The following is a 459476-nucleotide window of genomic DNA, read 5'->3' on the forward strand; positions in this document are numbered from 1 at the left end:
AGGCGCCGTCCAGCCGCCCGCCCGCCACGGCGTGCGCGACGACCGCGACGACCCCGAGTACGGCCGCGACCACGACGACGTCCCGCGCGGCGGCTGCCGTCGCCTCCCACTCCTGCTCGGCGCGCTGGGCCCTGCCCAGTTCCTCTCCCTGTTCGGCGAGTTCCGTGCGCCGCTGGTCCAGGGCGCCGAAGGCGAGCAGCTCCCGTAGCCCGTCCACCGCCTCCACGGCGTCCGCCGACAGCTTCGCCGCCGCGGCGCGGGTCCTGGCTCCGCGCCGGGCGCGCTCCCGTGCCCCGATCAGCGGGGCGAGGGCGAGGAGCAGCGCGGCGGGCAGGACGGCGGCCAGCAGCCAGGGTTCGGCTCCGGCGAGAACGACTCCGCCCGCCCCGAACACAGCTCCGCTGGCGAGGAGTTGGGCGGTGGTGTGGGCGTAGAAGAACTCCAGCGCCTCGACATCCGCCAGCGCGGTCGCCGCCAGGTCGCCGCTGCGCAGCCCGCCGATCCTGGCCGGGGCGCTGCGCGCGAGCCCGTCGAAGACCCGTACCCGCAGCTCGGCCAGGACCCGGTAGGCCAGGTCATGCGAGAGGTCCATCTCACGCCAGGTCGCCACCGCGCGCACCAGCACCAGCAGCGCCAGCACGGCGACGGTGGCCGCCGACGGCACGACCTGATCCACCACCGCCGCACCCACGGTATGCGCGAGCAGGGTCACCAGCGCGACAAGTGCCGCCTGATCGACAAACGCCGCGACACAGGTCCGCACCACCATCACCCGATGCCGCGACAAGGCGGGCAACAGCCCCCGTAGCGCCCCCGCCTCGGGCTCCCGGCCCGCCTCGGCCTCGGTGTCGTTGTCGCTTGGTCCGTTCACGCGGCTCGGTCTCCTTCGTTCGCCTCGTGCCCGGCGCGTACCAGCCGGGCGTACAGTCCCTCGTCCGAGAGCAGGCTGGTGTGGTCGCCGATGGCGTCGACGCGGCCGCCGTTCAGGACGACGATGCGGTCGGCGTGCCGTACGGACTCCAGACGATGGGCCACGACGATGCAGGTGCGTCCCGAGGCGGCTCGGAGCAGTTCACGGCCGATGCGGGCCTCGCGGCGTTCGTCGACCGCGCTGGTCGCCTCGTCCAGGACGAGGACCGGCGCGTCGGCGAGCAACGCACGGGCCAGGGCGAGGCGTTGACGCTGCCCTCCGGAGAGGGTGGCGCCGCGTTCGCCGAGCACGGTGCCGTAGCCGTCCGGGAAGGCGGCGATCTCGTCGTGTACGCCTGCCGCGCGGGCCGCCGCCGTCAGCTCGTCGTCGCTCGCGCCGGGGCGGGCCAGCCGCAGGTTCGCGGCGATGGTGTCGTGGAAGAGGTAGGTCTCCTGGGAGACGACGGCGATGTGGCGGCGCAGCGCGTCGAGCCCGTACGAGGCGACCGGCTCCCCGTCGACCGTCACCTCACCCCGCTGCGACTCCCGCCCGCGCAGCAGCAGGGCGAGCAGGGTGGACTTCCCGGCGCCCGACGGGCCGACGATCGCGGTCGTACGGCCGCCTTCGGCGGTGAAGCTGACGCCGTCCAGGGCGGGCCGCGCGGCGTCCGGATAGGTGAACCGCACGTCGTCGAAGCGGAGTTCGGGCGGTGCCTTCCAGTCGGCCGGACGCCGCCCGCTGTCCGCGATGTCGGGCCGCGCGGTGCGCAGGGCCGCGATGCCGTCGGCCGCCGAGACACCGAGGTATCCGGCGTGCCACTCGCGCGACAGGTCACGGATCGGGCGGAAGCACTCGGAGGCGAGCATCAGCAGCAGGTACGTACTGACGGGCGCCGCGTGCCCGCCCCCGGCCGCGACCGCCGCCAGCAGCGCCGCCGCCACGGTGCCGCCCTGTACGGCGAGGTCGGTCAGTCCGGTGTCGACCAGCGACACCCGCAGCTTGGCGACCGTGGCACGGTGCAGCGCCGCCGAGCGCCGCTCCAGCGACTCCCTGGTACGGCCCACCGCGCCCGCCGCGCGCAGCGATGGCATGCCTTGCAGCGCCTCCAGGTAGTCGGCGGCGAGCCCTTCGTAGGAGTCCCAGTGCTCCTTGCCTCGGCGGGCCAGCAGCCGGTCCCACCAGCGCGGCGCCAGCAGCGCCAGCGCCAACGCGGGGACCAGCGCGAGGAGTACGTACGGCTGGAGGACGCCGAGGGGTACAAGCAGCAGCGGCGGCACCAGGCAGGTGATGGCCAACTGCGGGAGGTAGCGGGAGAGATACGCGTCGACGCCCTCCACGCCGTCCACCAGCGTGGCCCGTACGGCGCCCGCCCTGGCGGTCGTCAGATGCGCGGGCCCCAGCTGTCCGAGCCGCTCCAGCAGAGCGTCCCGCAGCCGTACCCGGGCCAGCGCCCCGGCCCCCACCGCCACTCTGCGCTGGCGGCGCCCGAGCCAGAACCGCGTCGCGACCACGGCCAGCACCGCGCCGAGCAGCGCGGGCAGTTCACCGGTGGCGCCCCGGGCGAGTGCGGCCAGGGCGAGGGCCAGCAGTACGGCCTGCGCGAGGTGGGTCGCGGCGACGGCGCCGAGCAGCGCGGTGGCGGCGGTGAGCGGGCCGCGTACGGTGCGGGCCGCGGTGAGCAGTTCCCGGTGCAGCATCATGGGGTGCGGCCCCTTCCGAGGGCGAGTCCGTGGATGATCCAGTCCTGGTCGGTGGGTCCGCCGAGCGCGGCGCCGAGGTCGGCGCCCTGCCAGGACCCGACGGGGCGCGAGCGCAGACCCAGCGCGGTCGCGGTGACCTGGGCGAGCCCGACGCCGACCCCGGCCGCGAGGTGCTCTTGGCGCACCCGCACGGCGGAGGCGCCGCCGGGGCAGCCATACGCCAGCAGCACGGCTCCGGAGTCGGCCAGCCAGCCCTGGCGGGCCGCCCACACGGCGAGGGTGGGACGGGCGTCGCCGCGAGCCAGTGTCACCAACTCCAGGCTTTCGCTGGCGAGTTCGAGTAGTCCGGCGCGAGGCCCGCCGACGGCCAGACACCACCGCGTGCCGCGCTGCCCGGCCGCTGCCGCCATCACGGCTGCCAGCTCGTCGGGGTCGGGCACGCCGGGCAGCGGCGGCTGGACGCTACGGCGACGGAGTGCGGCGTCGACCGGTGGCAACGGGGCGGAAGGCCGGACCCAGGTACCGCCGCCTGCCCGGGGCGCTGCTCCGAGCAGCTCCAGGACCCGCTCGGCCGCACCCACCTCGTACGCACGGCGCGGCTCGGTCGGATACGTACGGCGCGAACCGGCACCCCGCAAGCCGACGGCGTCAGCATCGCCCGCCCAGGCGCGCAGCAGCGCGTCATCGGCCTCATCGGACGTACGCACCCCGCCGGGCGGCATGAAATGCACGGCTGCGAAAGGGTGCTCGGGGATCGCGTCCGGCCATCGCTCCTCCCGCGAACCCGGCACGGGCAGCCCCGCCGCGGCGGCGAGCAGCGCCGCGTCGGCGTCGAGGGTGAACCGCCGCGCCCCGGCGACGGCCAGCGCCGCCACCGCGTGACCGGCGTCCAGCAGCGCCATCGGCCAGGCACGATGGGCGTAATGGGACGCGGTGCGCCGCACGGTGACGGTCAGCACGATCACCGCGCCGTCGGCCACACCGGCAGGCGCGTGCCCACGTCCGTAGAGCCGGTGCCGGACGGGGTCGTACGCGTATCGCCCTGCCGGTACGGAGCATCCGGGCCCGGCCAGCACATGCGCGTTCACCGGGTGCAGGGCGCCAGCGGAGGGCGCCGGGCGGAGGCGCCCGTCAGCGTGCGCGGCGGCCAACGACCGGGTCAGAATCTGATCCAGATCCAGATCCAGATCAAGCCCCTCGCCCTGCCCCTGGTTCTGGCCCGCCCCCGCACCCAGCGCCACCACCGGACCGCCGTCGCCCAGACGCGTCACGGCAGGCCCCGCGGACGTGTCCGGGCCCGGCTCTTCGGTGGACCGCGCGCGGGTGAGCGCCGACCGCAGCGACACGTCGTCGTCCTCGGTCATCGCGCCGCTCACATGTGCGGTGGCGGCGTGAGCGTGAAGTCCCCTGGCAAGACCGGGACTTCACCACGCCACCCGCGTGCCAGCGCCACGTCCCCGAACCGTGGGCTGCCCAGGTAGGCGAAAGCGGCGGGCGCGTTCGGTATCAGATCGGAGACCAGAACGCGGGCAACCCGCAGCGGGGTCTCGGCGACGTCCTCGGTCGTCAGGTCGAAGGTCAGCACACGGTGGCCGCCGTCCGCGAGAGCCGCGTCCAGCAGCTCACGGCTGCCGGAAGCGACCGCGGCGACGCCGACCACACCCAGCGCCGGTTCGGTGAAACGCCGGGCGAGCGGGGCGACCCGCTTGTCCAGCCACACCTGGACATGGGCGCCCAGGTCACGCACGGCCGCGAAGTCCGTGCCGCAGTCGTCCAGATAGCGCCGGTCGCCCCGGTGGTCGAGGTAGAGGCCCCGGGCCAGCATGCCCGCGTCGATCGCCTTGAAGACCCAGCCGTCGGGGTCGGTGAGCCCCTGGGTGAACACCCAGGTGTGCACGGCTTCGAGTACCGCCTTGCGGGCCGCGTCGGCCGGGTCGTACCGGCAGGCGAACCCCGCCGCGTACAGCCCCCGTACCGGATCGCGCACCAGCGCGGCCATGCACGGCGCGAACTCGGACGGCATCTCGACGATCCACACATCCAGTCCGCACCCGGCGAGGTCGGCCGTCAGTCCGGGCACGCTGGCCGGGTCGATACCGCGGGTCGGCCCGTCCAGGTGCCACCACAGCTCCAGCGCGTCCCGTTCGACGACTTCGAGGAGTCCGCGCTCCACGGCGTCGTCCAGGCCCTGGCCGGTGGCGATCCCCGCGTAGTTGAGGTGGTGTGTGCGCGGGAGTGAACGCAATGGCCCCTGGCGCCAGTTGAGGTGGGTGAGGGCGACGGGCGCCCAGCACTCCTCGCTCGTGCCGTCCTTGGTGCGTTCACGGCCGCGCGCCCACAGGGCGGGGGTGTCCTCGGTGAACGGCCGGTACGGGAAGCGTTCCCTGGCGTGCTGCCAGTCGGCATAGCGGGGGAGCTCGCCGGGTCCGTACAACCGCAGCCCGCGTGAGGCGAGTTCGGCGGCCGTGGCGCGCACCGGCGCGTCCGGATGTCCGGGGGGCGGCAGCCGGTTGCCGCAGTAGCGTTCGACGGCCTCGGCTATCGCGGCGATCCGCGCTCCTTCGGGGTCGCCGAAGGTGGTGCCGAGGGCGACGCGGTCGGCGGGCCACAGCCCGAGCCGCCGGGCATCGGCCACATCGGCGGTCATCGCGGTGTAGCGGACCGGTGCACCGCTGGGGTGCTCGACGGGGGCGACACGGCGGACGACACCGCAGACGGGGTCCACCAGCGCCTCTGGCGGCAGCGCGGTCATCGGCATATCTCCTGTACGGGGTGCACGGCGTGGGTGAGGTTGCGGGGTGGTGCGACGGGGAGCAGCAGCGCGCTGGCGGCGAGGTCGACGGTGCGCTCGGACGCGAGCAGCCGGGTGGCGGTCAGCGGGTCGGCGCCGGTGTGCGGGTTGCGGGCGTGGGCGGGGAAGTGGTGTCCCGCGATCTCCAGGCGCAGCCGGGTGCCCGCGGGAAGCCGCCGGGCGAGGTGCCCGAGCGGAACGGTCACCTCCGAGCCGACGCCCGAGGCGACGCCCGAGCCGACGGCCGAGGCAACGCCCGAGCCAACGCCCGAGTCGCTGCCCGAGGCAAGGGCCGAGCCGACGCCCGAGCCGCGTCCGCCGCTCGCTCGGCGCACGACGCCGGTGGCCAGCGGCGCGGCCACATCATCGACGGTGAGCGCCACCAGCCGTACGACCCAGTCGGCGCAGTCGGTGTCGGCCGTCACCCGCAGCCGTGCCTCGGCCGGGCCGAGCAGGTCGAGCGGGCGCGGCAGCGGTGCGCCGACCAGCAGGCAGCGGTCGGCCGGGCCGGTCCGGGGAACCTCCAGATCGTCGGAGCGCACCGGGAGCCCCGGGTCCGCGCGGAAGGCGGGGCCGCGCAGTAGCCGCATCCCGTCCAGCGAATGCACGGCCGGGACAGCGGCCAACTCATCGGCGGAAAGCCATAGTTCGCTCCCGCCGAGGGCGACGGCTCCCGCGCGCCCAGCGTCGAGCCCACCCTCCAGCGCCGCGCGCGCCCAGTCCACGTACAGCTCACCGATGCGCAGCCAGTGCGCCGCGCCCGCCTCGCTGCCGGGCTCCGCGGTGAGGCCGTGGCCCCAGGGTCCGAGCAGCAGCCGCGCCGGGCCGTTCCAGCCGCGCCACAGGCGCAGGGTGTCCTCGGCGAAGGGGTCGTGGGTGCCGCCGACCGCGAGCAGGGGCGGGCAGGGGGCGGGCGGCGGGGCGTAGTGCTGCCGCTGGCTCCACAGCCCTGCCCAGGAGGGCAGTTCGCGGCCGATGCGGCGCGGCAGGTCGCGTACGGGGAGGTGGGCGAGGAGCGCGGGGTCATCGGCCAGCGCCTTGGCGAGGGCGCTCTCGTCGGAGTCACGCCGGTCACCGTGCGCGGCCCACCATCCGGCCCGCGCGAACAGCCGCTCAGGGCCCGTCTGTTCGCGCGCGGTCTCGGCGGCGCCCAGCGCGGGTACGGCGGCGATGACGGCATCGGCGCGCGCGGCGCCCGTACGGCCAGTACCCGGGGCGTCACCAGCGATCGCGAGGGCGCAGTGCGCGGCATAGGAGGCGCCGCACGCCACGACCCGCCCGTCGGACCAGGGCTGTCGGCGAATCCACTCCAGCGCGGCGGCCCCGTCCTCGGCCTCGGCCCGGTAGGGGTGCCACTTCCCGTGTGAGGCGTGCCGCCCCCGTACGTCCTGCGCGAGTGCGGCGAACCCGCGGGCGGCCCAGCCGCGCAACTCGGCGCGATGGCGCAGCCGGTCGTAGGGCGTGCGGATCAGGACGGCGGGGAAGGGGCCGACGCCGTCCGGGAGTTGGAGGTCGGTGGCGAGTCGCGTTCCGTCCGGGGTGGTCAGGTAGCGGGTGTTCATGAGACGGGCAGGGGCGCGGCCACGACGGGCAGGGGCGCGACGGGCAGGGGGGCGACGTCAGGAACCGGCAGCACCGTGTGCTCACTGACGCGCGCCTGACGCAGGTCGATCAGGCGCAGCCGACGGGTGGCCGGGGCGCCCTGCGCCCACGCGGTGAGATCGGCCGCGAGGTGGGCGGCGACCAGGTGGCGGTGTACGGGAGTCGGCGGGAACGGCTGCTCGGTGCGACGGCCCTCCCAGTAGGCGGCGAGTTCGCGGTGCGCCGGGGTCGCCGCCAGGCGGCGCGCCCGGACATGGGCGGACGTCACGTCGCCGGGACCGGCGGCGAGGGGTTCGATCCACACCTGGAAGCCCTCGCGGTGGCAGCGCAGCCAGCCGACGCCTCGCTCGGGCAGCCGGTCCGCGGCGTCCCACAGACCGGGTGGTACGGGCTCGTCGTGGCACCAGACGACGGCCGCGGCTCCGCCGGCCTCCGCCGCGTCGACGACCTCGTCCGGGGCGACGGTGCGCGGCTCGGCCGCGCACTCGGCGAGCAGGGCGGACAGTGGTCCGGTGAGGGCGGGTTCGCCGGTCAGCAGGATGACGCGCCGGTCGAGCGGCCAGGAGGACGCCCCTTCGGTGTCACTCCGGTCCGTTTGTGTGGCCTCGAGGTAGCCGGCGCGCTCGAACGCCCGGACCAGGGCGGCGAGTTCGACATCGTCGTCCACGCCGCCGCTCCCACCCGCGAGCCGGTCCCGGAGCCGCGAGGCGGCGACGGTACCGGTGTCGACCCACAGAAACTCACCATCGGGCGTACGGACCGCGCACCCGCCGTCCGGCACGGCGACGAGGCTCACTCCGGGCGCGAGGTGACTGCGCGTCATGTCTGGTGTCTCCAAGGGGATAGCGGGTCGGGCGGTCGGGGGTCCGGCGGTCGAGAACGGGACGGGCCCGCCCGGAAGAAGCGTTCCGGGCGGGCCCTGGAGTGGCTTACTCCTCGCCGTCGTCGAAGGGGTTCTCGACGAGCGCGTTGGAGTGGGTCGCGGACAGGTGCGCCAGCTGGCCCTGCTCGGCGATCGGGGTGAACACCTTTTCCTGGTCCATGAGTTGAGCCCTTCCTTGAGATTGCGATGGGTGTGGCGGCTCCGGCCGGGGCCACACGAGAGACAGTAATGAAAATGATTGTCATTTTGCAAGTGGTAGCGGGTGATCTGGGTAACACACCGGCCAGCCACCCTCCGGATCACGTCCGACCCGCCCCGCCACGCCCAGCACGTCAGCCAGCAGAGCGGGCGTCACCACCTCGCCGGGCGGCCCGTCCGCGGCCACCCGCCCGCCACGCAACGCGACGATCCGCTCCGCGAAACGAGCCGCGTGCGCGAGGTCGTGCAGCACCATCACCACGGTGAGCGCCCGCTCCTCGCGTAGCCTCACCACGGTCTGCAGGACCTCCAGTTGGTGCCGCAGATCCAGATACGTGGTCGGCTCGTCCAGGAGCAGCACGGGAGTGTCCTGGGCCAGTGCCATCGCCAGCCGTACCCGCTGGCGTTCGCCCCCGGACAGCGTGTCGACACCCCGCGCCGCCCAGTCGGCCACGCCCGCGTCGACGAGCGCGCGGCGGCTGGTCTCGTCGTCGCCTTCGCGCAGCATGCCGAGGGGGCCACGGGTCGCGTAGCGGCCCTGCCGTACCAGTTGACGTACGGTCATGCCCGGTACCGCTGGCGCGGACTGGTGCAGCAGGGCGACGCGCCGGGCCGCCGCGCGCCGCGAGAGGCGACCCAGGTCGTCTCCGCCGAGCAGGACGCGCCCCGCGCTGGGGCGCAGCAGCCCGGCGGCGAGCCGCAGCAGGGTGCTCTTGCCGCACCCGTTCAGCCCGACCAGGGCCAGCAACTCGCCATGGGCGACCCGTAGATCCACGCCGTCGAGGACGGAACGCCCCGGGTAACCGAAGCGAACCCCTTCGACGGTGATGGCATCACCGGTAGCCGTTGCCGAAGCGGTAGCCGTTGCCGAAGCGGTAGCCGTTGCCGCAGAGGGAGGCGGTGGCGGGGGCACGGTGGCCTCAGCCTGGTCAAGCTGCTGGCTCTCCCCCGCGCGGGGTACTGCGGAATGCGTCATGTCAGTCCTCTTCGATTGGTCAGGGGCGCCCTCAGGGACGCGACAGGGGCACCCGGCGCACCACGATCAGGAGCAGCGCCGCCCCGGCGAACGTGGTCACCGCCCCGGTCGGCAGAGTCAGCCGGTCCATGTCCAGCACCACCGTGAGCACCCGCGACGCGCCCTGCGCCACGGCATCGGCGCCGCACACCACGGTCGCGCCGAGCAGTGCGGCCCCCGGCAGCCCGATCCGCAGATCCGCGCCGAACAGCGCGAGCGCGACGTGCGGCACCAGCAGCCCGACGAAACCGAGCGCGCCGACAACGGACACCGCGCCCGCGGTGAGGGCGACCGCGCACACCAGTGCCACCGCACGGGCCCTGCCGGTCGCGAGGCCCACGGCCGCGGCCTGTTCGTCGCCGCAGCGCAGCAGGGTGAGCGGTCCGGCGAGCGCGCAGGCGGCCGCCGTCCAGCACAGCGCCCAGGGCCAGATGAGGTTCCAGTGGTCCCAGACCCTGCCCTCGATGGAACCGACCAACCACTGGACCACACTGCCCAGTTCGCCGGGAGCCACCAGGAGCACCATCGCGGTCAGCCCGGTGAGCACCGCCGAGACCAGTACGCCGTGCACGGCCGTCTGTTCCGGGTCGCCCCGGTCGCGCCCGGCCAGTACCCACAACAACCCGGCTCCGGCGAACCCGCCCACACAGGCCGCCACGACGACAGCCGCGGGCGACTCCCATCCGGCGAGCCCGAGCCCGGTGGCGGCCACGGCCCCGAGTACGGCACCCGGGGTAACGCCGGTGACCTCGGGCCCGGCCAGCGGATTGCGCAGAGCCGACTGCAGTACGAGACCGGCGAGCCCGAGACAGGCCCCGGCGACCAGCGCCACCAGCATCCGGGGCAGCCGCAGTTGCAGCACGATATGCCGCGCCGTGTCGTCACCGCCGCCGAGCAGCACCTGCCACACTCCGGCGGGCGACACGGCACGCCCCGCGACCAGATCAGCCACGACGGCGACCAGCAGCAGCACACCGACCAGCACCATCCGACGCGCCACGGCCGGACCGCCGCCGTTGTCCCCAGCGCCGCCGTCCACGCTCACCGCGCTCACCGCGCTCTCCGGCCCCGCCTCACACCCAGCAGCAGCCCTCACGTCACTCCCCCGTCCACCAGCTCCTCCGTACGCACCCCCGCGCGACCCGCGTCCGACGACGGCTTCTTCCGTTTCTTCCGTTTCTTCCGTACGCGGTCACGGGTCCGCAGCAACGCCACCCCCACGGGCACCCCGAGGAGCGCCGTCCACGCCCCGACCGGTATCTCGGTCGGAGCGAGGGCCAGCCGCGCGGGAACGTCGGCGATGGCCACCACCGCCGCGCCGCACGCCGCCGACCAGGGCAGCCAGCCCACCGCGCCCACGTCGGGTCGAAGGCGGCGGGCCAGGTGCGGGGCGAGGAAGCCCACCCACGCGACCGGGCCACAGACCGCGACGACCGGGGCGATCAGCACCACGGCGACCGCGAGCGCGGCGATCCGGGCGCGGTGCACCCGTACCCCCAGGGCCTGCGCGTCGTCGTCACCGAGCCGCAGTACGGCGAGCACCGGCGCGCACAGCACGAGCGCGGGCAGCGCGATCAGCAGCCAGGGCCACAGACCGGTCACGTCGTCCCAGGTCCGGCTGGACAGACTGCCCAGCAGATAGCGGTAGATGAGCTGAAGGTCGAGCTGATCGGCCATCACCATCAGGACCAGCAACGCGGCTTGGAGCGCGGCGGCCACCGCCGCACCGGTGAGCAGCACGGCAGCCGGGCTCCGGCCGAATCCCGCGGCCAGCAGCGTGAGTCCCCCACCGAGCGCCGCTCCCGCGATGGCGAGAAGCGGCTGCACGGCGGCCGGGATCGCCAGCGCGAGCACCAGGGGCGCGGCGACCCCCAGCGCGGCGCCCGAGGAGACGCCCAGCATCTCCGGCACCGCGAGGGGGTTGCGTAGCGCCTCCTGGAGAACCAGGCCCGCGGCGCCCAGGCAGGCCCCGGCGACCAGGGCGAGCACCAGCCGGGGCAGCCGCAGCTCCCCCACGATCACGCCCTGGATGCCACCGTCCAGCAGGCGGTGCGGGGGCACCACGGGCGTGCCGAGACACAGGGCGCAGAGCGCGACTCCCAGCAGCAGCGCACCCAGCGAGATCGGCAGGGCAGCCGACCGGGCCCGTGGCCGGACACTTTCCTGGGCACCTGGCCGGGCGCCTGGCTCGGCCGTCACTTGAGCGCGGCCGTCGCTTCGTCGAGGACGATCGAGAGCGAGCGGGTGCCCCGGCCCTTGGCCCAGACCTCCGGGTCGACCTCGAAGACCTGGTCGTTCTGAACGGCCGGAATCCGCTTCCACAGCGGGTTCTTGGCCAGCTTGTCGGAGAGCTGACCGTCTGGTTCTCCGAAGGAGAGCGTCTCGACGAACAGCACGTCGACGTCGCGCGCGATGATCTCCTCAAGGCTGTACGTGCCTTCGACGCCGCGGCTCTTCCACGGGTAGTCGGCGATCTTCGGGAAGAGTCCGGCGGCGACGTCGGTGCCGGGCGTCGCGACGCCGAAGTTCTCGTCGCTGCCGTAGATGACGAGCGCGGTCTTGTCGCTCTTGTTCGCCTCGGCGTCCGCCAGCTTGGTGCGGAACTTCTTCTCGGCGGCGACGGCTTGTTCACCGCGCCCGGTGAGCGCGGCCAGGTCCCGCTGGTAGGCGACGCTGTCCTGCCACGAGTCCGGCTGTACGGGCCAGAACGTGGTGGCGCCCTTGAGCGCGGGTGCCAGCTTGCCGTGGGTGTCCTCCAGACCGATGACCAGGTCCGGCTTGTGGGAGAGGATCGCCTCGACCTCGGGGCTGAGGAAGCCGCCGGGGATCACGGGGATCTTCCCGGCCTCCTTCTTCCCGAGGAAATCCTTGTGGGCGAGCAGGGCCGAGTTGGTGGCGACCGGCTTGAGGCCGAGCTCGGTCAGCATGTCGTCGCAGAGGGCCACCAGGCAGACGATCCGCCGCGGTTCCTTGTCGGTGCTGACCTTGACGCCCTTGACGTCGGTGATCGTGCGCGCGGGCTTCACCGGCTGGACGGCCGCGGGTGACTTCGTCCCTGTGGCACCGGCTTTGTCGGCGTCGTCGCCACTCTCCGTGGACTGGTCAGTGGCGCCACAGCCCACCAGGAGGGTTCCCAGGACGGCTGCGGCTGCCCAGCGGCGTACGCGCTTGATCGAGGTGCGCGGCATCGGCGGCTCTTTCGTTCTCGCTTCCGGAGCGCGGGCAGGAGTGCGGGCACCGGCACGCGATGACGCGGCGGGCGCGGAGGGGCGCTCCGATGATCCCCCCGAGGCCCTCATTTACACATGATAATCATTATCAAATCAAGTTCAGCGTCCCCGCCCGGAAGGAATCCGCACCCATGAACTCCGCCGCAGCGACCACCCCTCCACTCCCCTGCCGCCTGCTGGTCGCCGACCAAGTCGCGGGATCCGTCCACCTGTTGAGCCTTCCCGACGGCCGTACCACGGCCCGCCTCGACGGCCGGCACCTCGCCGAGCACGCCGGGTTCCTCGCACTGCCCGGGGACCGGACGGCATTCGTCGACGACCGGGCGGGCGAGTTGGTGGTGCTCGCCCCGTTCGCCGACGAGCCGGTGGAGTCGACCACCGCGGTGGCCGTGCCCGCCGAGCATCTGGCGGCTGATCCGAGCGGGCGGCGCCTCGCCGTGAGCACGGGGCTCGGCCGGAACTGGGAGGCGTGGAGCGATCTCCTGACCGTCGTCGACCTGGCGGCCGCGGGCGGACCGAGCGCCGTACGCGTACGTACCAGGGTCGGCGAGCCGGGCGTCACCGTACTCGGCACTGACGACCCGCACGTCGTCCTGCGCCACCGCGAGCCGGGCACTCTGACCGCCTACCGGCACACCGAGCTGATGGCAGCACCGCCCGCCTGCCCGCCAGTTGAGCCGTACGCCGCGCTGCCACTGCCCGGGGACGGGCACGGGGACGCCCAGGACCCGCTGCACCAGCGGCTGTTCGCGGCGACCGGCGAGGGCGTGCATCGGGCCCGTGTCGCACCGGACGGCGGGCTGATCGCCGAGGAGCCGTTGGACTGGAGCGGTCCCGGGCGCGGCTACTACCTGCGGCTCGACCCGGTGCGGCGCACTCTGTGGTCCTGCGTACGTGGCGGCCCGCCGGAGCCCGAGGCATGGCCCGAGTGGACCAACCACGCCTGGTGGCACCACCTGGACACCGGCCGCACCGGACGACTCGACCTCGGTCCCGGCCTGGTGTTCCGGCTGGCGGTCGCCGCGCGGCGGGTGGCGTACGCGCGCGTGCACCCCGACGGCGACGAGCTGATCCTGCTCGACGCCACGAACCCGGCCGTGACCGCCCGGATACCCCTGCCCGCCATGGACGGCGCGCCGAAGCCGGGCGGGACTCCTTGGGACGGGGTGCAGCGCAGGGCGATCGCCGCGTCTCCGGGCGGCCCGCTGGTCGCGGTGACCCGGGGCGGACACGGCGAAGTCCATCTGGTGGACACGGACCGGCCAGACCACCACGAGATCCTGACCGTTCCCACTCCCCTGAACGAGGGAGGCCACCTCACCCTCGTCACACGCGACGACGATGCCCACCACGACCCCGTAGGCCGCTAGGCCTCTAGGCCGCCAGACCCTCAAGACACGTAGGGCCCCACCGCACAACCGCGGTGGGGCCCACCCCCATGGGATCACCCGATCACCCGAGCAGCTGATCACCCATTCGGCTCACCGACGGATCAGCCCATCAGTCGACACTCGGCAGGATGTGCGGCTCAGCGAGATCGTCCTCGTACCCCGCGAGCCGGATCGGCGCCGACCTGGACCACACCTCCAGGCTGCCCATCCGATCCGTCCCGGGACCGCCGTGCTCTTGGCGTTCCTTTGGGCGCTGATCGCTCTTCGTCTTCTCTGGTGTCACCGCGCACTCCTTAGGTGTCGTGTAACCCTCGGACGTACCGACACGGCCTGCCGCTACCGGGTCCAGTCGCCCCGAGGGGTGGAGCAAAACCAGTGCGGACACTGTGGCGCCGGCAACTTGTGCGGGACTACACCGTGGTGACCGGCTTTGCCCCGTAACGGACCGTGGGTGTGGGTGGGACCCTAATACGGCTGTCCGTCCGGTACAGAGTAACCAAATGAGCGGTGCTGCGCTCGATAGGGCCAAAAACTGACCTGACCTTTACACACCGCCTGACACACCACCTCACGCTCCTTCGTTCCATGGTGTGCGATTGAGAGGGCTGGCGCGCCGTCTAGGATCGATCCGTTCGCAGGTGACCCGGCGCTGCCACCCACCTTCCAGGTCGACGGCAAGGTCCCGGACGCCGGACAGGAACTTCAGCTCAGCGCCCGCTTCGCGGGACACACCGCGTCGGACGGCATCCGCTGCCGGATCTTCGTCGATGGCCAACTGGTCAGCGTCCAGCGGGCAACCGGTCCCGACTGCAGCGTGCGGTGCCGGTACCGGCTCCCCCGGCCGTGACGTGATGGTTTACCAGTTGGCGGGCGCGTAGTCCTTGAGGAAGACGCCGTAGAGGTCCTCGCCCGACTCGCCGCGGACCACCGGGTCGTAGACACGGGCCGCGCCGTCGATCAGGTCGAGCGGGGCGTGGAAGCCCTCTTCGGCGAGGCGCAGCTTGTCGTAGTGCGGGCGTTCGTCGGTGATCCAGCCGGTGTCGACCGAGGTCATGAGGATGCCGTCGGTCTGGAACATCTCCTGGCCGCTGGTCCGCGTGACCATGTTCATGGCGGCCTTCGCGGCATTGGTGTTCGGGTGTCCCGCGCCCTTGTAGCCGCGGCTGAAGACACCTTCCATCGCCGAGACGTTGACGATGTACGCGCGCCCGCTCGACGCCTTGCTGGCGGCAGCGGCCATGGCCGGGCGCAGCTTGCTGATCAGGATGAACGGCGCCGTGTAGTTGCACAGCTGGGTTTCGAGGAGTTCCACCGGGGAGATCTGCTCGATGGACTGCACCCAGGTGTTGGTGTCCACGACATCTGGAACCAGCCCGCCCGCGTCGATGGCGGTGCCGTCGCGGTGCCGGGCGACGCTGGCGTGGCCCGCGACCAGCGCGAGGTCGGCCACCTTCTGCGCGTCGAGGCCCGTGACGCCGGCGGGGAGCGCCGCGAGACCGTCGACAGCGCCGGAGTTGAAGGCGCCGATGACATGGTGGGCGGGGAGCTCACCCGCTGGCAGCGGAGCGCTCTCGCCGTCGACCAGGGCGGCGTAGGCGGACGGCAGCCGACGTACGGTCTGCGTCGCGTTGTTGATCAGGATGTCGAGCGGCCCCTGCTCGGCGACCTGCTCGGCCAGCGCCACGGCCTGGGCGGGATCGCGCAGATCGATGCCGACGACCTCTAGGCGGTGGAGCCAGTCGGCCGAGTCCTCCATGGCCTTGAAGCGGCGGATCGCGTCGCTGGGGAAGCGGGTGGTGATGGTGGTGTGCGCGCCGTCGCGGAGCAGCCGCAGCGCGATGTACATGCCGATCTTGGCGCGGCCGCCGGTGAGCAGGGCACGCTTGCCGGTGAGGTCGGTGCGGGCGTCGCGGCGGGCGCGGTTCTCGGCGGCGCACTTCTGGCAGAGCTGGTGGTAGAAGGCGTCCACCTCGACATACCGGGTCTTGCAGATGTAGCAGGACCGCGGGCGCTGGAGTATCCCCGCGATCTCGCCCGCCACGGACGAGGACGGCAGCAGGCCCTGGGTCTCGTCGTCGATGCGCTCGGCGGACCCGGTGGCCGTGGCGTGGGTCACCGCCTTGTCGTGGGCGGTCTTGGCGGCCCGGCGCTCCTGGCGGCGGCGCTGCTTCACGGTGCGGTAGATGCCCGCGGTGGCCCGGCGTACGGTGATCGCGTCCGGGTGGTCGACGTCCAGCTTGTCGAGCTCCTCGAGTACGCCGAGGCAGACGGCCAGACGCTCCGGGTCGATTCCGGGACCGAACTGCTGGCTGTCTTCTGCCACCGTCATCGCCGTGTTCCTCGTACTCAGTCGTGCGCACCCACGCGCCGTGAAGTTTCCAAAGTGGCAACTTTACGTAGGCGAGGGTGTCCACGCCAAACCGCTCAGGTCCCGGCCTCCTCGGCGACCTTGATCAGTTCGGCGAGTTCGTCATGCAGGGCCTGGGCGAGCCGGTCCAGGTCAGGGACGGCCTCGGCGTCGGCGACCAGGCCGTAGTGGACGAAGCCGCGGTACGTGGACACGGCCACCGCGAGCGACTGGCCGCGGGCGAGCGGGGCGAAGGGGTAGACGGCGGTGAGGGGGCAGCCGCCGAGCCGCAGGCCCAGACTGGGCAGCGGCACGCTGGTGACCAGGATGTCGAAGAGCAGCCGGGCCGCCTGGGCCACGACGGGCCCGCCGAGCCGGTGCCCGAGCGGCGGCACATGGTCGGCGAGGAGAGCCACGGCGCCCGCGCCACGGTTGGGTCCGGCGTCCTTGTTGTGGTCCATGGCGGCGCGTACGGTCCGCAGCCGGGCCAGCGGGTCCGGCTCGCCGACCGGGAGCCGGATCAGGTAGCCGGAGAGGCGGTTGCCGGTCGGGCGGTCGGCGCGGGTGCGGCGGCGGGCGACCGGGATCAGGGCGCGCGGGGCGAGGCCGTCGCTCGGTTCGCCGCGTTCGTCCAGCCAGCGGCGCAGCGCGCCCGCGACGACCGCGATCAGTACGTCGTTGACGGTGCCGCCGACGCTCTTGCGGACGCGGTGCACGTCGTCGATGTCGAGGACGGCGCCCGCGGTGCGGCGGGTTCCGGTGGCGTCCGAGACGAGGGCGGGTGAGGTGCGTACGCCCCAGGTGGCGCGGGCGACCGAGGTGCCGATCTCCAGGGCCTGGCTCACCTCGCCGATGCCACGGCCCACCTCGTCGATGCCGCGGCGCAGGAGGCCGGGCAGGGCCAGCGGGTTGGGCAGCCGGGGTCCGGTGGACTCGGGCGGCTCGGGTGGTTTGGTGGTGCGACGGGGCGCGTAGCCGGTCGTCGCGGGCTGCGGATCGAGTACTCCGGCCGCCAGGGTCAGGGCGCGCAGGCCGTCGGCGAGCGCGTGGTGGAACTTGAAGAACACCGCGAAGGAGGTGCCGTCGGCGCCGGGCAGCACATGGGCCTCCCACGGGGGCCGCTCCCGGTCCAGTGGCCGCTCCATCAGCGCCCCGGCCGCGGCGTGGAAGTCGTCGACGGCCCAGCCGAGCCGGACGTGGTGGAGTGGGTCGAAGTGGGCCACCGGTTCGCGTACGGCGCTGCCGACCGGGACCATCACCCCGCGGATACGCATGCGCAATCCTGGCACGTCGGGGGCACGGGCGGCGAGCAGGTCAGCGGCCTGCCGGGCGCTGGTCGCGGAGCTGGCGGTGAAGACACCGAGCGCCGCCAGGTGCATGGGGTGCTCGGCGGATTCGATGTTCCAGAAGGCCAGGTCGAGTGGTGCGAGGAGATCACCGGTCATATCGCCAGTCATAAGGAACTCTCGCGTCGACGACAGTTGACTCCAGCAGTCAACAGACCTTTGACAACTACGGTCAAGTAGTGACAGAACACGTAGCGTTACGGCCAGATTAATCCTTGTTTCGCCAGTTGTCCCGTCACGGGTCCCCCCGGTCAGCGCGCCGCCCCGGCCGCTGGTCAAAGCAGCAGTCGCCGCACAGCCCGCCACCAGGGGCCCGGTAGTACAGGCAGCAGCTACGCCGCCGGAACGCCGTGCCGCGCAAAGTGCCGGTGCCCTGTAGCTCCGGGGTGCTCAGCAGCTCGGTGGCCAGCGCGAGGGCCCGCGCCCCCACATCGGGGCGCCCCTCGCGGCGTGCCCAGCGGTGCAGCTCGCGCGCCGCCCCGGCCAGCGCGGACCCGGCGTTCCCCCACAGCAGCCGCTCCGACACGCGGTACTCACGCCGCAGCGCCGCGCCCAGCGAGGCCAGGTGAGCGTCCAGGACCACCGCCTTGAGCCGGTCGACAGGCAGGGCCCGCACCGCGTCGAGCCACAGGTCGTCGGGGCTGCTGGCGTCCGGGTCCCAGCGAAGCCGTACGGGGTCGAGGTCGGGGACCTGGTCGTGCAGCGCGGCCGCGCCCAGCGCCACGGACCAGAGCCTGGCCGCCAGTCCCAGCTGGGCCACGGACACCGCGATCCGGGTCTCCGGCGCGCGCAGCCCCGCCCGCACCTTGGCCACGCGCAGCCCGAGCGGCTCCGCGCCCCCGGCATACACTTGGGCGAGGGGTACGGCGCCACCAGGCGGCACCTCCGTACGCAGGGCGAAGAACCCGCCGACCGACGCGATTTCCCCGAAGTCCACTGCTGCCCCGCCATCCCTGCCGTGCCTGCCACGCCTGCCACGCCTGCCATCCGCTGCGCGTCTGTCGCAGTGTCGTTCCCGCGAAGCGAGCGCGGAATGCCCGGAACCTGCCCAAAGGGGCGCCCCAGGGGTCGACCTGAGGACTACCCGGACCACGGCCTACTCCATCGGCAGTAGGACCCAATGCCTGCTGGAGGACGACGACGCGAGCCGATCCAGGCGTCATCGTAGAGATATGACAGCCGACCGTACGCACCAGGACCCGGCGGGTGCGCGATGAGCGCACTCGCCCTGTCCGTGCTGCTCTCCCTCGTCTCCGCGGTGGCCTATGCGGGCGGGGCGATCCTGCAGGAACGGGTAGCCGTGACCTCGCCGGACCGCCCGTACGCACCGCTGCGGCGCCCGGTGTGGTGGGTCGCGGTCGCGCTCAACGGCGTGGGGGCCGTGCTGCATGTGGCCGCGCTGGCACTTGGCCCGCTGAGTCTCGTTCAGCCGCTGGGAGCCCTGACCATCGTCTTCGCGCTGCCGATGGCAGCGCTTTTCGTGGGCCGCAGGGCCGGGTCCACGGCCTGGCGCGGCGCGATCATGGCGACGGTGGGCCTGGCGGGACTGCTGGCGTTGACGGGGGCGGCGGGGTCGCACTCGCTGGACGCGACGCAACGGGTTCTGGTGGCGGCCGTCACCTTCGGGGTGGTGGCGGCGCTGGTGGTGGCCGCCCGTACGGTGCACCGGCACCCCGTGGTGCGCAGTGTCCTGCTGGCCGGTGGCGCGGGTGTCGCCTTCGGTATCGCCTCGGTGTTCACCAAGACCGTCGCGGTCGACTGGAGCACCGGCGGCATCCTCGGGCAGCTGCCCAGCCTGTCGGTGATCGGCGTGCTGGCGACGGCGGGCCTGCTGCTGTCCCAGGCCGCGTACCGCGGTGCCGGACTCGCGGCGCCGCTGGCGACCGTGACCGTGGTGAACCCCGCGGTCGCCGCCGCGGTCGGCCTCACGCTGTTCCAGGAGAGCTTCCGGTACGGCACGACGGGCACACTGCTCGCGCTGGGCTGCTCGGTCGTGGCGGCGGGCGGCCTGATCCTGCTGACGACGGAGCGCATGGGAGACACGGCCGACACCGCGCGTACGGCCACCACCGGGCAGCGCCAGGACCAGCTGCCCACCGGCGCGGAGCGCCTGGCTCCGCTCGCCGCTCCGCTGGCCGTGGCGCCAAGGGGGCAGCGACGGGCCAAGGGCTCGGCGCCCGTTCGGGCCGCCTCCGCCGCCGGGGCCACGGACGTACTGGAGCGGCCGATGGTCAACGACGCCTGGCCACGGGAGCCGACGGCGGGGGCGCCGCCGGGCGTGCCCGTACAACCGAAGCCCCCCAGCACGCGGTTCAGATCCTGACGCCACCCGCGCGCAGATAGGCCAGCGGGTCGACATCGGAGCCATAGCCGGGACCTGTCCGCACCTCGAAGTGCAGATGGGGCCCGGTGCTGTTTCCGGTGGAGCCGGAGCGGGCGATGCGCTGGCCCGCGCCGACGCTCTGCCCCGCCTTCACGGTGAGCGCCGACAGATGCGCGTACTGGCTGTACTTGCCGTCGTTGTGCCGGATCACCACTTGGTAGCCGTACGAGCCCGCCCAGCCCGCCGAGGCCACGCGGCCCGCGGCGACGGACTTCACCGAAGTCCCGGTGGGTACGGCGAAGTCGACGCCCGTGTGGTAGCCGCTGGCCCACGAGCCACCGGCGGCGCGGTAGGGCGTGGTGGGGCTCGCGGCGACGGGCGCCGACAGGCCCTGGGCGGTGGGCTTGGCCTTCACCTGCTCGGCCGGTGGGGTCTGCTCGTTGGCTGGCGGCGCGGGCTTGTCCTGCTTCTTCTGCTGCTGCTTCGGCTTCGGGGCGGGCTTCGGCTGCTGCCGCTCCTGCTTCGGCGGGGCTGGTCGCGCGGCCCGCGGCGTGTCGTCCGCGCGCAGGGTGAGCCGCTGGCCCGGCACGATCAGGTCCGGATCGCTGCCGACGACCTCGCGGTTGGCGTCGTACAACTGCTGCCAGCCGCCCCTGACCTGCTTGGCCTCGGCGATCCCGGAGAGGTTGTCGCCTCGTACGACCCGGTACATCTGGGCCTTGCCCGCGCGGGATTGCGGAGTTTCCTCGGGCTTGGCCTTGGGGGCCTTGGGGGCCTTGGGGGCCTTTGGCGCCTTCGCCGACTGCGCGGCCTGCCGGACGTCACCGCTGGGGCTGATGTCCGGCGCGTCACCGCCCTGGGTGAGCCCGGCGCGCACCGAGCAGACCGGCCAGGCGCCGGGGCCCTGGCCTTTGAGCACCTTCTCGGCGATCGCTATCTGCTGGTCCTTGCTGGCCAGGTCGGCGCGCGGAGCGTAGCCCCGGCCGCCGTACTCCTCCCAGGTGGACTGCTTGAACTGGAGTCCGCCGTAGTAGCCGTTGCCTGTGTTGATCGACCAGTTGTTGGTCGACTCGCAGGCGGCGACCTTGTTCCAGGTGTCGACGTCGGCCGCCTGGGCGGTGCCGCCACTGATCAGTGGAAGCGCCATTCCAGCCCCGCCCGCCGTGACGGTGATCGAAGCGCGGTTGATCCTGCTCGGCTGGTAGCGGCGGTGACGACCGCGTACGGCCATGGGAAGCCCCCTCCAGACACCTGTCGGAAGCGGCAAAAGTAACCGCTGCGCACAGGCGGTGACAAGGGGGCGCACCCCTCAGGATGACCTCACGCCCGCCTCAAGTAGCGTGGCATCCAGTCCAGTTGCACCTGCTGTTGGTACGGACCGCCGCCCTCGTGGTCGTTGAAGGAGTACACCTCGATCGACTTCTCCTCCCCCGCGTACGCGTTGAAGGCCGCGAAGACGGTGGACGGCGGGCAGGTCTGGTCCTCCAGCGCCGCGGAGAACAACGCGGGGGCCCGGCCACGGGCGGCGAAGTGCACCCCGTCGAAGTAGGACAGCGTGCGGAACACCTGCTCCTCGCCCGTCCTGCGGGCCTTCAGATACGCGCCGATCTCGCGGTAGGGCATGCGGTCGGTCAGCGTGGCGGCGCGCGGGAAGGCGCAGAGGAACGGCACGTCCGGGGCGACCGCGGCCAGGTCGGGGACGAGCCCGCCGACCGCGATGGCGAGGCCGCCGCCCTGGCTCACCCCGGTGACGGCGACGCGCGCGGCGTCCACCAGGGGGTGCGCGCGGACGGCCGCCACGGCTCGTACCGCGTCGGTGTACAGGCGGCGGTAGTAGTAGTCGTGCGGGTCCTCGACGCCGCGGGTCATAAAGCCCGGGTGCGCGGGCCCGCTGCCGACCGGGTCCCCGGTCTCGCCGCTGGCCCACCCGTCGCTGCCCTGCCCACGGGTGTCCATGACGAAGTGCGCGAACCCGGCGGCCGCCCACAGCAGATGCATATGCGGCAGCCCACGCCCGCCGCCGTACCCGATGTACTCGACCACCGCGGGCAACGGCTCACGGGCGCCAGCGGGCAGCACGAGCCAGCCCTTGACGGGGTGTCCGCCGTATCCGGCGTAGCTGACGTCGAAGACCTTGACCCCGGTCAGGGGTATGTTCACCGGCTCGAAGCGCGCGTCCAGGTCGTACTGGGCGGCCTCGGCGAGGGTCTTCTCCCAGAACTGGTCGAAGTCGGCGGGCTCCGGCAGGTCGGGCCGGTAGCCGCGGAGTTGCTCCAAAGGAAGATCAAAAAGGGCCATGAGACTTCTTTCCCCACCGGAACACCGGGAAACACCAGGCACGGTGACGACATACTGGCGTCACCGGAGCAGTCTCCCGCTATCCCGCTATCCCGCTATCCCGAAATCTCGAAATCTCGATTCCAGGAGCCACAGGCATGAGCAGTTCAGCCCAGATCGGTGTGACCGGCCTCGCGGTCATGGGGCGCAATCTCGCCCGTAACTTCGCCCGCAACGGCTACACGGTCGCGGTGCACAACCGCACCTCGGCCAGGACCCACGCACTGGTCGAGGAGTTCGGGCAGGAGGGGACGTTCATCGCCGCCGAGACGGCCGCCGAGTTCGTCGCCGCGCTGGAGCGCCCACGGCGACTGGTGATCATGGTGAAGGCGGGTGAGCCGACCGACGCGGTGATCCGCGAGTTCGCGCCGCTCCTTGAGCCGGGAGACATGATCATCGACGGGGGCAACGCGCATTTCGCGGACACCAGGCGCCGCGAGCGCGAACTGCGCGAGCAGGGCCTGCACTTCGTCGGCACCGGCGTATCCGGCGGCGAGGAGGGCGCGCTGCACGGGCCGAGCGTGATGCCGGGCGGTTCGCCGGAGTCGTACGCCACGCTCGGGCCGATGCTGGAGAAGATCTCCGCGAAGGCCGCCGACGGCACACCCTGCGTGACGCATTGCGGGCCGGACGGCGCGGGGCACTTCGTGAAGATGGTGCACAACGGCATCGAGTACGCCGACATGCAGCTGATCGCCGAGGCGTACCACCTGCTGCGGGAGGTGGCGGGCTACTCCCCGGCGCGGATCGCCGACATCTTCCGTACCTGGAACACCGGCCGTCTCGACTCGTACCTGATCGAGATCACGGCCGAGGTGCTGTCCCATGTGGACGCGGCGACGGGTCGGCCGTTCGTGGACGTGGTGCAGGACCAGGCCGAGCAGAAGGGCACCGGTCGCTGGACCGTACAGATCGCCCTTGACCTGGGGGTTCCGGTGTCTGGTATCGCGGAGGCAGTGTTCGCCCGGTCGCTGTCCGGCCATACGGCGCTGCGCGAGGCCTCCGGCGGCCTCCCGGGGCCGTCGGCGGAGCCGCTGGGCGAGGCCGACGCGGCCGCCTTCGCCGACAAGGTGGAGCAGGCGCTGTACGCGTCCAAGATCGTGTCGTATACGCAGGGCTTCCACGAGATCCAGGCGGGCAGCGACGAGTTTGGCTGGAACATCGACCTGGGGGCGGTGGCCGCGATCTGGCGGGGCGGCTGCATCATCAGGGCCGCGTTCCTGGACCGTATCCGCGCGGCCTATGACACGCGCGCCGACCTGCCAAGCCTGCTCTCGGACAAGAGCTTCGCCGAGGAGATCGGCGCGGCGCAGGACGACTGGCGGGCGGTGCTGGTCGCGGCCACCGAGCAGGGGGTGCCCACGCCGGGCTTCTCCGCGGCGCTGGCGTACTACGACGCGCTGCGCGCCGCGCGGCTGCCGGCCGCGCTCACCCAGGGGCAGCGGGACTTCTTCGGCGCGCACACCTACCGGCGCACCGACCGCGACGGCTCGTTCCACACGCTGTGGGGCGGCGACCGGTCCGAGGTCACCGCCTGACGGCCCGCCGCCCGCGGGGCTAGCCCGTGGGTCCCGGCTCGGGGTCAGGCGCCGGGCCGGGGTCCGGGGGGTGCGGGATCGGGGACGGTGGGGGTTTGGGCGTGGGCTTGGGCTCGGGCTCGGGCACGGGTGAGGGGAACGGCCCGGGATCGGGGCGGTCCGGGCCCGGCCCTGGGCCTGGCATCGGTTCTGGCGGGAACGGGTGTGTCATGGGAACTCCTCCAGCGGTACGGAGGGCAGTGGATCGGCGCCGCCCGCTGGACGACGGCCTCGCCGTCCACTCTCTCCCGTCACGGGTTCCCGCGCCTGGCGAGTCCACACGCCGAGGGTCGGACGGGCCGATGCCTAGTCGTTCGTCCGCGTGAGGCGTACTACGGGGATGTCCCGTGCCGTCCCGCGTTGATACCCCTCGTACGGGGCGAACAGTTTGACCAGGCCGGGCCAGACCCGGGCCTTGTCCTCGGGGGACAGGGTTTCGGCGCGAGCGGTGAACCGCTCGGGGCCGACCTGGAGGCGGACCTCGGGCTCTTCGCGCAGGTTGAGGTACCACAGGGGGTGTTGGTCGGACCCGCCGTTGGAGGCCACGATCAGGTAGTCGTCACCGTCCCGCCCGTAGATCAGTACGGTGCGGCGCCACTGCCCGGTGCGGCGTCCCCGGTAGTCGAGGAGGAGGCAGGGCGCGCCCTGCATCGTGGTGCCCTGGGTGCCGCCGGACTCCTCGTACAGCCGCGCTTGCCGTGCCACCCAGCCCTCGGGGCTGATGACGGCCTCGTCGTTCGATGCCATGCCCACTCCTTCCATGCGGCGCTCCGTACCGTGCCACATCGCCTGACCAGCTCAACGCCGCCCGCCCGCAGCGGTGTTCCCGCACCGCAGCGCCGCCGCGCGCAGCCCCATCCGGGGGCTGGACAGCACCGGCACCCGGGTCACGCTCACGGCCCGGTCGGCGGCGGGGGCCATGGACGCCTGGGCGAGCACCACCACATCCGCGTCGCGCACGGCGCCGACCGCCGTCACGACCAACGCCGTGCAGCCCTCCCGGTCACCGGCGTCGAAGCAGTCCCACGCGCCCTCGACCACCTGGGTACGGACCTCGACGGGGCGCCCGGCGCGGCGGGCCTCCTCCTCGACGAGCGCGACCGTCGGGTCCAGCGTGCTCTCCACCGTGGCGAGGACCACGATCCGCGGGCCCGTCGCGACCGCGGCCGCCGCCATCGGCCGGTCGACCCGCAGCACGGGCACCCCGATGGTGGCGGCCTCCGCCTGGGCCTGCGCCTCGGCGACGGCGCCGATCGTCGAGCAGGTGCAGAGTACGGCGCTCGCCCCCTGCGCGACGGCGTCGGCGAGCAGCGCGCGGACGGCGTCGGCCACGGCCCGCGGGCCGTCCACCCTGGCCTGGGCCAGCAGCTCCTCGCGCACGAAGTGGCGCAGCTCCAGGGCGGGATGGTCCTGGTCCCGCAGGGCGTCGAAGACCGGGATGTGGGCGGGCGAGGTGTGCAGCAGGGCGAGCATGGGGCCGAGGCTAAGCCACGATCGTTCGGCGTGTTGGTGGTGTAGTCCACCTTGCCGATCACGCTATCGGCCGCCTACGGCCCTGCGGCGGCGCCCCGCAGGGCGTTTGATCTCCACGCGCGCAGATCCCGCCACACGCAGATCCAGCCACACGCGCGCCCCTCAACGCGCCGGGACGCTCGCGTGGGGGCTGCGCTGGGTGTCGCCGCCCGGCACCGGCGCGGAGGCGTCGTCACCGAGGGCCACGATCCGGTTCTCGGCGTCCACATGGACGACACTGGGCCGCAGCGCACGCGCCTCGGCGTCGTCGACCTGGGCGTAGCTGATCAGGATGACCAGATCGCCGGGGTGGACGAGATGGGCCGCGGCGCCGTTGATGCCGATCACGCCGGAGCCGCGCTCACCCTCGATGACGTAGGTCTCGAGCCGGGCGCCGTTAGTGATGTCGACAATGTGGACCAGCTCGCCGGGCAGCAGGTCGGCGGCGTCCATCAGGTCCGCGTCGATGGTGACCGATCCCACATAGTGCAGGTCGGCCTGCGTCACGGTGGCCCGGTGGATCTTGGACTTGAACATGGTACGAAACACGGAAAAACTCCCGATTTTGTCGGCTCCCTGCCTGTGCTTTGCCGGTCAAGGGCGTTCCCCGGAGCGTACAACGATTCGCTTGTTCGGTCAGATCCCGTCACCACGGGACGTGAGACCTGGACGACTGTCGCGGCCCGTCACGTGGCCGGGACCACTTCGGGTTCGGCCCCCTTCGGCGCGTCCGCGTCGGCGTCGGCGTCGGCGTCGGCGAACTGGGTGCGGTACAGCTCGGCGTACCGGCCGTCCGCGGCGAGCAGTTCCTCGTGCCGTCCGCGCTCCACGATCCGGCCCTCCTCGACGACCAGGATCTGGTCCGCCGCGCGCACCGTGGACAGCCGGTGCGCGATGACGACGGCGGTGCGTCCGGACAGCGCCTCGGCCAGGGCCTCCTGGACGGCCGCCTCGGAGGTGTTGTCCAGGTGGGCGGTGGCTTCGTCGAGGATCACCACGCGCTGCTGGGCGAGCAGCAGCCGGGCGATCGTCAGCCGCTGCCGCTCCCCGCCGGAGAGCCGGTAGCCGCGCTCGCCGACGACGGTGTCCAGGCCGTCCGGCAGCGAGGCCACGAGCCCGTCGAGCCGGGAGCGGCGCAGCGCGTTCCACAGCTCGTCCTCGGCCGCTTCGGGCCTGGCGAGGAGCAGGTTGGCGCGGACCGTGTCGTGGAACAGGTGGCCGTCCTGGGTGACCATGCCGAGCGCCCCGCGCAGCGACGTGGCGCTCAGGTCGCGTACGTCGACGCCGCCGATCCGTACGGCACCCGCGTCGACGTCGTACAGGCGTGGCACCAGCTGGGCGATGGTCGACTTGCCCGCGCCGGAGGAGCCGACCAGGGCGACCGTCTGTCCGGGTTCGGCGCGGAAGGACACGTCGTGCAGGACCTCTTCGCCGCCGCGGGTGTCGAGTGAGGCGACCTCCTCGAGCGAGGCGAGGGAGACCTTGTCGGCGGACGGGTAGCCGAAGCGCACGTTCGCGAACTCGACGGCCACCGGTCCTTCGGGTACCTGCTGGGCGTCCGGCTTCTCCTCGATGAGCGGCTTGAGGTCGAGGATCTCGAAGACCCGCTCAAAGCTGACCAGGGCGGTCATCACCTCGACCCGCGCACCGGCCAGCGCGGTCAGCGGCGCGTACAGCCGGGTGAGCAGCATCGCGAGGGCGACGACGGCGCCGGGTTCCAGGGAGCCGCGCAGCGCGTAGTAGCCGCCGAGGCCGTAGACGAGGGCCAGCGCTAGGGCGGAGACCAGCGTCAGCGCCGTGATGAACGTCGCCTGGGCCATGGCCGTCCGTACGCCGATGTCGCGTACCCGCTGGGCGCGCTCCGCGAACTCCTCGGACTCGGCGCCGGGCCGCCCGAAGAGCTTGATCAGGGTGGCGCCCGGCGCGGAGAAACGCTCGGTCATCCGGGTGCCCATCGCGGCGTTGTGGTTCGCGGCCTCGCGCTGCAGTCGCGCCATCCGGGCGCCCATACGGCGGGCGGGCACCACGAACACCGGGAGCAGGACCAGGGCGAGGAGGGTGACCTGCCAGGACAGGGTGAGCATCACCGCGAGGGTCAGGAGCAGGGTGACGACGTTGGAGACCACCCCGGACAGCGTGCCCGAGAAGGCGCGTTGCGCCCCGATCACGTCGTTGTTGAGGCGACTGACCAGGGCTCCGGTGCGGGTACGGGTGAAGAAGGCGACCGGCATCCGCTGGACATGGTCGAACACCGCGGTGCGCAGCCCCAGGATCAGGTCCTCGCCGATACGGGCGGAGAGCCAGCGGTTCAGCAGACCAAGCCCCGCCTCGGCGAGGGCGATCAGCGCGATGAGGAGGGCGATCCGGACGACGACACCGGGGTCCTGACCCCGGACGATGGCGTTGACGACGTCGCCCGCGAGGACCGGCGTGGCGACCGCGAGCACCGCGGTAACCACGCTGACCAGCAGAAACCGTACGATGCGGGGGCGGTGTGGCCGGGCGAAGGCGCCAATGCGGCGCAGCGTGGCCCGGGTGAAGGGGCGGTGGTCCTGCTGCGCGGTCATGACCGTGCGCAGCTGCGTCCAGGCTGTGGATTCCATGCTCATGAAGCGAACGTAGAACCTCAAGCAAACTTGAAGTCAACTGCGACGTCACTCGCTGGTCCTCGACGCCCCTCGACGCCCCTCGACGCTCTTTGGCCCTCGACGCCCCTCGACGCTCTTTGGGCAGAGCAACGCCCCGATCGGACGGGGGGGTGTGCCGATCGGGGCGCGCCGTGTAGGGGACTGAGAAGGTTCGGGGAAACCCCCTCGTCCGCGCCCACATTCGCATAAACGACCCTCTGTCCGAAATTGTTCCCTGAGAGGAAGAAAATTCGGACAGAGGGCCGCCGGTCTCAGGGCAGCAGGGCCGCCGGTCTCACGGCAGCAGGACCCAGTCCGCCGCCAGCGAGGCGACCAGTCCCGCTCCCAGCAGCCAGGTGCCGAGCCTGGTCCTGCCACGACGGCTGAGCTCGATTACCAGCCCGCACAGGATCAGCAACAGTCCGTACACGCCCACGACCAGCACCGACGACCGGCTCGCCAGCCGCACCACGAGCACCACGGCCGCCGCCGCCATCAACACCGAGGCCGCGGTGATCCGTATCAGCCGAGCCTGCCGTGGCGAAGGCCGCCGTCCTTCGGTTTCGGTATCGGTCTCCGGCGTGCCCTCGGCCTGTTCTTGATCAGGTGCGCTCATGGCTCTGGATCGTAACGGCACGCAGCTCCTTCGCGAGCGAGACGACGGCCGCGGGGTTACGCGGACTCTCGACCAGGTCGACATAGTCCAGGACGACGATCCGCTTGTTCTTCACCGCCGAGACGTCCTTCAGCGGCGGGTAGGACAGCAGGAACTCGCGCTTCTGCCGGGCGCTGGTGTCGCCGTAGTTGTTGACGACGATGACCTCCGGGTCACGCTCGACGACGGTCTCCCAGCCGACGGTGGTCCAGCTGTCCTTGAGGTCCTTCATCACATGGTCGCCGCCCGCCTTGGTGATGATGTCGTGCGGCCCCGCGTACGCGCCCGAGGTCAGCGGCTTGTCCCGGCCGTCGTCGTAGAGGAAGACGCGGGGCCGGTCCTTGCCCTGGGGCGCCTTGGCCTCAGCCTCGGCCACCTGCTTGCGGAACTTCGCGACCAGGCTCTCGGCGCGGTCCTCCACATCGAAGAGCTTCCCCAGGTTGCGCAGGTCGGTGTAGAGGGCGTCCAGCGGTGACATCACCCCACGCGCCTTGCCGCGCCCGTTGCGGCACGACTCGGTCAGCAGATAGGTGTCGATGCCCAGCCGGTTCAGCTCGGCAGGCGTGAAGCCCCTGTCTTCGCCGAAGCCGTAGTTCCAGCCCGCGAAGACGAGGTCGGCCTTGGCGTCCAGTACCAGTTCCTTGTTGATCGTCTTCTTGGAGAGCCAGGTGGTCTTGTCGTACGCGTCCTTCCACGGGACACCGCCCAGGTCGCCCTTGTCGTCGGGCATGACATAGCCCGCCATACGGTCCTCAAGGCCGAGCGCGAACATGATCTCGGTGATGCCGACGTCGTTGGTGACCACCCGCCGCGGGGCCTTGTCGTACGTCACCTTCTCCCCGCAGTTCTCGATCGTCACGGGGTACCGGCCGTCGGCCTTGGCGTCCTTCTCGGCCTCGGATGCGACCTCGGCGCCACAGCCGCTGAGCGCGAGGGCGGCGACGAGTGCCAGAGCGGCAGTGGGGCGGGCGGTGGGGCGTACGGAGAGGGTCAACGGGACTCCTTGGAAGAGGGCCGAGCGGCCGTGAGACGGTCGAAGAGCAGTTGGACCGCGCCGGATTCGGGATGCGGCACGCGATGCGCCCGTACGCCGAACACATCGGCCAGCAGCTCAGCCGTGAGTACGTCGTGTGGGGCGCCGGAGCCGACGATCCGGCCGTGCTGGATGACGTAGAGCAGATCGCAGTGGACGGCCGCGAGGTTGAGGTCGTGCAGGGAGGTGAGCGCGGTCAGTCCGCTGTCGCGCACCAGGGACAGCACCTCCAACTGCTGGGCGATGTCCAGGTGGTTGGTGGGCTCGTCCAGGACGAGTACCTGCGGCCGCTGGGCGAGCGCGCGGGCGATCAGGACGCGCTGCTTCTCGCCGCCGGAAAGGGTGAGGATGCCCCGGTCCGCGAGGTGGCTCGCGCCGACCCGGGCCAGGGCCCGCTCGCATACCTGACGGTCCTCGTCGGTGGTTCTGGCCGCCGAGCGCTGGTGCGGCAGCCGTCCCATGGCGACCACCTCGGCGACGGTGAAGTCGAACTCGGTGGCCGCTTCCTGGGGCAGCGCGGCCAGTCGGCGAGCCCCTTCCCGTACGGTCAGGGCGTGCAGGTCGTCGCCGCCGATCCGGACGACTCCGGCGGACGGCTTGAGCGCCCGGTAGACGCAGCGCAACAGGGTGGACTTACCACTGCCGTTGGGCCCGACGAGCCCGACCAGCTGTCCGCTGCCGACCTGGAGCGACACCTCCTCCACCAGCCGCGCGCCCGCGATCTCGACGGTGAGGTCATCGATATCGACACGCATCACGCACCGCCTCCAAAGCTGTAGCCACGGCGCCGCATCAGCAGCAGAAAGCAGGGCACGCCGATCACCGCGGTCAGCACACCGACCGGCAGCTCCGTCGGCGCCAGGATGGTGCGCGAGGCGATGTCCACCCAGATCAGCAGCACGGCACCGGCCAGCGGCGCCACGGCCATCACCCGGCGGTGGTCAGCGCCGACCAGCATCCGCGCGGCGTGCGGCACCATCAGGCCGACGAAGCCGATCGCCCCGCTGACCGCGACGACGGCCCCGGTGACCGCCGCCGCGAGCAGGAACAGTTCCTTCCGCAGCCGGCCCGCGTCCACTCCGAGCGCGGCCGCCGTCTCGTCGCCCATGGCCAGGGCGTTCAGCCGCCGCGCGGACACCGCGAGATAGCCCAGCGCGGCGAGTACGGCGCCCGCGGCGATCGGCACGGAGGCCCAGGTCGCCCCGGCGAGGCTGCCGAGCAGCCACATCATCGCCGAGCGGGCAGCCTCGCCGCGTTCGGCCATGAACACCATCAGCGTGCTGATGGCGGAGAAGCCGTAGTACATGGCGGTGCCGGTGAGGACGAGCCGCAGCGGCGTCAGTCCCTGAGCGGTGCGCGCGACGGCGTAGACCAGGATCATGGCGCACAGCGCGGAGGCGAAGGCCGCGGCGGACAGCGCCCAGACACCGAGCGCGCCGAGCGCCCCGAAGATCAACACGGCGTTGGCGCCGATGGCCGCGCCCGACGAGATGCCCAGGGTGAACGGGTCGGCGAGCGCGTTGCGGACCATGGCCTGGATGGCGACGCCGACAGCGGAGAGCCCGGCGCCGACGACGGCGGCCAGCAGGGCGCGCGGGAAGCGCAGCTCCCAGACGATCGTGTACGCCGCCACCTCGTCGGGGGATATCACCCCACCGCTCAGCCCGGCCCAGAGATGGCGCAGCACCTCACCCCAGCTGAGCCCGGAGGCGCCGAGACCGGCTCCGCAGACCAGCGAGGCCACAAGGGCCAGGCACAGGGCGGCGATCAGAGGTGGCAGCGGGAGGCGCCGTGGCGGCGCGGGCCCGGCTCCGGTGCTGGGGCCGGTGCCGGTGCTGGGGCCGGTGCTGGGCCCGGTGCCGGGTTCGGTGCCTGTGCCCGGTTCGGTGCGGGCCGGGGAGGGCACGACGGCTTCGCGTGCGCGCGGTGGGGCCACGAGTGGTCGCCTTCGCCTTGGGCCGCTGCGCTGCGTGCCAAGGACCAACCCAGGACATACTGCGCCCCGCGCGGCACCCTCTCGCAGACCACGGCGAGTTGTCAGGAGCTCCTGTCACCGCGGGTAATCGGGCTCACGGAACCGGGGCCACTTCAGGGGCCCTTGCTCCGCCTACCGTTGCGGGTCAGCGCCGGATTTCGACCGGACTTCCCCCGCGGGACAATCGCAGCCTAGCGTGCCTCCTCCTCGCAGGTGACCTTGTCGCGTGGGGTGTAGTGGGTGTTGAACGTCTCACGCTTGACCTCTTCGCCATCCATCCGGAACACCCGGTCGACGGAGACGTCAAAGCCTTCGAGCGGCGTCTGCGGGACGCAGTTCTTCGCGTCCGAGGTCCGCTCCTCGGGCTCGGTCACCTTGGTGCGGGGGCCGGTGACCGACTCGACCGCGTCGTACTTGCGGGTGCCGAGGAAGCTGATGGTGACCGAGGTGTCGGTGGCGCTGGCCTGGATGTAGATGCCGTTCCCGGAGTCGTTGAGGAACCGCAGGTCGAGCGAGCCCCAGGCGACGGTCGCCTCACGGCCCTCGGGGTAGCGTTCTATGTAGAACGAATGCGCCCCGTACTCCACGGGTTTCACCCCGGCGAAGAAGACGGCGTTGAAGACGGTGGTGGCGACAGCCGAGACCCCGCCGCCGAGTGCCTGACCGTACTGGCCGTCGTTGATCCAGGTGCCTTCGACGAAGCCGTTCTCCTTCGTACGCTCCCCCACCCGCTTGTTGAAGCTCCAGGTTTCTCCGGGCTTGACCACGGAACCGTTGATCAGTTCCGCGGCACGGCCGATGTTGGTGGTGCGGTACGCGGCGGGCTCGAAGGTGACGGTGAAGCTGGACAGCACCTCCTTGATACCCAGGTCGTCGACCGTCTGCCGGGTGAGGGCGGGCGGCACCTCCTGGGTGGTCAGCTCGCCGGTACGCGCTGTGCCGCTCTTCGTCAGCAGGGGCAGTACGGCGCTCCCGAGCGCCTTCGCGGTGACCTTGTGTCCGGGTTCGCCGTCCGCGTCCACCACGACGCGCTGGCCGTCGACGCGCAGCGTCGCCGGGACGGGGCCCGGTCCGGTCGCCTGGTCGAGCGGGCGGACCACCGACGGGTCACGGAGCAGTGCCTTGCTGTCGAGCTGGGGCTTCAGGCGGCCGGCCTCACGGTCCGCCTTCATGGTCAGGTGGGCGCCGAGCGTCGTCGGGCCGATCTCGACCGGCTTCCCGGCTACGGTGAGCGTGACCGGCGCGGACATCGCCGGGGTGGCGAACTCCGTCATGGCACGGGTCACTTCCGCCGTCTCGACGCGGGGCGATGTCCGCCGTACGGGCAGCGGGACCGGGAGCCCGGCCGACGTGCCCTCGGCTACGGGGTAGGCGGACCGCAGGGCCTTCAGGGCGCCGTCGCGGTCGAGGCTCAGGCCGTCCTGGGCCCTTACGGGGACCGCCTCGCCCTTCTCGAAGGTGATGGCGCCGTCCCTGACGGGGCGGTCGTGTTCCTTGGCCGTCTTCGCCAGTGCCGTGCGGGCGGTGGCCTCGTCCACGCGGGTGACCGGGTCGATATCCCGGTCACCCCTGGTCAGCAGGCGGCCGATGACGCTCACGGGGTCGGCGCCCGCGCGTGCGGCGCGGTCCGCGGTCTTCCCGGCGTCTATGGCGAACCCGGCCGCCCGTGGGTCGACGGTGTCGTCCTTGTCGCCGATCCGTACGGGCACCGGCTCTGCCCACGCGCCGTGGGCCGCCGCCTTGTCCAGGGCGGCGCGGGCCTCGGCGCGGTCCATTCCGCCGATGTCGACGCCTCGTACGCGGGTGCCGGAGGGTATGTCCTCACCCGCGACGAGCAAGCCGACGCCGTACAGCCCGAGGAACGCGGCGCCCGCCACCCCGACCGTGAGGGCGGCCGGACGTATCCAGCCGCGCCCACCGCGCTCACCGCGCTCACCGCCATCAGAACGGAGCACTGAGCCTCCTCGTCGGGGGCTGCCACACGCGACGGACAGGCCCAGCTTGTCTGTTTCCTTGTGGAACATCTGTGCGCTAATCAGCGTATAAGGCGTGGTTCACGCCGTCGTCCGGAGCGGCCCGGTGAGCGCGTGGAGTGGCTCACACCGCGCCAGGCGCAGTACACGGCAGGCGGCCGTGTCGACTTCCGGGGGACGGGGATGAGGCGGGACTACTCCGAAGGCAGTACACGGGAACGGTCACTGAGGTCGAGGCCAGGCCCGCCGTGCGCGGTGACGATGGAGGAGGCATCTTCGCCCCGCCTTTCCTGTCCTTCCTGTCCTTCCTGTCCTTCCTTCTTACGGAGCTTGATTCGACGTGGCTACGTTCCTGTACGCGCTGGGCCGCCGTGCCTTCCGGCGCCGCGGCCTGGTCGCCCTCATATGGGTGGCGGTCCTGGTGGGTGTCGGCGTCGCGTCCGCCGCCGCGCCCGCACCACCCGCCGACTCCTTCGCCATGCCGGGAACGGAGTCACAGAAGGCCTTCGACCTGCTTGACGAGCGCTTCCCCGCGGCGGGCGCCGAGAACGCGCAGGCCCGTGTGGTGATCCGCGCGCCGGAAGGGGCGAAGATCTCCGACCCGGCGGGCAGGTCCGAGGTGGCCGAGCTGGTCAAGGACCTCGGGGCGGGCCCGCAGGTCGTCGAGGTCGCCGACCCCTTCAAGGCCGACGCGGTCAGCCAGGACGGCAGGACGGCCTACGCCTCGGTGACGTACGAGGCCCCCGCCATGGAGCTGACGGACGACGCGCGTGACGCGTTGGCCGAGGCCGCCGACTCGGCCAGGACCGCCGGGTTCACCGTCGAGACGGGCGGCGACGCGGTGGTGGCCGAAGGGGAGCTGGGCGGTACCGCCGAGCTGATCGGTATCGGTGTGGCCGCGGTGGTGCTGCTGCTCACCTTCGGGTCGCTGGTGGCGGCCGGGATGCCGCTGCTCTCGGCGATCGTCGGCGTCGGAATCGGCATCTCCGGCATCGCGGCGCTCGGCAGTGCGCTCGATCTCTCCGCCACGACCTCGACGCTGGCGATGATGATCGGCCTCGCGGTCGCGATCGACTACGCCCTGTTCATCGTCTCCCGCTACCGCGCGGAGATCACCGAGGGCCGTACCCCGGAGGAGGCTGCCGGGCGCGCCGTGGGTACGGCGGGTTCGGCCGTGGTCTTCGCCGGGCTGACCGTGATCGTCGCCCTGTCCGGGCTCGCCGTGGTGAACATCCCGGTCCTGACCAAGATGGGTCTGGCCGCCGCGGCGACCGTCGCCATCGCCGTACTGATCGCGCTGACCATGACTCCGGCGCTGCTGGGCTTCGCCGGTCGCCGGGCACTCAGCCGTAAGCAGCGCAAGAGCCAGGGCAAGGGCCAGAGTCATGCGGCCGCCGAGGCCAAGCCGAAGCTGGGGACCCGCTGGGCGCGGTTCGTCATCCGCCGCCCGCTGATGGTGCTGGCCACGGCCGTACTGGGCCTCGGGGTGATCGCCGTTCCCGCGGCGAGCCTGGAGCTCGGGCTGCCCGACGAGGGCTCAGCGGCCCCGGACTCCACCCAGCGCAAGGCCTACGACATGCTGTCGGAGTCCTTCGGCGCGGGGTTCAACGGCCCGCTGATGCTCACCGTCGACCAGGGGGACGCCGGAGGTAGCGGGGACATCAAGGCGTCCGCCGCCGCGGTGGACAAGGCGGTCACCGGTCTGGGCGAGGCCGCCGCGGTGACACCCGCGCGCTTCAACGACGCGGGCGACACCGCGATCATGACCGTGATGCCCAAGACCGGCCCGAGCGACCGCGCCACCGAGGACCTGGTGAAGTCCATCCGGGACCTGTCCGACGGCATCCACGCCGACACCGGCGCCGAGCTGCTGGTCACCGGTCAGACGGCGATGACCATCGACTTCTCGACGACGCTGGACGCCGCTCTGGTGCCCTACCTCGTGCTCGTGGTGGGCCTGGCGTTTCTGCTGCTGATGGTGGTCTTCCGTTCCGTCCTGGTCCCGCTCAAGGCCGCGCTCGGGTTCCTGCTCTCGGTGGCCGCCGCGCTGGGCGCCGTCGTGGCGGTCTTCCAGTGGGGCTGGCTGGCGGACCTGCTGGGGGTGGAGCAGCCGGGCCCGATCATGAGCATGATGCCGATCTTCATGATCGGTGTGGTGTTCGGCCTGGCCATGGACTACGAGGTCTTCCTGGTGACCCGGATGCGCGAGGCGCATGTGCACGGGGCCACCCCTCAGGAGGCGATCACCACCGGCTTCACGCACGGCGGGCGGGTGGTCTCGGCCGCCGCGATCATCATGATCAGCGTCTTCTCCGGGTTCATCCTGGAGAGCGACAGCATGATCAAGATGATGGGCTTCGGCCTGGCCATCGCGGTCCTGTTCGACGCCTTCGTGGTCCGGATGGCCATTGTCCCAGCCGTACTGGCCCTGCTCGGCAACCGCGCCTGGTGGCTGCCGAAGTGGCTGGACCGGGCGCTGCCCAACGTGGACGTCGAGGGCGAGCGGCTGAACCAGCGGCCGGACGTCGCCACGCCCGCAGTGGAGCTGGAGAAGGAGTCCGTACCGGTCAGCTGACCGTCGCCTGACGCACCTGAGGGGCCATCCGAAGATGGCCCCTCAGGTGTGCGCGGAGCACGGTGCGCGGTGCGCGGACGGCTCAGGTCAGGCCGTCGGCACCGGGTAGGTCGGGTACTCGACGCCGGAGACATGCTGGACGACCCGGATGACCTGGCACGAGTAGCCGAACTCGTTGTCGTACCAGAGGTAGAGGATCGCGTTGTCGCCGTCGACCTTGGTGGCGCCCGCGTCGACGATCGAGGCGTGCCGCGAGCCGATGAAGTCGTTCGAGACCGCGTCGGGGGCAGTCGTGAAGTCGATCTGACGCTTGAGCGGCGAGGTCAGCGACACGTTGCGGAGGTAGTCGAGTACCTCGTCGCGGCTGGTCTCGCGGCCGAGCCGCAGGCTGAGGATGGCGATCGAGACATCCGGCACCGGAACCCGGATCGAGCTGCCGGTGATCGGAGCCTTGAGGTCGGGCAGCGCCTTGGCGACGGCGGATGCGGCGCCGGTCTCGGTGATGACCATGTTCAGCGGCGCGGAACGGCCGCGGCGGTCAGCCTTGTGGTAGTTGTCCAGCAGGTTCTGGTCGTTGGTGAACGAGTGGACGGTCTCCACATGGCCGCGCAGCACGCCGTACTCGTCCGCCATCGCCTTCAACGGCGGGACGATCGCGTTGGTGGTGCAGGAGGCGCAGGACAGGATCTGCTCGTCCGGCTTGATCGTGTCGTGGTTGACGCCGTGCACGATGTTGGGGACGTCGCCCTTGCCGGGCGCGGTCAGGACGACCTTGTCGATGCCGGGGCGCAGGTGCGTCGACAGGCCCTCGCGGTCACGCCACTTGCCGGTGTTGTCGATGAGGATGGCGTCCTTGATGCCGTACGCCGTGTAGTCGACCTCCGACGGGTCGTTCGCGTAGATCACCTTGATCTCGTTGCCGTTGGCGACGATCGTGCTGTTCGCCTCGTCAACGGTGATGGTGCCCTGGAACTGGCCGTGGATGGAGTCGCGGCGCAGCAGCGAGGCGCGCTTCACGATGTCCTGTTCGCCGCCCTGCCGGACGACGATGGCGCGCAGCCTGAGGCCGTTGCCGGACCCGGCCTTCTCGATGAGCAGGCGGGCGACGAGACGGCCGATGCGGCCGAACCCGTACAGGACGACGTCGCGTCCCTCACTACGCTCGATCTTGTTGGCACCCGTGGCGCCGACGACGGCCTCGGCGGTGAACTCCGCGACCGACAGGCCGCGGTCGTCGGTCTTGTACGTCGCGGCGAGCATGCCGAGGTCGATCTGGGACGGACCGAGGTCGAGGGTGGTGAGGGCCTGCAGGAACGGCAGCGTCTCGGTGACCGAGAGCTCCTCACCGGCGATCTGCCGGGCGAACCGGTGGGTCTTGAGAATGCTGACCACCGACTTGTTCACCAAGGAGCGGCTGTGAAGCAGGACGGTCACGTCCCGCTCCCGGTGCAGCTTCCCGATGATCGGGATCATTGACTCCGCGATCTCCTCGCGGTTCTTCCAGTTGGTGAACGAGTCGTCGTTGACAGTCACAGGGTTATCTTTCGAGCTAGGCGGTGCTCATATGCTACCCCTACCTCATTTTGATCATGGAAGCAGTCACCCCTCGAACGGCCCGCGCGGCAGGAGATGGGGGCCGGTCGGCCCCTTACTGTGTTGCCCCCGGGGGCGTTGACATGTGCGGCTCCGCCGAAGCCCAGGCCGAGTAACCGTGACGCGGAGGGAGCGGCCCCGGTCAACGTCGCCTGACACCGCTACAGGTGGGCCCCGACTGGTCCCCAAAAATGATTAGGGGCCGTCTCGGATTGCTCCGAAACGGCCCCTAATTTGCGACTCTTTCGAGTCGGGACGACAGGATTTGAACCTGCGACCCCTTGACCCCCAGTCAAGTGCGCTACCAAGCTGCGCCACGTCCCGATGTGTGATCCGCAGGGCTCCCCGCGCTCGCACAGTCAGAACCTTACCTCACCCCGAACCCCGCCATGCCCCCCGACCCACACCTCGGTCCATGCCCCGGACCAGCCTCGATGCGGGTTCTGGCAGCGCGGGGCGACAATCGGGGGGTGACTACCGGACCCCGCCCCACAGACCGCAACCGCAACCGCAGCCACAGCGGCGGCCGTGACCGCGACACCGAGGGCCGGGCGCGTAACGCCCGGCCACGGGACGGGCTTGGCCGCCCGTTGCCGTACGGGACGGAAGGGGTCGAGCGGCAGCCGGAGGGGGTGGTCCGTACGCCGGACGAGACAGTTACCGAGGCGCAGGCGCTGCTGGACGCGGGGCGGCCGTTCCACGCGCACGAGGTGTTCGAGGACGCCTGGAAGTCGGGGCCCGAGACGGAGCGGGCGCTGTGGCGGGGTCTGGCCCAGCTGGCCGTCGGCCTCACGCATGCGGCGCGGGGGAACATCACGGGTGGCGCGCGGCTGCTGCGTAGGGGTGCGAGCGCTGTCGGGCGGGAGTATGGGGGTGAGGAGCGTGCGGGCGGCGGGCTTGGGCCGTACGGGATTGACGTCGGCGGGATTGTCGGGTGGGCCGAGGGGTTGGCGGATCGTCTGGAGCGGGACGCCGAGCCGGTTGACGCGGCGGCCTGCGCGCCCCGGTTGCGCCGGGAGCCCTGACCTGCCAGCGAGCCTTTCGGTTATGGAAATCGTTTCCATTAAGCTAGCGTGGTTCCTCCACCGTGCCCATCTCCACCGAGCGAGGAATCACCTGTGCCCACCCTCCCCTCAGGCGGCCCGCTGCCTGTGACCGTCCTCTCCGGCTTCCTCGGTGCTGGCAAGACCACGCTGCTCAACCACATCCTGAGCAATCGGCAGGGGCTCCGGGTCGCCGTCGTCGTGAACGACATGAGTGAGATCAATATCGACGCCTCACTGGTACGCGACGGCGGCTCGCTGTCCCGTACGGAAGAGCGGCTCGTCGAGATGACCAACGGCTGCATCTGCTGCACGCTCCGCGACGACCTGCTCGACGAGGTGGCACGGCTCGCGCGCGAGGGGCGCTTCGACTATCTGCTCATCGAGAGCAGCGGCATCTCCGAGCCCATGCCGGTCGCCGCCACCTTCGCCTTCGCCCGCGACGACGGGGCCTCGCTCACCGGCCTCGCCCGCCTGGACACCATGGTCACCGTCGTGGACGCGGTGAACTTCCTGCCCGAACTGGACCGCGGCGACGAACTCACCGAGCGCGGGCTCGCTCCGGTCGACGATGACGAGCGTACGGTGACCGATCTGCTCATCGACCAGGTCGAGTTCGCCGATGTGATCCTGCTCAACAAGACGGACCTGGTGAGCGAGGAGGACGCGCGCCGACTGGAGGCCACCCTCCTGCGCCTCAACCCCTCGGCCCGCGTCCGGCGTATCGCGCACGGCGTGACCGACCCGGCCGAGCTCCTGGGCACCGGTCTCTTCGACCTGTCCAAGGCCGAGCAGGCACCCGGCTGGGTCGCGGAGTTGAACGGCGACCACATCCCGGAGACCGAGGAGTACGGGATCTCCTCGCTGGTGCTGCGCGATCCCCGCCCCTTCCACCCCGAGCGGCTGTGGCAGCTGATCACCGGCCCGCTGGACGAGGGGACATACGGTCAAGTGCTGCGCTCCAAGGGCTTCTTCACGCTGGCCACCCGGCCGGGCGTCACGGGCCTGTGGTCGCACGCCGGTTCCGTCGCCCGCTTCGAGCCCACCGCGGCCCACGACGCGCACACGAGCGAGGAGTTGCCGCAGGGCCAGGAGCTCGTCTTCATCGGTACGGAACTCCAGCGGGACGCGCTGCGCGAGGCGCTGGGCCAGTGCCTGCTGACCGACGCCGAGTTGACGGCGGGCCCGGCCCACTGGACCCGGCTTCCCGACCCGTTCCCGACCTGGGACGTCCGCCCGACGGACGTCTGCGAGCGGGAGCACTGACGGCGTACGGCGGCGACGGCGGCGTACGGCAGTCGGGCCGGGCGGGTCAGGCGTTCGGGGACGGCTCGTGTGCGGGGTGGGCGAGCGGGGTGAGGTGGGGGCGTTTGGCGGTGTGGGTGTCGCCTGAGGAGCGGTCGCGGAGGCGGCGCAGCGCCCACGGGCCGAGGAAGGTGGCCGCCCAGCGCGCCTCCCCGGCGAGCGTCGGGCGCGGCGCCGGGGTCGGCAGGGGGCGGGTCCAGGTGGTGTCGCTGCCGGGGAGGCGGAGCGCGTCGGCGACCGCGGCGGCGATCCGGGTATGCCCGAGGGGGCTGGCGTGCAGGCGGTCCGCGCTCCACATACGCGGGTCGGTGGTGACCTCGGGTCCGGCCGTGTCGGCGACCAGCACGCCGTGCCGCGCGGCGGCCGCCCGTACCCGGGTGTTGAAGTCCCTCACCCGGGGTCGCAGCCCGCGCGCGAGGGGCGCGATCCTGCCGATGTCGGGGAAGGTGAGGGTGACGACCGTGGCGCCCGCGTCGGTGAGCGCGGCGAACATCTCCTCCAGCTCGCTGACCACCGCGTCGGCGTCGTACCGGGGCCGGATCAGGTCGTTGACCCCGGCGAAGACGGTGGCGAGGTCGGGTCGCAGGGCGAGCGCGGGGGCGAGTTGGCCCGCGCGCACCTGCGCGGCGAGCCTGCCCCGTGCCGCCAGGTTGGCGTAACCGAGCTCGGGCTGGAGGTCGGTGAGTTGCTCGGCCAGGCGGTCGGCCCAGCCGCGGTGCCCGACCGTGTCGTCGCCGTCGCCGATGCCCTCGGTCTGGCTGTCGCCAAGCGCCACGTAGCGCACGTACGAGCTGGGCGGGGCGGCGTGCTCAGACATGGGCGCGCTCCCTGGCCGCTCGGGCGCGTAGCACCGACGCGGTCCGCAGGCACCACTCCCGTTGCTCCCGCTCAAAGCTCAGACCCCGAAGACCGGTCAGATACGGGCCGACGCGCGCGCCGACGCGCAGGAACTCCGCTTCGTCCAGGTCACCCCGGAGCTTCTCGAGCAGCGGGGTGAGGACCGCGATCTTCGCCTCGGCGACGGTCGCCCGTTCCTCCAACTGCTCGATGACCGCGTCCGCTTCGGTGCGGTCGGCGGCGTGGACCTTGACCATCAGGTCGTCCCGGATGAAAGAGGGCTTCGCGGTATCCGCGGCGAAACGCTCCAGTTCGGCGAGTCCGGCGTCGGTGACCGTGAAGAGCCGTTTGTTGGGGCGGCCCTGCTGAACCACCTCACGGCCCGTGATCAGTCCGCCCTTCTCCAGCTTGGCGAGCTCGGCGTAGAGCTGCTGCGGCAGTGCGTGCCAGAAGTTGGCGACGCCGATGTCAAAGCCCTTGGCGATCTGATAGCCGCTGTACTCGCCGTCGAGCAGCGCCGCCAGCACGGCGTGGCGGAGTGCCATCGCGGTCGGCCCCCTTCTCGTCTTCGCGGTTTGTCGCTTGTCGCTTGTCGCTTGTCGCTTGTCGCTTGTGGTTTGTGGTTTGTGGTTTGTCGATCCTCGGCCCTTGACTCCGTCTCCCTCCTCCCGCAGCATACTCAAAAATCTGACTAGTCGCATTCATGACTATGGAGGCGCCCCATGCCGACGACAGCAGCACGTTTCCGTACCGCCGTGGAGAAGAGGGATCTGGCGGCGATGGAGGACCTGTTCACCCCCGATGTCCGCTTCTACAGCCCGGTCAAGTTCACCCCGTTCGAGGGCCGCGAGATGTTTCTCGGCGTGCTCAAGGTTCTGCTGCGCACGTTCGAGGACTTCCGGTACATCGGGTCGTACGAAGGCACCGCCGAGACCAGCCGCGACGGCGTCGAAGCCGACTCCGAGATCCTGCTCTTCCGGACCAGGGTCGGCGGCAAGGAGATCCACGGGCTGGACCTGCTGCACTTCGACGAGCAGGGCCTGATCAAGGAGTTCACCGTGATGGTCAGGCCGCTCTCCGCCGTGCAGACGCTCAGCGCGGCGGTGTACGCGGGTCTGGTGGCGGACGGCCTGGTGGAGGGCTGAAGCGCGTCAGCGCTTCGCGCGTGAGCGGGCCGCCATCCCGGGCGGGCGGACGAACTGAAGGGCCAGGGCGGGCGGCGGCTCGGCGATGCCGGGGCCGCCCGCGACCGCCCACTCGATGATCTCGTCGGTGCAGCTGTCGTCCAGGGCGAGACCTATCCAGGTCGCGCGGCCGCCCCTGCGCCGCCCGTCCGCTGACGGCTGGACGACCACCACGTTGGCGTACTCACACGGCCCGAGGCAGTCGGTGGTGCGCAGGGCGATCCGGCCCCCGGAGTCCGCGGCGGCGGCCCGCAGTCGGTCCAACTGCCACTGGTGGTCGGTGCCCGGCAGCTTGCGGCGGTCGCCGCAGCAACAGCCCCGGCACACCACGAGGGTGCACGGGCGTTGCACCGTGGGCCGTACGAAGGCGCGTCGGGTCACAGCCGGTTCCGTTCCGCGAAGGATGAGGGGGAGGTGAGCTGGGGGTGCGGTGGGGGTGGGATCGGACGTTCGATGATACGGGTAGGCCCCGCACGCGGTCTTGCCAGCCCTGCTGGTGACCTGGACATTACGCGTTATGGCGACCGTTGCGCTCGTGGGAACCCTGGACACCAAAGGCATCGAGTACGACTGGCTACGGGACCGGCTGCTGAGCCGCGGCATCGACGTACTGCTCGTCGATACAGGCGTCATCGGTGAGCCCCACGGGCGGCCCGACATCACGCGCGCCGAAGTGGCCCGCGCGGCGGGCACCGAAGTGAGCGAGTTACGGGCGGCCGGGGACCGCGGGACGGCCGTGACAGCGATGGCCCGTGGCGCGGCCCAGGTCGTCCAACGGCTGTACACCGAGCGCCGGATGGACGGGATGCTGGCGATCGGCGGCAGCGGCGGCACCTCGATCGCGACACGGGCCATGCGCGCGCTGCCGCTTGGCGTGCCCAAGGTCATGGTGTCGTCGATGGCCTCGGGCGATGTCGCGCCGTACGTCGGGTCCGCCGACATCACGATGATGTACAGCGTCGTCGACATCGCGGGGATCAACGCCGTGACCGCGCCGATCCTGGCCAACGCGGCCGACGCGATCGCCGGGATGGCGCAGGGCTTCGCCACCACCCCACGGGCCGTACGCGCCGCCGACCTCGGCTCGGGCGGCAGGCCGCTGGTGGCCGCGAGCATGGCCGGAGTGACGACTCCGGGCGTGGACGCGGCGCGGGAGCGGCTGACCGAGCTCGGCTATGAGGTCCTGGTCTTCCACACCAGCGGCGCGGGCGGCCGATCGCTGGAGACGCTCGCCGGGCAGGGCGTCTTCGCCGGTGTGCTGGATCTGACTCTCAGTGAACTCGCCGACGACCTGGTGGGCGGCATCCTGACCGCGGGTCCCGACCGGCTGCGGGCCGCCGGGGCCCGGGGGACGCCGCAGGTGGTCAGCCTGGGTGCGCTGGACATGGTGAAGTTCGGACCGCTGGACACCCTGCCCGAGCGGTTCCGGTTTCGGCGCGTACGGATCCACAACCCGTCGATCACCGTGATCCGTACGACCTCGGACGAGTGCGCGGAGCTCGGGCGCCGCGTCGCGGGCAAGCTGCGGGCGGCCAAGGGACCGACGGCGCTGTGCCTGCCGCTGCGCGGGCTGTCCACGCTTGGCGCCCCTGGCGGCCCGTACCACGACCCGCGTGCGGATGACGCCCTGTTCACGGCGGTACGTGAGGGGCTCGGCGGCAGTTCGGTGGAACAGGTCGACGTCGACACCCACATCAACGACCCGGCCTTCGGGCGGGCCGCGGCTGACCGACTGCACCGCCTGATCAACAAGGTGACTGGCGGGACCTCGGCCAGTGCGGGTGCAGGTGGTCGATGACGTAGTCGTGGCTGTGCCGGTAGCCGTGAGCGGTGGCGGTCACCGGGGTCGGGTTCGTGGTCATGGCCGTGTCTGCGGCCGTGTCTGCGGCCGCGTCTGTGGCCGTGGCGTGGGTCTCGGTGAGGTGCGGGTGATCGGGCGGCAGGCCGCTGTGGTCGTGGGCCAGCCGCGAGTCGTCCCGCGCTGGCCAGACCCGTACGGCGGTCAGGGCGCCCACCAGCGCGAGGGCCCCCAACGCCCAGCAGGCGGCGGCCGTTCCCGCGCTCGCGGCGAGCCACCCGGCCAGCGGATAGGTGAGCAGCCAGCAGGCGTGGGCCAGCGAGAACTGGGCGGCGAACGCGGCCGGAAGATCGGCTGGCCCGGCCGAGCGGCGGATCAGCCGTCCCGCCGGGGTGAGCACCGCGGAGCACGCGGCACCGAACGCGAACCACGTACCGAGGAGGGCGGGCCAGGACGGGCCCGCGGCCGTCAGGATGCCGTACGCGGCGAAGGCGGCGGGCAGGGCCAGCGCCGCGGGCAGCATCACCGCGCGGTCACCGACCCGCTCGAGGACGCGCGGCAGCGACAACGCGACCAGCATCGACCCTGCCCCGTAGGCGCCCAGCGCGAGGGAGACCTGCCCTGCCGTACCGCCGAGTTGGCCACGGACCAGGACGACGGTGTTCACGATGACCATCGCGCCCGCCGCCGCGACCGCGAGATCGAGCGCGAGCAGCGCGCGCAGGCGAGGGGTGGCCCAGAACAGCCGGATACCGAAGGCCGCCTTGGCGAAGGCCCCCTGACGGACCCCGCTGTGCTCCCCGTCTCGGCCTCGGGTACCCGCTCGCGGCAGCACACACGACATGACCAGCGCCGCCGACGCCATAAACCCACCCGCGGTACCCACGAACAGCCAGTTGAAGGTGACCACGTACAGCAGGGCCGCGGCCAGCGCCGGGCTGAGCAGCGTCTCCAGGTCGTAGGCGAGACGGGACAGCGAGAGCGCCCGGGTGTAGTCACGCTCGGCGGGCAGCACGGCGGGGATGGTCGCCTGGAAGGTCGGGGTGAAGGCCGCGGATGCCGCCTGCAACAGGAAGATCAGGACGTAGATCTGCCAGACCTGGGTGACGAACGGCAGGGTGACCGCGACGACCGCCCGGACGAGATCCATCGCCACCATCAGCGTGCGACCCGGTATCCGGTCCGCGAGCGCGCTCACCACGGGCGCGATGGCCACATAGGCGACCATCTTGATGGCCAGAGCGGTACCGAGCACCGCGGAGGCGTCCGCGCCCGCGAGGTCGTAGGCCAGCAGGCTCAGCGCGACCGTCGCCAGACCCGTACCCACCAACGCGACGACCTGCGCGGCGAACAGGCGACGGTAGACACGCTCGCGGGGCAGGGGCAGCACGGACAGCACGGGGACGTCCTTCGCTCGGCGGCTCGGAACACTCACCACCCTAGCTATAGGTGCGCATGTGCGCACCTATACGTGCAAGCGGCCTTCGAGGGCTACGATGACCCCATGCCCAGCCGCGAACAGCCCCCAGTTGCAAGCGATACGCATCAGCGCGCTCCGGGCCCCGCGCAGCTCCAGACCGCGTCGTCGGTCTTCGCGTTGCTCGCGGACCCGACCCGGTTGCACCTGCTGTGGCTGCTCGCCGAGAGCGAGGCGGACGTCACCGCGCTGACCGCCGCCAGTGGGGCCGCCCGCACCGCGGTCAGTCAGCACCTGGCCAAACTGCGGCTCGCCGGACTCGTCCACGCCCGCAGGGAAGGCCGTCGCGCGGTGTACGCCCTGACCGACGGGCACCTGCGCCGCTTGGTCATCGAGGCCCTGAGCCACGCCGACCACCAGGTGACCGGCGAACCCTGGCACGCCTGAGTGCCTGCCTCAGGTCTGAGGTCTGAGTGCCTATGCTGAGCCCGGTGTTCACACCCCAGGGCCCCACCTTCCGCGAACTGGCCGTCCAGGCGCTGTCGTCCGTCGAGCGCGGCTATGACCTGCTCGCCCCCAAGTTCGACCACACTCCCTTCCGTACACCGGACGAGGTCCTCGACTCCACGGCCAACGTCCTGAGCCAACTGGGCCCGTTCGACTACGGCCTTGATCTGTGCTGCGGTACGGGCGCGGGCCTGGACGTGCTGCGACAGGTGTGCCGGGAGCGGGTCACCGGCGTCGACAGCAGCGCGGGCATGCTCGCCGTGGCCCGCGCGAGCGCGGCGGTTCCACGGACGGCTCCGCGGGCGGATCTCGTACGGGCCGACGCGCGGGCGCTGCCGTTCCGTTCGGCCTTCGACCTGGTGGTGAGCTTCGGCGCGTTCGGGCATTTCCTGCCCCACGAGCGGCCGGAGTTGTTCGCCCAGGTGCACGCGGCACTACGACCCGGGGGACGATTCGCCTTTCCGGTGGCGGCGCCCGCCCGGCCGGGCTCACCGGCGTACTGGACGCTGCTGGCCTTCGACACGGGGATGCGGGTGCGCAACGCGCTGTGGCGGCCGCGATTCGTCATGTACTACCGGCGGTTCGGTCTCGCGCGGGTGCGCGAGGAACTGGTGCGGGCCGGATTCGCGGTGGAGGCGGTGGAGACGTACGCGTTGCCCGAGGTCGGCCGACGCCCCGACGGCACTCCGCGCTGCCGTCTGGTGGTCGCCACCCGAGGCGGATCCCGAGGCGGATCCCGAGGCGGATTCAGCCAACCCCATTAGGGGGCGGGTCCGTTGCCCATCGGGGTCCGTTTACCCGCGTCCCGGTCACGGGATAGTCTCGCCGCCACGGAGTGGGCGCCCGAGCCCGCCCCCAGGGGAGAGCTGGAGAGCGCGCTGTGGTCCGTGACGGTCAGCCTGATGCGACATCCGCGCCCTTCGACGTGCCGACGTCGGCCCGGGCCTACGGCTGGATGCTGGGCGGCAAGGACAACTACGAGGTCGACCGGAACTTCCTGCTCGCCACCCTGCCGTCGTTCCCCGAGTGTGTGGACATCGCCCGGCAGAACCGTTCCTTCCTGTACCGCGCGGTGCGGTATCTGACGCGGGAGGCGGGGATTCGACAGTTCATCGACATGGGCTGCGGGCTGCCCACCGACGACAACGTCCACCAGGTCGCCCAGCGCTTCACCCCCGAAGCCCGCGTCGTCTATGTCGACTTCGACCCGATCGTGCTCGCCCACGGCCAGGCCCTGCTCGCGGACAACGCCAGCACCACCGTGATCTCCGGCGATATGCGGGACCAGCGGGCGATCCTCGACCACCCGGACGTACGGCGCCTGATCGACTTCGAGGAGCCGGTCGCGGTGTTGTTCCTGTCGGTGGTCCACCACCTCACCGACGCCGACGCACCACGGCGGGTGCTGCGTACGGTCATCGACCAGGCCGCGCCCGGCAGTTACCTGGGGCTCTCCCAGGTCGTCGCGGACGACCCGGCCCGGGGTGCCGCGATGACCGCGCACATCTCCGGTGGCGGCGTGCCCTGGCAGACCCGTACGCCCGCCGAACTCGACGCCTTCGTGGATGACTTGGCTCCCGTCGAGCCCGGTCTCGGCAACCTCGCGGACTGGCGGCCCGACCCCGACCAGCCGCCGCTCGCCCCCGTGGACCAGGACCTGGTCCCGTACCTGGGCGCCTCCAAGACCAACCGGGGCATCTACGAGTACGGCGGGCTGCTGCGCAAGCCGTAGACAGCCCTGGCGCCCCGCCTCTCCACCCCTCCACCGCCTCCCACCCCTCCGCCCCTCCCCAACCCACTCCCCCACTCCCCCGTACTCGCCGAGGTCCATTCCATGATCGAAATACCGGAGCTGGCCGCTGGCGGCCTGGCCGCCGGGACCCTGTCAGCGCTCTTCCTGGGCGGCGGGCTGCTCCGCACTCGCCGTCAACAGGCACGCCAACAGGCCCGGCAGCACGAGGAGATCGCCACGCTGCGCTCCCATCTGGACGTCGCACGCCAGGAAGTCGCCCATGCCACCCGGGCGTTCACCGCCGAGGTCGCTCATCTGGCCCAGCAGCGCATCCCGGCCGAGGCCACCCGGGCCGCCCACCCGCACATCCAGGTGCCGGGGCCGCTCCACGCGGACGTCGACGGGAGCGAGCTCGGCGCCGGTCTGGAGGATGCGCTCGAAGGGCTCCGCACCGCGATCGCCCAGGAGCGCAAGCGCGTCGACGCCGCCGCCCGCGCCGGGATGCGCGGTGCCACGCGGGAGATCCAGGCGGGCCTCTACCGGCTCCAGGACGTGCTCCGTGGCCTGCAACAGCGGTACGACGACCCCGAGTTGACGCAGACCCTGTTCACCCTCGACCACGAGAACGAACAGTCGCTGCGCCGCGCGCAGGTGGCCGCCGTGGTCTGCGGGGCCTGGGTGGGGCTCGCCCGTGAGGAGTCGCACCTGGTGGAGGCCGTCACCGGCGGGCAGGCCCGGCTCGTCGGGTATCACCGCGTACGGGTCCACCACCACCTCCAGGACGGCACCGCGCTCGTCTCGCACGCGGTCGAACCCGTGGCCATCATCGTCGCGGAACTCCTCGACAACGCGCTGCGGCACTCCTCGCCCGACACCGACGTCGTGGTGAACCTCGAACGCGCCCATCACGGCGTCACCGTCACCATCGACGACGCTGGCGTCGGCATGGCCACGGACGAACGGGCCCACGCCCAGCGGATGGTGGCCGGTAAGGACCCGATCCTGCTGTCCGAGCTCGGCGACCCGCCCCGGATGGGGCTCGCCGCGATCGGCCAGCTAACGCGGCAGTTCGACCTGTCCGTCGACCTGTCATCACCCTCGCCGTACGGCGGTGTCCGCGCGGTCCTGCTGGTCAGGAGCCACCTGCTCAGCCATATCGACCCGGCCGAGCGGCGCCCGGCCGCCAGTGCCCCACGCTCCACCCGCAAGGCCGACCCGAAGACCGACCCGCACGCCGAGGTCCCTTCCCGTCCTTACGCGGATGACGTCGCTCCGGCCCTCCCGGCGCCCCGCACCGCCCCTGACCCGTACGCGGCGGCCCCGGACCCGTACGCAACAGCTCCGGAGCCGTACGCGACAGCTCCGGACCCGTACGCGGAGGCCCACACCAGACCCGACGACCCGGCGCCCGCCCCAGCCGCCCGCTTCGCCCCCGCCTCGCCCGAGTCCGCGCCCCACCCCGCACCCGAGGAGGATGTGCTGCCCCGGCGCCGCCGCCGGGTCCGCCCGGACGTCGCCAGCGCCCCGCGGCTCACCCCCACCGCGCCCGCGACGCCCGCGCGCACGCCCGACGAGACGGCCGCCGCGCTCGGTGCCCTGCAGGCCGCGACCGCCGCCGCGCGAGGCGACGTCCCGCGCACCTCGGCCGACGAGGACCGCCTCGACAGCAGCACCCCCACTCCCACCCCCAACGCCTCTGCCGACGACACGCACGTCGACGACACCACCGAAGGGAACACCCCCAGATGACCAGCCGCGACACCGGCGACACGGCCTGGGTGCTCGATCCGATCCTGGAGATCCCGCACGTCCAAGCGGCCGTCCTGCTCACCAGCGACGGCCTCGTCTCCGGATACTCCGCTGCCCTGTCGCAGGCCTCCGCCGAGCGCGCCGCCGCCATCACCAGCACCGTGCAGGGCGCCTGCCGTACCGCGGCCGCGGCCTTCGCCGACCAGGACACCGCGCAGGTCCGCCAGGTGGTCATCGAGTCCGACCACGGCTACATCCTGGTCGCCCCGACCGCGCACGCCACCTGTGTGGCCGCCTTCGGCACCCCTGAGGTGCGCCTGGACCTCCTCGCCCACCGGGTCCACTCGCAGGTGGCCCGCCTCGGCGAGAAGGCGATGTCAGCCGCGCCCCGCGGGGCCGATGGCGCCAGCGGGGCATGACCGGCCGCCGGAGCGGCCGCCCGCTGGTCCCCGCCTATCTCGCCACCGGCGGGGTGGCGCGGCCCAGCCGCAACAGCCTGGAGCGGCTGTCGGTCCTGACCGGGACCGACGGACCGCTGCCGACCGACCTGCCCGCCGCCCAGCTCACCCTGCTGGAGACGCTGGACGGCGGTTCGCTCACGGTGGTGGAGACCGCGGCGCTGCTGGAACTCCCGGTGTCCGCGGTGCGGGTGCTGGCCGCCGCGCTGGTCGACCAGGGCCTGGTGGTCGCCCGCCCGCCGATTCCGTACGCCGCCCAGCCCGACACCGACCTGCTGAAGAGAGTCGCCGATGGCCTCCGCGCCCTCAAGCTATAACGCCGCGCGCCCCAGCGGCTCGGGCCAGAGCGGTCCGCATCTCCCGGACAGCGCACGGGAGCTGGTGAAGATCCTGGTGACCGGGCCGTTCGGGGTGGGCAAGACCACGCTGATCGACTCGGTCTCCGAGATCCGCCCGCTGCACACCGAGGAGCAGCTCACCGAGGCGTCCGTAGCCGTCGACGACCTGGCCGGGGTACGGGACAAGACGACCACCACCGTCGCCGTCGACTTCGGGCGGATCAGCCTCGCGGGTGGGATCGTGCTGTATCTGTTCGGCACACCGGGCCAGGAGCGCTTCCGCACGCTCTGGGCGGACATCGCGCAGGGCGCGCTCGGGGCCCTCGTCCTGGTCGACACCCGGCGCATCGACGCCTCCTTCGACGTGCTCGGCCTGGTGGAGGAGATGGGGCTGCCGTACGCCGTCGCGCTCAACACCTTCCCCGACTCCCACCCGTACACCGAACAGCAGTTGCGCCGCTCGCTGGACCTGGAGCCGGACACCCCGATGGTGACCTGTGACGCCCGTGACCCGCACTCCTCCATCGACGCGCTGCTCTCGCTCGTGACGCATCTGATCGCCCGCCACCGCACGGAGACCTGGTGAACTACCCCGCACCCGCCGAAGCGTTCTCGCTGTCCGCGCCGGTACGGCTGTGGGAGGACGGCTTCGCCGCTGACCCCCACCGCTACTACGCGGCGCTCAAGGCCCAGGGCCCGGTCGGCTGGGCGGAACTCGCGCCCGGCGTTCCGGCGTATGTCGTCACCGACCGGCGCGCCGCCCTTGATCTGCTGCACGATCCTGAGACCTGGTCGCACGACCCCCGTCCGTGGGAGGTCACGGTCGCCGAGGACGCGCCGATCCTCGGCATGATGCGCTGGCGGCCCAACTCCCTGTTCGCGGACGGCGAGGCGCACATCCGCTACCGCCGTACCCTGGTCGACGCGTTCGACCTGGTGGAGCCGCACGACCTGCGCGAGCGGGTGCACCACGCGGTGGACGTGCTGGTGTCCCGGTTCGGCCCTGAGGGCCGGGCCGACCTGGTCGGCGACTTCGCCCGCCCGCTGATGGCCCTGGTCTTCAACAACCTCTTCGGGCTGCCGGACAGTGAGAGCGAACGGCTCCACGACGCGCTCGGGCAGATGATGGAGGGCGGCGAGCAGTCGGCGAAGGGTGAGGCCGAGTACGGCCGTTACGTCCTGGAGCTCGTCGGCGCCAAGAGCGCCCAGCGCGGCGACGATCTCACCAGCTGGCTGCTCGACCACCCGCTGGGCCTCACCCCCGAGGAGGTCACCTGGCAGGTGTTCCTCACCCTCGGCGCGGGCCACGAGCCGACCGCCAACCTGGTCTCCAACGCGCTGTCCCGCATCCTCGGCAACCCGGCCTACTACTCGACCCTGACCAGGGGTTCGAGGCCGGTGATGGACGCGGTCGTGGAGGTGCTGCGGTACGAGACCCCGCTGTCCAACTACGGCATCCACTTCGCCCGCGAGTCGCTGAGTTTCCACGGCGTCTGGGTCCAGGCGGCGATCCCGGTGGTGGTCTCGTACGGTGCGCTCGGCCATTTCGCCGAGCGGGAGTTCGCCGGGGCGCACCACACGCACGACGCCTCGCACCTGTCGTGGTCGGCGGGCGCGCACACCTGTCCGGTCAAGCAGCACACCCTGCTGATCGCCACCGAGGCCATCGAACGGCTCACCCAGTGGCTCCCCGACCTGGAGCCGACCACCCCGCGCGAGCGCCTCACCTGGCGCCCGGGCCCGTTCCACCGCTCGCTGACGGCACTGCCCGTCCGTTACACCGCCCGTACCCCCGACCAGCCAGGAGTTTCCGTATGACCGAGCCCAAGCGTGTGGCCATCGACCCGTTCGGTGCTGACATCCCCGCCGAGAGCGCCCGACTGCGTGCCATGGGACCCGTGGGAGCCGTCGAACTGCCAGGGGGGATTCCGGCCTGGGCACCCACCGGTTACGACACGCTCAAGGGCCTGATACTCGACCCACGCGTCAGCAAGGACCCGCGCCAGCACTGGTCGCTCTTCTCCCAGGTGGCCGAACACCCGTCCTGGGGCTGGATTCTGGGCTGGGTCGGCGTGGTGAACATGCTGTCGGCGTACGGCCCCGACCACACCCGGCTGCGTAAGCTGGTCGCCCCCAGCTTCACCGCCCGCCGTACCGAGGCCATGCGCGTCCGGGTGGAGCAGATCACCGCCGAGCTGCTGGAGTCCCTGGACACCACGGCCGCCGCCGCGGCCGCCGCCGGGGAGCCGGTCGGCACGGTGGATCTGCGGGACGCCTACGCGCACCCGCTGCCGATGCGGCTGATCTGTGAACTGTTCGGCGTCCCCGACGCTCTGCGGGCGGACACCGGGCGGCTGATCGCCGCCCTCATGGACACCTCCGACCCCAGCCCGGAACACGCCGCGTTCGTCCAAGAGCAAATCGGCACGGTGCTGCCCGCGCTGGTCGCCTTCAAGAGCGAGCATCCCGGCGACGACCTGACCACCGAACTCATCAAGGTCCGGGACGAGGACGGCGACCGGCTCAGCGAGGAGGAGCTGCTCTACACCCTGCTGCTGGTCATCGGCGCGGGCTTCGAGACCACGGTCAACCTGATCGGTAACGCCGTGGTGGCCCTGCTGACGCACCCGGAGCAGCTCGCCGCCGTCCGCGCGGGCGAGATCGGCTGGGACGCCGTCGTCGAGGAGACGCTGCGGGTCCACCCGTCCATCGCCTCACTGCCGCTGCGTTTCGCGGTCAGCGACATCACGGTCGACGGCGTGACCATCCCGGCGGGCGACGCCATCGTGACCACGTACGCCGCGGCCGGGTACGACCCCGAGCACTACGGCCCCGACGCCACCAAGTTCGACGCGACCCGTGGCGCCGACGACCATCTGGCCTTCGGGGTCGGGGTGCACCGCTGTATCGGCGCCCCGCTCGCCCGGATGGAGGCGCTGACGGCCTTGCCCGCCCTGTTCGCGCGCTACCCGGACCTTGAACTGGCCGTGAAGCCGGACGAGTTGCGGCAGGTCCCGTCGTTCATCGCGTACGGCTGGCAGGAGATCCCGGTCCGGCTGCACGGCTGACTCCTGGCGTGCTGGCGCGCGTTCAAAGACAGGCTCTGACGGCGCCAGCACGTCCAGTTTCACCCTGGCAGCCAACCGATCGGGATCGCGTCAGTCGACCGGCGTCTACGCGCAGTTGCCGAAAGGGCGAAGGTTCGCCTCGTGCGATACCTGTTCTGCCCACACCGCCGGTAGTGAGGGCCAGCCGTCCTCCTCAGGCTTTGGGTTGTTGCTGAGTGGCGCAGTGGATGCCGCCGCCCCCCTCGGCGACGGTGTGGATCTCCAGCTCGACAACCTCGCGGCCGGGGTAGAGGTCGCCGATGACGGCGGCGGCCCGCTGATCGGCCTTTCGGTCGCCGAAACGGGGGACGAGGACGGCGTCGTTGGCCAGGTAGTAGTTGGCGTAGGAGCCGAGGAAGTCCTCGCCGCGGCGGCCGAGCTCGGACGACCTGAGCCGCGAGGAAATCGAGAGCTCCCTGCGGCACCTGGCCACGGCAGCCGCAATCGTGATCTTGTACTTGACCGGGATGCGCTCCCAGGAGGCACGGTCGCTGCGGTCCGGCTGCTGCCCCGACCCGCAACCGAATCCCGACGGCTCCATGCCGCGGCATCTGATCCGCTCCCACCACTACAAGAACGTTCGCGACTCCGACGGGCACCATGTCTCCGCCGGTGAGGAACGGGCCGTTCCATGGGTCGCGATCACGCCGGTCGTCAACGCCATCCGTGTCCTGGAACGCCTCGTCCCCAAGGGCGAGCTCTTGTTCAGCTCCACCCACCACGACATCGTCTCCCAGCGAAGACACCACGGTGCTCTGAAGCGGGGCACGCTGGATCGCCGCGTCGAGGCCCTCGTTTCGTGGACCAACCAGGAGGCCATCGCTCAGGGCCTGTCGGCTCAACAGGTACCGGAGGACCCGCACGGCAACCTTGGACTGAGGCGTCTACGCAGAACCCTGGCCTGGCACATCGCCCGGCGGCCTGGTCGCCCTCGCCATCCAGTACGGGCACATGCGTACCGCCCTGGATGCCCGCCCCTCCACCGGCTACGGCAGCCGCGAGCGCAGAGGCTTCCACGGGGTGCTCGACGTCGAGACCGCCCTCGCCGCCGCACAGACCGCGGCACGGCTGCGCGATGTCACGGCGGTCGGCGAGAAGATCTCCGGACCGGCAGCGCGGCGGGCGATCGCCGGAGCGGCCTCGATGCCCAGCTTCGAAGGCGCCCTGACCACGCCGAAGGCCGCCGCCAAGTTCCTCGAACGCGACGGCCTCGTACTGTTCGACAACCCGGACGCCTTCCTCATCCGCGCGTTCAAGCGCGACACTGCCCTGCGCGATCGCGTCCACGCGGGCCCTGGTCGCGGCTTCTACCTGGCCGAGGAGTTTGGCGCCGTCGAAGCGGCCCGCCCGCATGCGACGACGCGGGTCCACTCGACATCACGGTCGAGGGTCGAGGTGCCGTGGGATGGTCATCCTGTTGCCTGCACTCCCGAGATGGGCGGTGTCACGGGTGTGGGTTCACCAGAAGTGGTCGTTTTGTCCGCCACCGATCTGGTGCAGGTCTCCCTTGGCCTCGTACGGGCCCAGCCCTGGCCCGTACGCCGTGGGGTTGGCGTGGAAGGGTGAACTGGAAGTGGCCGGCGTCGGTGCCGGAGTCTCCGCAGGTGCTGTAGGTCGCAGTGTTGTCAGGGAGGGACTCTACGATCAGCGCCCCGGCAGGGGCAGCGCCGCACTCCGGTGCGCCGTACTGCAGTCGGGTGCCGCGGCCGGGGTCTGCGCGAAGCGTGGCGTACTTGATGTTCTCGTGGCCGCAGTCGGCGTCGCAGACGCGGCGACTGCGCTCCACGGGTGGACTACGTCCCGGTCTTCGGCATACCCCGTGTTGGCAACCGTATCGGCCCCGCCGGAGCTGACATCCATCATGGCGAACTACCCCCGTGCCTTCTTCGAGGTCTCCGCCGACGGCGCTCCGCTCGGCCGAATCGAATGCGTGCTGTATCCCGATGTCGTTCCCAGGACCGCGGAGAACTTCCGTGCGCTGTGCACGGGTGAGAAGGGCTTCGGCTACAAGGGAAGCGTGTTCCACCGCGTGATCCCCGATTTCATGGCGCAAGGCGGGGACATCACCAGGAACAACGGCACCGGCGGCAAAAGCATCTACGGCGCGCAGTTCGACGACGAGAACTTCACCCTGAACCACGACCGGCCGTGGCAGCTGTCGATGGCCAACGCAGGGCGGAACACGAACAACTCCCAATTCTTCATCACCACGGCGCCGTGCACCTGGCTGAACGGCAGACACGTCGTGTTCGGGGAAGTCACCCAGGCCGAGGGCGTGTACACCGTCAAGAAGATCGAAAGTCTTGGCTCCACCAGCGGCAAGACCGAGGCGCACGTTGTGATCGACGAGTGCGGAGAATGCTGATCCTTCCTGGCCGCCGTCTCTCCCGGCAGACCGACACACAGTCCCGGACTCCGTACCGGGCCGGCCGAGGGTGCGGGCGGTCGACCCGCTAGCTGTGGTCTAGGACAACCCGGCACGCGCCCCATAGCGAAAGGGGGAGCCGGTAGCGTAACCGCCGACCAAGCACCCATCGCACCAAGTTCTCTGGCCAAGCCCACATTTGAGCTATTGGTGCAGGTCAGGCCTCTGCCCGAGACGCAAGGGCTGAGGAGTCTCCACGCTCCGCACTCCATCGCACGCGAACCCGCCGCGCGCAGGATCTGGGGACCTCGTGTCCACGCGCGCTCTGCTCGTCCTGCTGCTCCTGGTGCTCGTCGGCATGGCCACCGTCGGTCCTCTGGTCTACTTTGTCCACCGCCACGCGGCATCCCGAGTGCCTGTCTCGGTCGGTCTTGCTGCGGCCGGCGCCCTGGGCACTCTCGTGTCCGCGGTCATCCAGGCCGGGACGAGTGAGGCGGCGCCCGCGCCGGCGACCGCTCCGGCCTGACCGGGCGGCTGACCTGCCGTGGTCAGCCTCATGGTCGGGGTTCCGGCCATGGTCGGGCCCTCCTCGGGAGACCCGGAGGGTGCGGGGCGGAGGGTCGTGCGCTCACGCGCGGGCCCCGCACCAATCAGTCGGCACGCAGCTCCTGCCCCACCGCGGACCCGACACGCCGGTGCACCTGGAGATCCGAGAGGTCCGGTGGCGCCGCTGGCTTTGCTGCGCGCCGGTACTCCTTTCCGGGGCTCTGGCGTGTCGGGAGAGCGGGCGGAACGGGCCCGGAAAAGGATCACTTCAAGATCCAGTACCTGGTTGAGGGAGTGAGCGATGGCGGAGGCGAAGAAGACGAGTCCGGCGAGGAAGAGGACATCGGCGGCGAAAGCGACAGCGGCGAAGGCAGCGAAGGCGCCAGCCAGGAAGCCCGCCCCGGGCGGGTCCGGCGACGCGGACTTTGCACCGTCCGTGCTCGGCGGCCCGCTCGGCCCGGGCAGCCAGGAGATGAAGCCGCCGGTCGATCTAGGGGCGGAACTGTCGCTGCCGTTCGAGCAGATCATCGGCGGACCGCTGCAGGGAGTCATCCGGTCCAGCGCGATGGCCGCGAACGAGACCGCGCAGTTCATCAAGAGCGTCGGCTTCAACGAAAAGGGCCACGCCCAGACGGTGGCGTTCTCCTACACCTCGACGGAACCCACACAAACCGATGGCACCACCGGGCATAGTGACGTGGTAAAGAAGGTGGAGGTGCCTCTTCTCACCGTGGTGCCGATTCCCTACCTGCAGCTCTCCAAGGTGAGCCTCGACTTCAATGTGAAGATCGACTCGGTCTCGACCCGGAAGCAGGAGCAGAAGATCGGAGCCGAGACGTCGGCCAGTGCCGGCTTCTGGGGCGTCAAAGCCTCACTCAAGGCCAGCTACGACTCGAGCAGTTCGAGTTCCGACACCGTCAGCCGGAGTGCGGCAATGACGGTCCGCGTGGAGGCCGAGCAGGGACCAATGCCGGGCGGCATGGAGAAAATCCTGTCGATGCTGACCGACAATGCCGTCACCGTCAGGCCGGACAACTCGCAAGCGAACTGACCGACTCCGACGCCTGAATCCTCCTACGCACGTCTGCGCGGAGCCGGGACGGCACCGCGCCGTCCCGGTCCCGGTACCGGCTCCCGGTGCCGCCCCGGTCCGCCCATCCTTCATCCGGGCCACGCCGGAGGATTCTCCTGCACGGCCCGTCCCCTCCCACATTCCCCGTCCGGATTGCTCATGATCGCCGAAAATATCGGTGCGTACTGTCACCGCCGATGAGGCGCGAGCCGGAGATCTAGCTAACCAAGGAATCTTATGAGTGAGTTGACGATGCGGGGGCTGCTGCAGGGCCTGCAGCAGGCCGTGGCCGAAGCCGACCAGACGGTGCGCCAGGCCCAGGAGCCGGACAGCGACTGTGTGGGAATCCAGCCGCAGATGGTCATCGACGACGTTACCTTCACCGTTTCCTTCGTAGCCGACCCGGTCGCTCCCTCAGCTCCGGCCGCTCCCAGCCAGGTAGGGCAAGACGTCCACATCGCCGTCGACCAGCAGGCCCTCGCCGATGCCACGCACGTGAACACCGTCTCGTTCACCGTTCGCAACCAACCGGTGGAGCGGATCGAAGTCGACGGCCGCCAGCACATCGTCCCCGCCGGAGTCACGGGAGACGAGCGATGAGCGACGACGACGTCCCCGTCGGCACGCTGCTCGGCGCGGCGTACCAGGCGGTGGTCCACGGGCAGAGCCTGGCCGCACGCGAGGCGGTCGAGCTGGTCCGGGAGCTCGGTTTCGAGAAGGACGGGACCGCGAAGCCGTTCCGCTTCGCCTACCAGCGCACCGAGGCGACGGAAGACGGCCCGCAGGTGCGTACCGTGCACGCCACCGTGCCGCTGCTGTCGCTGGTCAACCCGCCGGCCATCAGCATCGACAAGGCCGCGATCAGCATGAGCCTGCACCTGATCAGCCAAAGCACCGAGAACGGGTCCGCCTATACCTCGACCTCAGGTAGCGGGGTACCGGCGGAGGGGACGATGCCCCGGCTGAAGGGACGCATCGTCCACAAGAGCGACAAAAATGCCACCCTGACCATCGAGTCCACCCTCAAGCAGCGCGACCTGCTGGGCAGCAGCCGGCTGTCCCAGTTGCTCGACGCAGCCGTCAGCGACCGTGACAGCGTCTGGTACCAGGTGCTGGAGCAGGCCGAGGCGTTCCGCACGGCCGCCGCCGCGTTCATCGACACCGTCGCCCGCGACGACTCCACCGGGAGCGGCGTGGGGGTACGGGAGTGGCTGCAGCAGCTGTGGCAGCTGAAGGAAAGCGTCACGGACGCGGTGAGCGCCTACCGCGACGGACTCCTGGAGAAGATTCCCCAGCTCCACCAGAACTGGAACAACCAGTGCCAGAAACTGACCTGGATCGACCGGCACACCGAACCGGAGACCATGACGCAGCTGCGGTGGACCTTCATCGCCGCCGCCAGGAACGTGTGGAACGCCCTCCTGCCGGGCGCGCCGGTCGCCGAATTCGGCCCGCCCACCGTGGAACAGCTGCGCCTCCGGTTCGAGGCCGCCGTCGCGGCACTCCGTGATGCTCCGCCGGGCCTGGAAGGTCTGCCTGAGCGGCTTCGCGACCTCGAAGGGGCCGTCGCCCAAGGCTGCATCGCTCGCAAGTACGAGCAGCCGGAGACTGTCGTCACCGAAACTCTGGATCGCTACAACGAAACCGCTGAGGCGATCCGGGAGATGTGGTCCCCGTCCCTCCAAAGCCCCGAGTCCCGGACCGCACAAGACGGTCTGGCCGCAGCCGCCGAGGCGGTGTGGGACGCACTGGTACGCGGCACGGTACCCGTCGACTTCCGCGCCGACACCCGGATGAGCAGCGAAGAGATCGACGAGTGCACACGATCGCTGAGGCAGCTTGAAGAGCCGGCGAAACAACTCAGAGACCTTTATGACCAGCCGAAGGCCCCCCTCAACCAGATGATCAAGGCCCGCGAACACGCCTGTACAGCATGGGATGCCGCCAAAGAGGCTTTGCAGCTCGGGAAACGGATCCCAGACAAAAGCATGCAGGACGTCAGGAAAAGGTTCGGATACTTCAACGGACTTATCGATGACGCCAACTGGGGCGTGGACAAATACGGCAAGTCGCGGATCCAACCGGACGCGTGGAACCCTGCCGCTCGGGCCTGGAACGAGGCAGCCCGCCCGTTCTGGAGTCACCTCATCGACACCGAACTCGACCCGGTGACCGAAGTCGCCTACCTGGACAGCCCGTGACCTGCGCGGACGACGCCGGCACTGGTCGGGCGCCCGCGCTGCGCGCGGAAGGGGAGGAGGGCCCGGGACAGGCCACGCCTCTGGCCGCGCTGCTCGCCCAGGCCTGCCACACCGTGCTGGACGGACACGTCGACGCGGTGGGCGCTGGACTGGCGAGTACGGCCCGGACCCTGCTCACGGCCGACGACGACGGCCACCCGCAGCCCGTCGCGCAGACCGCGGCCGCCGCCGGCCCCGGCCGCAGCACCCGGCACATCGCCCTCGCCGACCTGTGCGGCTGGCCCCTCTACAGCGTCGAATCCGCTCGCATCACCCTTCACCTGACCATCCCCGCACCACCCGGACCCGACGGCGTCCTGCGCCCCGCGATCCCGACATCGACCGCCACCAGGACCATGACCGCCACCATCCGATTGACCGCCCGACCGGGCCCCCGGCCCCTCGCCGACGATCTCGTCGCGGCCGCACTCACCCCCGCCCCACCGACCGCCGACAGCGGCGGATTCTCTGCGTCGGCCCAGCGGGCCATCGCGGCCTGGAGACACCTGCCGAACCTGTACCGCTGCGTCGAGCAGCTGACCGCCCAGGCGCCCGGCCACCCGGCCGCCACCGCGGCCGTGCGGGCCGTGGAAGACCTGGCCACAGCCGTGTGCACGTGGTGCGCGGGCGGGCCACCGGTCGACACCCGCCTCACCGCACGCGCTCCCCACCCTGAAACCCTCGACCCGAACGCCCCGCCCGCCCTGACCGCGCTCGCCGCCGCGGTGTCAAAACTGCGCCATGCCCTCGGCACACCAGAACGCGTTTGACCCGCCCGGCCGACTGGAGTACTAACCGGGGGTGACCCGCCTCGCTCGACAACGGATCAGCGTGCTGTTCGCCATGCCCCGCGACGGCACCTTCTACGAACCCCGCCTTCCCGAAGCAGCCGTCGCATGACCAGCTCCGGCTTGACCAAGGACATAGAGGCACCCCCCGGAGATCACTCGCCCTTGCCCGCCACACCCATAGCCGCTACGGACTTCGCCGCGCCGCACCCCGAGAAGGAAGCCACCCCGCACCCCGCACCTCGCTGCCACGAAGGCAACACGGCAGACAGCCACCCACCCCTCCTCGCCAGCGCCTGGTACTCCACCAAGGACCTCGCCACTCGCCTCCGCATTGACCTGTCCATCTCCGCGCGGATCGTCATGTACAGCGCGGTAGGCGTCGAGGAATGGCTGCGCAGCCGCCGCATCGCCCCCAACCGGGCGGCTTGATGGCCCATATAGAAACCGTTCCTGTCGGCGTAAGCCTCTCCGCAGACGTCGAATACCGGCCCAACCGGGCGAACCCCTACCGCGCCCGCGTCCGATGGTCGGACCCCACGACCAAGCGCCGAATGTCCGTATCCGAGGCACAGGAAGACGAGGACGCGGCCAACGCATGGATCCAGGCGATCGTGGAGGCCGCAGAAGCCGGACTCACCCCCTCGGTGGCCACCATGAAGCTCGCCGACTACGGCGAGGCAAACATGGATCTGGCCCTGCGCGGTTGGAGGTGCGCGTGGTTCCCGCGCTGGGGCACCTGCCCGTTCGCGTGATCACTAACGGCGCCGTCGACCGGACGGTCCAGAACTGGATCGCCGACGAGCACGGCCGCTCAACCGTCAAGAACACCATCGCCGTCCTGGTCCACGTCATGGAGCAGGCTGTCCGGGACGGAGTCATCAAGGTCAACTCGGCCCGCGTGACAGGGTGGCAGAAGCTCTACAAACAGGCCGAGGACGAACTCCTCGACCCGCGAGCCCTGGCCCTGCCCGCCTGGGAAACGCTCGTCGAACTGGCCGAGGCACTCGTGGCCGCCTCCTACGGCCAGTACCGCGGCTGGAGAGAGGTCGTCCTCTTCGCCGCGAGTACCGCGGCACGTCATCGGCGAGGTCTCGGGCTGTCGCGTCGGGGACATCGACACCACCAACTGGATCTGGACCGTCCGGCGCCAGACCACCCCAGCCCCAGGCGGCCTGATCGACAAGGGAACGAAAGGCAAACGGGCTCGCCAGGTCCCGATCATCGAGGAGATCCGCCCGCTCGTCGCACAGCGCGTCCTAGCAGCCGGTCCCGACCCGGATGCCCGCATGTTCACCGGACCCCGCGGAGGCCGCATCTCCACCGCGGTCCTGCGCGACGCGACCCACTGGGACGATGTCGTCACCAGGCTCGGCTACGAGCACCTACGCCGCCATGATCTCCGGCACACCGGACTCACCTGGTTCGCCGATGCCGGGGTCCAGGTACACGTCCTGCGCAAGATCGCCGGACACGGCTCACTCACCACTACGCAGCGTTACCTGCACCCCGACGTGCACAAGATCACCGCCGCAGGCGCGGCTCTCTCGGCACACCCCAGCGTGCTCCGCGCACCCCGGTCCCTGCCGAGCCCGATCGCGGTCGCTGGCTGACGGTCAAGACGGGTTGGTCCCCAACTGGTCCCCAGAAGCGATCAAGGGGCCGTTTCAGATTGCTCTGAAACGGCCCCTGACCTGCGACTCTCTCGAGTCGGGACGACAGGATTTGAACCTGCGACCCCTTGACCCCCAGTCAAGTGCGCTACCAAGCTGCGCCACGTCCCGATGCCCGTATGACCTGGGGTTTCCCCCGGCCGAACGCGCACGGAAACAATACCGCACTTGGGACAGTGGTCGTAAATCCGTTGTCGTGGCGCTCGGCAGCGGGCCGGGGGCGCGCGCCTCAGTCAGCGGTCGGCGGTCCCAACTCCGGGTGCGCCTCAAGGAGTCTGCTCGGCGCGGACTGCCACCAGGAGTCGGCGAGGATGTCCCGTAGCTCGGCGGTGTCCTCCAGCGCGGACAGCCGCACCCGGACCCAGGCGAACATGGCCTCGTGGTCGGCGATCCAGAACTTCTCGGGCTCGGCCAGTACCAGTTCGTCCCGCTCTTCCTTGGGACACCGGACCGCCATCGAGGTTTCGTCCTCGGGGAGCGTGGCGAACATCTTCCCCGCGACCCGGAAGGTCGGCATGGACCACGCGATCTTCTCGGCGGTCTCGGGCAGGGCGAGCGCGTGGGTGCGCACATCGTCGGACGTGGTCATGGCATGACCGTAGGACACGCCACTGACAGTCGCCGGAGCCAGGGTCGCGAGCGGTTCCGCGCGCCGCCCACGCGCCGTTGGATGCACCCACGCGCTACCGGCACGGCGGACGCCGAGGTGTGGCTGACGGCCGGACAGGTACGGGTCCGATGCTCGACTTCCGGCCATTCGCTCGGCGGCTGCCGGTCCGACTTGCGCGGCGCGGTGCGACGGTGCGCGTGACACACGAGACGCGGGGGGTCCGCCGTGCGCCGTAGGGGGTTCGTCGGGAAGGAAGGGCGCCGCACACGACCGCACACGAGCCGCACACACGTGGTCGAAGATGTCCGAATCCCCTCCCTCGTTGAGGGTACTTCGCGCCTCTCTGTCCGTCTGACCGATCCGTGTCGGCCACTCACCCGAGAAAGCATTGCCGACGGCATGTGGCAGCGAGATGTCCGGTGGGCATGTCTGGGGGGTGGACCAGACGGGCAGGGGTGGCCGGTCTGGGACGGGGCCACGGCGCAGGCACCACCTGCTCGAACAACTTTGCGGGCAGGCGTTTCGCGGAAGAGGGCTCGCGATGGACAGCTACTTCACCAGTCGGCGCCACCACCAGCTCAGGGAAGACGTACGGGGCTTCGCCGAACGGGAGGTCCGCCCCCGGATAGCCGCGATGGAAGCCACCCGAGCCGTTCAGTACGACCTGTCCCGGCTGATCGCCCGACAGGGCTGGATCGGTGCGACCATCGCCAAGGAGCACGGCGGCATGGGCGCGGGGCACCTCGCCAAGACCATCATCATCGAGGAGCTCTCCCGGGTCAGCGGGGCCATGGGCGCCATGGTGCAGGCCTCCCAGCTGGGCGTTGCCAAGATCGTCCACTTCGGGAGCGACGAACAGAAGAAGACCTGGCTGCCCGCCGTCGCGGCCGGTGAGTGCCTGCCGACGATCGCCGTCACGGAGACCGACTCGGGCGGTCACGTACTGGGGATGGCGGCGAGCGCCGTACGGGACGGCGACGACTACGTACTCAACGGCCGCAAGGTGTACGTGGGCAACAGCCATGTCGGGGATCTGCACGGCGTCGTGGTCCGTACCGGGCCCGGTTCGAAGGGCCTCACGGCGGTGCTGGTCGAGTCCTGGCGGCCCGGCTTCTCGCTGGCCGAGGAGCGGCCCACGATGGGCCTGCACGGCTTCAGCTTCGGCGAGCTGATCTTCGACAACTGCCGCGTGCCCGCGGCGAACCGGCTCGGCGAGGAGGGGGACGGACTCGCCGTCGCATACTCCTCCAGCGTGCTGTACGGGCGGGCGAACCTGACCGCCGTGTCGCTCGGCATCCATCAGGCGCTGGTCGAGGAGACCACCCGGTTCAGCGTGGAGCGGCAGCGCTACGGCAAGCCGCTGCACGAACTGACCAACATCAAGCTCAAGTTGGGCCAGATGCAGTCCCGGCTGATGACCGGGCGGCTCGCCGCCTACCACGCGGCGCGGCTGCTGGACGAGGGCCGGTCCTGCGACGCCGAGTTGATGAACGCCAAGCTGGTCAACGTCGAGTCGGCACTGGACTCGGCGCGTACGGCCATGGAAGTGCACGCCGCGGCGGGACTCTTCACGGACCGGCCCGTCGAGCGGTACCTGCGCGACGCGCACCACATCTTCGCGCCCGCCGGAACCTCGGACATCCAACTGCTGCGGCTGGCCGAGGTCGCGCTGGGAACGGCCAAGGGCAGCTGGTCGGAGCGGCTGGCCGATCTGGTCCGTACCGATCTGGAGTCCGCCGTATAGGGACGTGTCGAGGCGTCCGGCCATGGCGTCCGGGCGTGGTGAATCCAGGCGCGGTGTCTCAGGCGTCAGATACCGCCGTCCTCGCGGCGGTTCAACTGCGCGACCAGTTCCGCGGCCAGCGATTTGATCGTTTCGAGCCCCGGCCGCCCCCACGGGCGGGGCTCCGTGTCGACGACGCAGATCGTGCCGAGCGCGATGCCCGTACGGTCGATGAGCGGCGCCCCCAGGTAGGAGCGGATGCCGATCTCGTCGACCACCGGGTTCCCGGCGAACCTCGGGTAGTCGCAGACGTCCTCGAGGACCAGGGCCTTGCGGCGTACCACCACATGCGGGCAGTAGCCGTGGTCCCGGTCCATATAGCGGCTCACCCCCGTGCCCGCCGCCGCTGCCCCCAGTTCGGCGCCGGACGGAGCGCCCGCCGGGGTGTGCAGCCCGGCGAAGAACTGCCGGTTCTCGTCGATGAAGTTGACCATCGAGAACGGCGCTCCGGTGACCTCGGCCAGCCGGTCGGCGAACGCGTCGAAGGCGGGGTCCGCGTGCTCGCCGAGGCCGAGCCGCCGAAGCCGCTGGACACGGGCGGGCGCGTCGTTGTCGACGGGGGTGAGCAGCAGGTGCCCGGTCGGGTCGTACATCATGTGCGCGCTCCGTGGATCGATGCCTGGATGGGGTTGAGCAGGTGCTGGACCAGCGCCAGCAGGGTCTGGATACCGGAGCTGGAGATACGGGCGTCGCAGAGCGCCACCGGCACCTCGGGGCCCAGGTCTATGGCCGCGCGCACCTCGTCGGGGTCGTAGCGGTACGCGCCGTCGAACTCGTTGACCGCAACCACGAATCTGACGCCTCGGTGCTCGAAGAAGTCGACGGCCGCGAAACAGTCCTCCAAGCGCCGGGTGTCGGCCAGGATGATGGCCCCGAGGGCGCCTTCGGACAGTTCGTCCCACATGAACCAGAACCGCTCCTGACCAGGGGTGCCGAAGAGGTAGAGCACATGCCGGTCGTCGAGCGTGATCCGTCCGAAGTCCATGGCCACGGTCGTGGTGGTCTTGTGTTCGACGCCGTCCAGGCTGTCGGTCGCCGCGCTGACCGTGGTGAGCAGTTCCTCCGTGCTCAGCGGCTCGATCTCGCTGACCGCGCCCACGAAGGTCGTCTTGCCGACCCCGAACCCGCCCGCGATCAGGATCTTCAGCGCGTTCGGGAAGGGCTCTTCAGAGCCGTCAGAGCCGTCGTCGTAGACCATCGAGCACTGCCTCCAGTAGGGACCGGTCGGTCGGGTGGTGACGGAAACCGGGGGCCTTGGCGGTGAGCACCCCACAGTCGACGAGATCGGACAGCAGCACCTTGGTCACCACCGCGGGCAGCCTCAGCTGCGCCGCGATCTCCGCGACCGAGATAGGGCGGCCGTCGCAGAGCCCGAGCGCCTGGGTGTGCTCGGGCCCCAACTGCCCTGCGGGCAGTGCCCCGGTGGGCATCACCAGGGAGAGCAGATCCAACGGCGCGGACGGCCTGGTCCGGCCGTTGCTCACCGTGTACGGACGGATCAGCCGGCCTGCCGCGTCGTCGACCCACGGCCCGTCCTGCGGGGCCGCCACGTTCAAGGCCTCGTGGCGGAGTGCGCCGCGGGGGTGACGGCTGGCTGCCTGGCCGGGGTGATCAGATACGGACGTACGCTCTTGACCAGCATCGCCATCTCGTAGCCGAGTACCGCCGCGTCGGCGTCGCGGCCAGCGAGCACCGCGAGGCAGGTGCCGGAGCCCGCGGTGGACACGAACAGCAGGGTGTCGTCGAGTTCGACGACGACCTGGCGGACCTCGCCGCCGTCGCCGAATCTGGCTCCGGCGCTGCGGCCGAGTGAGTAGAGGCCGGACGCCAGGGCCGCCATGTGGTCGGCGCTGTCGGGTTCCAGGCCGTGCACGGACTTGACCAGTCCGTCGCAGGAGAGCAGGACCGCGCTGCGGGTGTGCGGTACGCGTTGCACCAGGCCGCTCAACAGCCAGTCGAGGTCGGAGGCGTGGCCGGTGGGCACATCGCTCGCCATGGTGGATCGACTCCTTGGGGGTACGGCGGTCGGGGAAGGGCGGGGTGGTACGGCGTTCATCTGGAGGTCATCCGGCCGGTTCGTTCCTCTGCTGACGGTGGTGCGATGGCTGTGCCGGGTCGATATCCGGTTCCGGCTCCTGGTCCAGGTCCTCGGCGAGGCCGATGCCCCGCTGGAAGGCGGCCATCAGGCCCGGGTCGTGGCCCACCAGGTGACTGCTGTCCCGCGCGGAGGCGACGGGACCGTTCCGCAGCTCCGGGACCATGTGCTCCTGGGCGCGCCGCTTGGGCAGTCGGGGGCGGCCCCGCTCGCCGCGCCCCGCGTCGTCGGCCGACGCGTCCGCGAGGGTGTGCTCCCCGGCCGTGGCGCGGTCCTCGGGGCGGATGCCGGGCACGGCGTCGGCGGGGGTGGGGCGCTCCGCGTGCGGGGCGCGTAGGGGCAGCGGGGTGCCGTTCGCGGGGAGCGGGGTGCCGTTCGCGGGCGGTGGGGCCGCGGGGCCGCCGCCCGCGACCAGTGCCTCGTCCCGCTGCGTCTGGTGCGGGAGCCGGACGACCGGGCTGTGCGGCGGTGGGGCGACGGTGCGGGCCGGGGCGGGCGGGGGCGGGGGTGCCGCCGATGGCTGCGTGGGTTCCGGCAGGCCGACCGGCGTGGGGTGCGCGTGGGCCCGGTCCTGGGCGAGCGGTACGGGCGCGGCCACCGACGGCTGCTGAACGGAGGACGACTGCGCGCCGTTCCGCCCGCCAGCCTGACCCTGCTGGCCTTGCTGGCCCTGGTGGCCCTGCTGCGGCTGGTCGGCCCCGAGCAGCCCCTGGGGCAGTACGACGATGGCCTGGACCCCGCCGTAGATGTTGGTCTGCAGCCGTACCGCGACGCCATGCCTGCGCGCCAGCGAAGCGACCACGAAGAGCCCGATCCGCCCGTCCGAGAGCAGGCTGGCGACATTCACCTGGTCGGGGTCGGTGAGCAGGGTGTTCATCTTGTTCTGCTCGGTGACGGGCATCCCGAGGCCACGGTCCTCGACCTCGATGGCGAGCCCCGCCGTGACATAACTGGCGCGCAGCAGCACCTGGGTGTGCGGCGCGGAGAACACGGAGGCGTTCTCCACCAGTTCGGCCACCAGGTGGATGATGTCGGCGACGGCGTGGCCGCGCAGTGTGCCGTCGATCGGGGGTACGAGCTTGACCCGGGAGTACTGCTCGACCTCGGCGATCGCCGAGCGCAGCACCTCGGTCGTGGTGACCGGGTTGGACCACTGTCTACGGGAGATGGCGCCGCCGAGCACGGCGAGGTTCTCGGCGTGGCGTCGGATGCGGGTGGCCAGATGGTCGACGTGGAAGAGGCCCTTGAGCAGCTCTGGGTCCTCGACCTCGTTCTCCAGCTCGTCCAGGAGCTGGATCTCGCGGTGCACCAGGGACTGGAGCCTGCGCGCGAGGTTGACGAACACCTCGACCTTCTGTTCGTTGCCCGCGTGGCTGGACAGCTGTGCGGCCTGGACCACGGAGGACACCGCGACGTCATGGGCGCGACCCAGCTCGTGGGCGAGCAGGTCGAACTCGTCGGCCGAGGGCCCGGGGAACGCGGGCGTGGTGCGGGCCGGGGGCCGTTCGCCACGGCGCAGCCCCTCGACGATGCCGCGCAGCTCGGACTGGCTCCGGGCGCTGCTGCGGCGCAGGGCGGTGAGGCGGCCGAGCACGGCCTGGGTGCTGCGGTGCGCGGCCACCGCGGCGGCCGCGATCCCGGCGCAGGCGACCGCCGCGGCGGCGGCGAGCACCGTCCACTGGGCGAGCGTCGGCCGGGCGTTGGTGAGGCGGAGGGCGAACAGGACGGCGCCTGTTCCGCACAGGGCCACGGCGACGGCCGGAAGGATCGCGCCGCGCAGGAGTTGGCGGCGTATCAGGGTCTCGGGCAGCGGCTGGCCGGTGCGCGGCCCCGGCCTGCCGTGCCGCCCGCCCTCACGGCGGTCTGCGCGTGCGGCCGGTTCACGAGGGTGAGACATCAGCGTCCTCGAATGGGGGGTCGCCGCGCCTGTGGCGGCGAGGGTGCGGGGTGCGTGGGGCTGGACTGAACGGAGACTGCGTGCCGCAGGGCGCGCGGGATCACGCCAGCTGTCGGAAGGCATCCCGGCGTTGCCCCAACGGGCACACACAGTAGTTGCCAACATGCCGTGTGAGAGAGTCAGTTGGCAAAGTCCAGCGAAGAGTGGTCCCGCTCTGGTATGAAGCCCCGCACGGCCGCCCGAATGCCCGGGGGCCCGTACGCCGCACGCACGTACGCCTGTTCGCCTGCGGTTTTCGGCCAGTACGGGAGCGGACCCCGCGCCCACCCCCGTACCGCGGGCCCGCTGGGAGCCCGCGACCCACGGCCGCCCGGACGAGCCGGGACGTACGGAAGGCTCTCCCACGCGAAGCGCGTACCGTCACAGACAGTGAGGCTCTGGCCGTGCCCGATCAAGGCGCGATGTTGTGGTTGAGGCGGAAGAGGTTGCCGGGGTCGTAGCGGCGTTTGACGTCGCGCAGTCGGTCGTAGTTCTGCCGATAGCTGGCACGCACCCGGTGCTGGTCGTCGGTGTCCATGAAGTTGACGTAACCGGCCTCCTCGGTGTGCGGGCGCAGCGCGGCGTCGTACGCGCGGGTCCAGGCCTTGTTGGCCTCGGTGTCGGCCGCGTCGCGGTAGGAGGCGCCGAAAGCCGCGGAGAACGCGGCGTCGCGGTAGGCGAAGGCGGTGTCCTCGGGGCCGATCCGCTGGCAGGCGCCGTCGATGGGGAAGATCGCCGTGTCGGACTCCATGGAGGGGATGGTCTCGCCGAAGGTGCGGTGGACCTCGATGGCGCCGTCGGTGAACTCGCGGCTGAAGTTGCCCTTCCAGTAGTGGTAGAGGCCGGGTGGCAGATCCTCGTCGAAGAGGGTGTTGATCACGGGGTACGGCATCCGGTCGACGTACTGGCCAAGGACCGGGCCCAGCGAGTCCAGCTGGGCACGGACCCGGTCGTCCTGCTCCGGCGGACCGGTCCAGCAGGTGAGGACGCCGCACACCGGACGGCCGTGCCAGCGCTCGGGGAGGAACGGCACCACGGGCCCCAGCACCAGCAACAGCAGGGCGTTGAACTCCTCCGGCGCCTCGGCGACCAGCTCCCGCCAGCGGCGCATCACGTCCTCATCCAGGGGGTAGAAGGTGGGGCCGCCGAGGATGTCGGCGACAGGGTGGAGCCGGAACTCGAACGAGGTGACGACCCCGAAATTGCCGCCTCCGCCGCGCAGGGCCCAGAACAGGTCGGGGTGGTGGTCCTCATCCACGGTCAGCGCCTGGCCGTCGGCGGTGACGACATCAGCGGACAGCAGGTTGTCGCAGCTCAGACCGCAGCGGCGGGACAGTACGCCCATGCCGCCGCCGAGCGTGAGTCCGGCGACGCCGGTGGTGGAGATGACGCCGCCGGTCGTGGCCAGTCCGTAGGCGTGGGTGGCGTGGTTGAAGTCGCCCCAGGTGGCGCCGCCTTCGGCGCGGGCCGTACGCCGCTCCGGGTCGACCCGGACGCCACGCATCCGGCCGAGGTCGAGGACCAGGCCGTCGTCGCAGGTTCCGTAACCGGCGACGGCATGGCTGCCGCCGCGCACCGCGAGCGGCAGGGCGTTGTCCCGGGCATGGCTGACGGCCGCGATGGCATCAGCGGTGTCGGCGGCGCGCACGATGACGGCGGGGCGCCGGTCGTGCAGCGCGTTGTAGACGCGGCGTGCCTCGTCGTACGACGGGTCGGCGGGCCGGACGATCTCGCCGCGTACGGCCTCCTCCAGGGGGTCGGCGATGAGGGTGGTCATGGCGGCACCAGCTTTCGGGGAGCAGGTACTTCACGTACTCCCGGTGTAGCTCCCGGCCAACGGGCGGCGCATCGCGGAAACGGCCCAGGTTCCGAGCCGCCATGGGCAGAATCGCCCATGCCTGTCAGATCCGCGCCCCTCCCAGACCCGCGCCTGTCTGGTCAGACCAGGCCGTGGGTGAAGGCGTAGGCGGTGGCGGCGGCGCGCGAGGAGACGTCCAGCTTGGCGTAGATGTTGTTGAGGTGCCTGGCGACGGTGTGTTCGCTGATCGTCAGCTTGATGGCGATCTCCCGGTTGGAGTGGCCCGCCGCGACCAGCCGCAGCACCTCGGCCTCCCGGGCGGTGAGGTGCCCCGGCAGCCGCGGTTCGCGGCCCAGCAACGCGGCGGCACGGCGGGCGTCGGGGGCGGCCCCGAGGCCGTCGAAGACACGGTGCGCGGCGCTCAGCTCCAGCCGCGCACCCTCCCGGTCCCCGGCACGCTGGCAGGCGGCGGCGAGCAGCATCCGGACCTGGGCGGCCTGATACGGGACGCGGAGCGTCAGCCAGTGGCTCAGGGCCTGGCGCAGCAGCCGTACCGCCTCGTCGAGCCGCCCGGGGTGCTGCGGCCGGGCGAGCTCGACAGCGCCGCGGGCGGTGGCCGCCATGGCGTGCAGCAGGGCCGGGTCGTGGGCTTCGGCGGCAAGCGCGGTGAGGGCGTCGGCGACGTCGGCCGCCTGCGCGACGTCGCCGGTGGCCAGCGCGGCCTCGTTCAGCGCGGCGAGCAGTCCGGCCCGGGCGAGGCGGTCGGTGGCCGGGGTGGCGGCGAGGGCTGGGCGGAGTCCGGCGATGGCCTCCTGGGCGCGGCCTTGCGCGAGGCGGAGCAGGGCCAGGCCGGGCTGAGGGTGGTAGCCGTGTTCGTGTGCCCGGGTGTAGGCCTCTTCGGCGGCCGCCAGGTCGCCGCGACGACGGTGGATCTCCGCGGTCTCGTAGTGCGCGGCGCCGATGGTCGCGCGGTCGAAGGGCAACAGCCCGGCCACGTCGAGGCGGACCTTGTCGGCCTCGGTCTGGGCGCGGCTCCAGTCGCCCTGGAGCGAAAGTACCTGTACCCGGTGGATGCGGCACAGGCCGCGGAACGGGTTGTCGCCACCGGCCGCCGCGCACCAGCGCATCGACGCGTCGGACCATTCGACGGCCCGGTCCAGCTCAGCCGCGGCCATGCACTGGCTGAGACCGAGGCAGTAGAGCCACCCGGTGAACAGCGGGGACAGCTCCCCGGCCGTGACGGCGCACATGGCGTCGTCCAGCAGGGCCAGCCCCTCGGTGACGTGGCCCTGGGCGAGCAGGGTGCTGCCCTGGACCTGCCGGGCCATGGCCAGCAGGTCGGGGTCGCCATGGCGGCTCGCGGTGCGGACCATGCGCTGGGCGGCTTCCAGGGCGGCCTGGTGACGTCCTTCCCCCTGGGCTTCCTCCGCGTCGGTCCAGTCGAGGTAGCAGCGTTCGAGGCAGTCGGGGACGGCGGCCAATGCGTGGCGTGCGCGGTTGAGCCAGCCACCGGCGGCCGCGGCGCGGCCGATGTCGCGGCACTCGTAGTACAGCATCCAGGCGGCGGCGCCGGCCGCGCGGCGGTCACCGGCCGCGTGGTGGGCCGCATAGGCCCGGGTCCGAACGTCGATGGACTCCTCGGGCTCCCCGGTCCACCAGAGCGCGTCGGCGAACGCCTCAAGCGCGTCGGGTGCCAGCACCGCGCGGTCCTGGGCACGGAACAATCGGCACGCCGCGGCCCAGTCCTCTTGTGTGACGGCCGCGCGGGCCCGCTCCAGGGCGGTGGCCGACTCCTGGGAGGTCACCTCTCCAGGATAGGAACGCACGGACCGCCGCCGCATCGGGCAGCCTGGCCGCTGGGTGCGCGGGCGGTTCCGCGACGTCCCGCCACGTCGTCGGCGTGCGTTACGCCGCTCATGCCTCCTGTTGGGCGTCGATCTCGGCGATGAGGTTCTCGATGCGGGCCTTGATCTCATCGCGGATCGGCCGTACGGACTCCACGCCCTTGCCCGCGGGGTCTTCCAGGGCCCAGTCGAGGTACTTCTTGCCGGGGAAGATCGGGCAGGCGTCGCCGCAGCCCATGGTGATGACGTAGTCGGACGCCTGGACGGCCTCGGTGGTCAGGACCTTGGGCTTGGCGGCGGAGATATCGATGCCGACCTCCTCCATGGCCTCTACGGCGGCCGGGTTGACCTGGTCGCCGGGGACCGAGCCAGCCGACCGGACCTCGACGCGGTCGCCCGCGAGGTGGGAGAGGAATCCGGCGGCCATCTGCGAGCGCCCGGCGTTGTGGACGCAGACGAACAGCACGGAGGAGAGCGGGGCGGAGGACATGCGTTCTTCCTTCACGAAGTGGGTCAACAGGTGGTACGGGGTGCGGGGTTCAGCTGGTCGGCAGGGTGGCGAGCAGGTCGGTGATGTGTGCGTCGATGGCGTCGCGGATCTGCCGTACGACAGCGATCGGGGCGCCGTCGGGATCGAGGACGGGCCAGTCGAGGTAGCGGCGGCCGGGCACCACGGGGCAGGCATCCCCGCAGCCCATGGTGATCACGATGTCGGCGGCCCGGACCACGTCGTCGGTCAGTGGCTTCGGGTACGCCTCGGCGAGGTCGATGCCCGCCTCCATGAGGACCTGGGCGACGCCGCGCTCCACCTCACCGGCGGGGTGGGTGCCCGCCGAGGACACCACCACCTGGCCGCCCGCGCGGTGAGCGAGCAGAGCGGCGGCCATCTGCGAGCGCCCGGCGTTGTGGCTGCACACGAACAGCACCCGCGGCAGCCCGCTGCCCGGGGCTCCCGCGACGTGCGCGAGAGCTTCCAGCCGCTCGCCGGCCAGCCGTTCGGCCAGCACCACCAGGTGGGTGTGCACGCGGGCGGTGGCGGCCAGGCGGCAGTAGGAGTCGGCAAGCACCGCCTGCACGGTCTCCATGGCGAAGCGGCCGACATGCCGGTGGGCGAGCCGGGCGACGCCTGCGGCCAGACGCCCCTCAGGCAGAACGGGCGGAAGTGACGGGGAGGCGGACATGGGAGACCCTTTCGACGGGCCTATAGGTCAGCCCGGGCTGGTATCAGCTCCGGGTGATGTGACAGTATCAGCCCATGATGACGTCAGTCGACACTGAACTGATCCGGGTGCTCGCCGACCCGCTCAGGCTGCAGATCGTGACCCTGCTCGCCCGCGAGACGCTGTGCACCACCCACCTGGTGGAGGAGACCGGCGCCAAGCAGACCAACCTCTCCAACCACCTGAGAGTGCTGCGCGAGGCCGGGGTCGTGGAGACGGAGCCGTGCGGCCGCTTCACCTACTACAGGCTGCGCCCGGACGTCATCGCCCAGCTCGCCGGCCAGTTCACCGAGCTGGCCGAGAACGCCCGCAACGCCGCCGACAACAAGAGGGCCTGCCCGTGACCCGCACCGAGCCACCCGCCACCACCGCGACGATCGAGGAGCCTTCGGTCGTCGCGAAGCTGTCGACACTCGACCGCTTCCTCGCCGTCTGGATCCTGCTCGCCATGGCCCTCGGCCTCGGCCTGGGCCGCGCGATCCCCGGCCTCAACGACGCCCTGGCCAAGGTGGAGATCGGCGGCATCTCCCTGCCGATCGCCGTCGGCCTGCTGATCATGATGTACCCGGTGCTGGCCAAGGTCCGCTACGACAAGCTTGACGTGGTCACCGGCGACAAGAAGCTGATGGTGTCGTCGCTGGTCATCAACTGGATCGCCGGTCCGGCGGTGATGTTCGCCCTCGCGTGGATCTTCCTGCCGGATCTGCCGGAGTACCGCACCGGCCTGATCATCGTCGGGCTCGCCCGCTGCATCGCCATGGTCATCATCTGGAACGACCTGGCCTGCGGTGACCGCGAGGCCGCGGCCGTCCTGGTCGCGCTGAACTCGGTCTTCCAGGTCATCGCCTTCGGCGTACTGGGCTGGTTCTACCTCGACCTGCTGCCCGGTTGGCTTGGCCTCGGAGAGGGCGAACAGCTGGACATCTCCATGGGGAAGATCGCCCTGAACGTGGTCATCTTCCTCGGCGTGCCCCTGGCGGCCGGTTTCCTGACCCGCCGGATCGGCGAGAAGAAGCTCGGCCGCGAGCGGTACGAGTCCGGCTTCCTGCCGAAGATCGGCCCGTGGGCGCTGTACGGGCTGCTGTTCACGATCGTCATCCTGTTCGCCCTGCAGGGGAAGACCATCACCTCGCAGCCGCTGGACGTGGTCCGCATCGCGCTGCCGCTGCTCGTCTACTTCGCGATCATGTTCTTCGGTACGTTCCTGCTCGGCAAGGCCATCGGCCTCGCCTACGACCGGACCGCCACCCTGGCGTTCACCGCGGCGGGCAACAACTTCGAGCTGGCCATCGCGGTCGCCATCGCCACCTTCGGCGTCACCTCCGGGCAGGCCCTCTCGGGCGTGGTCGGCCCACTCATCGAGGTGCCGGTCCTGATCGCCCTTGTGTACGTGGCGCTGGCCTGGCGCAAGAAATTCACGGCCACGCGCCTGAGTTCATGACGTCCCATGTGGCCGTGGTGGTCATCGGCGTCGGCGTCGGCGTGACGACACCCTCCGGAGGCCGCTGACCGCGGTACCGGGCCCCGACACCAGCGAGGCCGCGACCGGAACAGGGGACCGGTCGCGGCCTCGTGCTGGGAACGGGCCTGGGACGGCGTTGCCCCATGACGGGCGAGGGCTCACCACCAGCCCGCGCGAAGCCGTGCTTCAGCGGGCCACGCTGCCCCTTCGCACCGCGACACGCGACGACCCCTTCGAAGTCGACAACGGCACGAACGTCTGAGCGACGCCCGCACTCGGCATCCGTACGACCTCCGCGAGGTCGTCGCCGATCGACGTCACCGCTCGCCCGCGAGGTCGAGATCGCCGCTGCGCGCCTCGGTCGCGACCTCGATGCCCCGGGAACGACGCCAGGGGCGCGCGATCGGACCCGACACCCCCTGCCACCACGGCTCCTCAGGCAGCTTCCCCGCGGGCTCGAACGGCTCACCAGGGCGTGGGAAAGCGACCGCCTGGCGGGCCTCTTCGGCGGCATCCCTCGTCCAGTCCCCGGGCTCGGCCCACGCGTGCGCGGCCAGGCTGAAGGTGGCCCAGTGGATCGGCAGCAGCACGCCGGTCGGGGCGCCTCCCTGCAGGTCAAGGTGGGCCTGTATCCCCTGGGCGGGCGTCATGTGAATGTCTGGCCAGGCGCCGGGCAGCGGCGTATGGTCCGTGTGGTTCTTGGGCCAGAACTCGCTGTAGGCGCCGATCTGGATCATCGTCGCGTCGAACGGGCCGTGCTCGGCGCCGATGTCCGCGAAGCCGGGGAAGTATCCGGTGTCCCCGCTGTGGTAGATCCGGTGGCTGTCGCCCGAGACGACCCAGGAGGCCCACAGGGTCTGCTGCGGATTGCGCAGACCGCGGCCGCAGAAGTGCCGGGCCGGGGTCGCGGTCAGTTCGAGACCGGCGACCTTGGTGCTCTCCTGCCAGTCGAGCTCGCGCAGCCGGTCGGCGCTGACGCCCCAGTGCTCCAGGTGGGCGCCGACGCCGAGCGGTACGGCGAAGACGGTGTCCGTACTGGCCAGGGCCTTGATCGTCGGGAGGTCAAGGTGGTCGTAGTGGTCGTGGGAGATGACGACGACGTCTACGGGCCCGAGGGCGGCCAGCGGCAGCGGTACCGGGTGCAGCCGCTTGGGCCCGGCGAAGGCGAAGGGCGAGCAGCGCTCGCCCCACACCGGGTCGAAGAGGACTCTCTTGCCGTCGATCTCGGCCAGCACGCTGGAGTGGCCCATCCAGGTCAGCCGCAGTCCGCTCGCCGGTGGCTTGGCCAGGTCGGCGAGTGTGGTGGCGTGCACCGGCACCGGGCCGGTGGGGGCCCGGAGGGCACGCTCTTCCTTGCGGAAGTACCGCTTGGCGAACTCCAGCATCGACCCGTCGGGACGGACCGTCGTCCCGACCGGATTCTGGAACCGTCCCTGGGCGAAGTTCGGCGAGCGGCGGATGCGCTCGAGCCGCTCACCTTTCGCGTCCGCGCCGAAGGCCTCGGTTCGCAGCGAGCGAAGCCCGGAGCGCGGAGAACGCGAACGCTTGGCCGTCACGGCACCTCCTGGTGGGTGGTTCAGGATCTCCATTATGTGCACCAGCACTGACAGCGCGGGCTGGTGAACAGATCCCACGCCGCTGTGCCCGGCTATGCCCTGCTCAACGTGGCAGAGGCCTCAGGGATTCCGCGAGCCGTGTGTGGCGCTGGCCTCGCGATGGCGTCACGGACCGCGTCGGCCGTCTGGGTGAGGCGCGTACGTCAAGCTCACGCTGATCCTGCGGGCTACAGCGGCGCCAGGTCAGGCCGCTTCGCCGACAGGTGATCACCCGATGACTCGCCACGCAGCCTGCGCCCGATCCAGGGCACCAGATACTCGCGCGCCCACTGGATGTCGTCGCGCCGGTCCTCCAGGGCCCCGCGCGGCGGCAGCGGCGGCCACGGCTGGTCGGGGTCGGCGGGTACCTCCAGGCCAAGCACCTGGGCGGCCCGCAGGGCGACCCGGGTGTGGCCCTCGGCGGAGAGGTGCAGCCGGTCGTCGTCCCAGGCCCGCCGGTCCTGGACGGATTTCAGCGACCACAGGTCGAGCACCGGGCAGCCGTAGCGGTCGGCGATGGCGCGGACATGCGCGGTGTACGTGGCGACCTTGCCCCGCAGATGGCGCAGTACGGGAACGCCCCGAGTGTCGAACCCGGTGGTCACCAGCACGGTGTCGACCACGCCCGTGAGGTCGGCGACGGCGCGCTCGAAGCGTTCGGCGACGTCATCGGGGTCGCTGCCGGGCCGGATGATGTCGTTGCCACCCGCGCAGAAGCTCACCAGCGTCGGGGCGAGCTCCTTGGCCCGGGGCAGCTGGTCGTCGACGATCTGGTCGAGGAGCTTGCCGCGCACCGCGAGGTTGGCGTAGCGGAAGGAGTGTTCGGGGTGCCGGTCCGCGAGCAGGACGGCGAGCCGGTCGGCCCAGCCGACGTAGGTGCCGTCGGGGCCGGGGTCCCCGACGCCTTCGGTGAAGCTGTCACCGACAGCCACGTACGACCCGAATGCGTCACTGCGGATGAGGGAAGTCGAATCGTGTGCCACGTCGACTTATCTTTCACCCATGGGTGTGACCTACGCGACCGTAGCCAGGCCTTGACGGTGGGTGAGATATGCCACCGACAACGATGTGCCCCAGCAGGAATAGACAGACAGACGTACGCGAAGTGGCGCGACGGCCGGGACCCCTGGCAGGGGTTCCGGCCGTCGCGGTTGGCCGCCCGTACGGGCGCGTGGCTGCCTTGGGTCAGATGCTGACGCCGTGCGAGCGCAGGTAGGCCAGCGGGTCGACGTCCGAGCCGTAGCCCTGGCCGGTCCGGATCTCGAAGTGCAGGTGCGGTCCGGTGGAGTTGCCGGTGGAACCGACCAGGCCGATCTGCTGCCCGCCGCTCACGCTCTGGCCAGCGGAGACACCGAGCGACGACATGTGGGCGTACTGCGAGTAGTGGCCGTCGGCGTGCCGGATGACGACCTCGTTGCCGTACGAGCCCGCCCAACCAGCGGAGACGACGGTGCCCGCGCCGACGGCCTTGATGGGCGTGCCGGTGGGGGCCGCGAAGTCGGTGCCGGTGTGGTAGCCGCTGGACCACATGGCGCCCGACGCGCGGTACGCGGTGGAGACGCCTCCCGCGACCGGGGCGGTGAAGCCCGAGGTCGTGGCGGTCTGCGCCTTGGCGGCGGTCTTGGCCTGGGGCTTGGGCTGGCTCTTGGGCTGCGCCTTCGCCTTGGCCTTGGGCTGCGCCTTGGCCTTGGGCTGGGCCTTGGCCTCGGTCTTCGCCTCGGTCTTGGCCGGGGCGCTCGACGAGGCGGCGGCTCCAGCCAGCTTCAGCTTCATGCCCGGGAGGATCAGCCCGGGGTCGTCGCCGACGACCGAGCGGTTCTCCGCGTACAGCTTCTTCCAACCCCCGTCGACGTCCTGGCGGTCGGCGATACGGGAAAGGGAGTCACCCGGGACCACGGAGTACGTCTTGTGGGCGGCGGCCTGCGGCGCGGCCGCGGGGGCGGCGGCCGGAGCAGCCTGCGGAGTGACGGCCGGGGCGCTGGCCGGAGCGGCGGCGGGTGCCGCCTGCGCGCTGTTGGCGGCGAACAGCGGCAGCGCGAGTGCGGCGCCACCGGTGCCGACAACGGCGAACTGGCGGCTGATCCGGGTGGACTTGGGACGGCGGTGCTTACCCTTCGCGGGCATGGCGAATTCCTCTCCGGCGCCTGCGAGGTGAGCTGTCGGGTTCGGACTGGAGATGCCCGGCCGCGCTGACGCGCGGCTTCACCCCAAGCCGCTCCGGAGTCCCGGAACGGCGTTCTACCGTGGGTCCCCCGCTCCTGCCGTGGACGGGTGGGTTTGCGGATGTCCGGACGGCGGCAGGATTGGGCGTCCACCCAGACGTCGGCGACCGTAGACGAGCGGGATGCGCGGAGACAAGCAGTCAATTCCCGCCCCATGCGCGACAGCTGATCCATTTAATGAATTCCCGTAACACAGCGTCGATGGCGGAGTTCCACCGTCCGTATATCGGCGGGTAATTGGGACGGGAGCGTCGGCACAGACCGTCACGAATATGATCCCGCTCACCAGCGAGAGGCCACATGCCGCTATTCCAGGGCTAGTTATGGCGAACGACCTGAATCAGACATAAGGCGCTAAGGGTGCAGCTGGCACATCAGCGTCACGCCGGGACAGGTGGTTGTGGCAGGCATCGATGTCGTATCAATGTCGTATCGTCGAATACGCCCCCCGCGGGCGAGCAGCGCCGGCGGCTGAATGGGAGGAGCCCCCGTGACGCAGCAGGTCCCGTCGACCGAGCCCGAGCTGGCCGGAGTGCGCAATTTCCGCGACCTGGGCGGGCTGCCGACCGTGGACGGGAGACGGGTACGGGCTGGCCGACTCTTCCGCAGCGGCCACCTCGCGCACGCCACCGGGGAGGACGCCGCGTTCCTGGCCTCGCTCGGTCTGCACACGATCTTCGACTTCCGCAACGCCGCGGACCAGCAGCTCGAAGGCCCCGACGTCGACCTCCCCGGCGTGCGGAACGTAAACCTGCCGCTGACCGACCCCGCCGATGGCGCGGAGTTCTGGAAGATGGTCCGGGACGGCGAGCTGGCGGAGCTGCGCGCGACCCTGGCCGACGGACAGGCCGCGGCCCGGATGACCGACACGTACCGCATGATCATCAAGGAACGGACCGCCGAGCACAGCCGGGTGCTGCACGCCCTCGCCGAGGACAGCGTGCCCGCGCTGATGCACTGTGCGGCGGGCAAGGACCGCGCGGGCCTGTCGATCGCCGTCACCCTGCTCGCCGTGGGCGTCGAGCACGGCGCGATCGTCGCCGACTATCTGGAGTCGAACGCCACCCACCGCCGCTACAAGATGCACCGTGGCAACGGGCACAACGCCATGTCGCCCGAGGTCGTGGCCCTGCTCAGCCCACTCTTCGACGCCCGTGCCGAGTACCTGGAGGCGGCCTTCGACACGATCGAGCAGACCTGGGGCTCCGTGGACCGCTACCTGGAGGACGGACTGCGGGTGACGCCTGAGACGCGCGAGCGGCTCCGCGCGCGCCTGGTCGACTGACCCTGCGCACACACGCACGCACAGACGCGCGCACGCTCTACTGGTTCTGCGCTCCCAACGTGAAGAGCAGGTAGACGAAGGCGGCGAAGACATGACCGACCGCCACGTAGATGATCAGCCGCACCCAGAGTCCACGCGGGAACTTGTCCTCCATGGATGTCATGTCACGTCTCCTCTGATCCGGTGATCCGGTGGCCCACGGCCGTGCCAAGGCACAGCGCGGCCGTGGGGCTCTGCAGCAGGGTATGGACGAACAGCAGCTCCGCCCCGGCGTGGTCGGCGGCGGTGATCCGGTGCGGGGTCAGCGAGTCGAAGTGGGCGCTGTCACCGGGCCGCAGCAGATGCGCCGCGTCCCCGAGCCGCAGCCGCAGCGTCCCGGTGAGGACATACAGCCACTCCTCGCCGGGATGCACCCGTACGAGATCGCCCTGCACCCCGTGCGGCACCCACACCCGCAGCGCCTGCATCCCCCGCCCCGGGGCCCCCGCCTGCCGGTACGTCCAGCCGCCCGCCTCGGTCGCGTCCTGGGCGTCCCCGCGCAGCACCGCGTCCCGGTCGGCGACGCGTTCCCCGAGCAGCTCCGAGACGGTGGTGCCGTAGGTACGGGCGAGCGCGAGCAGCATCGGCAGCGACGGCTGCCGCTGCCCGGTCTCCAGCCGGGAGAGGTGGGCGGGCGACAGCTGGGCGGCGGCGGCCGCGGCCTCCAGGGTGAGCGAGGCGCGGCGCCTGAGGGCCCGCAGCTGCGGGGCCACGGCGGGCAGCCCGGCCGCCGCGCCCGGCTCGGCTGGGCCTGCTGGGCCTGCTGGGCCTGCTGGGCCTGCTGGGCCTGCTGGATCGGCAGTACTCATATCGTGATTGAGCCAGAGCCTTACCTCATGGGCAAATTTCTTGCCTAGGAGGCAAAACCACCAGCCTCAGCGGTGGGCCACCGCCTGTTTCACCAGCGTCCTGCCGAATTCCCACATCAGCCCACCCCCACTGTGCGCCTCGTCCATGACGGACGTGAAGGCCGCGACAAACCGGTCCACGTCCGCCTCATCGACGATCAGCGGCGGGATCAGCTTGATCACCTCCAGGTGGTCGCCGGAGACCTGCGTGAGAATCCGGTGCTTGTGCAGCAGCGGTACGACCACCATCTGGGCGAACAGCCCCTTACGCGCGGCCTGCAGCGCCGCCCACCGGCCGCGCAGCGCCAGCGACGAGGGCCTGCCGAACTCGATCCCGATCATCAGGCCACGGCCCCGCACCTCGTGCAGCAGCTCATAGCGGTCGACCAGCGCGGCGAGCCGCGACCGCAGCAGCGTGCCGACGGCTCTGGCATGCGGGACGAGTTGCTCGTCCGCCAGCACCGAGAGGACGGCGAGGCCCGCCGCCATCGCCTGCGCGTTGGAGCCGAAGCTGGCGGAATGCACCAGCACCCGGTCCATGGACGAGTAGACCTTCTTGAAGATCCAGTCCTTGCCGAGGGTCGCCCCGACCGGCACATATCCACCGGAGAGCGCCTTCGCCACACAGACCAGGTCGGGCTCCACGCCCTCTTCGTGCTGGTAGGCGTAGAAGTCGCCGGTCCTGCCGAGGCCGGTCTGCACCTCGTCGGCGATCAGCAGGGCCCGGTGCCGGTGCAGCAGTTCCTGGGCGGCGCGCAGGTAGCCGGGCGGCGCCTCGTGCACGCCCTTGCCCTGGATCGGCTCGACGATCAGGCCCGCCACATCCCCGCGCTTCAGCTCCCGCTCCAGCGCCGCGAGGTCACCGAGCTCGACGGCCGTGTCCGGCAGCAGCGGGGCGAACCCGTCACGGAACCCGGCCTCGCCGTTCACCGAAAGCGAGCCGGTGGTCAGCCCGTGGAAGGCGTGCGCGCAGTACAGAATCCTGGGCTTGCCGGTGACGTAGCGGGCGAACTTCAGGGCGGTTTCCACGGCCTCCGTACCGCTGCTGCCGAAGAACACCCGGTCCAGGTGCGGGCTGTGGGCCAGCAGCCGCTCGGCGAGCAGGCCCGGCAGCGGCTGGCAGTCGAACCGGGTGAGGTCGGCGAGCGAGGCGTCCAGGACGTCGTGCAGCGCCTTGCGTACGACGGGGTGGTGACGGCCAAGCCCCATCACCCCGAACCCGGCGAGCATGTCGAGGTAGTCGTTGCCTTCGGCGTCCCAGAAGTGCGCGCCCTCGGCCCGCTCGTAGACCCTGTCGAAGCCGATGGTGCGCAGCATGCGCGGCAGTTGGTGGTTCAGGTGCCTGGCGTGCAGCTCGTAGCGCTCCGCTCCGCGTTCGGCCAGGAGGGCGCGCAGGTCGAATCCCTCGCGTTCTTCGCGTTCCTCGTGGTCCTCGCGTTCCTCGCGTGCGGACGGGCTGGCCGACTCGGCGGTCGTCATACGTCGTTCTCCTTACCCGCGTCGTTCTCCTGACCCCCACCCGCGTCGTTCTCCCGGCCCCCGTCGCCGCGCCGGAGCGTGGCGCCGATCCGCCCCGCGATGTCCACCGGCGTGAGTCCGAGGTCGGCCAGTACCTCGCCCCGCTTGGCGTGTGCCAGGAACTGGTCGGGGATGCCGAAGATCCGCAGCGGCAGGTCCACCTCCGCGTCGGACAGCGCCAGGCCGACCGCGGCGCCCACACCGGAGGTACGGCTGTTGTCCTCGACGACAGCCACCAGCCGGTGCCGCTCGGCGAGCCGGGGCAGCGCGGCGTCCACAGGTTTGACCCAGCGCGGGTCGACGACGGTGCAGCCGATCCCCCGGGCCGCGAGCAGCTCGGCCGCCTGGAGGCAGACGGGCGCCATCACGCCCACCGCGACCAGCAGCACCTCGGGGTCGGCCGCCCGGTGCAGTACGTCCATGCCGCCGACGCGGTCGAGTGCCGGGATCTCGGGGCCGACGGACTCCTTGGGGAACCGGATCACGGTGGGCGCGTCCCGCACATCGACGGCTTCGCGCAGCTGGGCGCGCAGCTGCTCCGCGTCCCGTGGCGCCGCGATCCGCAGCCCCGGTACGACCTGGAGTATGGAGAGGTCCCACATGCCGTTGTGCGAGGCGCCGTCGACACCGGTGATACCGGCCCGGTCCAGCACGAAGGTGACGGGGCACCGGTGCAGCGCGACGTCCATGAGCAGCTGGTCGAAGGCGCGGTTCAGGAAAGTGGCGTAGACGGAGACCACCGGGTGCAGACCGCCCGTGGCGAGCCCGGCGGCGGACACGGTGGCGTGCTGCTCGGCGATCCCGACGTCCCAGACGCGGTCGGGGAACCGTTCGGCGAACTGCGTGAGGCCCACCGGGTGCAGCATGGCCGCCGTGATGGCCACGACGTCCTCGCGCTCCTCGCCGATCGCCACGATCTCGTCGCCGAACACCGAGGTCCAGGACGGCCCGCCCGACGGTGCGAGCGGCTCGCAGGTCAGCGGGTCCATCACGCCTACGGTGTGGAAGCGGTCGGCGTGATCGGCGAGAGCGGGCTCGTAGCCGCGCCCCTTCTCGGTGAGGCAGTGCACCAGGACCGGGCCACCGAAGCGCTTGGCGCGGCGCAGGGCCGACTCGACGGCCCCGAGGTCGTGCCCGTCGATAGGTCCCACGTACTTCAGCCCCAGGTCTTCGAACAACCCCTGCGGTGCGAAGGCGTCCTTGAAACCCTTCTTGGCGCCGTGCAGCGACCCGTACAGCGGCTGGCCGACCACGGGGGTGCGCCGCAGTACGTCCTTGCCCCAGGCCAGCACCTGCTCATAGCCGTCGGTCATACGCAGGGCCGCCAGGTGGTTGGCGAGGCCGCCGATCGTCGGGGCGTAGGAACGTTCGTTGTCGTTCACGACGATGATCAGCGGCCGGTCCTTGGCGGCGGCGATGTTGTTGAGCGCCTCCCAGGCCATGCCGCCGGTCAGCGCGCCGTCGCCGATGACGGCCACGACATGGCCCGCCTCGCCCCGTACCTGATGGGCCTTGGCCAGGCCGTCCGCCCAGCCGAGCGCGGTGGAGGCGTGGCTGTTCTCGACGATGTCGTGGGCGGACTCCTCGCGTGACGGATAGCCGGACAGGCCCCCCTTGGCGCGCAGCTTGGAGAAGTCCTGCCGCCCGGTGAGCAGCTTGTGTACGTAGCTCTGGTGGCCGGTGTCCCACACCAGGCGGTCGACCGGTGAGTCGAAGACCCGGTGCAGGGCGATGGACAGCTCCACCACGCCCAGGTTGGGGCCCAGGTGACCGCCCGTGCGGGCGACCGCCTGGACCAGGAACTCCCGTATGTCGTCGGCGAGTTCGTCGAGTTGTTGGTCGCTGAGCGCCTTCAGGTCGTGTGGCCCCCGGATGGTCCCCAGAATCGCCATGATCGGCCCCCTCCCTCGTCGCCGTTCTCTCGCGCTACCGCGTTCTCTCGCGTGGTTACGCGCTCAGTTCCCGGGTCGGTTCCCCACGAAGGTCTCGCGGGCGGCGCGCAGCGACTCCTTGAGCGACCCCATGGTGGCCAGTACGGCCGTCGGCTCATAGCCGCAGTGGGCCATACAGTTGTCGCAGCGCGGGTCCCTGCCGCGGCCGTACTTGTCCCAGTCGGTCTCCTCGACCAGTTCGCGGTAGGTGGGCACGTACCCGTCGCTCATCAGATAGCAGGGCCGCTGCCAGCCGAAGAGCGAGTAGTTGGGGATGGCCCAGGCGGTGCACGGGAAGTCGACCTTGCCCTCGAGGAAGTCGAGGAACAGCGGCGAGTGGTTGAGCCGCCAGCGCCGCCGGTTGCCTCCAGCGAAGGCCTTCTTGAAGAGTTCCCGGGTCTGGTCGACACCGAGGAAATGGTCCTGGTCCGGCGCCTTCTCGTACGCGTAGGCGGGCGACAGCATCATCTCGTCGACTTGCAGGTCGTCGTTGAGGAAGTTCAGTACCTCGATGATGGTCTGCGGGGTGTCCGTGTTGAAGAACGTCGAGTTGGTGGTGACCCGGAAACCGCGCTCCTTGGCCTCCTTGATGGCCGCCACCGCCTCGTCGAAGACGCCTTCCTTCGCCACGGACTCGTCGTGGCGCTCCCGCATCCCGTCGATGTGCACGGCGAACGCGAAGTACGGGGAAGGCGTGAACTTCTCAATCTTCTTGCGCAGCAGCATGGCGTTGGTGCAGAGGAAGACGTACTTCTTCCTGGCTACCAACTGCCGCACGATCTCGTCGATCTGAGGGTGCATCAGTGGCTCACCACCGGCGATGGACACCATCGGCGCCCCGGACTCAAGCACCGCGCCCACGGCCTGCGCGACCGGCATCCGCTGCTTGAGCACCCCGGCCGGGTGCTGGATCTTCCCACAGCCCTCGCACGCGAGATTGCAGGCGAAGAGCGGTTCCAGCTCGACGATCAGGGGGAACTTGTCACGCTTGCGGAGCTTCTGTTCGAAGAGGTACGTCGCAACCTTGATGGACTGGCGAAGCGGCATGGCCATCTAGCTCACCTCCGGGGGAGCAGCGAGGAACGGTGCCATTCGTAGAATGCGGGAAGTACGGCACGCAGGACACGGAAGGCTGATATTCCACCGCGGACCGTGCCGATGCGGACGAGTTCATGCTCTGGAGCGTCCACGACCACTCGTACGGCCGCAACCGGGCGGGGTCCTGAGCGCAGCGCGCTGTGCAACGTGGCGGCGGACTCCATGTCCACCGCGATCGAACCTCCGGCCAGCAGCTCCGCGCGCTCCTGGCCGCGTACGACATGGTCGGAACCGGTCATCGGGCCGGTGTGCACGGTCCGTCCGGGCACCGCGCTGGCCAGCGCCTTCACCAGCAGCTCGGTGCCGACGCAGGCGGTGCTGCCGCCGCCTGGGGATCGGGTCTCCTCGGCGACCACCAGGTCACCGGGGTGCATTCCGGGCGCCAGGCCCGCGCAGAACCCGGTGGCGATGACGGCCGCGTCCCGCAGGGCGTGGTCACCGAACGCGCGCGTGACGGCGCGCTCGGCGGCCTTGGGGCCCATGCCGGTACGCAGCACGGTGACCGGGCCGTCCGGGACGCTGCCACGGTCGGCGCCGCGCAGGGCCAGGCGCTCGATGCCGAGCGCGCAGGCGATCAGCAGCGGGCCCGTGGGCGCGCGGTCCTTGCTGGCGCTGCCCATCAGCCCTCCTTGTGGCCGGTCCCGTGCAGATACCGGCCCAGCGCGGTGAGCGGGAAGACCTGCCGGTAGAGGTGGTAGTTGATGGAGAAGTCCCAGGGGAAGCCGGTGCCGGTGAAGTACGGCTCGTCCCAGGAACCGTCCGGGCGCTGGGTCTCGGCGAGCCAGCCCACCGCCCGCCTGACGGACGGGGACTCCCGCTCCCCCGCCGCGAGTAGCGCGAGGAGTGCCCAGCCGGTCTGTGACGCGGTGGACTCGCCGCGCCCCACCCAGCCGGGGTCCTGGTAGGAGCGCAGATCCTCGCCCCAGCCGCCGTCGTCGTTCTGCACGGAGTACAACCAGGCGACCGCGCGCCGGATGGCCGGGTGCGCGGCGGGCAGTCCCGCCGCGATCAGGGCGGGCACCACGGACCCCGTTCCGTACAGGTAGTTGACGCCCCAGCGGCCGAACCAGGAGCCGTCCGCCTCCTGTTCGGCCAGCATCCACGCGATTCCGCGGCGGGTCCGCGGGTGGTGTGCCTGGCCCTCGTAGGCGAGCATCTCCACGACATGCGCGGTGACGTCGGCTGAGGGCGGGTCGACGACTTCACCGAAGTCGCAGAACGGCAGGCGGTTCGGGAGGGTGCTGGTGTTGTCGGCGTCGAAGGCTCCCCAGGCGCCGTTCTTGGACTGCATGTGCAGGGTCCAGCGGACACCGCGTGCGATGGCCGCCTCGACGCGTGCCGGGTCGGGATGCTTGACCCGGCGTAGCGCGAGGAGCACTTCGGCGGTGTCGTCGATGTCGGGGTAGTTGTCGTTGTGGAACTCGAACGCCCAGCCGCCGGGCTCCAGGCCCGGTCTGCGTACGGCCCAGTCGCCCGGCCGGTCGATCTGCTCGCCCAGCATCCAGTCGGCGGCGCGCACCAACTGCGGGTGGTCGGCGGGTACTCCGGCGTCGGCGAGTGCGATGGTGACCAGGCAGGTGTCCCAGACCGGGGACTGGCAGGCTTCGATCATGCGGGAGCCGTCCTCGCGCCACACCGCGTAGCGGTCCAGCGAGGCGAGGCCTTCGCGCAGTACGGGGTGGTCGCGGTCGTAGCCGAGCAGGTGCAGGGCGATGACCGAGTACACGGCGGGTGGCTGGATGCCGCCCCAGCAGCCGTCGTTCTCCTGCCGCTCGATGATCCAGCGTGCGGCCGCGTCCATGGCCACCTTGCGCAGCCACCGCGGCGCCACCTTGTGGTAGACGTGCAGGGCCTTGTCGAGCCGCTGGAAGATCCCGTCCCAACTCGCCATCGGGGCCAGGCCCCTGGCCGGGTTCGGGTCGCGCGCGTCGGTGTGCAGTTCGTCGAGCGGGAACGGCGCGGGGCGTACCGGGCGCTTGGCCGAGACGATGGTGAGCGGCACGATCGTCTGCCGCGCCCAGCAGCCGAAGTCGTAGATGTTGAGCGGCGCCCACTTCGGTACGTAGAGGAGTTCCGGTGGGAGTTCGGGCAGATCGTCCCACTTCCACCAGCCGAAGAGGGCCAGCCAGATCCGGGTGAAGACCCGGCTGGCGGCGATGCCGCCGTGCGCCCTGATCCAGGCGGAGGCCTTCGCCATGTGCGCGGCGTCCGGTGCGTCGTCGGCCAGGCGCAGTGCCACATAGGCCTCGATGGTCGCGGACAGGTCACCTGGGCCGCCGTAGAAGGTGGCCCAGGCGCCGTCCGCGCCCTGCTCGCCGCGGATGTACAGCGCGGCGGCCTGGGTGGTCTTCTCGTCCCTGATGCCGAGGAACTGACGCAGCAGCAGGTCCTCGGCGTCCATGCTGACGTTGGTTTCCAGGTCGCCCTTCCACCATCCCGCGCTGTCCTGGCGGGTGAGGAGATAGTCGATCGCCCGCTCGGTGGCCCGCCGCGCGGCCTGATCCGGCGCTTGACCCCGCGTTTCGCCTGGTGCCTCACCCGGCGTTTGGCCTGGCGCTTGACCCAGCGCCCGCTCCCCCGGTTGCTCCCCCGGCTGATCCGCGGATGCGTGCGCAGCCAGGCCCGCGGCGGCGGCCTCGCTGGCCGATGGCGCACCGGGCGGCGGGGCCTCGGTGCTTCCGTCGGTCGTCGCTGTCATGGCTTCCCCTTCGTGCAGTGGTCCTCTGCTGGGTCTGCGGTCGGCCGACGCGAACGGCACCGGTACGACTGCTAGGGGGCCGTGCGGTCACCCCCTGAGGAAGTGCGTATCGAGTCCATGGCGGTTATCGCTTCCGTACGACGACGAAGTCGGCGAGCGCCACCAGCTGGGCCCGTACCCGGTCCGGCATATCGATGGCGTCCAGCGCCTCGATGGCGACGGTGTGCTGCCTGCGGGCCTCCTGGGCCGTCCACTCGCGGCCACCGGCCTCCTCGATAAGGGCGGCGCGGGCGGCGAACTCCTCCTCCGAGAAGGAGTCGAACTCCGTGCTCTTGGCGTCGGCCGCGAGCAGCTCCGCGAGGCGCTGGGAGGCCGAGCCGCCCGCGTCGAGCGCCGCCACCACGGGCAGCGACTTCTTCCGCTGGCGCAGGTCGCTCCAGGTCTGCTTGCCGGTGGCCTCCGGGTCGCCCCAGATGCCGAGCAGGTCGTCCACGGCCTGGAAGGCGAGGCCGAGGTGATAGCCGTACTTCTCCAGGACGTCCGCGGTGTGGTCGTCGGCGCCGCCGAGCACCGCGCCGATGGAGACCGCGCAGGCCAGCAGGGCGCCGGTCTTGTTGCCCTCCATCTCCAGGCACTCCACGACGGAGACGCGCTCGCGGTGCTCGTAGGAGATGTCCTGGGCCTGGCCGTCGATCAGGGCGCGGGTCGCGGTGGTCAGGCGCCGGGTCGCGCGGCCCGCCTCGACGGTGCCGATCTCCAGGAGGATCTCGTTGGCCAGGGCGAACAGGGCGTCGCCGACCAGGATCGCCTGGGCCGGGCCGTGCACCTTCCAGACGGTGTCCCGGTGGCGGCGCTGTTCGTCGCCGTCCATCAGGTCGTCGTGCAGCAGCGAGAAGTTGTGGACGAGTTCCACGGCGACCGCGCCGGGGACGCCCACCTCGGGCGCCGCTCCGGCCACCTCAGCGGAGAGCAGGGCGAGTGCGGGCCGTACGGCCTTGCCGCCGTCGCCCGCGGACGGCCGTCCCTCGGCGTCGATCCAGCCGAAGTGGTAGGCGGCCACGGTGTCCATGGGCGGCGCGAGCCGGTCCACGGCGGCGCGCAGCACCGGCGTGGCCATGGCCCGGCCGCGCTCAAGCAGCGCGGTCACGTCCGCGGTGTCGCTGGCCGTGGTGTCGCTGGCCGCGGTGGCCGTGGTGGCCGAAGGCACTGACGGCACACTTTCTCCTCTTGGTCCGGTTGACCCGGTTGATCCGGTACGGGTACTGCTCCTCATGCCGCCTCCTGGAAAACATGGTCGTGGGGGCGACCGAGTACGCTCAGCGCGGCCTGGGCGGCTTGGCTGCCGCTGCGTACCGCGCCCTCCATGGTCGCGGGCCAGCCGGTGGCCGTCCACGCGCCGGCCAGATACAGGCCGGGTGCCCTGGTGCGAGCGCCGGGCCGGAGTCGGCCCACACCGGGCGTGGGGGCGAACGTCGCTGTCCGCTCCCGGGTGACGAAGAAGTCCCGCACCCCGGCGCCACGGGCCGCGGGCAGCAGCCGCTCCAGCTCCGGCAGGTAGCGCTGGCGCAGGGCGGCGACGGGTGCGTCGATCTCGTCCTGTGCGGCGGACTGGGACAGGGCGAGGTACTGGCCGCCACCGTCAAGACCCGAGGCGTCGGTGCGGTCGAAGACCCACTGGACCGGGCTGCCGAGCGCGGCGAAGAAGGGCCGCCGCAGGACCTTGCGGTCGTAGACGACGTGGATGTTCAGGATCGGCGCGGTGCCGATGTCCAGGAGCGCGTCGGGGTGGTCGAGCGCCCCTTCGGGGAGCAGGCCATGGGCTTCGCGCTGCGGTACGGCGAGCACGACCGTGTCCGCGTCCAGCCGCTCGTCGCCGGTGTCGACGCGCCAGCGCCCCTCCTCCGTACGGGAGACACCGGTGACCCGGGCGCGGGTCACCGTCCGTACGCCGGCCTTGTCCAGGGCCTTGCGGGCGAGGGTGTCGTGCAGTTCGCCGAGCGGTACCCGCGCCCAGCCGATGTCGGCGGCGCCGGGCTCCGAGAGCAGTCCGGTCTTGAAGACCATGGCGGCGAGCCCCAGCGACGACTGGCCCGCCGTGGCGTTCAGGGTGGCGACGCCGACCAGGTCCCAGAGGGCCTCGACGGCGCGCGGCGACTGGCCGTGGCGGGCCAGCCAGCTGCCGAAGTCCTGGTCGTCCAGGGCGGGATCGGCCAGGTCGAGGCTCTTCAGCGCGAGGGCGGCGCGCCCCACCCTGGCCCGCTCCGCGAGCGAGAGATGCGGATACGTCGACAGGCTCGCGGCCAGGTGCAGCGGTACGGGCAGCGCGGTCCTGCGCAGCCGCCCAAGCCGTGCCCCACGCCGTGTCCCACGTCCGGCGGGCGTGCCCGCCGCGTCGAGTACCGGCACGTCGAGGCGGTCCTGCAACGGCGCGAGGGCGGCGCCGTCCACGCGGTCCAGGAACCAGCGGTAGGCGGTGCAGCACCGCAGATACACATGCTGGCCGTTGTCGACGGTGAGGTCCCCCCGCGGGAACGAGAAGGCGAGCCCACCCAGCCGCGGCCGCCCTTCCAGCAACGTCACCCGCACCCCCGCGTCGGCCAACGCGAGCGCCGCGGTGATCCCAGCGAGCCCACCCCCGACCACCACGGCGGCCGCCGAACCCGACGGATCACCGTGCCGCTCACCCGCGTCCGCCCGCCCGGCTGACACCCGCGGCCGGGTCGCGGCCACACCGGCGGGGGCCGGGGGCCGCGTGGCGGCCGGGAGCGGCATGTCGTTGGGTGGCATCTGGTCGCTGGTCATGCGCCCTCCCCCTCGGCCCTGCCGTCGGCGGTCGCTCGGCGGGGCGTCGCCGTCAGGGACGCGGTGCGGCGGCGGAGGGTTGCGCACCGGTTACGGAGATGTGGCCGTGCCGCTGGCTGGAGGGCTCTCATGACAGCCTCCGCGCGGACTGCCGGGAGATGTGCCGGGCGTCGAAGCCGGTGAGACCGCGCACCGCCACGAAGGCCTTCTCCCGGCCCGGGAGGGAGACCCGGCCGCTCAGGACGGCCTCCGGCTCGTGTTCGATCCGGTCGAGCAGGCGCCGGTAGATCCCGGCCATGGCCGCCACACAGGCACCGCTCCGCCGGTCCAGCATCGGCAGCAGCCGATAGCCCTCGGCGAACAGCGCACGGGCCCGCCGTACCTCGAAGTGGACCAGCCCCGCGAAGTCGGCGCCCTGCGGGGGCTCGGAACCCGCGAACCCGGCGGAGCAGCCGAATTTGGCGAGGTCGTCGGCGGGCAGATAGACGCGCCCGCCCTCGGCGTCTTCGCGTACGTCCCGGAGGATGTTCGTGAGCTGGAGCGCCAGACCGAGCGTATCGGCGTACTCGGGAGCGCGCTCGGCGTTCCGTGCGCCGGGCTCGGTGCCGAACACACCAAGCGAGAGCCGCCCGATGGCGCCCGCGACACAGCGGCAGTAGACCTTGAGGTCGTCCCAGGTCTCATAGGTACGGCCAGCGACGTCCATCTGCACGCCGTCGATGAGTTCGTCGAGCCCACCGAGCGGGATGGGGAACTCGGTGGCGGCATGGCTGAGGGCGACGGCGACCGGATCGGTGTCGTCCTCCTGTACGGCGCCCGCGCGCACCCGGTCGAGCAGCGCGCGGGTGTCCTCCAGACGGGCGGCCTTGACCTCCGGGGCCAGTTCGCCGTCGCCGATGTCGTCCACGCGCCGCGAGAAGGCGTAGAGGGCCGACATCGCGCGCCGCTTGGCCGCTGGCAGCAGCCGGATGCCGTACGCGAAGTTGCGTGCCTGCTGGCCGGTCACGGCCTCGCAGTAGCTGTACGCGGCCTGCACCGGTGCGGACACCTGCGTCTTCCCCTCCACTGCCCTGTTCACCCTTCGCCTCGCAGCGCCGCGCCCACTTCGCGCAACCGCCGCGTCCTGGTGGGCTTCGGCGGTCCCGGCAGTACGTCGTGTCCCGCGGCCTCAATCGCCCGCAGGGCCGCGCGCCCCCCGCCCACGAACCCGCCGAGGAGCAGTCTGAGCCTGCCGTGCACGCTACCCACCAGCGGGGTCCCTTCATTCAGCAGGCGCCAGGCGCGTTCCGCTTCGTAGGCGACCAGGGCGCGGACGGACGCGCCCGCCGTGCGGGCGGCGAGATCGGCCTCGGTGACCTGGAAGCGCTTCATGTCCTCAGCGGGGAGATAGATCCGGTCCCGGCCCAGATCCTCGCTGACGTCCTGCAGATGCTCCACGATCTGCAGCGCCGTGCAGATCGCGTCGGAGCGGCGGACCCGCTCGGGGCTCGCGGTGCCCGTGATCGCCAGCACGAGCCGGCCGACGGGGTTGGCGGAGAGTTCGCAGTACGCCAGCAGGTCGTCGTAGGTCGCGTACCGGCTGACCAGCTGGTCCTGGCGGTTGGCCTCGATCAGGGCGAGGAAGGGCTCGGGGGTCAGCTGGCAGCGGCGTACGGTCGGCCGCAGGGCCCGCAGCAGAGGGTGCCGGGGTCCTTCGGAGCCCTCGAAGACCCGGTACAGGTCTGCCTCGAAGGCGTCCAGCATCGCCAGTCGGTCCGCCCCGCTCTCGGCGGCGCTGGAACGCGCCGTGCCGCCGACGATCTCAGGGTCCACGCCCAGCGCGCGGGCGTCGGCCCCGCCGGGGGCGAGGTCGCCGTCGCCGATGTCATCGACCAGCCGGGCGAAGCCGTACACGGCGATCAGGTCGGCGCGCCAGGCGCGCGGCAGGAAGAAGGGGGCCACCGGGAAGTTCTCCTGGGCGGCCTTGTCGAGCGTCGCGCGCGTCTGGACGCCGGAGCCCGCTGCCCGCTCTCCCGCCACCCGGTCTCCGGTCATCGTGGGCTGCCTGTGCCGCGGACGGCGCAAGCCTCGCGGAGCTGGGAGTCGTCCGTAGCCATTGCCGTCATATCTCCCGTTCTACACCGCAGACCCAATACGCCCCATTTCGGACACGCCGCTGACTGACCCAGCTTACGTTGTCCGGTCCCCAATGGTGCGAGTGGGGTGTTCCGCAGATCACAACGACATACCGAATCCTGTCAACATTCCCGGCGCGGAGCGTAGTTGACCAAGGAAAGGCCCCGCCAGTGGATACCGGCGGGGCAGCGGCTTTCCGGCCTACTTACCGGTGAATTTCTCGTACTCCTTGAGAACCTCGTCAGTGGGGCCGTCCATCCGCAGTTCGCCGCGCTCCAGCCACAGCACCCGGTCGCAGGTGTCCCGGATCGACTTGTTGTTGTGGCTGACCAGGAAGACCGTTCCGGCCTCCTTGCGCAGCTCGCGAATGCGGGCCTCGGAGCGCTTTTGGAACTTGCGGTCGCCGGTGGCCAGCGCCTCGTCGATCATGAGGACGTCATGGTCCTTGGCGGCCGCGATGGAGAAGCGCAGACGGGCGGCCATACCGGAGGAGTAGGTGCGCATCGGGAGGGTGATGAAGTCGCCCTTCTCGTTGATTCCCGAGAAATCGACGATCTCCTGGTAGCGCGCCCTGATCTGCTCGCGTGTCATGCCCATCGCGAGCCCACCGAGGATCACGTTCCGCTCGCCGGTCAGGTCGTTCATCAGTGCCGCGTTCACGCCCAGCAGTGAGGGCTGGCCGTCGGTGTAGACCTTGCCCTTCTCGGCGGGCAGCAGCCCAGCGATGGCCCGCAGCAGCGTGGACTTGCCGGAGCCGTTCGAGCCGATCAGGCCGATGGCCTCGCCACGGTACGAGACGAAGGAGACGCCCTTGACGGCGTGCACCTTGCGTACGCCGCGCTCCTCGCCACGCTTGAAGATGCGGCTCATGGCCGCGGTGGCGCTGCCCTTGCCGGCCCTGGTTCCGTTGACGCGGTAGACGATGTGCAGGTCGTCCGCGATGACGGTGGGGACGTGTGCGTCCTGGATCTCATCAGCCACGGCCGTACCGCTCCTCTGCCTTCCAGAAGTACACAAAGCCCACGACACCGGCGAGGATCGTCCAGCTGACCGCGAGCCACCAGGCATGCGGCGCGATGTCATTGAGCGTGTAGCCGTCGATCAGGGCGAAGCGCATGAGGTCCATGAACACGGCTACGGGGTTCATCTGCATCAGGTCGGCAAGCCACAGCGGAGCCTGCGCCCGGTTCACGAGCATGTAGTGCAGGGGGAACATCACGCCGGACGCGTACATCAGCGTACGCAGCACGAACGGCATGAGCTGTGCCATGTCCGGCATCTTGCTGCCGAGCCGGGCGAAGACCAGTGCGAGGCCGGAGTTGAAGACGAACTGCAGCGCCAGGATCGGCACCACCAGCAGCCACCGCCAGGTCGGCAACTGCTGGAAGGACAGCAGCACGACCAGCAGCACGATCATCGAATAGAGCAGCTGCTGGAGCTGCTGCAGTGCGAAGGAGATCGGCAGCGAGGCCCGCGGGAAGTGCAGGGCCCGCACCAGGCCCAGGTTCCCCGAGATGGAGCGGACGCCCGCCATCACCGACTGCTGGGTGAACGTGAAGATGAAGACGCCGGTGACCAGGAAGGGTACGTAGTTCGCCTTCCCCTCCTTCCCACCGGGCGGTACCCCGTCCCTGGCCCCCAGGATCAGGCCGAAGATCAGGAAGTACACGGCCGCGTTCAGCAGCGGCGTCGCCACCTGCCAGAGCTGGCCGAGCTTCGCCTGGCTGTACTGGGCGGTGAGCTTGGCCTGCGAGAAGGCAAGGATGAAGTGACGCCGTCCCCAGAGCTGGCGGACGTACTCGACGAGTCCGGGCCGGGCACCGGACTGGCTCAGCCCGTACTTGGCGGCCAACTCGGCGCCGGAGAGCCCGTCATCGGGCGACGGTGGCATGGTCACCGCGACACCGCCATCATGCGTTGTCTCACTCACAAGTGGAAACTTTCGTCTTCAGATGCGCTACCGGTTCGCGCACGGCAAACCGGGGCCAGGGGGTGGTGGCCCGAATGCTCTCAGACACGAGCTTGTCAGATGACAGGAGGTCGGCCCAGCCGGGTCAGCCGCCACACCGTACGCCACTTCATGGGGCGCCGGGGCCCACACGGCGTGGTCCAGCCCTCCTTGAAACCGCCGAACCACGCCTTGAGCGCGGGCCGCGAGGGGCGCCGGACCAGGGTGAGCAGCAGCCAGACACCGACGTAGACGGGGACCAGCGGGGCGGGGAGGTTGCGGCGGGCGAGCCAGACGCGGTTGCGGGCGACCATCCGGTGGTAGACGGCGTGCCGGGACGGGGCCGTCGTCGGGTGGTTCAGCACCAGGTCGGAGCGGTAGTCGATCAGCCAGCCCGCGTCCAGGGCGCGCCAGGCGAGATCGGTCTCCTCATGGGCGTAGAAGAAGTCGTCGGGCAGTCCGCCGACCTCGCCCAGCACCCGGGTCCGTACGGCGTTCGCGCCGCCCAGGAAGGTGGTGACGCGCGAGGAGCGCATCGGGTCCGATGCCCGCAGCCGGGGGACGTGGCGGCGCTGGGTCTCGCCGGTGTCCGGGTCGGCGATACGGAAGCTGATGATGCCCAGCCGCGGATCGGCGGTGAAGGCCTCGCGGCAGAGTTCGGCGGAGTCGGTGTTCGGGAGCAGCCCGTCGTCGTCCAGGAAGAGCAGGACGTCCACGTCCTGGCCGCCGGGTCCGAAGGCCTCGATGCCGACGTTACGGCCGCCGGGGATGCCGAGGTTCTCCGGCAGCTCGACGGTCCGTACGCCCGCGGGGACCTCGGGGACCGGGGAGCCGTTGCCGACCACGACCACCTCGACCCGGTCGCCGTCCTGCTTGGCGACCGAGTCGAGCAGGGCGCGCAGCTCGTCGGGGCGGTTCCCCATGGTGATGATCACCGCGCCGACCTTGAGCGGCTTGTGCGTACTCACTTGAGCCTGCTTGAGGCGAGGATGGACACCAGGTGCAGCACGGTCTGCAACAGGGCGATTCCGGCCAGCACGGCGACGCCGAGGCGGGAGAAGAACAGGTCATCTCTGACCATGTCCAGGACCGCCAGGAAGAGGATCAGCAGCGACGCCTCGACCCCGAGGACGAGCCGGTGGAACTTCAGCGCCGCGGCGGCCTTGCGCGCCAGCGCCATACCGGACGAGCGCGGTTCGGACGCCGCCTCCTTGACCGGCGGCAGCCCGCCCTGGTGGCGGGCGACGCCGACCAGGTCGGTCTCCGCCTTGATCAGGATGGCGCCGAGTGCGGCGAGCGTACCGAGGAAGGCCCACAGCCAGTCGATCCGTCCCTCGCCCCACAGGTCGGCGGCGCGCAGCCCGAAGCCGACCAGAACCGCCGCGTCACACAGGTACGCGCCGACCCGGTCCAGGTACACCCCGCCGAGGGAGAACTGCTTCTTCCAGCGGGCGACCTCGCCGTCCACACAGTCGAGCAGCAGGTAGAGCTGGACCATCAGCACGCCGAGCAGGGCACCGGTGATCCCGGGCACCAGCAGGGCCGGGGCGGCGAGTACGCCCGCGACGGTCATCACGTAGGTCAGCTGGTTGGGCGTGATCCGTGTGTTCACCAGGTGCCGGTCCACACGCAGCGAGAGCTCGCGCATGTAGAGCCGGCCGGCCCAGTGCTCGCCGCTCCGCCGGTCCTTCACACCCGGGGGGTGAACGACCGGACGGAGCTCAGCTACCGATGGCTTTTGCATAGTCGGCGTATGCGTCCCTGATCTGGTCGGTGGACAGGTTGCGGTGTTCGAGGATCGTGTAGCGGCCCGGACGCGTCTGGGGGGCGAACTTCACCGCCTCGACGAGGTCCTTGTCGGTGAAGCCCATCTCGCTCGCCAGCACCGGCAGACCGTGGCGGCGCAGGGTCTGCGTCATCTCCCCCGCGGTCTCGAGGTCGCCGCGCAGATACGTGGCGAACGCGCCGCCGAAGCCGCACTGCTCACCGTGCAGCGCGTTGCGCTTGGGGAAGAGCAGGTCGAAGGCGTGGCTGATCTCGTGGCAGGCGCCCGAGGCCGGGCGGGAGTCGCCCGCCACGGACATGGACAGACCGCACATCACCAGCGCCTCGGCGAGCACGGTGAGGAAGCCGTCGTCGCCGATGCCGCCGGGGTGGCGCAGTACGGCCTGAGCGGCCTGGCGGGCCATGGCGGCGGCCAGGCCGTCGACCTGCTCGCCGTTCTCCCGGTGGGACAGCTCCCAGTCGGCCACACACGAGATCTTGCAGATGACGTCACCGATACCGGCCCGCACGAAGCGTGCCGGGGCATCGCGGATGACGTCCAGGTCGATCACGACGCCGATCGGGTTCGGCACACCGTACGAACCGCGCCCCGCGTCGTTGTCCAGCGTGGCGACCGGGGAGCACAGCCCGTCGTGAGCGAGGTTCGTCGCGACGGCGACGAGGGGCAGCCCCACCCGCGCCGCGGCGTACTTCGCGCAGTCGACGACCTTGCCGCCGCCGAGGGAGACCACCGCGTCGTAGCGGCCCCCCTTCTTGATCGACTCGGCCAGCTTGACGGCGCCGTCGATGGTGCCGTCGGCGTCGTCGAACCAGTCGGCCCCGGGGAACGCGGGCGCGAAGCGCTCACGCAGCGCCTTCCCCGAGCCGCCGCTGATCGCGAAGGCCAGCTTGCCCGTGGGGGCGATGCGCTGGTCCGTCAGGATCGCGGCCAGATCGTCCAGCGCGCCGGCCCGGATGTCGACGACAACCGGGCTCGGCATCAGCCGGGTCAGTACTGGCACGCGATCTCCCGCCCCTTGGCCAGGTCCTCGTGGTTGTCGATCTCGACCCACGTGACGTCGCCGATCGGCGCCACGTCCACCGTGAAGCCGCGGTTCACGAGCTCCTGGTAGCCGTCCTCGTAGTAGAGGTCGGGGTCGCGCTCGAAGGTGGTCTTCAGCGCGTCGGCCAGCTCGTCCGCGGCGGAGCCCTCGATCAGGGTGACGCCGATGTACTCACCGGTCGCCTCGGCCGGGTCCATCAGCTTGGTGATCTTCTGGACACCCTTGGCCGGGTCCACGATGACCTTCATCTCCTCGTCGGCGAGCTGCTTCACCGTGTCGAGGGCGAGGATGATCTTCTGGCCGTTGCCACGGGCGGCGAGCAGGGTCTTCTCGACGGAGACCGGGTGCACGGTGTCGCCGTTGGCGAGGATCACGTCGTGCTTGATCGCGTCGCGGCCGCACCACAGGGAGTAGGCGTTGTTCCACTCCTCGGCCTTGTCGTTGTCGATCAGGGTGAGCTTGAGGCCGTACTTCGCCTCCAGGGCCGCCTGACGCTCGTAGACGGCCTCCTTCTTGTAGCCGACGATGATCGCGACCTCGGTCAGACCGATCTCGGCGAAGTTGCCGAGCGTCAGGTCGAGGATGGTGGTGTCACCATCGACGGGCACCAGTGCCTTGGGCAGGGTGTCCGTGTAGGGGCGAAGACGCCGTCCGGCGCCGGCCGCCAGCACGAGGCCGATCATGCGGGTTCTCCTTCATCGTGTACGGCGGGTGCGCCCTGTCTCGCGGCGGCAACCCAGAAGCGGATGCTCTCAGCGAGCACCACAAGTGCCACGGCCACGGCGAAGACCGTGAGCGCGACGGTGAAAACTTGAGCCGACAGCACGGCGGCAGCGACTGCGACCAGCAGTGTCCTGCCCTCGTGCCCGCCGATCGCCCGCACCAGCCAGTGCGGCGGCGCGCCGGTGCCCCCCTTGATGCGGTACACCGTGTCGTAGTGATGGTAGGCGACAGCGCCCACCAGTCCGAAAGCCGCTGGCAAGGCCCCGTTCACCTCCGCGTGGGCGGCGAGTACGAGGACGGTGCCGTACTCGGCGGCGCGGAACAGCGGCGGGACGAGCCAGTCGAGGGGACCCTTGAGGGGGCGGGCGACGGCCAGGCCTGCGCACACGGCGTAGACGACGGCTCCGACCACGGCGGCGCGGTTTCCGCCGGCCAGCACGTTCCAGCCGAGGCACAGCGTGCCGAGCGCGGCCAGGGCGACGGGCGCGTAGGCCCGGGCCGGAACCCGTACGCCGAGCGTTGTGCTGATGAGCTGCGCGAGCGGGCCGGAGTCCGCGAGGTCGTCGAGCGCCCGCGCCGCCCGGTCGGTGCGGGTGGCCCTGCGCGTCAGCGAGCGCAGCAGGCGTCCGGCGGTGGTGTAGCAGGCGGCGAACGCCGAGCCGACGAGCAGGACGATCAGCGTGATACGCGGGGTGGTGACGGCCGTGAGCACGGCGATGAGGGCCCAGCGCTCGCCGATCGGCAGCACGATCATCCGGCGCAGCCAGACCGTCCAGCCGACGCTGTCCAGCTTGTCCGACAGGGCGGCGGTCGGGCTCGTGTTCGCGGCCGAGTCGTGGTTCGCCTCGTTGAAGGCGTTGTCCAGGAGATGACGGCAGGTCTGCAACGCCATCGCGCCGAGCGCCAGCGCCCATACGTCGTCGCCGCCGCGGGCCGCGCCGAGCGCGAGGCCCGCGTAGTAGGCGTACTCCTTGGCGCGGTCGAAGGTGGCGTCCAGCCAGGCGCCCATCGTCGAGTACTGGAGCGAGTAGCGGGCCAGTTGCCCGTCGGTGCAGTCCAGGACGAACGAGAAGAGCAGCAGCACTCCGGCGGCGACGAAGCCGGTCCGGGTACCGGTCGCCGCGCATCCGGCCGCGATCAGCGCGGTGAGCAGCGAGGCGGTGGTGACCTGGTTCGGGGTGAGGCCTCGGCGGGCGCACCAGCGGGCGAGGTAGCGCGAGTACGGGCTGATGCAGTACGTCGTGAAGAAGCCGTCCCGGGACTTGACCGCGCCGCGCAGCCGTACCGCCTCGTCGTCGACCGACGCGACGGCCTGGCGGGCCTCGTTGCGGGACTGCGGGTCGGTGGGCACGGTGGCGACCAGCGAGCCGAGTTCGGGATGGTGTACGTCGGTGCCGGTGGCGGCCAGTTCCTCGGCGACGCGGTCGGCGAGCGTGTGGACCGCGACGGCGGAGCCGTCCGCCTGGGTCGCCGCGCGCAGCGCGCGGGTCAGCGCCTGTCGGGCCGGGGCCTGGACGGAGACCGCGCCGGGGATGGCGCTGGCGGGGAAGCGTGGGTCGGTCAGGCCGACCCGGAGTGCGTGCACATGCCCCACGAAGTCGGCGTCGACCACCGCGACCCGCTCGTCCATGGCGGCCGCGGCGAGCAGCGTCTCGGTCTCCGCAGCGCCGGACGCGACCCGCACGTCGAAGCCCAGTTCCCTCAGGTCGCCCTCAAGCGACGAGCCGGGAACCGGAGTACCGGTGAGGATGGCGGTCGACAGACGAACTCACTCCTTGGGGGGCCGACGCGGCGGCGCCGGGCATGTGCGAGGGAATCCCCCGGTTCACGAGCGGCCGGGCGGCATGTCGGGAGGCTATCGGATGTACGGAAGCCTTCGTTCACCGCCTGTTTACGGGCGGACCATCTGCGTATGCCAGTGCGCGGGGGCCCGGGGCATCATCGTTGATCAAGGGCCCGGGCCACAAACCGCGCCCTGCGGCGAGGGCTCGGCGGGCGCTCTTCGCGAGTCTCTGACCTGCGGGCATTTCCGCAGGTCAGAGCACATGACAACGGTGTTCAGTGCCGTGTTGCCAGATACCCCCACCCCGTAGTTGACTGGCTGACGCGTACGGGGAACACCAGACCGGAAAACGACCGCGAGCCACACGAGCCACACGATTCACAAGGGGAATTCATGGGAGCCGGCCACGATCACGGCCACGGCCACGCCGCACCCACATCGGGCACCGCCGCCGCCCAGTACCGGGGGCGGTTGCGCATCGCGCTGTCGATCACGCTCAGCGTGATGGTGGTGGAGATCGTCGGCGGCATCATGGCGGACTCGCTGGCCCTGATCGCCGACGCGGCCCACATGGCGACGGACGCGGTCGGTCTGAGTATGGCGCTGCTGGCGATCTACTTCGCCAACCGGCCGCCGAGCGGCAACCGCACCTTCGGCTTCGCCCGCGCGGAGATCCTCGCCGCGCTCGCCAACTGTCTGCTGCTGCTCGGTGTCGGCGGCTATGTGCTGTACGAGGCGATCGAGCGGTTCGTCACCCCGGCCGAGACCAAGGGCGGCCTCGCGATCATCTTCGGCGTCATCGGCCTGGTCGCGAACATCATCTCGCTGTCGCTGCTGATGCGCGGCCAGCGGGAGAGCCTGAATGTGCGCGGCGCCTTCCTTGAGGTGCTGGCGGACGCGCTCGGCTCGGCGGCCGTCATCATCTCGGCGGCCGTCATCCTCACGACCGGCTGGCAGGCGGCCGACCCGATCGCCTCGCTGGTGATCGGCCTGATGATCGTGCCGCGTACCGTCAAGCTGCTGCGGGAGACCTTGAACGTCCTGCTGGAGGCGGCGCCCAAGGGCGTGGACATGGCCGAGATGCGGGCGCACATACTGGCGCTGCCCGGGGTCGAGGACGTGCACGATCTGCACGCCTGGACGATCACCTCGGGGATGCCGGTGCTCTCCGCGCATGTGGTCGTCAGCGCCGAGACGCTGGACTCGGTCGGGCACGAGAAGATGCTGCACGATCTCCAGGGATGCCTCGGAGACCACTTCGACGTCGAGCACTGCACCTTCCAGCTGGAGCCCAGCGGGCATGCCGAACACGAGCGAAGGCTCTGCCACTAGATGCTCACCACTAGGGCGCTGAACTACTAGGGTGCTAAACTGATCAACGATCTTACGGAGGTGGGTTGATGACCGTCGCGTGGAGCGCTGCCATGCGCAGCGACAAGGTTGTCCCCATGTCCCGGGTTCGCGGCTGATCCGGCGCATCGACGCCGCGGCGCGAGCCCACCCACCCAAAGGGTTTTCCCGTTGTCTGACCACACCGCCTCCTACGAGGCGTTCTTCGCCCTGCACCACGGACTTCCGCGACAGGGCCCCGGCTCCGACGCCACCACCCGGCACCTCCTCTCTTGCGCCGGACCGCTGCCGAGTCGGCCCCGCGCCCTGGACCTGGGCTGCGGCCCCGGCCGGGCCGCGCTGCTGCTGGGCGCCGAGGCGGGCGCCGAGGTGACCGCCGTCGATCTGCACCAGCCGTTCCTGGCCGAGTTGGACGCGGCCGCGGCGGCGCGTGGGCTCGGCGCATCGATCACCACGCTCGCCGCCGACATGGCCGAACTCCCCTTCCCCGACGGGTCCTTCGACCTGGTGTGGGCGGAGAGCTCGGCGTACTCGATCGGCTTCGACACGGCACTGGAGAAGTGGCGGCGGCTGCTCGCACCCGGCGGCACCCTGGTGCTCACCGAGTGCGAGTGGACGACCGCCGATCCGTCCCCCGAGGCCCGCGCCTTCTGGGACCAGCACTACGCGCTGCGCACCACGGAGCAGAACGCCCGCGCGGCGGCCGCCGCCGGGTACTCCGTACGCGCGCTGTACCCGCAGCCCGAGTCCGACTGGGACGCGTACTACGGCCCGCTCGGCGAGCGGGCCGACGCGGCCGATCCCGCCGAGCCGGGGATGGACGTGGCGCTGGCGGCGACCCGTGCGGAGATCGCGATGCGGCGCGAGCACGGCTCGGAGTACGGATACACCGGGTATGTGCTGCGGCCGTCTGACTGGCGCGTCCGGCCGGAGGCCGCGGCCTGACGGCATCAGGCCCGGGTTCGAGGTACCGGACGAGGCCCTGATGGCACTGGCGTTCGACGGTTCTACGGCGGTTTCGCGGGGCATGATCAACTATCCGGTGGCCTTCGGCGTCTGACCCTGGTGGCAACCCGTGTACCCGCCCGCCCCGCGGGCGGGTACACGCGGGCGGCCAACGTGCCGAAAGCTCCGGATTCGTACGGCAGACTTGAGGTTCGACGACCAATGTGAAGGATGGGTATGCCGATCACACCAGCCACCGCGGGGAGCACTCCGGCCAGCGGGTCCGCGGACACGATCCTGCTCGAACTGGTCGACGAGGACGGCAATACCATCGGCACCGCGGAGAAACTCTCCGCCCACCAGCCGCCCGGGCAACTACACCGGGCGTTCTCCGTGTTCCTCTTCGACGAGCGGGGGCGGCTGCTGATCCAGCGGCGCGCGCTCGGCAAGTACCACTCCCCCGGCGTGTGGTCGAACACCTGCTGTGGGCACCCCTATCCGGGCGAGGCACCGTTCGCGGCGGCCGCCCGGCGTACGTATGAGGAGCTCGGCGTCTCGCCTTCGCTGCTCGCCGAGGCGGGCACGGTCCGCTACAACCATCCGGACCCGGAGTCCGGCCTGGTGGAGCAGGAGTTCAATCACCTTTTCGTGGGAATGGTGCAGTCGCCGCTGCGACCCGATCCCGACGAAGTCGGCGAGACCGCGTTCGTCACCGCGGACGAGCTCGCCGTGCGGCACGACAAGGGCCCGTTCTCCGCGTGGTTTATGACCGTACTGGACTCGGCGCGTCCCGCGATCAAGGAACTGACCGGCCCGTCGGCTGGCTGGTAGGTGAGCTGAAAGCACCGGCTCCAGGAGCACCGGCACCAGGGGCGCGGGCTCTTACGGCGGGCTGAGCGGCAAGGCGGCCCAGATCACCTTGCCGCCGTTCGCCGTGTGCTCGGCGTCGCAGACCCCACCGGCCTCCCTGGTGATCTCCAGTACGAGCAGCAGCCCGCGACCGCCGGTCTGGCCCTGGTCCGCCTCCAGCGCCTTGGGCCGGTAGGGGTGGTTGTCCTCGACGGACACCCGCACCCACTCCGCTCCCACGGCCACCTCGACCGCGACCATCGGGGAGAGCAGGGCCGCGTGCCGTACGGAGTTGGTGACCAGCTCCGAGACGATCACCAGCAGCCCGTGTACGACGTCGTCCGATACCGGTACGCCCTGGCGGGCGAGAAGATCACGTACGGCGCGCCGGGCCTGGGGCACCGAGCTGTCGACAGCGGGGGCGGTGAACCGCCAGACCCCCTCGTACGGGAGCGGGCTCGGCCCGATCTGCCCCGGCGCGGTTCCTCGCACGGTTTCCTGCGCGGTTTCCTGCGCGGCCTGACCGGTGGGGACTCCGCCGCCGTTGTCCATCGTCCGGTCGCCGCCTCTGCTGCACTCGATAGTCACCACACTGTCGAGTTTGAGAAGGTTCAGGTGCGCGCCCCGAGACTGAGCGGAACTCGTCGACTTTCCGCGCTTTTCGATGGTTTGGGTGTGCCAGTGTCAGGTGGACGACTCATTCTGATCATCTTGTGCTGACTTCGGGGGCTTTACCGGTTCTATACCTTCGGAGTCGGCACCTTCGGAGTCGGCGGTCTCTTCATCGGCCGCTTCATCGGTCGCTTCGTCAGTCGCTTCAGCGCTCGCCTGGGCCTCCTCCGCGACCAGCGTGACGACGCGCCTGCCCAGCACCCCGGCGGCGATCAGTCCCAGGCCGTCGAAGAGCAGCGCCAGCGAGAAGAACGTGCCGATCACATAGCGGCTGCTGTTCGGCAAGTCGAACAGCACCAGGATGCCCAGCATCAGCCCGAACGCACCCTGCGCGAGGGTCAGGCCGAACTGCGTACCCCGTACCACCGCGCTGCCGACCAGCCGGAAGGCACCGCCGGTGAGGAAGAGCAGCGCGGCGAACATGGTCAGCGCCTGCGCCGAGCTCTCGGGGTGCTTGATGAGCACCACGCCCGCGGCGAGATTGAGCGCGGCGACCACGACGCCGAGCCAGAAGAAGCTGCTGCCACGGGACTGGAGGGCGTGCAGCAGGCCGACCACGCCACCGGCCAGCAGCAGCCAGCCGAACAGCAGCATGGAGGTCAGTGTGGCGAATGCCGCGTAGCCGAGGCCGACCAGTCCGGCCAGCGCCAGGATGACGCCCAGCAGCGTCAACCGGCCGAAACCACGGCTCAGCTTCGCGCCTGGGCCGGTCCGTCGGGCCATCAGCGCCTCCTCCTGACCATCAGCGTCTCCTCGCGGAGCGGGTCCCCCTCCATCCGACGCCTCCCGGCCCCTCCCCACCCCTTATTGATCGTACGTTCGGGGCGTGCGGATAGCATCCGGCGCATGGCGCACACGGAGCTCCCCGAGCCGCGACTGCGGCACACCATCGACGGCGGAACCGCCACGGTCGTGATCGACCACCCGGCCAGGCGCAACGCCATGACCGCGGCGATGTGGCGGGCGCTGCCACCCCTGCTGGCCGACCTGGCGGCCGACCCGGCCGTGGGGGTACTCGTCCTGACCGGCACGGGCGGCACCTTCTGCGCGGGCGCGGACATCTCCGGGCTGCGTGCCTCCGCGGACGAGGCGCAGGAGCTGGCCGTACGAGCCGAGGAAGCGCTGGCGGCATTCCCGAAGCCGACGCTGGCCGCGGTGCGGGGCTTCTGTGTCGGCGGCGGGTGTCAGCTCGCCGCGGCCTGCGATCTGCGGTTCGCGGAGGAGGGCGCGTCGTTCGGGATCACTCCGGCGAAGCTGGGGATCGTGTACCCGGCGTCCTCCACCAGGCGGTTGGTATCGCTGGTGGGGCCCGCCACCGCCAAGTACCTGTTGTTCTCGGCTGAGTTGATCGGCACCGAGCGCGCGCTGCGGACCGGCCTGGTGGACGAGGTACTGCCCACGGGTGAACTGGGCAAGCGTGTCGGCGAGTTCGCGAGAATTCTGCTCAGCCGCTCCCGGCTGACGCAGGCAGCCGCCAAGGAGTTCGCGGCGGGCCGCGAGGACCGGGCGGCGTACTGGGCCGACCAGGCACGCGCCAGCGGCGACACCGCGGAGGGGGTCGCCGCGTTCCTGGAGCGCAGGGACCCGCGGTTCCCGTGGACCGCGGGTCCGGGCACGCCTCCCTGAGAGGGATGCCTACGACGAGGCCGGGACCTCCGCCCGGAACTTCTCCACCAGCACCGAGGGAGCCTTCGCGGGTGAGCCCGCGTCATACGGCGGCTGCGGGTCGTACTCGATCATGAGCTGCACGCCCTGCGCGTGCTCGTCACCCGCGATCTTCCCGGCCAGCGTCAGCCCCATGTCGATCCCCGCGGACACGCCCGCTCCGGTCACGTACTTGCCGTCGAAGACGACGCGCTGGCCGGTCGGGGTGACGCCGTACTCCCTGATCGCGTCGAGCGCCAGCCAGTGGGACGTGGCCTCGCGGCCCTTGAGCAGACCGGCCGCCGCCAGCAGCAGGGAGCCGGTGCACACGGACGTCGTCCAGGTCGTGGCGGCATCGACGGTACGCAGCCAGTCGAGGAGCGCCTCGTCGTGGACCGGCACGTCAGGACCGCCCGGCACGACCAGGATGTCGGGTCGTGTCACCTCGGCGAACGACTTCCGCGCCACGAGCGTCAGACTCCCGGTGTCGTCCCCGACGGGGCCCGCCTGCTCGGCGACGAACACCGTCTCGGCGCCGGGCAGCGGGCTGAGTGCCTGGAAGGGGCCGACGGCGTCGAGTGCGGTGAAACCGTCGAAGAGGACTATCGCGATCTGCATGGGTTGCCTTTCGTGGGTGTGGACGGGCTGGGTTGCCCCCTGGGCTCAGGGCTGGGCCTGGAGCTGGGCTCAGGGCTGGGGGTGGCGGCTGCGGGCGCGGTACTCGGCGACCAGGTCGGCGGGGGCATTGTGCGGCGCACCGGCGTCGTAGGGCGGCTGCGGGTCGTACTCGGTGAGCAGCTGGATGGACTGGGCGGCCCGGTCTCCGGCCAGCTTTCCGGCGAGGGCCAGGCCCATGTCGATGCCCGATGAGACACCGGCCGCGGTGACGTACTTGCCGTCGAAGACGACCCGTTCACCGGTGGGCTCGACGTCGAACCGCTTGATCGCGTCCAGCGCCAGCCAGTGGGACGTGGCCCTGCGGCCCTTGAGTAGACCGGCCGCCGCGAGCAGCAGGGAGCCGGTGCACACGGACGTCGTCCAGGTGGTCGTGGCGTCGACCGCGCGCAGCCATGCGAGGAGGGCCTCGTTCGTCATCTGCGGGGTCTGGCCCGGGCCGCCGGGGACCACGACGACGTCGGGTCTGGTGACGTCGGCGAAGGACCGGTCCGCGACGAGGGTGAGGCTGCCGGAGTCGTTGCGTACGGGTCCGGGCCGCTCGGCGACGAAGACGGTCTCGGCACCGGGGACGCGCGCCAGGATCTCGTAGGGCCCCACCGCGTCCAGGGCGGTGAAGCGATCGAAGAGGACGAGCGCGATCTGCATGGGGGCTGCCTTTCGTGGGTGCGCGGGGCGCGGGGCGCGGCGGGCGTGTCAGTCGGTGGTGGGGCGGAAGCGGCGGCGGTATTCGGCCGGGGAGGTGCCGAGTGCCTTGACGAAGGCGCGGCGCATCGCTTCGGGGGTGCCGTAGCCGCTGGCGCGGGAGATCTCGCCGACGCCGTCCGGGGTGTCCTCCAGGAGGCGGCGGGCGTGTTCCAGGCGGACCCGTTCGACGTACCGGCCTGGGGTCGTGCCGCTCTCGGCGTGGAAGGCGCGGGCGAAGTGCCGGGGGGAGAGCCTGGCGCGGGCGGCCAGTGACGCGACCGTGAGATCGGCGCTCGGGTGCTCGGTGATCCACTGCTGGACTTCGCGCAGGGGTTCACGCTGGGCGGTCTGCGCGGCGAGTTGGGCGCTGAACTGGGCCTGGTTGCCCGGGCGGCGCAGGAACACCACCAGGTAGCGGGCCACGGTCAGCGCCGTGTCGCGGCCCAGGTCCTCCTCGACGAGGGCGAGCGCGAGGTCGATGCCCGCGGTCACTCCGGCTGACGTGGCGATCTTGCCGTCGCGTACGTAGATGGGGCCCGGGTCCACCTCGACCTCGGGGTGGGCGGCGGCCAGGGTGTCGCAGTACGCCCAGTGGGTAGTCGCCCTGCGGCCGTCGAGCAGCCCGGCCGCCGCCAGCAGGACCGCGCCCGTGCAGACCGAGACGATCCGCTCGGCGCGCGGGGCGTGTTCGCGTAACCAGGCCACCAGCTGCGGGTCGAGGAGACGGGTCCCGTGGCCGCCCGGCACCAGCAGGGTGTGCGGTACGGGCGCGTCCGCGAGGGCGTGGTCGGGGACCAGGGTGAGCCCGCTGGAGGTGCGGACCGGGCCGCCGTCCAGGGAGGCGGTACGGACCCGGTAGGCCCCGGCCGGGTCCCCGCGGGCCGCGCCCGCGCCGTTGAACACCTCGACCGGGCCCGTGACATCGAGACTCTGGACGTCCTCGAAGAGGACGACCAGCACCGTGCGCTGCGCCATGGTGGCCATTCTTCGGGAGCCCGCCCAGGGCAGCAATGACGAATACCCCACCTTTCCTGCCATCGAGCCGGAATGCCACGCTCCGGCCTTTCCGTCATACGTACCAGTCGGTACGGTGCGGCCATGACCTCACTTCCCGCGTACGCCGGACGCCGCTGCCACAACGTGCTCAACCCACTGCACTCCACCGTGTACTTCTCGCCCGACTACCAGAAGGAGCTGGCATCGGCCGGTGTCGCCGACCGCAGGGCCTCGACGTTCGTCGGACGGGCCGCGGCGCTCGGCAAGGTCGGGCCCGGCGTCGTCGCCGCTGCCTTCTACAACTACAGCTACGACCTGATCTGTGAGGTCGTGCCGTCGGTGTGGCAGTCGACCACGCCCGAGGACGTGGTCGCCGCCCGGCTCCGTACCGCCGACACGACGCTGCGCCGGCTGCTCGGCGAGCAGGCCATAGCCTCGGACGACATGGCCGAGGCCGCCCGCCTCGCGCTGCGCGCCGCCGAGGCCTGCACCCGCCACGCCCGGCCGCTGTACGCCGCGCACGCCGACCTGCCAGTGCCCGACGAGCCGCACCTCGCCCTCTGGCACGCCGCCACCCTGCTGCGCGAGCACCGGGGCGACGGGCATCTCGCGGTGCTGCTCGACGCCGGGCTCGGCCCGGTGGAGGCGCTGGTGAGCCACACGGCGACCGGCAAGGGCATGAACCCCAGGTGGATCCTGGCCACGCGGGGCTGGACCCAGGAGGACTGGGACGCGGCCGTCGCGCGGCTACGCGCGCGTGGGCTGCTGGACGCCGACGGCGAGCCGACCGGGGCGGGGACCGCCCTGCGCAAGGAGATCGAGCTGACGACCGACCGGCTGGACGCGGCCCCGTACGAGCACCTGGGCGCGGCGGGCGTGGAACGCCTCACCGAGCTGGCGACGGGGTTCACCACGACCGCGCTGGGCGCGGGGGCGTTCCCCGCGGACCTGGTCGGCAAGGGCTGACCTGCCGGGACCCCACGGCCGGGGCTGATCCCCCGATGACGGTGCCACCTGCCACAATGCTGACTTCAAGCTCAGCGAGAAGGCGGTACGGGAATCGTGACAACAGAACTGCCACCCACCGTAGGGTCCATCGAGAGCAGGATCGCCCAGGAGCTCGGCGTACGGGAGCGGCAGGTGCGGGCGGCGGTCGAGCTGCTCGACGGCGGGTCGACCGTGCCCTTCATCGCGCGCTACCGCAAGGAGGCGACCGAGCTCCTCGACGACACCCAGCTGCGCACGCTGGAGGAGCGGCTGCGGTATCTGCGGGAGCTCGAGGAGCGGCGTACGGCGATCGTCGAGTCGGTACGGGAGCAGGGCAAGCTGACCGACGAGCTGCGGGCCCGTATCGACGCGGCGGACACCAAGGCGCGGCTTGAGGACATCTACCTCCCGTACAAGCCCAAGCGCCGCACCAAGGCGCAGATCGCCCGGGAGGCGGGCCTTGAGCCGCTCGCCGACGGACTGTTCGGGGACCCTGGGGTGGAACCCCTGGCCGCCGCCGCGGCGTTCGTGGACACCGACAAGGGCGTCGCGGACCCGCAGGCCGCGCTCGACGGCGCGCGGGCGATCCTCACCGAGCGGTTCAGCGAGGACGCGGACCTGATCGGTGAGGTGCGCGAGCGGATGTGGAAGCGGGGGCGGCTGGCGGCCAAGGTGAAGGACGGCAAGGAGACCGAGGGCGCCAAGTTCGCGGACTACTTCGACTTCGCCGAGCCGTTCACGGCCCTGCCCTCGCACCGGGTGCTCGCGATGCTCCGGGGTGAGAAGGAGGGCGTACTGGACCTGACCCTGGAGCCCGAGGAGCCGGACGCCGCCGTCGTGGAGGGCCGTGCGGCCGTCTCGTCGTATGAGGGCATCATCGCCCGGCACTTCGGCATCGCCGACCGTGGCCGCCCCGGGGACGGCTGGCTGCTCGACACGGTGCGCTGGGCCTGGCGCACCCGGATCCTGGTGCATCTGGGCATCGACCTGCGGCTGCGGCTGCGGACGGCCGCCGAGGACGAGGCGGTCCGGGTCTTCGCGTCCAACCTGCGGGACCTGCTGCTCGCCGCCCCGGCCGGGACGCGCGCGACGCTGGGGCTCGACCCGGGGCTCCGTACGGGCGTGAAGGTCGCCGTCGTCGACGCGACCGGCAAGGTCGTCGCAACCGACACGATCTACCCGCACGTACCGGCCAACAAGTGGGACGAGGCGCTGGCCAGCCTGGCGCGGCTCGCCCAGGAGCACGCGGTCGAACTGATCGCCATCGGCAACGGCACCGGGTCCCGTGAGACCGACAAGCTGGCCGGTGAACTGATCTCCAAGCACCCCGAGCTGAAGCTGACCAAGGTCATGGTGTCGGAGGCGGGCGCCTCGGTGTACTCCGCCTCCGCCTTCGCGTCCCAGGAGCTGCCGGATCTCGATGTGTCGCTGCGCGGCGCCGTCTCGATCGCGCGGCGGCTCCAGGACCCGCTGGCCGAACTGGTGAAGATCGACCCCAAGTCGATCGGTGTCGGCCAGTACCAGCACGATCTGTCCGAGGTGAAGCTGTCCCGTTCCCTGGACGCGGTCGTGGAGGACTGTGTGAACGGCGTTGGGGTGGACGCGAACACCGCGTCCGCGCCGCTGCTCGCCCGGGTGTCGGGCATCGGCGCCGGGCTCGCCGAGAACATCGTGGCGCACCGGGACGCCAACGGCCCGTTCACGGCGCGGAAGGCGCTCAAGGACGTGGCGCGGCTCGGCCCGAAGGCGTACGAGCAGTGCGCGGGCTTTCTGCGGATCCGCGGCGACGACCCGCTGGACGCCTCCAGCGTCCACCCCGAGGCGTACCCGGTGGTGCGGCGGATGGTGAAGGCGACGGGCGGCGAGGTCGCCTCGCTGGTCGGTAACGGCGCGGCGCTGCGCTCGCTGCGGGCCGAGGACTTCGTGGACGACACCTTCGGTCTGCCGACGGTGACGGACATCCTGCGTGAGCTGGAGAAGCCGGGCCGGGACCCGCGGCCCGCGTTCAAGACGGCCTCCTTCAAGGAGGGCGTGGAGAAGATCGGCGACCTCGCGTCCGGGATGGTGCTGGAGGGCGTGGTCACGAACGTGGCGGCGTTCGGTGCCTTTGTGGACGTCGGAGTGCACCAGGACGGTCTGGTGCATGTCTCGGCCATGTCGAAGACGTTCGTGAAGGACCCGCGGGATGTGGTGAAGCCCGGCGACATCGTCAAGGTGAAGGTCCTGGAAGTCGACATCCCGCGCAAGCGGATCTCGTTGACGCTGCGGCTGGACGACGAGGCGACGGACCGGTCTTCCGGGCCGGGCTCCGAGTCCCGTTCCCGTTCCGGCCAGGAGGCCAGGGCCGCGAAGGGCGGCGGCCAGCGCCGGGAGCGCGGCCAGGGCGGCGGCCGTCCGCCCGCGCAGCGTGGCAGTGGCAGTGGCAGTGGCAGTGGCAGTGGCAGTGGCAGCGGTGGCGGTGGCGGTGGCGGTGGCCGACGTGGTGGCGCCGCCGGTGGTGGCGGTGGCCGTCAGGCGCCGCCTCCGGCGAACAGTGCGATGGCGGACGCGCTGCGCAAGGCGGGCATCGTCGACCCCAAGCGGGGCCGCTGACGGCGGAGCCTGGCAGTTCTCACGGCCCCGGCAGTCCTCACGGCCCCAGTGGTCCTAGCGGGTCATCGGGGCCGCCAGGACGCTGCCCGTCGCGCGGGCCACGATGAAGGACTGGCCCTTGGTGGCCTTCGCCGTGAGGGCGATGTGGTGGGTGCCGGGGGTCAGGACGTCGTCGAAGAGGTCGTGGGTGTGCGTGCGGTACAGAATGTCGAGCCGGTACGCGGTCAGCCGGACCCGGCAGGTGGAGGTGACCTCGACCTCCACCGTGCCGGACGCCGCGACCAGCCGGGTGAGTCTGCGCCGCGCTGACGGGCTGCGGTCCAGGGCGTCTTCGATCTGGGCGACCAGCAGCGGCGTGATCGGGGCGAGCCCGTTCACGTACGCCACCTCGACGCCCGCGCGGTCGAACGCGGCCCGTACGGTGTCGCGCTGGGCGTCGGTCACGGCCCGCCCGAACGCCACCGCCCCATAGGTGCTGAGCTCTTCGGGCGGGATGCCGGACGCGTCCTGGACGATCTCCGCGCCGATGCCGATGATGCGCAGGGCCCCGGCCAGCTTGGCGAGAACCGCTGCCCTGGCTCCGATCAGCAGGACCCGGCGGCGCGCGGCGGGCTCCGTATCGCTGAGCAGCCGCCGTAGTTCGCCTCGGTACTCCTCGCCGCGGAACCGGAACGGGCCTATCCCGTGGTATCCGTTGCGTTCCAGGTCCGCGCGTTCCTCGGTCTGCCAGGCGAAGTCCCGCCAGACGTAGTCGTCGCGCCCGTCGCCGGTCCGCTCGATCACCGCCGTGACAGCGCCGCAGCCGAGCTCCTCACACTCGGGGCAGCCGTAGATGACGTACCGGCCGTCGGTCAGCGGCGCCTCGGCCTCCAGGAGCAACCGCCGTACATGCGCGGTGAAGATCGCTGGCGGGATGTCCGAGGCCAGGGGTGACACGGCGTCCAGGTCGGAGAGCTGGAACAGCAGCGGGCGTCCGGCCACGATGAAGTCGAGGAAGTCCCGGTGGACTTGGTAGTCACCGTTGGCGAGGACCCCGCCGGCACGGATCGCCGGAGCCAGGCCGAAGGTGGTGTACTCGGCAGACATGATCTGAGTATCCCCACCTGAGCGGCGATCTGAGCGCGGCATCGGTGATTCCGCTGTCACCGGATGGGACGTAGGGTCCGGACATGCGTACGGATGTGATCGTGGTGGGCGGCGGCGTCATCGGTCTGACCACCGCCGTGGTGCTGGCCGAGCGCGGCGTCCGGGTACGGCTGTGGACGCGGGACGAGGCCGAGGACACCACGTCGGCGGTGGCCGGTGGCCTGTGCTGGCCGTACCGCAGTGAACCCCGCGAGCTCGTCGAGGGCTGGGCGGTGCGTTCGCTGCGCGTGTACGAGGCGCTGGCGAACGACAGCGCCACGACCGGCGTGCGGCTGGTGCCGGGCACCATGGCGGACACTCCGCTGTCCGCGTTCCCGCACTGGTCCGCCCAGCTCCCCGGGCTGCGCGAGGCGCGCCCGGACGAGCTGCCCGAGGGCTTCGGCCAGGGGCTGCGCGCGACGGTTCCGCTGCTCGACATGCCGGTCTATCTGCGGTACCTGCACGGCCGGTTGGCGCGCGCGGGCGCTCGCGTGGAGCGGCGTACGGTCGCCGACCTCAGGGAGCCCGCGGCCGAGGCGGGCGTCGTGGTCAACTGCGCGGGGCTCGGGGCACGGGAGCTGGTACCCGACCGCGCGGTGCGCCCGGTGCGCGGGCAGCTGGTCCTGGTCGAGAACCCCGGGATCGACGCGTGGTTCGTGGCCACCGAGTCCCCCACGGAGTCCCCGGCCACGCCCCCGGCCAAGTCCTCGACGGAGACGACCTACGTACTGCCGCAGCCGTACGGGGTGGTGCTCGGCGGCACCGCCCACGACGACGCCTGGGACCTCACGCCCGACCCGGCGACAGCGGAGGCGATCGTCAAACGCTGCTCCCGCGTACACCCCGCGCTCGCCGGGGCGCGGGTCATCGGCCACCGCGTGGGGCTGCGGCCGGTGCGGGACGCGGTACGGATCGAGCGGGAGCGGACCGAGGGCGGCGGCCTGCTGGTGCACCACTACGGACATGGCGGCGCGGGCGTGACGGTGGCATGGGGGTGTGCGCAGGCGGCTGCCGACCTGGTGAGCTGACCTGAGGGCGTGTGGCTAGGCCCGTATGGGGACCGGCGTCGGCGCCGCCGATACACCTGCTGTCTCTTGTCTGTACAGGTGAAGGACTACCCACAAGTAACTCTGGCTGGTTTGATGTGCCCGCATCCGTTCCCCCACGATGATCGGGAGAGGTTCACCCGTGCCGTACTCCATACTTCGCCGTTCCTCCGGCGCAGCTGTCGCCCTCACGCTCGCCGGGGCCGCGCTGGCTGCCGCCACGCCCGCCCAGGCGGCCGCCGAGGACACCCCGGAGCTGAAGATCCTGGCGTACAACACCTTCCTGTTCAGCAAGTCGCTGTACCCGAACTGGGGACAGGACCACCGCGCCGCGGAGATCCCCAAGACCGACTTCTTCCGCGGTAACGACGTGGTCGTACTCCAGGAGGCGTTCGACAACTCCTCATCCGACGCGCTGATGCACAACGCCTCCGCTGAGTACCCGCACCAGACGCCCGTCGTCGGCCGCAGCAAGAGCGGCTGGGACGCCACGAGTGGCTCGTACTCCTCGATGACGCCGGAGGACGGCGGTGTGACGATCCTCAGCAAGTGGCCGATTCTGCGCAAGGAGCAGTACGTCTACAAGGACGCCTGCGGCGCTGACTGGTGGTCCAACAAGGGCTTCGCCTACACCGTGCTCGATGTGAACGGCACCAACGTGCATGTGGTCGGCACCCACGCCCAGTCGACCGACCCCGGGTGCGACTCCGGTGAGGCGGCCACCATGCGCAGCCGCCAGTTCAAGGCGATGGACGCCTTCCTGGACGCCAAGAACATCCCGGCCAGCGAGCAGGTCATCGTCGCCGGTGACTTCAACGTGGACTCGCACAGCGCCGAGTACGCCTCGATGCTGGCCGACGGCGGCCTGGCCGACACGGACTCGCGTACCGGGCACCTGTACTCGTTCGACACCCAGGACAACTCCATCGCCGCCGAGCGTTACCCTGACGACCCGCGCGAGGACCTGGACTACGTCCTGCACCGGGCCGGGCACGCGCGCCCGGCCGGATGGAACAACAACGTGATCAAGGAGGAGTCCGCGCCCTGGACGGTCTCCAGCTGGGGCAAGAACTACACGTACACGAACCTCTCCGACCACTACCCGGTGACCGGCTCCGCGCGATAGCCGCACGTCCGCGCACCACCCTGTCCCGGCTGCCCGGCACTCCCGGCGGGCAGCCGGGGCCCTTGCGGGCACTTTCACAGAACTGGTGAGACAGCAATACTGTTGCACCGCATCAACGCACAGACCGGGAGGCGGGCGCTGCCATGACGACGGACACCGAGGAGCCGACGCTCACTGTCGACGAGCTGGCCGCGCGCGCCGGAGTCACCGTCCGGACCATCCGCTTCTACGGCACCCGTGGACTGCTGCCGCCGCCGCACATCGGCCCGCGCCGCGTCGGGCGCTATGACCAGGGCCATCTGTCCCGGCTCGCGCTCATAGAGGAGCTCCAGCACCAGGGCATGACCCTGGCGGCGATCGAGCGGTACATGGAGCAGCTGCCCCCGGATCTCAGCGCCCATGACCTCGCGATCCACCGGGCGCTGGTGGCGACCTGGGCCCCGGACGCGGCGGAGGACGCCAGCCGCGCGGAGCTTGACCGCCGTGCCGGTCGCACGCTGTCGGACGAGGATCTGGACCGGCTCGCGGCGATGGACGCGATCGCCCGGACGGACGCGCCGGACACCTTCCGGGTCGATCCCGGGCTGCTACGGCTCGGGGTGCAGCTCCTGGACGTGCCGATCGCGCACGAGACGATTCTGGCCTCCCGTACGGTCCTGCTGGAGCACGCCCGTTCGGCGGCGCACGAGCTGGCCGGGCTCTTCCGCGACCAGGTCTGGGCCCCGTACCGGGAGCGCGAGTCGGACCCGCGGCATGTGCAGGCGATGAAGTCGCTGTCGGCGCATATGCAGCCGCTGGTGGTGCAGGCGCTGGTGACGGCGTTCCAGCGCTCGCTCAGGGACGAGCTGCGGGCGGAGTTCGACACGCAGCGCTGAGGGGTGTGCCCGGAACTCCGGCACACCCCTCACAACTCCAGGCACACGACCCACACGGCTCAGCGTGGGGCTGGTGTCAGGCGTCCTTGAAGGTCTCGCCGTTCGCCGCCTTCTCGACCAGCAGCGCGGGCGGCGTGAACCGCTCCCCGTACCGGTCCGCGAGTTCCCGGGCACGGGCCACGAAGCCGGGCAGGCCGCCCTCGTAGCCGTTGATGTACTGGAGCACACCGCCCGTCCAGCCGGGGAAGCCGATGCCGAGGATCGAGCCGATGTTGGCGTCGGCGACCGAGGTCAGGACGCCCTCCTCCAGGAGCCGTACGGTGTCCAGGGACTCCGCGAACAGCATGCGCTCCCGCATGTCGTCGAAGGGGATCTCGGCGCCGTCGCGGGTGAAGTGCTCGCGCAGGCCCGGCCAGAGACCGGCGCGCTTGCCGTCCACATAGTCGTAGAAGCCCGCGCCGCCGCTGCGCCCGGTGCGTCCGAACTCGTCCACCATGCGGTCGATGACGCCGTCGGCCGGGTGCGACGGATAGCTGCCGCCCTCCTCCTCGATGGCCCGCCGTGTCTCGTCGCGGATCTTGCGCGGGAGGGTGAGGGTGAGTTCGTCCATCAGGGACAGGACCTTGGCCGGGTATCCGGCCTGGGCCGCGGCCTGTTCGACCGACGCGGGCTCGATGCCCTCGCCGACCATCGCGACGCCCTCGTTGATGAAGTGGCCGATGACGCGCGAGGTGAAGAAGCCGCGTGAGTCGTTGACGACGATCGGGGTCTTGTTGATCTGCCGGACCAGGTCGAAGGCGCGGGCCAGTGCCTCGTCGCCGGTCCGCTCGCCCTTGATGATCTCGACGAGGGGCATCTTGTCGACCGGTGAGAAGAAGTGCAGGCCGATGAAGTCCACCGGCCGGGAGACGCCCTCGGCGAGCTGGGTGATGGGCAGCGTCGAGGTGTTGGAGCAGAGCAGCGCGTCGGGCTCGACGACGTCCTGGATCTCCTGGAACACCTTGTGCTTGAGCGCCGTGTCCTCGAAGACCGCCTCGATCACCGCGTCACAGCCCGCGAGGTCCTTCGGGTCGGCGGTGGGGGTGATCAGGGCGAGCAGCGCGTCGGCCTTGGCCTGGGTGGTACGGCCACGGGAGACGGCCTTGGCGCAGAGCTGCTCGGAGTAGCCCTTGCCGTTGGCGGCGGCTTCGGCCGACACGTCCTTGAGGACGACCTCCATACCGCCGCGGGCGCAGGCGTAGGCGATGCCCGCGCCCATCATTCCGGCGCCGAGCACGGCGACCTTCCGTACCTTCCTGGGCTCGATGCCCTTGGGGCGGCTGGCGCCGGAGTTGACGGCCTGGAGGTCGAAGAAGAAAGCCTGGATCATGTTCTTGGAGATCTGGCCGGTGACCAGCTCCACGAAGTAGCGGGCCTCGATGGTCAGCGCCGTCTCGAAGTCGACCTGGGAGCCCTCGACGGCCGCGGCGAGGATGTTGCGCGGGGCGGGGTAGGGGGCGCCCGCGGTCTGCTTCTTGAGGTTGGCGGGGAAGGCCGGGAGGTTCGCGGCGAACTTCGGGTGCGCCGGGGTGCCGCCGGGGATCTTGTAGCCCTTGACGTCCCAGGGCTGCTGGGACTCGGGGTTGGCGTCGATGAAGGCGCGCGCCTGGGCGAGCATCTCCTCCTCGGTGGCGGCCACTTCGTGGACCAGGCCGTTCTCCAGCGCCCGCCGCGGGGTGTACTGGGTGCCCTGGAGCAGCACCTTGAGCAGCGCGTCGGTGATGCCCATCAGCCGTACGGTGCGAGTGACGCCGCCGCCCGCGGGCAGCAGGCCGAGGGTGACCTCGGGCAGGCCGATCTTGGAGCCGGGCGCGTCGAGGGCGACGCGGTGGTGGCTGGCCAGCGCGATCTCGTATCCGCCGCCGAGCGCGGCGCCGTTGATGGCGGCGACGACCGGCTTGCCGAGGGTTTCGATGCGGCGCAGGGAGTTCTTGATGCCGGTGCCAACCTCGAAGGCCTGCTGGGCGTTGTCCGGGCCGACCTGGATCATTTCCTTGAGGTCGCCGCCCGCGAAGAAGGTCTTCTTCGCGGAGGTGTAGATGATGCCGCGGATGGAGTCTTTCTCGGCCTCGGCGCGGTCGGCGATGGCCGCGATGGACTCCTTGAAGGCTTGGTTCATGGTGTTCGCGGACTGGTTCGGGTCGTCCAGGACGAGGGTGACGACGCCGGTCTCGTCCTGTTCCCAGCGGATGGTGGTGGACTCGCTCATGCTTGGGTTCTCCGTGAAATCCGTGAGGGGTGGGGCCGGACAGCCCCTAGACAGGTCAGAGACGCTCGACGATGGTGGCGATGCCCATACCGCCGCCGACGCAGAGCGTGGCCAGGCCGTAGCGCTTGTCCTGCCGCTCCAGTTCGTCGATCAGAGTGCCGAGGATCATCGCGCCGGTGGCGCCGAGCGGGTGGCCGAGCGCGATGGCGCCGCCGTTGACGTTGACCTTGTCCAGGGAGAGGCCCATGTCCTTGGCGAAGCGCAGGACGACGCCCGCGAACGCCTCGTTGATTTCGACCAGGTCGATGTCGTCGATGGTCAACCCGGCCTTGGCGAGGGCCTTGCGGGTCGCGGGGGCGGGTCCGGTGAGCATGATGGTGGGCTCGGAGCCGGAGACCGCGGCGGAGACGATCCGGGCGCGCGGGGTCAGGCCGTGGCGCTGGCCGACCTCCTTGGTGCCGATGGCGACCAGGGACGCGCCGTCCACGATGCCGGAGGAGTTGCCCGCGTGGTGGACGTGGTCGATCTGCTCCACCCAGTGGTACTTCTGCAGCGCAACCGCGTCAAAGCCGCCCAGCTCGCCGATGTCGGCGAACGACGGCTTCAGCTTGGCCAGCGAGTCGGCGGTGGTGCCGGGCCTCATGTGCTCGTCGTGGTCGAGGACGACCAGTCCGCTGCGGTCCTTCACTGGGACGACGGAGTTCGCGAAGCGGCATTCCTTCCAGGCGGTGGCGGCGCGCTCCTGGGAGAGGGCGGCGTACTCGTCGACGTCACGGCGGGAGAAGCCCTCGATGGTGGCGATCAGGTCGGCGCCGATGCCCTGGGGGACGAAACCGGTCTCGAAGTTGGTCATCGGGTCCGCGAACCAGGCGCCGCCGTCGGAGGCCATCGGCACCCGCGACATCGACTCGACGCCACCCGCGAGCACCAGGTCCTCCCAGCCCGAACGGACCTTCATGGCGGCCAGGTTGACCGCTTCCAGGCCCGATGCGCAGAAGCGGTTCTCCTGTACGCCGGCCACGGTGTCGGGCAGTCCGGCGGCGATGGCCGCGATCCGCGCGATGTCGGAGCCCTGGTCGCCGACCGGGCCGACGACGCCGAGGACGATGTCGTCGATGGCGGCCGGGTCCAGGCCGGGGAAGCGGGCCTGGATCTCGTGGATCAAGCCGACGACCAGGTCGATCGGCTTCGTGCCGTGCAGGGCCCCATTGGCCTTGCCGCGCCCGCGCGGGGTGCGGATCGCGTCGTACACATACGCTTCGGTGCTCAAGGTCGGCAGCCTTTCAGGGTGCGGGATGAGAGGGAGAGGGGCGCGTGGCCGGGGCCGGGTTGCCGGGTTGCCGGGTTGCCGGGTTGCCGGGTTGCCGGGTCACGGCAGCAGGGAGCGGCCGATGATTTCCTTCATGATCTCGGTCGTCCCGCCGTAGATGGTCTGGATACGGCCATCGGTGAAGGCCCTGGCGACCGGATACTCGGTCATATAGCCGTAGCCTCCGTGGAGTTGCAGACAGCGGTCGGCGACGCGTTTCTGGAGTTCGGTGGCCCACCACTTGGCCATCGACGCGTGGACAGCGTCCAGTTCGCCGTGGGTGTGGTCCACGATGCACCGGTCGAGGAACGCTCGGGTGACGGCGCACTCGGTGGCCATCTCGGCTATCTCGAACCGGATGTGCTGGAGTCGGCCCAGCGGGCGCCCGAAGGCCTCGCGCTCCTGGACGTACTTCATGGTGATCTCCAGGAGGTGCTCGGCGGCGGAGATCCCGGCGACGGCGATGGCCATGCGCTCCTGGGCGAGATGGGTCATCAGGTGCAGGAACGCGCCGTTCAGCTCGCCGAGCAGGTTCTCCTTGGGGACGCGTACGTCGGTGAAGAACAGCTCGGCGGTGTCCTGGGCCTTCTGGCCGATCTTGTCGAGGTTACGGCCGCGCTCGAAGCCTTCCATGCCGCGCTCGACCACCAGGAGGGACAGGCCCTTGGCGCCGCCTTCCGGGGTGGTCCTGGCCACGACGATCACCAGGTCGGCGAGTATCCCGTTGGAGATGAAGGTCTTGGAGCCGTTCAGCAGCCAGTGGTCGCCCTGGTCTTCGGCGGTGGTGCGGATGCCTTGCAGGTCGGAGCCCGCGCCCGGCTCGGTCATGGCGATGGCCGTGATGGTCTCGCCCGAGCAGAAACCGGGCAGCCAGCGCCGCTTCTGGTCCTCCGTGCCGAGGGTGGTCAGATAGGGGCCGATGATGTCGTTGTGCAGCCCGATCGCGAGTCCGGCCGCTCCCGCGCGGGTGAACTCCTCGGCCAGTACGGCGCTGTAGCGGAAGTCGTCGTTCCCGCCGCCTCCGTACTCCTCGGGTACGGCGAGCCCGAGCAGCCCCTGCTTTCCGGCCGCGCGCCAAGCGTCGCGGGAGACGATGCCGGCCTTCTCCCACTGCTCGTAGTGCGGCAGCACCTCCTTGGTGAGGAACGTGCGCACGGTCTCGCGGAAGGCCTCGTGATCGGCGGAGTAGAGCTGGCGCTTCATGCCCGAGGGGGTCTGGGACGTTGCCTGTGACGTCATGTGGCGTCCTTCGTCAGGTCCGGTACGTTCCAGTCGCGGGCCACCGCTTCGGTGTCGGCGCCGGGCTGTGCCGGGGGTGTGCGTACGGCCGTGGGGGTCGCCGAGAAGCGCGGGGCCGGAGCGGGCTGGGTGATGCCGCCATGGTCGGTGAAGGTGCCGCGGGCGGCCAGATGCGGATGGGCGGGAGCCTCGGTGAGGGACAGTACGGGGGCCACACAGGCGTCCGAGCCCTCGAAGAGCGCGGTCCACTCGGCGCGGGTCTTTGTCCTGAAACGTGCGGTGATCGCGGTACGCAGTTCGTCCCAGCGGGCGAAGTCCTTGCGGGCGGACGCCTGGTCCTCGATGCCGAGCACGGTGATGAACGCGTCGTAGAACTGGGGCTCCAGGGCGCCTACGGCCATGTATCCGCCGTCGGATGTCTGGTAGCTGCCGTAGAAGGGGCAGCCGCCGTCCAGCAGGTTGGCGCCCCGACGGTCCTGCCAGCCGCCGGCCGCCAGCATGCCGTGGATCATCGACGCGAGGTGGGCGGCGCCGTCCACGATCGCCGCGTCCACCACCTGCCCCTCGCCCGTCGCGCGCGCGTGCTGGAGTGCCGCCAGCACACCGACGACGAGGTAGAGGGAGCCGCCCGCGTAGTCGCCGACGAGGTTGGCGGGGACGGCCGGGGGTTCGTCCGGTTTGCCGATCATGCCGAGGGTGCCGGTGATGGCGATATACGCGATGTCGTGGCCCGCACGCTGGGCGAGCGGCCCCTCCTGTCCCCAGCCGGTCATCCGCCCGTAGACGAGCTGGCCGTTGCGGGCCCGGCACTGCTCGGGGCCCACGCCGAGGCGCTCGGCAACGCCGGGGCGGAAGCCCTCGATCAGGATGTCGGCGCGTTCGACCAGGTCAAGGACGCGGCTGGGGCCGTGCTCGGACTTGAGGTCGATCAGCACCGAGCGCTTGTTCCGGTTGGTCACGTCGTACGCCGGGTCGATGGCGAGTCCGGCGCCGCCGGGCCGGTCGACCCGTACGACATCGGCGCCGAGGTCCGCGAGCAGCATCGCGGCGAACGGCCCTGGCCCGATTCCGGCCAGTTCGACCACCCGGATTCCGGCCAGTGGACCGCCGCCTCTGTCTGTCTCTGTCATCAAGCCCCCAGCGCTTTGACACAACTGATGTAACAGCAGCGATGTTAAGAACGCGTTCCACTCCGCACAAGACCCAACGAGCAAGCGCTTAGAAATCACTCGCGCTAGTCTCGGCTCCCTACGGCGGACCAGACGACGGACCAAGCGGCCCCACCGGGACTGAGGAGTGTCATGAGCAGTCAGGACAGCGCGCGGTACGACATCGTGCTCTTCGGAGCCACCGGCTTCGTGGGCACGCTCACGGCCGAATACCTGGCCGCGCACGCGCCCGAGAACCTGCGCTGGGCGATCGCCGGGCGCAGCGAGCAGAAGCTCCAGAGAGTACGGGAGGGGCTGACCACGATCGACCCGGCCCTCAAGGACCTTCCGCTGATCAGCGCGGACGTGGACGACCCGGCCGCGCTGCGGGAGCTGGCCAGCTCGACGCGGGTGCTGGCCACGACGGTCGGCCCGTACATCACCTACGGGCAGGAGCTGGTCGCGGCCTGCGCCGACAGCGGCACGGACTATCTGGACCTGACGGGCGAGCCCGAGTTCGTCGACCTGATGTACGTGCGGCATGACGCCCGTGCGCGGGAGACCGGGGCGCGGCTGGTGCACGCCTGCGGGTTCGACTCGGTTCCGCATGACCTGGGCGCGTACTACACGGTCCAGCAGCTGCCCGAGGGGGTGCCGCTGCGGGTCGACGGGTTTGTCCGTGCCCAGGCGATGTTCTCCGGCGGGACGTTCGCCACCGTCCTCACCGGCTTCTCGCGGGGGCGCCAGACGCTGGCCGCGCAGCAGGACCGACGGCGCCAGGAGCCGCGCCCGGTGGGCCGCACGGCATACGCCCCGGTCAGTGCGCCGCGGTACGCGAAGGAGGTCGACGCCTGGGCGCTGCCGCTGCCGACCATCGACCCGCAGGTCGTGCAGCGTTCGGCCCGGGCCCTGGAGCGGTACGGGCCCGACTTCCGCTACCGGCACTACGCGGCGGTGAAGTCGCTGCCGGTCGCGCTGGGCAGCGTGGCCGCCATGGGCACCCTCTTCGCGGCGGCCCAACTGCCGCCCGCCAGGCGGTGGCTGGGCGAGCGGGTCAAGCCTGGCGAGGGGCCCGACGAGCAGCGGCGGGCGAAGTCCTGGTTCTCGGTGCGGTTCGTCGGTGACGGCGGTGGGCGTCGGGTGTACACGGAGGTCAGCGGCGGCGACCCTGGCTACGGCGAGACGGCGAAGATCCTCGCCGAGTCGGCCCTCAGCCTGGCCTTCGACGACCTGCCCGACACGGCCGGTCAGGTCACCCCGGCGGTCGCCATGGGCGACGCGCTGATCGGACGTCTGCGGGCGGCGGGGATCAGGTTCCGGGTGGCGGCGGCGCGTTGAGTTCCCTGAGCGCGTCGGTCGCGGCACGCAGGGCGCTGCGGCACAGGGCGTCGGCGCGGCGGGTGGTCTCCGGGAGGCGGTAGCGGGGCGCCAAGTGGAGGGTGTGGGCTACGGCGCGGTCCAGGGTGACCCGGTGACCGACCGAGACGAAGACCGGCTTCACGCCGTCCTGGGTGCGCACGGCGCGGCCCACCTCCTCCGCTCCGTCCGTGACGTCCGTGAGCGGCGCGGTGGCGCCACGCCGGGTGCCTGGTTCTTCGTAGGCGAAGGTGAAGGGGTTCTTGGCGACGCCGATCGTCGGCAGGCCGGTCAATACGCCGAGGTGGCTGGCCAGGCCGAAGCGGCGCGGGTGGGCGCGGCCGTAGCCGTCGCAGACGACGAGTCCGGGGTCGGCCCGGAGGGACTCCAGGGCGGCGACCACCGTGGGGATCTCCCGGAACGCGAGCAGCCCGGGTACGTACGGGAAGCTGATCCGCCCGGTCGCGGTGGCCTCGTCGACCACGTCGAGTGTCGCCGCGTCCAGCACGACGGCGGCCGCGGCCACGAGGTCGCGTGCGTCGTCGTAGGCGACGTCGACGCCGGTGACGTGGCCGGTGCCGGGCAGCGGGCCGGGCTCGTCCAGGATCACGCGGGTGCGCAGCGCGTCCTGAATCGCCCGGGCTTCGGCTTCGGTGGTGGGGGCGGTGGGGCGATCGGCGGGCGTGTGTGGGGTGGCCATGGTGGGACGAGCGTACGGGGTGCGGGGTTCTGGTACGGGGCTGGGTGGTGTGCTTTCCCGGGGCGGCTGCGGCTGCGTAGGGTGCGTTTACGGTTGGCGGATCACGGGGTGGGGGCAGGGGTTTGATGGCGGGGCGAGGGGAGAGCGCGGCCACGGCGCCCGGGGCGACGTCGGGGCGGCGAGCGCACCCCGCCGCTCCCTGGATGCCGGACCGGTGGCGGACGGTGGCGCCCGCGCGCACGGTGCTGGGTGTCATCCACAACGTCACGTCGGCGACGCGGCTGCTTGACCTACTGACCGTTTTCGACGGCGATCCGCGGGTGCAGGTGCTGTTCACGTGTACCGGGTCGTCGCCGTTCGAGCCCGGGATCGAGGAGTTCGTCAGGGCGCGGGAGCTGCCGCTCATCTCGTGGGACGAGGCTCGCGGTCATGCGTTCGACCTGGCGGTGAGCACGAGTCGGGGCGGTGACCTGCAGAATCTCTCCGCACCGATCATTGGATCGCCACACGGCGCGGGATACAATAAAACACTGCACCGGGAGCCGGGAGCCGGGAGCCGGGAGCCGGGAGCCGGGAGCCGGGAGCCGGGAGCCGGGAGCCGGGAGCCGGGAGCCGGGAGCCGGGAGCCGGGAGCCGGGAGCATTCGGGCTTACCGCTGAATGGCTGGTGCACGACAGTGAGTTGATCCCAGCCGCCATCGTGCTCTCGCACGACGAGCAGCGCGCCCGCCTGCGGCAGGGCTGCCCGCAGGCCGTACCCCTGTCTCACGTCGTCGGCGACCCCTGCATGGACCAGATCCAGGCCTCACTTCCGTTCCGGAGCGAGTACCGTGCCGCACTCGGCGTACGGCCTGGTCAACGGCTGCTCCTGCTGACCTCCACCTGGGGACGGCGGTCGCTTCTCGGCGGGGCGGCCGACGTGGTGGGGCGCGCGCTCGCCGAACTCCCCCGCGACGAGTTCCGTGTCGTCGCGGCCATCCACCCTAACGCCTGGTACGGGCACGGTGGTTGGCAGATCCGGTCCTGGCTGGAGCCGTATGTCAGGGCCGGGCTGATCCTGCCCGAGCCCGCGACCGACACCTGGAAGGCCGCACTGTGCGCGGCCGACGCCTTCCTAGGCGACCACGGCTCGCTGACCCTGTACGCGGCGGGGCGCGGACTGCCGGGCCTGCTGGCCTCGTTCGACGAGGAGAGCGTCGCCGCCGGGTCCCCGATGGCGCGGCTCGGGGCGCTGCTGCCCCGGGTCCACCCGTCCGCACCGCTGGCCGGGCAACTCGCGGCGGCCCTGCGCGACCAGCCGGACAGCCCCGGCCTGGCCGACGCCTCACGGCTGGTCACCTCGCGCCCCGGCCAGGCCCTTGCCCGCCTCAGACGGCTCTGCTACCGGACCCTCGACCTGGCCGAGCCCACGCGGCCGGTCGTACCCCACCCCGTACACCTGCCCCCTCCCGTCGCCTCCGGACGCCAATCCCCGCTGGACCAGGCCGTGTTCGCCGACGCCCGAGTGGCCGCGCGCGACCCGGCTGGCCGCGCCACCGTTTTGCTGCGCCGCTACCCCGCCGAGCCACAGGCCCGGGGCCGCCGGACGCACATGCGCGACCCGCAGGTCGTCGTCGACGAGGGCGAACCAGACCCTCGCTGGGCGAACGTCGCCGACGTCGTCGTCTCGCGCGGGTCGCGATCCGAAGAGCTGTTCGCGCGGCACGCGGGCTGCTGGATGGTCGTCGAACCCACCTCACACGCGGCCTGCCGCCTGCGCCTGCGCGACGGCGCCGGGCACATCGCCCGCTGGACCACGCGCCCGTGGTGGGCGACACCGGCGGTCGCCGCGTCGGCTCTGGGCGCCTGTCTGGCCCACTTCGGGGACGACTGGGAGGGCGAGGTCGCGGTACACGCGGGCGACGAACTCCCCTTGGGCGTACTCCTCGTGCACCAGAGCGCCCCCCACGGGCCAGCGGCGCACACCACCGACCCAGACGTCCAGATCGAGTACTGAGCGTCGCGGGACAGGTCGGGTCGGGTCGGGGAAGGCTCAGGTGCCCGCGCCGCCGCGCCGTTCCGGCCCGGCGAGCCTCGCGCGGGCCTCCGCGGCGCGGAGGCTGCCGATGCCGGTGTAGGCGTTGAGCGCCATCTGCCAGTCCTCGCGGGCTTCTTCGGTGGCTGATTGGGCCACGTGAGCGTCTCCTCGGAGGAGGCGGGCATCCGCCTCCTCCTTGGGGGCACCGCGGCCCTGGAACAGGTCCAGAGCCTCGGTCAGCAGGGTGACGGCCTGGTCGGGGTGGCCCGCCGCCAGGGCGGACTCCGCGTGGCGGGTCAGCGTGCGGGCCTCGTTGTAGCGGTCGGGCGTGGGGAGATCGGCGAACTGGCGGCGCGCCGCCACGAGAAGCCCGGCGGCCTCCTCGTGGTGGCCAGCGGCGCTCGCGGCCCGGCCCCGGTGGTAGGTGAGCAGCGCCCGGCCGCGCGCGTGGTCGAGATCGCCGAGCGCGTCGATGGCCTGCCCGAACAGGTCCGCGGCCGCCTCGGGGCGGTCCTGCGCGAGGGCGACCAGACCAAGCCCCTCCAGCGCGGTCGATTCGGTACGGGCGTGCCGCGCGCGCCGTGCCGCCTCGCGTGCCGCCTCGTAGTGCCGCGCTGCCGCTACCGGGTCGCCGCCCTGGTCGAAGTGGGCGAAGGCCAGTTCGTAGTGCATACGGGCAGAGACCAGGAGCGCGTCGGCAGGCGGCGTGGGCAGTTCCAAGCGCCGGGTCGCCGCCTCCACTCCCAGGCCGCACACCTCGACCCACAGCGTGTGGTGCTTACGGCGGAAGAAGACCCCGCGCAGCGCCTCGACCAGTTCGCAAACCTGTCCGTACCGCTGGGCCCGCAGCGCGAGACCGGCCACCGCGACGGCGTTCTCGCGGTCCGCCTCCACCGCGTCCAGCGCCTCCTCCTCGGAGCTGAACACCTCGCTGAGCAAGTCGGGTTCGGTGAACACCGCGCCGATGCGCCAGCGCTTGGATACCAGGTGCTCGGCGGCCGCCGCGCGCCACAGATACCACGCCGCCAGGGTCGATCCGACCTCGGTGGCCTCGTCAACGCCCCCGTCTGGTGTGGGCGCCGATTGGGCGAGTTCCCTCGCGTACTCGTGCACCAGGCGATTCATCCGGCACCGCCCCTGGAGCCGTCGTTCGAGCAGACTGCCATCCAGCAGGGTGCGTCTGATCCGGGCCCCCTGCTCAGCGCCGCCCGCAAGTGCGTCCACCAGCTCGTCCGCGAACTCGGGGGTGGGATTGAGGCCGAGTGCCCGGAAGACCCTGGCCGCTGGCGCGTCCAGGGCACGGTAGGACACCTCGAACACCGCGGTCACCTCGAAGGCGGCGTCATCCGCGGACGGCTCGTCGGGCATGGCCAGCGCCTCCAGCAGCGAGCGGCGACCGGTCAACTGCCGGGCCAGCGCGTCCAGTCCGCCGTCCAGCGGATCGGCGGCGCGGGCCCCCGCGATACGCGCGGCGAGCGGCAGCCCGCCGAAGGCGGGGATCACGGCGCGCAACAGCTCGCCGTCCCCGGGCTGTTCGGCTCCCGTGGCGTCAGCGGCGTACCGGAACAGTTCCGCGCACGCGGCGTCGTCCAGGCCGTCGACCGGCACGTACACCGGTCTGGACGGCAGGGCGGCGCGGAGGCGGCCCAGCAGTTGGCGGCTGGTGACCAGGACCAGGCTCGCGGGATGGCCCGGCAGCAGCGGTGGAACCTGTGCGGCGTTGACGACGCCGTCCAGGACGACCAGGCAGGGAGCATGCGAAGTGAGCGAGCGGAAGTAGGAGCCCAACGCCAGTACACCGGCAGGCAGTTCGTCACGCGGAATGCCCAGGAGGCCGATGAACGCCTCCAGCACACCGGCCGTGTCGCTCGGGTGCAGCTCTCCGCGCGGGCTCATGTCCACGTAGAACACCCCACCGGGAAAGTCCGCTGACCGCTCGGCGACCCAGTACAGCACCACCCCCGACTTCCCGACGCCGGGCGCCCCGGTGATCACGACGACCTGCGCCGAGGTGCGGGCGCCGAGACCGTCGGTGAGCGCGTCCAGGCGCGCACGGATCAGCTCCCGGTCGACGAACCCGTCCGGTGGCGCGGGCTGCATGCGCGGGATGCACGATGGCCGCACCTGGGCCTGCTGGACGAGCGTGGCGTACTGCGCCTGGACAATCGTCTGGGCGTTGCCGCCCGACATGCTGTTGGAAACCGAGTGCACCCGGCAGCACACCCCCGTCCGCTCTGGTCACGGCTGCCAGTCGAAGTCTCGCAGGGCTATGCCGTAGCCGCCGCCATATTTCGGCCACGGTCTGGAAGGTGTTGGCCGAGCTGACCCTGCTGGAGAGCCGCATCGGCGGGGCGCTCGGTGAAGAGCGCGACGACCGTCCGGGTGGGGCATATACAGCGCACCCGGCCGCAGTTCGGACATACAGGAACGAGGAAAGACATGCTCCCAATGTGCCGCACCCAGATGAGAATTTCCTGGGAGTAGAAGGTAACGGATGTGCGACGGGGCGCCGCGGCACGGCGGCGGAACGGCTGGCAGGTAGCCTCGGGATCATGTTCGTACTTGAGCTGACCTACACCGCACCCCTGTCCGACGTGGAGAAAGAGATGGCCGCGCACATCTCCTGGCTCGACGAGCACTACGCGTCCGGGGTCTTCATCGCATCGGGTCGGAAAAACCCGCGGGACGGCGGAGTCATCCTGGCGGTCGGCGAGGACCGCGCCCGCATCGAGGAGATCGCCGCGGCAGACCCGTTCAGCGTCGCGGGGGTGTGCGCGTACCGCGTCACGGAGTTCATCGCGACCAAGACGGCCCCGGACCTGGCCGCGTACCGCCAGCCCCAGCCCCAGCCCTAGCTCCAGATCCAGATCCAGCTCTCGCCCTAGCCTCTGAGCTGGGCGAACTGGTGGACCGCTGCCTGCGCGTAGGCGATACGTGGGTCCAGTTGGTCGGCGCGGTAGCGGTAACCCGCGCTCATATGGCGGAACTCCAGGGCGGCCCGCGCGAAAGGCCACGCACCGCGCGGGCGCCAGGCGATGTGCTTGGGGCAGCTCCACACCGTGAGCCCGACGCCTTCGCTGAGGGTGACGAGCGCGACCAGCAGCGACACGGCGAAGAACAGGCACCAGAGGGGCAGCAACAGCACGAAGCCGAGCCAGTCCGGCCAGCCACCCTTGTATCCGATCAGCGGCGTGCGGCCGTCGGCGAACTCGATCCGCCAGCGGTAGCGCCCGAAGCGGTGGGGGCGGCCACGGTCGATCGTGGCCAGGACGTCCAGGTGCTCGTCCAGGACGGTGAACCAACGGGGCTCGCCCTTGGGGAGCGGCTCCGGTCGTACGGAGCACAGGGCCCGCTGGTCGGCGTCGCGCAGCACGAAGAGCGGGTGCATCTCGCCGGTTCGGGTGAGGGTCCGCATCCGCGCCTCGACCTCCGCGACGGTCACCTGCCGGGCGGAGGGGTCTGTCGGGGGTCGGGTGGCGCGGGTGGGGGCGGGGGTGCGGGATACCGCCGGGGACAACACGTTGCCCGGCTCGACCAGTTCGATGTACGCCGCCGCGTTCTCGGCGCGGTGCTCGGCGTCGGGCAGCACCATCAGCGAGCTGCCTTCGGCCCAGCGCCCGGCGTGCGCTCCGCTGCTGCCGTCCACCTCGATGGAGAACCCTGTCGCCGCCATCTCCCGCTGCTCCCCTGCTCGTTGCGCCCTGCCTGTCGCGGCGGCCCGGGGGGCGATTATGCCAACGCGGGGCCGCCGACGGCAGGGTGTCGCGCCACCGGACGGATCGCCGGGGCTGGCTCTGCGGGGTCAGGTGCGCAGCCGGGCGATGCGGCCCTGTTCGCCCGAGGCCCAGCACGCGCGGTCCCGGGTGCAGGTGACCGTGTCGTACGAGCCGGTGTCGACCGTCCGCCAGGTGCGGCCGCCGTCCGTGGTCAGGTCGGTGCCGGTGGGGCCGACCGCCAGCGCGGCCGACCTGCTGTGCGGCAGCCAGGTGACGCCGGAGCGGTAGGCGGGTGGCGGTGTGGCGGACGGTGTCCAGGTGCGGCCGCCGTTGGCGCTGCGGGCCGCGGCCCGCGGCGACGCGTGGCCGGTGCGGTAGTCGCCGCCGACCACGATGCCGTGCGTACGGCCCTGGAAGGCCGCGGCGAAGACCCCGCGCGCGGGTTCCCCGGCCGGGATCGGCGCCTTCGTCGCGGTCCAGGTCAGGCCACGGTCGCCGGAGTGCAGCACGCGCGCGTGGGAGCCGCCGCCGGTGGTCAGCCAGACGTCCCGGGGTCCGGAGCTGACCAGGCACTGGCCGCTCGCGGCGAATCCGGCCTCGCCCTCCAGGGCCGGGGGCATGCCGTCATCGGGCAGCACTTTCCAGGAGCGGCCGCCGTCGGATGTGGACAGGATGCGGAACCTGCCGTCCACGGGGTCGCTCATGGCGAGCCCGTGTCTGCGGTCGAAGAAGGTGAGGCAGTCGTAGAACGCCCGCGGCTCGGTGTTGCGGAAGGACTCGGTCCAGGTGGTGCCGCCGTCCTCGGTGCGCAGCATCCGGGACGCTTCGCCCTCGCCGATCGCCAGCACCACCGCGCGACGGCCGTCGAAGGCCTCGATGTCGCGGAACTCCAGTCGCTCGTCCACGGCACCCGGCGGTGAGACATCCCGCCAGCTACGGCCGCCGTTGGTGGTACGCAGCACGGTGCCGCCAGAGCCCGCGGCCCAGGCGGTGCGCTTGCTGACAGCGGCGAGACCGCGGAAGCGGACGTCGGTGCCGGTGTGGGTGAGCTGCCAGCCGGGCCACCTGGTCTCAGCGCGTGCGACGGATTCGCCGGGTGCGGCGGATTCGGCGGGTGCGGCGGCATCAGCAGGTGCGGTGGGTGCGGCCGATGCTGGTGTGGTCAGTGCGGCGGCGAGCGCCGCTCCGCACGTCGCTAAGGCCATCAAGCGGCGCACAGGTCTCGTCTTCCCCAGTCCCCTCATGGGCGGCGAAGCTAGCCGAGTCCACGGGCAGCGTCCAGGGTGCCTGCCTCGGTGACACAGCTCACCTCCGCCGGTGTGCACGGAATCCGCCATTCCGCCGTCTAAGCAGGTACCAGGCCGTATCCGGTTACCGGCCGTAGCATCCGCACCAGCTGTCGTAAGGGAGCAGGCGTTGACCACTGTCATCGAGCAAGCGGTCGAGGCGCGCCTCGTCGCCGCCGCACCACGCATGGCGACCATTCCCGCGACGCTCCACTACGACTCCCACGACCCGTTCGCCGTACGGATGGCGTTCCCCGCTCCCGCGACGCTGGAGGGTGTGGAGGTGTCCTGGGCGTTCGCCCGTGAGCTGCTCACGGTCGGTATCGAGGGCCCGGCGGGCGACGGCGACGTACGGGTCCGGCCGTACGGCTACGACCGGACCGTGCTGGAGTTCCACGCACCCGAAGGCACCGCGGTGGTGCATGTGCACACCGCCGAGCTGCGCCAGTTCCTGAAGCGCGCCGCGACGCTGGTGCCGCTGGGGCACGAACACCTGCTGCTTGACCTGGACGAGGACCTCGCGGAGCTCATGCGCGACGCCTGCTGACGACCTGGGTGTAATGCCTGGGGCCCAGGCGGATTCGTTTGGTTCATGGGGTGGACCAGAGGAAGGTGTCTGCGCTGTGGCGTCCTGCCAGAGCGTTCTGTCGGCCGGTCGCATTGCTCGGGCCGCGCGATCAGCTCGCTGGAGGGAGTGGCAGGACGAGGCGGAAGGTGACGCCGCGGTCTTGGCCCGTGTCGAGTTCGAGGCGTCCTCCGTGACCCTCGGCGATGGCGGTGGCGATGGCCAGGCCCAGGCCGGAGCCGCCTCGTGCCCGGGTGCGTGCGGGGTCCACCCGGTAGAAGCGCTCAAACACGCGTGCCGCGTCGGCGGCAGGCAGTCCCGGGCCGTCGTCCTCGACCTCGATGACGGCGACCCGGGTTCCGGCCGGGAAGGACGGTGCCATGCTGATGCGTCCCGGTGCGTGCGTGCCACCGGTGCGGGCACCTGCGCGGCCCGCACCCACGCGGACGTGGATGCGGCTGCCGGGCGGGGTGTGGGTGTGGGCGTTCGACAGTAGGTTCTCAACGATCTGCCGGAGACGGTGGGGATCTCCCACGACTTCCACCACGTCCAGTTCCCCTTCCTCCGCATCGGTGTTGGTGTCGGTGGGGCGCTCGCGTAGGGGGGACAGGCTCACGGGGTGTCCCGGTCGTTGCAGGGCTGCTGAGCTCACCGCGTCTGCTGCCAGGGACAGCAGGTCCACGTGTTCTTGCTGGTAGTCGGGGTGCCGGTCCAGTTGGGCGAGTAGTTGGAGGTCGTCGACAAGCAGGCTCATCCGTTCGGCGTTCTGGGCGATGTGCCGGTCGGCTTCCTGCCGCTCGCTCGTGGTGCGGCGGTCGGAGCGCAGCGCGAGCTGGGCGAATCCCTGGATGGCGGTCAGCGGGGTGCGCAGTTCGTGTCCGGCGTCGGCGACGAAGCGGCGCAGCCGTGTCTCCGACGTCTCGCGCTCGTGCAGGGCCTGCTGGAGTCGGTCGAGCATGGTGTTCAGTACGGTGCCGAGCCGTCCGATCTCGGTTTGCGGGTCGGTGTCGGGCAGCCGTAGGTCGAGCTGCCCGGCGGTGATGGCCTCGGCGGTGCGCTCCATGCGGGTCAGCGGCAGCAGGCTGAGCCGGACCACCTCACGGCCCAGCACCCACAAGGCTGCCACGGTGATGATGAGCAGCAGGCCGTTCAGCCAGAGGATCTTTGACGTGGCCCCGTCCACGGTGTCGAGCGGCAAGGCGATGACGACGGTCAGGTCGCGTGGTCCGTCCCGGCGCAGGACGCGCCAGTTTCCGTCTCCGGTGTCGGCTGCCACCGAGACCGGGCTGCCTTCCGTGGGCAGGAGGCGGTCGATGCTGTCGGGGAGCTGGGGGCCCGGCTCGTCGTCCAAGCCGAGTTTCTGGGGCAGGCGGTTGCCGCGGGCGTCGTAGAAGTAGACGCGGAAGTCCGAGGGCAGCGCCTCGCGTTCCGGCTTGCCGGGGCGGCGCGTGTCGAGGAAGGCGGAGGCGGGCGTGGGCCGGAAGTCGGCGAGCCGCTGGTCGACGCCGTCGAGGAGCCAGGACCGCAGGACGACGAAGCCGATCAGCTCGGCGGCCAGCACGGCCAGGGTGGCCAGCGCGGTGACTCCGAGGACGAGACGCCGGCGCAGCGAGCGGGGCGCGCGGAGGCCGGTCAACGCTCCGCTATTCCGTGGCTCGCGCGCGGCACCCGCAGGCTGTAGCCCACGCCCCGGACGGTGTGGATGAGCGGCGGGTCGAAGCGGTCGATCTTCTTCCGCAGGTACTTGATGTAGGTCTCGACCACGCGGGTGTCGCCCGCGAAGTCGTACTGCCACACATGGTCGAGGATCTGGGCTTTGCTCACGACCCGGCCAGCGTTGTCCATGAGGTACGACAGCAGCTTGAACTCGGTCGGCGAGAGCTGTACGTACTGGCCGGCCCGGTGCACCTCGTGTGCCCTCTCGTCGAGCTCGAGGTCGGCATAGCGCACGACGGTGTCCGGCAGCAGGGCGTCGGAGCCGAGCGTCCTTCGCAGGATGGCCTGGATACGGAGCAGTACTTCCTCGATGTTGAAGGGCTTGGTGACGTAGTCGTCGGCGCCGACGCTCAGCCCTTTGATGCGGTCGTCCACGCCGGTGCGGGCGGTGAGGAGCAGAACGGGCACCAGGTTGCCGGTCGCGCGCAGCCGACGGGTCACCTCGTAGCCGTCGAGGTCGGGCAGCATGATGTCCAGCAGGATCAGGTCGGGCAGCATGCGCGCGGCCTCGGCCAGCGCGGCGGCCCCCGTGTCCGTGCTCCGCACCTCATAGCCGGTGAGACTCAGCGTCGATTCGAGCAGCGTGCGGATGCTGGGCTCGTCCTCGACGACGAGAAGCCGGTGCTGCCGCTTCTCTTCGGTCCGCTCGGTCATATCGGCACTACGATCCGTTCTCTCACCAGGGTCCCGGCACCCGCCGTCCCCGCCAGGAGGCTATCCCGCGCCGGGCCCGGCGCGCCGTCGGCGTGGGGACGCGCCGGGCCCGGTGCGGGAGCAAAGCAGGTTGTGTCAGGACGACGACAGGGCGCCCTTGCGGAGCGTGACCACCTGGGGTGCGTGCTTGGCCAGGTGGGAGTCGTGCGTGACCATGATGAAGGTGAGTCCGTCCTCCTTGCAGCGGGTCTGCAGGACGTCCATGATCTCGTCGCGGGTGGACTCGTCGAGGTTGCCCGTCGGCTCGTCCGCGAGCAGTACCTGCGGCTTCTTGACCAGTGCCCGGGCGATGGCCACCCGCTGCTGCTGGCCGCCGGACAGCTCGCCCGGCACGTGGCCCAGCCGCTCTCCCAGTCCCACCGAGGAGAGGGCCTCGGCGGCCAGTTCGCGCCGATCCTTCGACTTGACGCCCAGCGGCACGAGGGCCGTTTCGACGTTCTCCTGGGCGGTCAGGGTCGGGATGAGGTTGAAGCTCTGGAAGACGAAGCCGATCTTCTCGCTGCGCAGGCGGGTCAGACGGGCCTCGGGCAGCTTCGCCAGGTCGACACCGTCGAGCAGCACACTGCCGGAGGTCGGCCGGTCCAGGCCGCCCAGCATCTGCAGGAGGGTCGACTTGCCGCCGCCGGTGGGGCCCTTGATGACCAGGTAGTCGCCTGCGGTGATGGTGAGGTCCACTCCGGCGAGCGCGTCGACGACGCCCTTGCCGCGGGTGTAGCGCCGGGTGACGCCGGTGAGTTCGTACATGGTTGCTCCTGCGAAGAGGGACGAGGGCCGGTCAGGCGACGCGGGAGAGGGCGTCGGCGGGGCGGAGCCGGGAGGCACGCCACCCGCCGAAGGCCCCGGCGACGAGGCCGCCCGCGACGGCTAGCCCGACGGCCAGGATGATCACGGAGAGGCTGACCGGCGCGGAGAGGACCACATCCAGCGTCCGTGCGGCGGTTTCCCGTGCGCCGCCGGGGCCACCGCCCAGGCCGCCACCGGGACCGCCCATGCCGCCTCCCCCGCCGGGGCCGCGCATGCCGCCGCCGGAAGCGCCCAGCTCCGCGGAGAGCGAGGGCCCGAAGGCGGTGACCGCCCACGCGCCGACCAGGCCCAGCCCGATGCCCATGGCGCCACCGACCAGGCCCGTCACGACGGCCTCGCCGACGACCTGCCCGGTGACCCGGCGCGAGCGCCAGCCCAGTGCCTTGAGGGTGCCGAACTCCCGGACGCGCCGGGCGACGGCGGACGAGGTGAGCAGGCCGGCGACCAGGAACGCCGCGGCCAGGACCACCACGGACAGCCAGCGGCCGACCGTCTCGGCGAGGCCGGACGCGGTGGACAGGGACCCGGAGACGGTGTCCGCCAGGTCCTCGGAGGTGGTCACGGTGGCGTCCGGAACGGCCTTGAGTACTGCGGATTCCACCGCACCGAGCTGCTGCGTGTCGTTGGCCTGCACGTAGACAGTGGTGATCTTGTCCTTGACGTCGGCCAGGGCCTGGGCCTGGGCGAGCGGCAGATAGACGTTGGCGGCGGAGTCCCCGCTGGTCGCGGTGGCCACGCCAATGATCTCGAACTTGGTGTCGCTCACCGTGACCGTGTCACCGGTGGTGAGCTTCTTCTCCTTGGCGTAGGCGTTGTCCACCACGGCAACCTTCGCCGATGCCTCGGACGTCTCGAAGCCGCGCCCGTCGGTGATCTCCGAGGAAGACATCGGTCCCATCCCCGGATGCGCGACGTCGGTGCCGTACACGGTGAAACTGTCGATGGAGAAGTCGGCGCCGCCGCCCGTCACCTCACCATCCGAGCCGCCGCCCCGCCCAGCGCCCGGCCGCTGCTGGAACTGGCCGCGACTGAACTCACCGTCGACCTTCACCACATTGAGGCTGAGCCCGCCCACGGCGTTCGCCACACCGTCCGCCTTCGCCACGGACGAGACCGCGGCGGCGTCCAGGGTCTGCAGGCCCTGCACCATGACCCGGTCACTGCTCTGCCGCTCACCATCCTCCCCGTCGCCACCGGCGTCGAAGCGGAACCGCGGCCGCCCGCTGCCGTCCTCCGAGGCTGGTTCCGGGGCCTTGGTGACGGTCATGTCGGTACCGAGCCCGTAGAGGGATTCCAGGACCTGGTCCTGGGCCTTCCCCATGCCGGTCGAGACAGCGTTGACCACGATGACAAGAGCGATACCGAGAGCCAGCCCGGAAGCGACGACCAGCGCCGACTTCCTCCGGCGGCGCAGTTCGCGACGCAGATAGGTGAAGAACATGGGCCGCACGCTAGGCGGGCGGCCTGGCAGCACCGTGAGCGTTACGTGAGAGAACACCGAGAGTCTCACCGCAACGGACACCGCACCTGGCCCGCGATGACGTCCTTCGGGTCATCAGGCGGACCAGAGAAAAAATGCCCGCGCTGTGGAGTCCGGCCAGGTAAATGGTCGCGGTCTTCTCGTAACGGGTGGCGATGCCACGCCACTGCCTGAGGCGGTTGATGCACCGTGCGACGGTGTTGCGCTGCTTGTACGCCTCCCGGTCGAAGGCAGGCGGTCTGCCACCGGCTTTTCCGCGCCGCACCCGGTTGGCCCGTTGGTCGGCCCGTTCCGGGATCACCGCGCGGATAACCGCGTCAGCGCAGGTGGATGCGGATCTCGCGCGAGGAGTACGCCTTGTCGGCCAGGACCATGTCCGACCTGGTGCGGGGGCGTCCACGGCGGCGAGGCACGGCCTGGGCCTGGGCCTGGGCCTTGAGGTTCGTCATACGGGACAGCCAAGCAGCGCCGGAAGGCCAGGTCTGGCGAGAATCCAACACCTACGTCCGGCACGTCTGTACATCTGGCGAGAAAACCCGGTTGCCGTCGCTGGCGGCCTCCTCCTACAGTGCAGGGGTACCTGTTGCCGCCGATAGGAGTAGGACGTTGCTCGTCTGAGGTCTTGAGACACCGCCGCATCGCAGTGAAGTGCTCCAAGTGACCCTGCGTTCTGTGTGCGTCGTGTGCGACCTCGGCTGTCGAGCCGTCCTGAAGCGGAACGGGTTTTCTCTTTTGCCCCCTAGGAGGGCGTCTTCCCGATCCCGATCCGCTCGGCTGTCGCCACGCCTCGGTGTCTCGTCCCGCGTTGCCCCTGACCATTCCAGCGCGCGCCGGAGGCCCGTATGTCTACCTTCCCCCCTTCTCTCACCTGCACCTCGCTCAGCTTCGCCTGGCCGGACGGCACCGAGGTCTTCGATGACCTCCAAGTGGCCTTCGGTCCGGGCAGAACCGGCCTGATCGGCGTCAACGGCTCGGGAAAGTCCACCCTGTTGAAGCTGATCGCGGGTGAACTCACGCCTGCCGACGGCGTGGTGCGCCTGGCGGGCGAGGTCGGATACCTGCCGCAGAACGTCACCCTGGACACGGAGCTACGGGTCGACGAGGCACTCGGTATCGCCGCGCGCCGCGCCGCGCTGCACGCCATCGAAGCGGGCGACGTCGGCGAGGAGCACTTCACCGCCGTCGGCGACGACTGGGACGTCGAGGAGCGCGCCGTGGCGACCCTGGACCAGCTCGGGCTCGGGCACATCGGGCTCGACCGCACCATCGGTGAGGTGTCCGGCGGCGAGTCGGTGCTGCTCAGGCTGGCCGCGCTGCTGCTGAGCCGCCCCGATGTCCTGCTGCTCGACGAGCCGACCAACAACCTGGATCTGTACGCCAGGCAGCGGCTCTACAGCGCTGTCGAGGCCTGGTCGGGCGTGCTGATCGTGATCAGTCACGACCGGGAACTCCTGGACCTGGTCGACCAGATCGCCGATCTGCGCGACGGCCGGATCACCTGGTACGGGGGCAACTTCAGCGCGTACGAGGAGGCCCTGGCTACCGAACAGGAGGCCGCGGAGCGCTTGGTGCGGGTCGCTGAGGCCGACCTCAAGCGGCAGAAGCGCGAACTGACCGACGCACATGTCAAGTTGGCCCGGCGGGTGCGGTACGGACAGAAGATGTACGACACGAAGCGCGAGCCCCGGGCGGTGATGAAGATGCGCAAACGCACGGCCCAGGAGTCGGCGGGCAAGCACCGCATCCTGCACGAGGAGAAGCTCACCGAGGCGAAGGAGCGGCTCGACGAAGCGGTGGAAGCGGTCCGGGACGACGACGAGATCCGCGTCGACCTGCCGTACACCGCGGTGCCACCGGGCCGCTCAGTGCTGACCCTGCGTCAGTTGCGGCTTGCCTACGGGGCCCAGGTGCGGGGCGAGTTCGAGCTGCGCGGGCCCGAGCGCATCGCGCTGGTCGGGCGTAACGGCGCGGGCAAGACCACGCTGCTGCGCACGATCAGCGGCGAGCTCGCCCCGACGGAGGGCGAGGCGCTGGCCCACGTACCCCTGCGGTTCCTGCCGCAGCGGCTCGACGTACTGGACGGGGAGCGGACCGTCGCGGAGAACGTGGCCCGGTCCGCTCCCGACGCCAGCAACAACCGCGTCCGGGCGCGGCTGGCCCGCTTCCTGTTCAAAGGGGCGCGGGCCGACCAGCGGGCGGCGACGCTGTCGGGCGGCGAGCGGTTCAGGGCGGCACTCGCGGCGCTACTGCTCGCGGAGCCCGCGCCGCAGCTGCTGATGCTGGACGAGCCGACGAACAACCTGGACATGGCCAGCGTCAAGCAGCTGACGTCGGCGCTGGAGTCGTACGAGGGGGCGCTGATCGTGGCCAGCCACGATCTGCCGTTCCTGGAGTCGATCGGCATCACGCGCTGGCTGCTGCTCGACGGTGAGCTCAGGGACACGACGGCGGAGGAGGTGCGTACGGCGATGGCGACGAGCTGAGGCTACAGAGCGGCGCGCCGCGCCGGGCCGGGCGCGCCGGACGAGTGGCCCGAGCGAGTGGCCCGAGCGAGTGGGCCGGGCGAGCCGGGCGCGCCCCTGAGCTGAGCGGATGCTCGACTCAGGGGCACACCCCGGTCGGGCGACGCGGGGTTTCCCCGACCTGGGCACGCCCTGCATGATGTCCGCCACCACCGCCGCCACCACGTCGCCACACTGCCGCCGATACGGAGTCATCACACTGTGTCCAGCAAGAAGGCCCTGATCCGCCGCCCGAGCCCGCGCCTCGCCGAAGGCCTGGTCACGCACATCGAGCGCGCCGTCGTCGACCCCGCCCGCGCGCTGGAGCAGTGGCACGCCTATGCCACGACGCTGCGCGCGCACGGCTGGGAGACGGTCGAGGTAGACCCGGCCGACGACTGTCCGGACGGCGTCTTCGTCGAGGACGCGGTCGTGATGTTCCGCAATGTCGCCCTGATCGCCCGGCCCGGCGCGGAGTCCCGCCGCCCGGAGACCATCGCGGTGGAACACACCGTGGCCGAGCTCGGGGCCTCGGTGAACTGGGTCTGGACCCCCGGAACGCTGGACGGCGGCGATGTCCTCAAGATCGGCGACTCGGTGTACGTGGGGCGCGGCGGGCGGACCAACGCGGACGGCGTGCGGCAGCTGCGGGCGGCCTTCGAGCCGCTGGGGGCGCGGGTCATCGCCGTACCGGTGTCGAAGGTGCTGCATCTGAAGTCGGCGGTGACCGCGCTGCCGGACGGCACGGTCATCGGGTACGAACCGCTGCTGAACCCGGAGCTGACCACGCTGTTCCCGCGCCTGCTCGCCGTACCCGAGGAGTCGGGGGCGCATGTGGTGCTGCTGGGCGGCGCGAAACTGCTGATCGCCGCGAGTGCGCCACGGTCCGCGGAGCTGCTGGCGGATCTGGGCTATGAGCCGGTGCCAGTGGACATCAGCGAGTACGAGAAGCTGGAGGGGTGTGTGACGTGCCTCTCGGTGCGGCTGCGGGATCTGTACACATAAAACACCCACAGACCGGCATGAAACGGGCAGGGATTACCCCTGGCGGGGCTTCCCTTTTACGGGGCACTTAACCTACGGTCTCGTAACCTACGAATCCGTAGGTAGCACTCTCCCGTCCCCGCAGGAGCCCCCGTGACAGTCACCTCCCCCCACCTCGGCAGTTCGGACAGCTGGACCGACGCCCGGCTCCTGTACGCGCTGGAGGAAGTGGTGGAGAAGGAGCTCAACCGCCACCTGAAGGTCGCCAAGGACTGGATGCCGCACGAGTACGTGCCGTGGTCGGACGGGCGGAACTTCCCCGGTTTCTTCGAGGACGGCGAGGCGTGGGACCCGCAGCAGTCCAAGGTCACGGACATCGGCAAGACCGCCCTGGTGGTCAACCTGCTGACCGAGGACAACCTCCCCAGCTACCACCACGAGATCGCCTCGCTCTTCGGCCGGGACGGCGCGTGGGGCACCTGGGTGCACCGCTGGACCGCCGAGGAGGGCCGGCACGGCATCGTGATGCGCGACTACCTGCTCGCCTCGCGGGCGGTCGACCCGGACAAGCTCGAGCAGTTCCGGATGGCGCACATGGCGGAGGGCTTCGAGTCGGACAACCGGCACTCGATGCTGCACTCGGTGGCGTACGTCGCCTTCCAGGAGCTGGCGACGCGGATCTCGCACCGGAACACCGGCCATCAGTCGGGTGACCCGGTCTGTGACCGGATGCTGGCGCGCATCGCCACCGACGAGAACCTGCACATGGTCTTCTACCGCAACCTGCTCGGTGCGGCCTTCGAGATCGCCCCCGACCTGACCATGCGGTCGGTACGGGATGTCGTCGTCAACTTCCGGATGCCCGGACACGGGATGCCCGGCTTCGAGCGGGCCGCCGCGCAGATGGCGATCGGCGAGATCTACAACATGCGCATCCACCACGACGACGTGCTCCAGCCGGTGCTGCGCTTCCTGAAGGTCCTGGAGATCACCGGGCTCGGCCCCGAGGGTCTCAAGGCGCAGGAGGAGCTGGGCCTGTACATGGGCGGGCTCGACGCGGAAGCCACGAAGTTCGACGTGAAGCTGGAAGCCCGCAAGGCCCGCATCGCGGCCCGCGCCGCCGCGGGCTGAGCGCCCCCGTCCTAGCTTCGCCCCGTGCGCCGTAGCTGCTGGCGCTCCTTCTCTGAGAGGCCGCCCCAGACGCCGAAGCGCTCGTCGTGCGTCAGGGCGTACTCCAGGCAGGCGGGGCGCCCTTCGCACGCCATACAGAGGCGCTTGGCCTCACTCACGGAGCCACCGGGCTCCGGGAAGAAGAATTCGGGCCCGGTCTGGGCGCAGAGCGCCTCCGTCCGCCAGGCCGGGACATCTGCGGCTGTGGTGTCGCTGAGCATGGCCGTCATCCTGCCGAGCCGCGCGAAACGATCGATCAACAAACGCTGAACGCCCACCTCATCCCCGGTGCGCCGCGGACCTCCCCGTGGGCGGAGACTAAGACCCGGGATCGGGCTCGGGCTCGGGCTCGTGTTTGGCGCGGCTCGGTTGTACGCGCTTGGGCTCGCCCGGCATCTTCGGGTACTCGGGCGGGTACGGCAGGTCGCCGAGTCCGCGGTCCCGCTCGTCCCGGTCGGCCAGTTCGAGCAGCTCCTCAAGGCCGTACACGTGCTCCTCCATGTCCGCGTGTACGTCACCGAGTTCGGCGTAGCGGGTCGGCATGGTGCCGAGGTCGAAGTCCTGGGGCTCGACCTGGTCGACCTCGTCCCAGCTCAGCGGGGCGGAGACCGGGGCGCGGGGGTGGGCGCGTACGGAGTAGGCGGAGGCCATGGTGCGGTCACGGGCGGCCTGGTTGTAGTCGACCAGGATGCGCGTGCCGCGCTCCTCCTTCCACCAGGACGTGGTGACCTCGTCCGGCATCCGGCGCTCCAGCTCACGGCCGCAGGCGATCAGGGCCCGGCGCACCTCGACGAACGTCCAGCGCGGCTCGATCGGTACGAACACATGCAGGCCGCGGCCGCCGGAGGTCTTGGGCCAGCCGCGCAGGCCGCCGAACTCGTCCAGCACCGCGCGAAGTTCGTGGGCGGCGCGGACGACGTCGGGGAACGCGGTGCCGGGCTGCGGGTCCAGGTCGATCCGGAGTTCGTCCGGGTGGTCGGGGGCCCCGCTCCGTACCGGCCAGGGGTGGAAGGTCAGGGTGCCGAACTGCGCGGCCCAGATGACGGCGGCGACCTCGGTGGGACAGATCTCGTCGGCGGTGCGGCCGCTGGGGAAGGAGATCGTGCCGGTGGGAATCCAGTCGGGGAGGTGCTTGGGGGCACGCTTCTGGTAGAAGGACTCCCCCTCCACCCCGTCCGGGTAGCGCTCCAGGGTGGTGGGCCGGTCGCGCAGGGCGCGCAGGATGCCGTCGCCGACGGACAGGAAGTACCGCGCCAGGTCCAGCTTGGTGAACCCGCGCTCCGGGAAGAAAACCTTGTCCGGGCTGGACAGCCGGACCGTGCGGCCTCCCGCTTCGAGTTCCACCGCTTTGCCCGCCATGCGAGCCACGGTAGGCGGGACACCACGCTGCCGCATATCGGGTGCGTGTATCGGGTGCGCATATCGGGCGCGTGGTGGCGTGACGCCCCAGAATCGATCCATGGATCTTCCGGTGATGCCGCCCGTCAAGCCGATGCTCGCCAAGTCCGTGGCGAAGATCCCGCCCGGTATGCAGTACGAGGGCAAGTGGGACGGCTTCCGGGTGATCGTGTTTCGGGACGGCGCCGAGATCGAGCTGGGCAGTCGCACCGGAAAGCCGCTGACCCGCTACTTTCCCGAGCTGGTCGGGGCGCTGCGGGAGCGGCTGCCGCGGCGGTGTGTGCTGGACGGAGAGCTGGTGATCGCGCGGGAGGGGCGGCTCGACTTCGACGCGCTGACCGAGCGCATCCATCCCGCTGACTCCCGGGTGAAGGTGCTGGCGGAGCGGACCCCGGCGTCGTTGGTGGCCTTTGATCTGCTGGCTCTCGATGACGACGCGCTGCTTGATGTGCCGCTCAGGGAGCGTCGTGACCTGCTGGTGGCGGCGCTGGCCGAGGTGTCGGCGCCGGTGCATGTCGCGCCCGCCACGACGGACCCGGAGCTCGCGGGGAAGTGGTTCACCGAGTACGAGGGCGCGGGCCTGGACGGGGTGATCGCCAAGCCGCTGGATCTGCGGTACCGGCCCGGCGAACGGCTGATGTTCAAGATCAAGCATGAGCGGACGGCGGATGTGGTGGTGGCGGGGTACCGGTTCCACAAGAGCGGCCCTGTGGTGGGCTCGCTGCTCCTTGGGCTGTACGACGCCGAGGGCGTGCTTCAGCATGTCGGGGTCTGCGCGGCGTTCGCGATGAAGCGCCGCGAGGAGCTGGTCGCGGAGCTGGAGCCGCTGCGGATGGAGTCGGCCGCCGGGCATCCGTGGGCGGCCTGGGGTGAGGAGTCGGCGCACGCATCGGCGCGGCTGCCGGGGGCGCCAAGCAGATGGTCGGGCAAGAAGGACCTGTCGTGGGTGCCTTTGCGACCGGAGCGGGTGGCGGAAGTGGCGTACGACCACCTGGAGAACGGCGCGCGGTTCCGGCACACCGCGCAGTTCCGCCGCTGGCGCCCGGACCGGACTCCCGCCAGCTGTACGTACGCGCAGCTGGAGGAGCCGGTCAGCTATGACCTGAGCCAGGTGCTGGCATGACCCCAAGCCAGGTACTGGCATGTCCTGAGCGAAGTCCTGGCGTGCCCTGAGCCAGGTACCGGCATGCCCGGAGCCGGGTATACCGGCCAGCCCGACGTAATCGCGCCAATGGGTACGCGCGTGCCTTCCGGGTAACGGCGGGCGCCCCTATGCTCCTGCGCCGACACGAGGTTACCGTCGGTAAGGGGTCGGGCATGGGGCGAGCGGGCAGCACACGACGCACATTCGTGGCAGGGGCGGGAGCGACGGCGGGGGCGGTGGCGGCGGGCTCGGTGGCCGCACTGGGCAAGGCCCAGACCGCCACGGCGGCACCCGGCGCCGAAGCACGCCACGCGGCGGACAGCGTGGCCGTACTCGGCGGCGGCGTGGCCGGACTGACCGCCGCGCACGAACTCGCCGAACGGGGCTTCGCCGTGACCGTCTACGAGCGCCGGGCGCTCGGCGGCAAGGCCCGCTCCATGGGCGTACCGGACAGCGCGAAAGGCGGGCGCAGACCGCTGCCCGCCGAGCACGGCTTCCGGTTCATTCCGGGGATCTACCACAACCTCCCGGACACGATGCGCCGTACGCCGTTTCCCGGGAACGCCAACGGCGTGTGGGACAACCTGGTCGCGCCGAAGGAGATGATGATGGCGCGCACCGGGTACGAGGATCTCCGCATCCCGCTCCCCTGGCCAGGCCACCAGCCCGCCCAGCTCACCCTCGACGACATCCGGCGTGCCCTGCGTGGCCTGCTGGACGCGGCGAAGGGGCTGCCCGCGCACGAGGTCGCGTACTTCGTGAACCGTGCGGTCGTCTTTCTCACCAGCTGCGACGAGCGGCGTGACCGGCAGTGGGAGGCCACGCCCTGGTGGGACTTCGTCCGGGCGGAGCGGATGTCGCACACGTACCAGCGGCTGCTGGCCGTCGGCGTGACGCGGAACATCGTCGCGACCAAGGCCGAGGAGGCCAGCACCCGTACGGTGGGCACGCTCGGCGAGGCGTTCGTCTTCAACGCGCTGGGCCGGGGCGCGGACGGACCGCCGGACCGGATTCTGAACGCGCCGACGAACGAGGCGTGGATCGATCCCTGGGTCACGCATCTCAGGTCCCTGGGCGTGGAGTTCAAGGTCGGGTGGAGCGTGCGCGAGCTGAGGTATGGCGACGGGCGGATCACCTCGGTCAGCATCGAGGACCCGGACGGCGTACGCCGGAACGTCACGGCCGACCACTACGTACAGGCCATGCCGGTGGAGCACGCGCGGCCGACCTGGAGCGCCGAACTGAAGGCGGCCGACCCGCAGTTGGCGCGGTGCGACAAGCTGGAGACGGACTGGATGACCGGCATCCAGTTCTACCTGACCGAGCGCACCCCGATCCTGCACGGGCACCTCAACTGCGTCGACTCCCCCTGGTCGCTGACCGCGATCGCGCAGGCGACGCACTGGCCCGGTCGCGACTTCCCCGCCGACTACGGCGACGGCACCGTGCGGGACTGTCTCTCGGTGGACATCTCCGAGTGGGACAAGCCCGGGATGCTGTACGGCAAGACGGCCAAGAAGTGCACCCGGGAGGAGGTCGCCCGCGAGGTGTGGGCGCAGCTCAAGGCCGCGCTGAACGACACCGGGAAGAACGTGCTGCGGGACAGCGTGCTGCACTCGTGGTTCCTCGACCCCGGCGTGGACGGCATCGGCACCCCGAACCCGACCAACGAGGACGAGCTGCTGATCCACCCAGTCGGCACCCTCCACCACCGCCCGACGGCGAAGACGAAGATCCCCAACCTCTTCCTCTCCGGGGACTACGTGGCCGTGGACATCGACCTCGCGACCATGGAGGGCGCCAACGCCTCGGCCCGTGAGGCGGTCAACGCCCTGCTGGACCAGGTGGGTTCGAGCGCGCCCCGGTGCGCGGTGATCCCGCTGTTCAGGGCGCCGGAGCTGGAGTCCTTCAAGCGGCACGACCGGCTGCGCTTCCGGCTTGGCCTGCGTAACCTGTTCGATCTGGGGTGAGCCGTTCCCCAGGGTTCCGTAGGGTGCCGCGTATGCCCTTCGAGCTGCTGCCCGGCACGCCGGACTCCCCCGTACTGCTGCATGTGCCGCATGCCGCGCGGACCATCCCGGAGCCGGTGCGCCGCGGCATCCTGCTGGACGACGCGGCGCTGGAGGACGAGCTGGACCAGCTCACCGACGCCCACACCGACATCCTCGCGGAGCGTGCCGCCGCGGCGGCACGCGTCACTCCGTGGCGGCTGGTGAACCGGCTCTCCCGGCTGGTGGTCGACCCGGAGCGGTTTCCCGACGAGCGCGAGGAGATGCGGGCCGTCGGGATGGGCGCGGTGTATACGCACACCTCGCACCGTGCGCGGTTGCGGCCACCTGACGCCGACCCGCGGCCCCTGCTGGACGCCTACTTCACGCCATACGCCCAGGCGGTCACCGACGCGGTCGATGCCCGGCTGGCGGCGACCGGGCGGGCCGTACTGATCGACGTCCACTCGTATCCGAGCAAGGCGTTGCCGTACGAGCTGCATGGCGCGGGGGCGCGGCCGCCGGTCTGTCTGGGCACCGATGCCTTCCACACGTCCGACGAGCTGCTCGCCCATGCGCGGCGGGCGTTCGCGGAGTGTGGGGGCACGGCGGTGAACAGCCCGTTCGCGGGGACCTACGTCCCGCTGCGGCACTACGGCCGTGATGCCCGGGTCAGCGCGCTGATGATCGAGATCCGCCGGGACGGATACATGGCCGAGCCCGGTGGGGCCCCGGGCCCCGGTATCGAGCCGCTGGCCGAAGCCCTGACGCGGCTGGTTGACGCACTGTCCTGACCTGGGGTGTTACGGGCTACGGACGCCGGATGACGGCATGGCACCGCCCGGCCGGATACGGGAAGTCCGCGTCCGGCCGGGCGGTTACCTCAGACGGCCAGGGTCCCTCAAGCGGCGAGGCTCACACCCCCGCGAGGCGACGCGGCGAGGGCCGCAGATAGACCGCCCAAGTCACCGCGAAGCACAGCACGTAGGCGAGGCAGAAGATCAGGTACGCGGTGTTGGCGTTGCCCGTGCTGAGGAAGGACTGCCGGAAGGCGATGTTGACCAGGACGCCGCCGAAGGCTCCGACGCATCCGGCGATCCCGATCAGCGCCGAGGCCCCCCGCCGCGAGCGCTTCTCCGCCTCGTTCTCGTCGATGCCGCCGCCGACGGAGATCTTGGCCTTGGCGCGGAAGATGGCCGGGATCATCTTGTAGACCGAGCCGTTGCCGATGCCGGTGAGCACGAACAGCGAGACGAAGCCCGCGATGTACAGCGGCAGCGACTTCTGCAGTGAGGCGACGAGCACCACCAGGGCGCCGCCGGCCATCCCGGCGAAGTTCCACAGGGTCACCTTGGCGCCGCCGTAACGGTCGGCCAGCCATCCGCCCACCGGGCGGATCAGCGAGCCGAGCAGCGGCCCGATGAAGGTGAGGTAGGCGGCCTTGAGCGGGGTGTCGAACTGGTCGCTGAACTGGATCTGGAGCACCATGCCGAAGGCGAAGCTGAAGCCGATGAACGAGCCGAAGGTGCCGATGTACAGGCCGGAGATGATCCAGGTGTGCGGCTCTTTGCAGATGTCGCGCATCGCCCGCTTGTCGTTGCGCATCGCGGTGAGGTTGTCCATCTTGAACGCGGCGCCGAGTGCGGCCAGGACGATCAGCGGGATGTAGATGAGCGGGAGCAACCGCGGGTTGGCCGCACCCGCCGTGGCCAGCACCAACAGGCCGAGCAACTGGACGGCGGGCACGCCGAGGTTGCCGCCGCCCGCGTTGATGCCGAGTGCCCAGCCCTTGAGCCGCTGCGGGTAGAAGGCGTTGATGTTCGCCATCGAGGAGGCGAAGTTACCGCCACCGACACCGGCGACACAGGCCACCAGCAGCAATGTGCTGTAGCTGACGCCTGGTTCGAGGACGATCGCGGCCAGGATCGTGGGGACGAGGAGCAGTCCCGCGCTGAAGACGGTCCAGTTCCGGCCGCCGAACGTGGCGATCGCGAAGGTGTACGGCAGCCGCAGCGCCGCCCCGACCGCCGCCGGGACGGCGGCGAGGGTGAACTTCCCGGCCGGGTCGATGCCGTACTCCGGTCCGAGGAAGAGGAGCATCACCGACCACAGGCTCCAGACCGAGAAGCCGATGTGCTCGGAGATAACCGAGAAGACCAGGTTGCGGCGGGCGATCTTGGCGCCGGCCTCTTCCCAGAAGGCGTTGTCTTCCGGCCGCCAGTCTTCGATGTCGCGGGTGCGTACGGGAGGTTGCGGCTTGGGGTCGACCACGGTGGTCATAGGGGACCTGCCAGGGTGTCGGAGGAGCGGTTGCTGTGGTGTTCACCCTGGCGGCGGGAGGTTTCCCCCCGCCGACCGTGGTGGCTCCGTGGTGCTACGTCTCGCGCACACCCGCCGCGGCGGGCTGTGAGGTTTCGGCCACGGGCATGCTGAGCGGACTGGCGGAGTCACAGGCGGACTCGCTGGCGCGTACGGGCCAGACCCGCAGGGCCGGGATCTGCTCGTCGAGGCAGGTGCCGGTACGCAGGTCGAAGGCCTGCTTGTACATGGGTGACATCACCACCGGGACATCGCCGCGGCTGCCGAGGATGCCGCGTGACATCACATACGCGCCGCTGAACGGGTCGTGGTTGTCGATGGCGTAAAGCTGCCCTGCCCGGTCGCGGTAGACGGCGATCTGATCGCCGCCGACCAGGACCGCGACGCCGCGGCCCGGGACCAGGTCGGCCCAGGCGCAGACGGGCTGCCACTCGGCTCCATCGTGGATCTCCACGGTCGCCGGGTTCGCTGTGCTCATCGGGTACGCACCTCCAGTGCGGGTCCGGCGACCAGCTCGCCGGGCCTGGCCGGGCGGATCTGGTCGCGCTCGGGGGCGAAGCGCACGGTCGGGTCGGGGGTGCCGGGCGCGTTGGCGAAGGAGACGAAGCGGCGCACCCGGTCCGGGTCCGCCAGGGTCGCGGCCCACTCGTCCTCGTACGTCTCGATGTGACGGCCCATCAGTTCGTCCAGGTCCTCGCAGATGCCGAGCGAGTCGTCCATGACGACCTCGCGCAGGTGGTCCAGGCCGCCCTCAAGGCGCTCCAGCCAGGGGGCGGTGCGCTCCAGGCGGTCGGCGGTGCGGATGTAGAACATCAGGAAGCGGTCGATGGTACGGATCAGGGTCTCGCGGTCCAGGTCGGCGGCGAGCAGGTCCGCGTGCCGGGGTGTCATGCCGCCGTTGCCGCCGACGTAGAGGTTCCAGCCGGTGGAGGTGGCGATGATGCCGAAGTCCTTGCTCTGGGCCTCGGCGCATTCGCGGGCGCAGCCGGAGACCGCGGACTTGAGCTTGTGCGGGGCGCGCAACCCCCGGTAGCGCAGCTCCAGTTCGATGGCCAGGCCCACCGAGTCCTGGACGCCGTAGCGGCACCAGGTCTCGCCGACGCAGGACTTCACGGTGCGCAGGGCCTTGCCGTAGGCGTGTCCTGATTCGAATCCGGCTTCGACCAGGCGCTTCCAGATCGGGGGGAGCTGGTCGACGCGGGCGCCGAAGAGGTCGATGCGCTGGCCGCCGGTGATCTTGGTGTAGAGGCCGAAGTCGCGGGCGATCTCACCGATGACGATCAGCCCTTCGGGGGTGATCTCGCCGCCGGGGACACGGGGGACGACGGAGTAGGAGCCGTTGCGCTGGAGGTTGGCGAGGAAGTGGTCGTTGGTGTCCTGGAGTGCCGCCTGCTCGCCCGCCAGGATGTGTCCGCCGCCGAGGCTCGCGAGGATCGAGCCGACGGTGGGCTTGCAGATGTCGCAGCCTTCGCCGGTGCCGTGTTCGGCGAGCACCCGGGAGAAATCGGTGATGCCCTTGACCTGGATGATCTCGTAGAGCTCGGCGCGGGTGTGCGGGAAGTGCTCGCACAGGGCGGTGGAGACCTCGACGCCGCTGGCGGCCAGCTCGTCGGTGACGATGGTGGACATCAGCTTGACGCAACTGCCGCAGCCGGTACCGGCCTTGGTGCACTTCTTGACCTCGGGGACGCTGGCGCAGCCGTTCTCGTGCACGGCCGCCTTGATGGCGCCCTTGCTGACGTTGTGGCAGGAGCAGACCACGGCCTCGTCGGGCAGCGCGATCGGTCCGGCGGGGGCGCCGGACCCGGCGGGCAGCACCAGTTGCTCGGGGGGCGCGGGCAGTGGGGTGCCGCTGGCGGCGAGCGGGCGCAGCACCGCGTAGGACTCGGTGTCGCCGACCAGGACGCCGCCGAGCAGGGCGCCGTCGGCGCCGATGACCAGCTTCTTGTAGACGCCCGCGCGGCTGTTGGCGTACACCACGTCCAGGGCACCTTCGGCGGCGCCGTGCGCGTCGCCGAAGCTGGCCACGTCCACGCCGAGCAGCTTGAGCTTGGTGGAGGTGTCGGCGCCCGTGAACGAACCTTCGCCGTCCGCCAGTTCACGGGCGGCGGCCTCGGCCATCGCGTAGCCGGGGGCGACCAGGCCGTACACCCGTCCGTCGACGGTCTGCGCGCACTCGCCGATGGCCCACACATGCGGGTCCTCGGTACGGCACTGCTCGTTGACGACGATGCCGCCGCGCTCGCCGACGGGCAGTCCGCAGTCGCGGGCGAGCTGGTCGCGGGGGCGCACTCCCGCGGAGAAGATGACCAGGTCGGCCTCGATCTCGCTGCCGTCGGAGAGTGCCATGGAGCGGACCCGGCCGTCGTCGCCGGTGTCGATGCGCTGGGTTCCGGCGCCGGTGTGCACCCGTACGCCCATGTCCTCGATCTTGCGACGCAGCACGTCGCCGCCGCCATCGTCGACCTGAAGGGCCATCAGGCGCGGGGCGAACTCCACCACATGGGTCTCCAGGCCGAGCGCGATGAGCGCTCCCGCCGCCTCCAGGCCGAGCAGACCGCCGCCGACCACCGCGCCGACCCGGGCACCCTTGGCGTCCGCGCGGATGCCCTCCAGGTCCTCGATGGTGCGGTAGACATGGCAGCCGTCGGCGTCGTGTCCTGGCACCGGAGGGACGAAGGGGTACGAGCCGGTGGCGAGCACCAGCGCGTCATACGGCAGCCGCTCGCCCGACGCGGTGGTGACGATGCGGGCTCCGCGGTCCACCTTCGCGGCGGGCTCGGAGCAGCGCAGCTCGATGCCGTGCTCGTCCAGGAACTCCTGGGGGCACATGCTGAGTTCGTCGGCGGATGTCCCGTTGAACCAGGAGCTGAGCTGGACCCGGTCGTAGGCGGCCCTGGGCTCCTCGGCGAGTACGGTGACCCGCCAGGTGGCGGCGGCCGAAGGCTGCTCGAAGAGCGCCTCCAGGAAACGCTGGCCGACCATGCCGTGGCCGACCAGGACCAGCTCCTTGCGTGCCGGCTTCGGCGTCATGGGGCAACTCCTTGCGTGGTGAGCAGATACAGAGGATCAGCGGGCATCGGTTCGTCCCGCTGATAGGCCCGGGTGAGGGCGCCGACCGTGGTCAGGTCGCCCAGGAGGATGCCGCCGACGATCCGGTCGCCGCGCAGCACCAGCTTCTTGTAGGCGCCTCGGGTGGCGTCCTCGATGCGCAGGACGTCCAGGCCCGGGCCGTCGGCCCCGGCGTCGCCGAACGCGGCGTACTGCACCGGGCCCGCGGTCAGCCGGGACAGCGGCCGGGAGCCGGTGTACCGGGCCCCGGGGTCGGCTCCGGAGAGCCGGGCGGCGAGCACGTCGGCCTGTTCCCAGGCGGGTCCGGCGAGGCCGTGTACGGTCGAGCGGTGTTCGGCGCAGTCGCCGATCGCGTAGACGCCGGGGGCGCAGGCGAGGGTGTCGTCGACCTCGATGCCGCGGCGTACGGGCAGGCCCGCGGTGTGCGCCAGGCCGGTGCGCGGCCTTACTCCGCAGGCCAGCACCACCAGGTCGGTTTCCAGCACATAGCCGCTGGCGAGTTCGACGCCGGTGACGCGGTCGGTGCCGCGCAGGGCGCGGGCGCGGTTGTCGGGGTAGGTCTCGACGCCGAGTGCGGCGAGCGCGGTACGCAGGGCGCCGCCCGCCTGGACGTCGAGGTGCCGCTCGATGAGCTGGGGGGCCTGGTGGACGATCTCCACCTTGATGCCGAGCGCGGCCAGCGCCCGGGCGGCGCTCACACCGAGCACTCCCCCGCCGATGACGACGGCGCGCTCGGCGCCACGGGCGTCCTCAGCGAGCCGGGCGCACTCCTCGACGGTGCGGAAGGAGTGCACGCCGGGCAGCAGCTCGCCGTCGGCGGCGCGCAGGCCGCGCAGCGGGGGCAGTACCGGGTTGGCGCCGGTGGCCAGGACCAGGTCGTCGTACGGTGCCGGTCCGTCGGTCGCCGTGGTCAGGGTACGGGCCGCGAGGTCGATGTCGGTTACCTCGGTGCCGGTGCGGATCTCCGCGGTCGCGGACTGGAGGGTGAGCGCCTCGGCGTCGTAGCGGCCGGTGAGGACGTCGGCGAGCAGGACCCTGTTGTACGGGGCGCGGGGCTCGGCGCCGTACAGGGTGACCTCGCCGCGGCCGCCGAGTGCGGCGTACCGCTCGGCGAAGCGGGCGGCGGCCATTCCGGCGCCGACGACGGCGATGCGGCGGGGCCCGGGGGTGGGGGTGGTGTGCTGCGTGGTGGTGGCTGGGGTGTGCTGCGTCGGGGTGGCTGGGGTGTGCTGCGTGGGGGTCACCGCGCGGCCTCCGCCCGCTCGACGCGGACCGCGCACACCTTGAACTCCGGCATCTTCGACGTCGGGTCCAGGGCGGGGTTGGTCAGCGTGTTGGCGCGTCCGGCGCCGCCCCAGTGGAACGGCATGAACACGGTGTCCTGCCTGATCGAGTCGGTCACCCGGGCCGGTGCCTCGGCCCGGCCACGGCGGCTGGTGACGGCGATGAGGTCGCCGTCGGCGGCGCCAAGCTGTTCGGCCAGGTGCGGGTGCAGTTCGACGAAGGGGCCTGGGGCGGCGCGGTTGAGTTCCGGGACGCGGCGGGTCTGGGCGCCGCTCTGGTACTGGGACACCACCCGGCCGGTGGTCAGGTACAGGGGGTAATCGGCGTCCGGCTCCTCGGCCGACGGGCGGTGCGTCACGGGGGCGAACCTGGCCCGTCCGTCGGGCGTGGCGAAGCGGTCCAGGAAGAGCCGGGGCGTACCGGCGTGCTGCTCGTCGGGGCAGGGCCAGAACACCCCGTCCTCGGCGGCCACGCGCGCGTAGCTGATGCCCGCGTAGTCGGCCTGGCCGCCCGCCGAGGCCCGGCGCAGCTCGTCGAAGACCTCTTCCGGGTCGTCCGGGAAACCTTTCTCCACGCCGAGCCGGGCGGCGAGCTCATGCAGGAGGTACAGGTCGCTGCGGACGCCTTCGGGGGCGTCGACGGCCTTGCGGCGCAGGATGACCCTGCCCTCCAGGTTGGTGGTGGTGCCGGTCTCCTCGGCCCACTGGGTGGACGGGAACACCACGTCGGCGAGCTCGGCGGACTCGGAGAGCACCACATCACTGACGGCGAGGAAGTCCAGGGCGCGCAGCCGCTCGGTGACCCGGCCGGCGCGTGGCGCGGACACCACCGGGTTGGAGCCCATCAGGAGCAGCGCCCGTACGCCGCCGTCCTGACCCAGGCCGTCCAGCAGCTCGTACGCGGACACGCCCGAGCGGGGCAGGTCGTCGGGATCGATGCCCCAGACGGAGGCGACGTGGGCGCGGTCGGCGGGGTCCTCGATGGAGCGGTAGCCGGGCAACTGGTCGGCCTTCTGGCCGTGCTCGCGACCGCCCTGTCCGTTGCCCTGGCCGGTCAGGCAGCCGTATCCGGAGTACGGCCGTCCGGCCTTGCCCGTCGCCAGGCACAGGTTGATCCAGGCGCCGACCGTGTCGGTGCCCTTGCTCTGCTGTTCGGGGCCGCGCGCGGTGAGCACCATGCCGGTCTCGGCCTCGGCGAAGAGCGAGACGGCGGCGGTCAGCCGCTCCACGGGAACGCCGGTGAGCTGCTCGACACGCTCCGGCCAGTGCGCCATCGCGGCGGCCCTGGCCTGCTCGAAGCCGCTGGTGCGCTTGGCGATGAACGCCTCGTCGCGGTGCCCGTCGGCGATCACCAGGTGGAGCATGCCGAGGGCGAGGGCGAGGTCGGTGCCGGGCACCGGCTGGAGGTGCAGGTCGGCGAGCTCGGCGGTACGGGTGCGGCGGGGATCGACGACGATCAGCTTGCCGCCGTTCTCCCGCAGCTCGCGGAAGTAGCGCAGCGCGGGCGGCATGGTCTCGGCCGGGTTGGAGCCGACGAGGATCACACAGCCGCTGTGCGGGATGTCCTCCAGCGGGAAGGGCAGGCCACGGTCGATACCGAAGGCCTTGCGGCCCGCGGCAGCCGCGGATGACATACAGAATCTTCCGTTGTAGTCGATGTTGATCGTACGCAGTGCGACCCGGGCGAACTTGCCGAGCAGATACGCCTTCTCGTTGGTCAGCCCGCCACCGCCGAAGATCCCCGCGGCGTCCCGGCCGTGGCTCCGCTGGGCGGCGCTCAGCCCGGCCACGGTCCGCTCAAGGGCCTCGTCCCAGGAGGCCGGGCGCAGCTCCCCACCGTCCCGTACCAGGGGCGTGGCCAGCCGCGCGGCGGGCGAGAGCACGGCCGCCGCGGACTGCCCCTTGCCACAGAGCGCCCCACGGTTGACCGGGAAGTCAGGCCGCTCCCGCACCTGGACCGGGGTGCCGGTGAGCCGCATCCCGCACTGCAGCGAGCAGTACGGGCAGTGGGTGTCGACGGTGCCCGCCGCCTGGCCCGGACCCGCCGTGTCGCTCGCTTGGATCGTTGTCATGCTGCCGATCGTCACGCGCGGCCGTTACGGCTCCGGGTCCGCTGTGTTGCGAGCGCGATATACGGTTCTCACGCTCGACCTCGGGGCCCGTGGGGGAGGCGACATCTCCCGTAACAAAGGACGACGGTTAGCTAACCCGCACGTCACATACGGGCAACGGCATGGCAACCGGGCTGCTTGAGCCTTCAACGCATGGAACCTCGCAAGCCCGAACAGCCACTGACCGGCTTCTCCATCGGCGTGACCGCGGCGCGTCGACGGGATGAACTGTCGAGTCTGCTGTCGCGGCGGGGCGCCAAGGTCATCGAGGCGCCCTCGCTGCGGATCATTCCGCTGGAGGACGACGCGGCGCTGCGCCGCGCCACCGAGCGGTGCCTGACCGGACCGCTGGACTACGTGGTGGCCACCACCGGCGTCGGCTGGCGCGGCTGGATGAGCGCGGCCGACGGCTGGGGGCACGGGGCCGACCTGTCGCGCGCGTGCCAGGGCGCGTCGGTGCTCTCGCGCGGGCCCAAGGCGACCGGCGCGGTACGGGCCAGTGGGCTCGACGAGGCGTACTCGCCGCGCTCGGAAGCCATCGACGAACTGCTCACCTGGATGCTCTCCCGCGATATCCGGGGCCGTCGCATCGCGGTGCAGGAGCACGGAGCGCCGCAGCCCGGCTTCACCAACGCGTTGCGCGAGCGCGGCGCCGAGGTGATCGAGGTACCGGTATACCGCTGGGCGCCGCCCGAGGACCCGGACGCGGTACGGCGGCTGGCCGAGCTGACCACCCGTGGCGAGGTGCACGCGCTGACGTTCACCAGTGCCCCGGCGATCACGGCGTTCCTGCAGTCAGCGGAGACGGCTGGGCTGTACGACGCGCTGCTCGCCCGGCTCCGCGGCGATGTGCTCTCGGTCTGTGTCGGGCCGGTGTGCGCCCGGCCGCTCCAGGAGCTCGGGGTCGAGCCGCTCTGGCCGGAGCGGGGGCGGCTGGGCGCGATGGTACGGACCCTCGCCGAGACCCTGCCGCGGCGGGCCCGCCAGGAGCTCTCGTACGGTGACCGGACGCTGGCCCTGCAGGGCAGCGCCCTGCTCATCGACGGCGACAGCATCTGGCTGTCCCCGGTCTCCGCCGCGCTGCTGCGCGCCCTGGCCGAGCGCCCCGGCTGGGTGCTCAGCCGGGCGGACCTGCTGCGCCGGGCCTGGTCCGGACAGCGCGCCGACGAACATGTCGTGGAGGCCGCCGTGGCGCGGCTGCGGGGGGCCCTGGGCGAGCACGCGAGCCTGGTCCGTACGGTGCCCAAGCGCGGCTACCGCCTCGACGTGGACGTTGCCAGCCGATGAGCCCGGCACCACAGGCGGTACGGGGAGCACGCGCGTCAGGGGGCGCGGCGCCGGGGTCTGGGTCTGGGTCGGCGTCGGCTTCGGGGGCCGCGCCGACCCTGGTCGCTGTCGCCCACGGCACCAGGGAGCCCGCCGGGGCCGCGGCGACGCTGGAGCTGCTGGAGCGCGTCCGCGCGCTACGGCCCGGGCTACGGGTCGAGGTGGGCTGGCTGGACCTGGTGGACCCGCCGCTCACCGAGACGCTGGCCGGACTGAGCGGCGAGGCGGTTCTCGTACCGCTGCTGCTCGGGACCGGGTACCACGTCCGCGTGGACATCCCCGAGGCCCTGGCCACGGCGCCGCATCTGCGCACCCGTACCGCCCGCGCGCTGGGCCCCGACCCGTTGCTCGCGGCCGCGCTCGGCGACCTCCTCACCGAGGCGGGCCGCCCGCCCGGCGACGGCCCGGTGGTCCTCGCGGCCGCCGGGTCCACCGACCCCCGGGCCAACGCCGACACCGTACGCATGGCCGAGCTGCTGGCCGCGCGCCTGGGCACGCCGGTGGTGCCCTCGTACCTGTGCGCGTCCGCACCGACGCCCACCGAGGCCGTCGCCGAGCTGCGCGCCCAGGGACACGAACAGGTCGCGCTCGCCACCTATCTGATCGCCCCAGGCTTCTTCACCCGGCGCGCGGCCACCGCGGGCGCCCGGCACACCTCGGCCCCACTCGCCCAGCACGACGCGCTCGCCCGGCTCGTCCTGGACCGGTATGACGAGGCCAGCCGCTGAGAGCGAAGGCTCCAGCGAAGCTCTGCCGGTGGCGGCGCTCAGCCGCTGCCTGGGAAGTGGACGAGGAACGCCTCGGCGGAGACGGGCATGCCTCGGCTGAACGGCGCGTCCATGTCCCAGATGAGCATGAGCAGGAACACGAAGAGCGCGCAGTAGAGCCCCGCGACGGTCAACTCCCGCCGGGTGTACCGGATCTGCAACGCGAAGATCATGCCGATCGAGACCAGGGCACCGGCGATCAGCCCGAACCAGACCACCGGTGGCATGGCGGGCTCCGCCGCGTCGCCCCGGACGGTGCGGGCCGCGTCGGCGCGGGCCACCTGGTCGAGCATCGGCGCGTACGCCTGGCCTTGCAGTTCGTTGCGTGGTTCGCTCTCGCGGACCACGGCGCGCAGCTCCGAGAGGAGTTGGTCGCCGCGCTCGGTCAGCTGACCGTCCTCGGCCATCCGCGGCCACTCCTCCCGCACCACGTACCGCACGTAGGTGTCGATGCTCTCGTCGATGGCCTCGCTGACCGGCTTCGGGAACACCTGAGCGCGTTCGGATACCTCGTGCAGCGCCTGGGCCTCGGTGCGAACCGTTTCCTCGGCCTCTCCGAGGGCCTCCCAGACGCCCGCGATGGCCAGGCCGAGGACGATGGCGTACACCACGCCGATCATCATCGTCATGTACTCGATGACGTCCGGGGTCTCCGACGGGTCGCTCGCCTCGCCTCGCCGTCGAACGATCCTGGTGATGACCACGACGAGCGCGCCGGTCGCGCCCATGGCCAGGATCAGCAGCAGCCAGTGCGGCATGGAGGGACTCCCACTTGGTCGGATCTACAGGTTTCAGGGCTACGGGTTTCAGCGTTACGGGTGTTGATGGCGCTCATCCGCGACCGCCACGGCCGCCGCCGCCCAGCCCGGAGCCTCGCGAGAGCGCGGCCGCGGCGAGTACGGCGGGCACCACCAAGAGCAGGGTGGTGGCGGGGAGCGGCCGCCCGCTCTGGTCCTGCGTCGCCTGCACGCCCCGGTAGGCGCGCGGGATGGACGGGGACGGCGACGGGGTCGTACGGGGCGACGGGGACGGCGAAGGCGGAGGCGCGGGGGGCGCCTTCACGGGCGGGGCAGGGGGCACCTCGACCACCGGCGACGGCGAAGGCGGGGGTGGGGGCGGGGGCGGTGGGGTCGGAGCCGGGGGTGGCGGCGGCGCGGCCTTCGACGGCGGTGGAGCCGGTGGCGGAGTGGGCGGCGGAGCAGGCGGCTCGGGACTCGGCGGCGTGGGCGTGGGCGTCGGCGGCTCAGGGGTTAGCGGGGGCGGGGTCGGCGTCGAGCTGCACGCGTGCCGTACCGCCTCGCCCACGCCCTGCTCACGCGCGGTGCGCGCCAACCCGTCAAGGTCCAGGTCGGTGTTGCTGTATCCACAGGCCTCAGCCCTCACCTGGGCCTGCGCGACGGGCGCGAGACCGGGCGCGCAGCAGACAGCCGCGCAGGCCACAGCGGCGACCCCCGCCCCAACGCGCCACCGGCGACGGCCGCCGCTCACCACGCCGCGGTGGCCAGCGTGGCCTGGGGCATGGCCGCGGGCATGGGGCTGTGGGAGAGGTCTTCGGCGTGGTAACGGACGCATTTGTGGTGCCAGTTGAGAATCCCCGCCAGCCAGTTCTCCAGTTCGTGGACGTATCCCCGCAGGGCCTCGCAGGCCTCGGGCGCCAAGTTGAGTTCCTCGCACAGCCGCGGCAGGTCGTTCGCGGCCAGATGCTGGAACTGGCTCAGGCGTGACCGCATCAGCCCATGGACCATCCGCAGGGCCGTCGGGTAGTCGCAGTCGAAGAAGTACTGGGTGACCAGAACGCCGTTGTGGATCTCGCCCTCGTACTCGATCTCCTTCTGGTACGAGAAGACGTCGTTCAGCAGGGCCGCGTAGTCCATGGCCGCGTGCTCCAACGCCTGTACCGGGCCGCTGTGGTAGACCTCCTCGGGGACCGTGTCGCCGAGCCCGATATGGCACAGGCCGATGGTGAGCCCGGCGCCGAACGTCAGACGGCGCATCTCGATGTAGTCCACCGGGTCGGGGACGCGGTTCTGCGTCTGGTTGGACAGTTCCCATAGCCAGCTCTCCGTCATCTCCTCGACGGAGGCACGGAAGGCGACGCGGGAGCGGTCGCTCATCGGACCCGCGGTGCGGGCCCACAGGTCGGCCAGACCTCGCTCCAGGGCGTTCACCGGAGCCGGTGGGGTGGCCAGGTCAAGGGGCATGAACAGCGAGAGCCGTTCGTTGCACAGCTTCGCGCCCACCAGGTCCCGGGTACGGCCGTAGACCACCGGGAAGTAGTCGTCCCCGTACGTGCCCCAGGCGAGCCAGTCCGACGCCAGGTCGAGAGCCTCCCGGGTCGCCTCCGGGTGCAGGCCGGCGGCGCACAGCGGCAGGTCGTATCCGGCGATCTTGCGCTCGTCCCATACGTGTGAGCCGGGGACACCGGGTTGCGGCTGGAGCAGTCCCATCGCGTGCGCCCACTCGATCGTATGGCGCCGCGACGCGTCCAGATGGGGGCTCAGGGTGAGCGGGTACGGCAGCGACATGTCGGGGAGCACGGACGGCCCGACGCGCTGGAACGGGACATGGCTGTAGCGGCGCAGGCGCTCGGCGCCGACGGTGACCATCAGCTCCCTGGGGCTCAGGGCGGGCGCCGCGATGCCCATCGGTCCCGGGACCCACGACGACCGCACACAGCCTTCGTTCATGTAGCGGCTGGAGCGCATGTGCCATTCGTGGCCGCCCGACTGCCAGTCCTGGAGTCCCTTCGTATACGCGAGTACCGCGGCGCACTCCTGCGGTGTCAGTGCCTTCTCGGCAAAGAGCGGGGCGAGTTCGGTGAGTGCCGTGTGCTCGAACTGCTGCATGCGGGACGTGATGAGGTCGTTGACCTTTTCGGCGGCCTCCTGGGTGGTGCAGCCGAGGAACGTCTCCAGGACGAGTACGCCGTTGCTGAGCTCTCCCTCCTCCTCGATCTCCCGCTGGTAGGAGAACAGGTCGTTGCGCAGATGGACGGCGTCGGAGAAGGTCTCCATCAGGACCCGCAGCGGCCTGGACTCGGCCACCACGGCGGGGACTTCGGCCTGTGCGGCGAACTCGACGATTCCCGCCGACCAGGGGGCGCCGCCGACCTTGCGGCGCATCTCGATGTATTCCATGGGGTTGGCGATGCGGCCGTCGTTGATATTGGACAGTTCCCACAACGATTCGTTGAGCAGGTTCACCGTGCTGGTGACGAACCGCGCACACCAGTCCGGGGACATCGCGGGCACCGTGCGGGACCACAGGTCCGCGAGGCCCTTCTCCACCGGGTTGGTGGGCTCCGGCATCGGTTGGGAGGGGTCCGTCGGCATGAAGTCGGCGAGCCGGTCCAGATAGAGCTTGCCGCCGTCCCGGTCGCCGGTCCGCTTGAACAAGTGCAGAAAGGCGTCGTCGAAGAAGAACACCCACACGTACCACTCGGTCACCAGGGTGAGCACGTCCGCGGAACAGTCCGGGTGTGTGTACGCGCACAGCAGGGCGTAGTCGTGGGCCTGGAGGTCGCTGGTGTCCCAGACGTCGGAACCCTCCAGCATCCCCATGTCGCGGGCCCACGCGTCGGAGCGCTCGCGCGCGTCCTCGACATGGGGGTTCAGCCGGGCGGGATACGTCATATAGAAGCTGGGCAGCACGAATGACTGCGGCATCGATCGCTCCTCGTGCGATGAGAGATGAGAGGGACGGCCGGGGCCCTCTTCCCCAAAGGGCCCCGGCCGTCCGTACGCGGGGTCCCAGGACGTGGGTCCCAGGACGTGGGTCCCAGGACGTGGGTCCCAGGACGTGGGCCTCACGTACGCGGGCTCCGTACGGCGTCTCAGTACGTACGTCGGGTCACGAACTCCACGAGTGACAGCAGGCCACCCGCGGCCTCCTGGTCGGGTACCGCATGCGAGAGGCGGTCTATCGCTCCGGCCATCCGGTCGGCCGCGTGCTGCGCCGCCCAGTCGCGCCCACCCGCCCGGTCGATGGCGACCGCGGCCCGCTCCTGATCGGCCTCGGTGAGCGGGCCCGCGTACAACTCGGCGAGCTCGGCGCCCTCGGCGGTACCCGAGGTGAGGGCGGCGACCACGGGGAGGGACTTCTTACGGGCCGCGAGGTCGGCGCCCACCGGCTTCCCGGTGTGCCGTGGGTCCCCCCAGATACCGATGATGTCGTCGATCAGCTGGAAGGCGAGCCCGGCCTCACGACCGAAGGCGTCCATCGCCGCCACCTCGTCGCGGTCCGCGCCCGCGTACAGCGCCCCGATCGCGCAGGCGCAGCCGAGTAGCGCCCCCGTCTTGGCCCCGGCCATGGCCAGACACTCGTCCAGCGCCACCTCCTCGCAGTCGCGCCGCTCCAGCGCACCGTCCACCTGCTGACCCTCGCAGACCTCCACCACGCAGGCGGCGAGCCGCGCGGCGGCGGGTGCGGCCGCCGGATGCGCGTCCTCCAGGAGTACGCGCAGGGCCAGCGCCTGGAGCGCGTCCCCGGCCAGCAGCGCGTCCGACTCGCCGAAGACGGTCCAGGCGGTGGGGCGGTGTCTGCGGGTGCGGTCTCGGTCGATGATGTCGTCGTGCAGCAGCGTGAAGTTGTGGACGAGCTCCACGGCCGCCGCCGCCCGTACGGCTCTGGCGGGTGCCCCGCGCAGGGCCCCGGCCGTGGCCAGGACCATCGCGGGGCGGACCGCCTTGCCGGACGCGCCGGACGCGGGTAAGCCGTCGGCGTCCTCCCAGCCGAAGTGATACCGCACCATTCGGCGCATCGCCGTGGGCAACGAGTCGACGGCCGCCCGGAGTTCGGGGTCGACTATGTGCCGGGTCTCCTCCAGCAGCGCGGCTGCTTCCAGCGCCGGGGCCTGCTCGGTGCGCTGGCTCATCGCCACCGGCTCACCTGGACGTTCTCCAGAACGCCGAGGGCGTCGGGCACCAGTACGGCGGCGGAGTAGTAGGCCGTCACCAGGTAGGAGGCGATGGCCTGTTCGCTGATGCCCATGAAGCGGGCCGACAGGCTGGGCTCGATCTCCTCGGGAATCCCGGCCTGGTGCAGCCCGATGACGCCCTGATCCTTCTCGCCGGTACGCATACAGATGATGGAGCTTGTACGGGCGTCGCTGACCGGGATCTTGTTGCACGGGAAGATCGGGACGCCGCGCCAGGTAGGGATGCGGTTGCCGTCCACGTCGATCGACTCCGGGACGAGCCCGCGCCTGTTGCACTCGCGGCCGAACGCGGCGATCGCCTTCGGGTGCGCGAGGAACAGCTTCGATCCGCGCCTGCGGCTGAGCAGTTCGTCCATGTCGTCCGGGCTGGGCACGCCGTCGTGCGGCTGGATGCGCTGCTCGTAGTCGCAGTTGTTGAGCAGCCCGAACTCGCGATTGTTGACCAGCTCGTGCTCCTGGCGCTCCTTGAGTGCCTCGACGGTGAGTCGCAACTGCTGCTCGGTCTGGTTCATCGGCTGGTTGTAGAGGTCCGCGACCCTGGTGTGGATACGCAGTACGGTCTGCGCGACGCTCAGTTCGTACTCGCGCGGGGCGGCGTCGTAGTCCACGAACGTGCCGGGGATCTCGGGTTCGCCGACATGACCGGCCGACAGGTCGATCTCCTTCTCGCCGTGCTGGTTGGTGCGTTGGTTCGGCACGGGCCGGTCCAGCTGGCTGCGCAGGGACTCGGAGCGCTCCGCGACCTGCTGTACGGCGTCGCGGGGCAGCAGCAGGACGGTGCAGGTGGTCTCGGCGCGTACCGTCTGCTCCCAGATGGCGTCCGCGTTGGTCAGGCACGCGTCGCCGAAGTACGACCCGTCGGCCAGGACGTCGAGCACCGCCTCGTCCTCGTACGCGCCCTCGCTGATCTGCTCGGCCCGGCCGTGCGCCAGCAGGAAGACCTGGTCCATCGGACTGCCGAAGGAGACCAGCAGCTCGCCGGGCGCGAACTCCCGCTGGACGCAGCGGTCGGCGAGCTCGGCGAGCACCTCCTCGTCCTCGTAACCGCGCAGCACCGGGAGCTCGCCGAGCTCGGCCGGGATGACCCGCACCTGGGAGCCCGTCTTCACGAAGGTGACCCGGCCGTCTCCGACGGTGTAGCTCAGCCGGCGGTTCACCCGGTAGGTGCCGCCCTGCACTTGGGTCCAGGGGAGCATCCGCAGCAGCCAGCGTGAGCTGATCTCCTGCATCTGCGGTTCGGACTTGGAAGTGGTGGCCAGATTTCGCGCGGCGGCTGTGCCGAGGCTCTTCTGCTCGACCTGCTCCATACGCGTCTCTTCGCCTACGGACATACGTGTCCCCTCGATCCTGATGGTGCCCTGCGGTGACCAGTGGTGACCTGCGCTGTCGTGCGCGAGATCAGACTTCCAACACGGAGGGTGCCCGTGGTAGTACCCAAAGGAGCGAGAATGGATCACTACGGAAACGGGCAGTAGAGGCTTTCCACGGCCACGCCGACCACTCGCCCAAGGACACCGAGGACACCCCCATGCACGAGGCCCTCAACCGCCCCTATGACCTCCTGGTCGTGGGGTCGGCCAACGCCGACCTGGTGATCGGTGTCGAGCGCCGTCCCGCCCCCGGCGAGACCGTGCTCGGCTCCGATCTGAGCGTCCATCCCGGCGGCAAGGGCGCCAATCAGGCGGTCGCCGCGGCCCGCCTCGGGGCCAGGACCGCCCTGCTGGCCCGGGTCGGCGACGACGACCACGGCCGGTTGCTGATCGAGGCACAGCGCGCGGCCGGTGTCGACACGGTCGGGGTGCTGGTGGGCGGGGCGCCCACCGGGGTCGCCCTGATCACGGTGGACCCGTCGGGTGACAACAGCATCGTGGTCTCACCGGGCGCCAACGCCCGGCTGTCCCCGCAGGACATCCGGGCCGCGACGAGCCTGTTCGGCCTCGCGCGGGTGGTCTCGGTGCAGTTGGAGGTCCCGCTGAGCACCGTCGCCGAGGTGGTACGGGTACTCCCCGCCGACACCCGGCTGGTGCTGAACCCCTCGCCTCCGGCGCCGCTGCCCGCCGAAGTGCTGGCGTCCTGCGACCCGTTGGTGGTCAACGAGCACGAGGCCCGGTTCATGCTGCGGGGTACGGATACGGCGGGCTCGGCGCCCGAGGACTGGGCGCGGTCGCTGCTGGCCCTCGGGCCGCGCTCGGTGGTGGTCACGCGGGGAGCGGCGGGCGCGCTGGTCGCCGAGTCCGGCGCGGACGCGTACGTATCGGTGCCAAGCCCCCGGGTCGACGCGGTGGATACGACCGGGGCGGGGGACGCCTTCACCGCCGCGCTGGCCTGGCGGCTCGGCCTGGGCGAAGACCTCCCCGTGGCCGCTGCCTTCGCGGTGCGGGTGGGCGCGTCGGCCGTGACGAAGAAGGGCGCCCAGGAGTCGTATCCGACCGCCGATGAGGTAGCGACGGGCTGACGGCGGATCTTCGTCCTATGATCCTGACCTGCGCGCACGCATGCCCGCACGCCTGCCTGCACGCACCAAGCTGGCTCCCCGGGGGGAGCGTCAGGACGAGAAGGAGCAGCTATGCCGGATCTCACCGCGGAAGCGGAGTCGGAGTTCGAGCGGGCCTGGGCCGATCCCCGCTTCACCCGGGCCGAGTTGACGCCCGTCGATATCAACAAGGTCCTGGCCGAGCGCTACACCACCGGTGAACCCCTGCGCCTCACGCGGGCGATGCTGTGGGACCTGGAGATACGGAAGGCGGCCAGCCCTGGCGCGTTCATCCCGTACGTCGTGAAGGCGGGGAGTGACGCGTCGTGGGCGCCCGGGCGCGCGGACGGTGTGCTCGGGGACGCGTTCGTACGGCAGTCGCTGCAGCGGCTGTGGAACGAGCCTGGTGACCACGGGCGCGTACTCGAGGAGGTGTGGCTGAACCACGAGCGGCAGGTGGTGACGTTCCTCGGGCGGGCGGAACTGCCGGACGCGGAGGGGAAGCCGCTGGCCACGGACCCGCGCCAGCCGCTCTTCCATGTCCAGCACGGGGTGGACGGCGCCGATGAGCGGCCGTTGAACACCTGGCGGATCGTGCTGCTCACGGACGCGCCCGACCCGCGCCTGAAGGAGCCCTTCGCCGCGCTGGACCGCGATCCGTGGCTCCCCGAGTTCGTGGAGCACTACATCCGCGATGTGCTGAACGTACGGCTCGACCGCAAGGGCTAGAGGCGCTCGATTCCGGCGGCGGCCCCGTCCCGCGCTGGGGGCCGCCATGCCCTTACCTCTCACCGCGCCCCGCAGTAACATGTCACACGCTATTGAGAGGAGACACTCACGCATGCGCAGCTCACTCGTCCTGCACGCCGTCGACTCGCACACGGAGGGCATGCCCACGCGCGTCATCACCGGCGGCATCGGCACCATCCCGGGCGCGACCATGAACGAGCGCCGCCTGTGGTTCCGCGAGAACCGCGACAGCGTCAAGCAGTTGCTGATGAACGAGCCGCGCGGGCACGCCGCGATGAGCGGCGCGATCCTGCAGCCGTCCACCCGGCCCGACTGCGACTACGGCGTCCTCTACATCGAGGTCTCGGGCTACCTGCCGATGTGCGGCCACGGCACGATCGGCGTCGCGACCGTCCTCGTCGAGACCGGCATGGTCGAGGTCGTCGAACCGGTCACCACGATCCGCCTGGACACTCCGGCGGGTCCGGTGACCGCCGAGGTCGCGGTAGAGGATGGCGCGGCGAAGTCCGTCACGCTGACCAACGTGCCGTCGTTCTCGGTCGCCCTGGACCGCAAGATCACCCTGCCCGACGGGCGCACGGTGACATACGACCTGGCCTTCGGCGGGAACTTCTACGCGATCCTGCCTCTCGACCAGTTCTCGCTGCCCTTCGACCGCGACCGCAAGGACGACATCCTCGCCGCTGGCCTGTCCCTGATGGACGCGATCAACGCCGAGGGCGAGCCGGTACACCCCGAGGACCCGTCCATCCGAGGCTGCCACCATGTGCACCTGTACGCGCCCGGCGCAACGGCCCGGCGTTCGCGGCACGCGATGGCGATCCACCCCGGCTGGTTCGACCGCTCTCCGTGCGGTACGGGGACCAGCGCGCGCATGGCGCAGTTGCACGCCCGCGGCGAACTCCCGCTGCACACGGAGTTCGTCAACGAGTCGTTTATCGGTACCCAGTTCACGGGGCGGCTGCTCGGCACCACCGAGGTCGCCGGTGTCCCGGCCGTACTGCCCAGCTTTACCGGTCGCGCCTGGATCACCGGGACCGCTCAGTACCTTCTCGACCCGTCCGACCCCTTCCCGGCCGGATTCGTCCTCTAGACAACTAGTCGCAGAGTGTGTGGAAGCCCTCCTCGATGCGGGTCAATCCCTCACGTACATGGGCCAGTTCCAGCGGGTCAGGCGCCGCGAGTGACGCCTCCTGCTGCTCCGGGGTGGCGCCGTAGAGCATGCTGGTCGCGGCCTTGAAGCGCAGGGCGCCCTCGTCGTCTCCGAGGTGGTGTCCGGCGAGTACGACGATGCCGTGCTGCTCGAACAACTGCCGGTGCAGCGATGGCGAGTCGGTGACGCCGCGCGGGGCGAGCCGGGCCCGGAGGGGTTCGAGGTCGGGGTAGACGTAGAAGGCACCGGTCGGCGGACGGCAGCGGGCCCCGGCGTCGACCACGATCCGGTGCACCGCGCGGGCCACCGCGCCGTGCAGCCGGGCGCTGTCGGCGAGGCGCCGGCGGATGTCGGGGGGCTCGGCGAAGGCGTACTCCGCGACCTCCTGCATCGGACCGGCCAGCGTGGACCACAGCTCGCTGGCGACCGACACGACCCCGGTGCGGATGTGGTCGCCCCACGGCCCGGCGGGGAAGCGCGCCGCGCCGATCCGCCAGCCGCCCAGGGCCAGGGACTTGGAGAGCCCGGTGGTCACGACCGTACGCGCGGGGGCGACTTCAGCGGGGCTCAGGAACGGCGTGGCCGGATCGTGCAGCACATCGCGGTAGATCTCGTCGGAGACGAGCAGCAGGTCCTCTTCCTCGGCGATGGCCGCCAGTTCACGTACGAGAGCGGGTGGGGCCAGTGTCCCGGTGGGGTTGTCGGGCAGCGTCAGGACGACGATGCGCGGGTCATGGCCCTGGGCGCGGGCGGTACGCAGCGTGTGGCGCAGTGCGGCCGGGTCGGGTACGCCGCCGCAAGCGTCGGGGATGGGCACGCCGAAGACGCGTTTGCCCGCCAGCCGGGCCTGCGGCGCGTAGGTGTTCCAACACGGCCGGGGCAGCAGCACATCGCCTGGCACGACGAGTTGGAGAGCCATCAGCAGCGGCTTGCTGCCGGGGGCGACGATCACCTGGTCGGGCTCGGTGGGCAGCCTGCGGCGTGCGAAGTATCCGGCGATCGCCGCCCGTACGGTGTCAGCGCCCTGGACCGGACCGTACGCGTTGCGCCGCGCGCCCGCGACGAGGCGTTCGACCAGCGGGCCGAAGGCGGGCAGCCGTGACTCCCCGAACCCGAGGTGGACGAGGGTGTCGCCCGCGGCCTGGCGCTGGGCGACGCGCTGGTTGAGGTCCAGGTTGGGCGAGGTCCGCCAGCGGGTCGGGGCGGCGCCGTGGGGGCCGGGCGTGGCCGTCATGGCGGGCCTGTTCACGGCTGGGGTCCGCGCACCGCCGCGACGATGTCCGCGGGCGTGTCCGGGGCGAGCCGGAGGTCGTCGAGCCAGGCGGCCGTGGTCGAGTAGTGGGCGCGGAAGGGCCGCCCGATGAGCTGGGGGTCGCGTGCCTGAAGCAGCCGCAGCTCGAAGAAGCGCCCCTGGGCGGTCTCGGTCACCCCGTCCACGACGACCTTGCCGGGTGTGGCCGACATGACCGGACCGCGTACCGTGCGGGCCAGTCCCGGCAGCGTCCGGTAGGCGGACCGGTAGATCGCCGACGCCTTGGCCAGCGGCACCTTGAAGTATTCGTAGGGACCGGTGTCGCGTTCCACGAACAGGTAGTACGGGACGGCTCCCGCGGCCAGTTCGGCCCGCCACAGCTCGCTCCAGGTGCGGGCGTCGTCGTTGACGTGCGCGACCAGGGGCGCCTGGCAGTAGACGAGTGCGCCGGTGCCGCGGATACGGGCCAGGGCGCGGCGGGCGACGTCGGTCCCCAGTTCGCGTGGATGGCTGAAGTGCGCCATCACCGCGATATTGCGGCCCGACGCCACGATCTGCTCGAAGAGCCGCAGTGTGTCGTCGGCGTCCGGGTCGCTGACGAAACGGTGCGGCCAGTAGGCGACGGACTTGGTACCGATCCGGATGGTCCGTACGGTCTCGATCTCCAGGAGCGGTTCCAGGTGGCGGCGCAGCCGCTCCGTGGTCATCACCATCGGGTCGCCGCCGGTCACCAGTACGTCGCTGACCTCGGGATGTTCACCAAGGTAGCCGATGAGCGGGTCGGGGGTGGGGCTGGCGAAGCGCAGGTCGGCGTCCCCGACGAACTGGGCCCAGCGGAAGCAGTAGGTGCAGTAGGAGTGGCAGGTCTGGCCCTGGCCGGGGAAGTACAGCACGGTCTCGCGGTACTTGTGCTGGAGTCCGGGTATCTCGGTGCCCTCGACGGTGGGGACGTTGAGCTGCTTCTGTCCTGAGGGGTGCGGATTGAGCCCGGCGCGGATGCGCCGTACCTCGGCGCGCAGTTCACGCTTGGCGGACGGGTCGTCCACTAATTTCGCGAGGCGGCCTATGTCGTCTTCCGGCAGCATTCCCCGCTGTGGGAACACCATCCGGAATATGGGGTCTTCCGGAATGGCCGCCCAGTCGACCAGTTGATCGAGAACGTATTCATTGACACGGAAAGGGAGCACTTCGGAGATCAGCCGAACCGTGTCCCGCATGTCACCTGACATGCCGTATCGCTGCGCTATCTCGTCGATATGGCGTGGACCATAGGCGCGAAATCGCGCTGCTTCCAGGGCTATCGGGGCCGCCGCGGGGGCCAAGGGGGACACGGTGACTTCCTCCGGTCTCGTAGAAAAGTCCGCTCAGGAACTCTGTTTGTGCTCCACCGGCACCGCGGCCAGGGCCGCGGGGGTGACGGTCCGTAGGAACGGCACGATGATCAACAGCGTGGCGACCGCGAAGCACGCGAACGCCGTCCGCATGTCGAAGACTTCGGCGAGCAGCCCGACCAGGCCAGCGCCCAGCGGCATCGCACCCCAACTGAACAGCCGGGCCGCCGCGTTGTAGCGGCCCATCATTTCGGTCGGCACCAGACGCTGGCTGATGATGCGGGAGTTGACGGTCCACAGGATGCCGCCCATGCCGCCCAGGAACGCCCCGGCCGCCACCACCCACAACCGCGTGGTGACCACCGGTGCCGCGACCATGGCCGCGGTGCCGAGCAGGTCGGCGAACATCGACCACCGGCGTCCGAGCAGCCGGTTGACGGGGCCCACGGTGAGCGCGCCGATCAGCCCGCCCGCGCCGAGCGCGCTGAGCAGGACGCCGTACTGACGGGCGTCCAGGCCCATCGTCTTGGTGGCCATCAGCGGCATCAGGGCCAGCCAGGCGCCCCAGCAGGAGGCGAGGACACCCACCGAGAGGGCCATCAGGCGCAGCAGCCGGTGCCGCCACAGGAAGCGCAGGCCCTCGGCGATCCGCTGGTTGACCGTGCCGACGGGCTGTCCGGTGCCGCTCAGCGGGGTGAACCGGCCGACCAGCAGGACCAGGATGCCCATGGCGGCGACGTACGCCACGCCGGTCGCGCCGAGCGCCACACTGGTACCCGCCGCGACCAGCAGGCCGCCCACGAACGGGCCACAGAACTCGTTGCAGGCGGTCTCGGCGCCCGCCAGCCAGGCGTTGGCACGGTCGCGGCCCTCGGGCGGTACAGCCATGGGGACCATGGCGGCCGCCGAGGTGAGCGCGATGACCTCGGCCACGCCGAGTGCCGTGCCCCCTACGTACAACACCGCCAGGCTCATCCCGTCGCCGAGCGCGGCGACGAGCAGCGCCGCGATGGCGGCGATACGGACCGTGTTGGCGACCCAGAGCAGCCGACGCCGGTCGTAGCGGTCGACGAGAACGCCGACGTGCAGGGCGGCGAGCAGCCAGGGCAGCGTGAGGGTGAGCGCCACCCCGGACACCTTCGCCGGTGAGTCCGTGAGCTGGGTGGCCAGCAGCGGCAGGGCCACCTTGGTGACCCCGTCGGCGAGGTTGGTGACGGCGGTGAAGACCACCAGGACCAGGGTGTTGCGGCTGCCCGCCGCTGGCGGCTGGGGACTTGGCGGTGCCTCGGCGGGCGGGGTCATGGTGGCGGGTGGGGTCATGGCGGCGCCATCGACGTCAGCGCTCTCCATGCGACGACCTCCTCGGTGCCTCGTGCCCTCGGCGAGCAACGTGACAAAACGTAACAACCCGCACTTGAGTCTCACTGGACCGCCGAGCGGCTCTCACTTGGCGGCGGGCGGCTACGGCTTGGCGGCGGGCGCCAGCAGTCCGGTGGCGAGACCTGCCACCCTACGGGCGTGGTCCCCGCGCAGCAGGCCGTAGTGGTCGGTGGGCACCCGCACGGTGGACAGCTCGCGGCTGCTCCAGCGCTCCCACTGGCGTACCCCGCCGTCATCCAGGTCGGCGGCGACCAGCAGCACGGCGGCGTCCACGGCGCACACTCCCTGGTATGCGGCCATCGCGACCTGGTGGCGGTGGTGCAGGGCGAACCGCTCGCGCAGTGCGTCGGGCCGGGTGTCCAGGCCCGCCCGGCGCAACAGGGCGGTGAGTGCGGCGATGCCGAGTTCGGTGGAGTGGTGAGTGGAGTGGCGAGTGGAGTGGTGGTCGGTGGGGCTGAGTTCGTCCGGCCGGGTGTGCGCGGCGCCCGCGCCGCGCAGCACACAGTCCATGAAGAACCCGAAGTCGGCGGCTTGCAGGTCGTAGACGTGGTCGGGTGGCGGGGCATCCAGGATGAGCAGGGGCGGTACGCGGTGCCCGGCCCGCTGGACCCGCTCGGCCATCGCGTGCGCCAGCAGTCCGCCCATGGACCAGCCGCCGAGCACGTCGGGGAGTTGGCCCTCGGCCAGCAGCGAGTCGAGATACCGCTCGGCCATCCCGGCCAGGGTCCCGTCGCTGCCGCCATCGTCCTCACTGACCGTGACCCGCCAGGCGGACGGCAGCCCGTCGGCCACTTCACGGTACGGGAGTCGGCCGACGCCCGCGCCATGGACCAGGTGCAGATGTGGGCCCCCGGGTTCACCTGGCGACAACACCCGAAGGCCGTCTGACCGTTCGGGAGGGGGTACGGAGGCGGGGTGCGCAGAGGAGGCAGGGTGCACAGGGGAGGCGGGGTGCGCGGGTGTCGCGTCGGGGAGTTGCGGGGCGTGGCCGGTGAGTTCCGCCATCCGCCGGGGCGTCGGCTGGTCGAGCCAGTCGGCCACGTCCACCTGCTGCCCGGTGGCCTCCTCCACCGAGGCGATCAGCTCCAGTACCTGAAGCGAGTGGCCGTCCAGCGCGAAGAAGTCGTCGTCCGGCTGTACGGGGACACCCAGCACCCGCCCCCAGATGTCCAGGAGTTGCTGGTCCACGCCCTCCTGTGACGCGTCGGCCGGGGGCTCCGACACCTGCGCCGACGTCGGCGCTGGCACCGGCGACCGTGGGCCAGGCTCGATGGTCTCGGCCCGCGTCCCGGTGGTGACCGCAGAGAGCGGGCCGCCCGCGCGTGCCGAGTCGATCAGCAGCCGGTCCAGGTCGGTCAGCAGGCCCCGGACCGTGGCCTCGTCGAGGCGTCCGGTGTCGTATTCGACCTCGATCGTCGCGGCACCGGAACCATCTCCACCCCCGCCCACGCCGTCGCCCTCGCCGTCCGCGTCCTCGAACAGCCCCAGCAGCACCTGGCAGCGCGCGCTGGTGCTGGGGCTGGGCAGCAGCTCCGCCGGACGGCCGCCCAGCGCCAGGCCGGAGCCGATCTGCCCGTGGTAGGTGATCAGGATCTCCGGTCCGGTGCCCAGCGCGGCCCGGTCCGTGGCGGGCAGGTCCGTCACCACGTCGGAGAGGGGCAGGTGCTGGAACGGCAAGCTCTCCCACAGAGCGTCCCGCGCCCTGCCCACCACCTCGTCGAAGGTATCGGACGAGGCCACCGTGTCGGCGAGCAGCACGACGTTGCCGCAGTACCCGACGCACCGCTGGTCCTGTGGCGTCATACGGTTGGCGACGACCACGCCGACAGCGCTACGACCGCCTGCCCCACCGAGCGCCAGCACCGCGCGCAGAGCCGCGAGTTGGACCGCGAACGGGGTGCAGCCGACGCGGGCCGCGATCTCGGCGACGGCGGCTCCGACGGCGGCCGGGCGGCGGTGGCGGAGCACCGCGCCCGTGGCACCCGGGCGGGCCGACGCGGGGCGGTCCGGGCGCAGGGCCGCCAGTCGGGTGTCCCGCAGCTGCCGCGTCCAGAACTCCCGCTCGGCCGGGGTAGGCGGCTGCCTGGCCCGATCGGCGAACGGCCGGTAGGGCTCGGCTGGTTCGGTGAAGATCCGGCCCCTGTTGGGCGGCGTACCGTCCAGCTGGGCACGGTAGGCGGTCTCCAGGTCCGACATGACCAGCTGCAGCGCCCAGCCGTCCAGGACCATGTGGTGCACGGTGATCACGAGTTCCTGCCGCTCCCCCACGGTGACGAGGGTGGCGCGGGCCAGCGGCGGGCTTTCCAGGTCGAAGGGCCGGGTGTGCAGCTGCGTGGCCAACTCTTCGAGCAGCGCGTCTGATGCACGGGGCGGCGCGTCGTCGCCCGGTGCCCGCCAGCCCAGCCGCTCCAGCTCGGTCTCGGCCGCGCCGTGTATGACTTGGACGAGCGCGCCGTCGCGGCGCGCGAAGCCGGTCCGCAGCGCTTCGTGCCGGTCGACCACGAGCTGCCAGGCGCGGCCGAGGAGTTCGGCGTCGAGCGGTGCCGTCACCCGGATCCGCCACGTCAGGTGGTACACGTCCTGGCGAGCCGCCCGTTGCTGCGTCCACCAGAGCGCTTCCTGCCCTGGCGCGCTGAGAACCTCGATCGATGCTCGATTCACTGTCCCTCACCACTGACGGGCCGACGACGTTCCTCGCATCGTCCGCGCACCAGAGGATTCAGGCAACCATTCCTGAGCGACTGGCTATCGGCCGATAAAGGGTGCTGATGACTCGGCTGCGCATTCTCGGAATGGCCTTATGCGCGTTCCCTATCGCTGCCCCACGGATCTCCCTTGACGGTGACCAAGTCGCCGTGAGTACCGTCGATATACGCAGAAGTCCGCGTGAGATCGCCGATCGCTTCTCAGGGAGCCCATTCGATGAGCCAGGCAGCGCAAGATATCGGGGACGCAGTGAACTCCGCCATCGCCGAGTTCGTTCGCATGCCGTTCACCTCCGCATCCGATCTGGCCGAAATCGGTTTGGATTCCTTGTCGATCATTCGGATCGTGGCGGATGTCCTGCCCGACGCCGACCAGGAGATCGACGCTGGCGAGCTGGCCGATCTGCGTACGGTGGGACAGCTCCAGGACTGGCTGGGCAGGCTGGTCGCACCCGGGAGCGCCCGGTGACCGCGTGGACCGCGCCGCTGACCGAGTCGCAGATCGGCCTGCTGCTGGTGCAGCGCACGGTCACGGCACAGCATCTCTACAACATCGTGGCGGTCGCCGAGTTGGATCCGGCCTACCAGGCGAGCGAGGTGCGTGCGGCACTCACGCAGGTGCTCACGGTGCAGCCCGCGCTGCGGATGGCCCTGTGGGCGGCTCCCCAGCCGCACGCCACCCTCGCTCCCCCGCCCACACCCGAGCAGCTGCCGCTGACCGAGCGCGTCGTCGGGGACCCCGCGCAGTCCCCCGCGCAGGCCCTCGGGGAAACGGACACGACGAGCGCGTTCGAGCGACAGCTGCGGCAGGTCATCGATGAACTGTCCGCGGTCGCCTTCGACTTCACCCGGCCGCCCCTGGTGCGCTTCGCTCTCCTGCGCACCGAATCCGGCGACCGCTCGACCCTCGTCCTGACCGTGCACCACACCGTGTTCGACGGCTACTCCCTGCGGCCGCTGCTCCAGGACCTGAACGCCGCCCTGCGCGGGGAGTTGGACCCGGCGGCGCTGCGACCGGCCCGGGAACGGGCGCTGCTGCGCGAGCTTCAGGCCCAGCACGACGCAGCCGCCGACCCCGCGGTGGCCACCGCGGCGGCGGAACTCGGCAAGCGGCTGCGGGACACTCCGGCCACCGTGATCCACCCTCGCCCAGGCCGTCCGGTCGAGACCGCGTTCGCCGGCCGCAGGCGTGTGCTGCGCCTGGGCGCCGGGCGGTCGGCGGCCGTGGACCAGGCGTGCGGCCAGCTGTCGATCACCCCTTTCGTGTTCTTCTGCGCCGTGTACGGGGCGGTGCTGGCCCGCCATTCGGGCCATGCGGCCGTGACCATCGGCAGCCCCCTGCTTTCGCGGCGCACCGTCGGCTCGTACAGCCTGTGTGGCTTCTTCGTCAACACGCTGCCCCTGGTGCTGGAGACCAACTGGGACACGCCGTTCGCCCAGTACGTGGCGGATGTGGTGGCCCCGGAGGTCCGTTCGGTGAAGCGGAACGCGGCCGTACCGTTCAGCCAGATCGTGCGGCACGCGGCCCCGGACCGCTCCAGCAACCGCAACCCCCTGTTCTCCACCATGCTCGCGATGCAGGACTCGACGGTCGTCGAGCAGCCCCACGCGGTGCGGTCAGTGCACGAACCCGCCACGGGTGTCGCGAAGTTCGACCTGTGGCTGGGAGTGACGCCCACCGCCGACGGCTGGCTGATCGAGCTTGATCACGACCCGGATCTGATCCCCGACACGGTGGCCGAGGGGCTCCTCGTATCGCTGTCCGAAGCGATCGACCGAGCCGCCACCGACGCCACCACACCGCTGCGCGCTCTGTTCTCGGACGCCTCCCTTGAGCTGATCGGTGCCACGGACGGCTACGGTTGCGCCCCACCGGCGGATGACCTGGACGCCTGGTTCCAGCGAACCGTCCTGGACCACGCGGACCGTATCGCCGTGGAAGAGCCCGGCCGCAAGCTGACCTACGCGGAACTGGACGCCGCGGTCCGCGCCAGCGCCGAGGGCCTGCGCGAGCGCGGGGTGACACCGGGTCAGGGCCAGAGCCAGGGCCACACAGTCGGCCTGACCACCGCCAACCTCACCGACACCGTGGTGGCCATCCTCGCCGTACTGCGGCTCGGCGCGGCCTTCCTGCCGCTGGATCTGACACTTCCGCCGGACCGGCTGGCGTACATGGTCGACAAGGCGGACTGCTCGCTGGTAGTGGGCGAGGGCTCGGTGCCGGGTGCCGTCGTGGTCGCTCCGCGGGAACTCGCCCAAGCCACCACCGGCTCCCACCCCCACCCCCACCCCCACTTCGGCTCCGAGGGCTGGGAGTCCGACCGCCAGGGTGGGTCGGGCGGCTATGTGATGTTCACGTCCGGCTCCACTGGGAAGCCCAAGGGCGTGGCCATGGGCAACGGGCCGCTCCTCAACCTCGCCGCATGGCAGCTCGACGCGTTCGCCATGGACTCCGGAACCCGCTTTCTGCAGTACGCGCCGCTGGGCTTCGACGTGTCCTTCCAGGAGATCCTGCCGACGCTGCTGTCAGGCGGCACGGTGGTCTCCCGCGCGCCCGCCGACCGCCGCGATCTGCCCGCTGTCGTACGGCGGGTGGTCGAGGCCGAGGTCACCCATGTCTACCTGCCCGTGGCGGCGCTGCGGCCGTTCGTCCGGGCCGCCGACGGCGTCACACTCGACCGCGTCACCCATATCTGCGTATCGGGCGAGCAACTGGTGGTCGACCAGGCCATCGAGGACTTCTTCACCCGGCACCCACACATCCAGCTCATCAACCTGTACGGCCCGACGGAGACCCACGCCGTCACCACCCAGCGGCTGTCGGCAGCCGATCCCAGCTGGCCCGCGCATGTGCCGATCGGCCGTCCGGTCAGCGGGGTCACCGCCCAGGTCGTGGACCACACCGGACACCTGGCCCCGCTGGGCGTGGCCGGTGAGCTGCTGCTCGGTGGGCGCTGCCCCGCGTCGGGGTACGTGAACGACCGGGAGCGCACCGACGAGCGGTTCGTGCCCGACCCGTACGGGGAAGCCGGAGCGCGCCGCTATCGCACCGGCGACCAGGTGCTCTGGGACGAGTCCGGGGTGCTGGTCTTCCTGGGCCGTGACGACCACCAGGTGAAGATCCGCGGCTTCCGGGTCGAGCTCGGTGAGATCGAGAGCGCGGCGCTGGGCCACCCCGGCGTACGGGAGGCCGTCGCGGCGGCGCGGGGCGACGGCGCCGACCGTCACCTGCTGCTCTTCCTGCTGCCGCACACCGACGCCACGGGCTCGCTCGCCCAGGAGGTGGACCGGCTGCTCGGCGATCAGCTGCCCGGCTACATGGTGCCCGCCCGGGTACTGGTGGTGGACGCCATGCCGACCACCGGCAACGGCAAGTTCGACCGGCCCGCGCTGCTGGGGACGGCCGACGAGCTGATCGCGCGCGCGGAGCACGGCGGACATCGGGGGCCGGAGGCCGCTCCGGCCGACGAGCTGGAGTCCTGGCTGCTCCAGCTGTGGTCCGAGGTCCTTGGCCGTACTGACCTGGCGGTCGACCGCTCGCTGCTGGAGTGCGGGGCGCACTCGCTGAACGTACTGACCGCGCTGTCGCAGATCGAACAGCGCCGAGGGGTACGGGTCGCGGTGCTGGACTTCTTCCGGGCGCCCACCATCCGTGCGCTGGCCGGGCTGCTGCACGGGGCGGAGGCCTCCTCATGACGGTCTCCCCGCAGGTCACCCAGGGCGCCCAAGCCGCAGGGAGCCCGCAGGACACCCAGGGCACCCAGGGCACCCAGGCCGCCCGGGGCAGCAGCCCACACCAGCAGCAGCTGCTCATCCCGCTGGCCGTGAACAGAGGCCCGGTACACAGCCTTCTGCTGCATCCCGCGGGCGGCGGGATCGGCCCGTACTTCCCCGTGGCGCGGCAGCTCAGCCGCGTCGGACCGGTGTCAGCGCTGCGGGCCGGTGGGCTGCTGCCGGGCGAGCGGCCCGATGACTCCGTACCCGAGATGGTCCAGCGCTATCTGAAGCTGCTCGACGGGCTTGAGGAGCCGCCTGATCTGCTCTTCGGCTGGTCGCTGGGTGGCGTACTGGCCTGGGAGCTGGCGGCCGCGCTGGGCGCGCGTGGGTACCGGCCCCGGGTAGTGATGATCGACAGCCCGGCGGTACGGGTCGCGGTGGGACCTCAGGAGGCCGACGCGCTGCGTGAGCTGGTCGTGGCGTCGTCCGGGCTCGCGCTGAGCGAGAGCGACACCGAGCGGGTGGCGCGTACGACGGACGCGCACATCATCGCGATCCAGGCGCATGAGGTGTGCCAGCGATACGACGGACCGACGCTGCTCATGCCGTGCGCCAACGAGGACAACGACGCTCACCTGGCCCGATGGCGGTCGCTGGCCACTGATCTGACGGTCAGTCCGCTGCCGTGCGGCCACTTCGACGTCCTCACCCCGCCGCACCTGACGGCCGTCCTGGGACATCTCACGCGGTTCCTGCGGGACACCGCTCCCCACGCCTCCGCGTCCCCGTCCGCGTCCCCTTCCGCATCCCCCTCCGCATCCGAGGAGTCCTGATGACCGACCCCCTTGCCGTGGTCACCGGCGGTACCCGGGGCATCGGCCTGGCGCTGAGCCACCGCCTGATCCACCTGGGGCACCGGGTGGTCGCCTTCTACTGGTCTGACCAGGAGGCCGCCGAGAAGGCCGAGGCGGAGCACCCGGGCCGACTCACCGCCCTGCGCGTCGACCTGTCCGACGCGGCGGAGGTCGCGCGGGCCGCCGAGCGCGTACTCGGTGAACACGGCACGCCCGCCGTACTGGTGAACAACGCCGGGATCAACATCGACCGGCCGTTTCTCGAACTGACCGACCAGGACTGGCGACGGGTCCTGGACACCAACCTCTCCGGCCCCTTCTGGCTCACCCGGGCGCTTGCCCCGGCGATGATCGAGGCGGGCGGCGGCAGCGTGGTGAACATCGGCGCCACCACCGGGATGCGCCCCCGCGTCGACGGCGCCAACTACTGTGCGAGCAAGGCCGGTCTGCTCCAGCTCACCAAGTGCCTGGCGCTGGAACTCGCCCCGGCGCTCCGGGTGAACTGCCTGATCCCCGGCATGATCGACACCGAGGAGCTCCGTACTCGCTGGCGCCTGGACGACCCCGCGCGAATGGCGCAGACCCTGGACGAGATCCCGCAGCGACGCATGGGCACCACCGAAGACATCGCCGATGCCCTGGAGTTCATGGTCGGACCCGGTGGGTCCTACCTGAACGGGCAGAAGCTGATCGTTGACGGTGGGCAGTTCATGTGGTGAGGACACCGATGAGCCTTGTGACTCCCGCTCTTTCCGCGACCGACAGGACCGAACTCCTGCTCGCCCGGTCCCGTACGGCCCTCACGCTGACGCCGCCGATCGGCGACCCGGCGTACGCGCGCTACTGCCACGAACTGGCCCGCTCCCTCACCACCGCCTGGCCCGCTGTCCGCTCGGCCAACGCCCGGGACATCGAGCGGGCCGAGCGGCGCGGCCTGCCACCGACTCTGGTCAACCGGCTCCGGGTGACCGACGCACACCTCCGCTCCATGGTGCGGCTGACCGAGCAGGTCAGCGCCGAACTCGCCACGGTGAGCGCGAGCGGCCCCCGCATCCCGGCGGGCGACTGGGGCACGCTACGGCAGATCCCCAAGCCCCTCGGCGTCCTGCTGATGGTGTACGAGGCCCGGCCGACCGTGACCGTGGACGGTGCGCTGCTGCCCGTCGTGGTGGGCAACTCCGTACTGCTGCGCGGCGGCAAGGAGTGCGGCGCCACCGATGCCGCGCTGGCGGAGGCCGTCCAGTCCGCGCTGGCGGCGGCCGGTCTGCCGCGCGATCTGGTGACGGTGGTCGACGACCCCGACCGGTCAGTGATGAAGGCGCTGCTGAAGCGCCCGGACGCGGTGGACGTGCTGGTGCCGCGCGGCAGCCCGTCGCTCATCGAGTACTGCCGCACCGCGAGTTCCATTCCGCTGATCGCCAGCGGTGGCGGAGTCAATCACCTGTACGTACACGAGAGCGCCGACCTCGACCTGGCGGCCACCATCACGCTGGACAGCAAGCTGCCTGAACCCGCTGGCTGCACCTCGGTGGAGCTCGTACTCGCCGACCGACGAATCGCCGGGGCCTACCTGACGGCGCTGCTCCGCCAGACGGAGCGGACGGCGAAGGAGCGGACGGCGAATGGGCGGGCCGCTGCTGGAGTACCGGCCGCGCCGGACGGAGAGCCGCCCCTGCTGACCGTACGGCTGGATCCCGCCGTACCGGGACCCGAGCCCGCGTCCCCCGGCCGCCCCTGGCGGATCGAGGCGCTGGAACCGCACGACCTGGGCCGGGAGTTCCTGGACCCCACGATCGGCGTACTGGCGGTGGACGGCCTGAGCGAGGCGGCCGGGCACATCCGCCGCTACGGGTCCACCCACACCGAGGGCGTGATCGCCCAGGACGCTGCGGTGGCCGAGGAGTTCGCCCGTCGGGTGGACGCCGCGACCGTGGTCGTCAACGGCTCGCTGCGGCTGCACGACGGACCCAAGCTGGGCATCGGCGCCGAACTCGCCATCGCCACCGGCCGACTGCATGTCCGCGGACCGGTCACGCTCGGCTCTCTGCTGACCCGCACCTGGGTCGTCGAGGGCAACGGGCAACTGCGCGGCTAAACACCATCACGTTCGCACCCGAAGCTGAGAGGCACGTCATGACCGCTGTGGAACAGTTCGACCGGGTCGCGGTGGCCGACGCCGTGAAGCGGGTCGTCATCGCCGAGTCCCGGCTCTCCGTCGACCCCGCGACCATCACTGAGACCGAGCCGCTGGTCGGCGAACTGCTGCGGGTCAACTCGCTCGGGTTCGTGGGCATGTTGGTCCAGATCGAGGACGTCCTGGACATCACCTTGCCGGACGACCTGTTCGTCGGGCGTACGTTCAAGGTCGTCGGCGATCTCGTGGATGTCGTTCTGCAGGGTGCGGAGGCGTCCCGATGACCGCGACCCTGCCCACGGCCTGGCGCAGCGTCCTGCCCTACCTGTCCGAGCCGCTGCCGCCGGACCGCACGCCTCCGGGCAGCGGCGGGTCCGGCGTGGGCGTGAACCTGCCGATGGAGCTGGTCCGGCAGAGCGTGCTGCCGCGCGAGTACTGGACGATCCCGGACGAGGTCATCGCCGCCTACCGGCACTTCCGGCCCACCCCGCTCTGGCGGGCGACAGGCTTCGAGCGGGCCATCGACGCGCGCGTGCCGATCTATATGAAGTATGAGGGCGGCAACATCTCCGGCAGCCACAAGCTCAACACGGCACTGGCCCAGGCGTACTACTACAAGCGGGCCGGGGTACGGGAGTTGGTCACCGGCACCGGAGCGGGCCAGTGGGGCACCGCGATGGCCGCGGCCTGCGCCTTGTTCGGGCTGCGCTGCCGGGTGTTCATGGTCGAGTCGAGTCTGCGCCGCAAGCCGTACCGGGGCGTCCTGATGCGGATGCTGGGCGCCGAGGTGCACTCCAGCCCCAGCGGGCTGACGGAGGTGTCCGGGCAACGCTCCACCCCGCTCGGGAACAGTCTGTCGCTGGCGATCGGCGAGGCCGTCGAGTACGCGCGGAACCACGACGGTGTGGCCTTCTGCATCGGCAGCGGCGAGACGTACAGCATCCTGCACCAGTCGGTGATCGGCCTGGAGGCCCAGGCGCAACTGACCGAGCTGGACACCCAGGTGGACGCGGTGGTCGGGTGCGTGGGCGCCGGTTCCAACTTCGGTGGGATCGCGCTGCCGTTCCACGCGGCGGCCGCGGCCGAGGGCTCCACCCCGCCGCTGCTGGTCGCGGCCGAGTCGAGCACCGCGCCCAAGCTCACCCGCGGGGTGTACGCCTACGACAAGACCGACGCCACCGGCACCGGCCCGATGGAGGCCATGTACACCATCGGCAGCGACTACCCGATCCCGGACGCGCACTCGGCGGGGCTGCGCTTCCATGGCGCGGCGAAGGTCGTCTCCGCGCTGCGGCACACGGGGGACGTGGCCGCCATCGCGGTCGGGCAGCCGGAGTCCCTGGACGCCGGGCGGCTGCTGACGCTGCATGAACAGGTGCTGCCCGCGCCCGAGTCCGGGCACGCACTGGCGGCGGCGGCCCGCCTCGCCACCACGGGCGCGGACGGGATGCGCGCCGGGCGCGGGGTGCTGGTCTGCGTCAGCGGACACGGCTACCTCGACCTCGGCGCCTACGAGCAGCTACTCAACGGGGAGCTGGGCGACGAGGCACCGGTCGAGGAGGCCCTGCTGTCGGCCGTCGCCGGGCTGTCCCCGGTGTACGGCGACCGGGTGCCCGCCGCCGTGGCAGGAGGGCCCGCATGACGACCACGAGCACGACCGCGTCTACATCTACGCCTACGCCTACATCCACGGCGACCGCACCCGAGGCTGGGTCCGCTTCCGCGCTGACCACCGTGCGGGCCGAGCTTCTCAACTGCTTTCAGACCAGCCTGTCGGTGCTGGCCGACCACCACCACGGCCCGGACACCCATCTGGCGCTCGGTGCCGCGCTGCGCTTTCGCCCCGCGGTCTCCGGCGCGTCGCGCGGTCTGCCGACCGTGGGGCCGCCTGTTGATGACGTACTCGGGGAGGCCGGGCGGCTGGGTCTCGTGGAGTCCGGCCGCTGGCAGGACGTGCCCGCCGGGCGGCTGTGCGAACTCGCCGAGCGGCACGGCCCGTTGTACGTCATCGCCGACGGGTACGACATGCCGTGGCTGCCGTATCACCGGCAGCGGCACATTGACCACGGGTGGCTGGTGGAGCCGGGCGCCAACGGGCGAGCCGCGGTCGTGGACGCGTACCACAACCACACCCCCTGGGGCCTGGCCAGGCCGGGGCGGTGGGAGTACGGCTGGGACGAGCTGCCGAGCGCCTCGCTGGTCGTGTCCCTGACGCCACTGGCCGAGGCCCCGCGGGTGCTGCCCAGCGCCGAGCACGACCCGTACGAGCCCTTTGTGGCCGCGTACGCCGAGCACCCCGACCGGCAGGCGGCGCTGGACCAACTCACCATGGAGACCTGGTTCCTGGCGCGCTCACGCAGGCTGCACGCGGCCTTCCTGGCCCAGCGGTCCGGCAGCCCCGCGCCACCGGAGGTGTCCGAACATCTGGGGCAGCTGGACCGGTTGGCCGAGCAGACCTTCCTGACGCAGCGCCGGGTGCAGCGCGGGCGACCCGAGCCGAAGAGGCTGTTCGATGACGTGGCCGCCGTGCTGAAGGCCGACCGCCAGGTGTTCGGCGGCGCGGGCGACGACCCGCTGCGCGAGTCGGTGGCGGAGGTCGTGGCGTCGGTACTCGGCGCCGACCCCGCCACCGTACTGGCCGGGACCGAGCTGTCCGAGCTGCCCGGCTTCGACTCGTTCAAGGTGGTGGACATCGTCGACAGCCTGGAGCTGCGGCTCGGCATCGAGTTCGACCCGGAGGACCTGCTCCCGGAGAACCTCCACCAGATCGACGCCCTGTGTCTGCTGATCACCACATCGTCCCAGCCGCGGGCCGTCCCGCGCTAAGGAGTCACCGCCATGGAACCGCGTTTCGTCGAACTGCTCTCCGGCTTCCTGCCCTTCCTCGACGGCCAGGAACTCACCCCTGAGTCCACCCTGTCAGAGCTCGGGCTGGACTCCATGCACTCCATCGACCTGCTCTTCGCCATCGAGGACACGTTCGGCGTCCCGTTGCCGGACGAGGACCTCAATGACACGACGTTCGCCACGGCGGGAAGTCTCTGGTCCGCGGTGCAGGCCGCCCGTAAGGCCGAGGCCGACGGCGGATCCGCGGGGGCGGTGGCAGCGGCATGAGCGCCCCGGCCGCCCCCGCCGCCGCCGCCCGCTCGGGGGCTACCGATGCCGCCGCCACGCCCAGGAGCCTGGCCGACCGCGCGCGGCTGGTCGCCGACGTCGCCGCCGAGCACGCCGAACGTACCGACCAGGAAGCGGAGTTCCCCGTACAGGCGCTCGACGCGATGCGCGAGAGCGGGCTGCTCGGGCTGCTGGTGCCCGTCGAGTACGGCGGACTCGGCGGCTCACTCGGCGATCTGCTGGACGCGTCCCTGCGGATCGGCCGCGCGGACATGTCGGCGGCGATGATCTTCGCAATGCACTGCCAGCAGGCGGCCGCCGTGGTCAAGCACGGCTCCCCTGACCTACGCGAGGAGCTGCTACCCGACCTCGCCGCGGGCCGGGTCTACCTCGCGTCGGTGACCACCGAGGCGGGCAAGGGCGGCCATCTCCTCAGTGCCGAGTCGGAGTTGACGTCGGACTCCGACTCCGACCAGGGACTGCTGGCCATCGACCGGTTCGCGCCGATCGTGACCGGCGGGGCGTACGCCGACGGCTTCCTCATCACCCTGCGCAGCCCGGGGGCCACCTCGCCCACCCAGGTGTCCCTGGTCTACGCCCGGCGTGACCAACTGCGCATCACCGGCAGCGGCGACTGGCAGCCCATGGGGATGCGGGCCAGCCACAGCATCGCGCTCCAGCTGGAAGGGAAGGTGCCCGGGCACCAAGTGGTGGGCGAGCACGGCAAGTTCTCCCGTATCGCCACCGAGGTGTTCGGGCCACTCGCGCACCTGGGCTGGTCGGCGTGCTGGCTGGGTACGGCGAGCGGGGCCCTGTCCAGGGTGCTGGGCCTGCTGCGCAGCCCGGCGGGGCGTAAGCGCTTCGACCTGTCATCCGAGCTACTACTCACCAGGCTGTCATCGGCGCGGCAGCGGCTGGACACCGTACACGCGCTGCTGTGTCATACCGAGGAGGTCGTGTCCTCCTCCGGCGACCTGTCCACACCCCGCAACCAGCTGCTGCTCAACGCGCTGAAGATCACCGCTGCCGAGCAGTGTCACGCGGCCGTCAACGACCTGGTCGACGCGGTCGGGCTGCGGCACGGCTATCTCAAGGATTCGCCGACCGGTCTGGAGCGGGCCCTGCGCGATCTGCGTTCGGCGGCCCTGAACTACAGCAACGACCGGCTGCACCTGGCCGACGGCCGCCTCGCCCTGCTCGATCCGGAGGTGCGCCTTGTCTGAGCAGGCGGTACTGCGCTTCCCTACGCGCCCAGGGCAGCCACCGGGCGCCGCGCCGCCCGCTCAGCCGTCGACCGAGCCGCCCGCTGAGCCGTCGGTCGAGTCTTCCGCTGAGCCTCCCCCCGACGCGCTGGACCGGCTCGGCCGGGATGCGGACGGCCGCCAGGTGTGGGCCGCGCTGGGGGCCACAGGGCGTATCGCCGAGGTCTACCGCGACGGGGACCCGGCGGCCGGTGTCGACCAGGCGCGGCTCGCCGCGCTACTGGCTGACGTGGACGCCCGCGTCGGCATTCCCGCGCTGCTGCCCGTCGTCATCCAGCTCGCCACCTCCGTACCGCTGCTGACGCTCGATCCGGTGGGGGGACCGGCCGCGCGGGCGCTGGCCGACGCCCTGACCGGGACCTCGGTCACCGCGCTCGCCGCGACCGACGAGGCGGCGGGCTCCGATCTGACCGCTTTGGGTACCGAGCTACGGATCAGCCCCCAAGGCCTGGAACTGAACGGCGGCAAACGCTGGATCGCCGCCGCCACCCACGCGGGTCAGTTCCTGGTGCTCGCCCGGCACCGCCCTGGCCGTCACTTCACCAGCTTCACCTGGGTGCTGGTTCCCGCCACGGCACCCGGTGTCCAGGTCGAGGCCGCCGACACCGAGCTGTTCGCCGGTTCCGGCACCGGGCATATCCGCTTCGACGGCGTACGGCTGCCGCGCGAGCACCTGGTGGGCCGACCAGGCCGCGGACTGGTCGCCTTCGCCGCGCATATCTCGGTCGAGCGGCTCGCGGGCGCCCTGTGGGGCGTGGCCCTGTGCCGCCGGGTACTGACCGACACCAAACGGTGGCTGGAGCGGCGCCAGGTCGGGGACGGTCCGCTGTGGCAGCTCGAAAGCGTCCGCCAGCGGTACGCCACCTGTCTGCTGCTCGTACGCCAACTTCACGCCATGACGCGTGACTTGGGCCCCAGGGTGGTCGACGCGCACGATGCCACGGCCGCCGCGCTGCTGAAGAGCAGCGCGGCCCTCACCCTGGAGCGGGTGCTCGCCGAGTGCGCGCAGTTCCGGGGCGCCGAGGGCTTCACGGCGTCGGGTATGCAGCAGACGCGCGCCCAGGCGGCCCTGTGGAGCATCGGCGGCGGTACGACCGAGGTCGTCCTGTCGACGGTCGCCGGGTCCGCCGACACCGTACTCGCCGAGCTGGCCCCGTGACTGTCCTGAGGGTCGCCCACGACGTCTGGGCACTGGCCCGCACCCGGGTCGGCGGCGCGGTGGCCGTCCGCCCCGTCCGCCCCGTCCACCCCGACGACGCCGTCGCAGCGGCGGGTATGGCCGGGTGGCGGGCGGCTGAGTTTCTGGCCGGGCGCGCGGTGCTGCGGGAGCTGCTCTCGGCCGTGGCGCCGGAGGCGGCCGAGGCGAAGGTGCGGGCCGGGGCGTACGGGAAGCCCGGCCTGGAGGGCTTCCCCGGTATCGCCGTCAGCGTGGCCCACGACCGGGACACCGTGACGGCCTGCGCGGCGCGCGGGCCCGCCGTCGGCGTCGACGTACAGCGGGCGCCCGGACGCCTGGACGATGCGGTGGTACGGCGCTGTCTGCGCGGCCGGTCCGACTGGCAGGCCGTGCTCGACGCGCTGCCGGGGCCCGAACGCGCCCGGGAGTTCGCCTGGATCTGGACCGCGCAGGAAGCCTGCGTGAAGGCGGAGGGCCTCGCCCGCGGCCCCTGGACGGTGGGCGTGCCGCCAGGACGCCACACGGGCACCTGGCGTGGCCTGCGATGGCGCAGCTTGCGCTCGCTGTCCCGTACCCCGCTCAGCTGCGCCTGGAAGGAGCCCTCATGACCACACCCACACCGACCTTCACTACGCCCGCCCCCAGCGCACCCACCCTCACCGCAGCTCCGGAACTCAGCTGCTACACCACCAACTTGGTCAGCTATCTCCGCCCGTGGATCCCAGACGTGGACGTACGGCTGGCACACGCCGTCCGGCTGTCGGTCCGTACCGACGCGCCCGGCGGCGAGCTGGCGTTCTCGCATCACGGCCGGATCGACCGCACCCCGGACGGGCAGCAGCTCGGTTACCGCGGCAGCGGGAACTGGGCGTATGCCAAAGCGGCCCTCGACCGCGAACTCGCCCTGAACGGGAGGGTGCTGGCCTGCGGAAACACCCGCTACCTGAGCTGGTCACCCGCCTTCGGGCTGGTGGACGTGCCGCACTGGGTGCTCCTGGAGCGCGCGGCGGGCGGCCGGTGGCGGCTGACCGACCACTTCAGCGCGCTGCTCCCGCAGGGCGAACAGCGGCCGTTCGCGGGCACCTTGGACGATGACGAGCTGCGCGCCGCGCTGACTCCCGTGGGCCGCCAGGTTCCCGAGTACGCGCTGCGTGACACCTTCGCGCTCGGCGAGGCCGTCCCGGTGTCCAGCCCCATGGAGTACCGCTGGCTGGTCCGCGAGCCAGTGACCGCCGCCCATCCCCGCCGCGGCACCTGGGTCAGCGAGCCGCTGGCCGTGCTCTCCTTCCTCGGCGAGCGGCTGAGCCAGGACGCGGACGCGCTGGCCCGCAACGCCGACGACGTGTGGGCGGCGGCCCGGCACCACCAGCACCGGCTGGCCGTGCTCGCCGAGGCCGGACTGCTGTCACCGTCCATCGCCGCGGAGGCCGCGGCGAGTTGGGGTGAGCTGCCGCGTTCACTGCGGTTCGCTGTCGTGTCCGGGCAGCGCGGACGGCCGCGGCCCGGCCTGGTGGCCAAGGCTTTCGATGACGTACTCGACACCATGTCCCGGTTGGTGACGGAGCCCCGGGCAGTAACGGATTCCCGGGCGGCGACGGAGTCCCGGGCAGTGACGGAGGAACGATCCCGATGAACGACGACCGCGAGACTCTCTACGGCTGGTTCGCCGCTTCGGCCGCCGCGCACGGCGACCGGCAGCCCGCCCTCGAGGTGGCCGGTGACCAGCTGACGTACGCGGATCTGGAGGCGATGGCCGGACGGCTGGCCGGTGCGCTGGTGACCCAGCACGGCGGGGTGCCGTCCCGGGTCGGCCTGCTCGCGGGCCGCAGCACGCTCGCCTACGCCGGTTATCTGGCCGTGCAGCGGCTGGGCGCGACGCTCGTACCGCTGAACCCGGCCTTTCCCCCGGCCCGCCATGCCGTCGTCGCCGAGTCCGCCGGGCTCGACCTGGTGATCGCCGACGCCAAGGCGCTGGGCGACGCCACGCTACCGGTTCCGGTCCTGGCGTGGGACGCGGCGGCGTCGGCGGCGCTGCGCACCGGCCCGGTGCCGGAGCTGCCGGACTGCGCTGCGGGCCCCGACGACGTCGCGTACATCCTGTTCACCTCCGGCTCCACCGGGCGGCCCAAGGGCGTGCCGGTCCTGCACCGCAATGTCTCGGCCTACCTTCAGCACATCATTCCCCGCTACGAGCTGGGCCCGGACTGCCGGGTGTCGCAGACCTTCGACCTGACCTTCGACCCGTCGGTGTACGACCTGTTCGCGGCCTGGGGATCGGGCGCGACCCTCGTCGTGCCCACCCCCAACGACCTGCTCGCGCCCGTGCGTTACGTCAACCGGCAACGCATCACACACTGGAACTCCGTGCCGTCGGTGGCCTCCATCGCGCTACGGCTGCGCGCCCTGGCACCCGGCAGCATGCCCACGCTGCGCTGGAGCCTGTTCTGCGGCGAGGCGCTGACCGTGGCCCACGCGCGGGCCTGGCGGGAGGCGGCCCCGCACAGCACGCTGGAGAACATCTACGGGCCCACCGAACTGACCATCACCTGCACCGAGTTCCGGCTTCCCGACGACCCGGAGGACTGGCCGGGGACCACCAACGGGACGGTGCCGATCGGCACCCCGTACCCGAGTCTGGAACACCTGGTACTCGACGAGGACGGCGGGCTGACCGACGACGGCGAGCTGTGCGTACGTGGCCCGCAGCGTTTCCCCGGCTATCTCGACCCGGCCAACAACGCCGGGCGGTTCGTGTCCTTCGACCAGGAGCGGGGCGTGGCCGGGGGGCGGGCCACGGTGTACGACGGATCGGGGCCGCTGACTGACGCGCACTGGTACCGGACCGGCGACCGGGTGCGGTACCAGGACGGCCAGCTGGTGCATCTGGGCCGCCTCGATCACCAGGTCAAGATCCGCGGCTACCGCATCGAACTGGGCGAGATCGAGAGCGTCCTGCTGGAGCAGCCCGGAGTCAGTGAGGCCGTGGTGGTGGCGGTGTCCGGCCGGGACGACGCGCTCTTCCTGGAGGCCTTCTACACCGGCACCCCGCGGCCCGCCGACGAACTGCTCGGCGCGCTGCGCGAGCGGCTGCCCGCCTACATGGTGCCGCGTGGCGCCGAGCCCCTGGACGCGCTTCCGCTCAACCCGAACGGCAAGGTCGACCGCGCGGCGCTGCTCGCGCGACTCGCGCAGCCGTCCCAGCCCGTCGCCGCCTGAGCGGTCGCCCCGAGCCCGAAGGAAAGGATGTGCCCCATGGCGACAGCGCACCCCGCGCACCCCGCGCACCCCGAACCTCCCGCCTCCCTCCTGCACGACTTCCTGCTGGCCGCCGTGACGACGACGCCGGACCGTCCGGCCGTGGTCGAGTTCGCGGGCAACGACGATGTCCGCACCACCTCGTACCGTCAACTGGGGCTTCTGGTCACCGACTTCGCGCGGACGCTGGAAGGGCTCGGCCTCGACATCGGTGACCGGGTCATCCTGGAGTCAGACACCTCCGCCGCGGCCATCGCGATGTTCCTGGCCTGCTCGACGCGCGGGCTCGCGTTCGTCCCGGTCAGCCCGGAGGCACCCGACCACCGGGTCCGCAAGATCGTCGAGACCACCGAACCCGCGCTGTACCTCCGGGCATCCGACCAGCCGCGCACGGGCCTGCCCGAGCGAATCGCCCTGGGCCGCTTCGACGCGCACGGGCTGACCGTGGAACGCCCCGCGCCCCCACGCACCCGGCTGAGGCGCGAAGTGACCGGCACGGACACCGCGTACATCATCTTCACCTCGGGCACCACCGGCCGACCCAAGGGTGTGGTGATGAGCCATCGCGCGGTGGTCTCCTTCTACCGCGGCATGCTCAGCCACGGCATCGTCGGACCCGAGGACCGCGTCGCTACCACCTCCCCACTCCAGTTCGACTTCTCGCTGCTCGACATCGGTCTGGCGCTGGGCAGCGGCGCGGCGGTGGTGCCGGTGCCGCGCACCCTGCTGCGCTGGCCGCGTCGCTTTCTGCGGGTGCTGCGCGACACGGGTGCGACACAGGTCGACGGGGTGCCGTCGATCTGGCGGCACACGCTGCGGCACCTGCCGGAGCAGCTGGCGGAGCTGGCCGGGCTGCGCGGGGTGCTGTTCTGCGGGGAGGACTTCCCGCTCCCCGAACTGCGCCAGCTGCGCCAGGCGTTGCCCGAGGCGCGGCTGGTCAACTGCTACGGCGCCACCGAGTCGATGGCCTGCTCCTTCACGGACGTACCCGCGCCACTCGCGGACGATCCGCACCGGCTCTCGATCGGCTTCGCGCATCCGGGCGCCGAGATGCTCCTCATCGACGAGGACGGCCGCGCCATCACCGAACCGAATGTCATCGGCGAGATCTACCTGCGCAGCCCTGCCCTGTTCACCGGCTACTGGGACGACCCGGACGCCACCGCCCGCGCACTGGTGCCCGATCCGCTGGTCCCACGCTCCGGCCAGCGGGTGCTGCGTACCGGCGATCTGGCGTACCGGGGCGCGCGGGGCGAGCTGTACTTCTGCGGCCGGACCGACTCGCAGGTGCAGATCCGGGGGAACCGGGTCGAGCTCGGCGAAGTGGAGCGCAGACTGCTGGAGTTTCCCGGTGTGGCGGCAGCCGCCGCGCTGACCCTGGAACGGCCGGACGGCGAGCGGGAGTTGGGCGCGTACGTCGCCTTGGAGCGCGGCGAGGTCGAGGTCACAGAGGGCGAGCTGACGGCGTTCTGTGTCGAGGCGTTGCCCAGCTACATGGTCCCGCAGAAACTGCGTGTCGTCGGCGAACTCCCGGTGACCGAGCACGGCAAGGTGGACCGTAGGGCACTCGCCGCGTTGTCCGCCGACAACGCGGGCGGCTCCCAAGTGCGGCTCTAGTGGCCTGGCGATGCTGGTAGTCGCCACTGACGTAGGTCAGGCTCTGGAGGTGCAAGGCCGTGGACGTGCCGCAGTTAGCCGCTTTCGCCGCTGTCGTGGACATCGGGAGCTTCACCAGAGCGGCCGCGCGACTCGGTCTGTCCCAGCCCACGGTGACCACCCGTGTGAAGTCCCTGGAGCAGAGCCTGGGCACCATCCTCCTGGAACGCCTGCCAGGCGGCGTCAGGCCGACGCCCATGGGAAGCGAACTCTTCCCGTACGCCCGCGAGATCGTCGCATTGACCGACCGTGCCCAGCAGGCGGTCCGCTCCGGCGGGCAGCCACACGGACGGCTTGTGGTGGGCACGGTCGAGAGCCTCACCAAGTACCGTCTGATGCCTCTGGTGGAGTACGTCTACCGGCGCTATCCCCAGATGCAGGTGTCGCTCCGTTCCGCCGTCCGGCATGACGCCGTCACCGACGTCCGGGACGGGCGGCTGGACTGCGCGTTCTTCATCGACACGGTGCGGGACTGGGAGGGCGTGGCCACCGAAGTCCTGTGCCCGGAGCCCCTGGTACTGGTCGGGAGTCCCGACCACCTCCTGGCGGGCAGGGCCGAGATCACGGCGGCTGACCTGCGTACCGCGCCGCTGCTGCGGGCCGAGAACAGTGCCGCGTACCACGGTCTCTTCGAGCGGTCGATCGGTCTGCCCGGGTCCGCGGACAGCCCTCGGGTCTTCGAGCTCGACTCGGTGGACGCGGTCAAGGAGAGCGTCGGTACGGGTATGGGGATGGCGCTGCTGCCCGCGATCACCGTACGGCGTGAGCTGGCCGACGGCCGACTCTGCCCACTCGCGTGGACGCCCGACGTCCAGACGTACACCCAGATCGCCTGGCGCAAGGCCAACGCGGGCAACGCCGCGCTCACCGCGCTCATCGCGGGCGCCGTACAGGTGACGAGCGAGCAGCACGACGGCACGCCGGGCGTACGAGCTTCCACGACCCCCCTGACCCAGCCCCCCTCCCCGCGCCTCCCTCACGTAACAGCCCCTGGCTAGCCTGGCCTCATGGCGACGAACGAGACCGCGCACACGGACGAACAGCCCGCGGACACGGACGAACAGCCCTGGAGCGCGACCCGCGCCTGGGTGGAGAAGGCGCTGACCGGACGGGAGCGCGTGGAGGACGCGGCGCGGTTGCGTGGTGGCTGGACGTCTCAGATGCGCCGGCTGGACGTCAGCGGGCCGGACGGCGGACGCTCGCTCGTCCTGCGGTCGTTCGTCAAGCCCTTCTTCGTGCGCCACGCGGAGGGGCTGCTGAACCGCGAGGCGGCGATTCTGCGGCTGCTGGCCACGACGGACGTGCCCGCGGCCACGCTGGTGGCCGTGGACGCGACGGCGCGGTACTGCGACCACCCTTCCCTGCTGATGACCCTGCTCCCCGGCTCCGTACACCTGGCGAACGACGGCGCGGACCAGCGCGCCGAGTTGCTGGCCCGTCAGCTCCTGCGCATCCACCAACTCCCGGTGACCGCGACGGACCGGCCTCGTCCCTACCAGGCATGGACCTCACCCGAGCGCGTAAGCCCACCCCAGGAGACTCGACGTCCTGAGCTGTGGCGACGGGCCGTGGACGTCATCCGCCGCGATCCCCCGGACCACCGCGCCTGTTTCCTGCACCGGGACTTCCATCCCGGCAACGTCCTGTTCACGGGGGACGGCGACGGCCTGCGGATCAGCGGTGTCGTGGACTGGGTGGAGACGTCCTGGGGCCCGGCCGACCTGGACGTGGCCCACTGCTCGACGAACCTGGCTCTGCTGCACGGCGTCCCCACCGGCATGCGCTTGGCCGACCAGTACGTCGCGGCCGGAGGCACCCTGGCCGCCGACCCCGCCGCCCACCTCCACTGGCGCCTGCTGGACGCGCTGGCCTTCGCCCCGTACGCCGAGAAGGTCGGCACACCGTGGCGGGAACTCGGCCGCACCGACCTGACCGATGCTCTGCTGGCCAGGCGCCTGGAGGACTACCTCGAGGCACTCTTCGCCCGCTACGGCCCGGAAACCAAAAAACCCCAGGTGACCTGGGGTTTTTGTGAGTGAAAGTTGCTACGAGTGTCCGAGGGGGGACTTGAACCCCCACGCCCGATAAAGGGCACTAGCACCTCAAGCTAGCGCGTCTGCCATTCCGCCACCCGGACTAGGTGTCTGTCAGCCGTGGGAGTGGGCCCCGCGGCGACGTGGACAACAATACCAAGGATTCCGGACGCCTTTCACCTGCATATCTGCCGGGTCCACGGGGTCCGGGGCGGGCGGCATCCGAGCCGCACGGTGCGTGATGGCTCGGTTACGCACGGGCGTACCCGCAGGGGTGCCGCCCCTTAGGGGCAGCGGACGACCTGGCCCGCGTAGCTGAGGTTCCCGCCGAAGCCGAAGAGCAGCGCGGGCTCGCCCGAACGCAGTTCGCCGCGCTCCACGAGCTTGGACAGGGCCATCGGGATGCTGGCCGCCGAGGTGTTGCCGGAGTCGACGACGTCGCGCGCGACGACCGCGTTCACGGCGCCGATCCGCGCGGCGAGCGGCTCGATGATCCGCAGATTGGCCTGGTGCAGTACGACCGCGGCGAGGTCTTCGGGGGCGATCCCCGCCTTCTCGCAGGTCTGCCGGGCCAGCGCGGGGAGCTGGGTCGTGGCCCAGCGGTAGACGCTCTGGCCCTCCTGCGCGAACCGCGGCGGGGTGCCCTCGATGCGTACGGCATGGCCCATGCTGGGCACCGAGCCCCACAGGACGGGGCCGATCCCGGGTTCCGTACCCTCGGCCGCCGCTTCGATCACCGCGGCGCCGGCGCCGTCGCCGAGGAGCACGCAGCTGCTGCGGTCACTCCAGTCGGCGATCTCGGTCATCTTGTCGGCGCCGATCACCAGTGCCCGGGTCGCGGCACCGGCCCGCACGGTGTGGTCGGCGCTGGCCAGCGCGTGCGTGAAGCCCGCGCACACCACGTTGAGGTCCATCGCGGCGGGCGAGGGGATGCCGAGCCGGGCGGCGACCCTGGCGGCCATGTTCGGGGAGCGGTCGATCGCGGTGGAGGTGGCGACCATGACCAGGTCGATGTCCTCGGCGGCCAGACCGGCGGCCGCCAGCGTCTTGGCCCCGGCATGCGCGGCCAGCTCGTCGACCGGCTCGTCGGGCCCGGCCATATGCCGGGTCCTGATGCCCACGCGGCTACGGATCCACTCGTCGCTGGTGTCGACCATGGTGGCCAGATCGTCGTTGGTCAGGACCTTCGCGGGCTGGTAGTGCCCGACCGCGACGATGCGTGAACCATTCATGGGCGAGGGCCCTTCCAGCGGAGACAAACGGGACTCTCCAGTCTGGAGAGCGACTCGCCAGTACGAAGACTCGTAAGACAACAGGATTCAGGTGCAGAGGTTGGAGGCTTCTCATCATCGACATGAGTTACGGACGGCAACCCTAAGCCCCCAGTGGGCCACCCCCAGTTACCCCGCGCCTTGGCGTCGACGACAAGGCGCGGGTCTCACGTTCGCTGTTCTCTGTGCAGGACAATGGGCTCGCCAAGGCATCAAGGGCCGCTTCGGCTGCCGACACGTACAGAACCGGGGCTGATCGAGTCATGGGACGCGTCACCGAGCGACGCCGCGTCATCCGTATCCGGGACGGGGCCGTCTCCGCCCGCCCGGACACGCTGGTCGCGGAGGAACCGCTGGAAATCCGGCTGAACGGCAAGCCGCTCGCCATCACGATGCGCACCCCGGGCGATGACTTCGCGCTCGCGGCGGGGTTCCTGGTGAGCGAGGGGGTGCTCGGCTCGGCCGACGAGCTGCGGTCGATCGTGTACTGCGCGGGGGCCACCCAGGACGGCTCCAACACGTACAACGTGGTGGATGTGACGACGGCGCCCGGCGTCGAGATCCCGGACATCACCCTGGAGCGGAACGTCTACACCACCTCGTCCTGCGGACTGTGCGGCAAGGCGAGCCTGGACGCCGTACGGACGACAGCGCGCTGGGAGATCACCGACAGACCCGCGGTCCTGCTCGAGCCCGAGTTGCTCGCGAGCCTGCCCGACCGGCTGCGCGCCGCGCAGCGGGTGTTCGACCGGACCGGGGGCCTGCACGCGGCGGCGCTGTTCTCGCCTGCCGGGGAACTGCTCGACGTACGCGAGGACGTGGGGCGGCACAACGCGGTCGACAAGCTGGTCGGTCGTGCGCTCCGGGAGGGCGGGCTGCCGCTGTCGCGGGCGGTGCTCCTGGTCTCCGGGCGCGCCTCCTTCGAACTCGCCCAGAAGGCCGTGATGGCGGGCATTCCGGTGCTCGCGGCGGTCTCCGCGCCGTCCTCGCTCGCCGTGGACCTCGCGGCGGAGTCGGGGCTGACCTTGGTCGGTTTTCTGCGCGGGTCCTCGATGAACGTCTACGCGGGCGAGCACCGCATCGCCCTTCGGGCCGAGACCACCCAAGGCTGAGCGGCCGAGACCACCCAAGGCTAAGCAGCTTCGCTGGGCGGCTTCGCTGAGCGGCTTTGCTGAGCGGCCTTGCTGAGGCTTCTCTCGGGCGCCCGCTCAGCGGCGGGGCCCATGAGCCACTCCTGTGACGCGTGACACCGTATGGCGACCCCCATGGACCAGATCATCGGCGCGAGTTAACGTCCGGACCGTGTCCGTCACCCACAGCGCGCGCCCCACGCCCGCCCAGACAAGCAGGAACCAAGGGAGCGGGAAGGGCTCCGGAGTCGTCCTGCTGCTCGCGTTGCTCGTGGCGCTCGTCGTGGCCGCGCTGTTCACCACGCTGCCGGACGAGGACCGCGAGGGGGCGGCCTACTGCGCGCCGCGCAAGGTGGCCTCTTGGTCGGCGGACGAGCTGACGACCGGGGAGTTCACGCGGTACGGCAATGACGCCTCCCGGACCGACGACTGGACCGGCGGCGATGGCACCCACTCAGTGCGGCTGCCGGACGGGCGGGTGTTGTGGTTGTTCTCCGACACCTATCTGGGCCAGGTCAACCCGCCGCCGAACCTCGCGGGCCAGCCGCACTCCTGGCGGGACGTGAACACACCGCTGCTGCGCAACTCCGGCGTGGTGATGTCGGCGGCGGGCCGTCTGGAGCAGACCCTGCCCGCGCCGATGTTCCCCGACCCCGCCGCGGGGCAGTGGCGGTGGCCGGTCGCCGCCAAGGTCGAGGCCCGTTCACCGGGTGCGGACGAGCAGGTCGTACGGGTGGTGCTGTGGACGCGTGAGAACGGGACCGGGCCGTGGATCTACGGGGTGCCGGTGGCCACCGAGGTGGCCACGCTGTCGCTGCCCGACCTGCGGGTCGAGGACATCGTGAAGGTGTCCGACCAGTCCGGGATCGAGGACCCCGCGCGCCGGGTGCTGTATGGCACCACGGCGGTCGACCAGGACGGCTATACGTATGTGTTCGGCGGCAGCGACGAACAGGCCACCGCGCGCCCGGCATCCGCCGCTCACCTGGCGCGGGTGCCGGACGGCAGGCTCGCCGAACCGGGCGCGTGGGAGTACTGGGACGGCTCCGACTGGGACACCCGCGACGTCAGGTCACGTCCGGTGCTCGGCAATGGCGGCGAGAAGGGAGTGGGCAGCGCGTTCACGGTCGTACGGGACGGGTCGACCTGGGTGCTGCTGACCATGGCGGCCGGTACGGAGGGGCTGACCACCGTCACCTCGTACTGGGCCTGCTCGCCGAGCGGGCCGTGGTACGGGCCGACGAAGGCCTTCACCCCGCCGCTGCCGCACGACAGCGCCCCGCGGAAGGACGCGACCGCCTACAACCCGCAGGCTCATCCCGCGCTCGGCGGAGCGGGAGCGGGAGCGGCTGGCGGGACGGTGCGGGACGGGCAGGTGCTGCTCAGCTACGACGTCAACTGGCTGGACGCGACACCCCGCGTCGGACAGTCCCACATCACTCGGAACGTGGACCTGTACCGGCCGCGTTTCGCTCGGCTGAAGCTGGGTCCCGCGGACTGACCGCTGAGTCCTCTGAAGCCTGTGTGGCCTCTGAGTCCTCTGAGGCCTCCGGGTCGCGCGCGCGGCGCCGTGCGATGACCGCGCACACCATCAGCTGCATCTGGTGGAAGAGCATCAGCGGCAGTACGGCGAGCGAGGCCTGCGCCCCGAACAGCACGCTCGCCATGGGCAGTCCGGCCGCCAGGGACTTCTTGGACCCGGCGAACTGGATCGCGATCCGGTCGCCCCGGTCGAAGCCGAGCCGCTTGCCGCCGTACCAGGTCAGCGCGAGCATCACCGCGAGCAGCGCCGCCTCGACGCCGAGCAGCGCGCCGAGCTGCGCCGGGGTGACCTGGCCCCAGATGCCCCGCACCATGCCCTGACTGAACGCGGTGTAGACGACGAGCAGGATCGAGCCACGGTCGACCAGGCCCAGCACCTTCTTGTGCCGTGCGATGAAGCCGCCGATCCAGCGCCGCAGCAGTTGTCCGGCCAGGAACGGCACCAGGAGCTGGAGCACGATCTTCAGCAGCGAGTCGGCGGAGAATCCCGCCTGGCCGCCGATCAGGGCCGCGGCCAGCAGCGGTGTCAGCACGATCCCGATCAGCGAGGAGAACGATCCCGCGCAGATCGCGGCGGGCACGTTCCCGCGCGCGACCGAGGTGAAGGCGATCGACGACTGGACGGTGGAGGGGACCAGGGTGAGGAAGAGCAGACCGCTGTAGAGCGCGGGGGTCAGGACGTACGGCACCAGTCCCTTCGCCGCGAGACCGAGCAGCGGGAACACCGCGAAGGTGCAGGCGACCACGGTCAGGTGAAGCCGCCAGTTGCGCAGTCCGTCAACGGCTTGGCGGGTCGACAGGCGGGCGCCGTAGAGGAAGAACAGCAGGGCGATCGCGGCGGTCGACGCCCCGCTCGCGACCTCGGCCGCGCTGCCGCGCGCGGGGAGCAGAGCGGCGATCCCCACGGTCCCGAGCAGCGTCAGGATGAACGGATCGACGGGTAGCCGGGTCGGCCACTTCCACTTCACGGCGCACGTGCTCCAGGTCATCAGGGCATGTCAGGTCGTCATTCCCTCCATCGTCCCCCGAACGCCGGTCATCGGGAAACCCACACAGGCAACTGATTGTCATCATGAATCGCGATAGCCCCAGTAACCTGGAGGGATGTACGACCCCTCGCAGCTCCGTACGTTCCTGGCGGTGGCGCAGACCCTCAGCTTCACCCAGGCCGCCCATCGGCTCGGCCTACGGCAGTCCACCGCCAGTCAGCATGTGCGCCGTCTGGAGGACACCACCGGGCGGCAGCTCTTCACGCGGGACACCCACAGCGTGCGGCTGACCGAGGACGGTGCGGCGATGCTCGGCTTCGCGCGGACGATTCTGCGGGCACACGAGCAGGCCGAGGCGTTCTTCACGGGCACCCGGCTGCGCGGGCGGCTGCGCTTCGGGGCGTCGGAGGACTTCGTGCTCACCCAGCTGCCGCAGATCCTCAGCTCCTTCCGCCGTGAGCACCCCGAGGTGGACCTGGAGCTGTCGGTCGAGCTGTCCGGGACGCTGCATGAGCGGCTGGCGGAGGGGCGGCTCGATCTGGTGCTGGCCAAGCGTGGCACCCGGGGCGCGTACGGGACGGAGATCGAGAGGGCTCGCGAGACGGTGGTCTGGCATGACGAGCTGGTCTGGATCGGCGCCGAAGGCCTGCGCCTCGCCCCGGACCGCCCGGTGCCGCTGATCGCCTACCCGCCACCGGGCATCACCCGCGCCCGCGCTCTGGAGGTCCTGGAGCGGCACGGCCGCCCGTGGTGGTCCGCCTGCACCAGCGGCAGCCTGAACGGTCTGCTGGCCGCGGCCCACGCGGGTCTCGGCGTGATGGCGCACAGCCGTGGCCTGATCCCGCCGGGCCTGACCCGGGTGCGGTCCGGGCTGCTTCCGGAGCTGGGCGGCGTGGACTTCGTGCTGCTGTACGGCGCCGGGGTGTCCGGGGCGCGGGGCCCGGCCCAGGCGCTGGCGGCGGCGATCCTGGCCAGCGGGGACCGGCTACGCGGAAGCGGAAGCGGCAGAGTCGGCGGAAGCGGTAGAAGCGGTAGAAGCGGTACAGATTCGGTGGAGATTACGGAACCGTAACTTACTCTTGAGTCAGCAATCTGCCCCGGCCCCTCCCCTTGTGGCCGCATTTCGACGGCTGACCTGTACCGTTTCGCCGGATTCCGGGCGCGGACGGCGCCTCTCCCCAGGGCGCACCAGGTGGGGTAGCGTCACCGGCGCTGTGCGGAGCGCCACAAGGGAGTGTCAGTGCACGAGTTCACTTCCCCACCGCTGGCGGCGGCGCCACCGGTGGGCGGACTGGCCGACGCCGTCTTCTCCCATGCCGCGTCGGACCCAGGCCGGATCGCGCTGCGTCGCAAAGTCGCGGGGAGCTGGCGGGATGTGAGCGCCGGACAGTTCCGTGACGAGGTACTGGCGTTGGCCAAGGGGCTGCTCGCGGAGGGGGTGCGGTTCGGGGACCGGGTCGCCCTCATGTCCCGTACGCGCTACGAGTGGACGCTCTTTGACTTCGCGCTGTGGACGGTCGGCGCCCAGGTGGTCCCCGTCTACCCCACCTCGTCGGCCGACCAGGTCTGGTGGATGCTGCATGACGCGCGCGTCACCGCCTGTCTGGTCGAGCACGAGGACCACGCGATGACGGTCGGCTCGGTCGTCGACCGGCTCCCCCACCTCAAGCGGCTCTGGCAACTGGACGCGGACGCGACGGGCGAACTGCGCGCCGCGGGCGAGCACATCGACGACGAGGTGGTGCACCGGCACCGGCGTGCGGTCACGCCCGAGTCGACCGCCACGGTGATCTACACCTCCGGAACCACCGGCCGCCCCAAGGGGTGTGTGCTCACCCACGCCAACTTCATGTTCGAGTGCGACACCATGGTCGGCCGCTGGGAGCCGATCTTCCACTCCCAGCCGGGAGATGAGGCATCCAGCCTCCTGTTCCTGCCGCTCGCCCATGTCTTCGGACGGATGGTGCAGGTCTCGGGCATCCGCAGCCGGGTCGTCTTCGGGCATCAGCCGGAGCTCAGCGCGGCCGCGCTGCTGCCCGATCTGTGCAGCTTCCAGCCGACGTTCATCCTGGCCGTGCCGTACGTCTTCGAGAAGGTCTTCCACGCGGCGCGCCGCAAGGCGGAGTTGGCGGGAAAGCTGGGCCCTTTCGACAAGGCCGTCGAGGTCGCCGTGCGGTACGCGGAGGCTCTGGAGCACCGGGCTTTCGGTACGGGTCCCGGCCCTTCGGCCGCGCTGCGGATGCAGCACCAGCTCTTCGACAAGATGGTGTATTCCAAGGTGCGCGACGCGATGGGCGGCAGAATCCGCAACGCGATGTCCGGCGGCTCGGCGATGGACCGGCGCCTCGGGCTGTTCTTCGCGGGCGCCGGAGTCACCATCTATGAGGGGTACGGACTGACCGAGTCCAGCGCCGCCGCCACCGCCAACCCGCCCGGGCGGACCCGTTTCGGCACCGTGGGCCACCCGATCCCCGGCACCTCGGTGCACATCGCGGAGGACGGCGAGGTCTGGCTGCACGGCGCCCATATCTTCCAGGGCTATCTCAGCGACGCTCAGGCCACCGACACCGCTCTGCGTGACGGGTGGCTGGCCACCGGCGACCTGGGGCGGCTCGACAGCGACGGCTATCTGACCATCACCGGGCGCAAGAAGGAGATCCTGGTGACCTCCGGAGGCAAGAGCGTCTCGCCCGCCCAGCTCGAGGAGCGGGTGCGCGAGCACCCGCTGGTGGCGCAGTGCATCGTCGTCGGCAACGACCGTCCGTACATCGCGGCACTGCTGACCCTGGACCCCGAGGCCGTCGACCACTGGCTGAACATGCGCCGCAAGCCGAAGCTGGCACCCGCCGAGCTGGTGCGCGACCCGGACCTGGAGAGCGAGATCAGGCGAGCCGTGGTCGCCGCCAACACCCTGGTCTCGCAGGCCGAGTCGATCCGCACTTTCCGGATGCTGGCCCAGCCGTTCTCCGAGGAGCACGGACTGCTGACCCCGTCCCTCAAGCTGAAGCGCAAGGCGATCGAGCAGGCGTACGCCGTCGAGGTCGAGGCCCTCTACCCCAACTGACTATCTGACGGTTCATCAATTATCGATGCGTCAGTTATTGACGGGTCGTCAGGTCCACCGCAGACTTTCGGTCACTCCGAGGGAGGGAACCGACTGTGTTGCGACCCATCCGCACCATCGCCACCACGGCCGCCGCCGCTGCCGCACTGCTGCTCGCCACCGCGTGCAATTCCGCCTCGACACCCACATCCGGTTCGGACCAGGGCAGTTCGGTACGCGGAGTGACCGACGACAGCATCAAGGTCGGCGGCATCGTCTCCATGACCACCGCCAGCGGCTACTCCAAGAAGGACACCGACCTCGGCGCCAAGGCCCGCTATCAGCGCGCCAACGACGAGGGTGGGGTCAACGGCCGGAAGATCGACTACGCGGGCGCCGAGGACGACGGGCAGGACCCGGGCAAGAACCTCGCCGCGGCCCGCAAGCTGGTCCAGCGCGAGAAGGTCTTCGCGGTCTCGCCGATGAGCTCGGTGACCTTCTCCGGGGCCGACTTCCTCCAGGAACAGAAGGTGCCGACCTTCGGCTGGGGCACCGTCCCGCAGTTCTGCGGCCCCACCTATATCTACGGCTTCGGCGGCTGCATGGTGCCGACGCCTGGCGGCACCATCACCCAGAGCTGGCCCGAGGGACTCGCCGATGTCCTGGGTGGCGCCAAGGGCAGGTCCGTGGCGATCCTCGCCAACGACAACGACGCCGGTACGTTCGCCATCCGCACCTACCAACAGAGCTTCGCCACCGCCGGGTTCAAGGTCGCCTACGCCAAGGCCGCCGTCCCCGCGACCTCGCTGCCGAGCGACTGGACCGCGTACACCAAGGAGATCCTGCGCAGCGACGGCGGCAAGGCGCCCGACGTGGTGGTCTCGGTGATGCAGACGCCGTACAACATCGGCCTGTTCACCGCGGTCAAGCGCGCTGGGTTCAAGGGGGTCATCACCGACCCGACCGACTACGACCCGGCCCTGCTCACCAAGGAGGCGACGAAGAAGGCACTGGACGGCGTCCATGTGCTGCTGCCCTTCGAGCCGTTCGAGTCCGGCAGTGACCGGATGAAGCAGTTCAAGGCGGACATCAGGAAGGCCGCGGGCAAGGAGGTGCCGCTCAATATGCACATGATGACCGGCTATATGTCCGCCGACCTGTTCCTGGCCATCGCCGAGCGCGCCGGGAAGGAACTGACCGTCGCGTCGTTCCAGAAGGCGGCGGCGGGCTTCTCCGACACGGACACGATGGTCGGTGACCGGGCGCTTCCCAAGGGGCAGCGGGAGGCGTTCGGTTGTGGGGCGCTGGTGCAGCTGAAGAACGGCTCGTACGAGGTGTCCTCGCCCTTCAGGTGCTACGAACCCATCCCGTTCAAGTAGGGGCGGCGGGCATGGCGGATCTGCTGGGCTTTGTGCTGAGCGGGTTGGTCTCGGGTGCGCTGTACGCCCTGCTGGCGACGGGACTGGTGCTCTCGTACTCGGCGTCCGGGCTTTTCAACTTCGCTCACGGCGCCACGGCTTATCTGTGTGCGCTCACCTTTTACGAACTGCGTTCCGGCTTCGGCTGGCCCGCCGTCCCGACGGCACTGCTGGTGGTGTGTGTCCTCGCCCCGGCGCTCGGCTGGGGGCTTGACCGGCTGATGTTCCGCAAGTTGGCGCGGGTCGGCGAGACGGCCCAGATCGTGGCGACGATCGGACTGCTGGTCGCGCTGCCCGCGCTCGGCATGTGGGTGGTGGAGCTGCTGGAGGACGCGGGCGCGCCGGTGCGGCCCGCCGAGAACGCGTTCGGGCTCCCCGGGGTCGGGCCGAGCCCGGCCACGTCCTGGCAGCTGATGGACGGGGTCGGCGTCGACTCCGACCAGCTCATCACCTGGGTGGCCACGGCGGTGGTGGCGGTCGGTCTGTGGGTGCTGATGCGGCACACCCCGCTGGGGCTGCGGCTGCGGGCCTCGGTCGACAACCGGTCCCTGGTGGAACTGCGCGGGATGAGCGCCGACCGGCTGTCGTCGGTGGCATGGATGCTGTCGTCGGCGCTGGCCGGGCTCGCGGGGGTGCTCGCGACGCCGCTGCTGGGTCTTTCGGCGCACGACTACACGCTCTTCCTGTTCGTCTCGGCGACCGCGGCGGTGCTCGGGCGGTTCGCCTCGATCCCGCTCGCCTTCGCGGGCGGGCTGGCGCTCGGGGTGCTGCAGAACCTGGTCGCGGGGTACGCCTCGTTCGCCGAGCGGATCACCGGGTTCCGTACCGCCGTGCCGTTCCTGATCCTCTTCGCCGGGCTGCTGCTGGTGGCCAGGCGGCAGCGTACGGCGGGCACGGCGGCGGCCGACGCCCCGCCGGTCGACTATCTGGCGAGCCGGTCGTGGGCGCGGCGCTGGGGGCCGTGGGCGGTCGGCGCGGTGCTGCTGGCCGTGTCCTTCTACACCGTCACGACGCCCTTCTGGAGCGGCATCCTGGCCGGGGGGCTGGCGATCTCCCTGGTGTTCGTGTCGTTCACCGTGGTGACCGGGCTCGGGGCGATGGTCTCGCTGGCACAGGCGACCTTCGTCACGGGCGCGGCGCTGGTGGCGGGGCTGCTGATGAGCCACGGCTGGCCGTTCCTCGGGGCGGCGCTGGTCGGAACGTGTGTGGCCGCGGTGCTCGGAGCGCTGGTGGCGCTGCCCGCGCTCCGGCTCGGCGGACGGTCCCTCGCGCTCGCCACGCTGGCGCTGGCGTTCCTCGCCGACCATGTCCTGTTCCAGATCGGCTGGTTGCGCAACGGTGACACCGGGTGGGCGATCCCGCGGCCCGCGTTCGGCCCGGTGGACCTGAGCGACGACCGGGCGATGGGGGTGGCGATGGTCGTACTCGTCACGGCCGCCGTGGCGGCGCTCAGCGCACTGCGGAACTCGGCCTCGGGGCGCGCGATGCTCGCGGTGCGCTCCGCACCGGCCGCGGCGATGGCCTGCGGCGTCTCCGTGATCCGTACGAAACTGCTGCTGTTCACCCTGTCGGCGGGGCTCGCCGGGTTCGGCGGCGTGCTGTACGCCTCGTACAACACCCGTATCACCGCGACCGACTTCACCGCGATGACCGGGCTGATCTGGCTGGCGGTGGTGGTCGCGGCGGGGGTGCGCAGGCCGCAGTTCGCGGTGGTGGCGGGGCTGGTGTTCGCGGTGGTCCCACACGTGATCGCGGACTATGTGACGCAGTCCGCGCATCTGCCGGTGATTCTGTTCGGGCTGGCGGGGTTGGCCCTGGCCAACGATCCGGACGGTTACTGCGCGGCCGTACCGACGCGGCTGCATCGGCGCAGGGCCGCCACCCCCTCCCCCGTACGGGCTAACGTGACGCCGCGCCCGGCGCCCACGCACGGCACAGACGGCACGCACGGCACAGACAGCGCGGACGGCACAGCTCGGGAGAGCTCCGCGCCCGCGCTCGAACTGCGCGGCATCCACGCCGGGTACGACGGGGCGTCCGTGCTGCACGGAGTCGACCTCGTCGTACGCCCAGGTGAGCTCCTGGCGCTGCTCGGGCCCAACGGTGCCGGGAAGTCGACGCTGTGCAAGGTGGCGGCGGGCCTGCTCGTGCCACGCGGCGGCCAGGTGTACGTCGACGCGCGGGACGCCACCCGTGAGGGGCCGGTCGGGCGGTCCAGAGCGGGGGTGGTGCTCGCCCCGGAAGGGCGGGGGATCTTCCCGGCGCTCACCATCGAGGAGAACCTCGCGCTGCACCTGCGCGAGCGCGTGGAGCGGGACGCGGTGTACGCGCGCTTCCCCTCACTCGCCGCCCGCCGCAAGATCACCGCCGGGTCGCTGTCCGGCGGCGAGCAGCAGCTGCTCGCCCTCGCACCCCTCCTGCAACGGCCGCCGAGGGTTCTGGTCGCGGACGAGCCCTCGCTCGGCCTCGCCCCCCGGGTGGTCGACGACGTCTTCGATCTGCTCACCCAGTTGCGCGACGCGGGCACCGCGCTGCTCCTGGTCGAGGAGAAGGCAGCCGAGGTGCTGGGCGTCGCCGACACGGTCGCGTATCTCGCGCAGGGCCGCGTCTCGTGGTGCGGCCCGCGCGCCGACGTCAGGGTCGACCAGCTCACCGAGGCGTACCTGGGGATGGCAGATGAGCCGAGCGCCCCCGGTGTACCCGGTGCGCCGGATGCACCCGATACGCCCGATGGCGCACAGGAGGTGTCACGGCCATGACCGGATTCGTGCTTGAGGCCCGGGATGTCGGCGTGCGTTTCGGTGGCGTACGCGCCCTCAGCGGTGTGTCACTCGGGGTGCGCGCTGGCGAGGTGTGCGGGCTGATCGGGCCGAACGGCGCGGGCAAGACGACGCTGTTCGACGTCGTCTCCGGCATCCGCCGCCCGGACGCGGGCCGCGTCCTGCTGGACGGCGCGGACATCACCCGCCGTTCCCCCGTCTGGCGGGCCCGGCACGGGATGCGCCGTACCTTCCAGCGCCAGCAGTTGTTCGGGCAGCTCACGGTGGCCGACAACCTGCTGGTCGCGCAGGAGTGGCGCGGCGGCGGGGGCGGTCTGGCCGCCGACATGCTGGCGGCACCCAGCCGGCGTAGCCGGGCGGCGGCACGCGCGGAGCGCGCCACGGCGGTGCTCCGCGCCTGCGGTCTGGCATCCCTGGCGGACAGCTCCGCGGGCGCGCTGCCGGTCGGCCGGGCCCGTATGGTCGAACTGGCCCGCGCCCTGGCCGATCCGCCCCGGGTGCTGCTCCTGGACGAGCCCGCCTCCGGGATGACCGCGGACGAGCGGGTCCAGCTGTCCGCGGTCATCCGCCGCCTGGCGGACGAACAGGGCTGCGCGGTGTTGCTCGTCGAGCACAACGTGGCCTTCGTGATGGAGCTCTGCGCCCGGGTCGTCGTCCTCGATCTGGGCGCGGTACTCGCCGAGGGTACGGCGGCCGAGGTCCGGGCCGACGCGGCGGTGCGGGACGCGTACCTGGGCACCGCGTCCGTAAACGGCCGGTCAACGGGAATGCCCGCACCGCCCTGATCGTTCAGGATGGAGGTCCCACACGACCACGTAAGGAACGAGACCCGTGAGCAGCAAGGTCCCGAGCAAGACCCTCAACAACGGCGTCGAGATGCCCCAGCTGGGCTTCGGTGTCTGGCAGGTCGAGGATGAGGAGGCCACGCGGGCCGTCGGCACCGCGCTCGAGGCCGGGTACCGCAGCATCGACACGGCCGCCGTCTACGAGAACGAGCAGGGCACGGGCAAGGCCCTGGCCGCGTCCGGCATCCCCCGCGACGAGCTCTTCGTCACCACCAAGCTGTGGAACAGCGCGTCACAGACGTGGCAGCGCGACGACGTGATGCGCGAGTTCGACGCGTCGCTGGCCAAGCTGGGCCTGGACTACGTGGATCTGTACCTGATCCACTGGCCGCGCGCGATGCGCGACGACTTCCTCGCCATCTGGCGGACGTTCGAGGAGATCGCCAGCAGCGGCCGGGCGAAGGCGATCGGTGTCTCCAACTTCCAACCCGCGCACCTGCGCCGCCTGCTGGACGAGACCTCGGTGGTCCCGGCGGTGAACCAGATCGAACTGCACCCGCAGTTCCAGCAGTCGGAGCCCCGCGCGTTCCACGCCGAGCACGGCATCGCGACCGAGGCCTGGTCGCCGCTGGGCCAGGGCAAGGGCCTGCTGGAGGTCCCGACCATCGTCGCCATCGCCCAGAAGCACGACCGCACCCCGGCCCAGGTCGTGCTCCGCTGGCACGTCCAGCTGGGCAACATCGTGATCCCCAAGTCCGTGACCCCGTCCCGGATTCGGGAGAACCTCGACGTCTTCGGCTTCGAGCTGGACGACGAGGACCTCACGGCCATCGCCGTTCTCGACGAGGGCCGCCGCCTGGGCCCGAATCCGGACACCTTCGACTACAACTGACGGAATCAGCAGGTCGTCCGGTACGCGACGGCGGGCAGGTGCGCACGCCACGCGTCGCGTGACAGCCCGCCGTGGGCGCGGTCGCAGACGGCGCTGGCCGCGCGGGTTAGGGACATGGTGACGGTACGGACGGGGAGGTAGCTGGTGGCCACCCGTAGGTCGCTCCCGCTGAACCCGATGGCCAGCACCGGCGCCCCCGCCCCCGGTATCGAGCCACCGGGCAGCCCCGGAGCACCGGTCTCCCACAGCCGTACGGAACCGTCCGCCGACCCGGCCGCCAGATAGCGGCCGTCCGGCGAGAAGGAGAGGACCGGCGGTGCCTGCTCCTCGTACTCGCCGGAGGCGAGGACCGCCAGACGGCGGGCGTCGCGGGTTTCGTCGGTGCCGCGGGTATCCCAGAGCGTGAGTCTGCCCTTGCGGTCCGCCGCGGCGAGATACCGGCCGTCGGGGCTCTGGGCCGCGGCCCAGAGCATGTCCTCGCCACGCACCACCTGGTCCGTGCTGCCCGTCGTCAGATCACGCAGCGCCCCGTCATCGGTGAGCAGCAGACGGCCGTCGGGGCTGAGCGTGCTGGGCATTCCGTCCGCTGACTCACGCAGCAGCCGGGTGGGGGCGCGGCCGTCGAGCTGCCAGACCTCAAGCTGCCAGTCGTCGTTGTCCATCGTCCCCGCGGGCTGTCCGGCAGCGATAACGCGGTCGCCACCGGGTGATACCGCGAGGCGATCGGGGTGGGCCCGCAAGGTCGTCTGCCAGGTCTGACGCTTGGCCTCGAGGTTCCACAGCCGGATGCGGGTGCCGCGTGCGCCGCCGAGACCGGCCGCGTAGGCGAGACCGCGGCCGTCCTCGGAGAACGCCAGATGCCGCGCGCAGTCCTGGCAGGCCCGGCCGGGCAGGGTGGCGACGAGGTTCCCGGTGCGCGCGTCGCGGAGCTGAAATTCCAGGTCTCCGCCGCGCGGTTGGGTGATTGCCAGCGTGCGCCCGTCGGGGCTGAAGCGTGCGCTGTCGAACGGACGAGGGCGTGGCTGGCTCGTGGCCAGGGCGTCGCGTATGTCGAGGGTGCGTACCACGGCGGGGGTGTCACGGTAGCGGATCACGCCGTCTGCCATGTCCAGCCGGATGTCAGCGGTGGTACGGCTGTCGAGTGGGTGCCGGAGCATCGGGGAGTTCGGCGTGTCGGTCCGCCAGAGCGCGATCTCTCCCCCTCGGTCCCCGTGGGACCGGGTGACCGCGTACTCGCCGTCCGCTCCGAAGGCCACGTCGGCGCCCTGGATGCCGGGCAGCTTGATCTTCGGGCGCTCCTGGCCCGCGCGCAGATCCCAGGTGCGGATGCCGTCGGAGACCGGGAAGGCGACGGCGCGACTGTCGGGGGTGAAGGTGAACTCCTGGGCCGCGCAGAGCTGTCGCTCCACCGTGCGGGGCACGTCGCTGGGCAGCCTGCGTCGCTGGGTGACGTCCCACAGGGTGAGCCGCTCTCCCCGATCCGAGCAGACGGCCAGCAGCCGGTCGTCCGGGCTCAGCACCCCAGAGAGCTCTTCGTCTCCCGTACCCGTGGCCTGCACGAGCAGGCGGCGCGCTGCACTGTCCCACACCTGGACGGTGAAGCCGCCGGCCCGCCGCCGCTCGATGAGGACGGTTCTGCCGCTCGGCCCGAACCTGGCTTCGGTGTCCCTCCAGCCTCCACCACCGAAGTCCGGACTCCCCGCTCGGCGCGCGCCGATGTCCTGTACCAGGACTCCACGTTGGGTGATGTGCACCACCCGCTGACCGTCAGGGCTTACATCCGCGAGGGTCTTCGATGGCTCCGGCTGGGCGTACTCTCCCATGCGCTGGTGATTTCGTACGTCCCACCGCACCAGCCGGTCCCGGGCGACGGTCACCAGGATGCGGCCGTCCGCGCTGAGGTGACCGGGCGTGTTCGCCGCGACCGCACGACCGGTCGGGGCGAACGCGTCTATCTGCCGCTGGCTGCTGGCCGATCTGACCGCCTCCCGGGTCTCTGGCAGGTCGGCGATCCGCCAGGCCGCCACACTCAAGCGCATCGCCGTACGGGGATCGGAGTCCCGCAGCGCCGAGGCGACACCCGCGATCCGGCGCGCCTCGGCTTCGTCGCGCTGCCGGGCGTTGTCGCGGCTCTGCTGCCAGGCCAACGCGCCGGTGACCACGGCGAGGCAGAGCAGCACGGCTAGCGCCGCGCTCAGGACGCGCTGTCTGCGGGCGGCGCGGGCCTTCGCGCGTACGCCCTGGTCCTCGGCCTCGACCCCAGCTTCCAGGAACTCCCACTCACGTTCGGTGAGTTCAGTCCGGTTGTCGCCAAACGCTTCGCGTGCGGCGGTCAGCCGCGCCCCCCGGTACAGGGCGCCCGGGTCTCGGTCGAGTGACTCCCAGGCGGACGCCGCCTCGGTCAGCGCGCGGTGTAACCGCAGCCGCTCCCGGTCCTGTTCGACCCAGCCGCGCAGCCGTGGCCAGGCGGTGATCAGCGCCTCGTGCGCGAGCTCGACGATGTCGCCGTCCACGGTGAGCAGCCGGGCCCGCACCAGTCGTTCCCGTACGCCGTCGCCGTCCGGGGGGAGTTCGGCACGGGCTACTGGCCTGCGGGTGTCGTGGGTGCCGTCGCCTGGCGACACCATCCGCAGCAGCAGGGAGCGCGCCACGGCGGCCTCGGCCTCGGTGAGATCCGCGAAGACGCCCTCGGCGGTGTGCGCGATGGCGCCCTGGACACCACCGATCGTGTCGTACGCGGCCTCGGTCAGCGTACGGCCACGGCGTCGGCGCCAGACCTCCAGCAGGGCGTGCGACATCAGCGGCAGGCCCCCGGGCTCGGCCGCCACGTCGGACACGATGCGTGTGGTCAGCGCGCGTTCCACCACCAGCCGTTCGGTGGTAGCGGGACGGACGACGGCCTCCCTGAGCTGCTCCGGCGTCATGGGACCGACCAGGAGGTTCGCGGCGCGCAGGGCGTCGGCAAGCGGGCCATGCTCGGCGCAGCGCCCGTAGAAGTCGGCGCGCACCACGATGATCACGCGCAGGCGGCTGTCGGGGGCGCGTGCGGTGAGCAGCAGGTCGATGAACCGGGCCCGCTCGGCGGAGTCACGGCAGAGCGTGAAGACCTCTTCGAACTGGTCAGCCACCAGGAGCGTTTCCCCCTCGCCCGCCGCTGGAGCGAGGAGGGCGCGGTGGGCGTGGGCGGGCCGGTCTCCCGGGGTGAGGACGCGGATGGCGGCCAGCCGCCGTGCGGCGTCGGTCTCCTCGCGCAGGGCCGGGATCAGTCCGGCCCGCAGCAGGGACGACTTGCCGCTCCCTGAGGCGCCGACGACTGCGACGACGCGATGCTGGGCGACCGCTTCGGCCAGCTCCGCGACGAGTGCGTCACGGCCGAAGAAGACGGCCCGGTCGTCGGGGCCGAAGCGGGCTAGACCGCGGTACGGAGAAGGGGACTCATCCGGCGCGGACAGGGCGGGCTCGGCGGTGGCCTCCCGCCAACGGCCCTCCCAGTCCGCGCGGTCGCCGTCACACGCGCTCACGTAGGCGAGCAGCACCGGCAGCGAGGGCAGCCGCTCACCGGCGGCCGCCGCGGACAGAGTGGGCGCCGAGTACCCGGCGCGCTGGGCCATCGCGCGGTAGGTCGGGTTGCCCGCCTTCTGGCGCAGCGTGCGTAGGTCGTACGCGAACTGCTGGACCGTGCCCGCGGTGGGATCGAGCGGCTTCTCCCGTCGCCCCATACCGCCCCCGTTTCCCTCGCCTGCCTGTCCGACCCCGGCCGACCCTCCCAGCACTGTCCAACAGCCTGGATCACGCTAGCAATTGATAATCGCCCGCCGATGGGCTGCTTAACAATCCGATGGCGGCTGAGCTGGTCACTTCCCGTTTCCTCACGCCCAGCGGAGCCTGCTATTACCACCGTTCAGACCTCCCGTCCGGCCGCCCGCGGCCGCGTCCTTCAGGTCCAGCGCCGCGCCCGCCCACCCGTGCGGCGGCGCTGGATTGTCCTGCCGCCCGCGCTGCTGTCACTCGTGCTCGGCCTGTGGGGGCTGCGTCGCGGCGGCAGCCTGTGGCTGGACGAGGCCGCGACCGACGCGCTCGCCCGGCGCGAACTGCCCGAGCTCTGGGGCACTCTGCAGCACATCGACGCGGTGCACGGCCTGTACTACCTGCTGATGCACGCGCTGTACGGCGTCTTCGGCGACGGCGTGCCGGTGCTCCGGCTGCCGTCCGTGCTGGCGACGGCCATGGCGACGGCCGGGGTGGCGATGCTGGGACGGACGCTGGTGTCGCCACGGGCCGGGCTGCTCGCCGCGCTGGCCTTTCCGCTCTTGCCAGCGGTGCAGCGGTATGCGCAGGAGGGGCGTTCGTACGCGTTGGTGTGCGCCCTGGTGGTGTGGGCGACGTACGCCTTGGTGCGGGCGATGGCCCAAGGGCGGCGACGTGGCGGGGTGTGGGTCTGGTACGCGGCGTTGATGCTGGGTGCCTGTCTGCTGCACGAGTTCGCCGTGCTGGCACTGGTGGCGCACGGTCTCGCAGTGCCCGGGGCAACCCTGCGGGCGTGGGCGAGCGCCGCCGGATGCGTGGTGGCGGGGCTCGTGCCGCTGGTCGTGGTGAGTCTGCGACAGTCGGCTCAGGTGGCATGGATCGGCGGTGTCAGCGGGAGCTCGTATGGGGGGTTCGCCTGGGTGGCCGGGCTCGGGCTGGTGTGCGCGGTCCTCGCACCCGCCGCGTTGCGCAGGCTGGCGCTGGCGCTGCTGATCGTGCCCACGGGGCTGCTGATGGTGGTGTCGCTGGTCAAGCCGCTCTATGTCGACCGCTACGTGCTGTACGGACTGAGCGGCCTCGCGCTGCTGCTCGGCGCTGCGCTCGACTGGGCTCTGGAGCGCGGACGGCTGCGGGTGGTGGCGGCGCTCGCGGCGGCGGGCGCCGTGGCCGCGCTGGTGCCGACCGCGGTCCAGCTTCGGACCCCGCAGAGCCGCAGCGACGATGTCACGGCGGTCGCCCAGGCCATCCGGGAGAATGCCGCCCCGGGCGACGCCGTGCTCTATCTGCCGACACGACGCCGAGTGTGGCCGCCTCCGGAGCCGGGTCTTCGGGACGTAGCCCTGGATCGGGACCCGGTCTCCTCGCGCACCTTGTACGGCACCGAGGCCTCCCCGGCCCGGATCGAGAGCCGGATACGGGCCAGCGGGCGGATTGTTGTGGTCAGCCAGTTGGGGAGCGCACCACTCGACGCGGCGGAGCGGGAACGCGAGGCGGCTAAGCGGCGCGTCCTGCGGGACGCGTTCGGACCTTGCCTGACACGGCGGGTCGCGAGTACCCAGGTCACGGTGTACGCGCGCCCCGGCCGCTGCTGACCGGCTGAGCGGCCGGGGATGTGACAGAGGCTCTACGCCTTGACCGCGGTGTGGACCGTTTGGGCGCTGAGCAGGAAGACGTCCGGGCGGCGGCGCAGGCTGGCTGGGTCTGCTGGGTCGAGGAGGCGGTTCAGGGTGGTCAGGTCTTCGGGGTCGAGGCGGTCGGCGAGGGAGTCGCGGTAGCGGGTGAGGGTTTCCGTGATGTGGGTGAGGGCGTCGGAGCTCAGGGGGGCCGGGAGGTCCAGGAGGTAGCTGCGGGTCGCGGTGTGGCGTAGGCCCGCGGAGGTGAGGAGGGCGGGCCAGTCCTCGGGGTCGGCCTTGGCGTCGGGGAGCGCCTCGCGCATTTCGGTGAACGTGTCCTCGTGGGCCGCGTCGAGGCGGGACTGCAGGCCGGGACGGCCGATGCCGATGTCGCGGGGCAGGTAGCGCGCGTTGAGCCCGCCCTCGACGAGGACCAGGGTGCCGCCGGGGTTGAGGGTGCGCGCGCAGTCGGCGAGCGCGGCTCGCTGGTCGCCGAAGTGGTGGAGGGAGTGGCTGAGCCAGAGGAGGTCCGCGGTGCCCAGGTCGGCCAGGCCGTCGGGGAGTTCGGCGAGCTGGGTCCGTACGCGTGCGTCGAGTCCGGCGTTCGCGGCGCGTGCCATCGTCCGCTTCAGGAGGCCCTCGGCGGAGTCGACGGCGATGACCTCGGCCTCGGGGAAGGTCTCGGCGAGGCGGCAGGTCAGCACGCCGGGGCCGCTGCCCGCGTCGACGATGCGGCGCGGAGCGCTGGCGGACGGCAGTTGCGGCTGCAGCTGCTCGCGTAGGGCGTCGAGTACCTGGGTGTAGAGCGGTCCGTAGACCTCCGCGCGGCGTTCGATCGCCTCGCTCATGGCGTCCCAGTCGGGGTGTGTGTGGTCGTACGGCTTGGTGTGGTCGTGCGGCTGGGTGTGGTCGTGCGGCTGGGTGTGAGCGTGGCGCTGGGCGTGGTGCTGGCCGCTCATGGGTGTCCGCCTCTCGTCGCCCGGTCCTCGCGGGTCGGCCGTGGGGCCGGGGCGCGCCGGGGTGTCGCCAGTGTGCGTCGCGGGCTTCCGGAGTGACCACGATCGTTGCGGTTTCGGCAAAATGTGATGGCGGGCGTTCTCAGCTGGTGGCGCGTAGCGCTTCGAGCCGTACGGCGAGGGACTCGGCAGCCGCGCCCCCGCACGCTGAGGCGGGAGGCGTAGTAGCCCGCGCGCACCGCCTGGGCCGTAGGGTCGTGGGGAGCGCCCTTGCCCGTGACCGGTGAAGCGGGTCTCGCCCACCGGAGCGATGTCGCAGCCCACGTCGTGGCCCGCGTCCTTGCTCCGCCTCAGGGACGAGCTGGAGCACCCAGACGAAGGCCACGGCGTCGAAGGTGCCGTCCGGGAAGGGCAGTCGGCGGCTGTCCCCCAGGACGGCGCCGGTGCCGATGCCCACGTCGAGCAGGGAGCGCGCGGTGGGCGGGATCAGGTCCAGTGCCGCGGCTTCGGCGGAGTAGTCGAGCGTGCGGCGGTCAGCTCGCGCCGTGGCCGGGGGCGAGTTGCTCCACGCGGTGCGCCAGGTTGAAGTCCAGGTGGGTGACGGCGCCGCCGATGCTGTGGGTGTTCACGGTGAGCGCGATGGTGTTGTAGCCCAGGGTGAGGTCCGCGTGGTGGCCGAGCTCCTCCTGGACCTGGGCGATGTGTACGACCATCGCGGTCGCCGCGAAGTGCGAGGCCAGGCGGTATGTGCGGGCGATCCGGTCGCCTTCGAGTGACCAGCCGGGGAGCTCCGCGAGCCGGTCCTCGATATCTTTCTGCGACAGCGGTTCGACGGGCATGGGCGGCGCTCCTTCGCTTGTCGGGCAGTTCCGCTCAGCGTGCCACAGACAGCTGGAGACCGGCGCGGCCTGTACTACCGTCCCGGTATGACAACCGTCGTATCCGGCAAGGCAAAAGGTAAGGCCAGCAGGGGGACGGCCGGGACCCCCGCGCCCAAGTGCGGTGTGGGTCCGCTGCTGCGCGGCTGGCGGGAGCAGCGTCGGATCAGCCAGCTGGAGCTGGCCCTGCGCGCGGACTCCTCCGCCCGGCACGTCAGCTTCGTGGAGACCGGCAGGTCGCGGCCGAGCGAGGAGTTCCTGCTGCGGCTCGCCGAGCACCTGGATGTCCCGGTACGGGAGCGGAACGCGCTGCTCCTGGCGGCCGGATACGCGCCCCGCTTCTCCGAGACACCGCTTGACGACCCGTCGATGGGGGTGCTGCGCGAGGGACTGGAGCGGCTGTTGCGCGGGTACGAGCCGTATCCGGCGCTGGTCGTCGACGCGACGTACAACGTGGTGGCCGCCAATCGGGGGATCGCGATGCTTCTGGACGGGATGCCGGAGCGGCTGCTGGCGCCGCCACTGAACGCGATGCGGCTCACGCTGCACCCCGAGGGCCTGGCGCCGAAGATCCGCAATCTGGCCGAATGGCGCGGGCATCTGCTGCACCAGATGGAGCGGCAGATCGCGCTCCAGCGGTCCGACGCGCTGCGGGCGCTGTACGAGGAGGTGGCGGCGTATCCGGCGCCGGGGGCGGCGTCCGGCTCCAGGTCGCTCGGCGACGATACCGACGACCTGGATGCCGACGACCTGGATGCCGACGCCCCGGCGACGCGCGTCCCGTACTTCGCTCTGCCGTTGGTGATCGAGCACGAGGGGCGGGTGCTGTCCTTCGTGTCCTCGATTTCCACGTTCAACACGCCCATGGACGTGACCGTCGCCGAGTTGGCCATCGAGACGTTGCTCCCGGCCGACCCGGCGACGGTCACGTACCTGCGCTCGCTCATGCCCTGAGGCTGGCGCGCAGCGACACGTACTGCAGCGCGGCGAAGCCCGCCACGACGGCGGCCTGCAGCGGAATCCACACGGCACCCGCCACTGTCGGCGAGAGCCAGGCGACGAGGGCGACCAGGCTGAGCAGGGACCAGGCGGCGTTGGCCTCGATCACCGCGCGGACCGCGAGGGCTGGGGGCTGGGTGCGGGCGGCGAGGTAGCCGACCCCGGCCGCGTACAGGACGAGGAAGGCACCGGCGACGAGCAGCAGTGTGGAGTCGATGCCGAGCAGCCGCCCGAGCGGGCCCGACGCGGCGGCGTAGGCGAGGCCGTTGGCGGCGGTGACGACGGCGTCCAGGGCGAGAAAGCGGCGCAGCATGATGCGCGGCTCGGTGGTGCGGGCGAGCGCGGTCAACAGATAAGTCGACATACGGATTCAGCCTCCGTCGAGATCGGGGGGTATCGGTAGCGGGGTTCGGTCGGGTGTATCGCTCCGTTAGGGAAGACCATGCCGTGCGTCGCCGGGCCGGTCGATTACGTGCGAGGTAATGCCCCCGGCACCCCCGGCACGGCGCCGCCGCTGAACCACCGCTGATCCGCCGCTTGCCGCGCCTCGGCAACGTTCCAGGCGTCCAGCGGGGCCGGAACCTCACGTCCGTCACGTCCGCGGTAGCGCTCCCGGCATACAAGAGCGCGCCAAAACTGCCGGGAACCGGCAGTGCCAGCGGACGCGTCCTTCTGTCACGATGGCGGCGGCGAACAGCGCGACTCCCTGGCACTCGACAGGAGACGGGCGCGGGCACCGGCCGGGGAATCGAGCATGCCGGGGCTTCCACTAGGGTGGCTGAAAATCGCTCGGCGTGGACATGAAGTCGGCCTGAGCACGGCACGGCACACGGGATGGGGGGCGGGACGATGGGTGAGTTCCTGCATGCCGCGATCAGTTTTCCCACGGTCCTGTTCACCGGTGCGCTGGTCGTGGTGCTCTGCTTCTGGCTGCTCGCCGCGTTCGGCGCGGCGGACACGGACGCCTTTGACGGTGACAGCGGCACGGGGATCGGCGCGGCGGGGCTCGGGGGTGTGCCGGTCACGGTGGCGGTCTCGCTGCTGACGGTGTTCGCCTGGTTCACCAGCCTCGTCGGCACGGTGCTCCTGGACCGCTGGGGCGTCACCGGCGCCGCCGCCACCGCGGCCGCGTTCGGCGTACTCGTCTTCGCCGTACTGGCCTCCTGGCGGCTGACGCGCCTGTTCCTGAAACCGCTGAGCTCGCTCTTCCCCGACGAACCCCCGCCGTCCCGGCTCGACTTCGTGGGATGTACCTGCACCATCCGCACCAGCCGGGTGGACGACGGATTCGGTCAGGCTGAGGTCGCCGCCGACGACGGCTCCACGGCCGTCGTACAGGTCCGGCAGACCGCCGAGGACCTGGCCGCCCATCCCCCAGACGCGCTGACCTTCGGCAGCACCGCCCTGCTGTACGCCTACGACGACGCGGGCGAATTCTTCTGGGCCGCGCCCCACCCGACCTTCGGCGAACTGCTCGACCCACGCGACACCACTGCCTGACGCGACACCACTCCCAGACCCGGACTGCCTGACCCGGACTGCCTGACGCGGCCCTCGCGCCGCCACCGCCTGAGCGGAACTCCGGCACTGACTCAAGGATTCTTCATGGAAGCCATCTCTACGGGCATCGGCGTGCTCATCGCCGCTGTCCTGATCATCGCGATAGTCCTGTTGCTCTGCCTCACCCGGCTGTTCCGCAAGGTGGAGCAGGGCAAGGCGCTGATCGTCTCCAAGATGCGCAAGGTCGACGTGACCTTCACCGGGCAGGTCGTCCTGCCGGTGCTGCACAAGGCCGAGGTCATGGACATCTCGGTCAAGACCATCGACATCACCCGCACCGGCCGGGACGGGCTGATCTGCCGGGACAACATCCGCGCCGACATCCGGATCTCGTTCTTCGTCCGGGTCAACAAGACCACCCAGGACGTCATCAAGGTCGCGCAGGCGATCGGCACCCAGCGCGCCAGCGACCAGAACACCCTCCAGGAACTGTTCAACGCCAAGTTCTCCGAGGCGCTCAAGACCGTCGGCAAGCAGCTGGACTTCACCGACCTCTACACCAAGCGCGACGAGTTCCGCGACCGCATCATCCAGGTCATTGGCACCGACCTCAACGGCTACAGCCTGGAGGACGCGGCGATCGACTACCTGGAGCAGACGCCGCTCGCGCAGCTGGACAGCCACAACATCCTGGACGCCCAGGGCATCCGGAAGATCACCGAGCTGACCGCCGTGGAGCGGGTGCGCACCAACGAGTACCAGCGCACTGAGGAGAAGGAGACCACGCGGCAGAACGTCGACGCGCGCGAGGCGATCCTGGAGCTGGAGCGCCGCCAGGCCGACGCCGAGGCCAAGCAGCAGCGCGAGATCCAGACCGCGCGGGCACGCGAGGAGGCCGAGACGGCGCGCGTGGTGGAGGAGGAGCGGCTGCGCGCGCAGTCCGCGTTCCTGAAGACCGAGGAACAGCTCGGCATCCAGCGTGAGAACCAGGGCCGTGAGGTCGCGGTCGCCGAGAAGAACCGCGAGCGGGTCATCGCCATCGAGACCGAGCGCATCGAGAAAGACCGGATGCTCGAGGTCATCGCCCGGGAGCGGGAGACCTCGCTGACCCGCATCGCCGCCGACAAGGAGGTCGAGGCGGAGAAGCGCGAGATCGCCGAGGTCGTCCGCGAGCGGATCGCGGTGGACCGTACGGTCGCCGAGCAGGAGGAGTCCATCAAGAAGCTGCGCGCCGTGGAGGAGGCGGAGCGCAACCGCCAGGCGATCATCATCGCCGCCGAGGCCGAGGCGCAGGAGCAGCTGGTCAAGGACATCAAGGCCGCGGAGGCCTCCGAGCAGGCCGCGACGCACCGCGCGGCCGAGGAGCTCACCCTCGCCGAGGCCCGGCTGAAGTCGTCCGACCTGGACGCCCGCGCCAAGCTGCGGCTCGCCGAGGGCATCCAGGCCGAGGCCGCCGCCGAGGGCCTGGCGCTCGTCCAGGTCCGCGAGAAGGAGGCCGACGCCATCGAGAAGGCCGGTCGCGCCGAGGCCGAGGCCACCGAGGCACGGCTGCGCGCCGAGGCCGAGGGCACGCGTGCCAAGGCCCTGGCCGTCGCCGAGGGCGCCGAGGCACAGGCCAAGGCGGATGCCGCGGCGATCGGCGAGAAGCTGAAGGCCGAGGCCGCGGGCCTGACCGAGAAGGCGGCCGCGATGGCGGCGCTGGACGAGGCGTCCCGTACGCACGAGGAGTACCGACTGCGCCTGGAGGCGGAGAAGGACATCCGGCTGGCCGGTATCGAGGTGCAGCAGCGGGTCGCCGAGGCGCAGGCCTCGGTCATCGCCGCCGGTCTGGAGAGCGCCGACATCAACATCGTCGGCGGCGAGTCGGTCTTCTTCGACCGGCTGGTCTCCTCGATCTCGCTCGGCAAGAGCGTGGACAGCTTCATGGACAACTCCAAGACCGCGCAGTCCCTGGCCGGTCCGTGGCTGGACGGCTCGGCGAACTTCACCGACGACCTGAGCCGGATGCTCGGTTCGGTGTCCAGCTCCGACGTGCAGAACCTGACCGTCTCGGCGCTGCTGATGAAGCTCATGCAGTCGGGTGGCGCGCAGACGGGCCAGCTCAAGGAGCTCCTTGAGAAGGCGGGCGAGCTGGGTCTCGCCGACACCCCGGTGGCCGCGCTGAACGGCGTCGAGAAGGCCTGACGCTCCGCTGGACCGGGCCAGGGCCGCCGCACGGGCGGCGGCCCTGGCCCGCCCACCCGGCGCCCGCCATCCCCCGGCCCTCCACCCCCCGGCCCGCCATTCCTTGGCACGCCCTCTCCCGGCCCCCCCCTTCCCCGAAAGGGAGCAGAAACATGGAAACCGGTCTGGATGCCGGTACGTACGACGTACTGCGCGACCGGCTGGCCGGACAGGCCACCGAACTCGCCCGGCGCGCCGAGGCGCTGAACACCCGCCGCACCGAGGCGTTCGGCTCCACCGAGCTGGAGCTCACCGGCACGGAGCGCATCCGCACGGAGAACAACTGCGTGCCGCGCGACATCGCCTCCGTCGGCGGCAAGCTGCTCTTCGGCTACAACGTCTTCATCGGGCTCAAGCCCGAGACCGCGGTCGGCGACGTCTTCGCCCTGCACGACCACGAGCTGAACCGGCTGCCCGAGGACGCGCTGCCCGGCCTGCTCGACGACCCGGCGTTCGTCCGCGAGTTCACCGCGCTGTACCGCTACTACCGCGACGCGCACCTGCTGCAGCTGCGGCACATCGACGGCAAGCTGCTCGCGGTGTTCCAGACCGGCGAGAAGGCCTCCGACATCCGCGTCCTGCGCTGGAGTGTCAGCGCCGACGGCACCGCGAAGTTCCTGGACGCGCGCGGCGACAAGGACCACGTCTTCCCGCCGTCCCACGACTTCGAGTGGACCGAGGCGACCCGCGAGGACCACGTCCTGGGCCGCCACCCGCACATCTCCATCGGCGGCGAGGTCTTCGTCGAGACCGTCGGCGGCACCCTCACCGTCAAGATCGAGGACAACACCGAGTCCGGCGAGGGCGTCTTCTCCGAGCCCGTCGACGAGCCGCTGCAGTCGCTCGCCGACGCGGACGTGGCGTACGCGCGCGTGGGCGCGCTGATCCTGCTGCGCATCCGCCCGTACAAGGAGGAGACCAGCCGCTACCTCGTCTACAACACCACCACCAAGACGGTGGTGCGCCTGGACGGCATCGGGCAGGCCTGCCGGCGGCTCCCCGAGGACCAGGGCATCATCTTCCCCGGCGGCTACTGCCTGGCCACCGGCGCGTCCAAGGCCTTCGACACCCATGCCTTCCCGGTGGCGGACCTCGAGTTCGAGCGGATGCTGCGCTCCCCCAACGGCGAAGACGTCCTGTTCGCCTTCCACGCGCGTGTGGAAGGCCGCAGCCTGCTGCTGCCCTACAACGTCATCCGCAAGGAAGTCGCCACCCCGCTCGCCTGCCACGGCTGGGCGCTGTTCGACGACGGCACGCTGATCGTGCTGCGCGCCGACTCCGACGAACCGGCCCGGGTGCACCCCCTCCAGCTGTGGCAGAGCCCGTACGTCTCCGACACGCACGCCGCGTCCGCGCCCCTCGGCGAGGGCCCGCTGGCCCGGATCGGCAACGCCGACCTGGTACGCGGTATCTCGGACTGTCTGTCCATCGCCCGCGCCGTCACCGAGACCACCCCCGCCGGCGGCGTCTACGAGGCCCTGGTCGCGTCCTGCACCCGTGCCGCCGACCAGTACCACTGGCTCGGCCAGGCCGAGGTGGGCGATCTGCACGCGCCGCTCAGCGAGGTGCGGGCCACCGCCGAGCAGGTGCTGGGCGAGTTCGAGACCGTACAGGCGCTGACCCGGCAGGCCGCGCAGGCGCTGGACGAGGCCGCCGCGCGGCTCGCCACGCTGGTACGCCGCATCCGCGGTGAGGCGCCGCGCACCGCCGAGCAGTGGGTGACGGGGCTCACCGAACTGCGTCAGGCACAGGGGCAGTTGATCACCCTCAAGGAGATGCGGTACGCGGACACCGAGCGTATCGAGGCGCTGTCCGAGGACGTCGAAGCCGACATCACCACCACCGCGCAGCGCGCGGTCGCGTTCCTGCAACGCGACGACGCCTTCACCGACTACCACGCCGAGGTGGAGCGCCTGGTCGCCGAGGCCGATGCGGTGGCGACCGTCGCCGAGGCCGACCCGGTGGCGGTGACGCTGGAGGAGCGGACCGAGGGGCTTCAGGTCCTCACCGAGACCGTCGCGGGCCTGGACATCGGTGACGCCACCGTGCGTACGTCGATCCTGGAGCGGATCGCCGAGGTACTCGGGGGCGTCAACCGCGCCCGCGCCACGCTGGCCGCGCGCCGCAGGGACCTGCTCGACAGCGAGGGCCGGGCAGAGTTCGCAGCGGAGTTCGCGCTCCTGGGCCAGGCCGTCACGGGCGCGCTGGCCGCCGCGGACACGCCGACGGCCTGCGAGGAGCAGTTGGCGCGACTGCTGCTCCAGCTGGAGAACCTGGAGTCGCGGTTCGCCGAATTCGACGACTTCCTGGCCGAGTTGGGCGAGAAGCGCAGCGAGGTGTACGAGGCGTTCTCGGCCCGCAAGCAGACCCTGGAGGACGCCAGGGCCCGGCACGCCGAGCGGCTCGCCGAGTCCGCCGCGCGGGTCCTGGAGACCATCACGCGCCGCGCCGCCCAGCTCGCCGACGTCGACGCGATCAACACGTACTTCGCGTCCGACCCGATGGTCGCCAAGGTCCTGCGGACCGCCGACGAGCTGCGTGAACTGGGCGACCAGGTGCGCTCCGACGAGCTGGACGGCCGTCTCAAGGCGGCCCGCCAGGAGGCGTCCCGCGCGCTGCGCGACCGGTCCGACCTGTACTCGGACGGCGGGGCCGTGATCCGGCTCGGCAAGCACCGGTTCGCGGTCAACACGCAGGCACTTGACCTGACGTTGGTGCCGCGGGGCGAGGGCCTGTCCTTCGCGCTGACCGGTACGGACTACCGGGCCCCGGTGACCGACCCGGCGTTCGCCGAGACCCGCCCGTACTGGGACCGACTGCTGCCGTCCGAGTCGCCCGAGGTGTATCGCGCGGAGTACCTGGCGGCGCGGCTGCTCGCCGAGCACGGGGCCGCCGCGCTGGCGTCGGCGGATCTGGCGTCCCTCGTACGGGGGGCGGCGGACGAGGCGTACGACGAGGGCTACGAGCGGGGCGTGCACGACCATGACGCCGCGCTGATCCTGGCGGCGCTGGTGCGGCTGCACAGCGAGGCGGGGCTGCTGCGGTTCGCTCCCGTGGAGCGGGCCGCCGCCCAGGAGTTCTGGGCACTGGGGGCCACCGAGTCCGAGCGGGACACCTGGACGCGCCGGGCGGTGTCCATGGCGCGGGCCCGTGAGACGTTCGGCCTCGCCCCCGCGATCACCGATCTCCAGGCGGAGTTGGCGGCGGCGATGGCGGACGGCGTCACGGCGCCCGCCACCGGCCCCCGCGCGCGCGTGGACTTCGCGCTCGCCGCCGAGTACCTCTTCGAGGAGCTGGCGGGTAACACCGGTGGTTTCGCGAGTAGTTCGGCGGCCCGCGGCCTGGTCGACAAGTTCCGGCACGCCGTGGACACGTCGGCGTACGACGACGATCTGCGCCAGCTCGCGGACACCGGCGCCCGGCGCCAGCTCGTCGAGGCCTGGCTCGGCTCGTACGCCGCGTCGTCCGGCGAGCGGGTCGACGCCGGGGACCTCGCCGAAGCGGTCGTCATCGAGCTGTGCCCGGACCTGGAGCGGTACGAGTCGACGGCGCCGCTCGCCGAGCGGGTCGAAGGGCTGCTCGGCGCGCACTCGCGCGTCGAGGGCCGCGCGCTCACCGTCCGGATCGACGAATTCCTGGCCCGTACCCGCGAGTTCGACCGTGTCGGCGTGCCCGGCTTCCGGGCCTACCAGCAGCGGCGTACCAGCTTGGTGAGCGCGGAGCGCGAGCGGCTGCGGCTGTCGGAGTTCAAGCCGAAGGTGATGAGCGCCTTCGTCCGTAACCGTCTGATCGACGAGGTGTATCTGCCGCTGATCGGCGACAACCTCGCCAAGCAGATCGGCACGGCGGATGCCGACAAGCGCACCGACAGCAACGGTCTGTTGCTGCTCATCTCGCCGCCCGGCTACGGCAAGACGACGCTCATGGAGTACGTGGCCGACCGGCTCGGCCTGGTCCTGGTCAAGGTGAACGGTCCGGCGCTCGGGCACACCGTCACCTCGCTCGACCCGGCCGAGGCACCGAACGCGACCGCGCGCCAGGAGATCGACAAGATCAACTTTGCTCTGGAGGCGGGCAACAACACCCTGCTCTACCTGGACGACATCCAGCACACCTCGCCGGAGCTGCTACAGAAGTTCATCTCGCTCTGTGACGGGCAGCGCCGGATGGAGGGCGTCTGGAACGGCACCACACGCACCTACGACCTGCGCGGCAAGCGCTTCGCGGTCTGCATGGCGGGCAACCCCTACACCGAGTCGGGACAGCGTTTCCGTATCCCCGACATGCTCGCCAACCGTGCCGATGTGTGGAACCTCGGTGACGTGCTGTCGGGCAAGGAGGACGTGTTCGCGTACAGCTTCGTCGAGAACGCGCTGACCTCGAACGCCGTGCTCGCCCCGCTCGCCGGACGCGACCGCGGTGACCTCGACCTCCTGGTGCGGCTCGCGCAGGATGACCCGACGGCGCACCCGGACCGGCTGCAACACCCGTACGCCCCGGCGGAGTTGGAGCGGGTGTTGTCCGTACTGCGCCATCTGCTCACCGCGCGGCGGACGGTGCTGGCCGTCAACGAGGCGTATATCGCCTCGGCCGGGCAGAGTGACGCGACGCGCAGCGAGCCGCCGTTCCAGCTCCAGGGCTCGTACCGCAACATGAACAAGATCGCGGAGCGGATCGTGCCCGTGATGAACGACGCCGAACTGGCGGCCGTCATCGACGACCACTACACGGGCGAGGCGCAGACCCTCACCACCGGCGCCGAGTCCAACCTGTTGAAGCTGGCCGCGCTCCGCGGCACGCTGACACCGGAACAGGCCGCGCGCTGGGCGGAGTTGACCGCGTCCTACGTACGCGCCCAGGCACTCGGGGGCGCGGAGGACGACCCAATGACGCGGGCGGTCGCGGCGATCGGGCTGCTCGCGGACCGGGTGGCGGCTGTCGAGTCGGCGATCACCCGGGCGGCTGACCCGCGCCAGCTGATGGCCAACCCGACGGCCCGGCACGCGGCGCGGGCGCCGGAACCGGAGGTCTGAGCCACGCAAGAGCCACCCGGCCTGAGTTCAAGCACTTCAGGCCGGGCGGCGCTTCGGGCCGGGCGACGGTACGTTACGCCGCGCCGCCCTTCGTGTCCTTGTCGTCGTCGACGATCTCCGCGTCGACGACGTCGTCCTGCTGCTCGCCCGGGGAAGGCTCCCCCTCGGCGGAGGCCCCCTCAGGCCCCTGCGTCTGCCCCTGCGCCCCGGCGTACATCGCCTGGCCCATCTTCTGGCTGACCGTCGCCAGCCGCTCGGTCGCCGTGCGCAGCTCCTCCGTGCTGGCCTCGCCCTCCACCTTCTCCTTGAGCGCGGCCATCGCCGACTCGACCTCGCTCTTCGTCTCCGCGGGGATCTTGTCCCCGTTCTCCTGGACGAACCGCTCGGTCTGGTACAGCAGTTGCTCGGCCTGGTTGCGGGTCTCGGCCGCCTCGCGGCGCTTGCGGTCCTCGTCCGCGTACTCCTCGGCCTCGCGCATCATGCGGTCGATGTCGTCCTTGGGCAGCGCGGAGCCACCGGTGACCGTCATCTTCTGCTCGCGCCCGGTGGCCAGGTCCTTCGCCGAGACGTGCATGATGCCGTTGGCGTCGATGTCGAAGGTGACCTCGATCTGGGGGACGCCGCGCGGCGCGGGCGGCAGTCCGGTGAGGTCGAAGACGCCGAGCTTCTTGTTGTACGCGGCGATCTCGCGCTCACCCTGGAAGACCTGGACACCCACCGACGGCTGGTTGTCCTCAGCGGTCGTGAAGACCTCAGAACGCCGGGTCGGGATCGTGGTGTTGCGCTCGATGAGCTTGGTCATGATGCCGCCCTTGGTCTCGATGCCCAGGGACAGCGGGGTGACGTCGAGCAGCAGTACGTCCTTGACGTCACCCCTGATCACTCCGGCCTGGAGCGCCGCGCCGACCGCGACGACCTCGTCCGGGTTCACGCCCTTGTGCGGGTCCTTGCCGGTGAGGTCCTTGACGAGTTCGGTGACCGCGGGCATCCGGGTCGAGCCACCCACCAGGATGACGTGGTCGACCTTGGAGAGCTCGATCCCGGCGTCCTTGACGGCCTGGTGGAAGGGGGTCTTGCAGCGCTCCAGGAGGTCCTGGGTGAGCTGCTGGAACTGGGGGCGGGTCAGCTTCTCGTCCAGGTGCAGCGGACCTTCGGCGGAGGCCGTGATGTAGGGCAGGTTGATGTTCGTCTCGCCCGCGGAGGAGAGCTCGATCTTGGCCTTCTCGGCGGCCTCGCGCAGCCGCTGAACCGCCATCTTGTCCTTGGACAGGTCGATGCCATGGCCGTTCTTGAACTGCTTGACCAGGTACTCCACGATCCGCTGGTCCCAGTCGTCACCGCCGAGGTGGGTGTCGCCGTTGGTGGCCTTCACCTCGATCACGCCGTCGCCGATCTCCAGGAGGGAGACGTCGAAGGTGCCGCCGCCGAGGTCGAAGACCAGTACGGTCTGCTCTTCGCCGCGGTCCAGACCGTAGGCGAGGGCCGCGGAGGTCGGCTCGTTGATGATGCGCAGCACCTTCAGGCCCGCGATCTCACCGGCCTCCTTGGTGGCCTGGCGCTGGGTGTCGTCGAAGTACGCGGGGACGGTGATCACCGCGTCGGTGACATCGTCTCCGAGGTAGGACTCGGCGTCCCGTTTGAGTTTCTGCAACACGCGGGCGTTGAGTTCCTGCGCCGTGAGCCGGGTGCCGTCCACCGAGCCTTCCTGCGGGAACCGCCAGTCGGCTTCGCCCATATGGCGCTTCACCGACCGGGCGGTACGGTCCACGTTGGTGACCGCCTGCCGTTTGGCGACCTCGCCGACCAGCACATCGCCGTTCTTCGCGAAGGCCACGACGGATGGGGTGGTGCGCGCTCCCTCGGCGTTGGCGACGACGGTGGGCTCACCCCCCTCAAGGACGGCGACCACGGAGTTCGTCGTACCGAGATCGATGCCGACCGCTCGTACCATGTCAGTCCTCTCCCGCTGCGGAGTGCCTGTCACTCCAGCACAAAACTTGAGCGGCGCCTTGTCAACAGGTACGACACCCCGGTGGGCTCTGTAAGCCCCACCGGGATGGGTGAACGCGCTGGCCGTGCCAGTTCAGGCGAGCGTGTCAGGCGAGCGTGGCCGAAAGGGTGATGGTGGTGCCGGTGAGGGCCTGGCTCACGGGGCAGTTGACCTTGGCGTCCTCGGCGGCCTTGACGAACGCCGCCTCGTCCATTCCGGGTACGGAGCCCTCGACGGTGAGCCGGATGCCGGTGATGCCGCTACCGGGCTGGAACGTCACGTCGGCCTGGGTGACCAGCTTGGTCGGGGGGTTCCCAGCCCGTGCCAGAGCCCCCGACAGGGCCATGGAGAAGCAGCTGGAGTGGGCGGCGGCGATCAGCTCCTCGGGGCTGGTCCTGCCGTTCGCCGCCTCGTCGGTGCGGGCCGGCCAGGAGACCGGGTACTGACCGATGCCGGACGAGTCCAGGGCGACCTCGCCCTCACCCTCCCGCAGACTGCCGGTCCAGACGGTGTGCGCGCTGCGCGTGGCTGCCACGATGATTCCCTTCGGTGTGGGGCTCAGTGCTCCACCTATCCGATCACACCTGCCGTTACCTCATGTGGAACACCGGACCACGGGCGGTGAACGGGAGGGGGGCGAACCCACAGGGCCGAGCCCCGTAGACCGGGGTAAACCGGGTTCCGCGAGACACTCGCCCGCCTCACCACAACGGATAGGACACGGTCTAACTATCCGGTCTGGAATCTTCCCGTACCACCCTGGCCACCTGCGGCCCGTCAGCCTCGGCCAGCCACCGTCGTAGCACCTGGTGCACCTGCTCGGCGCCGACCAGCTCACCGCCGTCGGGGACCGGGTCCGACAGGACGCGGGGGGCCAGCAGGAAGGGTCGCCCCTGGGCCCCGCCGAGTCCGCCGTGCGAGCCGATCTGTTCCTCGAAGGCGAGTACCTCTCCGCTGACCGGGTCGCACCACGAGTTGACCATGATGTCGGCGACATGCGGGAAGGAGTCGGTACGGCGTACGGCGTCGGCGGCGCCGGGACCGAAGGCGGCCAGCAGCTCCGCCACGTCCGCGTCGCGCCGTACCGGGTCAGGGTCGTCCAGGCGGACCTCCGCGCCGTGCGCCCCGAGCACCAGAGCGCCGTGCCGCTCTCCGCGTACCAGCAGGAACCCGACGCCGGGGTGGTTGGCGAGCGTGGGCAGGAGCGCCGGGTGCCGCCGGTCGATCTCCTCGCGGGTCATCCGGTGCGCCACATCGGGGAACGAGATCAGGCCGAGGTTGCCCGAGGCCAGGACGACGGGCTCGGAGTGCCGCGCCGGACGGGGCTGGTCCGTGTCCTCCTCAACGGGCCGGTGCAGGGCGGTCAGCACGGCAGCGCGCGCCTCGGCACCACTGTGGGTACGCCGGGCCCGGCGCGGCACGGGCAGTCCGCACCCGGCCTTGACGAGGTCGCCGAGGGTGAGTCCGTAGCGGGCCCGGAACGTCTCGCCCGGGCTCTGCCCGTGATCGGAGAGCAGCACGATCCGGTAGCCACGCGGGGCGTGTTCGGTGACCTTGGCGATCAGGGCGAGTGACCGGTCCAGGCGTGCCAGCACCTGTTCGGCGTCCCGGCCGCACGGCCCGGAGTGGTGGGCCACCTCGTCGTACGCCACCAGGTCCGCGTAGACGGCGTTGCGCCCGGCGAGCATGTCGCCGATCACCGCGGAGACCACCACATCGCGTTCGACGACGGTCGCGAAGGCGCGGATGAAGGGGTAGAGCCCGCCGCGCTTGACCCGTGGCCAGTCCTTGCGCAGCCGCGCTCGGGTGGACTGGCCGATCTCCCGGACGACTTCGGCGACGAACGACATCGCGGTACGGACGGCGTTGGCGGGGTCGGAGAAATACGCGAAGTACCCGGCGCGTGAGCGACGTCCGCGCTCCCGACGGGCCGCGACCGACAGGACCAGGGCCAGTTGGTCGGCTCCGCCGCCGAAGAGGTTGCCGCGGCTGGCGCCGTCCACGGCGAGCAGCCCGGGGCCGCCAGTGCGCCGCACCGCCCGGCGTTGGAGTTCGGCCGCGCTGGCGGGCCGGTTGCAGACCATCACCTGCCGGGTGTCCTTCTCGTACCAGCGGAAGGCGGGGATGTCGTGGTTCGAGCCGTGCAGGATGCCGAGTTGGCTGGCTCCGGTCTGGCTGGACCAGTCGGTGCGCCAGGGGGTGAGCCGGTGGCTGTGTTCCAGCCAGTGGGCGACAGTCGGCATCAGCCCCTTCTCGACGGCGGCCAGCAGGACGTCGTGGCCGACCCCGTCCAGTTGGAGGAAGACCGTGCCCGGGGCGCTCGGCCCGGCCACCGCGACGGCGCGGCGGCGGCGCCGGTCGGCGAGCCGGTAGAGCCTGCGGCGGTAGGCGTTGTCGTCGCGTACAGCGAGCGCGGTGGAGGTCGCCGAGGCCACGGCGGACATCACCGCGGCGACCACGATCGCCGTCTGTAGGTCGGCTTGGCCGCGACCGTCGGGGATCAGCCGCAGGGCGAGGCCGAGGAGTGAGCCGTTGAGGAAGAAGACCAGGAGGCCGAGTACCAGGGCCGGGACCAGGAGCAGGGCTCTGACCAGCAGCGGCCACACCAGGGCGCTGAGCAGTCCGAAGGCCCCGGCGCCGATCGCGGCCGTGATGCCGACCCGGGTGGCGCTGTCGCCGCCCCGCGACTGGAGTTGGAAGTCCGGCAGGATTCCGGCGAGTACGAGCATCGTCAGCGTGCTGACGCCCCATACGACGACCATCCGCCACAGGGCGCCCCCCGCCCCGCGCCACCGCCCCTCGGCCACGCCACGCTCCGCTCGCGTCCACAGTGGGGCCCGGCACGGTGCGGCCGACCCTCTCTTCCCAGCGTGGCACACCGAGAGAGGGGGCCGACGGAAGCGGGGGCCAGCGCGGTGCTGCTCGGCGGCGCTACCCGGCGGTGCTGTTCGGCGGCAGTATTCGGCGGTGCTACTCGGCGGCCAGCGCGTTGGCCCGCTCGGTGACCAGGAGGAGCACGCGAGCCGTGGTCTCCCGGTCGGCGGCCGGGATGTCGCCGTAGATCCGGCTCGCGAGGTCGGCGACCTGGGCACGGAACCCCTCGTGCAGCGCCCGGCCCTGGTCCGTGGCGCGCAGCCGGGAGTCCTCGCCGGGCGGCTGGTCGGCCAGTCCCGCGGCGGTCAGGTCGGCGAGCGTCTCACGCGCCGCCGCTTCGTCGATCTTCAGGGCAGCGGTCAGCTGGTCGACGAGGTCGCCACGTTCGACGGGTCCGTCACCCGTCACCAGGGCGCCCAGGGCGATCGACTGGGGGAAGGTGATGCGGGACGGGGCCAGCAGGCGCTCGCGCAGGGGCACGGTCGCGTAGTGGGCGAGGCCGATGAGCTGGCTGTTGAGCACGGGGGCAGGGGACATGACGACTCCTTCGCATCCTTAAGCGGAGAGCTCTCCGCTTGACCGACCTTAAGCGGAGAGCCGTCCGGTTGGCAATGGGTGGGGCAGGTTAAGCGGAGAACTCTCCGCTACCCTCGGGGCCATGACCACAGCTCGCCCCGAACGCGCCGACGCCGCCCGCAACCGCCGCAAGATCCTGGACGCGGCAGCCCGCGTCCTGACCACCCAAGGCGCGGCCTCGCTCTCCCTCGACGCGGTCGCCAAGGAGGCCGGAGTCGGGGTGGGCACGGTGTACCGCCGCTTCGAGAATCGCGCGCGGCTGGTCTACGAGCTGATCGACGAGAACGAGACCCGCTTCCAGGCGGAGTTCGCCACACACGCCGACGCCCCACCCCGGGAACGGCTGCGCGCCTTCCTGCACGGGCTGGCCGAACTAGCCGACGACAACCGGGAATTGCTGCTGCTCGCCGAGGCCAGCGTGCCCGCGGGCCGCTACCACAGCGGCCCGTTCCGCCGACATCACGAGCAGGTCAGCCAGCTCCTCGACGCACTGGCTCCCGGCGCGGACAGCGCCTATCTGGCGGACCTGCTGCTGATGGCGTACACGCCGGGTCTGCTCGACTTCCAGCGGGAGCACCGCGGTTGGTCGCTGGACCGGGTCACACAGGGCCTGGACACGCTGGTCGACGGCATCGCGGCCACCCACTCCCCGGGTCAGCTGCCGTCGTAGCCCGCGGTCGGCATCGAGAGGCGGCGGTGCACACGGGCCTTCATCCCGGCGTCGTAGGCGGGTTCGTCAAGACCCGCCGTCTCCAGGCGCACCCCCCGCCGCGCGCACTCCGCGCTGAAGTCGTCCACGGACACCAACGCCCGCTCCAGTACGCGACGGCTGGGCGCCACGAAGACATCCACCAGACCCGCCTCGACGTCGGCCCACAGGCTGCGGTGATCGGTGCGCAGCCCGTACACCAGCAGCTCCCGGGTGACCACGTAGCCTCGGTCCGCGGCCCAGTGCGCGCACATCGCGTGCTGACTGCGGCAGTCCACGAGGAAGGGGTCCTTGTCCAGCTCCTCGAGCGGCGTCAGGCTGGCGATCGCCGCGACTCGGATCTCGGCCATGCCGTCTCCCTCGCCTCGGCCTTCGCCGCAGACACTACTACTCGCCGTACGCTCGTAGGCAGTGGCCGTGGGCCCACGGAAGCAATCGAAGGGAGCCGGTGCGTGCCGGTGGAGATCACCTGGTGGGGCCATGCCAGCTGCACCGTCGAGGATGCGGGGGTGAGAGTGCTGACCGACCCGCTCTTCGCGCGCCGCCTGGGACATCTGCGCAGGCGCCGCGGCGATGTGCCGCCACCACGGGCGGCCGTCGCGGACGCCGTACTCGTCTCGCATCTGCACGCCGACCATCTGCACCTGCCCTCGCTGGCCCAGCTCGCGCCCGGCACCCGGCTGCTGGTGCCACGCGGCGCATCGGCGGCGGTGCCGGGACTGCGGAAGCTGGACGGCCTGCGGATCACCGAGGTCCAGGCCAGGGACGAGGTACGGATCGGGGACGTGACGGTACGTGCCGTACCCGCGCGGCACGACGGGCGGCGGCTGCCGCTGGGGCCGCAGCGCTGCCGCGCGCTCGGCTATGTGGTGAGCGGCGAGGCCCGGACGTACTTCGCCGGGGACACCGGGCTGTTCGACGCGATGGCCGACGCGGTGGGCGAGGTGGAGGTGGCGCTGCTGCCGGTCGGCGGCTGGGGGCCGTACCTGGGCGCCGGGCATCTGGACGCGCCCCAGGCCGCCCGGGCGCTGGCCCGCCTCGCGCCGCGCAGCGCGGTGCCGGTGCACTACGGGACGTACTGGCCGATCGGCCTGGACGCCGTGCGGCCGCACGAGTTCCACGGGCCCGGGATTGAGTTCGTACGGCAGGCGGCGCTGCGGGCGCCGGATGTGGCGGTGCATCTGCTCGGGCACGGCGAGAGCGTCCGCCCCGAGGACGCGAGGTGATCCTCGCCGCGGCGGCCGCGCTCACGCCGGAGACGACGACGCAGGCGGTCGGCTATCCGTCACTGTTCGTGCTGGTGGTGCTGGGGTCGTTGGTGCCGGTGGTGCCTACGGGGGCGGTGGTGAGTTCGGCCGCGGTGGTGGCCTTCCACCAGACGGAGCCGCTCACGCTGCTGTTCGTCTTTCTGGTGGCCGCGCTCGCCGCGTTCACCGGCGATGTCTGCCTGTACTGGCTCGGGCAGCGGGGGATGCGCTCGCGCAACGGCTCGCGCTGGCTGAAGGCCCTGTACGACCGCGCCCCGGCCGAGCGCCTCGCCCGGGCCCAGGCGAAGCTGCACGATCACGGCGTGGCGGTCCTGGTGGCGTCCCGGCTGATTCCGGCGGGCCGTATTCCGGTGATGCTCGCCTGCCTGCTGTCGAGCATGCCGCTGCGCCGCTTCATCCGGGGCAACGGCCCGGCGTGCCTGGCCTGGGCGGCGACGTACCAGCTGATCGGCATCCTGGGTGGCTCACTGTTCGCCGAGCCGTGGCAGGGGCTGATCGCGGTGGTCGTCCTGACCGTGCTGATCAGCGGCGCGCCGGGGGTGTGGCGGCGGGTGCGGGGGCCGCGCGAGCGTGAGGCGTGAGGCGGTGGGGCGGTGGGGCGGTGGGGCGTCAGGCTGGCCGTCCCAGAGCACAGATCTCAGGACGCGGCGGCCCCCAGGACCCGTGACGCTCCGACCGGCAGGTCCCACAGGTCCTCTCGCGGGCGGCCCGCCCGCTCCCAGGCGGTCCGTACCCGGGTCAGCGGCTCCAGCACGGGCTCGGCCGACAGCAGGAACGTCGCCCAGTGCATGGGCGCCAGCCGCCGGGCGCCCAGATCGTCAGCCGCCCGTACCGCCTCCTCGGGGTCGCAGTGCACATCGCGCAGCCACCAGCGGGGGTGGTACGCGCCGATCGGCAGCAGGGCGAGATCAAGTCCCGGGTGGCGGCGCCCGATCTCCGCGAACCAGTGTCCGTACCCGGTGTCGCCCGCGAAGTACACCTCGCGCCCGTCAGGTCCGGTGAGCACCCAACCACCCCACAGCGTGCGGCAGGTGTCGACCAGGCCGCGCTTGGACCAGTGGTGCGCGGGTACGAACCCGAACCGCACCCCGCGCAGGTCCGTGGCCTCCCACCAGTCGAGCTCGGTGACACACGCGAAGCGGCGGCGCCGGAACCAGCGACCGAGTCCCGCCGGGACGAACACCGGTGTCTCGCGCGGCAGCCGCTTGAGCGTCGGGGCGTCCAGGTGGTCGTAGTGGTTGTGGCTGATGACGACAGCGTCGATCCGGGGCAGCGCGGCCCAGCCGACGCCCACGGGTGTGATCCGTGCCGGGGTGCCGAAGATCCGGCGCGACCACACCGGGTCGGTGAGCACGGTCAGCCCGCCGACGCGCAGCACCCAACTGGCGTGGCCCGCCCAGGTCACCGCGATGTCCGAGACTCCGACGTCCGGCAGCGGCCCGGGCGCGAACGGCAGCCGGGGGATGTCCGCAAGCCCCTCCGGACGTGGCCGGATCGCGCCCTCGCGGGCGAACCGCGCGAAGGCCCGCACGCCGGGCAGCGGGGCGGTCAGCCGGTCGATGAAGGACCGGGGCCAGGTGCGGAGTTCACCGAGCGGGCGGAGTACGGGAGTGGCGGCCGGGGAGATACGGGACGTCATCGGCTCGGACTGCCGCGTCATCATCGGCTCGGACTGCTGCGTCATCGAGACGGCTCCTTTCGCTGAACCTGTTCGACGCGTCTGCTGGACGCCGCCGCGCACCGGGCCTGATCCACCGGACAGGGCAAGACACCTAGGCCCTTAGGCCCTGTCGCCCGGCGCATCGTCGGCCCGGTCCGCGTGCTCCTCGGCGCGGAGGGCGTCGAGCGTCGACCCGAGGGTGCTCAACGCTCGCCGCACGTACGGCAGTTCCAGGGGCGCCGGGGAGGCGAGTGATTCCAGCCGTTCGCTGTCCGTGGCACCGGCCAGCGCCCCGGTGGCCAGCCGTACCCGCAAGGCGCCCAGCTCGTCACCGAACCGGTGCCCACCGGCCACCGGCGTGCCGAGCCGCTCGGTGAGGTAGTCCTCCAGTTCCACCGCGTCGGCGACCCCACGGGCGGCGAGCGCGGAACGCAGGGGCTCCAGGTCCACGTAGAGGTGGCGCCCGGCCTGCGGCGGCCGGGCGACCCCGCCCGCCGCGCGTACGGCACGGTACGCGGCCGCGCCCACCCGCGCGTGTGACCGGGCGGCCGCCGCCACCCGCGCGGTGACCTCTTCCGGCTCCCCGAGCGCGTACGCGGCGGCCGCGGCGACCGGCGCGGTGACGACGGCGCCCAGCGCGGTGAGGACGTCGAGTGTCCGCGCGCGCAGCGCGGCTCCGGACGCGGTGTCGGGGACACGGGCGACGGCGACGGGCCAGTCAGCGGGCAGATACGCACCAGACAGGTCCACGAGCGAGGTGACGTGCCCGGGCGCCATCTCGGCAGGACTGATCAGCAGAGCGGGGCCGTCGTGGAGTGTGTCGCGCCAGGTTTCGTCCGTGAGGAGGTGCAGGCCCTCGCCCACCGCCGCCTCCACCGCCTCGTGCAGCACCTCGGGGGGTGGCACCGTGCCCGTCGGATCGTCGGCGACGGAGAGCAGGACGAGCCGGGGGTCGCCGCCCTCCGCCCGCACCCGCCGGACGGTCTCCAGCAGGGCGTACGGGTCGGGAACTCCCCCGCACTCGGCGGGCGTCGGCACATGGAAGGTGCCGTGGCCGAGCAGCCGGGCACCCGGCGCCCACCAGGCGGCGCACGGCCGCGGCAGCAGAACGTCGCCGCCGACCGCCGCGCTCAGCGCGAGCAGCAGCAACGCGGCGCCGGGGGCCGCGATCAGCTGCTCCCGGCCGCCCGGCAGCCCCCGGCGGTCGAAGTAGCCCCGCGCCGCGTCCAGCAGCGCGGGTCCGCCGCCCGGTGGTTCGGCGTGCGTACGGCCCGCCGCCGCGGCGGCCACCGCGGCCAGTTCGGGGAGCACCGGCAGTTCCGGACCCGCGGCGGGCGAGCCGTACCGCAGTGGGCCCGAGGCGGGCACTCAGCCCCGTGCCCGGGACTGTCGGCGGCGGATGACGAAGACGGTCGCGCCCACCGCTCCGGCCACCAGCACACTCCCGGCGATCATGGTCGGCGTACCAGCGTCCGTGAAGCTGCCGCCGAGGCCGCCTCGTACGCCCTGGGTGGAGGTCGGCGTCGGAGTCGGGGAGGGGGCGGGTGTGCGGTCGACGATGAAGGTCGCCTTCCACTGGCCGCCGTCCGGGCAGCTGCCGGTGACGGCCCACCGGGAGGTGTCGCCCACCGCGTTGGGCCCGGTGCTCGGGAAGTTGCTGGTGGGGGCGATTCTGGCGGTGCCGTTGTAGGCGGGGCCCGCGACGCCGTCGTCGTTGCCCGGGACCAGGGCCAGCTGGACGACGCCCTTCTCGAAGGCCTGGGAACTGGCGTTGATCGTCCTCGGCGGGTCGGCCTGGGGCGTGTCGCAGGCGACGGAGACGGTGACCGTGCCACTGGGCGCGACGGTAGACGGACGGACCTCGGCCGAGTTGGCGATCGCGGCTGGCGCGGACAGTCCGACCGCGGCCGATGCCAGGGCGGTGGCGGCGATCATACGGGCGATACGCATAGCGGAGGGGCTCCTTCTGGCGGCGGACGAGCAGACGCGGAAATCCACGCCACGAAGCCCATGAAAACCCGACATATCACCACACCGCGCGGGGCGGGACACCATTCGCGGTACCCGCGCCGCCGCATGGGTGAGCGCCGCGGCTGATCGCCGGGTCATGGCCAGCCGGGCAGCCTGGGGCCGATCGGCCCTGATCCGCCGGACAGCCCTAGGCCGTGTCCGCAAAGTCCCGCCTGCCCGGCGGCGACGGGACTTTGCGGACACGACCTAGTCCTGCGGGCGCCTAGTCCTGCGGGCGGCGGCCGAGGAGGCAGAGGAACTTGGTCTGTACGTCGGCGCCGGGCGGCGGCTCGACCGGCGGGTCGAAGAGCCCGCTCTTGGCCAGGTCGGCGGCGTACGGAGAGACCTCGCGCACCGCGTAGCCGACCAGCTCGTCCGGCAGCCGCTCGTCGGCCCCGATCGCGCGCGACAGGTCCCAGGCGTGCACCACCAGGTCGGTCACCATCTGTCCGCAGTAGTGGGCGGCGGGGCTGTCACCGTAGGAGAGGTGGACGGTGCCGTCGAGCGCCCCCGGCGCGCGGAAGGCGTCGTGGGCGTCGCGGGCCGCGGCGTCCCAGGCGGCGACCGGGTCGTCGCCGAGCTGGTCACCGTCGAAGGAACTGCCGACCGACTCGACCGTGGCACCGTCCTGGACCAGCGGTGGCACCCACAGCTGCTCCACCACGAGGTGGTTGACGAGGTCGCGTACGGTCCATTCGGTGCAGGGCGTCGCATCACCCCACTGCTCCGCGCGCACCTGGTGCACGCGGTCCCCGAACAGGTCGATCGCCTCGGCATGCCGCTCAAGCAGTTTGATGTGGAGTGCCATACCCCCATTTTCCCCGCGCCGGGGCTCAGCGCACCCGGTCGACCCGGCGTTCGTCCCAGACCGGCTCCGCGCTTTCGCGTACCCGGCCGTCGCTCCCGAAGACCAGGAAGCGGTCGAAGGAGCGGGCGAACCAGCGGTCGTGGGTGACGGCGAGCACCGTGCCCTGGAAGGCCTCCAGGCCTTCCTGGAGCGCCTCGGCCGACTCCAGGTCGAGGTTGTCGGTCGGCTCGTCCAGGAGCAGCGCGGTGACGCCCTGGAGTTCCAGGAGCAGGATCTGGAAGCGCGCCTGCTGGCCGCCGGAGAGCCGGTCGAAGCGCTGCTCGGCCTGCCCGGTCAGCTCGTACCGCCGCAGCCGGGACATCGCGGCGCCGCGGTCCTGGGCGTGCTCGCGCCACAGGATGTCGAGCAGGGTGCGGCCGAACAGCTCGGGGTGCGCGTGGGTCTGCGCGAAATGACCGGGCACGACGCGTGCGCCCAGCTTCCAGACGCCGGTGTGCTCGACGGTGTCGCCCGCGAGCAGCCGCAGGAAGTGTGACTTGCCGGAGCCGTTGGAGCCGAGGACCGCGACCCGCTCGCCGTAGAAGACTTCCAGGTCGAAGGGTTTCATCAACCCGGTCAGCTCCAGGCCCTGGCAGGTCACGGACCGTACGCCGGTGCGTCCGCCGCGCAGCCGCATGGTGATGTCCTGCTCGCGCGGCGGCTCAGGCGGCGGGCCCGCCTCCTCGAACTTGCGCAGCCTGGTCTGCGCGGCGTGGTACCGCGAGGCCAGCTCGTGGCTGTTCTCGGCGGCCTGGCGCAGATTGCGGACCACCTTCTTCAGCTGCTCGTGCTTCTCGTCCCAGCGGCGGCGCAGCTCCTCGAAGCGCGCGAAGCGCTCCTTGCGCGCCTGGTGGTACGTTCCGAAACCACCGCCGTGCACCCAGGCGTCGGCGCCCGCGGGGCCCGGCTCGACGCTGACGATCTTCTCGGCGGCGCGGGCGAGCAGCTCCCGGTCATGGGAGACGAAGAGCACCGTCTTACGGGTCTCCTTCAGCCGCTCCTCCAGCCAGCGCTTGCCCGGTACGTCCAGGTAGTTGTCCGGCTCGTCGAGCAGCAGGACCTCGTCGGTGCCGCGCAGCAGCGACTCCAGGACAAGGCGCTTCTGCTCGCCGCCACTGAGCGTGCGCACCTCGCGGAACTGGGCCTTGTCGTACGGGATGCCGAGGGCGGCGGTGGTACAGATGTCCCAGAGGGTCTCGGCCTCGTAGCCCTGGGCCTCGGCCCAGTCCGACAGCGCCTGGGCGTAGCGCATCTGCGCGGCCTCGTCGTCGACGGTCATGACCGCGTACTCGGCCGCGTCGACGGCGGCCGCGGCCTGCCGGATGCGCGGGCTGGCGACGGAGACCAGCAGGTCGCGGACGGTGGTCTCGTCCCGTACGGACCCCACGAACTGGGGCATCACGCCGAGGCCGCCACTGACCGTGACCGTGCCGCCATGCGGTTGCAGATCGCCGGAGATCAGCCGCAGCAGGGTGGTCTTGCCCGCGCCGTTCGGCCCGACCAGGGCGACGACGGCGCCCTCGCCGACCCGGAAGGAGACATCACCGAGCAGCTCCCTCCCGTCGGGCAGGTAGTACTCGAGGTGCGCGGCTTCCAGATGTCCCATGGTCACGCATTGTCATGGGCAGGGGGGCGGAACGGCAAACGGGTTTCCTGGGGAGGGAAAACGTGACGGCGTCGTGTCCCGGGGTACCCCACCTCGTATGACGTCCTCGTCCGTCCTCTCCCAGGCCGCCGATCTCACTGACCTCTCTGACCTCACTGACCTCACCGAGGCCACCGGTCCCGCGGGCGTGGGCTTGGGCGTGGGCAGCCGGATGGCCCGGCTGGGCGGCTGGCTCCTGGAGCTGGACTGCCGGATCTACGACGGCGTGGCGGCGAGGACCTGGCCTGGCGCCGACCGGGTACTCCCCCGGCTCAGCCGCGCCGCCAACCACGGTGTGCTGTGGTTCGCCACGGCCGCCGGGATCGCCACGGCCGCCTCATCGCCCCGGGCCAGGCGTGCAGCCGTCCGCGGCGTCGCGTCGCTGGCGCTGGCGTCCGCGACGGTCAACACCCTGGGCAAGCGCTCCGTCCGGCGGGCGCGGCCGGTATGGGACGCGGTGCCGCCGATCCGGCGGTTGAAGCGGCGGCCGGTCACCACGTCCTTCCCGTCCGGGCACTCCGCGTCCGCGGCCGCCTTCGCGACCGGGGTCGCTCTGGAGTCCCGTGGCTGGGGCGCGGCGGTGGCACCGCTGGCGCTCGCGGTGGGCCTGTCCCGGGTCTACACCGGCGTGCACTTTCCCAGCGATGTGCTGGCGGGTGGCGCTCTGGGGGTCGCGGCGGCGTTCGCGGTACGCGGCATGGTGCCGACGCGCGGCCAGCTGCCCGTACCCGGGTGCCCGGTGGTGGACGCGCCGAAGCTGCCCGGGGGCCGGGGCCTGACTCTGGTGGTCAACACCGCGGCCACATCGGCCCACCAGGTGGAGGAGGTACGCGAGGCGCTGCCGCACGCCAGGGTCGTGTCGTGCGAGGCGTCGGAACTGGCCGACGTCCTGGAGGAGGCCGCCACCGCGGACGACACCCGGGCGCTGGGCGTGTGCGGCGGGGACGGCTCGGTCAACACGGCGGCCGTCGCGGCGCTGCGGCACGGACTGCCGCTGGCGGTGCTGCCGGGCGGCCGTATGAACCACTTCGCCCACGACCTCCTGATCGAGCACCCTCGGGACCTCTTCCGCGCCGTGGAGAACGGCGACGCGGTGGCGGTGGACGTGGGCCGGTTCCGTACCGGAGACACCCGGGGACACTTCCTCAACGCGCTCAGCCTCGGGGTCTACCCGCAGTTGGTGCGAGAACGGGCACGCTGGACCCACCTGGCGTGGGGCCGGGCGGCCGACGTACTGGCCGCCCTGCGCGTGCTGCGTCACGAACGTCCCCTGCGGATCCAGCCCGCCGGGCCGGGGCGGGGGCGGACGCGGCCGCTCTGGCTGCTGTTCGTGGGCAACGGCACGTACCTCCGGATGGGGCTCCTGCCCGCACGGCGACCCGACCTCGCCGACGGGCTGCTCGACGTGCGGGTGGTGCACGGCGGCCGGGTGCCGGGCGCGCGGCTGCTCGCCGCCGCGCTGGCCGGTCCGATGACACGGTCCCCGTTTCACACGGCGGTACGGCGTAACAGCCTGCGGGTGCGCGGCATCCCGCCGGGTACCCACCTCGGATACGACGGCGAAATCACCGGCTCAGGGCCGGAGTTGGTGATCGACAAGGCCCATGAGGCGTTGACCGTCTATGGACCGGGGACCATATAGCGAGACGGCCATCTCACATTTCAACATCCCGGCGTACGGTGATCCGACCGCGTCGAGCACCGGCTCGAAGCCCAGCGGAGGGAGTACGCCATGCCGGGGAACACCCCGTCGGAGAACGCCGTTTACACCCACGGCCACCACGAGTCCGTGCTACGCTCGCACACTTGGCGCACCGCCGCCAACTCGGCCGCGTATCTCATCGGCGAACTGAAGCCCGGCATGCGCATCCTGGACATCGGTTGCGGCCCCGGCACGATCACCGCCGACCTGGCGTCACTGGTGCCCGGGGGCCAGGTGACGGGCGTGGACACCGCGGCCGACATACTGGTCCAGGCCCGCCAGGTCGCCGACGAACGCGGCCTGGAGAACGTGGAGTTCGGTACGGCCGACGTACACGCCCTGGACTACCCTGACGGCTCGTTCGACGTCGTCCACGCACACCAGGTACTCCAGCATGTGGGGGACCCCGTTCGGGCGCTGACCGAGATGCGCCGGGTGACCGCGCCCGGCGGCCTGGTCGCGGCGCGCGACTCGGACTACGCGGCCATGACCTGGTACCCGTGTCCCCCCGGCCTGGACGACTGGCTGGAGCTGTACCACCGGGTCGCCCGCGCGGGCGGCGGCGAACCGGACGCGGGACGCCGCCTCAAGTCCTGGGCGCTGCACGCCGGTTTCACCGACATCACCACCACGTCCACGGCCTGGACCTTCAGCACCGAGGACGAGCGCGCCTGGTGGAGCGGACTGTGGGCAGATCGCACGACACAGTCGGCGTACGCCCGCCTGGCCGTGGATGGCGGGCACGCGACCACCGCCGAACTGGCGGACATCGCCGAGGCCTGGCGGGAGTGGGGGCGCCAGGACGACGCCTGGTTCTCCGTACTGCACGGAGAGATCCTCTGCCGCGCGTGAATCAGTACAGCGCCATGCAGGTGTCGCTTCCCCTTTCCGGGATACCCGGAATGCAGGAGGTGTGAATCGTGGTTCCTGTCCTGCTTGTCCTCCTCCTCGCGCTCGTGCTCTTCGGGGCCGGATTCGCGCTGGATGTCCTGTGTTGGATCGCCATCGCGGTGCTGGTCATCTGGCTACTCGGTTTCCTTGTGCGCTCCACGACACCGTCCGGGACCAGGTCCCGGTGGTATCGCTGGTAGCTACCGGGGGTAGCTACCGGGCCGTCGCCGCTGTTTCCACCAGCAGCCGGACCCTCGCCGCGATCGACTCGGCGTCGATCCCGGCGGCGTGCAGCTGCTGCTCCGGCGTGGCCGATCCCGGCATCGTCCGGACCGCGAGCCGCGCCAGCCGCGGTGTGGGGCGCCCGTCGGCGAAGGCGCCCCACACCGCGTCTCCGAGGCCGCCCTCCTCATGGTGGTCCTCGACGGTGAGCAGGCACCCGGTCTGCTCGGCCGCTACGCGCAGGGTGCGCCGGTCAACGGGCTTGACCGAGTACAGGTCGATCACACGGACCGGAATGCCGTGGTCGGCCAGGGTATCGGCGGCGGCCAGGGCTTCGTGCACCGTGACCCCGGCCGCGACGACCGTGGCGCGGTCGTCGTCGGACGCGTGCAGCACCCGGGAGCCGCCGATCGGGAACTCCTCGTCCGGGCCGTAGATCACCGGGGTATCCCCGCGCGAGGTCCGCAGGTAGCGGATGCCGGAGCCGTCCGCCATCTGGGCCACGAGCTGGGCCGTCTGGTTCGCGTCACAGGGGTACAGGACCGTCGAGCCGTGCAGTGCACGGAAGAGGGCCAGGTCCTCAAGGCCCATCTGGGACGGGCCATCCTGGCCGATCGCCACGCCCGCGTGTGAGCCGACGACGGCGAGTGAGCTCCCACTGATCGCGGCCATCCGCAGAAAGTCGTGGGCACGGCTGAGGAACGCGGCGAACGTCGCCGCGTACGGCGTCCAGCCGCGCGCGGCGAGTCCGACGGCGGCGGCGACCATCTGCTGCTCGGCGATGTAGCACTGGAAGTAGCGGTCGGGGTGTTCCTTGGCGAAGAACTCCGCACGGGTGGAGTCGCCGACCTCGCCGTCCAGGGCGACGACGTCGCCGCGCGCGTGGCCCAGCGCGGCCAGGGCCTGGCCGAAGGCGGTACGGGTGGCGGCCGTGTCGCCCACGCCGTAGCGCGGCAGGGTCAGGTGGCCGCCACGCATGGCGGGCGGGGGCTGGGCGGTGGGCGGCGGCTGCACCGTGAGGCGCACCTCGCGCGGACCGCCGAGCTCCGCGATCGCCGCGTCGGGGTCGGCCAGGGGCTTTCCGTGCAGTCCCTCCCGGTCCTCCGCCGACGCCACCTCGCTGCCCTTGACCGTACGGGCGAGGATCGCGGTGGGCTGCCCGGCCGTCGAGCGGGCCTCGTGACAGGCGCGATCGATGGCGGCCGGGTCATGGCCGTCGATCTCCGTGGTGTGCCAGCCGAAGGCCCGCAGGCGGCGGGCGTACGCGCCGAGGTCGTGGCCGTAGCGGGTAGGCCCACGCTGGCCGAGGCGGTTGACATCCACCAGCGCGGTCAGATGGTCCAGATGCTCGTAACCGGCGTGCTCGGCGGCCTCCCACATCGATCCCTCGGCGAACTCGCTGTCGCCGCACAGCACCCACACCCGGTAGTCGGCCCGGTCCAGGCGCTTGCCCGCGAGGGCCATACCGACGCCCACGGGCAGCCCCTGCCCGAGCGAGCCGGTGGCCACCTCGACCCAGGGCAGCGCCTGGGGCGTCGGGTGCCCTTCGAGTCGGCTGCCCAGGGTCCGAAAGGTCAGCAGTTCGGCGTCGTCGATGACACCGACGGCCTTGTACACGGCGTACAGCAGGGGTGAAGCGTGCCCTTTAGAGAGGATGAAACGGTCGTTTCCGGGGTGTTCGGGATGCGAGAAGTCGTAGCGGAGGTGGTGGGCGAACAGGACCGCCACCAGGTCCGCGGCCGACATCGAGGACGTGGCGTGTCCGGACCCCGCCGCGGCCGTCGCGCGGATCGAATCCACGCGCAGTTGGCGGCCCAGTTCCGTGAGCTGCTGTTCGGTGTGTTGCTGTTCGGTGATTCGCTCAGGGCGCATCGGATTCCTCCCCAGGAGGGCCCGGTATACGGGCGAGTTCGGGCGACGCGGTGTCCAGCGGCACCGACCCGGAACGCACCAGGCCCAGCTGTACGGCCTGCCGGGGCAACAGCGCGTCCAACAGCCAGTCGGCGGCAACCCGGACGCGATTGCCGGGCATCGCTGCGAGGTGGTAACCACGGGTCACCACACCGGCGAGCGGCCAAGGCAGCGGTACGCCAAGGGGGTTGGCGGCCGCCTGCGTACCGCCAAGGTCCACGGTGAAGCCAAGCTCACCGTGCTGGAAGCGCCTGCGGCGGCCCAGGCCGAGCGACGCGGCGACGTTGTGGGCCACGGCCGCGCCCTGTCGCCAGGCATGCTGTGCGGTCATCGGCGTCAACGATCCAGGGTTGCGCGCGTCCGGCACCGCGGCCGCGTCGCCACACGCGAACACCTCGGGGTGGTCCGGCACGTTGAGGAACGGATCGACGACGAGCCGCCCCCGCTCCATCGGCCGCCCGAGCCGCTCGACGAAGGGGTCGGGGCGTACGCCCACACACCAGATGAGCGTACGGGTCGCGACGAACTCACCGGAGTCGAGCCGGACTCCGTCGCTCATCGCCTCCTCGACGGAGGTCTCGGTGCGCACCTGGACGCCGCGGCGACGCAGCACCCGGTCGGCGGTACGGGACAGCCGCCGGTCCAGCTCCGGCAGCACCCGTGGGGCGATGTCGAGCAGCAGCCAGCGCGGGCTGACGCCCTCGGGCAGCGCCTGGCCGCGCACCAGGGAGTCGGTGAACAGCTTGCCCTGCGCCGCGACTTCGGTGCCCGTGTAGCCCGCTCCCACCACCACGAACGTACAGCGCGCCCGGCGGGCGGCCGGATCGTCGTCCGCCGAGGCCAGCTCGATCTGGCGGGTGACGTGATCGCGCAGGTACAGCGCCTCGGGCACGCCGCGGAAGCCATGGGCGTGCTCGGCGATCCCGGGCACCGGCAGCAGCTTGTTGACGCTGCCGACGGCCAGCACCAGCCGGTCGTACGCCAGGACACCGCGCTCGCCCTCGGGGTCGGTGTAGCGCACCTGGCGGGCCTCCAGGTCCACTCCGTCGGCCTCACCCAGGATCAGACGCACCCGCGGCAGGGTGCGGGTGAGCGAGACGGTGACCCGGCGTGGCTCCAGGATTCCGGTCGCTACCTGGGGCAGCAGGGGCAGATACAGAAAGTAGTCGGTGGGGTTCAGCAGGACGACCTCGGCCTTGTTCCGAACCGCGTGGGTGAGGGTGCGGGCGGCTCGGTAGCCGGCGAAGCCAGCCCCGATGATCACGACTCGATTCCGGCTCACTTACTCCTCCGGCGCGTATCGCGTGCGGCGTGTCGGATGCGGTGTCCCGAGTGCGGTGTCTCGAGTACAGCCACTCCCAGGTGCCCCGGGCTCGGGCTGCCAAACAGCCACCGACAAGGGCTGACCCGCGTTCCAGCGAAACGATCACCCCTTGGGCCGGGGCCAACTAGGGTTCTCCTCATGGAGATCCTGGGAACCACGCTGCGCGTATGCGTCGATGACCTGGACGCTTCGGTGGCGTTCTACGAACGCCTCTCGGGCAGCAGGGCGATGCGCTTCGAGCGCGGCGGGGTGTCGGTCGCGGCCGTCGGCTGCTTCCTGCTGATGAGCGGGCCCGCCGCCGAGCTCGACGTACTGCGCCGGGTCGCGGCGACGATCGCGGTGCAGGACGTCGACGAGGCCCACGCGGTCCTCAGCGCGTCCGGCGCGAGGGTCGTCGCGGGCCCGGTGCCGACCCCGCTGGGCCGGAACCTGATCGCGGTCCACCCGGACGGCTCGGTGTTCGAGTACGCGGACCGGCAGGCCACCTCCTGACGCACCACTCAGCCTGACGCCACCCGTCAGCTGGGCAGCATCTCGCGGGTCAGCGCCCGCCGTTCGTGATCGCGCCAGGCCCCGTGAAGGCCTCGCCGTCGCTGTGGCGGAGCGCGCGCAGCCCTACGCGGGGCCCTTCGGTGAGGTAGGTGCTGCCGTCATTGATCATCTCCGTACGGTAGCGGTCGGGCCGATCCGCCCGGCGGGCCGCTCACGGGCGTCTCACGGGGGGTCTCACTGGCGTCGCTTGACGAAGTAGGCCCCGCACACCGCCCCGATCACCGCGGTGCTGAGCAGTGCCGCCCACAGCGGCATGGTCACCTCGGGGATGAGCAGGCGGATCTTGGTGTGGCGGGTGTTCTCGAAGATGAAGATCAGGCCGAGGATGCCGAGGCCCGCGACGGTGAGGCGCCCGGGCGTCATCAGCTCGCGCACGCGGCCACTGCCTGGGGACGACTTCTTGGCCGAGCCTTTGGACGAGCCTTTGCTGGCGCTCATGTGCGGACCCTTCCCTCGGAGGTTCGGCGGCCCACCCCCGCACTTCCAGCATGGACGGTCCATCGGGGTCCCCGCACGGCGAGCACGGTGTACGGTGTGCCACGGGCCGGTACGCTAGGCCGACCGGATGACAACCGTGCGGGGCCCTACCGCAGCGCCGGCACCTCGAACCTGAGCGTGCCCCGGTCCGCGTCCAGCACCGCGGGCACCCCGAGCGGCACGGTCAGCGCCCCCTCGCAGTGTCCGAACCCGAGCTCCTCGACCACGGGCACCCCGAGCCCGGCGAGCCGGTCGAGCAGCACTGCGCGTACCTCGTCGTAGGGTCCGCAGTCCGCCCAGGAGCCGAGCGCGATCCCGGCGACGCCGTCCAGAAAGCCGGAGCGCAGCAACTGGGTGAGCGCACGGTCGATCCGGTACGGCTCCTCGCCGGTGTCCTCGAGACAGAGCAGACCACCCCGCGCCGAGCGCCTGGCGTGCGCGGTGCCGAGGTCGGCGGCGAGGAGGGCGAGGCAGCCGCCGAGGGTGACGCCCGCCGCCCGGCCGGGGACCAGCGTCCCGCCGCCGTCGAGCGTCTGGACCGTCTCGGGTGCGAACAGCGTGGCGTACAGGTGCTCCTGGGAGCGGGCCTCCTTGGCGAGGCCCGCGCCCGCGACCATCGGTCCGTGCAGCGTGGCCAGGCCCATACGTACCGCGAACGCCTCGTGCAGGGCGGTCACATCGCTGAAGCCGAGGAAGAGCTTGGGGCCCGCCGCCCGCATGGCCTGCCAGTCCAGCAGGTCGACCATGCGCTGGACGCCGTATCCTCCTCGGGCGCAGAACACGGCGGCGACACCGGGATCGCACCAGGCGGCTTGCAGATCGCGGGCGCGGTCGGCGTCCGTGCCCGCGAGATAGTCGAACGCGGCGTGCGTATCGAGCAGATGGGGCCCGAGGGTCGGCTCCAGGCCCCAGCCGCGCAGCACATCGAGCCCCTCCTGAAGCCGGTCATCGGGCACCGGACCACTGGGCGCGACGACGGCCACCCGGTCGCCCGCGGCCAGCCGCCCGGGGCGGGTGAGTGGCCGCGTGGCCTGAGGCAGCGTCACTTGGTGAGTTCCAGGGTCGGGATGCCGGGCGGGGTGATGCCGAAGGTCTGTGCGTACAGCGAGAGTTCGGACTCCAGGCAGCGGATTACGGTGTCCGCGCGCCGGAAGCCGTGGCTCTCCCCCTCGAAGGCGATATAGGCGTGCGGCACCCGGCGCCCGGCCATGGTGGCGAGGAATCGCTCGCACTGGGCGGGCGGACAGATCACGTCGTCCAGGCCCTGGAGCAGCAGGAACGGCGCGGTGATCCGCTCGGCGTGGTGGAGGGGCGAGCGCTCGCGATAGCGGCCTGGCACCTCGTCGATGGGGCCGACCAGGGAGTGCAGGTACCGCGACTCGAAGTCATGGGTCTCGCCGGTCCCCCAGCTGGTGAGGTCGAGGATCGGGTACTGCACGGTGCCACAGGCATACAGGTCCGTGGTGGCGAGCGAGGCGGCCGCGGTCCAGCCACCGGCGCTGCCGCCGCGGATCGCGAGCCTGGCCCGGTCGGCGGTGCCCTCGTCGGCCAGGGCCTGCGCGACGGCCGCGCAGTCCTCCACATCGACGACGCCCCACTGCTCGCGCAGCCGGTCGCGGTAGGCGCGGCCGTATCCGGTCGACCCGCCGTAGTTGACTTCGGCGATCCCGATGCCGCGTGAGGTGAAGTAGGCGATCTCCAGGTCCAGTACGAGGGGGGCGCGCCCGGTGGGGCCGCCGTGGGCCCAGACCACATAGGGCGGCAACTCGGCGTCGGGCGCCCGGTGGCCGGGGTTGTGCGGGGGATAGATATGGGCGTGGATCTCGCGCCCGGCCGGGCCCGCGAAGGTACGGATCTGTGGTTCCGGGTAGTACGCGGGGTCCACCGGGTCGTCGTGCTCGGCGCCCACCACCCGGGCGTGCCCGGTGGCGGTGTCCAGCTCCACCACCTCGTACGCGCTGCGCGGGCTGGCCGCGACACCGACCACCCGGGAGCCGTGCGCGGCCAGGGTCGGGGCCCACTCCGTCCAGGGTCCCGCCGTGTCGACGACCTCGCCGCTCTCCGGGTCGAGGATGCCGAGGGCGGTGGCGCCGGTGCCGTGCACCACGGCGATCAGTCCACTCGACAGCGGAGTGAACCAGCGCTGGCCGATCTTCCACAGCGGCCCGGCGAACTCCTCGTCGCGCGGACAGAGCGCGACCGCCCCACGGTGGGGGTCGGCGCGGTACAGATTCCACCAGCCGCTGCGGTCGGACGCGAACAGCAGGGTCCCGTCGGCCGCCCATTCGACCTGCACGATCGACTCGTCCTCGCCCCCGGCGAGTGTCCGCGCCTGGCCCGGCAGCCCGTCCTCGCCGACGTCGGCGACGACCAACTCGGTGCCGTCCCAGGGCATCCGGGGATGGTCCCAGGCGATCCAGGCCGCACGCCGCCCGTCCGGCGAGAGCCTGGCGCCGGTGACGAACCGGTGTGTCGCGTCGGACAGTTCCCGCACCGCCGTACGGTCATCGGCGGCGGAGCCGTCCAGCGGCACGGCCGCCACGACCCGGCGCACGTCGCTGGGCCCGCTGCCGGTGAACTCCTCCAGGACGCACCACACTTCGCCGCGGTCAAGGTGGACCTGCGGGTCGGCCCAGCGCAGTCCGTCGCCGATCGCGGACAGGGGCGTGAGCGGCCGGGGTTCGGCGCCGGGGGCGTCGGGCTCGTAGGCGTACAGCCGCTGGTCGGCGAAGTCGACGAACACCACCAGCGGTCCCTCCGGCCGCGCTGCCCCGGCCCACGGCTGGCCGCCGTACTCGATCACCCTGCTGCGCACGTTCCACGGGGCGGGGAGCACCGACCGCTCCCCCTGCCCGGTCCCGCGCACCAGCGCGCGCCGTCCGCCCTCGGTGGGGCGCGGCTCGGTCCACCACACCTCGTCGCCGACGAAGCCCACGTACTCGGGGCGCCCGTCGTGCGAGGCGGCCAGGGCCGCGTCGATCGGTGATGTCCAGGCCCCGTACGGCAGCGTCCGTACCATGTCCCCCACTCCCCTAGGCCGTGCGCAGATAGCGATCAAGCACCTTGGTGCCGAAGTGCAGCGCCTCGACCGGCACCCGCTCGTCGACGCCGTGGAAGAGGGCGTGGTAGTCGAAGCCCTCGGGCAGCTTCAGCGGCGAGAAGCCGTAGCCGGTGATGCCGAGCCGGGAGAACTGCTTGGCGTCGGTGCCCCCCGCCATGCAGTACGGCACCACATGCCCTTCCGGGGCGAACTCCTCGATGGCCGCACGCATCTTGGCGTAGGTGGGGGTGCCGATCGGCGCTTGGAGGGCCGCCTCCCGGTGCTGGAACTCCCACTCCACGTCGGGGCCGGTGAGCCGGTCGAGGGTGTCGCTGAACTCCTGCTCGCCGCCCGGCAGATACCTGCCGTCGACGTAGGCGACCGCCTCGCCCGGAATCACGTTGATCTTGTATCCGGCCTGCAGCATCGTGGGGTTGGCGCTGTTGCGCACGGTCGGCTCGACCAGGGAGGACGCCCGGCCCAGCTTGTCGAGCAGGTTGTCCACGTCGAAGTGGGGGGCGTCCACCGGCTCCTCGATGCCGTACAGCGCCGCGAGTTCCTTGAGCGCGGCCGTGACGGTCGGGGTGAGCCGCACCGGCCACTCGTGCTCGGCGATCCGCGCGATCGCACCGGCCAGCCTGCTCACCGCGTTGGCGCGGTTGACCTTGGAGCCATGTCCCGCTCTGCCGCGCGCGGTGAGCTTGAGCCAGCCGGTGCCGCGCTCCCCCGCCCCGATCGGGTAGAGCTCCATGCCGGGGCCCGCGTGGAAGGTGAAGGCGCCGGATTCGCTGATGCCTTCGGTGCAGCCCTCGAAGAGGTCCGCGTGCTGGTCGGCGAGAAATCCGGAGCCGTCCTCGGCGCTGGCCTCCTCGTCCGCGGTGAAGGCGATCACCAGATCGCGCCTGGGGCGTACGCCGAGCCGCGCCCAGGACCGTAGGACCGCGAGGATCATCGCGTCCATGTTCTTCATGTCGACGGCGCCGCGCCCCCAGACCACGCCGTCGCTGACGTCTCCGGAGAAGGGGTGCCGCTGCCAGTCGGCGGCCTCGGCGGGGACCACGTCCAGGTGCCCGTGCACCAGCAGGGCGTCGGCGGACGGGTCGGTGCCCTCCAGCCGGGCCACCACGTTCGTCCGGCCGGGAGTGCGCTCCAGGAGTGTGGGGGTGAGTCCGGCCCCGGCCAGCTGCTCGGCCGCGTACTCCGCGGCGGGCCGCTCCCGGCAGTCACCGCCCCCGCGGTTGGTCGTGTCGATACGGATCAGGTCCGAGGTGAACCGTACGACCTCCTCCAGTGCCTGTCCGTCAGCCATACTGCTCCTCCACCGCCGCGGACACCAGCGTGGTGACCGCCTTGAACGTGCGAATGCCCTCGTACATCGTCTCGCTGGTGTAAGCGACCTTCCGCTCCCCCGTGCGCTCCACACCCGGGACGACCGTGGCCGCCAGGGACAGGTGCTCGGCGTCGAACTCAAGGGCCACGGTGAACGGGCCGCCGCGCACCGGTTCGTACCGCCCGGCCAGCGAGGTGGCGTCCTTGGCCGCGGCCCTGATCTCGGCGGCCGTACGCGCGGGGGTGCGGCAGCGGGCCGCGTACCGCGAGACATGGTCCTTGACCGCGACCTTGCGGGCCTCGGGCGCGTACCCGAGCGCGTCCTCGCATGCGAGGTCGTCACCGGTGACAAGGAGCACCGGTACACCGTACTCGGCGACCACATGAGCGTTCAGCAGACCCTCGCTGGCCCGTACGCCGTTGACCCACACGCCGGTGATGGAGTTGGCGAGATACGTGTGCGCGAGCACTCCCTCCATGCCCGCGCCCGCGTGATAGCCGAGGAAGGCGATGCCGTCCACGTCGCCGTGCTGGACGCCTTCGACCATGCTGAGCGACTTGTGCCGCCCGGTGAGCATCTCGGCCCGTTCGTCGAGCTGTTCGAGCAGCAGATTGCGCATGGTCCAGTGGGCTTCGTTGATGAGCACCTCAGCGGCGCCGCCGTCGAAGAAACCGCGCACCGCCGCGTTCACATCGGAGGTGAACATCGAGCGGCAGCGCTCCCACTGCGGGGTCCCGGGGAGCACGTCCGCGGGCCAGGTCACGCCGGTGGCGCCCTCCATGTCGGCGCTGATGAGGATCTTCATGCCGTTTCACGTTACGCGCCAAGCGGGAAACCGGCTACGACGGAGTGCACGTTCGGGCTCTACGACACCTGTGGCCGCTGTGGTGCCAGGCCGGTGACGTCCTGGACATGACGCAGGCTCGGTTCGGCGAGGATGTGGTGCAGGTCCTGGAAGACCTGGCGTGCGGCGACGGCGTTCCAGTCCGCGGGCAGCAGCGCGGCGGGCAGGCCGGGGTCGAGGTAGGGGAGGCGGCGCCATCGGGTGAGCATCGGCACGTAGTGACGGAACGCCTCGGCGGGGTCGAGGCCGTCCTGACGCGACAGGTGTTCGGCGACCGGGGCGTAGGCGTCGGTGAACGCGGCGTACTGGGCTTCCAGGGCCGGGAAGTCCCACCAGGTGCCGACGGTCGAGCGCAGGTCGCTGAACGCGGCGTAGTCGGCGGCGAACAGGTGCACGTAGTCGCTGAGGCCGAGGCGTTCGAGCATGTCGCGGGCGTCGTCGAGCAGACGGCCGGGGGCCAGCCAGACGCCCGGCGCCATGTTCCCGAAGCCCAGCCAGGTCAGCCGGGTGCGTAGCTGGTAGCGGTAGGAGCGCTCGGTCTCCGGTACGGAGAAGACCGCCATCACCCAGCCGTCGGCCAGGTTCGCGGGTTCCAGGCTGCCGAAGATGCGCCGGTCGCCCTCGTCGAAAATGGGGTGGACGGCCGGGCTCAGCCGGTAGCCGGTGGCCGACTGCCGTTCGGGCTCCAGGACGCCCTTCTTCTTCAGCCGGGAGATGGCCGAGCGCACCGCCTGGCTGTCCACGTCCAGTTCGGACATCAGGGTGATCAGGTCCGCGATGGAGATCCATCCGCCGAGGCGGCGCAGGAACGCCCCGTAGACCGTGTTGATCAACGAGCTGGGTCGGGTGGGACTGTCCGCCATGATCGCCTTCCGTCGTGTGCGGTGGCGATCTTACCGAGCGGCTCGCCGGGGCGACCGGGCACGCCGGTCACGCCGGTCAGCCGGTCACGGTCGCCCGCTCGGGCAGTGGCGTATCGGCGTAGTCGCCGGACAGGAGGTGGCCCGCTCCGGGAGCCACGGCCGGGAGGTCCAGGGCGCGCAGCATCTGATGGGCGGTGCAGACCGCTGCGGACACCACGGGCTTGCCCAGGAGTTGTTCGGCCTCCTCGATCGCCCCCAGGGACGGCATCTGGACACAGGCGGAGAGCACTACGGCGTCGGCGTCGGTGTGGTCCAGGGCGTCGGCGAGGCCGGGCAGGGCCGCTGGGTCATGGGCGGCGACGTCCAGGTTGTTGGGGATCTCCAGCGCCTGGTAGTCCAGGACTTCGATGCCCTCGTGCGTGAGGTAGTCGACGACGGTCCTCGTGAGGGGGCGCATGTAGGGGGCGATCAGGGCGATCTTCCTGGCGCCGAGGGTGTGCAGTCCGTGGACCAGAGCGCCGGCGCTGGTGACGACGGGCGCGGGGGCCCCGTTCTCGACGGTGCGGGTGTGCAGGCGGTCCTCGGATGTGCGGTGGTAGCCGAGGCCCATGCTCATGATGGCGACCAGGCAGGCGTAGCCGAGTACGTCGACGTGGGCGTCGGAGAGTTCCACGGCGCAGCGGTCGGAGTCGGCGTCCATGGCCGTGAGCTGTTCGGGGGTGACGTGGGTCATGCGCATGCGGCTGGAGTGGAAGGTGAAGCGTTCGGGGGCGATCGCGTGCCTGGCGCGCAGGATCGCCGGGACTTCCGTTTCCATGGTGACGTTGGAGCTGGGCACGATCTGGCCGATGCGGTAGGTCTGGCGGTAGGTCTGTTGGGGGCGGTGCGACACGGGCGCTCCTGATGGCGGAATACGGGCGACGGATACGGCTCGGGTGGAGCGGCGGGAGGGGTCAGCGGGAGCGGTCAGCGGGCGTCGATCACCGGGTTGGTGAGCGTGCCGATGCCTTCGACCGTGGCTTCGACGGTGTCGCCGGGGGTGAGGAACTCCGGCGGAACCATGCCCGCTCCGACGCCCGAGGGGGAGCCGGTAGCGATGACGTCGCCGGGTTCGAGGGTGACGCCCGAGGTGATGTCGGCGATGAGCCGGGCGATGGGGAAGAGCATGTGGCGGGTGTTCGACTTCTGCTTGGTGACGCCGTTGACGCGCAGCGAGAGGTCCAGGGCCATCGGGTCGGGCACGTCGTCCGCGGTGACGACGGCCGGGCCGAAGGGGGCGTAGGAGTCCTGGCCCTTGGAGAAGAACCACTGGCCGGAGCGGCGCTGGTCGCGGGCGCTGATGTCGTTGACGATGCTGTAGCCGAAGACGTACGACAAGGCGTCCTCCTCGCTCACGCGGCGGGCGGTGCGTCCGATGACGACGGCGAGTTCGCATTCCCAGTCCAGCTGGGCCGTCAGGTCTCCGTTGTGCAGGATCGGCTGGCCGGGTCCCGTGACGGCCGTGGCGGGCTTACTGAACAGGACGGGGCGCGGGGGCAGTTCCTTGTCCGTGTCCAGGCTGCGGCTGGACTCCTCGACATGTTCGACGTAGTTGAGGCCGACTCCGATGATCTTGCCGGGGCGCAGCGGGGCGTTGAGCGACACCGCGTCGAGCCGGTGGACGGCCTCGTCCGGCCAGGTGGCGGGGTCGCTGAGCAGGAGGCGTCGCGCGGCTTCGCGGGCAGGGGCGTCGGCCTGGATGAAGGACAGGAGGTCGCCGGGCAGGTCGACACCACCGTGCGCTGCCAGCGCGGCGAGGTCGATCACGCAGTCGTCGACCTGCGCGCCGAGGCGGGCGGGCGCGTCGTCGTGGGTGTACGTCAGCAGACGCATGAGTACTCCTTGGCAGGGGGCGGGGCAAGGTGAGAGGGCGGGGCGAGGGGGCGAGGAGGGAGGGACGGAGCGAGCGAAGGGGGGCGCCGCCGCGCCGGTTCCGGTGTCAGGGCCGGGGGTTCCGGCGCGGCGGCGCGGCTCAGGCGACGGGCTGGTGCCCGTCGTTGTCGGTGTAGGCCTCTTCACGGTGGAAGCCGAGCGCGTGCATCACGGGGAAGTCGTTGAACGAGAACAGACAGGCGTCCTCGGACCGGTCGAGGTTGTGGTGCTCGTGCCACGCCCAGGAGGGGACGCAGAAGACGTCGCCCTGCTGCCACTCGAAGGACTGTCCGGCGATCACCGAGACCCCGTGCCCCTTGGCCACGGTGTAGCTGACCGATCCGGTGTGCCGGTGGGCACGGGTGGCCTGGTCCGGCCGTAGCAGCTGCATATGAGCACCCATGGTGGGCATGACCGGCCCACCGGTTACGGGGTTGGTGTACTGGGCGATCACGCCGTCGTACGGGGAGCCCTCGGTGGCCTTGGCGAGGTTGCGCAGGGATGCGTAGGTCGCCTCCCACGGGTAGGCGAGCAGCGGTGAGTAGGGCCTGGTCCACTTCTCCATGCCATAGGGCAGCAGGTTCGCGCCGTGGCTCAGGACGGAGGAGTTGATCACCTTTCCGGGTGTCTGGTAGAGGTCGGGGTGAACCTCGTAGAACCCGGCGTCGAGGGCGTTGACCAGCGGGATGTCCAGGCCGTCCTGCCAGATGACGGGCGCGTCGTCGCTGTCGTTGCCGTGTTCGTGCCAGGTGCCGTTGGGGGTGATGGCGAAGTCACGGGGGCCGACCTTGAGCTTCTGCCCGTCGACGATGGTCCAGGCGCCGGTGCCTTCGTGGACGAAGCGTAGGGCGGCGGCCTGGTGGCGGTGGGCGGTCATGGCCTCGCCGGGGCCCATGATCTGTAGACCCGTGTAGAGGAGTCCGACCGCGGCGCTGACGTCCCTGCGGCCGGGGTTGACGAGCATGACGACACGGCGGCCCGCGTCGTCGGCCTTGACCAGGTCGAGGGCCTTGTGGACCAGGGGCCGCAGCTCGGCGTAGCGCCACCGGACGGGGACGGACCTGGGCTGCGGGTACCAGGGTTCGATGTCGTTGGCGACGGTCCACAGGGCACCGGCCTGGAGTTCCGCGAGTTCGTCGTAGTAGGCGGTGAGTTCGGGGGTGTCGGACACCCGTGCGCGTCCCAGCTGGGTGTCGTCGTGCTCGGTGGTCATGCCTCCTCCTTCGTGGAGCCGGTGGTGCGGGTGGTGCACGTGGTGCACGTGGTGCACGTGGTGTCAGGTGAGGGGTGCGGGGCGGCTGCCGGTGCGCTGTCGTGCGGCGTGGGAGCCGTGGGAGCCGTCGAGAAGGTCACCGGGGTGCGTGGGCGGTTGTCGACGTGGAGCTGGAAGACGTCGAAGCGGTTGTAGTGGCCGACGATGTCGTGCATCTGCTTGGGCTGTATGCACTTGGCCAGGTCGATCTCGGCGTAGACGATGCCCTCGTCGTCGATGAGGGGTTCGGTGACGGGGCGCCCGTCGGGGCCGAAGATCCCGGACAGTGCGCTGCGGGGGCGGGCGAGCATGCGTCGTATGTCCTCGTCGTCCCCCGCGATGGTGTCGACGATCTCCGGGGAGATGGTCGAGCAGGCCACGACGGAGAAGACCTTGCCCTCGAAGCTGTGGGCGGCGGTGCGCACCGCTATGGCGTCCGCCATGTCGTAGTCCTCGGGGGCGACCGGCAGAGCGATATAGCAGGAAGCGTGGACGAGTTCGCCCTGCGCGAGCAGGGTGAAGCGGGCCAGGGTGTTGGTGTTCTCGCCGCAGGCCAGTGCTCCCAGCGGACCGACGGGGGTGGAGTGGACCCTCAGGGAGCTGCCGTCGCCGCCGGTCCAGGTGAGTTTCTCGGCCCAGGTGGGCACCAACTTTCGGTGCACGCCGAGGAGTTCGCCGTCCGGGCCGATGGTGAGCAGGGTGTTGTAGAGCACTCCGAGGCTGTGTGCGCCCCGCTCGTTGACTCCGACCACGAGGACGATGCCGTACTGGCGGGCGGCCGCACGCAGGGCCTCCACCTGCGGGCCGGGGATGTCGATCGCGGAACGGTAGAGGCGTTCGAACCACGGGGAGCCCTGGACCGGGTTCATGGTCCAGTTCCAGTACGGGTAACCGGGGACGAACGCCTCGGGGAAGACGACGAGTGAGGCACCGGCGGACGCCGCCTCCTGGATGAGGGCGATCGCCTTGTCGACGGTGGCGGCGGCGTCCAGGTACACGGGGGCCGCCTGGACGGCCGCGGCGGTGAAGCGGGGAAGGTTCTCCATCGGTTCCTCCGGTGGCGGGCGGTGTGCGGCCGGTCAGCTGAGGGCCGCTACCGAGGCGGGGGTGGGGGCGGGGGCGGGGCCGGATGGGAGCCAGCGCTGGTGTACGGGGGCCGCGGCTGCGCGGAGCCGGTGCAGACGGGGTGGGACACGGTCGGCCGCGGGGCCTGGGGGCCGCTCGCTGCCGGGCTGCCAGGCTGGGGGCCAGGGGGCTCCGGGCCCGGTGTAGTTCTGGGCCGCCGCCGCGTGGAGCGTCCAGAGCGGGTCGTGGAGCTGGGCGCGGCCGACGGCGCACAGGTCCGCCCGGCCGGCCAGGATGATCGAGTTGACGTCGTCGTACGAGGAGATCGCGCCGACGGCGATGGTGGTGATGCCGGTCGCGTTGCGGATCAGGTCGGCGTACGGCGTCTGGTAGCTGCGCCCGTACCGCGGCCGCTCGTGGGCGACGACCTCTCCGGTGGAGACGTCCACGGCGTCGGCTCCAGCGTCGGCCAGGGCGCGGCAGATGGCGACCGCGTCCGCTTCGCTGGTGCCGCCCTCGGCCCAGTCTGTGGCGGAGATGCGGACGATCAGCGCCTTGTCCGCTGGCCATACGGCGCGCACCGCCCGCAGGACCTCCAGGGGGAAGCGCAGTCGGCCCGCGAGAGTTCCGCCGTAGGAGTCAGTGCGCTGGTTGGTCAGCGGGGAGAGGAACCCGGACATCAGATGACCATGACCGAACTGGAGTTCGATGGCGTCGAAGCCTGCGCGGTGAGCCCGTTCGGCAGCGGCGACGAAGTCGTGGGTGACACGGTCCATGTCCTGGCGGGTGGCCTCGCGTGGGACCGCGCTGGCCGGACCCCAGGCGACGGCCGAGCAGGCGACGAGCGGCCAGGCTCCGTCGCTGTCGGCGAGGGGACGATGACGGCCGTCCGGGCCTGGCACGGTGGTGGCCGCACGGCGTCCGGCATGGGTGAGCTGGAGGCCCAGGTGGGAGCGGGAGTGGCGGTGGACGAAGTCGGTGATCCTCCGCCAGGCCGTTTCCTGTTCGTCGGTGTACAGCCCGGGGCATCCGGGCGTGGCACGCCCCTCGGGGCTGACCGCCGTCATTCCGGCGATGACCAGCCCTGAGCCACCGATGGACTGGGTGCTCAGGTGGACGAGTTCGAAGTCTCCGGGGACCCCGTCGTGCGCGGCGTACAGCGCGGTGGGCGGGACGACGACACGGTTGCGCAGCCGCAGACCGCCGAGCGGGAGGGGGTGGAACATGGGGGGCACGGCGGCGGCTGCCGGGACAGGCGCCGCCGCGTACGAGGAGTCGACGGCGTTGATGAACTCCGCGTCCCGTACCCGCAGGTTGTCGTAGGTGACGCGGCGGCTTCGGGTGAGCAGGTTGAAGGCGAACTGGTGGGGTTCCTGGCGCGTGTACCGGTGGATGTTCTCGAACCACTCCAGACTGGCCTGCGCGGCCCGCTGGGTGGATTCGACGACCGGCCTGCGCTCGGCCTCGTACGCGGCGAGCGCGCCGGGCACGTCGGGGTGCTCATGGAGGCAGGCCGCCAGGGCGAGTGCGTCCTCCATGGCGAGCTTGGTGCCGGACCCGATGGAGAAGTGGGCGGTGTGGGCGGCGTCCCCGAGCAGCACCACGTTGCCGTGCCGCCAGGTGCGGTTGCGTACGGTGGTGAAGCGGATCCACTTGGAGTTGTTCGGGATCAGCCGGTGGCCGTCGAGGTGCGGGGCCAGCAGTTCCTCGCATCGTCGGATACTGGCCTCGTCGCTGGTACCGGCCGGGTGGTCGCGGGCGGCGTGTACGTCGAATCCCGCGCGCCGCCAGGCGTCTTCGCCGATCTCGACGATGAACGTGCTGCGGGTGTCGTCGTACGGGTAGGCGTGGACCTGGAGGGTCCCGAAGTCATGCTCGGAGACGATAAAGGTGAAGGCCTCGAAGGCCTGGTCCGTGCCGAGCCACATATAGCGGGAGTGCCGCTCGTCGAGGTCGGGGCCGAAGGTCTCCGCGTAGGCGGCACGGGCCGCCGAGCGCACTCCGTCGCAGGCCACCACCAGGTCATAGGCGGCGGCGAGTTCGCCGACCGGCGGGGCCTGGGTGCGGTAGCGGACGTCCACGTCGAGCGCGGCGCACCTCTGCTGCAGGATCTGCAGCAGTCGTTTGCGTCCGAGCGCCGCGAAGCCGTGGCCGCCGGAGGTGAGGACCTGTCCCTGGTAGCGGATGTCGATATCGCTCCAGCGGGCGAAGTCCGCTGACATGGCGTCGAAGATCTCCGGGTCGGCCTGCGCGATGCCGTCGAGCGTCTCGTCGGAGAACACGACTCCGAAGCCGAACGTGTCGTCGGCCGCGTTGCGTTCCCAGACGGTGACCTCCCCTCGCGGGGAGAGCTGCTTGGCCAGGGCTGCGAAGTACAGCCCGCCGGGCCCCCCTCCGATGACTGCTATACGCACGCGTCCTCCTAGGTGGTTCCACGAAACAAGATATGCTGACTTTTGGTCGACCGTCAATAAAACGTTACATGCTAGTGAGGCTCAGACGAGCGACTCGGGCGGTTGCGGGCCCGTTTGGGTGAGGACGTCCCGGACGCCGTCAGGCCAGGGCGTCGACCCGGTGGCGCGGGCGGCCGAATGGACGACGACCATGCGCCCGACGGCGGCGACCGCCCACTTCTCGCCGCGAACGGTGAAGCCGTAGTGGAGGGAACTGGTGCCGACGCTGGTGACCTGGAGTTCGGTACGGACGCTCTCGCCGAACCACAGCCGGGCGCGGTAGTCGGCCTCGAAACGGACCCGGGGAGTGCTGCCGAACAGGTGGGCCAGGCCCAGGCGCCGCAGCAGGGCGGCCTCGGCCGCCTCGACCCAGCGCACCACGGTGGAGTGGTGGTAGTGCCCGGCCGCGTCGGTGTCGGGCCACTCGACCCGGCGCTCGATGACGATGCTGGGCAGGTACCGCGCACCAGCGGGTGCGCCGGTGGCGTGACCGACCGTCGGGGCTTCGGCGGGCTGCGGACGGGAGGTATCCATGGCGTTGCCTTCCTTCTGACGGGAGGCGGGAGAACCGCCTGACCGAAGACGGGGTGCCAGGCCGCGCCCTGACGCACGCGGACCTCGGCCCAGGGACGTGCTAACCGGTTGCCTTCCGGGCTCGTTCGCGCAGCTCACCGCGCTGGATCTTGCCGGTGCTGGTGCGCGGCAGCGCGGTGACGAACTCGATGGCGCGCGGGTACTTGTACGGCGCGATGGTCTGCTTGACGTGGTGCTGCAGCGCCTTGACGGTCGCGTCGTCGGCAGCGGCTCCGGGGCGCAGGACGACGTAGGCCTTGGCGATCGTCCCGCGCTGGCTGTCGGGCGCGCCCACGACGGCGCACTCCTCGACGTACGGGTGGGTCGCGAGCGCCTTCTCGACCTCGGGCCCGGCGATGTTGTAGCCGGAGGAGACGATCATGTCGTCACTGCGGGCGACGTACCAGAAGTAGCCGTCCTGGTCGCGTATGTAGGTGTCACCTGTGAGGTTCCAGCCGTCCTTGACGTAGGCCGTCTGGCGGGGATCGGAGAGATAGCGGCAGCCGGTGGGGCCGGTAACGGCGAGCAGGCCGGGCTGCCCGTCAGGGACGGGGGCGCCCTCCTCATCGACGATCGCGGCCCGGTATCCGGGGACCGGCTTGCCCGTGGCGCCCGGGCGGATGTCGTCGTCAGCCGCGGAGATGAACACATGGAGCATCTCGGTGGCGCCGATGCCGTCGATGATGCGCAGCCCGGTCGCGGCGTGGAACTCCTCCCACACGGCGGCCGGTAGCGCCTCGCCCGCGGACACGCACCGGCGAAGCCCGGCCAGCAGGTCCACCACTCCGGCGGACATGATCGCCCGGTAGGCGGTGGGGGCGGTGAAGAGCACGGTGACGCCGTGTTCGGCCACCAGCTCGGCGAGTTGGCGCGGGGTGGCCTGCTCGACCAGCAGGGTCGCCGCGCCGACATGCAGCGGGAAGACGACCAGCCCGCCGAGCCCGAAGGTGAAGGCCAGCGGTGGCGTGCCGGTGAACACGTCGTCCTGGCGGGGCCTCAGGACATGCCGGGAGAACGTGTCGGCGTTGGCCAGCACGTCCCGGTGGAAGTGCAGGGTCGCCTTGGGCCGCCCCGTCGTGCCGGAGGTGAAGGCGATCAGGGCGACATCGTCGGCGGCGGTGTCGACGGCGGTGAAGTCGGCCGCCTTGGCGGCGCTCCGCCGGGTCAGATCCAGGTCGCCGGGGCCTCCGTAGGCCAGTACGGCGAGGCCGGGGATGTCGGCGGCGGCGAGTTCGTCGAGGTAGCGGTAGTCGCAGACCGCGATCGCGGGGCGGCTCATGGCGTACAGGGCCGCGATCTCGGTGGCACGCAGCAGCGGCATGGTGGTGACGGCGATCCCGCCGGCCTTCAGCACCCCGAACCAGGTGGCGACCAGCCACGGGTTGTTCGGTCCACGCAGGAGCACGCGGTTTCCGGGACGGAGACCGAAGTCCTCGACGAGCACGCGGGCGACCTGATTGGCGCGGCACAGGAGTTCGCCGTACGTCCAGCGCTCGGTGGGGGTCAGCAGGCAGGGCCGGTCGGCTCCCCAGCGCGAGACGGCGTCGTCGAGCAGCCGCTGGGCGCAGTTGAGCCGGTCAGGATAGTGCAACTCCGGTAGGTCGAAGTGGAGTTCTGGCCAGAGAGGGAAGGGCGGCAGCCGATCACGGCAGAAGGTATCGACGTACGCGGAAGGGGACAGCTCCATGGGGCGGCACCTCAATCTCGGGGCTGCGGGGAGAGTGAAGCCAGTATCTCGATAAAATGACGTTCGTCAATAGTTCGCGATACATGCCCTCTCAGGGCAACGGGACGCGCACCCGGACGCCCTTGCCGCGGCCACGCGGGAGCACGGCCACCACACCCCGCAGCTCCGCGGCAAGCAACTGAACGATCATCAACCCGCGGCCACCCTCGGCATCCAGAGCGACCTCAAGCCCCACCTCAAGCCCCACACTGGGCAGTTCCGGATCACCGTCGGCGACTTCGACCAGCACCCACCCGCGACCGCGCATCACGGTCACGCTCAGCCGGTCGCTCACATCGCCCGCATGACACACGGCATTGGTGACCAACTCACTGGCGGCCATCAGCAGGGCGTCGGTGATGGCGGCGGGAATCCGCCAACGCTCGAGAACGCCGCGCACCCGCGCCCTCACACAGGGGACTGCGGACAGCGCGGGCCTGGGCGCCCAGCGGACGGAGCGGCACCCGGCGCCGATGACCGAGGGGGCGCGAGGCTCACCGACCGGGGCGACGGACGCGGGGACGGGGGCGGAGAGGGGGGCGGGGACGGTTCGAGCAGCGGTGAGCATGACGGGCTCCCGACAGAAAGGCGACAGCGCCGAAGGGTGGGCGGACCCGCCGCGGCGGCGGATCGGCAAAGGCACCCACATTCGGGCACTCATGGGTCGCGAAAGATGGAGTTACACGTGTAACATCCTAGGCACCTCACGCTGGCGACACAAGGCATTTCGGACAAACTTCGCGATCTCTTGAGGCCGGGAGGCCACGGCGGCCGTGCCGCCCCGTCCCTTCGCTCCGTAGCCCGTCGGCTGCGCCCAGCAGCGCCCAGCAGCACGGCCCCCACTCGATCGACTCGCGATCACCTCAGATGGAGAAAGAGGCGGACATGACGCAATCTCTTCCGGCCGAGCTCGACCTGGGGTGGCCGCCGCCTCCCTACCTGGCTCCGGTGCCCCCCGTCGTGGGCGACGACGGCGTACGACACTTCGCGGGGGTCACCTACGCGTCCACACCGGGGTACCGGCCTCGCCTGCTCGACGCCCATGTGCCCACGGGCTCGGACCCGGTGCCCGCCGTCGTCTGGATCCACGGCGGAGGCTGGCTGGAGGGCGACCGCCGCTACCCGCCGCCGACCGTCCCCGTCGAGCTGCTGCACGGCGCGGCGCTGGGGGCCGGGCTCGCCCTCATCTGCGTCGACTACCGGCACAGCCTGGAAGCGCCCTTCCCGGCTCAACTGCACGATGTGAAGGCCGCGATCCGCTACGTCCGGCGGTTCGCCGACACCCTCGGTGTCGACCCGGACCGGATCGGCGTGTGGGGCGAGTCCGCGGGCGGCCATCTGGCCGCACTCGCCGGGCTGGTCGGTCCCGACACCCCAGGCGGCGAGGCCCTGGAGGGCACGACCGGGGTACGCGACCAGTCCAGCGGCGTGCGGGCCGTCGTCGACTGGTACGGGGTGTCCGAACTTGAGTCACTGCTGTCCCATCCGATGCCGCCGCCCCCGCCGGGGGCGGAATACCCCAACCCGTTCACGGCGCTGCTAGGCGACTCCACCGAGCAGTGGCCCACGCTCGCGCGGGCCGCCAGCCCCGTCACGTACGCGAAGGAGGTCACGGACGGGACGACTCCGCCACCGTTCCTGCTGGCGCACGGAACGGTGGACGGCCTGGTCCCCTACAGCCAGAGCGAGGTACTCGCCGACGCCCTGAAGAGCGCTGGCTGCGAGGTCACGCTCCGACCGGTCGACGGCGCCGACCACATCTTCCTCGGCGCCCCGGACGTCGTACCGATCGTCAACGAGGCCGTGGCCTTCCTGGCCCGCCACCTGGCGGCCTGACCGAACTCCCCGGCCAGGCCGCCGACTGGGTGGGGCGCGCCCGTCCCGCGTCCCGCTCCGTGGACCTGTGGGGCCTTGACCCTGTGGCCCCTGCCAGCGCGCGTATGTCTCCCCCCGCTCACCACATCGGCCCGGCGACGCGCCGTGGCCGCGAGAGGCCCGTCATGCCCAGTGCTCCAGCCCCTGCCGAGGGCGCCTCGGCAGCCACCCGCCACAGCCAATCCTCCGCCGCTCCCCCACCAGCTCCCCCATCAGCGCCCCCCTCGACCAGAACGGCCGTGCTGGGCCTGCTCTTCATCCTGACGGCCGTCGCCGTGGGCATCGTCGTCCGCGCCGATCCCGACCGGCCCGCCTTCCAGAGTCTCGACGAGCGATGGCTCGGATGGATGGGCGGCCCGCATGACGGTCTCTACGCAGCCGCGGCCGAGGTCCTCAACTGGTTCGGCGGACCGCCCGGCGTGGTCGTCCCGGTCGCCCTGCTGATCGTTTTGATCACCCGGAAGCGCTGGTGGTCCCTGCTCTACCTGCTCACCACCTACGGGGTGGGTGGCATCGCCTTCGTCCAGGTCCTCAAACACTGGGTGGACCGGCCCCGGCCTGAGAATCCCCTGGTCCGCGTGGACCACGGCTCGTTCCCCTCCGGGCACGTGGCCGGGGCAGCGCTCCTGGTGGTGCTCGTCGGCGTGCTCTTCGTGCCGGTGGTCCGGCGCCGGATGTGGTGGCTGGGCGGCGTGCTGTTCACCGTCGCCATGATGTGGAGCCGTACCTGGCTGCACGCCCACTGGCTCGTCGACACCGCAGCCGGTGCGCTGGCCGGGGCCGGTGCCGCGCTCGTGCTGTGGTGGGCGTTCGCCCCCTTGCTCGCCCGGGAGAGGGGGTCCGGCGCCAGTGAGCGCGGGCGGTCCCCGGCGAACCGGACCTGAGGCCCGCTCAGGAGGAACCGCGGTGAACGAGGACCGGCGACATGCCGTGCAGCACGGGCGCGGACCCGCGTTCGATGAGCTGGTGCAGGGTGTCGGCGACCTCCGCGGGCGACGGCAGGTCCAGCCGAACGGTGCTGAGCGGAGGATTCAGCAGAGCGGACGGCACCAGGTCGTCCGCGCCGACCACCGCCACGTCGTCCGGGACGGAGATGCCTTCGTCCTGGAGCGCGCCCATCAGCAGAGCGGCGTACTCGTCGTTGTAGGCGAAGACGGCGTCAAGGCCGAGGCTCGGCCAGCGCTTGGCCAGGTCGGTCACGGACTGCCGGGCGTAGGCGAGGTCCACCGGAGTCACGGTGGCCATATGCCGCGCGACGACGCTCTCGACCCCGGCCAGCCGCAGCCGCGCGAAGGCGTCGAGCCCGCGCTCCTGCGGCATGACCACTCCGATCCCGCGTCGCCCCCGGGCAATGAGATGCTCAGCGGCCGCCGCCCCGATACGTCTGTGGTCGAAGGCCACGGTATGGGCGCCCTTGACCGGCTCCGCCGCGAAGGCGAGGAGCGCCTGCACGCCGGCGCGGCGCAGCAGGTCCGCGGCCTGCGGGGTGAAGCGGTCGCCGTCCATGGCCAGCACCGCGGCGGGCCGCAGCTCGGCCCAGGCCCGGGCGGCGGTCACCGCGTCGGGGAAGCGCCCGGCGTGCAGCACGGCGATATAGCCGTGCCGGTCCAGTTCGCTGTGGAGGTCGTCCACCCAGTTGCTGACCAGTCGGCCGACCGCGGAGACCGAGGCGGGCATCAGCACCAGGTTGCTGCGGCCCGCGCGCAGCGAGCGGGCGGCAGCATGCGGTACGTATCCCAGCTGCCGGGCCGCGTCCAGCACACGGGCGCGGGTGGTGTCGCTGACCCGGTGCGTCTGGGTGCCGTTGAGCACGAAGGACACCGTGGCGCGGGACACCCCCGCCAGGCGGGCCACGTCCGCGCTGGTGACCGGCGCCGGAGTGGTCGGGTCTTTGGCCATGACGTCCTTGATCGATTCCGGCGGTCCGCCGACCGCTTCCCCTCCTCAGGTTACACGCGTTAACCAGCATCGCAGGTGCGGGCCGCGCCGGGCCGCGGCTCGCGCAACCCTCAGCGGGCGCTGCCACCGCCCCCGCGCCGCCCGCCACCCCGCGCCGCCCGCCGCCCCCTACGGAGACCGATGAATCCACACCACCATGGCCGGTCCACTCCTGAGTGCCCCGCCTTCTCCGACCGGACGCCCCTGTACGGCGCGGCACTCGCGCGGGACCCCAGCCACCTGTACGAGGAGTCGCGGCGCCGATATGGGGCGGTCGCACCGGTCGAGATCGCTCCCGGGATCGGGGCGTGGCTCGTGCTGGGGCACCAGGAAGTCCTGGAACTCATCTGGGACGAACGGGCCTTCAGCAGTGACGCACGGCACTGGAACGCGCTCGGCCGGGCGGTACTGCCCGCGGAACCGCCGCTGCTTCCCCTGCTGGGGCCCCGGCCCGCCCTGCTCCGCCTCGACGGGCAGGAGCACCGGCGGCAGCGGCAGGCGGTCACGCAGGCACTGAACCTGATCGATACGCGACGGCTGCGCACCCTGGTCCGGCTGCGGGCCGACGCCCTGGTGGACGGCTGGGCAGCGCGTGGCGCGGCCGACCTCATCGGCGACTACGCGCGCCCACTGACATGGGGTGTGTTCACCCAGTTGGTCGGGCTGCCGGAGGAGGCGGGTGGTCAGCTGGCCACCCTGGTCGGGGATCTGGTCGACGGCTCCGACGAGGCGACGCGCGAGGCGACGCGCTCGGAGGCAGAGCTGCTCAGCCTCCTGCGCCAGCTCACCACCGGCAAGCGCGCCACCCCCGGCCCGGACCTCCCCTCGTGGCTGCTGGCACACCCCGCCCGGCTGTCTGACGACGAGATCACGCACAACCTGCTCGCGGTTCTCCTTACGGGTCCCGAGAGCACCATCAGCTGGATCGGCAACACCGTGCGGCAGCTGCTACGCGACGCCGGGCTCGGTGCCGCGCTGGCCGCCGGACGGGTGACCGTGGGCGAACTCGCCGACCGGGCGCTGTGGTCCGACGCGCCCGTCCCGAACATCGCGGGACGCTGGGCGCGAGCCGACACGGCGTTCGCGGGGCGCTCCGTCCGCGCCGGTGATCTGCTCATCCCCTGCCTGGCCGCCGCCAACACCGACCCCGCGCTCCAGAGTGCCGCGGCCTCGGGCAGCCGGGCGCATCTGGCGTGGGGGACCGGTGCGCACGGCTGCCCGGCCAAGGACGTGGCCCGCACGCTGGTGGAGACGGCGGTGGACGCGATGCTGCGCCGACAGCCCGAGGTACACCTCGGTGTTCCCGAGAACGCGCTGCCGTGGCGGCCTTCGCTGTGGTGCGGGGCACCGGCGCGGCTGCCGGTGGTGTTCCCCGCGTTCCCGCCCGCCGCGCCGACCGCGTCCGCCGCGCCCGCCACGTACGCCGCCGTCACGGTCATGCCCGTACCGGACAGGAGTCCGGGCGACCGGGCCGTGGCGGGCATGCCTCCGCAGCGCTGGGGTTGGTGGAACTCGATGGCGGGCTGGTAGCCGACAACAGCGGCACCAGGCCTACGGGGAAGCCCGGTGGTGCAGTCGACGCGAGACTCCGACCGGGTCCTCGACGGCGGCGGTGACGGCGTCGAAGCGCAGGGTGGTGCGGGAGGGGGCGGCATACCGCTCCCAGACCGGCAGGTCGGGATGGTTGGGGTCTCCGGTGCGTACGAAGGCGATCCAGGCCTGATGCATGGCGTGCCCGAGCCCGGCCCGGACCTCGGGATCGATCCCCGACAAGAACGGCGCGTGCGACCACGTGGCGAAGTCGCCGAAGACGAAAGGAAGTTCCAGGCAGTGCGTGGCCGCGAGGCGCCCCTGGAGCGCGGGGGTGGGGAAGTCGAACTCGTAGGCCCACACCGGGCGGCCCAGTTCCGCCCTCGCCTCGGCCAGTTCCACGCAGGGCACCCGGAAGAGTTCGTCGGAGATCAGGTCCATCAGCACGTCCACCGGGCGGGCGCCCGCCCGCTCCTTCTCGTACGCGCCGTACACCTCGGCCGCCCGGTCCGGGAAGCTCTCCGCGATGCGCTCGACGACCTGGTCCCTGGTCGCCGTGGCGTATCCCTCGTCCAGGGCGAATCCGAAGGTGGCCTCGTCGCGGGTCCAGCCGACCATCACGTCGATGTCGGCGGCCGCGTCGTACAGCAGCGTCCGGGCCGGGTGCCGGTGCAGCGTCACCCCGTCGCGTACGGGCAGGAACGGGGTCGGCCAGTGACCCCAACGCGTGGTCTCGCCGAACAGCCCCTGGGCCGCCTCGATCAGCTGGGGCCACGACAGGGCGCGGAGTCCGTCGACGTCCCGCGCCCCGGCCAGCCGCAGATAGGCCCCGGTGCGCGGCAGGTACTCGGCGGGCGTCGGAATGTGCAGGCCCAGGGGCGGGCTCTGCAGGATCGCTCGCCGGAACAGGCCCTGGGCATCGGGGTGCCCGGCCAGCGCCGCGATGGACACGGCGCCGCCCGACTGGCCCGCGACGGTGATCCGGTCCGGGTCTCCGCCGAAGTGGGCGATGTGGTCGTGCACCCATCGAAGTGCGGCGACCTGGTCGGTGAGCCAGAAGTTCCCCGACTCCTCGGCGCCGGGCGCCCCGTCCGCGCCGAAGTACAGGTAACCGAGCGGCCCAATCCGGTAGTTGATGCTGACCACCACAAGATCTCCGTTACGGGCGAACGCCTCGCCGGAGTAGTTCGGCAGTGAGCCGGAGCCCGAGACGAATCCGCCGCCGTGGATCCACACGAGCACCGGGCGCCCGGCGTCGTCGGCCGACGGGGTCCACAGGTTGAGCGTCAGGCAGTCGTCGTCGAAGGGCGGCGAGCCGTGACCGCCGAGGATCGGATCTCCGCCTTCTGTGTACGGCTGCGGGGCGCTGGGGCCGTCGGCGGTCGCGTCCCGGGTCCCGCTCCAGCCGGTGCGCGGCTGCGCGGGCCGCCACCTCAGGCCGCCGACGGGCGGCGCGGCGTAGGGCACCCGCCGGAACACGGTGACGCCGCCTTCGGTGGCTCCGCGCAGCCGGCCCGCGGGCAGGTGCACCACGGGGGAGTTCGGGTCTTGGGCGGCTCCCATGAGTCTTCCTCTCAGTCACTTCAGTCGCTGCACTCTGCATTTTATTGCTTACTCTTGACGTGCGTCAATCATTCGCCATACTGAGGCACCCGGACTCACCCAGCCGGCCAGTTACACGAGACACACCGACTCCTCACCGTCGAATATCACGATCCGACTCACGGTTCGACATCGGACCTGGCGTGACGATGCGAGGAGTGCTACACAGGAATCCACGTGGTAACACGTGTAACTAATCCGCCGCCAGAGTCAAGCGGCCCACGCTGCGCCCACCCCTTCCGCAGCCCTCCGGCCTCGTCGGCCCCCTCTCCTGTTCTCCGCTCCCTTCCCGATCCTCCCTCTCCGAGGAGTCGATATGTCCGTCCTCAACGAACGGGGTGCGCCGCGCACGCCCCGACCCGGCGGTCATCATGGCCACCCCTGAGCTCGCGCAGCCGAACCGCCCGGATCCCACGGCGAAGGCCCCCGCGCAGCACGGGCTCCTGGTGCTGCTCCTAGTGGCCAACTCCTCCATGCTGGCCGTCTACATGGGTGTCGGTGCCGTGCTGCTGCCCACCCACATCGCGTCGATCGACCCCGCGAACAAGGTCGTCATCCTGGGCGTGGTGGGCGGCGTCAGCTCCGTCTTCGCGACCGTGTTCAACCCGATCGCCGGTGCCCTGTCGGACCGCTCCGGCCGACGTAACCCCTGGATTCTGGGCGGCGCGCTCGCTTCGCTGGCGGGGCTGGCCTTCCTGGCCAACGTGCGGACCGCGCTGCTCATCGGCGTCGGCTGGTGCCTGGTACAGGCCACCATGAACGTCTACCAGGCCGCGGTGACCGCTGTGGTGCCCGACCGGATACCACCGGCCCGCCGAGGCACCGCGTCCGCGCTCGTCGGGCTTGGGCTGCCGATCGGCGGCAGCCTCGGTGTCCTGCTCGGCTCCCGGATGGAGGGTGACCTGCGCACGGGCTACCTGCTGTTCGGGGCGATCGTCGCCGGCGCGGCCCTGCTGATGACCGTCTTCTGCCGCGACCTGCCGCGGCGCGCGCCCGCACCGGCCGGGCGCCGGGGCGTTCAGATGGCGGCGTTCCTGTCGGCGCTGTCGCACCGGGACTTCCGGTGGGCGTTCATCGGCCGGGCGCTGATGGTGCTCGGCTACTTCTCCGTCATCGGCTACCAGCTGTACATCCTGGACGACCACATCGCGCTGCCCGACGGCATGCGGCCGGCCGCCGCCATGGCGATCCTCACCCCGGTGTCGATGCTCGCGATGGCCGTCTCGACCGTGGTGGGCGGAGTGCTGTCCGACCGATGGAACCGGCGCAAGGTGTTCGTCGGCGTCTCGGCGGCGCTCGCCGGTGTGGTCATGGCCGTACCGGTCATCAGCCCCACCTGGACCGGGATGCTCGTCTTCAGCGCGCTCAACGGCCTGGCCTTCGGCTGCTTCATGGCGGTGGACACGGCCGTGGTGACGCTGGTCCTGCCGCGCGCCGAGGACGCCGCGCGTGACATGGGCGTACTCAACATCGCCAACGCGGGGCCGCAGATCGTCGCCCCGTTCGTCGCCTCCGTGGTCGTCACCACGCTGGGCGGATACACCCCGCTGTTCCTGGTCGGCGGCGCACTCTCGCTGGTCGGTGCGCTGGCGATCCTCCCGATCCGCGGCGTGCGCTGACCCGCACGTCCGCGACCCGCCCCGGCGGGCGCATGCCGAGGGTCGTGCGCCCGCCGGTTCCTCTCCTCGCCCTCCCCTCCCCTCCCGTCGCTGTCCCGTACTCCCGTACTCGAAGGAGCCCATGATGAGACGTACGCGCGCACTGGCGCTGGCCGCCCTGCTGCTGAGTACCCCCGCCCTCGCCGGGACGGTCCCCGCGGCCGCCGCCGCGCAGGCCGCCCAGACCGGGCCGCTGCGCATCCTGCTCACCAACGACGACGGATACGACGCGCCCGGTATCCAGACCATGCTGCGCCAACTGACCGCCGCCGGACACGACGTGACCGTTGTCGCCCCGCTGACGCAACAGAGCGGCAGCGGTACGAAGGTGACCAACGCGCCCACACTGAGCGTGAAGCACCCCGAGCCGCACGTGTGGGCCGTGGACGGCACACCCGGCGACGCGGTGGCCTTCGGCCTCTCCGTGGTCTTCGCCGAGCGGGCACCCGACCTGGTGATCTCCGGCCCCAACTTCGGACTCAACGTCGCGGGTGTGGCCACCCACTCCGGAACGGTCGGCGGCGCCGTCTACGCCCTGGGGCACAGCGTGCCCGCGATCGCGGTCAGCACCGGTCCGCTCGGGGCCCCGGAACCGGGCCCCACACTGGCCGCGATGAAGCCGGCCAGCGACTACACGGTCAAGCTAATCGACCGGCTGCGGTCCCGGGCGAAGCACGGACGCCCCTTGCTGCCCGACGGCACGGGCCTGAACGTCAACCATCCCGTGGTCGGCGCCGACGGCTCCGGGACCGCCCGCGGCACCGCCCTCACCACCCAGGACCCCCAGCCGGTCATCCGGTCCCAGTTCACCCACACCGGCGGCGATACCTGGAAGGTGACCGTCGGCGCGGACGTCCTGCCCGCCAAGAAGCGCGGCGACCTGGAGGCGCTGATGGCCGACAAGGTCTCCGTCACCCCGATCGCCCCCAACTGGAACACCGGCCCCGCTGACTTCGCGAGGGCCGGGGCGCTTCTGGTCGGCCTGCGCCCCTGAGCCGTCCCGTCCCGTCCCGGACACCCGGAATCCCGACTCAACCCGACCCGACCACTGAGCAGGGAGCAAGACCATGGGCGTTGTCGTCAGGACAACAGGCGGCAGGGTCGCGGGCGTTGCCCACGGCGGCCTCCTCGCCTTCAAGGGCATCCCCTACGCCGCCGCACCGGAAGGGCCACTGCGCTTCCAGGCACCGGCACCCCCACCGCCCTGGCACGGCGTCCGGCCCGCGCACGCGTTCGGTGTCGCGCCGCCGCAGCTTCCACTGACGCCCGGATCACCCGCGCCATGGCGGCCCGAGGACGGCCTGGACTGTCTGAGCGTCAACGTGTGGACGCCCGGCGGGCGGGACGACCGGCTGCCGGTCATGGTGTGGATCTACGGCGGCGGCTGGAAGTCGGGCTGGTCCGGCGACCCGGCCTATGACGGCGCGAACCTGGCGCGGGCCGGCGTGGTCCTGGTGACGTTCAACTACCGGGTGGGCTTCGAGGGCTTCGGACACGTACCGGACGCTCCCGCCAACCGCGGGTTCCTGGACCAGATCGCCGCGCTCGGCTGGGTACGGGAGAACATCGCCCGGTTCGGCGGCGACCCGGACAACGTCACCGTCTTCGGCGAGTCGGGCGGGGGCGCCTCGGTCGCGTCACTGCTGACCGCACCCGCCGCGCGGGGGCTCTTCCACCGGGCCATCGCGCAGAGCATGGCCGGACGCTATCTGCCGCAGGAGGAGGCGCGGCGGATCGCCGATCTGCTCGCCGCCGCCCTGGGCGTCAAGCCCAAGGCCCTCGCCACCCTGGCCCCCGAGGCGTTGCTCGCCGTGCAGGACGCGCCGCTGGCCGCGATGGAGGCAGAGCCCGGTGCCTGGTCCACCCCTGAGGCGATCACCGCGTACTCCCCCGTCATCGACGGCGTGACGGTGGTCGACAAACCCTGGCTGGCCGTGCGGTCGGGCGCCGCACGTGAGGTGGATCTGATCGCCGGATACACCCATGACGAGTTCTCCATGTTCGCGCTGCAACGCGGACTGGTCAGGCCGGGCCTCGCCGCGACGGTCAGGGCCCTGCCGATGCTGGCCAGTATGGCGCTCAGCCGTCTCCGCCAGGAGAGGTCGACGTCAGCCTCCCGGCCTCCCCGGCGGATGCGCACAGTGAATCTGCGAGGCGTCGCCGAGAGCCTGGGCCTGGACGCCACCGCACCGGACCAGTACCGGGCGGCCCACCCGGGGATGGCCGACGCCCGGCTGTACACCGAGATGTTCTCGGACGCGCTGTTCCGGATGCCGTCGACCTGGCTGGTCGAGGCGCACACGGCAGCGGGCGGGCGCGGCTACCTGTACGACTTCACCTGGCCGAGCCCGGCGCTGGGTGGTGCGCTGGGCGCCAGCCACCTGGTGGACGTCCCGGTGACCTTCGGCAACACGGACGGCCCCATCGCGGACTTCATGCTCGGCGGGAAGCCGCCGGGCGAGGACTTCGAGCAGTTGTCCAAGCGACTACGGGCCGCCTGGGTGTCGTTCGCCGCCACCGGGGACCCGGGCTGGCCGCAGTTCACCGCGGATGAGGCGCTCACCCGCATCTGGAACGTCGAACCAGCCGTCGTCCAGGACCCGTTGGCGGACTCGCGCCGGATCTGGCACGCGTCATCCGGGCGCTGACCAGGCCACCGAACCCTCTCATGAGGGGCGTCCGGCGCGCGCCGGGCCCCTGTCGAGCCCATCGAGTACACCTGTGAGGCCCAGATGCACCGTCCCACCTCTCTCCGGCCCCGACGTGCCCTCCGGTACGCGGCCGCCGTGGGCTCCGCTGCCCTGCTGCTGGCCGCCTGCGGCGGAACCGGCGGCGGCAGCGGGGGCGCCGACGGCCCTTCGGACACCCCGCAGCGGGGTGGCACCCTGCGGGTCGGGATGTCCTTCGACGTCCAGACACTGGACCCGACCGCGCCCAACTTCGCCAGCGCCATGGACTACACCGCGGCCCGCGCGGTGCTGGACCCGCTGTTCGGCATCGACCCGAAGGGCCGTCTGGTGCCTGAACTGGCGCTGTCGGCAACGCCGTCCAACGGGAACAAGGCCTTCACCGTCAAGCTCCGCAAGGGAGTGAAGTTCTCCGACGGCACCGACTTCGACGCCGACGCCGTGGTGGCCCACTACCAGGAGATCAAGGACAAGGGAGACTGCCTGGGCTGCCCGCCACGGCTCGTCACCAACGTCAAGCGCGTCGCCGCGCCGGACCGGAACACGGTGGTGTTCACCCTGACCGCGCCGTGGGCGAAGTTCCCCGAGGTGGCGCTCACCGGTATCCCGGGACTCATCCCCTCCCCCACCGCCAAGAAGGCCTCCGGGGCCGAGTTCGGCAAAAAGCCGGTGGGTACCGGCGGCTTCAAGGCCACCGAGATCGTCCCCGGCGACCATGTCACCCTCGTACGCGACGACACCTCGTGGCGCGCCGACCGGACCTACCCGGACAAGGTCGTCCTCAAGGTGATGCTCGACTCGCAGACAGCCGTACAGTCGGTGCGGTCCGGCACCCTCGACATGATGGTCGCCGCCGCCCCGAACCAGGCGAAGCAAGCCAAGGACGCGGGGCTGCGCGTCCAGCTCAACGAGGGGCTCGGCCCCGAAGGCATCATCCTCAACATGCAGCGCCCCGGCCTGGACGACGTCCGGGTCCGCAGGGCGCTGAGCATGGCCATCGACCGTGAGGCGGTCAACAAGGCCGCGTACGGCGGAAACACCAAGCCCAGTCGGTCCTTCCTGCTGGACGAGAATCCCGAGCAGAAGGGCATCGCTGTGGCCGGCCACGACCCGGCGGAGGCGAAGCGACTCCTCGCCGCGTACGGCAAACCGGTCCGGCTGGAACTGAATACCCTCGCGGGCGGCAACTACATGGCCGCGACCCAGCTGATCCAGCAGCAGTGGAAGGCCGTCGGCGTCGAGGCCACCATCAAGACCAACACCGCCGTCGGCATCATGCAGGACGTGCTCCAGCGCAAGTACGACGTGAGCTATTCCCCCGCGTTCATCTCGGCGACCACGGTCGACGCGATGGCGGTAGCGTTCACCAGCGGCGGCAGCCGCAATCTCGGCGGCTACGCGAACAAGGACAACGACAAGCTGTTCGCACGCCTGGGCGCGGCCGGGGACGACACCGCCGCGTTGCCGCTGGCCCGTCAGATCCTGACCAACGTCTCGGCGGACCTGCCCAGCATCCCGGTGGTCCGCAAGATGGGCATGTTCGCCGCGTCCAGCAAGGTGCACCTGCCGCCCGCCGACGCCTACGGACCTGACACGTTCGTGGTCGGCGATGCCTGGACCACCAAGTGAGGCTGTCGTTCCTCGCCGCCAGGCTCGGGCAGGCGGTGATCGTCCTGTTCGCCGTCGCGGTGGCCACGTTCGCGATCGGCAGGCTGCTGCCCGGTGATCTGGCCACCGCGGTCCTCGGCCAGAGCGCGACCGAGGAGCAGATCGCCGCGTTCCATCGGCGGACGGGGGCCGACCGGCCGGTGAGCGAACAGTTCTGGACCTGGTTCACGGGTGTGCTGCACGGGGACTTCGGTGCTTCGGCGACCAGCGGCCAGAACGTCACCGACGCGCTCGCCGACCGGTTGCAGCCGTCGCTGCTCCTGGTGGTATTCGCCGAGGTCCTGGCTCTGCTGATCGCCGTTCCCGCCGCGGTCTGGGCCGCGTACCGGCGCGGTCGGGCCCCCGACCGGGCGGCGAACGCAACGTCCTCGGTCCTGCTGGCGACCCCTCAGTTCGCGCTGGCCATTGTGCTGATCTATCTCTTCGCCGTTCTGCTCGGGTGGTTCCCGGCCACCGGCTACACGCCGCCGCACCAGAACGCGGCCCAAACGGCGCGCAGCCTCGTGCTGCCCGCGGTGACGCTGGCGTTGAGCCTCGCCGCGGTCTACTTCCGCGTGCTGCGCGCGGGGGTGGTGGAAACCCTGCAACAGGACTATGTGCTCGCCGCGCGGGCTCAGGGGCTGCGACCTCGCGAGATCCTGACGCGGCACACGCTGCGTCCGTCGCTGCTTCCGCTGGTGACGCTGGTGGGACTGAACTTCGGCTTCCTGGTCGGCGGCGCCGTCATCGTCGAGCAGCTCTTCGCGATCCCCGGTCTTGGCACGTACGCCCTGTCCGCCGTGCAGACCAAGGACTTCGCGGTGCTCCAGGGTGTGGTGCTGCTGATCGCCGCCCTGTATGTGCTCGTGAATCTCGCCGTGGACCTCCTCTACGGCGTACTCGACCCAAGGATTCGCCATGCCCGCTGACGACCCCGCCGCCACCGCCACGGCACCACCAGCGGAACCGGCCGCGCCTGTCACAGCCCAGGCCCGAGGGGCGGACCGCGAGGACCTGCCACCACCCGCCCGACGGCGTCCAGGTCCGGGCGGTCCTGGCGTCGGGACGTGGTGCGCGATCGCGTTCCTCTCGCTGCTCGCGCTGGCCGGGCTCACCGCTCCGCTGCTGCCGCTGCCAGACCCGGAGCGGGTGGACACCGGCGCGCTGGCCGCCGGAATCAGCTCCGGCCACTGGCTCGGTACGGATGCCCTGGGCCGTGATGTCCTCGCGCGCATCGTGTACGGCGCCCGGGTCAGCCTCGTCGTCGCGGGGGGCGCCACCGTGGTCGGGGCCGCTGTCGGAACCCTGCTCGGCATGATCGCCGGGCTGGGCCGGGGGTGGACACAGGCCGTGGTGATGCGGGCCACCGACGTCCTGCTTGCCTTCCCGGCGCTGGTTCTCGCGCTGGCGGTCATCGGCGCCGTCGGCCCTTCGACGCTGTCGGTGACGCTCGTGGTCGGCCTGCTGTTCGTGCCGGGCTTCGTCCGTGTCGTACGGGCCCCCGTGATGAGCCTGGCGCAGCGGGAGTTCGTCCTGGCCTGCCGGGCCATGGGCATGGCTACCCCGAAGCTGATGGCGCGGGAGATCCTGCCGAACATCACGGCGGTGGTCGTCACCTACGCGGTCACCATGTTCGGTATCGGCGTCATGGTCGAAGGGGCCCTCGGCTTCCTCGGCGTGAGCGTGCCACCGCCGTCCCCGACCTGGGGCGGAATGATCTCCGAGGGACGCCAGGTACTGGCCGACCACCCCATGGTCAGCCTCACACCGACGCTGGTGCTGGTCCTCGTCGTGCTCTGCGCCAATGTGATCGGCGACCGGCTGTCGTCCCTGCTCGACGTCCGCGGAGCGATGCTATGAACGTCCCGAGCACCCCGAGCACCCCGAGCACCCCGAGCACCCCGAGCACTCCGACCACTCCGAGCACCCCGAACGCCTGGAGCACCCCCAGCACCCGTCCCGGCGCCACCGCGCTGCTGTCCGTCAGGGACTACACCGTCCATCTCCACTCGCCACGCGGGATCGTGCGCGCGGTCGACGGTGTGAGCCTGACCCTGGACCGCGGCCACACGCTCGCGATCGTCGGCGAGTCGGGTTCAGGCAAGAGTGTGTTGTTCCGCAGCCTGCTCGGGCTGCTGCCACCGGCCGCTGTCGCCCGGCGCACGGGTGACGCGTTCTACTCGGGCGCCGACTTGTCCGCCCTCGACGAGAAGGGGCTGCGCGGGCTGCGTGGCCGCCGTATCGGCATGGTTTTCCAGGATCCGATGACCGCGTTGAACCCCGTACTGCCCGTCTGGCGGCAACTCGCCCTGCCGCTCAGACGCCACCTCGGGCTGCGCCGCGCGGCCGCCCGTGCCCGGGCGGTCGAACTCCTGGACGCCGTGGGTATTCCGGACCCCGTGCGCCGCGCCGACCAGTACCCGGTGCAGATGTCCGGCGGCATGCGGCAGCGCGTGATGATCGCCCTGGCACTGTCCTGCGACCCCGATCTGATCGTCGCGGACGAGCCGACCACCGCTCTGGACGTCACCGTGCAGGCCCAGATACTCCGTCTGCTCGACCAGCTCCGTGCCGAGCGCGGACTGGGGCTGATCCTGATCAGCCATGACCTCGGAGTCGTGGCGGACCACTCCGACGACGTGATGGTGATGTACGCCGGACGCCAGGCTGAGCGCGGGCCGACCGCCGCCGTCCTGGGTGCGCCCCGCATGCCGTACACCCGGACGCTGCTCGACGCGGTGCCGACCCTGCACGGGGCCCGTGGTGGTCGGCTCGCCGCGATCACCGGTCAGCCGCCGGACCTGACGCGTACGCCTGACGCGTGCGCCTTCGCGGCGCGCTGCACCCGGGTGAGGGAGCGCTGTCACACCGAACGTCCGCCGCTCACCGCGACGGAGAGCGGCAGTCCGCAGGTGGCGGCCTGCTGGTACCCGGTGCCATCGGCCACCGCGCCAGCCGTGGCGTCCGGACCGGTGCCCGACCCCGAGGATCCGACCGCGACAGCGACACAGGAAGCGAGCCCGGCATGAACGCCCCTGGCCCCACCGGTACGACAGGCGACACGGCGCGACCGCCCCTGGTGGAGGCGGACGCTGGGGCGCCCCTGCTGCGGGTCCGTGATCTGCGCGTGCGCTACGGCACCGGTAGACGGTCCTTCGAGGCCGTCGCCGGGATCGACCTGACGGTACGGGCCGGGCAGACGGTCGGCCTCGTCGGCGAGTCGGGATGCGGGAAGTCCACCGTGGCCCGGGCGATCGCTCGCCTGGAGCCCGGCATCAGCGGTGAACTCACCTTCGACGGGCAGGACGTGACGGCGCTGCGCGGGCGCGGCCTGCGTCCGTACCGGCGACGTGTCGGCATGGTATTCCAGGACCCCATCGCCTCCCTCAACCCTCGCCGCCGGGTCCGCGACATCATCGCGACCCCGCTGCGCCTGACCGGACGTGAGGAACCCGCGGCGACCACCGCCCGCGTGGCCGAACTCGCCGACCTCGTCGGCCTGCACCCCACCCAGTTCGACCGCCGCCCGCACGAACTGTCCGGCGGGCAGTGCCAGCGCGTCAGCATCGCCCGGGCTCTGGCCCGCGTACCCGATCTGCTGCTGTGCGACGAGGTGGTCTCCGCGCTCGACGTGTCCGTCCAGGCGCAGGTGATCAACCTCCTCATGGACATTCGCGAACAGCGGGGCCTCGCCATGGTGTTCATCTCCCACGACCTCGCCGTGGTCCGCCAGCTCGCAGACCAGGTGGCGGTGATGTACCTGGGGTCCCTGTGTGAAGACGCACCGGTCGACGAGCTCTACGAGCGACCAGCGCACCCCTACACGCGAGCCCTGCTGGCCTCCGTTCCCGGCGAGAGCGCCACCACGCGGGACGACGACATGCCGACGGGCGACGTGCCCTCCCCTCTCAACCCGCCCAGCGGCTGCCGCTTCCGCACCCGCTGTCCCCTCGCCGCTGAGATATGCGCGCGGGAGACACCGGTGCCGGTGGAACTGCGGCCGGGGCACCGCGTCGCGTGCCACTTCCCGCTGGGCGCGGGTACCGCCTCGCGTGCCACCACGGCCCTGAACTCGGGCTAGAACGCGATCCGTTCGCTGGAAGTGGTGACCTCGTCCAGTACGTCGGCGGGCGCGTCAGCCGTGCCGCGCCTCGACACCCAGCAGCGCCAGCAGATCCCGGAACGCCTGGGACATGTCCACATCGTTCGGCGCGAGAAGCCACTGGTACTGGAGGCCGTCCATCACGGCCACCACGAGCGGCGCGGCGCGTTCGGGGGTCAGGCCGGAGGGCAGCCGCTCGCCGTACTCGACGCGCAGGAGCCCGGCCATGCTGTCGCGCACGGTCGCGTAGCGCCGGGTGAAGAAGTCACGGGTCGGGTGGTCTTCCGTAACACTCTCGCCGAGGAGCGCCGAGAACGTCTGGATGATGCCGGGCCGCATGGCGTTGTAGTCGACGAGGGTCGGGAGCAGATCGAGCCGCCACTGCGAGTCGGGCACCGTGTCCCAGCGGTCGCGCTCGTCCAGTACGGCGACGAGCAGGGCCTCCTTGCTGGGGAAGTAGTGCAGCAGCCCCTGCTGGGTGAGCCCCACCCGCTCCGCGACGGCCCCCAGCGTGGCGCCGCGGTAGCCCCGTTCGGCGATCACTTCCAGCGCCGCACGGATGATCTCGCCTCGCCGCTCCCCGGTCCTGACTCCGGCCACCACGACATCCCTCCACCACTCGGCGCCATGAGCACCGTACGACATGGGTCTATAACATAAGCATAACGGAACCTACCGATCTACAGGTAGGTAGAGCACGATGTCCGCCAACCGCTGAGCCGACCAGCCACCAAGGAGACCCGTCATGCCGGATGCCGCCAGCCGCCGCCCCGCTGACCGCCGCGCCGACAAGGAGCGCGAGACGGCCGTCGAAGCCGCCCTCGCCCAGCTCGACCTCGACACCAAGGCCCGGTTGCTCGCGGGCCAGGACATGTGGTCCCTGCCGGCCGTGCCGCACATCGGCCTCAGCTCCGTCGTCATGTCCGACGGACCGGTCGGCGTCCGCGGCGTGCGGTGGACCGCGGACGACCCGTCCATCGCGCTGCCCTCCCCCACCGCGCTCGCCGCGACCTGGGACACGGACCTCGCGCACCGCGCCGGTGTCCTGCTCGCCCAGGAGGCCCGCGGCAAAGGGGTCCACGTACTCCTCGCCCCGACGGTCAACCTGCACCGCTCACCCCTGGGGGGCCGCCATTTCGAGGCGTACAGCGAGGACCCCCACCTCACCGGCGCGATCGGCGCCGCCTACGTCCGGGGAGTCCAGTCCGGCGGCGTGGGCACCACGGTGAAGCACTACGTCGCCAACGACGCCGAGACGGAACGATTCACCGTCAACAACGTCATCTCCGAGCGCGCTCTCCGGGAGCTGTACCTCGCGCCGTTCGAGACGATCGTCAAGGAGGCCCGCCCCTGGGGCATCATGACGGCCTACAACGCGGTGAACGGTGCCTCAATGACCGAGCACCGGCACCTTGTCGAGGGCGTCCTGCGCGGTGAGTGGGGCTTCGACGGCTTCAACGTCTCCGACTGGATGGCGGCCCGCTCGACCGTACGGAACATCGAGGCTGGGCTCGACGTGGCCATGCCCGGCCCACGGGCCGTGTACGGCGAGGCGCTGGCGGCGGCCGTCCGGAACGCCGAGGTCGACGAGGCGCGGGTCGACGACGCGGTACGCAACGTCCTGCGGCTGGCCGCCCGCGTCGGGGCCCTGGACGGCGCCGAGCCGGTCGTACCGGTCCCCCCTGCCGAGGTCGACGGCGAGGAGCTCGCCCGCGAGATCGCGCGCCGCTCCTTCGTGCTGGTCCGCAACGAGCCCGTACGGGGCGAGGACCGGGCCCTGCCCCTGGATCCCGCCCGTACCCGCACGATCACGCTCATCGGCACGGCGGCCCGCGACGCGCGGGTACTGGGCGGCGGCTCAGCCACAGTCTTCCCCGTCCACACGGTGTCCCCGCTCGACGGGCTGACGGCCGCTCTTCCCGATGGTTTTCTCTCCTATGTACCGGGTGTCGACCTCAGCGACGAACCCGCCACCGCCGACCAGGGTTTCACGCTCCGGGCGGTGTGCCGGAACGCGGACGGCCGGGTCATCGGCGAGGCGTCGCTGCCCAACGGCCAGGTGCAGTGGTTCGTGTCGGATCTTCCGCCGGGGGTCACCTGGGACACGCTGGCGAGCATCGAGGTCACCGGGACGTTCGTACCGCGCGAGAGCGGCGAGCACGTCCTCGGCACGCGGGGCCTCGGCGCGTTCCAGCTCGCCGTAGACGGCGAGGTGCTGTTCGACGGGGTGGAGGAACTGGGTGAGGTGAGTGACCCGTTCGAGGCGTTCTTCGGCGGGCCGCGCGGGCGTGCGAGCGCGACCCTGACGGCGGGCGAGCCGGTGACGGTCTCCCTGCTGCACACGCTGTCGGCCGAATCCGCCGGGCCTATGCCGGGCGCACTGTTCTCGCTGGTGCACCAAGGCCCCCGGCGCGACGCTGACGAGCTGATCGCCGAGGCCGTCGAGGCCGCCCGCGGCGCCGACGCCGCCGTCGTGGTCGTCGCCACGACCGAGCGCGTGGAGTCCGAGGGCTTCGACCGGCGGGACCTGCGGCTGCCCGGCCGTCAGGACGACCTCGTCCGCGCCGTGGCCGCCGTCAACCCGTACACCGTCGTCGTAGTCAACTCGGGGTCCCCGGTGGAACTGCCGTGGCGCGACGAGGTCGCCGCCGTGCTCCTGACCTGGTTCCCCGGCCAGGAGGGTGGAGCCGCACTCGCCGACGTCCTGCTCGGCGCCGAAGAGCCCGGCGGAAGGCTGCCCACCACCTGGGGCGACCTCGACCGCGCGCCGGTCACGCGGGTGAACCCGACCAACGGTGAACTCCACTACACCGAGGGGGTCTTCATCGGCAGCCAGGCCTGGGAGCGGTCCGGCGAGACCCCCTCATACCCCTTCGGCCACGGCCTCGGCTACACCGACTGGAGGTACGAGTCCCTGGAGACGGACGGCACCACCGCCACCGTGCGCGTACGCAACACGGGAGCGCGCCGAGGACGCGAGACCGTCCAGCTCTACGTCGCGACCACCACCGACGGCGTGGACCGGCCGACCCGCCGACTCGCCGGTTTCACCGTGGTGGAGGCCGAGCCGGGCGCCGCCACCGAAGTGACGTTGGAGATCCCGCCGCGCGCCTTCGAGACCTGGGACGAGACGTCCGGCGCCTGGCGGACGGTGAACGGCACGTACGAGATCCAAGCCGGGCGTTCCGTCACCGACCTCCAGGTGGGGGCGCGGCTCACGCTCGGCCCTGGTGCGCGGGGCACCCATCAGTGACAGAGGCACCGCAGTGACGGAGGCACCACCGGCTACCTCATCCGGCCCGGCCCAGCACCAGCCACCGCGAGGGCAGTTCGATACGGCTCCCGTCGGGGGTGTAGTCGGTGGTGGTGAGCGGCAGTTCGCCGCTCACCAGGATCTCCAGGCCCGCCGCCCGGAAGATCTCCGAAACCTCCGCGTCCGGTACCTCGACGGGCGCGATGCCGTGCCGGAGCACCGGCTCCATCTTCGGCGGCGGTCCCGCGTCGCCCCGCGCCAGCCCCATCAGCAGTGTGCCCGCGGCCTGGGACGGCTCGACGACGCAGGCCCGGCCGCGCTCGCCCAGCAGGGTCGCCACGCTCTGCGCGAGCGGGTGCCGCCCCTCGGGTTCGCACTGGTGCAGGACACCGCGCATATAGACGTTGGTGTCGCCCAGTTCCGCGTGCAGCTGTTCGATCTCCGCCTTGTCGGTGGCGTCGAGCTGCCGGTACTCGGCCTGGCCCGCCGGGTCGGAATACCGGGCGTGCTCGATGGCCCCCGCCGACAGATCGGCGCCCACCACATGGCGGAAGCGGTCGGCGAGGAACCGGGTCTGGGTGCCGTTGCCACAGCCGAGGTCGACCAGCGGGAGGTCGGCGGCCGCCATGTGCGGCTCGAAGAGCGCGAGATGGAGACCCGCGGTGAGTGCGGGCTCCGCGTCCCAGAAGACGGCGCCCGGTTCGCTGGAGGCCTCGCTCCAGAAGCCCTCCCAGGCGTCCTTGTACCGACGTGTCGCGCTCATGTGACCAGCTCCCCAGGTGTGATGACCGTAGAGATCGGTCTACCGCCCCTGGGATCTCCGGACAAGTTGACGGCGCGTACGTTCGTCGATCTTTCGGTACGTGTACGCCCACCGTGCGCCCCCCTGGCCGCTCCCGTCCTCAACTACCCGTGGGGAGCGGCAACTCGAACCACACCGACTTGCCCGTACTGGTGCGGTTGGCGCCCCACTCCCTGGAGAGAGCGCTCACCACCCGCAGTCCCCGCCCGACGTCGTCGGCGGGCCCGGCGTCGCGCAGCGTCGGCAGGGTGTGGTCGTCGTCCTCGACCTCGCAGAGCAGCACATCGGTGCGCACCAAGCGCAGCCGGATCTCCTCGCCGTGGGCGTGGCGTAGGGCATTGGTGACGAGTTCCCCGGCGAGCAGCCGCGCGGTCTGCGCCAGGTCCTCCGGCAGTCCCCAGGCCCGCACCTGGTCACGGATCAGGGAACGTGCCCGGCGCGCCTCACGGGGATCGAGTGCGAGCCGCCAGCGCGTCACGCACTGGGGTGCGATGCCGTTCAGCCGGGCCATCAGCAGCGCGACGTCGTCCTTGCGGTCGCCGTGGCCCGCCGCCGAGAAGGTGGCGGCGAGCGTGCGGATGATGGTGTCGCAGGCCGCGTCCATGGAGGCCGCGGGGTGGGCCGCCGACTCGCACAGCGCGGCCAGACCCACGCCGATGTCCGCGCCGCGCATCTCGACCAGGCCGTCGGTGCACATCACCAGCCGGTCACCGGGTGCGACGGGGACGCGTACCGATGCGAACGGCACTCCGCCCACCCCTATCGGCGCGCCGGTCGGCAGGTCGAGAAGCTCGCTCCGGCCGTCTTCCGCGCGGACGACGACCGGCGGGATGTGGCCCGCGTTGGCGATGTCCAGTTCGCCGCCGATCGGGTCGTACACCGCGTACAGGCAGGTCGCCAGGTACTGGTCGCCGAGCCGCTGAGCCAGGTCGTCGAGATTGCGCAGCAGTTGCGCGGGCGGCAGGTCAAGGGCCGCCATGGTCTGCACGGCGGTACGCAACTGGCCCATCATCGCCGCCGAGTTGAGCCCGTGGCCCATCACGTCACCCACCACCAGGGCGGTTCGGGACCCGGGGAGTTTGACGGAGTCGAACCAGTCGCCGCCGACCCGCCCGAGCAGGGTGCCCGGCAGATAGCGGGTGGCGATGTCGCAGCCGGACATCCGGGGCGCGATGTGCGGCAGCATCGAGTCCTGGAGTGTCTCGGCGACGCTCTCCTGGTGCGTGTACATGCGCGCGTTGTCGAGCACGAGACCGGCGCGGGCGGCGAGTTCCGCGCCGGTGACGCGGTCCATGTCGTTGAACAGGCGCCGCTCGGGGTGGCGCAGCAGGATCATGAAGCCGAGGACGACATTGCGTGCCTTGAGCGGGACGACCAGCATCGAGCGGTTGTTGATCAGTGGCCGGATATCGCGCTTCTCGAACTGCGCGGCGATCGCGGTGCCCATCTCCTCGCTGATCCGCGGTACGAGCACCGGGTCCCCGGTGGTCATGCACTGGAAGAACGGCGTGTGCACCGGGAACGGCATCGACTCGCCGACCGGGACGACATCGTCCCAGCGGCCCGGCTCGTCGGTGTGCTCCACGGCGACCCGGTGCCACAGGGTCGTGGCGTCCGGCGGGCCTTCCGGGAAGCCCTCGCCCGCGACGACCTGCTCCCGCAGATACGTCCCGGCCACGTCGGTGAAGCGCGGTACGACAGCCCGGCTGACCTCGATGATCGTACGAGACAGGTCGAGCGAGGAGCCGATCCGCCCGCTGACCTCGTTGAGGAACTCCAGGCGTTCGCGCACGGCGGCGTACTCGAGGTCCTCAGCCTCATCGGCGTCTTCGAGGCCGTCGGCGCCGCCGCCGCCGCGCCCCGCGAGAGTCAGCCCCTCGGCCGCCGCCGGGGCCTCCCCTGCCGCCCGGGCGGCGCGCTGCCGCCGGGCCAGCCGCTCGGCGCGCCGTGGCACGCCCCAGTCGGGGGTCACCGGCACCCGGTCCTGCTGGCTGAACTCCAGGATCGGATAGCCCAGTTCCAGGATCTGGGACACGATCCGCGCGCCCTCGCCGACGCTCATGCTGGGCAGGATCTCGGGCAGCCTGCGCGCCAGCTCGTCGGCACCGGGGAACTCGGTGTGCAGGGCGAAGCCGGGCGCGACACGGCCCTGCGCCCTGACCGTCAAGGCGTCGTCGCCCGCGGTGTCGTCGCCCGAGCCGTCATCGTCCGAGCCGTCCAGGCGGTTCGCGTCCGCCGCCAGCACCAGGAGGCGTTCGGGCCCTGGGCCCACCAGCGGGTAGGCCCACCACACGACGTCGACCCGGTCACGCCCCGGCGCCGAGAGGCGGGCCCGTCCGGCGGCCGGATAGGACATCCGGCCGTGCAGCGAGGCCTCCAGCGCCGGGCCAGCCGCGTCGCCGTACGCGCCGAACTCGTCGTATGCCGAAGGGGGTTCATGGGTGGGCAGCGCGCCGGAGACGGGCAGCAGATCGACGGCGACCTGCCCCACTGCCTCCTCCCGCGCATGGCCGAAAAGCCTGCGCGCGCCCGCGCTCCAGTGCGAGACCAGGCCCGCGTCATCCACCACGACCACGGCCAGCGGCACGCGGCCGGTCACGGCCGTCGGCGACGCTGGCCCCTGCGGAGTGCCACGCTCCATCGGACTGGGCTCCTTCCCGCGGCGGCGCAAGATCCGTGCCACCACAACCACCGTACGGCCAGTACGGGTTGCCATGTGCCGCAACCCGCCAATTTGACGCTCGCCCACGCACCCCTCGTGCGCCCCCTACACGCCCCGGCGGTCACCCCGGCGGCCGCCCCCGCCTCAGGGCCTGTCTCTCAGTCCTCGTGCCCCAGCTGGAGGTCCCGCTCGGTGCGCCCGCCCCCGGCGACCTGGAGCACCGTCGCCACCGGCGGGTAGCCAGCGGCGATGACCGTGTACTCACCGGACGCCAGGTCCACAAAGCGGAAGGTGCCGTCGGGTCCGGTGGTGAGGGTGTCGACCACATTGCCGCCCGCGTCCAGAAGCGTCACCCGGGCGTCCTCCACGGACCGGCCGCCCCCAGCCCGTACCGTGCCGCGCAGCACGGCGCCGCCCGCGAGTTCGACGTCCTGGCGGGTCTCCCGCGAGGACTGGACGGTCACCGGCAGGGCGGCCGGACGGAAGGCGGGTGCGCTCCCGGCCAGGGTGTATTCCCCCGCCACCAGGTCGGAGATGACATAGCCGCCCTCGCGTCCGCTGCGGGTGCTGGCGACCACCTCGCCCCGTACGTCGGTGAGCGTCACCGCCGCGTCCCTGACCGGTGAACCGTCGGCGGTCATCACCTGCCCCGCGAGGCGGCCCGCGCCGCCGAGTACCACGTCCAGTTCCACCGGGCGGTCGCCGACGGTGACGGAGACGGCCTGCGGCTGGTGTCCGCCCGCGGCGGCGATCAGGACGTAGCTGCCGGAGCCGGGGGTCGACAGGGCGTAGCGGCCGTCCTCGCCGCTTCCGCCGCGGCCGATCTGCCGTCCGGTGACGTCGATCAGGGTGAGCGCCGCGCGGGGCACGCTGCTGCCGTCGGAGTGCTGGACGGTCCCGCACACCGGGACCCCCGCGTTCTGTGCCGCCTGTGCCGCCGCCCTGGCGCGGGGGATGGCGGTGGGCTCGGCGTCGGAGATGGGGTGGGACGTCGTACTGGACAACAGGGGGATCTCCTTGAGGAAGAACGCGATCAGCAGGCCGAGCAGGAGCACCGGCACGAGGTAGAGAAAGATCCGCGGCATCGCGTCGGCGTACGCCTGGACATAGCCGTCGCGCAGGGCGTCGGGCAGTTGGTGAACGACCGTCGGGGTGAGCGACTCGGGGTCCGGCAGACCGGCGTCCGGCAGATCGGTGTCGGCCAGATCGGCGTCGGCCAGATCGGTGTCCGAGGGGAGCCGCTCGCCGAGCGCGTCGGCCAGTCGGCCCGCGAAGAGCGTGCCGAACACGGCGGCGCCCACGCTTCCACCGATCTGGCGGAAAAAGTTATTCGAGCTGGTGGCGATGCCGAGATCGGCGGGCGGTACGGCGTTCTGCACGGCGACGATCAGCACCGGCAACACCAGGCCGATCCCGACGCCCAGGACGGCCATCCAGATGCTGTACTCCAGCCGGGGCGTATCCACCTCGAGCCGGGAGAGCAGCCACATGCCGACGGCTGAGAGGGCTCCGCCGATGATCGGGTAGCTGCGGTAGTGCCCGGTGTGGCTGATGAGTTGCCCGGAGATGATCGAAGCGCCGACGATGCCGCCCATCAGGGGAAGCATCAGCAGCCCCGACTCCATGGCGCTCGCCCCGTCGACCATCTGCAGGTAGGTCGGGAGATAGCTGGCCGCGCCGAACAGCGCCACGCCGACGACCGCGCCGATCAGCGAGGTGAGCGTGAACGTCGAGTCGCGAAAGAGCCGTAGCGGGATCAGCGGCTGCGCGGCGAAGTGCTCGGCAAGCAGGAAGAGGCCGGTGGAGGCGACGGCGCCCGCGGCGAGCCCGAGAATGACCCGGTCGCCCCAGGCGTACTCCGTACCGCCCCAACTCGTCAGCAGCACCACGCACGTGGACGCCGCGGCGAGCAGCAGCGCGCCCAGGATGTCCAGGCGGGGCTTGGCGGTCGGCTTGGGCAGCTTCAGTACGAGGGAGATGACCGCCAGGGTCAGCAGGCCGAAGGGGATGTTGAAGTAGAAGCACCAGCGCCAGGAGACGTGGTCGGTGAAGAAGCCGCCGAGCAGCGGGCCAGCCACCGAGGCAAGCCCGAAGGCCGCCCCGATGACACCCATATAGCGGCCGCGCTCCCGGGGCGGCACGATGTCGGCGATGATCGCTTGTACGCCGATGAAGAGCCCGCCCGCGCCGATGCCCTGGATCGCCCGGAAGGCGATCAGCTCCTCCATGGTGCGGGACCACCCGGCCAGCGCCGAGCCGATCACGAAGATGACGATCGCGCACTGGAAGACGCCCTTGCGCCCGAAGAGGTCGCCCAGCTTGCCGTAGACCGGCAGGCCGATGGTGGCGGTCAGCAGGTACGCGGTGATCGCCCAGGACATCTTGTCCAGGCCGTGCAACTCGCCCACGATCTTCGGGAGCGCGGTGGCGACGATCATCTGCTCAAGGGCCGCGAGGAGCAGCGCGAGCAGCAGCCCGAGGAAGACCATCCGCACCTGGCGCGGGCTCAGCGACGGGGCCGCCGGGGGTGCGGTGCCGGTCGGCGGCGGGGGCTCGTCGGCTGACGTGAACTGCTGGGGACGCTCGGTCTCGTCGGCCCGCTCGCCCTGCACCAGCGTCGTCCCACCCACGTCAGTTCCCCTCGTCGCGACCGCAGCGCCCGTGCGCCGCCCATTTCTCGCATTACGCGACAACTAGGAGCAAGCACGACGCGTTGTACGGGACGCGGCCTGAAGGGACGTCACCGCCGGTGGGAGCCCTGGGGTGGGCTAACGCCCCAGGGCGGAAAACCACTCGAAACGGTGAGCACTCAGGGCGAGCTCTCAGAGTGAGCTCTCAGAGTGCCGGGGTCGCCGGGTCACTTCTCCAGGTCGGCCGCCAGCTTGGCCAGGATCTGGTCGTAGATCCGCCCAAGGCCCTTGGGAGCGAAGGTCTTCTCGAAGAACCCGCCGATGCCGCCGGCGCCGTTCCAGACCGTGGTGACGACCACGCGTGCCTTCTTCTCACCCGCCGGAGTGACGGTCCAGGTGGTGACCATCGACGAGTTGCGGTCCTTCTCGACGAGCTGTCCCTCGGTCGGCTCGTCCACCTCAAGCAGGCAGTCGCGGACGCGCTTGCTGGTGGCCTGGAGCTTCCAGTGCACGAGGGTGCCCTTGCCGTCGCCGCCCTCGCGCACCTCGTACTCACTGAAGTGCTCGGGCAGCAGCTTCGCGCGTGTGCCGCTGTAGTCGGCCAGTGCGTCAAAGACGTCGTCCGGCTCCGCCGCGATGGTCCGCTCCGTCGCGGCCTCGACCTGTGCCATGGCACTTCCTCCACTGGTACTCGGGTGCTGGGGCCCTGCTTGCCCCGGATTCCTATCCTCCCACTCCTGACAGAGCGGGATTCCACGCCTCCATCCGGTCAAATTCTCAGCAGAACGTGTCCTTCCGGGCCGCGTTTCCGGCACGATGCGTCGGGGCTGTGACATGCACAGCCCGAACCCCCCAGTTCCGGAGGCCAGATGAGAAGGCACGCACTGGCGCTGCTCGGTGTCGCCGCTGTGGTCGGCGGGATGGTCACGGCCGTTCCGTCCGTAGCCAGTACGGATGACACCCAGGCACCACGCACCACCACGTTGAAGTGGACCGACTGTGCCACCTCGAACTATCCGACGCTGCAGTGCTCATCGGTGAAGGTGCCGCTCGACCACGCGAAGCCGCACGGCAAGAAGATCAAGATCGCCTTGTCGCGGGTTCAGGGCACGTCGGCGACCCACCAGGGCCCGCTGCTCGTCAATCCCGGTGGTCCCGGCGGCAGCGGCCGTACACTGGCCGGATTCGTGGCCAAGTCGCTGCCCGCGAAGGTGGCGGCACAGTACGACGTGATCGGCTTTGACCCGCGTGGCGTGGGCGCGAGTGAGCCCGCCCTCGACTGTCGCCCGGACCACTTCGCTCCGGTGCGGCCCGCGTCGGTGCCCAAGAGCCGCGCGATCGAACGGGCCAACCTCTCCCGGGCCAAGGCCTTCGCCAAGGCCTGCGGCGAGAAGTACGGCGATGTGCTCCAGCACATCGACACCGTCAGCTCGGCCAGGGACATGGACGTCATCCGCCAGGCACTCGGCGCGAAGAAGATCAACTACTTCGGCTACTCCTACGGGACCTATCTGGGCGCGGTCTACGCGAAGCTCTTCCCGGAGCGGGTGCGCCGGGCCGTCCTGGACTCGGTGGTCGACCCGACCGGAATCTGGGAGCAGGTCAACCTCAAGCAGGACTACGCCTTCGACGAACGGCACAAGGCGTTCGCGGCCTGGGTCGCGAAGCACGACGCGACCTACCGGCTCGGGACCCACCCAGCCCTCGTCGAGGCCCGCTGGTACACGATGCAGCGGGCCCTCGCCAAGCGGCCCGCGGGCGGCAAGGTCGGCGCCGCCGAGGTCGAGGACACCTTCCTGCCCGGCGGCTACTACAACGGCTACTGGCCGTATCTGGCCGAGGCGTTCGCGGCGTACGTCAACGACCGGAACGCCGAGCCGCTGGTCGAGGCGTACGAGAACTTCGCCTCCGTCGATGCCAGTGGTGACAACGGCTACAGCGTCTACGCCGCCGTCGAGTGCCGTGACGCCCCCTGGCCCCGCAACTGGAACCAGTGGCGTCACACCACCTGGAAGGTGTACTCCCAGGCACGCTTCATGACCTGGAACAACGCCTGGTACAACGCCCCGTGTGCCTTCTGGCCCACGAAGTCGCTGACCCCGCCGGACGTGTCCAACTCCGCGCTGCCGCCGGTCCTGCTCTTCCAGGCGACCGACGACGCGGCCACCCCGTACGAGGGCGCGGTGACCCTGAAGCGCAAGCTGCGCGGCTCCAGCCTGGTGGTCGAGCAGGGCGGCGGGAACCACGGCATCTCCCTCAGCGGGAGCGACTGCCTGGACGCCCACCTGGCCGCGTACCTGACCGACGGTACGGTCCCGCGCGGTGACGGCGGTGAGGCGGACGCGGTCTGCGCGGCGCAGCCCGACCCCAAGCCGCTGGAGTCGGACACCGCGGCCAAGGCGACGGGTACGGGGACCGGCACCGCTACCGGCAACGGCACCGGCACGGGCGGCTCCACGCTGCACGGGCTGCTGGGCTTCCGGCCCTGACCCCCAGCCGCTGATCGCTTCCCGCTCCAACTACGCCCGTCTGGGCGGGGGATGCGGCTGAGTCCGGCCAACTCATGGGCGAAGATGATCCCATGAGCCAACTCACCCGCATCCCCGACCCCGACGGCGTGTTCCCCGCCACCGCGTACACCCATGTGGTGCTGGGCACCGGCCAGTTCGTCGCGATCTCCGGGCAACTCGCCCTGGACGCGGGAGGCGAGCTGGTGGGCCCGGGCGACCCGGCGGCCCAGGCCCGGCAGGTCTTCCGGAACCTGCGGTACTGCCTGGCCGCCGCGGGCGCGGACTTCGACGATGTGGTGAAGCTGACGTACTTCGTCACGGACACCGCGTTCATGCCCGCCGTCCGGGCCGCGCGGGACGAGTTCATCGACCCCGAACGCCTCCCCGCCGCTTCGGCGGTCCAGGTCGCCGGGCTGGTGGCCCCCGAGTTCCTGCTGGAGATCGAGGCGCTCGCGGTGATCGCCGAACGCTGAGCCGAACGCGCCGAGCCGAACGCGCCGAGCGCTGACCTAGGGTGCGTCCATGGACCTGCGTATCCGGGAGATGACCGACGCCGACTGCGACGCCGTGGCCGAGATCCGCGTACGGGGCTGGCAGTCGGCGTACCGGGGCATGGTCCCGCAGCCGTACCTGGACGCGCTCAGCGTCGAGCAGGACGCGGCCCGGCGGCGCCTGCACCTCAGGGCCGGGGGCCCGGTGGTCAACCTGGTAGCCGAGCGAGCGGGCACCGTCGTCGGCTGGGCCTGCCACGGCCCGTACCGCGAGGGCGCGGCGCACACCCCGGACGCCGAGCTGTACGCGCTGTACGTCCACCCCGCGCAGATCGGCACCGGTGCGGGACGCGCCCTGCTGGCGCGGGCCCAGAGCTCCCGCGCCGCGCTTGGCCACCCGCACCTGCTGCTCTGGGTCCTCAAAGAGAACACCCGTGCCCGGCGCTTCTACGAACGCGCTGGGTTCGCGGCGGACGGCGTGGAGGAGCCGTTCGACGTGCGGGGCGTGTCCGTACCCGAGGTGCGGTACGCGCGGGCGCTGCCCTGACCAGAAGGTGCGAGGGCGAGCTCTCAGCCGCCCACCCGCGCCAGCGCCGCCGTAGCCGCCGCCACCAGGCGCGGATGGCCGCGGGCCGCCGTCAGCGCGGGTGCCGCCCGCCCGTCCCCCAGCGCGCCGAGGCCCTCGACGCAGGCGAGCGCCACTCTCCAGTACGGATCGCGCGGCGCGCCGAGGCGCCGCTCCAGCACCGTGATCAGCGCGGGGACCGACTCGGGCGCGCGCAGCGCGGTCAGCAGCCGTACCGGGTGCAGCGCGTAGGCGACGCGGAGTTCGTTGGTGGCCAGGGCGGCCGCGGCCCGCGCGGTGCGGGGGTCGCCGAGCCGGGCGAGCGCGTGCGCGGCGGCGGCGCAGCGCTCCGGGTCGCGGTGGTTGAGCAGCAGGATGAGGGTCTCGAAGGCGCGCCGGTCGCCCGCGCGGCCGAGCCGGAAGGCGGCCATCTCGCGCGCCCAGAGCGGCTGCCCGGGTTCGGTGAGCACCTGGACGAGCTCGCCGGGATCCCCGGTCGCGCAGAGGCGTTCGTACGACTGCGGGGGCACCTTGGCCCCTCCGGTCGGGGAGACCGCGGCGGCCTCCATCCGTAAACGTTCCGTAACCGTGCGCAACTGCTCGTCCATGGCGCCAGCGTAAGCGAGCGATGCAGCTCACAGCACCCAAGGACTGGCGCGCTCGTTACTCGGGAGTTAAGCTCATTCGAGCGGGTAACCCCCGCACCTCTCGGCGGCCTGGTGACGCAGCCGTCGTGAGTGCACTGTCGGTTCGGTATGCAGCACGCTGTACGACGCGGCTCGGGGACAGAGCCCGTCGCTCTCTTCCGGGCGCCTTCCGCGCCCGGCCACGACACGCAACTCCCGCACGCGGTCCGTGCCCTGACACACCGGTATGTCCGGCCTGTCGGCCTCCGCGCCCCGCGCCCCTCTCTCAGTCGTCACTCACTCATTCCTGGAGTCCGCGATGGACCGTCCCTCCCTGCAGACCGTGGCCGTCGTCGGCCTCGGCACCATGGGCACCGGAATTGCCGAGGTGCTCGCCCGTGCTGGCCGTGAGGTCATCGGCATCGACATCAGCGAGGCCGCCGCCGCCCAGTCGGTGACCGCACTGGAGTCCTCGACCGCCCGCGCCGTCAAGCGTGAGCTGCTCACCGAGGAGGAGCGGCAGGGCGCGCTGGCCCGCTTCCGCACCTTCGTCGACCTTCAGGCCGCGGCCGATGCCGACCTCGTCATCGAGGTGGTCCCGGAGTCGTACGACGCCAAGCACGAGGTCATCAAGGAACTCGACGCGATCGTCCGCCCGGACACCATCCTGGCCACCGGGACGAACGCCCTGTCCGTGACCCGGCTCGCCGCCGACTCGGCCCGCCCCGAGCGGGTGCTCGGGCTGCACTTCTTCAACCCGGCCCCGGCGATGAAGCTGGTCGAGGTGGTCTCCTCGGTGCTCACCGACCCGCAGGCCGTCGAGGCCGTGACGTCGCTCGCCGTGGACCTCGGCAAGGAGCCGGTGTCGGTCGGCGACCGGCCCGGATTCGTCGCGGACGGGCTGCTGTTCGGCTACCTCAACCAGGCCGCCGCGATGTACGAGGCGAAGTACGCGTCCCGCGAGGACATCGACGCCGCGATGAAGCTGGGCTGTGGGCTGCCGATGGGCCCGCTGGCGCTGCTCGACCTGATCGGTATCGACACCGCGCGTACGGTCCTGGAGGCGATGTACGCCGACTCCCGCGACCGGCTGCACGCACCGGCGCCGATCCTGGGGCAGCTCAGCGAGGCGGGACTGACCGGCCGGAAGTCGGGCCGTGGCTTCTACACGTACGAGGCGCCCGGCAGCGACGCCGTGGTGCGGGACGCGCTCACGCCGCTGGCGGACGCGCCGGTCGCGGCGGGCCGCACGATCGAGTCGGTCGGCGTCGCGGGCTCCGGCACGATGGCGTCCGGGATCGCCGAGGTCTTCGCCAAGGCCGGGTACCCGACCGTGCTCGCCGCGCGCAGCCCGGAGAAGGCGGAGGCCGCCAAGGCCCGTATCGCCAAGTCGCTCGCGCGCTCGGTGAGCAAGGGCCGGATGACGCAGGACGCGGCCGACGAGGTGCTGGCCAGGATCACCCCGGCGGGGACGCTCGACGCGTTCGCCGACGTGGATCTGGCCGTCGAGGCGGTGGCCGAGGACCTGGCCGTCAAGCAGCAGCTTTTCGCCACGTTCGACAAGGTGTGCAAGCCGGGTGCTGTGCTCGCGACCACCACCTCGTCGCTGCCCGTCGTCGCCTGCGCCCGCGCCACCTCGCGCCCGCAGGACGTGATCGGGATGCACTTCTTCAACCCGGCCCCGGCGATGAAGCTGGTCGAGGTGGTCCGCACCGTGCTGACCTCGGACGATGTCCACGCGACCGTCCGCGAGGTGTGTGCCAAGGTCCGTAAGCACCCGGTGGACTGCGGCGACCGCGCCGGGTTCATCGTGAACGCGCTGCTGTTCCCGTACCTCAACAACGCGATCAAGATGGTGCAGGAGCACTACGCGACGCTCGACGACATCGACGCCGCGATGAAGCTCGGCGGCGGCTACCCGATGGGGCCCTTCGAGCTCCTGGACGTCGTCGGCCTCGATGTGTCGCTCGCGATCGAGAAGGTGCTGCACCGCGAGTTCCGCGACCCGGGCCTGGCCCCGGCGCCGCTGCTGGAGCATCTGGTGGCCGCGGGGTGCCTGGGGAGGAAGACGGGGCGCGGCTTCCGCGAATATGCGAGGCCCTGAGCCACACGCGGACTGGGGCGGGCTGCTCGGCCCTTCGGGCAGTACCGTCCCTGGTCCGCCTCCCGTTGCGTACATGCAGTACGTTCGGTGCATGCCCCAGCCCACAGAGCCTGGCCGACGCCCTCCGCGTACGCCCGGCAAGCCCGCCACGACCGACGCCGCCCCGGAGAACTCCGCGGGCAGCCGCGCCGCGACGCAACGGCTCAAGATGCGCCGGGAGCTGGCCGCCGCGGCCATGGAGCTGTTCGCGACCAAGGGCTACGAGGCCACGACGGTCGATGAGATCGCCGCTACGGCCGGGGTCGCCCGCCGGACCTTCTTCCGGCACTTCCGCTCCAAGGAAGAGGCGATCTTCCCCGACCACGACGACACCCTGATCCGCGCGGAGGCGGTGCTGAACGCGGCGCCGCCGCACGAGCACCCGCTGGACACGGTGTGCCGTGGCATCAAGGAAGTCATGAAGATGTACGCCGCGTCGCCGACGGTCTCCGTGGAGCGATACCGGCTCACCCGTGAGGTACCGACCCTGCGCGAGCGCGAGATCGCCTCGGTCGCCCGGTACGAGCGGCTGTTCACCCGCTATCTGCTCGGCCACTTCGACGAGCAGGCGCACCACGACGGCAACGACGACCCGCTGCTCGCCGAGGTCGCCGCGTCCGCGGTGGTCACCGCGCACAACCACGTACTGCGGCGCTGGCTGCGGGCGGGCGGCCAGGGTGACGTGGAGACCCAGCTCGACCGGGCCTTCGCGATCGTCCGGCGGACCTTCGGTACGGGCATCGGCGCGGGGCGCTCCGCGGAGCCGCAGCCGGGTGCCGCGGCGGCGGTGCGGGAACGGGGCGAGGTGCTGGTGACCGTGGCCCGTACGGACGCGCCCCTGGACGAGGTCATGCGCACGATCGAGAACGCGCTGCGCGACCGGATGTAACACCAGACACCCCACGTTCCGCCATGTGCACCACACCGGGCGGGCCCCCACCGGGCCCGCCCGGTTTTTGTGCCTACCGTGGATACGTGACTTTCGCACCATCTCTGACCTGCGATGATCGATCATCGCTCATCTGTTGCCACCAAGTGACAACTGAGAGAAATTCCTGGCACTCAGTGTCTTGCCGACTGGCACCGGGTGTCATACGTTGATGTTGTCCGGGCGACCGGCGTGCAGCGAACATCCGTACGCCGGCTGTCCCCTCAACCGCCCGGACGCCTGCGTCACAGGCAACCTCCCGCGCCCCACCAAGGCGCTGCCGAAGCACCACCTCCGCCGAACCGACGGCACACCTCCACAGCACATCCCGACGTTCCCTCAAGCGTCCCCTCAACATGCTTCGCCGGAGGCACCCCGTGAAGGAAATCCTCGACGCGATCCAATCGCGAGACAGTTCTGCCGCCGACTTCGCGGCCCTGCCCATTCCCGAGTCGTACCGCGCGATCACCGTGCGCAAGGACGAGGCCGGAATGTTCGAAGGCGTGGAGTCCCGTGACAAGGACCCACGCAAGTCGCTGCACCTCGACGAGGTGCCGGTGCCCGAACTCGGCCCGGGCGAGGCGCTGGTGGCCGTCATGGCCTCCTCCGTGAACTACAACTCCGTCTGGACCTCGATCTTCGAGCCGGTGTCCACCTTCGGCTTCCTGGAGCGGTACGGACGGCTCAGCGAGCTCACCAAGCGGCACGACCTGCCGTACCACGTCATCGGCTCCGACCTCGCGGGCGTCGTCCTGCGCACCGGCCCCGGCGTGAACGCCTGGAACCCCGGTGACGAGGTCGTCGCGCACTGCCTCTCCGTCGAGCTGGAGTCGTCCGACGGCCACAACGACACGATGCTCGACCCGGAGCAGCGCATCTGGGGCTTCGAGACGAACTTCGGCGGGCTCGCGGAGATCGCGCTCGTCAAGTCGAACCAGCTGATGCCCAAGCCGGACCACCTGAGCTGGGAGGAGGCCGCCTCCCCCGGGCTGGTCAACTCCACGGCGTACCGCCAGCTGGTGTCCCGTAACGGCGCCGGGATGAAGCAGGGCGACAACGTCCTGATCTGGGGTGCGAGTGGCGGCCTCGGCAGCTACGCCACCCAGTTCGCCCTCGCGGGCGGCGCCAACCCGATCTGTGTCGTCTCCAGCGACCAGAAGGCGGAGATCTGCCGGAAGATGGGCGCCGAGGCGATCATCGACCGCAACGCCGAGGGCTACAAGTTCTGGAAGGACGAGCACAACCAGGACCCGCGTGAGTGGAAGCGCTTCGGCAAGCGCATCCGCGAGCTGACCGGCGGTGAGGACGTGGACATCGTCTTCGAGCACCCGGGCCGTGAGACCTTCGGCGCCTCGGTGTACGTCACCCGCAAGGGCGGCACCATCGTCACCTGCGCCTCGACCTCGGGCTACAACCATGAGTACGACAACCGCTACCTGTGGATGTCGCTGAAGCGGATCATCGGCTCCCACTTCGCCAACTACCGCGAGGCGTGGGAGGCCAACCGGCTGATCGCCAAGGGCAAGATCCACCCGACCCTGTCGAAGGTGTACTCGCTGGAGGAGACCGGGCAGGCCGCCTTCGACGTGCACCGCAACCTCCACCAGGGCAAGGTCGGGGTGCTCGCGCTCGCCCCGCAGGAGGGCCTCGGTGTGCGCGACGAGGAGAAGCGCGCGCAGCACATCGACGCCATCAACCGCTTCCGGAACGTCTGAGGTCACCCGATGACAGAGCGCCAGAAGGACCGGCCGTGGCTGATGCGGACCTACGCCGGTCACTCCACCGCCGAGGCGTCCAACGAGCTGTACCGGCGCAATCTCGCCAAGGGCCAGACCGGCCTGTCGGTCGCGTTCGACCTGCCGACGCAGACCGGCTACGACCCCGACCACATCCTCGCCCGTGGCGAGGTCGGCCGGGTCGGGGTTCCGGTCTCCCATGTCGGTGACATGCGGCGGCTGTTCCAGGACATCCCCCTGGAGCAGATGAACACCTCGATGACGATCAACGCCACGGCCATGTGGCTGCTGGCGCTCTACCAGGTCGTCGCCGAGGAACAGGGCGCCGACATCAGCCAGTTGCAGGGGACGACGCAGAACGACATCGTCAAGGAGTACCTCTCGCGCGGGACGCATGTCTTCCCGCCGGGACCCTCGCTGCGGCTGACCACCGACATGATCACGTACACGGTGGCGCACATCCCCAAGTGGAACCCGATCAACATCTGTAGCTACCACCTGCAGGAGGCCGGGGCCACACCGGTGCAGGAGATCGCGTACGCGATGTCCACGGCGATCGCCGTGCTCGACGCCGTACGGGACTCGGGCCAGGTGCCGCCGGAGAAGTTCGGGGACGTGGTCGCCCGGATCTCGTTCTTCGTGAACGCGGGCGTCCGCTTCGTCGAGGAGATGTGCAAGATGCGGGCGTTCGGCCGCATCTGGGACCAGGTGACGCGTGAGCGGTACGGCATCGAGAACGCCAAGCAGCGCCGCTTCCGCTACGGCGTCCAGGTCAACTCCCTCGGCCTGACCGAGGCGCAGCCGGAGAACAACGTCCAGCGGATCGTCCTGGAGATGCTGGCCGTCACCCTCTCCAAGGACGCACGCGCGCGTGCCGTGCAACTCCCGGCGTGGAACGAGGCGCTGGGGCTGCCGCGCCCCTGGGACCAGCAGTGGTCGCTCCGCATACAGCAGGTGCTGGCCCACGAGTCGGACCTGCTGGAGTACGAGGACATCTTCGCCGGGTCGCATGTCATCGAGGCCAAGGTGGCGGAACTGGTCACCGACTCGCTGGCCGAGATGGACCGCATCCAGGAGATGGGCGGCGCGATGGCGGCCGTCGAGTCCGGCTACCTGAAGTCCCAGCTGGTCTCCTCGCACGCCGAGCGGCGGGCCCGGATCGAGGCGGGCGACGAGAAGATCATCGGCGTCAACTGCTTCGAGTCCACCGAGCCGAACCCGCTCACCGCGGACCTGGACGGCTCGATCATGTCCGTGGACCCGGCCGTCGAGGGCCGGGTCACCGCGGCGCTGCGCGACTGGCGCGACAACCGCTACCAGCCGCCGTTCAACCACCCGCGGCCCTGCAAGGCGCTGGAGAAGCTGAAGGAAGCCGCCGCCACCGACGCGAACCTCATGGAGGCGACGCTGGAGTGCGCACGCGCCGGTGTGACGACCGGCGAGTGGGCCGGGGCGCTGCGGGAGGTGTTCGGCGAGTTCCGGGCGCCCACGGGCGTCTCGTCGGCTCCGGTCGCGGTCACCGCCGAAGCGGGCACCCCGCTGGCCGTCGTACGCGACAAGGTCGCCCGGACGGCCACCGAGATGGGCTCCGGGCGGCTGCGGCTGCTGGTCGGCAAGCCCGGCCTGGACGGGCACTCCAACGGCGCCGAGCAGATCGCCGTACGCGCGCGTGACGCCGGTTTCGAGGTGGTCTACCAGGGCATCAGGCTCACGCCCGAGCAGATCGTCAGCGCCGCGCTCGCCGAGGACGTGCACTGCGTCGGCCTGTCGATCCTCTCCGGCTCGCACGCCGAACTGGTGCCCGATGTACTCGACCGGCTGCGCGAAGCGGGCGCCGCCGACATCCCGGTGATCGTCGGCGGGATCATCCCGAACGGCGACGCCGAGGAACTGAAGCGCGCGGGCGTGGCCGCCGTCTTCACCCCGAAGGACTTCGGTATCACGGAGATCATCGGCCGTATCGTCGACGAGATCCGGAAAGCGAACAAGCTCGACCCTCTGGAGGTCCCCGCATGACCCAGCCCCACCCGGTGAACCGGCTCCGCCCGCGCCGCTCCTGCCTCGCGGTCCCCGGCTCCAACCCGCGCTTCCTGGAGAAGGCCCAGGGCCTCCCGGCCGACCAGGTCTTCCTGGACCTGGAGGACGCCTGCGCGCCGCTGGCCAAGCCGGACGCCCGGCACACCATCGTGAAGTTCCTGAACGAGGGTGACTGGACGGGCAAGACCCGGGTCGTGCGCGTCAACGACTGGACGACCCACTGGACGTACCGCGACGTGGTCACGGTCGTCGAGGGCGCGGGCCAGAACCTCGACTGCATCATGCTGCCCAAGGTCCAGGACGCCCAGCAGGTCGTCGCCCTGGACCTGCTGCTCACGCAGATCGAGAAGACCATGGGCTTCGAGGTCGGCAAGATCGGCATCGAGGCGCAGATCGAGAACGCCAAGGGCCTGGTCAACGTCGACGAGATCGCCGCCGCCTCGCCGCGCGTGGAGACCATCATCTTCGGCCCGGCCGACTTCATGGCGTCCATCAACATGAAGTCCCTGGTCGTCGGCGAGCAGCCGCCCGGCTACCCGGCGGACGCGTACCACTACATCCTGATGCGCATCCTGATGGCCGCCCGCACGCACAACCTGCAGGCCATCGACGGCCCGTACCTCCAGATCAAGAACATCGACGGCTACAAGGCGGTCGCCCAGCGCGCCGCGGCCCTCGGTTTCGACGGCAAGTGGGTGCTGCACCCCGGCCAGGTCGACGCGGCCAACGAGGTCTTCTCGCCCTCCCAGGAGGACTACGACCACGCCGAACTGATCCTGGACGCCTACGAGTACTTCACGTCCGAGGAGGGCGGCAAGAAGGGCTCGGCGATGCTCGGCGACGAGATGATCGACGAGGCCAGCCGCAAGATGGCGCTGGTCATCTCGGGCAAGGGCCGGGCCGCCGGCATGCAGCGCACGTCCACGTTCGAGGCCCCGGAGGCGTAAGACACATGCAGTTCGGCCGCACCTACGAAGAGTTCACCGTCGGGGACGTCTACAAGCACTGGCCGGGAAAGACGGTCACGGAGTACGACGACCACCTCTTCTGTCTGCTCACCATGAACCACCACCCGCTCCACATGGACACCAACTACGCGGAGCAGACGACCGACTTCGGCAAGAACGTCGTCGTGGGCAACTACATCTACTCGCTGCTGCTCGGCATGTCGGTCCCGGACGTCTCGGGCAAGGCGATCGCCAACCTGGAGATCGAGTCGCTGAAGCACGTGGCGCCGACCTTCCACGGCGACACCCTCTACGGCGAGACGACCGTCCTGGACAAGACGCCGTCGAAGTCCAAGAACGACCGTGGAATCGTCTACGTGGAGACCAAGGGCTACAAGCAGGACGGCACGCTGGTCTGCGTGTTCCGCCGCAAGGTGATGGTCCCCACCGAGACGTACATCAAGGAGCGCGGCGGCGAGCAGCCCGGCCGCCCGGAGCTGAAGGCACAGGAGAAGAAGTAGTCATGAGCCGACTCGCCCAGACCGCTGGCCTCACCGACATCCAGCAGGAAATCCTGTCCACGGTGCGGGACTTCGTCGACAAGGAGATCATCCCGGTCGCTACCGAGCTGGAGCACCGCGACGAGTACCCGACGCAGATCGTCGAAGGCCTCAAGGAACTCGGCCTGTTCGGGCTGATGATCCCCGAGGAATACGGGGGTCTGGGCGAGTCGCTGCTCACCTACGCGCTGTGCGTGGAGGAGATCGCGCGCGGCTGGATGAGCGTGTCCGGCATCATCAACACCCACTTCATCGTGGCGTACATGCTCAAGCAGCACGGCACGCAGGAGCAGAAGGACACCTTCCTGCCGCGGATGGCGCTGGGCGAGGTGCGCGGCGCCTTCTCGATGTCGGAACCGGCGCTCGGCTCCGACGTTTCGGCGATCACGTCCAAGGGCGTCAAGGACGGCGACGAGTACGTCTTGAACGGTCAGAAGATGTGGCTGACGAATGGCGGTTCGTCGACGCTCGTGGCGGTTCTGTGCCGGAGTGACGAAGGACACCCCGAGGGCACCGCGCCGCACAAGTCGATGACCACCTTCCTCATCGAGAAGGAGCCCGGCTTCGGAGAGGTCCGCCCCGGCCTCACCATCCCCGGGAAGATCGACAAGATGGGCTACAAGGGTGTCGACACCACCGAGTTGATCATGGACGGACTGCGCATTCCGGCCAATCGGGTCCTCGGCGGCACCACCGGCCGAGGGTTTTACCAAATGATGGACGGCGTCGAGGTCGGCCGCGTCAACGTCGCGGCGCGTGGCTGCGGAGTCGCACAGCGTGCCTTTGAGCTGGGTGTCTCGTACGCCCAGCAGCGCCACACCTTCGGCAAGCCGATCGCCCAGCACCAGGCGATCCAGTTCAAGCTCGCCGATATGGCGACCAAGGTCGAGGCCGCGCATGCGATGATGGTAAACGCAGCACGCAAAAAGGACTCCGGGGAGCGAAACGACCTTGAGGCTGGGATGGCGAAGTACCTCGCCTCCGAGTACTGCAAGGAGGTCGTGGAGGACGCCTTCCGGATTCACGGCGGCTACGGCTTCTCCAAGGAGTACGAGATCGAGCGCCTCTACCGCGAGGCTCCGATGCTGCTGATCGGTGAAGGAACCGCCGAGATCCAGAAAATGATCATTGGACGCCGACTGCTGGAGGAGTACCGATTCCAGGGATGAAAGTCCCTTTTGGTGACTTTCGTCGGGACGAAGATCACACCCTGTCAACGCTTCTGAGCGACCGACTCGGCTTCGTGGCTTGCCCAGTTGTGGCTGGCAACCGATACCATCCGGTAAGGCCGCCGCCGTCCCCCTCTGAAGCGCGGCATCATCCGCTACGAAGGTCATCCATGCCCCACAGCCAAACCCCTGCCCCCCGCGAAGGCTTCCCCAAGGGACGGCTCGCGCGCGGAGCATCGCCGTGGCTCCTGCCGACCGTCGCCACCGCAGCGCTGAGCCTCGCCCGCGCGCGCCGTTCCAAGCGCGCCGCGGCCGTGGCCGTGCCCGCCACGGCGCTCGCGGCGGGCATGCTGTGGTTCTTCCGCGACCCCGAGCGAGAGATCGCCCAGGGCCAGATCATCTCTCCGGCCGACGGCGTGGTGCAGAGCATCATGCCGTGGAAGGACGGGCGCACCCGCGTCGCGATCTTCATGAGCCCGCTGAACGTCCACGTCAACCGCGCGCCCCTGGCGGGCACGGTGACGTCCGTCGAGCACGTACCCGGCGGGTTCGTTCCGGCGTTCAACAAGGAGAGCGAGAACAACGAGCGCGTTGTCTGGCACTTCGACACCGAGCTCGGTGACATCGAGATGGTGCAGATCGCGGGCGCGGTCGCGCGCCGTATCGTGCCCTACATCCCCCAGGGCACGAAGGTGGAGCAGGGCGAGCGCATCGGCCTGATCCGCTTCGGCTCGCGCGTCGACCTCTACCTCCCGGAGGGAGTCGACGTCGCCGTCGAGGTCGGTCAGAAGACCGTGGCGGGGGTGACTCGCATTGAGCGTGGTTGATCCCGACACCCAGGCTGGCTGGGTCGCGGAGTCCGAGGACAAGGACGCGGACGGTGCCGACTGCGCCGAGGACATGCCGCTGTCACTGCGGCTGTCGATAGCGGACACCCTCACGCTCGGTAACGCCACCTGTGGCTTCATGGCGGTGTACTTCACCACCACCGGCATCCTGATTCCGCATGTCACCGGCACCGAGGTCACGGGCATGGCCCGGCACTCGGCCGCGACCGCGGTGATCCTGATACTGTGCGCGGCCGTCTTCGACCTCTTCGACGGGCTGGTGGCACGCAAGCTGCGCAGCTCGCCGATGGGCGCCGAGCTGGACAACCTCTCGGACCTGATCAGCTTCGGTCTCGCGCCCGCGTACTTCGTGCTCGTGTACGGGATGGTCGCGGACGGCGCCCACCAGCGGGTCGCCGCGGTGAGCGCCATCGTGGTGCTGCTCGCGGTGGTCCTACGGCTGGCGAGATTCTCCGTCGTGACGGTGAAGGACGGCACCTTCCAGGGCATGCCGAGCCCCTTCGGGGCGCTCACGGTGGTCTCGATCGTGCTGCTGGAGCTGCCGTTCATCGCCACGCTGCTGGCGATCATCGGTACCGCGTGGCTGATGGTGAGCCGGGTCGAGTACCCGAAGCCGCGGGGTCCTCTCGCGGTGGCGATGCTGGCGTGGATCGTGTCCGCGATGGGGCTGCTCGCGGCCTGGGCGTTCGACGCGCCCGGGGGGCAACTGCTGCTCCAGACGGGGTGCGCGCTGCAACTGGTGCTCGGTGCGGTCATTCCGTTGTTCGCCACGGCTCGCCGGGTCAACAACTTCCGCGACAACCGGCGTGAGGCGCGTGCGGCGCAGCTGCCGTAGCGTTCCTGACGCACGTTGAAGGGCCCGAACCATCTGGTTCGGGCCCTTCAACGTTGTCGGGACGAAAGCGTTGCCGGGCGGGTCAGTCGGAAGCGAAGGACTGGGCCGCCTCGGAGGTGGCGGCCTCGCGGACCGCCGTGGCGCCACCCTTGGCGGACTTGTCCGGTTGCAGGATGACGCTCTCCAGGGACGACGGCGCCTTCGGCTCGGAGTAGTTCTGGACGCCGAAGCCGGAGTCGTACGCGGACATCGTGCGCAGGGCCTTGGCGACGCCCTCACGCGTCAGGTCCTTGTCCTTACAGGCCGTCTTCAGCGCCTCCCCGAACGTCGAGGCGGCCGTCCAGCCCGCGACGACGCCGTTGTCCAGGCCGTCCTTGGGGTAGGCCTTCGCGTAGTCGGCCGCCAGCTTGCTCGGGCCGTCCGCGGCGTCGCCGATGGGCAGCGACGGCGAGGCGACGAAGTACATCTTCTCCAGGGCCGGACCCGCCTGTGTGCCGAGCAACTGCGGGGCGAACGCCGAGTTGTTGCCGATGATCGGGACCTTGAGCCCGCTCGCGGCCGCGACACCGACCAGCGAGGCCGCCTGCGCCGGTCCCGCGCTCAGCACGATCGCCTTGACCTTCGCCTGCTTCAACGCCGCCACCTGCGCGGACATATCGCTGTCGGTGGGCTTGATCTTCTGCTCGACGATCGAGAGGCCGGACTCCTTCGCCATGTGCCGCGAGCCCTCGAGCGCGTTCTCGCCGTAGTCGCCCTCGAAGTACACATGACCGATCTTGTCGCCCTTCTTGACACCCTTCTCCTTCATCAGGAAGTCGATCGCGTTGATCGTCTCGATGTCGTACGTGGAGCCGATGACCCGGATGTACTCGCTGCCGAGGAGCGCCGCCGACCAGGCCTGCGGCACGATGAGCGCTTTGCTGTCCTCGTTGCGCTTCTTGACCGCGGCGACGAAGGGCGAGCCGATGAACTGGGCGTAGCCGAGGACCTTCGGCTCCAGTTCGGTGTAGGCGGAGACGGCCTTCTGCGGGTCGTAGCCGTGGTCGCGCACGGTCAGCTTGAGTTGACGGCCGCAGATGCCGCCCGCCTCGTTGGTCTGCTTCACATACAGCTGCTGGGCCTGGGTGACGCTCTTGCCGAGCGTCGCGTAGACGCCGGACATGTCCGTGAGCGCGCCCAGCGTGATCTCCTTCTCCGTCACGCCGACGCCGGTCCTCACTCCTTGCGCGTCGTCCTTGCCTTCATCCTTCGCGTCGCTGGCCTTGGAACTGCATCCGGCGGCGCCAGCGAGGGCGAGCAGCGCCGCGAGTGCGGTGGCGGTGGCCTTGGTCGTGGCCTTGGTGGTGGTCTTGGTGGTGGCCTTGGTACGCGGGGGCAGCACACTCATCGTTTCTCTCCTGAGGTTGACATCGTGGTGCGCCGGGCGACGAGCCTGATCAGGCCGCCTGGCAGGAAGAGCACGACCGCCACGACGGCGGCGCCGTACAGGTACGCGGAGGCCTCGCCCGGGCTGACCCCGCCCGTTCCCGGGGTGGCGACCAGCGGCAGGGCGTCGCTGTAGCGGGTGAGGACCTGCGGCAGCATCGAGACGAAGACGGCTCCCACCACGGCTCCCCCGACCGAGCCGAGCCCCCCGATGACGATCATGGCGAGGTACTGGAGCGAGACGACCATGCCGAACTGCGAGGGCGTGACGTTCTGGAAGACCAGCGCGAGCAATACCCCCGCCAGGCCCGCGTACATCGAGGACAGGACGAAGACGGCGGCCCGGTAACGGGCGACCGGCACGCCCATCACGCCCGCCGCGATGCGGTGGTCGCGGATGGCGTTCATGGCGCGTCCCGGGCGGCCCCGCAGCACTCCGCGGGCGAACAGGGCGCAGCCGAGCAGCAAGGCGAGACCGACGTACCAGAGCTTCTCGGCCGAGCCGAACGGGACCCCGGCGACGAGGAGTTCGGAGCGGTCGAAGCCGAAGCCGAACAGATTCAGGGCGGGCACCTCGCGGCCCAGGGCGCCGCCGGTCAGATCGGTGGCGTTGTCGATGACGTGCAGGCCGATGACGATCAGGGCGAGGGTGGCGATACCGAGGTACGCGCCACGCAGCCGTCCGGCGATCGGGCTGAAGAGCCCACCCGCGAGCCCGGTCAGCACGACCGCGAGGAGCGCGGCGAGCCAGGTGGGCAGGCCCAGGCCCGTATAGCGGCCCTCGCTGTCACCTGCCAGGGCGGTGTAGCCGTACGCGCCGACGGCCAGGAAGAAGGCGTGTCCCATGGAGAGCTGGCCGGTGGAGCCGGTCAGCAGGTTGAGGCCGATGGCGCCGATCGCGGCGGCCATGGCGAACAGGCCCGCCTGGAGCCAGAAGGTGTCCAGATAGAACGGCAGCGCGAGCAGCAGCAGCGCCCCCGCGACCCATCCGTAGCCGCCCGGCCGGGTGAGGGGCCGGGGCACCCGCGTGGCGGTCTTGGCGGCGGCCCGCAGGGGCGGAACGTTCTGCTTCTGCTTCTGCTTCTGGTTCTGGTTCTGGTCGGTGATGTCAGACACGGGCCAGCTCCTTCGTGCCGAACAGTCCGGCGGGGCGCAGCAGGAGGATGGCGACCATCACCAGATAGGGCGCGAGTTCCCCAAGCCCCCTGCCGAGGAAGGTCAGGTCCCCCTGATAGCCGGTGGCGAGCGACTCGGTGACTCCGACGATGAGTCCACCGACGAGGGCACCGGTGGTGGAGTCGAGTCCACCGAGTATCGCGGCCGGGAAGGCCTTCATCGCCACCTGTGCGGTGGATTTCTCCAGACCCGGGGTCGGGAAGACGGTCAGGAACAGGGCGGCGACGGCGGCCAGTCCGCCCGCCACCGCCCAGGCGCCGAGTGAGACCCGGCCGAGCCGGATGCCCATCAGGGCCGCGGTCCCGGCGTTCTCCGCCGCCGCCCGCATCGCCACCCCCCAGGAGGTGTAGCGGAAGGCCAGCAGGAACGCGGTGATCAGCAGTCCGGCGGCGAGCAGCGCCGCCACCCGGGTCTGGGCGAGGGAGACCGCGCCGATGGTGAGCACCCGATCGCCCCACGGGTCGCCGACACTGAGGATGTCGGTGCCCAGACGGCGTCCGATGTCGGCGACCAGCATGATGTCGACGCCGATGGTGACGATGGCCAGCACACTGTGGTCCGCGCCCCGGTAGCGGCGCATCACCAGGAACTCGATGGCCGCGCCGACCAGCGCGGCCCCGGCGATACCGGTGAGCAGCGCGAGCCAGAAGCCGATGTCGTCGCTGAGTACGGCGGTGATGTAGCCGCCCGCGAGGAGCAGCGAGGCGTGGGCGAAGTTGACGACCTCGGTCGCGCGGAAGATCACCACGAAGCCGAGGGCGATCAGGGCGTACACGGAGCCCAACGAGATGCCGTTCAGCAGCAGTTCGATGAAGATCGTCACGAGGCGGCCTCCCCGTCCCGCTGCGCGTGCTGCTCCCCGTCTTGCTCCCCGTCTTGCTCCCCGTCTTGCTCCGCGTGCGCTGGTTCGTCCTCGCCGAGGTAGGCGCGGATGACCGCGGGGTCGTTCTGCACGTCGGCGGGGGCGCCGCCCGCGATGCGGCGGCCGAAGTCGAGTACGGTCACCGCGTCGGCGAGCCGCATCACCACGCCCATGTCGTGTTCGACCAGGACGATCGAGATGCCGAGGCTGTCCCGGACCCCGGCGATGACCGCCGCGGTGCGCCGCCGTTCGTCGGCGGTCATCCCCGCCACCGGCTCGTCCAGGAGCAGCAGTTCGGGCTCCATGCACAGGGCGCGGCCCAGCTCGGCCAGCTTCTGCTGCCCGTACGGCAGTGATCCGGCCGGGCGGTCGAGCTGGTCCTCCAAGCCGACGAACGCGGCGATCTCCCGTACCCGGGCCCGGTGGCGCGCCTCCTCGCGGGCGGCGGACGGCAGCCGCAGCCCGGCCGCGACGAATCCGGTACGGGTGAGGCGGTGACGGCCGAGCAGCAGGCTGTCGGCGACCGTGGCGCGCGGTGGCAGGGCGAGGTTCTGGAAGGTGCGCGCGATCCCGAGTCCGGCGATACGGTGCGGAGGCATCCCGGTGAGCTCGTGCGCGCCGAACCGTACGCTGCCGGAGGTGGCCCGGTAGACGCCGGACAGGACGTTGAAGCAGGTGGACTTTCCGGCGCCGTTGGGGCCGATCACGGCGTGTACGGTGCCGGGGTCCACGGTGAAATTCACCTGGTCCAGTGCGGTGAGACCGGCGAACCGTACGGTCACATCCCGCACTTGTAGGGGCACAGCGGTGGTCATCAGCCCTCCCAGCGGGACAGGACGGGGTGCGTGGTGTCGGCCTGGGACGCGTCGGCGGCGGCGTCCTCGTCGACCACGCCGAGGTAGCGGCGGCGTACCTCGTCGGACGCGGCGAGCTCGTCCGCCGGGCCGGACAGCGTGATCTCGCCGACCTCCAGGACGTAGGCGTAGGAGGCCAGCCGCAGGGCGAGTGCGGCGTTCTGCTCGACGAGCAGAACGGAGGTGCCCTGGCTGTTGATCTCCCTGATGGTGTCGGCGATCCGGGCGGCCATCAGTGGGGCGAGACCGAGCGAGGGCTCGTCGAGCAGCAGCAGCCTCGGCGAGGCCATCAGGGCGCGGCCGACGGCGAGCATCTGCTGTTCGCCACCGGAGAGCAGTCCGGCGCGCTGCCCGGAGCGTTCGGCGAGGACCGGGAAGAGCTCGCGGACCCGGCGCAGGGCGGCGGCCTTCGCCGGCCGGTCGCCGCGGGAACCGAGCGCTCCGGCGCGCAGGTTGTCGTCGACCGTCATCCGGGCGAAGACCTGGCGGCCCTCGGGGACCTGGGACACTCCGGCGGCGACCACGCGGTCCGGTGGCAGGCTGTGCAGCGGCCGTCCGCCGAAGTGCACGGTGCCCCCGGTGACGGCTCCGCCGTGGAAGGACAGTGCCCGCGAGATGGCTCGTAGCAGCGTGGACTTTCCGGCGCCGTTGCCGCCGAGGACCGTGACCACGCTGCCTTCGGGTACCTCCAGTGACACCGCGCGCAGGGCCCGTACCGGGCCGTAGCCCACCACCAGGTCCCGTACTTCGAGTGCGGCACCTCCCATGACTCCCCTTCCTCTGCTCTCGTCTGCCTTCTTCGACGGCGTTCGATGGCGCACAGACCAGCACCGACCAGTCGGTATGTCTACGCCCCGTGGCTGAATCGCTGCCCGTGACCAGCGGGTGCGGCGGCGGGTTGTGCACGCGCACAACGCCCTGTGTCAGGGGTCTGCCGCTGGCCGGGAACAGGTGGCATGCTCCGGGGCTATGGGTGGGCGCAGACCCCGTACGGGGCATGAGTGGAAGGTGCTCGCTGAGGCGTGCGAGACGCTTCTCGATGGCCTTCCCGACCTGGTGGACGACTACCTGCGACTGCTCGCCGAGCACTCGCTGACGTACGGGCGGGTCATCCCGTACGACCAGCACTGGCAGGAGGCCGAGGAGGCGATCCGGATCGGCGTGACGGCGATCCGGGCGCCCCGTGGATCGCCGCGCCGGGACCTGGAACACGCCCAGTGGCTCGGGCGGCACCGGGCGCAGCAGGGGCTGCCGCTCGACCTGCTGGTGCACGCGTACCGGCAGGCGGGGCGGCTGGTGTGGGAGGCGTTGCTGGAGGCCACGTCGGCGCGGCAGCCGGAGCGGCTGGCCGTACTGATGCGGTCGTCGACGATGGTGTGGTCGGCGGTCGACGAGCAGGCGGACACCGTATCGGAGGCGTACCGGGCGACCGAGCTGGAGCTGCGGCGGCGTACCGACGAACGGCTCCAGGCGCTCCTTGACGCGCTCCTGGAGGGCCGTCAGGGGCCTGAGCTCACCTCACGGGCGGCGGCGGGCCTGGATCTGCCCGAGCACGGCCGGTACGCGGTGGTGGTGCTGCCGCTTGAGCGGCGCGACGGGCGGGAGCCCCTGCACCGGCTGATCCAGGGCACCGGCATGCGGTTCATGTGGCGGATGCGGGCGGACTGCGAGGTGGGGGTGGTGGCGATGGCCGCGGACACCGGGCTCGACGCGGTCGCCGATCTGCTCGCCGTGGGCTGTCCCGGGCCCGGTGGGGTCAGCCCGGTCGTGGAGGGTCTCGCCGAGCTGGGGCGGGCGCGTCGGCTGGCCGAGCTGGCGCTGCGTACCTGCCCACCGGACGCTACGGAGATCGCCCGCCTGGACCGGCGGATGCCGACCGCGCTGGTGGTCAGCCAGCCGGACCTGGCGGGGCGGCTGGTGTCGGACGTGTTCGGCGCGTTGCTGGAGCTGGACCCCACGGACCGGACGGTGCTCCTGGAGACGCTGGACGCGTGGCTGGAGTGTGAGGGCTCCGCGGGCCGGGCGGCCAGCCGCCTCTACTGCCACCGCAACACGGTCTTCAACCGCCTGCGGCGGCTGGAGCAGCTGACGGGGCGGGCGCTGTCCCGCCCCCGGGACCTGACGGAAATGACCTTGGCCCTGGACGCACACCGGCTGTCGCCGAGCGGCTGAGGGGGGCGCCCGGGCTCGGGCGTGGGGCGCCTGCGGCGGGCTTCTCCCCCACCCCGCCCCTTCCCGTAACTGGGGCTCCGCCCCAGACCCCGGTCCTCAATCGCCGGACGGGCTGAAGATTTCAGCCCGTCCGGCGATTGAGGACGAGCCCCAAGGGCGATCGGGGGGCCTGGGGGCTTGCCCCCAGTTTCGGGAAGGGGCGGGGTAGGGGAAGAATCCCTGACCCGCAGCCCCTAGACCAGCACGTCCCCCGCGATCCGCTCCGCGACCCGCTCCAGGATCGGCCCCGCATCGGCGATGCAGCGCGCCACATCCGGCTCGACCTCCGTCAGCGGGTACGCCCGCCGGATGCCCGCCGCCGCGAGCGCGTCGGCAGACAGCGCGAGGCGGCCGCAGACAGCGACGACCGGGACCCCCGCCGCACGCGCCGCCGCCGCGACGCCCGCAGGAGCCTTGCCGTGCAGCGTCTGCTCGTCGAGCGAGCCCTCACCGGTGATGACGAGGTCGGCCCGCGCGAGGGCCGGAGCGAAGCCCAGGACGTCGAGCATCACGTCGATGCCGGGACGGAACCGCGCGTCGAGCCCGACGAGCGCCCCGTACCCGATGCCACCCGCCGCCCCGGCGCCCGGCGCCTGAGCGCAGGTGGCCGCCTTGGGGCCGACGGCCTTCTCCAGGACGACGGCGAAGTGCGCCAGCGCGGCGTCGAGCGCCCGCACATCGTCAGGGCTCGCCCCCTTCTGCGGCCCGTACACCGCGGGCGCGCCCTTCGGCCCGGTCAGCGGATTGTCGACATCGCTGGCGAGGATGAGGTCCACATCGGCCAGCCGCGGGTCGAGCCCCGAGAGGTCAGCGGTGGCCAGATCACGCAGCGGACCGCCGCCGGGGGCGACCGGCTGTCCGTCCGCGTCCAGGAAGCGCGCCCCGAGCGCGGCCAGCATCCCGGCGCCGCCGTCGGTGGTGGCGCTGCCACCGACACCGAAGACGATCGTCCGGGCCCCGGCCTCCAGCGCCGCGAGCAGCAGTTCGCCGGAGCCGTATGTGCTGGACGTGAGCGGCGCGAAGACGCCGTCGGGCAGCAGCTGGAGGCCGGAGGCCTCGGCCATCTCCACCACCGCGGTGTCTCCGCGCAGCGCGTACGCGGCGGTGACCTCGCTGCCGAGCGGCCCGGTGACCCGTACCTCCCGGCGCTCGAAACCGCCCGCCACCGCGGCCGCCACCGTGCCGTCGCCGCCGTCCGCCACGGGCAGCGCCTCGACCTGGACCCCTGGCGCCACCCGGCGCAGCCCGGCCGTCACCCGCTCGGCGACCTGCACGGCCGTCAGCGAGCCCTTGAACTTGTCCGCGGCGATCAGCACCCGCCGTGTCTCGGTGCTTTCCGTCGCCACCGCTGCAGCGTCAGCCACCTTGGAATCCCCTTGCTCTCTGGGCCTTGCTCGCGTCAAGGCAGTCGCGCCGCTGCGACTTTAACCTCAGGCGCCGCCCGCTGCCCATGGCCGCCCTCACGGTGAGACGGCGCGCCCCCCGGAAGAAACCGGAGATTTCCCACCATAGTGGGATGGCATGAGTACGGATGCCCTCGACCAGCCCCACCAGAGCACCCCGCCCGACCCGCCCGGCCCGTCTGACAGCCCACCCCCCGACCACATCCTGGTCGGTATCGGCGTGGCCGTGGTGCTCGCGGTCGTCGGCTGGGCGTCGTTCGGCCAGGACTCGTTCAGCAGTGCGTCGGACTCCGCGCTGGCCTGGGTGCTGGGCAACTTCGCCTGGCTGTTCGTGATCGCCGCCGATGTCTTCCTGGTCCTGTGCGTCGTCATCGCGCTGAGCCGTTTCGGCCGGATCAGGCTGGGCCGGGACGACTCCGAGCCGGAGTTCAACAACCTGGCGTGGATCGCGATGATGTTCAGCGCGGGCATGGGCATCGGCCTGATGTTCTACGGCGTCGGCGAGCCGCTGACCCACTACCTCACCCCGCCCCCGATGACGGGGGCCACCGGCCAGACCGGCGACGCGGCCAACATCGCGCTCCAGTACTCCTTCTTCCACTGGACGCTCGTCCCCTGGGCGATCTACGGCGTCGCGGGCCTAGCGCTCGCGTACGCCGGATACCGCAAGGGCCGCGGCAACCGGCTCAGCTCGGCATTCGTACCGCTCCTCGGGGAGCGCCGGGCAGCGGGCTGGCAGGGCCGGGTCATCGACCTGCTCGCCGTGTTCGCCACCGTCTTCGGCACCGCGACCAGCCTGGGCCTGGGCGCGCTCCAGGTCTCCAAGGGCCTGCACCTCACCGCGGGCGCGGACGACACCACCCGCCTCCAACTGGTCATCATCATCTCGCTGGGCGCCGCCTTCGTGGCCTCGGCCTTCTCCGGGCTCCACCGGGGCGTCAAGTGGCTCAGCACCATCAACATCGTGCTGGCCACCGGCCTGATGGTCTTCGTCTTCGTCCTCGGCCCGACCGTGTACATCCTGGACGCGATTCCGGAGAGCGTCGGCGGCTTCGTGCACTGGTTCATCCCCATGGCGACCCGCGCTGGATCGTTCGGCAACAGCGACTGGCTGGGCGCCTGGACGGTCTTCTACTGGGCGTGGTGGCTGTCCTGGGCGCCGTTCGTCGGGACGTTCATCGCCAGGATCTCCCATGGCCGGACGATCCGGGAGTTCCTGATCGGGGTGCTCCTGGTCCCCAGCTCCGCCACGGTCGTCTGGTTCTGCGTCATGGGCGGCACCGGCATGAGGCTCGACGAGACCGGCCAGGTCGACATGGGGGCCAAGCTGGGGGAGGGCGTGGAGGCGTCCCTGTTCGGGATGCTGGACGGGCTGCCGCTGTCCACGCTCACCTCCTGGGTGGCGATGCTGCTGGTCATGACGTACTTCGTGACCAGCGCCGACTCGGCGTCGCTGGTGATGGGCTCGCTCACCAGCCGGGGCGCCCTGCACCCCAGGACCTGGCTGGTCGTCGGCTGGGGTGTGCTGATGGGGACGGTCGCCGCGGTGCTGCTGGTGGAGGGTGGCCTGGACTCGCTGAAGACGGCCACCATTCTGGTCGCGCTGCCGTTCGTGGTGGTGATGCTGCTGCTCTGCTACTCGCTGGTGAAGGAGTTGCGCGACGATCCCGGCGCGGGCCCGACCCGCCACCACGCGCTGCACGGCCTGCGGGACGCGGTCAAGGCGATGGTGGGCGACGCGATCACCGAACATCAGCCCCCTGAGCGCGGCCACCACCGACTGCGGCGCACCGCGAAGACCCGCACCCAGAACGAGAACCAACCACCGACAGACCACTGACCACTGACCACTGACCCTCTACGCTCTGGCCACTGACCCTCTAGGCTCGGGAGAGTGACAGTCGACTACGCCACGTACATCGCCGGACTCCCCAAGATCCTCGCCGGTGCCGCCATGCTGCTGCGCGACACCGAGGGACGCGTGCTGATTCTGGAACCCAACTACCGTGACGGCTGGGCCCTGCCCGGCGGAACCATCGAGTCCGACCAGGGCGAGACACCCCGGCAGGCGGCGCGCCGCGAGACGATCGAGGAGATCGGCCTCGACGTGCGGCCCGGCCGACTGCTCGCCATCGACTGGGTGTCGGGCGCGGACCGGCCCCCGATCGCCTCGTACCTCTACGACGGCGGCGTGCTCTCCCAGGACCAGCTGGACGCGATCGTGCTGCAGAAGGAGGAACTGGACTCCTGGCGGCTGGTCGCCCCGGCGGACCTCAAGGAGTACGGCCCACCGTGGTTCGCCAGCCGCCTCACCGCCGTACTCCACGCGCTGGAGAACGGCACCGAAGTGGTGGAGCTGGAAAACGGCCAGGAGGTACCACGATGACCGTCCGCCGCATCGTGCCCAACGTACAGTCCGACGCCCCGCGCGAAACCGCCGACTTCTACGGTCTGTTGGGCTTCGTCGAGGTGATGAACCTCGGCTGGATCACCACCCTCGCCTCACCAGACAACCCCACAGCCCAGATCAGCATCATGCGCGAGGACAAATCCGCACCCGTCGTCCCGGACCTGAGCGTCGAGGTCGACGACGTGGACGCGACCTACGCCGCCGCACTGGCCAGCGGCGCGGAAATCGTCCACCCACTGACGGACGAGGACTGGGGCGTCCGCCGCTTCTTCGTACGCGCCCCGGACGGCCGCGTGGTCAACGTACTCACCCACCGCTAGCTCCTTCCCCCCGTCAGAACAGGGCGGTCCCACCTTCGAAGTCCAGCAGCCGCTGCTTGCGCTCCAGGCCGCCGCCGTAGCCGGTGAGGCTTCCGTGCGCGCCGACCACCCGGTGGCAGGGCACGATGATGCCGATCGGGTTCTTCCCGTTGGCGAGACCAACGGCGCGTGACGCGCCGGGTTTGCCGAGCGCTTCGGCGAGCTCACCGTACGAGCGGGTCTCGCCGTACGGGATCTCCCGCAGCCCGTCCCAGACGCTGCGCTGAAAGGGCGTGCCCTCCAGGTGCAGCGGCAGGTCAAACTCCTTGAGACCGCCCACGAAGTACGCTCGGAGCTGGCGGACGACCTCGTCGAACGGGGTGTCGTCGGGGCTGCCGAAGGTCTCCTCGGCCGGGCGATGACGCTGGTCGGTCATGTAGAGCCCGGACAGGACACCGTCGGTGGCGACGAGCGTGAGAGGTCCGTAGGGGCTGTCAATCACTGTGTGCTGCTTCGTGCACTGCTGCGTGTTCTGCGTCACCGCTGGTGTCCTTACGCGGGGATGGGGTTTATGGGCTTCCACTGAGGCTCAACGCCTACTGTGACCCACTCCCGCCCGATGCACTGGTGGTAAAACGACGTGACCGTCCCGACACATACCGCTCCCGGCACGCCGCGATCTACTGTCGGCGCTCGTGCACACCTGATGGTGACGCGCCATACTCCAGGCGAAACGGTCCCATGTCGTCCGAACGAATCCCCAAGGAAGCACGGAGGCCGGTGTGCCCCGTTGCGGCTCCTGCGCCCTGTCGCCTTCGGACGGCGGGGGCTTCCTGCTGTCCGCGTGTGAGGCAACGGCTCCCGCTCAAGGAGGAGTCAGAGTTGTACCTGTGCCGTTCAGTTCCGGCGCGCGGCGCCGTTCGGCCATACGACCTCGACCGGGAGGCCCGCCTCGCGGGCCTCGACGACAGTGTCCGCGGTGCCGCCGCCCTTGCCCGTGGGCGACTCACCGCTCCAGACCGCGACGAGCCGGTCGGCTCGCTTGAGGAGAGTGCGGTTGGCGTCCTCGTAAGCGTGCCGGTTGGCCGTGTCGTGGGCGAGCACGAGCACCTCGTCGGCGGCTGCCGTGAGCCGGTCGAATGTCTCCGCGTGATCGGGTTTGACCTTGGCCTGCCGGTAGTCCCGCGAGGGGATCACCGCCACCAGGCGTCCACCGAGTTCCAGGACGATCTCGGCGAACAGAGAATCGGAGCCCTTCGCGATGCAGGACACTCCGGTCAGGTCACCGTCGGCATAGGGCTTGAGGGCCTCGCGGACTGCGTCACGTACCAGGGGCACGCTGGCGTCGGTCAGGTCCATGTGGCCGGTGACAGCGATGGTGGTCACGGTTCTCCTCGCTTCGACAACTGGTCGCGGATCATAGTGCGTGCCTCGGCTACAGCTCGTGACGCCCCTCGGCCGACGGTGTACGGGTACAGGTGGCTGAGCTGGGTGCGGACCCGGCTGGACTGCGTACACGCCGCCGCCTCGACGGCCTGGCGCGTCTGCTCAACGGCACCGGGTAGGTCGCCCAGGAGGAAGTGGCACTCGGCCAGGCCGATCAGGTCCAGGGCGTGGCTGCGCCCAGCCTCAGGACCACGCGTTGCCAGTGCCTTGTTGATCGACTCCGCAGCGGTCTCGGCGTGCTGGCGCGGATTCTGTCGGGCCAGGTCCAGCAGCCGTCCGCCCGTTACCCCGGCGAGTTCGGCACGGTCGAAGTACGTGATCCAGTACGGCTCATCGCCTGGATCGGCATCGGCCAGCGTGTCGGCTGCCTCCGACGTGGCCCGCCGGAAGGCAGCGCTTCGGCCCATGGCCACGTAGGCCCACGCCTCTCGGGTGTGGAGCATGGCGCGCACGCGCGGCCCCACGGTCCTGTGCGCACGCTTGTGGGCGAGATGCACGAGTTCAAGGGCGTCCTGCGGCCGGTCCCGGCACAGCATCTGCCGGGCCATCCCCGCCAGCACGTTGACGCCGAACGCCGTGTCGCCTCCGGCATGGGCCGCGCGCAGCGCGAGCCGGTAGTAGTTCTGCGCCTGCTTGTGCATTCCAGAGTCCCATGCCATCGTCGCCGCGGTGCCGCCGAGGTAGGCCATGACGCGGAAGAGGCGCTGTTCGATGGCGGGGGCTTGGTGCTCGTCAAGGTGGCTGGCTACTTCGTTGAGTTGGCCGATGACGGCCTTGCGGCGCAGGCCGCCACCGTACTTGTGGTCCCAGGCGCGGAACGCGCGTGCGGTGCCTTCGAGTTCTTCGATGTCACGCCGTCCCAGGCGTCCGTGGCGCGGGGAGGGCTCTGCTCTAGGGGCGGGCTGGAGCCAGCCTTCGAGGGAATCGAGGAGGGTGGCGCCGGTTGCGGCGGCACCGGCCAGGGCGCGGGTAGCCGCGCGGCGGTCCATCACGAGATCGCTCCTGGTCAGGTCTGCGGCCAGGTGCACGGTCGTGGTGGGGCGCCAGGGAGCGTCGTCGGGTGACCGTGCGGCCGGTGGCTTCGGTGGGTGAACGTCTTCTGACCTGTTGCTGCCCGCTGATGATGGTGGAGACCTTGCCGGGAGTGAGCTGGCAGGCGGCCGCGATGCGGTTCTGCGACAGGCCGCCCCGCTTCTTGAACAGGGAGAAGGCCGCAGCGAAGTCGTGCTCTGTCAGGGCTCGTTTCACGTCGTCCCGGTCGAGGACGTCTGGGTCGAGCGGGCCGGAGGTGGCGGCGTTCATGCGGGCCAACTTCCGGAGTGATCATATGCGCTTCGTCGCGCCTTCCGAACCAGAAACGAGTGTATTACCGGCTCGGTAACACCCGGTGGTCATACCGCAGTTGAACGCGGTCGACGACTCTCTGTGCAGGAGCACCACGGACCCCGGCGCCGCTGTCACGGCCCGGGGCGTGGCCGACTGCGAAGGAGTCGACATGAAGCAACGTACAGCCCACCCACCAGACATGGCAGCGCAGGATCAACGCCCGCCGGACATCGCCACGATGCGCGCCGCCACAGCCGGACTACTTGCTGAGGACTCGCAGTTGCCGCGCTACGAGGACCTGGAGCTGACGCTGCTCCGGCTGCGTGACTTCCTCGCGCTGCTCATCCCGGTCATCGAGGACCTGGCCAGCCCTCTGCCCGCCCGCGACGTGCCCACCCAGTGCGCCCTGGCCGGTGTGAGCACGGCGCGACACCGCCTGAACGATGTCCCCGTTGGGACAGAGAGGGTCGGCCTGGTCTCCGAGGTGAAGCGCGCTCAGCGTCTCGCTCTCTCGGTGGACGCCCTGTGCGACCACTACGAGAACCTGAACGGCATCAGCACATGACGGCGCCGGCCATGACTCGGATCTGCCGCGAGTGCGACGAGCCGACTGGTGAGCCGATCGCCGTCGCCCTGGAACACGCCATGTCGGGCCCTGGCCGGGTCGTCTACCTGTGTCCGCATTGCCGTCGCGCACTCGGGCTGCTCCCACTGGACGAGCACCCGGACGGCAGCGACGGGCGCGTCCACTTCGAGTCCCGCACCCCACCGAGCCTACGGCGGCAGGGGGCGACTGGATTCTGCCGCCGTGTCCTGGACACCGGCTCGGTCTGCTCCCCTTCAGCGCCGACCGGGGCGGGTCCACCAAACCTCTCAAGAAAGGACATCAGCCATGACTGTCTTACTGGAAACTCCCGGCCAGACCGCGTACCGCGATCCCCGGGCGCTGCTCAACGCGGTGCGCCCGTACGTGAAGGAGTGCACGTACAACATCTTCGAGGCCCCCGGCAACGAGGGCAGCCTGTGGGACCGTGAGATCGCGCTGCTGATGCGCGACAACGTCATGGTGCGCGACATGGCGGAGCGCGTCCTCGGGAACGCGGTGATGTACCTGATCACGGCCATGGAGCGCCCTGAGATCCATCTCGGGGTCGGCAAGACCGTGGACATCGGGGTGCATCAGATCATTCTGGACTCTCCGGTGTACTTCGCGTTCTGCCATCTGTACAACAGCGGGCAGTACAAGCACCACGCCCCGCTCGTTGTCCGCAGGAGCGACGGTCTCGTGCTCCGCACCGCCGACGTCCTCCGTGAGCAGGGCTTCGACACGGACGAAGAGCTGTGGGCCATGGACGGCGCGGACTGCTCCCCGTGCGACGACAAGGTCCCCGACAGCCACTGACCGACCAGAGTGCTCCCGCCCCCGCCCCGGCTCTCCACAGGCGGGGGCGGGACACACCCCCCGACACACCCCGAGGATCATCCCCGTGCCCGTACCACACGACATCGCCGCCGAGACCGAACTCTGGGACGCCTTCGCCGAGTCCGCGTTCAACGACCACGCGGAGCCCGTCTTCAACTGGACCCAGTACACCGACCACGGACCAGGCTCCGAACTGCTCGGTGACCCCGCATCGGTCCTGGAGATCGGCTGCGGCACCGGCCGGGCCCTGGCCTACCTCGCCCAGCGCGGCGTCACCGCACGCGGGGTGGACCTGTCGCCAGTCATGATCAAGAAGGTCACCGACCGGTGGGGGGACAGCGGGGCGGAGTTCGTGTGCGGCGAAGTCCTCGACTTCCTGCGCGACGACACCCGGACCTACGACGCCGTGTACTCGATCTTCGGCGCCGCCTGGTTCGCCGACCCCGGCCAGCTGTTCCCGCTCGTCCGGCAGCGCCTCGCACCCGGCGGGGTGTTCGCGTTCTCGCAGCCTCCGGCCATCCCCGGCGCCTACGGGCCCCAGGGCATGTACAAGGGCGGCTTCGCCGGGAAGGCCATGTTCACCTACCGCTACAGCTACCGCCCCGCGATCTGGCAGCGACTGCTCACACGGGCCGGATTCCACAGCACCGACGCGCAACTCATCGAAGCCCCCGAGCCGGATCACATCGACACTCTGCTCGTGAGGGGACATATTCACCCTGACGCTCCCGGCGCTCGGGCGGGCTCGCCGTATCCCCCCGTCAAGTTGTAGGTGGTGGCATGTAGTTGATGGGGTGGTCGTCGGTGGCCCAGAGGTACTGAACCGCATAGGCGCGCCAGGGGCGCCAGGTGGCGGAGCGGGTGGTGAGGGCCGCGGGGGTGGAGGGCAGGCCGAGGGTGGCTGCGGCGCGGCGGACTCCGAGGTCGGTGGGGAGGAAGGCGTCCGGGTCGCCCAGTGCGCGCATCGCGATGGCCTCGACGGTCCAGGGGCCGAAGCCGGGTAGGGCGGTGAGCTGGGCGCGAACCTTGTGCCAGTCGCTTTCGACGCCCAGGTGCAGTTCGCCGTCCGCGAGTTGGCGTACCAGGGTGGTGAGGGTCGTGCGGCGGGTGCGGGGCAGGGCCAGGGTGTCGGGGTCGAGTCCAGCCAGCGCTTTGGGTGAGGGAAAGAGGTGGGTGAGTGCGCCCTCTGGGTCGTCGACCGGGTCGCCGTGTGCGGTGACCAGGCGGGCCGCGTGGGTGCGGGCGGCGGCTGTGGAGACCTGCTGGCCCAGGACGGCGCGTACGGCGAACTCCGCCTCGTCGACCGTACGCGGCACCCGGCGGCCTGGCGCCTTGTCGACCAGCGGGCCGAGCAGCGGGTCGGTGCGCAGCTGGTCGTCGATGGCGACCGGGTCGGCGTCCAGGTCGAGCATCCGGCGGCAGCGGCTGATCGCGACGGTGAGGTCTCGCTGGTCGGTGAGGGCGAGGCGGCAGGCGATGTGGTCGGGGGTGGGGGTGAGGGCGACGATTCCGGGTCCGTACGGCAGTCGCAGGGTGCGGCGGTAGGCGCCGTCGCGCCATTCCTCGACGCCCGGTACGGCGGTCGCGGCGAGGTGGCCGAAGAGGTTGTCGGGGTTGAGCGGGGCGCGGAACGGCAGTCGCAGAGTGAGCACACCAGGGGTGGACTTCGGGCGTCTGCCGCCGCCCGCGCGGGTGCGGAGTTCGCCGGGGGTGAGCGCGAAGACCTCGCGGACTGTGTCGTTGAACGTACGGATGGAGGCGAATCCGGCCGCGAAGGCGGTGTCGGCCATGGCGAGTTCGGTGGTCTCGATCAGTACGCGGGCCGTTTGGGCGCGCTGGGCGCGGGCCAACGCGAGGGGTCCGGCGCCGAGTTCGGCGTGGAGTTGGCGTTCGATCTGGCGGGTGCTGTAGCCGAGTCGGGTGGCGAGGCCGGTGACCCCTTCGCGGTCCACGACTCCGTCGGCGATCAGTCGCATCGCGCGGGCCACCAGATCGGCGCGGTGGTTCCACTCCGGGGAGCCGGGGGTGGTGTCGGGGCGGCAGCGCTTGCAGGCCCGGAATCCCGCCTGCTGGCAGGCGGCCGCGCTCGGGTGGAAGCGCATGTTCTCGGGCTTGGGCGGCACGACCGGGCAACTGGGGCGGCAGTAGATGCCAGTGGTCACCACCGCGGTGAAGAACCAGCCGTCGAAGCGGGCGTCCTTGGACTGGACGGCGCGTACGCAGTGCTCGGTGTCGGTGTGCATGGACCCAGCCTCACCCATGCTCAGCGCTTCGGCTGGCAGAAATCCGACATCAACCTGAAGCCCTGTCCGTGCCCCCGCGGCTGCTCATGATCTAGTCTCGCGGACCTGGGGAGGCCGAGGGAGGGAATGGTAATGCGGGAAACCGTCATACTGCTGGGGACTGTGGCCCTGATCGCGTTCGCGGGGGCCGCCGCCGCGCCCGTGCTGGTACGGCGCGCGGGGCTGGTGTGCGTCATCGCCATGCTCGCCTTCAGCGGGGGTTCGGCCGGACCGCGCGAGTGGGTCAGCGCCACACCGCCCGACGGGTGGGAACCGCCGCCCTGCGCACACACCGCCCCCGAGTCCGACACCTCGGCCACCTGTGGCTTCTCCTACTTCGAACTCAGGTAGCGAGCAGCGGCTGGCAGCGCTAGACGCCCTTCAGAGAGGCGGCGAACACTCCGTACGCCCGCTCGTCGAAGAGCACGAACCGCACCTCCTCGACCGCGGTCTCGGTGTCCCGCACCGTCTCGACAGCGATCCGCGCCGCGTCCTCCATCGGCCACCGGTACACCCCGGTGGAGATGGCCGGGAAGGCGACGGTCCGCGCGCCCAGTTCGTCGGCGATACGCAGCGACTCGCGGTAGCAGGAAGCGAGCAGGGACGGGTCGCTTCCGGACGGCTGCCACACCGGGCCGACCGTGTGGATCACCCAGCGAGCGTCGAGTCGGCCCGCTGTGGTGGCGACGGCCTGCCCTGTGGGCAGGCCCTTGCCGTACCGCGAGGCGCGCAGGTCGCGGCAGGCGGCGAGGATGGCAGGGCCGCCACGCCGGTGGATGGCGCCGTCGACCCCGCCGCCGCCGAGCAGCGAGGAGTTCGCGGCGTTGACGATGGCGTCGACGGACTGCTCGGTGATGTCGCCCTGGACAAGCGTGATCGTCGTCATGACGCGCGCAGCCTCCTCCATACGGCCTTGGCGGCGTTGTGGCCGGACATGCCGTGTACGCCGGGGCCCGGCGGGGTCGCCGACGAGCAGAGGAAGATCGCGGGGTGCGGGGTGCGGTACGGGTGCAGGGAGAGCTTGGGGCGGAGCAGGAGTTGGAGTCCGGAGGCGGCGCCGCAGGCGATGTCGCCGCCGATGTAATTGGCGTTGCGCGCGGCGAGTTCGGGCGGGCCCGCGGTGGCGCGGGCCAGGACGCGGTCGCGGAAGCCGGGGGCGAACCGCTCGAGCTGTCGCTCGATCGCGTCGGTGAGGTCGCCGTCCCAGCCGTTCGGCACATGGCCGTACGCCCAGAAGACGTGCTTGCCCTCGGGTGCGCGGGACGGGTCCACAAGGCTCGGCTGAACCGTGATCAGGAACGGCGCGTCGGGGGCGTGGTCCGTGCGTGAGGCGATCCGCAGGGCTTCGCCTACCTCGCGGCTGTCCGCGCCCACCTGGACCGTGGTGGCCCTGCGGGGGGCGTCGGCGGTCCAGGGCACCGGGCCGTCAAGGGCGTAGTCGATCTTGAAGACGCTCGCGCCGTACCGGTAGTGGTCGTAGAAGCCGCCCAGGCCCGCGATCCGGGCGAGCGCGGTGGGTGAGGTGTCGAAGACGTAGGCGCGGGCGGGCGGCAGGTCGTCCAGGCGCTTGATCTCGAAGTCCGTGTGCACGGCGGCGCCGAGGTCCTTGAGGTACGCGGCGAGGGCGTCCGAGATCGCCTGGGAGCCGCCGCGCGCCACCGGCCAGCCCTTCTCATGGGCGGCGAGGGCGAAGACCAGCCCGACGGCACTGGTGGCGAGGCCGCCAAGCGGGGCGATGACATGGGCGACGAGCCCAGTGAACAGGGTGCGGGCCCGGTCGTCGCGGAAGCGCTGGCGCAGCAGCCAGCTGGCCGGCGGCAGCCCGGCGAGGCCAAACCTGGCGAGGGTGACCGGGTCACGCGGCAGCGCCGTCAGCGGCAGGGACATGAAGTCCCGGACGAGGGTGTCCCACTTACCGACGAAGGGGGCGACCAGCCTGCGGTAGGCGCCCGCGTCATGCGGCCCGAACGAGGCCGCCGTCTCGGCCACGGAACGCGAGAGGACCGCCGCGGTGCCGTCCAGGAACGGGTGAGCCATGGGCAGTTCGGACTGGAGCCACTCCAGTCCGTACCGGCCCAGGGGGAGGTTCTGGAACGCGGGTGAGCCGATGCCGAGCGGGTGTGCGGCCGCGCAGGGATCGTGCCGGAAGCCCGGCAGGGTGAGCTCTTCGGTACGGGCTCCCCCGCCGACCGTGCCCTTGGCTTCGAAGACGGCCACCGAGAAGCCGCGCCGGGCCAGCTCGGCGGCAGCGGTCAGTCCGTTGGGCCCCGCGCCCACGACGACGGCATCGAGCATCGACGGCACCTTCGGACTCCTTTGTCAGCCGACGGCCTGTGCTGCACAGGATAAGCCGGGTCACCGACAGCCGGGCCCGGCGCCCCCACGGTCACACGCCCCCACGGTCACACAGCCTCATGGTCATACGGCCCCACGCCCCCGCCGCACAAACGGCGGCGGTCAGGCACCACCACCCGACAGCAGCCCGATGATCCGGTCGACCGTGGCGACATCCCGCGCGGCCGTGAACGGCAGGGCGTTCCCACCAGCGATGCGGAACCGCTCCCCCGCCACCGTACGATGCGCGCCGCCCGCCTCGTCGACCAGGAGCAGGCCCGCGGCGTGGTCCCAGGCGTTCTCCCAGGAGAAGGCGAGCGCGTCCAACTCGCCCTTGGCGATGGCCAGGTACTCCAGGCCCGCCGAGCCGCACGGGCGGGGCTGCACCCCCTCCACACGCAGCCCGAGCAGGGCACGCTTCTGGTCAGGCGTGGTGAAGTCCGGGTGGGACGTGGCTACCTCGAGCACCTGGCCAGGCGTGGGCGTACCGGAGCCCAGCACGCGGCCGTTCAGCCGGGCCCCTTGGCCGTGTATCGCCACGGCCATCTCGTCCAGCGCGGGCGCGTAGGTCCAGGAGCCCAGCAGCTCGCCTCCCTGAGCCAGCGCGACCAGGGTGCAGAAGCCGGGGTCGCCGTGGACGAACTGGCGGGTGCCGTCCACCGGATCGACGATCCAGACCGGAGCGTCACCGGCGAGCTGGCCGTAGACCGACGCGTCGGCGTGCACGGCCTCCTCGCCGACCACCACCGAGCCAGGCAGCAGCCGGGTCAGGGAGGCGGTGAGGTGTTCCTCGGCGAGTCGGTCGGCGACGGTCACCAGGTCGTGCGGGCCGTTCTTCTCGACGATCTCGTGGGCGGCGAGCTGTCGGAACCGCGGCACGATCTCGGCGGCTGCCGCCTTGCGGATCGCCTCCTCCACGTCGGGCGAGCCGTTCTCGAGGAAGCCTTCGAACTCTTCGATCATGACTCCATCAGAGCACGCGCCACTGACAATCCCTACCGCGCCCGGGTACGCCCGGTGGAATCGTGATGAATTGCCTCCCCAGCGCGGACACGCAGAGTGATCTCTCCAGGCGCGGCGCGTGGCGCGAGGGCGCGCGTGGCGCGGGCTCGTGGCGGGGGGTGCGGGCTCGTGGCGGGGGTCAGCCGCTGTCGGCCCCGCCGCGTGCCCGCACCAGCCCCGCCTCGTACGCGAACACCACCAGCTGGGCCCGGTCCCGCGCGCCCAGCTTCGTCATCGACCGGCTGATGTGCGTCTTCGCCGTGTGCGGGCTGATCACCATATGCTCCGCGATCTCCTCGTTGCTGAGCCCGTGCGCCGCGAGCGCGGTCACCTCACGTTCCCGGCGGGTGAGGTGTTCCAGGCCCGGCGCGGTGTGCCGGTCGGGTGGGCGGGCGACGAACGCGCCGATCAGGCGCCGGGTGACCGAGGGGGAGAGCAGCGCTTCGCCCCCGGCCACGACCTCGATCGCCTGGAGCAGGTCAGCCGGTTCGGTGTCCTTGAGCAGAAAGCCGCTGGCACCGGCGCGCAGCGCGTCGAAGACGTACTCGTCCAGCCCGTAGTTGGTGAGGATGACCACGCGTACGGCGCCGAGGCGCGGGTCGGCGACGATGTGCCGGGTCGCCTCGATACCCGTCATCACCGGCATCTGGACGTCGACCAACGCGATGTCGGGGACATGTTCGCGGATGAGGGTGAGCCCCTGCTCGCCGTCGGCTGCCTCGCCGACCACCTCGATGCCGTCCTCGGCTTCGAGCAGCGCGCGGAAACCGGCCCGCATCAGCGCCTGGTCGTCGACGAGTGCGACGCGGATCATGGTGCCTCCACCGGGAGTTCGGACGGTGGCCGGTAGCGCAACGGGAGTGTGGCCCGCACGGCGAAGCCCCCGTCGGCGCGTGGCGCCGCGTCCAGAGTGCCGCCGAGCGCGGTGACCCGCTCCCGCATACCGGTGAGCCCGGTGCCGGGTACGAAGGGCCGGTCGGGTGTGGCGCGCCCGTCGTCCGTGACCTGGACGGTCAGCGCGCCGTCGCCGTGCGTGAGGCGGACGGCGACCTGGGCCTGGCCCGCGTGCCGGGCCGCGTTCGTCAGGGCCTCCTGCACGATGCGGTACGCGGCACGGTCGACCTCGGCGGGCCGGTCGCCGCCGTCCCCGGTCACCGTCAGGTCTACGGCGAGGCCAGCGGACCGCGCCCGTCCGACCAACTCCTCGATCCTGCCGGGCGGCTGGCCGGGCGGCTGGTCGCGCAGGACCTCAAGGGTGGCGCGGAGTTCGCGCATCGCCTCGCCGCTGGCCTCCTGGATGGCGAGCAGCGCGGGCGGTACCTCGTCGCCGCGCTTGCGTGCCAGGTGGACCGCGACTCCCGCCTGTAGTTTGACGATCGAGATGCTGTGGGTGAGCGAGTCGTGCAACTCGCGGGCGATCCGCAGGCGTTCTTCGCCCGCTCGCCGCCGCGCCATTTCCTCACGGGTACGTTCGGCCTCCAGGGCGCGCCGTTCGGTCTGCCGTAGGTAGGCCTGCCAGTTCTTGTCGGCGAGGCCGGTGACCACGGCGCACAGAAGCCAGCCCGCGAGCAGCAGGGTCCGGTTCGCCTGCGCCGCTGTCAGGGGTCCGGAGAACAGCTGAGCCACGAGAAAGCAGCCCGCCGCGCCCGCGCCGAGCGCCCGGTGCCCGGAGCGGGCCGCGGTGTGTACAGCACCCGCCACCGGGAGCAGGGCCAGGGCGCCCGGTTGGGTGTGCAGGACATAACCGGACAGGCAGAGCGTGGTGAGGGCGAGGACGACGCGCGGTGCGGCGCGGTGTCCGGCCAGGGCCAGCGAGCCGGTGGCGATCAGGGCGTAGTCCAGCGCGTTGGCGTCGCCGTCGAGTGCCGCGGCCACCACCACGATGGCTCCGATGACGACCGCGACCGCCGCGTCGCCCAGGCGTGTTGCCAGGTTCCCGCCGCTGTACCTGCCGCCGCCCATGCCGTCGCCCGCGCCGCTGCCCGTGCCGTCGTACGTCATGTGATGCCCCCGATGCCCCGCATAGCGGCACCGTAGGCGCCCCGGCCCGGCCACCGCCTCCTCCTGGAAGACGGCATCGGGACTACTCCCCCCGTGGTACTGCCCGATGGCAGCGCCCCCGCGGGTGGGAGCCGCGAATGGCTCCGGCCGTACGACGACCCGAGGCACCCGCCGCGGCGAACATCGATCCCAGAGACCGCAGTTGAGACAGCAGTTGAGATCACAGTTGACCCCTCAGGGAGGCCACCGTGCCAGGCCAGTACCGCTTCACCGCCCCCGTACCGCCCAAGTCGGCGACCGGCCTGAACGCCGAGGTCTTCGCCCAGGTGGCCCGGGAATTCGGCATCGAGCGCGCCCCCACCTTCGGGGTACTGTCCGCCGCACCCGAACTGCTGGCAGCCACCTGGGCGTTGCTCCGCGAGTCCCTGGTAGCGGGTGACGCGCCGCGTACCGGCAAGGAGATCGTCGCGCTCGGTGTCTCGCTCGCCAACCGCTGCCCGTTCTGTGTGGACGCCCATACGGTGCTCCTGCACGCCACGGGCGACCATCAGCTCGGCGAACTGATCGCGGGCGGTGGCGTACCCGACGACCCGGAACAGGCGCGCCTGCTCCAGTGGGCGAAGGCGACCCGTGATCCGTCCGGCGGGCCCGCCGAGCCGTTCCCGGCCGGGCAGGCGCCCGCGTACCTCGGCACGGTCCTCACCTTCCACTTCGTCAACCGCATCGCGTCGGCCCTGCTGACCGAGCGGCTGCTGCCGGGTGACGCGCAGAAGTACCGGGCCGTACGCAGCCTCGCGGGCCGCTCCCTCGCCCGCACCGTGCGCCGCCCCGCCGAGCCGGGCGAGGCCCTGGCGCTGCTGGACGCGCCCGGGCCGGGGCCCGCCTGGGCCGCGGGCACCCCGGTCGGCCCGGCGTACGCCGCGCTGCACCGTACGGCGATGGCGGGCGCGGACCTGCTGGACGCCGATGACCAGGCGCTCGTGCGCGCCGCGGTCGCCGAGTTCGGGGTGGCGCATCCGCCGCTCAGGTGGGCCGGGCTGCCGGATCGGGACCGCCCCGGGGCCCGCTTGGCGGTGCTGGCCGCCGTGGCCCCGTACCGCGTCACCGGCCCGGACGTGACGGCCTGGATCGGCCCCCAGCACACGGATCACTGTCTGGTGTCCCTGATCGCCTACGGCGCGATGACCGCGGTCGACCGGGTGGAGACCGCGCTCGCCGCCGCGCACGTCGCTGGCGGATCGCAGGAGGAGGCGGCATGAGCACCGGCATGAGCACCGGTACGGGCCTCGCCGTCGGCATCGATCAGGACGCGGTCTGGAACGGCCAGGTGGGCGCGCACTGGGCCGCCCATGTGGACCGCTACGACGCCATGCTCGCCGACCTCAACGACGCCCTCTTCTTCGCGGCCTCGATCGACGCACGGGACCGTGTCCTGGACGTCGGCTGCGGTGCGGGCGCCACGACCCGGATCGCCGCGAGCCTGGCCCCGTACGGCCACGCGGTCGGCGTCGACATCTCCGGGCCTCTGCTGGCCCAGGCCCGCGCCCGGGCGGCCGCTGAGCGGGTCGGCAACACCTCGTACGAGCGGGGAGACGCCCAGGTCCACCCGTTCCCGCCAGGGGCGTACGACGTGGTGATCAGCCGGGGCGGCGTGATGTTCTTCCGCGACCACCGCGCCGCGTTCGACCAGCTGGCCCGGGCCCTGCGGCCCGGTGGCCGACTGGCCTTCGTCTGCCCGCGGCCGCTCGGCTCGGCCAGCGAGGAGGCCCGGGCCCTCGGGCTGCTGGCGCGGCTGCTCGGGGAGGGCGGCCGCGCGGAGCCGCCTTCCGCGGAGACCGTCGCCGCGGAACGGGCCATGGCCTCGCTCGGCGATCCTGACCGGATTCGCGCGGCGCTCGGCGGCTACCAGGACGTGTCGCTGACCCCGATGGCCGTGCGCGGCCGCTGGGGCCAGGATCCGGCGGACGCCGTCTCGTTCGTCCTGTCCCGCACCCCGGACCGTACGGTCTCCGACGCGACCCGGGCGGCGATGGCGGAAGCCCTCGCGCCGTACGCGACGGAGCGGGGCGTACGGCTCCGGTCCACGGTGTGGCTGGTGACGGCGTCCCGGCCGCACTGAGCGTCCCGGCGCGCCTCGGCACCCGCACGGGAAACTTTTGAAACAGACAAAACGGACACAGCTACGGTTCCCGCATCGCGGAAGGCGAGATCCAATCCTGCCAATCACACCCCTTAGTCCGCGATTCAATGACGAACTCAAGGATGATTGAGCTTTTGACTCACACTTTCCCAAGCTAAGGAGGCGGAGGCTGATCCTCCGAATGTGGAAACCGCAGGCCTTAACGTCCTGCTTATGACACAGGTGGACACACGGCCCCCCTCCGGAGGCCAGGACAGGAGCACCCCCGACGGGGGCGTTCCCCGCGGCGGCGTACGCGGCAAGGGCCTCAGCGGCAACTCACTGGGGCTGCTCGGCTCCGCCACCATCGGCATCTCGACCGTGGCGCCCGTCTACTGCCTCACCGCGACCCTCGGCCCGACCGTCAGCGAGGTCGGGCTCCAGATGCCCGCGATCTTCCTCGCCGGGTTCCTGCCGATGCTCCTGGTCGCCTTCGCCTACCGCGAGCTGAACAAGGCGGTGCCCGACTGCGGCACCTCCTTCACCTGGTCGGTCAAGGCCTTCGGCCCCCAGGTCGGCTGGATGTGCGGCTGGGGCCTGCTGGTCGCCACCGTCGTGGTCCTCTCCAACCTGGCGGGCGTGGCGACGTCGTTCTTCTGGCTGCTCGCCGGTGAGCTGACCGGCAGCGACTCGATCGCCGCGCTCGACGGCAACAAGGCCATCCACATCCTCACCACCCTGGTCTTCGTGGCCATCGCCACGGCCGTCAGCTACCGCGGCATCACCGCCACCAAGTGGGTCCAGTACGCCCTGGTCGGCCTGCAACTCGCCGTACTCCTCGTCTTCGTCGTCATGGCGATCACCAAGTCCGACCAGGTGGCGGGCTCCCTGGACTTCTCCTGGACCTGGATGAACCCCTTCGCGGTCGAGTCCTTCACGGCCTTCACCGCGGGCCTGTCCCTGTCGATCTTCATCTACTGGGGCTGGGACACCTGCCTGTCCGTCAACGAGGAAAGCGTCGGCAGCACCAGGACCCCGGGCCGCGCCGCCCTGCTCGCCATCGTCGTGATCGTCGCCTCGTACCTGCTCGTCGCGGTCGCCTCCCAGATGTACGCGGGCATCGGCGAGGAGGGCACCGGACTCGGCAACCCAGACACCGCCGACAACGTCTTCGCCGTACTCGCGGAGCCGGTCATGGGCAGCGGCCTGGGCGTCCTGCTCTTCCTCGCGGTCCTCGCCTCCGCCGCCGCCAGCCTGCAGACCACCTTCATCCCCGTCGCCCGCACCGCCCTCGCGATGGGCACCTACCAGGCGTTCCCGGCCTCCTTCGCCGAGGTGCACCCGCGCTTCAAGACGCCGGGCCGCGCCACGATCGCGGCGGGCGTCGCCACCGGTGTCTTCTACGCCGTGATGACCCTGCTCAGCGAGAACGTCCTGCTGGACACCATCTACGCGCTCGGCCTGATGATCTGCTTCTACTACGCGATCACGGCGTTCGCCTGTGTCTGGTTCTTCCGCGGCGAACTGCGCCGCTCGGGGCGTGAGCTGCTGGTCAAGGGCATCCTGCCGGGCCTCGGCGGCCTGATGCTCGCCGCGGTCTTCGTCCAGACGATGTACGACATGTGGGACCCGGCGTACGGCAGCGGCTCGTCGGTCTTCGGCATCGGCTCGGTCTTCGTGATCGGCGTCGGACTACTGCTCCTCGGCGTGGTCCTGATGGTCGTGATGCGGCGCCGCAGCCCGGCGTTCTTCCGCGGCGAGGTGCTCACCCAGGAGACGCCCGCGCTGACCGTCGAGGAGTAGGTCCGACGGGGCACGGCGCGGCACTCTGGGGCACGGCACGCCACGGCGGGGGCAGGCCTATTGCCGAGTGGGCCACATGTGACACTCTCATCCCTCACATCCCACTCGCAGGAGGTGCCCGCCATGCGTCCACTCCCCCTCTTGCTCACCGTGCGCCTCCTGCCGGTCGTGGTACTCGCCACGGCCGGCTGGGCGTGGACCACCGGCCCGTACGCCCCGTCCACGACCCCCGCGGCGGCGCCGCGCCCGGCGCCCAGCGCCCCCGCGCCCGAGCCCGCGACGCATGGAGCACCGCCCGACCCCTGCGCCGCGGTCTCGGAAAAGACCATCAAGGACCTCGTCCCTGGCGCCGAGCCCGCGGGCAAGGAACTCGACCTCACGAACCCGAACCGACGCAGGACCTGCTCCTGGAACGCGCTGGACGGCTTCGACTACCGGTGGCTCGATGTGTCCTACGACGTGCTGGCCAGCGAGAAGGACGCCCGGTCGATGTACCGCAAGCGCCTGATCGCCACGGGCCAGGGCACCGACGGGCTCGGCGATCAGGCTTCCGTGTCGGTCGACCTGACCACCGAGGACAAGCAGCAGACCCGCGAGGCCGTGGTGCTCGTACGGTCCGGCAACGCGCTGGTCACCGTGACCCACAACGGCAGCAACTTCGCGTCCGAGGGGGCGCCGGGGGCCGACGTCATCCGGGAGGGGGCGGTCCGGGTCGCTCGGGGTGCTGTGCGGGGGCTTGAGGGGCAGACGGCGGCTGCTGAGTGAGGGTGGGCGCCACCCCGCGCATCAGGCCCAGGTACACCACCAGCGAGGCCGCCAGTCCCACGGCCCACCCGTAGTCCGCGAGCGGCTTGAGGAACGGGATCAGCCCGTCCACCGGGAACGGCCCCTTCCCCGGCTCCGAGTGCGACCCGCCCACCGCCAGCACGGCCCCGACCGCGAACGCGGCCACCGCCCGCCAGTTCCAGCCGCCCGCGTACCAGTACCGCCCCTCCTCCTTGTAGAGATCGGCCAGTTCCAGCTGGGTGCGACGCAGCACCCAGTAGTCGGCGATCAGGATTCCCGCGACCGTGCCGAGCAGGCCGCCCACCGTGCCCAGCCACGTGAAGATGTAGATATCGGGGTTCTCGATCAGCTTCCAGGGGAAGATCAGGATGCCGATGACACAGGAGATCAGCGCGCCCGTACGGAAGTTGATCAGCTTGGGGGCGAGGTTGGAGAGGTCGTAGGCGGGGCTGACGAGGTTCGCGGCGATGTTGGTGGAGAGGGTCGCGAGCAGGATCACCAGGAGCGCGAAGATCACTCCGGCCGTGCTGTCCATCCGCGCCGCCAGCTCGCTCGGGTCCCAGATGGGCTCTCCGTACACCGCCTGCGATCCGGACGTCACCAGCACCGACAACAGCGCGAAAGCCGCCATGGTGGTGGGCAGGCCCAGGCTCTGGCCCCAGACCTGCGCGCGCTGTGCGGCGCCGAAGCGCGTGAAATCGGGGATGTTGAGCGACAGCGTGGCCCAGAAGCCGATCATGCCCATCAGGGCGGGGAAGAAGACCTTCCAGAAGTCCGCTCCCCAGCCCAGTTCGGAGGGCTGGTCCAGGAGGGGGCCGAAGCCGCCCGCCTTGTCGGCGATCCACACCAGCAGCGCCACGGCGCCAGCGAGCATCAGGGGCGCCGCCCAGTTCTCCAGGCGGCGTACGGCCTCCATGCCGCGCAGGATGACCAGGATCTCGATGGCGAAGAAGAGCAGGAAGCACAGCCACTGGGTGAGCGGGTAGCCGCCGATCCGGTCGGAATCGGTCCACCAGCTTCCGGCGCCGAAGATCTTCCCCGCAAGGAAGTAGATGGAGGCGCCGCCGATCCAGGTCTGGATGCCGAACCAGGCGCAGGCCACCAGGCCGCGCAGCAGCGCGGGGAGGTTGGCGCCGACGACGCCGAAGGAGGCGCGGGCCAGTACGGGGAAGGGGATGCCGTACTTCGGGCCAGCGTGGCCGGTGAGCAGCATCGGCAGGAGGACGATGACGTTGCCGAGCGCGATGGTGAGGACGGCCTGCTTCCAGTCCATGCCGAGGGCGACCAGACCGGCGGCGAGGGTCCAGGACGGGACGTTGACCGCCATGCCGATCCACAGCGCGGCGAAGTTGTACGTCGTCCAGCGGCGTTCGGCGAGCGGGACCGGGTGCAGGTCGGCGTTGGCGTAGCGGCTGTCGGGTGGGTAGGCGCCGGGGCTCAGTTCGATCCGTCCGTCGGCCGCGATGGACTGGGTGGACTGAGGGGGCTGAGGGGGCTGAGGGGACTGGGGTATCCCGGTGGTGGGTGGGGGTTCTGGCGCAGCGGTGTCGGTCATGGGCAGTCCATCGTTCGGGGAGCGAGGGCGCGGGTCAGCTCAGGAGAGCGCGGGGATGATCTCCGAGCCGTACGCGTCGATGACCGCCTCGCGCGCGTCGTGCATCGCGTAGACCGCGAACTGGTCGACGCCGAGTTCGCGCAGCGCCTGGAGCTTCTCGATGTGCGCCGAGGCCGGGCCGAGCAGGCAGAAGCGGTCCACGATGTCGTCGGGGACGAAGGCGGTGTCGGGGTTCCCGGTGCGGCCGTGGTGGCTGTAGTCGTAGCCCTTGCGGGCCTTGATGTACTCGGTGAGGGCTTCCGGGACCAGGTCGGAGTGTTCGCCGTACTTGGCGACCAGGTCGGCGACGTGGTTGCCCACCATCCCGCCGAACCACCGGCACTGCTCGCGCGCGTGGGCCAGGTCGTCGCTGACGTAGGCGGGTGCGGCGACGCAGATCTTCACCCTGTCCGGGTCCCGTCCGGCGGCCTCGGCCGCTTCCCGTACCGCCTTGATCATCCACTCGGTGAGGAAGGGATCGGCGAGCTGGAGGATGAAACCGTCGGCCTTCTGGCCTGCCAGGGCGAGGGCCTTGGGGCCGTACGCCGCCATCCAGACCGGCAGCTTGCCGTTACGTACCCAGGGCAGCCGGAGGGTCTGGCCGCCGACGTCGGCCTCCCGGCCCTCCGCCAGGTCGCGGATGACGCCGATGGCCTCGCCAAGGCGGGCCAGGGTGTTCGGTTTCCGTCCGGCGACCCGCATCGCGGAGTCGCCGCGGCCGATGCCGCAGATCGTGCGGTTGCCGTACATGTCGTTCAGGGTCGCGAAGGTGGAGGCGGTGACCTCCCAGGTGCGGGTGCCCGGGTTGGTGACCATGGGGCCGACGGTGAGCTTGCTGGTGTGCTCCAGGATGCGGCTGTAGATGACGAACGGTTCCTGCCAGAGCACGGCGGAGTCGAAGGTCCAGCCATAGCGGAAGCCGTTGCGCTCCGCGCGTCGCATCAGCCCGACGACCGCCGAACCGGGCGGGTCGGTCTGCAGGACGAGTCCGAAGTCCATGACGCTCACTCCTAGTTCAGGTACTGGCTGGTGGCGCGGGGCGTATAGACACCGTGTCCGGCGCGGCCGGTGAACTTCCGGCCGTCGATGACGAGTTCGCCGCGCGAGAGCACGGTGTGGACCTGTCCCGTCACGCGCTTGCCCTCGTACGCCGAGTAGTCGACGTTCATGTGGTGGGTCTCGGCCGACAGGGTCTGCTCGGCGCCGGGGTCGTAGATCACCACGTCCGCGTCGGCGCCGGGGGCGATGGTGCCCTTCTTCGGGTAGAGGCCGAACATCCGGGCCGGGGCGGCGCAGGCGATCTCGATCCAGCGGCGGCGGCTGATGTGCCCGTCGATTACCGCCTGATGGAGGAGGTCCATGCGGTTCTCCACGCCCGGCAGACCGTTCGGGATCTTGGAGAAGTCGCCGCGGCCCAGTTCCTTCTGGCCCACGAAACAGAACGGGCAGTGGTCGGTGGAGACGACCTGGAGGTCGTTGGTACGCAGACCGCGCCACAGGGCCGCCTGGTGCTCCTTGGGCCGCAGCGGGGTGGAGCAGACGTATTTGGCGCCGTGGAAGTCCGGCTCGGCGAGGTTGTCGGTGGAGAGGAAGAGGTACTGCGGGCAGGTCTCGCCGAAGACCGGCAGGCCCTTGTCGCGGGCGGCCGCGAGTTCGGCGACGGCCTCTTCGGCGGAGACGTGCACGACGTACAGCGGGGCACCGGCGACGCGGGCGAGCTGGATCGCGCGGTGGGTGGCCTCGGCTTCCAGGAGGACCTTGCGCACCTCGCCGTGGTAGCGGGGATCCGTCTCGCCGCGGGCGAGTGCCTGTTCCACCAGGACGTCGATCGCGATGCCGTTCTCGGCGTGCATCATGATCAGTCCGCCGTTGTGGGCCGAGCGCTGCATGGCGCGCAGCACCTGGCCGTCGTCGCTGTAGAAGACCCCGGGGTATGCCATGAACAGCTTGAAGGAGGTGATGCCCTCCTCGACCAGGAGGTCCATCTCCTTTAGGGACGACTCGTTGACGTCCGAGAGGATCATGTGGAAGGCGTAGTCGATGGCGCACTGGCCGTCCGCCTTGGCGTACCAGGCGTCCAGGCCCTCGCGCAGGGCGTGGCCCCGCGCCTGGACCGCGAAGTCCACGATGGTGGTGGTGCCGCCCCAGGCGGCGGCCCGGGTGCCGGTCTCGAAGGTGTCGGAGGCGAAGGTGCCGCCGAACGGCAGCTCCATGTGGGTGTGGGCGTCGACGCCGCCCGGGATGACGTACCTGCCGGTCGCGTCGATCACGCGGTCGGCGGTCCAGGCCGCGGCGACGCCCGTGCCGTGCGCGGCCAGGGCCGCGATCCGGCCGTCCTCGATCAGGACGTCGGCGTGGGTCTCTTCGGCGGCGGTGATGACGAGTCCGCCGCGGATCAGGGTGCGGGTGCTCATTGGGGTGCGCTCCCTTTCGGGCTGATCGTGCGAGGTTTCTGTCGTACGGGACGAACTAGACGCTCAGCAGCGCCCGTTCCAGTACCGCCGCGCCCTCCTCGGCCTCCGCCACGGTGAGCGACAGCGGTGGCGCGATCCGGAGCACGCTGGTGTGGTGGCCGCCGCCCTTGCCGATCAGCACCCCGGCCTCGCGGGCCGCTTCGAGCACCGCGGAGGCCAGTTCGGGGGCGGGCTCGTCGGTGCCAGGACGCACCAGTTCGATGCCGATCATCAGGCCCCGGCCGCGCACCTCACGTACACAGGCCGCGCCCGCCCCGATGGCCCGCATCCGCTCCAGGAGCAGTCCGCCGACCCGGCGTGCGTTGCCCGGCAGGTCGTGTTCGAGGACGTAGCCGAGGTTGGCGAGGCCCGCGGCCATGGTGACCGGGGAGCCGCCGAAGGTCGAGATGGAGTTGGAGTCCAGGCAGTTCATGACCTCGGCGCGGGCGACGACGCCACCGATCGCCATGCCGTTGCCGATGCCCTTGGCGAAGGTGAGCATGTCCGGTGGGCCGCTCGCGGCGTGCGCCTGCCAGCCCCAGAAGTGGTCGCCGGTGCGGCCCCAGCCCGTCTGGACCTCGTCCGAGATCCACAGGATGCTGTGCCGGTCGAGCACCTCGCGGAACGCCGCGTACAACCCGTCCGGTGGTGAGGTGAACCCGCCGACGCCCTGCACCGGTTCGGCGATCAGGGCGGCGGGGAGCCGTCCGTGCCCGAGCAGGTCTTCCAGGTCGGCGACGCAGGCGGCGATGAAGTCGGCGTCGGAGAGTGCGGCGTACGGGCCTCGGGTGCGGACGCCGCCATGCACGTACAGCGTCTGGAGTGGTGACAGGCTGGTCGGGGACCAGCCGCGGTTGCCGGTGATGCCCACGGCGCTGAAGGAGCGGCCGTGGTAGCTGTTCCGCATCGCCAGGATCGCGTTCGACTGGCGGTACTGGGTGGCGAGTAGCAGCGCCGTGTCGTTGGCCTCGGTGCCGGATGTGGTGAAGAAGACCCGGGCGTCGGGGATGCCGGACAGGGCGGCGATCCGCTCGGCCAGCTCGACCATCGGGCGGTCCAGGTAGAGCGTGGAGGAGTGGATGATGCGGCCCGCCTGGTCGGCCACGGCCTTGGTGACCTCGGGCAGGGCGTGCGCGGTCATGGTGGTGAGGATGCCGCCGAAGAAGTCCAGGTACTTGGTGCCGTCGGCTGCCCAGACGTGGCGGCCCTCGCCGTGGGTGAGCTCGATCGGGTTCTCGTAGTAGAGCGCCAGCCAGTCCGGCAGGACGGCTTGGTGGCGGGCATACAGATCGGTCACGGCTGCACCAGCCCCTCGTACGCGTCGGGTCGGCGGTCCCGGTAGAACGCCCATTGGTTGCGTACTTCGTCGATGCGGTCGAAGTCCAGGTCCCTGACGAGGAGTTCCTCCGCCTTGTCGCTGGCCGTCTCGCCCACGAACTGTCCGCGCGGGTCCACGAAGTAGCTGGTGCCGTAGAAGTCGTTGTCGCCGTACTCCTCCTGGCCGACGCGGTTGATCGCGGCGACGAAGTACTCGTTGGCGACGGCGGCCGCGGGCTGCTCCAACTGCCAGAGGTACGCCGACAGGCCGCGCGAGGTCGCCGAGGGGTTGTAGACCAACTGGGCGCCGTTCAGGCCTAGTTGCCGCCATCCTTCGGGGAAGTGCCGGTCGTAGCAGATGTAGACCCCGACCTTGCCGACGGCGGTGTCGAAGACCGGCCAGCCGAGGTTGCCCGGCTTGAAGTAGTACTTCTCCCAGAAGCCCTTGACCTGGGGGATGTGGTGCTTGCGGTACTTGCCGAGGTAGCTGCCGTCGGCGTCGATGACGGCCGCGGTGTTGTAGTAGAAGCCGGACTGCTCGACCTCGAAGACCGGGACGACGATGACCATGCCGGTCTCGCGTGCCAGGTCCCGCATACGGCGTACGGTGGGGCCGTCCGGGACCGGCTCGGCCCAGCGGTAGTGCTCCTCCTCCTGCACCTGGCAGAAGTAGGGGGCGTTGAAAACTTCCTGGAAGCCGATGACCTTGGCGCCCTGCCGGGCGGCTTCCCTGGCGTGTTCCTCGTGCTTGGCGATCATTGACTCGGTGTCGCCGGTCCAGGTCGCCTGGACCAGTGCGGCGCGTACGACGTTGGCCATGAGCTTCTCCTTCGACGGGACGTCAGAGAGCCTCTACGCCCGTAGAGTCGAGGCGTTGAGGGACGAACGTAAGCCCCGTCACAGCGCTGGGCAAGACCATCGTCGTTAACCGGCTGAGTCGATCATGTTTCGCACCCGAGCGGGTGAGAAGTGGGCGCGCCGCGATGGGTGTCACACACCGGGGAGCGGACTCGGTCAGGCGCTGAGTCTCGGTCAGCTGCCGAGTCTCGGTCAGGTGCTGAGTCCGGACACGCGCAGCGCGTGGGTGAGATCGCGGTGACGCTCGGCGGACACGGCACGCGCGGTGTCCAGCAGGCGCGGCACCAGCCGCTGCGGGTCGCCCTGGGCGACGCGCGCCGCTTCCTCGGGCGTACGGACCCTGACATAGGCCTCCAGGAGAGCGTCGGCCTCCCGGCCACGGCCCGCGTCGTCCAGGGCGCGGATGGCCGCGGCGATCTCGGGGGCGGGGCGGGCGGCGCCCTGGCGCAGCAGCTGGTGGCAGTCGTCGGCGCGGCCCGCGGCGGTCAGCGCGTCGGCGGCAGCGGCCAGGCGGTCCGGTGGCAGGGAGGCGACCTCCCACAGCAGGGTCGCCCAGTCGGCTCCGAGCCCGGCGCGGTGCAGTGCGGCGGCGAGCGGCGGCAGCTGGGGGGCGGGCCACTGAGCGGCCTCGCAGAGCACGGCGTACGCCTCGCCGCTACGGCCCTGACCGCGCAGGGTGAGCAGGTCCTCGACGGCGTCGGCGGTGGCGCGGGACGCTGCGGGGGCGGGCCGCGAGGAGGTGTCGGGGGACGTCTGGGGGCGCGTCTCGGGGGACGATGCGCTGTCGTCCGTGAGGCCCGCGTAGCGGGCGCCGCGCGGGGTCGCGGCCGTGGCCGGGGGCGAGACGTGCGGCGCCCGGGCGTGCGGGTCCGCGAATACGGACGTGGGTGCGGACGTCGGTGCGGACGTCGGTACGGGGTCGGCGGCTTGGCTCGTACCGTCGTCGAGGTCGAGCCCGGCGTAGCGGGCTCCTCGGGGGCGTGGGGCGCGTGTGGTGGTGCGGGGCTCGGGGTGTTCCCGCACGGCTGCGGGGGGCGCCGAGGGTCCGGGCCGGGTGTCCCGTACGCGCTCCATGCGGGTGCGCAGCTCCGCGCAGCGGGCCGTCGCCCGGTCGTGGTCGTCGTGGGCCCAGGCCAGGTCCACTTGGACGCGTTCGGCGTCGTCGGGTGCGGCCGTGCGGAGCAACTCGCCCAGTTCCCGGATGCGTTCGGCGGCGTATCGCTGCTCTCTGAGCATCACGTCCAGCCGGTCGCCGAGCAGGTCGTGGGCGCCAGGGTGGGCGTCGTACGCCTGGAGTGAGGCGTCGTGCAGTGCGCGCGCCCAGGGGGTCTCGTGGTCGGCGGCGGCCTGCCCGTGGGTCGTGCTCAGGTCCTGGAGCAGCGCCTCGACTACGTCCCAGGGCGGCACCTCCCACCCGTGCAGGCAGGCGGTCATCCCGTCCGGGTCCCGCTGCCAGAACACCCCGCACCAGCCGCCACTCTCGTCGACGCGCGCCAGGAGGTCCCGCAGATATGCCGCGAACTCACCTACGGCTGCTGGGAGTTGTTCCACTGCTGTCGCCGTCCCGCCTAGCCCACTGGAATCCTCCGGCCCGTACATCCCCCCGGGGTCCATTCGACACTCTCCGCGTTACGGGGAGGCTACGGGCGGCTTACACCCACCGGCTCCTTTCGCTCACCGGCCACCGAGCTCGGCGGTCAGGCGGGGTTGTTCGCGTGGGTCAGGGTCTCCCAGGCGACGAACAGGTCGTCCGTCCCCGCCGGTCGCGTCCGCTCCGCGAGGCGCCGGGTGTGCGGGACGGGCAGACCGCGCCGGTTTCCCAGGTGGTTGAGGAGGACTTCCAGGTCGGGCCCCATGGTCAGCTCCGGCTTCCCGCCGCACAGGGACGGCGGCATCGGCTCGCCCGACTGGTGCCGCGCGTGCAACTCGACCGCCGCACGCAGCCGTTCGCCGACCTCGCCGTAGAGGTCGACGCCCTGATGGCGGGCTGTCTCCGCGATGTGCGCGCTGGCGGCTAGCGCGTAGCCGACGTGCTCGAAGTTACGGCAGGTCTCCTGGCCGAGCCCGTCGACGAACGTGCGCTGCCCGAACCAGTACTCCCTGATCTCCTCCGGCGTACGGACGGTGCCGCCCGGCGGCGGCAACGGCACCGGCCCGTCGGAGCGGAGGTAGAAGTACGCGGGGAGCCGCTCGCGGAAGCGGTCCACGGCCCGGTCGAAGGTCACGCGGTCGTCGAGGAACACGGCGATGGCCAGGGAGGCGTCCGCGAACGCCAGGTCCCAGTTGCCGTTGTAGTCGGCTACGTCGCCTGCGAACTCGCCAAGGTAGGCATGGCGAAGCATCTCGCCGAAGCGCTCTACCCGCTGCGGTCCCCACCCCCGGTAGGTGTGCCGCATCAGCTCGGCGGCCCGCGCCCAGGTCGAACCCGCCCAGGCGGCCTGGAGCCCCGCGTTGCCCTCGGTGTGATCCTTGAGCACCGCCGACCAGGCGTTCATGATCCGCACGGCCTTGCGGGCGTGGGCCGGGTCCCCGGTGACGTACCAGAGCAGCGCCTGGGTGTACGCGGCGATCGCGTCCTCGCGTTCGGCGACGCAGGCGACCGGCTTCGTATACGGCGGGCAGGCCACGATCTTGTGCGGGCGCGGCTGATAGCCGGGGTCCGCGTACCGGCTGCGGCGCATGGCCTGGTACGCCGACGCCCAGGGCTCGGCGCCAGCCCGCACCCGCGCGCGCACGGTGTCCAGCTGGGCACGGCTACTGAGCACCCCCGGGTGCCGGAAGTTCGGCGGGCCGGGTGGCGGCGGGGTCAGCGGAGTCAGGGCGGTCAGCAGCGGGGCGCAGAGCGCGGCGGCGAGGGCGAGGCGGATCACGCGGTGCGGTCGGGCCATATCCGCAGCGTGGGCGCTGGCGCACCGGGGCGCAGGATCTGTTACTCCGCACAGCTCCGCGCGGCTTCGTACAGCTCCGCGCAGCCTAGTCCGGATTTGTGCAGCTTTACCTGACTTCGTGCGGCTCCGCTCAGCCTCCTCAGACAGGCGCCGGCGCGCAGCGCGCCAGCACCTCGTCCAGCGAGAGGCCCAGGGCCTGGGCCAGCGCCGCCACGGTGAAGAAGGCGGGCGTCGGGGCCCGGCCCGTCTCGACAGACGCGTCACTGGACGCGATGCGCGCGGCGGGCCAGATCGTCGGCCAGGCCCTGGCGTCGGTACGCGAAGCGGCGGGGGTCGGGGTCTCACTGCGGGACCTGGACCAAACCGCCCGGGACGTCCTGAAGCGAGCCGGGGCCGCTTCGCCGTTCCTCGGATATCGGCCCAGCTTCGCCCCGACCCCCTTTCCCGCGGTGATCTGCGCCTCCGTCAACGACGCGATCGTGCACGGCATCCCGGACGACTACCGGCTGCGCGACGGCGACCTGGTGAGCATCGACTGCGGCGCCACGCTGGACGGCTGGGCGGGCGACGCGGCGGTCAGCTTCATCGTCGGCACGCCACGCGCCGCCGACGTACGCCTCGTATCCACCGCGTTCGCCGCGCTGGATGCCGGGATCGCGGCGGCCGTGGTGGGTAACCGCATCGGCGATATCGCGCACGCGATCGGCACGGTCTGCCGGGGCGCGGGCTACGGCATCCCCGAGGGGTTCGGCGGCCACGGCATCGGCCGCCGAATGCACGAGGACCCGCCGGTACCCAACGAGGGCCGTCCCGGTCGGGGCATGCCCCTGAAGCACGGCATGGTGCTGGCGATCGAGCCCATGCTGATCGCGAGCGGGCAGGACAGTTACTACCCCGACCGGGACGAGTGGACGCTCCGTACGCTGGACGCCAGCCGGGCGGCCCACGCGGAACACACCGTGGCGATCACGGACGCGGGTCCGCGCGTCCTGACGCTGGCCTGACGCGGCCCAGAGCGCGCCTGAGGGGCACTCGCGGCCACTCAGGGCCGCTCAGGGACTCGGGCGCACCACCCGGGCCGAGCCGCCACCCCTGCGCACCTCTTCCGCCGCCGCCAGCCACCGGCCGTCCGGCAGCCGCTGCACCCCGGTCGCCGCGCCGATCTCCGCGGTCCGCTGGAAGGCGTGGCCGAGCGCCTCAAGTTCGGCCCGCGATCGCGCGTCGTAGAGCCCGGGTTCGAGGCTGGTCGTCGGCGTGTTGCGCTGGCTGACGCGCGGCGCGGCGATCGCGTCCGGCAGCGAGAGCCCGCGGTCGATGACGCCGGTCAGGGTCTGCAACACGGTGGTGATGATGGTCGCCCCGCCCGGCGTACCGACAGCCAGCACCGGCACGCCGCCCTTGAGCACGATGGTCGGCGCCATCGAGGAGCGCGGCCGCTTGCCGGGACCCGGCAGGTTCGGGTCGGGCACATCGGGGCTCGCGGGCGCGAAGGAGAAGTCGGTCAGCTCGTTGTTCAGCAGGAAGCCGCGCCCGGGGACGGTGATGCCGCTGCCGCCCGTCTGCTCGATCGTGAGCGTGTAGGACACGACGTTGCCCCACTTGTCGGCGGTCGTGAGGTGGGTGGTGCTCTGGCCCTCGTACGGGGTCGGGGTGGCGGCGCCCGCGGTGGCGCACGGCGCCGGGTCGCGCGGGTCGCCGGGCGCCAGCGGGCTGGTCAGTGCCTGGTCGTCCCGGATGAGGCAGGCGCGTGAGTCCGCGTACTTCTGGGAGAGCAGTTCCCTGGTGGGTACGGACGCGAAGGCGGGATCGCCGACCCACCTCCCTCGGTCGGCGAACGCGATCCGGCTCGCTTCGATCAGCCGGTGCAGATATGCCGTCTCCGACGTCCCGCCTGGTGTCCCGTCTGACGTTCCGCTCCCGATGCGGGGGCTCTCCAGGATGTTCAGCGCCTCCCCCACCGTCGTACCGCCCGACGACGAAGGCGCCATCGAGTAGACGTCAAGTCCCCGGTACGCCACCTTCGTCGGTGCCTGCCGCAGGGTCCGGTACCGCGCCAGGTCCCGCTTCGCCAGTCCCCCGGGGCGTACCACCCGGTCCGCCGCCGGGTCGACGGGTGGCTTGTTCACAGTCCGTACGATGTCGGCGGCCAGCTTGCCCCGATAGAGGGCGCCGCCGCCCTTGCGTCCCAACTCCGCGTACGTACGCGCCAGATCGGGGTTCTTCAGGGTCGACCCGACCACGGGCAGCCGCCCGCCGGGCAGGAAAAGGTCGGCGCTGGCGGGGAAGTCCGCGAACCGCGCCTGGTTCGCCGCGGTCTGCGCGCGGAAGGTCTCGTCCACGACGAAGCCGCGCTTCGCCAGCCGCTCAGCGGGCTTCAGCAGGGTACGTAGCGGCTTGCTGCCCCAGGCGTCCAGGGCCGTGCCCCAGGTGGCGGCCGTACCAGGGGTGCCCACGCTCAGCCCGCTGGTGACCGCTTCACCGAACGGGATCGGCGCGCCGTTCTCCAGGAACAGTCCGGCGTCCGCGCTCAGCGGTGCGGTCTCCCGTCCGTCGACCGTGTGGACCTTGCGCGCTCTCGCGTCGTAGTAGACGAAGTAGCCGCCGCCTCCGATGCCCGCCGAGTACGGCTCGGTGACGCCGAGCGCGGCCGCCGTGGCCACGGCGGCGTCCACCGCGTTACCGCCCCCGCGGAGCACCTCGATGCCCACGGCCGACGCGTCCGCGTCCACGCTGGAAACGGCGCCGCCGTAGCCGACCGCGACCGGCGTCTTCTCCGGTGAGGTCGCTGGCGGAATCTCCGGTGGAGTCGCTGGTCGTGAAGCGGATGAAGGGGGCGCCGCCGCTCCAATCGACACCAAGGCCGCGATCGTGGCCATCACCGTGAGTTTCCGCGCAACTGGACGACGCATCCGTACCTCCGGTCAACAGGCGTCTGCGCAGCGTAACTTCGCCCGCCCACCGCGTCAGTACCCCCTCGAACACCCCGCGCGCGGCGGCTAGCATGCCCGCCCATGGATGAAGACCTGCGCAATATCGTCCTCGGCGTGCTGTCGACGGGGGTGGCCGCGTCACTGGGCTGGTTCGCTCGTACGTATCTGTGGAAGCGCAAGCTCCGCCGCAAGCAGACCTTCTTCGGGCTGCCCGACAACTCCGAGTCGCTGCTCGTGGTCAGCCGCGACGCGGGCGGCCCCGAGCAGGCGGTCGCGCGCAACGACGTCTTCTCGCTCCTGGAGCTCGCCGCGCTGATCAAGGACTGCGGGGCGCACGCCCAGGTCATCACGCACGACACGACGCAGCAGGGCTTCGGGGAACGCACCGAGTTCTGCGTGGGCGGGCCCGCGGTGAATCGGCGTATGGCCGCCCACCTCTACTCCCTGCTGCCGGGCATACGGATCAACACCGACCCCGAACCGGGCCCGGACCGCGCCGCCTTCCAAATCGGCAGCGAGCGCTACCGCATGGAGCCGGGCCGCACCGAATACGTGGTGCTGGCCCGGCTGACCGCGGGCCAGGGGCAGCGGGCCAGACCCGTCTTCCTCTTCTGTGGTCAGCGCTCCATCTGCAACCAGGCGGCGACCCGCTATCTCGCCCGGCACCACGCGCGGCTGGCCCGCAAGCACGGCGGCAACTCCTTCGTCCTGCTCCTGAAGGTCGTCAACTCCCAGGCGTACGGGCCTGATGTGGCCGAGTTGGTCGCGGATGTCACCCGCGCCGCGCAGGAACCGGCGCCCGCCTCGGTGTCGCGTACGTCGCACCGGGCGAGCAGCTGAAGCCGCCGCAACTAGGCTCCGGCTAGCCCGGCGCCACGTTCAGTGGCAGTGTCTTGATGCCGTTGATGAAGTTGGAGACCAGTCGGCGTGGCGGCCCCGCCGGTGCCAGTCCCGGCAGCAGGCGGAGTGTCTCGTCGTACAGCACCCGCAGTTGCAGTCGGGCGAAGTGCGCGCCCAGGCAGATATGGGGGCCGTCGCCGAAGGAGACGTGAGGGTTCGGTGTCCTGCCCAGGTCCAGGCGGTGGGGTTCGGTGAAGACGTGCTCGTCGTGGTTGGCCGACGCGTGCAGGACGACGACCTTGTCACCCGCCCTGATCCGCTGTCCGGCGAGCTCGGTGTCGCGGGCGGCGGTGCGGCGGAAGGTGAGCACCGGCGGGTGCCAGCGCAGGAGTTCGTCCACGGCGCTGTCCAGCGAGACCTGGCCGTCCCGCAGCCTGCGCTGCTCGCCGGGGTGTTCGGCCAGCGCGAGGAGGCCACCGGGCGCTGCGCCGCGTACGGTGTCATTGCCCGCGACGGTCAGCAGGAAGAAGAACATCTCCAGTTCCTCGGTGGTCAGCCGGGTGTCGCCGTCGGTGGCGTGGGCCAGCGCGGTCATCACGTCGTCGCTCGGGTGGCGTCGCTTGTAGTCCGCGAGCCTGCGGGCGTAGGCGAACATCTCGCCGAGCAGCTCCGGCGAGCGCGGGTTGACGGGCTCGCCATCCGGGGCGCGTACGACGGTGTCGGCCTCGTCCGGGTCCTGGTATCCGATCACCCGCTCGGTCCACCGCAGCAGCAGCGCGCGGTCGCTCCTCGGTACCCCCAGCAGGTCCGCGAGGTTGAGCAGCGCGTAGTCGTCGGTGACCGTGGCGACCAGGTCGACCACGGGTCCCTGTAAGCGGGCCGCGTCAAGCAGCTGCCGGGCCCGTGCGCGGGCCCGTGCCTCGAAGCGGTCGATCCGCCCCGGGGTGAAGGCGCGGCTGACCAGGCGGCGCAGCCTGCCGTGGTGCGGTAGGTCCTGGTTCAGCATCATGCGGCGGATGAACGGCAGGTCGGCGGGGGCCGGATCGCGGATCTGGGTGGCGCCCAGGTACGAGGAGTACGTAGCGGAGTCCTTGAGGACGGCTACGACGTCGTCGTGGCGGGCGACCGCCCAGAAGCCGGGGCCCGCGGGCCAGCCGAGTACGCCGTACTCGTCCTGCCAGGAGACCGGGTGCCGCTCGCGCAGCTCCCGGTAGGCCTGGTGCGGAATCCCGGCCGCGTAGATCCGCGGGTCGAAGATGTCCGGCACGTCACTCATGCGGTCGCGCCGCCCTCGCTACCGGACGCGTCGTCCGATACGTCGTCGGCGTCGGCGCGGAGGAAGTCCTCGACCGTACGGATCAGCTCAAGCGGCGTCTCGTCCATCGCGTAGTGTCCGGCGCCCGGGAGTTCCGCCAACTCGCCCCGGCCGAACCAGCGCATCCAGGTCTGCCGCATCACGTCCGCGCTGAGCGCCGGGTCGAGCACCCCGGTCACGGCGAGTGCCGGGACCCGGCAGCCTTCGAGTTCGGCGTGGAAGTCGTCGCCCGCCCAGGAGTCCAGCCAGCTACGGAAGGCCTTGGCGTCGCTGGCGTCGAGCGACTGGCGCACCATCCGGTCCAGCCAGGCGGCCGGGCGGTTGCCGCCCGTGGTGGTGTCCAGGATGGAGCGGCGGTACTCGGGACGGTCAGCCGCCGAGGTGAACACCTCCCACTGCTCGGGCGGCATCGGGAGCCCGGAGGCGGGGACGGGCGAGACGCCGACCAGGCGCCGTACCCGCTCGGGCACCGCCGCCACGACGCGCTGGGCGACAGCCCCGCCCATTGAGTGCCCGATGAGCGAGAAGCGGTCCCAGCCGAGGTGGTCGGCGAGTGCGAGCAGATCGGCGGCGCCCTCGGTGGTGGTGTGGGCGCCCGGCGCGTCCTTGGCCTCGCCGTAGCCGCGCAGGTCGACGACCGCGTACGTGAAGGACTCCAGGTCCAGGTCCGGCAGCACGGCGGCGTAGGCGCCGCGGTCGGCGAACCAGCCGTGTACGGCGATGACCCGGTGGGGTCCGTCGCCGAGCAGGGTGTGGGGCAGCAGGAAGGGCACCACGGTTTCTCCGTCCCGAGAGAGTGTGCGGGATCACCACGGTGGCCCCAACTCCCCCGCCGGACAAGGGCGCATAGCGCCTCGCGGGCGCCCTGTCACCCGCGCGTCACCGAATGCGAGAGATTTTCCGTATTTAATGCAACCTCAGGGCGCGTGGGTACCTCCTTCCGTGTGGACACAGAGTTCGCAACGGAGGTCTCGAGTTGAGCCGCATACGCCGCCACACCCCGCCCCGCCACCAGGGTCGTACCACCGCGCTCGCGGGTACCGCACTGCTGGCGCTCGCCCTCACCGCCTGCGGTGGCTCGGACGGCGGCTCCGATACCGACAAGGCCAGCGCCGAGCTGGCGGCGGCGCAGGACAAGGACGCGAAGATCTCGGTGAACCTCACGGGCAAGAACGCCCAGGCCGGTGAGCCGGTGAAGGTGAAGCTGGCCGAGGGCAAGCTGGCTGATGTCACGGTCGCGGACGCCGACGGCGGGAAGCTGTCGGGCCAGATATCCGCCGACGGCAAGTCCTGGATATCGGAGCGCGTGGCGTCTCCGGGCACCGCGTACACGGTGACGGCGAAGGACGACAAGAGCCGCACCGCGAAGGCGTCGTTCACCACCGAGAAGGCGGGCCAGGTCAACAAGCTGACGCTGGCTCCCGGCAAGGCCACCACGGTCGGTGTCGCCCAGCCGCTGTCGATCGTCTTCGACAACCCGGTGAAGAACAAGGCCGCCGTCGAGAAGCAGCTGAAGGTCACCACCTCGAACAACACCGAGGGCTCGTGGGGCTGGATCGAGGACTACTCCGGCAAGGACCGGGTCGACTGGCGGCCCAAGGAGTACTGGAAGTCCGGCACCGATGTGAAGCTCAGCGCGAGCCTGGACGGCGTGAACTCGGGCGACGGCGGAGGCTTCTTCGTCCGTGACTACGCGACCCACTTCACCATCGGCAAGGACCAGCGGGCGAAGGTCAACCTGGACACCAAGCAGCTGACGCTGCTGCGGGACGGCGAGGAAGTGAAGACGCTCCCGATGTCAGCGGGCACGCCCGGCGGAAAGAAGGCCTCCTGGGGCGGCACCACCGTCCTGATGTCCAAGGAGGGCACGATCAGGATGAACTCCGAGACAGTCGGCCTCGGTAACGCCTACGACAAGATGGTCGACTACTCGATGCGGTTGACCTGGTCCGGAATGTACGCGCACGCCGCGCCCTGGAACGCCGCCCACTTCGGCAACGCCAACCGCAGTTCGGGCTGTGTGGGCCTGAGCGACGCGGACGCGAAGTGGGTGTACGACCAGGTGCAGGTCGGCGACCCGTTCACGGTTGAGGGCAGCGGCCACAAGGGCGACCCGGCACCGGGCAACGGCTACGGCGCGTGGAACCTCAGCTACGACCAGTGGCAGGCGAAGAGCGCCCTGCGCTGAGGCGCAAGCGATTCCACTTTTCGTTACCCGCACGTAACTTACCGACGGGTTACCGCCAGTAAGGAATGAGGTTACCGTCGGGTCACTTTCACCACGTGAGTGAGGAGTGACCCGTGGCACACCCGCGCAAGGCTCTGCGTACGACCACCATCGGCACCGTCTCGGCAGCCCTGGCTGCCGGGACCGCCCTCAGCCTCGCCCCCACCGCGCTCGCCACCCCGGCCGCTCAACCCGCAGCTCAGCCCACCGGGGCGGTCGCCGCGGCGGACGTGCGCTTCGTCGACATCGCCGGTGACGGCGGCACGATCCTCAAGGCCAACGTCTTCACCCCATCCGGCACACGGGCGGGCGACAGACACCCGGTGATCGTCCTGCCGACCAGCTGGGCGATGCCGCAGATCGAATACATCGCCCAGGCCAAGAAGCTGGCCGACTCGGGCTATGTCGTGGTCAGTTACAACTCCCGCGGCTTCTGGCAGTCCGGTGGCGAGATCGAGGTCGCGGGCCCGCCCGACATCGCCGACGCCTCCAAGGTCATCGACTGGGCGCTGGCGAACACCCCGGCCGACCCGGACAAGGTCGGCATGGCCGGAGTGTCGTACGGCGCGGGCATCGGCCTGCTGGCCGCCGCACACGACAAACGCGTCAAGGCCGTGGTCGCGATGAGCGGCTGGGCCGACCTCGTCGACTCGATCTACAGCGGCCGCACCCAGCACCTCCAGGCCGCCGGGCTGCTCACCGGCGCCGGTTACCTCACCGGCCGCCCGAGCGCCGAACTCCAGCGGATCATGAAGGACTTCCTCGGCTCCAACCTGGACAAGGAACAGGACATGATCGACTGGGGCGCCAAGCGCTCCCCGGCGACGTATGTCGACTCGATCAACCGCAACGGCACCGCGGTCATGCTGGGCAACGCCTGGGGCGACACCATCTTCCCGCCCAACCAGTACGCGTCGTTCTACGAGAAGCTCAAGGGCCCCAAGCGCCTGGAGTTCCGCCCCGGCGACCACGCCACCGCCGAGGCGACCGGGCTGCTGGGCCTCCCCAATGACGTGTGGACCAACTCCCAGCGCTGGTTCGACCACTACCTCAAGGGCGAGAGCAACGGCATCAACCGCGAGCAGCCGGTACAGCTCAAGTCACGGTCCAAGAGCGGCTACGAGGGCTACCCGGACTGGAAGTCGGTCGGCGCCGACACCAGGAAGATCGAGCTCGGCTCCACGCGGAAGGTCTGGGCGAACGTCGACTCGGGCGCCAACGGCGGCGTGACGATCCTGTCCAACGCCCTGGACCAGTTCCTGAAGCTGCCCCCGATGGCGTACATCCCGCTGCTGCCGCGCAGCTTCGCGGCCGTCTGGCACTCCGAGCGCTACCCCACCACCCAGCGGGTACGCGGGACGGCGAAGCTGCACACCACGGTCACCAGCACGAAAGCGAGCGGCACCCTCGTCGCATATCTGTACGACGTGGGCCCGCTCGGCCTCGGCAAGCTGGTCAGCAACGCGCCGTACACCTTCCACGGCCAGACACCCGGACAACCGTTCGGCGTGGACCTGGAATTGTTCTCCACGGCCTACGACGTCCCGGCAGGGCACCGGCTGGCGCTGGTGATCGACACGGTCGACCCGCTCTATATCGAGCACAACCCGACCGGCGCGCAGCTGACCTTCTCCTCTCCGGCGGCCGACCCGTCGTACGTGTCGGTACCGCTGCGCGGGAAGTGAACCCCCCGCGCCAGGAGTGATCACCGGCTGCTGCCGGGTCGGGCCTGGCCCTTGAGCTACTGCTCCCGGCAGCAGCGTCCCTGGTTCCGCCGGTCCGCGCAAACTACCTATCTCATATGGGACTTAACGTGCGACACGCATAAAGGGGGAATAAACCGTATTTGCGCTTTTCGGGTGAGCCTCGACTTCGGCCTCGGTCTTGGCTTTGGTGTCGGTCTTGGCTTTGGTGTCGGTCTTCAACCCTCGGATGCTTCCGCGTAGACCTGGGAGAGCTCGGGGGCGCCGCTCACCGCCCAGTCGAGACCGGCTTCCACGACGTGGATCTCCCGTCCCGAGGCGAGCCGGACCACCGGGTGGCCGCCGGGCCAGACGTGCCAGGCGGCTCCCGGTACGGTGCGCACCACGACCGTACCCAGATAGAGCCCGGCGTCGTTACCCAGCCAGGGCAGCTGCTCCGGGTCGTCGCGCCAGCGCGGCGGTAGCTGGTCCAGGGCCTCCAAGGAGGCGGGGCTGTCGTCGAGTTCCAGGCCCGCGTCCGCGGCGTGGGAGCGCAGCAGCTCGCACTCGGAGAGCAGCTCGGCGACTGCCTCGGGCTCCTCCGCGAACGCCTCCGCGAGGCCCGCGTCCCGCTCCGCGGCCGGTCGCTTGCGCCACTTGTCCAGGAACGGGATATGCATGATCGACCTCGCAGGGTGCCGCTGCTGTCGGAATCGTCGTCGGGCGGTTACGGCCCTGGCCGCCTACTGACCATGGAACCACGTCAGTGCCGTTTCGTAGCAGATAACCCAGAGTTATCCCTTTGGTCGTTGCCTCGATGCCGTCTTCGCCCTAGCTTCATGACGCGCCTGTTGTCACAGGGATTGCTGGTTGCTGCGGTCGCCGGGAGGAGCCGAGCGTGCGACGAGGTATCTGGGGCGGGATCGTCGTTCTCGCGTTACTGGTGGCGGGCGCCCCGCCCGCCCTCGCCGAGACCGTGGTGGAAGAGCGGGCGCAGCGGGAACGGCGGGCGCTGCCCCTCGCGCGGCTGTTCGACAACCGTGCGGTGAGCGACGACGCCGAGCCGGGCGCGGCCGACTTCGACGGCTCGGGCGCGTCCCTGTCCGCGCGGGATCTGGTCGCCGCGGGCTGGTTGCCCGGCCGTTCGCTGTCCATCGACGCGGCCCGGCTGCGACTGCCGGACTGGGAACCGGGCAAGCCCGACAACATGCTTGCTGACGGTCAGCTGGTGCGGGTCCGCGGCCGAGGCACCGCGCTGTCCTTCCTGGTCGCCGGGACCGGTGGCACGGCCCGTGGTAGGGGGCGGGTCCGCTACGCCGACGGGTCGGTCAGCGCCTTCCGGCTCACGGCGCCCGACTGGCGCTCGGGCCCCCGCGCCGCCCAGGCCGTGACCCTGCCGCACATCAACACCCGAGGCGGCAAGCGCGCCGAGCGGGCGCGCCTGTACGTGGTGTCGGTGCCGCTCGCCGCCGACCGCCAGGTCACCTCGGTCCAGCTGCCCAGGGCCTCGGGCGGGGCCGATCTGCATGTGTTCGCCGTCTCCGTACGGGCGGCGGCGACGGGGTGGACCGGGACCTGGTCGGCGTCCAGTTCCGGCTACGCCGCGGTCGGGCCGTGGACCGACCGCACGCTGCGGCTGGTGGTACGGACGTCGGTCGGCGGCCCGCGGGTGCGGGTCCGCCTGGACAACACCTTCGCCGGGTTGCCGGTACGGATCGGCAGCGCGTCCGTCGCGGTGCGGGCGGCCGGGGCGGGCGCGCGGCAGCGGCCGGTGCCGCTGTCCTTCGATGGCCGCCGGGGCACCGAGATCCCGGCCGGGGCGCAGGCGTTCAGCGATCCGCTGGGTTTCGACGTGCCCGCGGACAGCGATCTGCTGGTGAGCTTCCATCTGCCGGACACCGTGGCGGCGGCCCCCGTGCATCACCGCGCGGCGCAGCGCTCGTACCTCAGCGAGCCCGGTGACCACACGGCGGACGGCGCCCCGGACGCGTACACCTCGACGCTCTCCACCTGGCCGTTTCTGACCGGGGTCGAGGTGGGCGGCGGGCCGGGGTCGGTGGTGACGCTGGGCGATTCGATCACCGACGGGGTGGGCTCGACGCCGGACACCAACCGACGCTGGCCGAACGTGCTGGCGCGGCGTCTGCTCGCCCAGGACGAGGTGCCGCACTATGGCGTCCTCAACCACGGGATCTCCGCCAACCGGGTGGTCAGCGACGTGTACCCGGGCGACGGCGTCTCCAGGTCCACCGGCGGGGTCAGTGCCCTGCACAGGCTGGAGCGCGATGTGCTGGCCCAGCCGTCCGTGCGTACCGTCGTGGTCTTCGAAGGGATCAACGACCTGCGCTGGGGCGCCACCGCGGATCAGGTGACCGCCGGGCTGCGGGAGATCGCGGTCCGGGCGCGGGAGCGGGGGCTGCGGGTGGTGGGGGCGACGCTGGTGCCCTGCGAGGGCGAGGCGCGGTGCACGGCGGCGGTCGACGCGGAGCGCGCGGCGGTGAACGCGTACCTGCGCGGCCCCGCCGTGTCCGGCGCCGTATTCGATGCCGTGCTCGACTTCGACGCGGTGCTGCGTGACCCGACGCGGCCCGCGCGCCTGCTGCCCGCGTATGACAGCGGCGACCATCTGCACCCCGGTGACGCGGGCCTGGCGGCACTGGCGGACGCGGTGGACCCTCGGGTCCTGCGGGCGGGCTGAGACGGCGTGCCGCTGAGGCCGTCCGGTCGGCTCACACGTCCAGGTCCAGGTCGACCACCACCGGTGCGTGGTCCGACGCGCCCTTGCCCTTGCGCGCCTCGCGGTCCACGTACGCGTCCCGCACGGACTTGGTGAAGGGGGTGTTGCCGTAGACCAGGTCGATGCGCATGCCGCGGTTCTTGGGGAAGCCGAGGTTGCGGTAGTCCCAGAAGGTGAACGGCACGTCGTACTTGAGGGCGCGCGGCATCACCTCGGACAGGCCCGCTTCCTCAAGCGCCACCAGAGCGGCGCGCTCGGCGGGGGTGACATGGGTGGAGTCGGCGAACAGGCTGATGTCCCACACATCGGTGTCCGTAGGCGCCACGTTGAAGTCCCCGAGCACCGCGAACGGCTGGGCACCCGCCGCGTCATCGGCGACGGCCGCCCGCAGGGCCTTGAACCACTCCAGCTTGTAGGCGTAATGGGCGTGCGCCGGTTCCCGGCCATTGGGTACGTAGACCGACCAGACCCTGACGCCGCCGCAGGTGGCCGAGATGGCGCGAGGCTCCACCGCGCCCTCGTACTCAGGGCCCTCGGGCAGGCCGCTGACCACGTCTTCCAGACCGACGCGGGAGACCAGCGCCACGCCGTTCCACCGCCCGGTGGCGTTGACCGCCGATTCATAGCCGAGCTCGCGCAGCTCGTCGGCCGGGAACTGCTCGGCGGTGCACTTGGTCTCCTGGATGCACAGCACGTCCGTGCCGGTGTTCTCCAGCCAGGCCAGCAGGCGGGGCAGTCGGGCGGTGATCGAGTTCACGTTCCAGGTGGCGATGCGCATGTCTCACAACCTACCGGGCGGGTCTGACAACGGGCAGCCGACCAGGACACAGCGCCTGCATAGGCCCGTACAGGCCTACACACGAGTGGAGTCATCGGCCGCCAGCCGGATGTGGTCCGCGCCGCCGAGGTTGCCGATGTGGGTGTCGTAGATGGGGCGGGCGAGGTCGGTCAGGAGTGCGTCGTGGATGTCGATGGCACGCTGCGGCTTGACCTCGCGTACGTACTCGATGACCTCGGCGACCTTGTTCCAGGGCGCCATCACGGGGACCAGCAGTGTGTCGATCGGGTGGTCGGGCACGGTGAGCGCGTCGCCGGGGTGGAAGACGGACCCGTCGACCAGGAAGCCGATGTTCGTGATCCGGGGCAGGTCCGGGTGGATCACCGCGTGCAGCTCGCCATGCACCTGGACGTCGAACCCGGCGGCGCTGAAGGTGTCACCGTGCCCCACCGTGTGCACCCGGCCCGGGAACGCCGCCGAGAGCTGCCGCGCGACGGACTCGAGGGTCCAGATCTCGGCGGCCGGATTCGCCTCGAGACCGGCCCGCAAACGGTCCTCGGCGAAATGGTCCGGGTGCTCGTGGGTGACCAGGATCGCGTCAGCACCGACCGCGGCATCCTCCTCACTGAAGACACCGGGGTCGATGACGAGCGTCCGCCCGTCCTTCTCCAGACGGACACAGGCATGAGACTTCTTCGTCAGCTCCATACCCCTACCCCTACCCCATCCCCTACCCGCGCCCCTGGCACCGCGCAGGGCGGCGCGGGTCTGAGCCGCCAGGTCATCGAGGTGGCCGCCCGCAACCAGCGCGGTGAGGGTGACACAGCTGCGGGTGCGCCGGTCGAGCCCCGGCCTGGCCCAGGCCTCGCCCCACGCGTAGCGCGTGAGCAGCTCGTCGAAGTCCTCCGACACGGCGTCCGCGCCCGCCAGTACTCCCTCGGGCGTCGCCCAGTACCTCGCGACGGGCATGCGTGACCAGGTCAGAATTCATGGATGCGTCGGAGTCGTGGATTCGTCGGAGTTCGTGGACAAGAAGGCACTAATCCCCGTTATGGCTGGGTGGATGTACGCAGACGACGGGAATGGTCAGACAGGCCCTAGCGGACCGCCCAGCCTCGGTCGCGCAGAGCGTCGGTGAGGGGGCGCACCGCGTCCGGGGCGACCAGGAGCTCGACCGATCCGAACGGCGACGCCGCCACATCCGCGAGCAGCATGTCCTCCAGGTCCACCCGCGCCTCGCTCACATCGTCGAGCAGCCGCTCCAGCCGTCGGTTCTGGTCACCGAGGGAGACCGAGAGCGAGATGGGCGGGCCCGTCCTTCCGCCACCGAGGGTGGTCGCGATGCGGGCCCGGCCCTCGCTGCCGCGCCGCAGTATGTCGGTCAGGTCCGCGAGGGCCGCGTCCTGCTGCCCCGGCCCCCCGTCGGTCAGCCGGTCCAGCGCCTCGGCCGTTCTTCGCAGGTCCGCGGTGAGCTCCGCGAGCAGCACGCTGACGGCGGCGGCGTTGGCGGCGAGGATGTCGGTCCACAGCCTGGCGTCGCCGGCCGCGATCCGTGTGACGTCCCGCATGCCGCGGCCGGCCAGCCGCACCACGTAGTCCTCCCCGTCCAGGAGCCGGGCCGCGGTAAGGCTCGCCATCAGGTGGGGCAGATGGGAGATGAGCGCCATCGCCCGGTCGTGGTCCGGCGGGTCGAGCAGGACCGGAACGGCGCCGCACAGCGAGACCAGCTCCAGAGCGCGGTTGAGGGCGGTCTCCCTGGTCTCCGGGGTCGGGGTGAGCACCCAGTGGCGGTAGTGGAAGAGATCGGCGCGGGCCGACAGCGGGCCGGAGCGTTCCCGTCCGGCCAGCGGATGGCCGCCCACCAGGGCGGTGGTGTCGCATCCGAGGGCCAGGCATTCGGCGTGCGGCAGCGCTTTGACGCTCGCCACGTCCGTGTAGACCTTGGCCAGTTCGGCCTTCTGGTGGTCCGCGATGGTCCTGGCGACATCCGACGGCGGGACGCAGACGACCGCGATGTCCACGGGTGCCGACGGTGGCTCGGGCGTCCCCGCGCCACGCGCGACGGCGATCCGCACACTGCGGGGGTCGCGGTCGATCAAGTGGGTGGTCACTCCCCGGCCGGTCAGTGCCAGGGCGATCGATGTGCCGATGAGTCCAGTGCCGACGACTGCAGCGGTATGCAAGGGTTCGCTCCTCGACCGTGGTGAGATGGACAGCGCAACCGTCCCGGCCCATGCGTGAGGTGGACGGGCCCGGACGGAGCGGGGAACGGGCTACCGGTCGGCCGCGCTCCGCGCCGCCGGCTCCGCTGGTGCCGCCGGCTCCGCAGGGAACCGGTTGCCGGTCAGGCGCCTGATCAGCGCCGGGTTGATCAGCATCACGGCGTTGCCGGCCAGGATCAGGAAGACGCCCGCCAGGTCCCGCGCCGTCCAGTGGAATTCTTCGAACACCGTGGACAGCAGCAGCGCCACGATCGGGAAGAGCACCATCGCGTAGGCCGCGCGCTCGCCGCCGATCCGGCCGAGCAGCGTGAGATAGGCGCCGAATCCGATCACCGAGCCGAAAACGGCCAGGTAGACGAGCGAGCCGGTATACAGGAACGTGGGGTCGAACATGGCGCCGTCGCCGAGGGACGCGGCGAACGGGGCCATCAGCAACGCCCCGTACCCCATGGCGTACCCGGTGCCCTGGATCACCGGAATGCCCGCGGCCTGGGTCTTGCCGGAGACGACGTTGCCCAGGCAGAACACCAGCGTGCCGAGGGCGGAGAGGAGGATGCCCTGCCCCGATCCGGAGGAGAGGCCGAAGTTCTGGAACTCCGGCCAGAACACCGTGGCGATTCCCAGCAGCCCGATCCCTCCGCCGATCAGCATCTTCGCGGTGATCGCACGCCGGAAGAAGAAGCGGGCGAAGGCCATGTTCACCACCAGCGACATCGCGAAGATGATCGAGACGAGGCCGGTGGTCAGATGCTGTTCGGCGAAGTAGAAGCAGACGAAGTTGGTGGAGAACATCAGCCCGCCCATGAGGACGAACTGCCCGTGCACCCGCAGCGGGTAGCGCAGCGGCAGCCCGCGCAGCCGCGCCCACGCCAGCAGGATCACGGCCGCCAGGGCGAACCGGTACGCGACCGACGCCGTGGGGTGCACATCCCCGAGCTGACCCTTGATGGCCAGCCAGGTGGAGCCCCAGATCAGCACCGTCACCACGTAGAGGACGGCGTTCACCGGCAGCTCCTTTCCAGCAGAGCCACCAACCGCTGGGCCCCTTCGGTGACTTGGGAGGTAGTCAGATAGCTCAGGGACAGCCGCATCTGGCAGCGGCCGCCGCTGTCCGGATCCGGATAGAAGTAGCTCATGGGCGTCCAGATCACTCCGTGCTCGCGGGCGGACTCTTCGAGCAGCGCGTTGTCCGCCGGAACGGGGAGGGTCAGGGTGAGGAAGAATCCGCCCTCGGGCGCGTTCCAGTGGATCCCCGCCGCCTCGCGCCGTTCCGGGGGCAGCAGCCGGTCGAGACAGTCGAGCAGGACCGTCAGGTTCTCCTGGTAGAAGTCGGCGGCGGGCTTGTTCGCCTCCCGCAGGCGGAAGTCGTGGCTGAGGAGCATGCCTCCGATGACCGCCTGGCTCAGGGCCGGCGTGTTGACTGTCACCATGCCCTTGATCTTGGACAGTTCGTCCGCCAGGAGTGTGCGGCTGCCGTCCGGCGCCTGGACATGCTGGTCGGCGACGACGTAGCCGACCCGGGCGCCGGGGAAGCAGGTCTTGGCGAAGGACCCGAGGTAGATCACTCGCCGTCGGCTGTCCAGCGCCTTGAGCGTGGGCAGGCCGGTGCCGGTGCGCGTGAAGAAACCGTACGGATTGTCCTCCAGGAGGAGCAGGTCCTCCTCCTCGGCCAGTTCGAGCAGACGGTGGCGCGCGGGGAGGGGCAGGCAGGTGCCGGTCGGGTTGGAGAAGTCCGGCACCAGGTAGAGCGCACGCGGCCGCTTGCCCGCCGCGCGCAGGTCGGCGACCGTCCGCCGCAGCACCTCCGGGTCGATGCCGTGCTCGCCCTCCGGCACATGCACGGTCGCGATGTCCAGCAGCCGGGCCGATCCGGTGATCCCGACATAGCAGGGAGAGGAGACCAGCAGGACGTCCGAGGGGTTGCGGAACAGCGCGCGGAGGGTGATGAGCATGCCCTCCTGGCAGCCCACGGTGACGACGAGGGACTCGGGGTCTGCCTCGATGCCCTCGTCGTTGCGCAGGGCGCGGGCCACCAGTTCATGGATCTGGCCGTTGGTCCGCCCGTACTGGAAGAGCAGGGTGCGGACCTCGTCGGGGGTGCGGCCCAGTTCCTCGGAGAGATGCCGCTTGTAGGCGTCGAGGTAGAAGCCGATCCGCTCGACCTCGAACAGCCCCTCATACGGGCGACCGGGGCCGAAGGAGATCGCTTCCGGGTAGCGGGAGGTGACTTCGTTGAGGAAGTTCATCACCTCCATGAGCGGGTCGCCGAGCGAGTCGTGCAGTTCACCGGACGACAGCACGGTGGTGGGGGAACCGTGGCTCACCGGGGGGCCTCCCACAGGACGGGGCAGAAGTCCGCGTCGGTGTAGTCGGGGTTGCCGTGCTCGTCCGCGCGGACGAGGACGTCGTTGTTGTAGATGACGTTGTCGCCGGAGGACAGCTCGTAGGGCCGCCACTGGTTGGTCCGGTCCTGGAGGTGCAGGGATATGGCGCGGCGGGGCCGGTCGCTGACGTTGTATCCGCTGCCGTGGTAGGTGCGGCAGTGGTGGAAGCTGATGTGCCCCTTGGGGATGTTCACCGGGACCTTGCGGACCTCCACGTTGTTGAAGGCGGCGTTCTCCGCGAGCATCTCCTCCAGCTCGGACCGGTCGCGGTCGGCGAAGTGGCGGCTGGTGGAGTCGTCGCCGCCGGTCTCCTTCCAGCGGTGGCTGCCGTCGATCATCGTGATCGTCCCCATCTCCTCGTCGCAGTCGTGGAAGGGGATGAAGGCGGTGAGCATCTCGTCGGAGGAGCAGGTCTGCCAGTAGTGGCGGTCGAAGTGCCAGGGCACGATGTTGCGGGCGTCGTCCGCGCGTGGCGGCTTGTGGATGAGGGTGCTGTTCCAGAGCCGTATCTGGCTGGTCTCCGCGATACGGGCCGCGACCGCCGCTATGAGCGGCTTGGACAGGATGCTGCGGATGGTGTCGTCCTCGTAGAAGATGTAGTCGTTGTGCCGGTGCACATCGCCCTGCGAGGGCTCCCAGTACGCCAGGCGCGGCGGCCGCGTCGGCAGGGTGCGGTCCCGGTGGCCGGCGTGGAAGCGGTCGGCCGCGGAGTTGAGCAGGTCGACCTCCTCGTCGGTCAGCAGCTTCTTCGACAGATACCAGCCGTGCTCCTGGTAGGACCGCACCTCTTCGTCGGACGGCAGGAGGTCTCGCTCGGCAGCGGTCAGCGCGAAGCGTGCGTCGTTCGTCGTCATGCCATTTCCTTGTCGTGCGAAGTGGGGTGGTAGGGGAAGTCGGCCGAACGGTGGAGGAGTTCCCGGGTGATCGTGTCGAGGCCGGGTCGGCCGCTCAGCGCCATCGCCTCTTCCAGCTCCGCGCGGAGCGTGGCAAGGACCCGTTCGACGCCGTCGGCGCCGTCGACGGCGAGACCCCAGAGGACGGGGCGGCCGACGAGCACCGCGCGGGCGCCCAGCGCCAGTGCCTTCAGGACGTCCGTACCGCGGCGGATGCCACCGTCGACGAGGACCTCGCACCGGTCCGGCACGGCCTCGACGACTTCGGGAAGCGCGTCCAGCGCCGGTATGGCGCCGTCGAGTTGGCGGCCGCCGTGGGTGGACACGATCAGCCCCTCGATCCCGAACTCGGCCGCCCGCCGGGCGTCCTGCGCGGTGAGTACGCCCTTGAGTACCAGAGGCAGGCTGGTCAGCGAGCGCAACCAGGCCAGGTCCTCCCAGGTGAACGCGGCGTCATGGTGCCGCTCAGCGTGATCGGCCAGGGTCGAGCTGCCGGAACGGCCGTGGTGCAGTCCGGCCCGCTGGCCCTCGTCGAGATGGGCCGGCCGGACGTACGACGGCAGGCTGAAGCCGTTGCGCAGATCGCGCTCCCGGCGGGCCATCCGCGGGGTGTCGACGGTGATCACCAGAGCCTGGTAGCCGGCGGCCTCGGCCCGACGTACCAGGGACTCGGTGACCTTCCGCTCGCGGAACACATAAACCTGGAGCCACAGCGGGCCGGTCGCGGCGCGGGCGGTCTCCTCCAGCGTCTTGCTGGCGAAAGTGCTGGTGATGGTGAGCGCGCCCACCGCACCGGCCGCACGGACGGTCGCGGTCTCGCCGTCCGCGTGGACCAGCCGGTGGAAGGCCATGGGCGCGATACCGGCAGGGAACGACACGTGCCTGCCGAGCAGTGTGGTGCTCAGCTCGCAGTGCGACACGTCGACGAAGGCCCGAGGACGCAGCCGGTAGCGGTCGTACGCCACGCGGTCCTCGCGCAGGGTGACCTCGTCGCCGCTGCCGCCGGCGATGTAGTCCCATACGGACCGTTCCAGCTTGGCCTGGGCCGCCGCCGCGTACTCCCGCGGGGACAGCGGCACCTCCGGCTCCAGGCAGTCGGCCCGGTCGACCCTCGCGGTCATGCGCCGGCCCTCACCACGGCACCGGCCGGTACAGCGGCGTTCGGGCCTTCGGCGCGCTCGCGCTCCACGGCCTCGTAGAGGGCCTTGATGTTGCCGCTGCCGAAGGTACGTGCCTCAAGTCGCTGGATCAGCTCGAAGAACACCGTCCGGCGGGCGTAGGGAGAGCGGGTGAACACCTGCACCAGCTGGCCCCACTCATCCCGGTCGGCCAGCAGCCCCAGGTCCTGCAGCACCGCTGTGTCGATGTCGACCTCGATGCCCCGCTCGGCCAGTGCGGCGTAGTAGCCGGCCGGGGTCGACAGCAACTCCACTCCGGATGCACGCAGTTCACGGGCCGCCCGGACGATGTCGTCGGTGCCGTACGCGACATGCTGCACGCCGGGGCCGTCGAAGCCGTCGAGGAAGTCGTTGAGCTGCCCACGGTCGCCGACGGGGTCCGGTTCCACCATGGTGAACGTGACGCCCCTGGTCTCGTCCTGTACGACCTTCGAGGCCATCGCCTGACCGCCGACGACTATGTACTCGTCGTAGGTGTGCCGCAGACCCAACGCCCGCTGGTAGAAGTCGACCATGGTCTCCAGCGAACCGGCGCGCAGGCACAGGGCGAGGTGGTCGACCGAGCGCAGCAGTTCGGGCCCGGATGAGGCAACGCCGTCAACGGGCCGGTATCTCGTGGGCAGGAAGGGACCTGACGGACCATCACGCTGTACGAGGGTGTGGACCAGGTCGTTGGTCTGGGCGATGGTGGCGCGCGTGACCCGGCCGGCGGCGTCCTCGAAGGTTTCCGGTTCCGCGACGGCCTCGGCGCCGGCGGCCAGCGCCCGTTCGAAGTCGCCGACCGCATCGTCCGACCGGAGGGCCACATCGCGCACCCCGTCGCCGTGCCTGCGCACAAATCGCGAGGCCGCGTGGTCGGCGTGCAGGGCGGAGGTCAGCACCAGGCGGACGCCGCCGTGCGCCAGCACCAGGGAGCGGGCGCCTGCCAGCCCGGTGAGCGGCCCTGCCTCGGCCACCACCCGGAACCCGTAGGTACCGCAGTAGTAGTGCGACGCCTGGTTGACATCCCCCACGAAGAACTCGACATGGTCGATGGAATGGACAGCCACAGTGATCCAATCACTCGTTCAGAGAATGTGGGAAGTTTGCGGAAATTTCAGGAAGCTAAGGGCACGTGGCGGTCGAAGTGGCACCCGGGTCCTGGTGACCGATGCTGCGCGACCCAGATGCGACGCCCGGCCCTTTATGGCCCGCATCGGGACGATGGCCCGCATACGGGCCTCGGCCGCGTCGGCCGCGGCGCGTCCGGCCGTACAGAAGTCGGCGCCGGAACGCGCCGCGTCGTGGAAGGCGCGGTGGGCGCGGTAGGCGCGGTAGGCGGAGGTGCCCCCGACCACGGACACCAGGGTCTTACCCGTCGTCACGAGGATCTCTTTGACCAAGCCCAACAGGGCTGTGCCACCAGGGAGGCTGACGGAGGGGATGCACACCGGTCGCCCGGCGACGGTACGGGACTTGGGTAAGTTGACGGGTTTCTTCGCAGTCATACGCATGGCAGGCGCTCCCTCGCTCCCCCGTGATCGCAGCCTTGAGCGTGAGTCGGACCACTCGCGCGCCCCGAACGTCGTTCGGCATTACCGAATGACCATGGGAAGCAAAACCCACCGACCCTGGCCCCGTCAAGGACTTGCCACACAGTGGTTCGGCGAGCGGCCAATCTTGGTGGAATGGCCTTCATTACATGGCAAGTTGATGAACCCTCACTGACGTCGAGAGGCCCCGAAGGGGGTCAGCCGTCAGCGCGCAGACTCGCGTTTACGCGGTGCGCCGAGATCCCGTGACAGGCTGCGGGCGACTCCACGGAACGCGATGGCGCACTCGTGACGTGCGCTGTCGACGGACAGCCGTTCGACGGAGCCCACCAGGCCGAGGCCGCCCACGACCTCGGCGATGCGATCGAACACGGAGGCCGCGGCACCGCCGCCGCCCAGGGTCAACTCCCGGTCATCCAGCGCATGTCCGATCCCCCGCGCAATCTCCAGCCGCGTCGCGACGCATGAGGGAGGGGCCAGGCCGTCGACCCGTCGGCGATGGTCACCGTCGTGTCTGCGTACGGATTTCAGCGACACAACCCTTGACGTCGCGCTAACCCGGGGCAAAACTACCGTTCACCGGTCGACATTGTCGAACACCTACTGGCAATACGCGATCGAGCGTGCCAATGCCAAGGGCCGGCAACGCCCTCACCTGAGGGAGCGGGCCACCGGAGGGACCCGGGTGTTCCCTGGCACCACCCACCGCCACGGTGCCGCGTCCGGCCCGGCCGATCGAAATCCGATGGGTCCTCAGAGCCGGTTCCCGTATGTCCCGCTGCCTGCGCGCCTGTCGTACTCCCCCTTCATGAGGACCTGATGACACAACACATACCGGAGGCGGTGTTCTGGTGCCTCGCCATGGTCACGCTCGCTGGAGTGTCGCTGCTGGTACGCCAGTACCGGATCACCACCGCCCTGCGCCGTCGACTGACGATCCACGAAGCCGGCTTGCTCGCCCGGGAGGAGGAGGTCCGGCACCTCTCCGAGGTTCGGCTTCCCGCGCTGGTCGAGGCGGCCCACGGCAGCGCACCCGTGCCGGGGCCTCTCGATACGGATCTCGCCGGCACGACGTACGGAAGGAACCTGCAGCAGGTCGTAGAGCAGTTCACCGGAGCCGCCGAGGCCACACGGTCCCGGGCGGACAGGTCGGCGAAGGCGACACTGAAGGCGGCGATGCACGCCCTGCAGGCGTCGGCGAACGAGCAGCAGCTGTCGATCTCCGACATGCAGGACCGGCACGACAACCCCGATGTGCTCCGGGACCTCCTGGAGATCGACCACGCCAATGCGCAGTTCGGCCGGAGGGCGCAAGCCATCGCCGTGCTCTGCGGCTCGTGGCCCGGACGGCAGCGGGCCGCGTCACCGCTGCTCGACGTCGTCCGCGGTGCGACATCGAGGATTCGGGACTACCGGCGCGTCACGGTGCACTCGCACGTCGACATGGACGTCGTGAGCCGAGCCGTCGAGCCGGTCGTCCTCGCGGTCGCCGAGCTGCTGGACAACGCAGCGCGGCACTCCCGGCCCGACGCCACCGTCGAAGTCGGCATCCAACCCGCCCACCACGGAGTCAGCATCGTCGTCGACGACGCCGGCATCGGCATGGACGCACGCGAAACCGAGGAGGCCGGTCGTCGTCTGTCCGGCCTGGTGGACGTCGACATCAACAAGCTCGGCGACCCGCCGCAGTTCGGCTTCGCCGTCATCGGCGCGCTCGCCGCCCGGTACGGATTCAGCGTCTCGGTCGACACGCAGTCCCCGTACAGCGGTGTGCGGGCCGTGCTCTTTCTCCCCAACACGCTCCTCAACCGGGTGCGTTTCATGGGCCCGCCCATCCCCACACTGCGGGCCGAGACTCCGCCCGACCCGGAGCCGGTCTCCCCCGGCGCGTCCGAAGCGGAGGCAACGCCGTCGTCCACCGCGGGTGGTCTGCCCAAGCGCCGCCGATGCACGCGGCAGTACCAGGAAGCCGACGGCGGCCCCGAGGCCCCGGCCTCCGATCCCGCGCTGGTCCGCCCCGCCGCCGAGACCGCCTCCCGTATGGGCGCGTTCGCCCGCGGCACCCGCTCCGGCCGCGACTCCTCCCCCGACACCGAAGGAGCCCCCCAGGAATGAGCGGCCAGATGACCAACGAACTCGGATGGATGCTCGACGAGGTCCTGAAGGTCCCGGAAGCCCGCCACGCGATCCTGCTCTCCGCGGACGGCATGCTCCGCGCCCACTCCCAGGGCATCCAGCGCGACGAGGCCGAGCGGCAGGCCGCGGCCTTGTCCGGACTGCAGTCCATCAGTCGCAGTACCGCCGAGTTCTGCGGGCGGGAGGCCTCTCCGTGGCAGCAGACCCTGGTCGAGTTCGCCGACGGGTACGTCTTCCTGGTGGCCGCCGGCGCGGGCGCGTATCTGGCTGTCTCGGCCGGCCAGGACGTCGACATGGAAGCCGTCACCTACAGCATGCACAAGTTGGTCGACCGGCTGGGCAAGGAGCTGACCAGCTTGCCCCGGCAGCATTCCGTACCCGGCAGGCCGGACGACTCCGGTACGGCATGACCCCGCCGCGCCCCTGGCAGGACACCGGACTCGTACGGCCGTACGTCGTCACGGAGGGCCGCGCCCATCCGACGCGCAACACCCTGGACCTCGTAGCGCTGGTCACGGCAGTGCACGACCGTCCCCTGAACGGGCTGAGCCCGGAGAAGCGGCGTGTGATCCAACTGTGCCGGCCAGGGGCGCTGTCGGCCGCCGAAGTGGCCGGACATCTCGCTCTGCCGATAAGCGTCACCAAGGTCCTGCTCAGCGACCTCGTCGACAGCGGCCATGTCCACGTCCGGCCCCCCGTCCCCAAGGCACAACTGCCCGACGCCCGACTCCTGCAGGAGGTGCTGGATGGTCTCCGCTCCCGCTTCTGACCCGGTCGACCCGGTGTACGTCCCGGACACGGTCACGACCGCGCTCAAGATCCTCGTCGTCGGCCACTTCGCCGTCGGCAAGACCACGTTCGTCGGCACCCTCTCCGAGATCCGGCCGCTGCGCACCGAAGAGACCATGACGCAGGCCGGCGAACTCGTCGACGACCTCGCGGGCGTCCCCGACAAGACCACGACGACCGTGGCCATGGACTTCGGCCGCCTCACGCTCAACGAGTCCCTGGTGCTGTATCTCTTCGGCGCCCCCGGGCAGAAGCGCTTCACCCAGCTGTGGAAGGACATGGTGAACGGCGCGCTCGGCGCACTGGTGCTGACGGACACCCGAAGGCTCGACCAGTCCTTCGACGTCATGGGCCTGCTGGAAGAGCACGGCATGCCGTACGCGGTCGCCGTCAACCAGTTCGACGGCGCGCCGGTGTTCCCCGAGGCGGAGATCCGCGAGGCTCTCGACCTTCTCCCGGAAACCCCCCTGGTCACCTGCGACGCGCGGGAAGCCACGTCCGGTGCCGGAGCGCTGATCTCCCTCATCGAGTACCTCCAGACCCGCACCCCTCAGGAGCAAGGATGACGACACCCCGGCCCGCACACGACCCAGCCCCTGCTCTCGGCTGCCCGGCACACGCCGGCGCACGTACGGTGGAGCGGCTGTACGGCCCGGAGTTCGCCGCCGACCCCATGGCGTCGTACGCCCGACTGCGCGCCCACGGCTCCGTCGCGCCCGTGGAGATAGCGCCCGGCGTGCGCGCTTCTCTGGTCATCGGCTACGACACCGCTCTGGAGGTACTGCGCAGTCCGGAGCGCTTCTCCAAGGACCCGCGCCGATGGCGGGCTCTCGCCGACGGGACGGTGCCGGCGGACAGCCCGGTCGTGCCGATGATGACGTACCGGCCGAACGCCCTGTGGACCGACGGTGACCAGCACAGCCGACTGCGCGGCGCCATCACCGACAGCCTGGGCCGTGTGGACCCCGACGCGCTCAGGCGCCACGTGGAGCACAGCGCCGACACCCTCATCGACCGGATCGGCCCCAAGGGGCGGGCGGATCTTCTCCACGAGTACGGTGCCGTCCTGCCCCTGCTGGTCTTCAACCAGCTCTTCGGCTGCCCGCCCGCCACCGGGGACAAGCTGGTCGAGGGCATGTCCGGGATCTTCGACGCCGACTCCGGCTCCGAGAAGGCGAACGCGGTGTTGGCCGAGGGCCTCGCCGAGCTGGTGGCGCTCAAGCGGGCGGAGCCGGGGCGGGACGTGACGTCCTGGCTGATGGCCCACCCCGCCGGGCTGACCGATGAGGAGATGACGCACCAGCTGGTGGTGCTCATGGGCGCGGGCACCGAGCCCCAGCAGAGCCTGATCTGCAACGGGTTGCGGCTGCTGCTGTCCGACGACCGGTTCGCCGGTGATCTCGCACGCGGCACCACGCCCGTCGAGGACGCCATCGACGAGGTGCTGTGGACCGACCCGCCGCTGGCGAACTACGCCGTCCACTATCCGATCCACGACCAGGAGCTCGACGGAACCCTCGTGTGCCAGGGCGAGCCCATCCTCATCAGCCTGGCCGCCGCGAACACCGACCCCGGCCTCCGCGGCGAACGCCGGGCCGGAAACCGCGCGCACCTCGCGTGGAGCGCGGGCCCGCACACCTGTCCGGCGAAGGGCCCCGCCCGGGTGATCGCCGCGGTCGCCCTGGAGAAGCTCCTCGACCGGCTACCCAACATCGAACTGGAAATCCCGGTCGAGAAGCTGGAATGGCGGCAGGGCCCCTTCCACCGGGCTCTGGCCGGCCTGCCCGTCCGCTTCCCGCCGATCAGCCGACGGGTCTGAACGGTCGCCGGTGTGTAGCGAAAAGGCATTCCTGAGGAGTGAAGGGCAGCTGAGAGGCGATATCTCCTGGGCCCTCAAAGTTCGTTCCCATCGCGAGGGAACGCTGATCGCTCCTTCGCATCAGGTCGGTATCGGTTCTCGCGGGGAAGACCGCGGTGGCCGCCAGATTCCCGGCGTCGTCAGAGTGCGGCGCAGGCGTCGCCGATCGCCTCGTCCAGAATCGTCAGGCCGAGCGAGAGCTCGTCCTCGGTGGCGGTCAGCGGCGGTGCCATCCTCAGGACTCCGCCCATGCCGGGGAGCTGGACGATGTTCATGTGCAGGCCGAGTTCAAGGCAGCGCCGGGTGACCCGCGCGCCCAGCTCGTTCGAGCTGCGCTTCGTCTCGCGGTCGACGACGAGTTCGAGCCCGGCCAGCAGGCCCCGGCCGCGGATGTCTCCGACGACCGCGTGGCGGCTGGCGATGTCCGTCAGACCTTCGCGGAGGAACGTGCCGAGCGACCGCGCGCGTTCGTCGAGCTTGTCGCTGATCAGGACGTCGAGGACGGTGTTGCCGACCGCGGCCACCAGCGGGTCGGCGACGTGCGTGGTGAAGAACAGGAACCCGCGCTCGTGTGCCTCCTGCTCGATCTCGGCGCTGGTGATCACCGCCGCGAGGGGGAGTCCCGCACCGAGTGTCTTGGACAGGGTGAGGATGTCGGGGACGACGCCGTCGCGCTCGAACGCGTACCAGGACCCGGTGCGGCAGAGGCCGGTCTGGGCCTCGTCGAGGATCAGCAGCATGCCGCGTTCCCGACATTTGGCCTGTAGGGCCGCGAAGTACCCGGGCGGCGGTTCGATGATTCCGCCTGAGCTGAGTATCGGTTCGACGAGGCACGCGGCCAGGCTGCCGGTCGACTGGGCGTCGATCAGGTCGAAGGCGAAGTCCAGTTGGCGGCGCCAGTCCAGCGAGCCGTCGGCCGTGGTGAAGTCGGGCCGGTACGCGTTCGGCACGGGGATGGCGAAGTTTCCGGGCGCGGTCGGGCCGTAGCCCTTGCGACCCGCGCTGTAGGTGGCGGACGCGGCGGCTTGCGTCATGCCGTGCCAGGACCGCGCGAACGAGACGATCTCGTGCTTGCCGGTGACGAGCTTGGCCATCCGGATGGCGGCTTCGTTCGACTCGGCGCCGGTCGTCAGCAGCAGCGCCTTCTCCAGCGGCGCGGGCAAGGTGTCGGCCAGGCGCCGGGCGAGGTCGACCACCGGGCGGCTGAGCATGCCGCTGAAGAGGTGGTCGAGGGTCGCGACCTGCCGCTGGACGGTCGCGACGATCTCCGGGTGCGAGTGGCCCAGGATCGCGCTCATCTGGCCGGAGGTGAAGTCGAGGATCTTCCGGCCCTCCGCCGTGAACAGGAAACTGCCGGCGGCGCGGTCGATGATCTCGCGGGTGAACTCACCGCCGTAGCGGACGAGGTGCCTCTCGGCATCGGCCCAGAAGGCTTCGGTGGACAGCGGGGCGGTGGTCGTAGCAGCCATGTCCCGACGGTAGGCCGGGTTCGAGCGGCACGTCCATCTCACAATTCCGGCTTTCCTGTTCGGCAAAACCGCACAACAATGGGGGCGTGATGAACCCCTGGAGGCTGCGGCTGCTGAGCCAGCTGGACACGCTGGGCACCGTCCGGGCGGTCGCCCAAGCCGCCAACCTGAGCCCGTCAAGCGTGTCTCAGCAGCTCGCCGCGCTCGAGGCCGAGACGCGCACACAGCTCCTTGAACGCACGGGACGCCGCGTGCGGCTGACCTCGGCCGGGCTGATCCTCGCGCGGCGGGCGCGGGCGATCCTCGATCACATGGACAGCGTCGAGGCGGAGCTGCGCGGGTTCGGCGAAGAACCGGTCGGACTGGTGCGGCTGGGGGCCTTCCAGAGCGCGATCCACACCATGGCCGTACCGGCGGTGACCCGGCTGGCGCGGGAGCATCCGCACCTGGACGTCGAGCTGCTGCAGCTTGAGCCGCACGAGAGCATGCCCGCGCTGCGGGGTGGCGACGCGGACATCATCGTCACCACGACGGACTTCGACGAGCTGCCGTTGGGGCCGGACCTCGACCTCGTACCGCTGGCCACGGACCCGATCTTGCTGGTGGTCCCGCCCGAGCATCCCGCGGCCGGGCGCGGCGCCGTGGACCTCGCGGCCTACGCGGACGAGCCGTGGGCGTTCGACATGCCACAGTCGTACATGGCGAATCTCGCGCTGCGGCTGTGCCGTCAAGCGAGGTTCGAGCCGCGGGTGGTGTGCCGGTTCAGCAACTACATGATGGCCCTGCAGCACGTCGAGGCCGGACTGTCGATCGCGCTGCTGCCCGGCTTGGCGGTCGACCCCCGCTATCGCGTCGCTACCAGGGAACTCGCGACTCCTGTGACACGCACGATCAGTGTGGCGATCCGCCGCGGCGCACCACCTCGCGCGGCGGTGCGCGCCGTGTTGGACGCACTGCGTCAGCATCCGGAGCTGCCGCTGCCGGGGCGTGAGTGACAGCCAAGGCGCGGGCGAGCAGGTCCCGGTCGAGGGTGCCGGTGCCGAGGGTGCCGGTGCCGAGGAGGTGCGTACACGCGGGCCCAGGCCCAGGCCGGGGCCGGGGCCGGGGCCAGGGCCGGGACCCGTCGGGACAGCCGTCAGTCCGTGGACAGGCCCGCCGCCGTGTGAGCGAGCGCGTCGAGGACCGGCCGGATCAGGGGGTGGGTCTCCGCGCCGCGGCGCACCGCGGCGAAGACGCGGCGGGTCGCCGCCGGGCCTGAGACGGGCCGGACCACGGTGTCCCGCAGCTCCATCCCGCGCAGCGCGGAGCGCGGCACGAGCGCGACGCCCGCACCGGCGCCCGCCAGTGCGACGACGGCACGGAAGTCGTCCGACAGATGCACGAGCCGGGGCTGGAAACCGGCCAGCTCGCAGGCGAGGAGCACCATGTCGTGGCACGGGTTGCCCGGATAGGGGCCGATCCAGTCGCTGTCGTCGAGCCCCGCGAGTTCGACCCGTTCGTGGCCTGCCAGCGGGTGGTCGGCGCGCAGTACGGCGTCGAACGGCTCCGCGTACAGCGGCACCCGGGAAAGCCGCCGGTCGTCGGCACCCGGCGCACCCCGGTACTCGACGGCGACCGCGAGGTCGGCCTCACCGTCCAGGACGAGCGGCAGGCTCTCGTCGCCTTCGGCGTCTCGGACGCGTACCCGGATGCCGGGGTGGTTCTCGGACAGCCGTCCCAGGGCCGGTGCGACGACCTCGGCGATGCCGGTGGCGAACGCGGCGACGCTGACCTCCCCGGCGGCTCCGCCCGCGTACGCGGCGAGCTCCGCCTCGGCCCGCTCAAGCTGGGCGAGCATGGCGTGCGTGTGGGCGAGGAGGATCTCCCCCGCGGCTGTCAGGGTCACCCCCTTGCCGCTGCGGATCAGCAGGACATGGCCGGTCTCCTTCTCCAGCGCGTTGAGCTGCTGGGAGACGGCGGAAGGGGTGAGGTACAGCGCGGAGGCCGCGGCGGTCACCGTACGGTGGTCCGCCACGGCCCGCAGGACGCGAAGCCGACGGGGGTCTATCACCCGGCCATTTTGCCAGTCGGCGCCGACGCGTCGCGTCCGCCGTCGAGCGCCCGGCGTGCGTCGGCGAAGGCGGCGACGGCGTGCTCGACGTCCTCGGTGGAGTGGGCCGCGGAAAGCTGGACGCGGATCCGGGCCTGGCCCATGGGGACGACCGGGTAGGAGAAGCCGATGACGTACACGCCGCGCTCCAGCAGCAGCTCGGCCATCCGGCCCGCCGCCGCGGCGTCGCCGATCATGACGGGTGCGATCGCGTGGTCGCCGGGCAGGATCTCGAAGCCCGCGTCGGTCATTTTCGTACGGAACAGCTTGGTATTGGCGGCGAGCTTGTCCCGCAGGTCACCGGCCGACTCCAGCAGGTCGAGGACCTTGAGGGAGGCGGCGGCGATCACCGGGGCGAGGGAGTTGGAGAAGAGGTACGGGCGGGAGCGCTGGCGCAGCAGCTCGACGATCTCGGCGCGGGCGGCGACGTAGCCGCCGGAGGCGCCGCCGAGGGCCTTGCCGAGGGTGCCGGTGATGATGTCGACGCGGTCCATCACCCCGTGCAGCTCGGGGGTGCCGCGGCCGCCGGGGCCGACGAAGCCGACGGCGTGCGAGTCGTCGACCATGACCATCGCGTCGTAGCGGTCGGCCAGATCGCAGATCTCGCGCAACGGGGCGACGTAGCCGTCCATCGAGAAGACGCCGTCGGTGACGATGAGGCGGCGGCGCGCGTCCTGGGTCTCTTGGAGCTGCTTCTCCAGGTCGGCCATGTCCCGGTTGGCGTAGCGGTGGCGGCGGGCCTTGGACAGCCGGATGCCGTCGATGATCGAGGCGTGGTTGAGGGCGTCGGAGATGACGGCGTCCTCGGGACCGAGGAGGGTCTCGAAGACTCCGCCGTTGGCGTCGAAGCAGGAGGAGTAGAGGATCGTGTCCTCTTGGCCGAGGAATGCCGACAGCCGCTGCTCCAACTCCTTGTGGATCTCCTGCGTGCCGCAGATGAAGCGGACGGAGGCCATGCCGTAGCCCCAGCGGTCGAGCGCGTCCTTGGCCGCGGCGACGACGTCGGGGTGGTCGGCGAGGCCGAGGTAGTTGTTGGCGCAGAAGTTGAGCACGTCACCGGGCGCGGCGCCGGCCGTCACGGCGACGGACGCGCTCTGCGGGGTGGCGATGACCCGCTCGGGCTTGTAGAGACCGGCGTCGCGGATCTCGTCGAGGGTGACTCGGAGGTCGTCTCGGACGGACGCGTACATGGAGTGCTCCTTGGGGTGGGGCAGGGACGCGGAGGAGGGGTGGCGGGAGAGGGGCTGGTGTCCGGGCGGGCGGGCAGGCCCTGAGGGCGGACTAGCCGGACTAGCCGGACGGCTCTAGGCGGTCCAGTCGAGGATGATCTTGCCGCTGCGGGCAGTGGCGGCCTCATCGAAGGCCGCGTCGAAGTCCTGGTAGCCGTAGCTGCCGGTGATCACGGGACTGAGGTCGAGTCCGCCTTCCAGCAGGACCGTCATCGCGTACCAGGTCTCGAACATCTCACGGCCGTAGATGCCCTTGATCGTGATCATCGAGGTCACGATCTTGGACCAGTCGACGGCGAACTCCTGCGCGGGCAGGCCCAGCATCGCGATACGGCCGCCGTGCGTCATGTTGTCGACCATGTCGCGCATGGCCTCGGAGCGGCCGGACATCTCCAGGCCGATGTCGAAGCCCTCCTTGAGACCAAGCTGCCGCTGGGCCGCGGCGATGTCGCTCTCGGCCACGTTCACCGCGAGGGTCGCGCCTACCTTGCGGGCGAGGGCCAGCCGGGACTCGCTGACATCAGTGATCACCACATTGCGCGCGCCGGCGTGCCGGGCGACGGCCGCGGCCATGATGCCGATGGGGCCCGCACCGGTGATCAGCACGTCCTCGCCGACGAGCGGGAAGGACAGTGCGGTGTGCACGGCGTTGCCGAACGGGTCGAAGATCGCGGCGACGTCCAGGTCGACCTTGGTGCGGTGGACCCACACGTTGGAGGCGGGCAGCGCGACGTACTCCGCGAACGCGCCGTCACGGCCGACGCCGAGGCCGACAGTGCTCCGGCACAGGTGGCGGCGGCCAGCCAGGCAGTTACGGCACTTCCCGCACACCAGGTGGCCCTCGCCGCTCACCACGTCGCCGACCGCGATGTCCGTGACGTCCGCGCCGACCGCCGCGACCTCGCCGACGAACTCGTGCCCGAGGACACGGGGCGTGGTGACGGCCTGCCGTGCCCAGCCATCCCACGACCTGATGTGCAGGTCGGTGCCGCAGATGCCGGTGCGCAGCACCTTGATCAGTACGTCCGATGCGCCCGTCTCGGGCTCCGGCACGTCCATGAGCCAGAGGCCGGGCTCGGCGTGCTGCTTGACAAGTGCCTTCATCGGTGCGGCTCCAGGCAGGGGTGACGGGACTGATCGGATACCGACGTGCGGTTCCGGTCCGCGGACGCGCTCCAATCTGCCCAGCTCGGAGCGTCGCGTCCATCGACGCTTTCTTAAGCGGGCCCACAGCCCAGCTTCACACCCGGCGGCGCTACTCTCGGCCGGAACGGCCCGAAACGGCCCGGGACGGCGGGCCGACACGCGTCGCGGTCAGGCCGCGAGCGACAGTCCCTGACGCAGCACGATCGCGTTGAGCCGGATCGAGAACGGCACCACGTCCATGATCTCCAGGGCGTCGGCACGGGCCTTGCCCACGCCGAGGGTCACGTCGACGCAGAACGCGATCGCGTACAGGTGATCACCGGTCTCGGCGTCCTGCAGGGCGAAGAGAAGGTCCCGGTAGTAACTGGTGCGGTCCCCGCCCTCCTCGTAGTACGACAGCCCCGACTCACCCTCCTGCGCGGCGAGTCCGGTGAAGGCGCGGACCAGTTCCTGCTCGACGGTGTCCCAGAAGCCCGCCTCGGCGAACTCCGCGGGCAGCGCCTGTCGCACCGCCTCCTTCAGCGACAGCACCATCACCATGACGGGGGCGCTCTCCTGGAGTCCCCAGCCGCGGACCATCTTCACGATCTCGCTGCCGGGCACGGCGGCGGCCGCCGCCCGGATGTGCTCGAAGTCGAAGTTGACGGTCGCGGGAGCGATCGCCTCCTGGAACAACCGGTCGACGGCCCGGGCCTGTTCGAGGTGCTCCGCCCCCACCTCGATGACGGTCTTGAAACTGGCGGCCATGCTTCCTCCTGCGAGTGCAGCGGTGATCAAGAGCGGCCAGTATGCCGAGCACCGCCGCCGGGGAGCACCACCGTCCCGCGCCGCGGACACCCGCACGACCAACCAGCCTGACCGTGCCGTATGTCACTTCTGGGGGCTGGCAGACAACTAATCGCCGCTCTACACGTCTGTGTCTATATGCGTGGCTGAATGTGCGGTTGACATTTCCCCTCATGTCATGAATCCATGGTCTAGACCTTTCCGGCGTGCGACCACACGCCGTCGAGCTGGCCGTGGGGGGACAGCACATGAAGATCACGTTTTTGGTGCACAACGCGTACGGGATCGGCGGGACCGTTCGCTCGACGGCGAACCTGTCGGGGGCACTGGCCGAGCGTCATGACGTTGAGGTCGTGAGCGTCCACCGGGTCGCGGATGAGCCCGCGTTGCCGTTCGATCCGCGGGTGCGGTTGTCCTCGCTGATCGATATGCGGGAGGACGCGCCCTCGTACGAGGGCGGGCTGGAGGCGACGCGGCTACCGAACACCATGTTTCCCGACAAGGGCGTGGACTTCGGCCGCCTGCGCTACACCGCGCTCCACGACCAACGCATCGGGGCGCATCTCCAGCAGACCGACGCGCAGGTCGTGATCGCGACCCGGCCGATCCTCAACGGCTATCTCAGGCGGTACGGACAGCGCCGCTGTCTGCGCGTCGGCCAGGAACACCTGTCCTTCGACGCGCACAGCGACCAGCTACGCGAGGACCAGAACGCCGCGGTGGCCGACGGCCTCGACGCCTTCGTGACGGTGTCCGAAGCGGACGCCGAGCTCTACCGGGCGGCGCTGCCCGATGCGGCCGCCCGGGTGCTGTGCATACCCAACGGCGTGCCCGAGCCCGCCGTTGAGCCGTCCCCGCTGAACTCCAAGGTCGTCGTGGCGGCCGGGCGGCTCGTGGGCATCAAGCGCTACGACCGGCTGGTCTCCGCGTTCGCCAAGGTGGCGGCCGAGCATCCCGACTGGACCTTGCGCATCTACGGGCGTGGCCCGGAGCGGGCCAAGCTCAGACGGCAGATCGACGAACTCGGGCTGTATGACCGGGCCTTCCTGATGGGTCCGGTGTCCCCGATCGAGACGGAGTGGGCCAAGGGCTCCATCGCCGCCGTCTCGTCCGACATGGAGTCCTTCGGCCTGACCATCGTCGAGGCGATGCACTGCGGCCTTCCGGTCGTCGCGACCGACTGCCCGCACGGCCCCGGCGAGATCATCTCTGATGGCGAGGACGGCCTCCTGGTCCCCTTGGAGGGCGGCGCCGACGCGTATGCCGGAGCCCTGTCCACTCTCATCAAGGACCAGGAACTGCGCGAGCGCCAGGGGCGCGCGGCGCGGGCGAAGGCGCAGCGCTACGCCCCGGCCACCATCGGGCGACGTTATGAGCGGTTGTTTGACGACCTGGCCGGCGAGCGGCCCCGGCAGGAGGCCAACGCCCCCGCGCCGGGCAGGACTTCGCTGCTGAACCGGTTGCGTGGCTCGTTCCGCGGCAGGGGCGGGAGGATGGCGGCCGCACAGGACGCGAAGGCCGCTGATGCGGCGGCGCCCACGCCTCAGGTCCGGCCGGTGGCGTACGTGCGCGCGACCGCTGACGGGGGCATGGCCGTACGCTTCGACGCCGGGTCGTTGCCGTCGGGGCCGCTGGACTTCGTCGTCCGGCGCCGTAAGGACCCCCACCATGCTGAGATCCGCGTGCCCGTGGCGTGGGGTGAGGCCGGGGCGGGTCAGCGCACGGAGCCCCACGCCACGGTGGAGCGGGACGCCCATGTGCTGGCTGAGGGTCGCTGGGACTGCTACGTCGCGCCTCGCGGTACCGACAAGCGGCGTCGGCTGGTCGCGGGGCTGGTGGAGCAGGCCCGGCTGGTGACCCTCCCGCCCCTCGTCGGCGAGGACGGGGTGTCCGCCTGGATTCCCTACACCACGACGGACGGATTCCTCGCCTTGCGGACCTGGCTGCGCCCCGCCCACGCCGAGGTCACGCGGATACTCGTCGGCGCGGACTCCGTGACCGTCAGCGCGCTGCTGCTCGGCGACGCCACGCTGCCTGCCCTGGCCCAGGGTCAGGGTCAGGGTCAGGGTCAGGGTCGAGTTGAGGCCCAGGCCCAGGGAGCGACCGTCGCCGCGGTCTCCCGGCAGGGCGCGGACTACGATTTCGCCACGCCGGTACGGGACCTGGGCGGCGGGCACTTCGAGTGCACCCTGTCCATCGGCGAGGCCCTGGCCCGCCGCAGCGTCGAGCACGACCTGTGGGACCTGCGGCTGTTGACCACCGAAGGCGCCGAACCCATACCCCTCGGGCGGATCGGCGGAGACATCGTCGACCGCAAGAAGACCGACGCCAGCCCCGCCACCGAGCGCGAGCACCCACAGCGCGGCACCACGCGCGCCAAGCCGTTCTTCACGGCGGTCAACAACCTCGCCCTCAGCCTGCGCGACACACCTCAGCCGGACCAGATCACCCCGTGAGCAGGCCCGAGAGCGCTCCGACCGGGTCGCGGTCCGGGGTGCCGCGCGGCCACCAGTCCTCTCGGCCCGGCTCCGACTCGTAGGCGTACCAGTGGCCGTCGTGGCCGAGGCGTAGTTGGAGGTGGCCGCGGGGGTGGGTGAGGCGGTTGCGGGTGGGCCGGAAGGCCGGGAACTCCGCGGCGCGCAGGGCGGGGCGGGCCTGATCGAAGGGTCCGGCCGGTGGGTCCCAGGGCTCTTCCAGTACGGTCAGGCCGTCCTGGCCGCCCTGGCGCCAGGCGGCTACCGCGCGCGCCAGGTCGGTAGCGGTGCGGCCGGTGGCGGACGCCAGTGCCGCGTAGAGGGTGCGGGTGGTCGCGGTGAGGCCCGAGCCGGGGCGGGCGGCCGCGAGCCGGACCGCGTCCTGCCAGAGGGTGAGGCCCGCGACCGGGTCCTCTCCGGTGCGGAGCAGCGCGTGTGCGCGGGCGGCCGCGTCGGTGGCCAGCTGGTCCAGGGCCAGCGGGTCAGGCCCACCGGGAGCCGCGGGGTACACCGGCGGCTGCTCCGGGTGCGGGAGCGGCGGCATCGGCGTGGGCAGGGGAGGCGGCGTACGTGGGGCGAGTGCGTCAGTGGCCCTGACTCCGGGGATACGGGGCTGGTTCTCGTCCTGGTCCGCGCGTGCGGCCAGGGTGGCGTTGCGACGGGACAGGTCGTCGAGCAGCTGCCGCTCGCCGCGGCCGCGCAACAGCAGGAGAACGAAGGGGTCTTCGTCGAGCAGCCGGGCGGTCTCGTAGCAGAGCGCGGCCGCGTGCTTGCAGGGGTGACCGGAATCCGGGCAGGAGCAGTACGGTTCGAGGTCGCCGGGCCCGGGGAGCAGGTCCGCGCCCCCTCCCCTGGCGAGGGACCGCGGCAGCTCCTTGTCGAGGAGCGCCGCGATATGGCCGGGTCGCTCAGTGGCGGTGTCGAGCAGCTGGTCCCACTCGGCGTCGGACAGGGTCGGCAGTTCGATCCTGGTGCGGTACGGGCGGGGGCGGCTGCCGTGCACGTACGCCAGGACCTGTCCGGGGGTGACGGTGATCGCGTCGACGAGGCCCTGGCGCGCGTAGGTGCGGCCGCGCGCCAGGCGGGCCTGGTCCAGGGCCGAGTCCTCCAGCGCGGCGACCCAGGCCCGGCCCCACCAACTCCCAGCATCGCCCGCGCCGGACCGCTCCACCCCCGCGACACGCCCCGCGAAGGTACGCCGCAACTCCCCCGCCGCCACGTCCGTACCGGGCTTCGCACCGCGGGCGTCGGCTCCCGTACGCACACCAACGCCGCTACGGGAACCGACGCCCGGGCCAGAACCACCGCCCGGACGGAAGCCGGTGCCCCCACCAGAGCCGCTGCCGGTACGGGCGTCCATACCCGAGCCCCCGCCCGCGCGCGCGTCCGCGCCAGTGTGGGTTCCCGTGCCCGGTGGCGTGGGGTCCTGGGCGCTGTACTCAGGGCGTACGCCGCGCGGCGGTCCGTCTGCGCTGGCCGCCTCGTCTTCTCCCTGACGTGCGGCGCGCAGCGCCTCCCGTGCCACGTCGGCGGGCCGTCGCCTCGCGTCGTCAGCGTCCGCCGCTGCGGGTTCGTGTCCGGGGGAGCCCGAAGGGGCCAGGCTCTCGGGTGCGCCCTCGCTCCTGAGGCGGCCGCCGGGCCGTTCGCGCAGCGCCCGGCGTGCCACGTCCGCTGGGCGGGCGGTCGTTGCCGCCGCGTCTCCCCCTGTGTCGCCGCTGTGCTCCTCGGGGGCCGCGCCAGCACCCCCCGAATCGTTCGTGGTGCGCAGTGCCTCGCGGGCCACATCGGCCGGGCGCGCGGCGTCCGGGACCGGCGCGGCGTCCGTGGTCGGCGCGGGCGGGGACGGCGTGGCGGGCGCGGCGCGCTGCGTGCGGAGGGCCTCGCGGGCCTGCTCGGCGGGGCTCGGGGCCGGGGTCATGCGGGGGACCTCCGGAGCGAGATCAGGTCGGAGAGTTCGCGGTCGGTGAGCTCGGTGAGCGCGGCTTCTCCGGTGCCGAGTACCGCGTCCGCCAAAGCGCGCTTGGCGGTGAGCATCTCGGCGATGCGGTCCTCGACCGTGCCCTCGGTGATGAGGCGGTGGACCTGCACCGGTTGGGTCTGCCCGATGCGGTAGGCGCGGTCGGTGGCCTGTTCCTCGACCGCTGGGTTCCACCAGCGGTCGAAGTGGATGACATGGCCCGCGCGGGTGAGGTTGAGCCCGGTGCCCGCCGCCTTGAGGGAGAGGACCAGGATCGGGGTGGCCCCGCTCTGGAACCGGTCCACCAGGTGCTCGCGCTCGGCCACGGGTGTGCCGCCGTGCAGCAGTTCGGCGGGGATCGCTCGGCTGGCGAGGTGCTCGCCGATCAGCCGGGCCATGCCCACGTACTGGGTGAAGATCAGCGCGGAGCCGTCCTCGGCGAGGATGGTGTCCAGCAGCTCGTCCAGCAGGGCGAGTTTGCCGGAACGGCCGACGAGCCGGACGGCTGGGCTCCGCACCGGGTTCCGCACCGGGTTCCGCTTCGCGCTCTCCTGTGGGCTCTCCCTTGGGCTCTCCTTCAGGTACTGCGCGGGGTGGTTGCAGATCTGCTTCAGCGCGCCGAGGAGCTTCAGGACCAGGCCACGGCGCGCGATCCCGTCAGCGGCCTCGATCGCGGCCATCGACTCGCGTACCACGGCCTCGTACAGCGCGGCCTGTTCCCGCGTGAGCGGAACCGGGTGGTCGGTCTCCGTCTTGGGCGGTAGCTCGGGGACGATGCCCGGGTCGGACTTCTTGCGGCGGAGCAGGAACGGCCGGACCAGGCGGGCCAGCCGGGCCGCCGCCTCGTCGTCATCGCCGCCCTCAACGGCCCGCGCGTGCCGGGCGCGGAACGACTTGAGCGGGCCGAGCAACCCGGGTGTGGTCCAGTCGAGCAGGGCCCAGAGCTCGGAGAGGTTGTTCTCGACCGGGGTACCGGTCAGCGCGACGCGGGCCGGTGCCGGGATGTCGCGCAGCGCCCGCGCGGTCGCCGAGTAGGCGTTCTTGACGTGCTGGGCCTCGTCCGCGACGACCATGCCCCAGGGCTGCTGGGCGAGTTGGGGTGCCGCACCGCGCATCGTGGCGTACGTGGTGAGGACGAAGCCGCCGTCAAGGTCGCGCAGGGTGCGGCTGGTGCCGTGATAGCGCCGCACCGGGACGCCGGGGGCGAAGCGGGCGATCTCCCGCTGCCAGTTGCCCAGCAGGGACGCCGGGCATACCACCAGGGTCGGCTCGCGGCGTGCCCGCCGCAGGTGGAGGGCGATGAGGGTCACGGTCTTGCCGAGGCCCATGTCGTCGGCGAGGCAGCCGCCGAGGCCGAGTGACGTCATCTGGTCAAGCCAGGCCAGGCCCCGGAGTTGGTAGTCGCGGAGCTGGGCGTGCAGGCCGGGTGGCGGCTCGGCCGGGGGCAGGCCCGCGGTGAGGCGGTCGCGCAGGGTCGCGAGCGCGCCGACCGGGACCGCCTCGACCGTCTCGCCGTCCACCTCCGCGGTGCCGGTGAGCGCGACGGAGAGCGCGTCCACCGGGTCGAGCAGGCCCAGTTCCCGCTTACGTGCCTTGCGGACCAGGGCGGGGTCGACCAGCACCCAGCGGTCCTTGAGCCGTACGACGGGCCGGTGCGACTCGGCGAGCTGGTCCATCTCCGCCTCGCTGAGCGGGTCTCCGCCGAGTGCCAGCTGCCAGCGGAACTCCAGGAGCCGCTCGGTCTCGAAGAAGCTGGTGCCGTCGGTGGCGGAGCCGGGTGCGGGCCGTACGACCGCGGCCGCGGAGAGGTCCTGGGCCAGGTCCCTAGGCCAGTGCACGGCGACCCCCGCCGCGCCGAGCCTGCTCGCCACGGTGCCGAGCAGGTCGTACAGCTCAGCCTCGGACAGGGGTAGTACGGCGGGGGTGTCCTGCTCCAGGAGCCGTTCCAGCGGCGGCCAGACGCGGGCCGCGCGGCGCAGGGCCAGCGCGGCGTCCACCTGAGCGCGTGGCCCGAAGGCCGCCTCGCCGTCCCCTGCCCAGAGGGCGGCGGCGTCGATGACGAGGGTGGGGTCGGCGAGGCTGTGCACCTGAACGACCGCGGCGCCCGCGGTCCGGTCGTTGTCGTCCGTACGGTCGAAGAGCCCGGCGCCGGACAGGTCCAGGCGCAGCGAGACCCGGACCCCGGCGTCCATCCCCGCCGCGGCCTCCGCCGCCCAGGCGCGGGCCCCGGGCAACCGCTGCGGCGCGCGGGCGGCGAAGGGGGCGCCCGAGGCGTGCGCGGCGGCCGGAGTGCGGGGCAGGGTGTCGGCCACCGCGTCCAGGAAGGCCCGCATCAGGGCCTCGGGCTGGGGCAACTGGAGCGGCTTGCGGACGGTACCGGTGGCGACGCCCGTCCCCGACCCGGTGAGTGGGGTGGCGTGGCCCTCGTACGGCAGGGCGGCGGCGACCGCGCGCAGCTGCGCGAGGTCCTCGGGGTCGAGCGGTCCGGCCCGCCAGGCGTCCTGGTCATCGGCGGTGAGGCCAGGCAGCAGTCGGCCGCGCGCGGTGAGCCGCAGCGCGAGCAGGGCGGCGGCGCCCCAGCACGCCGTGGCGGGGTGCGCGGCGGGGTCGCGCCTGGCCCGTACCAGCAGCGGCAGGGCGTCGGCGAGGGGCAGGGTGCGGGCGGGGACGGTGGTCGTACGGGCGCCGGAACCGTGGCGGCGGACGACGGTCAGGTCGATGGACGTCGACGCGTCGCCCGCGGCCGCCCACTCGGGTGGAGCACCCTCCGGGTGCCAGAAGGCCACCCGGCTCTCCCGAGGCAGCGTGGCGGGCAGGAACAGCGCGGCGGCGTGCACCAGCGTGCTCGCGCTCATGCTCGTGCTCGTCATACCGTGCTCACCCGCCTTCCGTACCCGTCGTCGCCGACCAGCTGCCGACGATTTCCACGACTGCTCCGACTGTACGGAGGGGCACTGACAATCAGGCTGTGATCTTGATCAGGGTGTGGTCCGGGAGACTCGGTGTGGTCCGGGAGACTCAGGGAGTGGTCTTGGAGACCACGTACACCATGGGGTGATCGGGGTCCGAGCGGTCGACCGTGACGCTCCGCGTCGGCAACGGCCGCTGCTGCTCGTGGACCAGGCCGGACCACGGCCCTGGCCCGGAGAAGTCCCAGGACACGACGTCCTGGTCCCGCTCCCCGATGGTGATGTCGCGGTCCTTGAGGTCGGCGGGGTCGGCGCCCAAGCGCTCCAGGAAGGTGTCGAGGCCCTCATTGCTGGTGAGGAATTGCACATACAGGCGGCTCGCGCGCCAGTTGTTGGTCTCGTAGTAGGCGACCCGCTGGGACTTCCCGGGGATCGGCACCTCGTAGATGCGCCGCTGGAGCTTGGACGGCCAGCCTTCGGTGAGGCCGGTCGCGGAGTACTTCGCCGCCTTGTCCCGCCCGCTCTCGCGGCTCTGCTCCGCGGAGATCACCAGGTAACCGGCGGGAATGCCGATCAGCAGGAGAATCGTGATCGCGGTGAGCCAGCGCCGACGGATCATGTGACGCCGGTCCTCGGCGGGCTCGGGCCCTTCGTCCAGAAGCGGCGGATGGGACACGGTCATCTACGGGTTTCCCTGGGAAGTGCGGTCGGTGCGGTCGGTGCGGAGCGCCTTCGCGTAGCGCTCATAGCGCTCGTAACGCTCCACCCGACGCCGGTTGGCGCGGCGGAAGCGGCGGGCCACAAGCCGAGACAGGTCGGCCGCGCCGACCATACCCGCCTCCGGGCCGAGCTGGGCCTTGGCGATACGAGCCTCGGGGCGGTAGCCGCGCCCCGTGAGGTGGCGCCGGAAGGCGTCGCGGGCAGGCCCGATCAGCAGATCGTCGGCGGCGCTGACGCCACCGCCGATCACGAAGCACGACGGGTCGAGGGCGGCGGCCAGGTTGGCGATGCCGACCCCGAGCCACTGGCCGATGTCCTGCAGCAGTTCCACACACATCGCGTCGCCGTCACGGGCCAGCTCGGTGATCAGCGGTCCGGTGATGTCCTGGATGTTGCCGCCGACGCGGTCGATGATGCCGTACGCCACCGGGGAGTCCGCCGCGGCGAGTTCCCGCGCCTCCCGGACCAGGGCGTTACCCGAGCTGTACTGCTCCCAGCAGCCGCGGTTGCCGCACGGGCAGCGGTGCCCGCCGGGCACCACCTGCATATGGCCGAACTCTCCGGCGACACCGAACTTGCCGCGCTTGACCTGGCCGTCCTCCAGGATGGCGCCGCCGATGCCGGTGCCGAGGGTGATCATCACCAGGTGGTCCTCGCCGCGGCCAGCGCCGAACCGCCACTCCGCCCAGGCGGCGGTGTTGGCGTCGTTGTCCACCATGACGGGGACCGCGAGGCGGGCCTGCAACGCGTCGCGCAGGGGCTCGTTACGCCAGGACAGGTGCGGGGCGAACAGCACGCGGTTGCGGTCGGCGTCGACCCAGCCCGCGGCGCCGATGCCCACGGCGTGCACATCGTGCCGGTCGGAGAGGTCGAGTACCAGCTCGGTGATGGTGTCCTCGACGACCTTGGGGCTCTTGGACTTGTCCGGGGTCTCGGTGCGGAGCTTCTCGAGGATGTTGCCGTCCGCGTCGACGACGCCCGCCATCACCTTCGTACCGCCGATGTCGATGCCGACGGTGGGGACGCGCGGCGCGGTCAGGTGGGAGCGTCGTTCGCGCGCGGCGACGGTGCGCAGGACACTGGCCCGCGCGGTGCCGCGGTAGGCGAGATCGCGGTAGGTGCTCATCGTGCCGATTCTGCCTCACTTGTCAGGGGTGGTGCAGCGCACCACCCCTGACCTGGTCCGTACGCGTAGGGGGCGGGCGTCACGCCGGGCCGAGCCGCTCCAGTTCGTGGCTGAGCTCTTCGAGCTCGGAGCCGCCCGCCATCTGCCGGGTGAGTTCGTCGAGGCCGATCTCCGCCTTCAGGTGGCTGCCCGCCATGGTGCCCCGCTTGAGGAGGATGAAGCGGTCGCCGACCAGGTAGGCGTGGTGCGGGTTGTGGGTGATCAGGACGACGCCGAGACCGGCGTCCCGGGCGGCGGCGACGTACTTCAGGACGACTCCGGACTGCTTGACGCCGAGTGCGGCCGTCGGCTCGTCCAGTACGAGCACCTTGGCGCCGAAGTAGACGGCGCGGGCGATCGCCACGCACTGGCGTTCGCCGCCGGACAGGGTGCCGATCGGCTGGTCCACGTCCCGGAGGTCGATGCCCATGCGCAGCAGCTCCGCGCGGGTCGTCTCGCGCATCCGCTCGACGTCCAGGCGCTTGAAGGGGCCGACGCCCTTGACCGGCTCGGACCCGAGGAAGAAGTTCCGCCAGACCGGCATCAGGGGCACCACGGCGAGGTCCTGGTAGACGGTGGCGATGCCGCGGTCCAGGGCCTCGCGCGGCTTGCTCAGCCGGGTCTCGTCGCCCTCGATGGAGAAGGTGCCCGCGTCGTGCTGGTGCAGACCGGAAATGATCTTGATCAGGGTCGACTTGCCCGCGCCGTTGTCACCGAGTACGCAGGTGACCTCGCCCGCGTGGACCTCCAGGGACACGCCCTCGAGTGCGCGGATATTGCCGTAGTACTTACTGACGCCGTCGAGGGCCACCAGCGGTTCACCCGCCTCAGGGGCTGGCTGGGGATCCTGCTGGGGGCCTTGCCGGGGGTCTTGCTGGAGGTCTCGCTGGGGGTTCTGTTCGGCGGCCTGTTCGGAACCGTTCACTTCGTGGCCTCCGCACGCTTGCGGACCCAGTGGTTGAGCAGGGTCGCGAGAAGGAGCATCGCTCCGAGGAAGAACTTGTACCAGTCGGCGTCCCACTCCGCGTACACGATTCCCTTGCCGGTCATCCCGAAGATGAAGGCGCCGAAGGCGGAGCCGATCGCGGAACCGTAGCCGCCGGTGATCAGACAGCCGCCGATGACGGCCGCGATGATGTAGATCAGCTCGTTGCCGACGCCCTCGCCCGACTGCACCTCGTTGAACGAGAAGAGCAGGTGCTGACCGGAGACCCAGGCGGCGAAGGCGACCCCCATATAGAGGCCGATCTTGGTCTTCATGACAGGGACGCCAACGGCCCGTGCCGCGTCCTTGTTGCCGCCGACCGCGAAGATCCAGTTGCCCGCGCGGGTGCGCAGCAGAATCCAGGTGGCGACGGCGACCAGCGCCAGCCACCACAGGATCGTGATCTTGAAGTTGACGTCGCCGATGGTGATCTGCGAGGCGAAGACCTGCCGGGCGGACTCGAAACCCTCCATGTCGGAGATCGACTTGGTGGACACCGTGCCGCTGATCAGCTTGGTGAGGCCCAGATTGAGGCCGGTCAGCATCAGGAAGGTGCCGAGCGTGATGATGAAGCTCGGCAGTTGCGCACGGGTGAGCAGGAAGCCGTTGAAGACGCCGATGGCCAGGGTGACCAGCAGGGAGACGAGGACACCGACCCAGATGTTGGCGGTCAGCTGGTAGCTGACCATCGACGAGGTCAGCGCGGAGCTGGTCACCAGGACACCGGCGGACAGGTCGAACTCGCCACCGATCATCAGCAGCGCGACCGGCACCGCCATGATCCCGATGGTCGACGCGGCGTACAGGACCGTGCTCAGGCTGGCGGTCCGCAGGAAGCTGTCGGCCGCGAAGGAGAAGAAGACGAAGACGGCGAGCGCGCCGACCACCGCGCCGAGCTCGGGGCGCCCCAGCAGCTTGCGAAGCAGCGACGTCCGCAGCAGCCTCTCGTCGGCCTTCCCGCCCGTCTTGCCCGGGGATGGGGCTGGGGCCGGGGCGGTGGCGGTCATCGGGTCCCCCGCTTCGTGTAGTCCTCCAGCGTGGCGGCGTCCTTCTTGCCGATGATCTGCGGGCCGGTGAGGACGGGCTTGCCACCGCCGAGTACGTCGGCGTTGTAGAGGTAGAGCCACAGCAGGTCGACGGCCTGGTAGCCCTGGAGGTAGGGCTGCTGGTCGACGGCGAAGCCGAGGCTGTCGTCCTGGAGTCCGCGGGCGACCTTGGCGTTGAGGTCGAAGGTGTTGATCTCGGCGTCGCTGCCCACGTCCTGCTTGGCCTTCACCGCGGTGTCGGCGAAGGGCGCGCCGAGCGTGACGACCGCGTCGATGGACTTGTCGGTCTGCAGCTTGGCTCCGATGCCGGACTGCACGTCGGGCATGTTGGTTCCGTCGACGTAGAGGTTCTGGAGCTTCCCCTTGAAGGTCTTGGCGGTGCCCGCGCAGCGCTGCTCGTGGCCGACGTTGCCCTGCTCGTGCAGGACGCAGATCGCCTTCTTCTTGCCGCGCGCGTTGAGCTCGTCGCCGACCGCCTCACCGGCGATGGTCTCGTCCTGTCCGACGTGGGTCAGGGCGCCGAAGGCCTTGGACTCGGCCGAGCCGGAGTTGACGGTGATCACCGGGATACCGGCCTTCTTGGCGCGGGCCAGCGCGTCCTTCATGGCCCCGGGCTTGGCGAGGGTGACGATCAGCGCGTCGACCTTCTTGTCGATGTACGAGTCCACCAGCTGCGCCTGCTGCTGGCCCTCGTCGTCGTGTGCGTAGAGGAAGTTGATGTTGTCCTTGACCGCGGCCTGCTCGGCCCCGCTCTTCACGATGTCCCAGAACGTGTCGCCATCGCCGGAGTGGGTGACCATTCCGATGGTCCAGCGGGGGGTGTCGACCGCGGCCCTGCCCTGCGCCTGGGCCTTGCGGGCGTCCTCGGCGCGCTTGCCGCCGGTGCTGCTGCACCCCGTCAGCGACAGTCCGATCGCCGCCGCCAGCGCGACGCCTACCCAGGTTCGTACCGTTGCCACGAAGTCGTGCCCCTCTAGCTGATCTCGCTGATCTCGCTGGTCTTGCTGCTCTTGCTGGTCTTGCTGGTCTCTCGCCGTACTGGTCGGTACGGCGGGGTCGTGTGCAACCCCGAACGCCCCAGTATCGGACACAGCAGCCATAGGTACGGTCATCGGGGGCGAGGGAAAGGTCACCGGGTGCCGTTTTTGGTCAGCTTCTCGAGCCGGGGCACGTCCTTCTCGGTGACGATCGCGGGGCCGGTGAGCACCGGCTTTCCGCCGCCGACGATGTTGGCGTTGGTCTGGTAGAGCCACAGTTCGTCGACCGCGAGGTAGCCCTGGAGGTAGGGCTGCTGGTCGACGGCGAAGCCGATGGTCTTGGCCTTGAGCTGCCGGACGACGTCGGCGTTGAGGTCGAAGGTGTCGATCTCGGCCTTGCTGTTCGCGTCCTTCTTGGCCTTCACCGCGGCCTCGGCGAAGGGCGCCCCGAGGGTGACGACCACATCGATGGTCCGGCCGGACTTGGCGGCCTCCAGCTTCGCCTGGATGGTCGACTGGGTCTCGGGCATGTTGGTGCCGGTGACGTGCAGGTTCTCGGTCGAACCGCCGAACGCCTTCTTCACGCCCGCGCAGCGGTCCTCCAGAGAGACGTTGCCCTGTTCGTGGATGACGCACAGGGCGTTCTTCAGACCCCGCTTGGTCAGCTCGTCGCCGACGGCCTCACCTGCCACGGCTTCGTCCTGCCCGATGTGGCTGAGCGCGCCGTACTGCGCCGAGTACGCTCCGCCGGAGTTGATCGTGACGACGGGAATGCCCGCGGCGGCGGCCTTGGCCAGGACGTCCTTCATCGCCTCGGGCTTGGCGAGGGTGACGACGATTCCGTCCACCTTCTTGTCGATGTAGGACTGCACCAGCTGGGCCTGCTCCTTGGCCTCGTCGTCGTGTGCGTAGAGAAACTCCACGTTGTCCTTTGCGGCCGCCGTCTCGGCGCCGCGCTTCACGATGTCCCAGAAGGTGTCGCCGTCACCTGAGTGGGTGACCATCGCGATCTTCAGCCGGGGACCGGAGGCCTTGCCGCCACCCACGCCGTCGTCGGACGTGTCCTCGGAGTCCTTGCCTCCGGAGCTGCTGCATCCGGCCGCGAGCAGGATCAGCGCTGCGCAGGCCGCGGCTGTTGCCGCCGTGCGGGCTGTACGCATGGTGGGGCCACCTCATCTCCCGGCCGCGCGGTGCGGCTGGGGGAGTTCTAGCGGCGGGCGTACGGCTCCGTCAATGGTTTGTCCGAACATTCTTACGGCGACGTGCTTGCGCCTGACGTTCCTCCAACTGACCCTTGTGCGACGGGCGTTCCTACCGCTGGCGCTCCTGCCGCTGACGTTCCTACGGTCGGACGAGCAGTTGGAACTCGAACGAGTAGTGCGAGGCCCGATAGAGGTGGGAGCCGAACTCGATCGCGCGCCCGGTGTCGTCGAAGGTGGTGCGCTCCATGGTGAGCAGCGGCGCGCCCGCGTGCTCGCCCAGCGGCTCGGCCTCGACGGCGGTGGCGGCGCGCGCCCCGATGGACTGGCGGGCGCTGTGCAGGGTGATCCCCGCGGCCCGCAGCAGCCGGTACAGACCGGTGGCCTCGAGCTGCGGCGAGTCCAGGGTGAGCAGTCCGATGGGCAGGTGGTTGCGCAGGTACGCCATCGGCTCGTCGTGGGCCAGGCGCAGCCGCTCGACGCGGTGGACGTCGCCGCCCTCAGCGATGCCCAGGGCGGCCGCTACCTCGGCGGACGCGGGTTCGACGGTGGTGCGCAGCACCCGGGTCGTGGGGCGCTGCCCGGCCGCCTCCAGGTCGTCGTACAGGCTGCTGAGCTCCAGGGGGCGCTTGACGTGGCTGTGCACCACCTGGGTGCCGACGCCCCGGCGGCGTACCAGGAGACCCTTGTCGACCAGTGACTGGATGGCCTGGCGGACCGTCGGGCGGGAGAGGCCGAGCCGCTCGGCCAGGTCGATCTCGTTGCCGAGCAGGCTGCCCGGGGCGAGGGTGCCCTGTTCGATCGCCGATTCGAGCTGCTGGGACAGCTGGAAGTAGAGCGGGACCGGGCTGCTGCGGTCCACGCCGAGCGGGAGGGACCGGGTCTGCGCGGTCCGGGCCTGCGCTGTCCGGGTCTGCGCTGTCCGGGTCTGCGCGGTCTGGTCCGGCAGGGGCTTGGGCACGGGCCGAGCGTAGTCCCGCGAGATGGCGGCGGGAAGGCTCGGCGACGTTCGGTTGTCCGGACAAACGCCGGAGAAACAATGGACAGGGGGGTGCGGCGGTGCGAGGTTGGGGCCATGCGCATCGGACTCATCGGAGCAGGTCGGATTGGTTCGTTCCACGCGGCGGTGCTCGCTCGCCATCGTGAGGTGGGGTCCCTCCTCATCGCGGACGCGGACCCGGCGCGGGCCACGGAGCTGGCACAGCGACTCGACGCCACAGCGGCACCCAGCGCGAACGAGATCTTCACCTGGGGCGTGGACGCCGTGGTGATCACGGCGGCTACGGCGGCCCACGCGGAGCTGATCGGCCGCGCGGCCCGGGCCGGGTTGCCCGCCTTCTGCGAGAAGCCGATAGCGCTGGACCTGACGGGGACACTGGGCGCGCTCCGCGACGTGGAGGCCTCCGGCTCGGTGCTCCAGCTGGGGTTCCAGCGGCGCTTTGACGCGGGCTTCACGGCCGCGCGGGAGGCGGTACGGGAGGGTCGGCTGGGGCGGTTGCACACGGTGCGGGCGATCACCTCCGACCCGGCGCCGCCCCCCGCCGCGTACCTGCCGCTGTCAGGCGGCCTCTACCGGGACTGCCTGATCCATGACTTCGACATGCTGCGCTGGGTGACGGGGCGCGAGGTGCGCGAGGTGTACGCGATGGGTTCGGACGCCGGGCCCGCGATGTTCCGCGAGGCGGGCGATGTGGACACCGCCGCCGTGGTGCTCACGCTGGACGACGGGGTACTCGCGACGGCGACGGCGACGCGGTGCAACGGCGCGGGCTACGACGTACGGATGGAGCTCGCCGGTGAACTCGACCAGGTGACGGTCGGCCTGGACGACCGCACGCCGATCGCCTCGACCGAACCCGCCGGGCCACCCGCCGCCGACAAGCCGTGGTCCGGCTTCCTGGAGCGCTTCGCGCCTGCCTACGAGGCGGAGCTGACCGCCTTCGTCGAGGTGGTGCTCGGCGAGCGGAACAACCCCTGCGACGGGGGTGAGGCGCTGCGGGCGCTGCGGATCGCCGAGGCCTGCGAGCTGTCGCGGCGCGAGCGGCGCGTGGTACGGCTGGAGGAGATCGCGGGCGGGTGAGCCGGACGGGTGAGCCGGGCGGTACCTGGGGAGCCGCGAGCCGGTGAACCCGGCGCGGACTGGGTGGCGAGGGCCCCCGGGGTCCGGCAGGATCTGGCCCATGGGGACGCAACCAGCCATCGTGGAACGCGCCGCGCAGCCCTTCGTAGGCGTCAGGAGCCGGGTCACACTGCCCCGGTTCGGCCTGCTCGCCGACCGTCTCCCGGAGGTGCTGGGTTGGCTGGGCGAGCGCGGCATCACCGCCACGGACGGCCCCTTCTTCCAGTACGAGGTCATCGGCGCGGGCGGCCTGTCGGGTGGGGAGCACCAGGTGGTCGCGGGGTTCCCGGTCGCGGAGCGGGTACGGACCGACAGCGGCGCCCAGGGCGCTGACGGCGACCCCTTCGGCGGCGTCCTGCCCGCTGGGCACTATGCGGCGGTCACGCATATCGGCCACCCGGACGGGCTGATCGAGGTCACGGCCTCGCTGCTGAAGTGGGCGCGGGCCAAGGGCCTGGAGTGGGACATGACCCGGGCGGACGGGGACGAGATCTGGGGCTGCCGCCTGGAGAGCTACAAGACGGACCCCAGGGTGGAGCCCGACCTGAACAATTGGGAAACGGAACTATCCTTCCGACTCAGGGATTAGAACCGATCAGGGCCAATCAGAGCCAGTCAGAGCTGATCAGGGCCGACCAGGACCCTCCAGCAGACCCGCGTCATGGACCAACAGGGCGATCTGCACCCGGTTGTTGAGGTCCAGCTTGGTCAGGATGCGCGAGACATGGGCCTTGACCGTGGCGACGCTCATGAACAGCTCCGCGGCGATCTCGGCGTTGGCCCGGCCATGGCCCACCGCGATGGCCACCTCCCGCTCACGCTCCGCCAGGACGTCCATCCGTACCCGTGCCCGGGCCGTTCGGTCAACGTGCGGCTCCGGGCCCGCGGCACGGGCGATGAGCTGACGGGTGACGGCCGGTGAGAGGACCGGGTCGCCCGCGGCGACCCGGCGTACCGCCCGCACGATCTCGGCGGGCGGGGTGTCCTTGAGTACGAAGCCCGCGGCGCCCGCCCGCAGCGCCCGCAGCACCTGTTCGTCGGCGTGGAAGGTGGTGAGGACGACCACGTCGGGCGCGTCCGCACGGCCGCGCAGCTCTTCGGTGGCGGTGAGACCGTCGACGGACGGCATCCGGATGTCCATCAGGACCACATCGGGGCGGGTGCGGTCGACCAGTTCGGCGACCTCACTGCCGTCGGCGGCCTCGCCGACGATCTCGATGTCGTCGGCGCCGCCCAGCATGAAGGACAGGCCCGCGCGGACGAGGGGGTCGTCGTCGACCAGGAGCAGCCGGATCACAGTCATGTGCCCCACGGTAGCCAGGCGTTGACGTAGTACCCGCCAGCGCCGTCGGTTCCGTGCTCCAGGCGCCCTCCGGCCAGCGCCGCGCGCTCCGTGAGCCCGATGAGCCCCTGGCCCGAACCCGGCACCTTGGGGACATCCCCGGGGGGTGCCGGATTACGTACCTCGATGGTGAGTCCGGCGCCCGATTCACCGGCCACACGCACGGCGACCGGGGCGCCGGGGGCGTGCTTGCGGGCGTTGGTCAGGCCCTCCTGGGCGATGCGGTAGGCGTTACGCCCTACGTTCGCCGGTACCGCGGCCGGGTCGGCGACGCACTGCTCGACAGCCACCCGCGTACCGGCCGCGCGGGATTCGGCGACCAGCGTGTCCAGGGCGGCGAGGGTCGGCTGTGGGCGGCCACTGTCGTCGGCGGGCTCACCGGCCCGCAGTACCCCGATGATCTCCCGCAGGTCCTGGAGCGCCTCGTGCGCGCTGTCCCGGATGACTCCGGCCGCGCGGGCGATCTCGGCGGTTGGCGCGTCGGGGCGGAACTCAAGTCCGCCCGCGTGCACGCTGAGCAGCGTGAGCCGGTGGGCCAGTACGTCGTGCATCTCGCGGGCGATGTCCTCGCGGGCGAGCCGCTGGGCGTGCTCCGCGCGCAGCGCCGCCTCGGTCTCGGCGCGCTGGGCGCGATCGCGCAGACTGAGCAGCAGCTGGCGCCGGGAGCGTACGAACATGCCCCAGCCGATGACCAGGGCGGTGAGCAACACGATGAACGCCAGCATCACGCCGTACGGCAGTTCGTCCTCCGGCCGCAGCCACAGGATCAGCGGGATGGTGGCGAAGCCCGCCCCGGCGATCCAGGCCACGTACCGGAACGGCCGGTGCACGGCGACGGTGAACAGGGCGATCAGGCCCGCGCCGCCCGAGCTGTCGGACAGCACCCCGGCCACCACCAGCGCCACCGCGAGCCCGACCGGCCAGCGCCTGCGCAACCAGATAGCGGCGCAGGCCAAGGCGCCGATCACCTGGTCGAGGGCCATGAGCTCGTCCGACATATACGTCCGCTCGGACATCGTGTCGATGGAGATCAGGCCCAGGATGACCGCGACGAAGAAGCAGCCGAAATCGACCACCCAGTCGCGCAGAGTGCGCCGGACCCGGCCCCCGCGTGCCCGGTCCGGGTCCAGTTCGGCGGCGACCCCCGAAGGCAACAGCAAGGGGAACGTCCGCCCTTCCCAGGGAGGCTCCCACGGCGGGGCGCCCGCGGGAGGGCCGGACTGCTTCACACCACTCATGTCGCTCAATCTACGCAGCTCCGGGGCCTGGTAAATCCCCCGGCGGGCCGCCGTAGACCAAAGTCGGCCGATCCTCAACCTTCGGCCAGTCGGCTCTGGCCGTCCGGCCGATGCCGGAGGGCGACCCCGTCACGACGATCGACGTATGAAGCAGCTTCTCGAGTTCCTCGGCGTGCTCGCCCTCTTCCAGGGCGCGACCGCGTCGCTGTACGGACTGACCGGCTGGCCCGAGGGCTGGGGACTGATCCAGCGCCTGTCGTTCTTCGACGGGTACGAGCTCTTCGCGGGGCTCGTCTGTGTGGTGCTGGCGGTGGCGCTGTTCGCCGCGTCGGGGAGCGCCAAGTCCTGAGCGCACGGGCTCCGCGCGCGGGCTTCGCGTTCGGGGTCACTCCTCCAGCGCGTACGACCCGTAGGTCGGCCGCCCTTCCCGCTCATAGGTGCCGATGACGACCCCCGCGGCGGTCGTACGGAACCCGGCGAGCCGGAACGCCGTCGGCAGCCCGCCGTCCGCGAAGAGCCGCTTGCCGGTGCCGAGCACGACGGGGAACGTCAGCAGGTGGACGGTGTCGATCAGGTCGTGGGCGAACAGGGACTGGGCGAGCGCACCGCTGCCGTGCATCTGCAGCTCGCCGCCGGGCCGGTCCTTGAGCGCGCTGACGTCCTTGATGAGGTCGTCCCGGCCGATCAGCTCGGTGCCCTGCCAGTCGCCGCTGGTCAGCGTGGTGGTGGCGACGTACTTGGGAAGCGCGTTGAGCTTGGAGGCGACCGGGTCGGCGGGGTCGGTGATCTTCGGCCAGTAGGAGGCGAAGATGTCGTAGGTGCGACGGCCAAGGAGGAAGGCGTCCACACGGTCGAAGACCTCGTTCATGAAGGTGCCGAAGTCCTCGTCCCCGTACGGAACCGACCAACCGCCGTGCTCGAAGCCGCCGCTGGTGTCCTCGTCTGGGCCGCCCGGTGCCTGGTAGACGCCGTCAAGGGTGACGAACTGGGTGAGGGTGAGCTTCATGGCCGGGCCTTTCTCCTACGTGGGGGCGTCAAGGTGCATCAAGAGGTGTCACTGTTCAGACCCTCCCCCGGTCCGGAACTCATCGCGACCGCGAGGTCCGTTTCCCGCCAGCCGCGATGACCTCGGAACGATTTGCTTGAACCTGCAAGCACATAGGACAACAGCGGGAAACGGGAGAGGCTCAACATGTCTTCACTGACCGGCAAGACGGCCCTGGTCACCGGCGGCAGCCGCGGCATCGGCGCGGCGACCGCGGTACGGCTGGCCCAGCAGGGCGCCGATGTGGCGATCACCTACGTACAGGGAGCGGACGCGGCGCGGGATGTCGTACGCAAGATCGAGGCGGCCGGACAGCGGGGCGTAGCGATCCAGGCGGACGCGGCCGAGGCTGGCTCCGCAGCAGCTGCCGTGGAGCGGACCATCACCGAGCTCGGGCGCCTGGACATCCTGGTGAACAACGTGGGCGTCGGAATCCTCGGCCCCTTGGAGAGCCTGACACTCAACGACGCCGACCGGATACTGGACGTCAATGTGCGCTCGGTCTTCCTGACCGCGCAGGCCGCGTCCGCGCACCTGGAGCGCGGCGGCCGGATCATCTCCATCGGCAGCTGCATGGCCCAGCGCGTGCCGGGCCCCGGCGGAGCGCTCTACGCGACCAGCAAGGCCGCACTGATCGGCCTGACCAAGGCACTCGCCCGAGAGCTGGGCGGCCGCGGCATCACGGCGAACATCGTGCACCCGGGCCCGATCGACACGGAGATGAACCCGGCCAACGGCCCGTACGCCGAAGCGCAGAGCGCCATGACAGCGCTGGGCCGCTACGGCTCCCCGGACGAGGTCGCGTCACTGGTCGGCTACCTGGCCGGGGACGACGCCGCGTACATCACCGGGTCCGAATTCTCGGTCGACGGCGGGCACGCGGCGTAGGGCCTGCGGGACGCGGGCGCGGGCGCGGCGCGGACCTGATCCGGTCGCACTCGCGCCTGCCGTCGGTTGCTGAGCATGACACGAGGATTTCTTCGGGGACGTAGTGTGTTCGACTCCTGAGGGAAGGTACCGAAGATGACCGATCCGGTCGCTCCACAGGGGCACCCGCACCCGCACCCACCCGAAGTCCCGGAGTCGGCAGGTGCGGTGTGGCTGAAGGGACAGTTGCTGGGGGTCGCCACCGCTCTGTATCCGGACCGACGGCCTGTCGAGGTCCGCGAGTGGAGCGACCCGGTACGGCTCGCCGCCGCCCCGGCGCCGGTCGGTCACCGCCACCTGTTCCTTATCGGTGTCGGTGGCGACGATCGACCGTCCTCCCCCGGTTTCGCCAACGCCCTGGACGCCTTCACCGAGGCCGACTGGACCGTGCGACGACGGGATCACGGCCTCCCCGGGGAGAGTTGGGCGACGGTCGGGCGTGAGGATTTCCAGGTCAGGGTCTACGAGGGCGTGGGGCCCGGAATTCTGACGTTCACCGGTTGGACGCCGGTCGTGTTCGCTGAACGGCAGCTGGTTCAGCCGAGGTTCACGCCCAGCACGATCGACATCGACGGCGTGGTGTGCCAGGACTGCCAGGGCTCGGGGGTGTGCCTGCTGTGTGAAGGCAGGCCCTACACCGGTGGCAGCGGTGGCTATGGGCGATGCTGGTGTGCCGGGAACAACGCGGGCCCGGGCGCGTGCGTCGAGTGCGCCGGGCGAGGCTACGACCCCGCGCACGATGTGGCGTGGAAGCGCAGGCAGCACGGACTCTCCGATCCCACGGGTGGCAACCCGTTCGCTGCCTACGGCCCCTTCGACACCCCCGACATTCCCGACGCGCCCACCCGGATCCCCACCGAGGCGGGGCACGGCTCCAACACCGCCGCGTTCATCGACGTAAGCCAACGGCATTGCGCGTGTGGGGAGTTCCGCTGCTTCTGGCGCAACGTCCTGTCCGACGAAGGTGATCACCGGCTCTCCCGGTTCGCCGCCGTCTGTCAGGGATGTGCCGCCCACCGCGCCTACGCGTTCCGAATCCCGCCGTGCTCTCGCGCAGGAAGGGCAGGAAGGGACAGCCTGTCATGAGCCCGCATGACGACCTGCCGCCGGAGCCCGGCCGCGACGCGAAGACCTGGGATGCGGTTCCTTTCGACCCTGAGCTCGGTGCGGCCCTCGCGGCCCGGGGTAACGGTGGAAAGGGGGCGAGGGAGCCGCTGACCCTGGCCAATCTCGCGGCCCGGCAGGAGCGGGACGCCGCGGCCCGGCCCAGGCCGACGCTCACGCAACTCCGAGCCGACGGCCTCTTCGAGGTCGAGGATCTGCGGGTGCCGGGAGCGGCGGGCGGCCGGGATCTCACGCTCGTGAGCGCACGGCCCGCCGACATCGCGGGATCGCTCCCCCTCCTCTACTACCTGCACGGCGGCGGCATGATCATGGGCAACGCGTGGTCCGTGCTGCCACGCCTGCTGCACGACTGGGCCCTCCCCCTCGGGTTGGCCGTGATCTCGGTCGAGTACCCGTTGGCGCCGCAGGCGCGCTACCCCGCAGCGGTGGAGGACTCCCACACCGGACTGGTCTGGGTGGCCGAGCACGCGACCGACCTGGGCATCGACGCGCACCGCGTCGTCATCGGCGGAAAGAGCGCGGGCGGTGGACTCGCCGCGGGACTCAGCCTGCTCATCCGCGACCGAGGCGGGCCCACACCGACCGGGCAACTACTCATGTCCCCAATGCTGGACGACCGCGACACCACCGCCTCCAGCCATCAGATGGACGGCGTCGACACCTTGGACCGCGCCTCGCTCGCAACCGCCTGGCAGGCCTACCTCGGCAACCGCCACGGCGCCGCGGACCTGCCGCCCTACGCGGCCCCCGCCCGCGCCACGGACCTGTCCGCACTCCCCCCGACCTACGTCGATGTCGGGTCGGCCGAGATGTTCCGGGACGCGGGTGTGGCGTACGCGAACGCCATCTGGCAGGCCGGCGGCCAAGCCGAACTCCACGTATGGCCCGGGGCATTTCACGGCTTCGACACCTTCGCACCACGGGCGGCGCTCAGCCGGGACGCCCGGGACGCCCGCACCCGCTGGCTTCGCCGCATCGTCGCGTCACCCGGTACCGGCGGACAGCGAGGACAGTGACAACCCGCGCCAACTCTTCCTGAGCGGCATCTGGCCCCGGGCCCGCACAGAACCGGGCCTGGGCGCATTGGACGGTACGGCCCCCCGCGGGTGAGGGTGAACCCGGCGCCAGTGACCGCGATCGCGATCGCGACAGGGCCGCGTCATCCCATCCCCTAACGCGCCCCACGTGCGGGGCGTCCCGGAGGTTCGGACCATGCAGTACACCCGTGCCCGGCGTGCCCTTCTCGGTGTGCTCGCCGTGCTCGCCATCACCCCGCTCGCGGCCTGCGGACAGGGAAGCGGAAGGGGCAGCGGCCCGGTCGCGTCACCTCCGTCCGCTGCCACGGCGAGCGAGAGTACGCATGCGGAGACGACTGCCGACGCCCTACGGGCACTCGAGCGCGAGTTCGACGCACGGCTGGGGGTCTACGCCATCGACACCGGGACCGGACGGGAGGTGGCCTACCGGGACAACGAACGGTTCGCCTACGCCTCCACATTCAAGGCGCTGGCAGCCGGTGCCGTACTCCGCCAGCACTCCCCGAACGGTATGAACCAGGTGATCAAGTACTCCCGGAACGATCTGGTCGCCCACTCCCCCGTGACCAAGAAGTACGTGACGACCGGGATGACCCTGCGCGAACTGTGTGACGCGGCCGTCCGCTTCAGCGACAACACGGCGGGCAATCTGCTGCTGGACGCTCTGGGCGGGCCCAAGGGCCTGAACTCCGCGCTGCGGGACCTGGGGGACGACGTCACCCGGGTGGAGCGCCGCGAGCCGGAACTGAACCAATGGGCCCCGGGGGCGACCAGGGATACGAGCACGCCGCGTGCGCTGGCCAGCGACCTGCGGGCGCTTGTGCTGGGCGATGCGCTCGGCGAGACCGAACGGACGCAGCTCGCGCGGTGGCTGCGAACCAACACCACCGGAGCGGAACTGATCAGGGCAGGGATGCCCAAGGGATGGGTGGTCGGCGACAAGACCGGGGCAGCAGGCGTCTACGCCGTCCGCAACGACATCGCGGTGGTATGGCCCGCCGATGCCGCTCCGATCGCCCTGGCGATCACGTCGAACCGCGGCGAAGAAGACGCCGACTACGACAACATGCTGATCGCGGAAGCGGCGTCCGTGGTCGCCCGCGCGCTGTCGTAGGCAGGAGACGGGCGCCGCGGCCGTCCCCTTGGCCGCGCGGCCGAGCGGTGAGCGGCCCGCCGCTGTCGGCGGAGGCCATGGCCGCCCCTGGGCCCGTGAGTCTTGCCTGCGGGGGCGGGTTCAGGGCCGGTGCCCGGCGGCATTGTCGGCGCCGTGTCCCAGGGCGCCCTCGCCCTCGGTGTCCAGGCGCGGCAGCAGCCGGTCCAGCCAACCCGGCGTCCACCAGGCGGACTTGCCCAACAGGGGTCACCACGGCGGGCACCAGCAGCAGCCGGACGACCGTGGCGGCGATGAGCACACTGGCAGCCAGGCCCAGACCCACCGTCTTGACCACGATGTTGTCCGAGACGGTGAACGCCGCGAAGACGCTGACCATGATCAGAGCCGCGCTGGCATTGGGGTCCCCGGTGCGCAGCGAGGCCTCACGGAGCCGGGAGAGCAGGAAGATCTCGTAGTCCATGCTCAGGCCGAAGACGATGGCAAACATCATCATCGGTACGTAGCTCTCGATCGGCACCTTGCCGGAGACGCCGGGCGCGGGGCCGCCCCACCGCCACACGCAACGGCCGCACCCGAAACAGCACCCCACCGCCCGGGTGCGCTGCAACTCCACCCCCGCCGGGACCACGGCACCACCACAACACACCCGTAGCCCCGGAACCCGCCATCAGCTCCGCCCCCAACCGAGCCGTCATCACCGCCAGCGGCACCGGCTCCCCCGACTCCGCATCCCGCAGCACTACCCTGGCGGCACCCCACCCCGCTGGAAAGCCAACAGCCACACAGGCCACCCACGGCCCACCACTCAACACCCGCCGCACAGACCGGTGATGGACCAGATACACCACCCCACTCGCGGACAACCCGACGCCACCACCCCCACAAGCAACAGCCCCTACCTCCAGCCACCCAACCCCACCCGCCTCCGAGACACCTCAAGCACCACCCCGAAGGCAAACGAACCCAACCCGCCCCACACCAACCACCGACCCCGCCGCCCAAAGGTCGCTGCCGTCGTCGCGGGCGAAGGCGAAGGTGGCGACGACCGGTTTGACTCCGAGACACTCCAATAGACGGAGCCCGTACAGCCGTACACCTTCCGCGCCAAAGGGCCCACCGTCAACGCTGCTTTCTATCGGCCTGCGAGATGCTCACACGGAACCCCCTCACCTTCACCCAGCCGGGCGTATCAGTGCTCTCGCAGCCCAACAGCCCGGCTGGTAATCGAGCAAAGCAAGAGATATCAGGAATCACCCCGTGCCGACCTGGCGGCGTCGAGAATAGCTGCGGCGATGTCGTCGCTGCGGCCCCGGCGGCGGAGCCAAACAGCATAGTTTGGTTTGAGGAAGGCCAGGCTCAGCCATGCCTTCCCCGGGGTGTAGCCGATCACCAGGCCATAATACCCGGGTTCCACATGCGTAACTCGGGCCAGCGGAATTCTATGCCATCCAAGGACATGCCTCACCAGGACGGCATCGGGGGTAAGGGCGACACTTGCCCTGCAGGCGTACAGGGCGAGCCAGGAACCGAGGAGAAGGAACGAAGTGCCTTCCATTATGTAGGAGCCCTGGAAAATGACAGGGGAAAACCCAAGAAAGAAGAGGGCGAGCAGTAGCAGAACAGTGCGCTGCCAGACTCGGAGGGTCCACTTGCGAACGATAGTTGCGCTTGACTTCGTCAAGTCGACCGCGCTTGGCCTTTTTCCCCGCTTACCCACTCGCCCTCCCCGCGTCCTCATCACCCTGAATTACAGGCTCTCAGGGTTAGCTTCTAATCAGCAGAGACCCCTCAGTGGCGAGGCCGGCGAAGCCGAGCGTCGCAATCACCGCACCGACAAATCTAATTGTGCGTACGGTAACCGCATCGGAAACACCGAACAGTGACTGCTGAAGAAGTAGAAGGACACGTTCCGTGGAATCGCGAAGGTTCGCGGCCAGAAGAAGACCAAGCCCACCAAAGAGCGCATAGAACACCATGGACCCAATGCTGCCCTCCTCTGATGCGCGACCAGTGGCGAGGAAGTAATCAAACAGGGGGCTCGTCATCTCAAGCCGCTCAATTCTGGACAGTGCGACAGTGCGGGTGCTCGAAGGAGCCCGCAGGTTGCGGAGTAGCTGCTGGACCCATCGGGCCCTCAAAAGGACGCAAAGTGACGCGGAAGGAGGGGCCGGAGTTCTGCTCGCCAGCTAGTCAACCAGGGACAACCGTCGCCACGATCAATGCGATAATGGCACCCACTAGGCAACCGTCCGCAATCCACGAGACAGTGATTGCCCTACGGGGCGTGATGTCATCACCTCCCAGGCTGCGGCGTTCTTGGAGAGCATCCTTAAGGTGACCCGCAGCTCTATCCGACGTGCCGACAAAGTGGTCCAGCAGCGACCCGCCAAAAGCAGTAGCGTGGACTTCATCCCCATCTTTAGTGCGCAGGGTGAGTGTGCCGCTCGCAGCTGTCCCGACTCGTGCGATATGGCTGCAGGGGAGTGAATACGTGAATACCGGGTTCACCACTTTCACTTTGTGAGTTTCCAGCACGATGCGGGAGCACAAGATGCGTCGCACCAGTGCGATCGTGGCGAGACAAGCAGCGACACCAATAAGAGGACCACGAGAGGCGTGAGGAGAGATCTTACCGGCAGCAGCTACCGCAAGAATTCCCAGAATTATGACGATGATCCAGGACAATATCGGAAAAGACCTTCTGCGTATGACTTTTCGCTCACTCTTGGACTTGCTCATCCCAGCGCCCCTCGTCTCTGCCATTCAGGGAGCGGCTGGAGCCGGAGCGCCTAGGGGCTTCCTAGGCATGACCCACTCCAGCCGTCCCTACTGGATCCTAACAGGCTCCTGCGTAAGCGCCAATACTTGTATCGCCTGCTCCGCAGAAACCGACATTGAATCCGGCATTAATGCTCATGTTGCCGTATGTTGCGCCCCTGTCTATGCGGGTCGTCGAGCGCATTACTGCGTGCCCAGTGGAAGTTGCCGAACGGACTTTAGATATGCTCGTGTAGCGAGATAGCGCGTTGCTTCCGTACGCTTCACGCCAGGTCTTCGCGCCACCGAAAGCCCGCCCGAACGCCGCAGCGCTACCTCCCCCAACGGCCGTCCATGCCAAATCCTTGCCATAAGCCCGATAATCCCAATTATCGGTCTTTAGTCCGTCACCCAAGAATTTTGCCGTTGCGACCCCAGCACCTACTGCTATGCACGCTCCAGCAGATACGACTACACAGGCGCCGAAGGTGGCGATGGTCAGGCCTGTCTTGATTCCATCCCAGTTGTCGCTCGTCCAGTCACCTACGGCACTGGCTGCGGAGGAGGCACCAGAGACGACCTTGCCCCCGGTCGCGTTCCATGCGCTTTTCCAGAAGCCGTCGTTCTTTTCGTTCTTCTTGCGCTGGGCTTCGGCGGCCTTGCGGTCTCGTTCGGCTTGTTCTGCTGCTCTGATCTGGGCTGCCTTGCGGTTTGCTGCGTTGGTGCCGTTGCATTCAGGGTCTACGCCACAGGTGTTCCAGTAGGTGTTGTAGCTCTTCTGCATCTCCTTCTGCCGCTTGTAGTACTTCTTGGTCGGCTTGTTGTTGCTGTCGGTGTAGCCCTTGAGCCTCAGGCCGTTCTTGAGAATCTTGGAGTTTCCGTAGCCCTGGCCGGAGATCTCGTCGTAGATCATTTCGCCGGTGGGGTCGGAGAAGGTGGTGGGGTTGCTGTTGCCGTACTGGTAGGGGTTGTGCTGGCGGGCGTCGCCGGTGATGAGGAACGGGTCGACGGAGATGAAGCGGCCCAGTTGCGGATCGTATTCACGGGCGCCGAGGTGGGTGAGGCCGGTGGGGTCGGTGGTGCCGCCGACGAAGCCGCGGTCGCCGGGCCAGTTGGCGCCGGTGGCGGAGCGGGGGCCGCCGAAGGGGAGTTGCTTGCGGCGGGTGACGGTCTGGACGGCTCCCATGGCGACGGCGATCATGCCGGTGCCCTGGTGGTCGCCGAACAGGAAGGTGAAGCCGTCGCTGTTGCGGATGGCGACGGTCTCGCCGCCGTGGGTGTAGTAGCGGGTGGCTGTCTTGGCGCCGGAGGCGGTGGTCTTGAGTTCGTTGCCGCCGGGCAGGTAGGCGGTGGTGGTGCCGTCCGCGTTGCGGGCCAGCATCCGGTTGCCATCGGAGTCGTAGAGGTACTCCGTCTTCTTGCCGTCCTCGGTGAGGGTGGCGAGGTTGCCTTCCGCGTCCCAGGCCATCTTCTGGTCGCGTGCGCCGCCGGTGCGGGCGGTGGTGTTGCCCGTCTCGTCGTAGGTGAACGTCTCCGTCGCGTCGTCGTCGGGGCCGCCGGTGGTGGTGACCGAGCGCAGGGCGTGCGGGTTGGTGTCGCCTGCCTTGCCCGTGGTGTAGGTGCGGGTGGCGGTGGTGGAGAGGCCGCCGGTGGCGTGCTGGGTTTCCTTGGTGCGGTTGCCTGCCACGTCGTAGGTGTAGGAGTGCCAGTAGGAGTCCGGGCCGCCCACTGTGGTTGTGGAGGGGGCGGTCTTGCAGTCGTCGGTGGCGGACTTAGTGGTCCAGGCCTCGGTCATGCGGCGCAGCGCGTCCATGTCGAAGCACTGGGTATCGGTGACCGCGGCCTGGTCCTGGCCGGAGGTGCTGGAGATGCGGGTGGTGTTGCCAGCGGCGTCGTAGGTGTAGCGGGTGTCCTCGATGCGCAGGGCGTTGTCGCCGTCGATGGTGTTGCGAGTCAGGTCGCCGGTGTGCTCGTCGTAGTTCGTAGTCCGGTACACCTTCTGTCCGAAGGCGCCGTACTCGGTGCGCACCGGGCGGGCGAACACGTCATAGTCGACGTTGCCTACCAGCGGCACACGGCCTGCTGTGGTGCGGCTGGGAAGGTCCTGGTCGTTGAAGTTGGTGGTGACCCGTTCGGAGGGGACGTTGCCGATCGCGGGGTGCATCGTCCATGTCTGGGCGCCGGTGTACTGGTTGTAGCCGAAGCTCCAGGTGTAGTCCCCGGCCAGAGCACCCTCATTGGTGGGGAGGATGGTGGTGGACGAGGTGGGTTGGCCGCGGTCGTTGTAGCCGTTGATCTTCGTGGTGTAGGCCTTGCCGTCCACGTAGCGGGTGTCGGAGGCGGCTAGGCCCTTGGCCACACTGTCGTACGACCAGGCTGCCAGTTGGGTGTTGCCGTGCTTGAGGTCCTTCTTGCGGCCCAGCGTGTCGTAGCTGGTGGTCAGCGTGGTGCCGCGGGCGTCGGTGGTCTTCACCGGCCGGTCGGCGGCGTCGTACGTGGTGGTGGTGATGCCCTTGTCCGGGTCGTCGGCCTTGATCTGGCGGCCGCGGGCATCGTAGGTCCACGTCCAGCTGGTGCCTGCCGGGTCGGTCATCCTGGCCAGGCTGCCGTGCTTGTCGTAGGCGTAGGTGGTGGCCTGGAACTTGGTGCGGGCCACGTCGGTGTAGGAGCGCTGCTCGGTCTTGCGGCCCAGCGCGTCGGTGATGGTGGTCGTGGCGGTGCCGCCCTTGGGCGGGATCACGGTGGTGCGGTCGCCGCTGTGCTGGGTGGTGGTGCGCTTGGTTTCGTCGCCGAACTTCAGGGAGATGGTGGCGGTGGTGCGCCCGGCGCCGTCGTAGACGTTCTCCACCCCGGCCGGGACCTTGGTGTCGTCACCGGCGACCAGCGTGGCCGACGGCTTGCCATCGGCGTAGTAGGCGCCGTAGGACTTCCAGACCAGGCCGCGGGTGTCGTACCGGGTCTCGGTGACCACCCGCCCGCCAGGGGCGGCGACAGCCGGGGACTGGCTCTGGCGTTCGCGGAGCAAGCCGTCCAGGAAGGTGTAGCTGGTGGCGTACTCGCCGAGGTGGTTGAGCGTCTTGGTGGTCACCACGTTCGGCTCGGTCCGCGACAGCTTGTAGCTGAACTTGGCGGACGGCAGCTTCGGGTTGGCGGCCTTGGAACGGCCCGAATCCCACGCCTGGGTGACCCGGCCCAGCGCGTCGTACGTCATGTCAGTGCGGTTGTTGTTGGCGTCGACGGTGGCCGTGGTGACGCCGCGGCGCGGGTCGGTGTACTCGGTGCTGGTGTGGCCCAGGGCGTTGGTGGAGACCGTCTTGGTGGCCGCCTGGCCGGTGGCCGGGGTGTAGGCGACGGTCGTGGTGGCGCCGGAGGCGCCGGTCGACTCGGTCTGGCGGCCGTAGGCGTCGTAGCTGGCGGTGTTGACCGTCACATAGCCGGTGCCCGCGCCGTTGTGCTCGTCGCGGCGGGTCTCATCGCCCTTGGTGGGCGCCGCGCCCATGGTGCTGGAGCCGTCGTAGTAGAACCGCTCGGTGCCGACCAGGTCGGCGGGCAGGTTCGGCGTGGTGCCGCAGGCCTTGGCGACGGTTGTGGACTCCGCGACCAGGGACAGGAAGTTCTTGGCGGTGTTGCGGGCGTAGGAGGTGGTGGTGCACCGCTCGTCGCCGGACTTGGCTGTGTCTCCGGCCTCGGAAGCGGAGGCGAGCATGCCGTAGGAGTCGAAGGTCCGGGTCGTCTCGGTGCGCCGCAGAGTTCCGCCGGTGACGGTGGTGCGGGTCTGGTCCTTCTTGGTCCCGGTGCGGTAGGCGTGCACGGTCGGCAGGTTGTCCGCGGCGCGGGAGTGGCTGGCGGTGGCCGACGAGCGCCACGGGGTCTGGCTGGTGGCCGAGATGAGGGCCCCGCCCACGCCGTTGTAGGTGGCGCTCTCGCGGGTCATGCCCGCGAACGCCTCGTGGTCGGTGATCTCGTTGCCTTCGCCGTCGGCGACCTTCGCCCCGGCGATCCCCCGGAAGTAGCGGGCCTCGGACAGGCCCTGCTTGCCCTCGGCCGGGTCCCCTGTGCGGGTCTGGACCCGCTCGTAGCCCCGACGGTCGCCGTAGGTGCGGTGCTTGGCCTTGGTGAACTCGTCATCCCCCTTGGCCCAGGCCAGTCCCCCCAGGTAGGAGTAGTCGACCCGCACCACCGGGGCGCCCGCGGTGTTGTCGGACTCCAGGATCTGGGTGACCACATAGGAGTGGAACCAGTCCTCATACGGCTCGTACTCCGCGTCCGGCGCGTCCGGCGGGGACCAGATGACGGGGTAGCAGCGCTTGGTGTTCGAGGACGGGGTGGGCAGGCTGCCTGCCTTGCACTCCGGGGCGGAATAGGTGACCCCCACAGTGCCGCCGGTCTCGGTCTCGATCCCGTAGACCCGGTAGCGGTTGTAGGCCGGGACCGGGTCGACAGCACCCTCGACGCGGTTGGGCAGCTGCTGCCCCTTGAACGTCACCGCCGGGAGCGTGACCGGCGTGTCGGCGGTGTGCCCGGTGCGGGTGATCGAGGCCAGCCACAGCGGCGGGTCAGTGCCATCCCCGGTGGAGGGGAACTGGTGCTTCAGCGCCCAGGAGTCAGTCTTGTGATAGGTACCGTCGTCCAGTACCGACGTGGCGATGCCGGTCAGTCGCTTGCGAGTGAAGTACGAGGGCGAGGAGTTGCCCTCGCAGTCGTCACCTGACTTGCAGTACTGGTCGAACGGGACGTCTGGCCACTTCTTGGCGTTGGCCTCGGTGAACTTGTCCGCCGCGCAGTCGAAGCTGCTGGTCTTCAGGCACCGCTCGGACACGGTGAAGTCGACCTTGGCCGCCGCCTTGTCGGCGTACATGCGGTTCGAGCGCAGCCCGTACTCGATGCGCTTGAGGTAGCCGCCGCGGGTGTAACTGGTGGGCGTGCCCTTGAAGGAAGCGTCGATGTTGCGCTGGTAGTGGTTGGACTCCTTGGCCCAGTAGTAGGCCATGGCGTTGCTGTGCGGGTCGACCACATAGTCCAGGTTCCACCGCCACCCCTGCTGGCACCAGGAGTCCTTGAACGAGCTGGCATGGCACGGCTCGCCGGAGTGGTTGCCGAACACCGGCACCGTGAAGGTGGAGTTGGTCTCCCCCTTGCCCTCGGCCCAGCCGGGCAGCCGGTTGAAGCCGAAGTAGTAGCGGGTGCCGTCCGGAGTGGTCACCCGCCAGTACTCGCCGTTGTTGTCGCCGTTGCCGCGCTTCGAGCTTGTCAGCTGGGCGATCTTCGTACCGTCGTCGGCCTTCTTACGCCACTCGCCACTCGCGTCGTCCTTGACCAGTTCGCTCGAGGAACCGCCCAGCGACAGCGTGGCGTTCTCCTTCTTCCAGCACTGGTCACCGACCTTATGGGACGGATTGTTGCCGTCCTTCTTGTCGTCCTCGCACGCGATGTAGCGGCGCTCGATGAAGCCCGGTGACAGCGACCAGCCGTCTCCCACCCAGTTGGCCTGGTTGTTGGTCGCTGCTGTGCGTCCGTCCACGGACTGCGAGGAGTACGCCAGGTCCAGGCTTGGCTCCAGGCCGCCCGGCACGGAGGGGGTGTCGACGTCATAGGCCCAGGAGAAGCCTCCCGAGGAGCCGCCCGCCTCCCACTTGCCCGACGGAGACAACGGCGTGGCAGTGAAGTCACCGGTGCCGCCTGAGGGAGCGGCACTCACCGCGAACAGGGTAGTGCCGGAGGACACCGAGCTCTTGGGCGCGGCCTGCATCGGGAAAGTGGACCGCTGGACCGGGTCCCCCGCCTCCGGTACCGAATCCTCAACGATTTCGGTGTCGACCTCCGCCGACAGGATGCCGCGCTCGCGGTCGTTGGTCGTGTCGACCGCCTTGCCCGGCGCGCAGCCCTTCTTGCCCGGGGTGGTCACCGCGCACTCCGGAACCTCACGCAGCGTCAGGCGTGAGGCCCAGTCACCGCCGTACATTCCGGCGAAGTCCGAGTAGTCCACCTCCAGGCCGACCCGGGCCTTGCCCTTCTTCGCCTTCTTGCCCTTCTCAGGGCCGTGGCCCTGCACGGCGATGAGTACGCCGTCGATCCCGGCCGCCTTCGCACTCCACCGGTCAAGGGTCTGGACCTGCAGACGCCGGGCACGGCTGGCGCCTTGCTTGGCGCCCTTCGCACTCTTCGCTGGCGCCAACTTCACAGGCAGGGAACCGGCCTTCGCCGTCTTCCCCTCCTCTCCCTCGCTCGGCACCTCGGTGGTAGTGGTGCCGGCCTCGGGCCAGTCCGCCTTCTCGTCGGGCTTGGCAGGGTTCTTGACGGTCTCGTCCGGCTTGTTGAGGCCCTTGCCCTGGACCTCGGAGACCGGCACCGGGTCCGGCTTGGTCAGTCTGCGCAACTCCAGCTCGGCCGCGGCGGCCACCGGGCCACCCAGCAGACCGGCCATCAGATAGGCCACGAGCATCAGGGCAACTACCCGCGCACGTCTGCCAATTACACGCACGGGACGGCGAAACGCCATGGGACGCAAACCGGACACCATTCCCCCCACAGGAAAGTCTCAAAAGAAAAAGCAACGGCGACCGTAACATCCCAACAAGCCCCCCAGAGGCTGGAGTAGGGAGATTCACCAAGCCGTTATTTGGCGAGCCGAAAGGGCGGCGGTATGCCCGGGTCTCGGGCATTTCAGATCACGTCTTCCCATGTCAACGGCCTGGACAGAGAGGCGTGCACTGACCCAAATCCCCCAATCCCGGCACCAGAGGCGGAATCCGCCGACAGGCGAACTCTCGCACTTTCCATGGGATTCAGTTCCGCCGTACAACCATCCCCCGGGTTCGCTTGTCTGCCGCATCGACCACAGCTATGCCCGGCGAAATACATGAAAGGCATACCGATGAAAGAAACCCATAGGCGGCCGCACGGGGGCGCCCGTCGACGCGCCAGATTCCTCGGCGCGACACTGGCCCTCGCCGTGTCCGCGCCGTTGGTGAGCGTGCTGCCAACCACACCAGCAGCCGCCGACAGCCGGGACCTTGTCGCGGAGCACACCCCCGAGGAGGCCCGCGCCCTGGCCCAGGCCGCGAAGGACGGCAAGCCGGTCGAGGTACTGTCCCAACGCACCGAGAACGCGCAGGTCTTCGCCAACCCCGAGGGCGACTTCACGCAGGACACCTACGCCACCGCCCAGTGGGTTCGCAAGGGCAACAAGCTCATCGACATCGACCCCACCCTGGCCAAGAACGCCGACGGCGACTACGCGACCAGGGCCACCGAAGTCGGTGTCACCTTCTCCGGGGGCGGCAAGGGCCCGCTGGCCACGGTCCAGCGCGAGGGCCGCTCGCTGTCTCTCGCCTGGCCGGGTGTACTGCCCAAGCCCACGGTCGCCGACGACACCGTCACCTACCCCGAAGTCTTGGACGGCGTCGACCTGAAGCTCAAGGCTCACAGTGGCGGCTACAACCAGGTCCTGGTCATCAAGAACGCCAAGGCCGCCAAGAACCCGAAGCTGGCGCAGCTCGACTTCGGCCTCGACACCACGGGGCTGGAGGCCAAGGCCGACGAGCACGGCAACATCCGGGCCCTCAACCCAGCCGGTCAGGAAGTCTTTACCGCCCCGACCCCGCTGATGTGGGACAGCAGCGAACCCGACACCCCCGCCCCGGCCCGGACCCTCGCCGCCGCTCCGGCAGGCCCGCCTGCCGTCGGGGCCTCCGCACGTATGCCTCCCACCGGGGACTTCGAGCCCGGTCTGGGTGCCAAGGACGCGGCCATGGGCGTCAAGCTCGGCAAGAAGTCCCTCGCGCTCACCCCGAACAAGAAGCTCCTGACCGGCAAGGACACTCAGTACCCGGTCTACCTTGACCCGTCCGTGGAGGGTTCCCGGCACTCCTGGGCGATTGTCTACAAGAAGTACCCCAACACGTCCTACTTCAACGGGGCCGGTTTCAACGGCGGCACCAGCACCGCCCGCGCCGGGTACGAGAACGTCACCAACGGCCTGGCCCGCTCGTACTTCCGGATGAACACCAAGAACCTGCGGAACAAGGACCGGGTCATCTCCAAGTCGACTTTCCGGATCAAGAACAGCTGGTCCTGGTCGTGCAGTTCCCGCAAGATCGAGCTGTGGCACACCTCGTACCTCAAGTCCAGCCACACCTGGAACAACCAGCCCGCCAAGAAGTCCACCCTGGCCACCGTCAGCGACGCCAAGGGCTACAACAGCAGCTGCCCCGCCGGGAACCTCGCCTTCAGCACCACCAGCGCCGCCAAGCAGTCCCAGGCCGGCAGCTGGAACACCCTCACCTTCGCGCTGAAGGCCACCAGCGAGAGTGACGTCTACTCCTGGAAGAAGTTCGACGCCAAGTCCGCGGTGCTCTCCACCACCTACAACACCCGGCCCTCAGCCCCCACCAGCCTGGACACCATCCCCAGCACCAAGAACACCAAGGGCTGCGGTGATGTGGCCCCGTACGGGCTGATCGGCAACACCGACATCTACCTGACCGCCAAGGCCAAAGACGCCGACGGCGGCAAGGTCAACGTCAAGTTCCACCTGTGGCCCACCGGACACCACAACAGTGGCAACGGCATCATCGTCAACAAAACCGTCGCCGTAACCTCCGGAACCGTCGCCAAACTCAAGGTCACCAAAGCCACCCTCAGCCCCCACGTCAGCACGGCAGGCGGCAACTTCTCCTGGAAGGCCCAGGCCAACGACGGCTCCCTCTACTCCGACTGGACTCCCACCAAGGGCGCACCCGGATGCCGCTTCGTCTATGACCCCAACCGGCCCAGCACCCCGCCCGGCGTCACCTCCAGCCAGTTCCCCGACGGCAGCGACGGCTGGCCCTACAACACCAGCAGCGTCCGCACCGAAGGCACCTTCACCCTCACCAGCGGCGGCGTCGACGACGTCACCAAGTACGAGTACTGGTCGGACTGGGACAGCACCCGCCGCACCGCCACCCCGGGTTCGGCCGGAGGATCGGTATCCGTCAAGCTGACGCCGACGGTCACCGGGTCCAACCAGCTGTACGTCAAGAGCTACGACAAGGTCGGCAACTCCTCCGACACCAACGTCTACCTCTTCTACGCCAACGGCCCCAAGACCCCCGACAAGCCCGGTGACATCAACGGCGACGGTAACGCTGACCTGTGGGCCGTCGACAAGGACGGCACCCTGCGCCGCTTCTACGGAGCAGGGGATGGAACCGTCGCCGAAGCCTCCACCACCGCCAGCGGATGGACCTGGAACAACGCCAAGATCACCCACCGCGGCGACTGGAACGGGAACGGCTACGAAGACCTCGTCTCCCTGCGGCCCGACGCCACCAGCGGCACCAACCGCCTGTGGATCCACCCAAATACCGGCTACGGCTTCGCCTGCTCCAACTGCAACAGCGGCCCCACCCGCCAGGAACTCACCGTCTACGACCCCAACAACAAACACTGGGAGGACGGCGCCAAGCAGATCCTCGCCATCGGCGACGTTGACGGGGGCCTCGACACCAACGGCGACGGCACCGAGGACATCCCCGGCTACCCCGACCTCGTCGTCAACGACGGCGAGTTCATCTGGCTCTACTACGGCAACCCCGACTACTCGCTCGACGCCTACCGAGAGCCCGTACTGCTGGCCGGACCCGACGACCCCATCGCGTCTGGCGGCTCCACTGTCAACGAGGTAACCCTGGCCGCTCCTGGCGACTTCAACGGTGACGGCCGCCCCGATCTGGTCGTACGTTATGACCGCCCTGACGTGGGAGGACTGCACGTTTTCTACGGCAAGGAGGACGACGCCACTGGGGCGTACGACATCAGCCTGACGGACCGTATCGGAGTCGACTACAACTGGAGCACAAGCACCGTGCCCCTGTTCACCGCCGCACCCGACGCCAACAACGACGGCAAGTTCGACCTGTGGGCCACCACCGCGGACTCCGGAAGACTTCGATTCTTCCCTGACTACACCGCAGACGGCCACAGCCCAGTGACCATCGCCTCCGAGGCGTTCACCGGGTACCAGTCCATCGGCTGAACCAACAACTCACCGCTACACGGGGGCGGGGCCGGCCTTGTGACCGGACCCGCCCCTGTGACGGACCACAGTTCAGGAACAGGAGAGCCATGGCCGGACACCGCCACCTTCGGGGGTGGGGTCCACCTGCTACACCCACGCACGTCAGTGGCCCCCGCTCCAAGAAGAGGAGCAACGGGGTGCTTCGCACGCCTCTCAGTTCTGGCGTGCGGCGCCGGTCGGCCACACGGCATCCACCGGGAGGCCTGCCTCGCGGGCCTCGAGGACGGTGTCCGCAGTGCCGCCGCCCCTGCCCGTGGGCGGCTGTCCGTCCCAGACCGCGATGAGCCGGTCGGCTCGCTTGAGGAGGGTCCGATTGGCGTCCTCGTAGGCATGCCGACTGGCTGTGTCGTGGGCGAGCACCAGCACCTCGTCGGCGGCCGCCGTGAGCCGGTCGAACGTCTCGGCGTGATCGGGTTCGACCTTGGCCTGCCGATAGTCCGGCGAGGGAATCACCGCCACCATGTGTCCGCCGAGGTCCAGGACGATTTTGGCGAGGCGGGCGTGCTGTCCGCCCGTGACGTGCCCGGCCAGTGCGCCTTCGCCGGGGCCGTCGAAGCACGCCGCCGCCTGGGCTGCACGGCAGGGGCCGGGCTGGTGAGCGCGGTCGCGCACGCGCGGCGTCTCGCCCGTTCGGTGGACGCTCTGTGTGACCACTACGAGGAGTTGGCAGCGCGGGGAGCGGCCGTGACGGTGTCGCACCGCGGACCGTACGAGTACGGGGCCGCACCGGGGCTGTCCTCCCAGTGCGGCCCCGCGTTGAGGGGGCGGTGGTCAGCCGCCCAGTTCCTGGTGGCGGGCCGTCAGCTTGGCGGTGCCGGACTCCGTCAGGGAGCCGAACAGGCGCAGGCGGGAGATGCCGCCGTCCGGGAAGATGTCGATGCGGACGTGGGTGCCGATCGCGGGGGTGTCCAGGACGAAGCGGTGGTTGGTGTCGGGCTGGAGGCGGGTGCGGGGCAGGACCTCGGTCCAGTCGCCGTCGTCGCCGTCCTTGACCGAGAGGGACGCCCAGCCAGCGGAGTTGCCCTTGAGGTAGGCGGTGTCGATCTCGATGGCGCGGAACGCGGACTGCTGCACCAGCTGGTAGCGGATCCAGTCGTTGCCCTTGTCACGGCGGCGGCGGGTCTCCCAGCCGTCGTCCATCTTGCGGGAGCGGCCCGGCTGGATGGTGTTGGTGGCGGGCGAGTAGAAACGGTCGGACGCGTCCTCGACCTGGCCGCCGTTCTCCAGAGCCACCACGTCGAAGGTGCCGAGCGCGGTGAGCCACTTCGGGTCGGGGGCGACCTCGCCGTAGACGCGCAGGCGGGCGATGCCGCCGTCGGGGTGCTGGTTGACGCGGAGGTGGGTGAAGCGCTGCTCCACGTCGACCGCGAAGCCGTTGGCCGCGTGGCCGCCGACCGGCGTACGGGGCACCAGGGTCGTCCACTTCACGTCGTCGCCGAGGAGTTCGGCGGGGGACGGCGAGCCGGGCAGCGAGGTGCCTTCGACCGACACGGCCTGCGGGTAGTTGCCGCGGAAGTGGGCGGTGTCGATGACGATGCCACGGACCACGCCGGGGGCGCCGAGGCGCACGAGGGCCCAGTCGTGGTCGTCGTCGGTGGGGTGCGGCTGCTCGGCCGAGACGCCACGGCGGCGGCGGGTCTCCCAGCCGTCCATGATCTTGCCCTTGTGGCCGAAGTGCTCGGGGTCGAACTCGCCGGGCTCAGGCTTGAGGAGGTTCTCGCGCTCGGCGAAGAACTCGTCGTTGGCGGCGATGACTCCCGCGCCGAGCTGCCGGTCAGCCAGGTTGGCGTACTGGGTGAAGGGGAACTCGGCGGTGCGGTAGTCGGCGTACGGCTCGCCGCCGCCGTAGGGGCTCGCGTCGCCGGTGAAGCTCTGGATCGCCGTCACGGTGTTAGTTCTTCCTTTCGAGGAGGCGGCCGGTGGGCTCGGTGAACCCGCCGTCGTGCTGGATGCGCTGGCCGCGCAGCCAGGTGGACTTCACTACGCCGTGCAGGGTCTTGCCCGCGTAGGCCGTGACGCGGTTGCGGTGCTGCAGCTCGGCGGGGTCCACGGTGAAGGTCGCGTCGGGGGCCAGGACCGCGAAGTCGGCGTCGCGGCCCGCTTCGATGGCGCCCTTCTGGTCCAGGCCGACCAGCTGGGCGGTGCGCTCGGACATCCAGCGCACCACGTCCTCCAGGCTGTGGCCGCGCCCCCGGGCCTCGGTCCAGATCGCCGGAAGGCTGAGCTGGAGGCTGGAGATGCCGCCCCAGGCGGTGGCGAAGTCATCGGTTTTGAGGTCCGCGGTGGACGGTGAGTGGTCGGTGACCACACAGTCGATGGTGCCGTCGGCCAGCGCCTCCCACAGCAGGTCCTGGTTGCCCGCCTCCCGGATCGGCGGGCAGCACTTGAACTCGCTGGCGCCGTCCGGGACCTCTTCCGCGGTGAGGGTGAGGTAGTGCGGGCAGGTCTCGACGGTCAGCTTGACGCCCTCGCGCTTGGCGGCGGCGATCAGCGGCAGCGCGTCGGACGAGGACAGGTGGAGCACATGCACCCGGGCACCGAGCCGCTTGGCGACGGCGATCAGGCCCTCGATCGCGGTGTCCTCGGAGATACGTGGCCGGGTGGCCAGGTAGTCCGTGTACTTGGGGCCGCGCTTCTGGGGGGCGGCGGCCAGCTGGTGCGGGTCCTCGGCGTGCACGATCAGCAGTCCACCGAACCCGGCGATCTCCCCCATCGACGTGGTGAGCTGGTCGCGGTTCAGTTCGGGGAACTCATCCACGCCGGACGGCGACAGGAAGCACTTGAAGCCGTAGACACCCGCGTCGTGCAACGGCTTGAGGTCCTGGACGTTGTCCGGGAGCGCGCCGCCCCAGAAGCCGATGTCGATATGCGCCTTGGAGCGGGCGACCTCCTGCTTGGTACGGAGGTTGTCGACGGTCGTCGTCGGCGGCAGGGAATTGAGGGGCATGTCGACGAGCGTGGTGATGCCCCCGGCGGCGGCCGCGCGGGTCGCCGTCCAGAAGCCTTCCCACTCGGTGCGGCCCGGGTCGTTCACATGGACGTGGGTGTCGACGAGTCCGGGGAGCAGGGCGTCGTCCCCGAAGTCCTCCAGCCGGGCGCCGACCGGCACCTCGGCCTCGTACGGCAGCACGGCCGCGATCTTCCCTCCGGCGACGGCGACCGATGCGGCGCGCGTCCCCTCGGGGGTGATGACGCGCGTCGAGCGCAGTACCAGTTCTACGTCGGACACCCCAGCCCCTCTCTTGTCTTCCATCGTCTTCCATAGAGCGGAATTCAACGTTCTGTTGAAAGAGTCTTCACCTCGGACCGGAGTCCGTCAAGACCCTTCCACCGCCGCCAGGCCCGCCGCGCGACGCCACGCACGCCCGTTTAGGCGTTTCCACAAAGTGGAAACCTGCTTTCACATCATAGAATGTAGCTATCCACAGCGGGGCGCCCGAGCCGGGTGGGTACGTGCGTGCCGACAGCCGGACAAACAGGCGCTGACCGGCGAACACCCCCTCCCCCGAGGCACTCCGCCGGGCAGAACCGACGGGTAGGCTGCTCACTTGCCCACCCGCACCGAAAGGACCGCGCCGTGACGTCCAGCGCCAGCGACGCCTCCACCGAGGCCGCCGCTTCCAAGCCCGCCGCCAGCGGTGGAGTGCAGTCCCTTGAGCGGGCCTTCGACCTGCTCGAGCGCATGGCTGACATGGGGGGCGAGGTCGGCCTGAGCGAGCTCTCGGCCAGCAGCGGTCTGCCACTGCCGACCATCCACCGCCTGATGCGTACGCTCGTGGCCTGCGGATACGTCCGCCAGCAGCCCAACCGCCGCTACTCGCTCGGCCCCCGGCTGATCCGCCTCGGCGAGTCCGCGTCCCGCCTGCTCGGCACCTGGGCGCGCCCGTATCTGGAGCGGCTGGTCGAGGAGACCGGCGAGACCGCGAACATGGCCCTGCTCGACGGCGACGAGATCGTGTACGTGGCGCAGGTGCCGTCCAAGCACTCGATGCGGATGTTCACCGAGGTCGGGCGGCGGGTTCTGCCGCACTCCACCGGTGTGGGCAAGGCGCTGCTCGCGCACACCCCGCCGGACGAGGTACGGGCGCTGCTGGCCCGTACCGGCATGCCCGCCGCGACCGAGAAGACGATCACCACCCCTGAGGGCTTCCTGGAAGCGCTGGAGGCGGTCCGCGAGGCCGGTTACGCGGTGGACGACAACGAGCAGGAGATCGGGGTGCGCTGCCTGGCCGTCTCCATCCCCAACTCCCCCACGGCGGCCGCCGTGTCGATCTCGGGTCCGGCCGGGCGGGTGACGGACGCGGCCACGGACAAGATCGTCCCGGTGCTCCAGGAGGTCGCCGAGGAACTGTCGGTCGTGCTGTCGAGCACGGGGGCGGCGAACGGCTCCTGAGCCGTACAGCACGGGCCTGAGCCGTACGGCACGGGCCTGAGCCGTACGGCACGGGCCTGAGCCGCAGGCGCTACGGCACGGTCAGGCGGGCGCTTGGGTATCCAGGCGCCCGTCAGCCATCGCCCTGACCTGGTCCGCCTCCGCGAGGTGGGCGCGGTCGTGGGTGACCAAGACCGTCGCGGTGCCGCGCTCGCGGGTGAGGCGTACCAGCAGGTCCAGGATCGCGGCGCCGCGCTCGTGGTCCAGCGCGCTGGTGGGCTCGTCGACGAGCAGTACGGCGGGCTCGTTCATCAGAGCCCGGGCGATGTTGACGCGCTGCCGCTGGCCGCCGGAGAGCTGGTGCGGGCGCCGGTCCACCTTGTCGTCCAGGCCCACCGCGTGCAGCAGCTCACGGGCGCGGGCCCGGACCTGGCGGGGTTTGCGGCCGTCCAGGTGGGCCATCACCTGGAGCTGTTCCGTCGAGGTCAGCGCGGGCAGCAGGTTGGGCTGCTGGAAGACGATGCCGACACGTACGCGGCGTAGCGCCGACTTCTGGGCGGGGCTCAGCTCTCTGGTCGGGGTGCCGTCCACGACGACCCGGCCGCGGTCCGGGGTCACCAGGGTCGCGGCCACCGCCAGCAGGCTGGACTTGCCGGACCCCGAGGGGCCGACGATCGCGGTCATGGTGCCCGCCGGAACCTCCAGGCTGACGTCGTCGAGCGCGGTGAGGCGGCTGTCGCCGTCCGGGTAGGTGAGGGTGACGGCGTCGAGCAGCAGAGTCATCGGGCGCTTCCCAGAGCGGTGAGGGGGTCGACGGCGGTGATCCGGCGGATGGACAGGGCCGCGCCCAGCGCACCGAGGGCGATCATGACGAGGGCCGGTACGAGGACCGTCGGCGCGTCGAGGACGAACGGCACATCGCCGCCCCTGATGAACGCCCCGATCACGACCGCCAGCCCGGTCCCGGCTCCGGTGCCCACGGCGAGCATCAGCACGGCCTGGCCCAGCGCGTCCCGCAGCAGGTACGGCGTCGCGGCGCCGAGCGCCTTCAGTACGGCGATGTCGGCACTGCGCTGGATCGTCCACACGGTGAAGAAGGCCCCTATCACCAGCGCGGAGATGACGAACAGGAATCCGCGCATCAGCTGGAGCGAGCCGTTCTCGGCCTGGTAGGAGCCGATCGCGGTCAGCGCGCCGTCCACCGTCCGGGTCTCGGTGCCCGCGGCCTCGTCGCCCGCGCTGATGTCGGCGCCCTGGGTGGTCAGCGCGATGACGGTGGCCTGCTCATCGGCGCTGGTACCTCTGTGGCCGATGCGCTGCCAGTCGTCGAGCGAGACCCAGACCACGGGAGTGTGGCTGAACGAGTCCTCGCCCGCGACCGCCTCGACGCGCAATTCCAGCGTGCCGACGCGCAGCGCGCCACCGGGCTCGACGGCCAACTCCTTGGCGGCCTTCTCGGAGAGGACGGCCCGCCCGGGCGCAACGTGACCGGGGGCGATCCCCGCGTCGGGCTCGACCCCGAAGGCCGAGACACCGGCGGTACGGTCACCCGCGGCGGCGTTCAGCGTACGGATGCCGATCGGCTCGGCCCGCGTGACGCCCGGCTGCCGCGCCCAGGTGTCCCAGGCGCGCTCCGGCACCCGGGAGTTGGTGAAGGAGACCGACTGGCCATCCGGTGGCGCCGCGAAGGCGAGCCGGTCGGCGGGCAGACCGGTGATCGCCGAGATGTTCTCCCGGGCGAGGCCCGCCGTCAGCCCGGACAGCAGCCCGACCAGGAGCGTGATGAGCACGACGACCGCGCCCATCAGCGCGAAGCGCCCCTTGGCGAATCTGAGATCTCTCCATGCGACGAACATGCCCCCACCTTGGTGGGGGCACCACCCTCGCGTCATCGCGCCACAGCACGGACCGGGCGCGTCGATTGGCGCACGGCGTAATCAAACTTTCGATTGACCGGGCGGACGGCGCCGCTGTCAGTGCGCCCGCCTACGCTGGACGAGCCATGGAGAACCGTTCGCTGGTCCCCGTTCTGCGCGCCCTGTGCGGCTGTCTGCATCTGCTGATGGCCGCACTGCTCGCGCTCGCCGCCGTGCGCGCGGTGACGTCTGGGGCACCGGGCGCGGCGTGGGTGGTCGCTGCGTGCGCCGCGCTGGGCGTCGGGTACGCGGTGGGCCCACTGCTGGTGGCCGCACGCCGCTCGCGGGCGGCGTCGCTGCGGTGGCTCGCGGTGCTCTGCGCGCTGTGGGCGGTGCTGCTGGTGCTGACCTCCGACGCGTTGTGGACCGCCTTCCCGCTGTTCTTCGTGCAGTTGCATCTGCTGCCGCTGCGCTGGGGGGTGCCGCTGGTGGGGGTGACCACGGCGGCGGCTACGGCCGGGTTCGCCGCGCATGGCGGGGCGGTCACGCCCGGCGCGGTCGTCGGGCCGCTGCTTGGGGCGGCCGTCGCGGTGGGGACCGTACTGGGATACCGGGCGCTCTACCGGGAGAACGAACGGCGCCGCGAGCTCATAGAAGAGCTGCTCGCCACGCGCTCGGAGCTGGCGAGGGCCGAGCGGGCGGCGGGCACGCTGGCTGAGCGTGAGCGTCTCGCGCGCGAGATCCACGACACGCTGGCGCAGGGTCTGTCCAGCATCCAGCTGCTGCTGCGGGCCGCCGAGCGCACCCTGCCGGAGGACGCGGCGGCGCTTGGACATGTCCGCGAGGCCCGGCGCGCGGCGCAGGACAACCTCGCCGAGGCGCGCCGGTTCGTCCGCGAGCTCTCGCCGCCCGACCTGGAGCACGGCTCGCTGACGGCGGCGCTGGAGCGCCTGTGCGCCTCGGCTACCGGCCCCGCCGTGCAGTTCGGTGTGAGCGGGACACCGGTCGCCCTGCCGACGCCGTACGAGGTGGCTCTGCTGCGGGTCGCGCAGTCCGCGCTGGCGAACGCGGTGCGGCATGCGGGGGCGGGGCGCGTCGAGATCACGCTGAGCTTCATGGACACCTCGGTGGCCCTGGACGTGGTGGACGACGGGGCGGGGTTCGTCCCGGATTCGGTGGCGGCGCGGCGCTCGGGCGAAAGCGGCTTCGGGCTGCCCGCGATGCGCGCCCGAGCCCAGGCTCTCGGCGGCGCGCTGAGCATCGAATCGGCGCCGGGCCAGGGCACCGCGGTGGCGATCACCCTGCCGCATCCGGCGGCGGTCCGCCCTACGCCCGCACCCCGGACCGGGCGCCCCGGAGCCAAGGCTCCCGTCCCGGCCGGGGTGGACGCCTTGGCTCCGGCGATACCTGCCGCACCCACCGCGGGGGCCGCCCGCGCCGCCCAGGCCTCCATCGCGGGAGCTCCTCGCGACCGTGTACCTGGTGGCGAGATACCCGGCGGCGAAGTACCCGGTGGCGAAGTACCTGGTGGCGAAGTACCTGGTGGCGAAGTACCTGGTGGCGAAGGCGCCGACAGGGCTGGTGGCACGGCCCTTGTGGGCCAGGGCCCGGAGCCGGGGGGACGGCGCACGGCAGGGGAGCCGTCATGACGGGCGATGTCCCGCCGATCCGGCTGCTGCTAGCCGACGACCACCCCGTCGTACGAGCCGGGCTGCGGGCGGTGCTGGACACCGAGGCCGACTTCCGGGTCGTCGCCGAGGCGGAAAGCGCCGAGCGGGCCGTGGAGCTCGCGGCAGCCGAGCCGGTCGACGTGGTGCTGATGGACCTGCAGTTCGGCGCGGGCCGGATGCACGGCGCCGAGGCCACCGCCGCGATCTCCGCGCGCGACGGCGCACCCCGCGTCCTGGTGCTGACCACGTACGACACGGACGCCGACATCCTCGCCGCCGTCGAAGCGGGCGCCAGCGGCTACCTCCTCAAGGACGCCCCGCCCGAGGAACTCGCGGCGGCCGTGCGCACGGCCGCCGCCGGGCAGTCCGCGCTCGCCCCGGCCGTCGCACATCGCCTGATGGACCGTATGCGCGCACCCGGCGAGGCCCTCAGCCGCCGTGAGCTGGAGGTGCTGGGACTCGTGGCGGACGGCCTGTCGAACCTCCAGATCAGCAAGCGGCTGTTCCTGAGCCAGGCCACGGTGAAGTCCCATCTGGTGCACATCTTCGCCAAGTTGGACGTGGAGTCCCGTACGGCGGCGGTGTCGGCGGCGACGGCGCGCGGGATGCTGCGGCGCTGAGCCGCACTCGGCCCCGCGGGCTGCGTGCGGTATGCGGTATGCAGTGCACATGGACGATCTGAACGACAAGGCGAAGCCTCCCGTCGCGGGGCTGCTGCTGGCCGCGGGCGGCGGGCGCAGGCTCGGCGGGCGGCCGAAGGCGCTGCTGACCCATCAAGGGCGGCCCCTGGTGGAGTACGCGGTCGGGGTGCTGCGGGAGGGCGGCTGCGGGCAGGTGCATGTCGTACTCGGGGCTTCGGCCGCCCAGGTGCGCGAGCACGCCGACCTGTCCGGCTGCGTCGTCCTGGACAACCCGGACTGGGAGCAGGGCATGGGGAGCTCGCTCCGGGTGGGGCTGGCGTCCCTGGCCCGGACCACGGCCCCCGCCGCGCTCGTCAGCCTGGTGGACCAGCCCGGGATCGGCGCCGCCGCCGTGGCCCGTGTCCTCACCGCGTACGCGTCACCGTCGAGCCTCGCCACGGCCACGTACGACGGCACACGCGGGCACCCCGTGCTGTTCGGCGCGGAGCGCTGGGCGGCGATCGGGGCGAGCGCCGTGGGCGACCGGGGGGCGCGGGCCTATCTGGCGGAGCACGAGTCCGAGATCACCCGGGTCGAGTGCGCGGACATCGCCGAGCCCTACGACATCGACACACCGGACGATCTGCGGCACCTGGAGTGAAGCTGGGGCACCCTGAAGGAGGAGCCTCACGGGGGAGCCGGGCCCGGAGAGTGAAGGGCCTGGCACTCAGCGCCACGATCTGTCGACGGGGAGAATCTCGACATCAACAAACCATTGAACTTCCGCGATAAGAAATCTACTATCCACTGGTCAGAAGCGCCCAGACCGTAATTGGCGCCTGCGACCGCGTCTCGGAACGTTGAATCGCCTACGGCACCCCGTGCCGTGACGAGTGCCCCCAGGCGGCCGCGCCAGGCACCGCCCGCTGAAGGAAGTGACAGCTCATGTCCGCACCAGCGCCGTCCCCGCTGGCCATCGTCGACGCCGAGCCCCTGCCCCGGCAGGACGAGGTCCTCACCGATGCGGCGCTCGCCTTCGTGGCCGAGCTGCACCGGCTGTTCACGCCCCGGCGTGACGAGCTCCTCACCCGCCGCGCGGAGCGCCGCGCCGAGATCGCCCGCACCTCGACCCTGGACTTCCTCCCGGAGACCGCTCACATCCGCGAGGACGACACCTGGCGGGTCGCGCCCGCCCCGGCGGCCCTCAACGACCGTCGGGTGGAGATCACCGGCCCGACCGACCGCAAGATGACCATCAACGCGCTCAACTCGGGCGCCAGGGTCTGGCTCGCCGACTTCGAGGACGCCTCGGCTCCCACCTGGGAGAACGTCATCCTCGGCCAGCTCAACCTGATCAACGCCTACGAGCGTGAGATCGACTTCACGGACGCCCGCACCGGCAAGTCGTACGCCCTGAAGCCCGCCGACGAGCTCGCCACGGTCGTGATGCGGCCGCGCGGCTGGCACCTGGAGGAGCGCCACCTGCGGATCGGTGACCGCGCCGTGCCGGGTGCGCTGGTCGACTTCGGCCTGTACTTCTTCCACAACGCCAAGCGTCTGATCGAGCTCGGCAAGGGCCCGTACTTCTACCTCCCGAAGACCGAGTCGCACCTTGAGGCCCGCCTCTGGAACGACATCTTCGTCTTCGCCCAGGACTACGTCGGCATCCCGCAGGGCACCGTCCGCGCCACCGTCCTCATCGAGACCATCACAGCCGCGTACGAGATGGAGGAGATCCTCTACGAGCTGCGCGACCACGCGGCCGGTCTGAACGCGGGGCGCTGGGACTACCTGTTCTCGATCGTCAAGAACTTCCGTGACGGCGGCGCCAAGTTCGTGCTGCCGGACCGCAACGCGGTCACGATGACGGCCCCCTTCATGCGCGCGTACACCGAACTGCTGGTCCGCACCTGCCACAAGCGCGGCGCGCACGCGATCGGCGGCATGGCCGCGTTCATTCCCTCGCGGCGGGACGCCGAGGTGAACAAGGTCGCCTTCGAGAAGGTCAAGAACGACAAGGACCGGGAGGCCGCGGACGGCTTCGACGGCTCCTGGGTCGCCCACCCGGACCTGGTGCCGATCGCCATGGCCTCCTTCGACGCGGTGCTCGGCGACAAGCCGAACCAGAAGGACCGCCTGCGCGAGGACGTCTCGGTTGCGGCCGGTGACCTGATCGCCATCGACTCGCTGGACGCCAAGCCCACGTTCGACGGGCTGCGCAACGCCGTCCAGGTCGGCACCCGCTACATCGAGGCGTGGCTGCGCGGTCTTGGCGCGGTCGCCATCTTCAACCTGATGGAGGACGCGGCCACGGCCGAGATCTCGCGCTCGCAGATCTGGCAGTGGATCAACGCGGGCGTGGTCTTCGAGAACGGCAAGCTGGCCACGGCCGAGCTGGTCCGCGAGGTCGCGGCCGAGGAACTGGCCAAGATCCGCGAGGAGTTCGGCGAGGAGGCCTTCGCGGCGGGCAACTGGCAGCAGGCCCACGACCTGCTCCTCCAGGTCTCGCTCGACGCGGACTACGCGGACTTCCTGACGCTGCCCGCGTACGAGCAGCTGGTCGGCTGATCTGTCGCTTGTGCTTGCGCGACTGTGCCCCGCCGGTGGACTGGCGGGGCACAGTCGTCTCCGCACACCGTTGGTGGTGTCGTACGGTGGGGTGCTCTACGGGGTGGGGACGGCCGGACGCACAGGGGGTTGACGGACGCGGTGACGCACGCTAGCAGCAGCATGGACCGCGAACCGCGAACCGCGAACCGCGAACCGCGAACCGCGAACCGCGAACCGCGAACCGCGAACCGCGAACCGCGAACCGCGAACCGCGAACCGCGAACCGCGAACCGCGAACCGCGAACCGCGAACCGCGAACCGTGTGCCTCGGTTGAGGCGCGCGGGCTGCTGCCCAAGCTGCGCGTCCCCGCCGGGGACGACGCCGACCGCTGGCGCACCCTGCGCGGCGAGCGGTTGCTCGTCGCCGTAGCCCGCACCGTCACCTCCACCGTCCGTGTCGTCGACGTCCTGCGTCCCGTCCTGCGCGACGACTCCCGCGTAGACGTCGTCTTCGCCTACGACCCCACCTCCGCGTTCAACGACGGCGTCCACGACCTGCTCCGCTCCATCGGCGCGCGGGTCATGCCCTGGGACCAACTCCCGCAGGCCAACCCCGACCTGATCGTCACGGCCACCGAGAACGCCGACCTCATGGACGGCAGCGACGCCCCCGTCCTCGTACTGCCGCACGGCGTCGGCTTTCACAAGCACGTACCCGACTCGCGCGGCCCGCACGACCGGCTGGCCGGAGTCGTCTCGGACGCGCTGCTGCGCAGCGGTCGCGCCTGGCTCGCGATCTCGCATCCGGACCAGGCCGACCAGTTGCGCGCCACCCACCCCGCCACGGCCGGGCGTACGGTTCTGGTCGGCGATCCGTGCTTTGACGCGCTTGTCGACGGCCGGGACCTGCGCGAGCGCTACCGCGCCGCGCTCGGCGTCACGGACCAGCGCCGTCTGGTGATGCTCAGCTCCACTTGGCGCGGACGCTCGGTGATCGGCGCGGACGCGTCGCTGCCCGCTCGGCTGCTGGCCGAGCTGCCCCGGGACGAGTACACCGTCGCCCTGGTCACCCACCCCAACGTCCTTGCCGCACATGGGCGTTTCCAGCTGGAGAACGTGCTGGACTCGGCGCTCGACGGTGGCCTGTTGCGGATACCCCCGGACGCGGGCTGGCAGGCGACGCTGCTGGCTTGCGACCTACTGATCGGCGACCACGGTTCGGTGTCCTTCTACGGGGCGGCCCTGGGCACTCCCCTGCTCCTCGGCGCGTTCAGTGAGCACGAGGTGGTACCCGGCACCCCGATGCGGGAACTGGGCCAACTGGCCCCGCACTTGGACCCGTACGCACCGCTGCTCCCCCAGCTGGAGCGCGCACTCGACGGCCACGACGCGGACCAGTTCCGCAAGTTGGGCGCGGGCGCGCTCGCCGTACCCGGGCAGGCACTCGGGCTGCTGCGCGAGACGGTGTACGACCTGCTGGACCTCAGCCCTCCGACCGGTCCTGCCGCGCTACGACTGGCCCCGGTTGACCCGCGGCCGGTGCCCGGGGACCACACCAAGGCACTCGCCGCCTCGGTCGTCCTGACCCGGGTCGAAGGGGAGACGGGCCAGGAACGCGTGTCGGTACGACGGTACCCGGCCGCTGTGCGGCACCTCATCGACGGGGCGAGTGACGGAGCGAGTGACGAGGCGAACGGTTCGCCCCGCGCATTCCGCCACCTGTCCAGCCCTGACGACCTTCGCGCCCGGGAGACCGTCGAGAGCGCGTCCGTCCTCGTACGCGGCACCCCGGCCCGTACGGCAGCCGAGGCCCTCCGCTGGATCGAGGGCACGCTCGCCCGCTACCCCGGCGCCCTGCTGGCCACCGTGGCCGTCGAAGGCGGCGGCTGCCGGGTGGGGCTCGCTGACGGCCGCACGGTCGAGGTATCGGCGACGGGCCCGGTGACCGACCCGGAGGTGCTCGGCGCCGTCGTCTACGCGTGCCTGCGCGCGGGCATCGAGGTGCGGCGGAGCCCGTGGGACACCTGCCTCACGCTCGTGTTCGCGGGTCGCGAGGAGGACGTCCTGCTGCGACTGCTCCCGTAACACGAGCAGTCACGCGAGCAGCCACGCGAGCAGCCACGCGAGCAGCCACACAGGTAGCCACGGAGGTAGCCACGCGATCAGCCCAAGTCCCCTCTCAGTCCTGCTCTGTTGAGAGCATGGCGCGCACCGTGTCGGCGCGTGGGCTGCCGCCCTGCTCGTAGATCTCCAGCGCGCGCAGCAGGTGCTCGCGCCGGGCATCCGGCGCCCCGCGCTCCCCGGCGAGCTCGGCGAGCTGTTCGCGGGCCGGTGCCTCGTAGTACACGGCCCCCGTCTCGTGGAGCATCTCCACCGCCGAGGTCAGTTCCGCCACGCCTTCGTCGTCCCGCCCCAGGTTCGTCAGAGCCGTGCCCATGGCGGCCTTCGCGCGTGCGCCCATGCGGCGATCGTTGATGGCCATGAAGCGCGCGTGCGCGTCGGTGACGGTGTCCAGGGCCGTGGTGTGCTGTCCGGCGGCGTCCTGCGCGCATCCCAGGAAGTAGCGCCCGACCGCGATGCCGCGCGGGTCGCCGTGCCGGTGGTAGAGGTCGAGTGCCTCGGCGTATACGGCGACGGCGCGCTCACCGTCGTGCCGGTCCCAGTACCGTCCGTAGAACTCCCGGGCCGAGGCACGCAGCAGCAAGTCGCCGCTGTCGTCGGCACGTTCGACGGCTGTCTCCAGTTCGCCGCGGGCCCAGGTGTCGTCACCGCGGTCGAGGAGCGGCCGGGACAGCAGGCAGCGCAAGCGTGCTTCCACGGCCTGGTCGCCGCTCGCGACGGCGGCGCGGACGCCCAGCTCGCCGGATTCCACCCAGTCGGCCACGTAACGCCGGTTCAGGTACAGCGCGGTGAGTGCCTCGGCGAGGTCGGCGGCCTGCTGCCACAGTTCCATCTGGCCCGCGACCCGTACGGCGGCGAGCAGTTCGGCCCGTCGGCTGTCCAGCCACTCCAGCGCGTCGTGCCTGCCGGTGAACGGTCCTGGGCCGCGGTCCACCACACGTTCGACATATTTTCCGGCCCGCATCCGGTCGCCCATCACGGCGAGATCGGCGTACGCGGCGTACGCCAGCAGGTGGTCGACGGTACGCCGCACGGCTCCGTCCCGCTCGGCCCTGGTGTCCTCGTCCTCGGCACGCTGCCGGGCGTGCAGGCGTACGAGATCGTGGAATGTGTACCGCCCGTCCTCCTCGCTCCCCACCAGGCTGGCCCCTTCGAGGACGTCGAGGAGTTCCGCCGCGCTGTCTTCGGTGAGCTGGGCGAGTGCCGCGGCGCTCGCCGTGTCCCACCTCCGCCCCGGGTGCAGGCCGAGCAGTCGGTACAGGCGTGCCGCGTCGGGGCCGAGCCCGTCGTAGGCGACGTTGAAGACGGCGGTCACCAGTTCCTTGCCTCCGGTACGCAGGGCGCTCAGGCGGTGTTGTTCATCGGCGAGTTCGGCCGCCAGCGCGGTCAGGGTGAGTCGGCGGCTGCCGAGCAGCCGGGCGGCGGCGACGCGCAGGGCGATGGGCAGTCCCGCGCAGCAGGCCACGATCTGGGCTGCGGCCTCGGGCTCGTCGGCGACGCGGCGGGTTCCGCACAGCTCGCTGATCAGCCGTAACCCGTGTTCGGCGGAGAGCGGTTTCAGGGCGAGTAGTTGGGCTCCGTGCAGGGCGAGTTCACTCAAGCGGTCCTGGTTGGTGGTGGTGGCCACGACGACGCTCCCGGGGCCGCCCGGGAGCAGTGACCTGACCTGGGCGGGTTCGGTGACGTTGGTCAGTACCACCAACACCGGCTGATCCATCGTCCTGCTGCGGAAGAGGGCGCTCAACTCCGCGAGTGTGGGCGGGAGGTAGGGGTCGAGGACGCCGAGCGCCCGCAGACACCCGCTCACTCCCGCCGATACGTCAGCGCCGCCCTCCTGGCGGCGCAACTCGGTGAAGTCGACGTAGAAGTCGCCGCCGGGGAAGCGTTCGCGCCGCCGCTGAGCCCAGCTGTGGACGACGGCGCGCTTGCCGATGCCGGGCAGCCCGCTGAGTACCGCGAGGCCGGTGCAGTCGTCGATGGACCGCAGGGTGGAGGTCTGGTTGACGAAGGGGGCGATGACACGGGGTACCTGGCGAGGGGTTACCGCGGGTGGAGGGGGCGGGGACGGCGGGGGCGTTATGTGTACCTGCCCAATCGTCTCGGCCTGGACGACGGGCCCGCCTGCGGTTCCGCTGAACTCGTTCCGTTCGCCTTCGGTGCCCATGCCGCCCCCATCGGGTTCCCCTGTACGAGCTCGTCCACGCCCTCTCCGTACGCTACCGACTTTCCGCGGTTCGGCGGTATCGGCCCGCGGACTCGCGGGAGTTCGTCCGGCAGGTGCGGGCGGGGAGGCTGAGGGGGGCGGCGGCGGGGCAGCAGCTTGCCGAGGGAGATCTCGGCCATCACCAGGGTGCTGGCGGCGACCACGGTGGCCAGCCGCTGGAAACCATCCCGCTTGGCGGTGAGCGCCGAGGCGCCGCCGACACCCAGGGCACCGGCGAACGGCAGCCCTCCATACATGCCTCCCCCTCTCTCCCCCTCCCCCACACGTCCTCACGTCCTGTGCCAGCGCTCCTCGCGGCGCCGCGCCATGTCCCACAACGACCGTACGTACACCGCGTGCTGGAACATGTCGTAAAGCAACTCGACGGCGAGCGTGCCCGCGAGGAGTTGTCCCCGCCAGCCCGCGCCACGCGCCGTGGCGACCTTCTCGACGACGAAGACCAGCCCGACCGCAAGCCAGAACGGCGAGAACTTCGGGCGCCCCCTGGTGAGCATCCACACCGTGAACACGAGATAGAGGCTCAAGGCGATCACGGAAAGACCCATAAAGGTCTGGCGGACGAAATAGGGTGCGGTGACCCGTGTCCAGCCGTAGTCCCGGAGATTCTCCAGTGCGCCGCGCTGCCAGCGGATTCTTTGGTGCCACAACTGGGGAATGGACGTCATGACCTCGGTGACCACACCACAGCCTGGCGGCGACACGGTGCGATATCCGAGAGTGCGAACCGCCTTGGTCATTTCATCATCCTCAGTGAGCGAGGCAAGTGAATAGTACGAGTCACCGCCGCCGATACGACCGGACAGGCGAGCTCTCCTCACTTCGCGCAGTGTGGCGGCACGGAATAGCGTCGCGGTCCCGGTGAGAACGTCGGCCCGGTATTTGCGGCGTGCTATCTCACGGGCGTAGCGGTGGAATTCGAGGCGTTGGAGCGCGCCGAGGAGTCCGCCGCCACGCTCTCCGTAGAAGATGCCGCCGACGGCTCCGACCGTGGGGTGCATGGCGGCGTGCGCGCTGGCCAGGAAGGTGGGCCACAGGGCGGTGTCGGCGTCCTGGACGAGGACCAGGTCGCTGCCCCGTAGCCGGGGCAGGAGGCGTTCCAGCGCCTGGTTGAGGGCTCCTGCCTTCTTGTGCTGGTTGGCTTCGGAGGTGAGGACGGCGGCCCCGGCATCGCGGGCGACCTTGGCCGTTGCGTCGGTGCACCGGTCGGCCATGACGACAATGAGGTCGGGGGTACGGGTCTGGCGACGCAGCGCCGCGATGGCGGCGGCGATGCGTCCGGCCTCGTCGTGAGCCGGGATGAGCCCAACGACGCGGGGCCGTGGCCGCGCGTCGGTGTCCGCATCCGCATCGGCATCGGCATCGGCATCGGCATCGGCATCGGCATCGGCATCATTCATTCAGGAGCTCCTGACGCTGGCGGTTCAAGGTCCTGACACGAGGAATTCACCCCCGCCCGTGCCACCCGGCGACGTGCCGCCTTGCCGGGGATCACCCGGCAAGGCGGCACGGCCAAGGAAATCGCCAGCCGCAGGTGTACGTCAATACCCACGTGACACAACGACGGCCTCCTCGAAAAGTCGGTGCAGAGTTTCGGCCACCGAATGATCGACAAGGGCTGTCCGAATCGCACTGTAGGGACGAGGCACGAATCCGAGTAGTGTCCGATCCGCTTCGCCGCATCGACTCCGTATCGACCAAGCCAATACCCGAGAAGGCCACGGAAGGCGACGGAAGGCCGGAAGGCATGGAAGGCCATGGAAGGCTGTTGAAATCGATACGGATAATGTCCGTTGGGCGAATCCGACGCAGCACCGAAGGGGAGAGGCAGCAGCGATGACCACCAGCACGAGCGCTTCCGCGCAGGCGTCAGCGGCGCACCCGGACGGCACGATCACCACGGTCGCCGGAAACGGCAACGCCGGATGGCAGGGCGACGGCGTCGCCATCAGCACCCGGCTCAACCACGTCCGGGGCGTCGCGAGTGACGCGGAGGGCAACCTCTACATCGCCGACACCAACAACCACCGTGTCCGCAAGGTGACTCCAGACGGACGCATCACCACCATCGCAGGCGACGGCAACGCCGGATGGACGGGCGACGGTCAGGCCACCAGCAGCAGGCTGTACCACCCGTGGGGAGTGGCGGTCGACGCGGAGGGCGCGGTCTTCATCGCCGACGCCTACAACCACCGTATCCGCAAGGTGACTCCAGACGGACGCATCACCACCATCGCAGGCGACGGCAACGCCGGATGGACCGGCGACGGCCAGGCCCGCAGCGCCCGCCTCAACTACCCGTTCAGCGTGGCCCTCGACAACGCGGGGAACGTGTACGTCACGGATCGCAACAACCACCGCATCCGCAAGATCACCCGCGACGACCGGATCACCACCATCGCGGGGGACGGCAACGCCGGATGGATAGGCGACGGCCAGGCCACCAGCACCCGCCTCAACTACCCCTTCGGTGTGGCGGTGGGCGCGGAGGGAGCGGTGTACGTCGCCGACACCCACAACCACCGTATCCGCAAGATCACCTCGGACGGCTACATCACGACCATCGCGGGCTACGGTCCGGCCGGTTGGGACAATGACGGTCAGGCGACCAGCAGCAAGCTCCACACACCGACCGGCCTGACGGTCGACAGCGCGGGCATCGTCTACATCGCGGACTGGGGCAACCACCGCGTCCGCAAGGTCACCTCCGACGGGCGCATCATCACCATCGCCGGTTACGGCCCCGCGGGCTTCGAGTCGGACGGCGGCCCGGCGCAGAGCAGCAAGCTGTACTACCCGGCCGATGTGGCGCTCGACCCGCGCGGGAACCTCTTCATCGGCTGCTACGGCAACCAGCGCGTCCGTCAGGTCGACGGCGTCGCCCGCGTGGAGCCGCCGACGCCCCCGCAGGCGGATCTGTACGGCGAGGTGGTGGCCCCGTCGGCGGTGCAGCGCGGCCAGGAGTTCGACCTCGGCGCGCGGATCAAGAGCCGGGGCCCGGCGACCGTCGACGGCCAGTACGTGACGGTGGTGATGCATCTCGCGGAGGGCCTGGTCGGCGTACCCAACGGGGTGACGCAGCGCCTGTCCCGCACCTTCGCGGGTGCCCAACTGATGCCGTACGGCGGGGCATTGGATGGCGTGTTCCGGGTGATGGCGCCGCAGGGGGCGTCGGCCGGGGTGTACGAGTCGAGCCTGGAGATCCAGTACGGCGGAGACCTCAACCTCAAGAACAACACCGAGATCCTGCGGGTGAACGTCATCGTCCCGGAGCCGATCGCCGACGAGACCGCGCTGACGATCTACCAGGACTCGGTGCCCGAGGTGGCTCCGGGCCGGGAAGGCTCCCTGGACCTGCGGTTCGTGGGCCCGGCGCACCAGCCGGTTGACCCGGGGCGGCTCCGCCAGGTGTACACCGCGCCGAGCGGCTTCCTGTTCAGCGGCCAGGCTCGGTACACGTACCACAACACCCCGGCAGGGCTGGTCTCCGGTGACCTGGTCTGTGACGTGCAGGACGGCGGCCGTACGTTGATCGTGTGGGCGAACCCGCACCTGAACACGGCCGACACGGACACCGGCGACCTCGTTTACTCGCTGGGCGTCCAGGCCACGCCGGACGCCACACCGGGCATCCACTACGACGGCGCGGCCAGCATCGGCAAGCACGCCCCCGTACAGCTGCGGGCGCGGGTGACGAGCACCGCCGACCAGCGCGCCCTCGTCGCGCAGAAGAACCCCGTGGCGGCTCGGGTACGGCCGGGTGAGCAGTGGGACTACGACGCGCTGAACATGGTCATCACCAACTCCGGTCAGAGCACGCTGGGCACCCATGAGGTGGTCTTCACCGCTCCGCCCGGCATGCGCTTCATGGAGGACAAGGTCGCGCTGTCCCGCCAGCACGGCTCCCAGGAGGTCATCTGCGCGGGCGAACGCTCCGACGGCAACCGCACGTTGACCTGCCCGTCCGTCCCCTTCGACCTGGCACCTGGCAGGTGGGCCACGATGTACCCGGCACTCGAGGTCGACTCCGACGCGGCACGCGGCGTCGTACGAGGCGGCATCCAGATCGGCAGCCCGGTCTTCGCGACGGGCCACGCCACGGCCATCATCGAGTAAGCCCAGCCACAGCCCCAGCGGCCGCCGCGTTCATCGAACGGGGCGGCCGTCGCCATGGCCAGGCTGACGAGTGGACAATGAGAGGTGATCTGTCCAGTTGGCAATACGAGCACGGGAGGCGGGAGTCAGCTATGTCGATGGTCGGCCTGTTCTGGATCACTCAGGAGTCGGTGCACCTGGGAGGCCCGCCCGATTCTCTCGGCCGCGCTGTTCTGATCTCGGACATGGGCCTGGAGGCCATCGGTGAGAAGCAGCGCGGAACCTGGGCCTGGGCGGACGTTCACCAGGTCCCATTACTGGACGTCCCGGTGCGATCCGCAGTCAGACGCGGCCTCTCGACGGCGTGGACGCTCACGCAGACCGCGGCATTCGGCGGCATCGAGGAAGCCCCCGCGATGACGGTAGGCGTCGAGACGGCAGGAGACATCACCGAGTTGACCGTGTCCACCTCGGCCGCGGGAGGGTACGGGCAGGACGAGTTCGACCTGTCCCAGGCCCTGCTGGACCGGTTCGCCGAGGGCTCGGCGCGCCCGTCCAGTCTCACAAGGTGGGCACGTACACACGCGGGCGGAACCCCACCTCGAGCCGCACGCGAAGAGCTGCTCAGGCAGTGGGCCAAGGGGTAGGAGAGACGAGACGATCGCCCTCGGCTGCCTCACCGTGAGGCTGCCAGCAGTACCGGACGTCCGGCTCCCGTTCCTCGTTACGCCGTCCGTCGGTGTGCCGCACCGCGACGAACCCGTGCCGCTCGTAGAACCGTCGCGCCGGTTCGTTGACCTGGAACGTCCACAGCCCCAGCCCATCAGGCCGTTGCCGCTTGGCCAGCTCCACGAAGCGATCGCCGATACCTCGGCCGCGCCAGGAGGGCTCCAGATAGAGCTGCTCGAGCTCCGCGCCATCGAGTACGAGCAGCCCGACCGCGGAGCCCTCGGCGACGGCCATCCAGGTCTCGCACTTCGGGACGACCACATGCGTGAACCAGTCCCGCACCTCGTCGTCACCGTGCGCGCGGCGCACGGTCGGCAGCGCGGCGGTGAACGACCGCAGCCACACGTCGGCAAGATCGGCCGCGTCCGCGACACGCGCCCTTCGGTACTCAAGCTCATCACTGGTCACAGCGCGAGATGATCGCACGCTGACCGCCACTGACTCCACGGAATTTCACTGCTGACTAACGCCAACTGGTCGACTACGAGGTGGCGTACCAGGCGGCGTACCAGGTAGCAGGCCCGACAACCCCGTCCACGGTCAGCCCTCGCGCCTTCTGGAAGGCCCGGCAGGCCTCCCGGGACCGCTGGTCGTAGGCGCCGTTCACCCCGACGTCCCAGCCAAGGTCACGCATCTGCCGCTGCCAGGTGCGTACGGCCGGGTGCACTGTCTTCGGCGGCCAACTGAACAGCACCCCGGGCCAGTTCGGAGCGGCGCCCGGCTCCGAAACGCGATCGCCGCGCAGCGCGGTGGCGGTGATCGGCGCGTTCCAGGAGGCATACCAGGTCTTCTCGCCGACGACGCCGTCGACGGACAGCCCCTTCTCCGCCTGGAACGCCAGGCACACACGCCGGGACCCCTCGCCGTACGCGCCATCCACCGAGATGGTCCACCCCCGGTCGCGCATCCGCTGCTGCCAGGTGCGCGCACTGGAGTGCGTCGTCACCGGGGGATAGTGCAGCAGTACGCCTGGCCACTGGGGAACGCCGGGCGGCGGATCGGTGGGGTCAGTGGGGTCGCCGCCATCACCGGAACCGGGTTCCATGGCCGACATATGACGACCCAGCACTCCAGGGCACTCCGTCGCGAGAAACGACTTGTGCCCCGTGATCGCGGCCGCCGCGTTCCCGACGCTCCGTAGCCGGGCTATCGCCGTACGGAAGCCGTCGATGAGCTGGTCGGTGATGGTGTCGTACGAGGCGGAGGTCCCGCCAACGAGCCCACACACCGCGTAGTAGCGGTAGTTGGAGTCATTCGTGCCGTTCGCCGCGGTTCTGACGCCCACGCCACGCCCTTCGAAGACGTAGCCGTGGACGCAGACCAGGTAGGTGTAGGCGATGTCGTCCCAGCCGTTGGCGTCCATGTGATGGTTCTGAATCCCGCGCACCTGCGAGGCGCAGCGGGAATGGCTGCTGGCGGCGAACCGTACATCCCCGGTGTGGTGGACAGCGACCCCGCCCCGTGACGGGTCGAAGTCCGACGACGTCTTCTTCGGCGCACGGGCACCCCACGCCGAGCGGCTGACAAAGGTAGCCATCAGCGCATACCCCCGGCGGCCGCCGACAAGCCACACTCGGCACTGGCGTTGAGCGGTTCGCGGGAGACGCCGTCCGCGTGATCGGCGGCCGAGACGTTCGGGATACGGGCCCCGGGGTGGTCCGGGCTGGTCACGACGGGGAGTTCGCCGGAGCGGGAGGTGACGGCCTCGTCAACCTGAGCGGCGGCGGCAGCCGGGCCAGAGCTGGCGACGGAAAAGGCCACGGCGCCAACGGCGGCGGAGGCAGCGGCAGCGGCCTTGCCGGTGAGGCCGAGGAATCCACGGCGGGTGGCGGGGCCACGGTGATCAGTGTGGTCGGACAACTCTTCTCCTCAACTGGGGCCCTGGGCCGGAGGTCGTCGGGGCCGGGTATGCACGAGTGCTTGCGGGTCTGCTGAGCAATCGCCGACAGCCTGCGGCGAGGACCCCCCATCCGACCAGCCTTGCGAGACAGGGTGACGTGATCTGGGGACGTCCCAGCCCCTGGCCTGCTGAGACGTGAGTAGGCTCGAGGCCTTCGCGGGACGGCTGAAGTCACAGATCGGCGTCGCACATGACTACGCGGCAGCCTCCCGGCACTCCCCGCAGCAGCCCGGACTCGGACCCCGGAACCCCCGGTCACACTCCTCGCAGTTCTGCATCGGGTCAGTCGTCCCGCCGCCTGGCTCGGCGGGCAGCTCGGCCGGGAGCCCCTGCCGAAGCCGAAAAGCCAGCAGCCCCGCCGGTCGCGGAATCTCCCCGACGGGCAACAGCGCGGTCACCGCACGAGCCAGCTCACCGGGCCCGACACCCCGCTCCAGCCACGCACAGGCGTCCACGGCGAGCCGCTCGACGTCTGGCGCGGTCAGCAGAAGTCGCTGGTCACGGCGCCGAAGTGACCCGAGCACGGCGACCGCGTCACCCCAGTGAGGCGAATCGGAGACCGGCTCAGCCGCTACAACCGGCGCCTCCTCAGGCGCGGTCACCGCCGACCGCGCCCCAAGCCCGCCCACGACAGCCCGGCAACGCTCGGCCGGATGCTCGTAGAACGTCGTACGCGTCACCACTCGCCCCCGCGCGCTCCGTGCCCGCTCCCGTACGAGATACCCGGCGTCCTCCAACTCCCGCAACGCGCGGGCGATCCGCAACTCACTCTCCGGCCACCGCTTGACGAGCTCCTTGATCCCGACATGGGCACCGTCCGGCAGCGACTGAATATGCACAGCGAGCCCGACGGCGACGAGCGACAGGTCGCGGTTCTGGGCGAGGTGATTGCCGACGACGGTGAAGCGCTCGGTATGACGGTGCCGTACGTGCACGACACCTGATCGCGGGCGCGCGTCAGCGCTAGAATCTGGCTCAGCCATAGGGAAGCTCTCTTCTTCCTCGGTGGTCAGGCCCTCGTTCGGGATTGCCGTCCCGGCGGGGGCCGTTCACATGCGGTCTGCGGTTGTTGGTCAGGGCGACCGTAACCCCCACCCCACCCACTCCCGCCCCCAGACGCCCCCACCTCACCCGTGTGAGTGACGGCCACGGCGGATCAGGTGAGGTGGGGTTGGGAATGGTTCTTCCCTAAAGTGCTTTACGAAGACGTCGCCGCCCACCACGTCGCGGCCACCCGCGACCCGGTCCAGCCATCACGCGTGCGGTGGACGGCAACGAAAGCCGCGCAGACCGTAGTTGCCGCACCGGGAGGTGGCCTGAAATGACGGGCCAGGGATCGATCGAGCAGATGACATCAGGGCGAGCAGCAGGACTGGGACGGGTCCACGTCCGAGAACTTGACGGTAGTAGGCCGCCACGTCCAACGCTGCCGGGAGCATGCCGGAATGACCCGGGGCCGAGCTGGGCCGGGCGATCGGCTACACCGAGCATCAGGCAGGGGCGGTCGAGCGCAGCGGCACTGGGCACGTACGCCAACCACCACGTCCATGGTCTGCTCCAGACCCAGGACTACATCCGGGCGCTGTACCGAGCCCCGGCGACCGGCCTTGGACGAAGAGCTCATCGAGGAGTACGTAGCGGGCCGTTTGGCCCGCCACGACGTCTTCAGCCGGAAAACCCCACCCTTCCTCAGTTTCGTCCAGGAAGAGGTGGCGCTACGCCGCCCGGTCGGTGGCGGGAGGGTGATGCGTGGACAGCTCGAACGACTGTTGAAGATCGGTCAGTTGCGGAACGTGGAGATCCAAGTTGCCGACGGACTGCGAAGACCATGCCGGGCTGACTGCCACCTTCACGCTGCTCGACCCGCACAGCGGCCGGAAAGTCAGCCACATCGAGCAGCAGCGCTTCAGCCGGGTCATCTCTGAACGCCAGGACATCCGCCGCTTGGCAGCCACTTATGGGATCACCAGGCTCAGGCTCTCACGCCACGGGAGTCACTCGCGTTCATCGAGAGAGTGCTGGGAGAGACATGGCGATCAAGCCTTCCACCCACAGCGCTGACGAACTGGAGTGGTTCAAGAGCAGCTACAGCAGCACCCAAGGCCCCGACTGTGTCGAGATCGCGACCACCCCAGCAGCCATCCACGTACGCGACTCCAAGAAAAAGCAGGGCCACAATCTCACTTTCACGCCCGACCAGTGGAAGCCCTTCATGACGTTCACCTCACAGCCCTAGGAACCCGACCACACCTGACGCATTTGGTCCCGGCGCGCGGCCTCGGCAGGCGACTTCTCGAAGACCCCCTGGGCCACCCGGTGGACGCAGTCCACGCCATAGCGGTGCAGCAGGCTGACATCTTCGGCAGCGGGGCGGTCCGGGAACAGCGCGCTGAGGCGATCGGCTCCGTGCGGACTGTGCGGGGCGTAGTCCAGCAGCTGCCCCAGTGCCTGGCGGACGTACCTATGGTCGGACTTGCTCTTGGCCTCGATCAGCTCGGTACCGCTGTCATCGGTGACATAAAGGTCGCTGACACCACCGGGGCAGAAGAATCGCGTAGCTCTCCGGCCCTCTGCGATGAGGTGCTCTCGAAACTCACCCACGAGGCTGGACTCGTTCCGGTCGACGACTATGAGACGCCCACTACTCCGGTATGAGGTCCGTCGCGTGCGCATCTCCTCCAACGCGGCGCTGCGGACGATCTGCCGGGCCTGTTCATCCGGCTGCGGTATGCCTTCCAGGGACTGTCGTGTCCACGCGGTCCCTGGGGTGATCATGAACTCCTCGAGTACCGACCGCGCCTTGTCTCCCCGCAGCACCATCTGGCCGGGGAAGTTGTGGGCTGGCTTGTAGCCGATCGCCATGTTCAGATCGGTGTAGGAGATGGCAGCGTCGGTGAAGTCCAGCAGAGTGTAGACGGTGTGCCAGCTCTTGCCGTCCTTGGACGGGGGCCACAGTCGGTCGGCCAGCTCACGGTTACGGAAGATCGCCCCGACTTCGCCTACGGCTCGCACCTGGTTCCCGCCCGTGAACAGGACCACGTCCCCGGTTTCCACGCCACGCATCTTTTTGTCGTGACTGGGCGTCGCGCCCCAGAACCGTGCCTGGCCGTCCGGGTGCAGCGCCAGAAGCAACTCCCGTTGCTCGGGGCTGAGGGTTTCCGCGTACCCGGCGTCTGTGAAGTCCACCTGCTGCGCGAGAGTGTCGGCCCAGTGGCGACGGGTCTCGGCGCTGCCGTAGGACGGTGAGATCAGGACGCGCACCGTGGGGTGCTCCCTTCCGGAGGTATCTGAACGACGAGAGCCAAACGTTTCAGCTGTGGTGCTGGAAGGCCCCGGGAGTGTCACCCTACGACGCCAAGATCCCTGCGTTCCCAGCCCCGTTGGCTGAGCACACCCCCGCCGCGCAGCGGACCGCAACCATGCTGTGCCAGATCTTCGCCCTGGGGGGCCTGAGCTCGTTCGGCCTCAGCGCACGGTGAGCGATCTTCAGGTAGCGTTGCCCTGCGCTGTGCCTCCTCTGACGGAGGGTGCGATCGGTGCTGCAGAGCTTCAGTGGTAGAGCAAATCCCTTTGTGGACGCCATCTTGATGGTGCTGGCCGCCCGGTAGGGCAGGACGTTGTTCTATCGCCACGGCGGGGGGCTTCCCCGCAGCTTTGCAGAAAGGGCTGTTGCATGAGCAGCGCCTCCGACCAGCATTCAAGGGCACAGCGTCCGTGGCACCACGAGTTGGCGCTCCGCTTCGCCGCGAGCTTCGGCGCGCGGATGCTGTGGAGTCTCCTGCAGACGGTGGCACGGAACTGCAGTTTGTAGCCGCAGTGGTGGTGGGGGCCTCGGACCCCACCACCAGAACTCGCCCTTTGCCTCATGCTCGATCACCGAGCACGCGATCTCACGGCCACAACTTCAGGCGGAGTTGTACACCCTCGCCCCCGCGCGTTCGGCGCCGCCCTCTCTTACGCTTCTTGTGGGGAACCGAGACGCTCCGGGCAGCCCTGGACTCAGGGGGAAGGTTGCCCCAGGTCGGGCGCAGTCCATCGATGTCAACTGAGCCAACCAAATTCTTTAGATACTTCTGCGTCTCGGGGTCGGTGGAATAAAGCACCGTCGCTCGGCTCGCTCGCGTCAACAGCACGTGGTACGCGTTGCGCACGCACTCGTCGAACCTCTCGTTACCCTTGGAGCGGATGCTCTCGTCGGCTGAACCCGCGGTACGTACGCTCCACAGCTTCTTCTCCTCGTCACGAGTAAGGGCTGCGCGCTGGTATTCCCAATGGTCCGTCCGCCAAACCATGTCATCCCCCAGGATCACCCCGCACCAGTCCCATTCGAGGCCCCGTGACGAATAGACGCATCCAATCTGGTCCACGCCCTCCGACCGAACACCCCAGATCTTCGCCGGAGGCTCACCATTCCTACCAGCCGAGTCACCTTTCACGTTCCACGGGCGGTGCCAGCCCCCGATCTGCACGTCAGGAACAAGCTTGCCGCCCTTCTGCAACTTGTGCCACGGCCAGCATAATCCAGCCACCATACGGGCACTCGCCCCGGCGGCATGCTCCTCTCGGATAATGCGTTCCATCTCCTCCGGACTGTCCGCTATCTCGACATGCATCAGACCGTCGGGCATCCACTCTTCCACCGGCCGGTTCGAAATGCCCAGTAGGTCATGCACCCAGTCTCGGTAGCGGTCGCTGCCTCCACAGCGGAACTGTCTGTGCAGTTCGTACGACGCGGGTTCGATTCCCCTACGCCTCACAGAATCGCGGATCAGCTCCACGGTGCCGACTTCCTTGGGGTGCACGACCTGACTTCCGTCAAGAAGGAATACGACCACCTTGGCAGCATCGAGGAGCTCCTCAACCTGCGGCTTCGTCCCCCACTGCGATTCGGGAAGGTAGCGTGACGCCGAACGCTCACGCAGCCCATGCGCCTCGTCGCAGATGAGAATATCGAACCGTGGCTCCGGCGGTTTGATAAAGCTGCTGAAGTATGCGAACTTACCCTGGAATGCTCCGTCTCCGTATCCGACATGCTGCTTCATCGCCGCGTCGAATGCCTGCGACCCACTGGTGTACCTGACTTCATGACCTTGCGCATCAAAATACTTGAGCAGCTCAATACCGATCGCGCTCTTTCCGGTCCCCGCTCCTCCTTTCACGATGAACACCGCTTGCTGTTCGACTTCGGGGAGCCGTTCGACGGAGAGACGGACGCTTCGGAATACTCTGCGCTGGTCGCCCCTCAGGGTGAAGACCGTGTCCTCTCCCTTCGATGAGATCATGGCATCCAGGAGCGGCGTGTTCCGGATCGCCATCCGCTGCAGGACGGTTTCCGCCGCCGAGGCGTTACCGCTCTCCGCAAAGCGTTCGCGGAGATCATCCATGAGGTCATCTCGATTGTCAGCGGTAACAGTCAGAGCATGTGGTCCTGTCAATGCGTGAGCCGAGAACAGTGGACCAATATCCGAGTCATGAGCATTGGGCAAGTAAGACAAGCCTGCGTACTCGATCCGCATGTCGCGCAGCGGACCGCTTTCGCCGGTGAAGTAGTCATAGACGCCCGCGAGCTGCTCACTCGGACGCGGCTTGGCCTGCTTGTAGCCGGGCACATCCACCTTGTTCCGGTCCCGTGGGTTCTGTGTAACCGAAGCCCATCTCTTCAGCTCGACAAGCAAAACTGACTCAAGCTCAGTTTCCGGGTGCCGCCCCACCAGAACGACGTCAACGGGGGCGGGTGCTCCCTCTGGCTGGCACTCCACAAGCATGTGGACACTGCCACGGCCCGCGGCAACCAAGTCGGACGCCAGCTGGATGAGGCTCTCCTTCCACGCCGCCTTCTCCGTATCCGAAACGTCGAATTTCTTGAAGGATAGCCAGCGGGCCGCCAGATGAGAGAGCAGCAAGCGGCGCTCATGAAGCCTGAGCAGGTCCTCCGCAGAAAGTTGCAGAAGAATCACGAGAACATCCCCCAAAGCTCGAGTAACTCGTGCGGGGTGGGGGCATGTCCTCATGGGGAAGCCCGCCGGGCCGCACCCGACAGCTGATCACTCTACAAACATCCGCCCCCCTCCCCATGAGAGAGACGGCGGACGATCTTCGCCGCAAGCGATTCGATAGGATTCGAGTTCACCGTCATTGCGGCCCGCGGGGCTTCCGCTCCGCCTCCGTGGCGGGGTCTCGAAGGACACGTCCCCACCCGCACGAGCTACTTCGCGCTGCCTGGGGGCATTCCATGTTGTTCCGCGACTCCGCTACCGCGGTCGCCGCCCGCCACCTCGAAGGGTCGCTGGCCCTGCACCTCACCGAGCAGTTCATGCACGCGCACGGCTACCTGCCTGGCCCCTCGGAGGTGCGTTCCTGGCAGCGGAGCATCCCCGCGCTGACCTACGCGCTGCTGGACGCCGGGCTGGGGCAGGTGGAGGTGGAGGTGTTGTTGGAGTACGGCCTGCCGCTGACCAGCAAGCGAGTGGACGCGCTGCTCGCGGGCGTACATCCCAGGACTCGGGAACCGTCGTACGTCGTCGTGGAGCTCAAACGGTGGAGCGAGGCGCATCCGGACGAGGATGATCCGTTACTGTGCCGCTTTGAAGCGTACGTCCGGCCGGTGCTGAACCCGATCGAGCAGGTACGCGGATACTGCGACTATCTGGTCGCCTTCAACGGCGCGTTGGCCGAGCATCCGGAACGCGTCTCCGGGGCTGCTTATCTCCACAACGCGACCGCGTTCGGCGTCAGCGGGCTGGACGAGGTCGAGCAGAGCGAGCGCGGGCTGTTCACCGTCGGCAAGCGTGGCGAGTTCCTCGCGTATCTGCAGGCGAAGTTGGCCCCGGCGCGGGGGGCGGATGCCGCTGACGCTCTGCTGAGCGGGAAGGTACGGCCTTCCAAGCAGTTGATGGACGTCGCGGCTCAAGAAGTCCGGGAGCGTGAACAGTTCGTGCTGCTGGACGAGCAGCGCGTGGCGTACGAGATGGTGTTGAGGGCGGTCCGCAAGGCGCACGAGGCCGACCACAAGGAAGTGGTGGTCATCACCGGTGGCCCGGGGACGGGTAAGAGCGTGATCGCCCTCTCGCTGCTCGGTGAGCTCTACCGGCAGGGGATCTCGGCGCTGCACGCGACCGGATCTCAGTCCTTCACCAAGACCATGCGCAAGGTCGCGGGTGCGCGCAAGCGCGAGGTACAGGATCTCTTCAAGTACTTCAACAGCTTCATGAGCGCGCAGCGCAACGGCCTTGCCGTGCTGATCTGCGACGAGGCACATCGCATCCGTGAGACATCCGCCAACCGCTACACACCCGCGGCGCAGCGCACTGGCAAGCGGCAGATCGAGGAGCTGATCGACGCGGCGCGCGTCCCCGTGTTCCTCCTCGATCAGCACCAGGTCGTACGGCCGGGCGAGATGGGTACCGTCGAGGAGATCAGGGATGCGGCGGCAGCCAAGAACCTGACGTGTCGCGAGGTGTCACTGGACAGCCAGTTCCGCTGCGGCGGAAGTGACGCCTACCTGCGGTGGGTGGTACGGCTGCTCGGGCTCGAGGGCGGGGAGCCCGTGGAGTGGGAGCCGGACGGCCGGATGGAGTTGGCCGTCGCCGAGTCCCCGGAGGAGCTGGAAACGTTTCTGGAGGGGAAGCGGGTCAAGGGGTACGGGGCGCGGATGTCGGCCGGATTCTGCTGGAGGTGGTCGGATGCCAAGCCAGGTGAACCGCTGCCGACCGACGTGGTGATCGGTGGCTGGGCCCGGCCGTGGAACCTCAAGGGTGAGCGCTCCGTGATGGGGGCTCCTCCCTCGGCGCTCTGGGCCACCGACCCGGCCGGGTTCGGACAGGTGGGCTGCGTCTACACCGCGCAGGGCTTCGAGTACGACTGGAGCGGGGTCATCCTGGGGCCGGATCTGGTGTGGCGGGGTGAGCGGTGGGTGGTCGACCGTGCCGCGTCCAAGGACCCGGTGTTCAGGCGGTCCACGCCCGACGCGGATGTGGACCGCCTGATTCGGAACACGTACAAGGTGCTGCTGACGCGCGGCATGGTGGGCACGGTGCTCTACTCAACCGACGCCGAGACACGGGCCAAGCTACGGGAGCTCGTACAGTCAACAGCCCGCACGCCGCTGCCCACCGCGTAGCGCGGCATGGTACCGCGTGATGCCGTGGCTGCCGGTGATCGGGCTGTGCCAGGTGTCGAAATAAGCAGTTCTGAGGTACCTCTACCAGTCACGGCCCCGGGCGGCGGCCTGGGCCGAGTCGGATCTCCGCCGCCGCGACGCCCTCTCCAGCGGCACGCCCTACGAGGGGCCGCCCGACCGTGACAGCGCCCAGCTCCGGTACGAGAACGCCTTGGCGATCCCGAGCAGCCCGGTCACCCACAGGGCCACTCCGGCGCCCATGCCCAGTACCGCGTCGGGGACCGTGAGGGCCGCAGCCGCCGTCTCGAAGGACACCCAGAGGCCGAGCGCACACGGTGCGAAAGACAGCAGCAGCCAGGCGAGGCTCCGCCCGGGCGCCCGTAGTCGGGCATCCGCGCCGGGCTCCCGGTCGAGGTCCCGCCACTCGTCCATGAGTCCGCGCACCTCCCGGTCCCGCCGTATGCCGGACACCATGACGAGGGCGGCGGGAACAAGCGCCCCGAGGCCCAAGGGAACAAGGAGCGGCCCCATCATCAGCATCATCTTGTCACCGCGGGGCCCGAGCCCCTGCAGCGGCATGGTGAGCAGCACCCACCCGAGGGCACCCAGCGCCCCCATCAGCCAGAGCAGCAGAAGCCGCCCGGCTCCGAGACCGCGCGTCCGCAGCACTTGGAGCGCTGTGGCCCGGTCCGCGAGCATCGCCTCCCGATCCGGCCAGACCCGCAGGTGAGCGGGAGGTGGCGGTGGAGGAAGAGACGCGCGGAGCATAGAAACCCTCGGACGGCGACGAGCACGGACTGCCCGACGCTATCGCGCACCCGGAGACCCCGGGAACGCGGGTGGCAGAGGCCACAGCCGTCACACATTGCCGGTGCGGGCAATCGCACCCCCGTTCGCTAGAGTGACACAAGTGGCCATTGGTGACCGGGAACTGACGGTTGCTGATCGGGGGGATCTATGGAGCAGCAGCCCAGACTGAAGGCGAAGCGTGACAAGCTCACCAACCTCGCCGACGACCTCGACGCCATGCAGGACTACCTCGACCAGCAGGTCAAACGCATGGACACAGTAGTCGACAGCATCGAGGCAGGCTGGCGCGGGCCGGCGGCCAAGGCGTACCGGACACTGCACCGGGGTGCCGCCAAGGACGCCGTACGGATCCGGATGGTGATGCAGCGACTCGAACAGGCCGTACGCCTAGGCCGGGACGGCTTCTCGGCGCAGGATCTGGCCGTGATGGAGAGCCTCCGGAAGATCCAGGCCGAGGTGAACGTGAAGGATGAGGTGGACAAGCTCTCCACGCCGAACCAGGACGTGCCGCGCAAGCCGCGCAGTGGGCTCGCCGACCTCTGAGCACGGGGAAGAAATGTCGGACGACGAACACATAACCGTCAACTTCGCCACGCTGCACAGCCTTACCGGCGAGCTTGAGGACATCATCAAAAGGCTCAACGAACGTCTGGACGTGCTCTACGAACGCGTCGAGAAGGTCGTCCTGACCTGGGAGGGTGAGGCCCGCGAGGTCTTCGTCGACGAGCTCGACAAATGGGACCGGTCCGCGCAGGACCTGGAAGCGGCGCAGGCCTGGCTGCACGAGGTTGTGACCAAGGGGCACACCAACTACGCGGCGGCGCACCAGGCGGTGCTGCGGGGCTGGGGCGGTCACTGATGGCGGGTCCCAACCCCGGCCCCCAGCCCGGCCCTCGGCCCGGCGCGCAGGGCCCCGGCCAGAGCGGCACCATCGATGTCAAGCCGTCCGACCTCCACCGCGTGTCCGGCGGGGTGGCCGCGCAGCAGACGCCGATGGACAAGGGGGCCAAGGACCTCCTGGAGACACTGAGGAAGTACCCGGACGCCGGTGGCTACGGCACCGCCCCGGAGGCGTTCGCCGCCGCGTACGTGAAAGTCGGGAACCGCTTTCTGGAGGTGTGGGCGAAGAGCGTCGTCAGCATCGGCGGCGCGGCAACCGGCTTCACCGCGACCGCCAACAACTACGCCAAGGCCGAGGCGGCCAACGACCCGACGGGCAAGACCAAAGCCGTCACCCAGCCACTTCCGAAGGTCATCGAGGAGGCGCCGGTCTACGGTTCCGTGCCGAACCTCAAATGGGGTGATGACGACGGCGGCGACGATTTCATCCGGACGCTCCTCGAGTGGGTGCCCGGTCCGGTACGGGAGGTCCTGCGCCCGATCGTGAAGCATGCGTACCGCATGGGCAAGGTCGCCGAGGTCTACCCGTATCCGCAGCAGCACTACCTCGACTCGCTGTCCAAGGCCTGGATGGCGATGACGATGACGCTCTCCATGGCTGAGAGCACGCTGACCGGGAATGTCAGCAGCATCACCCAGCAGAGCAACAGCGAGTGGCACGACGCCATGCGACAGTTCTGCAGCTCCCTGTGGGGCACGACCGCTTGGGGCGGCAGCCGTGAGGGCTACGAGTGGAAACACGACTCGGCCTCGTCGCGGACCGCCACGCACCCCGTGATGACGGTCCTCTTCGACACCGCCCAGAAGGTCGGCGACCTCCTCTACGACTTCGCCGAAGCGGCCGTGTACATCAACCGCGAGGTGTGGGACGTCTACACGGACGCGATACGCGAGGCGATCCCGAAGGTCGAGGTGAACCTGAAGGACGGCGTCGGGATGGACGACGTCACGGGGCTCATCAAGGGCGTGGTGAAGACCGTCGCCAAGGGCGCGAGTCAGCTCGGTGTGGGCATCGTCCTCAACATCGACACCCCCAGGCTGAACGCCATCGTCAACGAGTACAACCGGCGGGTCAACGCGCTCGTACCGCAGCTGAACGCGCTGATGGGACCACTCGACGAGGCACACCGCAGCGCCCCGAAGTTCGAGGCGCAGGAAGCCCGCGCCGAGGCGTTCGGCAAGCGTGCGCTCAACGAGTTCAAGAAGGAGCACCGGTGGACTGATCCGGACGACACCAAGAACGGCGTCTACAAGATCGACCTGGCCGGCTCCGAGTGGATGAACAACGGCCACACCCTCGACAAGCATGTGGGAAAGTCCGACGAGCAACTCGCCCAGCGCCTGCGCGACCAGAGCCAGCCACCCACTCCTAGTTGGCCACACAACAAGCCGACCATCGCCGCAGCCTCGACGTTCGAGAACGGGGAGAAGGCCCAAGAACTTACACAGCACAACATCGCCCAGAATTCCCAGGCCATCAAGGCGTGGCTGGAGGGTCCCCCACCCCCCACCAACGGGAGCAGGCCAGAGTCGTTCGACGGGTCCGCACCCAGTGGCGAGTACAGCGGACGCAGTGTCTCAAAGCAGCCGGTCGATCCGAACGACCCGATGAGCGGATTCAAGCAGGGCGGCCTGAACGCCAAGGCCGTCCCGGTCACGGGGATCAGGACCGTACTTAAGTACGATGACTCCCTGGACCCGCCATTCGTGGTCCTGACCTCAATGCCAGTTCCCTGAGAGGACTAAGGAACCTGTGTTGAATCCGGCCTCGCAACAGGACTGGGAAGCGGCAGCGCTGCGTCTCTTCGAGGACGAGTACGTGTTCGTGGCCACTGGTCCACGACGTCATGCGGACTGGCGTACCGACGTACTGGCGGTCATGAGCCGCGCCACGAGCGATCCACGCGGCTGGGAGACATTGGACGAGGACAAGGAGCGGAGTACGGAATACCCGGAACGAGACGCCTCTTTCCCGTTCACCGTATCCACAGAGTCCCGACTCGGTGAGATCCTCCACGAGGTAGGACCTGGCCCGGCGGCGCAGTTGCTCGTTGCCCTGACCGATGAGTGGTTCCAGGTGAAGAACATTCGGGATTTCCCCAAACGCAGGGAAGTCCTGCTGGCTGACGCGCGTACGCTGCTCGCCCGGTACACACCCGGCTACACCTGCTACACAACGGCCGGAAACGCGGCAGGTGACCGGACTCCTGAGTTCTTCGACAAAGTCACCGGCGGGTTCCAGGCCACCGATTACCTGTCAGATCTGGGTCTCGTCGTGGTGTCCTCCGAGGAAGTCGGCGTCTTCTGGCGGTTCAACACCTACTGAGGCTCCCCAGGAGACAGGAGAAGGGCACCCCCATGCGCACCCGCAGCTCCACCTACCCCGACCGCGAGACCGCCCAGTGGGCCACCCAGCAGGTGGTCACCCGCAACGAGCAGGCCATCCACCGATGGCTCGCCCAGGGCACCCGGCCTCGGCTGACCCTTGAGGCCGCATGGCCGTCCCGGGACGAGCCGGTCGGGCGGGTACTGCTGCAGGCGATGCTGCTCGCCGGGCGCGAGCCTGTGGACGTCCGGGCGGCGCGGGTCGTGCTGCGGCGCGAGCCGACGAGTCCGCACGGCTTCGTCGTGCACGCCACCTTCCCGATCTACCTCTAGGAATAATCCGCCGTGCCCATGAAACCGCTCGAATTCGACCGCCGTTATGGCGAGCTGGACCAGGTGATCAGTGCGTACGTGGGCCAGGCGGCCGACGACACGGAGGAGCAGCCGAGCGAGGCGCTCCAGGCGTATCTGCGTCACACCTGGCATACCCGGCCCTGGGCCCTGGGCGTCGCTGAGCAGCAGCTCCGTGAGTACGCCCGCAACCCGCCCGGCCGACTCCGGCTGCGCCTCGGCGAGTTCTACCCCGTGCCGGACATCGGCGTGCCGGAGCCGGAGATCCAGGGCTGGCTGCTTCTCGTCGCCAACCATCTCAAGCGGTCGGTGGAGGAGGGCAGCGTCGCGCCGCCGACCTCGCCCCGCACCCACTGGGAGTGGCGTGCCCGCTTCCCTGAGCTCGCCCAGTTCCTGGGCGGCTGGCTCTCCCAGGACATGCCGGACGAGTTCCCTGACCACGAGGCGGCGGTCCGCGACTACGCCGAGACCACAGACCCGCAGCTCGTCGCCCGCCTCGTCGGCGAACTGAACGAGCTCCTCGCCCTCGACCTGGACGACTCCGACTACGCACTGGCCATGGCCGAGCTGGGCATGGAAGTCGACCCGCCAGCCCCCTACGCGCCGAGCGCCTGGCTCGCACTGCTCGCCGAGCGCCTCGCCGTCCCGCGCGCGGACTACGGGCCTCCGGCGAGCCCCGAGGGATGACCGACGAGGACACCCCTCCGGCGCTGGAGCGGCTTCCGATGATCCGCCGCCGCCTGCCCTCCCTGCCTCCCTGCCTCCCTGCCTCTGTACCTCTGTCACTGTCCGAAGCGGGCGGCTGCCGCCCATCGGCTCAGTTCCCGCTGCACGGCCGTGCGCCGCTCCGCCGTCGCCGGTTCGGCGCTGATCAGTGCGAAGTGCGGGCCTTCCGCGTTGCCGGACAGGAGGATGCGGCGGGCAGTGGTGCCGCCCGGCTCGGGGGCGACTCTGATGGCGCCTGTGGTGCCCGGGCCTGTGACCGTGTCGAGGTCCGTGACGACCGTGGTCGTGGCGGGGTCGAAGCCTGCTGGGAGGTGTAGCTCCGTGGGTGCGCTGGTGCCGTTGCCGCGCCACACCAGCACTCCGTACGGCCGGTCCGAGCCGGTCATCCGTGCCAGTTCGGGCATGTCGGACGGTATCCGGCTCCATGTCACGGTCTGGCCCGCGTCCCGGGAGCGGTCTTCGTACAGGAAGGCGAGGGTGCGGCCGGCGACCGCGCTCGGATAGAGGCGGTCGATGAGGCGGGCGTCCTGGCGAAGCACGGGGGTGCCGTTGTCGTCGAGGCGGACGGCGGACAGGTCCTCGTCGTTCCAGGCGTCGCCTTCGGTGCGGATCTTCTGGGGGTTGTCGTTCATCGCCTCGTGGTGGCGGCCGTTGTAGATGTCCCACTGCCACTGGGTGGCGGACAGGACGGGCCCGGCGGCGGACGCGTTCTGCCACCAGGTGCGGCCGCTGAGTCCACTGTCGAGCGCCTGGTACTGGGCCTTGCCGACGGAGGGTGCCTTGTCCGACGAGGTGCCGGTCAGGGGGTGGCCGAATTCGCTGACCAGGGCCGGGGCGTCGAGTGCGGTGGACTGGTCGCGAATGGTGGTGAAGTCCGTGGCGTACTCGCCGTCCTTCGCCTTGGTCAGGTTGAAGAAGCCGGACATCCGCGCGTGGTCGTAGAAGTGCGTGTTGAAGACGTAGCGCGGCCCCAGGGGGCCCACGCCGGTCAGTCCGCCGGGCTGCTTCATGAAGGAGAGGTTGGAGTTCCAGAACATGTTGGGTTCCACGAGGGCGGGTTTGCTGTGCCAGCCCGCCGCGTCCATACGGGCCCGGAACTTCTCGTAGAACGGCCAGAGTCGGGCCTGCTCCCAGGTGCTGCCGTCCTCGCCGTCCGCGTACTGCCCGGCGTAGGGCTCGTTGTACGGGTCGAAGCCGACGATCCCTGCGAACTCCGTGCGGTCCAGGTGGTCGGCGAGGTAGGTCATGGTCGCCTGGGCGGTGTCGAGGAACGCGTCCTGGATGCCGTGGCGATTGGCCCAGAAGTCGCGCATGGCGTCCTTCACGGTTTGGTTCTGGGTGATGTTCTGGCCCCAGTGGACGCAGATTCCGCAGAACTCCCTTGGGTAGCCGCCCGCTTCGACCGCCCAGCGCGGGGCGCCGTCGCCCGAATACCAGCTGTCCTGGTCGAAGATCGCGCGCGAGAAAAGGTCCTGGTGGAAGTCGGGATACACGCGCAGTCCGACGGCCAGGAACTCCTTGATCTGGGCGGTCACCCGACCGAGATACGCCGTGTCGACCTGGCCGCGTACGGGCTCGGCCGCGGCCCACGACAGCAGGAACCGCACCGAGTTGGCTCCGCCCAGCTCGCGCACCGCCCGAGCCGACTTCCGCGCGTCCTGGACGCTGGCGAAGGGCAGCCCGTCGTTCTCGGCGAGTTTGGTCTCACCGGATACGTTGAAGCCGCGCAGGACGACCTCGCGCCCATACCCGTCGACGAAGCGGGTTCCCTCGACGGTCACTTCGGCTGCCCGCGCATCGCGGGCGGGGGCCTCGGCGCCGGGAGCCTCCGCGGCGCGGGCCGGGGCTCCTGCGAACACCACGGAGGAGATGAGGATGACGAGGGCCGAGCTCCATACCCCTCGCCGTCGCTGTCGCTGTCGCCTGGAACCGAGCGGCGCAGCCATCCCCTGAGTCACCATGACCGTACTGTCACGGCAATCTGATGAACCGTCAATAAACGGCGACGACGGAATCCGCAGCCGATCGACGAGACACCTGCGGGGTCAGTCGGTGCGCGCACGCGTTCTTACGCCGCCGCGACCGTCGGCCCCTTGAACACCTGCCTCCCGTGCCACCGCACGAACTCCCCCTGTACCACCGGACAGCCGGGGCGCGGCCGTGCCAGTCGGCGGCCGTGCAGGGTGTCCACCGCGCGGCCCGCCTCGCTGCGGGCCACGTACTGGCCCGAGACCTGGATCAGGAGTTCCTCGGTCAGGCCGAGTACGCCGAGGTCGAGGAGCGTGTGGTGCAGGGTGCACAGGGCCAGGCCGTTGGGGAGTTCGTCCGGCCCTTCCTGGCTGTGCCAGCGCACATGGGCCGCCTCCAGGCCGACGGGGTTGCGGCCCAGCGCGCCGTCGAAGCCGCACATGGCACAGGCGTAGGCGTACGCGCGCAGGACTTCCTCGGCGAAGCCCGCCCGGCGGGTACGGTGCCGGAACGGCGTGGACGGCGTGGACGGCATGGACGGGGCGGACGGCTGGTAGCCCGCGCTCTCCAGCGTCGCGAGGTCCAGGCCGACCTGGTCGCAGATGAGTGCCTCAAGGCCGGTCGTGAAGTGCTGGTCGAGGAGGAGGCGGGTGGCGGCGGCCAGGGTCGCCGGGGTGGCCAGGAGTTGTTCCAGGTGAGGGTGGAGGCGACCCTGCGCGCCGAGTGAGCGCAGGGTCGCACCACTCTCCCGGGTGTGCGGGTCGAGTGGGGTGCCGTCGCGATCCGTGAGGGACCACAGTTCCCGCTCCAGGTGGACGAACGGCATGGCCGCGCGCTCCCGGGTGAGCGTGCGGCTCGACACGGTGGGGCCGAACTCGTTGATGAGGGTGCTCACCGGCGCTTCGGCTTCTGCATAGGTCACCGCCGTGCTGCCCGTGGCGGCGAACCGCCCCAGCAGCCAGACCAACAGGAGGGGCTTGTGCGGGGCCCGGCGATTGCGTACCTGGGCACGCCTGAGCCGGGTCAGCGCGTGCAGCAGCTCCTCTTGCGTCACGGGTGTCACCCTACGACGGCCGTCGTTCCAGGCCAGCCCCCATGGAGCTGGCGGACATTCACCGAGACCGGCCGCCGCCGTCCATGGCTCGCTCCCCCGCCTGCTGCGTCCCGCGGGCTGGGGACTTCGACGTCGCCCTTGAGTGTCGACATTCCCACCCGTCCCAGCCAGGTGGCGAGTTCCTCGATGCCGGGCTGGGCGTCAACGGCGGGCCCGGGTAACGGGACCGGGGCCGCGGCTACGCGTCGAGGCACCCAATCCGGCGCAGGGGTCGTCGTCCTGCCAGCGGCGGGCAGCGCTACGCAGACTGTGATGCCTCAGGGGCCGTCCTGCCCCTGGGCGGGGCGGATTTCCCTGCCGTAGGGCCCTGATTGCCCCTGGCTCACGGGGAGTTGGGGCGCGGCGGGTGGCGTACGTGATGCGGCCGTAATGCGCCGACGTGGCACGCCATTCCATTCCGCATGGCGGGAGTGAGCGCACCGAACCCCCCGGATAGCAACACGGCCGCGCCTGGCCCGGGCGCGGGGCGTGTGCGAGGCGGCAGGGGTTCGCGTTCGGGTCGGTGTTCGATCGAGGCGCGAGGGCGCCTCAGGCTCAGGTTCAGGCCTGATGAAATGCGGTGCGGCAGGGGGCCAATCTCGGCCTGCGCGACTACCATGACGACCTCAGCAGACGGCACGCTTCGCGGTGGCTAGGCGTCCGGCGACGCGACGGGAGATCTGCACGGTGAACGGCGGCAGCCGCGCTCGGCGCCTCCCCAGTCGGCTGACCACGCAGGGCACCGCGTCCAGCCAGGGTGCCGCCGCCCGGCGGCTCCGTTTGCGGCGCGCCACCAGCGGCGCTGGCGGCGTTCGCGGCGCGCAGGCGTCGGCTGTCGACGAGTTCACCGCCCAGAGCCGCCTCAGCTGGCTCCGCTGGCTCAATTCCGCGGGTACCAGGATCGGCACCTCGCTGGATCTCGAGCGCACCGCACAGGAGCTGGCGGAATTCTGCGTCCCCCGACTGGCCGATGGCGCCGCCGTTGACCTGCTGGAGTCCGTGCTCCACGGCGAGGAGGGCCAGCGCGAGGCCGGTGGCATCCCGATCATGCGGGCCATGGCGGTGCATGCCATCGACGCGCTGACGTCCCTGGAGCCCTCACCGGTGGGTGAGATCGTCGACCGGAGCATCTATCACCGGGCGACGCTGCTGCTCAACCGCGTCCTGGAGCGCCGTGAGTCCGTGCTGATCAGCCGGATGACCGAGAAGGACCTCGCCCGCATCGCGCCCACCGAAAGCGCCGCCGAGAAGATGCGCGAGACGGGTGTGCACAGCTATATGGCGGTGCCCCTGATCGCCCGCGGAGTGCTGCTCGGTACGGCCGACTTCGTACGCGCAGGGGGCAGTCCGCCGCTCACGCCCACCGACCTCACGCTGGCCGAGCAGCTCGCCTCCAAGGCGGCGGTCTTCATCGACAACGCGCGGCTCTACGGCCGCGAACGCGAGCATGTCCTCTCCCTCCAGCGCAGCCTGCTGCCGCGCGCCACGCCGCACACGCCCGGCCTGCGGGTGCACACCGGCTACGCCCCCGCGTTCGACGCCCGCGGCGTCGGCGGCGACTGGTACGACGTGGTCGCTCTGCCCAGCGGCCGTACGGCCCTGGTGGTCGGTGACGTGATGGGCCACGGGCTCCCGGCCGCCGCCACGATGGGGCGGCTGCGCGCGGTCGCCCGCACCCTGATGACCCTGGACATCGCCCCGGAACGGGTGCTGGCCCGGCTCGACCTGGCCACCCGCGACCTCGAGGACGACCAGGTCGCCACCTGCCTGTGCGCGGTCTACGACCCCGCCGACGCCAGCTACACCCTGGCCAGCGCCGGACACCCACCACCGCTGCTGGTGGCCCCGGACGGCACGCCGTCGTACGTGCCGGTGCCGACCGGAGCGCCGCTGGGCGCCGGGGTCATCCCGTACGACCCGCTCCGGTTGCCGGGGCCGGTGGGCAGCAGGCTGGTCCTCTACACGGATGGGCTGGTCAAGACCCGTATCCCTACCGACGACGTGGACATCCAACTGGACCGGTTGCGGAAGCAGGCCGCGGGGATGGCGCCGGAGCGGCTGGACGACTGCGAACTCCTCGCCTCCGCGGTGGAGGGCGAGGGCCGTTTCGACGAGGCCGTGCTGCTCGTCGCGGCGGGCACCCGAGCGGAGGACATCGCGCTTCAGGTGTGGGACCTCCCCGCAGGCGGACCCGCGGCCTCCACCGCGCGCAAACTGGTCAGGGAACAGCTCCAGCTCTGGGGCCTGACCGAGCTGGCGGACGTCACCGAACTGGTCGTCAGCGAACTGGTCGGCAACGCCCTCCGGTACGGGGGCGGGGGCCCTGGACAGCTGCGGCTGCTCCGCGACGAGCGTCTCGTCGTGGAGGTCTCGGACACCGGCCCGGACCTGCCACGCATCCAGCACGCGGACGTCTGCGACGAGGGCGGTCGCGGGCTACAGCTGATCAACATGCTGTGCCGCAGATGGGGTTCCTGCCGCACCGCCACGGGCAAGGTCGTCTGGGCGGAGCAGAACATCCCTGGCAGCTGAGAGCCCGTCCGCTGTCTTCGTACCCTGCCCGTTGTCCTTTCCACCCTGCCCGTCGCCGACAGCCGGAGCGCGGAGTCGCTCAGCTCGCGCCGCGCGCCGCCTTCCACTCGGGGGCGAGGACCGACCAGATCTCGGTGTCCTGGCGTATGCCACGGTAGGGGTCGTTCTCACGGAGGACGCCCTCGCGGGTCATGCCCAGGCGCTTGGCCAGGTTGATGCTCGGGGTGTTCTTGGAGGACACCTGCCACTCCACGCGGTGCATGCCGCGCTCCTCGACCGCCCAGTCGATGAGGACGCGTACCGCGCGGGTGACCAGGCCCTGGCCCGCCGCGTCCGGCTCCACCCAGCAGCCCGCCTCACAGGTGCCCCTACACGCGTCGAAGACCCGGAACAGGACACCACCGACGAGCAGCCCGTCGAGCCATATGCCGTACAGTCGGCCGGCGTCGGCGGCGGCCTTGTCGGCGTAGACCTGGAGCCATCTGCGCGTGGCGTCGAGGTTGGACGTGACGTCGGGGAGTCCGACGTACTGTCCGATGAAGTCGCGGCCGCGGTCCATGTGGGCGAGGAACTCCTCGGCCTGCCATGGCTCCAGTGGCCGCAGCTCAGCTCCGTTACCCAGCGAAACAGCGAACATTCTCACCCTCCAGGACGGTCGTGCTCGGTCGGTGACCCAGATCTCTCGATCTTTGCATGGCCGTCTGACAGTCGGGGTTGGCGGGTTGTCCGGATCAGTACCCCCTCGGCGTCCGTGGTCTTGTGCCGGGAGTGTGGTGGCCTCACACTCTCGCTGCCCATAGCGCACAGGCGCACCACGGCAGAGGGGACCTCTGGCATGCGACGAATACGGGTGGGTGTGCGGCGTCGAGTTGTCGTCGCCGTAGCGCTGGCGGCCGCGCTGGGGCTCGGTCTTGGTGCCGTTCCGGCGGCGGGCGCCGAGGGATTGGCGTCAGCCGATGCGGAGGGATACGCCGATGCGGAGGGATACATCGTCACGTTTGACGGCTCAGGCGTGCGGCTCAGCTCCGCGTCCCAGGACGCCCGTTCCCTGGTCGCCCGGTCCGGCGCGGTCATCAACCGTACGTACCGCACCGCGCTCAACGGCTTCGCCGTCACCGCGACTCGGCAGCAGGCAGCGCGGCTGGCCGCCGACCCCGCCGTGCGTTCCGTCGTACGGGACACCCCGGTCGCGGCCCTCGGCGTACAGACCGACCCGCCCTGGAACCTGGACCGTATCGACCAGGAGAGGCTGCCGCTCGACGGGCTGTACCGCTACCCGGACTCGGCGGGCCGGGGGGTGACGGCGTACGTCCTGGACACCGGGGTACGGATCACCCACCGCGAGTTCGGCGGGCGCGCGGCATACGGCGTCGACACCGTCGACGGGGACGACACCGCACAGGACGGCAACGGGCACGGTACGCATGTCGCGGGGATCATCGCCGGGCGCAAGTACGGCGTCGCGAAGAAGGCGCGGGTGGTGGCCGTACGGGTACTCAATGACAGTGGGGGTGGTACGGCCTCCGGCGTCATCGCGGGCATCGACTGGGTGACCCGGCACGCGTCCGGGCCGTCGGTGGCCAACATGAGCCTGGGCGGGCCCGCCAACGAGGCGCTGGACGAGGCCGTACGCAACTCGGTCGCCGCGGGCATCACGTACGCGGTGGCTGCCGGGAACTCGAACACCGACGCCGGACGGTTCTCGCCAGCGCGGGTGGCCGAGGCGCTGACCGTGAGCTCGACTGACGCGGGTGACGTGCGGGCCAGTTCGGCCAACTACGGGACCGCGATCGATCTGTTCGCACCGGGGCGGAACATCACCTCGGCGTGGAACACGTCCGACTGCGCGCTCGCCACGCTGTCCGGTACGTCCATGGCCGCCGCGCAGGTGACCGGCGCGGCCGCGCTCCAGCTCGGCGAGAGCCCGTACGACAGCCCAGCGCGGGTGGCCAAGTCCCTTACCGAGGGGGCGAGTGGAGGGGTCGTCAGTGGCCCGGGGGCGGGTTCTCCGAACCGGCTGCTGAACGTGGGCGGGATCGGAACTCGGTAACCCCGTCCGTGGCTCTGCTCACTTTCGCCCCCGTAGGCACAGGCGTACGACCGCACTGTCGGTCGCAGCCGCTACGCTGCCCGCGTGCAGCGAACAGAGCGTGAGTGTCAGCAAGCGGATCGACAAGAGAAGCAGCAGGTCATGAGGCGTAGGCGACGGGGGTGGTGGCTGGGGTGCGTGGCGGTCGGCGCGCTGATAGCCACCTCCGGATGCGGCCTCGTCGAAAGCAACCCGGAGCCCGACGGATCAGCGCCCCCCACCGCTGAGGCGAGCGGCGGCACGGACGACACAGGCGGCGGCACGGGCGGCACGGACAGCCCCGGCGACGGCAAGCCCGCCGCCGAAGGCACCCTGCCGAACGTGCCGACCGTCGAGGCCGCCCGCACCCAGTTGGCCGGACTGAAGGTCGCCCCGCACGGTTCGATGAGCGGCTACAGTCGGTCCTCCTTCTCGCACTGGGCGCAGCAGGGCGACAAGTGCGACAGCCGTGAGGTCGTCCTGGAGCGGGACGGCAAGGACGTGCAGCGGGACGACGAGTGCAAGGCCGTGTCCGGGACCTGGGTCAGCGCCTTCGACGGGGTGACGCTGGACTCCGCCTCGAAGGTCGACATCGACCACATCGTGCCGCTCGCCAACGCCTGGCGTTCCGGGGCGGCCCGCTGGGACGCCGACAAGCGCAAGGCCTTCGCCAACGATCTGGAGCAGCCCCAGCTGATCGCGGCGTCGGCGTCCTCGAACCGCTCCAAGGGTGACCAGGGGCCGGATGAGTGGCAGCCCCCGGAGAAGTCGTACTGGTGCACGTACGGGCGGGCGTGGACGGCGGTGAAGTCGTCATACGAGCTGTCGGTCACCGAGTCGGAGAAGGGCATGTTGAAGGACATGCTGGACACTTGTGAGTCATGAGCGACAGCACGAGCGCGTCACCAGGTCCGGTCCCCAGCGCGGATGACATCGCCGCCATCGCCCCGCTCGTCGGCCAGGTGGTGGCCGGGCCCGGTGGGGCGATGACCGACGAGGTCGGGGTCATCACCGGGGATATCACCGTGGCGACCGCCCCCCTGCCCGACGGCCGGGCGGTGGTGGCCGTCCAGTACACCGACGCCGACGAGTGGTACCTGCTGAGCGGCGGTCCGGTGCCCGTACCGGCCGGTGGGCTTGATGAGCTCCACCACGAGGTGCTGGAGCTCATCAAGAAGGGCGGCGGCGCCGAAGTCCCCCGGTGACGCACCCGGTGACTCAGCCGTGGCGTTCGACGCGTAGCTGGGCCGGTGGGGAGGAGTACGTCGAGTTCGCGCCCACCGCCCAGTAGCCACTGGCCGTTCCTGGGATCGCGGTGATCGCGTTCATGAGGGAGGTCGAGCCGGTGGCCTCGGGTCCGCGTTCGCTGGTCCAGTCTGAGCCGTTCCAGCGCAGGTAGTGGGTGCGCTTCTGGTCCCAGAAGTCCCAGCCCGCGATGAGGTCCGGGCGCCCCTGGGCGTCGCCGATGATGCCGCTCAGCACGCCTACGGTGAACGGGGATTCACCCCTGGTCCATTCGCCGCCGTCCCAGCGCTGGAACGTGACTCCCGGGGGCTTGCCGGGCGGACCGCCGGGTCCGTACGCGTAGCCGGTGAGCCAGATGTCGTCGTGGGCGACGGGGAGCAGTCCGGTGACGCCGGAGCGGATGCCGACGTGCCGGGGAATGACGGTCCAGGCGCCATCCCAGCGGGCGATGACGTCGCCGTAGACCCAGACCTCCCCGCAGGGCGTGACGTGTACGCCGTACGGTGTCGGGGTCGCCTCGTCCGGGAGGGGGCGGCACCAGCGCCACGCGGGGCCGTTGCCGGGTCCGGGTCCGCGCATCAGTCCGGCCCGGTCGCCGTGGCGGCCGCTGACCCAGGCCTGGCCGTCGCCGCCAACGGCCACATCGGTGAGGCGGGTGCCTGGCTCGCCTCGGCCGGGGAAGTTCACCTCCTGCCAGGTTTCGCCGTCCCAGGCCAGGAGTTGGTCGTTGCCGTCGGTGTTCGTGCCGAGCGCCCAGGCCGCGTCGGCGGAGCTGTTGGCGACCGCGCGGAGCGCCCCGGTGTAGTCGAGGTGGGTGAGGTCGGTACGGGACCAGGCCGTGCCGTTCCAGGCGAGGGCTAAAGGGCGGCCGCGGGTGCTGCGGGATCGGCCCTCGTCGCCCACGGCGAAGGCTATGGCTGGCCCGGCTGCGGCCACCCCGACGAGGCGGGCGGCCTCCTCGCCGGGTGGTGCGGGGACTTCGCGCCAGGTTTCCGCGGCGTTGGTGGGGCGCTGAAGCGCGGCGGCGGTAGCGGCGGCCGCGGTGGTGGTACTGGCGGCGGCGAGACCCACGCCCGCCGCGGTGCCGGTGAGTCCGCTGATGAAGTGTCGTCTTCGCACGGAGGTGCCCTTCTTCCGTGGGATGGAAGGCACCACCCTGGACCAGACCACCGGGGGAGGCAATGGACGCGCGTGAGCACTTCGGCGTTGTCAGTGGTGGGCCGCACTATGGGAAGTACGGGGTGTTGGGGCGAAGGGAGCGGCGGATGAACGGGCTAGGCGACTCGAGTCGTGCTGGTAGCGGCCGTGCGCCGATGGCGGGGCGGGCCACCGCGGCGCAGCGGCGGATCATCAGTGCGGCTGAGGCGGTGACGGGGCGGATCGTGGGCAGCGAGGCCCAGTTGGAGGGCCTGGTGCGCCGAGGGCTCGCCTTTCGGCATCCGCGCCCGCCGCGGGCGTACTTCCTCACCCCTGCGGGCCATCGCCTCCGCGACGAGCTGCTGGCCGCGACGCCCCCACCGCCCGCCCCGGTGACCGACGCGGCGACGGGGGTGTTCACGGCGCGCACCGGCGGTGAGGGCGATCCCGTCGCCGGGCCAGGGCGGCAGCGTGAGGTGCACAGTGCCTGGCAGGGGCTGCTTGAGCTGCGCCGGATGACCCGTCCGGACGGGGACACGGGGCGGCCCTGCGGGTGGGAGCGCACGCACTTGGTGCAGGCCGCCGCGCTGGCGCTGGAGGCGGCGGGGTGCATGCCCGCCGGGGCGGAGGACACCGGTGGCGGGTACCGGGTCGCGGAGAGCCCGCAGCCCGAGGCGGTCGCGGTACGGCTGATACCCGGTGGCGGCGGCATGGACGACGACGGCCTCGGTGGCCTCGGCGGCTGTGCGGCCGCGCTGGAGGCGGCGGGTTGGCAGGTCAGCGAGCACCAGGAGCGGGGCGGGGGCCGCTGTCTGCTCGCCTCACCCCGGCGCGACTGAGACAGGCCCTGACCAGCGGTCAGGTCAGGCCTGGCCCGTCTCGAAGCGGCTGACCTTTCCGTCCGAGACCGTGAAGTGCCATCGGGTGCGCATCTCGCCCCAGGTGTCGTTGCGGTATTGGGCGACGAGGGTGCGGCCGCCGTCGCTCTCGGACTCGACGTCCATATGGCCTCCGGCGGAGAAGATCTCCTTCTCGGTCCACTCGGCGAGGTTACGGTCCGAGCCGTCGTCGGACATGGTGGCGTCGGGGGTGAGCGCTGCCAGGAAGGCGGTGCGGTCGTTCGCGTTCAGGGCGGTGACCAGGGCGCGGACGGCCGGGTCGGAGAGCTTTTCGGTGGGGATCACGAGCGTTCCTCTTCACGGTTCGTGGTAGCGACGGCGGTCTGTCTCCCGATCATGTCCCGCACGCGGCGGTCTCGCATCCTGGGCCCGCCGTACTGGACGGCGGCACTCGGCGGCGCGAATCCGGCGCGATGCGTCTCGCGATTTTTGATGTGCCGTCAAAGGTCAATAAGATCCGGCGATGATCACAAGAAAACGGCTGGCGGCGGGCGCATGCACCCTGCTCGCCGCCCTGACGGCCGGGCTGCTCCCCGCGGCCACCGGCACCGCCTTCGCGGACGACCCCAGGGGCGGTGACGGCCCCGCCCCGAAGGTCGAACTCGTCCTCGATGTGAGCGGGTCGATGCGGGCCCGCGACATGGACGGCGGGTCGCGGATGGCCGCCGCCAAGCAGGCGTTCAACGAAGTACTGGACGCGACACCGGACGAGGTCGAGCTCGGCATACGTACGCTCGGCGCCAACTACCGTGGCGACGACCGCAAGGAGGGCTGCAAGGACACCGCGCAGCTCTACCCGGTCGGCGTCCTCAGCAAATCCGCGCGCACCGAGGCCAAGACCGCGGTGGCCACGCTCGCGCCCACCGGGTGGACGCCGATCGGGCCCGCGCTGCTCAAGGCCGCCGACGATCTCGAAGGCGGCGACGAGGCCACCAGCCGCAGGATCGTACTCATCACCGACGGTGAGGACACCTGCGCCCCGCTCGACCCCTGCGAGGTGGCCCGCGACATCGCCGCGAAGGGCATCAACCTCACCATCGACACCCTCGGCCTGGTCCCGGACGCCAAGACCCGCGACCAGCTGAGCTGTATCGCCGACGCGACAGGTGGGACGTACAGCTCGATCCGCCACAAGGACGAACTCTCCGACCGGGTCAACCAGTTGGTGGACCGGGCGGCGGAGCCAGTGATCACGCCGGTCGCCGTGGAGGGCGCGGACCAGTGTGCGAAGGCCCCCAAGATCGGTTCGGGGCTCTACACCGACCGGGAGAAGTTCGGTGAGCACCGCTGGTACCAGGTCGATGTCAAGCCGGGTCAGGAGCTGCGCGCCTCGGTGAGCGTGGCGGCGGACCGTCAGGTGGACAACGACTACGGCGTACTGCTGCGCGCCACAACCGTGCACGGGCGTGAGATCGTACGCGGCGAGTCGGCGGGCAGTGGGCGCACCGACGTCATCTCGGCGGGGCTGCGCTACCCGAAGGCGGACAGCGAGGACACCGATGACGCCGACGGTGCGGGCGAGCCGGAGACGGTCTGCCTGCGGGTCAGCAACTCCTTCTCCGCTCCGGCTTCCGTCAAGCGGGAGCCCGGGCTGCCCGTGGAGCTGACGATCGACCTGGTGGACGGCCCGTCGGACGCCTCCGACGTGGCGTTCTTCGGCCTGGGCCGGGGCTGGTGGCTGCTCGGCGCACTGGCTGTGGCGGGATTCCTGGGCGGTGTGCTGTGGGGCTGGCTGGCCCGCTGGCGTGGCGCTGTGACGAGGAGCAACTGATGGGGATCACCAAGGCGTTGCGGGTCGGCGTCAGTGCGGCACTGCTGGCCGGTACGGCGCTGTTCGGCGCGGCGGGGACGGCGTGGGCCGATGACCCGTCCAGCAGCCCAAGCGCGGACGGCGACAGCGGGGACGGCGGCAGCGACAGCAACGGTGGGGACGGGCCCACTGAGGCGGGTACGTCGTTCCGTACCGCCGTCGGATTCGAGCCGGGGCAGCGGGCCACCGCTGCCGCGTCCACCGGCGAGTACCTGTACTGGAAGTTCCTGGCCGACACCGGGCAGCGCCCCACGGTCAAGGCGACCGTGAAGCTCCCGGAGCCGAGCGCCCGCAAGGGCACCCAGACCTGGCAGGTCGACGTGTACGACGGGCTGCGCCGCCGCCAGGCCTGTATGTACGGCGCGCAGACCCGCAAGGCGGCCCAGAACGCCGAGTCCGTCTCGCTGTCCTGCACGCTGCGTCCCGTACGGGCCTGGTCGGAGCAGTGGTCCGATGACCCGCTGCCGGGCACGTACTACGTGCGGCTCACGGTCACCGGGCTCAAGGCGACGGACCTGGGTCTGCCGGTACAGGCCGAGGTCGAGACGACGTTCAAGGACGTGGGTGGCTCGCACGCGGTGGACGGCTCGCTGGCGGCGCCGCTCGTGGCGGGCAACGGAGACGCGGCGGACGCCGACTCCGGGCCCGGCTCCGGGTCCGACAGCGGGTCCGGGAACAGCTCAGCGCGGCAGGCCGCTGCCGCCGCCGAGCCCGAGGACGGCTGGGCGTCCGGCTGGTGGTCGGACCGCTGGCTCTGGACAGCGGCGGGCGGCTTCGTCGCGGCGTTGACCGGCGTGGGCGGATACTGCCTGGCGCGCGGTCCAGGCCGCCCTCGCGCGTAGACGAACGCCCCGGGTGCCCGGTCCGCCTGGCACCCGGGGGCTGAAGGGCCGGCCAGCGGACGACTCCCTGGCGGTGTGAGGAACGGCCCCGCTCGCGCAGTTCCTCTTCCCCTACCTAGCCCATCTGAAGTCCGACCCCGGTCAGCGAACCTGATCAGCCGACCCTGCACGTCGTCGACCTTTCGACGGCTCTGGGCAACGGGCGATCGTCCGCCGCCCAAACGGTCGGCACCCGTTCGCCAACGCGTCGTCATCCACCGGTTACTTGACAACGTCGACGAGATTCTTTGCCGCGTCTTCGGTGCATCGCCGATGGCCGATTCGACGCCGCCACCGACTGGTGAGGCCTGTGGCGGCGTTCAATCCGAATCCTTGGACTCCCGCCAGCGGCAGAGGTGTTCGGTTTGATCCCGAAGCCCGTGCGGAGCCCCGCACGGCGCTGCGGGAGCACACTGTCCGCCGCGTCGGGTCACGCACTACGCGTTTCCTTCGATTCAGTCACCTGGTTCGCCATCCCGGGCACATCGTGGACGAATTGCAGACGACTTCGACCTAATATGCTTCTTTCACCTCTGGCATGCGGTGCAGGTGTCGCGGAGGGTACGTTGCAAGGCCTTGCCAGGCGAAGAAATACGGAAGAAAATGCTTCTGGGGCGTCGCTTTCGATCTTCTGCTGTCAGGCATGAGAATCAGCTCACAAACAGTGAAAAACGCCCTCTCCGGCGGTTGCCGCGGAGCCCGTTCCGGCCCCTACTCCTCGAAAGGAGGCTCTCAGTGAACGTGAAAGCTCAGATGACGATCAAGGGCTCCACAAGTCTGACCTGGATAAGCGTCCAGGTGATCGTGATCGTCATCGTCGTGCTCTCTGCGAACAGCTACCTTGCCTGCCTGGTCAGGTAGTTCAAGGAGCATTGAGGGCCGTCCGTAGCAGCGGGCGGCCCTTCAGGTTGCGCCGACCTTTTACTTACCGGGTAAGTGTAGCGGCCTACCCCGCCCCGAGAGAACCCGCTTGGGGGATTGTTTTACGAAACCGATCGGTAAGAACGCCCCAGACGGGCAGCGTGAGGGAATTCGAAGAAATCTTACGCATGTCGCGTCCTCGGACTCGATGGGAGCGCTCTCGTGATCGATGTCAGATCGTGGTCAACGTGCGGACGGGAAAACGAAAGCTGGGATGTGTTTCAGCGTGGAACGTTCTTCATTTTGGAGGTGTGAGACCGGTGTAGCAGGTGGTGGCCGGTCCCCCTGCTCATAGCACCAGCACCCGTCGGAAACGGGTGTGGTCATCGGCCTCGGCAGGCTCCACCGTCGCGCCGGCGACCTCGACCCAAGCATGGAATCGGTAAGGATCATCAGCACTGCCAAGACACCAATCGGCCGCGAGCCCGGCCACTGCGAGGCCAAGCACAGTGGCCAGTGAGTCCTCCAGGCAGGCGACGCGCCCCGGGTAGCGTTCTCCGGCCCGTCGGACGGCTGTCAGCATCACTTCAGCCTGTCGCGTCGTGGCCGGTCGCCGCCCACAGCGCTCCTTGAGCACCGTCACGGCGTGCACACAGGCACGGAAGGGGAACCGCAGGAGACACAGCGCAAGGAGCAGGCCAATCAAGCTCGCGGTTCTCGGCCACCGGACGGTGTTTGCGTCCCATGTACGGGATACGTCCGGACTGACGAGCCCTGTCGAGCCGTGCGGCAGGTCCCTATGGGCGGAGCCGCGCTCTTCATCCAGATACACGAGGCCGCGCTCAACGAGGTCTCTGGCGACTCTCTCGGCGTCAAGCCGCACGGAGTCGTAGCGCACACAGGGGAACCCGTCAGCCAGGGTTCGTACAGCGGACTCGAAATCACCGGTGCGGTGCCACTCCTCCCAGAGCAAACGCGCGGTGCCGTTCATCGCGTACCACTGACCGGACCGTGCGTCGAAGAGCACCTGCCCACCGTGGAAGGCATCGCCGACATGAACGTGCTTGGGGATCTGCAAGCCGGTCATCAGATGCCTCTTTCTACGGCGAAACGGCGAGGTAGGTGCACGATTCAGCGCCAGAGTGTGCTTCGTAGCCACAGCTCGACGCCAAGAAGCCGATTCAGCGCGGGAAAAGGGGCGCGAAGCCCCATCCGCGCGCGGTCCAGCGAGGTTGCGACCACGTCGGGGGCGATCACACCGAAGCCCGCCAGGCGCGAGGTGTCGAGAATTTCACGCAGAGCGGTCGAGGCGAGGCGGATGCCCTGGTAGTCCTCACCGGAGTAGTCGCCCTTGGTTCGGCGGTCCAGCACGGGGGCGGGAACCGCGCCCGACAGCGCTGCGCCGAGCAGTGGTTTGAAGGCAGGAGGATCAGCACGTAGGTGGGCGGGCAACCGCAAACACGCCCGGATGACGTCGTTGTCGAGGAACGGGGCTTGCGGCCAGAGCCCGAAAGGCGCGGCGGTATGGTCGAGTTGACGTTGCGCGGAGGCCGATGTGCGCAGTTGGTGCCGCGTTGCGTGTACGTCCGGCTGGGTACTAGCGGGATCGGGAGGGATGGGGATTCGCGAACGGGCCAACTTCGCGACTTCCTTCCGTGCGGAGTCCGTGAGCCAGGCGATCTCCGGGCCTGGGGCGAGCCACCAGCTCACTGTGTCCAGCCAGTGAGGGACGGTCGCCTCAGGCTGCTCCAGCAGCCTCGCCGTACGATGCAGAGCAGTCGCGAACGATGTGTGCGCCAGATGCGCCGCCCGGCCCATCACCTCAAGGGGCGACACATGACGCGATCGTGCGAGAACGTGGCTGTGCCGACCGAGTTTCCGCAAGCCGCCGAGCCGTACCAGGCCGGCCAGGTAGCAGGGCGGCGCCGACAGGAGCGCGTCGCCGCCCTCGCCACCGAGGTGGATGTCTCCACCGTGCCGCGCGATGTGCTCCAGGCGGAGCCGAGTACGAGCCGTTCCCACGGCTGCGGGGTCGGGCTCCCCGGTGCGCCGCACTCCCTCCATCCGCTGGTAGGGCAAGGTTTCGGGGGTCCCGGCGACGTCCTGCAGGTGGAGGCGTTGATCGAGCCGCGCAAATCGGTGTGCGTGTTCCACGTCGTCGCAATCGCCTCCCGCCCGATGGTAGGTGAACACGGGTAAGGGCCCCGCCTTATGACGGAGCGCCAGAAAAGCGAGCGAAGTGGAATCCAGGCCGCCGCTGAAGTCCGCGGTCAGGGCTCCGGCGCGGGCGGCCCGCCGCCCTACCGATTCCTCGAGTGCCGTTCTCAGAGCCTCAGCGCCTGTTGCGAACGAAGCGTCCGTGTCGGGTAAGAGCGTCTCGTACTCCCACTGAGTACACGCGCCTTCCGTGGTGATCCGCAAGGCCTGGCCGCTGCCGAGTTGTTCGACATCGGCCACGACCGATCTATTCTGGGGCAACAGGGGTACATCGGGGCAGAGGACTTGAGTCGCCAGGGTCTGGAGATCCGGGCGGCATCCGCCGCCAGCCGCCGCGGCGACTGTCGCGGGCTGTGAGCCGATCCAGGTGCGGCCTGGGCGGCGGCGGAAGTACAGCGGGTACTGTCCGGCCAGGTCCGCGAAGGCTGTGAGCTCATGCGGGCGCACCACGAGACACAGGTAGCTGCCGGTCCACTGGGTCAGCGGAAGCAACCGGCCCGTGGCCAGGGCCCGGTCGGCGTCTCTTGTGAACTCCTGCTCCCCGGCAAGACACTGGCCCACGGCGATGACGGAACCCCCGGCGCACTGGAAGCTCCGCAGTTCGCCTTCCCTCCACCGCCCCATCGTGCGCAGGACCGTCCCGTGAGGGGGCGCGAGGCCCGCATCGCCTACGACCAGTGGGGGTGCTGAGTCGGCCAGCGGTGGGAAGACACCGGTGAATTCCCGATGACACCACATGTCGATGCTGTCAGCAGTGCTCAGAGCACGCATTCCGTCTCCTGTCCGGGTAGCGTCTCCGCTCACCAGTAGTAGTGGGAGTTGGCGTCAGCGTTGCCGCTACTGGAGCTTCCGAGGGTCACCTCCCGGACATGTCCGAGATCCACCACCGTCGGCGGATCATAGGCTTCGAGAGGCGGGTGAGCCCCGTCGAAGTCTTCTGAGGCGGAGGGAGCGGCAGTATCGCGGACGGACGGTCGAGTCGACTGGTTGGCGTGTTTCCTCAGCATTGTCATATACCCATCCGGAGTCGGCCCTAAAGGCACGCGTAATCGAATGAACCGAACATGATTGATCAGTGCCAGGTATTCGACTTTAGCCGTTACTGCGGCTACGGGCCCCTGTGGCGCTAGATATCGGCCGCTCACGATGGCAGGAGGCGGGGGCAGTTGTCCACACGGATGGGCGGGTGGTGGACGAGGAGATGAGCAAGAGAGAGTCGCTGGCGCGCAGGAATTCTCCGGCGCCGACAGTAAATCGCAACTTTCGCTGGGTGAAGGGAGCTTCCGCTGTTCAGACTGAAGAAGAAGGTGTCGGGTGAAGCATGGCAACGTTCATGCCTGACCGTTGATCAAGTGGTTCGCCCACTGAGCAACAGGCGTTCCCTCAGTCCCTGCCCTGCTCCTGGGTGTCGTCTGACCTGCGAAGGGACGTCAAACCCAGCAACAAGGCCCCTTGCGCCTCGGACAGTTGGTTCATCGAACTCGACTTCAGCGTGAATCCGCTGTGGGGACCGACCGCGCCGCGCAACGCGAAACGCTCCAGGGATTCCTGGCAAGGATCGAGGACCATGCCTTGAGCGGCACCGAGCGTCCCTCCGACGACGATCAGGTCGGGATTCAGAAGGTTGCACAGCTGCGCGAGAGCCTGACCGAGCACCCGCCCGGCGTCGCGCATGATCCGCTCGCAAACCACGTCCCCCGCCTGGGCTTTCTCGATCAGGGAAGCGAGGGAATGCGGCACGTCGACCGCGCTACCGGACAGCGCATCGCGTGCCTGGCGGACGAGAGCGTTCGCGCCGATGACCGTCTCAAGGCATCCCCGTCCGCCGCAGCGGCAGACTGCCCCGTTCGGGTCGAACACGAGATGGCCGATCTCCCCGGCCATTCCACGTCCCCGGATGGGCGTGTTGCTGATGACCAGTCCGGCGCCGATACCGGTGGACCCTTTGATGTAGACCACGATCTCGGCATGACCGTCTGTCGCGTACGTCTGCTCAGCCAACGCGCCCAGGTTGGCGTCGTTGTCGAGTGCGCCAGGCACGCCCAGCCACGCGCCCAGGTCTCGCGACGGATCGTCACCCTCGCTCCATGGAGGCAGTATGGGGCTGGCGAATCTGCCGGTCCTGGGGTCGACCATCCGCGGCACGGCCACGCCGAGGGATACCACGTCCTCCAGCCCCAGACTGGTTCTGCCGACGGCCTCCCGGATGGCTTGCTTGAGGACCGGAATGACCTCGCTCATGCCTCTGTTCGCGCCGCTCGCCACATGCTCGCTGTGCGTCTCGGAAATGGGGCGATCCACACGTCGGGCGACCACTGTCGCCCGGACGAAGCCCAGATGGACGCCGACCGCGACGTTGCGTGTGGGAGGCAGGCGTACTGTCCCCCTGCGTACGGCCCTGGCCTGTTCGGCCTTGTCGTTGGGAAGGACTCCGGCCGTTTGCAACTCCCCGACGATGTTCGACACGGTGGACTGGGCGAGTCCGGTGCGTCGGGCCAGGTTGGCCTGGGTATCTCCCTTGATCATGATCGAGATGAGCACATGCTTGTGGTTGATGGCTCGCGTTCCTCGAGCCGGCCCCAGACGGTCACTTAGCTGAAGCATCGACCCCCCGCAATATCAGGTAATTCAGCGCTTCATCATCTCGACGTTAGCATGGTGATCTTCAATTTGAACGTGGGTCGCCTTCAGGAGGGAAACGGGAAGCATGGCCCTGCATTTCTTGGGGCGCTTGAGCTATTTGATGTCTGAGGAACGTCCGCGGTGCCGCGCGCTGGGGATTCGCGGCACGTTGGCCCACAAGTTTGTTCGCACGACGAATAGGCGACCGATCTTCAAGTACAGGCTGATTCGCCAGTGGCCAGGCAGCGGCGATGGGGGTGGCCCCACGGCCACGTCGTTCAGGTGACGTGGCCGTGGGGGATCACATGATGCCGAGAGTGATCAGTGGACAGTTGGCGTTGCGGGTGTGGTGGCGGAGTCCAGCGGCGATGTTCGGATGTTCGGCGAGTCGGAGAGGGTCGATGAGCCTGCTCCGCGGTCAGGTCGGTCACGCCGCAGACGCGTTCCAGGGCGACCTTGCCGGTGGTGACGATCCGCTGGCGGCGCACGGCCTGCACAGCGTGCGGGAACACGATCCCGGTGACGTCGGCGGCCTTGATCCAGCCGATCTCGTCGCGGCCGTGCGCGGTGATCTCGTTGGTCTCGCCGTCCACCTCGCGCTGGGCGGTGACCAGGCCGGTCCCCGTCATCGCGGCGAGCAGGGGACCTGGGTGCCATCGGTGCGGCGAGCACCGTGCACGGTCTTGCCATCGCCATGCCACCCGTGGCTGGCACTTGGAGACCCCTCGCGGGTTCGGTGTGTCAGGGCTGC

The 459476-nt window shown here is 70.7% G+C and carries 385 protein-coding genes, 3 tRNA genes, 11 pseudogenes and 1 riboswitch; of the genes and pseudogenes, 174 read left to right on the forward strand and 225 right to left on the reverse strand.

Features of this window, described 5'->3' with window-relative positions:
- The 11 genes and pseudogenes from GCN81_RS03720 to GCN81_RS03765 all read right to left on the reverse strand — a co-directional run.
- Window positions 1–871: ABC transporter transmembrane domain-containing protein (locus GCN81_RS03720; protein WP_267904550.1), on the reverse strand; the 871-nt coding region annotated here is incomplete at its 3' end.
- Window positions 868–2610 (reverse strand): ABC transporter ATP-binding protein/permease, encoded by a 1743-nt coding sequence (locus tag GCN81_RS03725; RefSeq protein ID WP_156721993.1) that lies wholly within the window; start codon window positions 2608–2610, stop codon window positions 868–870. The genes GCN81_RS03720 and GCN81_RS03725, both read right to left, overlap by 4 nt.
- Window positions 2607–3974 (reverse strand): nitroreductase family protein, encoded by a 1368-nt coding sequence (locus GCN81_RS03730; RefSeq protein ID WP_156721994.1) that lies wholly within the window; start codon window positions 3972–3974, stop codon window positions 2607–2609. Before GCN81_RS03730 ends, GCN81_RS03725 begins: the two co-directional genes overlap by 4 nt.
- An 8-nt stretch (window positions 3975–3982) precedes the next feature.
- A complete protein-coding gene (locus GCN81_RS03735) occupies window positions 3983–5362 on the reverse strand; it encodes a YcaO-like family protein (RefSeq protein WP_156721995.1) in 1380 nt (459 codons plus the stop codon).
- Window positions 5359–6963, reverse strand: a complete 1605-nt coding sequence (locus tag GCN81_RS03740) for a CocE/NonD family hydrolase (protein ID WP_156721996.1) — start codon at window positions 6961–6963, stop codon at window positions 5359–5361. Before GCN81_RS03740 ends, GCN81_RS03735 begins: the two co-directional genes overlap by 4 nt.
- On the reverse strand, window positions 6960–7826 hold the full coding sequence (locus GCN81_RS03745) for a hypothetical protein (protein ID WP_156721997.1): 867 nt from the start codon (window positions 7824–7826) through the stop codon (window positions 6960–6962). The genes GCN81_RS03740 and GCN81_RS03745 overlap by 4 nt, the downstream gene beginning before the upstream one ends.
- 106 nt (window positions 7827–7932) lie before the next feature.
- Window positions 7933–8046: a streptamidine family RiPP gene (amiA, locus tag GCN81_RS32675; RefSeq protein ID WP_267904559.1), complete on the reverse strand. Its 114-nt coding sequence runs from the start codon at window positions 8044–8046 to the stop codon at window positions 7933–7935.
- Window positions 8047–8114: 68 nt separating this feature from the next.
- Window positions 8115–8913 (reverse strand): annotated as a pseudogene (locus GCN81_RS03750) (ABC transporter ATP-binding protein); the annotation flags it as partial.
- A gap of 178 nt (window positions 8914–9091) precedes the next feature.
- The gene (locus GCN81_RS03755) at window positions 9092–10087 is read right to left on the reverse strand and encodes a FecCD family ABC transporter permease (protein ID WP_156722346.1); all 996 of its coding nucleotides are present in this window, start codon (window positions 10085–10087) and stop codon (window positions 9092–9094) included.
- Between the two features lie 104 nt (window positions 10088–10191).
- Window positions 10192–11229, reverse strand: a complete 1038-nt coding sequence (locus tag GCN81_RS03760) for a FecCD family ABC transporter permease (protein ID WP_156722347.1) — start codon at window positions 11227–11229, stop codon at window positions 10192–10194.
- A gap of 65 nt (window positions 11230–11294) precedes the next feature.
- Entirely contained in the window at window positions 11295–12287 is a 993-nt protein-coding gene (locus GCN81_RS03765) for an ABC transporter substrate-binding protein (protein WP_156721999.1), read from the reverse strand.
- A 173-nt stretch (window positions 12288–12460) separates the two neighbouring features.
- On the opposite strand from GCN81_RS03765, the gene GCN81_RS03770 reads away from it, so the two are divergent.
- The gene (locus GCN81_RS03770) at window positions 12461–13699 is read left to right on the forward strand and encodes a hypothetical protein (RefSeq protein ID WP_156722000.1); all 1239 of its coding nucleotides are present in this window, start codon (window positions 12461–12463) and stop codon (window positions 13697–13699) included.
- A 130-nt stretch (window positions 13700–13829) separates the two neighbouring features.
- Here GCN81_RS03770 and GCN81_RS31715 read toward each other — a convergent pair whose 3' ends face one another.
- The 4 genes from GCN81_RS31715 to GCN81_RS03785 all read right to left on the reverse strand — a co-directional run bounded on the left by GCN81_RS31715 (window position 13830) and on the right by GCN81_RS03785 (window position 18350).
- Window positions 13830–14003 carry a hypothetical protein gene (locus GCN81_RS31715; RefSeq protein ID WP_197287462.1) on the reverse strand — a complete coding sequence of 58 codons (174 nt, stop codon included), beginning with the start codon at window positions 14001–14003 and terminating at the stop codon, window positions 13830–13832.
- Window positions 14004–14576: 573 nt separating this feature from the next.
- Complete coding sequence (locus tag GCN81_RS03775) at window positions 14577–16049, reverse strand: SDR family NAD(P)-dependent oxidoreductase (protein WP_156722001.1); 1473 nt, start codon at window positions 16047–16049, stop codon at window positions 14577–14579.
- A gap of 95 nt (window positions 16050–16144) precedes the next feature.
- Window positions 16145–17512, reverse strand: a complete 1368-nt coding sequence (locus tag GCN81_RS03780; protein ID WP_156722002.1) for a wax ester/triacylglycerol synthase family O-acyltransferase — start codon at window positions 17510–17512, stop codon at window positions 16145–16147.
- A 136-nt stretch (window positions 17513–17648) separates the two neighbouring features.
- Window positions 17649–18350 (reverse strand): (2Fe-2S)-binding protein, encoded by a 702-nt coding sequence (locus tag GCN81_RS03785; RefSeq protein ID WP_156722003.1) that lies wholly within the window; start codon window positions 18348–18350, stop codon window positions 17649–17651.
- Window positions 18351–18626: 276 nt separating this feature from the next.
- Here GCN81_RS03785 and GCN81_RS03790 point away from each other — a divergent pair, with 276 nt between their 5' ends.
- Window positions 18627–19736 carry a DMT family transporter gene (locus GCN81_RS03790; RefSeq protein WP_231626347.1) on the forward strand — a complete coding sequence of 370 codons (1110 nt, stop codon included), beginning with the start codon at window positions 18627–18629 and terminating at the stop codon, window positions 19734–19736.
- On the opposite strand, the gene GCN81_RS03795 is transcribed toward GCN81_RS03790, so the two are convergent.
- The gene (locus tag GCN81_RS03795) at window positions 19726–20967 is read right to left on the reverse strand and encodes a transglycosylase family protein (RefSeq protein WP_156722004.1); all 1242 of its coding nucleotides are present in this window, start codon (window positions 20965–20967) and stop codon (window positions 19726–19728) included. The two genes, GCN81_RS03790 and GCN81_RS03795, sit on opposite strands and share 11 nt — an antisense overlap.
- Before the next feature lie 89 nt (window positions 20968–21056).
- The gene (locus GCN81_RS03800; RefSeq protein ID WP_156722005.1) at window positions 21057–22034 is read right to left on the reverse strand and encodes an acetylxylan esterase; all 978 of its coding nucleotides are present in this window, start codon (window positions 22032–22034) and stop codon (window positions 21057–21059) included.
- Between the two features lie 137 nt (window positions 22035–22171).
- On the opposite strand from GCN81_RS03800, the gene gndA reads away from it, so the two are divergent.
- Entirely contained in the window at window positions 22172–23611 is a 1440-nt protein-coding gene (gndA, locus tag GCN81_RS03805) for an NADP-dependent phosphogluconate dehydrogenase (protein WP_156722006.1), read from the forward strand.
- Between the two features lie 345 nt (window positions 23612–23956).
- Here gndA and GCN81_RS03810 read toward each other — a convergent pair whose 3' ends face one another.
- The 9 genes from GCN81_RS03810 to GCN81_RS03850 form a co-directional block, all read right to left on the reverse strand.
- Window positions 23957–24397: a nitroreductase family deazaflavin-dependent oxidoreductase gene (locus GCN81_RS03810; RefSeq protein WP_156722007.1), complete on the reverse strand. Its 441-nt coding sequence runs from the start codon at window positions 24395–24397 to the stop codon at window positions 23957–23959.
- A gap of 51 nt (window positions 24398–24448) precedes the next feature.
- Window positions 24449–25123, reverse strand: a complete 675-nt coding sequence (locus GCN81_RS03815) for an aspartate/glutamate racemase family protein (RefSeq protein ID WP_156722008.1) — start codon at window positions 25121–25123, stop codon at window positions 24449–24451.
- 162 nt (window positions 25124–25285) lie between these two features.
- On the reverse strand, window positions 25286–25711 hold the full coding sequence (gene panD, locus GCN81_RS03820; RefSeq protein WP_156722009.1) for an aspartate 1-decarboxylase: 426 nt from the start codon (window positions 25709–25711) through the stop codon (window positions 25286–25288).
- 137 nt (window positions 25712–25848) lie between these two features.
- A complete protein-coding gene (locus GCN81_RS03825; RefSeq protein ID WP_197287463.1) occupies window positions 25849–27771 on the reverse strand; it encodes an ABC transporter ATP-binding protein in 1923 nt (640 codons plus the stop codon).
- Between the two features lie 313 nt (window positions 27772–28084).
- Window positions 28085–28405 carry a hypothetical protein gene (locus GCN81_RS03830; RefSeq protein WP_156722010.1) on the reverse strand — a complete coding sequence of 107 codons (321 nt, stop codon included), beginning with the start codon at window positions 28403–28405 and terminating at the stop codon, window positions 28085–28087.
- Window positions 28392–29438: an ABC transporter substrate-binding protein gene (locus tag GCN81_RS03835; protein WP_156722011.1), complete on the reverse strand. Its 1047-nt coding sequence runs from the start codon at window positions 29436–29438 to the stop codon at window positions 28392–28394. Before GCN81_RS03835 ends, GCN81_RS03830 begins: the two co-directional genes overlap by 14 nt.
- Entirely contained in the window at window positions 29435–30232 is a 798-nt protein-coding gene (locus GCN81_RS03840; RefSeq protein ID WP_156722012.1) for an ABC transporter ATP-binding protein, read from the reverse strand. Before GCN81_RS03840 ends, GCN81_RS03835 begins: the two co-directional genes overlap by 4 nt.
- Window positions 30232–31257: a FecCD family ABC transporter permease gene (locus GCN81_RS03845; protein WP_231626384.1), complete on the reverse strand. Its 1026-nt coding sequence runs from the start codon at window positions 31255–31257 to the stop codon at window positions 30232–30234. Before GCN81_RS03845 ends, GCN81_RS03840 begins: the two co-directional genes overlap by 1 nt.
- Window positions 31258–31643: 386 nt before the next feature.
- The gene (locus tag GCN81_RS03850) at window positions 31644–33407 is read right to left on the reverse strand and encodes a VanW family protein (protein WP_231626349.1); all 1764 of its coding nucleotides are present in this window, start codon (window positions 33405–33407) and stop codon (window positions 31644–31646) included.
- A gap of 358 nt (window positions 33408–33765) precedes the next feature.
- Between GCN81_RS03850 and GCN81_RS03855 the strand changes: the two genes are divergently transcribed.
- Complete coding sequence (locus GCN81_RS03855; RefSeq protein WP_156722014.1) at window positions 33766–36000, forward strand: MMPL family transporter; 2235 nt, start codon at window positions 33766–33768, stop codon at window positions 35998–36000.
- A gap of 87 nt (window positions 36001–36087) precedes the next feature.
- Here the strand turns inward: GCN81_RS03855 and GCN81_RS03860 are convergent, their stop codons facing one another.
- Window positions 36088–37533 carry a glyceraldehyde-3-phosphate dehydrogenase gene (locus GCN81_RS03860; RefSeq protein WP_156722015.1) on the reverse strand — a complete coding sequence of 482 codons (1446 nt, stop codon included), beginning with the start codon at window positions 37531–37533 and terminating at the stop codon, window positions 36088–36090.
- Between the two features lie 310 nt (window positions 37534–37843).
- A tRNA-Pro gene (locus GCN81_RS03865) sits at window positions 37844–37917 on the reverse strand.
- Window positions 37918–38027: 110 nt separating this feature from the next.
- Between GCN81_RS03865 and GCN81_RS03870 the strand changes: the two genes are divergently transcribed.
- Both GCN81_RS03870 and GCN81_RS03875 read left to right on the forward strand, forming a co-directional pair.
- The gene (locus GCN81_RS03870) at window positions 38028–38618 is read left to right on the forward strand and encodes a DUF309 domain-containing protein (RefSeq protein ID WP_156722016.1); all 591 of its coding nucleotides are present in this window, start codon (window positions 38028–38030) and stop codon (window positions 38616–38618) included.
- A 93-nt stretch (window positions 38619–38711) separates the two neighbouring features.
- Entirely contained in the window at window positions 38712–39902 is a 1191-nt protein-coding gene (locus GCN81_RS03875; protein WP_231626352.1) for a GTP-binding protein, read from the forward strand.
- 46 nt (window positions 39903–39948) lie between these two features.
- On the opposite strand, the gene GCN81_RS03880 is transcribed toward GCN81_RS03875, so the two are convergent.
- Complete coding sequence (locus GCN81_RS03880) at window positions 39949–40758, reverse strand: SGNH/GDSL hydrolase family protein (RefSeq protein WP_156722017.1); 810 nt, start codon at window positions 40756–40758, stop codon at window positions 39949–39951.
- On the reverse strand, window positions 40751–41323 hold the full coding sequence (locus GCN81_RS03885; RefSeq protein WP_156722018.1) for a PadR family transcriptional regulator: 573 nt from the start codon (window positions 41321–41323) through the stop codon (window positions 40751–40753). The genes GCN81_RS03880 and GCN81_RS03885 overlap by 8 nt, the downstream gene beginning before the upstream one ends.
- 177 nt (window positions 41324–41500) lie before the next feature.
- Here GCN81_RS03885 and GCN81_RS03890 point away from each other — a divergent pair, with 177 nt between their 5' ends.
- Complete coding sequence (locus GCN81_RS03890; RefSeq protein ID WP_156722019.1) at window positions 41501–41923, forward strand: nuclear transport factor 2 family protein; 423 nt, start codon at window positions 41501–41503, stop codon at window positions 41921–41923.
- Window positions 41924–41929: 6 nt separating this feature from the next.
- On the opposite strand, the gene GCN81_RS03895 is transcribed toward GCN81_RS03890, so the two are convergent.
- Window positions 41930–42343: a (2Fe-2S) ferredoxin domain-containing protein gene (locus GCN81_RS03895; RefSeq protein ID WP_156722020.1), complete on the reverse strand. Its 414-nt coding sequence runs from the start codon at window positions 42341–42343 to the stop codon at window positions 41930–41932.
- Between the two features lie 136 nt (window positions 42344–42479).
- Here GCN81_RS03895 and GCN81_RS03900 point away from each other — a divergent pair, with 136 nt between their 5' ends.
- Complete coding sequence (locus GCN81_RS03900; RefSeq protein WP_156722021.1) at window positions 42480–43760, forward strand: Tm-1-like ATP-binding domain-containing protein; 1281 nt, start codon at window positions 42480–42482, stop codon at window positions 43758–43760.
- On the opposite strand, the gene GCN81_RS03905 is transcribed toward GCN81_RS03900, so the two are convergent.
- Window positions 43708–45150: an MFS transporter gene (locus tag GCN81_RS03905; RefSeq protein WP_156722351.1), complete on the reverse strand. Its 1443-nt coding sequence runs from the start codon at window positions 45148–45150 to the stop codon at window positions 43708–43710. The genes GCN81_RS03900 and GCN81_RS03905 overlap by 53 nt on opposite strands.
- A 114-nt stretch (window positions 45151–45264) precedes the next feature.
- On the opposite strand from GCN81_RS03905, the gene GCN81_RS03910 reads away from it, so the two are divergent.
- From GCN81_RS03910 to GCN81_RS03950, 9 genes are all read left to right on the forward strand, one after another.
- On the forward strand, window positions 45265–45624 hold the full coding sequence (locus tag GCN81_RS03910) for an ArsR/SmtB family transcription factor (protein ID WP_156722022.1): 360 nt from the start codon (window positions 45265–45267) through the stop codon (window positions 45622–45624).
- A 44-nt stretch (window positions 45625–45668) separates the two neighbouring features.
- The gene (locus tag GCN81_RS03915) at window positions 45669–46448 is read left to right on the forward strand and encodes a class I SAM-dependent methyltransferase (RefSeq protein ID WP_156722023.1); all 780 of its coding nucleotides are present in this window, start codon (window positions 45669–45671) and stop codon (window positions 46446–46448) included.
- Window positions 46449–46564: 116 nt separating this feature from the next.
- Window positions 46565–47416 carry an SAM-dependent methyltransferase gene (locus tag GCN81_RS03920; RefSeq protein ID WP_231626353.1) on the forward strand — a complete coding sequence of 284 codons (852 nt, stop codon included), beginning with the start codon at window positions 46565–46567 and terminating at the stop codon, window positions 47414–47416.
- 102 nt (window positions 47417–47518) lie between these two features.
- The gene (locus GCN81_RS03925; protein WP_156722024.1) at window positions 47519–49165 is read left to right on the forward strand and encodes an ATP-binding protein; all 1647 of its coding nucleotides are present in this window, start codon (window positions 47519–47521) and stop codon (window positions 49163–49165) included.
- A complete protein-coding gene (locus tag GCN81_RS03930) occupies window positions 49162–49584 on the forward strand; it encodes a roadblock/LC7 domain-containing protein (RefSeq protein ID WP_156722025.1) in 423 nt (140 codons plus the stop codon). Before GCN81_RS03925 ends, GCN81_RS03930 begins: the two co-directional genes overlap by 4 nt.
- Window positions 49581–49940 carry a DUF742 domain-containing protein gene (locus tag GCN81_RS03935; RefSeq protein ID WP_156722026.1) on the forward strand — a complete coding sequence of 120 codons (360 nt, stop codon included), beginning with the start codon at window positions 49581–49583 and terminating at the stop codon, window positions 49938–49940. Before GCN81_RS03930 ends, GCN81_RS03935 begins: the two co-directional genes overlap by 4 nt.
- A complete protein-coding gene (locus GCN81_RS03940) occupies window positions 49915–50547 on the forward strand; it encodes a GTP-binding protein (RefSeq protein WP_156722027.1) in 633 nt (210 codons plus the stop codon). The genes GCN81_RS03935 and GCN81_RS03940 overlap by 26 nt, the downstream gene beginning before the upstream one ends.
- Window positions 50544–51779 carry a cytochrome P450 gene (locus GCN81_RS03945; RefSeq protein ID WP_156722028.1) on the forward strand — a complete coding sequence of 412 codons (1236 nt, stop codon included), beginning with the start codon at window positions 50544–50546 and terminating at the stop codon, window positions 51777–51779. The genes GCN81_RS03940 and GCN81_RS03945 overlap by 4 nt, the downstream gene beginning before the upstream one ends.
- Window positions 51776–53029 (forward strand): cytochrome P450 family protein, encoded by a 1254-nt coding sequence (locus tag GCN81_RS03950; protein WP_156722029.1) that lies wholly within the window; start codon window positions 51776–51778, stop codon window positions 53027–53029. Before GCN81_RS03945 ends, GCN81_RS03950 begins: the two co-directional genes overlap by 4 nt.
- Window positions 53030–53222: 193 nt before the next feature.
- Here GCN81_RS03950 and GCN81_RS32820 read toward each other — a convergent pair whose 3' ends face one another.
- Window positions 53223–53609, reverse strand: coding sequence for an agmatine deiminase family protein (locus tag GCN81_RS32820; protein WP_156722030.1), 387 nt, complete (start codon window positions 53607–53609; stop codon window positions 53223–53225).
- Between the two features lie 410 nt (window positions 53610–54019).
- On the opposite strand from GCN81_RS32820, the gene GCN81_RS32825 reads away from it, so the two are divergent.
- The 9 genes and pseudogenes from GCN81_RS32825 to GCN81_RS32830 all read left to right on the forward strand — a co-directional run bounded on the left by GCN81_RS32825 (window position 54020) and on the right by GCN81_RS32830 (window position 61692).
- Window positions 54020–54634 (forward strand): hypothetical protein, encoded by a 615-nt coding sequence (locus tag GCN81_RS32825; RefSeq protein ID WP_156722031.1) that lies wholly within the window; start codon window positions 54020–54022, stop codon window positions 54632–54634.
- 295 nt (window positions 54635–54929) lie between these two features.
- Window positions 54930–55433 (forward strand): peptidylprolyl isomerase, encoded by a 504-nt coding sequence (locus GCN81_RS03965; protein WP_156722353.1) that lies wholly within the window; start codon window positions 54930–54932, stop codon window positions 55431–55433.
- 310 nt (window positions 55434–55743) lie between these two features.
- A complete protein-coding gene (locus GCN81_RS03970) occupies window positions 55744–55959 on the forward strand; it encodes a hypothetical protein (protein ID WP_156722032.1) in 216 nt (71 codons plus the stop codon).
- 321 nt (window positions 55960–56280) lie between these two features.
- Complete coding sequence (locus GCN81_RS03975; RefSeq protein ID WP_156722033.1) at window positions 56281–57030, forward strand: DUF2589 domain-containing protein; 750 nt, start codon at window positions 56281–56283, stop codon at window positions 57028–57030.
- Between the two features lie 258 nt (window positions 57031–57288).
- A complete protein-coding gene (locus GCN81_RS03980; RefSeq protein WP_156722034.1) occupies window positions 57289–57651 on the forward strand; it encodes a hypothetical protein in 363 nt (120 codons plus the stop codon).
- Complete coding sequence (locus GCN81_RS03985; RefSeq protein WP_156722035.1) at window positions 57648–59252, forward strand: DUF2589 domain-containing protein; 1605 nt, start codon at window positions 57648–57650, stop codon at window positions 59250–59252. Before GCN81_RS03980 ends, GCN81_RS03985 begins: the two co-directional genes overlap by 4 nt.
- Window positions 59249–60061: a hypothetical protein gene (locus GCN81_RS03990; RefSeq protein WP_156722036.1), complete on the forward strand. Its 813-nt coding sequence runs from the start codon at window positions 59249–59251 to the stop codon at window positions 60059–60061. Before GCN81_RS03985 ends, GCN81_RS03990 begins: the two co-directional genes overlap by 4 nt.
- Before the next feature lie 126 nt (window positions 60062–60187).
- Entirely contained in the window at window positions 60188–60511 is a 324-nt protein-coding gene (locus GCN81_RS31720) for a hypothetical protein (protein ID WP_197287464.1), read from the forward strand.
- Window positions 60511–61692: pseudogene (locus GCN81_RS32830) on the forward strand (tyrosine-type recombinase/integrase). Before GCN81_RS31720 ends, GCN81_RS32830 begins: the two are co-directional and overlap by 1 nt.
- Window positions 61693–61789: 97 nt before the next feature.
- Here GCN81_RS32830 and GCN81_RS04005 read toward each other — a convergent pair.
- Window positions 61790–61863: transfer RNA gene (locus tag GCN81_RS04005), tRNA-Pro, on the reverse strand.
- A 118-nt stretch (window positions 61864–61981) separates the two neighbouring features.
- Complete coding sequence (locus GCN81_RS04010; RefSeq protein WP_156722037.1) at window positions 61982–62341, reverse strand: MmcQ/YjbR family DNA-binding protein; 360 nt, start codon at window positions 62339–62341, stop codon at window positions 61982–61984.
- 562 nt (window positions 62342–62903) lie between these two features.
- On the opposite strand from GCN81_RS04010, the gene GCN81_RS04015 reads away from it, so the two are divergent.
- Window positions 62904–64106, forward strand: a complete 1203-nt coding sequence (locus tag GCN81_RS04015; protein ID WP_156722038.1) for an acyl-CoA dehydrogenase family protein — start codon at window positions 62904–62906, stop codon at window positions 64104–64106.
- A 65-nt stretch (window positions 64107–64171) separates the two neighbouring features.
- Here the strand turns inward: GCN81_RS04015 and GCN81_RS04020 are convergent, their stop codons facing one another.
- From GCN81_RS04020 to GCN81_RS04060, 9 genes are all read right to left on the reverse strand, one after another.
- Window positions 64172–64741, reverse strand: coding sequence for a GAF domain-containing protein (locus tag GCN81_RS04020; protein ID WP_156722039.1), 570 nt, complete (start codon window positions 64739–64741; stop codon window positions 64172–64174).
- A complete protein-coding gene (locus tag GCN81_RS04025; RefSeq protein ID WP_156722040.1) occupies window positions 64738–65343 on the reverse strand; it encodes a GTP-binding protein in 606 nt (201 codons plus the stop codon). The genes GCN81_RS04020 and GCN81_RS04025 overlap by 4 nt, the downstream gene beginning before the upstream one ends.
- The gene (locus GCN81_RS04030) at window positions 65321–65695 is read right to left on the reverse strand and encodes a DUF742 domain-containing protein (protein ID WP_156722041.1); all 375 of its coding nucleotides are present in this window, start codon (window positions 65693–65695) and stop codon (window positions 65321–65323) included. Before GCN81_RS04030 ends, GCN81_RS04025 begins: the two co-directional genes overlap by 23 nt.
- A gap of 2 nt (window positions 65696–65697) precedes the next feature.
- Window positions 65698–66141: a roadblock/LC7 domain-containing protein gene (locus tag GCN81_RS04035; RefSeq protein WP_156722042.1), complete on the reverse strand. Its 444-nt coding sequence runs from the start codon at window positions 66139–66141 to the stop codon at window positions 65698–65700.
- A gap of 67 nt (window positions 66142–66208) precedes the next feature.
- Complete coding sequence (locus tag GCN81_RS04040) at window positions 66209–68137, reverse strand: ATP-binding protein (RefSeq protein WP_197287465.1); 1929 nt, start codon at window positions 68135–68137, stop codon at window positions 66209–66211.
- A 451-nt stretch (window positions 68138–68588) separates the two neighbouring features.
- On the reverse strand, window positions 68589–69953 hold the full coding sequence (locus tag GCN81_RS04045; RefSeq protein ID WP_156722043.1) for an FAD-binding oxidoreductase: 1365 nt from the start codon (window positions 69951–69953) through the stop codon (window positions 68589–68591).
- A gap of 161 nt (window positions 69954–70114) precedes the next feature.
- Entirely contained in the window at window positions 70115–71779 is a 1665-nt protein-coding gene (locus GCN81_RS04050) for a helix-turn-helix transcriptional regulator (protein WP_231626356.1), read from the reverse strand.
- A 109-nt stretch (window positions 71780–71888) separates the two neighbouring features.
- Entirely contained in the window at window positions 71889–72308 is a 420-nt protein-coding gene (locus GCN81_RS04055) for an arsenate reductase ArsC (protein WP_156722045.1), read from the reverse strand.
- Window positions 72309–72357: 49 nt separating this feature from the next.
- On the reverse strand, window positions 72358–72999 hold the full coding sequence (locus tag GCN81_RS04060) for an arsenate-mycothiol transferase ArsC (protein WP_156722046.1): 642 nt from the start codon (window positions 72997–72999) through the stop codon (window positions 72358–72360).
- A gap of 74 nt (window positions 73000–73073) precedes the next feature.
- Between GCN81_RS04060 and GCN81_RS04065 the strand changes: the two genes are divergently transcribed.
- A complete protein-coding gene (locus tag GCN81_RS04065) occupies window positions 73074–73382 on the forward strand; it encodes an ArsR/SmtB family transcription factor (RefSeq protein ID WP_156722047.1) in 309 nt (102 codons plus the stop codon).
- Window positions 73379–74479: an ACR3 family arsenite efflux transporter gene (gene arsB / locus GCN81_RS04070; RefSeq protein ID WP_156722048.1), complete on the forward strand. Its 1101-nt coding sequence runs from the start codon at window positions 73379–73381 to the stop codon at window positions 74477–74479. Before GCN81_RS04065 ends, arsB begins: the two co-directional genes overlap by 4 nt.
- 338 nt (window positions 74480–74817) lie before the next feature.
- Here the strand turns inward: arsB and GCN81_RS04075 are convergent, their stop codons facing one another.
- The 3 genes from GCN81_RS04075 to GCN81_RS04085 form a co-directional block, all read right to left on the reverse strand.
- A complete protein-coding gene (locus tag GCN81_RS04075; protein ID WP_231626358.1) occupies window positions 74818–76056 on the reverse strand; it encodes an MBL fold metallo-hydrolase in 1239 nt (412 codons plus the stop codon).
- 227 nt (window positions 76057–76283) lie between these two features.
- Window positions 76284–77078: an SGNH/GDSL hydrolase family protein gene (locus GCN81_RS04080; RefSeq protein WP_156722050.1), complete on the reverse strand. Its 795-nt coding sequence runs from the start codon at window positions 77076–77078 to the stop codon at window positions 76284–76286.
- Between the two features lie 202 nt (window positions 77079–77280).
- Window positions 77281–78219, reverse strand: a complete 939-nt coding sequence (locus tag GCN81_RS04085) for a M23 family metallopeptidase (protein ID WP_156722051.1) — start codon at window positions 78217–78219, stop codon at window positions 77281–77283.
- A gap of 4 nt (window positions 78220–78223) precedes the next feature.
- Window positions 78224–78379, reverse strand: a riboswitch (cyclic di-AMP (ydaO/yuaA leader).
- 428 nt (window positions 78380–78807) lie between these two features.
- Between GCN81_RS04085 and GCN81_RS04090 the strand changes: the two genes are divergently transcribed.
- Window positions 78808–79602 carry a tyrosine-protein phosphatase gene (locus tag GCN81_RS04090; protein ID WP_197287466.1) on the forward strand — a complete coding sequence of 265 codons (795 nt, stop codon included), beginning with the start codon at window positions 78808–78810 and terminating at the stop codon, window positions 79600–79602.
- A gap of 37 nt (window positions 79603–79639) precedes the next feature.
- Here the strand turns inward: GCN81_RS04090 and GCN81_RS04095 are convergent, their stop codons facing one another.
- The 18 genes from GCN81_RS04095 to GCN81_RS04180 all read right to left on the reverse strand — a co-directional run bounded on the left by GCN81_RS04095 (window position 79640) and on the right by GCN81_RS04180 (window position 99912).
- On the reverse strand, window positions 79640–79765 hold the full coding sequence (locus GCN81_RS04095) for a DUF6126 family protein (RefSeq protein ID WP_156722053.1): 126 nt from the start codon (window positions 79763–79765) through the stop codon (window positions 79640–79642).
- Between the two features lies 1 nt (window position 79766).
- A complete protein-coding gene (locus GCN81_RS04100; RefSeq protein WP_156722054.1) occupies window positions 79767–80450 on the reverse strand; it encodes a helix-turn-helix domain-containing protein in 684 nt (227 codons plus the stop codon).
- 66 nt (window positions 80451–80516) lie between these two features.
- Window positions 80517–81968, reverse strand: a complete 1452-nt coding sequence (locus tag GCN81_RS04105; protein ID WP_156722055.1) for an aspartate aminotransferase family protein — start codon at window positions 81966–81968, stop codon at window positions 80517–80519.
- Window positions 81965–83899 carry a 1-deoxy-D-xylulose-5-phosphate synthase gene (gene dxs, locus GCN81_RS04110; protein WP_156722056.1) on the reverse strand — a complete coding sequence of 645 codons (1935 nt, stop codon included), beginning with the start codon at window positions 83897–83899 and terminating at the stop codon, window positions 81965–81967. The genes GCN81_RS04105 and dxs overlap by 4 nt, the downstream gene beginning before the upstream one ends.
- A 63-nt stretch (window positions 83900–83962) precedes the next feature.
- Window positions 83963–84991: an adenosyl-hopene transferase HpnH gene (gene hpnH, locus GCN81_RS04115; protein ID WP_156722057.1), complete on the reverse strand. Its 1029-nt coding sequence runs from the start codon at window positions 84989–84991 to the stop codon at window positions 83963–83965.
- Between the two features lie 5 nt (window positions 84992–84996).
- A complete protein-coding gene (locus GCN81_RS04120) occupies window positions 84997–85656 on the reverse strand; it encodes a phosphorylase family protein (protein WP_156722058.1) in 660 nt (219 codons plus the stop codon).
- On the reverse strand, window positions 85656–87734 hold the full coding sequence (gene shc, locus GCN81_RS04125; protein WP_231626360.1) for a squalene--hopene cyclase: 2079 nt from the start codon (window positions 87732–87734) through the stop codon (window positions 85656–85658). Before shc ends, GCN81_RS04120 begins: the two co-directional genes overlap by 1 nt.
- Window positions 87735–87858: 124 nt before the next feature.
- Entirely contained in the window at window positions 87859–89007 is a 1149-nt protein-coding gene (locus GCN81_RS04130) for a polyprenyl synthetase family protein (protein ID WP_156722059.1), read from the reverse strand.
- Complete coding sequence (gene hpnE, locus GCN81_RS04135; RefSeq protein WP_231626362.1) at window positions 89004–90536, reverse strand: hydroxysqualene dehydroxylase HpnE; 1533 nt, start codon at window positions 90534–90536, stop codon at window positions 89004–89006. The genes GCN81_RS04130 and hpnE overlap by 4 nt, the downstream gene beginning before the upstream one ends.
- A gap of 127 nt (window positions 90537–90663) precedes the next feature.
- On the reverse strand, window positions 90664–91614 hold the full coding sequence (hpnD, locus tag GCN81_RS04140) for a presqualene diphosphate synthase HpnD (protein WP_197287467.1): 951 nt from the start codon (window positions 91612–91614) through the stop codon (window positions 90664–90666).
- Window positions 91611–92570: a squalene synthase HpnC gene (gene hpnC, locus GCN81_RS04145; protein ID WP_156722061.1), complete on the reverse strand. Its 960-nt coding sequence runs from the start codon at window positions 92568–92570 to the stop codon at window positions 91611–91613. Before hpnC ends, hpnD begins: the two co-directional genes overlap by 4 nt.
- A 282-nt stretch (window positions 92571–92852) precedes the next feature.
- Window positions 92853–93632 (reverse strand): ABC transporter ATP-binding protein, encoded by a 780-nt coding sequence (locus GCN81_RS04150; RefSeq protein ID WP_156722062.1) that lies wholly within the window; start codon window positions 93630–93632, stop codon window positions 92853–92855.
- Window positions 93625–94581, reverse strand: coding sequence for an ABC transporter permease (locus GCN81_RS04155; protein ID WP_156722063.1), 957 nt, complete (start codon window positions 94579–94581; stop codon window positions 93625–93627). The genes GCN81_RS04150 and GCN81_RS04155 overlap by 8 nt, the downstream gene beginning before the upstream one ends.
- A gap of 95 nt (window positions 94582–94676) precedes the next feature.
- Window positions 94677–95522: a glycosyltransferase family 2 protein gene (locus GCN81_RS04160; RefSeq protein ID WP_156722356.1), complete on the reverse strand. Its 846-nt coding sequence runs from the start codon at window positions 95520–95522 to the stop codon at window positions 94677–94679.
- Window positions 95523–95563: 41 nt separating this feature from the next.
- On the reverse strand, window positions 95564–96343 hold the full coding sequence (locus GCN81_RS04165) for a CDP-alcohol phosphatidyltransferase family protein (protein ID WP_156722064.1): 780 nt from the start codon (window positions 96341–96343) through the stop codon (window positions 95564–95566).
- Complete coding sequence (locus tag GCN81_RS04170; RefSeq protein WP_156722065.1) at window positions 96321–97385, reverse strand: iron-containing alcohol dehydrogenase family protein; 1065 nt, start codon at window positions 97383–97385, stop codon at window positions 96321–96323. Before GCN81_RS04170 ends, GCN81_RS04165 begins: the two co-directional genes overlap by 23 nt.
- Complete coding sequence (locus GCN81_RS04175) at window positions 97373–98110, reverse strand: phosphocholine cytidylyltransferase family protein (protein WP_156722066.1); 738 nt, start codon at window positions 98108–98110, stop codon at window positions 97373–97375. Before GCN81_RS04175 ends, GCN81_RS04170 begins: the two co-directional genes overlap by 13 nt.
- Entirely contained in the window at window positions 98107–99912 is a 1806-nt protein-coding gene (locus tag GCN81_RS04180; protein WP_156722067.1) for a DUF5941 domain-containing protein, read from the reverse strand. The genes GCN81_RS04175 and GCN81_RS04180 overlap by 4 nt, the downstream gene beginning before the upstream one ends.
- A gap of 414 nt (window positions 99913–100326) precedes the next feature.
- Between GCN81_RS04180 and GCN81_RS04185 the strand changes: the two genes are divergently transcribed.
- From GCN81_RS04185 to idi, 3 genes and pseudogenes are all read left to right on the forward strand, one after another.
- Entirely contained in the window at window positions 100327–101265 is a 939-nt protein-coding gene (locus GCN81_RS04185; RefSeq protein WP_156722068.1) for a cation diffusion facilitator family transporter, read from the forward strand.
- Between the two features lie 189 nt (window positions 101266–101454).
- Window positions 101455–102225: pseudogene (locus GCN81_RS04190) on the forward strand (class I SAM-dependent methyltransferase); the annotation flags it as partial.
- Window positions 102226–102465: 240 nt separating this feature from the next.
- Complete coding sequence (gene idi / locus GCN81_RS04195) at window positions 102466–103059, forward strand: isopentenyl-diphosphate Delta-isomerase (RefSeq protein WP_156722070.1); 594 nt, start codon at window positions 102466–102468, stop codon at window positions 103057–103059.
- A gap of 51 nt (window positions 103060–103110) precedes the next feature.
- Here idi and GCN81_RS04200 read toward each other — a convergent pair whose 3' ends face one another.
- Both GCN81_RS04200 and GCN81_RS04205 read right to left on the reverse strand, forming a co-directional pair.
- Window positions 103111–103665 (reverse strand): ATP-binding protein, encoded by a 555-nt coding sequence (locus tag GCN81_RS04200; protein WP_407697939.1) that lies wholly within the window; start codon window positions 103663–103665, stop codon window positions 103111–103113.
- 96 nt (window positions 103666–103761) lie between these two features.
- The gene (locus GCN81_RS04205) at window positions 103762–104472 is read right to left on the reverse strand and encodes an HdeD family acid-resistance protein (protein WP_156722071.1); all 711 of its coding nucleotides are present in this window, start codon (window positions 104470–104472) and stop codon (window positions 103762–103764) included.
- Between the two features lie 123 nt (window positions 104473–104595).
- Between GCN81_RS04205 and GCN81_RS04210 the strand changes: the two genes are divergently transcribed.
- Window positions 104596–105375 carry an enoyl-CoA hydratase/isomerase family protein gene (locus tag GCN81_RS04210; RefSeq protein ID WP_156722072.1) on the forward strand — a complete coding sequence of 260 codons (780 nt, stop codon included), beginning with the start codon at window positions 104596–104598 and terminating at the stop codon, window positions 105373–105375.
- A 9-nt stretch (window positions 105376–105384) separates the two neighbouring features.
- On the opposite strand, the gene GCN81_RS04215 is transcribed toward GCN81_RS04210, so the two are convergent.
- From GCN81_RS04215 to GCN81_RS04225, 3 genes are all read right to left on the reverse strand, one after another.
- The gene (locus tag GCN81_RS04215) at window positions 105385–106011 is read right to left on the reverse strand and encodes a DJ-1/PfpI family protein (RefSeq protein ID WP_156722073.1); all 627 of its coding nucleotides are present in this window, start codon (window positions 106009–106011) and stop codon (window positions 105385–105387) included.
- A gap of 69 nt (window positions 106012–106080) precedes the next feature.
- On the reverse strand, window positions 106081–106716 hold the full coding sequence (locus GCN81_RS04220) for a DJ-1/PfpI family protein (protein WP_156722074.1): 636 nt from the start codon (window positions 106714–106716) through the stop codon (window positions 106081–106083).
- Between the two features lie 48 nt (window positions 106717–106764).
- Window positions 106765–107730 (reverse strand): GlxA family transcriptional regulator, encoded by a 966-nt coding sequence (locus GCN81_RS04225; protein WP_156722075.1) that lies wholly within the window; start codon window positions 107728–107730, stop codon window positions 106765–106767.
- Between the two features lie 123 nt (window positions 107731–107853).
- Here GCN81_RS04225 and GCN81_RS04230 point away from each other — a divergent pair, with 123 nt between their 5' ends.
- Window positions 107854–108717: an SCO6745 family protein gene (locus GCN81_RS04230; RefSeq protein ID WP_156722076.1), complete on the forward strand. Its 864-nt coding sequence runs from the start codon at window positions 107854–107856 to the stop codon at window positions 108715–108717.
- A gap of 96 nt (window positions 108718–108813) precedes the next feature.
- Entirely contained in the window at window positions 108814–111330 is a 2517-nt protein-coding gene (locus tag GCN81_RS04235) for a Tex family protein (protein ID WP_156722077.1), read from the forward strand.
- Between the two features lie 54 nt (window positions 111331–111384).
- Here GCN81_RS04235 and GCN81_RS04240 read toward each other — a convergent pair whose 3' ends face one another.
- Complete coding sequence (locus GCN81_RS04240; RefSeq protein WP_156722078.1) at window positions 111385–112416, reverse strand: oxidoreductase; 1032 nt, start codon at window positions 112414–112416, stop codon at window positions 111385–111387.
- An 83-nt stretch (window positions 112417–112499) separates the two neighbouring features.
- Here GCN81_RS04240 and GCN81_RS04245 point away from each other — a divergent pair, with 83 nt between their 5' ends.
- From GCN81_RS04245 to GCN81_RS04255, 3 genes are all read left to right on the forward strand, one after another.
- The gene (locus GCN81_RS04245) at window positions 112500–113483 is read left to right on the forward strand and encodes an FAD-dependent oxidoreductase (RefSeq protein WP_156722079.1); all 984 of its coding nucleotides are present in this window, start codon (window positions 112500–112502) and stop codon (window positions 113481–113483) included.
- Between the two features lie 160 nt (window positions 113484–113643).
- Complete coding sequence (sph, locus tag GCN81_RS04250) at window positions 113644–114627, forward strand: sphingomyelin phosphodiesterase (protein ID WP_156722080.1); 984 nt, start codon at window positions 113644–113646, stop codon at window positions 114625–114627.
- A 143-nt stretch (window positions 114628–114770) separates the two neighbouring features.
- Window positions 114771–115502 carry a MerR family transcriptional regulator gene (locus GCN81_RS04255; RefSeq protein WP_156722081.1) on the forward strand — a complete coding sequence of 244 codons (732 nt, stop codon included), beginning with the start codon at window positions 114771–114773 and terminating at the stop codon, window positions 115500–115502.
- A 76-nt stretch (window positions 115503–115578) separates the two neighbouring features.
- Here GCN81_RS04255 and GCN81_RS04260 read toward each other — a convergent pair whose 3' ends face one another.
- The 4 genes from GCN81_RS04260 to GCN81_RS04275 all read right to left on the reverse strand — a co-directional run bounded on the left by GCN81_RS04260 (window position 115579) and on the right by GCN81_RS04275 (window position 121428).
- On the reverse strand, window positions 115579–117750 hold the full coding sequence (locus tag GCN81_RS04260) for a 3-hydroxyacyl-CoA dehydrogenase NAD-binding domain-containing protein (protein ID WP_156722082.1): 2172 nt from the start codon (window positions 117748–117750) through the stop codon (window positions 115579–115581).
- Window positions 117751–117805: 55 nt separating this feature from the next.
- The gene (locus tag GCN81_RS04265) at window positions 117806–119020 is read right to left on the reverse strand and encodes an acetyl-CoA C-acetyltransferase (protein WP_156722083.1); all 1215 of its coding nucleotides are present in this window, start codon (window positions 119018–119020) and stop codon (window positions 117806–117808) included.
- Window positions 119021–119119: 99 nt separating this feature from the next.
- Entirely contained in the window at window positions 119120–120262 is a 1143-nt protein-coding gene (locus GCN81_RS04270; protein WP_156722358.1) for an acyl-CoA dehydrogenase family protein, read from the reverse strand.
- Between the two features lie 32 nt (window positions 120263–120294).
- Window positions 120295–121428 carry a CaiB/BaiF CoA transferase family protein gene (locus GCN81_RS04275; RefSeq protein ID WP_156722084.1) on the reverse strand — a complete coding sequence of 378 codons (1134 nt, stop codon included), beginning with the start codon at window positions 121426–121428 and terminating at the stop codon, window positions 120295–120297.
- A 171-nt stretch (window positions 121429–121599) separates the two neighbouring features.
- Here GCN81_RS04275 and GCN81_RS04280 point away from each other — a divergent pair, with 171 nt between their 5' ends.
- Window positions 121600–122784, forward strand: coding sequence for a saccharopine dehydrogenase family protein (locus GCN81_RS04280; protein WP_156722085.1), 1185 nt, complete (start codon window positions 121600–121602; stop codon window positions 122782–122784).
- On the opposite strand, the gene GCN81_RS04285 is transcribed toward GCN81_RS04280, so the two are convergent.
- Window positions 122756–123502 (reverse strand): endonuclease V, encoded by a 747-nt coding sequence (locus GCN81_RS04285; RefSeq protein ID WP_156722086.1) that lies wholly within the window; start codon window positions 123500–123502, stop codon window positions 122756–122758. The two genes, GCN81_RS04280 and GCN81_RS04285, sit on opposite strands and share 29 nt — an antisense overlap.
- A 681-nt stretch (window positions 123503–124183) precedes the next feature.
- Between GCN81_RS04285 and GCN81_RS04290 the strand changes: the two genes are divergently transcribed.
- Window positions 124184–125497: a hypothetical protein gene (locus tag GCN81_RS04290; RefSeq protein ID WP_156722087.1), complete on the forward strand. Its 1314-nt coding sequence runs from the start codon at window positions 124184–124186 to the stop codon at window positions 125495–125497.
- A gap of 36 nt (window positions 125498–125533) precedes the next feature.
- Here the strand turns inward: GCN81_RS04290 and GCN81_RS04295 are convergent, their stop codons facing one another.
- Window positions 125534–127729, reverse strand: a complete 2196-nt coding sequence (locus GCN81_RS04295; RefSeq protein WP_156722088.1) for a hypothetical protein — start codon at window positions 127727–127729, stop codon at window positions 125534–125536.
- A 341-nt stretch (window positions 127730–128070) separates the two neighbouring features.
- Here GCN81_RS04295 and GCN81_RS04300 point away from each other — a divergent pair, with 341 nt between their 5' ends.
- Entirely contained in the window at window positions 128071–128373 is a 303-nt protein-coding gene (locus GCN81_RS04300; RefSeq protein ID WP_156722089.1) for a YciI family protein, read from the forward strand.
- Between the two features lie 26 nt (window positions 128374–128399).
- Here the strand turns inward: GCN81_RS04300 and GCN81_RS04305 are convergent, their stop codons facing one another.
- Both GCN81_RS04305 and GCN81_RS04310 read right to left on the reverse strand, forming a co-directional pair.
- Window positions 128400–129191, reverse strand: coding sequence for a hypothetical protein (locus GCN81_RS04305; RefSeq protein ID WP_156722090.1), 792 nt, complete (start codon window positions 129189–129191; stop codon window positions 128400–128402).
- Window positions 129192–129320: 129 nt separating this feature from the next.
- On the reverse strand, window positions 129321–130439 hold the full coding sequence (locus GCN81_RS04310) for a WD40/YVTN/BNR-like repeat-containing protein (protein WP_231626365.1): 1119 nt from the start codon (window positions 130437–130439) through the stop codon (window positions 129321–129323).
- A 211-nt stretch (window positions 130440–130650) separates the two neighbouring features.
- Here GCN81_RS04310 and ssgD point away from each other — a divergent pair, with 211 nt between their 5' ends.
- On the forward strand, window positions 130651–131067 hold the full coding sequence (ssgD, locus tag GCN81_RS04315) for a spore wall synthesis regulator SsgD (protein WP_156722092.1): 417 nt from the start codon (window positions 130651–130653) through the stop codon (window positions 131065–131067).
- Window positions 131068–131197: 130 nt separating this feature from the next.
- On the opposite strand, the gene GCN81_RS04320 is transcribed toward ssgD, so the two are convergent.
- From GCN81_RS04320 to GCN81_RS04340, 5 genes and pseudogenes are all read right to left on the reverse strand, one after another.
- Window positions 131198–132721: a sensor histidine kinase gene (locus tag GCN81_RS04320; protein WP_156722093.1), complete on the reverse strand. Its 1524-nt coding sequence runs from the start codon at window positions 132719–132721 to the stop codon at window positions 131198–131200.
- Window positions 132718–133455 carry a response regulator transcription factor gene (locus tag GCN81_RS04325; protein WP_156722094.1) on the reverse strand — a complete coding sequence of 246 codons (738 nt, stop codon included), beginning with the start codon at window positions 133453–133455 and terminating at the stop codon, window positions 132718–132720. Before GCN81_RS04325 ends, GCN81_RS04320 begins: the two co-directional genes overlap by 4 nt.
- A 135-nt stretch (window positions 133456–133590) precedes the next feature.
- Window positions 133591–134259, reverse strand: coding sequence for an ABC transporter ATP-binding protein (locus GCN81_RS04330; RefSeq protein ID WP_156722095.1), 669 nt, complete (start codon window positions 134257–134259; stop codon window positions 133591–133593).
- A 31-nt stretch (window positions 134260–134290) separates the two neighbouring features.
- Window positions 134291–135760: an ABC transporter permease gene (locus tag GCN81_RS04335; protein ID WP_156722096.1), complete on the reverse strand. Its 1470-nt coding sequence runs from the start codon at window positions 135758–135760 to the stop codon at window positions 134291–134293.
- 145 nt (window positions 135761–135905) lie between these two features.
- Window positions 135906–136197: pseudogene (locus GCN81_RS04340) on the reverse strand (IS5/IS1182 family transposase); the annotation flags it as partial.
- Window positions 136198–136641: 444 nt separating this feature from the next.
- Here GCN81_RS04340 and GCN81_RS04345 point away from each other — a divergent pair.
- From GCN81_RS04345 to GCN81_RS04355, 3 genes are all read left to right on the forward strand, one after another.
- Window positions 136642–138282: an ABC-F family ATP-binding cassette domain-containing protein gene (locus GCN81_RS04345; RefSeq protein WP_156722097.1), complete on the forward strand. Its 1641-nt coding sequence runs from the start codon at window positions 136642–136644 to the stop codon at window positions 138280–138282.
- Between the two features lie 240 nt (window positions 138283–138522).
- Complete coding sequence (gene ddaH / locus GCN81_RS04350) at window positions 138523–139305, forward strand: dimethylargininase (protein WP_156722098.1); 783 nt, start codon at window positions 138523–138525, stop codon at window positions 139303–139305.
- A 132-nt stretch (window positions 139306–139437) separates the two neighbouring features.
- On the forward strand, window positions 139438–140415 hold the full coding sequence (locus GCN81_RS04355) for an acyl-ACP desaturase (protein ID WP_156722099.1): 978 nt from the start codon (window positions 139438–139440) through the stop codon (window positions 140413–140415).
- Between the two features lie 11 nt (window positions 140416–140426).
- Here GCN81_RS04355 and GCN81_RS04360 read toward each other — a convergent pair whose 3' ends face one another.
- Together GCN81_RS04360 and ligD are read right to left on the reverse strand one after the other, a co-directional pair.
- On the reverse strand, window positions 140427–140684 hold the full coding sequence (locus tag GCN81_RS04360; RefSeq protein ID WP_407697940.1) for a WhiB family transcriptional regulator: 258 nt from the start codon (window positions 140682–140684) through the stop codon (window positions 140427–140429).
- Window positions 140685–140772: 88 nt separating this feature from the next.
- Complete coding sequence (ligD, locus tag GCN81_RS04365) at window positions 140773–141813, reverse strand: non-homologous end-joining DNA ligase (protein WP_156722101.1); 1041 nt, start codon at window positions 141811–141813, stop codon at window positions 140773–140775.
- A 100-nt stretch (window positions 141814–141913) separates the two neighbouring features.
- Between ligD and GCN81_RS04370 the strand changes: the two genes are divergently transcribed.
- From GCN81_RS04370 to GCN81_RS04380, 3 genes are all read left to right on the forward strand, one after another.
- A complete protein-coding gene (locus GCN81_RS04370; protein ID WP_156722102.1) occupies window positions 141914–142975 on the forward strand; it encodes an ATP-dependent DNA ligase in 1062 nt (353 codons plus the stop codon).
- 194 nt (window positions 142976–143169) lie between these two features.
- Window positions 143170–144966 carry a hydroxysqualene dehydroxylase gene (locus GCN81_RS04375; protein ID WP_156722103.1) on the forward strand — a complete coding sequence of 599 codons (1797 nt, stop codon included), beginning with the start codon at window positions 143170–143172 and terminating at the stop codon, window positions 144964–144966.
- A gap of 32 nt (window positions 144967–144998) precedes the next feature.
- Window positions 144999–145778: an N-formylglutamate amidohydrolase gene (locus tag GCN81_RS04380; protein WP_156722104.1), complete on the forward strand. Its 780-nt coding sequence runs from the start codon at window positions 144999–145001 to the stop codon at window positions 145776–145778.
- Window positions 145779–145899: 121 nt separating this feature from the next.
- On the opposite strand, the gene GCN81_RS04385 is transcribed toward GCN81_RS04380, so the two are convergent.
- From GCN81_RS04385 to GCN81_RS04405, 5 genes are all read right to left on the reverse strand, one after another.
- Window positions 145900–147264 (reverse strand): nitrate/nitrite transporter, encoded by a 1365-nt coding sequence (locus GCN81_RS04385; protein WP_156722105.1) that lies wholly within the window; start codon window positions 147262–147264, stop codon window positions 145900–145902.
- A 94-nt stretch (window positions 147265–147358) separates the two neighbouring features.
- The gene (nirD, locus tag GCN81_RS04390) at window positions 147359–147781 is read right to left on the reverse strand and encodes a nitrite reductase small subunit NirD (RefSeq protein WP_156722106.1); all 423 of its coding nucleotides are present in this window, start codon (window positions 147779–147781) and stop codon (window positions 147359–147361) included.
- Window positions 147778–150336, reverse strand: coding sequence for a nitrite reductase large subunit NirB (nirB, locus tag GCN81_RS04395; protein ID WP_156722107.1), 2559 nt, complete (start codon window positions 150334–150336; stop codon window positions 147778–147780). Before nirB ends, nirD begins: the two co-directional genes overlap by 4 nt.
- On the reverse strand, window positions 150333–151526 hold the full coding sequence (locus GCN81_RS04400) for an NAD(P)/FAD-dependent oxidoreductase (protein ID WP_156722359.1): 1194 nt from the start codon (window positions 151524–151526) through the stop codon (window positions 150333–150335). Before GCN81_RS04400 ends, nirB begins: the two co-directional genes overlap by 4 nt.
- An 89-nt stretch (window positions 151527–151615) precedes the next feature.
- Entirely contained in the window at window positions 151616–153730 is a 2115-nt protein-coding gene (locus GCN81_RS04405) for a molybdopterin oxidoreductase family protein (protein WP_156722108.1), read from the reverse strand.
- A gap of 192 nt (window positions 153731–153922) precedes the next feature.
- Between GCN81_RS04405 and GCN81_RS04410 the strand changes: the two genes are divergently transcribed.
- Together GCN81_RS04410 and GCN81_RS04415 are read left to right on the forward strand one after the other, a co-directional pair.
- Window positions 153923–155056, forward strand: coding sequence for a uroporphyrinogen-III synthase (locus GCN81_RS04410; RefSeq protein ID WP_156722109.1), 1134 nt, complete (start codon window positions 153923–153925; stop codon window positions 155054–155056).
- Window positions 155053–155823, forward strand: a complete 771-nt coding sequence (locus tag GCN81_RS04415) for a sirohydrochlorin chelatase (protein ID WP_156722110.1) — start codon at window positions 155053–155055, stop codon at window positions 155821–155823. Before GCN81_RS04410 ends, GCN81_RS04415 begins: the two co-directional genes overlap by 4 nt.
- Before the next feature lie 38 nt (window positions 155824–155861).
- Here the strand turns inward: GCN81_RS04415 and GCN81_RS04420 are convergent, their stop codons facing one another.
- From GCN81_RS04420 to GCN81_RS04440, 5 genes are all read right to left on the reverse strand, one after another.
- Window positions 155862–156620, reverse strand: a complete 759-nt coding sequence (locus GCN81_RS04420; protein WP_156722111.1) for a bestrophin-like domain — start codon at window positions 156618–156620, stop codon at window positions 155862–155864.
- A gap of 73 nt (window positions 156621–156693) precedes the next feature.
- Window positions 156694–156831: a hypothetical protein gene (locus GCN81_RS04425; RefSeq protein WP_156722112.1), complete on the reverse strand. Its 138-nt coding sequence runs from the start codon at window positions 156829–156831 to the stop codon at window positions 156694–156696.
- 515 nt (window positions 156832–157346) lie between these two features.
- Window positions 157347–159527 (reverse strand): terpene synthase family protein, encoded by a 2181-nt coding sequence (locus GCN81_RS04430; RefSeq protein WP_156722113.1) that lies wholly within the window; start codon window positions 159525–159527, stop codon window positions 157347–157349.
- Between the two features lie 167 nt (window positions 159528–159694).
- Window positions 159695–160735 (reverse strand): family 2 encapsulin nanocompartment cargo protein polyprenyl transferase, encoded by a 1041-nt coding sequence (locus GCN81_RS04435; protein WP_156722114.1) that lies wholly within the window; start codon window positions 160733–160735, stop codon window positions 159695–159697.
- On the reverse strand, window positions 160732–162129 hold the full coding sequence (locus GCN81_RS04440) for a family 2B encapsulin nanocompartment shell protein (RefSeq protein WP_156722115.1): 1398 nt from the start codon (window positions 162127–162129) through the stop codon (window positions 160732–160734). The genes GCN81_RS04435 and GCN81_RS04440 overlap by 4 nt, the downstream gene beginning before the upstream one ends.
- Before the next feature lie 197 nt (window positions 162130–162326).
- Between GCN81_RS04440 and GCN81_RS04445 the strand changes: the two genes are divergently transcribed.
- The 3 genes from GCN81_RS04445 to GCN81_RS04455 all read left to right on the forward strand — a co-directional run bounded on the left by GCN81_RS04445 (window position 162327) and on the right by GCN81_RS04455 (window position 165114).
- A complete protein-coding gene (locus GCN81_RS04445) occupies window positions 162327–163253 on the forward strand; it encodes a ribokinase (RefSeq protein ID WP_156722116.1) in 927 nt (308 codons plus the stop codon).
- A gap of 111 nt (window positions 163254–163364) precedes the next feature.
- Window positions 163365–164000 carry a hypothetical protein gene (locus tag GCN81_RS04450; RefSeq protein WP_156722117.1) on the forward strand — a complete coding sequence of 212 codons (636 nt, stop codon included), beginning with the start codon at window positions 163365–163367 and terminating at the stop codon, window positions 163998–164000.
- Window positions 164001–164112: 112 nt separating this feature from the next.
- Window positions 164113–165114, forward strand: a complete 1002-nt coding sequence (locus GCN81_RS04455; RefSeq protein ID WP_156722118.1) for a proline racemase family protein — start codon at window positions 164113–164115, stop codon at window positions 165112–165114.
- 4 nt (window positions 165115–165118) lie between these two features.
- Here the strand turns inward: GCN81_RS04455 and GCN81_RS04460 are convergent, their stop codons facing one another.
- From GCN81_RS04460 to GCN81_RS04475, 4 genes are all read right to left on the reverse strand, one after another.
- Window positions 165119–166408 (reverse strand): pyridoxal phosphate-dependent aminotransferase, encoded by a 1290-nt coding sequence (locus GCN81_RS04460; protein ID WP_156722119.1) that lies wholly within the window; start codon window positions 166406–166408, stop codon window positions 165119–165121.
- Window positions 166409–166419: 11 nt separating this feature from the next.
- Window positions 166420–167655 carry a KamA family radical SAM protein gene (locus tag GCN81_RS04465; RefSeq protein WP_231626366.1) on the reverse strand — a complete coding sequence of 412 codons (1236 nt, stop codon included), beginning with the start codon at window positions 167653–167655 and terminating at the stop codon, window positions 166420–166422.
- A gap of 135 nt (window positions 167656–167790) precedes the next feature.
- Window positions 167791–169059 (reverse strand): MFS transporter, encoded by a 1269-nt coding sequence (locus GCN81_RS04470; protein ID WP_156722361.1) that lies wholly within the window; start codon window positions 169057–169059, stop codon window positions 167791–167793.
- 159 nt (window positions 169060–169218) lie between these two features.
- Entirely contained in the window at window positions 169219–171798 is a 2580-nt protein-coding gene (locus GCN81_RS04475) for a condensation domain-containing protein (RefSeq protein WP_156722120.1), read from the reverse strand.
- Between the two features lie 261 nt (window positions 171799–172059).
- On the opposite strand from GCN81_RS04475, the gene GCN81_RS31725 reads away from it, so the two are divergent.
- The 17 genes from GCN81_RS31725 to GCN81_RS04555 are packed head-to-tail and all read left to right on the forward strand — an operon-like array spanning window position 172060 to window position 191050.
- Window positions 172060–172311: a phosphopantetheine-binding protein gene (locus GCN81_RS31725; RefSeq protein WP_197287468.1), complete on the forward strand. Its 252-nt coding sequence runs from the start codon at window positions 172060–172062 to the stop codon at window positions 172309–172311.
- Complete coding sequence (locus GCN81_RS04480; RefSeq protein WP_197287469.1) at window positions 172308–175538, forward strand: non-ribosomal peptide synthetase; 3231 nt, start codon at window positions 172308–172310, stop codon at window positions 175536–175538. Before GCN81_RS31725 ends, GCN81_RS04480 begins: the two co-directional genes overlap by 4 nt.
- Window positions 175535–176392 carry a thioesterase domain-containing protein gene (locus tag GCN81_RS04485; RefSeq protein ID WP_156722122.1) on the forward strand — a complete coding sequence of 286 codons (858 nt, stop codon included), beginning with the start codon at window positions 175535–175537 and terminating at the stop codon, window positions 176390–176392. Before GCN81_RS04480 ends, GCN81_RS04485 begins: the two co-directional genes overlap by 4 nt.
- Window positions 176392–177132 carry an SDR family NAD(P)-dependent oxidoreductase gene (locus tag GCN81_RS04490; protein ID WP_156722123.1) on the forward strand — a complete coding sequence of 247 codons (741 nt, stop codon included), beginning with the start codon at window positions 176392–176394 and terminating at the stop codon, window positions 177130–177132. The genes GCN81_RS04485 and GCN81_RS04490 overlap by 1 nt, the downstream gene beginning before the upstream one ends.
- A gap of 8 nt (window positions 177133–177140) precedes the next feature.
- Complete coding sequence (locus GCN81_RS04495; protein WP_156722124.1) at window positions 177141–178508, forward strand: glutamate-5-semialdehyde dehydrogenase; 1368 nt, start codon at window positions 177141–177143, stop codon at window positions 178506–178508.
- Window positions 178509–178546: 38 nt separating this feature from the next.
- Window positions 178547–178831 (forward strand): phosphopantetheine-binding protein, encoded by a 285-nt coding sequence (locus GCN81_RS04500; RefSeq protein ID WP_156722125.1) that lies wholly within the window; start codon window positions 178547–178549, stop codon window positions 178829–178831.
- Window positions 178828–180189, forward strand: coding sequence for a TrpB-like pyridoxal phosphate-dependent enzyme (locus GCN81_RS04505; RefSeq protein ID WP_156722126.1), 1362 nt, complete (start codon window positions 178828–178830; stop codon window positions 180187–180189). The genes GCN81_RS04500 and GCN81_RS04505 overlap by 4 nt, the downstream gene beginning before the upstream one ends.
- Window positions 180186–181373: an acyl carrier protein gene (locus tag GCN81_RS04510; RefSeq protein ID WP_156722127.1), complete on the forward strand. Its 1188-nt coding sequence runs from the start codon at window positions 180186–180188 to the stop codon at window positions 181371–181373. The genes GCN81_RS04505 and GCN81_RS04510 overlap by 4 nt, the downstream gene beginning before the upstream one ends.
- 12 nt (window positions 181374–181385) lie before the next feature.
- Window positions 181386–181661 carry an acyl carrier protein gene (locus GCN81_RS04515; protein WP_156722128.1) on the forward strand — a complete coding sequence of 92 codons (276 nt, stop codon included), beginning with the start codon at window positions 181386–181388 and terminating at the stop codon, window positions 181659–181661.
- The gene (locus GCN81_RS04520) at window positions 181658–182884 is read left to right on the forward strand and encodes an acyl-CoA dehydrogenase family protein (RefSeq protein ID WP_156722129.1); all 1227 of its coding nucleotides are present in this window, start codon (window positions 181658–181660) and stop codon (window positions 182882–182884) included. Before GCN81_RS04515 ends, GCN81_RS04520 begins: the two co-directional genes overlap by 4 nt.
- Entirely contained in the window at window positions 182877–184082 is a 1206-nt protein-coding gene (locus GCN81_RS04525; RefSeq protein ID WP_231626367.1) for an acyl-CoA dehydrogenase, read from the forward strand. The genes GCN81_RS04520 and GCN81_RS04525 overlap by 8 nt, the downstream gene beginning before the upstream one ends.
- The gene (locus GCN81_RS04530) at window positions 184079–184708 is read left to right on the forward strand and encodes a 4'-phosphopantetheinyl transferase family protein (protein WP_231626368.1); all 630 of its coding nucleotides are present in this window, start codon (window positions 184079–184081) and stop codon (window positions 184706–184708) included. Before GCN81_RS04525 ends, GCN81_RS04530 begins: the two co-directional genes overlap by 4 nt.
- Window positions 184705–185733, forward strand: a complete 1029-nt coding sequence (locus tag GCN81_RS04535) for a hypothetical protein (RefSeq protein WP_197287470.1) — start codon at window positions 184705–184707, stop codon at window positions 185731–185733. Before GCN81_RS04530 ends, GCN81_RS04535 begins: the two co-directional genes overlap by 4 nt.
- Complete coding sequence (locus GCN81_RS04540; protein ID WP_156722130.1) at window positions 185730–187316, forward strand: amino acid adenylation domain-containing protein; 1587 nt, start codon at window positions 185730–185732, stop codon at window positions 187314–187316. Before GCN81_RS04535 ends, GCN81_RS04540 begins: the two co-directional genes overlap by 4 nt.
- A 36-nt stretch (window positions 187317–187352) precedes the next feature.
- A complete protein-coding gene (locus tag GCN81_RS04545; protein ID WP_156722131.1) occupies window positions 187353–188972 on the forward strand; it encodes an AMP-binding protein in 1620 nt (539 codons plus the stop codon).
- A 59-nt stretch (window positions 188973–189031) separates the two neighbouring features.
- Window positions 189032–190009: a LysR family transcriptional regulator gene (locus GCN81_RS04550; RefSeq protein WP_156722132.1), complete on the forward strand. Its 978-nt coding sequence runs from the start codon at window positions 189032–189034 to the stop codon at window positions 190007–190009.
- A 9-nt stretch (window positions 190010–190018) separates the two neighbouring features.
- On the forward strand, window positions 190019–191050 hold the full coding sequence (locus GCN81_RS04555) for a phosphotransferase family protein (RefSeq protein ID WP_156722133.1): 1032 nt from the start codon (window positions 190019–190021) through the stop codon (window positions 191048–191050).
- Between the two features lie 13 nt (window positions 191051–191063).
- Here GCN81_RS04555 and GCN81_RS04560 read toward each other — a convergent pair.
- Both GCN81_RS04560 and GCN81_RS04565 read right to left on the reverse strand, forming a co-directional pair.
- Window positions 191064–191148 (reverse strand) — tRNA-Leu (locus GCN81_RS04560).
- A 180-nt stretch (window positions 191149–191328) separates the two neighbouring features.
- Window positions 191329–192276 (reverse strand): beta-ketoacyl-ACP synthase III, encoded by a 948-nt coding sequence (locus GCN81_RS04565; RefSeq protein WP_156722134.1) that lies wholly within the window; start codon window positions 192274–192276, stop codon window positions 191329–191331.
- Between the two features lie 302 nt (window positions 192277–192578).
- On the opposite strand from GCN81_RS04565, the gene fdhD reads away from it, so the two are divergent.
- Window positions 192579–193427, forward strand: coding sequence for a formate dehydrogenase accessory sulfurtransferase FdhD (gene fdhD, locus GCN81_RS04570; RefSeq protein WP_156722135.1), 849 nt, complete (start codon window positions 192579–192581; stop codon window positions 193425–193427).
- A gap of 271 nt (window positions 193428–193698) precedes the next feature.
- Complete coding sequence (locus GCN81_RS04575) at window positions 193699–194946, forward strand: DUF4185 domain-containing protein (protein ID WP_156722364.1); 1248 nt, start codon at window positions 193699–193701, stop codon at window positions 194944–194946.
- Here GCN81_RS04575 and GCN81_RS04580 read toward each other — a convergent pair.
- A complete protein-coding gene (locus tag GCN81_RS04580) occupies window positions 194882–195976 on the reverse strand; it encodes a bile acid:sodium symporter family protein (RefSeq protein ID WP_156722136.1) in 1095 nt (364 codons plus the stop codon). The two genes, GCN81_RS04575 and GCN81_RS04580, sit on opposite strands and share 65 nt — an antisense overlap.
- A gap of 115 nt (window positions 195977–196091) precedes the next feature.
- Here GCN81_RS04580 and GCN81_RS04585 point away from each other — a divergent pair, with 115 nt between their 5' ends.
- The 6 genes from GCN81_RS04585 to GCN81_RS04610 all read left to right on the forward strand — a co-directional run bounded on the left by GCN81_RS04585 (window position 196092) and on the right by GCN81_RS04610 (window position 204894).
- Complete coding sequence (locus tag GCN81_RS04585; RefSeq protein ID WP_156722137.1) at window positions 196092–197048, forward strand: LysR family transcriptional regulator; 957 nt, start codon at window positions 196092–196094, stop codon at window positions 197046–197048.
- A gap of 168 nt (window positions 197049–197216) precedes the next feature.
- Entirely contained in the window at window positions 197217–199040 is a 1824-nt protein-coding gene (locus tag GCN81_RS04590; protein ID WP_156722138.1) for an AMP-dependent synthetase/ligase, read from the forward strand.
- 95 nt (window positions 199041–199135) lie between these two features.
- The gene (locus GCN81_RS04595) at window positions 199136–200398 is read left to right on the forward strand and encodes an ABC transporter substrate-binding protein (RefSeq protein WP_197287472.1); all 1263 of its coding nucleotides are present in this window, start codon (window positions 199136–199138) and stop codon (window positions 200396–200398) included.
- Window positions 200399–200409: 11 nt separating this feature from the next.
- Entirely contained in the window at window positions 200410–203196 is a 2787-nt protein-coding gene (locus GCN81_RS04600) for an ABC transporter permease subunit (protein ID WP_156722139.1), read from the forward strand.
- On the forward strand, window positions 203193–204002 hold the full coding sequence (locus tag GCN81_RS04605) for an ABC transporter ATP-binding protein (RefSeq protein ID WP_156722140.1): 810 nt from the start codon (window positions 203193–203195) through the stop codon (window positions 204000–204002). The genes GCN81_RS04600 and GCN81_RS04605 overlap by 4 nt, the downstream gene beginning before the upstream one ends.
- 91 nt (window positions 204003–204093) lie before the next feature.
- Window positions 204094–204894, forward strand: a complete 801-nt coding sequence (locus GCN81_RS04610) for an aldo/keto reductase (RefSeq protein WP_156722366.1) — start codon at window positions 204094–204096, stop codon at window positions 204892–204894.
- 5 nt (window positions 204895–204899) lie between these two features.
- Here GCN81_RS04610 and GCN81_RS04615 read toward each other — a convergent pair whose 3' ends face one another.
- The gene (locus tag GCN81_RS04615) at window positions 204900–208613 is read right to left on the reverse strand and encodes an nSTAND1 domain-containing NTPase (protein WP_156722141.1); all 3714 of its coding nucleotides are present in this window, start codon (window positions 208611–208613) and stop codon (window positions 204900–204902) included.
- Between the two features lie 246 nt (window positions 208614–208859).
- On the opposite strand from GCN81_RS04615, the gene GCN81_RS04620 reads away from it, so the two are divergent.
- Window positions 208860–210233, forward strand: coding sequence for a glycosyltransferase family 39 protein (locus GCN81_RS04620; RefSeq protein ID WP_231626369.1), 1374 nt, complete (start codon window positions 208860–208862; stop codon window positions 210231–210233).
- Window positions 210234–210265: 32 nt separating this feature from the next.
- Here the strand turns inward: GCN81_RS04620 and GCN81_RS04625 are convergent, their stop codons facing one another.
- From GCN81_RS04625 to GCN81_RS04630, 3 genes are all read right to left on the reverse strand, one after another.
- On the reverse strand, window positions 210266–211213 hold the full coding sequence (locus GCN81_RS04625) for a class I SAM-dependent methyltransferase (protein WP_156722143.1): 948 nt from the start codon (window positions 211211–211213) through the stop codon (window positions 210266–210268).
- Window positions 211214–211352: 139 nt separating this feature from the next.
- A complete protein-coding gene (locus GCN81_RS32835) occupies window positions 211353–211667 on the reverse strand; it encodes a class I SAM-dependent methyltransferase (protein WP_325065091.1) in 315 nt (104 codons plus the stop codon).
- A gap of 76 nt (window positions 211668–211743) precedes the next feature.
- A complete protein-coding gene (locus tag GCN81_RS04630; protein WP_156722144.1) occupies window positions 211744–212049 on the reverse strand; it encodes a 4a-hydroxytetrahydrobiopterin dehydratase in 306 nt (101 codons plus the stop codon).
- 87 nt (window positions 212050–212136) lie between these two features.
- On the opposite strand from GCN81_RS04630, the gene GCN81_RS04635 reads away from it, so the two are divergent.
- Entirely contained in the window at window positions 212137–213042 is a 906-nt protein-coding gene (locus GCN81_RS04635) for a helix-turn-helix domain-containing protein (RefSeq protein WP_156722145.1), read from the forward strand.
- Here the strand turns inward: GCN81_RS04635 and GCN81_RS04640 are convergent.
- The gene (locus tag GCN81_RS04640) at window positions 213032–213451 is read right to left on the reverse strand and encodes a hypothetical protein (protein ID WP_156722146.1); all 420 of its coding nucleotides are present in this window, start codon (window positions 213449–213451) and stop codon (window positions 213032–213034) included. The genes GCN81_RS04635 and GCN81_RS04640 overlap by 11 nt on opposite strands.
- 485 nt (window positions 213452–213936) lie before the next feature.
- Between GCN81_RS04640 and GCN81_RS04645 the strand changes: the two genes are divergently transcribed.
- From GCN81_RS04645 to GCN81_RS04655, 3 genes are all read left to right on the forward strand, one after another.
- Window positions 213937–214587: a hypothetical protein gene (locus tag GCN81_RS04645; protein WP_156722147.1), complete on the forward strand. Its 651-nt coding sequence runs from the start codon at window positions 213937–213939 to the stop codon at window positions 214585–214587.
- A 105-nt stretch (window positions 214588–214692) separates the two neighbouring features.
- Window positions 214693–216771 (forward strand): SPFH domain-containing protein, encoded by a 2079-nt coding sequence (locus GCN81_RS04650; RefSeq protein ID WP_156722148.1) that lies wholly within the window; start codon window positions 214693–214695, stop codon window positions 216769–216771.
- Window positions 216772–216923: 152 nt separating this feature from the next.
- On the forward strand, window positions 216924–221843 hold the full coding sequence (locus GCN81_RS04655) for a DNA repair ATPase (RefSeq protein WP_156722149.1): 4920 nt from the start codon (window positions 216924–216926) through the stop codon (window positions 221841–221843).
- Between the two features lie 73 nt (window positions 221844–221916).
- On the opposite strand, the gene dnaK is transcribed toward GCN81_RS04655, so the two are convergent.
- From dnaK to GCN81_RS04675, 4 genes are all read right to left on the reverse strand, one after another.
- Window positions 221917–223794: a molecular chaperone DnaK gene (gene dnaK / locus GCN81_RS04660; protein WP_156722150.1), complete on the reverse strand. Its 1878-nt coding sequence runs from the start codon at window positions 223792–223794 to the stop codon at window positions 221917–221919.
- 145 nt (window positions 223795–223939) lie between these two features.
- Window positions 223940–224368 carry an OsmC family peroxiredoxin gene (locus GCN81_RS04665; RefSeq protein WP_156722151.1) on the reverse strand — a complete coding sequence of 143 codons (429 nt, stop codon included), beginning with the start codon at window positions 224366–224368 and terminating at the stop codon, window positions 223940–223942.
- Window positions 224369–224558: 190 nt separating this feature from the next.
- Window positions 224559–226640, reverse strand: coding sequence for a phage holin family protein (locus GCN81_RS04670; protein ID WP_407697932.1), 2082 nt, complete (start codon window positions 226638–226640; stop codon window positions 224559–224561).
- Window positions 226641–226803: 163 nt separating this feature from the next.
- Window positions 226804–227244 carry a hypothetical protein gene (locus GCN81_RS04675; protein ID WP_156722152.1) on the reverse strand — a complete coding sequence of 147 codons (441 nt, stop codon included), beginning with the start codon at window positions 227242–227244 and terminating at the stop codon, window positions 226804–226806.
- A 121-nt stretch (window positions 227245–227365) separates the two neighbouring features.
- Between GCN81_RS04675 and GCN81_RS04680 the strand changes: the two genes are divergently transcribed.
- Window positions 227366–227953 carry a TetR/AcrR family transcriptional regulator gene (locus GCN81_RS04680; protein WP_156722153.1) on the forward strand — a complete coding sequence of 196 codons (588 nt, stop codon included), beginning with the start codon at window positions 227366–227368 and terminating at the stop codon, window positions 227951–227953.
- Here the strand turns inward: GCN81_RS04680 and GCN81_RS04685 are convergent.
- Complete coding sequence (locus tag GCN81_RS04685; RefSeq protein WP_156722154.1) at window positions 227938–228342, reverse strand: hypothetical protein; 405 nt, start codon at window positions 228340–228342, stop codon at window positions 227938–227940. The genes GCN81_RS04680 and GCN81_RS04685 overlap by 16 nt on opposite strands.
- 102 nt (window positions 228343–228444) lie before the next feature.
- On the opposite strand from GCN81_RS04685, the gene GCN81_RS04690 reads away from it, so the two are divergent.
- Both GCN81_RS04690 and GCN81_RS04695 read left to right on the forward strand, forming a co-directional pair.
- On the forward strand, window positions 228445–229218 hold the full coding sequence (locus GCN81_RS04690; protein ID WP_156722155.1) for an MBL fold metallo-hydrolase: 774 nt from the start codon (window positions 228445–228447) through the stop codon (window positions 229216–229218).
- Entirely contained in the window at window positions 229215–229841 is a 627-nt protein-coding gene (locus GCN81_RS04695; protein WP_407697933.1) for a DedA family protein, read from the forward strand. The genes GCN81_RS04690 and GCN81_RS04695 overlap by 4 nt, the downstream gene beginning before the upstream one ends.
- Before the next feature lie 56 nt (window positions 229842–229897).
- Here the strand turns inward: GCN81_RS04695 and GCN81_RS04700 are convergent, their stop codons facing one another.
- The 5 genes from GCN81_RS04700 to GCN81_RS04720 form a co-directional block, all read right to left on the reverse strand.
- Window positions 229898–230920 (reverse strand): MBL fold metallo-hydrolase, encoded by a 1023-nt coding sequence (locus GCN81_RS04700; RefSeq protein ID WP_231626389.1) that lies wholly within the window; start codon window positions 230918–230920, stop codon window positions 229898–229900.
- A gap of 120 nt (window positions 230921–231040) precedes the next feature.
- Window positions 231041–232288, reverse strand: a complete 1248-nt coding sequence (locus GCN81_RS04705) for an aminotransferase class I/II-fold pyridoxal phosphate-dependent enzyme (protein ID WP_156722157.1) — start codon at window positions 232286–232288, stop codon at window positions 231041–231043.
- Window positions 232289–232870 (reverse strand): hypothetical protein, encoded by a 582-nt coding sequence (locus tag GCN81_RS04710; RefSeq protein WP_156722158.1) that lies wholly within the window; start codon window positions 232868–232870, stop codon window positions 232289–232291.
- A 283-nt stretch (window positions 232871–233153) separates the two neighbouring features.
- A complete protein-coding gene (locus GCN81_RS04715; protein ID WP_156722159.1) occupies window positions 233154–233738 on the reverse strand; it encodes a TIGR03086 family metal-binding protein in 585 nt (194 codons plus the stop codon).
- A gap of 25 nt (window positions 233739–233763) precedes the next feature.
- On the reverse strand, window positions 233764–235383 hold the full coding sequence (locus GCN81_RS04720; RefSeq protein ID WP_156722160.1) for an ABC-F family ATP-binding cassette domain-containing protein: 1620 nt from the start codon (window positions 235381–235383) through the stop codon (window positions 233764–233766).
- Between the two features lie 211 nt (window positions 235384–235594).
- Here GCN81_RS04720 and GCN81_RS04725 point away from each other — a divergent pair, with 211 nt between their 5' ends.
- The 3 genes from GCN81_RS04725 to GCN81_RS04735 all read left to right on the forward strand — a co-directional run bounded on the left by GCN81_RS04725 (window position 235595) and on the right by GCN81_RS04735 (window position 238215).
- A complete protein-coding gene (locus GCN81_RS04725; protein WP_156722369.1) occupies window positions 235595–237064 on the forward strand; it encodes a bifunctional phosphatase PAP2/diacylglycerol kinase family protein in 1470 nt (489 codons plus the stop codon).
- A gap of 90 nt (window positions 237065–237154) precedes the next feature.
- On the forward strand, window positions 237155–237976 hold the full coding sequence (locus GCN81_RS04730) for a class I SAM-dependent methyltransferase (RefSeq protein ID WP_156722161.1): 822 nt from the start codon (window positions 237155–237157) through the stop codon (window positions 237974–237976).
- A gap of 68 nt (window positions 237977–238044) precedes the next feature.
- Complete coding sequence (locus GCN81_RS04735) at window positions 238045–238215, forward strand: hydrophobic protein (RefSeq protein WP_156722162.1); 171 nt, start codon at window positions 238045–238047, stop codon at window positions 238213–238215.
- 13 nt (window positions 238216–238228) lie between these two features.
- On the opposite strand, the gene GCN81_RS04740 is transcribed toward GCN81_RS04735, so the two are convergent.
- Together GCN81_RS04740 and GCN81_RS04745 are read right to left on the reverse strand one after the other, a co-directional pair.
- Window positions 238229–240109, reverse strand: coding sequence for a transketolase (locus GCN81_RS04740; protein WP_156722163.1), 1881 nt, complete (start codon window positions 240107–240109; stop codon window positions 238229–238231).
- Entirely contained in the window at window positions 240099–241430 is a 1332-nt protein-coding gene (locus GCN81_RS04745; protein WP_156722164.1) for an NAD(P)/FAD-dependent oxidoreductase, read from the reverse strand. The genes GCN81_RS04740 and GCN81_RS04745 overlap by 11 nt, the downstream gene beginning before the upstream one ends.
- 180 nt (window positions 241431–241610) lie before the next feature.
- Between GCN81_RS04745 and GCN81_RS04750 the strand changes: the two genes are divergently transcribed.
- Entirely contained in the window at window positions 241611–241964 is a 354-nt protein-coding gene (locus tag GCN81_RS04750) for a VOC family protein (RefSeq protein WP_156722165.1), read from the forward strand.
- 234 nt (window positions 241965–242198) lie between these two features.
- Here GCN81_RS04750 and GCN81_RS04755 read toward each other — a convergent pair whose 3' ends face one another.
- The 14 genes from GCN81_RS04755 to GCN81_RS04820 form a co-directional block, all read right to left on the reverse strand.
- Window positions 242199–242462 carry a LapA family protein gene (locus GCN81_RS04755; RefSeq protein WP_231626370.1) on the reverse strand — a complete coding sequence of 88 codons (264 nt, stop codon included), beginning with the start codon at window positions 242460–242462 and terminating at the stop codon, window positions 242199–242201.
- A gap of 146 nt (window positions 242463–242608) precedes the next feature.
- Entirely contained in the window at window positions 242609–243547 is a 939-nt protein-coding gene (locus GCN81_RS04760) for a S66 peptidase family protein (RefSeq protein WP_407697934.1), read from the reverse strand.
- Complete coding sequence (locus GCN81_RS04765; RefSeq protein ID WP_197287473.1) at window positions 243544–245520, reverse strand: S9 family peptidase; 1977 nt, start codon at window positions 245518–245520, stop codon at window positions 243544–243546. Before GCN81_RS04765 ends, GCN81_RS04760 begins: the two co-directional genes overlap by 4 nt.
- A gap of 13 nt (window positions 245521–245533) precedes the next feature.
- The gene (locus tag GCN81_RS04770) at window positions 245534–246850 is read right to left on the reverse strand and encodes a M20/M25/M40 family metallo-hydrolase (RefSeq protein WP_156722167.1); all 1317 of its coding nucleotides are present in this window, start codon (window positions 246848–246850) and stop codon (window positions 245534–245536) included.
- Window positions 246843–247676 carry a M55 family metallopeptidase gene (locus GCN81_RS04775; RefSeq protein ID WP_156722168.1) on the reverse strand — a complete coding sequence of 278 codons (834 nt, stop codon included), beginning with the start codon at window positions 247674–247676 and terminating at the stop codon, window positions 246843–246845. The genes GCN81_RS04770 and GCN81_RS04775 overlap by 8 nt, the downstream gene beginning before the upstream one ends.
- 59 nt (window positions 247677–247735) lie before the next feature.
- On the reverse strand, window positions 247736–248578 hold the full coding sequence (locus GCN81_RS04780) for a PaaX family transcriptional regulator (RefSeq protein ID WP_156722169.1): 843 nt from the start codon (window positions 248576–248578) through the stop codon (window positions 247736–247738).
- A 76-nt stretch (window positions 248579–248654) separates the two neighbouring features.
- The gene (locus GCN81_RS04785; protein WP_156722372.1) at window positions 248655–249395 is read right to left on the reverse strand and encodes a maleate cis-trans isomerase family protein; all 741 of its coding nucleotides are present in this window, start codon (window positions 249393–249395) and stop codon (window positions 248655–248657) included.
- A 149-nt stretch (window positions 249396–249544) separates the two neighbouring features.
- A complete protein-coding gene (locus GCN81_RS04790; protein WP_156722170.1) occupies window positions 249545–250450 on the reverse strand; it encodes a fumarylacetoacetate hydrolase family protein in 906 nt (301 codons plus the stop codon).
- Between the two features lie 139 nt (window positions 250451–250589).
- Window positions 250590–251702 (reverse strand): cupin domain-containing protein, encoded by a 1113-nt coding sequence (locus tag GCN81_RS04795; protein WP_156722171.1) that lies wholly within the window; start codon window positions 251700–251702, stop codon window positions 250590–250592.
- Window positions 251699–252787, reverse strand: a complete 1089-nt coding sequence (locus tag GCN81_RS04800; protein WP_156722172.1) for a carbon-nitrogen hydrolase family protein — start codon at window positions 252785–252787, stop codon at window positions 251699–251701. The genes GCN81_RS04795 and GCN81_RS04800 overlap by 4 nt, the downstream gene beginning before the upstream one ends.
- Before the next feature lie 33 nt (window positions 252788–252820).
- Complete coding sequence (locus GCN81_RS04805; RefSeq protein WP_156722173.1) at window positions 252821–255220, reverse strand: bifunctional salicylyl-CoA 5-hydroxylase/oxidoreductase; 2400 nt, start codon at window positions 255218–255220, stop codon at window positions 252821–252823.
- Between the two features lie 81 nt (window positions 255221–255301).
- On the reverse strand, window positions 255302–255793 hold the full coding sequence (locus GCN81_RS04810; protein ID WP_156722174.1) for an acyl-CoA thioesterase: 492 nt from the start codon (window positions 255791–255793) through the stop codon (window positions 255302–255304).
- Between the two features lie 100 nt (window positions 255794–255893).
- Entirely contained in the window at window positions 255894–257519 is a 1626-nt protein-coding gene (locus tag GCN81_RS04815; RefSeq protein ID WP_156722175.1) for an AMP-binding protein, read from the reverse strand.
- A 91-nt stretch (window positions 257520–257610) separates the two neighbouring features.
- Complete coding sequence (locus GCN81_RS04820; RefSeq protein ID WP_156722176.1) at window positions 257611–258126, reverse strand: ATP-binding protein; 516 nt, start codon at window positions 258124–258126, stop codon at window positions 257611–257613.
- A 317-nt stretch (window positions 258127–258443) separates the two neighbouring features.
- Here GCN81_RS04820 and GCN81_RS04825 point away from each other — a divergent pair, with 317 nt between their 5' ends.
- The gene (locus GCN81_RS04825) at window positions 258444–259394 is read left to right on the forward strand and encodes an alpha/beta hydrolase (protein ID WP_156722177.1); all 951 of its coding nucleotides are present in this window, start codon (window positions 258444–258446) and stop codon (window positions 259392–259394) included.
- Window positions 259395–259672: 278 nt separating this feature from the next.
- Window positions 259673–260317: a phosphatase PAP2 family protein gene (locus tag GCN81_RS04830; protein WP_231626371.1), complete on the forward strand. Its 645-nt coding sequence runs from the start codon at window positions 259673–259675 to the stop codon at window positions 260315–260317.
- A gap of 7 nt (window positions 260318–260324) precedes the next feature.
- Here GCN81_RS04830 and GCN81_RS04835 read toward each other — a convergent pair whose 3' ends face one another.
- Window positions 260325–261332, reverse strand: coding sequence for a LacI family DNA-binding transcriptional regulator (locus tag GCN81_RS04835; protein ID WP_156722179.1), 1008 nt, complete (start codon window positions 261330–261332; stop codon window positions 260325–260327).
- Between the two features lie 180 nt (window positions 261333–261512).
- On the opposite strand from GCN81_RS04835, the gene GCN81_RS04840 reads away from it, so the two are divergent.
- Entirely contained in the window at window positions 261513–262901 is a 1389-nt protein-coding gene (locus tag GCN81_RS04840; protein WP_156722180.1) for a cytochrome P450 family protein, read from the forward strand.
- A 21-nt stretch (window positions 262902–262922) separates the two neighbouring features.
- Here GCN81_RS04840 and GCN81_RS04845 read toward each other — a convergent pair whose 3' ends face one another.
- Window positions 262923–264464: a carboxylesterase/lipase family protein gene (locus GCN81_RS04845; RefSeq protein ID WP_156722181.1), complete on the reverse strand. Its 1542-nt coding sequence runs from the start codon at window positions 264462–264464 to the stop codon at window positions 262923–262925.
- Between the two features lie 410 nt (window positions 264465–264874).
- On the opposite strand from GCN81_RS04845, the gene GCN81_RS04850 reads away from it, so the two are divergent.
- The 8 genes from GCN81_RS04850 to GCN81_RS04885 all read left to right on the forward strand — a co-directional run bounded on the left by GCN81_RS04850 (window position 264875) and on the right by GCN81_RS04885 (window position 274576).
- Window positions 264875–266122: an MFS transporter gene (locus GCN81_RS04850; RefSeq protein WP_156722182.1), complete on the forward strand. Its 1248-nt coding sequence runs from the start codon at window positions 264875–264877 to the stop codon at window positions 266120–266122.
- A 121-nt stretch (window positions 266123–266243) separates the two neighbouring features.
- The gene (gene surE, locus GCN81_RS04855; RefSeq protein WP_156722183.1) at window positions 266244–267155 is read left to right on the forward strand and encodes a 5'/3'-nucleotidase SurE; all 912 of its coding nucleotides are present in this window, start codon (window positions 266244–266246) and stop codon (window positions 267153–267155) included.
- A gap of 73 nt (window positions 267156–267228) precedes the next feature.
- A complete protein-coding gene (locus tag GCN81_RS04860; protein ID WP_156722184.1) occupies window positions 267229–268809 on the forward strand; it encodes a carboxylesterase/lipase family protein in 1581 nt (526 codons plus the stop codon).
- A gap of 138 nt (window positions 268810–268947) precedes the next feature.
- Window positions 268948–270477, forward strand: coding sequence for an ABC transporter substrate-binding protein (locus tag GCN81_RS04865; RefSeq protein ID WP_197287474.1), 1530 nt, complete (start codon window positions 268948–268950; stop codon window positions 270475–270477).
- Entirely contained in the window at window positions 270474–271424 is a 951-nt protein-coding gene (locus GCN81_RS04870) for an ABC transporter permease (protein ID WP_197287475.1), read from the forward strand. The genes GCN81_RS04865 and GCN81_RS04870 overlap by 4 nt, the downstream gene beginning before the upstream one ends.
- Complete coding sequence (locus tag GCN81_RS04875) at window positions 271414–272355, forward strand: ABC transporter permease (RefSeq protein ID WP_156722187.1); 942 nt, start codon at window positions 271414–271416, stop codon at window positions 272353–272355. Before GCN81_RS04870 ends, GCN81_RS04875 begins: the two co-directional genes overlap by 11 nt.
- The gene (locus GCN81_RS04880) at window positions 272352–273524 is read left to right on the forward strand and encodes an ABC transporter ATP-binding protein (RefSeq protein ID WP_156722188.1); all 1173 of its coding nucleotides are present in this window, start codon (window positions 272352–272354) and stop codon (window positions 273522–273524) included. The genes GCN81_RS04875 and GCN81_RS04880 overlap by 4 nt, the downstream gene beginning before the upstream one ends.
- Window positions 273521–274576, forward strand: a complete 1056-nt coding sequence (locus GCN81_RS04885) for an ABC transporter ATP-binding protein (protein WP_156722189.1) — start codon at window positions 273521–273523, stop codon at window positions 274574–274576. The genes GCN81_RS04880 and GCN81_RS04885 overlap by 4 nt, the downstream gene beginning before the upstream one ends.
- 54 nt (window positions 274577–274630) lie before the next feature.
- Here GCN81_RS04885 and GCN81_RS04890 read toward each other — a convergent pair whose 3' ends face one another.
- Complete coding sequence (locus GCN81_RS04890; RefSeq protein ID WP_156722190.1) at window positions 274631–275242, reverse strand: TetR/AcrR family transcriptional regulator; 612 nt, start codon at window positions 275240–275242, stop codon at window positions 274631–274633.
- A gap of 100 nt (window positions 275243–275342) precedes the next feature.
- Between GCN81_RS04890 and GCN81_RS04895 the strand changes: the two genes are divergently transcribed.
- Window positions 275343–277850, forward strand: a complete 2508-nt coding sequence (locus tag GCN81_RS04895; protein WP_156722191.1) for a glycoside hydrolase family 3 protein — start codon at window positions 275343–275345, stop codon at window positions 277848–277850.
- Window positions 277851–277887: 37 nt separating this feature from the next.
- Here the strand turns inward: GCN81_RS04895 and GCN81_RS04900 are convergent, their stop codons facing one another.
- The 4 genes from GCN81_RS04900 to GCN81_RS04915 form a co-directional block, all read right to left on the reverse strand.
- Window positions 277888–278613 carry a class I SAM-dependent methyltransferase gene (locus GCN81_RS04900; protein ID WP_156722192.1) on the reverse strand — a complete coding sequence of 242 codons (726 nt, stop codon included), beginning with the start codon at window positions 278611–278613 and terminating at the stop codon, window positions 277888–277890.
- A 139-nt stretch (window positions 278614–278752) separates the two neighbouring features.
- The gene (locus tag GCN81_RS04905; RefSeq protein ID WP_197287476.1) at window positions 278753–281293 is read right to left on the reverse strand and encodes an ATP-binding SpoIIE family protein phosphatase; all 2541 of its coding nucleotides are present in this window, start codon (window positions 281291–281293) and stop codon (window positions 278753–278755) included.
- Between the two features lie 179 nt (window positions 281294–281472).
- Window positions 281473–283944, reverse strand: coding sequence for an MFS transporter (locus tag GCN81_RS04910; RefSeq protein WP_231626372.1), 2472 nt, complete (start codon window positions 283942–283944; stop codon window positions 281473–281475).
- Window positions 283945–284171: 227 nt separating this feature from the next.
- Window positions 284172–284615: an SRPBCC family protein gene (locus GCN81_RS04915; RefSeq protein ID WP_156722194.1), complete on the reverse strand. Its 444-nt coding sequence runs from the start codon at window positions 284613–284615 to the stop codon at window positions 284172–284174.
- Window positions 284616–284813: 198 nt separating this feature from the next.
- On the opposite strand from GCN81_RS04915, the gene GCN81_RS04920 reads away from it, so the two are divergent.
- The 3 genes from GCN81_RS04920 to GCN81_RS04930 all read left to right on the forward strand — a co-directional run bounded on the left by GCN81_RS04920 (window position 284814) and on the right by GCN81_RS04930 (window position 287492).
- Complete coding sequence (locus GCN81_RS04920; RefSeq protein ID WP_156722195.1) at window positions 284814–286433, forward strand: alpha/beta hydrolase; 1620 nt, start codon at window positions 284814–284816, stop codon at window positions 286431–286433.
- A gap of 92 nt (window positions 286434–286525) precedes the next feature.
- Window positions 286526–286927: a RidA family protein gene (locus GCN81_RS04925; protein ID WP_156722196.1), complete on the forward strand. Its 402-nt coding sequence runs from the start codon at window positions 286526–286528 to the stop codon at window positions 286925–286927.
- 49 nt (window positions 286928–286976) lie between these two features.
- Window positions 286977–287492 (forward strand): GNAT family N-acetyltransferase, encoded by a 516-nt coding sequence (locus GCN81_RS04930; protein ID WP_231626373.1) that lies wholly within the window; start codon window positions 286977–286979, stop codon window positions 287490–287492.
- 23 nt (window positions 287493–287515) lie between these two features.
- Here GCN81_RS04930 and GCN81_RS04935 read toward each other — a convergent pair whose 3' ends face one another.
- On the reverse strand, window positions 287516–288118 hold the full coding sequence (locus tag GCN81_RS04935) for a HEAT repeat domain-containing protein (RefSeq protein WP_156722197.1): 603 nt from the start codon (window positions 288116–288118) through the stop codon (window positions 287516–287518).
- A 337-nt stretch (window positions 288119–288455) separates the two neighbouring features.
- Here GCN81_RS04935 and GCN81_RS04940 point away from each other — a divergent pair, with 337 nt between their 5' ends.
- From GCN81_RS04940 to pssA, 9 genes are all read left to right on the forward strand, one after another.
- Window positions 288456–290240: a 3-hydroxyacyl-CoA dehydrogenase family protein gene (locus tag GCN81_RS04940; protein WP_156722198.1), complete on the forward strand. Its 1785-nt coding sequence runs from the start codon at window positions 288456–288458 to the stop codon at window positions 290238–290240.
- 91 nt (window positions 290241–290331) lie between these two features.
- A complete protein-coding gene (locus tag GCN81_RS04945) occupies window positions 290332–291168 on the forward strand; it encodes a TetR family transcriptional regulator (RefSeq protein ID WP_407697935.1) in 837 nt (278 codons plus the stop codon).
- A gap of 416 nt (window positions 291169–291584) precedes the next feature.
- Complete coding sequence (gene ccrA / locus GCN81_RS04950; protein ID WP_156722200.1) at window positions 291585–292922, forward strand: crotonyl-CoA carboxylase/reductase; 1338 nt, start codon at window positions 291585–291587, stop codon at window positions 292920–292922.
- Window positions 292923–292931: 9 nt separating this feature from the next.
- On the forward strand, window positions 292932–294959 hold the full coding sequence (locus GCN81_RS04955; RefSeq protein WP_156722201.1) for a protein meaA: 2028 nt from the start codon (window positions 292932–292934) through the stop codon (window positions 294957–294959).
- A complete protein-coding gene (locus tag GCN81_RS04960) occupies window positions 294956–295927 on the forward strand; it encodes an HpcH/HpaI aldolase/citrate lyase family protein (RefSeq protein ID WP_156722202.1) in 972 nt (323 codons plus the stop codon). The genes GCN81_RS04955 and GCN81_RS04960 overlap by 4 nt, the downstream gene beginning before the upstream one ends.
- A gap of 5 nt (window positions 295928–295932) precedes the next feature.
- Window positions 295933–296448 carry a MaoC family dehydratase gene (locus GCN81_RS04965; protein WP_156722203.1) on the forward strand — a complete coding sequence of 172 codons (516 nt, stop codon included), beginning with the start codon at window positions 295933–295935 and terminating at the stop codon, window positions 296446–296448.
- A gap of 2 nt (window positions 296449–296450) precedes the next feature.
- Entirely contained in the window at window positions 296451–297656 is a 1206-nt protein-coding gene (locus GCN81_RS04970; RefSeq protein WP_156722204.1) for an acyl-CoA dehydrogenase family protein, read from the forward strand.
- A 170-nt stretch (window positions 297657–297826) separates the two neighbouring features.
- Window positions 297827–298483 carry a phosphatidylserine decarboxylase gene (locus tag GCN81_RS04975; protein WP_156722205.1) on the forward strand — a complete coding sequence of 219 codons (657 nt, stop codon included), beginning with the start codon at window positions 297827–297829 and terminating at the stop codon, window positions 298481–298483.
- Complete coding sequence (gene pssA / locus GCN81_RS04980; protein WP_156722206.1) at window positions 298470–299339, forward strand: CDP-diacylglycerol--serine O-phosphatidyltransferase; 870 nt, start codon at window positions 298470–298472, stop codon at window positions 299337–299339. Before GCN81_RS04975 ends, pssA begins: the two co-directional genes overlap by 14 nt.
- Window positions 299340–299421: 82 nt before the next feature.
- On the opposite strand, the gene GCN81_RS04985 is transcribed toward pssA, so the two are convergent.
- Genes GCN81_RS04985 through GCN81_RS05005 form a run of 5 tightly spaced genes read right to left on the reverse strand, consistent with a single transcriptional unit; the run spans window position 299422 to window position 304423 of the window.
- Window positions 299422–300726, reverse strand: a complete 1305-nt coding sequence (locus GCN81_RS04985; protein WP_156722207.1) for an ABC transporter substrate-binding protein — start codon at window positions 300724–300726, stop codon at window positions 299422–299424.
- Complete coding sequence (locus tag GCN81_RS04990; RefSeq protein ID WP_156722375.1) at window positions 300723–301817, reverse strand: branched-chain amino acid ABC transporter permease; 1095 nt, start codon at window positions 301815–301817, stop codon at window positions 300723–300725. The genes GCN81_RS04985 and GCN81_RS04990 overlap by 4 nt, the downstream gene beginning before the upstream one ends.
- A gap of 55 nt (window positions 301818–301872) precedes the next feature.
- The gene (locus GCN81_RS04995) at window positions 301873–302763 is read right to left on the reverse strand and encodes a branched-chain amino acid ABC transporter permease (protein WP_156722208.1); all 891 of its coding nucleotides are present in this window, start codon (window positions 302761–302763) and stop codon (window positions 301873–301875) included.
- Complete coding sequence (locus GCN81_RS05000; RefSeq protein ID WP_197287478.1) at window positions 302760–303617, reverse strand: ABC transporter ATP-binding protein; 858 nt, start codon at window positions 303615–303617, stop codon at window positions 302760–302762. The genes GCN81_RS04995 and GCN81_RS05000 overlap by 4 nt, the downstream gene beginning before the upstream one ends.
- Window positions 303617–304423, reverse strand: coding sequence for an ABC transporter ATP-binding protein (locus tag GCN81_RS05005; protein WP_156722209.1), 807 nt, complete (start codon window positions 304421–304423; stop codon window positions 303617–303619). Before GCN81_RS05005 ends, GCN81_RS05000 begins: the two co-directional genes overlap by 1 nt.
- 202 nt (window positions 304424–304625) lie before the next feature.
- Between GCN81_RS05005 and GCN81_RS05010 the strand changes: the two genes are divergently transcribed.
- Window positions 304626–305828 (forward strand): PucR family transcriptional regulator, encoded by a 1203-nt coding sequence (locus tag GCN81_RS05010; RefSeq protein WP_156722210.1) that lies wholly within the window; start codon window positions 304626–304628, stop codon window positions 305826–305828.
- A gap of 233 nt (window positions 305829–306061) precedes the next feature.
- Here GCN81_RS05010 and GCN81_RS05015 read toward each other — a convergent pair whose 3' ends face one another.
- The gene (locus tag GCN81_RS05015; RefSeq protein WP_231626374.1) at window positions 306062–307231 is read right to left on the reverse strand and encodes a glycerate kinase; all 1170 of its coding nucleotides are present in this window, start codon (window positions 307229–307231) and stop codon (window positions 306062–306064) included.
- Window positions 307232–307388: 157 nt separating this feature from the next.
- Between GCN81_RS05015 and GCN81_RS05020 the strand changes: the two genes are divergently transcribed.
- The 3 genes from GCN81_RS05020 to GCN81_RS05030 all read left to right on the forward strand — a co-directional run bounded on the left by GCN81_RS05020 (window position 307389) and on the right by GCN81_RS05030 (window position 310000).
- Entirely contained in the window at window positions 307389–309110 is a 1722-nt protein-coding gene (locus GCN81_RS05020) for a BCCT family transporter (protein ID WP_156722211.1), read from the forward strand.
- 114 nt (window positions 309111–309224) lie between these two features.
- Window positions 309225–309656, forward strand: a complete 432-nt coding sequence (locus tag GCN81_RS05025; RefSeq protein WP_156722378.1) for an NUDIX domain-containing protein — start codon at window positions 309225–309227, stop codon at window positions 309654–309656.
- Window positions 309653–310000, forward strand: a complete 348-nt coding sequence (locus GCN81_RS05030; RefSeq protein WP_156722212.1) for a VOC family protein — start codon at window positions 309653–309655, stop codon at window positions 309998–310000. The genes GCN81_RS05025 and GCN81_RS05030 overlap by 4 nt, the downstream gene beginning before the upstream one ends.
- A 13-nt stretch (window positions 310001–310013) precedes the next feature.
- Here GCN81_RS05030 and GCN81_RS05035 read toward each other — a convergent pair whose 3' ends face one another.
- The 3 genes from GCN81_RS05035 to GCN81_RS05045 all read right to left on the reverse strand — a co-directional run bounded on the left by GCN81_RS05035 (window position 310014) and on the right by GCN81_RS05045 (window position 312417).
- Window positions 310014–310520: a methylated-DNA--[protein]-cysteine S-methyltransferase gene (locus tag GCN81_RS05035; protein WP_156722213.1), complete on the reverse strand. Its 507-nt coding sequence runs from the start codon at window positions 310518–310520 to the stop codon at window positions 310014–310016.
- Between the two features lie 356 nt (window positions 310521–310876).
- The gene (locus GCN81_RS05040) at window positions 310877–311365 is read right to left on the reverse strand and encodes a hypothetical protein (protein WP_156722214.1); all 489 of its coding nucleotides are present in this window, start codon (window positions 311363–311365) and stop codon (window positions 310877–310879) included.
- Window positions 311362–312417 carry a hypothetical protein gene (locus GCN81_RS05045; protein WP_231626375.1) on the reverse strand — a complete coding sequence of 352 codons (1056 nt, stop codon included), beginning with the start codon at window positions 312415–312417 and terminating at the stop codon, window positions 311362–311364. The genes GCN81_RS05040 and GCN81_RS05045 overlap by 4 nt, the downstream gene beginning before the upstream one ends.
- Before the next feature lie 503 nt (window positions 312418–312920).
- Between GCN81_RS05045 and GCN81_RS05050 the strand changes: the two genes are divergently transcribed.
- The 3 genes from GCN81_RS05050 (at window position 312921) to GCN81_RS05060 (ending at window position 314946) form a co-directional block, all read left to right on the forward strand.
- Window positions 312921–313316, forward strand: coding sequence for a DUF6415 family natural product biosynthesis protein (locus GCN81_RS05050; protein ID WP_156722215.1), 396 nt, complete (start codon window positions 312921–312923; stop codon window positions 313314–313316).
- A 327-nt stretch (window positions 313317–313643) separates the two neighbouring features.
- Window positions 313644–314153, forward strand: a complete 510-nt coding sequence (locus GCN81_RS05055; protein ID WP_156722216.1) for a hypothetical protein — start codon at window positions 313644–313646, stop codon at window positions 314151–314153.
- An 85-nt stretch (window positions 314154–314238) separates the two neighbouring features.
- The gene (locus GCN81_RS05060; protein WP_156722217.1) at window positions 314239–314946 is read left to right on the forward strand and encodes a class I SAM-dependent methyltransferase; all 708 of its coding nucleotides are present in this window, start codon (window positions 314239–314241) and stop codon (window positions 314944–314946) included.
- On the opposite strand, the gene GCN81_RS05065 is transcribed toward GCN81_RS05060, so the two are convergent.
- On the reverse strand, window positions 314936–316417 hold the full coding sequence (locus GCN81_RS05065; protein ID WP_156722218.1) for an AlkA N-terminal domain-containing protein: 1482 nt from the start codon (window positions 316415–316417) through the stop codon (window positions 314936–314938). The two genes, GCN81_RS05060 and GCN81_RS05065, sit on opposite strands and share 11 nt — an antisense overlap.
- Window positions 316418–316549: 132 nt before the next feature.
- Between GCN81_RS05065 and GCN81_RS05070 the strand changes: the two genes are divergently transcribed.
- Window positions 316550–316807 carry a hypothetical protein gene (locus tag GCN81_RS05070; protein WP_156722219.1) on the forward strand — a complete coding sequence of 86 codons (258 nt, stop codon included), beginning with the start codon at window positions 316550–316552 and terminating at the stop codon, window positions 316805–316807.
- Between the two features lie 19 nt (window positions 316808–316826).
- On the opposite strand, the gene GCN81_RS05075 is transcribed toward GCN81_RS05070, so the two are convergent.
- The 5 genes from GCN81_RS05075 to GCN81_RS05095 form a co-directional block, all read right to left on the reverse strand.
- Entirely contained in the window at window positions 316827–317342 is a 516-nt protein-coding gene (locus GCN81_RS05075; RefSeq protein WP_156722220.1) for an O-acetyl-ADP-ribose deacetylase, read from the reverse strand.
- Entirely contained in the window at window positions 317339–318760 is a 1422-nt protein-coding gene (locus GCN81_RS05080) for a phytoene desaturase family protein (RefSeq protein WP_197287479.1), read from the reverse strand. Before GCN81_RS05080 ends, GCN81_RS05075 begins: the two co-directional genes overlap by 4 nt.
- 153 nt (window positions 318761–318913) lie before the next feature.
- The gene (locus GCN81_RS05085) at window positions 318914–319753 is read right to left on the reverse strand and encodes an inositol monophosphatase family protein (protein WP_156722222.1); all 840 of its coding nucleotides are present in this window, start codon (window positions 319751–319753) and stop codon (window positions 318914–318916) included.
- 178 nt (window positions 319754–319931) lie between these two features.
- Window positions 319932–320606: a response regulator gene (locus GCN81_RS05090; protein WP_156722223.1), complete on the reverse strand. Its 675-nt coding sequence runs from the start codon at window positions 320604–320606 to the stop codon at window positions 319932–319934.
- Window positions 320603–321754: a sensor histidine kinase gene (locus GCN81_RS05095; RefSeq protein WP_156722379.1), complete on the reverse strand. Its 1152-nt coding sequence runs from the start codon at window positions 321752–321754 to the stop codon at window positions 320603–320605. Before GCN81_RS05095 ends, GCN81_RS05090 begins: the two co-directional genes overlap by 4 nt.
- Before the next feature lie 287 nt (window positions 321755–322041).
- On the opposite strand from GCN81_RS05095, the gene GCN81_RS05100 reads away from it, so the two are divergent.
- From GCN81_RS05100 to GCN81_RS05115, 4 genes are all read left to right on the forward strand, one after another.
- Entirely contained in the window at window positions 322042–323052 is a 1011-nt protein-coding gene (locus GCN81_RS05100; RefSeq protein ID WP_156722224.1) for a carboxymuconolactone decarboxylase family protein, read from the forward strand.
- Window positions 323049–323912: a class I SAM-dependent methyltransferase gene (locus GCN81_RS05105; protein ID WP_231626376.1), complete on the forward strand. Its 864-nt coding sequence runs from the start codon at window positions 323049–323051 to the stop codon at window positions 323910–323912. Before GCN81_RS05100 ends, GCN81_RS05105 begins: the two co-directional genes overlap by 4 nt.
- 234 nt (window positions 323913–324146) lie before the next feature.
- Entirely contained in the window at window positions 324147–325715 is a 1569-nt protein-coding gene (locus GCN81_RS05110; RefSeq protein ID WP_156722225.1) for an APC family permease, read from the forward strand.
- 123 nt (window positions 325716–325838) lie between these two features.
- Window positions 325839–326480 carry a DUF3558 domain-containing protein gene (locus tag GCN81_RS05115; protein ID WP_156722226.1) on the forward strand — a complete coding sequence of 214 codons (642 nt, stop codon included), beginning with the start codon at window positions 325839–325841 and terminating at the stop codon, window positions 326478–326480.
- Here the strand turns inward: GCN81_RS05115 and GCN81_RS05120 are convergent.
- From GCN81_RS05120 to GCN81_RS05155, 8 genes and pseudogenes are all read right to left on the reverse strand, one after another.
- Entirely contained in the window at window positions 326404–328056 is a 1653-nt protein-coding gene (locus tag GCN81_RS05120) for an NCS1 family nucleobase:cation symporter-1 (protein WP_156722227.1), read from the reverse strand. The genes GCN81_RS05115 and GCN81_RS05120 overlap by 77 nt on opposite strands.
- A 39-nt stretch (window positions 328057–328095) precedes the next feature.
- Entirely contained in the window at window positions 328096–329094 is a 999-nt protein-coding gene (locus tag GCN81_RS05125; RefSeq protein ID WP_156722228.1) for a TIGR03842 family LLM class F420-dependent oxidoreductase, read from the reverse strand.
- An 11-nt stretch (window positions 329095–329105) separates the two neighbouring features.
- Window positions 329106–330509, reverse strand: coding sequence for a dihydropyrimidinase (gene hydA, locus GCN81_RS05130; RefSeq protein WP_156722229.1), 1404 nt, complete (start codon window positions 330507–330509; stop codon window positions 329106–329108).
- A 55-nt stretch (window positions 330510–330564) separates the two neighbouring features.
- Window positions 330565–331845 (reverse strand): aspartate aminotransferase family protein, encoded by a 1281-nt coding sequence (locus GCN81_RS05135; RefSeq protein ID WP_156722230.1) that lies wholly within the window; start codon window positions 331843–331845, stop codon window positions 330565–330567.
- The gene (locus GCN81_RS05140; protein ID WP_156722231.1) at window positions 331842–332684 is read right to left on the reverse strand and encodes a nitrilase-related carbon-nitrogen hydrolase; all 843 of its coding nucleotides are present in this window, start codon (window positions 332682–332684) and stop codon (window positions 331842–331844) included. The genes GCN81_RS05135 and GCN81_RS05140 overlap by 4 nt, the downstream gene beginning before the upstream one ends.
- A gap of 231 nt (window positions 332685–332915) precedes the next feature.
- A complete protein-coding gene (locus tag GCN81_RS05145) occupies window positions 332916–334274 on the reverse strand; it encodes a hypothetical protein (protein WP_156722232.1) in 1359 nt (452 codons plus the stop codon).
- 146 nt (window positions 334275–334420) lie between these two features.
- Entirely contained in the window at window positions 334421–335611 is a 1191-nt protein-coding gene (locus GCN81_RS05150; protein WP_156722233.1) for an alginate lyase family protein, read from the reverse strand.
- 139 nt (window positions 335612–335750) lie between these two features.
- A pseudogene (locus GCN81_RS05155) lies at window positions 335751–335864 on the reverse strand (XRE family transcriptional regulator); the annotation flags it as partial.
- A gap of 19 nt (window positions 335865–335883) precedes the next feature.
- Between GCN81_RS05155 and map the strand changes: the two are divergent.
- Entirely contained in the window at window positions 335884–336615 is a 732-nt protein-coding gene (gene map / locus GCN81_RS05160) for a type I methionyl aminopeptidase (RefSeq protein ID WP_156722381.1), read from the forward strand.
- Between the two features lie 48 nt (window positions 336616–336663).
- On the opposite strand, the gene ggt is transcribed toward map, so the two are convergent.
- Complete coding sequence (gene ggt, locus GCN81_RS05165) at window positions 336664–338520, reverse strand: gamma-glutamyltransferase (RefSeq protein WP_156722234.1); 1857 nt, start codon at window positions 338518–338520, stop codon at window positions 336664–336666.
- A gap of 102 nt (window positions 338521–338622) precedes the next feature.
- Between ggt and GCN81_RS05170 the strand changes: the two genes are divergently transcribed.
- The gene (locus tag GCN81_RS05170; RefSeq protein WP_197287480.1) at window positions 338623–339381 is read left to right on the forward strand and encodes a hypothetical protein; all 759 of its coding nucleotides are present in this window, start codon (window positions 338623–338625) and stop codon (window positions 339379–339381) included.
- 22 nt (window positions 339382–339403) lie between these two features.
- Here the strand turns inward: GCN81_RS05170 and GCN81_RS05175 are convergent, their stop codons facing one another.
- Together GCN81_RS05175 and GCN81_RS05180 are read right to left on the reverse strand one after the other, a co-directional pair.
- Window positions 339404–340657, reverse strand: coding sequence for a cytochrome P450 (locus GCN81_RS05175; protein ID WP_197287481.1), 1254 nt, complete (start codon window positions 340655–340657; stop codon window positions 339404–339406).
- Window positions 340654–341472 (reverse strand): alpha/beta fold hydrolase, encoded by an 819-nt coding sequence (locus GCN81_RS05180; protein WP_156722235.1) that lies wholly within the window; start codon window positions 341470–341472, stop codon window positions 340654–340656. The genes GCN81_RS05175 and GCN81_RS05180 overlap by 4 nt, the downstream gene beginning before the upstream one ends.
- 200 nt (window positions 341473–341672) lie before the next feature.
- Here GCN81_RS05180 and GCN81_RS05185 point away from each other — a divergent pair, with 200 nt between their 5' ends.
- Complete coding sequence (locus GCN81_RS05185) at window positions 341673–342884, forward strand: L,D-transpeptidase (protein ID WP_156722236.1); 1212 nt, start codon at window positions 341673–341675, stop codon at window positions 342882–342884.
- A gap of 113 nt (window positions 342885–342997) precedes the next feature.
- Window positions 342998–344608 carry a CocE/NonD family hydrolase gene (locus tag GCN81_RS05190; RefSeq protein WP_156722237.1) on the forward strand — a complete coding sequence of 537 codons (1611 nt, stop codon included), beginning with the start codon at window positions 342998–343000 and terminating at the stop codon, window positions 344606–344608.
- A gap of 236 nt (window positions 344609–344844) precedes the next feature.
- On the opposite strand, the gene GCN81_RS05195 is transcribed toward GCN81_RS05190, so the two are convergent.
- Complete coding sequence (locus tag GCN81_RS05195; RefSeq protein WP_156722238.1) at window positions 344845–345285, reverse strand: DUF6278 family protein; 441 nt, start codon at window positions 345283–345285, stop codon at window positions 344845–344847.
- A gap of 218 nt (window positions 345286–345503) precedes the next feature.
- On the opposite strand from GCN81_RS05195, the gene GCN81_RS05200 reads away from it, so the two are divergent.
- Entirely contained in the window at window positions 345504–347303 is a 1800-nt protein-coding gene (locus tag GCN81_RS05200) for an SGNH/GDSL hydrolase family protein (RefSeq protein WP_156722239.1), read from the forward strand.
- 31 nt (window positions 347304–347334) lie between these two features.
- Here the strand turns inward: GCN81_RS05200 and GCN81_RS05205 are convergent, their stop codons facing one another.
- The 11 genes and pseudogenes from GCN81_RS05205 to GCN81_RS05250 all read right to left on the reverse strand — a co-directional run bounded on the left by GCN81_RS05205 (window position 347335) and on the right by GCN81_RS05250 (window position 356866).
- On the reverse strand, window positions 347335–348120 hold the full coding sequence (locus GCN81_RS05205; RefSeq protein ID WP_156722240.1) for an exodeoxyribonuclease III: 786 nt from the start codon (window positions 348118–348120) through the stop codon (window positions 347335–347337).
- Window positions 348121–348195: 75 nt separating this feature from the next.
- Window positions 348196–348828 (reverse strand): MBL fold metallo-hydrolase, encoded by a 633-nt coding sequence (locus GCN81_RS05210; RefSeq protein WP_231626391.1) that lies wholly within the window; start codon window positions 348826–348828, stop codon window positions 348196–348198.
- A gap of 54 nt (window positions 348829–348882) precedes the next feature.
- Window positions 348883–349089: pseudogene (locus tag GCN81_RS32200) on the reverse strand (carboxymuconolactone decarboxylase family protein); the annotation flags it as partial.
- A 128-nt stretch (window positions 349090–349217) separates the two neighbouring features.
- Entirely contained in the window at window positions 349218–350303 is a 1086-nt protein-coding gene (locus GCN81_RS05215; RefSeq protein WP_156722242.1) for a prephenate dehydrogenase, read from the reverse strand.
- Window positions 350304–350393: 90 nt separating this feature from the next.
- Window positions 350394–351347 (reverse strand): DMT family transporter, encoded by a 954-nt coding sequence (locus tag GCN81_RS05220; RefSeq protein ID WP_156722243.1) that lies wholly within the window; start codon window positions 351345–351347, stop codon window positions 350394–350396.
- Window positions 351344–352666 (reverse strand): aminotransferase-like domain-containing protein, encoded by a 1323-nt coding sequence (locus GCN81_RS05225; protein ID WP_325065092.1) that lies wholly within the window; start codon window positions 352664–352666, stop codon window positions 351344–351346. Before GCN81_RS05225 ends, GCN81_RS05220 begins: the two co-directional genes overlap by 4 nt.
- Complete coding sequence (locus GCN81_RS05230; RefSeq protein WP_156722244.1) at window positions 352663–353580, reverse strand: phytanoyl-CoA dioxygenase family protein; 918 nt, start codon at window positions 353578–353580, stop codon at window positions 352663–352665. Before GCN81_RS05230 ends, GCN81_RS05225 begins: the two co-directional genes overlap by 4 nt.
- A complete protein-coding gene (locus GCN81_RS05235) occupies window positions 353577–354740 on the reverse strand; it encodes an alpha-hydroxy acid oxidase (protein WP_156722245.1) in 1164 nt (387 codons plus the stop codon). Before GCN81_RS05235 ends, GCN81_RS05230 begins: the two co-directional genes overlap by 4 nt.
- Entirely contained in the window at window positions 354737–355846 is a 1110-nt protein-coding gene (hppD, locus tag GCN81_RS05240) for a 4-hydroxyphenylpyruvate dioxygenase (RefSeq protein ID WP_156722246.1), read from the reverse strand. Before hppD ends, GCN81_RS05235 begins: the two co-directional genes overlap by 4 nt.
- Window positions 355847–355864: 18 nt before the next feature.
- A complete protein-coding gene (locus GCN81_RS31730) occupies window positions 355865–356161 on the reverse strand; it encodes a hypothetical protein (protein WP_197287482.1) in 297 nt (98 codons plus the stop codon).
- Window positions 356162–356533: 372 nt separating this feature from the next.
- Window positions 356534–356866 (reverse strand): IclR family transcriptional regulator C-terminal domain-containing protein, encoded by a 333-nt coding sequence (locus GCN81_RS05250; protein WP_231626377.1) that lies wholly within the window; start codon window positions 356864–356866, stop codon window positions 356534–356536.
- A 282-nt stretch (window positions 356867–357148) separates the two neighbouring features.
- Here GCN81_RS05250 and GCN81_RS05255 point away from each other — a divergent pair, with 282 nt between their 5' ends.
- Genes GCN81_RS05255 through GCN81_RS05275 form a run of 5 tightly spaced genes read left to right on the forward strand, consistent with a single transcriptional unit; the run spans window position 357149 to window position 361073 of the window.
- A complete protein-coding gene (locus GCN81_RS05255) occupies window positions 357149–358444 on the forward strand; it encodes an ATP-binding protein (protein ID WP_156722248.1) in 1296 nt (431 codons plus the stop codon).
- Complete coding sequence (locus GCN81_RS05260) at window positions 358441–358875, forward strand: roadblock/LC7 domain-containing protein (protein ID WP_156722249.1); 435 nt, start codon at window positions 358441–358443, stop codon at window positions 358873–358875. The genes GCN81_RS05255 and GCN81_RS05260 overlap by 4 nt, the downstream gene beginning before the upstream one ends.
- On the forward strand, window positions 358872–359234 hold the full coding sequence (locus GCN81_RS05265) for a DUF742 domain-containing protein (protein ID WP_156722250.1): 363 nt from the start codon (window positions 358872–358874) through the stop codon (window positions 359232–359234). Before GCN81_RS05260 ends, GCN81_RS05265 begins: the two co-directional genes overlap by 4 nt.
- On the forward strand, window positions 359212–359820 hold the full coding sequence (locus GCN81_RS05270; protein ID WP_156722251.1) for a GTP-binding protein: 609 nt from the start codon (window positions 359212–359214) through the stop codon (window positions 359818–359820). The genes GCN81_RS05265 and GCN81_RS05270 overlap by 23 nt, the downstream gene beginning before the upstream one ends.
- Entirely contained in the window at window positions 359817–361073 is a 1257-nt protein-coding gene (locus GCN81_RS05275; protein WP_231626378.1) for a cytochrome P450, read from the forward strand. The genes GCN81_RS05270 and GCN81_RS05275 overlap by 4 nt, the downstream gene beginning before the upstream one ends.
- Before the next feature lie 179 nt (window positions 361074–361252).
- Here GCN81_RS05275 and GCN81_RS05280 read toward each other — a convergent pair whose 3' ends face one another.
- On the reverse strand, window positions 361253–362581 hold the full coding sequence (locus GCN81_RS05280; protein ID WP_156722252.1) for an aspartate aminotransferase family protein: 1329 nt from the start codon (window positions 362579–362581) through the stop codon (window positions 361253–361255).
- 89 nt (window positions 362582–362670) lie between these two features.
- On the opposite strand from GCN81_RS05280, the gene GCN81_RS05285 reads away from it, so the two are divergent.
- Window positions 362671–363576 (forward strand): LysR family transcriptional regulator, encoded by a 906-nt coding sequence (locus tag GCN81_RS05285; RefSeq protein ID WP_197287496.1) that lies wholly within the window; start codon window positions 362671–362673, stop codon window positions 363574–363576.
- Window positions 363577–363716: 140 nt separating this feature from the next.
- Here the strand turns inward: GCN81_RS05285 and GCN81_RS05290 are convergent, their stop codons facing one another.
- The 4 genes from GCN81_RS05290 to GCN81_RS05305 all read right to left on the reverse strand — a co-directional run bounded on the left by GCN81_RS05290 (window position 363717) and on the right by GCN81_RS05305 (window position 367792).
- Window positions 363717–364631 carry a LysR family transcriptional regulator gene (locus GCN81_RS05290; protein ID WP_156722254.1) on the reverse strand — a complete coding sequence of 305 codons (915 nt, stop codon included), beginning with the start codon at window positions 364629–364631 and terminating at the stop codon, window positions 363717–363719.
- Window positions 364628–365860, reverse strand: a complete 1233-nt coding sequence (locus GCN81_RS05295; RefSeq protein WP_156722255.1) for a glycine C-acetyltransferase — start codon at window positions 365858–365860, stop codon at window positions 364628–364630. The genes GCN81_RS05290 and GCN81_RS05295 overlap by 4 nt, the downstream gene beginning before the upstream one ends.
- A gap of 114 nt (window positions 365861–365974) precedes the next feature.
- Window positions 365975–367003, reverse strand: a complete 1029-nt coding sequence (tdh, locus tag GCN81_RS05300) for an L-threonine 3-dehydrogenase (RefSeq protein WP_156722256.1) — start codon at window positions 367001–367003, stop codon at window positions 365975–365977.
- A 210-nt stretch (window positions 367004–367213) separates the two neighbouring features.
- Window positions 367214–367792, reverse strand: coding sequence for a Type-2Aa cytolytic delta-endotoxin (locus tag GCN81_RS05305; protein ID WP_156722257.1), 579 nt, complete (start codon window positions 367790–367792; stop codon window positions 367214–367216).
- Window positions 367793–368079: 287 nt separating this feature from the next.
- On the opposite strand from GCN81_RS05305, the gene GCN81_RS05310 reads away from it, so the two are divergent.
- Window positions 368080–370287 (forward strand): glycosyltransferase family 4 protein, encoded by a 2208-nt coding sequence (locus GCN81_RS05310; protein ID WP_156722385.1) that lies wholly within the window; start codon window positions 368080–368082, stop codon window positions 370285–370287.
- Here GCN81_RS05310 and GCN81_RS05315 read toward each other — a convergent pair.
- The 9 genes from GCN81_RS05315 to GCN81_RS05355 form a co-directional block, all read right to left on the reverse strand.
- Window positions 370277–372223: an SWIM zinc finger family protein gene (locus GCN81_RS05315; RefSeq protein ID WP_156722258.1), complete on the reverse strand. Its 1947-nt coding sequence runs from the start codon at window positions 372221–372223 to the stop codon at window positions 370277–370279. The genes GCN81_RS05310 and GCN81_RS05315 overlap by 11 nt on opposite strands.
- On the reverse strand, window positions 372220–375132 hold the full coding sequence (locus tag GCN81_RS05320; RefSeq protein ID WP_156722259.1) for a DEAD/DEAH box helicase: 2913 nt from the start codon (window positions 375130–375132) through the stop codon (window positions 372220–372222). The genes GCN81_RS05315 and GCN81_RS05320 overlap by 4 nt, the downstream gene beginning before the upstream one ends.
- Before the next feature lie 148 nt (window positions 375133–375280).
- Entirely contained in the window at window positions 375281–375853 is a 573-nt protein-coding gene (locus GCN81_RS05325; protein ID WP_156722260.1) for a sugar kinase, read from the reverse strand.
- Window positions 375854–377017, reverse strand: coding sequence for an ROK family glucokinase (locus tag GCN81_RS05330; RefSeq protein ID WP_156722261.1), 1164 nt, complete (start codon window positions 377015–377017; stop codon window positions 375854–375856).
- A gap of 79 nt (window positions 377018–377096) precedes the next feature.
- The gene (locus tag GCN81_RS05335) at window positions 377097–377870 is read right to left on the reverse strand and encodes an ATP-binding cassette domain-containing protein (protein ID WP_156722386.1); all 774 of its coding nucleotides are present in this window, start codon (window positions 377868–377870) and stop codon (window positions 377097–377099) included.
- 107 nt (window positions 377871–377977) lie between these two features.
- Window positions 377978–379048, reverse strand: coding sequence for an ABC transporter permease (locus GCN81_RS05340; RefSeq protein WP_156722262.1), 1071 nt, complete (start codon window positions 379046–379048; stop codon window positions 377978–377980).
- Window positions 379045–380046 carry a sugar ABC transporter substrate-binding protein gene (locus tag GCN81_RS05345; RefSeq protein ID WP_156722263.1) on the reverse strand — a complete coding sequence of 334 codons (1002 nt, stop codon included), beginning with the start codon at window positions 380044–380046 and terminating at the stop codon, window positions 379045–379047. Before GCN81_RS05345 ends, GCN81_RS05340 begins: the two co-directional genes overlap by 4 nt.
- A 170-nt stretch (window positions 380047–380216) precedes the next feature.
- Window positions 380217–381224, reverse strand: coding sequence for a sugar ABC transporter substrate-binding protein (locus GCN81_RS05350; protein WP_156722264.1), 1008 nt, complete (start codon window positions 381222–381224; stop codon window positions 380217–380219).
- 181 nt (window positions 381225–381405) lie between these two features.
- Window positions 381406–382125, reverse strand: a complete 720-nt coding sequence (locus GCN81_RS05355) for a GntR family transcriptional regulator (protein WP_231626392.1) — start codon at window positions 382123–382125, stop codon at window positions 381406–381408.
- Between the two features lie 213 nt (window positions 382126–382338).
- Here GCN81_RS05355 and GCN81_RS05360 point away from each other — a divergent pair, with 213 nt between their 5' ends.
- Both GCN81_RS05360 and GCN81_RS05365 read left to right on the forward strand, forming a co-directional pair.
- Window positions 382339–383343 (forward strand): Gfo/Idh/MocA family protein, encoded by a 1005-nt coding sequence (locus tag GCN81_RS05360; RefSeq protein WP_156722265.1) that lies wholly within the window; start codon window positions 382339–382341, stop codon window positions 383341–383343.
- A gap of 100 nt (window positions 383344–383443) precedes the next feature.
- Window positions 383444–383971, forward strand: coding sequence for a GyrI-like domain-containing protein (locus GCN81_RS05365; protein ID WP_156722266.1), 528 nt, complete (start codon window positions 383444–383446; stop codon window positions 383969–383971).
- A gap of 36 nt (window positions 383972–384007) precedes the next feature.
- On the opposite strand, the gene GCN81_RS05370 is transcribed toward GCN81_RS05365, so the two are convergent.
- Together GCN81_RS05370 and GCN81_RS05375 are read right to left on the reverse strand one after the other, a co-directional pair.
- Window positions 384008–384685 (reverse strand): response regulator, encoded by a 678-nt coding sequence (locus tag GCN81_RS05370; RefSeq protein ID WP_156722267.1) that lies wholly within the window; start codon window positions 384683–384685, stop codon window positions 384008–384010.
- Window positions 384682–385962, reverse strand: coding sequence for a sensor histidine kinase (locus tag GCN81_RS05375; protein WP_156722268.1), 1281 nt, complete (start codon window positions 385960–385962; stop codon window positions 384682–384684). The genes GCN81_RS05370 and GCN81_RS05375 overlap by 4 nt, the downstream gene beginning before the upstream one ends.
- 145 nt (window positions 385963–386107) lie before the next feature.
- On the opposite strand from GCN81_RS05375, the gene GCN81_RS05380 reads away from it, so the two are divergent.
- The gene (locus GCN81_RS05380; protein WP_156722269.1) at window positions 386108–386311 is read left to right on the forward strand and encodes a hypothetical protein; all 204 of its coding nucleotides are present in this window, start codon (window positions 386108–386110) and stop codon (window positions 386309–386311) included.
- Between the two features lie 36 nt (window positions 386312–386347).
- Here the strand turns inward: GCN81_RS05380 and GCN81_RS05385 are convergent, their stop codons facing one another.
- Window positions 386348–386968 (reverse strand): dihydrofolate reductase family protein, encoded by a 621-nt coding sequence (locus GCN81_RS05385; RefSeq protein WP_156722270.1) that lies wholly within the window; start codon window positions 386966–386968, stop codon window positions 386348–386350.
- Window positions 386969–387154: 186 nt separating this feature from the next.
- Here GCN81_RS05385 and GCN81_RS05390 point away from each other — a divergent pair, with 186 nt between their 5' ends.
- From GCN81_RS05390 to bla, 4 genes are all read left to right on the forward strand, one after another.
- Complete coding sequence (locus tag GCN81_RS05390) at window positions 387155–387895, forward strand: SDR family NAD(P)-dependent oxidoreductase (protein ID WP_156722271.1); 741 nt, start codon at window positions 387155–387157, stop codon at window positions 387893–387895.
- A 135-nt stretch (window positions 387896–388030) separates the two neighbouring features.
- Window positions 388031–389020 (forward strand): hypothetical protein, encoded by a 990-nt coding sequence (locus tag GCN81_RS05395; RefSeq protein ID WP_156722272.1) that lies wholly within the window; start codon window positions 388031–388033, stop codon window positions 389018–389020.
- Window positions 389017–390075, forward strand: coding sequence for an alpha/beta hydrolase (locus tag GCN81_RS05400; RefSeq protein ID WP_156722273.1), 1059 nt, complete (start codon window positions 389017–389019; stop codon window positions 390073–390075). Before GCN81_RS05395 ends, GCN81_RS05400 begins: the two co-directional genes overlap by 4 nt.
- A gap of 196 nt (window positions 390076–390271) precedes the next feature.
- On the forward strand, window positions 390272–391210 hold the full coding sequence (gene bla / locus GCN81_RS05405; protein WP_156722274.1) for a class A beta-lactamase: 939 nt from the start codon (window positions 390272–390274) through the stop codon (window positions 391208–391210).
- A 120-nt stretch (window positions 391211–391330) separates the two neighbouring features.
- On the opposite strand, the pseudogene GCN81_RS05410 reads toward bla, so the two are convergent.
- The 4 genes and pseudogenes from GCN81_RS05410 to GCN81_RS05425 form a co-directional block, all read right to left on the reverse strand.
- Window positions 391331–391766 (reverse strand): annotated as a pseudogene (locus tag GCN81_RS05410) (MMPL family transporter); the annotation flags it as partial.
- Between the two features lie 1207 nt (window positions 391767–392973).
- A complete protein-coding gene (locus GCN81_RS05415) occupies window positions 392974–393186 on the reverse strand; it encodes a hypothetical protein (protein ID WP_156722275.1) in 213 nt (70 codons plus the stop codon).
- A gap of 214 nt (window positions 393187–393400) precedes the next feature.
- The gene (locus GCN81_RS05420; RefSeq protein ID WP_156722276.1) at window positions 393401–393949 is read right to left on the reverse strand and encodes a hypothetical protein; all 549 of its coding nucleotides are present in this window, start codon (window positions 393947–393949) and stop codon (window positions 393401–393403) included.
- A 97-nt stretch (window positions 393950–394046) separates the two neighbouring features.
- Complete coding sequence (locus GCN81_RS05425; protein WP_231626379.1) at window positions 394047–400409, reverse strand: RHS repeat domain-containing protein; 6363 nt, start codon at window positions 400407–400409, stop codon at window positions 394047–394049.
- 432 nt (window positions 400410–400841) lie between these two features.
- Between GCN81_RS05425 and GCN81_RS05430 the strand changes: the two genes are divergently transcribed.
- Window positions 400842–403985, forward strand: a complete 3144-nt coding sequence (locus GCN81_RS05430; RefSeq protein WP_156722278.1) for an FG-GAP-like repeat-containing protein — start codon at window positions 400842–400844, stop codon at window positions 403983–403985.
- A gap of 195 nt (window positions 403986–404180) precedes the next feature.
- Here the strand turns inward: GCN81_RS05430 and GCN81_RS05435 are convergent.
- Window positions 404181–404519, reverse strand: a pseudogene (locus GCN81_RS05435) (hypothetical protein); the annotation flags it as partial.
- Window positions 404520–404546: 27 nt separating this feature from the next.
- Here GCN81_RS05435 and GCN81_RS32205 point away from each other — a divergent pair.
- Window positions 404547–404624, forward strand: a pseudogene (locus tag GCN81_RS32205) (hypothetical protein); the annotation flags it as partial.
- Window positions 404625–404798: 174 nt separating this feature from the next.
- Here GCN81_RS32205 and alc read toward each other — a convergent pair.
- Together alc and allB are read right to left on the reverse strand one after the other, a co-directional pair.
- Window positions 404799–405914 carry an allantoicase gene (gene alc, locus GCN81_RS05440; RefSeq protein WP_156722279.1) on the reverse strand — a complete coding sequence of 372 codons (1116 nt, stop codon included), beginning with the start codon at window positions 405912–405914 and terminating at the stop codon, window positions 404799–404801.
- Between the two features lie 4 nt (window positions 405915–405918).
- Window positions 405919–407256 (reverse strand): allantoinase AllB, encoded by a 1338-nt coding sequence (gene allB, locus GCN81_RS05445; protein ID WP_156722280.1) that lies wholly within the window; start codon window positions 407254–407256, stop codon window positions 405919–405921.
- A 348-nt stretch (window positions 407257–407604) separates the two neighbouring features.
- Between allB and GCN81_RS05450 the strand changes: the two genes are divergently transcribed.
- On the forward strand, window positions 407605–408420 hold the full coding sequence (locus GCN81_RS05450) for an IclR family transcriptional regulator (protein ID WP_156722281.1): 816 nt from the start codon (window positions 407605–407607) through the stop codon (window positions 408418–408420).
- Between the two features lie 81 nt (window positions 408421–408501).
- Here GCN81_RS05450 and GCN81_RS05455 read toward each other — a convergent pair whose 3' ends face one another.
- On the reverse strand, window positions 408502–409182 hold the full coding sequence (locus tag GCN81_RS05455) for an ABC transporter ATP-binding protein (protein WP_156722282.1): 681 nt from the start codon (window positions 409180–409182) through the stop codon (window positions 408502–408504).
- Window positions 409179–410255: an ABC transporter permease gene (locus tag GCN81_RS05460; RefSeq protein ID WP_156722283.1), complete on the reverse strand. Its 1077-nt coding sequence runs from the start codon at window positions 410253–410255 to the stop codon at window positions 409179–409181. Before GCN81_RS05460 ends, GCN81_RS05455 begins: the two co-directional genes overlap by 4 nt.
- 146 nt (window positions 410256–410401) lie before the next feature.
- Here GCN81_RS05460 and GCN81_RS05465 point away from each other — a divergent pair.
- The 5 genes and pseudogenes from GCN81_RS05465 to GCN81_RS05485 all read left to right on the forward strand — a co-directional run.
- Window positions 410402–411616: pseudogene (locus GCN81_RS05465) on the forward strand (sensor histidine kinase); the annotation flags it as partial.
- Between the two features lie 284 nt (window positions 411617–411900).
- Window positions 411901–412545, forward strand: a complete 645-nt coding sequence (locus tag GCN81_RS05470) for a response regulator (RefSeq protein ID WP_156722284.1) — start codon at window positions 411901–411903, stop codon at window positions 412543–412545.
- Window positions 412546–412594: 49 nt separating this feature from the next.
- Window positions 412595–413206 (forward strand): nucleotidyltransferase family protein, encoded by a 612-nt coding sequence (locus GCN81_RS05475; RefSeq protein WP_156722285.1) that lies wholly within the window; start codon window positions 412595–412597, stop codon window positions 413204–413206.
- A 284-nt stretch (window positions 413207–413490) separates the two neighbouring features.
- The gene (aceB, locus tag GCN81_RS05480) at window positions 413491–415113 is read left to right on the forward strand and encodes a malate synthase A (RefSeq protein ID WP_156722286.1); all 1623 of its coding nucleotides are present in this window, start codon (window positions 413491–413493) and stop codon (window positions 415111–415113) included.
- A gap of 162 nt (window positions 415114–415275) precedes the next feature.
- Complete coding sequence (locus GCN81_RS05485) at window positions 415276–417180, forward strand: CDP-glycerol glycerophosphotransferase family protein (protein ID WP_156722287.1); 1905 nt, start codon at window positions 415276–415278, stop codon at window positions 417178–417180.
- Between the two features lie 94 nt (window positions 417181–417274).
- Here the strand turns inward: GCN81_RS05485 and GCN81_RS05490 are convergent, their stop codons facing one another.
- Window positions 417275–419380, reverse strand: coding sequence for a hypothetical protein (locus GCN81_RS05490; RefSeq protein ID WP_231626380.1), 2106 nt, complete (start codon window positions 419378–419380; stop codon window positions 417275–417277).
- Window positions 419381–419709: 329 nt separating this feature from the next.
- Window positions 419710–420837 (reverse strand): glycosyltransferase family 2 protein, encoded by a 1128-nt coding sequence (locus GCN81_RS05495; protein ID WP_156722288.1) that lies wholly within the window; start codon window positions 420835–420837, stop codon window positions 419710–419712.
- A gap of 436 nt (window positions 420838–421273) precedes the next feature.
- Between GCN81_RS05495 and GCN81_RS05500 the strand changes: the two genes are divergently transcribed.
- Complete coding sequence (locus tag GCN81_RS05500) at window positions 421274–423553, forward strand: NHL repeat-containing protein (RefSeq protein ID WP_156722289.1); 2280 nt, start codon at window positions 421274–421276, stop codon at window positions 423551–423553.
- 131 nt (window positions 423554–423684) lie between these two features.
- Window positions 423685–424179 carry a hypothetical protein gene (locus GCN81_RS05505; protein WP_156722290.1) on the forward strand — a complete coding sequence of 165 codons (495 nt, stop codon included), beginning with the start codon at window positions 423685–423687 and terminating at the stop codon, window positions 424177–424179.
- Here the strand turns inward: GCN81_RS05505 and GCN81_RS05510 are convergent.
- From GCN81_RS05510 to GCN81_RS05525, 4 genes are all read right to left on the reverse strand, one after another.
- Window positions 424157–424669 (reverse strand): GNAT family N-acetyltransferase, encoded by a 513-nt coding sequence (locus tag GCN81_RS05510; RefSeq protein ID WP_156722291.1) that lies wholly within the window; start codon window positions 424667–424669, stop codon window positions 424157–424159. The two genes, GCN81_RS05505 and GCN81_RS05510, sit on opposite strands and share 23 nt — an antisense overlap.
- Window positions 424670–424742: 73 nt before the next feature.
- Window positions 424743–425798 carry a peptidoglycan recognition protein family protein gene (locus tag GCN81_RS05515; protein ID WP_156722292.1) on the reverse strand — a complete coding sequence of 352 codons (1056 nt, stop codon included), beginning with the start codon at window positions 425796–425798 and terminating at the stop codon, window positions 424743–424745.
- Entirely contained in the window at window positions 425798–426121 is a 324-nt protein-coding gene (locus tag GCN81_RS05520) for a hypothetical protein (RefSeq protein WP_156722293.1), read from the reverse strand. Before GCN81_RS05520 ends, GCN81_RS05515 begins: the two co-directional genes overlap by 1 nt.
- A 234-nt stretch (window positions 426122–426355) precedes the next feature.
- Entirely contained in the window at window positions 426356–427096 is a 741-nt protein-coding gene (locus tag GCN81_RS05525; RefSeq protein ID WP_231626381.1) for a helix-turn-helix domain-containing protein, read from the reverse strand.
- A 413-nt stretch (window positions 427097–427509) separates the two neighbouring features.
- Between GCN81_RS05525 and GCN81_RS32840 the strand changes: the two are divergent.
- From GCN81_RS32840 to GCN81_RS05535, 3 genes and pseudogenes are all read left to right on the forward strand, one after another.
- A pseudogene (locus GCN81_RS32840) lies at window positions 427510–427713 on the forward strand (hypothetical protein); the annotation flags it as partial.
- Complete coding sequence (locus GCN81_RS32210) at window positions 427709–428086, forward strand: Scr1 family TA system antitoxin-like transcriptional regulator (RefSeq protein ID WP_231626382.1); 378 nt, start codon at window positions 427709–427711, stop codon at window positions 428084–428086. The pseudogene GCN81_RS32840 and the gene GCN81_RS32210, both read left to right, overlap by 5 nt.
- A gap of 104 nt (window positions 428087–428190) precedes the next feature.
- Window positions 428191–428397 (forward strand): DUF397 domain-containing protein, encoded by a 207-nt coding sequence (locus tag GCN81_RS05535; protein WP_156722296.1) that lies wholly within the window; start codon window positions 428191–428193, stop codon window positions 428395–428397.
- On the opposite strand, the gene GCN81_RS05540 is transcribed toward GCN81_RS05535, so the two are convergent.
- Together GCN81_RS05540 and GCN81_RS05545 are read right to left on the reverse strand one after the other, a co-directional pair.
- On the reverse strand, window positions 428394–429422 hold the full coding sequence (locus tag GCN81_RS05540; RefSeq protein ID WP_156722297.1) for a hypothetical protein: 1029 nt from the start codon (window positions 429420–429422) through the stop codon (window positions 428394–428396). The two genes, GCN81_RS05535 and GCN81_RS05540, sit on opposite strands and share 4 nt — an antisense overlap.
- Before the next feature lie 629 nt (window positions 429423–430051).
- Complete coding sequence (locus GCN81_RS05545; protein WP_197287484.1) at window positions 430052–432118, reverse strand: DUF2075 domain-containing protein; 2067 nt, start codon at window positions 432116–432118, stop codon at window positions 430052–430054.
- Between the two features lie 275 nt (window positions 432119–432393).
- Between GCN81_RS05545 and GCN81_RS05550 the strand changes: the two genes are divergently transcribed.
- Window positions 432394–434280, forward strand: a complete 1887-nt coding sequence (locus GCN81_RS05550) for a DUF2075 domain-containing protein (RefSeq protein WP_156722299.1) — start codon at window positions 432394–432396, stop codon at window positions 434278–434280.
- A 159-nt stretch (window positions 434281–434439) separates the two neighbouring features.
- Here the strand turns inward: GCN81_RS05550 and GCN81_RS05555 are convergent, their stop codons facing one another.
- The gene (locus GCN81_RS05555; RefSeq protein ID WP_231626383.1) at window positions 434440–434979 is read right to left on the reverse strand and encodes a hypothetical protein; all 540 of its coding nucleotides are present in this window, start codon (window positions 434977–434979) and stop codon (window positions 434440–434442) included.
- Window positions 434980–435237: 258 nt separating this feature from the next.
- Here GCN81_RS05555 and GCN81_RS05560 point away from each other — a divergent pair, with 258 nt between their 5' ends.
- The 6 genes from GCN81_RS05560 to GCN81_RS05585 are packed head-to-tail and all read left to right on the forward strand — an operon-like array spanning window position 435238 to window position 439353.
- Entirely contained in the window at window positions 435238–435633 is a 396-nt protein-coding gene (locus tag GCN81_RS05560; RefSeq protein WP_156722301.1) for a WXG100 family type VII secretion target, read from the forward strand.
- 13 nt (window positions 435634–435646) lie between these two features.
- Entirely contained in the window at window positions 435647–435949 is a 303-nt protein-coding gene (locus GCN81_RS05565) for a WXG100 family type VII secretion target (protein WP_156722302.1), read from the forward strand.
- Window positions 435949–437727 (forward strand): RNase A-like domain-containing protein, encoded by a 1779-nt coding sequence (locus GCN81_RS05570; protein WP_197287485.1) that lies wholly within the window; start codon window positions 435949–435951, stop codon window positions 437725–437727. The genes GCN81_RS05565 and GCN81_RS05570 overlap by 1 nt, the downstream gene beginning before the upstream one ends.
- Before the next feature lie 19 nt (window positions 437728–437746).
- Window positions 437747–438316, forward strand: a complete 570-nt coding sequence (locus GCN81_RS05575) for a hypothetical protein (RefSeq protein ID WP_197287486.1) — start codon at window positions 437747–437749, stop codon at window positions 438314–438316.
- Between the two features lie 32 nt (window positions 438317–438348).
- The gene (locus tag GCN81_RS05580) at window positions 438349–438648 is read left to right on the forward strand and encodes an RNase A-like domain-containing protein (RefSeq protein WP_156722304.1); all 300 of its coding nucleotides are present in this window, start codon (window positions 438349–438351) and stop codon (window positions 438646–438648) included.
- Window positions 438649–438660: 12 nt separating this feature from the next.
- On the forward strand, window positions 438661–439353 hold the full coding sequence (locus GCN81_RS05585; RefSeq protein ID WP_156722305.1) for a contact-dependent growth inhibition system immunity protein: 693 nt from the start codon (window positions 438661–438663) through the stop codon (window positions 439351–439353).
- A 95-nt stretch (window positions 439354–439448) separates the two neighbouring features.
- On the opposite strand, the gene GCN81_RS05590 is transcribed toward GCN81_RS05585, so the two are convergent.
- Together GCN81_RS05590 and GCN81_RS05595 are read right to left on the reverse strand one after the other, a co-directional pair.
- Complete coding sequence (locus GCN81_RS05590; protein WP_156722306.1) at window positions 439449–441338, reverse strand: cellulase family glycosylhydrolase; 1890 nt, start codon at window positions 441336–441338, stop codon at window positions 439449–439451.
- 122 nt (window positions 441339–441460) lie between these two features.
- Window positions 441461–442414 carry a phosphorothioated DNA-binding restriction endonuclease gene (locus GCN81_RS05595; RefSeq protein WP_156722307.1) on the reverse strand — a complete coding sequence of 318 codons (954 nt, stop codon included), beginning with the start codon at window positions 442412–442414 and terminating at the stop codon, window positions 441461–441463.
- A gap of 726 nt (window positions 442415–443140) precedes the next feature.
- On the opposite strand from GCN81_RS05595, the gene GCN81_RS05600 reads away from it, so the two are divergent.
- Entirely contained in the window at window positions 443141–444985 is a 1845-nt protein-coding gene (locus tag GCN81_RS05600; RefSeq protein ID WP_156722308.1) for an ATP-binding SpoIIE family protein phosphatase, read from the forward strand.
- A gap of 79 nt (window positions 444986–445064) precedes the next feature.
- On the opposite strand, the gene GCN81_RS05605 is transcribed toward GCN81_RS05600, so the two are convergent.
- Entirely contained in the window at window positions 445065–445622 is a 558-nt protein-coding gene (locus GCN81_RS05605; RefSeq protein WP_156722309.1) for a GNAT family N-acetyltransferase, read from the reverse strand.
- A 198-nt stretch (window positions 445623–445820) separates the two neighbouring features.
- Here GCN81_RS05605 and GCN81_RS05610 point away from each other — a divergent pair, with 198 nt between their 5' ends.
- The 3 genes from GCN81_RS05610 to GCN81_RS05620 all read left to right on the forward strand — a co-directional run bounded on the left by GCN81_RS05610 (window position 445821) and on the right by GCN81_RS05620 (window position 448258).
- On the forward strand, window positions 445821–447035 hold the full coding sequence (locus GCN81_RS05610; protein ID WP_156722310.1) for a S8 family peptidase: 1215 nt from the start codon (window positions 445821–445823) through the stop codon (window positions 447033–447035).
- Between the two features lie 141 nt (window positions 447036–447176).
- Window positions 447177–447938, forward strand: a complete 762-nt coding sequence (locus GCN81_RS05615) for an HNH endonuclease family protein (protein ID WP_156722311.1) — start codon at window positions 447177–447179, stop codon at window positions 447936–447938.
- Entirely contained in the window at window positions 447935–448258 is a 324-nt protein-coding gene (locus GCN81_RS05620; protein WP_407697936.1) for a hypothetical protein, read from the forward strand. Before GCN81_RS05615 ends, GCN81_RS05620 begins: the two co-directional genes overlap by 4 nt.
- 13 nt (window positions 448259–448271) lie before the next feature.
- Here GCN81_RS05620 and GCN81_RS05625 read toward each other — a convergent pair whose 3' ends face one another.
- Window positions 448272–449417 (reverse strand): hypothetical protein, encoded by a 1146-nt coding sequence (locus GCN81_RS05625; protein WP_156722312.1) that lies wholly within the window; start codon window positions 449415–449417, stop codon window positions 448272–448274.
- A gap of 194 nt (window positions 449418–449611) precedes the next feature.
- On the opposite strand from GCN81_RS05625, the gene GCN81_RS05630 reads away from it, so the two are divergent.
- Complete coding sequence (locus GCN81_RS05630) at window positions 449612–450274, forward strand: hypothetical protein (RefSeq protein ID WP_156722390.1); 663 nt, start codon at window positions 449612–449614, stop codon at window positions 450272–450274.
- Window positions 450275–450298: 24 nt separating this feature from the next.
- Here the strand turns inward: GCN81_RS05630 and GCN81_RS05635 are convergent, their stop codons facing one another.
- A complete protein-coding gene (locus GCN81_RS05635; RefSeq protein ID WP_156722313.1) occupies window positions 450299–450619 on the reverse strand; it encodes a nuclear transport factor 2 family protein in 321 nt (106 codons plus the stop codon).
- 178 nt (window positions 450620–450797) lie between these two features.
- On the opposite strand from GCN81_RS05635, the gene GCN81_RS05640 reads away from it, so the two are divergent.
- From GCN81_RS05640 to GCN81_RS32680, 3 genes are all read left to right on the forward strand, one after another.
- A complete protein-coding gene (locus tag GCN81_RS05640) occupies window positions 450798–452105 on the forward strand; it encodes a VWA domain-containing protein (protein WP_156722314.1) in 1308 nt (435 codons plus the stop codon).
- A complete protein-coding gene (locus GCN81_RS05645) occupies window positions 452105–452986 on the forward strand; it encodes a hypothetical protein (RefSeq protein ID WP_156722315.1) in 882 nt (293 codons plus the stop codon). Before GCN81_RS05640 ends, GCN81_RS05645 begins: the two co-directional genes overlap by 1 nt.
- 774 nt (window positions 452987–453760) lie before the next feature.
- Window positions 453761–453886, forward strand: a complete 126-nt coding sequence (locus GCN81_RS32680) for a hypothetical protein (RefSeq protein WP_267904558.1) — start codon at window positions 453761–453763, stop codon at window positions 453884–453886.
- Window positions 453887–454235: 349 nt separating this feature from the next.
- Here the strand turns inward: GCN81_RS32680 and GCN81_RS05650 are convergent, their stop codons facing one another.
- The 5 genes from GCN81_RS05650 to GCN81_RS05670 form a co-directional block, all read right to left on the reverse strand.
- Entirely contained in the window at window positions 454236–454973 is a 738-nt protein-coding gene (locus GCN81_RS05650; RefSeq protein WP_156722316.1) for a lasso peptide biosynthesis B2 protein, read from the reverse strand.
- A 44-nt stretch (window positions 454974–455017) separates the two neighbouring features.
- Complete coding sequence (locus GCN81_RS05655) at window positions 455018–456874, reverse strand: asparagine synthase-related protein (RefSeq protein WP_156722317.1); 1857 nt, start codon at window positions 456872–456874, stop codon at window positions 455018–455020.
- Window positions 456875–456903: 29 nt separating this feature from the next.
- Window positions 456904–457116 carry a lasso RiPP family leader peptide-containing protein gene (locus GCN81_RS32945; RefSeq protein WP_156722318.1) on the reverse strand — a complete coding sequence of 71 codons (213 nt, stop codon included), beginning with the start codon at window positions 457114–457116 and terminating at the stop codon, window positions 456904–456906.
- 370 nt (window positions 457117–457486) lie between these two features.
- Complete coding sequence (locus GCN81_RS05665) at window positions 457487–458644, reverse strand: ROK family protein (RefSeq protein ID WP_197287487.1); 1158 nt, start codon at window positions 458642–458644, stop codon at window positions 457487–457489.
- 359 nt (window positions 458645–459003) lie between these two features.
- Window positions 459004–459354, reverse strand: a complete 351-nt coding sequence (locus GCN81_RS05670) for a hypothetical protein (RefSeq protein ID WP_156722320.1) — start codon at window positions 459352–459354, stop codon at window positions 459004–459006.
- Window positions 459355–459476 lie beyond the last annotated feature (122 nt).

The organism is Streptomyces apocyni, from assembly GCF_009739465.1.
Classification (GTDB): Bacteria; Actinomycetota; Actinomycetes; order Streptomycetales; family Streptomycetaceae; genus Streptomyces; species Streptomyces apocyni.

Coding starts and splice junctions, on each gene's coding strand:
- GCN81_RS03755 (WP_156722346.1), bottom strand. CDS start 10,087: ATGGTGCTGGTCGGTGTGCTGCTGCTGGTCGCCGTCGTGGCTGATCTG.
- GCN81_RS05390 (WP_156722271.1), top strand. CDS start 387,155: ATGTCTTCACTGACCGGCAAGACGGCCCTGGTCACCGGCGGCAGCCGC.
- GCN81_RS04970 (WP_156722204.1), top strand. CDS start 296,451: ATGAGCCGACTCGCCCAGACCGCTGGCCTCACCGACATCCAGCAGGAA.
- GCN81_RS05395 (WP_156722272.1), top strand. CDS start 388,031: ATGACCGATCCGGTCGCTCCACAGGGGCACCCGCACCCGCACCCACCC.
- GCN81_RS04955 (WP_156722201.1), top strand. CDS start 292,932: ATGACAGAGCGCCAGAAGGACCGGCCGTGGCTGATGCGGACCTACGCC.
- GCN81_RS04485 (WP_156722122.1), top strand. CDS start 175,535: ATGACGGTCTCCCCGCAGGTCACCCAGGGCGCCCAAGCCGCAGGGAGC.
- GCN81_RS04470 (WP_156722361.1), bottom strand. CDS start 169,059: ATGACCCCGCCCGCCGAGGCACCGCCAAGTCCCCAGCCGCCAGCGGCG.
- GCN81_RS05365 (WP_156722266.1), top strand. CDS start 383,444: ATGGGGACGCAACCAGCCATCGTGGAACGCGCCGCGCAGCCCTTCGTA.
- GCN81_RS04815 (WP_156722175.1), bottom strand. CDS start 257,519: ATGGAGCTGTCCCCTTCCGCGTACGTCGATACCTTCTGCCGTGATCGG.
- GCN81_RS05400 (WP_156722273.1), top strand. CDS start 389,017: ATGAGCCCGCATGACGACCTGCCGCCGGAGCCCGGCCGCGACGCGAAG.
- GCN81_RS05125 (WP_156722228.1), bottom strand. CDS start 329,094: ATGGACTTCGGACTCGTCCTGCAGACCGACCCGCCCGGTTCGGCGGTC.
- GCN81_RS04065 (WP_156722047.1), top strand. CDS start 73,074: ATGATGACGTCAGTCGACACTGAACTGATCCGGGTGCTCGCCGACCCG.
- ligD (WP_156722101.1), bottom strand. CDS start 141,813: ATGGCGGGCAAAGCGGTGGAACTCGAAGCGGGAGGCCGCACGGTCCGG.
- GCN81_RS05020 (WP_156722211.1), top strand. CDS start 307,389: ATGAGTACGGATGCCCTCGACCAGCCCCACCAGAGCACCCCGCCCGAC.
- GCN81_RS04245 (WP_156722079.1), top strand. CDS start 112,500: ATGCGTACGGATGTGATCGTGGTGGGCGGCGGCGTCATCGGTCTGACC.
- GCN81_RS05570 (WP_197287485.1), top strand. CDS start 435,949: ATGGCGGGTCCCAACCCCGGCCCCCAGCCCGGCCCTCGGCCCGGCGCG.
- gndA (WP_156722006.1), top strand. CDS start 22,172: ATGAGCAGTTCAGCCCAGATCGGTGTGACCGGCCTCGCGGTCATGGGG.
- GCN81_RS03725 (WP_156721993.1), bottom strand. CDS start 2,610: ATGATGCTGCACCGGGAACTGCTCACCGCGGCCCGCACCGTACGCGGC.
- GCN81_RS04210 (WP_156722072.1), top strand. CDS start 104,596: ATGGCGCACACGGAGCTCCCCGAGCCGCGACTGCGGCACACCATCGAC.
- GCN81_RS04060 (WP_156722046.1), bottom strand. CDS start 72,999: ATGTCCGCCTCCCCGTCACTTCCGCCCGTTCTGCCTGAGGGGCGTCTG.
- GCN81_RS03965 (WP_156722353.1), top strand. CDS start 54,930: ATGGCGAACTACCCCCGTGCCTTCTTCGAGGTCTCCGCCGACGGCGCT.
- GCN81_RS04335 (WP_156722096.1), bottom strand. CDS start 135,760: ATGTTCTTCACCTATCTGCGTCGCGAACTGCGCCGCCGGAGGAAGTCG.
- GCN81_RS04535 (WP_197287470.1), top strand. CDS start 184,705: ATGACCACACCCACACCGACCTTCACTACGCCCGCCCCCAGCGCACCC.
- GCN81_RS03770 (WP_156722000.1), top strand. CDS start 12,461: ATGAACTCCGCCGCAGCGACCACCCCTCCACTCCCCTGCCGCCTGCTG.
- GCN81_RS05455 (WP_156722282.1), bottom strand. CDS start 409,182: ATGACTCTGCTGCTCGACGCCGTCACCCTCACCTACCCGGACGGCGAC.
- GCN81_RS04415 (WP_156722110.1), top strand. CDS start 155,053: ATGAGCCCGGCACCACAGGCGGTACGGGGAGCACGCGCGTCAGGGGGC.
- GCN81_RS05210 (WP_231626391.1), bottom strand. CDS start 348,828: ATGGAGCTGACGAAGAAGTCTCATGCCTGTGTCCGTCTGGAGAAGGAC.
- GCN81_RS05105 (WP_231626376.1), top strand. CDS start 323,049: ATGAGCACCGGCATGAGCACCGGTACGGGCCTCGCCGTCGGCATCGAT.
- GCN81_RS04600 (WP_156722139.1), top strand. CDS start 200,410: ATGGCGGATCTGCTGGGCTTTGTGCTGAGCGGGTTGGTCTCGGGTGCG.
- GCN81_RS05140 (WP_156722231.1), bottom strand. CDS start 332,684: ATGGCCAACGTCGTACGCGCCGCACTGGTCCAGGCGACCTGGACCGGC.
- GCN81_RS05535 (WP_156722296.1), top strand. CDS start 428,191: ATGGCGATCAAGCCTTCCACCCACAGCGCTGACGAACTGGAGTGGTTC.
- GCN81_RS03800 (WP_156722005.1), bottom strand. CDS start 22,034: ATGGCCCTTTTTGATCTTCCTTTGGAGCAACTCCGCGGCTACCGGCCC.
- GCN81_RS04920 (WP_156722195.1), top strand. CDS start 284,814: ATGAGAAGGCACGCACTGGCGCTGCTCGGTGTCGCCGCTGTGGTCGGC.
- GCN81_RS04960 (WP_156722202.1), top strand. CDS start 294,956: ATGACCCAGCCCCACCCGGTGAACCGGCTCCGCCCGCGCCGCTCCTGC.
- GCN81_RS04455 (WP_156722118.1), top strand. CDS start 164,113: ATGCGCAGCTCACTCGTCCTGCACGCCGTCGACTCGCACACGGAGGGC.
- GCN81_RS04630 (WP_156722144.1), bottom strand. CDS start 212,049: ATGCCCGTCGAACCGCTGTCGCAGAAAGATATCGAGGACCGGCTCGCG.
- GCN81_RS04450 (WP_156722117.1), top strand. CDS start 163,365: ATGCCGGATCTCACCGCGGAAGCGGAGTCGGAGTTCGAGCGGGCCTGG.
- GCN81_RS05550 (WP_156722299.1), top strand. CDS start 432,394: ATGTTGTTCCGCGACTCCGCTACCGCGGTCGCCGCCCGCCACCTCGAA.
- GCN81_RS03795 (WP_156722004.1), bottom strand. CDS start 20,967: ATGGCCGTACGCGGTCGTCACCGCCGCTACCAGCCGAGCAGGATCAAC.
- nirD (WP_156722106.1), bottom strand. CDS start 147,781: ATGAGCACAGCGAACCCGGCGACCGTGGAGATCCACGATGGAGCCGAG.
- GCN81_RS04885 (WP_156722189.1), top strand. CDS start 273,521: ATGAACGCCCCTGGCCCCACCGGTACGACAGGCGACACGGCGCGACCG.
- GCN81_RS05310 (WP_156722385.1), top strand. CDS start 368,080: ATGAAGATCACGTTTTTGGTGCACAACGCGTACGGGATCGGCGGGACC.
- GCN81_RS04625 (WP_156722143.1), bottom strand. CDS start 211,213: ATGAGCGGCCAGCACCACGCCCAGCGCCACGCTCACACCCAGCCGCAC.
- GCN81_RS04440 (WP_156722115.1), bottom strand. CDS start 162,129: ATGTCCGTAGGCGAAGAGACGCGTATGGAGCAGGTCGAGCAGAAGAGC.
- GCN81_RS03780 (WP_156722002.1), bottom strand. CDS start 17,512: ATGACCGGTGATCTCCTCGCACCACTCGACCTGGCCTTCTGGAACATC.
- GCN81_RS05655 (WP_156722317.1), bottom strand. CDS start 456,874: ATGCGTGCTCTGAGCACTGCTGACAGCATCGACATGTGGTGTCATCGG.
- GCN81_RS04635 (WP_156722145.1), top strand. CDS start 212,137: ATGACAACCGTCGTATCCGGCAAGGCAAAAGGTAAGGCCAGCAGGGGG.
- GCN81_RS05640 (WP_156722314.1), top strand. CDS start 450,798: ATGATCACAAGAAAACGGCTGGCGGCGGGCGCATGCACCCTGCTCGCC.
- GCN81_RS04160 (WP_156722356.1), bottom strand. CDS start 95,522: ATGGGGAACCGCCCCGACGAGCTGCGCGCCCTGCTCGACTCGGTCGCC.
- GCN81_RS04900 (WP_156722192.1), bottom strand. CDS start 278,613: ATGAGCGCGACACGTCGGTACAAGGACGCCTGGGAGGGCTTCTGGAGC.
- GCN81_RS04095 (WP_156722053.1), bottom strand. CDS start 79,765: ATGACATCCATGGAGGACAAGTTCCCGCGTGGACTCTGGGTGCGGCTG.
- GCN81_RS04490 (WP_156722123.1), top strand. CDS start 176,392: ATGACCGACCCCCTTGCCGTGGTCACCGGCGGTACCCGGGGCATCGGC.
- GCN81_RS04875 (WP_156722187.1), top strand. CDS start 271,414: ATGCCCGCTGACGACCCCGCCGCCACCGCCACGGCACCACCAGCGGAA.
- GCN81_RS05010 (WP_156722210.1), top strand. CDS start 304,626: ATGGGTGGGCGCAGACCCCGTACGGGGCATGAGTGGAAGGTGCTCGCT.
- GCN81_RS05475 (WP_156722285.1), top strand. CDS start 412,595: ATGGACGATCTGAACGACAAGGCGAAGCCTCCCGTCGCGGGGCTGCTG.
- GCN81_RS05065 (WP_156722218.1), bottom strand. CDS start 316,417: ATGCACACCGACACCGAGCACTGCGTACGCGCCGTCCAGTCCAAGGAC.
- dnaK (WP_156722150.1), bottom strand. CDS start 223,794: ATGGTACGAGCGGTCGGCATCGATCTCGGTACGACGAACTCCGTGGTC.
- GCN81_RS04770 (WP_156722167.1), bottom strand. CDS start 246,850: ATGGCTGACGGACAGGCACTGGAGGAGGTCGTACGGTTCACCTCGGAC.
- GCN81_RS04710 (WP_156722158.1), bottom strand. CDS start 232,870: ATGCGTATCGCCCGTATGATCGCCGCCACCGCCCTGGCATCGGCCGCG.
- GCN81_RS05615 (WP_156722311.1), top strand. CDS start 447,177: ATGAGGCGTAGGCGACGGGGGTGGTGGCTGGGGTGCGTGGCGGTCGGC.
- GCN81_RS04510 (WP_156722127.1), top strand. CDS start 180,186: ATGACGACCACGAGCACGACCGCGTCTACATCTACGCCTACGCCTACA.
- GCN81_RS05490 (WP_231626380.1), bottom strand. CDS start 419,380: ATGGGCACCGAAGGCGAACGGAACGAGTTCAGCGGAACCGCAGGCGGG.
- GCN81_RS04100 (WP_156722054.1), bottom strand. CDS start 80,450: ATGAGTACTGCCGATCCAGCAGGCCCAGCAGGCCCAGCAGGCCCAGCA.
- GCN81_RS04360 (WP_407697940.1), bottom strand. CDS start 140,684: ATGACGGCCATGCTCAGCGACACCACAGCCGCAGATGTCCCGGCCTGG.
- GCN81_RS05560 (WP_156722301.1), top strand. CDS start 435,238: ATGGAGCAGCAGCCCAGACTGAAGGCGAAGCGTGACAAGCTCACCAAC.
- GCN81_RS04215 (WP_156722073.1), bottom strand. CDS start 106,011: ATGCAGATCGCGATAGTCCTCTTCGACGGTTTCACCGCACTCGACGCC.
- GCN81_RS05170 (WP_197287480.1), top strand. CDS start 338,623: ATGGATGAAGACCTGCGCAATATCGTCCTCGGCGTGCTGTCGACGGGG.
- GCN81_RS05370 (WP_156722267.1), bottom strand. CDS start 384,685: ATGACTGTGATCCGGCTGCTCCTGGTCGACGACGACCCCCTCGTCCGC.
- GCN81_RS04700 (WP_231626389.1), bottom strand. CDS start 230,920: ATGACGCGGCAGTCCGAGCCGATGACGTCCCGTATCTCCCCGGCCGCC.
- GCN81_RS05030 (WP_156722212.1), top strand. CDS start 309,653: ATGACCGTCCGCCGCATCGTGCCCAACGTACAGTCCGACGCCCCGCGC.
- dxs (WP_156722056.1), bottom strand. CDS start 83,899: ATGGCGATTCTGGGGACCATCCGGGGGCCACACGACCTGAAGGCGCTC.
- GCN81_RS04880 (WP_156722188.1), top strand. CDS start 272,352: ATGAACGTCCCGAGCACCCCGAGCACCCCGAGCACCCCGAGCACCCCG.
- GCN81_RS04895 (WP_156722191.1), top strand. CDS start 275,343: ATGCCGGATGCCGCCAGCCGCCGCCCCGCTGACCGCCGCGCCGACAAG.
- GCN81_RS05075 (WP_156722220.1), bottom strand. CDS start 317,342: ATGACGACGATCACGCTTGTCCAGGGCGACATCACCGAGCAGTCCGTC.
- GCN81_RS32820 (WP_156722030.1), bottom strand. CDS start 53,609: ATGGAGCCGTCGGGATTCGGTTGCGGGTCGGGGCAGCAGCCGGACCGC.
- GCN81_RS05460 (WP_156722283.1), bottom strand. CDS start 410,255: ATGTTCGTCGCATGGAGAGATCTCAGATTCGCCAAGGGGCGCTTCGCG.
- GCN81_RS04820 (WP_156722176.1), bottom strand. CDS start 258,126: ATGCTCACCGCTGCTCGAACCGTCCCCGCCCCCCTCTCCGCCCCCGTC.
- GCN81_RS05230 (WP_156722244.1), bottom strand. CDS start 353,580: ATGACGACGAACGACGCACGCTTCGCGCTGACCGCTGCCGAGCGAGAC.
- GCN81_RS05375 (WP_156722268.1), bottom strand. CDS start 385,962: ATGAGTGGTGTGAAGCAGTCCGGCCCTCCCGCGGGCGCCCCGCCGTGG.
- GCN81_RS04585 (WP_156722137.1), top strand. CDS start 196,092: ATGTACGACCCCTCGCAGCTCCGTACGTTCCTGGCGGTGGCGCAGACC.
- GCN81_RS04460 (WP_156722119.1), bottom strand. CDS start 166,408: ATGACGGCCACGCCCGGCCCCCACGGCGCCGCCCCGACCCGCTGGCGG.
- GCN81_RS04040 (WP_197287465.1), bottom strand. CDS start 68,137: ATGTCTCACCCTCGTGAACCGGCCGCACGCGCAGACCGCCGTGAGGGC.
- GCN81_RS05555 (WP_231626383.1), bottom strand. CDS start 434,979: ATGCTCGCGGACCGGGCCACAGCGCTCCAAGTGCTGCGGACGCGCGGT.
- GCN81_RS03930 (WP_156722025.1), top strand. CDS start 49,162: ATGACCAGCCGCGACACCGGCGACACGGCCTGGGTGCTCGATCCGATC.
- GCN81_RS05000 (WP_197287478.1), bottom strand. CDS start 303,617: ATGACCACCGCTGTGCCCCTACAAGTGCGGGATGTGACCGTACGGTTC.
- fdhD (WP_156722135.1), top strand. CDS start 192,579: ATGGGACGCGTCACCGAGCGACGCCGCGTCATCCGTATCCGGGACGGG.
- GCN81_RS05270 (WP_156722251.1), top strand. CDS start 359,212: ATGGTCTCCGCTCCCGCTTCTGACCCGGTCGACCCGGTGTACGTCCCG.
- GCN81_RS05415 (WP_156722275.1), bottom strand. CDS start 393,186: ATGGTGTTCTATGCGCTCTTTGGTGGGCTTGGTCTTCTTCTGGCCGCG.
- GCN81_RS05095 (WP_156722379.1), bottom strand. CDS start 321,754: ATGGGCGGCGGCAGGTACAGCGGCGGGAACCTGGCAACACGCCTGGGC.
- GCN81_RS04985 (WP_156722207.1), bottom strand. CDS start 300,726: ATGAGTGTGCTGCCCCCGCGTACCAAGGCCACCACCAAGACCACCACC.
- GCN81_RS04105 (WP_156722055.1), bottom strand. CDS start 81,968: ATGACGACCGCCGAGTCGGCCAGCCCGTCCGCACGCGAGGAACGCGAG.
- GCN81_RS04890 (WP_156722190.1), bottom strand. CDS start 275,242: ATGTCGTACGGTGCTCATGGCGCCGAGTGGTGGAGGGATGTCGTGGTG.
- GCN81_RS04495 (WP_156722124.1), top strand. CDS start 177,141: ATGAGCCTTGTGACTCCCGCTCTTTCCGCGACCGACAGGACCGAACTC.
- tdh (WP_156722256.1), bottom strand. CDS start 367,003: ATGAAGGCACTTGTCAAGCAGCACGCCGAGCCCGGCCTCTGGCTCATG.
- GCN81_RS05420 (WP_156722276.1), bottom strand. CDS start 393,949: ATGAGCAAGTCCAAGAGTGAGCGAAAAGTCATACGCAGAAGGTCTTTT.
- GCN81_RS03870 (WP_156722016.1), top strand. CDS start 38,028: ATGCGGGTTCTGGCAGCGCGGGGCGACAATCGGGGGGTGACTACCGGA.
- GCN81_RS05590 (WP_156722306.1), bottom strand. CDS start 441,338: ATGGCTGCGCCGCTCGGTTCCAGGCGACAGCGACAGCGACGGCGAGGG.
- GCN81_RS04615 (WP_156722141.1), bottom strand. CDS start 208,613: ATGGGGCGACGGGAGAAGCCGCTCGATCCCACCGCGGGCACGGTCCAG.
- GCN81_RS04380 (WP_156722104.1), top strand. CDS start 144,999: ATGCCCTTCGAGCTGCTGCCCGGCACGCCGGACTCCCCCGTACTGCTG.
- GCN81_RS04935 (WP_156722197.1), bottom strand. CDS start 288,118: ATGGACGAGCAGTTGCGCACGGTTACGGAACGTTTACGGATGGAGGCC.
- GCN81_RS05235 (WP_156722245.1), bottom strand. CDS start 354,740: ATGACCGCGAGGGTCGACCGGGCCGACTGCCTGGAGCCGGAGGTGCCG.
- GCN81_RS04605 (WP_156722140.1), top strand. CDS start 203,193: ATGACCGGATTCGTGCTTGAGGCCCGGGATGTCGGCGTGCGTTTCGGT.
- GCN81_RS05195 (WP_156722238.1), bottom strand. CDS start 345,285: ATGCATATCCCGTTCCTGGACAAGTGGCGCAAGCGACCGGCCGCGGAG.
- GCN81_RS03890 (WP_156722019.1), top strand. CDS start 41,501: ATGCCGACGACAGCAGCACGTTTCCGTACCGCCGTGGAGAAGAGGGAT.
- GCN81_RS03925 (WP_156722024.1), top strand. CDS start 47,519: ATGATCGAAATACCGGAGCTGGCCGCTGGCGGCCTGGCCGCCGGGACC.
- GCN81_RS04220 (WP_156722074.1), bottom strand. CDS start 106,716: ATGCAGATCGCGCTCGTCCTCTTCGATCGCTTCACCGCCCTGGACGCG.
- GCN81_RS03765 (WP_156721999.1), bottom strand. CDS start 12,287: ATGCCGCGCACCTCGATCAAGCGCGTACGCCGCTGGGCAGCCGCAGCC.
- GCN81_RS04515 (WP_156722128.1), top strand. CDS start 181,386: ATGGAACCGCGTTTCGTCGAACTGCTCTCCGGCTTCCTGCCCTTCCTC.
- GCN81_RS05005 (WP_156722209.1), bottom strand. CDS start 304,423: ATGGGAGGTGCCGCACTCGAAGTACGGGACCTGGTGGTGGGCTACGGC.
- GCN81_RS04930 (WP_231626373.1), top strand. CDS start 286,977: ATGGACCTGCGTATCCGGGAGATGACCGACGCCGACTGCGACGCCGTG.
- GCN81_RS03980 (WP_156722034.1), top strand. CDS start 57,289: ATGAGTGAGTTGACGATGCGGGGGCTGCTGCAGGGCCTGCAGCAGGCC.
- GCN81_RS05425 (WP_231626379.1), bottom strand. CDS start 400,409: ATGCTCGTGGCCTATCTGATGGCCGGTCTGCTGGGTGGCCCGGTGGCC.
- GCN81_RS04285 (WP_156722086.1), bottom strand. CDS start 123,502: ATGGCCACCCCACACACGCCCGCCGATCGCCCCACCGCCCCCACCACC.
- GCN81_RS04840 (WP_156722180.1), top strand. CDS start 261,513: ATGAATCCACACCACCATGGCCGGTCCACTCCTGAGTGCCCCGCCTTC.
- GCN81_RS04045 (WP_156722043.1), bottom strand. CDS start 69,953: ATGACCACCCTCATCGCCGACCCCCTGGAGGAGGCCGTACGCGGCGAG.
- GCN81_RS04410 (WP_156722109.1), top strand. CDS start 153,923: ATGGAACCTCGCAAGCCCGAACAGCCACTGACCGGCTTCTCCATCGGC.
- GCN81_RS04640 (WP_156722146.1), bottom strand. CDS start 213,451: ATGTCGACTTATCTGTTGACCGCGCTCGCCCGCACCACCGAGCCGCGC.
- GCN81_RS04810 (WP_156722174.1), bottom strand. CDS start 255,793: ATGGATACCTCCCGTCCGCAGCCCGCCGAAGCCCCGACGGTCGGTCAC.
- GCN81_RS05055 (WP_156722216.1), top strand. CDS start 313,644: ATGACTGTCTTACTGGAAACTCCCGGCCAGACCGCGTACCGCGATCCC.
- GCN81_RS05605 (WP_156722309.1), bottom strand. CDS start 445,622: ATGTTCGCTGTTTCGCTGGGTAACGGAGCTGAGCTGCGGCCACTGGAG.
- GCN81_RS04540 (WP_156722130.1), top strand. CDS start 185,730: ATGAACGACGACCGCGAGACTCTCTACGGCTGGTTCGCCGCTTCGGCC.
- GCN81_RS04205 (WP_156722071.1), bottom strand. CDS start 104,472: ATGGCCCGACGGACCGGCCCAGGCGCGAAGCTGAGCCGTGGTTTCGGC.
- GCN81_RS04965 (WP_156722203.1), top strand. CDS start 295,933: ATGCAGTTCGGCCGCACCTACGAAGAGTTCACCGTCGGGGACGTCTAC.
- GCN81_RS04255 (WP_156722081.1), top strand. CDS start 114,771: ATGACGACGGACACCGAGGAGCCGACGCTCACTGTCGACGAGCTGGCC.
- GCN81_RS05360 (WP_156722265.1), top strand. CDS start 382,339: ATGCGCATCGGACTCATCGGAGCAGGTCGGATTGGTTCGTTCCACGCG.
- GCN81_RS05115 (WP_156722226.1), top strand. CDS start 325,839: ATGCGTCCACTCCCCCTCTTGCTCACCGTGCGCCTCCTGCCGGTCGTG.
- GCN81_RS04430 (WP_156722113.1), bottom strand. CDS start 159,527: ATGCCGCAGTCATTCGTGCTGCCCAGCTTCTATATGACGTATCCCGCC.
- GCN81_RS31720 (WP_197287464.1), top strand. CDS start 60,188: ATGACCAGCTCCGGCTTGACCAAGGACATAGAGGCACCCCCCGGAGAT.
- GCN81_RS04015 (WP_156722038.1), top strand. CDS start 62,904: ATGGACAGCTACTTCACCAGTCGGCGCCACCACCAGCTCAGGGAAGAC.
- GCN81_RS03740 (WP_156721996.1), bottom strand. CDS start 6,963: ATGAACACCCGCTACCTGACCACCCCGGACGGAACGCGACTCGCCACC.
- GCN81_RS03775 (WP_156722001.1), bottom strand. CDS start 16,049: ATGACGGTGGCAGAAGACAGCCAGCAGTTCGGTCCCGGAATCGACCCG.
- GCN81_RS04280 (WP_156722085.1), top strand. CDS start 121,600: ATGAGCAGTCAGGACAGCGCGCGGTACGACATCGTGCTCTTCGGAGCC.
- GCN81_RS05515 (WP_156722292.1), bottom strand. CDS start 425,798: ATGGCTACCTTTGTCAGCCGCTCGGCGTGGGGTGCCCGTGCGCCGAAG.
- GCN81_RS05340 (WP_156722262.1), bottom strand. CDS start 379,048: ATGACCGCCACCGCCCCGGCCCCAGCCCCATCCCCGGGCAAGACGGGC.
- GCN81_RS05090 (WP_156722223.1), bottom strand. CDS start 320,606: ATGATCCGCGTCGCACTCGTCGACGACCAGGCGCTGATGCGGGCCGGT.
- hydA (WP_156722229.1), bottom strand. CDS start 330,509: ATGAGCACCCGCACCCTGATCCGCGGCGGACTCGTCATCACCGCCGCC.
- GCN81_RS32825 (WP_156722031.1), top strand. CDS start 54,020: ATGCGTACCGCCCTGGATGCCCGCCCCTCCACCGGCTACGGCAGCCGC.
- GCN81_RS05320 (WP_156722259.1), bottom strand. CDS start 375,132: ATGACGAGCACGAGCATGAGCGCGAGCACGCTGGTGCACGCCGCCGCG.
- amiA (WP_267904559.1), bottom strand. CDS start 8,046: ATGGACCAGGAAAAGGTGTTCACCCCGATCGCCGAGCAGGGCCAGCTG.
- GCN81_RS04085 (WP_156722051.1), bottom strand. CDS start 78,219: ATGCCCGCGAAGGGTAAGCACCGCCGTCCCAAGTCCACCCGGATCAGC.
- GCN81_RS03810 (WP_156722007.1), bottom strand. CDS start 24,397: ATGGCATCGAACGACGAGGCCGTCATCAGCCCCGAGGGCTGGGTGGCA.
- GCN81_RS05580 (WP_156722304.1), top strand. CDS start 438,349: ATGCGCACCCGCAGCTCCACCTACCCCGACCGCGAGACCGCCCAGTGG.
- GCN81_RS04835 (WP_156722179.1), bottom strand. CDS start 261,332: ATGGCCAAAGACCCGACCACTCCGGCGCCGGTCACCAGCGCGGACGTG.
- GCN81_RS04120 (WP_156722058.1), bottom strand. CDS start 85,656: ATGGGCAGCGCCAGCAAGGACCGCGCGCCCACGGGCCCGCTGCTGATC.
- GCN81_RS04925 (WP_156722196.1), top strand. CDS start 286,526: ATGAGCCAACTCACCCGCATCCCCGACCCCGACGGCGTGTTCCCCGCC.
- idi (WP_156722070.1), top strand. CDS start 102,466: ATGCCGATCACACCAGCCACCGCGGGGAGCACTCCGGCCAGCGGGTCC.
- GCN81_RS05650 (WP_156722316.1), bottom strand. CDS start 454,973: ATGACCGGCTTGCAGATCCCCAAGCACGTTCATGTCGGCGATGCCTTC.
- GCN81_RS04775 (WP_156722168.1), bottom strand. CDS start 247,676: ATGAAGATCCTCATCAGCGCCGACATGGAGGGCGCCACCGGCGTGACC.
- GCN81_RS04720 (WP_156722160.1), bottom strand. CDS start 235,383: ATGGGACATCTGGAAGCCGCGCACCTCGAGTACTACCTGCCCGACGGG.
- GCN81_RS05485 (WP_156722287.1), top strand. CDS start 415,276: ATGGACCGCGAACCGCGAACCGCGAACCGCGAACCGCGAACCGCGAAC.
- GCN81_RS04275 (WP_156722084.1), bottom strand. CDS start 121,428: ATGACAGAGACAGACAGAGGCGGCGGTCCACTGGCCGGAATCCGGGTG.
- GCN81_RS04435 (WP_156722114.1), bottom strand. CDS start 160,735: ATGAGCCAGCGCACCGAGCAGGCCCCGGCGCTGGAAGCAGCCGCGCTG.
- GCN81_RS04175 (WP_156722066.1), bottom strand. CDS start 98,110: ATGATCGGCCTCGTGCTGGCGGCCGGCGCCGGACGGCGTCTTCGCCCC.
- GCN81_RS04260 (WP_156722082.1), bottom strand. CDS start 117,750: ATGAGCGAGTCCACCACCATCCGCTGGGAACAGGACGAGACCGGCGTC.
- GCN81_RS03935 (WP_156722026.1), top strand. CDS start 49,581: ATGACCGGCCGCCGGAGCGGCCGCCCGCTGGTCCCCGCCTATCTCGCC.
- GCN81_RS05175 (WP_197287481.1), bottom strand. CDS start 340,657: ATGAGTGACGTGCCGGACATCTTCGACCCGCGGATCTACGCGGCCGGG.
- GCN81_RS04025 (WP_156722040.1), bottom strand. CDS start 65,343: ATGGTCTACGACGACGGCTCTGACGGCTCTGAAGAGCCCTTCCCGAAC.
- GCN81_RS04740 (WP_156722163.1), bottom strand. CDS start 240,109: ATGCGCCCTGAGCGAATCACCGAACAGCAACACACCGAACAGCAGCTC.
- GCN81_RS04905 (WP_197287476.1), bottom strand. CDS start 281,293: ATGGAGCGTGGCACTCCGCAGGGGCCAGCGTCGCCGACGGCCGTGACC.
- GCN81_RS04020 (WP_156722039.1), bottom strand. CDS start 64,741: ATGATGTACGACCCGACCGGGCACCTGCTGCTCACCCCCGTCGACAAC.
- GCN81_RS05350 (WP_156722264.1), bottom strand. CDS start 381,224: ATGCGTACAGCCCGCACGGCGGCAACAGCCGCGGCCTGCGCAGCGCTG.
- GCN81_RS05150 (WP_156722233.1), bottom strand. CDS start 335,611: ATGGCCCGACCGCACCGCGTGATCCGCCTCGCCCTCGCCGCCGCGCTC.
- GCN81_RS04680 (WP_156722153.1), top strand. CDS start 227,366: ATGACCACAGCTCGCCCCGAACGCGCCGACGCCGCCCGCAACCGCCGC.
- GCN81_RS04780 (WP_156722169.1), bottom strand. CDS start 248,578: ATGGCGGACAGTCCCACCCGACCCAGCTCGTTGATCAACACGGTCTAC.
- GCN81_RS04725 (WP_156722369.1), top strand. CDS start 235,595: ATGGCCCGGCTGGGCGGCTGGCTCCTGGAGCTGGACTGCCGGATCTAC.
- bla (WP_156722274.1), top strand. CDS start 390,272: ATGCAGTACACCCGTGCCCGGCGTGCCCTTCTCGGTGTGCTCGCCGTG.
- GCN81_RS04555 (WP_156722133.1), top strand. CDS start 190,019: ATGGCGACGAACGAGACCGCGCACACGGACGAACAGCCCGCGGACACG.
- GCN81_RS04310 (WP_231626365.1), bottom strand. CDS start 130,439: ATGGCCTTAGCGACGTGCGGAGCGGCGCTCGCCGCCGCACTGACCACA.
- GCN81_RS03745 (WP_156721997.1), bottom strand. CDS start 7,826: ATGACGCGCAGTCACCTCGCGCCCGGAGTGAGCCTCGTCGCCGTGCCG.
- GCN81_RS03880 (WP_156722017.1), bottom strand. CDS start 40,758: ATGTCTGAGCACGCCGCCCCGCCCAGCTCGTACGTGCGCTACGTGGCG.
- GCN81_RS05070 (WP_156722219.1), top strand. CDS start 316,550: ATGCGGGAAACCGTCATACTGCTGGGGACTGTGGCCCTGATCGCGTTC.
- ggt (WP_156722234.1), bottom strand. CDS start 338,520: ATGCGTCGTCCAGTTGCGCGGAAACTCACGGTGATGGCCACGATCGCG.
- GCN81_RS04345 (WP_156722097.1), top strand. CDS start 136,642: ATGTCTACCTTCCCCCCTTCTCTCACCTGCACCTCGCTCAGCTTCGCC.
- GCN81_RS04715 (WP_156722159.1), bottom strand. CDS start 233,738: ATGGCACTCCACATCAAACTGCTTGAGCGGCATGCCGAGGCGATCGAC.
- GCN81_RS04300 (WP_156722089.1), top strand. CDS start 128,071: ATGTTCGTACTTGAGCTGACCTACACCGCACCCCTGTCCGACGTGGAG.
- GCN81_RS04185 (WP_156722068.1), top strand. CDS start 100,327: ATGGGAGCCGGCCACGATCACGGCCACGGCCACGCCGCACCCACATCG.
- GCN81_RS03910 (WP_156722022.1), top strand. CDS start 45,265: ATGCCCAGCCGCGAACAGCCCCCAGTTGCAAGCGATACGCATCAGCGC.
- GCN81_RS04975 (WP_156722205.1), top strand. CDS start 297,827: ATGCCCCACAGCCAAACCCCTGCCCCCCGCGAAGGCTTCCCCAAGGGA.
- GCN81_RS05305 (WP_156722257.1), bottom strand. CDS start 367,792: ATGGCCGCCAGTTTCAAGACCGTCATCGAGGTGGGGGCGGAGCACCTC.
- GCN81_RS04945 (WP_407697935.1), top strand. CDS start 290,332: ATGCCCCAGCCCACAGAGCCTGGCCGACGCCCTCCGCGTACGCCCGGC.
- GCN81_RS03985 (WP_156722035.1), top strand. CDS start 57,648: ATGAGCGACGACGACGTCCCCGTCGGCACGCTGCTCGGCGCGGCGTAC.
- GCN81_RS04545 (WP_156722131.1), top strand. CDS start 187,353: ATGGCGACAGCGCACCCCGCGCACCCCGCGCACCCCGAACCTCCCGCC.
- GCN81_RS05110 (WP_156722225.1), top strand. CDS start 324,147: ATGACACAGGTGGACACACGGCCCCCCTCCGGAGGCCAGGACAGGAGC.
- GCN81_RS05265 (WP_156722250.1), top strand. CDS start 358,872: ATGACCCCGCCGCGCCCCTGGCAGGACACCGGACTCGTACGGCCGTAC.
- GCN81_RS03815 (WP_156722008.1), bottom strand. CDS start 25,123: ATGCTCGCCCTGCTGCACACCTCGCCCGCCCACATCCCGGTCTTCGAC.
- GCN81_RS04520 (WP_156722129.1), top strand. CDS start 181,658: ATGAGCGCCCCGGCCGCCCCCGCCGCCGCCGCCCGCTCGGGGGCTACC.
- GCN81_RS05500 (WP_156722289.1), top strand. CDS start 421,274: ATGACCACCAGCACGAGCGCTTCCGCGCAGGCGTCAGCGGCGCACCCG.
- GCN81_RS04240 (WP_156722078.1), bottom strand. CDS start 112,416: ATGTCTGCCGAGTACACCACCTTCGGCCTGGCTCCGGCGATCCGTGCC.
- GCN81_RS04375 (WP_156722103.1), top strand. CDS start 143,170: ATGGGGCGAGCGGGCAGCACACGACGCACATTCGTGGCAGGGGCGGGA.
- GCN81_RS05295 (WP_156722255.1), bottom strand. CDS start 365,860: ATGTACGCGTCCGTCCGAGACGACCTCCGAGTCACCCTCGACGAGATC.
- aceB (WP_156722286.1), top strand. CDS start 413,491: ATGTCCGCACCAGCGCCGTCCCCGCTGGCCATCGTCGACGCCGAGCCC.
- GCN81_RS05085 (WP_156722222.1), bottom strand. CDS start 319,753: ATGATCGAAGAGTTCGAAGGCTTCCTCGAGAACGGCTCGCCCGACGTG.
- GCN81_RS04795 (WP_156722171.1), bottom strand. CDS start 251,702: ATGACCACCGAGCACGACGACACCCAGCTGGGACGCGCACGGGTGTCC.
- GCN81_RS04325 (WP_156722094.1), bottom strand. CDS start 133,455: ATGACCGAGCGGACCGAAGAGAAGCGGCAGCACCGGCTTCTCGTCGTC.
- GCN81_RS03840 (WP_156722012.1), bottom strand. CDS start 30,232: ATGCGTGTCGATATCGATGACCTCACCGTCGAGATCGCGGGCGCGCGG.
- GCN81_RS05025 (WP_156722378.1), top strand. CDS start 309,225: ATGCTGCTGCGCGACACCGAGGGACGCGTGCTGATTCTGGAACCCAAC.
- GCN81_RS04755 (WP_231626370.1), bottom strand. CDS start 242,462: ATGAGCGCCAGCAAAGGCTCGTCCAAAGGCTCGGCCAAGAAGTCGTCC.
- GCN81_RS04610 (WP_156722366.1), top strand. CDS start 204,094: ATGCCCCAGCTGGGCTTCGGTGTCTGGCAGGTCGAGGATGAGGAGGCC.
- GCN81_RS04860 (WP_156722184.1), top strand. CDS start 267,229: ATGGGCGTTGTCGTCAGGACAACAGGCGGCAGGGTCGCGGGCGTTGCC.
- GCN81_RS04405 (WP_156722108.1), bottom strand. CDS start 153,730: ATGACAACGATCCAAGCGAGCGACACGGCGGGTCCGGGCCAGGCGGCG.
- GCN81_RS05470 (WP_156722284.1), top strand. CDS start 411,901: ATGACGGGCGATGTCCCGCCGATCCGGCTGCTGCTAGCCGACGACCAC.
- GCN81_RS04790 (WP_156722170.1), bottom strand. CDS start 250,450: ATGCGTCTGCTGACGTACACCCACGACGACGCGCCCGCCCGCCTCGGC.
- GCN81_RS05610 (WP_156722310.1), top strand. CDS start 445,821: ATGCGACGAATACGGGTGGGTGTGCGGCGTCGAGTTGTCGTCGCCGTA.
- GCN81_RS05120 (WP_156722227.1), bottom strand. CDS start 328,056: ATGACCGACACCGCTGCGCCAGAACCCCCACCCACCACCGGGATACCC.
- GCN81_RS32210 (WP_231626382.1), top strand. CDS start 427,709: ATGGTCTGCTCCAGACCCAGGACTACATCCGGGCGCTGTACCGAGCCC.
- GCN81_RS03940 (WP_156722027.1), top strand. CDS start 49,915: ATGGCCTCCGCGCCCTCAAGCTATAACGCCGCGCGCCCCAGCGGCTCG.
- GCN81_RS04825 (WP_156722177.1), top strand. CDS start 258,444: ATGACGCAATCTCTTCCGGCCGAGCTCGACCTGGGGTGGCCGCCGCCT.
- GCN81_RS03825 (WP_197287463.1), bottom strand. CDS start 27,771: ATGAGCATGGAATCCACAGCCTGGACGCAGCTGCGCACGGTCATGACC.
- GCN81_RS05505 (WP_156722290.1), top strand. CDS start 423,685: ATGTCGATGGTCGGCCTGTTCTGGATCACTCAGGAGTCGGTGCACCTG.
- map (WP_156722381.1), top strand. CDS start 335,884: ATGCGCGCGGCGGGCCAGATCGTCGGCCAGGCCCTGGCGTCGGTACGC.
- surE (WP_156722183.1), top strand. CDS start 266,244: ATGATGAGACGTACGCGCGCACTGGCGCTGGCCGCCCTGCTGCTGAGT.
- GCN81_RS04420 (WP_156722111.1), bottom strand. CDS start 156,620: ATGCCGCACTGGCTGCTGCTGATCCTGGCCATGGGCGCGACCGGCGCG.
- GCN81_RS31725 (WP_197287468.1), top strand. CDS start 172,060: ATGAGCCAGGCAGCGCAAGATATCGGGGACGCAGTGAACTCCGCCATC.
- GCN81_RS03790 (WP_231626347.1), top strand. CDS start 18,627: ATGAGCGCACTCGCCCTGTCCGTGCTGCTCTCCCTCGTCTCCGCGGTG.
- GCN81_RS03975 (WP_156722033.1), top strand. CDS start 56,281: ATGGCGGAGGCGAAGAAGACGAGTCCGGCGAGGAAGAGGACATCGGCG.
- GCN81_RS05385 (WP_156722270.1), bottom strand. CDS start 386,968: ATGAAGCTCACCCTCACCCAGTTCGTCACCCTTGACGGCGTCTACCAG.
- GCN81_RS04505 (WP_156722126.1), top strand. CDS start 178,828: ATGACCGCGACCCTGCCCACGGCCTGGCGCAGCGTCCTGCCCTACCTG.
- GCN81_RS04800 (WP_156722172.1), bottom strand. CDS start 252,787: ATGGAGAACCTTCCCCGCTTCACCGCCGCGGCCGTCCAGGCGGCCCCC.
- GCN81_RS04385 (WP_156722105.1), bottom strand. CDS start 147,264: ATGACCACCGTGGTCGACCCCAAGCCGCAACCTCCCGTACGCACCCGC.
- nirB (WP_156722107.1), bottom strand. CDS start 150,336: ATGACGCCGAAGCCGGCACGCAAGGAGCTGGTCCTGGTCGGCCACGGC.
- GCN81_RS04785 (WP_156722372.1), bottom strand. CDS start 249,395: ATGGAAACGGAAGTCCCGGCGATCCTGCGCGCCAGGCACGCGATCGCC.
- GCN81_RS04230 (WP_156722076.1), top strand. CDS start 107,854: ATGACCTCACTTCCCGCGTACGCCGGACGCCGCTGCCACAACGTGCTC.
- GCN81_RS32945 (WP_156722318.1), bottom strand. CDS start 457,116: ATGACAATGCTGAGGAAACACGCCAACCAGTCGACTCGACCGTCCGTC.
- GCN81_RS05275 (WP_231626378.1), top strand. CDS start 359,817: ATGACGACACCCCGGCCCGCACACGACCCAGCCCCTGCTCTCGGCTGC.
- GCN81_RS04130 (WP_156722059.1), bottom strand. CDS start 89,007: ATGAGGAGCAGTACCCGTACCGGATCAACCGGGTCAACCGGACCAAGA.
- GCN81_RS04685 (WP_156722154.1), bottom strand. CDS start 228,342: ATGGCCGAGATCCGAGTCGCGGCGATCGCCAGCCTGACGCCGCTCGAG.
- GCN81_RS03830 (WP_156722010.1), bottom strand. CDS start 28,405: ATGAGCGCACCTGATCAAGAACAGGCCGAGGGCACGCCGGAGACCGAT.
- GCN81_RS04730 (WP_156722161.1), top strand. CDS start 237,155: ATGCCGGGGAACACCCCGTCGGAGAACGCCGTTTACACCCACGGCCAC.
- GCN81_RS04165 (WP_156722064.1), bottom strand. CDS start 96,343: ATGCAAAAGCCATCGGTAGCTGAGCTCCGTCCGGTCGTTCACCCCCCG.
- GCN81_RS05380 (WP_156722269.1), top strand. CDS start 386,108: ATGAAGCAGCTTCTCGAGTTCCTCGGCGTGCTCGCCCTCTTCCAGGGC.
- GCN81_RS04915 (WP_156722194.1), bottom strand. CDS start 284,615: ATGGCACAGGTCGAGGCCGCGACGGAGCGGACCATCGCGGCGGAGCCG.
- GCN81_RS03950 (WP_156722029.1), top strand. CDS start 51,776: ATGACCGAGCCCAAGCGTGTGGCCATCGACCCGTTCGGTGCTGACATC.
- GCN81_RS05260 (WP_156722249.1), top strand. CDS start 358,441: ATGAGCGGCCAGATGACCAACGAACTCGGATGGATGCTCGACGAGGTC.
- GCN81_RS03735 (WP_156721995.1), bottom strand. CDS start 5,362: ATGACCGCGCTGCCGCCAGAGGCGCTGGTGGACCCCGTCTGCGGTGTC.
- GCN81_RS04850 (WP_156722182.1), top strand. CDS start 264,875: ATGGCCACCCCTGAGCTCGCGCAGCCGAACCGCCCGGATCCCACGGCG.
- hpnC (WP_156722061.1), bottom strand. CDS start 92,570: ATGACCGGAGACCGGGTGGCGGGAGAGCGGGCAGCGGGCTCCGGCGTC.
- GCN81_RS04055 (WP_156722045.1), bottom strand. CDS start 72,308: ATGTCCTCCGCCCCGCTCTCCTCCGTGCTGTTCGTCTGCGTCCACAAC.
- GCN81_RS04750 (WP_156722165.1), top strand. CDS start 241,611: ATGGAGATCCTGGGAACCACGCTGCGCGTATGCGTCGATGACCTGGAC.
- GCN81_RS05325 (WP_156722260.1), bottom strand. CDS start 375,853: ATGACCGTGTCCCATCCGCCGCTTCTGGACGAAGGGCCCGAGCCCGCC.
- GCN81_RS05330 (WP_156722261.1), bottom strand. CDS start 377,017: ATGAGCACCTACCGCGATCTCGCCTACCGCGGCACCGCGCGGGCCAGT.
- GCN81_RS05430 (WP_156722278.1), top strand. CDS start 400,842: ATGAAAGAAACCCATAGGCGGCCGCACGGGGGCGCCCGTCGACGCGCC.
- GCN81_RS04675 (WP_156722152.1), bottom strand. CDS start 227,244: ATGTCCCCTGCCCCCGTGCTCAACAGCCAGCTCATCGGCCTCGCCCAC.
- GCN81_RS04580 (WP_156722136.1), bottom strand. CDS start 195,976: ATGACCTGGAGCACGTGCGCCGTGAAGTGGAAGTGGCCGACCCGGCTA.
- GCN81_RS04500 (WP_156722125.1), top strand. CDS start 178,547: ATGACCGCTGTGGAACAGTTCGACCGGGTCGCGGTGGCCGACGCCGTG.
- GCN81_RS05280 (WP_156722252.1), bottom strand. CDS start 362,581: ATGGCTGCTACGACCACCGCCCCGCTGTCCACCGAAGCCTTCTGGGCC.
- GCN81_RS04565 (WP_156722134.1), bottom strand. CDS start 192,276: ATGAATGGTTCACGCATCGTCGCGGTCGGGCACTACCAGCCCGCGAAG.
- GCN81_RS04330 (WP_156722095.1), bottom strand. CDS start 134,259: ATGTACGAACTCACCGGCGTCACCCGGCGCTACACCCGCGGCAAGGGC.
- GCN81_RS05565 (WP_156722302.1), top strand. CDS start 435,647: ATGTCGGACGACGAACACATAACCGTCAACTTCGCCACGCTGCACAGC.
- GCN81_RS04225 (WP_156722075.1), bottom strand. CDS start 107,730: ATGGCGCAGCGCACGGTGCTGGTCGTCCTCTTCGAGGACGTCCAGAGT.
- GCN81_RS05630 (WP_156722390.1), top strand. CDS start 449,612: ATGGCGGGGCGGGCCACCGCGGCGCAGCGGCGGATCATCAGTGCGGCT.
- GCN81_RS05620 (WP_407697936.1), top strand. CDS start 447,935: ATGAGCGACAGCACGAGCGCGTCACCAGGTCCGGTCCCCAGCGCGGAT.
- GCN81_RS04270 (WP_156722358.1), bottom strand. CDS start 120,262: ATGAAGCGCCAGCTCTACTCCGCCGATCACGAGGCCTTCCGCGAGACC.
- GCN81_RS05205 (WP_156722240.1), bottom strand. CDS start 348,120: ATGCGCATCGCCACCTGGAACGTGAACTCGATCACCGCCCGACTGCCC.
- GCN81_RS03900 (WP_156722021.1), top strand. CDS start 42,480: ATGGCGACCGTTGCGCTCGTGGGAACCCTGGACACCAAAGGCATCGAG.
- GCN81_RS04010 (WP_156722037.1), bottom strand. CDS start 62,341: ATGACCACGTCCGACGATGTGCGCACCCACGCGCTCGCCCTGCCCGAG.
- GCN81_RS04655 (WP_156722149.1), top strand. CDS start 216,924: ATGGAAACCGGTCTGGATGCCGGTACGTACGACGTACTGCGCGACCGG.
- hpnH (WP_156722057.1), bottom strand. CDS start 84,991: ATGGCCATGCCGCTTCGCCAGTCCATCAAGGTTGCGACGTACCTCTTC.
- GCN81_RS05050 (WP_156722215.1), top strand. CDS start 312,921: ATGAAGCAACGTACAGCCCACCCACCAGACATGGCAGCGCAGGATCAA.
- shc (WP_231626360.1), bottom strand. CDS start 87,734: ATGACAGCGACGACCGACGGAAGCACCGAGGCCCCGCCGCCCGGTGCG.
- GCN81_RS03730 (WP_156721994.1), bottom strand. CDS start 3,974: ATGACCGAGGACGACGACGTGTCGCTGCGGTCGGCGCTCACCCGCGCG.
- GCN81_RS04765 (WP_197287473.1), bottom strand. CDS start 245,520: ATGGTACGGACGCTGCCGTACGGGGCCTGGACATCACCGATCGACGCG.
- GCN81_RS04940 (WP_156722198.1), top strand. CDS start 288,456: ATGGACCGTCCCTCCCTGCAGACCGTGGCCGTCGTCGGCCTCGGCACC.
- hpnE (WP_231626362.1), bottom strand. CDS start 90,536: ATGACCAGCGACCAGATGCCACCCAACGACATGCCGCTCCCGGCCGCC.
- GCN81_RS05670 (WP_156722320.1), bottom strand. CDS start 459,354: ATGACGGGGACCGGCCTGGTCACCGCCCAGCGCGAGGTGGACGGCGAG.
- GCN81_RS04465 (WP_231626366.1), bottom strand. CDS start 167,655: ATGTCAGGTGACATGCGGGACACGGTTCGGCTGATCTCCGAAGTGCTC.
- GCN81_RS04445 (WP_156722116.1), top strand. CDS start 162,327: ATGCACGAGGCCCTCAACCGCCCCTATGACCTCCTGGTCGTGGGGTCG.
- GCN81_RS05315 (WP_156722258.1), bottom strand. CDS start 372,223: ATGACCCCGGCCCCGAGCCCCGCCGAGCAGGCCCGCGAGGCCCTCCGC.
- GCN81_RS05285 (WP_197287496.1), top strand. CDS start 362,671: ATGAACCCCTGGAGGCTGCGGCTGCTGAGCCAGCTGGACACGCTGGGC.
- GCN81_RS03885 (WP_156722018.1), bottom strand. CDS start 41,323: ATGGCACTCCGCCACGCCGTGCTGGCGGCGCTGCTCGACGGCGAGTAC.
- GCN81_RS05495 (WP_156722288.1), bottom strand. CDS start 420,837: ATGAATGATGCCGATGCCGATGCCGATGCCGATGCCGATGCCGATGCC.
- GCN81_RS04370 (WP_156722102.1), top strand. CDS start 141,914: ATGGATCTTCCGGTGATGCCGCCCGTCAAGCCGATGCTCGCCAAGTCC.
- GCN81_RS04305 (WP_156722090.1), bottom strand. CDS start 129,191: ATGGCGGCGACAGGGTTCTCCATCGAGGTGGACGGCAGCAGCGGAGCG.
- GCN81_RS04035 (WP_156722042.1), bottom strand. CDS start 66,141: ATGGCGAGCGATGTGCCCACCGGCCACGCCTCCGACCTCGACTGGCTG.
- GCN81_RS04650 (WP_156722148.1), top strand. CDS start 214,693: ATGGAAGCCATCTCTACGGGCATCGGCGTGCTCATCGCCGCTGTCCTG.
- GCN81_RS04845 (WP_156722181.1), bottom strand. CDS start 264,464: ATGGGAGCCGCCCAAGACCCGAACTCCCCCGTGGTGCACCTGCCCGCG.
- GCN81_RS04645 (WP_156722147.1), top strand. CDS start 213,937: ATGGGTGAGTTCCTGCATGCCGCGATCAGTTTTCCCACGGTCCTGTTC.
- GCN81_RS05255 (WP_156722248.1), top strand. CDS start 357,149: ATGACACAACACATACCGGAGGCGGTGTTCTGGTGCCTCGCCATGGTC.
- GCN81_RS05645 (WP_156722315.1), top strand. CDS start 452,105: ATGGGGATCACCAAGGCGTTGCGGGTCGGCGTCAGTGCGGCACTGCTG.